Genomic DNA, 457563 nt, shown 5'->3' with positions numbered 1-457563 from the left:
CGGTGTGCCGGATGAACTGGCAGAGCGAGCCGTTTAACCGCCCGGAAATCCGTCAGGCGGTGATGTATGCGAGCGACCAGACCGATTGGCTGGATGCTCAGGTCGGCAATCCCGAATACTATCAGACATCGGCTGCGATGTTCGGCGTGACCACGCCGTTGGCGAGCGAGGTTGGCTGGAACACCAAGCCGGATATTGCACGCGCCAAGGACCTCCTGAAGAAGGGCGGTTACAAGGGGGAGAAGGTCGTCATGTTGCAGGCGACGGACTCGCCGCTGCTGTCCGGCTCCAGCACCGTCACCGCGCAGAAGCTCCGCGCCATCGGCATGAATGTTGAGGTCCAGACTATGGATTGGGGCTCACTGCTCGCGCGCCGCGTCAAGCAGGATTCGACCGCGAACGGCGGCTGGTCGATGACCCACTGGGTGACCACCACGACAGAGTTGATGAACCCGCTCGCCAATACGCTGCTCGATACCCGCGGCAAGGCCGGTGGCTTCTTTGGCTGGCCGGAGGACACGGAGGTCGAGGGTCTGCGCAATACATTCGCGCTGGAGCCGTCGGCCGATGCGCAGAAGACCGTCGCTGAGGCGATCCAGAAGCGCGCTTATGATGTGATGACGCATATTCCGGGTGGCCAGTTCCGGCAGCCGGTGTCGCACAGCAAGGCGCTCAAGGATATCGTGAAGGCGCCGGCGCCGTTGTTCTGGAACGTCGAGAAGACGGCGTAGGCTCATGGCAGTCGCCGGCGTCCTCCTGAAGCGGTCCGTGTCGGTCGTCCCCGTATTGGCGGTGGTCGCGCTGATCGCGTTCCTGCTGCTGCGGTTCTCGTCCGGAGATCCCGTGGCGCAGCTCGCGGGCGACAATGCCGATCCGGCGGCCATCGCGGCGATCCGCGCGCGGCTCGGCCTCGACCAGCCCTTGCCGGTGCAGTTCCTGCACTGGCTGTGGCGGCTGCTGCAGGGCGATCTGGGGACGTCAATCGTCTCCAATCAGCCGGTCTCAACGCAGATTGTCCAGCGCGTCGGTCCGACACTTGCCGTCTCGCTCACCACCATCATTTTCTCCGTGCTTGTCGGCGTGCCGATCGGTGTGCTTGCGGCGTGGCGTCGCGGCGGCTGGCTCGATCGTTTCGCCATGTGGACCTCGGTGACCGGCTTCGCCGTGCCGACCTTCGCCATCGGCTATTTCTGGATCTATCTGCTGTCGATGCAGCTCGGCCTGTTCCCGGTGCAGGGCTATGCATCGCTGTCCGAGGGCATCGGCCGGTTCCTCTGGCATCTGACGCTGCCGACGCTGACGCTCAGCCTCGTTTATGTCGCGCTAATTGCCCGAGTGACGCGTACCAGCCTTCTCGAAGTCTTGAACGAGGATTTCGTCCGTACCGCCCGCGCCAAGGGTTTGCCAGAGCGTATCGTCGTGTTCAAACATGCTCTGCGCAATGCCGCGGTGCCGATCGTCTCCATCATCGGCATCGGCGTTGCGTTGCTGATCGGTGGCGTGGTCGTCACCGAGAGCGTGTTCAATCTGCCCGGTCTCGGCCGTCTCACGGTGGATTCCGTTCTGGCCCGTGACTATCCGGTGATCCAGGGCATCATCATGGTGTTCGGCGGCGCCTATGTGGCGATCAATCTCCTGGTCGATATCAGTTACTCATTCTTCGACCCGAGGATCAGCGCGCAATGACCGCCACAACTGTCATCGCGCCGGCATCCTCATCCGTCGGCGCCCGGACCTTCGTCCGCAAGCTGCTGCGTAACCGGACGATCTTGTTCGGCCTCGGCGTTCTCGCGCTGCTCGCGCTGGTCGCGATCTTCGCGAGCGTAATGTGGACAGTGGATCCGTCGGCGCTCAAGCCGCGGTTGCGGCTGCGTCCGCCGAGTGCGGTGAACTGGCTCGGCACCGACAATCTCGGCCGCGATATCTGGAGCCGGCTGATCTATGGAAGCCGCGTGTCGCTGATCGTCGGCGCGGTGGTAGCCGTTATCGCAGTTATCGCCGGCAGTGCGCTCGGGCTGATCGCCGGCATGGTGCGCTGGATCGACAATATACTGATGCGCATGATGGATGGCATGATGGCGATCCCGGCGATTCTGCTGGCCATCGCGCTGATCGGCGGGCTCGGCGCCAATCTCGTCACCATCTGCGTCGCCATCGCTATTCCTGAAATTCCCCGCGTCGCCCGGATGGTGCGCAGCGTGGTGCTCACGGTGCGCGAGGAGGCCTATGTCGAGGCCGCCGTCAGTATGGGCACGCGACTGCCGGTGCTGGTTATCAGGCATATCGTTCCCAATATTCTTGCCCCGCTCATCGTGCAGGCGACCTATATCGCCTCGTCCGCGATCCTGATCGAGGCTTCGCTGTCTTTCCTCGGCATCGGCATGCCCGACGAGTTTCCGAGCTGGGGTAACATGATGGCCGATGCACGGCTGTATTTTCAGATCAGGCCCGGCCTGATGCTGTTCCCCGGTATCTGCATTGCACTCACCGTGCTCGGCATCAATCGGCTCGGCGACGGCCTGCGTGACATGCTCGATCCCCGTCTGGCGCGTTCGGTGGGAGGCGTCAAATGAGCGAGGCCGTCCTGGAAGTTGCGGGTCTCACCGTCGGGCTGACGCATGATGCCGATGGGCGGCGTATCGTCCGAGATATCAATGTCACCGTGCCGCGCGGGCAGATCGTCTGCGTCGTCGGTGAATCCGGCTCCGGCAAATCAGTGACAGCTTTCAGTGTAATGGCGCTTCTGCCGCAAGGGTTGAAGCCTGTCGCCGGCTCGATCAAGCTGCTCGGTGAAGAGCTCATCGCGGCTACGGACGATCGGATGCGCGAACTACGTGGCAGCCGCATCGGGATGATCTTTCAGGAGCCGATGACGGCGCTCAATCCGGTGATGACTGTGCGTGAGCAGCTTGCGGAGCTGATCGAATGGCATTCCGAAAAGCGGCATCCCAAGGCCGAGGTCGACAAGCGGGTTCTTGCGGCGCTGGAAGACATGCTGCTGCCGAACGCCGCGCAGATGATGCACGCCTACCCGCATCAGCTCTCTGGCGGTCAGCGCCAGCGCGTGATGATCGCGATGGCGATGCTGCTGGAGCCGATCCTGCTGATCGCGGACGAGCCGACCACCGCGCTCGACGTCACCACGCAGAAGCAGATTCTGGTCCTGATCAAGGATCTGGTGAAGCGCAAGAATATCGGCGTGCTGTTCATTACCCACGATTTCGGCGTCGTCGCCGATATCGCCGATCAAGTCGTGGTGATGCAGAAGGGCGTCGTCGTCGAGAGCGGGAGCGCCGATACCGTTCTGAAGAATCCCGCGCAACCTTACACACGCCTGCTGATCGATTCCGTGCCCAAAGGCATTCGCAAGTCCGCCGAGATTCGTGAACCGTCGCCAACGTTGCTGGAAGTGAAAGCACTGAAGATGACCTATGGTCATCGCGGCTTCCTCGGCCGGGGCAGGGTGACACAAGCCGTCAAGGAGGCCGCATTCACTTTGGGCCGCGGTGAAATTCTTGGCGTGGTCGGTGAGTCCGGTTCCGGCAAGTCGACATTGGCGCGTTGCGTGTCGCGCCTCATGAAGCCGACCTCGGGCGAGATCAGCCTGCTCGGCACCGATATCGCCCGGGTGTCGAACGAGACGCTGCGTCCACATCGCCGCTACGTTCAGGTCGTATTCCAGGATCCGTATCGGTCGCTCAATCCGCGCCTGTCGGTCGGGCAGTCCCTGATCGAAGGCGTCGTCAATTTCGGTGCGACGCCCGAAGCGGCGCGCGCCAAGGTCGCGACCTTGCTGGAGCTCGTTGGCATGGACACGCAGATCCTCGATCGTTTTCCGCATGAATTTTCGGGCGGTCAGCGCCAGCGTATCTGCATCGCGCGTGCACTGGCCTCCGAGCCGCAGATACTGATTGCCGACGAAGCCGTCTCGGCGCTCGACGTCACCGTTCAGGCCCAGGTGCTGAGACTGTTCGCCGACCTGCGCAGCCGGCTCGGCCTCGCGATGCTGTTCATCACCCATGATCTCCGCGTCGCCGGCGAACTCTGCGACCGCATTATGGTGATGAAATCCGGCGAAATCGTTGAAAGCGGTCCGACCGCCGATATCTTCGACAATCCACAGCATCCCTACACAAAGGCCTTGTTTTCGGCGGCTCCCGGTCGCGAGCGCCTGCAATGAGCGCCCTTAATCCTCGACGCCTTCTAATCCCTCGCCGCGCCAAGCGCCTTCAGGAGTTCTGCCTATGACGGTCATGACCAAGATCGAGAGCGATGCGACCGTTCAGCCAACGGTTGCGCCAGAGCCGTTCCATCCGCTCAATCCACTGTCGCTGGATGAAATCGGTACGGCCTGCGATCTCGTAAAGAGAGATGCCAAACTGTCGGCGCGGGCCCGCTTTCCCATCGTGCGGCTGGAGGAGCCGAGCAAGGCCGATCTGCGCGCCTATGCCGGTGGCACGCCGCTTCCGCGGCTCGCCTTCATCGTCGTGCTGGACTCAGAGACCGGCGCATCGACCGAGTACATCGTCGATCTCACGGCCAGCAAGATCGTCGATACCAAGTTGCTGCCGAATTCCGAAGCGCCTTACGGTCAACCGCCGGTGATGATCGGTGAATTCATGCTGTGCGAGCAGATCGTCAAGTCCGATGAGGGCTGGCGCAATGCCATGCGCCGTCGCGGCATGTCCGACAAGGATATGGAGATGGCACAGGTCGATCCGTTCTCGTCGGGCTTTTTCGACCGCGATTTCGAGCGTGGCCGCCGCATCGTGCGTGCCGTCACGTTTTTCCGCGAGGACATCAAGGACAATGCCTATGCGCATCCGGTCGAGGGGGTCGTCGCCGTCGTCGATCTGATCCATCAGAAGGTGGTCGATCTGCTCGATGACGAGGTCGTCATCCCGATTCCGAAGAAGAAGCGCAATTACGGCGCCCATGAGAACGCTAATCCACGTACCGACATCAAGCCGCTGAACATCGAGCAGCCGGAAGGCCCGAGCTTCAAGGTCGATGGCTGGAATGTCGAGTGGCAGAAGTGGAGTTTTCGCGTCGGCTTCACGCCACGCGAGGGGCTAGTGCTGAACCAGCTCGCTTATCAGGATGGTGACAGGAAGCGCTCTATCATCCACCGCGCAAGCGTCACCGAGATGGTGGTGCCTTACGCCGATCCTACCGCCAACCATTACTGGAAGTCGGCCTTCGATGCCGGCGAATATGGTCTCGGCATGCTGGCCAATGCGCTGGAGCTGGGCTGCGACTGCCTTGGCAACATCCATTATTTCGACATCCCGGCGGCGGATGAGCAGGGCAAGCCGTTTACGATGAAGAATGCGGTCTGCATGCATGAAGAGGATTACGGCATCCTCTGGAAGCACTACGAGTTCCGCAATGGCTTGTTCGAAGTGCGCCGTTCGCGCCGTCTCGTCATCAGCTTCTTTGCCACGGTTGGAAACTACGACTACGGCTTCTACTGGTACCTCTACCAGGACGGCACGATTCAGCTCGAGGCCAAGCTCACCGGCATCATCCAGACGGCGGCAGTCGCACCCGGCCAGAAATATGCTTGGGGCGGCATGGTCGACGAGAATTTGGGCGGCCCCACCCACCAGCACTTCTTCAATGTCCGCATGCATATGGATCTCGACGGTGGCGGCAACACCGTGACCGAACATGAATTCGCGCAGCGTCCGTGGGGCACCGACAATCCCCATGGCAACGCATTCGATCTCAAGAGCCGCACACTGTCGCGCGAGCGCGACGCCGCAGCGATCGCCGACGGCCAAAGTGGTCGCTACTGGAAGGTCACCAATCCGAATAGTAGAAACAGTGTCGGCAATCCCACGGGCTACAAACTCTCCGTGATGCCGAGCCCGCTGATGCTGGCGCAGGAGGGCAGCTTCGTGCGCAAGCGTGGCGGCTTCGCCACCAGGCATGTCTGGGTCACGGCCTACGATCCCGCCGAGAAATATGCGAGCGGCGATTATCCGAACGTCCATGCCGGCGGCGACGGCCTGCCGCGCTACATCGAGCAGAACCGCAACATCGAGAACACCGACATCGTGCTCTGGCACTCATTCGGTCACACCCATGTCTGCAAACCCGAGGACTTCCCGGTGATGCCGGTGGAATATGCCGGCTTCATGCTGAAGCCGAACGGCTTCTTCGCGGCCAATCCGGCGCAGGATATCGCGCCGGAGCGCAACGGCCGCAGTGTGCTGAGCACCAATGGTGCGGCGGGAACCGCCACCAGCTCCTGCTGTCACAAGTCCTGAGGTCAGGGCCGGGAGGAGCGCAATATGATCTGCTGTCTCCTGGCCCTGTTCGCCGCATTGCCCGGCGTCGCGCTAATCAAGCGGATGCGGGCAGGCCGCACACCCCGCGGGCATTGCGCGTCGATCTGCACGGTTGGGTTGCGGCGTGATATCGCGCTCGCGATGGCAACTGCCGGTATCATTGTTGCGCTAACGGCTACCGCAATGCCGATTCACACGCTAAACCACACGCCATCCCCGCGCGCCTGGGGGCCGATCTGCTCGGCGCTCGACCGCATCTCTCCCGCCTCATCGCGCGATCTGCGCCAGGCGGCTTCGTACCGATAGAGGACTCTTATGCGTGATTTTATGGCTGTTGCCCGTTCCGTCGCCGTTGCTGAGCACGGGATGGCCGCAACCTCGCATCCGTTGGCAACGCTAGCTGCTGTGGAAATGCTGAAGTCAGGCGGTAATGCGATCGATGCGGCGCTGGCGGCGGTCGCCGTGCAATGCGTGGCCGATCCCGCGATGACCGGCATCGGCGGCGATTGTTTCGCCCTCTATTCGCCGAAGGGCGGCGCGCCGATCGCGCTGAACGGCTCCGGCCGTACGCCGGCCAAGATCGATTCCGAGAAATATGCGGCGTCCGGTGACCGCGACATTCCCGAGACCTGTGTCGAGACCGTCACCGTGCCCGGCGCCATCGATGCCTGGTGCACGCTCAGCAAGGATCATGGCTCGAAGCCGCTGGCCGAGGTGTTTGCCGGAGCCATCGACGCTGCCGAGAACGGCTTCCTCATCACCCCGCGCGTGTCCGCCGACTGGGGCAAATGGCGCCGCAAGCTGGAGCTGCATCCCGACGCGACCGCGCAATACCTGCCGGGTGGTCACGCCCCCGCGGTCGGCGACAAGCGCGTCCAGCCGGCGCTCGCTGCCACGCTGCGCCGGGTCGCACGCGAGGGCCGCAACGGCTTCTACCAGGGGCAGGTGGCCGACGATATCATCACCACGCTGCGCGCCGTTGGCGGCGTGCACGAGGCCGATGATTTCAACGAGCAGCGCTCTGACTATGTGACGCCGATCTCGGCCAATCATCACGGCTATGATGTCGCCGAATGCCCGCCGAATGGCCAGGGGCTCGCCGCACTGATGATCCTGCGCGTGCTGGCCGGCTACGACATGGCCAATCTGAGTGAGGCCGACCGCATCCATGTGCTCGCCGAGGCGACCAAGGCGGCCTATCGCACGCGCGATGCCTATTTCTGCGATCCTGCTTACGGGCAGGTCGACGTCGAGCGCTTCCTCTCGGACAAGTTCATCGGCGACCTCCGCGCCAAGATCGACATGAAGCACGCTTCGCCGGAAGAGCACTGGGACTCGGTCATCCACAAGGACACCGTCTATCTGACGGTGGTCGATCGCGATCTCAACGCCGTGTCGCTGATCAATTCGCTGTTCGGCCCGTTCGGCAGCGGCATCTATGCGAAGAAGTCGGGCGTGCTGCTGCATCACCGCGGCTGGAGTTTCCGCGCCAAGCCCGGCCATGTGAACTCGCTTGGCCCGCGCAAGCGGCCAATGCATACGATCATCCCGGGCATGCTGATGAAAGACGGTCGCGCGGTCATGCCGTTCGGCGTGATGGGCGGCCATTATCAGGCCACCGGCCATGCCCAGTTCATATCCGATGTGATCGACCGCAAGATGGACATCCAGGCCGCCGCCGAGGCGCCGCGCTCGTTCGCGACCAACAATCTGCTGCAGCTTGAAAAGACCATCCCGGAAGCGGTGCGCAACGACCTGGCTGCCCGCGGCCATACGCTGCAGATGATGGATACCGGCATCGGCGGCTGCCAGGCCATCCAGATCGATTACGAGCGTGGCGTGCTGCTCGGTGCCTCGGACCACCGCAAGGACGGTCTCGCACTCGGCTTCTGATCGGACAGAATAACGCGCGGCGGCTGACCGTCTCTTGGCATCCGTGATCTCGGAGTATCTTCCGATGATCGCGGATGTCGCAGTAGCGTCGCCGCAAGCCAGTAACGTTCGATCAGTAGACAGCGTTAGCTAGCGCCTCGCCTCGGTAACCTCCGATTAACCTCGTTACATTTTGAGCGAGTTCGCCGGCAAAGATTTCAGACTTTGGCGGTATCTGGTGCCTCGGGGAGAGGCGATGTGGTGAGATTCTGGAGATCGATTTTCGTGAGCGTTCCGGACCACGTCCGGATCGAACTCATCGACATGCTCTTCCAGACGCGCGTGCCGCTCTCGATCGCTGGCTTCACACTGGCCATCGTCTCGTGTCGCGTCGCCATTAATTCTGCAAATCCATGGTTCTACGGGTTAAGTGCAGCCGGAGTGATCGTCACGATCTTCCGCGTGGTCACCGAGGGCGTATATCATCGCAGCAAAGGTCGACGCAGCTTCACAATCGCGGCGGCCGAGCGATGGGAGCGGCTTTACGCGTGGAGCAGCTACGTCTTTGCGGGGTTGATCGGCTTGCTTGGCGCAGCGACTTTCTGGGCGAAGAATCCTGCGCATCAACTCCTCGCAACGGCGCTGGTCTTCGGCTATGCGGCCGGCATCGTCTGCCGGATTTCTGTTCGCCCGGGGATTGCGCTGCCGGCCTTGATGCTGGTTGCGTTGCCGACGGCATTTTCAGCGCTGGCTCGCGTCGACAGCAATCTGGCTTTCTATGCCGTGATCCTGATCGCATTCCTGCTCGGCAGCTTCGAGACCGTGCGTTTTATCTATCGACAGAATATCGAGCAGATCTCGCTCAAGCACGAATTCTCGACCCTCGCGCGGCACGATGCACTGACAGGTCTGGCCAATCGGCTTGGTTTTCAGGAACGTCTCGCGATTATCGCTGCGCGCGCCAGGGCGACGGGCTGTCTCATTGCCGTTCACAGCGTCGACCTCGATCGGTTCAAGGAGGTCAACGACGTGCATGGCCATCCCGTGGGCGACGCGCTGCTGCAGGCAGTTGCGAGCCGGCTCAGCGGAATTTTGCGCGACGGCGACTTCGCGGTGCGCATGGGCGGTGACGAATTCGTCGTGGTGCAATCCGTCGTCGGCAATCGCGAAGAAGCCATGTTGCTGGGCCGCCGCATCATTCGGACGCTCTCGGAGCCGTTCGTCATCGATGACCTGGAAGTGACGGTTGGCGCCAGCGTCGGCATTGCCATCGGCCGCGAGGGCGACGACCCCTGCGACCTCACGCCTGCCGCGGACCGGGCGCTTTACGCCTCGAAAGCCAGCGGTCGAAACCGTGTGACCTTCGCCAAGCCGGTGGATGCCGAGACAATCGCGCGGGCTGGCTAACGTCCACGCAATGAGCGTGGGCTGAGCCGCGCCAGATGAGATTTCCAGCAGATCAGAAAAGCTGACAGCGCACCGACGGGATCGGTGGGCGCGGGTTGACAGATATGAGTAATGTAATGTTATAACGTTACAAATAAGAAGAGCCTGATGTCCCGCACTCTCAAAAGACTGTTCGATCTCGATGCAAAAACTCCCCGTCACGGTCTTGTCCGGCTTCCTCGGGGCTGGAAAGACAACTTTGCTGAACCATGTGCTGAACAACCGTCACGGTCTGAAAGTGGCGGTGATTGTGAACGACATGAGCGAGGTGAACATCGATGCGGACCTGGTTCGCGATGGCGGTGCCAACCTGTCGCGGACGGATGAGAAGCTGGTCGAAATGACCAATGGCTGCATCTGCTGCACGCTCCGCGACGATCTGCTGAAGGAGGTGCGGGCGCTCGCCGAGAGCCGGCGGTTCGATTACCTGCTGATCGAATCCACGGGGATTGCCGAGCCGCTGCCGGTGGCTGCGACCTTCGATTTCCGCGACGAGAACGGCGACAGCCTGTCCGACGTGGCGCAGCTCGACACCATGGTGACCGTGGTCGATGCCGTGAATCTGCTAAAGGACTATTCCTCGACGGATTTCCTGCAGGATCGCGGCGAGGCGCTCGATGGTGACAAGCGGACACTGGTGGATCTGCTGGTGGAACAGATCGAATTCGCTGATGTCGTGGTGCTCAACAAGGTCAATGACGCGACGCCTGAGCAATGCAACAGCGCGCGCAAGATCATCTGCGCGCTTAATCCCGATGCCGACCTCATCGAGGCGAATTTTGCCAACGTGCCGTTCGATCGCGTGCTCGATACCGGCCGTTTTGATTTTGAAAAGGCGCAGCAGCATCCGCTCTGGCACAAGGAGCTGTATGGCTTCGCCGACCACGTGCCGGAGACCGAAGAATACGGCGTGACGAATTTCGTTTATCGCGCGCGGCGGCCGTTCGATCCCGTCAAGTTTCAGGCCTTCCTGCGCGAGAGCTGGGCCGGTGTGATCCGCAGCAAGGGGCACTTCTGGCTGGCGACGCGGCCGCAATGGGTGGGCGAACTCAGTCAGGCCGGTGCCATCGTACGCACCGAGGGCATGGGGTTCTGGTGGGCCAATGTCCCCGCCGATCGCTGGCCAGATGATCCGTACTGGCGGCAGTCGCTGAAGAAGAACTGGAACGAGGTCTATGGCGACCGTCGACAGGAAATCGTCTTCATCGGTTCCGACATGGACGAGAGCGATATCCGTCGCCGGCTCGATGCCTGCCTTGTTCCGGGAAAGCCCGGCATGGATATCGCCGACTGGGCGAGGCTCGCCGATCCGTTTCCGGCGTGGAAGCGAGCCGACGAGATGGTGTGAGCTTCTTTGACCAATTGTGGATTGGCGATGGGTTCAGCAGGTTGCGATAGTCAGGCGGCATTCAGCGCCGCGTGACGGAGCACCTGAAAACGCGACGTCGCGCTGGTCTGGCGGAACAGGCCGATGCGGTCGATGCGCAGTGAGGTGAGATCGAGGGTTGCGAATCTCTGCTGCAGTATCGCCAACACCTCGGCGCCGCGCTCGATTGCAAGCCGTCCGGTCAGTGTCATGTGAAAGCGGAAATCGTCGCGCACATAGGGATAGCCGAAACGATCCAGCTGCTCGACCTGCCGCGGCGTCAGGTTTTCCGGTTTGCGCCGTGCGCGATCCTCCGGCGTCATCGGTGCGCGGAACACCTCGAATCCTTCGACGCAGGTCTGCGCCAATGCGGCGAGCTCAGTGGAGGGCGCATCCGGCACGACAGCCGTGAAGCCGCTGATGATACGAACCATCGGCGAGATTTTCGGGATGGCACGGGGCATCCGGGCGAAGTCATCGAAGGCCGCGATCAGGTCGGCTTCGGTGGCTTCTGGCGCCAGCGAGAACGGTGCCTTCAGCGTGGCGTGAAAGCCGTATTTGCGCGGGTCCTTGATAACAGCCGGCCAGTCCGGCGCCTGCATGATGAGATCGCCGGGCACCAGCACGTCATTGCCGGTGAAGGGATCGTAGCCGAGGATCTCGGCGCCGAAGCGGGCGAGGGCACTGTCGGCATCGGGGGCGTAATAGATCGCGTAGCGCGGGAATTCATTCATGGCCGCACCATAGAGCATGATACCGAAAAGTGGATGCCGGTTTTCGGGACCGTTCATGCTCAAGTAAGAGAGGAGCCGCGTTACGCTGCGGCAATAGCTTTGCGGTGCATGGCACGCGCCGGCTGAAGCCTTGTGGCATCGGTCAGATGCACGAGCTTACCCTGCGCGATCACGGCGACGATGCGCGGACGCATTGCGACGCTGTCATCGATGAGCAGCACATCAGCGCGGCGTCCTTCGGCGATCTGGCCACGGTCGGTGAGACCGGCGGCTTGCGCTGGGGCGGAAGAGATCAATGCCCAAGCTTGCGGCAGTGACAGGATGCCGTCCTGAACCAGCCGGAATGCGGCCAGCAATTGCGCGGGATAATAATAGTCCGATGCGAGGATCGAGCAGAGGCCCTTGGCGATCATGTCGGACGCCTTGGTCCAGCCGGTGTGGCTGCCGCCTCGCACGACGTTGGGTGCGCCGAATACGATGAAGTCGCCAGCTTCAGCGGCGGCTTGTGCGGTCTCCACGTTGATCGGGAATTCGGCGATATTGACGCCGAGCCTGCGAAAGTCATCGCGCATCGCAGGCGTTGCGTCGTCATGCGAGAGAGTCGGCACGCCGGCAGCGTTCGCCGCCCTGGCGAGGCGGGCAATCGAGGCAGGCACCTCATCAGTGCGCGACAGCACGCGATCGACCAGCTGGTCGAAGGCATCGCTGCTGAGCCCGGTACGTTCCACCATCCGCGCGCGCTTCGCTGGCTTTGAGATGCCGGCGATGTCCATATGATCGTTGAAGGCGAGCAGGTCGATCCGGCCGGCCTGCAGCCAGCCGACGATCTCATCTTCGGCGTCGAGATTGAATGTTTCCTGCCGCAGGTGGAACCGCGTATCCGATGCGAGCTGTGGCCGCAGCGTCTCGATGGCATCCAGCAGCTTGCGGGCGTTCTCCGCGCCGCGCAGGCCCGGCTCCCAGGACCATGTGGTGCCGTGAAACACCGTGGTGATGCCATTGGCGATGGCCTGTCGATCGCTGTCGATCAGCGCGACATCGACCGGGAAATCGACGCCGGGGCGCGGCATCAGCTGCCGCTCGAAGGCGTCGCCATGCAGGTCGACGATCCCCGGCAGCACCAGCAGATCGGAGGCATCGAGGCCAAGCGCGCCGTGCGTTGCGTCTGAGCCAATGTCGGCGATCACGCCGTCCGAAATCTGCAGCGACGTTTCGGCGATGTCCTGGCTGAGCAGAGTGCGTCCGCCGTCGATGAAGATATCCGTCATGTCAATGCCATCTGCTTGGGCGCCTTGACGCCTTTATACCTGCTCAGGAAATCCTCGACCGGGAGCTTGCGGAAATCCGGCAGCGCCTGTCTTAGCATCTCATGGTCCCAGTCCCACCAGGCGAGGTCCATCAGCCCGTCTTCGACAGCCTGCGAAAACCGCCGTCGCACTGGTCGCGCCGGATTCCCGGCGACGATCGTATAGGGAGCGACGTCCTTGGTCACGATGGCCCCGGCGGCGATCACAGAACCAGTGCCGATATTGCGGCCGGGAAGCACGATGGCGCCATGGCCGAGCCAGACATCGTGGCCGATGGTGCAGTGATGATCGCGGCGCCAGGCGAAGAATTCGGAGTCGTCGCTCTCGCCGGGGAAGTAGGCGCTGGCGCGATAGGTGAAGTGCGCTTGAGTTGCCCGGTGCATCGGGTGGTTGCCCGGATTGATCCGGATCATCGCCGCGATGGAGCAGAACTTGCCGATGGTCGTGTAGGTGATCTGGCCGTCATTCACGACATATGAATAGTCGCCCATCGTCACTTCGTTGAGAATCGTACGGGCACCGACTTCAGTATAGGCGCCGAGCTGTGCGTCGATGAGTTTTGCGCTCGGATCGACTGATGGCGTGAGGGAGAGTTGCTTTCCGGCCATGTGACACCCGTGCGACGGAAGAGGGACAAGTAAGTAACGGAGTGAGTGCGCGCTTGCGCGCGTGGGTCTCTTCGGTCGGTTTGATGACAGTGTCGTGACGTCAGTATGAATTCGGGCGTGCTTTTCCCGCAACGAGGATAACCCGTATGCGCAGGGCACATGTCACATCACTGTTAAACGCGGGCGTTACCGGTGGCGTGTCTATTGTCATTGGAGTGCCTCATGCTGGTGGTGGATAAGCTGACGTGCCGTTTCGGCGCCAAGGCCGCCGTCGATAACGCGTCGTTCGAGATCAAGCCCGGCGCATTCGTCGGCGTGATAGGTCGTTCAGGCGCCGGCAAGTCGACCATGCTGCGCATGATCAACCGTCTGGCCGAGCCGACCGACGGGCGCATCATGTTCGATGGCGTCGATGTCACCGCGCTCAAGGGTCGCGATCTGCGCAAGTGGCGCGCGCGCTCGGCGATGATTTTCCAGCAGTTCAATCTCGTCGGCCGTCTCGACGTGCTGACCAATGTACTGATGGGCCGCCTCGCCGAGATGCCGCAATGGCGCTCGCTGACCCAGATGTGGCCCGAGGACGACCGTGCGCTGGCGATGTCGGCTCTGGAACAGTTCGACATGGCGCAATATGCCTCGCAGCGCGCCGACCAGCTTTCCGGTGGCCAGCAGCAGCGTGTCGCCATTGCCCGCGCATTGGTGCAGCAGCCTGATATCATTCTCGCGGACGAACCGATCGCCTCCCTCGACCCACGTAACACCCGCATCGTCATGGATGCGCTGCTGCGTATCAACAAGCACTTCGGCATCACCGTGATGTGCAACCTGCATTCGCTGGATCTGGCGCGTACTTATTGCGATCGCCTGATCGGCATGTCCGCTGGCCGTGTCGTGTTCGACGGCGCGCCTTCCGCGCTCACCGAACATATTGCCCGCGAACTCTACGATCTCGAAGCCGATGAGGTGATGGGATCGGCGCATGTGCCGACGCCCGTCCGCGTTCCCGAATACGGTGTTGCTGCCGTCGCGTGATTGCAGTGCGTTGAAATTATCGTGGTGACGTCATCGTAGCGATGGCATCGCCGCGATAGACGCGCCTTCTACCAAGAAAAAACGTTTCACCCCAGATCAAAACAGGGACTGTCATGATCAACCGTCGCTCCATTCTGCTCAGCGCCGCGGCGCTGGCTTTCGCCGCCACCTCGGCTCACGCCCAGGACTACAAGGCCAAGTATCCGGAACTGACCTTCGCCGTCGTTCCCGCCGAGAACGCCTCGGGCGTCACCGAGCGCTGGGCGCCGTTCGTCGCCTATCTGTCGAAAGAACTCGGCGTGAAGGTCAATCTGCGTATCGCCAATGATTACGCAGCCGTCATCGAAGGCCAGCGCTCGGGCAACATCCAGATCGCCAGCTACGGTTCGGCCTCGTTCGCCCGCGCCCGCCTGACCGGCGTCCAGACCGATGCCTTTGCCAACGACATCAACATCGATGGCTCGACCGGCTATTACTCGGTATTCTTCGTCAAGGCGTCGAGCCCTTACAAGTCGGTCGACAATCTGAAGGGCAAGAATCTCGGCCTGGTCGATCCGAATTCGACCTCGGGCAACAACGTGCCGCGCTTCGAGCTGGACAAGATGGGCATCTCGGATGCCGACACCTATTTCAGCAAGGTCGTGTTCACCGGCAGCCACGAGAACGCCATGCTAGCGCTCTCGCAGGGCACCGTCGACGTCGCTGCCAACCAGTGGACCAATGACAACGACTCGACGCTGCAGCAGATGATCACCAAGGGCATGCTGAAGAATGCCGACGGTTCGGTGATGAAAAAGGACGACTTCCGTATCATCCACAAGTCGGCCCCTATCATCAACGGTCCCTATGCCTACAGCTCGGCACTGCCGGAAGACCTGAAAGTGGCTATCGCCAAGGCCTTCACCGACGCACCGACCAAGGACAAGGCTGCGTTCGACAAGCTGTCGGACGGCCAGAAGAAGGGCTTCCACGCTGCAACCACCAAGGATTGGGACGCGACCATCGACCTGATCAAGTTCGTCGACGCGCTTCGCAAGAAGAAGGCGTCCTGATCGCCTGACCATTGAAGGGAGCCGGATCAGTAATGGTCCGGCTCCTTTTCTGTGCTGATCCCAGATAGGCCCGCACATCATGTCCGCCGCCGTTTCCATCCTTCCGGCTCCGCAGCTCGCTGCGCTGAACGACGCCTATCGCAAGGCGGTCGCGCGCCGGCGGTTACGCACGACGCTTGTCGTCATGGCATGCTTTGCGGCGTTGTTCGTCGCGGCGTTGGGCGCGGAGGTCAACGTCAGGACCTTTGTGGAGAAGATCGGAAACTTCGGCAGCTATTTCGATCGCATCTTCACGCTGGAAGCCGGCACCCGGGTCTGGACCGACGTCAATGAATGGTTCTGGGGCTGGAAGAAGTGGCTGTCACTGCTCGGCGAGACTGTGCTGATCAGCTATGTCGGCACGCTGATCGGTGCCGTGCTGGCTTTCGGGCTGAATTTTCTCGCCGCCGAAAACACCGCACCGTCCGTGCCACTGCGTTTTGCGGTGCGCCGCTTCATGGAATTCTGCCGCACGGTGCCCGATATCGTGTTCGCGCTGATCTTCGTCATCGCCTTCGGTCTGGGCCCGATGGCTGGCGTGCTGGCAATTGCGATCCATTGTATCGGTGCGCTCGGCAAACTTTATGGCGAGATCGTCGAGAATATCGACATGAAGCCCGTGGAAGGCATTCGCTCCACTGGTGCGGGCTGGGTCGACAGCATGCGCTTTGCTGTACTGCCGCAGGTCGCGGCAGGCTTTGCCAGCTACACGCTGCTGCGCTTCGAGATCAATGTGCGCGGCGCGTCCGTGATGGGCTTCGTTGGCGCCGGCGGCATCGGCCAGGAGCTCGTGGTCGCCGTGCGTAAATTTTACTATTCCGATGTCAGTGCGATCCTGCTGATGATCATCGTCGCTGTGTTCATCATCGATATCGCCACTGACTGGCTGCGCGGCCGTCTGTTCGGCAAGGAAGCCAGATCATGAGCCGGCAGCCCGATATCAACACTCCGGAATTACGCGCGCGCTATCCGGATGTCTTTAGCCGCCCGATGGCCTCGCGCGCCGGCGTGCCCGCCATCTTCGTCGCGGCGCTGGCGCTGTTCATCTTCGGGCTCAACGAGCTCGATTTCTCGCCGGCGCGGATGTGGACCGGCCTGCGCGAGCTCGGTTGGATCACCATGATGATGATCCCGCCGAATCCCGGTTCGTCGCTGCCTGCCTATCTGCAGGCGATGGGGGAGACGCTGTCGATCGCGCTGCTCGGCACGACCCTCGCAGCCGTGTTTGCACTGCCGATCAGCCTGCTCGCCGCACGTAACGTCATTCCGTCGGCCTGGCTGCGCTTTCCGGTCAGGCGCTTTCTGGATTCGATCCGCGGTGTCGATACGCTGATCTGGGCGCTGGTCTGGATCAATGTCGTCGGTCTCGGCCCGTTTGCCGGCGTGCTGGCAATTGCGATTTCGGATTTCGGCGCGTTCGGCAAATTGTTTTCGGAGGCTATTGAGGCTGCCGACAAGAAACAGGTCGAAGGCATCCGGGCCTCCGGTGGCAGCGCTCTGCATGAGATTCGCTTCGGCCTGATGCCGCAGGTGCTGCCGGTGATTGCCGGCCAGGTGCTGTATTTCATCGAGTCCAACACCCGCTCCGCCACCATCATCGGCATCGTCGGCGCAGGCGGTATCGGTCTTCAGCTCGCCGAGCAAATCCGTGTGCTGGAATGGCAGAAGGTCTCGTTCCTGATCCTGATGATTCTGGTCGCGGTGGCGGCAATCGACTGGATTTCCAGCCGACTGCGCTTTGCCATCATCGGTCGTCGCGCGATGGCGTGATCACGCAGCCGCTTTGTGCCGTTCCTGTTCGGCCTTGAACAGCTCGAACTCTTCCGTCACAGCGCGCACGATGCTCGGCCGCTCGCGCAGGCACTTGTGATAGGCCTTGATCGCCGGCCAATTGTTCAGGTCGATCTCCGGCAATACCATCGTCCAGTTCAGCACTGTGACGAGATAGGCGTCCGCGACGCTGAATCTGTCGAGCAGGAACTCACGTCCAGTGAGATGATTCTCGAGATAGGTCAGCCGCGACAACCCGCTTTGTAGTGCATAGGCCTTCATCTCCGGGGGCGCTTTCTTGGCGAGCAGCGGCACGAACAGCCCCTTGTGCAGCTCGGTGCCGATGAAACACAGCCACTGCTGCAGCCGGCTGCGGTCGATGCCCGACCCCGCGGCGATGGGGGAGTACGGAAACCAGTCGGCGACATGCTGCAGGATCGCAGCATTCTCAGTGAGGATGACGCCATCGTCGGTCCGTAACGTCGGCACCAGACCGAGCGGATTCACGTCGCGGAAATCCGAACCGTCGTTACGCACCTCCTTGTTCAGTGGATCGACCTCGAAGAAGCGGGCATCGGCGCCGGCTTCGGCCTCATACAGCGCGATGCGGGTGGCCATCGAACAGGCCATGGGCGAGAAATACAGATCCATGGAAGCCTCCTTGAGATTGCGGACTGTTGCGACCTGTCCGCCGTTTGATTTTCGTACCGTCTCGCATAATATAAATCCGGTCAAGGGATTTAATGCGAAATGGTACAAAAAAAGAAAGAGCCCGGCGTCGTGGCAAAACCGGAGGTGTCCACCGAGCCGAAGCGGCGCGGGCGACCGCGCGCCTATGCGCCCGATGTGGCCATCGGGCAGGCGCTGGCTCTTTTTCGGAAAGGCGGCTTCGCGGCGACATCACTGGACGATTTAAGCGAGGTGACCGGCATGAACCGGCCGTCGCTCTATGGCGCCTTTGGCGACAAGCGCGCGCTCTACATCAAGAGTTATCAGCGCTATCGCGACGATTACACCGTCAAGGTGCTCGAAATATTCAAGGCCGATATCGACATCCGGGAACGGCTGCGCCGGTTCTTCGATACGGCACTTGAGATCTACCTCACGGGTGAGGAGCCGCGTGGTTGTTTCACAGTGATGACGGTGGCGTCGGATGCGATCGCGGATCCTGACATTCGTGAGCTCGTTTATCGCGGCTTTGCCGATGTCGATGATGCGTTCGGCTGGTGCTTCCGCACTGCAATCAAGCGCGGCGAGATGCCTGACACCGTGGACGTTGTGGCACTATCGCAGATGGCGTCGGCGACCTTGTTCTCGCTGTCGATCCGTGCCCGCGCAGGCGTTCCCCGCGCCGAACTTGACGTAATCGTCAAGGGTGCGATTGCTTTAGTCTGCGGATCGACGCGCTAGCTGGTTCCCTCGGCGCAAAACCCGGTCGGCTTCACAATAATTTCCGCTAACCTGTCGGCATCGCACGATGCCGACCGTCTTTCATTCAAGGAGACCCCATGCTTTACGCTATCCTCTGCTACCATGATGAAGCCGTTGTCGGCGGCTGGTCGAAGGACGAAGACGACGCCGTGATGGCGAAGCTCGCCGTCGTGCACGGCAAGCTCGCGCAGCAAGGCCGGCTCGGGCCGGTGGCGCGGCTGCTGCCGACCACCGCGGCGACCACGCTGCGCAAGGACGAGCCGCCGGTGGTGCTGGACGGTCCCTTCGCCGAAACCAAGGAGCAGCTGCTCGGCTTCTATGTGGTCGAGGCCGAGAATCTCGATGGTGCGCTGGAGATTGCGCAGGAGCTCGGTCGCGCCAATCCCGGCGGTGCCTATGAAATCCGCCCGATCGGCGTCTTCCACGGAGCGTTTCAGTCATGACCGATGTCGCCTGGATCGATGCGGCGCTGACCTCGGCGCGTCCCCAGGCGCTCGGTGCGCTGCTGCGCTATTTCCGCAACCTCGACACGGCCGAGGAGGCGTTCCAGAACGCCTGCCTGCGCGCGCTGAAGACCTGGCCTCAAAATGGCCCGCCGCGCGATGCCGCGGCCTGGCTGATCATGGTCGGTCGCAACGTGGCTATCGACGATATCCGCCGCGGCGCAAAGCAGCAGCCGCTGCCCGAAGACGACCACGCGATATCCGATCTGGACGATGCCGAGAGCGAATTGGCCGAGCGTCTCGATGGATCGCATTATCGCGACGATATCCTGCGACTGCTGTTCATCTGTTGCCATCCGCAGCTCCCGGCGACGCAGCAGATCGCGCTTGCGCTGCGCATCGTCTCCGGCCTGACGGTGAAGCAGATCGCCCGCGCGTTTCTGGTGTCCGATGCGGCAATGGAGCAGCGCATCACGCGCGCCAAGACCGCCGTCGCCAAGGCTAATGTGCCGTTCGAGACGCCCGGCGCGCCGGAACGCTCTGAGCGTCTCGCAGCGGTCGCCGCGATGCTCTATCTGATTTTCAACGAGGGCTATTCAGCGTCGGGTGACAGCATCGATCTGCGGTCGCCCTTGTGCGAGGAGGCGATCCGGCTGGGACGGCTGCTGCTCAAGCTGTTTCCGGCCGAGCCGGAGATCATGGGCCTCGCAGCGCTCATGCTGCTGCAATATGCGCGCTCGGCGGCGCGTTTCGATGCCAACGGCGCGCTGGTGCTGCTCGACGATCAGGACCGCACGCTGTGGAACGGCAAGATGATCGCCGAGGGTCTGGCCTTGATCGACAAGGCGATGCGCCATCGCCGCACCGGCGCCTATCAGATCCAGGCGGCGATTGCCGCGCTCCATGCCCGCGCAGCCAAGCCGGAAGACACTGACTGGGCACAGATCGAGCTGCTTTACGGTTCGCTGGACATCCTGCAGCCGTCGCCGGTGATCACGCTCAACCGCTCGGTGGCGGTCTCGAAAGTGCGCGGTCCCGAAGCTGCGCTGGAGATGATCGCGCCATTGGCGGCAAAGCTCTCGAACTATTTCCACTTTTTCGGCGTCCAGGGTGCCTATCTGATGCAGCTCGGCCGCAACGATGAGGCGCGGGAAAGCTTCAACCGCGCCATCGCGCTGGCCAATACGTCGGCGGAGGCGGATCACATCCGGATGCATCTCGATCGGCTGCAGCGCGACAGCAAGCCGAACAACGCGAAGGCTGCGAAATGACGGTGTGGCGGCGCGCAGGCGATGCAAAGCATCGCCTTGGGAATCCGCAAAAATAATTGAACTTGGTTGTCGGATCGCCACCGCCCCGTTCGTCTTGAAGACACATCGATACTGAACACTGGAGCCACCATGTTGAAAATCATTGCCGGCGTCGCCGTCGTTCTCGCGGTCGCCATCGTGATCGTCCTCGTTCTCGCCGCCACCAAGCCTGACACCTTCCAGGTGACGCGCACCGCCACCATCAACGCGCCGCCGGCGAAGATCTTTCCGCTGATCGCCGATTTCCATCAGTGGGGGCAATGGTCGCCGTGGGAGCGCAAGGATCCCGCCATGCAGCGCACCTTCAGCGGCGCCAATAGCGGCCTCGGCGCCGTCTATGCGTGGGAGGGCAACGGCGAGGTCGGCTCCGGCCGCATGGAGGTCATCGAAGCGACGGCGCCCGGTAAGATCGGCATCAAGCTCGATTTCATCAAGCCGTTCGAAGGCCACAACGTCGCCGAATTCACAATGCTGCCGCAGGGCAGTACTACGCTGGTCACCTGGACGATGCACGGGCCGACGCCGTTTCTCGGCAAGATCATTCATGTATTCATGAACATGGACAACATGGTCGGCAAGGATTTTTCCGCCGGCCTCGCCAGTCTCAAATCCATCACCGAAAAATAATCCAACGGAGGACAGGACGATGCAGGTCAATCCTTATCTTCACTACAACGGCAATTGCGAAGAAGCTCTCAATTTCTACGTGAAGGCGATCGGCGCCAAGATCGACGTCATCATGCATGTGGAAGGCTCGCCTGCAGCGGAACAGATGCCGCCGTCGATGGCCAAGAAGGTGCTGCACGGCCAGATCTCGGTCGATGGCGAGGTCATCATGGCCTCGGACGCGCCGCCGGATTATTTCGAGAAGATGCAGGGCATGTCGGTCTGTCTGCAGATCAAGGATCCTGCAGATGGCGCCAAGGTCTTTGCGGCACTGTCCGAGGGCGGCGTCATCAAGATGCCGTTCGGCGCCACGTTCTGGTCGAAGGGATTTGGCATGTGTGTCGATAAATTCGGCGCGCCCTGGATGATCAACTGCGCGTTTGAATAAGCGCGGGCTTTCTTAACCTCTCCCCACATCCCGGCGAAATGAAGCTTCGCCAGGCGGGGAGAGGTCACCGCATCTTCGCGGCGGGTGAGGGGCGGGGCACTCCGCTAGCCAACCCACACTGCAGGCAAGGGTAGGCAAGAGTCGCCTATCATGGCGCGATCCGGTAGACCGTCGTCGTGGGTGCGTCGTGCGATGCCCCTCACCCAGCCCTCTCCCCGCCTGGCGAAGCTGCGTCGGGAACGGGGCGCGGGAGCACGCTTTCAGCGTGTCTCTGCTCCAGTCTGAAAAGAAAAGATTCGTCATGTCCGCCTTTACCCGCAACGCCGTCGTGCTCGGTCTGTTGTCCGCCGTCGGTCCTTTCGCCATCGACATGTATCTGCCGGCGCTGCCCGCGATCACCGCCGATCTGCACACCACTACCTCGGCGACGCAGATGACGCTGATTGCGTTCTTCATCGCCTTCGGCCTGTGCCAGATCGCCTATGGCCCGTTGTCCGATGTCTATGGCCGCAAGGCGCCGCTTTATGCAGGGCTGACGCTGTTCATCGCCGGCTCGATCGGCTGTGCGCTGGCGCCAAGCGTGGCGTGGCTGATCGCGTTCCGCTTCGTCCAGGGCCTTGGCGCTGCCGCCATGGGCGTGATTCCGCGCGCCATCATTCGCGATCTGCATACCGGCGTCGAAGCAACGAAACTGATGGCGCTGGTGATGCTGGTATTCTCGGTATCGCCGATTCTTGCGCCGCTCGGCGGCAGTGCGTTGATCGTTCCGTTTGGCTGGCGTGCGGTGTTCGTTGCCGTGACTATCGCTGCCGTACTCGCCCTCGTCCTTGTGGCAGCGCTGCTGCCGGAAACGCGCCCCGTCCATGAGCGCATCTCGGGCAGCATCCGCAACGTGCTCGGCAGCTTCGGCGAGCTCTTGCGCGATTGGCACTTCCTCGGGCTCACCTTCATCGGCGGCCTCGGCATGGCGAGCTTCTTCGCGTTCCTGGCGACGTCGTCCTTCGTCTATATCGGCCACTATGGCCTGACGCCGACGCAATACAGCCTGGCCTTCTCGGTCAATGCGATCGGCTTTATCGGCGCCTCGCAATTCGCGGGGTTCCTCGGTGGCCGCTTCGGCATGGGCCGCGTGGTGATGGCGGCGGTGTCGGCCTATGCGTTTTTCGCAGTCGTGCTGCTGGCGCTGACATTGGCGGGCTTCACCAGCCTAGTCGTGCTGATCCCGCTGCTGTTCGCGTCTTTCGCTTTTCTCGGTCTGGTGATCCCGTCGACCATGGTGCTGTCGCTGGAGAACCATGGCCCCATCGCAGGCATCGCTTCGGCGCTCGGCGGCACGCTGCAGATGGTCTCTGGCGGCGTGATGATCGGCATCTCGGGCCTGTTTTTCGATGGTACCTCGCTGCCGATGGTGGCGACCATTGCCTGCACGGCAGTGGGGGCACTTGCCGTCAGTATCGCAACGCTGCGCCCGCGGGAACTTTCACCGCAGCTCGCGGAGTAGGCGAAGCTGCTAGTATACCGCATCGGTCAGGTGGGGAGGTCGTCGGTGGATCGGATCGTGTTCGGTTTGACCTTCCTGGCTGCCATCGGCTCCGGCCTGATGGCCGGACTGTTCTTCGTGTTCTCGGTCACGGTCATGAGCGCGTTCGACAAATTGCCGGCGCCGACCGGAATCGCCGCGATGCAGTCGATCAATGCGACGATCTTGAACCCGATCTTCATGAGCGCCTTCATGGGCACGGCGCTGCTCTGCGTCGTGCTGGCGATCTTCGGCGTCGTCCGATGGTCACAGCCCGGCGCTGCCTGGCTGATCGCGGGTGCCGTGCTCTATGTGGTCGGCACGATGCTGGTGACCATGGTGTTCAACGTGCCGCTGAACGATACGCTTGCTGCGGTCTCGCCGGACAATGCGGAAGGCGCCAGCCTGTGGCGCAACTACCTTGAGGTCTGGACCCGCTGGAACCATGTCCGCACGGTAACGTCCACCGGCGCGCTCGCCTGCTTCATGCTGGCGCTGCGCGGGATGTAGCATCTGACCTCTCCCCGCTCAGAGCGGGGAGAGGTCAGAAAAAGGCAGCGCTGGAATTCCAAGCCTACCCGTTGATGCCCTCGCGTCGCAGCGTCGGCAGGCCGATACCTGTGGCGTCGAAGCCGCCATCGACTGCCAGCATCTGGCCGGTGATGTAGCTTGACCGGTCGCTGCACAGGAAGAAGATCGCGTCAGCGAGTTCGTCCTCGCCGCCGTAACGGTTCAGCGGAATGGCATCGTGATAATCGGCGCGGATCGCCGGCGTATGCACGGCCTTGGCCATCGCGGTTTCCACTGGGCCCGGCGCCACGGCATTGACGCGGATGCCGAGCAGCGCGAGCTCGACGGCAGACTGCTTGGTGAAGTGAACGATGCCGGCCTTGCTGGTGCCGTAGGCGACGCGCAGCGTGGACGCGCGCAGCGCCGAGATCGAGGCGATGTTGACGATGGCGCCGCCGCCGTGCTCGCGCATCAAGGGTGCCGCCGCCTTGGTGCACAGGAACGGGCCGGTGAGGTTCACGGCCATGATGCGTTCCCATTCCTCCAGCGTCGTCTCGAGCAGGGGCTTGAAATTCGCAATGCCGGCATTGTTGACCAACGCATCGAGCCGGCCGAAGCGGGCCTGCGTGGCGGCAAAGGCCTTGTCGACAGCGGCGGCGTCGGAGACGTCCGTATGCAGCGCCAGCGTATTGTCGGGATCGTTCAGCGCCTTGACGCTGGCGTCGAGCAGTTCGCGCTCGATATCCAGCAGCGCGACACGATAGCCTTCGCCAAGAAAGCGCTTGGCGACCGCAAGGCCGATACCGCGCGCGGCGCCGGTGACGAGTGCAACCTTGCGAATCTGTTCCTTGCCGTCAGCCTTGGTCATGTTCTGCCCTGATGGTTATCGATGGCTTGTTGTTTGCGCGCCTGTTTAGGAGACGGAGCAGGGCGGGACAAGCCCGGATTCTCGGCCGGAATTTTGCGATGGGCTTGTCGGGATGGGCCGTTCCTGTTCGTCTTCCAGCAACAACATGCAGGAGGATCCCATGTCGCTCACGCTCCATTACCATCCGCTGTCGTCCTATTGCTGGAAGGCGCTGGTCGCTCTGTACGAGAACGACATGCCGTTCACGCCGCATATGGTCAATCTCGGCGACGAGGCCGAGCGCGCGGCGCTGTTGAAACTGTGGCCGATCGGTAAATTCCCCGTGTTGCAGGACGATGTGCGCGGCGCGACCGTGCCGGAGTCCTCCATCATCATCGAATACCTCGATCTGCATTTTCCGGGCCGCACGCGGTTTATCCCCGATGGCAATCGCGGACCGCAGACGCGGCTGCGCGACCGCTTCTATGATCTCTATGTCCATACGCCAGTGCAGAAAATCGTCGGCGACAGGCTGGTGCCGGCCGAGAAGAAGCATGCGCATGGTGTGGCCATGGCGCGGGCCCAGCTCGCCACGTCCTACGGAATGATCGACAAGCAGATGGTGACGAACGAGTGGGCGATGGGCGAGGCATTCACGCTCGCCGACTGCGCCGCGGCGCCGGCGCTCTACTACGCGAACAAGGTACAGCCGTTCGGAGATGCGCATCGCAACGTCTCGGCCTATCTCGGCCGGCTGCTGGCGCGTTCGTCATTCGCGCGGGTAGTGAAGCAGGCGGAGCCCTATGCGCACATGTTTCCGGAGGAGTGAGCATCATGAGTGCCGAAAAGGCCGGGATCATCCGGGACCTGTTTGCAGCCTATCTGCGCAATGATCGCGGGGCTGTCGAAGATGCGTTCGCGGGCGACTTCACCTTTACGAGCCCGTTCGACGATCGCATCGACAAGCCTACCTATTTCGCCCGCTGTTGGCGTGTTGCCGACTGGATCGCGCAGCATGATCTTGAGCGTATCGCGGTCGACGACGATGTGGCTTTCGTGACCTATCGTTGCGTGGCCAGGGACGGCAAGAGCTTTCGCAACACCGAAGTCTTCGGCTTCGAGGGCGATTTCATCCGGTCGATCGATGTGTATTTCGGCGCGACATACAGGGATGGGGTGTTTCAGAAGCAGGCGACGTAAGGTCGCATGACCTCAGAAATAATGTCGCGGGAGATGTCGGTCTGCCAAAAGCTCATTCGTCATTCTGGCAGAACCGGGTTTGTGGCGGACAATGAGTCCGGGTCCGGTGGATGCCTAAACGGGAGAGAGAAATGCGTTTCATGGTGATTGTGCATGCGAACAAGGACACCGAGGCTGGCGTGATGCCGACGACGGAACTGCTGACTGCGATGGGCAAGTTCAATGAGGAAATGGTCAAGGCCGGTGTGATGCAGGCCGGCGATGGACTGCATCCGACGTCGAAGGGCGCGCGGATCACCTTTACTGGCAGCGAGCCGGCGGTAAAGCAGGGTCCGTTCGATGTAACGCGCGATCTGATCGCGGGCTTCTGGCTGATCGACGTCGCCTCGAAGGACGAGGCGATTGTGTGGATGAAGCGCGCGCCATTTGCGGCCGGCGAGGAGATCGAGATCCGTCAGGTGTTTGCGGCGAAGGATTTCGGCGAGGCTCTGACACCCGAATTGCGCGAGCAGGAAGAGCGCCTGCGCGCGCAAGCCGCGAAGAAATAAGCGACGAGTTCAATAGGGATAGTGACCATGCGATTCATGATGCTGATGATCCCCGGCGGGTATGAGACTGCGGCGCCGGGCACCGTGCCGGAGGACGTCGAGCGCGTCGCCGCGATGATGGCCTATAACAAGGCGCTGATGGACGCCGGCGTGCTGATCACCTGCGACGGGCTGCACCCGCCATCGATGGGCGCGCGCGTGTCCTTTCCATCCGGCAAGCCGGTGGGCACCGACGGGCCGTTCGCGGAATCCAAGGAAGTACTCGGCGGCTACTGGATGATCGACGTCGCCTCGCGCGATGAGGCCATCGCCTGGGCCAGTCGCTGCCCAGGGGGAACCAACGAGATCATCGAAATCCGCCAGGTGCAGGAAATGGCCGATTATCCGGAGGACGTGCAGGCGGTCGCCGCAGGATTCGAGGAGATGCAGACCACCGCGAAGCGGCTCGGCTGAATTGCCGTAAAACCGGGCTCAAACGCAGGATTTGGGGCGTTTTCTTGCGAAAATCCTGCGACCTTCCTGCGGCAAACTTGCGAAATCGCAGGTTTGCCGCCGGCGCATCGCCGCGTTTTGCAGTGACCTTTTGACCCGGCTCATGTAAGAGCTCTTCACATGAGCTGGCACAAGGACCGTCGCGGCGAGCGCGGCTATCACCACGGAAATCTGAAAGAGGCGCTGCTGCAGGCCGCACTCGGGCTGATTGCGGAGAAGGGGCCAGCGGGCTTTACCTTTGCCGATGCCGCGCGTACCGCCGGCGTCAGCGCCGCCGCTCCGTATCGTCACTTCCGCGACCGTGACGATCTCCTCGCCAGCATCGCGCAGCGAGGCTTCGAGCAGTTCGAGGCGACGCTGACTGCCGCTTGGGACGACGGACGGCCGGATACGGTCACGGCCTTTGAGCGGATCGGCAAGGCGTATCTCAACTTCGCCCGCACTGAACCCGCCTTCTATTCGGCGATGTTCGAGTCAGGAATTCCCGTTGATTCAAGCCCTGAACTGGCTGCAGCAGGCGAGCGCGCCTTCGCGGTCATCCGCGCGGCGGCCGAGCGGCTGGCGGCGCTGACGCCCCCCGGCGTGACGCGTCCGCCGGCGATGATGATGGCGCTGCATATCTGGTCGCTGTCGCACGGCGTGGCTTCGCTGTTCGGCCGCGGCGATGCCGCGCGGCGCAAGCTGCCGATGTCGCCGGAGGATCTGCTCGAAGCCGGCGCGCTGATTTATTTGCGCGGGCTGGGCTTTCCAACCGACCAAAACGTCCACAAGTCCGACACATCTACAGCGCCCAAATCGGGCCCTTGGGGAACCGCCCCAAAATAATTCGCGGCGCTCCCCTTGCGGTCGCCTTGACAAAATCTGGCCGTGAGTTACGTATGTAAATGTTATTTACATTCACAAGCGGCATGGTGCCGCTGATGGAGAGGAAAATGGCTAACGCTGCAGATTACAATCGATGGGGTCCGCCCGCCGATGATCGGGTGTCCTACCAGATGCGCTCACCATGGCACATCGTATTGATCGTGCTCGGTTTTATCATTTGGTGGCCGGTTGGCCTCGCACTTCTCTTCTTCACACTCGGGAGCAGAAAAATGGGTTGCTGGGATCGTCACGGCCGTTTCGAGAACAAGATGGAGCGGATGCAGTACAAGATGGAGCGCATGCGCAACCGCATGGAGCGCTCCGGTTTCGGATCGGGCTTCGGCTTCGGCCCGCCGACCTCCGGCAACCGCGCCTTCGACGAATATCGCGTCGAAACCCTGCGCCGGCTCGAGGAAGAGCAGCACGAGTTCAAGAACTTCCTCGATCGCTTGCGTCACGCCAAGGACAAGGAAGAGTTCGACCAGTTCATGGCGCAGCACCGCCCGAAGCCGACCCCGCCGGCCGACAACAATCAGCCGCAGGGCTAACGCCTTGAGCTCTGGCGTCAGGCGGTAGCGCCCCCTTCGCCCGATGCCGACATCGCCGCCCGTCTGATCATTCAGGCGGGCGGTTTTGCTTTGTCACGGGTCCTTCACGAACAAGCGAATACCGCTTCATTTCTCGGCCAGAACACGCTTTGGTAACTCCGCATTAACCATGACTGGCGTCTGGTAAAAGTCGCAGAAACGCGTGCAAGCCCTTGTTTTGACATGTTGGCAGGGAATTTAGGGCTCGGCTTTGGACAAGCCCTCCATGCGACACAACAAGAACATTGCACTGGCGTTCCGCGCCGCGCGCGATGCGTGGCCGCGACACCAGCGATGAGCAAGTCGCTGGCAAATTGAGGATTTTTGCGTTGAGAGGATACCGTTCATGAATCCGGCCGATGTGGCGCAGTCAGCCCTGCCGCTGGCTTCATCCGACGTTTCGCTGATCGCGCTGTTCCTGCAGGCCCACTGGATCGTGAAAGCGGTCATGCTGGGGCTGCTGGGCTGTTCGGTGTGGGTGTGGGCGATCGCGATCGACAAGATGTTCCTGTATTCGCGCACCCGCCGCGCCATGGATCGGTTCGAGCAGGCCTTCTGGTCCGGCGAGTCCATCGAGGATCTGTACCGCGCGCTCTCTGCCAAGCCGACGCAGTCGATGGCGGCGTGTTTTGTCGCGGCGATGCGTGAGTGGAAGCGCTCGTTCGAAAGCCAGGCGCGCTCCTTCACTGGTCTGCAGATGCGCATCGACAAGGTAATGAACGTCTCCATCGCCCGTGAGGTCGAGCGCCTCGAGCGTCGCCTTCTGGTTTTGGCGACCGTTGGTTCGGCTGGCCCCTTCGTCGGCCTGTTCGGCACGGTCTGGGGCATCATGTCGAGCTTCCAGGCGATCGCGGCGTCGAAGAACACATCGCTCGCGGTGGTCGCGCCGGGCATTGCTGAAGCGCTGTTTGCCACAGCCATCGGCCTTATCGCCGCCATCCCGGCGACTATTTTCTACAACAAATTCACGTCAGAAGTGAACAAACAGGCCCAGCGCCTGGAGGGGTTTGCGGACGAATTTTCGGCAATCCTGTCGCGCCAGATCGATGAGCGCGCCTGATGGGTGATGGATTGAATCTTGAAGTGAGCATCCTGTCATGGGGATGAATGTGGGCTCGGGCGGTGGTGGCGGAGGTCGGCGCGGGCGCCGGCGTGCTGCCGTCATGGCCGAGATCAACGTCACCCCGATGGTCGACGTCATGCTGGTGCTGATGATCATCTTCATGGTGTCGGCGCCGCTCATGACGTCGACGATCGATATCGACCTGCCGATCGCCAGCGGCGGCAAATCGATATCGCAGAATGCGCCGCCGCTCACCGTGTCGGTCAAGCGCACCGGCGGTGGCTGTAATTCGGCGGTCGAAATGTATATCGGCGACGCTCTGGTGCCGGCGAGCGAGCTCGACGCCAAGATTAAGGCGATCCGGGCGACGCGTTCGGAGACGGACAACACCGTGTTTCTGCGTGGTGACAAGGACGTTTGCTACACGGACATGATGAAATTGCTCGGGACGGTTCGCTCTGCCGGATTCAAGGCCAATATCGTGATCCTGCCGGAGCAGGGGACGTAAGCTCGTGGAGCAACCGGTTGATCTCGGCAGGAGCAGGATTGGAAATCTGATCGTGAAGGTCGACAAGACACTCATCGCGTCAGTTGCCCTGCACGTCATTGTGATCGGGTGGGGCCTCTTCACGTTCTCTTCCAAGGCATTGGAAATTCCGATGGAAGACTCCGTCGGCGTCGAGGTCTCGATGGAGCCGGCCAAGGCTATGGCCGGTATCAAGACCGCCAAGCCGGAAAACAAAACCCCGCGCGTAGATAAAGTCGCCGAGGCCAAGCCGCCGGTCGAGGATACCGTCGGCAAGATTGACGACAAGAAGGCGCCGGTGATCACCGAGACGGCGCCGAAGGAACAGCCTAAGACCGACGAGGCAGCCGCCGAGGCGGCAAAAGCGGAGGCAGCAGCAAAGGCTGAGGCTGCAGCCAAAGCCGCGGCGGATGCAAAAGCCAAGGCGGAAGCGAAAGCTGCAGCGCTAGCCGAAGCCAAGGCGGATGCTGAGGCCGATGCCAAGGAACAGGCTGAAGCGGCCAAGGCGAAGGCCGAAGCGCAAGCCAAGGCCAAAGCGGAAGCCAAGGTGAAGGCTGAGGCCAAAGCCAAGGCAGACGCTGAAGCGAAAGCCAAGGCAGAGGCGAAAGCCAAAGCTGAAGAGGCCAAGAAGGCCGAGCGCGTATTCGACCAGTCGAAGATCGCGGCACTCATCGACAAGCGCGATCCGACCCGTCAATCGGTCACCGGATCGGCCGTGAATCCGAATGATGCACTCGGTACGGCCAAGGGCAAGGCCGCGGATAACTCAGCGACCTGGGGCGCGATGTTCAAGTCGCAGGTCGAGCGTTGCTGGAAGAAGCCCTATGGTGGCATCGAAGCGAGTAAGGTTATCGTCGATCTCGATATCAAGTTGAAGTCGGACGGTTCGCTGCAATCCACTCCGACAATCATGGGCGCCTCATCGGCTCCTAGCTTGAGGGTTTATCAGGAAAGTGCACTGCGGGCCGTTATCGACTGTCAGCCCTATAGATTACCACAGGCATTTTATCAGGAATGGCAGTGGTTCCAACCACGATTTGAAGACGTGCGATCTTGAAGTGTAACTGGCAATTTCGCAGTGAAGTAAAAGTACGGCTTGTTTTGGCGGGAAAAGATAACGGATTGAACAGATGACATTTTACATCAACCGCCGGCAGATGGTGCACGGTTTGGCCGCGGCGGGGATCATGGCATCTCCAATTCGTAAGGCTTCGGGGCAGGCGCGTCCGGTCATCACCGGAGGTGACGTCGCGCCGCTGCCCATCGCAATCCCCAATTTCTCCGCTGGCACCGGCGCCGACAACGAGGTAGCCAACGGCGTCGCGCAGGTCATTACCAACAATCTGAAGCGCAGCGGCCTGTTCGCGCCGATCGATCCGGCTGCCTTCGTCGAGAAGGCCGTCAATATCGACGCGCCGCCGAACTTCGTGAACTGGAAGACCGTCAGTGCGCAGGCGCTGGTGACCGGCCGCATGACCCGGCAGGGCGATGGTCGTCTGAAGGCCGAATTCCGGCTGTGGGACGTCGCCACCGGTCAGCAGCTGGCCGGTCAGCAGTATTTCACCTCGCCGGAATACTGGCGCCGCATCGCGCATATCATCTCCGACCAGATCTATGAGCGTCTGACCGGCGAAAAGGGCTATTTCGACAGCCGCGTGGTGTTCGTCGACGAGACGGGCTCCAAGGAGCGCCGCGTCAAGCGACTGGCCCTGATGGATCAGGACGGCGCCAATGTACGGTACCTGACGCGTGGTGCGGACTTGGTGCTGACGCCGCGGTTCTCGCCGTCCACGCAAGAGATCACCTATATGGAATTCGGACAGGGCGATCCAAAGGTCTATCTCTTCAACATTGAGACGGGTCAGCGCGAGGTCGTCGGGAATTTCCCGGGAATGTCGTTCTCGCCTCGTTTCTCGCCGGATGGCCAACGCGTCATCATGAGCCTGCAGCAGGGTGGCAATTCGAACCTGTTCGTTATGGACCTTCGCTCGAAGTCGACCACACGCCTCACCGACACGCCGGCGATCGATACCTCGCCGTCCTATTCGCCGGATGGCTCAAAGATCTGCTTTGAATCCGATCGCGGCGGAAAACCGCAGGTTTATACGATGGCTGCCGCTGGCGGACCCGCGCAGCGCATCTCGTTCGGCGAAGGCAGCTACTCGACCCCTGTCTGGTCGCCGCGCGGCGACTACATTGCCTTCACCAAGCAGGGCGGCGGACAGTTCTCGATTGGCATCATGAAGCCGGACGGATCCGGCGAGCGTCTGCTCACATCCGGCTATCACAATGAAGGTCCGACCTTCGCACCCAACGGTCGCGTGATCATGTTCTTCCGCGATACAGGCGCGGGGCCATCGCTCTTTACGGTCGACGTGTCGGGACGCAACGAGCTCAAGGTTCCAACGCCCGGCTTTGCCTCCGACCCGGCCTGGTCGCCGCTGCTATCGTAAATAAATCATTAGCGGCGACGGGCGGATTACCGGCTATTCCCGGCAAACTTTGCCCACCGTGCTGAAATCACGAGTAGATTTGCTGTTTATACGAATGCGTAAACAGTTCGCTAACGATCTTCCCTCAGAAAGATTTCATCAGGACCCGGTACCAATGTGCGCCTGAACAGGACGCATTTACGCCCGATGCAGCTCGCCGATCACAACCGGACGAACAGCAAGTCGATGTCGCCGTCGATCTACACGGCGCTCGTCGATTCATTGTTCGAAAACCCGATTCCGATGCTGGCCGGTGCGGTCTGCGCCGGGACCGGCGCAGTCATGACGGCTGTGAAGACCGGCAATCCTTTGCTGTGGCCATGCGCCGCCCTGATCATCGTCATCGGCGCTTTGCGGGCTCTTCAGCTTAGCCGCTATGAAAAGCGCGAGACCGCGCTGACGCCCGACGAGGCGATCCGTTGGGAATTCAATTACATGATTGGCGGCTCGCTTTATGCAGCCGCGTTGGGCCTGTGGTGCTGGGTCGTTCTGCTCGGCAGCGATGATCCGGTCGCGCATATGCTTGGTACGGCAGTGACCGTCGCTTATATAGCGGCCGGTGCCGGCCGAACTTATGGCCGTCCGAAGATCGCGCAGTTGCAGGTGCTGCTGGCATGCGGCCCGATGGCGCTGGCACTGATTATCCACGGCGACTTCTACTATATCGGCTTTGCGTTTCTGAACGTCCTGTTCTTTGTCGGCTTGCGGCGGATCACGCTTCGTCTGCATGATGTCTACGTCAAGGCGCTGCTGGCCACCGAGCGGGTCGGCTCCATCGCCGGCCAGTTCGATACGGCGCTGAACAATATGCCGAACGGGCTGTGTATGTTCGGTGCCGATGGCCGACTGGCAGTGCTCAATAATCGCTTTGCCGAGATGATGGAAATCGCCGACAATGTCGTGCAGCGCGGCGTCAGCGTTCGCGAAGTCGTCTCGTTTTGCGTCAATGCCGGCACCGTGTCCGCAGCGAGCGGCATGACCATCATCGCTGAAATCGAAAGCCTGAAGGCCGCCGAAATTACGACGCTGGATCATGCCCACGACGCAGAACGCGCGCTGTCCTGGAAATTCCAGCCGATGGTCGGTGGCGGCACGGTCGTTCTACTCGAAGATATTACCGAGCGCCGCAATTCCGAAGCGCGTATCAGCCACATGGCGCGTTTCGACGAATTGACGGGGTTGCCGAACCGGGTCAGTTTCCGAAACGAAATCGGCCGTATGCTGAAGAGCTCGGACGTATCCACGTTGTCGGCCCTGCTGTTCGTCGACCTCGACCAGTTCAAGCAGGTCAACGATACGCTCGGTCATCCATGCGGAGATCAGCTGCTGTGTATGGTGGCCGACCGGCTGCGCGAGATGTTGCGCGCGGACGACTTCGTGGCTCGTTTTGGCGGTGACGAATTTGTCGTGTTCCAACGTGCCATCAAGACAAATCATGATGCAGCCGATCTGGCGCGCCGTATCGTCGAACGGCTCAGCGAACGCTACGAGGTCGACAATCATCAGGTCGAAATCGGCGCCAGCGTTGGTATTGCCCTGACCGAACCCGATGTCAGCGCTGACCATCTCCTGAAGAATGCCGATATGGCGCTGTACCGCGCCAAGGCGTCGGGCCGCGGCACCTTCTGCTTCTTCCGCGACGAGATGGCCCAGACGGTCGAGGCGCGCCGCGTGCTCGAACTCGATCTGCGTCAGGCGCTCGCCAATGAAGAATTCGAGATTTATTACCAGCCACTGGTCAATCTGAAGTCGGGACGGATCTCGACTTGCGAAGCGCTGTTGCGCTGGAATCATCCTGTCCGCGGTACTGTTTCGCCGGTCGATATCATTCCCGTTGCAGAAGACATGGGCTTGATCGTCGATCTTGGCCGCTGGATTTTGCGCAAGGCTTGTATCGAATGCATGAAGTGGCCGAACGCGGTCAGTGTTGCCGTCAACTTCTCGTCACAGCAGTTTCATCAGCGCGACGTGTTGAGCGAGGTACGTTACGCCCTCGACGTGTCCGGCCTGCCGGCGCATCGTCTCGAAATCGAGATCACAGAATCGTCCCTGCTGCGTAACACGCAGTGGACCCACGATGCCCTCGCGCAGTTGCATGCAGCAGGCTGCCGGATTTCGCTCGACGATTTCGGTACCGGCTATTCGAGCCTGAGCTATCTGCACAATTTTCCGCTGCAAAAGGTGAAGATCGATCGCTCATTCCTCGAAGGGATCGATACGGACCGTCCATTGACGCTACTGCGCGGCGTGGCGCGCCTCAGTGCCGATCTCGGAATGACGGTCGTCGTCGAAGGCATCGAGACCAACGAGCAGCTCGAGTTGATCAGCGCGGACGGCACGATCAGCGAGGCGCAGGGCTATCTGTTCAGCCGCCCGGTCCCTGCGACCCGTATTAGGCAGCTCCTGGACGCGTCCCACGGACGCCGCGCGATCGAGTCCGGCGCCAATGTCGAGGCCACGCGCGCACCGGCCTGACCAGCCGCGGGCCACACTTTCGAATTTCCGGTTCTATTCGGTTCGCCGCGCTGAGTAAGGGCAAAAGGTTAACCACATTGTGGCAGAACCTTTGACAACTTTTAAGAAAGCTTTAACCTTTCCCTTACTCGCGTAGTCATGGCGTTGGTGCGTAGGAGACGGAATGATGGCTTCGGCCGATCAAGCGACTGAATCTTCGAAACGCAGCAGCGATATTCTCGACCGGGTTGACTACCGTCTTGCCGAAACCGAAGCTGAAAAAGAAGCGATCTATAGCTTGCGCTATAGGGCCTACCTCCATGAGGGGGCCATCGAGCCTCGCGCGGATCGCCGTCTTGCCGACCGTTTCGACAATTTGCCGAATTCATGGACTTTCGGGATATTTATCGATGGCGAGCTCGCCAGTTCGCTGCGCGTCAGCGTAGCTACGCCGGACAATCCTGAAACGCCCGCCGTCGATGCATTCGGAGACCTGCTGCGTCCCGAGCTGGACAGGGGCAAGGTCATTGTCGACCCGAACCGCTTCGTGGCCGACCCGAACAACCGCAACAAATATCCCGAACTGCCCTATATGACGGTTCGGCTAGGCTACGTTGCCTGCGGCTATTTCAATGCCGATATCGGGACGGCAACGGTGCGGGCCGAGCATCGTGCGTTCTATCGCAAGGTTTTCCTGCAGACGCCGATGTGCGAGCCGCGGCCCTATCCGACGCTGACCAAGCCGTTATGCCTGATGGCGGCGGATTACGCTTCGGTGCGCGAACGTATTTTCATGCGCTACCCGCATTTCCGCTCCAGCCTTTTCGAGCAGCGGGCCTTGTTCGAGCGCAAGAGCGAGCCCTTGGCGCCAGATCTTCATTCATCCGAGTTCCATATCGCCCAAGCCGCGATGTCGCCTCGCACCTGAGGGTGAAGGGTGGCGACAGTCCCGTCGCCGCCGATTGTTGACGATCCAAGCAGTCCCGCAGCGGGATTCTGCCTAAAAACCAGCTGCTTTCCCAGAACCTTCACCGTCGCGCCACATTTGCCAACCATTAACCACGTCGTTGCTTTTTCGCGGCCTGTGGCTTTTGATCGGTTTTGGCAACACCTCATCAAGGTTGACGGAACGTTCGCTTAACCAACGCCCTGTAGACCGAATGACAGTTGGGTAAAGCGTGAGCGTGGAGGCTCCGGGAATGAAGCATCAGATGCGTATCCTCCAGGGATTAAAACTGGCTGCAGTGCTGGCCGTGGCGCTGTCGATGGGCGCTTGCGCCAACAAGAACGGTTTGGGTGCCGATGGCGCGATGGCCAATGCCGCGACGCCGGGCAGCCAGCAGGACTTCGTCGTCAATGTCGGCGATCGTGTGTTCTTCGAGAGCGATCAGACCGAACTGTCGCCGCAGGCGATCGCGACCTTGGACAAGCAGGCGCAGTGGCTGCAGCAGTACAACCGCTACTCCTTCACCATCGAAGGTCATGCGGACGAGCGCGGCACACGCGAATACAACATTGCCCTCGGCGCCCGCCGTGCCCAGTCGGTTCGCACCTTCCTGGCCTCGCGCGGGATCGATGCCAGCCGGATGCGCACCATCTCTTACGGTAAGGAACGCCCGGTCGCGGTGTGTAACGACATCTCGTGCTGGTCGCAGAACCGCCGTGCGGTCACCGTGCTGAACGCCGGCGCTTAAGCAGGCGTTGCTATCAAACGAAACGGCGTCTGCCCTGGGGCAGGCGCCGTTTTTGTTTTCAACGGGCGCCTTTGTCGCTGTCGAAAGTCACATTTTTGGCGTAGTGAAATCCTCATCGTGATGCGCGCCAATGGGGCGTGAAACCGGTCATTTTCAGGCTCAGATGTCATCCAGATCTCATTCGCTCGCCGGCGCTGCACTCGTCTCCATGTTGCTCGTCACGGCTTCGCCGGTTTGGGCGCAGTTGTTTGGTCAACCGGCTCCCCGCCAGCAGGGCTACGGCCAGCAGTCGGGCGACGAGGATGCCGATCAGGGCTTGCAGATCGAGCGGTTGCAGAACCAGCTGCGGCAGCTCACCGGCCAGAACGAGGAGCTGCAATTCCGTAACCGCCAACTTGAGGATCAACTTCGGCAGCTTCAGGCCGGTGGTGTTCCAGCCGGTGCGCCTCCCGCGACCGGCGGCAGGCCTAATATCGCTGCCGCCCCGGTGCAGCAGGCGCCGCAGCCCGGCTATAATCAGCAGCAGCCGCAGATCGCCGCACCTGCACCAATTGCTCAGGATCCCGCGCCGGCACCGCGTGCTGGCCGTCGCAACGATGCGTTCGATCCCAATGCCAACCCGAATGCGCCGGGCGTGCCGCGCGCGCTGGGTGGCGGACAGCAACCGATGCCTGCCAACGCGCCAGTGGGCGCTCAGGGCGGCCGTGCCGCCGGAGAGCCGCTCCCGCTGGGCAATGCCGCTCCGGGCGGAGCGGCGCCAGCACTGACGACCTTGCCGCCTGGCGCGACCCCGAAGGACGAGTTCGATCTCGGCATCGGCTATATGCAGCGTCGTGATTACGCGCTGGCCGAAGAGACCATGCGCAACTTCGCCCAGAAATATCCCGGTGATCCAATGATTGCGGATTCGCAGTATTGGCTCGGCGAGAGCTTCTTCCAGCGCCAGAAATATCGCGACGCCGCCGAAATATTTCTGGGTGTAACCACGAAATACGACACATCCGCCAAGGCGCCCGATGCCTTGCTGCGACTCGGCCAGTCGCTGGCTGCGTTGAAGGAAAAGGAAGCGGCCTGCGCCGCCTTCGGTGAAGTGACACGGAAATATCCCCGCGCCTCGGCCGGCGTGAAACAGGGTGTGGATCGCGAGCAAAAACGCGTTAAGTGCTAGGTGATCGACCCCGACGGTGAGCCGGGGCGTAACCGGTTCTGACGCACATGTCCGACGACGACCAGTCGCCGATTTCGGCCCAGACGGCGAAACAGCTATTCGCTGACTGGGCGCCCGCGCCTGCATTGGTCCTTGCCGTGTCCGGCGGTCCTGATTCCGTCGCCCTGATGTGGCTTGCTGCGCGTTGGCGGCGTGCGCTCAAACGCGGCCCCGACCTTGTTGCCGTGACCATCGACCATGGTTTGCGACCTGAAGCGGCCCGCGAGGCGCGCGACGTCAAGCGGCTCGCGACTTCCCTCGACATTCCTCATCGCACCATGCGCTGGACCGGCGCCAAGCCGAAAACCGGGCTGCCAGCCGCAGCACGCGAAGCGCGCTATCTGTTGCTCGCCAAGGCCGCTCGGAGCGTCGGAGCATTCCATGTACTGACCGCCCATACCCGCGACGATCAGGCCGAGACCCTGCTGATGCGGATGGCGCGGGGCAGCGGCATTGCTGGCCTCGCAGGGATGGCGCGGCAGACTGAGCGCGATGGCATCCAGATCGCGCGTCCTTTCTTGCACATCGCAAAAGCGCAGCTTGTGGCTACGCTGACCAAAGCGAAAATCGACTTCGCAACTGATCCCAGTAATTCTGACCCTAGCTACGTCCGTCCGCGGCTGCGGGCGCTAATGCCGATACTGGCGTCCGAGGGCTTCGATTCGCGCAATCTCGCCCGGCTGGCGACGCGGTTGCGGCGCGCCGATGCCGCGCTGGAATTGATGGTCGATGGGGCAGGGCGTTTTCTGGCGTTGCACAGCCCGGGCAGGGTACCCGAAGCCATCGATGCCGGGGTCTTTGCGGGGCTGGCGGAGGAAATCCGCGTCCGGCTGCTGTTGCAAATGATCGATCAGGTCGGACACGAAGGCCCGGCCGAGCTTGGCAAGGTCGAAACACTGGTGTTGGCCATGGGTCGAGCTGCACGATCGGGCGGAAAAGGTATTCTGCTGAAGCAGACGCTGGCGGGAGCCATGATTACGCTGACGCAGGACCGCCTGAGAATCCGCCCGGCGCCGCCCAGGCGGCGCCGGGCCGATTGAGTGCGTAGGCTACCTACGGTCCCCACGTTGCCTTAACCACCGTGGGAAACCCTGTAAACACCGCCATTATTTGAACTGGAACTGCGCGTAGATGCGTTAAATAGTCCATCCCAGTTCCCTTGGCAGCGCCCTCGGTCGCACCTAGATTGTATCCGACCGACCCAGGGTGAACCCTTGTGGCGACTCACAAGGGAATAAGGCCGCGATTTCGCGCGGCGACGAAGGAAGATCGATGAACGCGAACCTGCGCAATTTTGCCCTCTGGGTCATTATCGTTTTGTTGCTGCTGGCGCTGTTCACGCTTTTCCAGAATCCTGGTCAGCGTGCCGCCTCGCAGGACATCTCTTTCTCGCAGCTCCTCACCGAAGTTGATCAAAATCACGTTCGTGACGTTGTGATTCAGGGGCCGGAGATTCACGGCACCTTTACCAACGGCTCGAGCTTCCAGACCTATGCGCCGAGCGATCCGACCCTGATCAAGCGTCTGTATGACGCCAAGGTGTCGATTACCGCCAAGGCTCCGGGTGACAACGTTCCATGGTTCGTGTCGTTGCTGGTTTCATGGTTGCCGTTCATCGCACTGATCGGCGTGTGGATTTTCTTGTCGCGCCAGATGCAGGGCGGCGCCGGCAAGGCGATGGGCTTCGGCAAGTCGCGCGCCAAGATGCTCACTGAAGCGCATGGCCGCGTGACCTTTGAAGACGTCGCCGGCGTCGACGAGGCCAAGCAGGATCTGCAGGAAATCGTCGAATTCCTGCGCGACCCCGGCAAGTATCAGCGCCTCGGCGGACGTATCCCGCGCGGCGTGCTGCTGGTTGGCCCTCCCGGCACCGGTAAGACGTTGATCGCGCGTGCGGTCGCGGGCGAAGCCAATGTGCCGTTCTTCACCATCTCGGGTTCGGACTTCGTCGAAATGTTCGTCGGCGTCGGCGCATCCCGTGTGCGTGACATGTTCGAGCAGGCCAAGAAGAACGCGCCTTGCATTATCTTCATCGACGAAATCGACGCGGTCGGTCGTCATCGTGGCGCCGGTCTCGGCGGCGGCAATGACGAGCGCGAACAGACCCTCAACCAGTTGCTGGTCGAGATGGACGGCTTCGAGGCCAATGAAGGCGTGATCCTGATCGCCGCAACCAACCGTCCTGACGTGCTGGATCCCGCGCTGCTGCGTCCGGGCCGTTTCGACCGTCAGGTCGTCGTGCCGAATCCGGACGTTGTCGGTCGCGAGCAGATCCTCAAGGTCCATGTCCGCAAGGTGCCGCTGGCGCCGGATATCAACCTCAAGACTATCGCTCGCGGCACGCCCGGCTTCTCGGGCGCTGACCTGATGAACCTCGTCAACGAAGCTGCACTGACTGCCGCGCGCCGCAACAAGCGCATGGTGACCCAGAGCGAGTTCGAGGAAGCCAAGGACAAGGTGATGATGGGCGCCGAGCGCAAGTCGCTGGTGATGTCCGAAGAAGAGAAGATGCTGACGGCCTATCACGAAGGCGGTCACGCCATCGTCGGCCTCAACGTCGTCGCCACCGACCCGATCCACAAGGCGACGATCATTCCGCGCGGTCGTGCGCTGGGTATGGTCATGCAGCTGCCCGAGCGCGACAAGATGTCGATGTCGCTCGAGCAGATGACCTCGCGCCTTGCGATCATGATGGGCGGCCGTGTTGCTGAAGAACTGATCTTCGGCCGCAACAAAGTCACCTCGGGTGCGTCGTCGGATATCGAGCAGGCCACGCGTTTGGCCCGCATGATGGTGACCCGCTGGGGCCTGTCGGAAGAACTCGGCACGGTGTCCTATGGCGAGAACAACGACGAAGTGTTCCTGGGCATGCAGATGGGCCGCCAGCAAGCGGTCTCGGAATCGACGGCTCAGAAGATCGACTCCGAAGTGAAGCGTCTGGTTGCTGAAGGCTATGACGAGGCCACCAAGATCCTCACCGAGAAGCGCGGCGATCTGGAAGCTCTGGCCAAGGGCCTGCTGGAATTCGAAACGCTGTCCGGCGATGAGATCAACGATCTCCTGAATGGCAAGAAGCCAAACCGCGAGTCGGTGCTCGAGCCCACGGGTCCGCGCACCTCGGCGGTGCCGCCCGCCGGCAAGTCCCGCCCGCGTCCGGATGGTGGTCTCGAGCCGCAGCCGCAGGCGTAAGGGTCTCGCATTTAAGAATGCAAAACGCGGCCGAAAGGCCGCGTTTTTTATTGCCCTTGCCCGGATGGAGCGAAGCGTAATCCGAGGCAGCCGCTGCGTGCTTATCGACGTCCCGGATTGCGCTTCGCGCCCTCCGGGCTACGCCTGACTTAAACCTTCCTCAAACTTCCCCGGGCAGTGTCATACCGCGCATCATGCGCGCCGGGGATTGCATGGTTGCGCCGCTTACGATGACTTCGACACCCGGGCGTGGCCCCGTTCCGGCAGCGCTGCTGATCGTTTGCGCCGTGCTGGCTATCCTCAATGTCGCATTCTTCCCGACCTTTTATGGCCGCGGCTGGATCTATGAGGACGGCCTCGGCTCTCCCACCGACTTCGTCAATGTCTGGTCTGCCGGGCGATTGGTGCTCGATGGGCATCCGGCTTGGGCCTATGACTGGGATATTCAGAAGAAGGTCCAGATCGCCGTCCTTGGTCAGACCTATCCCGGCAATTTCGCCTGGCATTATCCGCCGCCATTCCTGTTCATCGCGGCACTGCTTGCGAAACTGCCTTACGCCGTGGCCTTTGCCGGCTGGGCGACGGTTAGCTTCATCCCGTATCTGGTGGCGATGCGCGCCATCGTCGGTCGCCCGTTCGGGTTGGTGTTGGCCGCGGCGTTTCCGGTCGTGATGACCAACGCGCTGGTCGGGCAGAATGGATTTCTGACGGCGGCGCTGATCGGCGGCATGCTGGTGCTGTTGTCCACACGGCCGATCCTGTCTGGCATCTGCCTCGGCTTGCTGAGCTACAAGCCGCAATATGGCTTCCTGTTTCCGCTGATGCTGATCGCAGCATCGCAATGGAAGGCCTTCGTTAGCGCAGGCATCACGACCGTGTTGCTGGCCGCTGTGTCGTGGCTCGCTTTCGGCACCGAGAGTTGGCAAGCCTTTATCCACTGGATGCCGATGTTCTCGCAGGCCTTCCTCACCGAAGGCCGCGCGCCATGGGGCAAGATGCAGAGTATCTTCGCACTGGTGCGCTATTTTGACGGCAGCGAGCCGCTAGCCTGGACGTTTCAGTGGATCATGATTGGTGCCGTCGTAGCGGTCCTGTTACCGTTGTGGCGCAGCAGCGTGCGCTATGAACTGAAAGCCGCTGCGCTGGCAGTCGGCGCCTTGCTCACGACGCCGTATCTGTTTCTCTATGACGTCATGGTGCTCGCAATTGCTGTCGGCTTCATCGCCCGTATCGGTCTCGCGGAAGGCTTTCGCCGTCACGAACTACCGGTCCTCGGCCTTGCTGCCGTGCTGCTGATCGCCTATCCGTTCCTCGGGGCTCCCACGGGTTTTGGCGCAACGCTGCTGGTGGCAGCGTTGATCGCCATGCGCGTGCGGGAGTCTATTCGCTCCACGCTGAGTTCAGGATGATGCTGCAAAAATTCGCGCGCTTGTAGGTGGGATCGCGGAGGTCGAGCACGTCGGCCTTGACGTTGCCGAAGGTGGTCTCCGGCTTGTGGATCGTCCCTGCAGCGAACGCATCGATGATCCCGTTCTTGAAGTCATGGCCGCGCGGATGGCAGGCACACACTTCGTGGCGCTGATGTGCGGTGAAGGCCTCATACTCCAGACCCAATACATCCATCTCAACACCGGCCGTGACGAGCGCCACCACGGGCCGCTTGTGCTTGGGAATGCCCGGCGTCGTGTGAAGTGCAATGGCGTCCCAGACATCGTCGATGTCGCGCTCATCAATATGGTAGCTGCGTAGAAAGTCCGCTGCAGCATTCGCGCCGTCGACTTCGAAGCGCTCCTCCTTGCTCGCATAGGGCGCCTGCAGGCCCATGTCGTGAAACATCGCGCCGACATAAAGTAACTCGGAATCGACTTTGAGACCCTTGCGCTGCCCGGCGAGCGCGCCGAACAGGAAAACGCGATTGGAGTGATGATATAGAAGATCGCTTTCGGTATCGCGCACCAGTTGATCGACCTGGCGGGCGAGGGCGCTGTCTGGCACTTTGATGCCGGCGATGGTCTTGCTCATGGGATGCTCCTTGCACTGTCGCTATGATCCATCCGTTGTCGTCCGGGGGCTGTGTCCTCGCAATCGCGCCGCGCCCTGCAAAGCTGCCATTCGCCCGTGATTTCCTGCCGGAAGGCGACTATCTGTTCCGTAACGCTTGGGTTAACTGCCATCGATGGAATGAAGCATCACCATGAAGACTGTTGCTCTTGCGATCTTTCCGGGCGTCCAGTCGCTGGACGTGGCCGGTCCGCTCGATGTGTTCATGGAGGCCAATGGCTTCGTCGCGCCGGGCGACGGCTACGACATCACACTTGTCGCTGCAGATTGCGCGCCGCTGCGTGCATCGAACGGTTTGCGGATATCCGCCGATCTGGCGTTCAGTGATGCGAACAAGCCCTGGGATCTGGTGCTGGTGGCCGGCGGGCCAGGGCTGCCGACGGCGGAAGCCGACCCGCAGCTTACACAGTGGCTGGCCAATGCGGCGCTCCATGCGGAGCGTTATGGCTCGGTCTGCACCGGGGCATTCGCGCTCGGCCATGCAGGCTTGCTCGACGACAAGACTGTGACGACGCACTGGCAGAATGCGCCGCTATTGGCGCTGCGTTTTCCCAAAGCGCATGTGGAGTTCGATCGCATCTATAGCCGCGATGGCGCGCTGGTGACGTCGGCCGGCGTCACCGCAGGAATCGATCTCGGTCTCGCGCTGGTCCAGGAAGATCATGGCGCGGACGTCGCGCTGGCCGTGGCCAAGCGTCTGGTTGTCGTCGCGCAGCGCCAGGGTGGTCAATCGCAGTTCAGTCCCTATCTGGTACCGCCGGCCGAGCCGGATTCACCGATCGCGCGAGTCCATGCCCATGTGATGGCTCATCTCCGTGACGCGCACAGTGTGGACGAACTGGCCGATGTGGCGGGGATGAGCGTGCGCACCTTCGCGCGGGTATTCAAGCTCGAGACCAAAATGACGCCGGCAGATTTTGTCGAGGGCGCCCGGATCGACACGGCACGCAACCGCCTCGAAGGCAGCGATCTGCCGCTCAAGGTGGTGGCTTATGAATCAGGCTTCAGCACCGCCGAACATATGCGTCAGGTCTTCGTGCGGCGGCTGGGCCTGACGCCCAGCCAGTATCGGGCCAACTTCCGCACGGTCTGATTCTGCTCAGGCGAGTTGCAGCGAAGAAATCGGATCGCTCGCAGGAAAGCTGTCCATCAGCGCTTCGTTGAGCGTCTCGTCGAGCCGGCGTCGGGCGATCTGCTCCGTCGTCTCGAACGCCGTGAGCGCGCCTGCATGCTCGACGAAAGCTTTAAAGTTGATCCTCGGAGTGGTCATTGTCAGGTTGCGCACTCCATCCTCCATCGGTTGATGACAACGTTCTGCGTCTCGCGGTGCTCGGCGGCAACGAATCGCATCGTTCAGAAGCCGCCCACGATCCCGCGGTTTCCGCCACGCAAGCGGTTGTCCACTGAACCAACAGCCCTACCGAATTTGTTGCGGTAGGCTCCAATGCCCGCTTGACACTTCACCGCGGGTCACACCAAATGTAGACGTCACGGTCCGCCCTGTCGCAAGACTTGGTGGCTAAGAGGGAAGCCGGTAAAGACGCTGTTTTGCGTCATATTCCGGCGCTGCCCCCGCAACTGTAAGCAGTGAGTCTGTTTCGATTGAAGTCACTGATGCGCAAGCATCGGGAAGGCTGAAACAGACATTGACCTGCGAGCCAGGAGACCTGCCGCGACACCAGAACGTCCATGGGCGGGGTGTCCCAGCGGTCGCTTGCAGGCAATGCCGGCGGATCTCCGCCGTGTATTTTGCAGCGTCCTTTCGGCCCCAGCCCCCATTGCTTGATGCATCACATGGGGTCTTGCCGATGCCTTCCACGTCCTACGCCCTCTCCAACGGCCATGACGCGGCCGTAACCGCCCATGTTTCCTCTGAACCGAATGTCGTGTCCGCGCGCGAGCCCTCGATGCAGATCATCCGGCGCAACGGCACGGTGTCGCCCTTCGACGGCAGCAAGATTTCCGTCGCGATGACCAAGGCCTTTCTGGCCGTCGAGGGCCACACGGCAGCGGCGTCACGCCGCGTCCATGAGGCGGTGGAACAACTGACCGGCGAAGTCGTGGCTGCGCTGACGCGCCGCGTCGGTGAGGGGCGCACATTCCATATCGAGGACGTGCAGGATCAGGTTGAACTGGCGCTGATGCGCAGCGAGCACCACAAAGTGGCCCGCGCCTATGTGCTGTATCGCGAGGAACGCGCTCGCACCCGCGCCGAAGAACTGGCCGCGAAGCCGGCGCTCGTCTCTAGCGCACCGGTGCTGCATGTCACGCTCGCCAACGGCACCCGCGCTCCGCTTGATTCGGCGCGGCTCGCGCTGATCGTCAACGAGGCCTGCGCCGGCCTTGACGGCGTCGATGCCGCCCCGGTGCTCGAGGAAACCCGCCGCAATCTCTATGACGGCATCACGCTGGATGAGCTGGCACTGGCCGGCATCATGGCCGCGCGCACGCTGGTCGAGCAGGAGCCGAACTACACCTTTGTCAGCGCCCGCCTGCTCCTCGACAAACTGCGCACCGAAGTCCTGTCCTTTGTCGGGGGCACGCCGGCCCACGCGTCGCAGGCCGATATGACGACGCGTTACGCCGAATATTTCAGCGCCTATATCAAGACCGGCATTGCGGCCGAGCTGCTCGATCCGGAACTCGCGCGCTTCGATCTCAAGCGAATCGCTGCCGCGCTGAAGCCGGAGGGGGACCTCCGGTTCCAGTTCCTGGGTCTGCAGACCCTGTACGACCGCTACTTCCTGCATGTGCAGGGCCACCGTATCGAACTGCCGCAGGCGTTCTTCATGCGCGTCGCCATGGGCCTCGCTTTGCGCGAGATCGACCGCGAAGCCCGTGCCATCGAATTCTACAATCTGCTGTCGTCGTTCGACTTCATGGCCTCGACGCCGACGCTGTTCAATTCCGGCACGCTGCGCCCGCAACTGTCGTCCTGCTTCCTCACGACTGTGGCCGACGATCTCGACGGCATCTTCAAGTCGGTGAAGGACAATGCGCTGCTGGCGAAATATTCCGGTGGTCTCGGCAACGACTGGACCCGCGTGCGCGGCCTCGGCGCGCATATCAAGGGCACCAATGGCGAGAGCCAGGGCGTGGTGCCGTTCTTGAAGGTCGCCAACGATACGGCCATCGCCGTCAATCAGGGCGGCAAGCGCAAGGGTGCAGTCTGCGCTTACTTGGAAACCTGGCACATCGACATCGAGGAATTCCTCGATCTGCGCAAGAACACCGGCGACGATCGCCGCCGTACCCACGACATGAACACCGCCAACTGGGTGCCGGATCTGTTCATGCAACGCGTCGAGGCCGACGGTGAATGGACGCTGTTCTCGCCGGACGAGACGCCGGAACTGCATGACCTCTATGGCAAGCCTTTTGCCGAGCGTTACGCAGCCTATGAAGAGAAGGCTGCGCGCGGCGAAATCCGCGTGTTCAAGAAGGTGCGTGCGACCGATCTGTGGCGCCGCATGCTGACCATGGTGTTCGAGACCGGCCATCCCTGGATCACCTTCAAGGATCCCTGCAACCTGCGCTCGCCGCAGCAGCATGCCGGCGTGATCCACTCGTCGAATCTTTGCACCGAGATCACGCTCAACACGTCAGACGACGAAGTCGCGGTCTGCAATCTCGGCTCGATCAACCTGCTCAATCATATCGGCAAGGATGGTATCGACCACGCGCAGCTCAAGCGCACCGTGACCACGGCGATGCGGATGCTCGACAATGTCATCGACATCAATTTCTACACCATCCCGGAAGCGCGCCGCTCGAACCTCAAGCATCGCCCGGTGGGCCTTGGCCTGATGGGCTTCCAGGATGCGCTGCAGGTGCAGGGCATCGCGATGGCGTCCGATGCGGCGGTGGCCTTTGCCGACACCAGCATGGAGGCAATTGCCTTCCATTCGATCTCGGCGTCGGTCGATCTCGCGGCCGAGCGCGGTCGCTATCCGTCCTTCGACGGATCGCTGTGGAGCCGCGGCATCCTGCCGATCGACTCCATCGAGATACTTGCGGAGGCCCGCGGTGGCGTGCAGATGGACCGCTCCGCGACACTCGACTGGAGCAGTCTGCGTGACCGTGTGAGGACGACGGGCATGCGTAATTCCAACGTGATGGCGATTGCGCCGACGGCGACCATCTCCAACATTTGCGGCGTCGCGCAGTCGATCGAGCCGGCCTATCAGAACCTCTATGTCAAATCGAACATGTCGGGCGATTTCACGGTGGTGAATGCCTTCCTTGTGCGCGATCTGAAAAAGAGGGGGCTGTGGGACGGGGTGATGGTCTCCGACCTGAAATATTTCGATGGCAGCGTCGGATCGATCGATCGCGTGCCGGATGATCTCAAGGCGCTGTATGCGACCTCGTTCGAGATTGACAGTGCATGGTTGATCGAGGCGGCTTCGCGCCGGCAGAAGTGGATCGACCAGGCACAGTCGCTCAATCTCTATATCGCCAATCCATCCGGCAAGAAGCTGGACCAGCTCTATCGCCTGGCCTGGACGCTGGGATTGAAGACGACCTACTATCTGCGCTCGCGCAGTGCCACGCATGTGGAGAAGTCGACGCTGAAGGGTACTGACGGCAAGCTGAACGCCGTGTCCGCAACAGTGTCGGCGGCGAAGACGGCCGGCGCACCAATTCTGGTTCAGTCCTCCGCAGTCACGGCGCCGGACCTGTCCGCAGCGATGGCTTGCTCGATCGACAATCCCGAATGTGAGGCGTGCCAGTAACGGCCCACGCTTAACTTTCAGCCGTCGTTGCGAGCGAAGCGAAGCAATCCAGTTCTGTCTCAAAGCAATACTGGATTGCCGCGTCGCTTCGCTCCTCGCAATGACGACACGACACATTTCGCTCTACACGCGCAAAGCGCGACAGCTATCTCAGGAACGCCCCATGCTCGACTGGTCCGATACTTCATCCGCCGCCAAGGCACCCGCTTTCATCCCGCTGCCGCAAGGTGCTGTCGATCAAACCGGCCTCGGCGCCATCGACCGCTCCGGCGGCCGCGTCTCGGTCGACGAGAAGCGCATGATCAACTGCCGTGCCGACGTCAATCAGCTGCTACCGTTGAAATACAAATGGGCGTGGGAGAAGTATCTCGCCGGCTGCAACAATCATTGGATGCCAACTGAGGTCTCGATGCAGGCCGACATCGCATTGTGGAAGTCGCGTGATGGCCTCACCGAAGACGAACGCCGCGCGATCAAACGCAATCTCGGTTTCTTCGCGGCGTCAGAGAGCCTTGTCGCCAACAACATCGTGCTGGCGATCTATCGTCACCTCACCAATCCGGAATGCCGACAATATCTGCTGCGGCAGTCCTTCGAGGAGGCGGTGCATACGCATACGTTCCAGTACATCGTCGAAAGCCTTGGTCTCGACGAGGGCGAGCTGTTCAACATGTATCGCGAGGTGCCCTCGATCACCGAGAAGGCGGCCTGGGCGCTGAAGCACACCCAGCATCTCGACGATCCCGGCTTCAAGACCGGTACGCCCGAGACCGATCAGGCTTTCATGCGCGATCTCGTCGCCTTCTATGTGATCTTCGAAGGTATGTGGTTTTATACCGGCTTTGCGCAGATCCTGTCGCTCGGCCGCCGCAACAAGATGGTCGGGATCGCCGAACAGTATCAGTACATCCTGCGCGATGAATCGATCCACCTGAACTTCGGCATCGATGTCATCAATCAGATCAAGATCGAGAACCCGCATCTCTGGACCAAGGCATTCCAGGAGGAAATCCGCGACATGATCCGCACCGCCGCCGAACTCGAGGCTGCCTATGGGCGGGACACCATGCCGCGCGGCTTCCTCGGGTTGAATGCGGCGCTGTGCGAGACCTATATGCACTTCATCGCCAACCGCCGCTGCGCCCAGATCGGCCTCGCGCCGGTGTTCGACGAGACGGAAAATCCGTTCCCATGGATGTCGGAAGCCATGGACCTGAAGAAGGAGAAGAACTTCTTCGAGACCCGGGTGATCGAATACCAGAATGGTGGCGCGCTGAACTGGGAGTAGTCTTTGGTCTCATATCCGCCGCTGCATGGCGCATATGAATCCGCATCGCTTGACCTGATCGCGTGATGCCCGCAGGCATGATCTCGCCTTTCGGCATCACGCGGATCAGTCGATGCACGCCACTCACATCCCTAAAGCACCAGCCTATTGGTCGAAGGCCGCCATCGTGCCTGGCATCATTGCCATCGGCCCGATGCTGCCCGGCACGCTCGCTTTCGGCATGGCATTCGGTGCGCTGTGTGCGCAGAAGAACCTCACGCTTGCCGAAGTCGAAGTGATGATGGCGACGGTCTATGGCGGGCTTTCGCAATTTGTTGCATTGCAGTCATGGCCTGATGTTTTGACGCCGGGCGCGATCGCGACACTGGCGCTGCTCACGCTCACCGTGAACATCCGCTTCTTCCTGATGAGTGCGACGCTGCGGCCATGGTTCGGTACGTTGCCCGCATGGCAGGCCTATCCGTCGATGCTGCTGGTCACGGATGGCGGCTGGCTCGCAGCAATGCGCTATCGCGATCATGGTGGGGCCGATGCGTCGTTCTATCTCGGCGGCGGCATCGTGCTGTATTTCACCTGGCTGTTTTCGGCCATTCCCGGTTTCCTGCTGGCTGAGCAACTCACCGATCCCAGAAAATACGGCGTCGATCTGGTAATGCCGGCATTCTATGCCGCGATGCTGGTTCCTGCCTGGAAGGGTCCGCGCCGCGCTATCCCGTGGGTCGTCTCGGGCGTGGTTGCCTTGGTGGTGCATTGGTTGGTGCCGGGCTGGTGGTTCATCATCGCCGGCGCGCTATCGGGAGCGATCAGTGCCGGGCTCATGGACGAACGCGAACCGCAGCATCCGGCAGGCGTGTCCGCATGACGGAATTTCTGCGCAGCGATGTCATGATCGCTTTCGCTGTCATGACGGCGGTCACGGTGGCCTCGCGCCTCGGTGGCTACTGGCTCATGGGTTACGTCAATGTGACGCCGCGGGTGCGCCGGATGCTCGACGCATTGCCGGGCTCGATCATCGTCGCCGCCGCGCTTCCCGTGGCTGTCAATGGTGGGCCGGTAGTGGTTTTCGCGATCCTCGCCGCGATGGCCGTGACCATCATCCGCCGCAACGACTTCATTGCCGTCATCACCGGGATGGCGGTAGCCGCGGCTGCCCGTGCGCTCGGATTTGGTGGTTAGGTCTACCCGAAAAGTTGAATCCCGCCACGCGCAAAACACCTTGTCAATGAGTCTGAATTAGTGTTCAGTTCTTATCGCGGGCGCCTCAAAGCTCGCTCAAAACCTTGAAGTTACGCACCTTATTTGTGACAGCCGTCGGGTTGGCCAAAGGGTGCCGGGATGAGAACGCCCATGGTTTACCGACGGACCCATCAAGTCGTGAAGCGACTTGCGGCGCGGCGCAGCGCTATTCTGGCGGCTGCACGCGAAACTTGTGCCGAAGGTGGCATGGCGGCGGTGCAGATCGCACCGGTTGCGGTTCGCGCCAATGTCGCAGCGGGCACGGTATATCGGTATTTCCCGTCCAAGGCCGACCTGATTTCTGAACTCATCGCTGACGTCTCGCGCGACGAACTCGCCGCGATCCGTCGTGCTGCGGATGCTGCGCCGGGTCCGTCATCGGCGCTCGCCGCTGCGGTAACCACGGTGGCCGTGCATGTCGTCTCACACCGAAAACTGTCGTGGGGCATCCTGGCCGAGCCGGTCGAGGTCGATGTGACGGAATCGCGACTGGCCAGCCGCCGCGAGATCGCTGGCGAGATCGAATCCCGAATCGCCGCCGCGATTCGCGCTGGTCATCTGCCGGCGCAGGACACAGCGCTCGCAGCCGCCGCATTGCTCGGCGCGTTGCATGAAGCGCTGGTTGGGCCGATGGCCCCCGACAATCTCGAAGATCAGGCCAAGCTGCGCGACGCGGTGCAGACCGTCACGCTGCTGGCGCTGCGCGCCGTCGGCGTGATGGATGCCCGCGCACGCGGGCTTGTGGTGCAGGCCGTGCTTCCGACCAAGATGGCGGCCGGCGCCTAGCGCGTTTTCAAGCGACGTGGGTGCCGGTTCGCGTGAAGAAAACGCGTCAAAACATAGGGCTCCAGCGCTTACGGCTTGATTTTGCCGTCCTTGTCGAACTGCACGAGGAATGCCCACAGGTCGTTGACCTCGGATTCCTTCTTGATGCCGGCAAAGGCCATCTTGGTGCCCGGGATCTTGGCCTTCGGGTCCTTGATGTATTCCTTGAACGTTGCTTCATCCCAGGTGATGCCGGAATTCTTGTTGGCGTCCGAATATGAATAGCCCTCGGCGGTTCCCGATTTGCGGCCGTTCAACCCATTGAGTTCCGGACCGACCTTGTTCTTGGCGTTTTCGCCGACGGCGTGGCAGGCGAGGCACTTGTTGAAGGAGGATTTCCCGGCGGCGACGTCCTGTGCAAGTGCGAAGGAAGAGGCGGTCGAGGCGGCAAGGACGATCAGGGCGCCGAAAGTGACAGACTTCATGGATGGCTCTTCTTGTTGGTTGGCTTTCCGGTCTAGTTTGTTGCACACGCTCCGAGTAGTCCACAAGTGCGATGGCAGCTGCCGCGCGTTCCGGCGCCATGCGCCGCGTCATGCTTTGGTAAGCTACCCAAAGCCACACGGACGTGGTTGATTCATGGCAAAGCAGCCGAGTGATCGCTGCGATCTCCGGGAGTGCGCGTTCAATGACCATCATGATGCCTGCGGCGGATCAGGCAGTCCTCGCAAGGCGCGAGGCCATTATCGCTGCATTGCGAAAGCTGGTGCCGGGCGAGGGCGTGATTTCCAGTGCTGCGGAAATGCTGCCCTATGAGTCGGATGGGCTGATGGCCTATCGCCAGCCGCCGATGGTCGTCGTATTGCCCGACACGACCGAGCAAGTCTCGAAAGTTCTGAGATATTGTCACGAGAACGGCATAAAGGTGGTGCCGCGCGGCTCGGGCACGTCGCTGTCCGGTGGCGCGCTGCCGCTGGCCGACGCGGTGCTGCTTGGTCTCGGCAAGTTCAAGCGCGTACGCGAGATCGATTTCGACAACCGCGCCGTTGTTGTCGAGCCCGGCGTCACCAATCTCGCCATCAGCCAGGCGGTAGCGCATGCCGGCTTCTACTACGCGCCGGATCCCTCATCGCAGATTGCCTGTTCGATCGGCGGCAATGTCGCGGAAAACTCTGGCGGCGTGCACAGCCTCAAATACGGCATGACCACCAACAATCTCCTCGGCTGCGAGATTGTATTGATGTCGGGCGAAGTCATTCGCGTTGGCGGCAAGACCGCCGAGACATCGGGCTACGACCTGATGGGGATCATTACCGGCTCCGAAGGTCTGCTCGGCGTCATCACCGAAATCACCGTGCGCATCCTGCAGAAGCCGGAAACGGCGCGCGCGCTGATGATCGGCTTCGCCGAGGTCGAGCACGCCGGCCAATGCGTTGCCGATGTCATCAGCGCCGGCATCATTCCCGGTGGCATGGAGATGATGGACAAGCCCGCGATCCATGCGGCCGAAGCTTTCGTCCATGCGGGCTATCCGCTCGACGTCGAGGCACTGCTCATCATCGAACTCGACGGCCCAGGCGTAGAAGTCGACGAACTGATCAAGCGCGTCGAGAAGATAGCGCTCGGCTGCGGTTCGACCACCTGCCAGATATCGACCTCCGAACAGGAACGCCTGCTGTTCTGGTCTGGCCGCAAGGCAGCCTTCCCGGCAGTTGGGCGCATCTCGCCGGATTATCTCTGCATGGACGGCACCATTCCTCGCGCGGCCTTGCCTCTGGTGCTGCGCCGCATGAAGGAGATGTCAGCCAAATACGGCCTCGGCGTTGCCAATGTGTTTCATGCCGGTGATGGCAATCTGCACCCGCTGATCCTGTATGATGCGAACAAACCCGGTGAGCTGCAGCTCGCGGAAGACTTCGGCGCAGATATTCTGAGGCTGTGCGTCGAGGTTGGCGGCGTGCTGACCGGCGAGCACGGCGTAGGCATCGAGAAACGCGACCTGATGCCGGAGATGTTCAGCGAGGTCGATCTCAATCAGCAACAGCGCATCAAATGCGCGTTCGACGCGCAGGGTCTGCTCAATCCCGGCAAGGTGTTTCCGACGCTGCACCGCTGCGCCGAACTCGGCCGCGTACATGTGCATGGCGGCAAGCTCGCTTTCCCTGATTTGCCGCGATTTTAGTTGGACGCATCCGTGGATATTTTGAAAGTTAGAGACGCTCAGGACGTGGAGCAGGCGGTGCGTGCCGCAATCGCCAGCGAGCAGCCGCTAGAGATCATCGGTCATGGCAGCAAGCGCATGGTCGGCCAGCCCATTGCGACCAATGCGGTGCTGGACGTGTCGGCCTTGAATGCCGTGACGTCCTATGAGCCGAACGAATTGATCCTCACGGTACAGGCCGGTGCGCCGATGGCCGATGTGCTGTCGTTGATCGATTCCAAGAATCAGCAGTTTTCATTCGAGCCGATGAACACGTCACAGCTCCTGGGCACGCCGGATATCGGCACCATCGGCGGCATGATCTCGGCCGGGCTCGCCGGGCCGCGCCGCATTCAGGCCGGCGGTGCGCGCGATCATCTGCTTGGCGTGCATGCAGTGTCAGGCTTCGGCGACAGCTACAAGGCTGGCGGCCGGGTGGTGAAGAATGTCACCGGCTACGATGTCTGCAAGCTGCTTGCCGGCGCGTGGGGCACGCTGTCCGTGATGACGGAGGTGACCCTCAAGGTCATGCCGCGGGCGGAGAGCGAGCGCACGCTGGTGCTGCGCGGGCTCGACGATATCGCGGCCAACAAGGCGATGACCGTGGCGTTGGGGTCGCCATTCGATGTCTCAGGTGCCGCGCATCTGCCGGGCTCGGCGTTGCGCACCACGCAGGGGACGCTTGGCGAGATCGCGTTGCCCGACCAGTCGGTCACGCTGATCCGTCTTGAAGGCATCACTGCTTCCGCGTCGCAGCGCGCGGTGTCACTGAGTACGACGCTGAAGTCATTCGGCGTGGCCGAGATACTTGAAGACGCTGCATCTGCGGTGCTGTGGGCAGCCGTCCGTGACGTAACGCCATTTGCAGCCAGCGGTCCGCGCGCGATGTGGCCGGTGTGGCGCATCGTGACGCCGCCGGCATCCGGTGGTGCACTTGGCCAAGCTATCGTCAAGGGCTCGCAGGGCGAGGTCATCTATGACTGGGGCGGCGGGTTGATCTGGGCGGCACTACCGCCATCGGTCGATGCGCAGGCAGCGCAGCTCCGCAAGCTGGTCAATGCGGCCGGTGGGCATGCGACGCTGATCCGCGCGCCGGATGACGTGCGGCGTGCGGTCGATGTGTTTCATCCGCAGCCCAAAGGCATCGCCGCGCTGGGCGAGCGGGTGCGCAACAGTTTCGATCCGAAGACCATTCTCAATCGCGGCCGGATGTCGCGTGGCCTTGGTACTTGAAAGACTTGCGACATGAAAACCGAATTCACCCCGACCCAGCTGGCCGATCCGGATATTGCCGAGGCCGACAAGATCCTGCGCAAATGCGTGCATTGCGGATTCTGCACGGCGACCTGTCCGACCTATGTACTGCTCGGCGACGAACTCGATAGTCCGCGCGGCCGCATCTATCTGATCAAGGAGATGCTGGAAAAGGATCAGAAGCCGACGCAGGAGGTGGTCAAGCATGTCGACCGCTGCCTGTCGTGTCTGGCCTGCATGACAACCTGTCCGTCCGGCGTGAACTACATGCATCTGGTCGATCAGGCGCGGGTGAAGATCGAGAAGGACTACACCCGGCCGCTCTCCGAGCGGTTGCTGCGTGACGTGCTGGCCTGGGTGCTGCCGCGTCCCGGTCTGTTTCGCCTGAGCATGACCATGGCCCGGCTGGCGCGACCGCTGGCGATGCTGTTGCCCTCGACGAAGATGCAATCCAGCCCGAACACGCTCAGCCGGGTGAAGGCGATGCTGACCATGGCGCCGAAGCAGCTGCCCGCGGCCGGCCCATCGGGTGGCAGCGTCTTTCCGGCTATCGGCGCTCGCCGTGGCCGGGTCGCGCTGCTGCAGGGGTGCGCCCAGCAGGTACTGGCGCCGCGGATCAATCAGGCCGCCATCAGCCTTTTGACCCGACATGGCGTTGAGGTCGTGCTGGTCCAGGACGAACAGTGCTGCGGTGCGCTGACCCATCATCTCGGCCGCGACGGGGATGCGCTGGCACGGGCCAAGGCCAATATCGGCGTCTGGCTGGGGGAGGCAGACCGGGGCGGTCTCGACGCTATTCTGGTTACGGCGTCCGGCTGTGGAACTGTCATAAAGGACTACGGCTACATGCTGCGCGAGGATCCGGAGTTTGCCGCGCCGGCCGCCAAGGTCTCTGCGCTGGCGAAGGATATCAGCGAGTATGTCAGCGCCATGGATCTCCCGAAGCCTGACAAACAAAGCGATCTCGTCGTCGCCTATCATTCCGCATGTTCGCTGCAGCATGGGCAGAAAATCACACAGGCTCCGAAAGAATTGCTTTCCAAGAATGGATTCGTGGTGAAAGATATCCCAGAGAGCCATTTGTGTTGCGGTTCGGCGGGGACGTACAACATTCTCCAGCCTGATATTGCGAGCCGGTTGCGCGATCGAAAGGTCGCCAACATCGCGATGGTCAAGCCGGATATCATCGCTGCCGGCAACATCGGCTGCATGGTTCAGATCGCCGGAGGGACGTCAGTCCCGGTCGTACATACGATTGAGCTACTCGATTGGGCGACAGGCGGTCCCAGGCCAGGATTGAACTGATCTAATTGTGACATCGGCCCCGCGTTAAACTGGCCCCGCGCTGGCGCGGAAGACTTGAACGCTGGTCCCTTTTGGATCGGCGCCAACAGGAGGACCACGATGGCTAAAGGCAAGAAGTCGAAGAAGGACAAGAAAAAGCAGAAGAAGCTTTTGACTGCGGCGAAGCCCGCCAAGAAGTCAGTCAAGAAATCCGCGAAGAAGGCTGTGAAGAAAACGGCCAAGAAGGCCGCGAAGAAATCAGCCAAGAAGACGGTGAAGAAGGCGGCCAAGAAAGCCACCAAGAAGACCGTCAAGAAAGCCGCGAAGAAGTCTGCCAAGAAGGCGCCGAAGAAAGCTCCCGTCAAAAAGACGGTGAAGAAGGCCGCGCCGAAAAAGGTTGCCAAGAAAGCGTCACCGAAAAAAGCTGCGCCGAAGAAGGCAGCCAAGAAGGCGGTGAAGGTTCCTTCCGCGCTCTTGGCCAGCACGGCGCCCGCGCCGGCCGTGGTTGAGGCGTCTGTGCCGGTTGCGATGCCGCCGAAGCCGCCGCGCAAGCCGCGGGCCCCCAAGCCGAAGCCGGTCGCACCGGCGATCGCTGAGACACCGAGCTGGGCGGCGCCGGAGCCTGATCCGTCACCGGTCGAAGGACACTCGTCCGGCGAGACCGCGCCAATCGAGTCGCCCGGCTACACGGCGCCAGATCACGACGAGTCCAGGTAGTCGGATCAAGGCTAACCATCGGTTCTGTTCAACCGACTGATATCTGAGGAAACCGCAACGCTCGTCGTTGCGGTTTTTTCTATGGGAACGCCCGGTGCGGGCGTGCTCGATTCCGGCGTGTCGCATCAAATCCGCAGGGGCGATTCGAGCAATCGTCGTCCCCCGGAGGCTGTGGAGGGCAGGTACTCACCGCTTCCGGGAGGGTAATTAACAATTCCCAACCAGTGATAATTCCTCCTGGTGGTATTTTTGGGCTGGAATCCCTCAAAAAACGTTGTGCTTTTGCAACACCGCGCCACAACCTCTCACGGAAACGTCAGAACGCCTATTTAGGCGGCACTTGCTCTTTTTTTTTCCTTCACCGCTCCGCTTTTGCGCCTCAGAGTTGCGTCCAGTTGATGAATTTCGCGGTCTCGCCGTCTTTCGGACACGGAACTGCCTCTGGTTTCAAAAGTGATGGGGAATGTCATGAAGAAAATTGTTGTCGCCTCTGCTGCGGTGCTCGCCATGGGGATGAGCTCAGCTTCCGCAGCCGATCTGGGCGCGAAGATGTACAAGAAGGCGCCGCCGATCGTGGCTGCCTACGATCCTTGGGACATCGCTTTCGGCGCTGCGGTCATGAGCAACTACGTATTCCGCGGTATCACCCAGTCGAACGGCAACAAGGGTTCGGTGGCAGCTTATTTCGAGCCGCGCTATAACATCACCAAGGACGTCCAGATTTACGCCGGTGTTTCGGGTGAGAGCATCTCCTTCCCGAATCGCGCTTCGATGGAGCTCGATGGCTACTTCGGTATCCGTCCGACCTGGGGCGCAGCAGCGTTCGACTTCGGCTTCTTCTATTATGGATATCCGGGCGGCCAGTGCTTCAACACCCCAGCCTTCTGCGGTGGCGATATCAACGCCGTCGCGCTGCCGAACGGCAGTGTCGCCAAGAAGAACGCCAGCTTCTATGAAGGCTATGCCAAGCTCAACTACACCTTCAACGACTACTTCTCGCTGGGCGGCAACGCGTTCTACTCGCCGAACTTCCTGAACACTGGCGCAGAAGGCACCTATGCTTCGATCACCGGCAAGGTGATTGCGCCGTCGACCTGGTTCGGTTCGACCGGTATCGGCTCCTACGTTTCGGGCGAGTTCGGCCGTCAGTGGCTGGGCACCTCGGATTCCTTCTACGGTACCGTCGCCTTCCCGAACGGCATCAAGTATGCCGACTACAACACCTGGAACATCGGCATCGGCTTCACCTACAAGGTCTTCACGCTGGACCTGCGTTACTCGGACACCAACCTGTCCAAGGGTGATTGCAACGCCTTCACTTCGGACTTCACGGCTGCTTCCTCGGGCACCAACTTCACCGCGATCAACCCGTCGGGCGCTGGCTCGAGCTGGTGCGGCGCGACTGGCATCGTCAAGCTCTCGGCTGACCTGACCGCGATGTCGAACCTGAAGTAAGTACTTCGACTTAAATCAAAGGGGCGGCAGAGCAATCTGCCGCCCCTTTTTCTTTTGGGATAGAGCTTCCATGAATCGGGACTGGTTGCGGCGCGCAGCGAAGACGATCCGTCGCAACAATCATCGCAATGCGCTGGCCGGTGCCGTTGCCGGGCTGGGGGCGGGGATTGCCATCGGTGTGATGGAGTTCTTCTCGGCGGTTGCGCATTATCCGCTGGTCATCATTCCTTTTGCGACCTCGATCGTCCTTGTGATCGGTTCCCCGGAAGCCGAACCGGCGCAGCCGCGGGCGCTGATCGGCGGACACATCGTCGCGACGCTGGTAGGGCTCGCGGTGCTCAAGCTGACCGGCCCCCATGCCTGGGCCGCCGCCATGGCAGTCGGCCTCGCTGTGCTGGCGATGTATGTCACCGGCACATTCCACCCGCCTGCCGGGATCAACCCGTTGCTTGTCGTGTCTCACGCACTACCGTGGACGTTCCTGCTCGCGCCGGTGCTGGTCGGCGCGTTGCTGCTCGCGAGCTTCACGTTTGTCTGGCATCGCTATGCGGCAGGCCGCGACTGGCCGCGGCACTGGCTTTAGCGGAGCGCGTCACTTCTCAGGTGGTTTCCATCCTGGACTTTGCATCTCCTAACGCGAAGTGATCGCCGGACCGCGTTAGCGACACCTTGCGCTGATGCAAAGCATCGAGCGTGTTGCGGTGGCCGATCGAAATGATGGTCGTGTCGGGCAGCTTGTCTTCCAGCAGCCGGTACAAAGCCGCTTCCGATGGTTCGTCGAGCGACGCGGTCGCCTCGTCAAGGAAGAGGTATTGCGGCTTTTGCAGTAGCGCGCGGGCGACGCCGAGACGCTGTTGTTCGCCGAGCGACAGCATGCGATTCCAGTGGCCATCTTCGCCAAGCCGGGTCGCCAGCGCAGGCAGACCCACGGCAGCGACGGCCCCCGCTATCTCCTGTGGGCTGAACGCGTCGGTCCCGGCGGGATAAGCCACCGCATCCTGCAGCGTGCCGACCGGAAAATACGGCCGCTGCGGCAGCATCATGATCGCCGCATCCGCGGGGATCGAGATCTTGCCCTTGCCGAATGGCCAGATGCCGGCGATGGCGCGAAACAGTGTGGATTTTCCGGAGCCCGATGGGCCCGTAAACAGCGTGCGTTCCCCGCGGCGGAAACTGAAGCCCGGCGTCTGCACCATGGGAGCGCCACTGGGGAGGGTGAGCGTCAGATCACTCAGCGCGATGTCACTGGTGCCGATCTCAGTGGCATGAACGATATCGGCCTTCGTCGTCAGCGCCTGTACGTTGGCAATGGCTGTCTCGAAGCCATCAAGGCGCATCACGCCGGACTGCCATTCCGCCAGCGTGCGATAGGCTGTGACGAAGAATGAAAGCGCACCCTGCACGGTGCCGAACGCATCCGCAGTCTGCATCACGGCGCCGAGCTGGACCTTCTCCGCAAAGTAGGCTGGCGCGACCAGAACATAGGGCAGGATGATCGCGATCTGCTGATAGCTGACCGTGAAGGATGTCAGCTTCTTGGTGCGGCGCATGATGTCGATCCAGTTGCCGACGACCAACTGGAAGCGGGTCGAGAGCCGCTGGCGCTCGACCGGTTCGCCGCGCAGCAGCGCGATCTGCTCAGCATTTTCGCGCGCACGCACCAGATTGAAGCGGAAGTCCGCTTCATAGCGCTGCTGCTGGAAATTCAGTGCCATCAACGGTGCACCGATATAGTGGGTCAGCGCGGTGCCGATCACGGCATAGACGAGCGCGCCCCAGACGAGATAGCCGGGAATCGGGATATCCCGACCGAACACATGCAGCGGCGCCGCGTCGGACAGGCCCCACAGGATGATCACGAAGGAGAGCAACGTAACGACCGAACTCAGCAGGCCGATACCGATGTCGAGGGTCTTCTCCACGAACAGCTTCACGTCTTCGGCGATGCGCTGATCCGGATTGTCGGCAGCGTCGCCCTGCAGCTGCATGCGATAGTGGTTGGCGTCGGCGAGCCAGTTGCCGAGATAGCGCTCGGTCATCCAGCGCCGCCAGCGGATCTGTAACCACTGGTTGAGATAGAGCTGATACACTTTGAGTGCGATGTTAATGGCCGCGAGAACGCTGAAGTAAGCGAGCTGATAGGTGAAGACGTCGAGGTTTCTTTCCTGCAGCGCATTGTAGAAAGTGTTGTTCCAGCGATTGAACAACACGCTGAGGCCGACCACTGCCAGTTCGATAGTGATCACCGCCGTAAGCAGTCCGATCCCCGCCCATTTATCCTCGGAACGAAAATAGGGAATCGCGATCCGCCAGACGGTCGCGAGGGTAGAGCGGATGTTATTCACAGATCGTCTCCGGGAGGAGGGCGCTAAGTCCCTCAAATCAGAATGGAATTAGAGCGTTTAGACTAAAGTTGCTGGTTTGATGGCCTGCGACGCCTTGTCGCGAAACTGTGATTCACCCTAGCATGGCACCGAAGGTGAGATATGGGGCCTCGCATTCGCACAGCCACGGGCGCTGTTGGGCTTTGACCGATCGCGGATGCCCTCGCAAGTGAACAATCAGCAATTTGCCGATCGATAACGATCGTGCCGCTGCAATAATATTATAATGGGGGAGAACGACCATGTGGAATCAGGTCTACAATCCATTCAATAGCAGCGCGATCTCGACACTCGTCGCCGCGATACCGGTGGTCGTCCTGCTGGTGCTGATCGCGACCAACAAGGTCAAGGCGCATATCGCTGCGGTCATCGCGCTGGTGCTCGCCAATCTCGTAGCGATTTACGCATTCACGATGCCTGCCAACATGTCGATCCGCGCATCGGCGCTCGGTGTCGTTACCGGCTTCTTCCCGATAGGTTGGATCGTTCTCAACGTTATCTTCATGTATCGCCTCACGGTGGACAGCGGCCGCTTCGAGGTGCTGCAGCGCGCCATCGGCGGTGTCACCAATGATCGGCGTCTGCAGATCCTGCTGATCGCGTTTTCGTTCGGCGCCTTCTTCGAGGGCGCGTCGGGCTTCGGGACGCCGGTGGCCGTCACCGGCGCCGTGCTGATCGGCCTCGGCTTCTCGCCGCTGGCCGCGTCCGGCCTGTCGCTGATTGCGAACACTGCGCCTGTCGCCTATGGCGCGCTCGGCACGCCGATCCAGGGCCTCGCCACCGTCACCGGCTTCGATCCCTTCGTTCTGGGTGCGATGGTCGGTCGGCAGTTGCCGGTCTTCTCGATGATCGTCCCGTTCTGGGTGGTCTGGGCCTTCGCCGGCTGGAAGGGCATGAAGGAAGTCTGGCCGGCGATTCTCGTCACCGCTCTGTCCTTCGCAATCCCGCAATTCGTGATTTCGAACTACATCAATCCGTGGATCGTCGATATCGGCGCCTCGCTGATCTCAATGGGCGCGCTGATCCTGTTCCTGAAGGTCTGGCAGCCGAAGACGGTGTGGACCTCGGCGGCGCTGCGCCAGCGCGACGACTCCGCGTCGACCGTGCCGCCGGTGAAGCCGATGAGCACGGAAAAGTTGACCTCCGCCGAAGTGTGGAGGGCACTGACGCCGTGGATCATCCTGTGCGTGATCCTGCTGATCTGGGGCACCAACTGGTTCAAGGGCATTGTCAATCCGATCTTCACCTGGAATTACCCGGTGCCCGAGCTGCACAACATGATCAACAAGGTGCCTCCGGTGGCCGCCAAGCCGACGCCGGAAGGTGCCGTATTCTCGTTCACTTACGTGTCCTTCACCGGCTCGGGCATGTTGCTGGCCGCGATTATCTCCGGCTTCATCATGGGCTTCTCGCCCGCCAAGATGATCCTGGAATATGGTCGCACCATCAAGCTCTGCGCCTACTCGCTGATCACCATCTCGGCAATGCTCGCGATCGGCACGCTGACGCGCCTGTCGGGCGTGGACGCAACGCTCGGTCTGGCCTTTGCGGCGACCGGCGTGTTGTACCCGTTCTTCGGCACGCTACTGGGCTGGCTCGGTGTGGCGCTGACAGGGTCGGACACGGCGTCGAACGTGCTGTTTGGCAATCTGCAGAAGATCACCTCCGAACAGCTCGGTCTGTCGCCGATCCTGATGAGCGCGGCGAACTCGTCCGGTGGCGTGATGGGCAAGATGATCGATGCGCAATCGATCGTTGTGGCCTCGACCGCAACCAACTGGTTCGGGCATGAGGGCACTATCCTGCGCTTCGTATTCTGGCACTCGATCGTGCTGGCCTGCATGGTCGGCCTGTTCGTGATGCTGCAGGCCTATGTCTATCCGTTCACGCTGATGGTCCTGGCGCCGTAGACCGCACGTAGCGAAGCAATGACGAATCCCCGCGGCTGCAAGACCGCGGGGATTTTTCATTTCGGTGCCACATTGTCTCCGTTCGGTTCTGGTCAACCGGTGCCGCCGCGCGTAGAACCGCGGCCATTGTTGCCACTTGCCGTCACGCCGAGAATTCATATGACTCCTATGACCAGATTGCTGCGGGCCGCTTTTGCCAGCGCCGCACTTCTAATTGTCGTCCCCGCGCATGCCGCGGAAGAGTTTCCATTCGGCATGGAGATGACCCTCGACGCGCAGCGTCAGCCCGGCTCGAAGCGGATTCCCAATCTGGAAATCGGCGACGCCGGCGAGGTGCGGGTGGAGTTGTGGTGCAAGGGCGGAAAAGGGCAGTTCTCAGTCGCCGGCAACACGGTGATCTTCGTGGCTGGTGCCATGGATAACCGTAGCTGCTCAGATACGCAGGCACAGCTCGATGATCAGTTGTTGACCGATCTCGGCGCAGCCACCAACTGGCAGCGGCGGGGCGACGCCATTACGTTCGTAGGCCCCAAGTCACTGCGGTTTCGGCTGAATACTAACTGATGGTTCTTGAGCGGCAGTGTTTCTTTCTTCTCCTTTCCCTAGTGAAGCTTCGCTAGGGAAAGAGAGGAAGAAAGAGGTTGGCGCAGCTCACTTCCAGTTCGAATTATCCGCATCCCAGCGCTGAGCCTTGAACTCCGCCGCGACGGCGGCAACCGCGCCGTTGTCGTCGCGCGGATCGCTTTCTTCATCGGCCGTTGGCGAATCCGCGAGAGCAAGCTTCGCGCCTGAGTTCTCATCCGCCGTGGTGACCGCCGGCGTGCCGACCCACAGGATGAGCTTGTCAGTCGTGCCGGGCTTGTCGGGAGCGATGATCGCGCTGACCTCGACCGTCTCCGTCAATTCGAGCGCCGGCAGAACCTGGCTCGGGCGCTTGAAGGTTAGCTTGAGCTTTCCGGTCTCGTCATCCCATGAGCTGGTTGCAGGTTTGCCCGACATGGTCTTGGCGAGAATGTTCGCCAGTGTCGTCGCTACCTTGTCGCGATTGATCTTGTCGCCGTCGCGCCAGTCGGCGGCCGCAAAGCGCACGGTCCGATCCATGTCGATGGCGCCCGTGGTCCAGCCGACGTTGACGACGCCAGGATAGGTCTTGGTCTTGGCGATGAAGGCGGCAGCGCGTTCCGGATCGATGGCGAGGCTGATGACCTGCTCGCCGGCACGCAACGCATCGCAGGAGACTGCCAGGCTGTTCAGCGCGACCTCGACGCTCTGCCCGCGCAGTGTGCGCACGAAATCCAGTGCGGCTTCCAGCTTGATCTTGACTGCGATCGCTTCGGGCGACACTTCGGCGAAATCCTTCGGGGCCGGCGCGATATTGTCGTCCGTGGACTGGTTGTCCTGGAATTCCTTCTCGCTCTGATCGGAGTTGTCCGAGGACGTCACGTTGTTGTTGGTCTGGCCGACCGAAATCTGTCCCTTGAATTCGAACGTGTCGCCGGTCGGCCGGCGGTTCAGCTTGATGGTCACCGGCAGCTTGTCGACCTGGGTCTGCGTTGCGCCGGTCAGCGTCGAACCGCTGACCGTGAGGTTGGCGACGAAGCGATCCTTGCGGTCGCTGCCCTTCTCGGCGGGATAACAGACATCAAGCGTCGCCGCCGTGACGGCCTTGCCCTGCCGGGTCTCCCGCAGGATGACGTCGGCATTGCCGTTCATGACGCCGTCGATCGAGGTGAAATAGCGCGTCTCGGGGCCCGCCGGCTGGCTCTTCGGCGCGGCTTTCACCTGCGCGAAGGCGTGGTGGACGGTCGCAACCGACGCGGTGACCGTAAGGCCGAGCAGACAAAGATGAAGCGCGCGCATTTCAAAAGTCCCTGGACGTGATCGACGTGTCTCCGGGCGGATTTATCTGATTCCGCCCATGCGAGATTAATCACGGGATTGAATCAGAACCGCGACCAAGGCGAAAGGCCATAAGTCGCAGGCGCATTGTATCAGGGCAAAAAAGAAGGCCGCCCGGAGGCGGCCTTCGATCACAATGCAGTTGAGCGTGAAAGCAGGGCTTAGAAGCCCATGCCTCCCATTCCGCCCATACCGCCGCCACCGCCGGGCATCGCCGGTGCAGCTTCCTTCGGCAGCTCGGCGACCATGGCTTCGGTGGTGACCAGCAGGCCGGCAACCGAGGCGGCGTCCTGCAGTGCAGTGCGCACCACCTTGGCCGGATCGATGATGCCCTTGGCGACCATGTCGACATAGGTTTCGGTCTGCGCGTCGAAGCCGAAGGTCTCGGACTTCTCGTCCAGGATCTTGCCGACCACGATCGAACCTTCCACGCCGGCGTTTTCGGCGATCTGGCGGATCGGAGCTTCCAGCGCCTTCAGCACGATGTTGATACCGGCCTGAACGTCGGAGTTCTCGTTGGTGAGACGGCCGACGGCCTTCTTGGCGCGGAGGAGAGCGGTGCCGCCACCGGGGACGATGCCTTCCTGAACGGCCGCGCGGGTCGCGTTCAGCGCGTCATCCACGCGATCCTTCTTTTCCTTTACTTCGACTTCGGTCGCGCCGCCGACGCGGATCACCGCGACGCCGCCTGCAAGCTTGGCCAGACGCTCCTGCAGCTTCTCACGGTCGTAGTCCGAGGTGGTTTCCTCGATCTGAGCCTTGATCTGGTTGACGCGGGCCTCAATGGCCGGCTTCTTGCCAGCGCCGTTGACGACGGTGGTGTTTTCCTTGTCGATCACGACCTTCTTGGCGCGGCCGAGCATGGCGAGCGTGACGCTTTCCAGCTTCATGCCGAGATCTTCCGACACCAGCTGACCGCCGGTCAGGATTGCAAGGTCTTCCAGCATCGCCTTGCGGCGATCGCCGAAGCCCGGTGCCTTGACGGCGGCAACCTTGAGGCCACCGCGCAGGCGGTTGACGACGAGGGTGGCGAGGGCTTCGCCTTCAACGTCTTCAGCAATGATCAGCAGCGGCTTGCCCGACTGCACCACGGCTTCGAGCACCGGCAGCATGGCCTGCAGGCTGGAGATCTTCTTCTCGACGAGCAGGACGTAGACGTCCTCGAGCTCGGCAGTCATCTTCTCGGCATTGGTGACGAAATAGGGCGACAGGTAGCCGCGATCGAACTTCATGCCTTCGACGATGTCGACTTCGGTCTCGAGCGACTTGTTCTCTTCGACGGTGATGACGCCTTCGTTGCCAACCTTCTGCATTGCCTGGGCAATCATCTTGCCGATGGCGGCATCGCCGTTGGCGGAGATGGTGCCGACCTGAGCGACTTCAGCGGAGGAGGCGACCGGCTTGGCGCGTTTGGTGATGTCCTTGATGACGGCGGCGACGGCGATATCGATGCCGCGCTTGAGATCCATCGGATTCATGCCGGCAGCGACCGACTTGGCGCCTTCACGCACGATCGCCTGGGCCAGCACAGTCGCGGTGGTGGTGCCGTCGCCCGCTGTGTCGTTGGTCTTGGAGGCGACTTCGCGCAGCATCTGCGCGCCCATGTTCTCGAACTTGTCCTCGAGCTCGATCTCCTTGGCGACGGTGACGCCGTCCTTGGTGATACGAGGAGCGCCGAACGACTTCTCGATCACGACATTGCGGCCCTTCGGACCGAGCGTGACCTTGACGGCGTTGGCGAGAATGTCGACGCCGCGCAGCATGCGATCGCGCGCGTCTCCGGAGAATTTAACGTCCTTGGCTGCCATGTGATGGTGCTCCTGAATTCTTGAAAGGTGAAACTTAAAACGCTGTCACGGCCGGGCTTGTCCCGGTGGTGACAGCGTTTTGTGGAAGGCGGCGTCGCTTAAGCGATCACGCCCATGATGTCCGACTCCTTCATGATGAGGAGTTCTTCGCCGTCGAGCTTGATCTCGGTGCCCGACCACTTGCCGAACAGAACCTTGTCGCCGACCTTGATGTCGATCGGGATCAGCTTGCCGGCTTCGTCGCGGCCACCGGGGCCCACGCCGACGACTTCGCCTTCAGACGGCTTTTCCTTGGCGCTGTCCGGGATGATGATGCCGCCCTTGGTCTTCTCGTCGGCGACGATGCGCTTGACGACGACCCGGTCGTGCAGCGGGCGGAATTTGGTCTTGGCCATGGGAGTGTCCCTTTGGGTTTGCGATTTCGTTGCCATCTCGGAGGCGGGCGGGAATCCAGCCGGAACGCTCGGGGCGGCCGGCTCATTCCCTTAGCAATCGCGCTCCGGGAGTGCTAATTGAGCGTCCGGGAAATATGGCCAGACGCTTTTTGAGTCAAGCGAGGCCTTAAGGCCTTGGTGAGGCCAATATAGGATGATCTGGAAACCATAATGGAGAGTCGGCGTAATTCTGCCGACCTCATTGCGCCGTCATGTGTTTTGCGCTTGGCTGCCGGGACGGGCAGCCGGGGAATTTGCTCTAGGGGATAATATGATCAGGTCACGCTACGCCCGCACGGTTGCCCATCTGGCGATCGTTTCAACTTTGGCGCTGTCATTGGGCGGGTGCGGCACGTCTGGTGGATTGGGTGGGTTCAGCTTTGGGAACTCGCAGCCGGCACCGCCGTCGGAACCGCCGCCGGCACCGGAATTGCCGGCCTCGATCCGTTCCGAGGAACTCGTCGGCCGCTGGGGCTTGGCGTCCTATATGAATCCCAATGATCGCGTTCGTACCGAGAACGCTGCGCGTGGCCAGTGCAAGCAGCCCTACATTATCGGCCAGGGCGCCACCGGTGGCGTCATCATGCATCTCGCTGACGAGGCGACGCCGCAGGAGCTGCGTCTGAAGGGCTCACCGAGCGGCAAGAACTATATCGGCCCGCCCGGTCCCGCCGGTGGCGAGAAGGACCGCGAGATCGTCTCGTTTGACGGCCGGGTCCTTGTCACGCGCTTCATCGACAAGGACGCGGCAGTCCGTTACGGCAACATGGTTTATGTCCGCTGCGCGCCCAAGGCGTAGAGTGGGTCCCGCCATCCTGCTGACAACGTGAGATCATGCATCGACTTCGCGACCTTGTTTTCGGACCGGGCCGTGCGGTCCTCGTGCTGGCATTCACCCAGATCCTGACCTGGGGCATTCTGATCTACCCGCCGGTGCTGACCATGCCGCATGTGACGGCCGCACATGGCTGGTCGCTGGCCTTCGGTATGGCCGGCTTTTCGTTGGGGCTGATCGTGTCGGGTCTGCTGTCGCCTCTGGTGGGCGGGCTGATCGACCGGCACGGGGGCAATGTCGTTATGGCGTCGGGCGCGCTTGCCGGTGCTTTGGGCCTTGCCCTGTTTTCGATTGCCGATCACCCCGCGGCCTATCTGGCCTGCTGGTTGTTGCTCGGTGCTGCGATGGCCGCGTCGCTCTATGATCCGGCCTTCGCCACGCTGACGCGGATCTTTGGCGCCTCGGCACGGCGGCAGATCACCTTTGTGACCTTTGCGGGTGGCTTCGCCTCGACGATCGGCTGGCCGGCGACCCATCTTCTGCTTGAGGCTGTCGGCTGGCGCGGCACCTATCTGACCTTCGCGGCGATCTTCGCCTTTGTCGTTGCGCCGCTGCATGCTTTTGCATTGCCGCGCCACGTCGCCGTCCCGCCTCTGCCTGTGGCGGACGCCGTTGTCGTCCCGCAGCAAGCAACGTTGCGGCCGGAGGGCTGGCCGTTCATCCTGCTGGCGGCGGCTTTCTCGCTCTACAGCTTCATTCTGTCGGGCGTGACGTCGAACCTGTTGGCAATGCTGGAGCGCGGCGGGCTGAGTGCGGCGACGGCGGTAACCATCGGTGCGATGTTCGGTCCGGCGCAGGTGGCGTCGCGCCTCGCGGATTTCATGCTGGCCGGGCGCACCCATCCACTGTGGATCGCGCGCGGGGCGGTGGTAGTGGTGGTTTGGGCCTTCGCGATGCTGGCCTTTGCGGGGATTTCGTTTCCGCTGGCGGCATTGTTCGCTATCGGCTTCGGCGCCGCCAATGGCGTCATGACCATCGCACGCGGCGCGCTGCCGCTTCTGATGTTCGGTCCGGTGGGGTATGGTCGCGTCATCGGCCGTATCGCACGGCCAGCTTTGTTCGTGCAGGCCTTTGCGCCATTCGTGGTGGCGTCCGCGGTCGAGACGCTGTCCGACCGTACCGTCCTGCAACTGGGCACGCTGGGCGCCCTGATCGTCCTGGGGTGTTTTCTGGCAATCCGTCCGCCGGGTGTCGCCACCCGGCGTTAGTCGGTCGTCAACCCTAGCCGAACAATGCGTCGATATCGTCCTGCGAGGCATGGCCGACATCGCCATCCAGCTTCGGACCGTTCAGCAGTTTCTCGTCTTCGCCGCGCTCGTCAACCTTCGCTGGCGCATGCGCCTTGATCTCGTCGACGCCACCCCAGATGTCCATCATCGCGGTGATGCGATTCTCGATGAACTTCATCGTGGTCATGACCTTGCTGATGCGCTGGCCGGTGAGATCCTGGAAGTTACAGGCTTCAAAGATCGCCACGACACTGTCGCCGATCTCTTCCAGCATTTGCTTCTGCTGATCGGGCGAGGTTACCTTGCTCAGTGCAGTGGCGGCATTGTCGATCGCTTCGGCGGCAGCCAGGATCTGCTGCGTGGCTTCTTCGGTGCCACCGACGACAGCGCCGAGTTCGCCGTTGACCTTGGCCATTTCGTCGCCTTCGAAGCTCTTGCCGTGAAGAACTGCGATTTCCTGCTTGGTGCGGGTAATGGCATCGTGGATGAGGTCGAGTTCGATCTTCAGCTTCTCGCACTGCTCGATCTGCGCACGATAGGTCGCAAGCAAGGCCTGCGCTTCCGCGATCTGCTGATCGGCAGCGGCGCCGACCTGGTCTGTCACAGCATTGCGAGACGGCGCTCCCATCTGCGCGCGGATAGCGCGGAGTTCGGTCATGATTTCGCGATGCATCGGCATTGGCTCGCTGCCCACCACTTCATTGGGCATAGGTGCGGTACCGAAAACTTCTTCAATGCGAAATCGCTTGCGACGAACAGACATCAGGTCCCCCAACGTTCAATCAATCCCCCGTTCGTATACGCATGAGTTTAACGTGAAGTTCACGCGGGAACAGTGCACCGATAGTCAGGCGTCGCGGCGAGAACTGTTAGTTAACCATGAGGTCTTCGCGTTTATTCAAAATAAACGCTACTCGACAGAACTGCACCGTTTGACGACGTGGTGAATCCAAATGGCGATTGTGTTTACCAAACCGAGGCGATTTTAACCTTAAATCGGAGCGTGCAAAGCGCTTCTCAGGTGAGAACGCGCACGACGAAACAGTGCAGAGTACGTCGATGTTCAAAAAGTTCTCGCTCACGCTTCTTGCCAGCGCGTCATTCATTAGCGCCGGATTCGATCAGGCGGTTGCGGTCGAGGCCGCAGCGCCATTCGCCGAACCTTCCGTGGTCTATGCGCCGCAGCCGCAGCGCCCCATGCAGCGCACGGCCTATGCCGAACGCTCGCGCATGGGCGGCGGCTTCATCGAGTTTCTGTTCAGTGATGGTCCGGCGCAGCAGGGCCAGCGCTATCAGCAGCCGGAATATTCCTACGAACAGCGTCGTTCGATGCTGCCGCCGATGGATCCGCAACAGCGCGTCTATCAGCAGGAGGAGACGGCGGATGCCGCCCGCCCGACGCTCGATCCCAAGTATCAACCGCAAATGGTCGAGTATCAGGGCAGCGAGAGTGCCGGCACCATCGTCGTTGATACGCCGAACAAGTTTCTGTTTCTGGTGCAGGGCGGCGGCAAGGCTATGCGCTATGGCATCGGTGTCGGACGTCCGGGCTTTACGTGGTCCGGTGTGAAGACAATCACGGCAAAGAAGGAATGGCCGTCGTGGACGCCGCCAAAGGAAATGCTGGCGCGCCGTCCTGACTTGCCGCGTTACATGGAAGGTGGTCCGGAAAATCCGCTCGGCGCGCGTGCGATGTATCTCGGTTCGACCCTGTACCGCATTCACGGCTCCAACGAGCCTTGGACAATCGGCACGAACGTATCGTCTGGGTGCATCCGCATGCGCAACGAGGACGTCATCGATCTCTATGGCCGCGTTGGCGTCGGAGCACGGGTCGTCGTGATCTGATCGATCTCACATCACATGAAAACGGCCGCTCGTGAGAGCGGCCGTTTTTTTGTTGCGGGTCTAAACGATCAGGTGAAATCGCTGTCGTCGGAGTCCATATCCATCGTGTCGTAGTCACCGTCGTCCTGGTCTTGATCCTGGTCCTGATCGGCATCGGCCTGCGCCTGATCGAACGATCCGGCACGGGAGCCGCCGGACGAGCCGATATCATTGACGCCGGCCTGATTGCCGAGGCTGCCGCCGGACGAATCCGAACCGGAGCTCCATGGGCTCTTGCTCTCGCTGGCATTGGCGGCATCGCCGAAACCTTGCTGATGGCTGCCACCCATCATCGAGCGGATGCTGCCGAGCAATAGCGAGCCGCCGACCACGCCGGCTGCCGCCGCTGCGGCTGTACCCAGGAAGGAACCGCCACCACCGCCGGCCTGAGGCTGCTGCTGGCCAAACTGGCCCGGTGCGGGACCTTGGCCATAGCCGCCCTGACCATAGCCACCCTGTGGCTGCGGCTGGCCGAGGACCTGCCCGGTGTTCCAGGCAGCGCGATTGGGTTCAGGCGGGCGCACACTCGGCACCGAGCCGCGCGGCTGGTTCGGGTTCTGGCCCTGACCGAACAGCGCGTCACGCATTGAATCGAGGAAACCGCCCTGAGCGGCCTGTTCGGGGGCGCCGTTGCCTTCCAGCTGCTGGATGCGCTCATGGGCGCGCTTCAGCGCTTCGTCCTGCAGCAATACGGTCTGCACCAACGCATAGAGCGCATTGGGTGCGCGGCGCTGGCCCTGCGCAATGGCGTCGAGCGCGTCCGGATCGCGTGGCGCGCCTTCGACCTTGCTGAGCCGGTCAAAAAGATCGTCAACCAGTTGGCGTTCTTGCGGTGTCATGGCGTCCTCTGTCTTCAAAGCGCGCTTGCTTTGCGCGCTGGAGATGTAGTGACGCTTTGTGTCGCAATAAGTGCCGCCTGGATTAAATTTCGTTATGCGACAAAACGACCGGCGGCCTTGTCACGCTTCCCGCGCGTAACGCGCCAGATTGGCCTGCAGCATCTCCAGAAGCTGATCCCGTGCGGGATCGCGCGTTCCTCGCACCCAGGCGGCGGCGAGGGGCAGTTTGTTCATCCCCGACGTGCCCAGAGGCATATAGCGAACGCCGCGTGCCGGCATGCGGGAGGTCCAGCGCGGCACGATCGCCAGCCCGATCTCGGCGGCAACGAGATTGACGATGGTCTGCTTCTCGTCAGCGATCTGCACGACATTGGCCTGCAGGCCGGCTTCCGCAAACAGTTTCATCGTCAGGTCGTGACTATGCGGCCGCGAACGTCGCTCCGGCACGATCAGCGGCTCGTCGGCGATCTCCGCAATCGTCAGGCTCGCCCGCGATGCCAGCGGGTGACGTTCGGAGACAGCGACGACCGCCGTCTCGTGAAACAGAAACATGAATTCCAGTCGCTTGTCGGCGCTCTCAGGCGGCCGGACGAAAGCGAGATCGAGCCGACCCGAGAGCAGGCGGGGCAGCAGCCGGATAGTCTTGTCCTCGACCAGTTGGATCGCAACCTCCGGGGCTCGTTCGCGATGATCGTGCAGCAGTGCTGGAACCAGCCCCGCAGCGGCGCTGTCTATGGCGCCGACGCGGATCGTGGCTGCGCGGGCCCGCACGCGCGCCCGGAATGACGATGCGATCTGGTCGGCGCGGAGGAGGAGGTCGCGCGCTTGCTTCAGAAACTCGGCGCCGTCATCGGTCAGGGCAACGCTGCGCGTGGTGCGCGTAAGCAGACGGGTGCCGAGGTCGTCCTCCAGCATACGGATAGTGCGGCCGAGCGCCGACGGCATCATTTCGAGCCGCCGCGCCGCGCGGCCGAAATGCAGCTCGTCCGCTGCCACAGTGAAGCAGCGTAGCTGGTGCAGATCCATCGGTCCTCCCGGCGAGCTCTCATCGCCTCGACAACAAATTATATCATTTATTTGTATAATCAAATGCGATTGAGCTGCGCGCAGCCTGCCTGCAGGGTGAGGAAAGCAAGCTCAACCCAGCAGAGACCTTTACATGCGCACATATTCTATCGCGGCCATTCCGGCCGACGGGATCGGCCCCGAAGTCATCGCCGCCGGCACCCGTGTGCTGGAAGCGCTGCAGAAGCGCGTCGGCGACGTGGTTTTCAATGTCGAGACCTTTGACTGGGGCTCCGCATATTACCGCAAGCATGGCGTGATGATGCCAGCCGACGGTCTGCCGAAGTTGAAGAAGTTCGATGCGATCTATTTCGGCGCTGTGGGCGCACCTGATGTGCCCGACCACATCACGCTGTGGGGCCTGCGGCTGCCGATCTGCCAGGGCTTTGACCAATACGCCAATGTGCGCCCGACCAAGATTCTGCCGGGCATCACCTCACCGCTGCGCAACGTGAATACCGGCGATCTCGACTGGGTGATCGTGCGTGAAAACTCTGAAGGCGAATATGCCGGCTGCGGCGGACGTGTGCATCGCGGACTGCCCGAGGAAGTCGGCACCGAAGTCTCGGTGTTCACCCGCGTCGGCGTGATGAGGATCATGCGCTATGCGTTCAAGCTGGCGCAGTCGCGTCCGCGCAAACTACTCACTGTCGTCACCAAGTCGAACGCGCAGCGCCACGGCATGGTGATGTGGGACGAGATCGCCGACGAAGTGTCGAAGGACTTCCCTGACGTCACCTGGGACAAGATGCTGGTCGACGCCATGACCGTGCGCATGACACTGAAGCCGCAGAGCCTCGACACCATCGTCGCGACGAACCTTCACGCCGACATTCTCTCCGACCTGGCCGGTGCATTGGCCGGCAGCCTCGGTGTCGCGCCGACGGCGAATATCGACCCGGAACGGCGCTTCCCCTCGATGTTCGAACCGATCCACGGCTCGGCTTTCGACATCACCGGCAAGGGAATCGCCAATCCTGTGGCCAGCTTCTGGACTGCGGCACAGATGCTCGATCACCTCGGCGAACCGGATGCCTCGGCGCGGCTGATGCGTGCGGTGGAGAAAGTCTGCGAAGCCGGCATCATCACACCGGATGTCGGCGGCAAGGCCACGACGAAAGAAGTGACCGACGCAGTGGTGGACGCAATCCATAGTTCGAACGTCTGACGCGATTTCCGAACGCCCCGGCCTCACCGGGGCGTTCGCCTTCAATAAATCAAAACAATATTCAGGGAGGATCTCATGAAAGCCACAGCTACACTTGCGTTTGCGATTACGCTGGCAAGCTCCGCTGCCTTCGCACAGGGCTATCCCAACAGGCCGATCACCATGCTGGTGCCGTTCGCGGCCGGCGGTGCCACCGACACCGTCGCGCGCGTCACCGCGGCGACCATGTCGAAACTGCTTGGCCAGACCATCATCATCGAAAACGCCACAGGCGCCGGCGGCACCATCGCGGCGGCCCGCGCGGCCCGCGCCGAGCCGGACGGCTACACGATCCTGATCCATCACATCGGAATTTCTACGGCTGCGACGCTGTATCGCAAGCTGCCTTACGACACCAAGACCGCCTTCGCGCCGATCGGCCTCGTCACCAATGCGCCGATGACCATCATCTCCAGGCCGAACCTGCCGCCGAACACGCTTGCCGAACTAATTACCTATATCAAGGCCAACGGCGACAAGATGACTTTCGGCAATGCCGGCCTCGGCGCGGCCTCGCAGCTCTGCGGCCTGATGTTCATGAATGCCATCGACAAGCAGATCCTGTCGGTGCCCTACAAGGGTAATGGCCCGGTGATGAACGATCTGATCGCCGGCCAGATCGATCTCACCTGTGACCAGACCACCAACACCACCGGCCCGATCGCAGCCAAGCTCGTGAAGAGCTACGCCATCACCACCAAGACACGCCTGTCGTCGATGCCGGATCTCCCTACGGCCGACGAGGCCGGCCTGAAGGGTTTCGAAGCGGGCGCCTGGCACGGCATCTATGCGCCGAAGGGGACGCCCGATGATATCGTGCAGAAACTCGCCAAGACGCTGCAGGAATCGCTGCGTGATCCTGAGTTGATCAAGCGCTTCAACGACATCAACACCGATCCGGTGCCGCAGGATCAGGCGACGCCGCAGGCATTGAAGAAGCAGCTCGACAGCGAGGTCGATCGCTGGGCGCCGATCATCAAGGCTAGCGGACAGTTCGCAGACTAGCGTGCGAGAGTGACGTTGTTTGCCACCAGCAGCTGCGCGAAGGCTTCGCTTGCCAGGTATTGATATTCGCGCTCGCGCTGGTCGGTGAACGGATCGAGATCGACCAGGATGTCATCGACATGGCCGGGATGGCACATCACCAGCCCGCCATCCGGGAGGCCGTCGAGAAAGCCGGCCATCAGGGCACCGAAGTCGGCCTGTTTGGCGAAATCATAGGCGCCAGCGAATCCCGGATTGAACGTCACGCCGGCGCGCGTCGCACGCCTGCGAAACGTGGCGCTCAGCGTGTCGAGCAACAGCGCCTTCGGATTATCGAGGCGTTGGCCTAACGGCAGCATACGGCCGGATTGTCGAACCCATGCCTTTGGCGCATGTTTCTTCACCGCGGCGAGGATCGCATCGCGCACTTGGGGGAACGTCTGCACGTGCTGGTGCCCGTCGACATAATCAGGTGCGCGTCCGAACAGGGTCGCAAACTTCGCAACCTGCGCGGTCAGCTCGGTTTGGATCGCCTCGCGATCGAGTTTTCGCAACAGGCTGAAACGCAGCATCCTGCCAAGCGGCAGGAACAGTTCATCGAGCAGCGGTCGGTAATGCATCGTCAGTGGATGAAACGGCGCGGTCAGCGTCGCGTGTAGCCCGATCTCGCAATTCGGATTCTTGGCGACGGCATCCTGCAGCGCACTCACGTCATCGCGCGAAATCGCAGGACCGACGACCATCACGGATGTGGCGTTGAGGCGCCCGAGTGCGATGAGTTCGCGGATGCCCTGATTGACGCCGGGGCTGATGCCGTAATCGTCGGCGCAGAGCGTGATGCGGCGCAGGGCAGCGCCGGTCATTCGGCGGCGGTCCGGTCGGTGGTTTGTACCGTGCTTTCGGTCGCGTTGCGCTTCACGCTGTGTTCGGCGACGAAATAGATCGGCCGCGCCTTCAGCTCGGACAGGATCTTGCCGATATATTCGCCGAGTACGCCGATCATGAGCAGCTGAACGCCGCCGATGGTCATCAGGCCGACCACGAGAGACGGATAGCCCGGCACTGATTTGCCCGAGATCCACGTCTCCCACAGGATCGAGATCCCGAACAGGAACGCGCCGAAGGCGAGCAGCAGCCCGAGCAGGCTCGCGAAACGCAGCGGCGCGACCGAGAACGAGGTCAGGCCTTCGATCGACAGGCCGATCAGCTGCTTCGGATTGAAAGACGTGACGCCATGCTCACGCGCCGCCGGTTCATAATCGACGCGGAGCTGGCGGAAGCCGATCCAGGTGGCAAGTCCCTTGAAGAAACGATTGCGCTCCGGCAACTGGCGCAGTGCCGCGGCCGCGCGTGGTGACAGCAAACGGAAGTCGCCGGCATCTTCCGGAATTTTCTGCCGTGCGCCCCAGTTGATCAGCGCATAGAAGCCGCGTACGGCCTGGCGGCGCAGGAAGGATTCGTTGTCGCGATGGGCTTTGGCCGTGTAGACGACGTCATAGCCTTCGACGATCCAGTGACGCACCAGTTGCTCGACGAGCGTTGGCGGATGCTGGCCGTCGCCATCCATGAACAAAACCGCGCCTTTGGTAACATGGTCGAGCCCCGCCATCAGGGCCGCTTCCTTGCCGAAATTACGCGACAGCGACACGACCTGAACGTCGAGCGACGTGGCTTGCAGGCTGCGCGCAACCGCCAGCGTGCCATCGGTGCTGCCGTCATCGACATAGACGACTTCGCATGCGAGGCCGTGACGCTCCTTCAGCGTGGTCGCGAGCACGGCTAGCCGCTCATGAAACAAAGCGAGGCCGAGTGCCTCGTTGTAGACAGGCACAACGATCGACAGGCCTTGTGCCGCGGCGGTCGCGGCATCGGTCGAGAGGCTCGATACGTCGCTGCCCAGCATCATCGATCAGAATCCAACATCCAGAATATGCTCATGAATCATATGGTAATCGGCCAGCGCGCTTGCCAGCAAGGCGAAACGCCGCGCTGCGCATTACTGCCGCAGGAAGGCCTCAAGTTTGGCGAATAGCGGATTCTCGCGATCCATCACATAGTCGAGCGACGCCACGGACACGGTGTCGGCGCCGTTGGCACGCAGGAAGCTGCTGAGCGCATAAAGCTGTGCCGGCGGGCAGTGCAGCGTGATCATGCCCGACGACGTCGGGCCGCCGAACGGCGATACCACGCCGAAGCGGTTATGCGCTTCGGTGAGCAGCGCCTGATTGCAGCCGGCAAAGCGGGTGCGCACTTCCTTGTACTTGCTGGCGCGGGCGCGCGCGGCGATGTGATCGAGAATGATGCTCGCTGTATCACGCGCCTGCGGCGACCAGTCGGCAGCGCGCGATGCGACGAGATTGGCCTGGCTGCGCAGGATCACGCCGTCATCTAGTACCTTGAGGCCGTTGGCGACGAGGGTCGCACCGGTGGTGGTGATGTCGACGATCAGTTCGGCGGTGCCGGTCGCAGGTGCGCCTTCAGTGGCGCCGGCGCTTTCGACGATGCGATAGTCGACCACACCATGGGACGCGAAGAAGTTTCGCGTCAGGTTGATATATTTGGTGGCGACGCGCATGCGACGATTGTGCTGCGCACGAAAGCCGGTGGTGACGTCATCGAGATCGGCCATGGTGCGCACGTCAATCCAGGCCTGCGGCACCGCGACGACCACATTGGCGCTGCCGAAGCCAAGACCTTCGATCAGTGCAACCTTCTTGTCGGCGTCAGGGATGCTCTCGCGCAGCAGGTCTTCACCGGTAATGCCGAGATGCACGGCGCCGCGCGCCAGGTTCGAGGCGATCTCGCTGGCCGAGAGATAGGCGATTTCGACGTTGTCGAAGCCGGCAATGGTGCCGCGGTAGTCGCGCACGCCGCCGGGCTTTGCCAGCGTCAGGCCGGCGCGGGAGAAGAAGGCTTCGGCGTTTTCCTGCAGACGTCCCTTGGAGGGAACGGCAAGGACGAATGGTGCTGTCATGACGCGCTCCCGGAAACCAGCGCCGAGGACGCGTTTTGGGTCAGTGCTTCGATCCAGATCGAGAAGCCGACCGCTGGGATCGGCGTAGCGGAGCCGAGCTGCGTCAGCAATCCGTCATAGCGGCCGCCAGCGACCAGCGGCTCGGTGCTATCGCCCTTGCGGTGCAGTTCGAATTCGAAGCCGGTGTAGTAGTCGACGCCGCGGCCGAACGACGTCGAGAAACGCGTCCTGGTGGTATCGATACCGCGCGCCGCCATGAAGCCGATGCGGCTTTCAAATTCGTCGATGGCGGCCGTGATGTTGAGTTTGGCATCGGAGGCGAGCTTGCGCAGTTGCTGCAAGGCATCGTCGGGATCGCCCGAGATAGCGAGGAAGCGCTTGATCAGCACCAGTGCATCGCGCGGCAGCGCGCCGCCTTTCAGCGTCGACTGTTCGAGGAAGCGGTCGGCGATTTCCGCCACCGAACGGCCGCCGACATTGGTGGCGCCGGCGATCGACATCAGGTCGGTGACCAATGCCAGCGCCGCCTTGCGGTCGGAGCCGGCCAGCGCGGCGAGCACGCCCTCATATTCGTTGCGGACGGGCGACTCCGCGAGTGTCAGCCGGTCGAGATCGTGGGTCAGGCTGACCTTGCGGTTGAAGTCCTTCATCAGCCGGCGCTTCCACACCGGATACAGATTGAGCGCCTCGATCAGTGCCGCGAACAGTGCGACGTCGCCGGTGCGAATTTCGATGTCAGAGAGACCGAAGGCGGCCATCGCCTCAAGACCGAGCGCTAGCATTTCAGCGTCTGCTGCGGCGCGGTCCTGGCGGCCGAAGGATTCGATGCCGGCCTGCTGGAATTCGCTGGCCGTGCCCTGCCGATAGCGAAACACCGGGCCGAGATAGCTGAAGCCCGCGGGCTGGCCGGCCTGCAGTGAGGCGAGATAATCGCGCGCCACGGGGATCGTGAGATCCGGCCGCAGGCACAGCTCTTCGCCCGACGCGTCTGTCGTCAGATACAGGCTCTTGCGGATGTCTTCGCCGGACATGTCGAGGAACGGGTCGGCCGGCTGGAGGATCGCGGGCTCGGCATGGACGTAGCCGGCCTCGGCAAACGACAACAGCAATGCATCCGCCCATGCGGCGGATCCGGTCGCGCGAGGGGCGGCGGGTTTGGTCATCTCGAAGTCCAGCAATCTCAATAGAGTGGTCGTTGGCGCAGCCCATAGCATGGCGGTTGCGACGTTTCGACCACCATCGCCCGGTGGCCTTAATGTGGGGTCAGGGCGGCGCCTTATTTGCCTACTTGGTTACCATTCCAGTCACCAAGGGCGGTTTGCACCAGTGCCAGCGCAGCCACGGCGGCGGTATCGGCCCGCATGATTCGAGGTCCCAGCGCCAGTCGGAGAATATTGGCCTGTTTCAGCAGAAGGGCCCGCTCTTCCTCGGCAAAACCGCCTTCCGGGCCGATCAGCACATCAATTCCGGCTGAGGCGGCCGTGCGGGCGCCGGTCAGCGCCGCCACGGGATCGGCCACTTCGGCGGCTTCGTCGCAGAAGATCAGCAGCCGCTTGGCGTCCCGCTGATCGAGATATTTGGGCAGGTTCAGCGGCTCGGCGACCGTAGCCACGCTCAGGATTCCGCATTGTTCGGCAGCTTCCACCACATTGGCGCGCATCCGCTCGGTATTCACCCGGCTGGCTTGGGTAAAGCGCGTCATGACCGGCTGCAGCGCCGCGGAGCCCATTTCGATGGCCTTCTGCACCATGTAGTCGAGCCGGGCGTGCTTCAGCGGTGCGAACACATAGGTCACGTCAGGCAGGCGATCCTGCGGCCGGGTTTGGGCCAGCAGCGTCAGGCGGTCGGCCCGTTTGCCGCCGGAAATGGCGGCCTGCCATTCGCCGTCCTTGCCGTTGAACACCAGCACCGAGGCGCCGGAGCCAAGGCGCAGCACATTGCCGAGGTAATTGCTCTGGTTGCGGTCGAGCGAAATAGTGGCGTCGGCTGCAAAAGGCGCGTCGACAAAGAGGCGGGGACTGCGGAAATCGGCTTGCGGCATCGTTCATGTTCCATTCAGAGGGCGAGCTTTAGCCCAACTGCGACGAATTATCATGCGAGAACGTGGGTTTGCGCCGCGCTGCCGCCCGAATCCGCGTGCTGTTGGTGGGTTGTTAAGGCTTGGCAGGAATCGTAGAAAGTCCTGAATCAGGATGGGCTTCGCCCCCCGACATATCGGGGCACTGAGCTGCCGGAGGAATATCTGTGATCATCCGTCGTTTGATTGTGCCGCTCACCATGGCTGTCTTCGCCATGCAGGCTGTGGAAGTTCATGCCCAGGGCGCGTTTCCCGCGCCGCTGCCGGGCAACAGCTCTGCCGCGCCTGCGAATTCGTCGCCGTTCCCGCCGGTGAATGGCGCGCCTGCGAGCGCATCGCCATTTCCGCCGATCAATGGTTCGGCTGCCGCGCCCAGCGCGTTCCCCTCAGGCGGCGCTGCACCGCTTGGTGGCGGCGGCTTCGGCGCTCCCCCGCAGCAGCAGGCGGGCCCGCCCGGCGGCGAGGATTGCATGAAGGGCTTTCTGCCCCTGCGCCAGGACGCGGAAAAGAAGGGCGCTGCCATCAAGGCTGCGAGCGAGCGTCGCGCGCCTCCGGACGAGGCCTGCAAGCTGATCACCTCTTTCTCGCAGACCGAAGTCAAGATGATCAAATACATCGAGGCAAATGCGCAGAAGTGCGGCATTCCGGCCAATGTCGGTGAACAGATGAAGACTGGTCACAAGAACACCGAAGGCATGCGGCAGAAGGTCTGCAGCGTTGCCAGTCAGCAGCAGCGTGGTGGTGGGCCGGCTGCTGCACCGCGCCTCAGCGACGTGCTGGGCTCGTCGGCATCGCTGCCGGAGGCCAACAATGCGCGCAAGAGCGGCGGCACCACCTTCGATACGCTGAACGGCAACGTGCTCACCCGATGATCGGGTGGCGAACCGTTCTATTCCAGTGAGCGACGCGGCCGCCCGCGTTGCGGATGCGACCGGCAACTGGGTCGATCGTTCGGCACCGCTGTGGTCGCGGCCCTATCTGCGGCTGTCGCGCTTCGATCGTCCGATCGGCTCATGGTTGCTGCTGATGCCGTGCTGGTGGTCGGCAGCGCTCGCCTCCGGCATGGCGCACGATATCCATCAACTGCCTAAGATGATCGCGCTGTTCTTTATCGGCGCCTTCGTCATGCGCGGCGCCGGCTGTACCTGGAACGACATCACCGACAGGGATCTCGACGCCAAGGTGGAGCGCACGCGCTCGCGGCCGATCCCGGCCGGGCAGGTCACGGCGAAACAGGCTTTCGCATTTCTGGTGCTGCAGGCGCTGATCGGTCTCGTGGTGCTGCTGCAGTTCAACACCTTTGCCATCGCCACCGGAATCGCTTCGCTGGGCATCGTTGCCGCCTATCCCTTCATGAAGCGCATCACCTACTGGCCGCAAAGCGTGCTCGGTCTCGCCTTCTCATGGGGCGCGCTGATGGGCTTCGCCGTCGTGTTCGGCCGCATTGATGCGGCAGCGCTGGCTTTGTATGCCGGGTCGATCTGCTGGGTGATCGCCTATGATACGCTCTACGCCCATCAGGACACCGAGGACGACGCGCTGATCGGCGTGAAGTCGACGGCGCTGCTGTTTGGGGAACGCACGCAGGCCGCGCTGACGCTGTTCTACGGGCTTGCCGTGTTGCTGATCGGCGCGGCGCTAGCACTGGCTGGCGCGCGCTGGCCGGCATGGCTCGGCCTCGCGGCATTCGCCCTGCATCTGGTCTGGCAGGTCGCACGCACCGATATCAGCGACTCCGCGCTATGCCTGCGGCTGTTCAAATCCAACCGCGATGCGGGGCTGCTGCTGTTTGCAGGATTGCTTGTGGATGCCATCATGCGGGCGGCGTAATCGCGCCTTCCCAAGCACTGGTGGACCACAGAGATGGACGTCGCGCAGCTCAAGACACTCATCCACGTGGCCGAACTGGGTAGCCTGAGCAAGGCCGCCGATCGCCTTCACATCGCGCAGCCGGCCTTGAGCCGGCAGATCAGACTTTTGGAAAAGGAGCTCGGCGCCGTACTGTTCGAACGGCACGGGCGCGGCATGGTCATCACCGAGGTTGGCCGTGAGGTTCTCAACCACGCCACGCGCGTGATGACCGAGTTCGATGCCATCCGCAATGTCACCTCGGAGGAGAGCGCGTCGTTCAAGGGGCTCGTCTCCATCGGCACGACGCCGACCGTGGCGGAGATCGTCACCGTTCCCTTGGTGAAGAAGATCAAGGAAGTGCATCCGCAGCTCTCGATCCGGCTGTCATCGGCTTTCACCGGGCATCTGCTCGACTGGCTGCAGCGCGGCGAGCTCGAACTCGCTGTGTCCTACGATCCGCAGCCGTTGCGTTCACTGCGCATCGTGCCGGTGATGATGGAGAACCTGCTGTTCGTCAGTGCCGGCAGCAAGGGATTGCGCATGGATCGTCCCGTTCCGTTCGCAGCGCTGGCCCATGAGGAACTAGTTTTGCCCAGTCTGCGCCACGGCTTGCGTGGAATCATGGAAGAATGCGCGCGGCAGGCCGGCATTCAATTGCGCGGCAGCGTCGAGGCGGATTCCTTCGGCGCGATGATCGATCTGGTGCGCAACGGTGTTGGCTCGACTGCGCTTCCGCTCGCGCCGATCCATGCGCTGGTCGAGAGTGGGGTGCTCTGTGCGGCGCCGCTGGTCAATCCCACGCCGGCGCGCAAGCTGGTTCTGGCCTATCCGGCAGACCGTTCGGTCAGCGCGGCGGCGCGCTTCGTCGGCGATACATTCACCGAGATCGCGGCCGATCTCGTCGCCCGGAATATCTGGGTCGGACACATGATCGATCCCGAGAAAACGTAGCTGCGTTGCATCATTCGCGCGCTGTCGAGTGCTGCAACGCCAGAGATCAAATCTCGGCATATCTCATCAAGCAAATCTGTATGCGTTGCGCGGTCTGCTTTGGGCTAAGCGTGAGTCAGCGCTATGCTGCAAGCAACGGAGACTGGAATGTCAGATGCAGGGCCCACGCCCGGTTCACAGGTGGATTGGCGGCACGATGTGTTTCGCATCCTCAAGGAGGCCGACGTCAAGCACGTGGTCTATGTGCCCGATGCCGGGCACTCCACGGCCATTCGTCTCGCCGACGAGGACAATGCGATCAATTCCGTGGTGCTGACCACCGAGGAGGAAGGCATCGGCTATCTCGCGGGTGCCTGGCTCGGCGGCGAGCGCGGCGCGCTGCTGATGCAGTCGAGCGGCGTCGGCAATTGTATCAACACGCTGGCGCTGCAGGCCTGCACGCGCTTTCCTCTGCTGATGGTCGTGACCATGCGCGGCGACTGGGCGGAGTTCAATGCGTGGCAGAACCCGATGGGGCAGGCGACCGAGAAGGCACTTAACCTGATGGGCGTTCTGACCTGGCGCGCCGATGAGCCGCAGGATGTTGCGCCGCTGTTGCACGGCGCCGCATCGATGGCATTCAATGGCGATGCGGCCTGCGCATTGCTTCTGGGGCAGCGCTTGATTGGAGAGAAGCAGTGGGTCAAGTAAACGCGGGCGGCGCGCTCGATCGCCGTGAGGTCGTGCAGACACTGCTGGCTGGGCGCAAGGATCTTCTCGTCGTCACCGGTCTCGGCTCACCATCCTATGACGTGATGGCTGCCGGTGATCACGACAACAATTACTACCTCTGGGCAGCAATGGGCAGTGCGGCCATGGTTGGCCTCGGGTTGGCCACGGCGAAGCCGAATTATTCGGTGCTGGTCATCACCGGCGATGGCGAGATGCTGATGGGGATGGGCGGACTCGCCACCATCGCTACGCGTAAACCTGCCAATCTCACCATTGCGATCCTCGACAACGGGCATTTCGGCGAAACCGGCATGCAGGTCAGCCACGCCGGGCTTGGCGTCAATCTCGATCGCGTGGCGCAGGCCTGCGGCTTCGGTTGGACGCGCGAGATCCGCGATATGGCCGGCGTGGAGGATCTGCGCGGTCGCCTGTCGTCGCGCGATGGCGTCAAGCTCGCGACCATCAAGGTGAAAGCGGAAAACCCGCCGCGCGTGCTGCCGTCGCGTGATGGTGTCTATGTGAAGAACCGATTCCGCGCAGCGCTTGGACACGCGCCGCTCTGAACCAACAGAAGGGCGCTCATCCATATGGATGCGGCGCCCTTCCGACGATCACTGGAAGACCCAATGCTGGAAAACCAGTGTGGGAAACAAAAACATCATCAAGGGTAGGGAAACAATGGCGAGCAAGATCACGCGCCGCACGTTCTGCCGCTCGGCGGCCGTCGCGGCGTCTGGCATGATGATTCCGGGTACTCATGCCTGGGCGCAGGCTGAATTGCCAAAGAGTCCAATTACGCTGATCGTGCCTTTTGCAGCCGGTGGGGCAACCGACATTGTCAGCCGGCATGTCGCCAAGAAGGTCTCCGATCAGCTCGGGCAGACTATTCTCATTGAGAATGTCGGCGGCGCTGGCGGTGTGGTCGGTGCCACGCGGGTCGCGCGGGCCAAGCCAGATGGGCTGACATTGTTGATGGGCACCATCTCCACCCACACGATCAATCCACTGATGGCGAAGGTGCCGCCTTACGATCCGGTCAAGGATTTCACCGCGATTTCGATGCTGGTGACGGTGCCCAATGTACTGATGGTGTCCAAGCAGGTGCAAGCGACCACCGTCAAGGAACTCATCGCGCTGCTCAAGGCCGATCCGACCAAATACAGCTATGGATCGTCCGGCGTTGGGACGCCGCCTAATCTGTCGGGAGAACTGTTCAAGGTGCAGGCGGGCGTGAAGATGGAGCATGTGCCTTATCGCGGCGGCGCGCCGGCCATGAACGATCTGATGGGCGGACAGATCCCGGTTCTGTTCGACGTGCTCAGCGGCGCGGCTCCGTTCATCAAGGCGGGCTCGATCCGCACGCTGGCCGTCACCACCAAGAAGCGGTCGCCGTCCTTCCCGGACATCCCGACCATCGCGGAGTCCGGCCTGCCTGACTATGAGACCTATACGTGGAATGCGGTGTTCGGGCCGCCCGGCATGGCACCTGCGCTTGCAGAACGGTTGAGCGCAGAGTTCCGCAAGGCCGTGGCCGATCCGGACGTGGCAAAGCAGTTGCGCGAGCTGAGCGGCGATCCGGTGGGTTCGACCGGCGCTGAGCTCGAAGCACAGGTCAAGGCCGAGGGCGTGAAATGGGGCCCGATCATTCAAGCAGCCGGTCTGAAGGCTGAGTAGTTCTTCGGAAGGATAGCGTGTTGACGTCTCTGAAAGCTGATCCTGCCGCATTTCTTGCTGCCGTGGCCGCAGTTATTGGCAGCAAATATGTGCGCACTGGTGCGGATGCCGATTCCTATCAGCAAGACTGGCGCGCACGTTATCGCGGGGCTGCTGTCGCTGTAGCCCTGCCGGGAAGTACGGAGGAAGTTGCGGCACTGATGGGCGTCTGCCGCAGCTTCGGTGTGGCCGTCGTGCCGCAAGCCGGCAATACCGGGCTCACCGGCGGAGCGGTCGCACCGGATGAATTGGACTGCCTGATCGTGAAGGCTCAACCGTGTGCGTCATCTCGATCCGCTCAACAATGCGGTGACGCTCGAAGCCGGCTGCATTCTGGCGGATGTGCGTGCGCTGGCTGACCAGCATGAACGCCAGTTTCCGGTGTTGCTCGGAAGCGTCGGCAGTTGCGAGATCGGCGGGTTGATCTCCACCAATGCCGGCGGCACCGGCGTGCTGCGTTATGGCAATATGCGTGAGCAGGTGCTCGGGCTGGAAGTGGTGCTGGCAGACGGGCGTGTCTGGAATGGCCTCAGGGCGCTGCGCAAGGACAATACCGGCTACGATCTCAAGCAGCTGTTCGTCGGCGCGGAGGGCACGCTCGGCATCGTCACCGCCGCTGTGCTGAAACTGTATCCAAAGCTCATGGTGTCAGCGACGGCGATGGTGTCGATGGATCAGGTCGGCCACGCGGTTGAGCTATTGCAGTATCTGCAGCGCACCACCGGCGGTCGTGTCGAAACCTTTGAACTGATGTCGCAGAGCCAATTGCAGATCGTTTTGCGCCATGGCGCGGCGAGCGGCAGTCCGATGGCGGTTGAAGCGCCATGGTATGTGCTGCTCGAACTGGCTGACAGCGCAGCGGACTGGAATGCGGTGGAAAGCCTGGAGACGGCGCTGGCCGCGGCGATGGAGAACGGACTTATCGGCGACGCGGTGATCGCAACCGATCAGGCCAAGGCTGACCGGATCTGGAACCTCCGCCACACGATTTCGGAATCCAACAAGCGCGAGGGTTTTACGGTGTCGAACGATACGTCGGTGCCGATCTCGGCGCTGCCGGAATTCATTGACCGCGTCACGCGTCGGCTGCAGCGCGAACTGCCGAATGCGCAGGTCGCCCATTGCGGGCATGTCGGCGATGGCAATGTTCATGTGATCGTCGTGTTTCCCTACGACATCGGCGATGCACAGGTCCGCGAGGCTGCAGCGCACGAGGCCAACACCATTGTGCATCAGGAAAGTGTCGCCTGTGGCGGCAGTATCAGCGCCGAGCACGGCATCGGCCGCATGCATATCGACCGGCTTCCGCTCTATACGTCGGAGGTCGAACTCGATCTGATGCGGCGTGTGAAACTCGCGCTCGATCCCGACCGGATGATGAATCCGGTCAAGGTGTTGCGATTGCCGTGAGGAAAGCGGCAGGAAATCCTGCCTGCTTCTTAATGTCGCGCGATGATCTCGCGCTCGCCCTTGTAGCTGCCGGCTTCGCCGAGCAGCCCGCCAGGACGACGGCGCACCAGAAATTTCGGGCGACGTTCGCGAATGGCATTGCGGCGGCGGCGGCGCTGCGACGGTTCGTAGGTCTTTTCTTCAGGCAACTGCGGAAGCGCGAAAATCTCGCTCCACATCTGCCAGGCCATGTCGATTTCCTCGCGATCCGAACTGACCAGCAATGGAATCGACAGTGAGGGATCGCGATGCGCGAGCATCAGCATCTTGCCGTCGTCGAGACCGCGCAGGGTGACGCCGAGAAAATCGCTGACGCGCACATTGATCGCCATCCGCATGCCGCTAACGGCGCGATGCAGGACGACGCGTGTACGATGCAATTCGATATGGCGGATCGCTCCGTCGGCGCGGGTGTCATGCGCCTCGAAACGAACCGGAAGTGAATGGGGATCGAGCCGCAATGCGCTGCTCGATCCCGGGGCATGGGCCCCACCTGTCGCTGTTTGATGCCTCACGGCTTTTTATCTCCCCGCCGGAATTATGTTCCCGGTCGATGGGGAGACCTTGCCAGAGCCGTTTCGGAATCGGCTTAAAAAGGCTGGTTAATCGAATCCGACTGCCCTTCATGATTGACAGAAGCTTGGCAGGCATGATTGACGAACCGTTGCGAGAGCCGTGAAATTCTTTCCTTTTCGACCCGGCAAATGCTTGAAGTCCCTGCGAAATAAGCACATCTCTAACAGCGGCCATCGCCGCTTCGGACCTGTTGAAATCGTCTCTCAATGTTGGGATTTTGTTCGTGAACTCTTCACCAAACGCACCGTCCTCTGTCTCCACGAAATCCGACAATTCCGATTTGCTCGATCAGTCCGTACTCTCCACGCTGGCGCAGCGTCTCGTCGAGGCTGCCAGGAAGGCCGGTGCGGATGCCGCGGATGCGGTCGCGGTGCGCGGGGTGTCGCATGGCGTCGAAGTGCGTGACGGCAAGGTCGAAGCCTCCGAACGTTCGGAAGGCGACGATATGGGGCTGCGCGTGTTCGTTGGTCGCCGTCAGGCGGTGATCTCCACCAATGACATGTCCGGCGACAATGTCGCGCAGCTAGCCGAACGTGCTGTCGCGATGGCGCGCGTGGCGCCCGATGATCAATATGTCGGCCTTGCGGACCCTGCGCTGCTTGCGCGCGACTTTGCAAATCTCGATCTGCTCGATCCCGTCGTGCCATCGGTCGCAGAACTCGAACGCCGCGCAGTCGAAGCTGAAGAAGCCGCGCTCGCGGTGAAGGGCGTGACCAAATCCGGTGGCGCGTCCGCCTCGACCGGCATCGGCGGCATGGTGCTGGTTACCTCGACCGGTTTCCACGGTTCCTATCTGCGCTCCAGCCAAGGCGTGTCGATGACCGCCATTGTCGGCGACGGCACCAGGATGGAGCGCGACTACGCCTTCACCTCGGCGCTGCATGCTTCCGATCTGGAGTCGTCAGCCAGTGTCGGCAAGCTCGCAGGCGAGCGCACGGTGGCGCGGGCCAATCCGCGCAAGGTGCCGACCTGCAAGGTGCCGGTGGTGTACGATCCGCGCGTCTCGAACTCGCTGGTCGGTCACGTCATCGGTGCCGCCAATGGCGCGTCCGTCGCGCGCAAGACCACGTTCCTCAAGGATAGCCTCGGCAAGCAATTGTTCGGCAGCAATATCCGCATCATCGACGATCCCCTGCGCGTGCGCGGGTTGCGCTCGCAGTCTTTCGATGCCGAAGGCGTTGCGACAAAGCAGCAGGCCATCATCGATGGCGGTGTGCTCACGACCTGGCTGCTGGATTGCGCGACCGCGCGCGAGCTGGGCATGACCACGACAGGCCACGCGCATCGTGGCGTGTCGTCTTCGCCATCGCCCGGCGCGTACAACCTGCATATGGAAGCAGGCGATGTCAGCCCCGAAGATCTGATCGCCGATATCAAGGAAGGCTTTTACGTCACAGACCTGATCGGCTCGGGCGTCAATGGCGTGACCGGCGACTACAGCCGTGGCGCCGGCGGGTTCTGGATCGAGAACGGCAAGCTGACTTATGCCGTTAGCGAGATCACCATCGCGGGCCATCTGTTCGAGATCTTCAAGTCGATGACTCCTGCGAACGACCTCACTTTCAAATACGGCGTCAACGCGCCGACCGTGCGCGTCGAGGGACTGACGATTGCCGGACGCTGATCTCGATACAGACAAACGGCTCGCGCACGATGTTGCCCTGATGGCGGACACGGTGCGGGCCGCCGGCGAGCTCGGCCTGGCAATGTTCGGTACAGAACTCAGGAAATGGACCAAGGGCGAATCCTCCCCCGTCTCCGAAGCGGATATCGCCGTCAACGATCTGATCGAGAAGCGGCTGCGGGCGGCGACGCCGAATTACGGCTGGCTCTCCGAGGAGAGTGCGGACGATGCGACACGGCTCGGCAAGCGCTTGACCTGGATCATCGATCCGATCGACGGCACGCGCAGTTATCTCGCCGGCCGTGAGGACTGGTGTGTCTGTGCCGCGTTGGTCGAGGATGCCCGACCGGTCATGGCCGCGGTATTCGCGCCATCCACAGATGAATTTTTTCTGGCGGTCCGCGGGCAGGGCGCCACCTGTAACGGTGCTCCGGTTCGGGCGACGACTGGCACCGCGATGGATTTCTCCCGCGTGGCCGGCCCGAAACCTCTGGTCGAGCGGATGGTCCATCCACGGCAGGACATCACGTTATATCCACGCATTGGCTCACTGGCGCTGCGATTGTGCTGGATTGCCAATGGCAGGCTGGACGCGGCTTTTGCCGGGGGGCAGAGCCGGGACTGGGATCTGGCGGCCGCAGATTTGATCGTCCAAGAAGCGAATGGTAGGATGACCGAGCTTTCGGGCGAACCTATCCTCTATAATCGCCGGGAAGTGACGCACGGATTGCTGGTCGCAGCGGGGGCCGAACGTCATGCTTACATCGTTGAGCAATTCCAGAATGGCCGGATATAACCGGCTGCACCACTATCTTTGACTTTTCGGATCGCAGCCGGCCGCTGCAGGAACAGGATTCATGTCGGACACACCACAGCAACTGCTTCATCTGGTCATCGGGGGCGAGCTGACCAACCTGAAAGAGACGACGTTCAAGGATCTCAGCCAGGTTGAAGTCGTCGGCGTCTATCCAAATTACGCGACGGCATTTGTCGCCTGGAAGGCCAAGGCGCAGCAGACCGTCGACAACGCCCACATGCGCTACTTCATCGTCCATCTCCATCGGCTGCTCGATCCGGGTCAAGACGCGAAGCCGAGCGCTTGAAACGACTGCTCCGAAACACGCTGCGCAGCAGCTGGGTTCAGCGCGCTGCGGGTTTTCTCGCGGCCGAATTTTTGCGGCTGGTCTGGAAGACCAACACCTTCACCTTCGATCCCGTCGATGTCTATGACATCGTCGAGCCGCAGATGCCGGTCATCCTGGCGTTCTGGCATGGTCAGCATTTCATGACGCCGTTCATCAAGCAGAAGGATTATCGCGGCGCGGTGCTGATCTCGAAACATCGTGACGGCGAGTTCAATGCGCTGGCTGCCGAGCGTCTTGGCATCGCCACCGTGCGTGGCTCCGGCGATCACGGCGGCGCGTTTCACCGTAAGGGCGGTGTCGGTGCGTTCAAGGAAATGGTGCGGGTGCTGGAGCGCGGTATCAATATGGCGCTGACCGCCGACGTGCCGAAGCGCTCGCGTGTCGCCGGCATGGGCATCATCATGCTGGCCCGCGAAAGCGGCCGGCCGATCATGCCGTTCGCCATGGCCACCAGCCGTTATGTGCAACTCAACAACTGGGACCGCACAACGATCAATCTTCCGTTCGGGCGCGGCGTCCTGGTCGGCGGCGAGCCGATCAATGTTCCGGCCGACGCGGACGGCGCATTGATGGAGGCGTTGCGCCTGCAGCTCGAGGCCACGCTGAACGAGGCTACGCAGCGTGCCTATGATGCGGTAGGTCGGCCGGAAGGTGCGGGTCGTGCCTAACGCGCTGCCGATCACGCTGCGCGCCTATCGCAGATTATCTGCTGCGCTGACGCCGCTTGCGCCCGTCTTGATCAGGCAACGGTTGAAGAAGAACAAGGAAGATCCCGCGCGCCTCGACGAGCGTCGCGGCATCTCGCAGATCGAGCGCCCCGCCGGGCCGCTGGTCTGGATTCACGGCGCCAGTGTCGGCGAGGTGCTGGCCGCGGCGGCGCTGATCGAGCGGCTGCGCGCGCTGGGCATGCGCATCCTGCTGACCTCGGGCACGGTGACCTCGGCCGAGATCATCGCCAAGCGCTTTCCGACCGATATCATCCATCAATACATTCCCTACGATTCTCCGCGCTTCGTGGCCCGCTTCCTCGATCACTGGAAGCCAAGCCTGGCGCTGTTCATCGAGAGCGATCTCTGGCCGAACCTCATCATCTCCGCCGCCAAGCGGCGGCTGCCGATGGTGCTGATCAATGCGCGCATGTCGCAGCGCTCGTTCCCGCGCTGGCAGAAATTTTCGGCGACCATCGGCGCTTTGCTCGGGCGTTTCGAGATTTGCCTGGCGCAGTCCGAAACCGACGCCGAGCGCTTCAGCGCATTGGGGTCGCGCAGCGTCGTCGTCACCGGCAATCTGAAGCTCGATGTGCAGGCGCCGCCGGGCGACGCCGTGAAGCTGGACAAGCTCATGGCGGTGACGCGCGGTCGCCCCATCATCGTCGCATCGTCGACGCATCCCGGCGAAGAAGAGATCATCCTTGAGACTCACAAGACGCTGACCAGTTTCTTCCCGAAATTGCTGACGGTCATCGTGCCGCGCCACGCCCATCGCGGAGCGGAGATCGCGCAGATGATCACGGTTGCAGGTGCGCAGGTCGCCTTGCGCTCGCGCGAGGAATTGCCGCATGCAGGCACCGATCTCTATGTCGCCGACACCATGGGCGAGCTCGGCCTGTTCTATCGTCTGTCACCGGTGGTGTTCATCGGCGGTTCGCTGGTGCCCCATGGCGGGCAGAATCCGATTGAAGCCGTGAAGCTCGGTGCGTCCGTGGTGCATGGCCCGCATGTCTTCAATTTCACCGATGTCTATGAGGCACTCGATGGCGCCGGCGGCGCGAAGCTCGCCGACTCCTCGGAGCAGTTGGTGAACCAGCTCGGCCAGATGCTCGGCAACGAGGCGGCACGCGATGCCGCAATCGAGGCCGGGCATCGCGTGGTTGAACGGCTTGGCGGCGCGCTCGATCGTACGCTGCATGCGCTGGAGCCTTATTTGATGCAGCTCCGGCTCGAAGCGGGAGCGCAGGATGCGTGAGCCGGCGTTCTGGCGGCCGCCATCGACATGGTTGTCGCGTCTGCTGATGCCGCTTGGCGCCATCTATGGCGAAGTCGCCGGCAGCCGCATGGCGCGCAAGGGCGTCGATGTCGGCATTCCCGTTCTTTGCGTCGGCAATTATCACGTCGGCGGTGCCGGTAAGACGCCGACAACATTGGCGCTGGCGCAGGTGCTGCGCGATCTCGGCGAGACGCCTGTTGTGCTGAGCCGCGGTTATGGCGGCAAGTTACGCGGCCCGGTGAAAGTCGATCCGTCCAGACATGTGGCCGCAGATGTTGGCGACGAACCGCTGATGATGGCATGGCAGGTGCCGGTGGTGATCTCCCGGGATCGGGTCGCAGGCGCAGCGCTGGCGCGCTCGACCGGCGCCAGCGTCATCGTGATGGATGACGGCTTCCAGAATCCTGCCATCGCCAAGGACGCGTCGTTCATTGTGATCGACAGCAATCGCGGTCTCGGCAACGGGCGCGTGCTGCCCGCGGGACCTCTGCGGGCACCGCTCGATCTGCAAATAGCGCGTACTGACGCGTTGGTGGTGATCGGCGATGGCGTTGCGGCGGCGGGTGTGGCTGCATTGGTTGCCGGCACTGGCGGCCCGGTGCTGACGGCGCGTCTTGTGCCGGACGAAGCGTCAGTGGCTGCCTTGCGCGGCAAGCGCGTATTGGCCTTTGCGGGGATCGGCGATCCCCAGCGTTTCTTCCGCACGTTGCGTCATGCGGGTGTCGATCTGGCTGTAGAGAAGGCCTTCGTCGATCATCATCCGTACACATCCGCGGAGATCGATACGTTGGTCGTACAGGCCAAGCGCGATGGCCTGACGCTGGCGACGACGGAGAAGGATTTCGTCAAGATCGGCAGCATGCCGGCCGCGGCGGAGATCGTGCCATTCGCCGTAACGCTGGCCTTCGAAGACAAGGCGGCGCTGCAGGCTTTCGTGATCGAGAAGCTCAACAAGGCGCGAACGAAGACGCTCGGAAGGTAGGATGGGTAGAGCGTAGCGAAACCCATCGCCGCAACGTTTGTAGTTGATGGATTTCGCTCCGGCGCGAATGCGCCTGCGCTCTACCCATCTTACTGCTTCACTTCTGACCCTTGACTGCGTCCGGATAATGCCGCGCCAGCACCGCATTCGGCACCGCATAGGCTTCCTGCCGATCGACGCTCCAGTATTTCAACTCATCCAGCGGAATGCGCTCGCCGGTGATGGCGCAGGTCACGTAGGTGCCCGGCGAGACGACGCGGAAATCGCCGTCGAGATATTGCAACTGGGCTTCGCCGTGGCCCGAGGGGCCAAATTTGTTCAGCACGACTGGTCTCCTGGATCGTCACTAAGTCGTCTTGCCGGATCGGTCTCCGGCCCGGAATGTCGTCATCTCGTAGCATAAATAGGGCCGCGGCGTCGCCCAATAAAGGCGGCCTGCGCAACCTCTAGAACAGGCTGCCCTGATCGATTTTCGTCGTCTTTTTCGGCGCGGCCGGCGATGCAGGCTTTGCTTCACGCGTAGCGGCCGTGCGGTCGCCATCGGCAGTCACGCCGACGCGGCCATCGGCGAATTCGATGCTCAGGCGGACGCCGGCTCCGATGTTGGCGGCGGCATGCAGCGCTGCGCCTTGCTCGTCGCGTACCAGTGCAAAGCCGCGCGCCAGCACGCTGCGATAGGAGAGGGCTGACAGCAACTGGCTCGATGCCTGCACGCGCGCCTGCTGGCGCTGCACCAGTGTCGTCAATGCACGGCGCGCGCGTTCGGCAAGGCGCAGTGCGCGCTCCCGATCGCGCGTGATGGCATTGCGCTGCGCCTGCGCATTGGCGAGCTTGGAGGCCTTCAATCGTGCTTCAAGGCCAGTGAAGCGATCGCGGCGCTGCCGAAGCAGTGCACGCGCGGAGAGGCTCAAGCGTTCACCCGATACCGTCAGTCGCTGTGTGGCGTGGGCGATCTGTGCGCGCAGCACGCGCAGCGTCAGCCCGGCGCTGGCCTGCGCGAAGCGGCGATGATGCGCGTGTGTATTGGCCTTCAACGCACGCGGCAGCGACGCGGTTGCGCCGTCGAGACGCTGGCGCGGAATGGCGAGCAATTCGCTGAGATCCGGCAGAGCACGCGCTGCGGCGCGTAGTTCGTTGCGGCGGGATTCCTGTCCGCGCTGCCAGCACAGCATCATGCGGCGCTCGAAGCCGGATATCTCCACCATCAGTTCGGCGCGCACGGGCACCGCCATTTCGGCAGCCGCCGTCGGCGTCGGCGCGCGCTTGTCGGCGGCGAAATCGATCAGCGTGATGTCGGTCTCGTGGCCCACGGCAGAGATCAGCGGAATCATGCTCTCGGCCGCGGCACGCACCACGATTTCTTCGTTGAACGACCAAAGGTCTTCCAGCGAGCCGCCGCCGCGCGCGACGATGAGCAGATCCGGCCGCGGAATGGCGCCGCCCTCCGGCAGTGCATTGAAGCCATGGATGGCGGCTGCGACCTGTTCCGCCGAACCTTCGCCCTGAACTTTCACAGGCCATACCAATACGCGGCGCGGGAAGCGATCTTCCAGTCGATGCAGGATGTCGCGAATGACAGCGCCGGTCGGCGACGTCACCACGCCGATCACCTCCGGTAGCCACGGCAGCAATTGCTTGCGCGCTTCGTCGAACAGACCCTCGGCGCCAAGCTTGCGCTTACGCTCCTCCATCAGCGCCATCAGCGCGCCGACGCCGGCGGGCTCGATGGCCTCGATGACGATCTGGTATTTCGACGAGCCGGGATAGGTGGTCAGCTTGCCAGTTGCGATGACTTCGAGGCCTTCCTGCGGCTTGAACCGCATCCGGCCGTGGACGCCCTTCCAGATCACGGCCTCGATCTTGGCACTCTCGTCCTTCAGCGAAAAATAGCAGTGGCCGGAGGAATGTGGCCCGCGAAAGCCCGAGATTTCACCGCGCACGCGCACGTTCCCGTAGGCGTCTTCCACCGTCCGTTTCAGGGCTGAGGACAGCTCGGAGACGGTGAATTCGGTGGAATTCGTCAGCGGGGCAGCGGCAGTTTTAGGCATCGGGGACTCAAGCTGTTGCGGCATCGAATTAGCATGCTAAAGGCTGTCGCAACCATCAAAAAACCCGGTCTGGCAGTCTCCCATGAACATTCTCCTCCTTGGTTCCGGTGGCCGCGAACACGCGCTGGCGTGGAAACTCGCGTCCTCGCCACTGCTGACCAAATTGTGGTGCGCGCCAGGTAATGCCGGCATTGCCCGGGAGGCCGAATGCGTGGCCCTCGATGTTGCCGACCATGCGGCCGTGATCGATTTCTGCCGGACCAACAAGATCGATTTCGTCGTGGTCGGCCCCGAAGCGCCGCTGGCGGCGGGGATCGTCGACGATCTGGCTGCTGCCGGTATCAAGTCGTTCGGGCCGAGCAAGGCCGCCGCCCGGCTCGAAGGCTCCAAGGGTTTCACCAAGGATCTCTGCAAGGCCAATAACATTCCGACCGCGGCCTATGAGCGCTTCAGTGATGCGGATGTCGCCAAGGCCTATATCCGCGCGCAGGGTGCGCCGATCGTGATCAAGGCCGATGGTCTTGCCGCCGGCAAGGGCGTGGTCGTTGCGATGACGCTGAAGGAAGCGGAAGACGCCATCGACATGATGCTGGGCGGCGGCTTCGGCGCAGCCGGTGCGGAAGCGGTGGTCGAGGAATTCATGACCGGCGAGGAAGCCTCGTTCTTTGTGCTTTGCGACGGCGAGCATGCACTGCCGCTGGTCGCGGCGCAGGATCACAAGCGCGCCTTCGATGGCGACAAGGGGCCGAACACCGGCGGCATGGGCGCCTATTCGCCGGCGCCGGTGTTTACTGATGCGATCCGCGATCGCACCATGAACGAGATCATCCTGCCGACGCTGCGCGCCATGAGCGCGATGGGCACGCCGTATAAAGGCGTGCTGTTCGCCGGCCTGATGATCACCGACGAAGGCCCGAAGCTGATCGAATACAATGCGCGGTTTGGTGATCCCGAGACGCAGGTTCTGATGGTCCGGCTGATGTCGGATCTGCTGCCGGCGCTGATCGCTTCCTGCGACGGGCAGCTCAAGAATTTCGATCTGCGCTGGTTCCCGGATCCGGCGCTGACCGTGGTCATGGCCGCCAAGGGCTATCCCGGCGACTATGAAAAGGGCACCCGGATCGCCGGCCTCGACCGGGCCGAGAAGATCGAGGGCGTCGAGGTATTTCACGCCGGGACCAAGGCGTCCGGCGACTGGATTCTCGCCAATGGCGGGCGCGTCCTCAACGTGACCGCGTCGGCCAAGACTGTCGGCGAGGCCCAGCGCCGTGCCTATGAAGCCATCGGCCTGATCAATTGGCCGGAAGGTTTTTGTCGGCGCGATATCGGCTGGCAGGCGGTGGCGCGGGAGCGCAAGGGCAAGTAAAGGTATCCAGGGGTTCCTCTTGGGGAACCGAAGGTTGCATGGCGTGTTGATGGGGCTGTGAGGTACCCATGGCGCACTATTATTTCGACCTCAAGAACGGCACGACGCAGCGCGACCACGCTGGTCAGGAGCTGCGCAGTGACGCCGAAGCCGTTGCACAGGCTTATGTGATTGCCGATGAAGTCAGCGCGCGCCCTGCGACGCATCAGGACCATGCGCGCTATATTTGCGTGATTCACGAAGACGGGCACGAAGTGACCCGCGTTCCTATCGATATTGCTGCCAGCAAAGCCTCAGCGCCGCGCTTTAAAAAACTCTCGTAACAGCGTGGCAGACTGGGTTTCTCCCAAGGACGGATAGACCTCCGGCACGTGGTGGCAGGTCGGTGACGCGAAGAACCGCACGCCGGAATCGACCCCGCCGCCCTTGGGATCGACAGCTCCGTAATACAGCCGCCGGATCCGGGCGAAGGAGATGGCCCCCGCGCACATGGTGCAGGGCTCGAGGGTCACATAGAGATCGCAGTCGACCAGCCGTTCGCTGCCGAGCCTGGCGGCGGCCTCCCGGATCGCCAGGACTTCGGCATGGGCGGTCGGGTCGCGGTCCCGGAGGGTGCGGTTGCCGGCACTGGCAATCACCTCGTTATTTCCTACGATGACGCAGCCGATGGGGACTTCGCCGGCGTTTCCGGCGCTTTCGGCCGCTTTCAGCGCCAAATCCATGAAAGAAGGTGCGGTCAACGGCTCGTTTCCTGCGCAAAACTCTGCTACGGAGTTGCATTCAGCAAAAGTGGATACTGGTTTTGCGTGAGAATGCGCCCCAATGAGCGCGCATTTTCGGCCCGCGAACCCTGTCCGCACTGCTCAACCCAATTCAGCTTCCGCTGCAGTGAGACCCTTCATGCCCCGCGACAACGACAAAAACAACGGCCCCTCGCGCGGCCGGCCACCCGGTGGCAAAGGCGGGGCCGGCAAAGGCCGCTCCGGTGCCGCTCGCGGACCCGAGAAGAAATTCGCCAAGCGCGATGGCACCTACGCGCCGAAACCGGCGGGCGCAGGTGGCGAGAAGCGCTCCTTTGGCGGCAAGTCTTCCGGCGGCAAGTCCTTCGGCGCCAAGCCCTATGCCGGCAAGCGCGATGACGACCGCGCACCGCGCCGTGACTACGGCGATGCGCCGCGTCGCGATCGTGACGACGCGCGTCCGGCCCGCTTCAACCGCGACGACCGTCCCGCGCGCAGCGGTGGTGGTGACCGCCCCGATCGCGGTCCGCGCAAGGATTTCGGGGACCGCGAGAAGCGGCCCTATACACCGCGCGCCGGCGGCGGTGGCGATAAACGTCCCTACAGCCCGCGCGGAGACGCACCGCGTGGCGACCGTCCGAATTTCAACCGCGACGACCGCGCCCCGCGTGGTGACCGCAGCGATGCGCGTCCGGCCGGACGTTTCTCTGACAAGAAGTTTGGCGACAAGAAGCCCTATGCGTCGCGTGATGGTGGCGGAGAGAAACGCCCCTACACCCCGCGCGGCGAAGGTTTTCGCGGTGGCGATGGTGACCGTCCGCGTCCGCGCTTCGATCGGCCGCAAGGTGATCGCAACGATCGTCCCCAGCGTGATCGCAGCGATCGGCCGCAGGGCGACCGTCCATTCAGCCCGCGCCCGTCGCGCGATGGTGATCGCCCCCGCGGCGACCGGCCTTTCAGTGCCGAGAAGAAATTTGGCGGCGACAAGAAGTTCTCCCGTGGTGCGCCGGATCGCGGCGGTCCGCGCAAGAGCTTTGGGGATCGTCCTGATCGCGGAGATCGTGGTGGACGTGACTTCGAGCGCGGCCCTGATCGCAGCGAACAGAAGCCCTGGCAGAAGCGCGAAGGCGGTTCGGACGACCGTGGCAGCCGCAATGCGCGTCCACCGCGTGACGGCGCGCGCAATTTCGATCGGCCGAAATTCGACAGACCCAAATTTGATCGTCCGCGTGACGATCGGCCCGAGCGCGGCGATAGCGAGCGTCCGCGTTTCTCGCGTCCGCGCGAGGATCGCCCGAGTTTCGATCGTCCGCGCGAGCCCCGTGGTCGCATGGATTGGCAGGAGCATGGTCGTAGCGAGGTTCGCGACGGTGACGATCGTCCGCGCCGCGAGAACGAGGACGACAGCAGGATTTTCGCAAAGCGTCCTGCTTTCGGTGGCCGCGGTGAATATCGCGAGCGTGATTCCGAGCAGCGCCGTCCTGCGCGCGTTCCCGCTGCCAAGAAAGCCGGTGAGCGTATCGCCAAGGTCGTATCACGTGCGGGCCTGTGCTCGCGCCGCGACGCCGAGGAATGGGTCACGCAGGGTCGCGTGGCGGTCAATGGCCGCGTGATCAATTCGCCTGCGCTCGATGTCTCGACCAACGATGTCATCACCGTTGACGGCAAGCCGTTGCCGGCGCCGGAGCGCACGCGCCTGTTCCTGTATCACAAGCCGCGCGGCCTGATGACGACCCATGCCGATCCCGAGGGACGGCCGACGGTGTTCGATCATCTGCCCGAAGGCCTGCCGCGCCTGATCTCCATCGGCCGGCTGGATTTCAACACCGAAGGCTTGCTGCTGCTGACCAATGACGGCGGCCTCGCGCGGACATTGGAACTGCCTGAGACTGGCTGGCTGCGTCGCTATCGCGTGCGTGCGCATGGCGAAGTCACGCAGGCGCAGTTGAACGAACTGAAGAATGGCGTCGAAGTCGACGGTGTCAAATACGGTTCGATCGATGCCACGCTGGAGCACGACAAGGGCGCCAACGTCTGGCTGGTGTTTGCGATCCGCGAAGGCAAGAACCGCGAAGTGCGTAACGTGCTCGCGCATCTCGGTCTCGAAGTGAACCGCCTGATCCGTATCTCCTACGGGCCGTTCCAGCTCGGTGAGATCGAAGAGGGCCAGGTCGACGAAGTGAAGACCCGCGTGCTGCGCGAGCAGCTTGGCGAGAAGATAGCGGATGCTTCGGGCGCCGATTTCGGTCGGCAGTTGCCTAGCAAGGGCGATGTGTCGCTCGATCCGGTAATCGTGAAGAAGCCGGTGCTGAAGCGCTCCACGGTGGAAGACCGCAAGGGCCGTCGCATTCTCGTGCAGCGCGCCGGCTCGGAAGAGTCGCGTGCGCGCAACGAGGACGCGGCCACCTTCGGGGGGCCGCCGAAGAAGCCGAAGCGCGGCTACCACGGCAAGCGCGATCTGAAGCCGCGGGACGAATAGGCCATGCGTGTCGTCGGTGGCCGGCTGAAAGGCCGCAACATCGCATCGCCCACGACGCAGGCGATCCGTCCCACGGCGGATCGACTGCGCGAGTCGTTGTTCAATATCCTGATCCACGCCTATGAGAATCCGATCGCGGACGCGCGCGTGCTCGATCTGTTTGCCGGCACCGGCGCGCTCGGCATCGAGGCCGTGTCGCGCGGCGCAAAGTTCACGCTGTTCGTGGACAACGGTTCCGAAGCGCGCGCGCTGTTGCGCAACAATGTTGAAGCGCTCGGTCTTGGCGGCGTGACCAAAGTGTATCGCCGCGATGCCGCTGATCTCGGCCCCGCCCATCCGGTCGAGCCGTTCTCGCTGGTGTTCCTCGACCCGCCCTATCGCATGATGCTCGCCGAGAAATCGCTGAACTCGCTGCGCAATGGTGGCTGGCTGACGCCGGGCGCGTTGCTTGTGGTGGAAGAGGCGAAGGATGCGGCGTTCGCTGCGCCCGAGGGCTTCGAAGAACTCGAGCGCCGCGCCTATGACGATACCGAGTTTACGTTTCTGCGATCTTTGTAAGAAGACGTCAAAAGGAGCCGCCGATGTCTGCGATCGAATACACCTGGGATCACGTCCATATCCGTACGCCGGACACCGAAGCCACCGCGCAGTGGTTCGCCGACATGCTCGGTGCGGAAATCCTGCGTGCGCCCGGCCGCATCGATATCAGGCTTGGCGGCGGCATGATCTTCCTCGCCCCGGTGACGTCGGAGATGGGCGTCAACCCGCCGCCGGCGACGCCCTATCAGGGCCTCGATCATTTCGGCCTGAAGGTGAAGGACATCGATGCCGTGGCTGCCTCGCTGAAGGCCAAGGGCGTGGAGTTCACCAAGGAGCCGCATACGCTCAAGCCGGGCCTGCGCATCTGCTTCATCCGCGCACCGCAGGGCGTGTCGATCGAGCTCTTGGAACGCGATCCGAAATATACGTGAGCGCTTTCTTCTCCCTCCCCACTGCGCGCAGTTTCGCTACGCTTGAGGGAGGGATAAGCAAGAAGCCTACCGTCGCCCGAACAGCTTCTCGATATCGCTGAGCTTCAGCTCGACATAAGTCGGCCGGCCGTGGTTGCACTGGCCGGAATTCGGTGTGTCTTCCATCTCGCGCAGCAGCGCGTTCATCTCCTCGGGCCGCAAGCGGCGGCCTGAGCGCACCGAGCCGTGGCAGGCCATGGTTGCCGCCACATGCAGCAGGCGGCGCTCCAGCGGCAGGGCTTCGTCCCACTCCGCCATATGCTCGGCGAGATCGCGCAGCAGCGACGCGGCATTGGTTTTGCCGAGCAGTGACGGCGTCTCGCGCACGGCAATGGCGCCGGGGCCGAAACTGTCGATGGCGAGGCCATAGCTCGCAAGTTCCTCGGCGCGATCGAACAGTTTCTCCACGATGGCTTCGTCGAGCTCGACGATCTCCGGGATCAACAGGATCTGCCGCTGCACGCCATTGGCGGCCAGCGACGCCTTCAGTCGCTCATAGACGATGCGCTCATGCGCGGCATGCTGATCGACCACGATCATGCCGTCGCGGGTCTGCGCGATGATGTAGTTCTCATGCACCTGCGCGCGCGCGGCACCGAGCGGGCGGTCGATCAGGTCGGTCTGCGGTGCTTCCTCGAAACGGACATCGGCGGATGGCGTGCCGACATCGAAGGCCGCCTGACTCCGCTCGGCAAACGCCGCCGAACCATCGAACCCCGGCACTGGATTGACCGGATAGGCCGGCGAGCGCTGCCAGTCCCAGTTCGCATTCGCACGGGGCGCGAAATTGGGTGCGAAGTTGGGGCGGAACGAGTCCAGCACGGCGCCGTCGCTATTGGCTGCCGTGCGGCGTCCCTCACGGGCGAGGCCTTCTTTCAGCGCATGCACGATCAGCCCGCGCACCAGTCCGGCATTGCGGAAACGCACTTCGGTCTTGGCCGGATGCACATTGGCATCGACCTCCTGCGGGTCGAGCGTCACGAACAGCGCGACGATCGGATGGCGGTCGCGTGGCAGATAGTCGGAATAGGCAGCGCGCACCGCACCGATGATCAGTTTGTCGCGCACTGGCCGGCCATTGACGAACAGATACTGTCCAAGCGCATTGGCGCGGGTCAGCGATGGCGCGGCAGCAAAACCTTCAACCACCACTCCTTCGCGCTCGCTACGCACTTCGATGGCGCTGAGACGAAACTCGGGTCCGAGAATATCGCCTAGCCGCGTCAACTGTCCGGCCGGACCGGGTAGCGCAGCCGCCCATGTCACCGGCGCGCGTTCCTCGCCGGCCATGGTGAAGGCGATGTCCGGCCGCGCCATGGCGAGGCGGCGCACGACTTCGCGGATCGCTTCGGCCTCGGTGCGGTCGGTCTTGAGAAATTTCAGCCGGGCAGGGGTCGCGTAAAACAGATCGCTGACCTCGACGCGGGTGCCCTGCGACAGCGCGGCGGGTGCGATGTCAGATTTCTCGCCGCCATCGACAGTGCGCGACCAGGCATGGGGCTCGCTTGCGTGGCGCGTGGTGATGCTCAGCCGCGCCACCGAGCCGATGGAGGGCAGCGCCTCGCCGCGAAAACCGAGGGTGCGGATCTGCAACAGATCCTCGTCATCGAGCTTCGAGGTGGCGTGGCGATCCATCGCGAGCACGAGATCGGAATGGGTCATGCCGCCGCCATCGTCGGTGATGGCGATCTTCCGCCGGCCGCCACCGTCGGTGAAGATCTCGACCCGGGAGGCACCGGCATCGATGGCATTCTCCACCAGCTCCTTCACCACGCTGGCCGGCCGCTCGACCACCTCGCCGGCGGCGATGCGGTTGACGATGGTTTCTGGGAGCTGGCGAACGGGCATGGATCTCGGGGCGTGGTGACGGGTCGGGGTTATGTAGGGAACCTGAAGCGCCATTCTATGGCCCCGGGTGCCTGATGTCCCCGCCGCAACTCGCTTTTCCCCGGTTCTGGCTTTTTGTTTTGACGCGTTTTCTTGACGCGAACCGGTATCCACTTTGCTCGAAAACGCTTTAAGCGAATCGGCCGCCCTTCTGGATCACCTCGATCTTGTAGCCGTCGGGGTCGGTGGCGAAGAAAAACTGCGCCAGCGTGCGGCCCTCATGCTTGAAATCCCGCAGCGGACCGGGCGCGAGAGTCTCGCGTTCGAATCGGGCATGTTCCGCGGCCACGTCGTCTACGACAACCGCGAGATGGCCGTAGCCGTCGCCGAGCATATAGGGCTCGGTGCGGCCGAAATTCACCGTCAGTTCGAGCTCGAAGGGCGAGGAGGGGTGGCGCAGATAGATCAGCGCAAAGTCGGGAAATGCGATGCGCTCGGCAATCTCGAGCCTGAAAGCGCGTTTGTAGAAGTCCAGCGCGCGCGCTTCGTCGAGCACGCGGATCATCGAATGAACGGGTTTGGCCATCGGGAAATTCCTTGAAAAAGTGGTCTGGCTTGTTGTGTGGGGCGCCGCTCAGTCGTCGAAACGCCCGCCGCGGCCGGCCTTGACGTCGCTGCGGCGCTTCTTGCCGTCGAGGCGGCGCATCTTGGAGCCCAGCGTCGGCTTGGTCGCCCGCCGCGGCGCTTGCCGGAAGGCGGCTTCCTGCATCAGTTCGACCAGCCGCTCGATGGCATCGGCCTTGTTGCGCTCCTGGGTGCGGAAGCGCTGGGCGTGGATCACGATCACGCCGTCCTTGGTCATGCGCTGCCCGGCGAGCGTGCGCAGCCGGATCGCGGTGTCCTCCGGCAGCGTCAGCTTGGTCGTATCGAAGCGCAGTTGCGCGGCGGTCGAGACCTTGTTGACGTTCTGGCCGCCGGGACCGGACGCGCGCACGAACACGATGTCGATATCGTCTTCGGCGATGGCTATGGAGCGCGTAATCCGGAGCATGGTGTCTCCGTAGCACATCCCGCGCGGATGTGCAGAGGCAGCTGTGCCGCTACGCGCGGCGCGACCCGCTGCGCTCGACCAGTTTCACCATCACCTGCAGGGCATGGTTGGTCGGTGTCGGAATCCCGTGTTCGGCGCCCTTGCGGACGATGAAGCCGTTGAGGAAGTCGATCTCCGACGGCTTGCCGCGGGCGAGATCCTGCGACGTCGACGATTGCTGAAGCGGCATGCTGGCGGCGAGGGCGAGCGTCTTGTCGAGGAGGTCGGCTGGCAGCGATATGCCGCAGGCGCGCGCTACCTCCAAGCATTCGACGACGGCGTTGGTCACGATATCAGGGACGCCGTCGACCTTGAACATCTCGCCATAGGCGATGCCGGCTACTGCCGACAATGCGTTATAGGCGCAATTGTTGATCAGCTTAGACCATTGTACCGCGTCGATATCGTCGGCGATGGTGGTAGGCACGCTGGCGTCGGATAGCAGCTTTGCCAGGGCTTCGCTTTGGGGTGACGCGCCGATGACCAGCTCCCCGCGCCCGTTATGCTTGATATGGCCCGCGGCCGGCATCTCCGCGGCCACATAGACCGCCGCGGCAATCACCGGCTGGCTGACGATGGCACGCAAGCGCTGTGGATTGTCGACGCCGTTCTGCAGGCTCAGTACGATCGTATCCGGCTTGAGAATGGGCCTCAGCGCTGCTGCGGTATCGTCTGTATCGCCGGATTTGACGGCGAACAGCACGAGATCGGGCGGTGTCAGATCCGCGATATCAGTCGCGGCCTTTGCGGGAATGAAACCGGTGAAGATCGGGCTTTCGAAATAAAGCCCCTGCGCATTGATGGCGTCGACATGCGTCTGCCGTCCGATCAGCGTGACGTCATGACCCGCACGCAGCAGCATGGCGCCGTAGAAGCAACCGACCGCACCGGCACCGATCACGGCAATCCGCATATCGGCGCCTCAGTTCGCCTTTGGCGCCGGCACCAATGGCGCTGCCGCCGCTTGCGGCGCGCGGCCGACAACCACCGTCAGCAGACCATCGGCCCACAGCTTCTTCGCCGCCGCCTTGGCCTGATCCAGCGTTACCGCATCGACCACGGCGTTGCGCTTCTCGATGTAATCGATCGGCAGTCTGTCGAGCTGATACTGCAGCAGCGCGCCGGCAAGCTTTGATGACGTATCGAGCGCCAGCATCTGCGAACCCTTCAGATACGACTTGGCTTCGTCCAGCTCCTGTTGGGTCGGACCCTGCTCGGCCATGCGCTTTACTTCGCTGGTCACGGTATCGATGGTTTCGGTGGCGCGGTCGGCGCGGGTCGCGGTGTTGCCGATATAGATGCCGGAATGCGCCATCCACAGCAGTGAGCCGGACACGCCATAGACCAGGCCGCGCTTCTCGCGCACCTCGTGATACAGCCGTGACGACAGCGTGCCGCCGCCCAGGATATGCGTAACGATATAGGCGGCCATGAAATTTGGATCATCGCGCTTGATACCGGGACTACCGAAGGTGATGACCGTCTGCGGCACATCGAGCGTCACGAAGCTCTTCTGCGGCGGTTTGGTCGCGACAATCTCGGGCACCGGGGGCAGGCTGGCTTTTGCGGGCAGGCCACCGAAGGTCTGGTCGAGCAGCTTGCTCAGTGTTGCGGGATCGACGTCGCCGACCACGGCCACCTTCAGCGTGTCCTTGGCGATGACACGCGCCTTGTAGGCCTTGATGTCGTCGATGGTGATGCCAGGGACTTCAGCGAGGCTGCCATTCGATGGACGGCTGTAGGGATGATCGCCGAAGGCCAGTTCGAGAAACTTGCGGGTGGCGATCGAACTCGGATTGGTGGTCTCGCGGCGCAATCCGGACAGGATTTGCGCGCGGATGCGCTCGACATCGGCGCTGTCGAAGCGTGGCTGCGTCAGCGACAGCCGCAGCAGATCGAAGGCTTCGTCGCGATTGTCCTTCAGCATGCGCAGCGAGCCGCGGAAGTAATCACGTTGGGCGTTGTAGCTGAGTTCGATGGCGCGACGATCCAGACGTTCATGGAAGGTCTTGGAATCCAGGTCAGCCGCGCCTTCGTCCATCAGGCTGGCGACCATGTTGGCGGTGCCGGACTTGTCCTTGGGGTCCTGCGCCGCGCCGCCGCCGAAGGCGTATTCCATGGCAATCAAAGGGACGGTCGCGTCTTGCACGAACCAGGCTTCGATACCGCCAGGCGTGACCAGATGCTGGATCTTAGCCGCGGCATGCGATGGTGCCGCTGTCAGTGATGTGAAGGAGAGGGCTGCCGCGAAGGCGAGGCCGATGCGCCGTGCGCTGGTGATCATGTTCACGACCGCTTCTCCTCGCGCTTCGGCGCAGATGTATCCTTGACCAGGTAGCCGGTGACCGAGCGTTTCTTCTCGAGCCAGGCTTGCGCCGCGGCGCGCACCTGCTCGGCCGTCACCGCCTTGATGCGGTCGGGCCAGCTGCGAATGTCCTCGACGCTGAGGCCGGTGGTGAGGGCTGCGCCATACCAGCGGGCCAGCGAGGCCTGATTGTCCTGCGCATAGATAGCTTCGGCGACGAGCTGCGTTTTCACGCGTTCGAGGTCGGCAGCCGGAACGGGGCTGGTTGCGAGATCGGCGATCACGGCATCCATCGTCTTTTCGATCTCGGCGAAATCGACGCCGGGCCGCGGCGAAGCGGAAATCATGAACTGCGCACTGTCGAGTGCCGTGCCCTGATAGCTGGCGCCGGCATTGATCGCGAGCTGCTTGTCGACCACCAACGCACGGTAGAGATACGAATTGGCGCCGCCGCCGATCAATTGGCCGAGGACATCGAGTGCCTGGCTTTCGCCGGCAGCTGCGGTGGTAGCGGACGGTACGAGGTAGTAGCGACGGACGCTGCTCTGTTCGACGCGCGGATCGGAAAGGGTCACGGCGCGGGGAGCGGCAGGCGTCGGCTCCTGCGGGCGCATACGACGCTCGGGTATCGATGGCTGCGCCGGGACGACGCCATAGGTGCGCTCCACCATCGGGCGGATTTCTTCCACGTCGACGTCGCCTGCGATGATCAGCGTTGCGTTGTTCGGAGCGTAGAAGCGCTTGTAGAAGGCGAGCGCGTCTTCACGATCGAGCTTCTCGATTTCCTGATGCCAGCCGATGATCGGCCGGCCATAGGGATGGTTGAGATAGAGCGCCGCCATGATCTGTTCGGACAACCGCGCATCCGGGCTGTTGGCAACGCGCATATTGTATTCTTCGAGCACGACGTCGCGCTCCGGCAGCACGTTCTCGTCCTTCAATACGAGGCCGGTCATCCGATCGGCTTCGAACTCCATCATCTTGCCGAGCTGGTCCTTGGTGACCCGCTGGTAGTAGCCGGTGTAATCGGTGGACGTGAAGGCATTCTCGTTGCCGCCGATGCGCTGCACCGTCTGCGAGAATTCGCCGGCCGGATGTTTCGCGGTGCCCTTGAACATCAGATGTTCGAGGAAATGCGCCAGCCCCGACTTGCCGGGTGTCTCGTCGGCGGAACCGACCTTGTACCAGATCATCTGCGTCACGACGGGCGTGCGGTGATCCTCGATCACGACGACCTGCATGCCGTTGGCGAGCTTGAAAGTGGTCGGCGGCTTCGATGTCACCGTTTGCGCGTGGGTGCCCGATATCGCAAAGACAGGAGCCAGCAGCAAGGCGACGACTGCGACGGATCGTGCGGCAAGTCGGAATGATGAGGTCATGGCGGGGCTAACAGCTCCAAAGCATGGGGAAAGGCGGCATCGTAAAAAGCGTGGGCAAGCAGTCGCGCCGGACGTATCCGCGCGTGCAAGTCGATCGCTGTAAAAGGACGTCTTTGGATTGGCGGCGCAACGGGAGCGCCGCGATCAGAACTTGCCCGTCATCGGGTTGAGATTGTAATCGTTCTTCATGGTTTCCTTCGGCCCGGTGCCATAGGCATAGCCCGAGGCAGGCGTCTGGTAACCGGCCGGCGGCTGGGTCAGCGAATCGCGGGTGGGCTCGCCTGTGAACTGGGCGGTCTCACCTTTGTTGCTGCCGAACATGTTCTTGAACAGGCCGCCTTCATAGCCGAGCTGTTTCGGGCTCAGCACGATGTTCTTGTTCGGATCGCCAGGCGAGGAGTTGTCCACGGCGGCAGACGCACCACGTGCGCGCTTCGGGGCCATTTCGCGCGGGGTCAGTGGTCGTGCGGCTTCCAGCACTTCCTCAGGACGTCCGGTCTTGGCATTGGCGGCGGCGGCGCGGCGCTGCTGCACATCCGGATCCTTGGGCCAGTTCGCGAGAGGTGCGGGCCCCTTGGCATCCGGCGGCGGCAGGTCGATCTTCGGCGGAACCACCAGCGGCGAACGCTCGCGGTAGTCGATGCCGGTGTTTTCCATATTGGTGCCGCCGAGACCGGTCATGATCTGCTTGATGACCTTCTGCTCGAACGGCTGGTCCTCTTCCTCGGCATCCTGGGCGCGTGCGACGCCAGCGGACATCACGAGACCAACGCTAAGGGCAACGGCGGTGAGCCGCAGGGCGCGCATCCAGGCGCCCGATGAAGTGTGCAGAGCCCAACCGGTTTCGGTCTCGCGCATCGTGTTCATCCTGTTCAAATATCTGGCGGATCGGCAAGAATCCGAAAACCCTGATGCGGTTCCGCTGGTATCGCCCTTGGCCTTGCGTATCGGCTGGGATCAGGGCGCTTTTGCGGCGGGTACCGTGAAGAAAGAGTCATACAGCAGGGCCGCAACACCGGCAACAATGGCGACGTCGGCAAGGTTAAACACGTACCAGTTGTAGGTCTTGCCGGAGATTTCGACGTGCAGCAGGGCGAAATCGACCACGGCGCCATAGGCAAACCGGTCGATGGCATTGCCGATCGCGCCCCCGATGATCAGCCCGAGCCCGATGGTGGCCAGTCTGGTCTCCGATTTCGCCATCCAGACCGCCAGCGCCACCACCGCAATCGCCTTGATGGCCACCAGCACGACCTGGCCTGTGGGCCCCGAATCGGAAAACCAGCCGTAGCTGATGCCGGTATTCCAGGCCAGGACCAGGTCGAAGAACGGCGTGATCTGGACCAGGCCGCGGTGGCCGAGATCGAAGCCATAGAGCAGCCACAGCTTCGACGCCTGATCGAGGATCAGGACGACAATGGCTGCGATTAGCCCGGAGCGGACGACTGGTTTCAAACAGCCACTCCCAGCGCCTTCCACTCCCGCAGCGCCTGCGCATCGCGCGGGGTGACGTCGGGATAGTCCTTGTCTTCGCCCACGGTGGGCAGGATCTTCCACGACCGCGCACATTTGGTGCCGACGGCCTTTTCGACCACCACGGCCACGCCGGGCACGTCGTTCAGCGTGAAGGCGCCTGCCGGCGCTTCGGCATTGGTCAGCATCGCATTCGAGGTGATGCAGATCTCCGCGAGATCGACGTCAGCCAGTACAGCGAAGATCGCCTTGTCGGTGACATGGATCAGCGGCGAGGCTTCCAGCGACGAGCCGATGTTCTTGGCGGCGCGTTCCACTTCCAGCGCGCCGGTGACGACGCGGCGCACATTGCGGATGGTGTCCCACTTCGCGGCGAGCGCCTCGTTACGCCATGCTGGCAGAGTCTTTTGGAACGGTTCGAGATGCACCGATACGGCCGCGCTGCCATAGCGCGACAGCCACGCTTCCTCGGCGGTGAAGCTCAGAATGGGCGCGAACCAGGTTACGATCGAGCGGAACAGGTAGTCGATCACGGTCAGCGACGCCTTGCGTGTCACCGACGATGGCGCGTCGCAATACAACGTGTCCTTGCGGATGTCGAAGTAGAAGGCCGACAATTCGGTGTTCATGAAGGCGGCGAGTGTGGCCACCACCGTCTTGTAGTCGAAATCGATATAGGCCTGTCGCACCACCGCATCGACTTCCGCGAGACGATGCAGCATCAGCCGCTCGAGCTCCGGCATATCGTCTGCCCTGACGCGCTCCTCATCGTGGAAATGCGCGAGGCTGCCGAGCATCCAGCGCACGCTGTTGCGCAGCTTGCGATAGGTCTCGATGGTGTTCTTGATGATCTCCGCGCCGATGCGCTGGTCGTCGGCATAATCGGTGGCGCAGACCCAGAGCCGCAGGATGTCGGCGCCGGAGTCCTTGATGATCTTCTGCGGCTCGATCGTGTTGCCGATCGATTTCGACATCTTGCGGCCGTTTTCGTCGAGCGTGAAGCCGTGAGTCAGCACGACGTCGAAGGGCGCGCGGCCGCGGGTGCCGCTGCTCTCCAGCAATGACGACTGGAACCAGCCGCGGTGCTGGTCGGAGCCTTCCAAATACATGACCGTATCCTGGCCGCCCTCGACCTTGCGCTTGATGCCCGCAAGGCCGGGGAAGTGCAGGGGGTCTTCGAGCACGAAGGCGTGTGTGGAGCCTGAGTCGAACCAGACGTCGCAGATGTCGTCGACCTTCTTCCACGCTTCATTGGCGAGCGAACCGAGGAAGCGTTCGCGGGCGCCTTCGGCATACCACGCGTCCGCGCCTTCATTCATGAAGGCTTCGGCGATCCGCAGATTGACGGCGTCATCGATCAGAATTTCCGCGGAGCCGTCGCCCTTCTCGCGCACGAATACCGCGATCGGAACGCCCCAGGCGCGCTGGCGCGAGATCACCCAGTCGGGCTTGGTGTTGATCATGCCGTTGATGCGGTTCTGGCCGGTGGCCGGCACCCATCGCGTGATCTTGATGGCTTCGAGGGCACGGTGACGCAGCGTGTCGCCGGGCTTCGCCTTGCCGTCGTCCGCCATAGCTCCCGGCTTGCCGGAAGCGTTCACTTCCAAAATGTCCTTGTCCATCGCGATGAACCACTGCGGCGTGTTGCGATAGATCACCGGCTTCTTGGAGCGCCAGGAATGCGGATATTGATGCTTCAGGCGCGCACGCGCCACCAGCATGCCGCGCTCGACCAGCGCCTTGATGACGGCTTCGTTGGCGTCGCCCTTCTCGCCCTTGTCATTGAGCACACGTGCACCGGTGAAGCCCGGCGCCTGTTCGGTGAGCGTGCCGTTCTCGTCGACAGTGTAGGGGATTGTGGTGGCGATGCCGCGCTCGGTGAGCTGGCGGCCATTCGACGTCCAGATATCGAAGTCGTCGCGGCCGTGGCTGGGCGCGGTATGCACGAAGCCGGTGCCGGCATCGTCGGTGACATGGTCGCCGTCGAGCAGCGGCACGATGAAGTCATAGCCGCCGGCGAGACCCTTCAGCGGATGCCGGCATTCCAGATCCTCGAGGATGTCGGACGACAGTTCGCTGCTCTTCTTCCAGGACGTCACGCGGGCCTGCTTGAACACGCCCTCGGCCAGTGCGTCGGCGAGGATAAGGAGATCGCCGGTCTTCAACCAGTTGTCCTCGGGCGCCTCGGTGACCTCATAGAGGCCATAGGCGATCTTGCTGGAGAACGAGATGGCGCGGTTGGCCGGCAGCGTCCACGGCGTGGTGGTCCAGATCACGACCGCAGCCTTGGCGAGGCGGCCGAATTCGGCAGCGACGGGGAATTTCACCCACACTGCATCGGACGTGTAGTCTTCGTATTCCACTTCGGCTTCGGCCAGCGCGGTCTTCTCGACCACGCTCCACATGACCGGCTTCGATCCGCGATACAGCGTGCCGTTGGCGGCGAACTTCATCAGCTCGCGCGCGATCTGCGCTTCGGCGAAATAGTCCATCGTCGCATAGCGGCCGGCCCAGTCGCCGATGATGCCGAGACGCTTGAATTCTTCGCGCTGGATGTCGAGCCACTTGTTGGCATAGGCACGGCATTCCTGGCGGAACGCGATCATCGCCGCGCCGTCCTTGAAGTTCGGCTTGGTCTTGCCCTTGGAGCGGTAGTTCTCTTCCTCGATCTTCCACTCAATCGGCAGGCCGTGACAGTCCCAGCCGGGCACGTAATTCGAGTCGAAGCCCAGCATCTGCTGGCTCTTGGTCACCACATCCTTGAGGATCTTGTTGAGCGCATGCCCGATATGGATGTTGCCGTTGGCATAGGGCGGGCCGTCATGCAGCACGAATTTCGGCTTGCCCTTCGCGGTCTCGCGGAGCTTGCCGTAGAGGTCGATCTCGTTCCAGCGCGCCAGCATTTTCGGCTCGCTGGTCGGCAGGCCTGCGCGCATCGGAAATTCGGTCTGCGGCAGGTAGAGGGTTTTCGAATAGTCGTGGGAGTCGGACTTGGGCTTCTCGGACATAATGGCTCTGGCTTGCTCGAATGGCGCTGAAACGCGTGAAAACGCGATGAAAACTGGACGGTCCCGGTCTTGCGCCGAGCGAAGCTCAGGCGGAAGCCGGGCCGATAATGCTTATGATGGGGCGCCGTGCAGACATCCGGCACTCAATAGCAGCCGGAACAGGGATCGCAAAGCGTCCTAACGGGGTTTTGACGCCGGTCAGGCCTGCTTGCCGATCGGCCGCGCCGGATTGCCGGCTACCGTCTGGTTCGGGGCGACGTTCCGGGTCACCACGCTGCCAGCACCGATCACGGCGCCGTCACCGATGGTCACGCCGGGGACGATAATGGCCCCGCCGCCGATCCAGACATCGGCGCCGATTTTGACCGGCCGGCCGAATTCCAGCCCGCTGCGGCGGGTTTCGGCGTCCCGCGGATGGTCGGCAGCGTAGATCTGCACAGCGGGGCCGATTTGCGTCCGGTCGCCGATGGTGACCGCGACGACGTCCAGGATCACGCAGTTGAAATTCAGGAAGACGTTGTCGCCGAGATGGATATTGTAGCCGTAGTCGCAGAAGAACGGTGGCCGGATCACGCAGTCGGCGCCGACCTTGCCGAAATGCTCCGCGAGCAGTTCGCGCCGTTCGGCCACCGGCCGGTCCAGCTGCGCATTGTATTTCGCCAGCCAGGCCTTGTTGGCCTTCTCGTCGGCGACCAGTTCGGGGCTGCCGGGGCGATAGAGTTCGCCCGCCAGCATTTTCTGCTTTTCGGTCCTGGTCAGTCGATGTCTCCCAGCTTTGGAAACGCATCCGGCGCGGCCGCCAGCGCGGCCCGCGCCTTGGCGCTGTCGTCGTCCATCTGGCGGATCAGCGGTTCAATGCCCTCGAATTTCATTTCATCGCGGATGAAGGCGATGAAGGCGACGTCCAGTGCCTGGCCGTAAAGGTCGCCCTTGAAGTCGAACAGGAACACTTCGAGCAGAGGCGCGCCGTTGTCGAAGGTCGGGCGGCGACCAAAGGATGCAACGCCGTCGAAGCGCTCGTTGCCGCGGCCGACCCGCACGGCGTAGATGCCGTGCTTGAGGCCGCAATTGGCATTCAGGCGAATGTTGGCGGTGGGATAGCCGAGATCGCGACCGAGCTTCTTGCCGTGGATCACCTCTCCGGTAATGAACCACGGGCCGTTCAGCATCTCCGTGGCCTCGGTCACCTGGCCCTCGGCCAAGGCCATGCGGATGGCCGTCGATGACACCGGGCGCTCATCGATATCGATATGCGGCTGCACATCGACCTCGATGCCGAGCCGCGGGGCTTCATTCACCAGTAGGCTGGGAGAGCCGACGCGGCCTTTGCCGAAATGAAAATCATAGCCGACGGCGATGCCGCTGATGCCGAGACGCTCGATGAGATCGTGGTGAATGAAATCTTGCGCCGTGGTGCTGGCGCGTCCCTTGTCGAAGGTCATGACGACGGCGCCGGCGAGGCCGGTTCCTGCCAGCAGGCGCAGCTTGGCGGCTTCGTCGGAGAGCCGGAACTGCGGTGTGTTCGGGCTGAAGAAACTGCGCGGGTGCGGCTCGAAGGTCACCGCCAAAGCGCTTGTTTTATGCAGTTCGGCCATGCGCAAGGCAGCGCCGATGACCGCGCGGTGGCCGAGATGGACGCCGTCGAAATTGCCCATGGCCACGACGCATCCGTGCGGGATGGCATTGGCAGGCGTTGTGTCGCGGATCACGCGGAAAGTAGTCGTCATGATTGGATTCGTTGGTGGTTTTGGCGGGTAAGGGAGCGTGGCGCGCGCGCTGCCTCGAAGTCAAGCGAAGGTAAAATCGGCTTTCTCCTCGAATTTGACCAATTTGGTGCCACAGGGCGGTTAACTGGAAATTTAACCCAGGCTGCTAATTCTTGCTCCGGGCCGCGGACAGCTATACTCGCCAATCCCGGTCGGGAACGGTTTGCCTGACGGCAAATATCATTTTTGCATTTGCGTATCGTGCCTCAGGAGGAATGAAGATGGCGGTTGATTTGTCGATGACGGTGCTGGTGGTGGATGATTACAACACCATGATCCGCATCATTCGCAATCTTCTGAAGCAGCTTGGTTTCGAACACATCGACGATGCCAGCGACGGTTCGATGGCGCTGGAAAAGATGCGCACCAAGAAATATGGCCTGGTGATTTCCGACTGGAACATGGAGCCGATGACGGGCTACGACCTGCTCAAGGAAGTCCGCGCCGACCCCAACCTGTCGCAGACCCCGTTCATCATGATCACGGCGGAGTCCAAGACCGAGAACGTGATTGCCGCCAAGAAGGCCGGCGTGAACAACTATATCGTCAAGCCGTTCAACGCGGCGACGCTGAAGACCAAGATCGAAGCCGTGTTCCCGGACACCGTGCCCGCGTAAGCCGCGCAGCTTCGTTCTTCAGAGCTTTCGAGTTTCGCAATGCCCGGCCTCGTGCCGGGCATTTGCGTTGTGGTTCGCCGCCGTCATTCTCCCGCACACCAATTGGTGGGCCGGAGGGCGCACGAAGGCGGCGAAGCCGCTGCAGTGCGAACCCGGAATCCCGGAATGTTCAGCGCAAAATTGGTGGAGATTCCGGGTTCGCCTGCGCGAAGGCGCGCAGTCGCCCCGGAATGACAGTGTGGGGCGAGGCGCATAGAGACGTAAAACATTTTTTCCTATCTCGCGTTGACAATATCCCGTCCTTGATTATATTCCCCTTCGTCCTGCCCCACCGAGAGGGGCGATCGCGATCGTCACGGTCGCGGGGTGGGATGCGGTGGGCGCTGGAGATGCGGCGTCACGCGGTTCATGGGTGACGTCTGTCTTCGGGCAGGACGGATCTGCGCCAGCACTGCCACTGGCAAGGAGACGGCTGGCCTTGAGATGGAAAGACCCTCTGGACAGTGTGACGGACGACTTCATCCGAGGCGTTCGGTTCTTGGCTGCGCTAATCCGACCTCATCGCAATGGGGTCTAATAATGGTGGGTCTGAGGATTCATCTGGAAAGCCGGGCACCCCGTCAAACACCGCGTGCGGAACGCTGGGCACTTTCTTGCCCTGCGCCTCCGAAAGTCCTGATGCATTCACTATTGCGGAAGACCGCATGGCATCAGGCCCAAGGGTGCAACGGGCACCCGGCGTTCCGCGCGCCCTCTCACAAGGGGGCGGGAATGCAGCAGACGACGGCGCCCCCGCGCCGCAAACAACAGGGGTGATGAGGCATGTCTGAAGAGCAGTTGCTGTTTGACAGTTGAATCTGAAGACGCTCAGGCGTCAGCGATATCCCCTCCAGCGCAGATTTGCTGTTTGAAGGAGGAGAAGTCGCCTCAGCTCACCACTTCAACTCACGCATCAGCGCTTTCGGTGGATGGCCGAACAGTTCCTTCACTTCCGCGGCGCCCATCTGCTCGATGCCTTCGAAGTCGCCGGCATGGATGCCGCGGGTGACGAACAGGAGATCGATGCCATATGCATGGGCGCCGGTGAGATCGGTGCGCACGGAATCCCCGATCGCCAGCACGCGATCCAGCGCCGTGTCCTTGCCGCGCTTCACCTTGGCGAGCGCCATGGCCTGATCGTAGATTGGCCGGTGCGGCTTGCCGTAGAAGATCACCTCGCCGCCCATCTCGCGATACAGTTCGGCCACCGCGCCGGCGCAGTAGATCAACCGGTCGCCGCGCTCGACGATGATGTCCGGATTGGCGCATACGAGTGTCTGCCTGTGCGACAGGGCCTGTTGCATCATGTCGCGATAGTTTTCTGCGTTTTCGGTTTCGTCGTCGAACAGCCCGCTGCAGACGATGTAGTCGGCCTGTTCGAGCGGCGTGAGTTTGACGTCAAGGCCACGATAGATCGAACTGTCGCGGTCCGGTCCGATCAGATACATCGCCTGACCCGGTCGGCCGGCGACGAAATTGCGCGTGAGGTCGCCCGACGAGACGATCGCATCATAGACGTCGTCAGCAACGCCGAGTTTGCGGAGCTGCCGCTGCACGGAATCCGCCGGCCGCGGCGCGTTGGTGATCATGATCACCGTGCCGCCTCGGGCGCGAAACGTATGCAGCGCCTCGCAGGCTTCGGGGAAAGATTCGAGGCCGTTATGGACGACGCCCCAGATGTCGCTGAGGACGACGTCGACATTGCCGGTGAGGTCGCGCAAGCGCTCGACGAAACGCAGTGTGGTCATGAATTTAGTGCCGATCAGTTCGGGCCGGTGGCGCGGCGCGCCAGCGCGGCATTGCCGGTGGAGCGCGGCTCAGGCCGCACAGGCGTGCTTGGTGCAGATCTTGCTGGGCCATTGGGATCCGTGGGCGCCTTGGCGGGTTCCCTGGCGGGAGGATTTGGCGCACCCCCATTGGCCGGAGTTTCCGGCCTGAGCGGGCGGGGCGCCGCGAAGAGGAAGCCTTGCCCGAACCGGACGTCGAAGTCGAGCAGGTCGACCACGGCCCGTTCGCCCTCGATCCGCTCGGCAATCAGATCGATGCCAAAACGGCCGAGCAGATCGGAAAGATCGGCCGGATGAATGTCGGAATTCGAGTTGTGTTTGGGGTCCAGCAACAACGCCGCCGGTACCTTGATAAAGCGCACGCCGCGATCGGCGAGGTCGCGCGGCTCGATCCGCAGATCGGTGACGTGATCGATGGAAAACCGGTAGCCGCGCTGCGCGAGAGCGGCGAGATGTTCGCTCTCGACGGGGCCGAGATTGCGGAACACGCTCTGCTTGAACTCCAGCACGAAGGACGGCGCCAGCGCGCGATTGGCTTCGAGGAAGTCGATGCACTGCGCAAAGGTCTCGGCATTCGACAGCGTGGCGCCGGCCATGTTGCAGAACACGCCGACATCCTTGTTGCGCACCATCAGCCGGCGTAGCACCTGCATGCAGCGCAGCAACACCATATGATCGATCTGGCCCATCAGGCCTGCGGCTTCCGCGGGGCCGATGAAATCGTCGGCGGTGATGACCTGATCCTTGTCGTCGCGCAGCCGCGTCATTGCCTCGTAGAAGCGCACCTTGCGCTGCGGCAGCGTGACCATCGGCTGCAGATAGATGTCGATGCGGTTGTCAGCGATGGCATTCTTCACCATGGCGGTGAACTGCGCATCGTTGCGCGCCGGCGCGGCCTCTGGCTTGACGACAATCACGGGCGCAGTCGGCGTCACGGTGTCTTCAGCAACCTCGACGGCGAGCGGGACATCGGCCGATGTCTCCGTCCTCACAGGTGGCGACGGCGGCGCGATCGCCGCGGAAACAGTTGCCGGCGCGGGCATCGCGGTCAGCATGTCCTCATGCGTTGCCACCGACGTTGCCAGTTGCGTCACCAGCTTGCCGAGTTCGCCGATCTCGCCGACGACGGACTGGATGCGCTCCTGATTGGCGGAGCCGGTGGACGCGATCTTGCTTTCGACCACAGCGAGACGGCGGCCGAATTCCGCGACCTGCCGGGCAAGGTCGGTGGTGCCGCGCGAGAGATCTGTGATCTGTCCGGTGGATTCGTTGCGATCTTTGATGCGCATCGACACCGCATTGTAGAGGATCATCAGGGTGAGCGCGGCCAGCCCGACGATGGCGGACTCATAGCCGCTGACACCCGCGATCGCATACAGCACCACGCCGAGCGACGCAGAGACCAGCACCATGCAGATGCCGACAAAAATCGTGGAGATGCGGATCATAACGCGCGCAACATCCTCAAATCCAAACTCCTGCACGGCATGACGGACGGTCCGGCCGCGAGCGCTCCCTGCGCCTTAAGTGTCCGGCGGAGCTTAGCATTATTGTTGATTCGGAAAGCAGGGCTGATGGAACTGCCCACCGGTGCTTTTGCACCTCAGGCGCTGGCGCGGCCCGATGGCGTGCGGGCAGCCGCAGCCTCCCGATTGAGATCATGCCGGCGCGCAAGCGCCCAGCCCGCCAGCGTCGCAACAAGAATCAGCCCGGCCTTCACTGGTGTACTGTTCTGGCCAGGTTGTGCACTGCGTGTGCTTGGCTTGAATTCGTTGGGCGCAGCCGCGCGGTGCGGCGCGGCGGAGATGGCCTGCTTATGCTTGCCGGGGCTCGCATTGACCGCAACGCGCAGCCTGCTGCCGAGGCTCGGAAACTGTCTCGAGGGACGTTTCAACCGGCTTGCGGCGAGCGCCGCGAAAGCAATGGCGAGCAACAGCAGCAATCCACCGCTGGCGCCGAAGGCGTGAAACAGGCCATAGCGCAGTTCGACCCAGCGGAATAACGCGGCAGCGCCCACCAGCAAGGTGGCGATCAGAAAAACGCCTGCGGCGGCATAAAGCCCGGCTGCGACGGCATAGGAAACGGCGATGCCCTGGGTCTGTTCGCTGCGATCACGCATATAAGAAGATGTGGCGCGTTTGATCTGATTGAACTTGAGAACGAGCCCTGTTCGCACCAGGGCACTTGCGAGCGGTGGCATCGTGAAAGCCTCGTTGGGATCCGGCCGTGGTGGCGGGCATATGAAAATGAACGGGGAGGCCAGACGAAGGTTCCGCCGCGGCGGACGTGTGGCTTCGGGCATCGTCAGACCCGCATGGCAGTGGCTCCAACGCTTGCCGGTTCCGGCCTGCGCTGGTACGACGCGCCATGGCTGACAAACCCAAAAAACCCCAGAAACTGCGCGCGCGTCTGCCGCGCGGCCTTGGCGACCGCGGACCGGCCGATCTCGCCGCGACCCGGCGCATGACCGACATTATCCGCGAGGTCTATGAGCGCTACGGCTTCGAGCCGGTCGAGACCCCGACCATGGAATTCACCGATGCGCTCGGCAAGTTCTTGCCGGATCAGGACCGGCCGAACGAGGGCGTGTTCTCGTTCCAGGACGACGACGAACAGTGGATCTCACTGCGCTACGACCTGACCGCGCCATTGGCGCGCTACGTCGCCGAGCATTGGGACGCGCTGCCGAAGCCGTATCGCAGCTACCGCGCCGGTTACGTCTATCGTAACGAGAAGCCGGGTCCGGGCCGTTTCCGCCAGTTCATGCAGTTCGACGCGGACACCGTCGGCTCCGGCTCGCCAGCGGCCGATGCCGAGATGTGCATGATGGCGGCGGATGCCATGGAAGCGCTGGGCATTCCGCGTGGCAGCTATGTGGTGCGCGTCAACAACCGCAAGGTGCTCGACGGCGTGATGGAGAGCATCGGCCTCGGCGGCGATGACAATGCCGGGCGACGTCTGACCGTGTTGCGCGCCATCGACAAGATGGACAAGTTTCCGGTCGACGAGATCAGGAAGCTGCTCGGTCCCGGGCGCTGGGATGGCGGTGAGGAAGGTAAGGGCGACTTCACAAAGGGCGCTGGACTGACACCTGAAGCTACCGAAACCGTGTTGCGCAGCCTCGATGCCGAGGCGGATCGTGATGCTACGTCGAAGCTCAATACGTCGGAAGCCTACAACCAAGGCCGCGCCGAGCTTGATGAAATTGCGAAGCTGATCACGGCGGCGGGCTATAACGCTGATCGCATCAAGATCGACCCATCTGTCGTTCGCGGTCTCGAATACTACACCGGCCCGGTTTACGAAGTTGAACTCACGCTTGAGACCAAGGACGAGAAAGGCCGCCCCGTGCGTTTCGGTTCGGTCGGTGGCGGCGGCCGTTACGATGGTCTCGTTTCGCGCTTCCGCGGCGAGCTCGTGCCGGCGACAGGCTTTTCGATCGGCGTTTCACGCCTGCAGGCGGCGCTGACGCTGCTGGGCAAAATCGACACCACGCCGGCCTTTGGCCCGGTGGTCGTCACCGTGTTCGATCGCGACCGCGTCACCGATTATCAAAAGATGGTTGCGAGCCTGCGCAATGCCGGCATCCGCGCCGAACTCTATCTCGGCAATCCCAAGAGCATGGGCAACCAGCTGAAATATGCCGACCGACGCAATTCACCCTGTGTGATCATTCAAGGCTCCGACGAAAAGGCGACCGGCGAAGTGATGCTGAAGGATCTGATCCTCGGTGCCGGATTGTCGGATCTGGAAGGCGATCGCGACGCCTATCTGCAGAAGCAGGCAGATGCGCAGACCAGAATCGCGGAAAACGATCTCGTGAACGCGGTCCGCAAGATTCTCGACAAGCACGGCGTGAAGTGGAATTAATCCACGCGCCAACAATTGGTAGAGCAACGGGAGACGTCAATGCCTGAGATCACGATCAACCTGGCCGCCGGCCGCACCGACGAGCAGAAGAAGGGCATGATGCTCGACATCACCCAGGCGCTGGTGAAGAACCTCGGCGTCACCGCCGATGCCGTCGTCATCCAGATCAACGAAGCGCCGCTCAACAACAAGATGAAGGGTGGCCAGACCTTCGTCGAGCGCGCAGCCGCTGCGAAGAAGTAAGCTCTATCCAAACACTGCAATATTCTGACGGCTGGCCATGATTGGCTGGCCGTTTCGATTCCACAGGGTCATCGCCTGGCTGGAGTAGCCGCCGGAGATCTGCTCGGCGACATTGCGGATCAGCCACCAGCCGTCGTCGGTCGTGATCTCGTCGGTCAGCATGTCGATCGACCAGGTCATGGTTGAGATCGGCGAGGGCTTTGTTGACCGAACCGACGCTGCCGGCGGCGGTGCGTCGGCCAAGGCCAGCAACGCCACCAGCGATGGCTGGATGCCGGGCTCGCGGTGGCGCAGCCACAGCATCATCTGCGGATCTTCGCTGCCGCTGAACGGCGTCGAGCCCCCCATATGCCGGCCGTCGATATGCTCCAGGAAGCGCAGCGTCGGCGGCGCACGGAGGAAGAAATCGGGGCAACCCTCTGGCGCTTTCAGTTCCGGCGTCCCGGTGACCACATGGGCAAAAGCTGATTCACGCGCGGCGCCGAAGCAGAACATGGCGCGGGTCGCGAGGCCTGCTTCACCGATCAGATCGACACTGGCGAACAGTGTCGACTTACCCTTACGCAGAACGCTGGCGCGCAACTGCAATGGACCGGTGGCCGGGCCGATAAAGGCGATCTGCGCCGAGCGCAGCGGCGGCACGTCGCCGAATTCATTGAGCGCGGCCTGCATGCACAGTGCCGCGGCCAGACCGCCATAGACGGTACGGCCCTGCAGCCAGTCGTCGCTGACGCTGACAGCCCAACCGTCGCCGGAGCGCGTCATGGATGACATCAGTGCGGTGAATTCAGTCATGGAGCTGCCTTCGGTGTTTCCTGTCGCCGGCGTCATGATGCGCCATTGGGATGATTGGCATCATCTATAGCGAGGAACGCAGCGGTGGGAAACATCGGCGCAACGGGCGCGCGGCTCTATTGCGGCCGGTGCATGCCCTTCATCTTCTCCATGTCCTTGACATTCATCTTCATGCCGCCGGGCATCATGATGTCGCCGGGCTTCTGGTCCGGTTTGCAGGCGCCGAGCCATTTGGCTTCCAGCTGCGTGGTGCTGTCGCCAGTGTTGGCCCTGGCGCCGCCCGAGCTCTGTGAGGTGATCTTCATCGTATAGGCGGAATTGAAATCGCCGGTGATCTCGGCATGCGACGTGCTGGTGGTGCCGCCGATATTGCAGACCGAATCCGTGACATAGCCTGTCGCGGTCTTCTTCATTTCGTTCTTCGAACACATGTCCTTCGCCATCGGCGAGAAGGTGGTGTTCATGAACTTGTCGGTGGTCTCGTCGGTGCAGTGCTGCATCGTCATGCCGGGCATCCCGGCGCTGCCCTGCATCTTCATTTCCCAGAGCCCGGCCTTGCGTGCCGGCAACTCGATGGGATCGGCGATGGCGGGTATTGCCCACAACATCGCAGTCGCGCTCAAAACGGAAATATTAAACAGTGAAACACAGCGTCGCATCATGCTTGGTTCTCCCCAAGCCGATGAGACGCTGTGTCGCGTAAAAAGGTTCAGTAGCGAACGCGGAGCGGCCGATCCGAGGCGCCATAGGGCACCCAGCGGCAGGCGAATGAGACGTAGGCGCCATACTCTTGCGGGGCGCTCAGGAATTTCACGACCTTGCCGTAACGCGCGCAATGATCGATCGCCAGGGCGCGAATGTCGGTCTGGCTGATCAGCGATGTGGAGATGATGCCGCCGGTGTCGTTGCCCTTGAATGGCGGCACCCAGTCGGCCTTGGCCGCGCTGCTCATGATCGCACCGCTCAGACCTGCAGCCAAAATCGCCAACCGAATCATTCGCATCACCGTCTCCATCGTCGTTGTGGGCACCTTAGAGGGCATCGGCGACGCTGAAAAGAACGCCGTCCAGGTTCTGACAGAGTTGTGCGCTGGGTGTGGCCGCGATGCACTTGACCCTGCACGGGCTTCGCGGCACGTTCCGGGAACAATCATCAGACGGCGGATTCCCCATGCGCGACCTCATCTCATCCTGGAAGAAAGCCGTTCTGGCTGCCGTTGCCGGCGCTGTCCTCGGGTTGATGACCCTGGCTCCGGGCGCACAGGCTGCGAACCTGCTGGAGCTGAATTTCTGGCTGTCCGGGCCGAACTACGAGGGTCGTGTGGCGGATTGCGAGGCGGGCCTTTCGACCATTTCGTCGCAGTTCCAGGACAAGGAAAGCAGCTTCTGGAATTCGGCGCTGCAGATCACCGGCTTCAGCCGCGTTCATGAGACGGCCTTCCGCCCTTGGCAGTCCGACAACATTCCGCGCCGCTACTGCACCGCCGATGCGATGCTGACCGACGGCAAGATGCGCCAGGTGCATTACTCGATCATCGAGGACGGCGGCTTTGCCGGCTATGGCCAGGGCGTGGAATGGTGCGTCGTCGGTCTCGACCGCAACTGGGCCTATAACCCGCGCTGCCGTGCGGCGAAGCACTAAGCGTCGCTCGCATAACTAAACAATTTTGTTCTTGAATTGTTCTTGATGCCTGACTAGGCTTGCCCTTCTCAGGGGTGGGGCGCGTCATGTTTCAGGCATTTCGATTTGTCATTTCGCGAAGGTTTTTGTCGCTCGCGTTTCTGGCGCTTACGGCCCTAACGGCCAATCCGGCCTCTGCGCAGGATCGCCGGCAGAATGCGCCCGGTGAGTTCGACTTCTACGTGTTGTCGCTATCCTGGTCGCCGACCTTCTGCGAGGCGGCACAGGAGCGCGGCGGCAACAACCGCTCGGCCCAGATGCAGTGCGGCGGCCGGCCTTACTCCTTCGTGGTGCATGGGCTTTGGCCACAATACGACCGCGGCTTCCCGAATTACTGCGAGCGTCCGGCCCCGCGGCTGGCACGCAATATCATGCAGTCGATGCTCGACCTGATGCCGGCGCCCGGCCTGATCTTCAATGAATGGGACAAGCACGGCACTTGCTCCGGCCTCGGCCAACGCGGCTATTTCGAAGCCATCCGCAAGGCGCGCGCCGGCGTCAAGATTCCCGACGAATTTCTCGATCTGCAGCAGACCAAGACAATTGCGCCGGCTGCAATCGAGGAAGCTTTCATCAAGGTCAATCCGGGCCTCAGCAGCTCGGCCATCGCGGTGACCTGCGACCGCAACCGGCTCACCGAAGTCCGGGTCTGTATGAGCAAGGATCTCCAGTTTCGCGCTTGCGAGGAGATCGACCGCCGTGCCTGCCGCCGCGACCAGGTCGTGATGCCGCCAATGCGGGGCGGCTAGCCAGCGCGTATTCCGCAAAAGTGGGCACCGGTTTTGCGACCGGAATACGCGCAAACGGACGTCTAAGCTTTTGCGGTGTGAGCCGCCGTAGCGTACTGCTGGCGCATGAATTATCGCCACGCCTTCCACGCCGGCAACTTTGCCGACGTCATCAAGCATATCGTGCTGGTCCGGATCCTGACCCATCTGCAGGAGAAGCCGGCGCCGTTCCGCGTTATCGACAGCCATGCCGGTGCCGGGCTCTATGACCTGACTGGCGACGAAGCCACGCGCTCCGGCGAATGGACCACCGGCATCGCGCGCGCCATGCAGGCGCGGTTCAGCGAGGCCAGTGTGCCGCTGGTCGCGCCCTATCTCGACATCGTCCGATCGTTCAATGCGCCGCGCGAACTTAAAGCCTATCCCGGCTCGCCGCTGATCGCGCGCGCCCTGATGCGGCCACAGGACAGCATGGTCTGCTGCGAAGTCGAGCCGCAGGCGCGCAAGAAGCTCATTTCGTCGTTGCGCAGGGACGAGCAGGCACGCGTCGTTGATATCGACGGCTGGGTGGGTCTGCCCGCCTTCTTGCCGCCGAAGGAGCGCCGCGGCGTGGTGCTGATCGACCCGCCCTATGAGGACAAGAAGGAGTTCGCACGGCTGGCGGTGACCTTCGAACAGATCTACGCCAAGTGGGCGACCGGTATTTACGTGATGTGGTATCCGGCGAAGAGCCGCCGGGCCACCGATGAACTGGCGCAGCATGTTGCCGCGACGGCTGCAGCATCGGCCACGCCGGGCAAATGCCTGCGTCTCGAATTCAGCGTTGCACCACAAACGGCGGATGGCCCGCTGACTTCGACGGGCCTGCTGATCGTCAATCCGCCGTGGAAGCTCTCCGCCGAGCTCAAGGAAATCCTGCCGCAGCTCGAAAAGCCGCTCGGCCTCGGCAGCGCCGGACGCTTTCGGCTGGAGACGGCGAAACCCTGACGCTGCAAAGCCGGCGCCGAACTACGCAAACTTCAACTACCAAACGGCACCGCCAAAAACGGTGGTCAATCCCGGCGGAACCGTATTAAGCTAGTGCCATTATGACTGGCTTTACGTTCCGCTTCCGCGAATGGTTGCGGCGGAGTGACGTGGCCCACATCGATATTTGAAATAAAGGCCAAGCCTCCGTGGAGTGAATGTCCGGTCGGTCGCGGCGCGAAGGCGCTGCGGCGGAGCATTGCGGGGAGGGACCCGATGGGCATGAGCGGTACGGTCAAGTTTTTCAATGGCGAGCGCGGCTACGGCTTCATCAAGCCCGACGATGGTGGACGGGACGTGTTTGTGCATATCACCGCGGTCGAACGCGCCGGCCTGAAAGACCTGATCGAAGGCCAGCGGATCACCTTCGAGGTCGAGCCCGACAAGAAGGGCAAGGGCCCCAAGGCGGTCGATCTGGTCATCACAGGATAGCGAGCGCAGATTTGTCGGATGGGGTGAGCGTCTTGGCGAAACCCGTCACCCCTCCATCTTTCGTGAGACTCTCCGAAAGAGATGAGTTTTGTTGAGCTCCGTCTATTCTGTGCTTGAGCGCCGCACATAAAAAAATCCCGACCGCGACGCGGTCGGGAGTGGGTTGTATTGTTTTCTTCTCACTTGGAGCAGAAGTCCGGATGCGAGGTGTCCGGAGCCGAACTTAGAAGTGATAGTTCACGCCGACGCGCACGGTGCCGAAGCTGAGCGCGCTGTCGGTGCCGGTGAGCGTGTAGGTGTTCTTGGACAGATCGACATAGAGATATTCGATCTTCGCGGTCCAGTTCTGGTAGATGCCGACTTCGGCGCCGACACCCGCGGTCCAGCCGACCGACGTCTGGGTCTGCTGCAGGCCATTGCGTTCGGCTTCAAGGCTGCCGAAGGAGAGACCGGCGGTGCCGTAGAGCAGCACATTGTTGAAGGCGTAGCCGATACGGCCGCGCGCGGTGCCGAACCAGGGGTTCGAGAACTTGTAGGTGGCGAAGCGGTCATCCGCGCCGGTGCCCTGCAGATCGCCTTCGAGACCGAACACGATGTTGCCGCTCTGCCAGTTGTAACCACCCGTCACGCCGCCGGCGATGCCCGAGGGCTTCGCGCCGGTGTTGGAGACGCTGCCCCATTCGTAGCCGAGAGTGGCGCCGAGATATGGGCCGGCCCAGCTATAGGCGTTGAGCGGCTGGGCGACTGTATAGGGCGCCCGCGACCGGTAAGGCATGTCCGCCGCATGTGCCGTTGTCGCACCTGCAGCCACGAGGGCGACTGCCGCGAACGCAAACTTACTCATCTCAACTCTCCAAAATACGCGTTATTGCCGGCCCATCGGTGCGCGTTCGGGATCTGGCGAACGAAGCCCTAGGGTTACGGAATTCCATCATTTATCGAGACGATTTATCGAGAGTTTTAGATTAAGCGGTCCTTAACGGCCCTCTGCGGCGCCGTATTGGCGTTAAAAGAGTCTTACTTTTGGCAATTCGTGATTTTTCCTACAGGGACGGCCAAAGTCCTGTGGCCCGCTCCGAACACCCGGGAGTGAGCCGTCGCACCGGTGTTTCCGGATCAGCGGATGCTGGCGATGACCCGCCGCAGCGCTTAAATTGACCTCATGATTCAAGACCCCACCGAGCCGCTGCACCAGACCTCGACCGAGCCCGCGGCAGAGCCAGGTTCCGACGACCGTGGTCCCGGACAGGGCATCCAGTCCACGCTGCAGGTGCCGCCCGATCTCGAACCGGAACCCGGGGCGGCCGACGATGAGGAAGACGGTGCGCTGCCGGATGCCGGCGACGACGATCTCGGCGACGCGATTGCCGAAGGTCCCCTGGCGCTTGGCCGGGCGGCCATCGAGCATGCCGTGCGCCACGCCCCGACCTCGCCCGGGGTGTACCGAATGCTGAACGCGGCCAATGACGTGCTGTATGTCGGCAAGGCCAAGAACGTGAAGAAGCGGCTGTCATCCTATGCAAGGCCGACCGGGCAGGTGATGCGCATCGCCCGCATGATTGCCGCGACGGTGGTGGTGGAGATCATCTCGACATCGACCGAAACCGAAGCGCTGCTGCTCGAAGCCAATCTCATCAAGCAACTCCGCCCGCGCTTCAACGTGCAGCTCCGCGACGACAAATCATTCCCCTATATTCTGATCTCGGGCGATCACTGGGCGCCGCAGATATTGAAGCATCGCGGCGCGCAGTCACGGCCTGGGCGCTATTTCGGTCCGTTCGCATCGGTCGGTGCGGTCAATCGCACCATCACGGCACTGCAGCGAGCGTTTCTGGTGCGGTCATGCACGGATTCGTTCTTCGAGAGCCGCACACGGCCTTGTCTGCTTTATCAAATCCGCCGCTGCTCGGGTCCTTGCACGAGCGAGATCGATTTCCCCGGCTACACCGAACTGGTGCGCGAGGCGAAGGACTTCCTGTCCGGTCGCAGCCGCGCCGTGAAGCAGTTACTCGCCGGTGAAATGGAGAAGGCCTCGGACGAACTCGCCTTCGAGCGCGCGGCACTGTATCGCGACCGCCTTGCGGCATTGTCGGCAATCCAGTCGCAGCAGGGCATCAATCCCCGTACTGTGGAAGAAGCCGACGTCTTCGCCATCCATCAGGAGGGCGGCTATTCCTGCGTCGAGGTGTTCTTCTTCCGCACCGGCCAGAACTGGGGCAACCGGGCTTATTTCCCGCGCGCGGAGAAATCCTACACGTCCGAGGAAGTGTTGGGCTCATTCCTGGCGCAGTTCTACGAGGACAAGCCGCCGCCGAAGATGGTGCTGCTGTCGCATGCCATCGAGGAAAGCGAGCTGCTGGCCAGCGCGCTCAGCGTCAAGGCCGGTTTCAAGGTCGAGGTGCTAACACCGCAGCGCGGCGAGAAGAAAGAGCTGGTTCTCCACGCACTGACCAATGCCCGCGAGGCGCTCGGCCGCAAGCTCGCCGACACGGCGACGCAGACGCGTCTCCTGGAAGGCATGTCGAAGATGGCGGGCATGGCCACCGTGCCGAAGCGCATCGAGGTTTATGACAACAGCCATATCCAGGGCACCAACGCAGTCGGCGCCATGATCGTGGCGGGGCCGGATGGCTTCATCAAGAACCAGTACCGCAAGTTCAACATCAAGTCCGAGGGGCTCACGCCCGGCGACGACTACGGGATGATGAAGGAGGTGCTGCAGCGGCGTTTCAAGCGGTTGCTGACGCCGCCGGTCGAGGGCGAGGCGATCAAGCCGAAGGACGAGGACGTGCCGCTCTGGCCGGATCTGGTCATCATCGATGGTGGCCGTGGCCAGCTCAACGCGGTCAAGGAAATCTTCGATGAGCTGAAACTGACCGATGTGACTCTGATGGCGGTGGCCAAGGGGCCGGACCGCGACGCCGGCCGCGAAACCATGTTCATTCCGGGCCGCGACGCCATCAAGCTCGAGCCACGCGACCCCGTGCTGTATTTTATCCAGAGGCTGCGTGACGAGGCGCATCGGTTTGTCATCGGATCGCACCGCACACTGCGCAAGAAGGACATCCGCGAGGCCGGTTTGCAGGAAATCCCCGGGATTGGGCCGACCCGCAAGCGGGCGCTCCTGCACCATTTCGGAACGCTGAAGGAGATCGAGCGCGCCTCGGTGGGCGACCTGGGCAAGGTTCCGGGTATCTCGGCCGAGAGCGCCCGCAAGATTTTCGACTTTTTCCACCCCCAGCCCGGCGCCAGATGACGGCCAAGATGAACGAGACGTAATCTGGCTGTCGCATGCCTCGGGGCAGTTTTGCGGTAAACTAAGCTGCCCCGCTTCGCTGGCGGTTGACCTCCGCGCTCTGGCAGTATTGGTAAGACGGATGACAGAGACCACGAGACGGGCCGCGAATTCCGCGATGTCCCTGCCAAATATCCTGACCATGACCCGCATCGCCGCGATTCCGGTGGTGGTCGGCTGCATCTATTCGCAGTCGATCATGGATGGTCCACTGTGGCTGCGCTGGGTCGCGCTGGCGGTGTTCATCGGCGCCGCGGTCACGGATTTTCTCGATGGCTATTACGCCCGGATCTGGAATCAGCAGTCCGCCTTTGGCCGGATGCTCGATCCGATCGCCGACAAGCTGCTGGTGGCCTCCTGCCTGCTGATGCTGGCCGCCGACGGCATCATCCATGGCTGGACCCTGTGGGCCGCCATCGTAATCCTGTGCCGCGAAATCCTGGTCTCGGGCCTGCGCGAATATCTAGCCGCACTTCGTGTCAGTGTCCCGGTCACGAAAGTTGCGAAGTGGAAGACGACGGCCCAGTTGATCGCCATCGGCTTCCTGCTGGCCGGCGAGGCAGGCGACCAGGTGATCCCGTTCACGACCCAGCTCGGCCTCTTGCTGCTGTGGATTTCCGCGCTCGTCACCATTTATACGGGCTACGATTATTTCCGTGCGGGCATTCATCACCTCATCGCGGAGGATGCATGAAGGTCGTCTACTTCGCTTGGGTTCGCGAGCGTATCGGCAAGTCCGAAGAGACGGTCGAGCCGCCTGCTGCCGTGCGCACAGTCGGCGATCTGATCGGATGGCTGAGCACGCGTGGCGACGAATATGCCTATGCGTTCGAGACGCCGAAGGTGATCCGCGCTGCCATCGACCATACGCATGTGCGGCCGGATACTGTGATCGCCGGCGCCCGCGAGATTGCGTTCTTCCCGCCGATGACCGGCGGCTGATTTTACCAACGACTGCGTTGACCTCATGACCTCCAACGTGACCATCCGCATCCAGGATGCCGATTTCGACGTTGCACGCGAAATCGCTGCGCTGACGGCGAGCCGCACCGACATCGGCGCGGTGGTCACCTTCAGTGGTATCTGCCGCGGCCAGGAAAACTTGAGTGGGAGCGGCGACGCGACCACGGCGCTGACGCTGGAGCACTATCCCGGCATGGCGGAGGCAGAGATTGCGCGTCATGCCGAGGAGGCGATGACGCGCTGGCCGCTGACGGGGCTGACGATCGTTCACCGTGTCGGCCGCATCCTGCCTGGTGAGAATATCATGGTGGTGCTGACCGCGTCGGCACATCGCCAGGCGGCGTTTCAGGCCGCTGAATTTTTGATGGATTACCTCAAGGCGCATGCTCCGTTCTGGAAGCGCGAGGAAACCGCCGGTGGCAGCAACTGGATTGCTGCGAAGACCGACGATGACGACGCTGCGGCGCGCTGGGATAAAAACTGATGGCCAAGAAGACCGTGAAGACAGTTGCCAAGAAGGCGGTCAAGAAGTCCGCGACCAAGGGTTCCACAAAAGCAAAGACCTCTGTGAAGAAGATCGCTACGGCGAGTTTGCCGAAGGTCGGGCCGGGCGAGCTTGCGACGCTGCTGGATTATGTGCGCTATGCCACCAGCCGCTTCATCGAGGCCAGGCTTTCTTTTGCGCATGGCACGACTGATCCCGTTGCCGAAGCGGCCTTCATCGTCTGCGAAGTGCTGCATCTGCATCCCGACCAGTTCGAGAATTTTGCCATGGCGCGAGTGACCGTTGCCGAGGGCAAGCAGATCCTCGATGTCATTCATCGCCGCGTGACGACGCGCAAACCGGCGGCCTATCTGGTCAACAAGATCTATATGCGCGGCCTGCCGTTCTATGTGGACGAGCGCACCATCGTGCCGCGTTCCTTCATCGGCGAATTGCTGGACTCGCATTTCAGCGGTGACGACGGTGACGGCGGTTCGTTGATCGACGATCCGATGGACATTGAAAGCGTGCTGGATCTCTGCACCGGTTCTGGCTGCATCGCGATCCTGGCGAGCCAGTCATTTCCCAATGCGCAGGTCGATGCCGTCGATCTCTCGCCCGCGGCACTCGCCGTTGCCATGCGCAATGTCATTGACTATGGGCTCGATGAGCGTTTGACGCTCTACAAGGGCAATCTGTTCGAACCGCTCGGCGATACCCGCTACGATCTCATCATCACCAATCCGCCTTATGTCGATGCGCAGGGCATGGCCGATCTGCCGGACGAATGCCTGGCGGAACCCGCGATGGCGTTCGATGGCGGTGATGATGGGCTCGATATCGTCAGGAAAATCATTGAACAGGCTGGCGATCATCTGAATCCGCATGGCGGCCTGCTCTGCGAGATTGGTCGCGGCCGCGCCAATGTCGATGAAGCGTTTCCCGATCTCCCGCTGATCTGGCTGGACACCGAAGACTCCGAAGGCGAGGTGTTCTGGGTGTCCGCTGCTGCGCTGCAAGGTCGCGGCACCGGCTAGTCCAACGTCTGGCCAAACACGCCTGCAGCGTTTATCACGGCATCTTCACGCGCATTTTGATGTGTGAATGTCCGGCATCGTTGTCGGACGGATTCTGACGTGACATCCCTTGCAGTCGCGCCACTCAAATCGACTGAAGGATTCCATGCTGCTGGCTCTCGGTCAGAAGGCTTTGACGCGCGATCTGTGGCTCACCGAGTTGCGGGCAACACTAGCGCTCGGCTGGCCTCTGGTGCTGACCAATCTGGCGCAGATCGCACTCACCACGACTGACGTCATCATACTCGGCCGCGTGAGTGCAGAAGCTTTGGCTGCGTCCGCACTCGGCGTGAATGTCTATTTCGCCATTTTGATTTTCGCCATCGGCCTCGTCACTGCGACATCGCCGATGATGGCGGAGGCGATTGGCCGCAAGCTGCATGCGGTGCGCGATGTCAGGCGGACGTTTCGCCAGGGTTTGTGGACGGCGCTGATTGTCGCGGTGCCGGCATGGATTGTTTTCTGGCATACGGAAGCGATCCTGTTGCTATTCGGTCAACAGGCGCAGGCGGCTGCCGATGCGCAGGCATTCATGCATATGCTGCAGTGGGGCTTTCTGCCCGCGCTTGGTTTCATCGTGTTGCGCTCTTTCGTCGCTGCGGTGCAGCGTCCGCTTTGGGCGCTGGTGGTGACGGGCGCGACCATTCTGTTCAATGCGGCTGCCAACTGGGTGCTGGTGTTCGGCCATCTCGGATTTCCGGAGATGGGTCTGCGCGGTTCCGGCCTTGCAACCACTCTGTCGAACATTTTTCTGTTCGCAGTCTTTGCCCTCGTCGTTGCATGGCATCCGAAGTTCCGGCGCTATCACCTGTTCGGCAATTGGTGGCGCGCTGACTGGCCCCGCCTCGCAAAGCTATGGCGTATAGGTCTGCCGATCGGCGCGACGCTCGCCTTCGAAATCACCGTCTTCAATGCAGCAGTGTTCCTGATGGGGCAGTTCGGAACGGCCGCCATCGCGGCGCATGCGATTGCGATCCAGATCGCATCGATCTCTTTCATGGTGCCGATGGGACTGAGCCAGGCGGCAACTGTTCGTGTCGGGTTGGCCAAAGGCGCCTCGGATCGCGATGGCATCACGCGAGCAGGGTGGACTGCATTCGGCCTTGCGGTGGCATTCATGGCGTCGATGAGCATGTTGTTGCTGGCTGCGCCACGTGTCCTGATTGGCGCCTTCATCGATCTGGCTAATCCCGCCAATGCCGTCGTCATCGACACGGCAATGTCGTTTCTGTTTTGCGCGGCGGTGTTCCAGATTGCAGATGGCGCGCAGTCAGTGGCTGCGGGGATGCTGCGTGGATTGCAGGATACGCGCATGCCGATGATCTTTGCCGCATTAGGCTATTGGGGCTTCGGCATGGGTCTCAGCCTGCTGTTCGCATTCAAGCTGGGCTTCGGCGGTGTTGGCATCTGGATTGGACTGGCTGCAGGTTTGGCCGTGGTGGCGCCGGTGATGCTCTGGCGCTGGACACGGCGCGAGCAGCTCGGGCTCGTGCCGGCGACGCGGACCAAATAAAAATGCCGCAGCCTCGAAAGGCTGCGGCATTTGTCGTCTTGAAGGGCTCGGCGTTTACAGGACCTTGCGGATCCAGTTATGCGGGTCGGGCGCGCGGCCGTACTGAATGTCGACCAGCTGCTTGCGCAGGCCCATCGTGACGGGACCAGCTGCGCCGCCATTGATCTCGAAATCACCGCTCACCGAACGCACCTGGCCGATCGGCGAGATAACCGCAGCTGTGCCGCAGGCGAAGGCTTCTTTCAGTCTGCCGCTGGTAGCGTCGGCGCGCCACTGGTCGAGCGTATAAGCCTCTTCGCGCACCCGCGTGCCCTTGTCCTTCGCCAGAGCTATGATGGAATCGCGCGTGATGCCTGGCAGGATCGTGCCGAGCGGCGGCGTCAGCAGCGAACCGTCCTCGAACACGAAGAAGATGTTCATGCCGCCGAGTTCTTCGATGTAGCGACGCTCGACCGCATCGAGGAACACGACCTGATCGCAGCCGTGATCGCTGGCTTCGGCCTGCGCGCGCAGGCTTGCGGCGTAGTTGCCACCGCATTTGACAGCGCCGGTACCGCCGATCGCAGCGCGGGTATAGTTCTCCGAGACCCAGATCGACACAGGGGCAGGTCCGCCCTTGAAATAGGAGCCGACCGGCGAGGCGATGACAGCGAAGATGTATTCCGCGGACGGCTTGACGCCGAGGAAGATCTCGCTCGCGACCATGAACGGCCGCAGATAGAGGCTGCCTTCGCCACCTGGAATCCAGGCGCGGTCCATGCGCACGAGCTGTTCGATGGCTTCGATGAACACCGGCTCGGGCAGTGGCGCCATGGCCATGCGATCGGCCGAATTCTGGAAGCGCTTGGCATTGGCATCGGGGCGGAACAGGTTCACGCCGCCGTCCTCACGGACATAGGCCTTGAGGCCTTCGAAGATCTCCTGCGCGTAATGCAGGACGGCCGCGGCCGGATCGAGCGGGAAATTCGCGCGGGATTCGACGCGCGCACCATGCCAGCCCTCGGTCTGATTATAGCGGACGATGGCCATGTGATCGGTGAAAACCCGGCCGAAGCCCGGATCCTTGAGCTTTGCTGCGCGGTCCGCCTCGGACACCGCGTTCGCCGCGGGCTGAATGTCGAATTTCAGCAAAGCTGCGCCATCGATTTTATCGAACGAAACTCCCATGGATCTCACTCCTGCTTACGGCGCAGCTCCTGGGGGCGGCAGCGTCGATGTTGTTCTACGTCAAGCGGACCCACGGCAAAAGCGTTTCCGGCCCGGGTGGATGACCCAGGACAGGCTTTAGCGCCATGCCGAAGTCCGGTATGGTTCTCAGATCGGCCCTATTGGGACCATGCGGCGAGAGTTCTAATGTTTCGTCGCGATGGTCAGTTTTGTAAGATTGAACCCAAGATATGTCAATATGGTTGACGTAAATTCCAAGGACGCGGCGTCACGATCGCTTGAGACAATCCAGCGGCAATCCAGCGGCGATCCTGCGAAACCGCCTCGCTGGGACATCATCGAGCTGTTGTTCTTTGCCTATCGCGACTTTGTGGGCGATCCCGACGATGTGCTCGACCAATTCGGTTTCGGGCGCGCCCATCACCGGGTCGTGCACTTCGTGCATCGCTATCCCGGCCTGAAGGTTGCCGATCTGCTCGATGTCCTGCGCATCACGAAGCAGTCGCTGGGCCGTGTTCTCAAGCAATTGCTCGATGAAGGGTATATCGTCCAGAAATCCGGCGAGGCAGATCGGCGGCAGCGGCTTCTTTTCGCCACCGCCAAGGGTGAAGCTCTCGTTGCGCAGCTCGCGGGTTTGCAGACTGATCGCATCAACCGCGCGCTCAAGGATTTTACGCCGGTCGAAGTTGAGGCGATCGGCAGGTTTCTCTCGGCGATGATCGACCGCAATGATCCCGACAAGGTGCTGCAGGTCATTTTGAGCCAGGCATCCGCCAAAACTGACGGCAGGACAAACAAGACATGATGTTAGCTCAGGCCGCCAAACGAATGCCGGTGCCATTGGCCGACGATGCGCCGCATCTGCTGCTGGTCGATGACGACCGCCGTATTCGCGATCTCCTCTCGCGCTTTCTCTCCGGCGAAGGCTACCGCGTCACCACGGCGCCGAGCGCCAAGGAAGCGCGTGCCAAATTGCTCGGGCTGCATTTCGATCTCCTGATCCTCGATGTGATGATGCCAGGCGAGACCGGCTTCGAACTCGCGCGCTTCATTCGGACGTCCTCCGCCGTGCCGATCATCATGCTGACGGCGCGGCACGAGGCGGAAAGCCGGATCGAGGGATTGCAGATCGGCGCCGACGACTATGTTGCCAAGCCGTTCGAGCCGCGCGAACTGGTGCTGCGCATCGCCAACATCCTCAAGCGCAGTGCACCGGTGCCGGTCGAGCGCGCGGAGTCGCTGCAATTCGGACCTTATGTATATCACCTCGCGCGTGGTGAATTACGCCAGGGTGACGAAATCATCCATCTTACCGACCGCGAGCGTGACATGCTGCGCGTGCTGGCCGCAGCGCCCGGCGAGACCGTGCCGCGCGGTGAACTCACTGGCGGCGGTGGCACCGTGAACGAGCGTGCGGTGGACGTGCAGATCAATCGCCTGCGCCGCAAGATCGAGACCGATCCAGCCAATCCGCTGTTTCTGCAGGCCGTGCGTGGCATCGGCTATCGCCTCGTCGCATCGCCATAGTCCATGAAGTTTGCGCGATGAGCACGCTCGACACCGGCATAACCATCCTCCGCTCCGCCGCGGGCCGTGTTTCTGCGGCGCACAGCCTGATGGGCCGGCGCTTCAAGAGCGTGATGCCCACGGGACTCTATGCCCGCACGCTGCTGATCATGATCGTGCCGATGGTTCTGCTGCAGTCGGTGGTGGCCTTCGTCTTCATGGAGCGGCACTGGAACACGGTGACGCGCCGCCTGTCACAGGCCGTGGTGCAGGACATCGCGACGCTGATCGACGTCTACAAGGTCTATCCGCAGGACAAGGACCGCACGCAGATCAAGGCTATCGCACAGCAGCGCCTTGGCCTCGTGGTGGATTTCCTGCCGCTCGGCGACATGCCGCCGCCCGGTCCGAAGCCGTTCTTCTCGCTGCTCGATCAGGCGCTGTCCGTCCAGATCGGTCGGCAGATCACGCGGCCGTTCTGGATCGACACCGTCGGTCGTTCCAATCTCGTCGAAATCCGCATCCAGCTCGATGACGCCGTGATGCGCATCTTCGCGCAGCGCAGCGCAGCCTATGCATCGAATTCGGAAATCTTCCTGTTCTGGATGGTGGGGACATCGTCGATCCTACTGATTGTCGCGATCCTGTTTCTGCGCAACCAGATACGCCCGATCCTCAAGCTCGCTGACGCCGCCGAGAGTTTCGGCAAGGGCCGCGAAGCGCCGAATTTCCGACCGCGCGGCGCACGCGAGGTCCGTCGTGCCGCCAATGCCTTCATCGAGATGAAGGCACGTATCGAACGCGCGATGGAACAGCGCACGGCCATGCTGGCCGGCGTCTCCCACGATCTGCGCACCATCCTGACGCGCTTCAAGCTTGAGCTGGCGCTGATCGAGGACGGTCCGGACGTCGAGGGCATGCGCAAGGACATCGACGAGATGTCCGGCATGCTCGAGGCCTATCTCGCCTTTGCGCGCGGCGACAGCGGCGAGCAGGCGCAGCCGACCGACATGGCTGCGGCGCTGGAAGAGCTTCGCAGTGACGCGGAGCGCAACGGCCACAAGGCGACGGTCACGTTCCACGGCCTGCCGATCGTCACGGTGAAGCCGGCAGCATTCAAGCGTTGCCTCGGCAATCTCGTCTCGAATGCCGCGCGCCATGCCAACGACATCGCTATCACCGGGCACCGCGATCATCGCTATCTCACGGTCACGGTGGACGACGACGGCCCCGGTATTCCCGCCGACATGCGCGAGGAAGTATTCAAGCCGTTCCTGCGGCTCGACGACGCGCGCAATCAGGACGAAGGCGGCACAGGCCTTGGCCTCGCCATCGCCCGCGACATCGCGCGCTCGCATGGCGGCGATATCACGTTGATGGATAGTCCGATGGGCGGACTGCGCGCCGTGGTGCGGGTGCCGGTGTAGTTACTTCGCCAGTTCTTTTGAGCGCGCAGTTGCCGCAGCGATGGCGCGCGTTAGTAGCGGCTCGAAACCGTCATCCGCCATCAGCACGCTCAACGCTGCGGCCGTGGTTCCGCCGGGCGACGTGACGTTTTTGCGGAGTGTTGCGGCATCGAGGTCGGACTGACGCAGCAACTCACCCGAGCCTGACACGGTTTCGCGCGCCAGCTTCATAGCCAGTTCAGGCGGAAGGCCGGCAGCGATGCCGGCGCGGGCCATTTCTTCAGCTAGCAGGAACACATAGGCCGGACCCGAGCCGGAGACGGCGGTGACTGCGTCGATCAGGTTCTCGTCCTCGACCCATTCAACCGAGCCGGTCGCGCGCAGCAACGCGTCAGTCAGATCGCGTTGTGCCGGCGAGACGTCGCTGGCGGGGACCGCGACGGTGATGCCCCGGCCGATGGCGGCCGGCGTGTTCGGCATCGCGCGCACCACTTTGCCGCCGCAGGCTTTCGCGATGCCGGCGATGGTCGTGCCGGCCATGATCGAAACCACGAGCGACGATCCGGCGATGGCGCGTAGCGTCGGGCCGACCTCGGCGAACATCTGCGGCTTCACAGCGAGCACCAGTGCTGCCACGGGGCCGATGTCTTTCAGATCCGGATTGAGACGAGCGCCTTTGGCCGCGAGCGCCTTTATCTCGTCGGAGACATGCGGATCGATCACAACGGTGCGTTTGGGATCGAGACCGCCCGCGATCCAGCCGGTCAGCATCGCGCCGCCCATCTTGCCGGCGCCGGCCAGCACGATGTGGCCATCGATATCGTTGAGCGCGCGTGAGGTCGTAGAAAAGGTCATCGCAAAATCCCGGCTGTCAGAACGGCCGGGACCATATCATTGCGGGGCAGGCTGCACAGCCTGAACGGACCTAGATGAAGCTCTTTTTCAGGAAGTAGCGCGGGCCGCCGCGCGGATAGTCTGGGATTTCACCGAATACTTCATAGCCCCGCTTCTCGTAGAAGCTGCGCGCCTGAAACCAGTAGGTGTCGAGCCACAGACCGATGCAGCCGCGCTCGCGCGCGATTTCTTCAGCCTTGGCGAGGATCTTCGAACCGATATCCTGGCCGCGGAACTGCTCGGGCACGACGAACAGCTCGACAAAACACCAATTGAACGCCGTCTTGCCCCAGATGCCGCCGATCGGTTCGCCGGTCGCGGGATCGTGGATCAGGATCGAGAGCGGCTGGTGATTGTTCGGTCCGACCGTCTTGGTATTGTAGGCCAGCAAGGCATTGGCGACGACCAGACGTTCCGCTTCACCGGGCGCATCCGGCACGGTGATGACGGGAACGCTGGTCATGCTTCGCCGGCTGTATCAAACATCGCGGCAGACATTGCTTCGGCCGCGGTCTTGCCGGCCCATACCACGAACTGCAACGCTGGATAGTAGCGCTCGCAGGAATGGATCGCCGAGACCAGCATGGCTTCGCATTGCGCAGTCGTCGCGATGAGACCATCCGGTAGCACCAGTGCCTGCCGGTACATCACCATGCCTGAGTGAGTCCAGATATCGAAATGACCGACCCACATCTGTTCGTTGATCATGGCGATCAGGCGCTGCACTTCGGCGCGGCGTGCGGGTGGAATCTTCATGTCGAAGGCGCAGGCCAGATGCAGCGCTTCGATTTCGTTCATCCAGGTGAAGGAGAGTTGGTAATCGATCCAGTCACCTTTGGAAACAATTGTGACTTCGTCTTCGCCCGAGCGCTCAAACGCCCAGTTATGATCAGCGGCAATATCCTCGACAACCGCGAGCGGGTTGAGCCGTGAATCGATAGTGCTTTCGAGGAGTGACATGCCGTCGCGACCTTGCTCTTGAAATGTGATGATGCAAACAGCTGGCCGGTACGCGAAAATGTCGGAGCGTCGCTGCAGGCTGCAAGTTCTATTCATCCAGACCTTGCGAGTTTGAAGTGATGTGATTTGCTGAATCTGCGCAACGGCACCACGAATCCATCCACAACCAAACAACCCCTCATCCACAGGTCATCTCGTCGCAATGAGAACAAACCGGAATCGGATTCTCGGATTGCGAGTCTGTGCGGTGCGCCCTCGCGTGCCGCGAGTCCGGTTAGAGGTAACTATTGATTCCGCCGCGGGGCATGCAGGCTTTCCCAGCCTCGCAAGAGTCCTGTTGGGCCCCGATACAGCCTCTGGACGGCCTTGCTGGGTTGGTTCGGTTTCGGCATAGTTTGGCCATAACGAAAGTATCAGGCCATGAACGACACGACCTCCGAGTCATCCGCAGTCCAGCAACACCCGCGCTTTGCCAAGCCGCAGCGCGTCGCCTTCGTGCAGTCGTCCTGGCATCGCGACATGGTTGCGCCCTGTTGGGAGGCATTTCTGAGCGAAATAGAGGCGCGCCATATCAGCCCGTCGCAGGTTGATCTGTTCGAAGTGCCTGGCTCGTTCGAGATCCCGCTGCATGTGCAGGTGCTGGCCAAGACGCGGCGCTACACAGCGATCGTCGCGGCCGGCCTGGTGGTCGACAGCGGTACCCGCGGCTTTGTAGCAGACACCGTCATCCGTGCGCTGATGGATGTGCAACTACGTACCGAGATCCCGGTGTTCTCGGCCGTGACGGCGCCAGAGGATTTCCGTGAGACGGAAGAGAGCGCGGCATTCTTCCGCAAGCACTTTGCGGAGAGCGGCCTGAAGGTTGCTGCGGCCTGCGCCGAGACGTTGCTGAGTCTGGAGCGTCTGCGCGGGCAGGTGGCGGCGGGGATCGTGTAGGGGGTCTTGTCGGATGGGTAGAGCGTCTTCGCGAAACCCATCGTCTTGTCTTCGAGTGATGGGTTTCGCTTCGCTCTACCTATCCTACGGATTGAAGAATGCGAGCTTTAGTCGAACAGGCTCGACACTGACTCTTCCGCTGCCGTGCGGCCGATCGCTTCCCCGATCAGGGATGCGATCGACAGCGTGCGGATGTTCGGCGACTTGATCACGGCTTCGGTCGGTTGAATCGAGTCCGTAATCACCAGTTCCTTGAGCTTCGAATTGGTGATGCGCGCCGCTGCGCCGCCGGACAGCACGCCGTGGGTGAGATAGGCGTAGACGTCCTTGGCGCCATTGGCGAGCAACGCATCGGCGGCGTTGACCAGCGTGCCGCCGGAATCGACGATGTCGTCGATCAGAATGCAGGTATAGCCGGCGACGTCGCCGATCACGTTCATCACTTCGGATTCACCGGCGCGTTCGCGGCGCTTGTCGACGATCGCCAGCGGCGTGTTGATGCGCTTGGCGAGGCCACGGGCGCGCGCCACACCGCCGACGTCCGGCGATACCACCATCACATTATCGAGGTCAAACTTCTCCTTGATGTCGCGCACCATCACCGGCGAGGCAAAGAGATTGTCGGTGGGAATGTCGAAGAAGCCCTGGATCTGCCCTGCATGCAGGTCGAGCGTCATGACGCGGTCGACGCCCGCATGGGTGATCATATTGGCGACCAGCTTGGCTGAAATCGGCGAGCGCGAGCCCACCTTGCGGTCCTGCCGGGCGTAACCGAAATACGGAATCACCGCGGTGATGCGGCGTGCGGACGCGCGGCGCAGCGCGTCGGTGACGATCAGCAATTCCATCAGATGGTCGTTGACCGGAAATGAAGTCGACTGAATGACGAAGACATCCGAGCCGCGAACGTTTTCCTGGATCTCGACGAAGATTTCCATGTCGGCGAAGCGCCGGACATTGGCCTTGGTCAGCGGCAGTTCGAGCCATGCCGCGATTTCGGCCGCCAGAACCGGATTGGAATTGCCGGCGACCAGTTTGATGGAGCCGTTCTTGGCCGACATCGACGCGTCTCCCCGCGGCTTGGTGGATACAACGTTCAGCATATCGGATTACCCACAAGAACTCGTCTAGCTGAGCGAGGTGATATCAAGGACGGCGGCCCGCTGGCAACCCGTGGGCCGCTGTTTTCCTGCGTAAAAACGGGCCTCTGCTTAACGCGTGCTGAAGTTAGCGCGTCTCGGCAAATGCGGTGGCCTGCACGGGCAATTCGTAGGCGCTGGCGATAGCAGGTCCGTTGCCACGCGGCGCAGAAGCCGGCGCCTGATCGTCGGGCGTGGTACCGTTGATCATGCCATTAAGGCCGGTGAGCCCCGCCTGAGCGATCCGGCGCAGAACGAGGTCATCGGCGGTGGCCCAGGCGTCGCGACCACCCTTTCCGGTCCGTTCCTCGCCGGTCAGGCGCAAAGCGCGATTCTGGTCGCGGTCATAGACGTCCCAGACCCAGGCGATCGAGGTCTGACCGCTGCGAACCTGCGCGGAGAGATAGCTGCGGACCCGGAAGGCGGCGCTGTCCTTGCGGGATACAACCGCAAGGTTGCGCAGGCGTGCCTCACTATCCAGAAGGTTGACCATGCGGTCGAAGACCTGCGGCGGCGGCCCGTCGATGGATTCGAATGCGACCGTTGGGCCGGAGGCGGCAGAAAGGCTGGCTTGCGCATTCATGGCGCCGCCCGAATTGGGGACATTGGCGCAACCGGCAAGCCCGAACGCTACGGTCAGCGACAGCGCAGCCTGGATCAGGCGCGGTCTGGCTCGATCGGTAAGGGCAGAAAATCGCATAGGGCGTCCCGACTTCCGTCCGTTCGCCGCAAGCGGCTCCAGACAGGTCGAGCGATATCGTTAAAATGCGTTAAGGTCTAGGGCAGGCTGTGAACTGGGTTTTCAGACCCGGTCTGCGCTGGCTCGAATTTGAGCTAAATCCTAGCCCCGCCGCGACTTTATTCTGCGAGATGATGCTTCATGGCGTCGATGATCCAGTTCCATTCCTGGTTGGGGCTGGTCTGCGGCGGCTGGCCTTTCATGATCGCGACAAGTTCCCAATAGCGCACCGAGCGGGAATCATGTGCGGCGTATCTGGTGCGCAGCCATGCCTTGTAATCGTCGTCCGGCGCGCGGCCCATTACGCGTGCGGAGGTTTCCAGCCATTCCTGGGCAAGCTCGTGTGCTGTCTCCGATCCCGGCCCAAACCCTTGCGCGACAGCGTCCTTGGCTTTTTCCATGAAAGGCTCCGCGGCGGCCTGCCAGGCGTTGAGATCGAAGTCCGCGCCGTCCCAGATTTCTTTTGCGTTGGAGCGCACGTTGGCGACGAAACCCGGATCGTCGAGGATTGCAGAAAGTTCGATCCATGCATCGCACTGCTCGGGTGTCGGGTCATCCGGCAATTCCGGCGTGCTGGCCTCGATCATCTGACGCATCCATTCAGGATCAATGCGCACATCTTGGGACACCTGACTGTAGAAACGTTCAATGACGTTGCGACGTTCGGTGCGGGACAGGTTGATCATGGTCCAGTATCTCCTCAGGTCAGCTTCAGTCAGTTCAGGGGATCGAAGAACCGCACGCAGCGCTGAAGCCACGCGGCGTTGCGAGGCAATTTCCGCCTCAAGCGCGCGAAGTCTTATCCGCAGCGCGTCGGCGAGTGGAAATTCTCGAGACAGCACCTCGCGGATGGCGTCGAGGCCAAGACCTGCATCGCGCAGGCAGCGAATGAGATCGAGGCGCACCAATTCTTCGTCGGTGAAGACGCGGTAGCCGCTCTCCGTCCGCCCGGCAGGCGGCAGCAGCCCCTTGTCGGAATAGAACCGCAGCCGTCTGACCGAAACTCCGCTCAGACGGGACGCTTCTCCAATCGTGTAGGTTCGATGTTTCATGTGAGCCTTGTGCGGCCTCCACTCAGTGGAGAGTCAAGGGCACTTTAGCGGCTCTCGTGCGGAGCATCTCCGCTGGTCAAAAGGCCGCATGGCCTTGTCGGCGCCTGGGAGGCGCGCCGCCGCCGCTATTCGGCTTCCAGCACAATCGAGTGGATCTGGCGGCCGTAATCCGGCTCTTTCCGGTGCACCGAGCGGCGATAGCTGAACAGGCGCTCGTCGGGATAGGTATCGATGCCGGTATCGTCGATAATGGTAATGCCGGCCCGCTCCAGCCGCGTCCGGATGAATCCGCCGAGGTCGAACATGGCATGGCCGGCGCGGGTCGAGGGAATGAAGAAGCGGGCAAAGCCGGCATCGGCCTGGGTGAAGCGCTCGACAAATTCGGCGCCGACTTCGTAGCTTGGCTGGCGGATCAGTGGGCCGATTGCGACCACGATGTCGGAACGGTCGGCGCCGAGTTTTTCCATCTCCGCGATTGTGGTCTCGAGCACGCCGGTCAAGGCGCCCTTCCAGCCGGCATGGGCGGCACCGATGACGCGCGCCTTGGGATCGGCAAACAGCACCGGTCCGCAATCGGCCGTCGTGACGCCGAGCGCCAGACCCTCGACCTTCGTCACCATCGCATCGACGCGCGGACGCGAATCTCCATCCCATGGCGCTGTGGCGACCGCGACGTCGGGTGAATGGATTTGATAGGCGGTGAGGAAGTGCAGCGGGTCGACGCCCATCTCCGCCGCCATACGCCGGCGGTTCTCCGCCACATGCGCGGGATCGTCGTTCGATCCGAGCCCGCCATTGAGGCCGGCATAGATGCCTTCGGAGACGCCGCCGTCGCGCGTGAAGAACGCGTGGCGCAGGCCGGGAATGGCTGACAGCAAGGGCGATGTGAATGTCATGGTTTAGGGGCCTCGATGCCGGTGTCGTCACTGAGCGCCACCAGCGTGTCGATACTGGGATCGGATATACCGACGACCTTGAACATCGAGCCCATGCCGCCGCGGCCGCCGTCGATCAGGCGCTTCAGGGCACCCGAGATCGTTTCCGATACTTCCGGCGTGGCCTTGGCCATCAGCGTCAGCGCGCGTGTCTCGATGCCGAGGCGCTTGAGGAATTCGCCCTGCGTCACCGGCCCATGCACGCGTGCACCGACATCCTCTGCCGCGCGGCCGAGCGCCTGGAAGTCCACATGCGCGGTGATATCGGCCTGGCCCGGATTCTTCAACGGATCGGCGTAGCTGTGCTGCGCAATTGCCTGCAGCGTGTCGCCCGCGTCGCTGCGGACATGGCCGTAGTCGATGATCAGGGCTGCGCCGCCTTCGTCACGCACGCGACTGGCGATCTTCATCATCTCGGTATCGGGCCGCCATTCGAATACGGCACCGACGGGGGCTGCGCGCACCAGTGGCGGCACCAGCACGTCGAAACGCGGCAGTGGGTCAGCCGCCGCGCTGAACATCAGCTGTCCATTGCTGTCGATCTCCACCATACGCTCGTGCCAGCCGCCTTCGCGCTTCACGGCCTGATGGATCGGCAGGACGTCGAAATATTCATTGGCAAGGATGATCGACGGGCCCGCCGGTACGGTCTCGATACTGTCGTGCCAGGTGATGTTGCGGGCACCTGACAGTGTCGCCTTCTGCTTTTCGCGCAACACCGGATTGATCTCGACGAGATGCACGTTCAGCGCCTGATATAGCGGCGGCAGCACGCGCAATGCGCGTAGCGCATCGGCCATCATGGTGCCGCGTCCGGGGCCGAGTTCGATCAGGTGCACGAAGGGCGGCGCGCCCATGGCCCGCCAGACCGAAGCCGACCACAGGCCCAGCAGTTCGCCGAACATCTGGCTGACTTCCGGCGATGTGGTGAAGTCACCCTCGCGGCCGAGCGGATCGCGCGAAATGTAGTAGCCGTGTTGCGGATGGGTCAGGCATAGCTGCATGTAGCGCCACACCGGCATCGGTCCGGTGGACTTGATCAGGCGTTTGATTTCATCTTGCAGCGGCGATTGGTCGGTCACATCAGGCCTTCTTGCCCGGACTCTCTTCGAGCGGTGCCTGCGGCTTTCGCCAGGCGCGCACCATCAAAACGAGTCCCACAAATATCATTGGCACCGAGAGCAACATGCCCATGGTGAGCCCGCCCCACAAAAATCCCAGCTGCGGGTCCGGCTCGCGGAAGAATTCTCCCGTAATACGCGCCAGCGCATAAAAAAAGATGAAGGCGCCGAGGATCAGGCCGGGTCGCTTCAGCGCGCCGGCCCGGATCATCAGCGCGAGAATGAGAAACAGAAAGATTCCCTCAAGCCCGGCTTCATAGAGCTGGCTGGGATGGCGCGGCAACGGCCCGCCATTGGGAAACACCATTGCCCATGGCACGCTAGCGTCGGCATGCCGGCCCCACAATTCACTGTTGATGAAATTGGCGAGGCGCCCCAGCAGCAGCCCGATCGGGCCAACCGCGCAGGTGATGTCGCCGAGCGAGAGGATCGATAGGCCGCGCTTCCAGCAGAACAGGAACACGGCAAAGACGCAGCCCATGAAGCCGCCATGGAACGACATGCCGCCCTTCCATAGCTCCAGGATCTCGGCGGGATGGGCAATGAAGAAATCCAGATTGTAGAACAGCACATAACCGGTGCGGCCGCCGACAATGATGCCGATCGTCACCCACAGGATGAAGTCGTCGAAATCCAGTAGCGAGATCGGCGAGGGGCCGCCCCACAGTCTCGTGCTCTTGATCAGTGCGCGGGCATAAATCCAGCCGAGCACGATGCCGCCGATATAGGCCAGCGCGTACCAGCGAATAACAATCGGACCGAGCGCAATGGCGATCGGATCGAAAACGGGGAAGGCGATGGTCAGGAATGGCATGTGGTGGGCTTACGGCTCCCGATGCCGCCAGTAAAGCATTGGCTTGTGACGAATTGAGGGACTTCTGCAGTTGTGAACGCGAAACGCAGGCGATACTTGAACTGCGCGGCCGGGATCGCCATTGTCGATCTACAACTTAATCCCACGTGTTTGTTCATCCGACCGGAGTTCTTGCCATGACCCAGACCAATAATCGGTTCTTCGACGAGATCGGCCGCCTGATGAACGATGCCGCCGGCGCCGCCCAAGGCGTCAAGCGCGAGGTTGATACGGTTGTGCGCAACCAGGCTGAGAAAATCCTCCGCGACCTCGATATCGTGAAGCGCGAGGAGTTCGAGGCGGTCAAGGATATGGCCCGGCTCGCCCGCGAGGAGAACGAGGCGCTGAAGACCCGGATCGCGGCGCTGGAAGCCAAACTCGGCGGCTGAGTGGAAGCCGGGGTGGCCCGCACGGCGCGCCGGATATAGGCGGCCTGCGCACAGATGGCCAAAATAGGCCCCTGGAAGGGCTCCGTAGACGAAGAAAAAGCCTGTCATTTCCTTGTCTTTTTGACGTTTCGGCGGTAGAAGCCGCCCACGTCCGCAGCCCCCGCACCCCTGGAGGCTTGCTGCAGCGTGAAAACGGGCCGCATTGCGGCCTTTAACTTTTAGAAAACAAGGACTTAAACGATGGCGACCGTCAAGGAATTGAAGGCGACCTCACGTCCGGTCGGCGGCAAGGGGGCCGCACGGGCAGAGCGTCGCGCCGGCCGAGTGCCCGGAGTGATCTATGGTGACAACAAGCCCCCGGTGGCGATTTCGGTGAATGATGCCGAACTGCGTCAGCGCATTCTGGCAGGCCGGTTTCTCACAACGATTTACGACATCGAACTCGAGGGCAAGAAGCACCGCGTGATTCCGCGCGACTTCCACCTCGACCCGGTCAAGGACTTCCCGCTCCACGTCGACTTCCTCCGCCTCGGCGAAGGCGCGACCATCCGCGTCAGCGTTCCACTGCACATCAAGGGTGCTGAAGGCGCTCCGGGCGTGAAGCGTGGCGGCACCATCAACATCGTGACCCACACGATCGAACTGGAAGCCGAAGCCGAGAGCATTCCGCAGTTCCTCGAAGTTGATGTCGGCCAGCTCGATATCGGCACGTCGCTGCACATCACCGACGTTGTTCTGCCGAAGGGCGTGAAGACGCTGGCGCGCGATGCCGACCTGACGCTGGTCACCATCGTGCCGCCGTCGGGCTACGGTGAAGAAGCTGCGACCCCTGCGGCTGCCGCTGCGGCTCCTGCCGCTGCGGGTGCCAAGGCTCCGGCTGCCGGCGCCAAGGCGCCTGCCGCTGGTGCAAAGGCTCCGGCCGCTGCCGCCGCTCCGGCGAAGAAGAAGTAATCCGGCGCGGAGCTCCGCGTCATGCTTCTCTTTGTTGGCCTCGGAAACCCTGGTGCGAAATACCAGGGCAACCGGCACAATATCGGGTTCATGGTTCTCGACGACATCGCGCGGCGTCACGGTTTTGGACCGTGGCGCCGTCGCTTTCAGGGCGAGACCTCCGAAGGCACGCTGGACGGCGAACGCGTCGTCCTGTTGAAGCCCATGACCTTCATGAACGACTCCGGCCGTTCGGTGCAGGAAGCGTCGGCCTATTTGAAGATTTCACTCGGCGATATCGCCGTGTTTCACGACGAGCTCGAACTGCCATTCGCCAAAGTGCGTGTGAAGATCGGCGGCGGCATCGCCGGACATAACGGTCTGCGCTCGATCTCCGCGCATATCGGCAACGATTATCGGCGCGTTCGCCTCGGCATCGGACATCCCGGTGCAAAGGAGCTGGTGCATAATCACGTGCTGAGCGATTTCGCCAAGGCCGAACGGCCGCAGCTCGAAGCGTTCAACGATGCGGTGACCGACCATGTGGGCATGCTGGTCGGTGGTCAGGACTCGTCGTTTCAGAACAAGGTGCATCTGACGATGCAGGCCAAGGGTTTCACGTCGAAGGACGACAACGGCTCCGCTGAGAAGCCGTCGAAGAATTAGGACAGGGTCATGGGATTCAAATGCGGGATCGTCGGGCTGCCGAATGTCGGCAAATCGACGCTGTTCAATGCGCTCACCGAAACCGCCGCGGCGCAGGCCGCGAACTATCCGTTCTGCACCATCGAGCCGAATGTCGGTGAAGTCGCGGTGCCGGACAAGCGGCTAGACAAGCTGTCCGAGATCGGCAAGTCGCAGCAAATCATTCCGACGCGCCTGACCTTCGTGGACATCGCGGGCCTGGTGAAGGGCGCATCGAAGGGCGAAGGCCTGGGTAACCAGTTCCTCGCCACCATCCGCGAAGTCGATGCCGTCGCTCATGTGGTGCGTTGCTTCATCGATGACGACATCACCCACGTCGAAGGCAAGATCGATCCGCTCGCCGACATCGAGATCATCGAGACCGAGCTGATGCTGGCCGATCTGGATTCCTGCGAGAAGCGCATCGACAACCTCACCAAGAAGGCCAAGGGCAACGACAAGGACGCCAAGGAACAGCTCGATCTGGTCCAACGCGCTTTGGTGCTGCTGCGCGACGGCAAGCCGACGCGTTTTCTTGAGCGCAAGCCCGAGGAAGAACGTGCCTTCGGCATGCTCGGCCTGCTGACTTCCAAGCCTGTTCTTTATGTCTGCAACGTCGAAGAAGGCTCTGCCGGAACAGGCAATGAATACTCGCAGCGGGTTGCGGAGCACGCCGCGAAAGAAGGCGCCGTCGCGGTCGCGATCTCAGCCAAGATCGAATCCGAAATCGCGACGCTGTCCCGCGAAGAGCGCACCGAATTTCTCGATACGCTCGGTCTCGAAGAAGCCGGTCTCGATAAGCTGATCCGAGCCGGTTATACGCTGCTGCACCTCATCACCTATTTCACCGTAGGCCCCAAGGAAGCGCGCGCCTGGACCATCACCAAGGGCACCAAGGCTCCGCAGGCAGCGGCCGTGATCCACACGGATTTCGAGAAGGGCTTCATCCGCGCAGAAACCATCGGGTATGACGACTATGTCAGGCTCGGCGGTGAAGCCGGCGCACGCGATGGTGGCAAGCTACGACTGGAAGGCAAGGAATATGTCGTCGCCGACGGCGACGTGCTGCATTTCCGGTTCAATACCTAAGCGTCCTGCCCCGCTCCTCACATGACCGAGGAGCGGGGCTCAAGCACTCAATACTGCTGGTGCTGACCCAGCGTCTGCCCCTGGTCGCGTATCGCGCCGAGATGTTCGTTAATACGGAACACGATCAGAACGAACTCAGCCGCAATGCGTGCGAAGATGATTCCGACGATCACGCTGGCGAGGCTCGACATCACGAGGACGAAACCGCCGAACGGGCTGATGGCCATTGCGGCGAGACCCGAAAAGATACCGGAAATGCCGAACAGGATGATCAGTGCGATCACGAGCCAGTAGAACGTCTTGATGATGGTGGGCGTAATGAAACGGTCCCACTGAAACAAATCCCGAAATTCGAACATCGGTGAAATCCCCCGCCGTGTAGATGAGTGACAAATTCAATTGCATCGAGAAACGGCTTCAAATATCCCGGCCCGACCACATTGACGGGCAGGATCGCGGGAAAGCCATGCAAGCGACCGGGTTGAGATTGCTGCAAATAACGGCCACAATCAGGCTTCCTCGACGGCATTTCGCATTATGACCCTGACATTTGAAGATTTTAAGCCCGGCCACTTCGGGACCTTCGGGCCGCGCCATATTACGCGCGACGAGATTATCGCCTACGCGCGAGAATACGATCCGCAGCCGATGCATCTCGATGAAGTTGCGGCAAAGGCGTCGATGCTCAAAGGACTTTCCGGCTCCGGCTGGCACATGTGCTCGCTGATGATGCGGATGATCTATGACGGATTTCTGCACGGAACCGCATCGATGGGCTCGCCGGGGGTGGATCAGATGCGATGGCTCGCGCCGTTTCGCCCGGGCGACGATCTGACGCTGGATGTCGAAGTAATCGAGGCGCGCGCATCGCAAAGCCGGCCGACCTTGGGCATCGTCAAATTCAAGTTCAGCACACGCAATGCCAAGGGGCAGACGATTTCCGAGATGATCACCCCGATCATGATCGGGCGGCGCGAACCCGCGTCCGGGAACTAGGGGCACTGCATGCGCTATCTGGAAGACATCCAAATCGGTATGCGCCGCGAGCTCGGATCGTTCACGTTTACGGCGGAGTCGATCAAGGCGTTTGCCGAGCAATTCGATCCGCAGCCATTCCATCTCGATGAAGAGGCCGGCCGCAAATCGCTGTTCGGCGGTCTCGCTGCGTCGGGTTGGCATGTCGCGTCGGTGTGCATGAAGTTGCTGGTGGCCGACGGCCAGCGCGCCAAGGCGGAAGCCGAGGCGCGTGGCGAAGAGCCTCCGGTCGGCGGGCCATCGCCCGGCTTTCGTGATCTGCGTTGGATCCGGCCTGTTCTCGCCGACGATACCCTGACTTATAGCAGCGAGGTCGTTTCTGTGCGCGCGACGGCCACACGTCCGGGCTGGGGCATCTTGCAGTCGAAGAACGTTGCCGTTAATCAGCGCGGTGAGGAGGTCTATAGCTTCCTCGGTTCGGTTTTCCTGCCGCAACGGGGCGACACGGCTTAACCATTTCAACTTTTATCGATGGAACCCGATCTCTGTTAAGGGGTTCTGAACCTTGTGAGCGTGATCTGCGACTCACGCATATGGCGACCGAGACGACGTTGCAGGACTATTTGGGGACGACAATGGCTGACCGTACCGGACTGAAATTCGTGGGCTTCATCTTTGCGAGCGTAACGCTTGCGGTGATGCTGGCCACTTGCATGGTGGTCAAGGGTTATGCCGATGGCGCCTATACGCTCGAGAGCAGCGCCGTCGTCAGCCAGTAAATTTTACGATTTGCTAACCAGACCCGCGCCGAACTGCGCGGGTTTTTTCGTGAGTAAGGTCGATGATTGCGGCCTCAGCGGCTCCAGGCCCAGGCGAGCAGCGCCACGGCCACCAACAGCAACCCGACAAAACGCAAGATAATGGTCCCCATCCTGGGTGCGCTGCTGCGCGCCGGAATCGGATCGGTGTTGTTCGGCCGAATGGTCTCCACGAATCAATTCCCCCAGAGCAGTTCACAGGTGCTGCGTAACCGTTGGTCGGGAACGGAACCAATAAAGTTCAATTGAAATGCGCACGAAAAAGCCGCCGCCCTTTCGGACGGCGGCTTTTGATCCGGTCGGTCTGGTGCCGATCAGTCGTGACGCAGGCCGTCAGCGGTGCGCTTCCACTGCGCGACATTGTCGGCAATCAGGCGGGTTGACTTCATCGCGGCCTGGCTGAGCTGGGCGTAGCCGGAGATCTCACGCTGAACGCGCTGGCCTTCGGCGTGAAGCAGGTCGCGCAGGCTCTCCAGTTCGGAAACCAGCTTCTCGATCTCGCCGAGCGAGGTGCCGGCGACGCGCTGGATCAGCGAGTTGACGCTGTTCACGGTCGCTTCGGTGGTGGCTTCCAGCGGCGCTTCGGTAGCGCTGGTGGTTTCGCTTGAATTGTTCACCATGCCAGGCACCGGACGACGGAGGTAAGCGATATCGTTGCGGACGAAGTCGCGGATACCCGCTTCGACTTCAGACACAGCGGCGAGGTTGCTGTCGTCATCTTTGGCTTCCGTCTGTTCTGAACGAATGGCACTCATCAGCTCTTCCTTGTTTGTGTGAAGTGAACTTCACAGTGAGCGAGCGCGGTCCCCCGCACGACAAATTTACGTGTCCATCTGCGCAGTGGATTTTGACGAGATCGCGGCGAATATGCGGCAGGGCGCCGATCTTTGCCGACAATCCTCTGGCAAAGTTTATTAAAACTTACTTTACCAACTATGCTTGAAGCCGGCCGAGAACGTCTTGTTGGTCACGCCCTGAACGGTCTCGCTGATCGATCCGGAGACGTTCACGCCGCCAAACAGCTTCTGCTCGGCGCCGAATTTGCGCAGCCATTTGTCGTCGGTGGTTGCGAGCGATTGTCCGGCGATGAAGCTTGTGCCGGTATCGGTAATGTTGAAGCGCGCGAGTTGATCGGTTTCATAGCTGCGCGTCGGGCGGCCGTTGTAGCCGATGGCCGGGATACTGCCTTGCTGGATCACGTTGTAGCCGCTCTGCAGCGTCAGTGAATACTGGTCGCCGGCAATGGGTACCGACTTGCTGAGCGAGGTGCCCAGTTTGGTCTGATCTGCACTCGGATCGACGCGCGCTTCGATTGCTGTCTTGTCCCAGATCGAACCCACGCCGGGGGCAGTCGCTGCCGCCCAGGCGGTGCCGCCTGATTGGGCCTGCGCCGTGCCGTCCCCGAATTGATTGCGATAGGCATCAGCCGCGCTGCGAGGCGCAGTCTGTCGCGCCACATTGATGTCGGCGCCGACGCGGGTATCCCAGAATGGCGTGACCGATTGCCTGACCGAGAGTGCCGACGCGCCGTTGTTGTCGTTGGACGTCCAGCTGGACGACGGGCTGCCGACGATCAGCGAGGAGCGCTTCTCACGGAGCGATGCCTTTGCCGTCGGCGAATCGTCGGCGTTTAGCAGACTCCAGTCAGGTTCCGGTACGTCGGCAGGGGAAATGGCGGTGCTATCGACCGGCTCAATCTCACCGGGAGGCGGCGCAAGATCGACGAGGCCGCGCCACGGATTCTGCGCGTGAGCCTGAGAGGCCAGCACAATCCCGCCGAGCGCTGCGACGAGCGCCCAATATGTCGGTCTGAATCCTGAAGCCATCGTGCCCACTGCCCAGCAAGATCGCGTATCGATTGGCAGATAATACCATCAGGGTCGGCGGAATTGTGGCGTCGCAGCATTCCGTTGGGGAGTGACCGGCGATATGTGATCGCCGACGTTAATCACGCAATCTTGGGCAAATGGATAGGCCGGCCCAATGCTTGCTCGACGAGATCGAATGTATCGACGACCACGCGCATGCTGACCAGGCGGCCACCCTTGAACTGTGCGAACTGTGCCAGCCGCAGGCTGATGGGACGGTTCGAGTCCAATGCGGTCAGTGAGAACCGCATCATCGCCGAACCGGAGTTGTCGCCTAGGATCATCGACTCGCGCTCGAAGCGATGCACCCGCACATTGTCCGCGATCTGCTTGCAGACATCGAGCACGGCAGTCTTGCCGTGGCGCGCGCCCAGAAACGGAAACATGTCGATCGGGCCGTAGACCGCCCATTCGATATTGTCGTCGATGATGTCAGCGAGGTCGTCGAGCTGGCGTTCGTTGATGGCGCGATGCAACGCGCGCGAAAAACGCCAGAGGCTATGCTCTGTCATTGGGATCGTCCTGAAAATGGCTGAAACACTTGCGCGCCGGGGCAACGTCGCCCGGGCGGTCTGCACAAATTGCTTGAGCCCTGAAGTAATATAATTTCGCTAAAACTCAATGGATTATTTTGCATTGCACAAATGTTCGTGGTGAGGAGCTGCTCACCAAAACGTTAAGCTGCATTGCGGCGTCGGCATAACCTTACCGGTATGTCTGCTCGTGGTCCTGCACGGGGAGCGGTTCCATGGCGACATCGCCATTACGGGCAGCCATGACGCCGAACATGAGGGCCCCGCCGACAGCGCCGAGGAGTGCGCCAATGGGCATGAAGGTGAAAAACACCAGCATGGCGCTATAGCCCTCGAAATTGCTGGTCTTGAACAATTCGACCCAGGCAACGCCGGCGCCGATCCCCAAAGCCGCTCCGCCGAGCAACCCCAAAACCAGACCCAGCAAGATCAGCAACGCGATTTTCATGCAGCGCCCCCACTCAACATTTTATGCGTCAAATAACGGCGCCAGAAGGTTCAATGGCGGGCGGCGATTTCATGTGCCGGAGCCTGGTTAAGGAACGCAGTTTGGGTGGCTGCGTTGCTCTCCACCTGCAAGGGGAGATTCCCGATGACCAAGCACATCCAGCCCGTTCCCGAAAATAACTGCAGTGACAAGGGACCCGGCAGCGCGCCGAAGGTCACGCTCGATAACACCAAGGGTCATCGCGACGACGAGAAGCACAATATTCGCGAGCAGGGAGCGCACGGCAATCTCACGCAGAACACCAGCAACCGCCGTTCGGGGTGATCGCATGCAGCGGGTGGTTTCTATATAAGAGGAATGGCCAGTAAACCCGTCGTCGCCGCGCTCTTGCGTCGCGCGTCGCCCGTTCTCGTCTGCAAGAAATGCCTTGGTCGCATTGATGATGGCAAGGCGCTGCGCAAATCGCTCAAGTCGGACTTGAAACGCCGCAGCGCGAAGCAGGACGTGAAAGGTCCACGCGTGGTGCTGACGAGTTGCCTTGGCATTTGCCCGAAACGGGCCGTCGTCGTGGGGAGCGCCGCGACGTTACAGAACGGGCAGTATCTGTTGCTGTCAGGTGCGGACGCCAGCGCAGAGGCGGTGGCGTCGTTGATGCCGGATCGTATGCCCTAGACAGGATGATCAGGCGGCCGATTTTTCCGGCAGTTCTTCCAGCGGCCGACGCTCCATCTCTTCGCCAAAATCGATTGGATGCAGCAGCGCCTCGTGGAGTTGATGGCGATCGAGTTCGCCTTCCCAACGGCTGATGACGATGGTGGCCACGCCATTGCCGATCAGGTTGGTGAGCGCGCGGCATTCGCTCATGAACTTGTCGATGCCAACGATTATTGCCAGTGCCGTGATCGGAATATCGGGGATGATCGACAGCGTCGCAGCCAGCGTCACGAAGCCGGCGCCGGTGACGCCCGATGCGCCCTTCGAGGTCAGCATCGCGACGGCCAGCACGGTCGCCATCTGCCCGATGGTGAGATGCGTGTTGGTGGCTTGCGCCAGGAACAGCGTAGCCAGCGTCATATAAATATTGGTGCCGTCGAGATTGAAGCTGTAACCGGTCGGGATCACGAGACCGACCACAGGCTTCGATGCGCCCAAGGCTTCCATCTTGGTGATCATGCGCGGCAACACAGTCTCGGATGAACTGGTACCGAGCACGATCAGCAGCTCGTCCTTGATATAGCCGATAAAGCGCAGGATCGAGAAGCCGAAGGCGCGCGCGATGCCGCCGAGCACCAGCAGCACGAACAGCAGCGACGCGAGATAGAAGGTGAAGATCAGATAGCCGAGATTGACGAGGGCGCCGAGGCCGAACGAGCCGATAGTAAAGGCCATGGCGCCGAAGGCGCCGATCGGTGCCAGCTGCACGATCATGCCGATGATGCGGAAGAACATCTTGCCGGCAAGATCGATGCCTTCGGCGATCTTCTCGCCGGGCTTGCCCATATGCGAGATCGCGAAGCCCGAAAGGATCGCGACCAGCAGCACTTGCAGCAGATCGCCCTTTGCCAGCGAGTCGAAATAGGACGTCGGAATAATTGCCATCAGATGGCCGACGAAGCTCTCCTCCTTGGCGCGGCTCACATAGCTGGCGACGGATTTCGCATCGAGTGTAGCCGGATCGATGTTGAAGCCGGCACCGGGCTGCAGGAAGTGGCCGACCAGGAGGCCGATCAGTAGTGCCACGGTGGAAACTGTCTCGAAATACAGCAGCGTCTTACCGCCGATGCGGCCGACCTTGCTCATGTCGCCGATCGAGGCAATCCCATGCACTACAGTGCAGAAGATCGCCGGCGCGATCATCATCTTGATCAGCGCGATGAATCCATCGCCAAGCGGCTTCAATGCTTTGCCGGCATCCGGATAGAAGTAGCCAACGGTGACGCCGATCGCGATGGCGATCAGCACCTGGATATAGAGAACGCGATACCAGGGTTGTTTGGCCATCGTGGGTTCGTCCCTTGAAAAGCGCTCATCACCATCGACAGCCGCGCGCAAAACATAGGTGCGCTGAGCTGCGGCGTAAAGTCACGCTTTGAACAGACCTACGGTTAAAGCGCGGCGCAGCCCGGCCATGTCGCTCGCGCATGTTGCACTTGCGGTGGTGCGCGCCGGGGCCATTTAAAGCGTAAAGGAAGCACCGCCATGCTTGATATCACCGCACACCCCTTCGATGACGATTCCGCGACACCTGTCGTTGCTGCAGCGCCGAACGATGCGGCGCTGCTCGATGCCTATTCCAACGCCGTCATCGGCGTCACCGAGCGCGTCGGCCCCGCGGTCGTGCGCGTTGAGATCGGCGCCAGGACGCCCAATGCGCGCGAGCGCGGCGGGCTGGGCTCCGGCATCGTCATCTCGCCCGACGGCCTCGTGCTGACCAACAGCCATGTCGTCGGCAATTCAAAGCACATTCGCTTGCGCGACACCGAAGGTGTTGTCACCGAGGCGCGCGTGCTGGGCGCCGACCCCGATACGGATCTCGCTTTGCTGCGGGCCGATGGCGCACGCGAATTGCGTTATGCGGGTCTCGGCAATTCCAAGAACCTGAAGCGCGGCCAGCTCGTGGTTGCCATCGGCAATCCGCTCGGCTTCGAATCCACCGTCACCGCCGGTGTCGTCTCGGCGCTCGGCCGCTCGATCCGCTCGGTGAGCGGGCGCAACATCGAGGACGTGATCCAGACCGATGCCGCGCTCAATCCCGGCAATTCCGGCGGCGCCCTGGTGTCGTCGCGCGGCGAAGTCATCGGCATCAACACCGCCATCATCCAGGGCGCGCAGGGCATCTGCTTTGCGGTCGCCAGCAACACCGCGCAATTCGTGCTGTCGGAGATTATCCGTCACGGCTATGTCCGCCGCGCCTTCATCGGCGTGTCCGGTCAGACTGCGCCGATCCCGCGTCGCCATGCGGTGCTTGCCGGTATCGAAAACACCATGGGCGCACTGCTGGACCAGATCGATCCCGACGGTCCCGCGGCGAAAGCTGGTCTGCTGCCCGGCGATGTTGTGATCGCGCTCGATCACGTACCCGTGAATGGCGTCGACGATCTCATTCGTATTCTGGATCGCGACCGTATCGATCGCGCGATCGAGATCGATGTGCTGCGGATGGGACGGTTGCGGGCGATCGACATTCGTCCCGTCGAGCGGAGGGCCGCCCCGCGCAGTAGTTGAGTAAACCATCACGCACATGCAAAGTTTGATTATTAATTTCGCATGATGTCCGCATGTGCGTGAACGCAATGCAGCATCCCGATGAAGTGAGTAGTTGATCATTGTCCGCGACTGATACGCATGGTCTAGAATTAGACTTATTATAATTCGGGGCTCACGCGATGATCGACCGTTCCCGGGGCACGTTGCTATCCCGGCGCTCGCTGCTTGTATCGACGGCGGCTCTACTCGTTTCTGGCGCAACTGCGGCTCGGGCTCGGACATTCTCTGGCGCGATGCCATGGGAGGCGGGAACTGCTACCCCTCCGATACCGGTGCGCCCGGGACCATGGATATTCTTCAACGCTGACGAGGCCGCCTCGATAGAGGCCATCGTCGATCGCTTGATTCCTCCCGATGATCGTGGCCCCGGAGGCAAGGAGGCCGGCTGTGCCGTCTACCTCGATCGGCAACTGGCTGGTCCGTATGGCACTGGCGCCGGCCTCTATTTGCGCCCGCCGTTCATGCCGAATGCGCCGGCCACGTTTGGCTATCAATCACCCGAACAACCTGCCGCACGCTATCGAACCGGCCTCGCGGCGCTTGCCGACTACATCAAGTCGAACTTTTCAGGAAAAGTATTTCGCGATCTTACACCAGTCGATCAGGACAAGGTGTTGTCTGGCCTTGAGAAGGGATCGATCGCGCTGAAGGGCGTGAACAGCGCGAGTTTCTTTACGCTGATGCTGTCGGGCACGCAGGAAGGCTTCTTCGCCGATCCGATCTATGGCGGCAATCGCGACATGGCGGGCTGGAAGCTGCTCGGTTTTCCCGGCGCGCGTTACGATTATCGCGATTGGGTTGATCGTCACAACGAGAAGTACCCGCTGCCGCCGGTCAGCATTATGGGCCGCTCCGACTGGACAGTGAAAGACTAAGAGATGGCACGTAAACTTCCCCGCAAAGACGTCGTCATCGTCGGTCTCGGATGGACCGGATCAATCCTCGCTTATGAAATGGCCAAGCAGGGTCTCGACGTCGTGGCGGTCGAACGCGGTCCGTGGCGCGATACGGCGACCGATTTTCCGCCGGGTTATGCGCAGGACGAATTACGCTATGGCGTCCGTCTCGACCTGTTCCTGAGGCCCGATCAGGAAACGCTGACGGTCCGCAACAACATGAGCCAGACCGCGCAGCCGATTCGCCGATTCTCCGGCTTTCTGCCAGGCAATGGCGTCGGCGGTGCAGGCGTGCACTGGAACGGCCAGACCTGGCGCTTCCTGCCGAACGACTTCAACCTGCGCACGCATCTGTCGGAGCGCTACGGCGCCGACAAGATCCCCGCCGATATGACGATCCAGGACTGGCCCGTCACTTATGATGAACTCGAACCGTATTATGATCGCTTCGAGAAGCTCGCCGGAATTTCCGGCAAGGCCGGCAATCTCAAGGGCGTCAAGCAGGCCGGCGGTAATCCGTTCGAAGGCTGGCGTTCATCGGAATATCCGACGCCGCCGCTGAAGCAGAACTACGGCTCCGCGCTATTTGCCGAGGCTGCGAAGAAACTGGGTTATTCGCCGTTCCCGCGGCCATCCGGCAATATCAGCGAGGCTTACACCAATCCGCTGGGCATCCGGATGGGGCAGTGCACCTATTGCGGTTTCTGCGAGCGCTTCGGATGTGGCAACTATGCCAAGGCAAGTGCGCAGACCTGCGTGCTGCCGGCTCTGATGCGTTTGCCGAACTTCACCGCTCAGACCGATTCAGAAGTTACCAGGATCAATCTGGATTCGACTGGCAAGCGTGCCACCGGCGTCACTTATGTCGATACGTCGGGTGAGGAGTGGGAGCAGCCCGCCGATATCGTGCTGGTCTGCGCGTTCTCGCTGTTCAACGTCCGTCTCATGCTGCTGTCGGGAATCGGCAAGCCCTACGATCCGGTGAGCGGCAAGGGCGTTGTCGGGCGCAACTATGCCTATCAGACGACCTCAGGCGTCTCGATGATCCTGAAGGACAAGATCCTCAATTCTTTCATCGCCACCGGCTCCGGCGGCATGATGATCGACGAGTTCAACGGCGATAATTTCGATCACAAGGATCTCGGCTTCTTCGGCGGCGGCTATATGGGCTCGGGCCAGACCGGCGCACGTCCGATCACGACGCGGCCGGTGCCGAAGGGCACGCCGCGTTGGGGCGCCGAGTGGAAGAAAGCCACCGCGGAGACCTATTCGAGCGGTTTTGGCATTTCCACCCACGGCTCGTCCTACAGCTACCGCGACTGCTACCTCGACCTCGATCCGACCTTCAAGGATCGCTTCGGGCGGCCGCTGATGCGCATGACCTTCGATTTCAAGGACAACGAAATCAAGATGTCGCAGTTTCTCACCGACCGTCTGGCTGAAATCGCTCGGGCATTGGATCCGGTGGAGATGACCGCCAGCCCGCGCAAGGGGCCGTGGAACAGCACGATCTACCAGACCACGCACAACACCGGCGGCACCGTGATGGGCTCCGATCCCGAGACCTCGGTGGTCAATCGCTATTGCCAGAGCTGGGACGTGCCCAACGTCTTCGTGCCCGGCGGCGCCTCGGTGTTTCCGCAGAACCACGGCTACAATCCCACCGGCACTGTCGGTGCGCTCGCCTACTGGACGGCAGACGCGATCAAGGATCGCTATCTGAAAAATCCCGGCCCGCTGGTTTGAGGAAAGAGTGATGAAACAGTCTCTCGCCTCCGCTGCCGTCCTTTTGCTGTCGCTGATGTCTGTCGCATCGGCGCAGGATCCGCAGAGTTTTGATCGTGTCGAGAAGGGGCGCTATCTGTCCGTGCTGGGCGATTGCGCCGGCTGTCATACCGCGCAAGGCGGTCAGCCTTTCGCCGGTGGTCTCGCGCTCGATACGCCGTTCGGCAAGCTTGTTGCGCCGAACATCACGCCGGATCGCGACACCGGCATCGGCAATATGACCGATGACGAATTCGTCGCCGCGCTGCATGACGGCCGTGGCCGCAACGGCAAGCGGCTGTATCCGGCGATGCCGTACCCGGCCTATACAAGGATGTCGCGCGACGACATCCTGGCGATGCGGTCCTACTTCAAGACGATCCAGCCGGTGAACAACGCCGTCGAATCCAACCAGCTGCCGTTCCCGTTCAACATCCGCCTGGCGATGGCGTTCTGGAACTGGCTGAATTTCACGCCCGGCCGCTTCCAGCCCAATCCGCAGAAATCCGCCGAGTGGAATCGCGGCGCCTATCTCGTCGAAGGCCCGGCGCATTGCGGCACGTGCCATACACCGAAGACGGCGCTCGGCGGCGACAAGACCGCGACGCCGCTTGCCGGCGCCACGCTGCAGGGCTGGTTTGCACCGAACATCACGGCCAATACGCATAACGGCATCGGCGGCTGGTCGAAGGACGATCTCGTTGCCTATCTGAAGACCGGCGCCAACCAGTATACGCTGGCCTCCGGCCCGATGTCGGAAGCGGTCACGCATTCGACCTCGCAGATGACCGACGAGGATCTTGCGGCGATCGCGACCTATCTGAAGGACAGCGGCGTGCCGAGCGACGGCGCGAAACCGACGCCGGTCGCAGCCAGCGACAAGGTGATGCGCGTCGGCGAGGCGGTCTACAAGGATAGCTGCGCCGCCTGCCACAAGGACAATGGCTCCGGCGAACTACATTTGTTCCCGAAGCTCGCCGGCAGTGCGCTGGTGCAGTCCAATGATCCGACCACACTGGCGCATGTTGTACTCAATGGCGCGCGTGCGGCATCGACGGCCGGCGCGCCGACGGCGCCTGCGATGCCATCCTTCGACTGGCGTCTGAAGGACGATCAGGTCGCGGCCGTGCTCACTTACATCCGCAACACCTGGGGCAACGCCGCAGCGCCCGTTCCGGCGAGCGCGGTGGCGACCAAACGCACGTCGCAAGCGCGATTTGACTAACAACCACGCGCTGCGCGGTCAGGCCTTGTGCAGCAGCGATAGGTCAGCCTTGAGGCGCAGGCTGCGCTTGCCGGCGAGGGCGGTGGCTTCGAATGCCGCGCAGCCCTCGCTGCAACTGCCGGAAAAGCCGATTCCCACTTCATAGCCGGCGAACAGCGAACTCCCGCCGGCTGAAGGCGTGTGTTCCTGATTGACGATCTCGCCCTTCCAGCGGCCGTCGGCCGAGCCATAGGCGCCGAGATAATAGAAGCGGGCGTCGCCGCCCAGGATGCGGCCGTCGAACAACAGCATCACGCCGGTCAGCTCGTGCTCGACGCCGTCGAGGGTTTTCATGTGCAGCGAATACAGGCCGTTGGCGATGCCGCCATCGCTCACCGTGCCGGTGTCCGGGAAGTCCTCTTCGTCGAGTCGCGTCATCACGGACTCGAAGGCCGGCCCCTTGCCTTGGGCGTCGCCGCCAGTGAACCTGTAGTTCTTGCCGTCGTGGATGCCGCGGACGCGGATCGCGCCGTCGTCGTCGCCATAGAGCGTGCGAAACTGCGAGCCGATATGATGGCGCTGGCCGTGGATCACCGCATGGATGCCGTCGTCGGCCTCTTCATAGGTGCCGACATGGGCGAAGGCAGTGTTGCCGCCCAGCATGCGGCCGTCCTTGCAATACATGACGCTGCGGCCGGCCACGTCGCCCGCCCGGTAGTCACATTTGTAGAAACCGTCGAACACCTCAAGCCACCCATTGCGCCAACGGACACCAGTGTAGACGGTCGCGCAGTGCGATAACAGGCATTCCCGGCCGGGCATATCAGCCATCCCGTCCGCCTGCCGAACGCAGGCCGGCCGCGCCGGGCGGATCACGCTGTCGTTGACGCCCGGGTCACCGATTGTTGCGCAGCGGGTTTGGGGGCATTGTCCCGGCAAAACCGGGGAGTCTGCGATGCGTGTTTTACGATGGATGGTGCTGTTCATGACCGCTGCGCTCCCGGCCTTCGCCCAGCCCGCGCCGTCCCCTGAAGTGCTGCGCGACCTCGCGCCGACCGGCAAACTCCGCGCCGCGATCAATTACGGCAACAGTGTCCTGGCCCAGAAGGGCGACCCCAACAAATTGGACGGCGCGCCGCGCGGCGTCTCGGCGGATCTCGCTGCCGAACTCGCCAGGCGCCTCGGCGTCGCTGTGACCTACGTGCCCTATGAAGCGGCCGGCAAGGTGTTCGAAGGCGCCAAGGCCGGCGCCTGGGATGTCGGCTTCATCGCCATCGAGCCGGCGCGCGCGCAGGAGATCATCTTCACCGCGCCCTATGTGATCATCGAGGGCACCTACATGGTGCCCGTGAATTCGCCGCTGAATACTGTCGATGATGTCGACAAGGACGGCGTCAGAATGGCGGTTGGCCTCGGCTCGGCCTACGATCTCTATCTCACCCGCACCATCAAGCACGCCACCGTGCTGCGCGCCGACGCCGGCGGCGGAAGCGCGATGATCAAGAAGTTTCTCGACGAGAAGCTCGATGCTGCCGCCGGCGTGCGCCAGCAGCTTGATGCCTATGCCAAGGACCATCCGGAGATGCGCGTGATGTCCGGCTACTTTCAGGAGATCCAGCAGGCGATGGCCATGCCGCGCATCGCCGACAAGCCGCGCACGGCTGGCGTTGTCTATCTCGCCGCCTTCGTCGAGGAGATGAAGGCGTCGGGCTTCGTTGCCGAAGCCCTGAAGCGCAGCGGCCAGGTCGCCGACGTCGCGCCGCCGGCAAGAAAATGAGCGTCAGTCTGTCAGCGTCCAGCGCGTGATGCGGCGGACGAGGAAGAAGCCGATCACGAAGACGATAATCTGGGTATAGATATTGCTGGCCGTCCTGCCGTATTGCTCGAACAGCGAGGCCCCCAGCGCAGCCACTATGCCTGACGTCAGCCCGACCAGATAGTTGCGGGTTCTGCCGTGATTGCGCGTGAGGTCGTCGAGCCGCTTCTTGAGGGCACTGATCTCGATCATCGCCAACTGCCACTCGGTCATTGCCACTTGCCACCGCGATGCGGCGTGATGGCCGCGCATCATGATTGGTTGGCGTGGCGCCGAAACGGTTCAATTGGCCCGCGCATGCACCGTCGCATTTGTCTCTCCGATTCGAATGTCAAACAGCCACGCGACTTCGTTCTCGCGGGTGAAAGCCCCGAGGTGAGCTGTGGTCTTCCCCTCGAAGAGTGAGGGGAATGGAGCGCCGCAAGGCGCACCTTGGGTACAGTCGCCACATCCGGCTCGGCTGCGACGCCTCGCCTTCTGCAGCGCAACGCCTTGCGGCGCTCCATCACGGCGATTTCTGGTGGAGGACCGTTCTTCCTGGGACGTGGCGGTAGCGGATTTCCCGCGCCTACCTGTCCCAGTCCAGCCGCACGCTAGCGGCAGAGCCCCGTAGTGGGCCCGGACGGTGACCCCCGACCTCCCGAGTCCGTGCTTGCGAGGCACGTCCGCGGGCGCCGCATCCGTGTTCCACTCTCAAGACGCCCTCGAGAAGCGCCCCTCATGAACAGGACGAGAAGGAGTATATAATCGTATAGGAATGATGTCAAGAAGACCTTTTCATGTTCTCTCGACTAGCAGCTCTGGCCTGCTCGCGAGCTAACCTGTCGGCTTCTTCATTATAAGGGTCGCCAGCGTGCCCCTTCACCCAATCGACGCGAATGCGTCTCGATCTAACAAGTTCTTGATATTCTTTCCAAAGGTCGGAATTCGACTTAATAGTTGAATCACGACGGACCGTGTCACTGACATACTGAGAGTCAGTTCTAATAATTATCGATTTTTTTGGATCGACTGACCTAATAGCTTCAATGACTGCCTGAAGCTCCATTCTGTTATTCGTTGCTGACGTGGCACGCCCAGCTTTCTTCTCACCCGTATCGTGAACAACAAAAGACCATCCGCCCGGACCTTGGTCTTTGCCCTTCCGGGGGCCGTCCGAGAAAATTGATCCATCTGTTGAAATTGTAATGGTGTTCTTTGACCGGGAAAAACGAGAGCCTAGTTCGAGCTGAAAAGGTACGTCGTCTAGATTTTTACTTTGAATGTCGCCGAGCAAGCACACGCCTCCCAAACGGCGTTTTGTTTTCCAGTCCTGATCCCGCATTTGATCTGCGAACCAACTTCTGAACTGGTCAAGCTTACTGTCGATCTTGCGATCTAGGTCTACAATAGTGGCCGGCGCGTCCGAATACGCAAAGGCGTCTCTCCAGCCTCGAATTACCTTATCCAATAACACAAGAGTCTGCGCATACCTTTGGCGGCCCTCAAAGCTATTCGCTGCTCTCTTTACTTCGCTTATCGTCTCACGTCCCGAACGTATGTGGCTATCAATTTTCTCTGCCAGTTTCTGGCGGGCGAGTCGCGAAGGCTGAAATAGGCCTGGGCGTATATCATATCCAAGAAATACGAATCCGCTTTCAACTGACCCAAATGATGCCTTTTCGAGGTTCACATTACTCGCAAATGGATCGTGGCATTTGAGGCCATTCTCTCGCAGGTTGGCCGTCGCGCTCTTGAACGCTTGTTGAACGCTATGCTCATTTTCGCCAAGCAGAACAAAGTCGTCAATGAAGCGAACGCAAGCTATTCCCCGTTCGTTGAATTTGATGTCGAAGTCGAAAAGAAGAATGTTTCCAAACAACGGGGACAAGGGCGAGCCTTGCGCGACACCTTGATCGTCGGTGGGAAATACTTTGCGATTCTCTCCTAACGCAGACTCGTTGGCGAGGACGACTTTTGTCGCATCGCTTAACGTCTTTAGAAATTTAATATCGCCAATATCCTCGCTCAGCCTTTCAAGAACAGTCTGACGGGAAATGTTGTCGAAGAATCCTGAAATATCAGATCGAATGAAATGTTTCTTTCCAGCGGAGAAGGCGTCGCGGATCAATTTGAGGCCATGCGGAACGCTTCTATGAGGGACGCCTCCGACGCTTGTCGGCTGATCGTTTACGCGCCGGACAAAATCCGAGCTGCTTTGTAGGCAGTCTAGCCAAGCACGCTCGACGATGCGGTTTTGCACTGATGCCATTACAATGCCGCGCTTGCCGCCACTAGTCTTGTTCTTGAGCACGCCTTTTTGCGGTTCGAACTCGAACGTTTCGTCGCGCAAGCGTTTTTGTATTTTGTTGATGTTTCGATCTAAGTCGCGGCCGAACATTTCGATCGCAATGCGCGTTTCGCTCGCTGCCGAGGTTTGTCCATTGGCTCGAATGCGATGCCAAGCATTCTTAAGGGATGAACGCTCTGTGGCTCTCTGGAAGAGGCTTCCCATTTCTCTACCTCTCTCTTGGTGGACGACGTCGGTTGCCTCGCCCTACCTCTGAAGCTCACTGATGCTCCACAGGACCGCGTCGGGCGTATCGTGTCACGCCTTTGGCGGCACCCCGTCGACCGGTCGTCGGTTGTTCACCGATTGCCGGCCGGCTGATGGACATCTTTCCGACGCTCAAAGGAAGCCCGGGGACATCAATCAACGGTACCAGCACCACCGCGAGAAAAGTTGCGGTAGTGAAGCGCCAGCCAACGCGGCTGGCATGTTTTTGCATGCGCTAGTTTTCACGATGCGGTCCTCCTAAAGGCAGATTACTTTTTTAGGAGCGATTGCAAGCGAAGCGCGTGCGTCTCCCAGGCGAAGCCGAAAATAAAGCCTACCGACCACCCGACACTCGATATCAAAGCTAATATCGAGGGCTATGGCCAATTCAGAGATAAGGCCTGCCTGATGCTCCACAGGACCGCGTCGGGCGTATCGTGTCACGCCTTTGGCGGCACCCCGTCGACCGGTCGTCGGTTGTTCACCGATGGCCGGCCGGCTGATGGACATCTTTCCGACGCTCAAAGGAAGCCCGGGGACATCAATCTGCTGAACGTATTAGTTGTGCCAAACAAAAAACGATTCGTTCAAGGACTTTGTTGCCATCCCGAGAATTATCTGGCCACAGCGGATAGATTACAGCGACTCATTCCCTTCTTGCCTACCGCTTCTTCCACCCACCCCGATGCCCCGGCGCGCCGCCGGTTGATCTTGGCGCAGGCCCAAACTCCGGCCCGGACTCGCGGCTGTTCTTCGGCTGGAAGATCTTGCTCTCGGTGCCCGGACCCATTTCGTCCAGCGTCGGCTTGCGCGGGCGCTGAACTTCCTTGCCGCGGGCCGGCTTCACTTCGTGCCATCCGGCGATGCCCATCTCGTCGAGCTCCGGCTTGTGCACTTTCGACGACGCGCCGCCTGCTGATGAACTCTTGCCGTATTTGCCGCGCGCCTTGCCCTGCGCGGCCTTGTCGAGACGCGCAGGGAGATTGGCCGCGTCGCCATATTTCTTCTCGCCTTTGTAGGCGCCGCCGCGCGCGGCCACGCCGCGCTGCTTGACGGTGGGGTCGTCGACCACGGCGAGTTCGGTGGCGCGCAGGCGCTTGACCTCGTCGCGCAGGCGCGCGGCTTCCTCGAAGTTCAGATCGGCCGCCGCCTCGCGCATCCGCACTTCCAGATCGGCCAGCACGGCTTCGAAATTGTGCCCGATGGTGATGGCATCCTCGGCCATGCCGCCGCCGATATCCACCAGCACGCGGTCGCCTTCATAGACCGAGTTCATGATGTCGCCGATCGACTTCTTCACGCTTTCCGGCGTGATGCCGTGCAGCGTGTTGTATTCCACCTGCTTCTCGCGGCGGCGATCGGTCTCGGCGATGGCGCGCGTCATCGAGCCGGTCATCTGGTCGGCATAGAGAATGACGCGGCCGTCGACATTGCGCGCGGCGCGGCCGATGGTCTGGATCAGTGACGTCTCCGAGCGCAAAAAACCTTCCTTGTCGGCGTCGAGCACGGCGACCAGCGCGCATTCGGGAATGTCGAGGCCTTCGCGCAGCAGGTTGATGCCAACCAGCGCGTCGAAGGCGCCGAGGCGAAGATCCCTGATGATCTCGATGCGCTCGATGGTGTCGATATCGCTGTGCATGTAGCGCACGCGAATGCCCTGCTCATGCAGGAACTCGGTGAGGTCTTCCGCCATGCGCTTGGTCAGCACGGTGATCAGCGAGCGATAGCCCTGGGCCGCGGTGGCGCGGACCTCGCCCAAGAGATCGTCGACCTGGGTGCGCGCCGGGCGGATATTGATCGGCGGGTCGATCAGGCCGGTCGGGCGAATGACCTGCTCGACGAACACGCCGCCGGATTCCTGCAGCTCCCAGCCCGACGGCGTCGCCGACACCGCGACGGATTGCGGGCGCATCATGTCCCACTCCTCGAAGCGCAGCGGGCGGTTGTCCATGCAGGAGGGCAGGCGGAAGCCGTATTCCGCCAGCGTCGCCTTGCGGCGGAAGTCGCCTTTGAACATGCCGCCGATCTGCGGCACCGTGACATGGCTCTCGTCGGCGAACACCAGCGCATTGTCGGGCACATATTCGAACAGAGTCGGCGGCGGCTCACCCGGCCGGCGGCCGGTGAGATAGCGCGAATAGTTCTCGATGCCGGCGCACGAACCCGTGGCTTCCATCATTTCGAGATCGAAAGTGGTGCGCTGTTCGAGGCGCTGGGCTTCGAGCAGGCGGCCCTGATTGTGCAACTGATCGAGCCGCCATTTCAGCTCTTCCTTGATCGACTTCATCGCCTGGATCAGCGTCGGCCGCGGCGTCACGTAATGCGAATTGGCGTAGATCTTGATGAATTCGAGCTCGTCCTGCTTGTGGCCGGTGAGCGGATCGAACTCCTCGATGCTCTCCACGGTGTCGCCGAACAGGTTCACGCGCCAGGCGCGGTCTTCATAGTGCGCCGGGAAGATGTCGATGACGTCGCCGCGCACGCGGAAGGTGCCACGGGTGAAGTCGTGTTGGGTGCGCTTGTATTGCAGGGCGACGAGATCGGCGATCAGCTGGCGCTGGTCGATGCGCTCGTCCTTTTTCAGCGCGAAGGTCATCGCGGTGTAGGTTTCCACCGAGCCGATACCGTAGATGCACGATACCGACGCCACGATGATGACGTCGTCGCGCTCCAGCAGCGCGCGCGTCGCCGAGTGGCGCATGCGGTCGATCTGCTCGTTGATGGACGAGTCTTTCTCGATATAGGTGTCGGTGCGCGGGACGTAGGCTTCCGGCTGGTAGTAGTCGTAATAGCTGACGAAGTACTCGACGGCGTTGTCGGGGAAGAAGTTCTTGAACTCGCCATAGAGCTGCGCGGCCAGCGTCTTGTTCGGGGCGAGGATGATCGCCGGGCGTTGCGTGGCCTCGATCACCTTGGCCATGGTGTAGGTCTTGCCGGAGCCGGTGACGCCGAGCAGCACCTGGGTGCGGTCGTTGCGCGCGATGCCTTCCACCAGTTCCTTGATGGCGGTGGGCTGGTCGCCCTTCGGCTCGTATTCGGACTTCAGGACGAACTCCACGCCGCCTTCGGATTTCTCCGGGCGCGGCGGACGGTGCGGCGTCCAGATCTTCTGGTCCTTGAACTCGGGTCGACCGTCGCGCACCAGTGCTTCCAGCGCATCGGCTGTGGCCTGCACGCCAAGCGCTTCCATCTTGTTGCGCGGCGGCCGCGCGGTCATCGCCTCGGCGTCTTCTTCCTCGGTGGTAAAGCCGAGCTGCTTGGCGAGTTCCGGATCCAGCGTCGGGATCGAGGCCGAGGTGTTGTAATTGGCCTGCCGGGTTTCCTCCAAACCCTTCTGCTCGCTCAGCCGCGGCGCATAGGGCGCCACCACCGGCTGCGGGAACGGCTGCAACGGCGTCGGGCGCGGGCCCGAAGACCTTGCTAAATCGTCGCCCTCGAACTTCTTCGGGGTCGATTTGCGCGCGCGATGCACCGCAGCTTCGCCGCCGGAGCGGCGCTCGAAGGAATTGGTCGGCGGCGGCTGCAGCCCGGTGCCCGAGCCCATGCCGGCATCGCCGCGATTGATCGCGGGATTCAGCAGTTCCGCCAGGGCAGGCCCGATTGGTTTGACGTCGGGACGGCCGGCGCCGGGCTTGGCGGCGGGGGTCTTCGTGCGTGCGGATTTTGCGGGCTTCTTGGGATTGTCTGGATTCTTCGCCATGGGCGGAATATGGGATGGTTACGGCCGACATAAAAGAGCCATTGCCGACAGAGGACACGCGCATGAATCACGGTCGCAAGACGTTGATGTTGCTCGCGGTGTTGGGCGCCTGCGGGTTCGCGCCATGGTCGGCTTCCGCCCAGCCGGGGGATGCCGAGCCGGCCACCCGCGCGGTCAATGATTCGTTCCTCAAGACGTTGCCGTTCGGCGACCGCGCCGATTTCGAGGATGCCAAACGCGGCTTCGTCGCCACGCTGCCGGATGGCGTGATCCCCGGCCCGGGCGGCAAGCCGGCCTGGGACACCAAGCCTTACGGGTTCCTGCAACGGGACGAGGTGCCGGCGACGGTCAATCCCAGCCTGTGGCGGCAGGCGCAGCTCAATGCGATCAACGGGCTCTTCAAGGTCACCGACCGCGTCTATCAGGTGCGCGGCCTCGATCTCGCCAACCTCACCATCATCGAAGGCGATAGCGGGCTGATCCTGATCGATCCGCTGCTATCCAATGAAACCGCGCGCGCTGCGCTCGATCTCTATTTGAGCAATCGTCCGGCCAGACCGGTGCTCGCGGTGATCTACAGCCACAGCCATGCCGATCATTTCGGCGGCGGCAAGGGCGTGATGTCCGAGGCCGACGCCGCCTCGGGCAAGATCAAGGTGATCGCGCCCGACGGTTTCATGGAGCATGCGGTGGCCGAGAATGTCATCGCCGGCAACGCCATGGGGCGCCGGGCGCAATATCAGTTCGGCAGCGCGCTGCCGGTCGGCGAACGCGCGCAGATCGATACCGGGCTCGGCAAGGCGCTGGCGAAGGGGACGATCTCGCTGATCCCGCCTAACGATCTCATCAAGCAAAGCTACGAGACCCGCACGATCGACGGCGTCGAGATTGAATTCCATCTGGTACCGGGCTCGGAAGCCCCAAGCGAGATGATCATGTATGTCCCGCAGTTCAAGCTGTTGAACATGGCGGAAGATGCCACCCACAACATGCATAACCTCTACACCATCCGCGGCGCGGAGATCCGTGACGGCCGGCTGTGGTCGAAATATATCGGTGAGGCGATCGAGCGCTACGGGAAGAAGACCGATGTGGTCATTGCGCAGCATCACTGGCCGATGTGGGGCAATGAGCGGATCGTCGCGTTCCTGAAGAAGCAACGTGATCTCTACAAGTACATCCACGACCAGACGGTGCGGCTCCTCAACGAAGGCCTGACACCGACGGAGATCGCCGAGCAATTGCAGCTGCCGCCATCGCTGGCGAATGAATGGTCGGCGCGCGGCTATTACGGCACGCTGAGCCACAATGCCAAGGCGGTGTATCAGTTCTATCTCGGCTGGTACGACGCCAACCCCGCCGACCTCAATCCGCTGCCGCGCGTGGAGGAGGCGAAGAAGCAGGTGGAATATATGGGCGGCGCGGATGCCGTGCTTAAACGGGCGCGGGAGGATTTCAAGGCCGGGCAATATCGCTGGGTCGCCAGCGTGATGAGCAAAGTGGTATTCGCCGATCCGTCGAACAAGGAGGCGCGAGATCTTGGCGCCGACGCGCTCGAACAGCTCGGCTACCAAAGTGAGGCGGCGACGTGGCGCAACGCCTATCTGCTCGGCGCGCAGGAGCTCCGCAACGGCGTCCCCAAGGCGCCGGCCTCGGGCGCGAGCGCCGATCTGCTCAAGGGTGTCTCGATCGATCTCGCCTTCGATTTCCTCGGCGTGCGGCTGAACGCGCCGAAAGCGGAAGGCAAGCACATCGTCGTCAACTGGACCTTCACGGATCTCAACCAGACCTATGTGATGAATCTGGAGAACTCGGCGCTCACGCACACATCAGGCACGCTGTCGGACAATGCCGATGCCAGCGTGACACTGACGCGCGCGGCGCTCGACGCGATCACGCTCAAGCAGCGGACATTCTCCGACAGCGTCGCGGCAGGCGACGTGTCCATCCGCGGCAATCCGCTCAAGCTGCGCGAGTTGTTCGGCATGCTCGATGACTTCAGGGCGGATTTCGAGATCGTCGAACCGAAGAAGGCGCGCGCGGAATAGATCGGGAGAGGCGCGGCCTACCACGGCCATCCGCATTTGATCTGGATCAAATCAATCTTCGCGAGAATTTGGTAGTCTGGGCAACTCTTGTTGGTATGTACGATCTGAACGCCGGTCAGTCGATCAGTCTGAATCGAGCAGTCCACAAATGATGCGCGATCCTGTTGCTGATCCGAATTTGAGCAGGGCGAGCGCTGGCCGGACAAACACAATATTATCTGAAGCGATGTTATCTGACGCGATGGATGATGGGATCATGCAGCAGGCCCCATGCCATTTATAGCAGCTGCTGCCTCTCATCGTTTGGTTCTTTGCAGAATTCTTGGTCAATGACCCTGAGGTTCATTTCCACCTCACGAAGCGTTCGTCGCTATCGAATGCCTGGATACTGAAGCGCCGATCCGATCCTGGAGCAACGCAATGCGCAGAAATTGTCACGTTACTCAGATTGATTATCTCCCACGATCATCGCGACCGTGCCGATGGTACTTATCGGTGATGGTGCGTAGCGCTGTTCTTGCCTCTCGGGAGATGCGTCATGCTTGAACCCGCACCGATTTTCGCCACGCGCAAGCTTGATTCCGGCCTGGGCTGGGTCATTGATGCCGTTTGGACTGACGAGGAAATCGAGCAGTTGATAGGTGTTTATATAACCAAAGAGCACGCTGTTGACTGGATTGCCCAGAGGTCGACGGATTGGCTTGAGGGTCACGCGTGACTGCAACTGACATTCGCTGAAGCTGCGTGGACTGTTCGCCATCGATCAAGTACGGCCTGCGTGTTCTTCAACGACAGATCCGCCACGGTGTCCGGCAGGGTTTTGAGGTCGAGCTGTAGCGCGAGGCCATGGCCGGAATATGGGGCGAGTCCGGTGGCGATAAAAGGACCCTATTTCAGCAGCTTCAACAGCTTCTTGCCCGCGGACGTAGCGAATTCCCTGCTGTCGATGGTGCCGTCATTGTCGGGGTTTGCCGCGCGGAACCGGGTTTCCACCACGGCGAGATATTCCGCCTTGTCGAGAGTGCCGTCATTGTCCGGATTGGCGGCAGCGAATTCGCTCTTGCTCATGCGGCCGCGCAGCTCCTTGGCGTCCAGCGTGCCGTCCTTGTCGCGGTCGAGCCGGTCGAACAGTTTGCCGGCGGCCGCCTTGGCCTCGGCGAGGTCGACGGTGCCATCCTTGTCGGGATCGAGTTGCGCCAGGAAAGAGGCCGACCAGGCCGGCACTGCGGCGAGCGACAGGGTGAGCGACAACAGAACGGTCCGACGCGACAACGTCATGGGCAGCCTCCCTTGAATACTATCCTTGATTGCAAGGATGCCCGAACGGACTCGTCCATTCAAGGGGACGAGGCTTGCTGTCCTGCTTCCCGCCTGCAGGGGGCCGGCTTCATCACGCCTATCCGGCGACTGGTTCCGCCCGCAGGCGCTTGAGCGATTCGGGCAGGCGCGCATCGACCCAGGTGCCGATGTCGCGCTGGTGGCGATGGACATACAGCCCCAGCGCAATGATGCCGATGCCGATCAGCGACAGCGCGAACGGGAACAGCATCGAATCCTTGAAGATCTTCTCCGCGAGATCGCCGAGATAGATCGCAATGCCGATAGTGCCGAACACCGCGAACACCCGCCGCGACAGCGCGACCGAGATCAGCAGGAAGCCGACATTCAGCGCGCAATACAGCGCCTTGTCGAGATTGCTGCCGTTCGACGTGGCGGTGATGCCGCCCCAGAATGTCAGGACGCCGAACAGATAAAGCCAGAATGCGAAATCGCCGCTGCGCTGGCGCAGGTTGACGATCACCGCAGCAACCAGAATGCCGAGGCCGAACCAGATCGAAATCTTGCGCGACATCTCCCAGTTACCGTAACCCGCACCGGTGATCCACGGCACGACATCCATCGACAGGAACCACAGCGCGACCGCCATGATGAACACGATGAAGGGAAAGCGATAGAATTGCAGTGCCACGATCGCCGCGGCGATGGTCGCAAGCTCCATGAAGACGAAGCTGCCCTTGATCCAGACATAGAAATCGCGCATCGCCGCCGGCTTGCCGAATTGGGTCCATGCACCGTAGGCATCCTGTATGCCGAACACGGCGAGCGGCGTCATCGCCACGGCCACCGCAATGAGCAGTCCGCCCGGCGTGCGCAGCTTCTTGACCGTCCAGAGATAGTGACCGGCGGCGGTGAACAGGCCGGCATAGACAAGTGCGGTGGCGGTCAGTGCCGGTCCGCCCATTTGCGAAAACGCCAGCGTCGAGAACAGCCCCATCGCTGATATCACCACCAGCGCGCCAGCATACCAGAGCAAATGCACGACATCGAATTTCGGGCCGGCAGCCGGCTGCTCCGGCAAACGCGCCGTGAGGAAAGCCAGCAGGGCGTCGAGCTGCGTGGAGGGAAGCACGCCGGCTGTGACAGCCGCGCGCAGGTCATCGGTCGAATATCGCATGCATTCTCTCCGCAACGCGCCATTCGACGCCGAACACTGGCCCTTTGTCGCTTACAAGGGCCGAAGCGTTCAATGGCCAAGAACGATCGCCGCGAGACTACAACGCCCGCGCGGCATTGCCCTTGAACAGGATCGGCCCGGTCGGACGGTCGGTCGGCGAGCCGCCTTCGGGCTCAAGCGTGATCTCAAACAGCTGATCCGCGACGGTTTCCGGCAGTGCTTCGAGATCGAGTTGCAGGGTGCGGGACTGGTTGGTGACGGCGATGGACTTCGGGCCGACATTGCGATCCCACAGGGTCCAGACCTGCAACGTGCGGCCAGCAGGGACGTCGATCGGGCGCAGCGGGATCAGTTCGACGCGGCCGTCGGAGAAGGTGTTGACGATGGCGCCGGTTTCCCTCGTGGCGTCGTTGACCAGCACGGCGACATAGATCGGCTTGCGCTGCGCCAGCGCGATCAGTTCGCGGCGGAGCTGGCGCGACGTTGCGAGCGCGCCGATCAGGATCACCACAAGCATCAAGGCCGCGAACACCCCGCCGATCCCGGTGCCGCGCCAGAAGCCGATATTGTCCCACAGCGTTGCGCCGCGCAGCGCGGCGCGGGCGCCGGGCAGCGGGATCGCCGGTTTCACCTTGGTGGAGTCGGTGATGCGGTCCCATAGCGCGGCACTGGGGGCGAGCGCTTCGGCTGTGGCGTCGAGATCGGCCAATCGCTCGCGCCAGGTGCTGACGGCCCTGGCGAAATCGGCATCGTCGGTCATGCGCGCTTCGGCTGCGGCAAGCTCCGCGCCTTCGAGCAGACCCATCACATAATCGGCGGCGAGATCGTCGGTGGAATGCGTGTTGTCGTCGTGCATGCTCATCCCATGCACTCCTGCAGCGAGAACAGACTGCGGCGGACCCAGCTCTTCACGGTGCCCAAGGGTACCTTCAGCCGCCCGGCCAGTTCGCCATGGCTCATGCCATGGACATAGGCCAGCACCACGACATCGCGGCGCGGCCGGTCGATCCGCTCCAGGCATTTGCGCAGCGCCGATGTCTCCGGCATCCGCGTCACGGTCGCCTCGCAGTCGATATCGAGCGCACTGTCGTCGGACGCGTCATAGCGATGCTCGTTGCGGTGAATGCTGAGCGCGCGGTTGCGCACGACAGCATAGAGCCAGCCACGCGCCGAGCCGCGATGCGGATCGAACGAGGCGGCCGCACCCCAGATCCGCACGAAGGCGTCGTGCACGGCTTCCTCCGCCAGATCCTGCCGGAACAGGATGCGGCGGGCGACCCCGATCATTCTTGGTGCTTCGCTATTGTAGATCATCTGCAGAGCCGCGCGATCGCCGGCTGCGCAACGCGCCAGCGCGGCCGACAGCTGCGCCTCGCGCGCGTGGCCGAGGCCCGCCTCGTCGCGCCGGGTCTCGGTGATGGTGCCATTCCCAGTCATGTCCATGCCCTTGCATAGACAGTGTACCTTTGCCGCGCGCAATTGGATGCACCCAAATGAATTTATTTTCAGGGGTGTGCATCCAGTCGGGAGGGCCCGCCGGTAGTCCTTCTGTCGGTCCCGAGGGGATCGCGGAAACACAGGGAGCCACTCATGTCATTTCGTTCGCTTTTCGCTGCCACCACAGCATTGCTGCTGATCCCCGCGGCCGCCGCCAACGCCGCCCAGGTCGCAGCCCTGGTCGGCGGCGACACCATTGCGACAGTCGATACCGCGCAAAAGAAGGCGATGGGGTCCGTCAAGGTCACCGGCATTTCCGGCGCGCTGGTTGGCATCGACGTCCGGCCGGCCGATGGCATGCTCTATGGCCTGGTCGATGACGGCACCGTGGTCACCATTGCCGCGGACGGCAAGGCGACGGTGAAGTCGAAGCTCGACACCATGCTGGCCAAGGGCGTTGCTGCCACTGTGGATTTCAATCCGGTGGCCGACCGTCTGCGGGTGATGGGCTCGGACGGCATGAGCCTGCGCGCCAATGTCGATGACGGCAAGGTGACGAAGGACGGCGATCACAAATATGCCGAGACCGATATGCACAAGGGCGAGAAGCCCAACGTCATCGCCGGCGCCTATACCAATTCGGTGAAGGGCACCAAGGAGACGGCGCTGTTCAACATCGACGGCACCATCGGCGCGCTGGTGAAGCAGGCGCCGCCGAACGACGGCATTCTCGGCGCGGTCGGCAAACTCGGCATCAAGCCGGCGACTGTCGCCTTCGATATCTGGTCGGATGGCACTAGAAATGAAGCCTGGCTGATGGCGGACGGCACGCTCTACAGCGTCGATCTCGCTACCGGCAAGGCGACGGAGGCCGCCAAGATTTCGGGCGTCACCGGCAAGGTGACGGATATCGCCATCATGGGCATGTAAGGCGCACGCTGCTATTTCACGCAAAATCGCCAACGAATGCCGCGCTCCATGGGGGCGCGGCATTCATGTTCTGCAGGGCGGATCTGCATTCCCGTGCTGCGCCGGCATTGACTTCACATGGTCGTTCTGGCGAACTCGATGCAACCGCATTCAGTTCGGATGCGCGTCATCCAGCATGCGCAGGAAAGCCCGATGATCGACCTTTACTACTGGAGCACGCCCAACGGCCACAAGATCACGATCTTTCTTGAGGAAGCGGGGCTGCCCTACAAGGTCATCCCGGTGAATATCGGCAAGGGTGATCAGTTCAAGGACGACTTTTTGGCGATTGCGCCAAACAACCGCATTCCGGCGCTGGTCGATCATGCGCCGAAGAGCGGCAGCAAGCCGATTTCGGTGTTCGAGTCAGGCGCCATGCTGATGTATCTCGCCGAGAAGACCGGCCAGTTCCTGAGCGATGATCTCGCTGTGCGCTATGACGCGATCCAGTGGGTGTTCTGGCAGATGGGCGGGCTCGGGCCGATGGCCGGACAGAACCATCACTTCCGCAACTATGCGCAGGAGAAGATCACCTACGCCATCGATCGCTATGTGAACGAGACCAACCGGCTCTATGGCGTGCTCAACAAGCGCCTCGCGGATCGCAAATTCATCGCCGGCGACTATTCGATCGCCGACATGGCGAGCTATCCCTGGATCGTGCCCTACAAGAACCAGAGCCAGGACATCAACGACTTCCCGCATCTCAAACGCTGGCTCGAAACCATCGCCGAGCGCCCCGCTGTGAAGCGCGCCTATGAGATCGCCAAAGAGGTCAATCCCAATTTCGGCCAGCCGCCGATCCGCACCGAGGAAGAGCGCAAGCTGCTGTTCGGGCAAACGTCGGCTGTGGTGAAGGGATAGATCATGGCGCTGCAACTGTTCGAACTGGTCGGCACCGACGAAGATCGTCCTTTCAGCCCGTTCTGCTGGCGCACCCGGATGGCGCTGGCACATAAGGGTCTCGATGCGACATCGATTCCGTGGCGCTTCACCGAGAAGGACGCGATCAGCAAGCACAAATCCGAAAAGGTACCGGTGTTGCTCGATGGCGAACGCGCGGTCAGCGACTCCTGGGCAATCGCCAATTATCTCGAGGACACCTATCCGGATCGTCCGTCATTGTTCGGCGGCGAGGGCGGCCGCGCCATGGGGCGGATGCTGAACTGGTGGGGCGACACGGTCGTGGTCGCCGGCATGTTTCCGTTCATCGTCGCGGATATTCATGGTCATCTGCGTCCGGTCGATCAGGTCTATTTCCGCGAGAGTCGCGAAGCGCGGTTCAAGAAGTCGCTGGAAGAGGTCGCATCCAATCGCGACACGGGCGTCGATGCCTTCCGCAAGTCGCTCGATCCAATGCGCCTCACCCTGAAGACGCAGCCGTTCCTTGGCGGCGCCACGCCAAACTATGCCGACTACATCGTGTTCGGCCCGTTCCAGTGGGCGCGGGCGATCTCGCCGTTCAAGCTGCTGGCGGAAGATGACGCGATCTATGCGTGGCGCGAAAGAATGCTTGATGCTTTTAACGGCATGGCGCGGAACTCAGCGGGCTATCCGGTGTGAGTTCCATTACGCGCGCGCGTTGATCAGGTCAGTCGCTGGTATTTAAATCCGCGTCAAAGCGGGTTCTGCGCGCGTTCCATCGAAATCCGGCAGATATTCTGGATAACTCCCGCTATAAGGGAGTACCGCAACGATTCACGCTGTCTCTCGCGCCAAGGTCTCTATGTCCGTTCCGTCTACCAATATCGCCAGCGATACCATGATGTTCGACCTCGCCCCGGTCTCGCTCTGGATCGAGGACTACAGCGATGTGAAGGCGCTGTTCGAGCAGTGGCAAGCGCAGGGCGTCGACGATATCGAGACATTTCTGCTCGCCAATCCCGAACGGGTCCGTGAGTGCTCGCAGCACATCCGCATTCTCAAGGTCAATCGCAAAACGCTGTCACTGTTTGGTGCGCGTGACCTGTCGCACTTGACGGTCAGTCTCAGTCTGGTGATGCGTGACGACACGTTCAAGACTCATGTGTCGGAACTGGCGCAGCTCTGGAGCGGACGGACCAGCTTTTCCAGCCATACGGTCAACTACACGCTGAAAGGCGAGCGCCTCGACATCCAATTGCACGGCACCGTTCTGCCCGGACACGAAGATCGCTGGGATCGCGTGATGATCGCCATCGAAGATGTGACCGAACGCGAAGGCGCGCGTCGTCGCCTCGCGGAGAGCGAGAACTATGCGTTCGGCCTGTTTGCGCATTCGCCGGTATCGCTGTGGGTCGAGGATTTCAGCGGGGTCAAGCGCCTGGTGGACGAGGTCCGCGCGCGCGGCATCGAGGACCTTCGCGTGTTCACGGATGTGCACGAGGAATTCGTCCTGCGCTGCATGAGCGAAATCCGCGTGATCGACGTCAACAGCCGCACGCTTGAACTGTTCGGCGCGCCCGACAAGGAGACGCTGCTTCGTCAGTTATCGGATGTGTTTCGCGACGAGATGGAGCCGCATTTCCGCGAGCAACTGATCGACCTCTGGGAAGGAAAACTGTTCCAGCAGCGCGAGGTCGTCAACTACGCGCTCGACGGCACCAAGCTTCATCTGCTGCTGCAGTTCTCGGTGTTGCCCGGGCATGAGCGCGACTGGTCACAGGTGCAGGTCGCGCTGACCGACATCACGGCGCGCAAGAAGGCAGAAGCCTATCTGGAATATCTCGGCACCCACGACGTGCTGACGCGCACCACGAACCGCTCGTTCTTCGTGGACGAACTCAACCGGCTCGAACGCAAGGGAGTGCAGCCGGTCACCGTGATCGTTGCCGATCTCAACGGACTGAAAGCTGCCAATGACGACCTTGGCCATGCCACCGGCGACGCATTGCTGCGCCGTGCCGGCGAAGTGTTCGATTCACTGGTCGAAAAGCCGGCTACGGTGTCGCGCATCGGCGGCGACGAATTCGCGGTGCTGCTGCCTGGAACCGACGCCGCCGGCGGGGAGGTCGTTCTCGCTTCCCTCGGTAAACTCGTCGAGCTCAACAATCAGTACTATCCCGACTACGAACTGAGCCTGTCTACGGGCATCGCGACCAGCCAGCCGGGAGAACGGCTCGAACAAGTGGTCAAACGCGCCGATATGCATATGCTTCAAGCCAAGCGTACTTATTACATGCAGGTCGACCACGACCGCAGGGGATCGCTTACCGCTTGAGCGGCAGGTAGCCGGCATGGGCAAACGGAGGCGACATCCCGTCTCGACAAGATTGGCGTGATCGATCCGGCACAGTCCTACTTGGCTCGAACGAGCGGTAGGAACATGGCGTCAACCCAAACCTTCCGCAGTGCAGGGGGCGGCGCCGAAAAATTCATGATGACATGGTGCCGAAAAAGGTCGCTCAGCAGCGAAGCGACGGGAGGGATCAACCCTTTCGGATCAACCTCGCCGCGCTTCACTGCGCGTTCCAGAATCGCGGAGAGCGGTTGTACTTCGCCCTGGATGAGCGCAGCGCGCAGATCCTTTGGTACAGACGAGCTTTCCGTGAAATACCCGCTTGAGAACAGCGTGAATGCGGCCGCAATTCCGGAGGCACGATCTGACGCACGTTCCAGAAACTCCAGCAGTTCTGCACGCAGGTTGCCCTGATCCGACACCTTCAGCGGGTGCTTCGTCATCTGTTGCCGAATGGCCGCGATAGCAAGTGGCGCCTTTCCATCCCAACGACGTGCGAGCACAGGGCGGCTCGTGCCGGCCCGCTCGGCGACGGCCTCCATCGTCAGCCCCGAATAACCGCGCTCGGCCAATTCAGCCCACGCAGCTTCCAGGATCGCTCGGCGCACCGGCAATTGCCAGACAGGTCGCAATCGAATTCGGTTCCGCAATCCGAGCGGCGATGCGCTGCTGCGGCGAGCCGGCGAAGTGTTCGATCCGCTAGTGGAAAGCCGGCCACTGTCTCGCGGAGCGGCTGGAACTGGTGGTGAAGCGCGCCGATCAGGAAATGCTGCAGCACAAGCGCAGCTACTATCTGGAGTCCGACCGCGACGGGTGCGGAACGGCCAAGGCTCAAGCATTAAGGCGTAAGCCTCCAGTCGCCGCAGCTCCGCGACCGCATCTCAGCCCTGACGCCCCCGCATGTCGTTTTCGATCGCCAATGTCGGACTGCCGAACGTCGCGCGATAGACCTGCAGATTCTCGAGCACGCGCTGCACGTAATTGCGTGTCTCCGCATAGGGAATGCGTTCGACCCAATCGATCACGTCAACATCGCGCTGGCGTGGGTCGCCATAGCGCGCGATCCATTGGCGCACGCGGCCGCGTCCGGCATTGTAGCCGACGAAAGCCAACACGTGATTGCCGTCATAGTCGCTGAGCAGGTTGGCGATCTCCGCCGAGCCAAGTTGCAGGTTATAGGCGGGATCGTTGTGTAGTCGGTCATTGTTGAAGGTGAAGCCCATCCGTCGCGCCAGGGTTTGTCCTGCGGCCGGCGTTACCTGCATGTAGCCGGTCGCCATCGCGCCTGAGGTAATGCGCGGATTGAACGCGCTCTCGGTGCGCGCGACGGCATAGACGAGGCTCTTGTCGGTCTTCTCGCCGATCGACGTGAAATCCGGAAGGCCTGTTGCGGGAAAAGCATAGCTTTCGAAAGCGAGGCCACGATTGAGCGCGGCGCGGCCGACCGCAAGCATGGCGCCGGGATCGCGATGCCTTGCGGCGGATTCTGCAATCATCGCCAGCAATGTGGTATCACTCGCTCGTGTCAGATCGCCGACGAACGGCACGACCAGCCTGCGATTGCCGGTCCCGTAAAGAATCTCGACGGCACGAACCAGCTCGCGGCCGGCAAGTGTGACACGCTGCGCCTGCGTCAGTGTCGGCGGCGTTCGCAGCTTCGCCTTGCGGCAGCCCAAGCGGGCGCAAGCGAGCTGGCCGTAATAGGTCGTGCCATGCTCCGCCGCGAGCGCGTAGTGCTGTTGCGCGGCGGGGCGATTGCGGCCCGCGTCCGCAGCGCGGCCGAGCCAGTATTGCGCACGGGCCAATGCTGTCGGGCCGCGGGTGATGTTCGGTATACCAGCGAAATGCTGGGTGGCCGTCTGCGGATCGCGCAGGAAGCGTAACGCGATCCAGCCCGCCATGAAGGCGCGGTCGACACGGTAGGTCTCCTTCTCCGGCGCGGCCTCCTGCGCGACTCGATAGGCGAGCCGCGCCTTGCCCTCGTCGAGCAGTGAACGCACCAGGGCACGGCGTTCGACCCACCAGATGTCAGGACTGTTGATCACGCTCTGATCGCGGGGCGCCGTCAGCATCAGTTGCGCCGCCTCACTGTCGCGCCCGCTGCGCCGCAGCCACTGGATGTGCGTGAACTGAAAGGCGGGGTCGCCGCGCAGGTTTGCCGGCACCGCAGCGAGCAGTGTCGCGGCCTTTGCCTTCTTGCCGATTACCGCCGCGCGTGCCGAGACGATGGCGACTTCACTCGGTCCCAATCGTTTGGCTGAGCGCATCGCCGTCGTGAAATCGTTGGCATAGAGCCGGTTATGCAGCCGCGCGACGTGATCGGCGCGCGTCAGCCGTGATCCATAGATCTGCAGGATCTCGCTTTCCACAGTTGCCGAGAAACCGTCGCTGCGCCATGCCGTGCGCGCATATGTCAGGCCTCTGTTGGAATCACCGAGCGCAGCCAGTGCCCGTGCCATCGCCAATTGGCCAAGTGCCGTGCGCGGTTCACGATGCGTGAGGAAGGCGCGCACGGTGGCGGCATCGGTGCGCTCGATCCATAGCCGCGCTTCGGCGCGCCGTTGCACGAGTACCATGCCAGGCCATGTCGGGTTGACCTGCAAAAAATTCGCGTAGCGCGTGAAGTCGGTAGCATCGCCGTCCGAACGCAGGATCACCCATTCGACGAGCTTGCGTCCGAGAGGATCACGGATGTGATCGCGCGCACGCGTTGCTGCGTCGATTTCCCCGACACTGGCAAGACGCGTAGCTTCGGTAACGGTCTTGAGATCGTCCCGCGAGAGAAACTGATCGGTGGAATGCGACGTGCGCGCATCGGCATCAGGCGCGATGGCGAGGATGACTGCGACGACACATGCAAGGCGAGCGATGCGGAGAGACAATACGGGCACTAAGACATTCCCATGCGGGCGGACTCGCATCCGCGCTTTCTGCTTTGCGTCAACGTCGACGGAAAACCTTCATGAAATGCAAAGCGATCGAGCTTGTGCCGTTAGAAAATATGGCTAAATCTGGATGCGACGTGTGAGTGCAGCGATGAATGGAAGATGTGGCCGCATGCGATGGCACAAGAGGCAACATCTCGCGGTGATCCATTCCCGCGCAGCGGCGATATGCCTCGCAAAACTTCCCGGGGCGGTCGATCCGCACCGTCACGTCGCTTGTGATTGTCTGTAAGCTTCCGCCGCTTTGCGCAGGCAATCGCGGCACAGGCAGTCGCCACCGGTCGTCGGCATCGGCAGTTTTGCGGTCTCCTCGGCGCACCAGCAATTGCCCGACAGGTCGCATCCGAATTCGGTGCCGCAATCCGAGCAGGTCAGGCGGCGGCTGAGCGGCTTTACGGTTTCTGTCCGATAATTCATGAAAGCAGCCCAAATTTCAGCGCGATTTTCATGCCGGGTTCATCTGTTCCACCCGTATATCGGGCGTGGCGCCTACGATGGCCAGATCCATCATAGGACGAAGGCAGAATGAGGGAAACCCGATGGCCCGCGACCCGCAAGGCGCGCTAATTGCGCTGAATCGCTTTGGCTTCGGCGCGCGCGGCGGCGCCTCCGGCGATATCGTCAATGCGGCCTCCGATCCCCGCGGCTTCGTGAAGGCCGAGCTGGCGCGTCCCAATGCGGCGCTGCTGGAACTGCCGGGCCTGCAATCGACCGCCGAACTCGGTCAGGCGATGTTCGCCTATCAGCTTGAGGTGAAGACGGCGCGAGAGGCAGCGTTGAAGACGCCGGCACTCGTTCCGGTGGAAGCCGCTCCATCCGCCATGGATAAAAAGCCGGAAGCACCAGCCATGACCGGCAATATGACGATGACCGTGCAGCCCGACGCACCGAAGCCGCCACCGGCCGTCGCGCTGCCGCCCAATGTGGTGCAGAAGACCTATCGTGCGGAAGCGCTGGCACGGATCCAGCGCGCGACCATTACCGAGGGTGGCTTCGTCGAACGCCTCGTCGTGTTCTGGTCGAACCATTTCTGCATCTCGGCCAGCAAGGGCGATCCTGCGCGGATGTGGGCCGGTTCGTTCGAACGCGAGGCGATCCGGCCTTATGTGCTCGGCAAATTCGGGGACATGCTGAAGGCTGTCGAACAGCATCCGGCGATGTTGTTTTTCCTCGACAACCAGCAATCGATCGGGCCGACTTCGAAAGCCGGCGAGAGGGGCAAGCGCGGCCTCAATGAAAATCTCGCGCGCGAGATCATGGAGCTGCATACGCTTGGTGTCGGCGGCGGTTACACGCAGGCCGATGTGACGTCGCTGGCACGGATCATCACCGGCTGGACCTTTGCCGGGCGCGAAGGAAAGATCGGCACACCGGGCAGCTTCGCATTCAACGCTAATGCGCACGAGCCGGGGCCACAGCAATTGCTGGGCAAGACCTATGACGACACCGGGGTGACACAGGGCGAGGCGGCGCTCGCCGATCTCGCGCGGCATCCATCGACGGCGAAGTTCATCGCCAGGAAGTTCGCGCAGCATTTCGTTTCTGATGTGCCGCCGTCAGCGTTGCTGGCGCGGCTGGAAAGTGTGTTCAGAAAAACCGACGGCGATCTGAAAGCGCTGGCACTGGCGCTGCTCGACTCCAATGAAGCCTGGCAGATGCCGATGGCCAGGCTTCGCACGCCCTATGAATATCTGATCTCCACCGGCCGCCTGCTGGCGCGGATCCCCGAAGATCCGGGCCGCTATTTCGCGGGGCTGCAGACACTGGGCCAGCCGCTCTGGACGCCGCCGGGGCCGAACGGTTTTCCCGATGGCAATGCCGCATGGGCGGTGCCCGAAGGCATGAAACTACGGCTCGATCTCGCGGCGCAGGTTTCGACGCGGCTGCCCGACAGTATCGATCCGCGCGAGATGCTAGATGTGGTCGCTGGCGAGGCGGCCTCATCCGAAACGCGACAGACGATAGCGCGTGCGGAGACGCGGCAGCAGGCCTTGACGCTGCTGCTGATGTCACCGGAATTCCAGAGGAGATGACGATGGACTGCTGTGAAAGCCGCATGCTCGGCCCCACGCGCCGATCGCTCTTGCTGTCAGGCGCAGCCTTTGCGGCCTGGGCCTATCTGCCGAAATTTGCCCGCGCCGCCGACGCGCGCGATCCGCGCCTGGTCGTGGTGATCCTGCGCGGTGCGCTCGATGGCCTCGCGACCGTCGCACCGCTCGGCGATCCCGATTATGCCGCCCTGCATGGCTCGATTGCGCTGGCAAAAGACGGCCCGAATGCCGCCATCGCGCTGGACTCGTTCTTCGGCATGCATCCGGCGATGCCGGAATTCGCGCGGATGTATCGCGATAACAAGGCGGCTGTCGTCCATGCGGTGGCGACATCCTATCGCGAGCGCTCGCATTTCGACGGGCAGGACGTGCTGGAGAGCGGCTATGCCGGTCCCGGCCGGGTGCAGTCCGGCTGGCTCAACCGCGCCATTGAATCGCTGCCGCGCGGCGAGCGCGTCTCGTCAGGTCTCGCGATCGGGCCCACGACCCCGCTGGTGCTGCGTGGTGCCGCGCCAACGGTCGGCTGGGCGCCGGTCAATCTGCCGAATGCGGCCGATGATACGGCGATGCGGCTGATGCAATTGTATCAGGATCGTGATCCCGCTTTAGCGACGGCGCTGTCGCAAGGTCTGAAGCTCGACAAGATTGCCGTTGGTGATGCGATGAAGCCGAAGGGTGGCGGCAATGCCGTCGAGGCGATGCGGCAGGTCGCGCGCGGCGCGGCGAAACTGATGGCTGCCGATGACGGCCCGCGCATCGCAGCGTTGGCTTTCGATGGCTGGGATACCCATGCGCAGGAAGGCGGGCCGGTCGGCCGTCTGGCGCAACTGCTCGGTGGGCTCGATGGCGCGCTGGCGGAATTCGAGAGCGGGTTGGGTACGCATTGGAAGGACACGATCGTCGTCGTCGCCACCGAGTTCGGTCGCACTGCGAAGATCAACGGGACTGCCGGCACAGATCACGGCACCGGCACGATTGCGTTGCTGGCGGGCGGCGCGATCAAGGGCGGCCGGGTGATTGCGGACTGGCCGGGCCTCGCGAATGGCAAGCTTTATGAAGCCCGCGATCTCGCTCCGACCACGGATCTGCGCGCTATCTTCAAGGGCGTGCTGCACGATCACCTCGGCATCAGCGAGCGTGCACTGGCCGAGCAGGTGTTTCCTGATAGCGCGCTGGTGAAGCCGGCGAAGGGATTGGTTGCTTAAAGGGGCTGCACGGAGCGAGCTGCGCTTAAAGCGCAACTTTTGGTTTATCGAATCGCAGGAATAGATATTCTTTGGCCCACTAATTTCTATTGGAGGGGCCCATGAGACGACAAATTATTCTTGCTGCATTTGTTTTGTTACTTTTCCCAGTCGCGGCTCCGGCGCAGAGTGCCAAATCGCAGGCATGCATGGCCAAGAATGGATTTACTGCAGAGCAGTGGCGCGCACGATCAGTCCCCTCGGGGCCGGCCATAGCGTATCGCAAATGTATCTCAGCGGGCGGTGGTGCGCTCGAGAATGAGCCCCCTCCAGGTACACTCGCGTCTGGCGAGACCGTCTACGTCTCCTGCGGTGACGGCAAGCGACGAAAAGTAACCGGCGGCGATAATTCCAAGGGCATTCAACGGAAATACGGTGAGTGTCGCTGAATAGGCTGTAGCCCGGATGGTGGTGCGCCCCATCCGGGCTACGCAGCTAGATTTGTAGTCCTACCCCAACGTAATCGTATCGATCTCCGCCATCTCCTCCGCCGTCAGCTTCCACTCCGCCGCCTTCACATTCTGCTCGATCTGCTCCACGCGCGTCGCGCCCGCGATGACGCTCGAGACCTGCGGCCGGGCCGCGAGCCAGGAGAAGGCGAGTTCGAGCAGCGTGTGGCCGCGAGCTTTCACGAAGGCGTCGAGCTTCTCGACGATGGCCTGATTACGTGGCGTGGCGGAGCGATCGCGCAAGGCAGGCGCCTTGGCGAAGCGTGAGTCTGCAGGCGGCTCAGAGCCGGGCTTGTACTTGCCGGTGAGCAGACCGTTGGCGAGCGGGAAGAAGGGCAGCAGGCCGAGATTGAAATGCTGCGCGGCCGGCAGCAGATCCTTCTCGATGTCGCGGACGACGAGGCTGTATTCGTCCTGGCACGACACAAAGGGCGCGACGCCCATCTGGCGCGCGGCCATCTCGGCTTCGGCGATGCGCCAGGCCGGGAAGTTGGAATTGCCGATGTAACGCACCTTGCCCTGGCGCACGAGGTCGTCGAGCGTGCGCAGTGTTTCCTCGATGGGCGTCAGCGCATCGTAGTCGTGCTGCTGATAGAGATCGATATAGTCGGTCTTCAGCCGCTTCAGGCTCGCTTCCACCGCGCTCATGATGTAGCGGCGCGAGGCGCCCTGCTTGCTGCCGTCATTGCTCATCGGCTTGCAATATTTCGTCGCCAGCACGATGTCCTTGCGGCGATCGCCTAGCACTTCGCCAAGCACCGTCTCGGAGCCGCCCATGCCGGCATAGATGTCGGCGGTGTCGAACAAAGTGATGCCAAGATCGATCGCCTTGTGGATGACCTTGCGCGAGGTTTCCAGATCGGTGCGTTGGCCGAAATTGTTGCAGCCGAGGCCGACGGCGGAGACACGCAGGCCGGAACGGCCGAGATTACGAGTTTGCATGGGAGTGCCCTGTCAGGAAAAAAGCGCGGGACAGGGTTATGGCGCGGGCCCGATGCGGCGGCAACATACGCTGCATCATGGCACCTGCGCGAAGACTCTAAGCGATGACGGGCTCTGGCGTAGGCGGCTTCAGGGCAGGGAGATTCGGTGTCTTCTTCGGTGGGCCGGCGCGGTGCGCGGCCGACGTCATCTGCCGCACCACACGTTCGGCGTCGCGCGTGATGGTTTTGCGGTCGGCGGTCATGTCATAGGCGACGGCGTCGCCCCAGCTTACGACGACGTCGATGGCGCCCGACGACAGGATGCCGATGAAATGCGGGATCAGATCGATGTCGCCATACCAAGCCACGTTTTCGCGAAAGGCGCGGCCGACCGGCAATCCACCGAAGCCGACATAGGCGATCGACATCGGCTGTACCGTGATCTCCTTGTGGTGCGTGGAATCGCCGAGCGCGTGATGCACCGAGCCGATGAGTGCCGAGCGAAACGGCAGCACGCGCATGCCGTCGCTGGAGGTGCCCTCCGCGAACAGGACCACCGCGTCGCCGGACAGCATGCGGTCGCCGATTTCCTGCGCCGTCGCGCCGGTCTTCTGCCGGCGTTCGCGCTCGACAAAAATCGTGCGCTGCAACTTGGCTAGCCAGCCGAACACCGGCCATTTGGCGACTTCGCTCTTGGCGACGAACACCACACGCGCCCTGGCGCCGATGATGACGATGTCGAGCCAAGAGACGTGATTGGAGAGGATCAATACCGGCGCGATCGTCGTCCGCTTGCCGACTTCGTGAATGCGTACCCCGATCAGCGCGCAAAGGATGCGGTGAAACAGATGCGGAATACTCTGCTGCCAGCGCAGGCCGAAGGCCAGCGCGATCAGCTGAAACGGCGCCAGTAGCAGCGTCAGCATGGTCAAGGAGAGCAGGATGGCGGCGAAACGGATCATGGGTTTGTTATACCGGGGCCGACTTCCGCAGGCAAAGTCAGTTGCATGAATTAAGATAAACCACGGCAAAAAGAAGCGGTCCCGGTCAGCGCGGCAACTGACGGAGACCGCTGGGGAAGCACCCGATTGGCGACGGGGGGAAGCAACCGGCTGCATGAGGAGCCTACCCGGGGCGAGTGACATCGCCATGACAACCCGGGATATCCACAGGTGGCGTTGCGCTCTATTCGGCCGCGTCCAGCCGGTGGGAGCTGAATACGTCGCCTTCGCGCAGCGCCAGGTAATAGTCGCGCTCAGAGAGCTCGTCAGTGTGACGAATGAGGTCGGTCACCGGAGTGTAGCTCAGCATCCGCCCACCATCGGGCAGGACGGCGCAACTCAGCCGCAGCACCCGACCATTGGCGAGGCGCAAGGTCGCCGGCGTGGAAGTGCCGGCGCGGATCATCTCGACACGTCTGGCGATGAAGCTGTCGACCTCGTCGTCGGGGAGAGCGTAAGCGTGGGTATCACGCGCATGATACATCAGCGCGATCAGCGGTGGCTTGCTGTCGGCTTTCTCGTCGGGGAGCGTGAAGTAGTCGCGAAACGCGCGGTTGATGAATTCGGCGCGGGTGTCGGCATTGAGCAGGACGATGCCAATGTCGATCCTGTCGAGCGCGGCGGAAAGGCGCTGGGCAGTGGCGTGCTGTTCGTATTCGCGAGCCCGGGCCGAGCGCCGCAAGCGCAACAGGCGAATCGCCAAGGTGATCCCGACGGCTGCGATCACGATGATCACCGTTTCAATTCCCGGATCGAGAATCAGTCGCCAGTCGTGCTGCATCGGCCGCACCTGTGTCTGTACATAGGTAAGAAACGCAGGTTGGCCGCTGGTTGCAAAAAGGCCCACAATTTCCCGGTGGTATCGCTAACGGCGGGTGGGGAATCGCGGCATCATTTTCCCTTTGTTCGCTTCAAATGCTATCGATGCCACCGGAACCAGCACCGGCCTCCAAATGTTAGCGCCGCGATTTGAAAAGGATCCCGATCGAATGCCCTTCACCATTCCGCCCCTGCTGCTGCCGATTTTGATGCTGCTGGCCTCGAATATTTTCATGACCTTCGCCTGGTATGGCCATCTCAAATTCAAGGACCACTCGCTGTCCCTCGTCGTCATGGTGAGCTGGGGCATTGCCTTCTTCGAATACTGGCTTGCGGTGCCCGCCAATCGCTGGGGCAGCGAGGTCTACAATGCCGCCCAGCTCAAGACGATGCAGGAAGTCATCACGCTGGTCGTGTTTGCGGCATTTTCGGTGCTGTATCTGAAGGAGCCGCTCGGCTGGAATCACGCGCTGGGCTTTGCCTTCATCGCGCTCGGGGCGTTCTTCATTTTCCACAAGTGGTGAGTTTGTGGGACCGATTACTTCCCGGCCGGCGTAACGCGCAAAATCCGCCCCGCTGAACTATCCGTCAGCAGCCAGAGCGCGCCGTCCGGTCCCTGCCGGACGTCGCGGATGCGTTCGTTGAGGTTCTGCAGGATGCGTTCTTCAGAACTCACGGTATTCCCGTTCAGCTGCAGCCGCACCAGCATCTGGCCGGCGAGCGCGCCGGTGAACAGGTTGCCGCGCCAGCGCGGGAAGAGATCGCCGGTATAGAACGTCATGCCGGACGGGGCGATCGACGGCACCCAGTATTTCACCGGCTGCTCCATGCCCGCCTTCGACGTCGTGTCGTGCAGTTTGGCACCAGAGTAATCGACGCCATAGCCGATCACCGGCCAGCCATAATTCTTGCCTTTGCCGATGATGTTCACTTCATCGCCGCCGCGCGGGCCGTGCTCGGTCTCCCACAAGTCGCCGGTCGCCGGATTGATGGCGAGGCCTTGCGGGTTGCGATGACCGTAGCTCCAGATCTCCGGCCTGGCGCCGTCGCGGCCGACAAACGGATTGTCTTTCGGTACCGAGCCATCCGGCGCGATGTGGATCAGCTTGCCGAGATGATTATCGAGACTCTGTGCCTGATCGCGGCCGCTATAGTGCTCGCCGAGCGTGACGAACAGGTTTCTGTCGGGGGCTTGCGTGATGCGGCAACCGAAGTGATTGCCGGACGACAGCGGACCGTCCTGGCGAAAGATCACCTTCATGTCGTCGAGCCTTGGCTCATTTTTCGGCGCGGTGCCGTCGACAAGCTTGCCGCGCGCGATGGCCGTACGGCCGCCACTGCCCGATCGCTCCGAGTAACAGAAATAGATCGTGTTATTCTGGGCGTAGTCCTTGTCGGTGATGACGTCGAGTAAACCGCCCTGGCCGGTGGCCATCACGTCGGGCACGCCTTTCACCGCGGGCGACAACTGTCCATGCGGCGAGACGATGCGGATACGGCCGGGCCGCTCCGTCACGAGCATGCGGCCTTCGGGCAGAAAGGCCAGCGCCCATGGGTGAGTGAGGCCGGAGGCGACGGTCTGCACCTCGAGCTTGCCGGCCGATGAGCCGAACGACGTGTTTTCGCCACGGGTGGTCGTGGCGATCAGCAGGGTCGCGGTCACGACGATAGCCGCCGTGAGCGTTACGGTGACCCAGACCACGGGCCTTTTCATCGGAGTGGCTCCATCACGGAGTCGCGGGTTGCATGGGCGATGTACGGCATCGCGGCTGAATGTTTATGGAGTGTCGGGACCGTCAGAGCGGCATCGCGCTCGCCACCCGGATCGACATCACGGTGAGGGCGACGATGACGCAGAGCGACAGGCAGCCAACCGCGAGCGACGCTGCGACGGCGTGGGTCAATCGGGTGGATGCAATGGACGTGGGGTGTGCCTGAAATCCTGTACCCACGCGAAGCGACCGTATCATGGTCGTAAATCCTTCAAATCGCGGGCGAATCACCCGTGTACTACACGTTCGCAATTGCGGCGGGCGAGATTTGGGCGGGAATGGCCGCAATCATGGCAAGAAGATGGCATTCGAAGTACTTGTGCCCGCTATTCCAGGGCTCAGACGTCGGCTACGACGTCCAAAGTATCGTATTCCGACGAGGTCGGGTGCCAGTCCATGGAGATGAAGCCGGGCTGGGTTTCCACCAGGCGCAGCCACCGGCGGATTGCCGGGAAGCTGGACAGATCGAAATCGCATTTCTCGGCGACGTGGGTGTAGCCGTACAGCGCGATGTCCGCGATGGTCAGCTGGCCCGCGGCGAAAAAGTCTTGGGTCTTGAGGTGATTCTCCATCACCTGCAGCGCGGCATAGCCACGCTCCATCCAGTCGTCCAGCGCATGGGTCTGCAGGTCGCGACCGCCGCGCACCAGGCACAGCCAGAAATAGGCGGCGCCGAGGTTCGGCTCCAGCGCGTGCTGCTCAAAGAACATCCACTGCATGGCTTCGGCGCGGTCCATCCGCGATTCCGGCGCCAGAGACGTGCCGACTGCGACATACCAGAGAATGGCGTTGGACTCGGCGAGATAGCGGCCTTCAGCGATCTCGAGCAACGGCACCTGACCGCTCGGATTCTTGGCCAGAAATTCCGGGGTACGGCTCTCGCCACGCAGAATGTCCACTTCGATGGCGCGATAGGGCGCGCTCAGGAGCGCCAGCGCGAGGCGAACCTTGTAGCTATTGCCAGAGCGCTGCATCGAATAGAGTTTGTACATTCGCAGGCGTTCAATTCATTTCAGGTCAGGACAACTGCGCGATTGGCCAGCGCGTTTCGCGGTTAGACAATGATGCTGATGCGAGCCTGTCGCAAGGCCCAAGAAATGGAAAAAGTCGAAAACGGCTGCAGCAGTCTGGATTGAGAAAAATGTATGTCAGGCAGCATTCCGCAATGGAAGATCACGCTGCTGCGATCTGTTCGCGGGCCGTCATCACACCACGGCGATTCATCAAAGCATGGCGGACAGTCATGACGTACAGCGCCGCGACGACTATTAGTCCGAGGGGGATTCCCGTTGCGCTGGCCACCGAGCGCGTCAGCAGTGGTGCGATCCACGCTGCTGCCAACAGCGTGATGTCGTAGCTGCGAAATCCGCCGCCAAGTCCGACCGCTACCATGAAGGCGATTGCCGGTCCCAGAAGCATCAGATCGTAGTCGAGTACATGCGGCGACGCCAGCAAGGTCGCGATCAGCAGGACTGCTGCCTTGAGATTGATGTCGCGCGATATGCGCCAGATCCAGACCGCACTGCCGATCACCGCGACGGATACGAAGCCCTGCACGAGATAAGCCAGCGCGATGTTGCCACCCCATATCCGGATCGCAGCAAACGCGCTTTGCAGTTTGGCGAAGCCGACCTCGCCCTGCTCGAGCAGCAGCTTGCGTGGCAGTTCAGCGGTCATGGCGAACGCGGTCCAGCTCTCGATGCCAAACAAAGCGCTGGTGATGCCGACCAGCGCGATCACCGTCACCACGGCGGCGGCGATGCAGCGCCACTGGCCCCCAGCCAGCAGAGCCAGCGGGACGACCAGCGCAAATTGCGGTTTGTAGGCCATCAGCGCAAACAGCATGCCGGCGAGATAAGGCCGTTGCGTCAAAGCCAGCAGCGCGGCACCGAACAGGCCCGCGGTGAGAAACCCGTTCTGGCCATGGCCGAGATTGATGAACACGGCGGGGAAGGCCAGCGCCACCGGCCACCAAGTCCGCCGGATGGCAGCGGGCAAAGTGCTGCGGCGCAGAATGGCAGCGATTACCCCGAGATAGAACAGCAGGCTCAGCCCCTGCCACAGAGCCAGCGCGAGCGGATACGGCAACAGCGCCAGCGGCGCGGCGACGAGCAGGAAGATCGGCGGGTAGTACCAAGCGTAGTATGGTGTCGTGGTCCCGAACATCTGCTGCTGACGGGCGTAGTGCGCGGCGGCGTCGTAGACGTTGGCGGCCTTGTCCTCAAGGGCGAGCGATCCTGCAGCGTAAAAGCTGGAAAAATCGGTCCCGATCGGTTTGCCATTGCGGTCGATCGCGCCGTCCGAGACCGCAATCCAGCCAGCGAAACCCAAAACGCCCAAAGCGAGCACAATCAGGCTGTAAGCCCGTACGCGTTCGAGGGTCAGCCATGCGCCGTTTTCAATCTGCTGCCAGATCCAGATCATTTTCATTCTAAGGGGTCATTTTGGCTCAAATCGTCGATTGCGGCGTGCGTTTGACGCTACCGTCCCGCGTTTAACGCTTGCTGAATTGCATCACTTCCAGATGTGTTTTTGCCCAAGCTTCTTGCGATGCAACGTCGCACGCACTAGGGTGCGCCGATCCCAGCAGGATCAGCCATTTTGACGTCGCCGACCGCGGGTCCGCGACTTTCCCAGGAGAAGATGATGTCGTTTTTGTCCGCTGCGCTCGACCGTGTGAAGCCGTCCGCGACGATCGCGGTGACGGATAAAGCACGTGCGCTGAAAGCAGCCGGCCGCAATGTCATCGGTCTTGGTTCGGGCGAGCCCGATTTCGATACCCCGGCGAACATCAAGCTGGCGGCGATTCACGCCATCGAAGCCGGCAAGACCAAGTACACCGCGGTGGACGGTATTCCCGAGCTGAAGGAAGCCATTATCGGCAAGTTTCAGCGCGAGAACGGCCTGACCTACAAGCCGAACCAGATCATCGTCGGCACCGGTGGCAAGCAGGTGCTCTACAACGCACTGATGGCGACACTGAACCCGGGTGACGAAGTCATCATCCCGGCGCCGTATTGGGTGAGCTATCCGGAAATGGTGGCTCTGGCCGGCGGCACGCCTGTGTCCGTGGTCTGCACCGCCGAATTCGGCTTTAAGTTGCAGCCGTCTGCGCTGGAAGCGGCGATCACGCCGAAGACCAAGTGGATCATCCTGTGCTCGCCGTCGAACCCGACGGGTGCCGCCTACAAGAAGTCGGAGCTCAAGGCGCTCACCGATGTCCTCGTGAAGCATCCTCACGTTTGGGTGATGACCGACGATATGTATGAACACCTCGTCTATGACGACTTCGAGTTCACCACGCCGGCACAGATCGAACCGTCGCTGTTCAATCGCACGCTGACTGTGAACGGCGTCTCGAAGGCTTACTGCATGACCGGCTGGCGCATCGGTTACGCCGGTGGTCCCGCCGAGCTCATCAAGGCGATGGCGACGATCCAGTCGCAGTCGACCTCGAACCCATCGTCGATCGCGCAGTGGGCGGCAGTGGAAGCCTTGAACGGTCCGCAGGACTTCATCCCGAAGAACAATGCCGTGTTCAAGGAGCGCCGCGATCTCGTGGTGGCGATGCTGAATCAGGCTTCGGGCATCAACTGTCCGCGTCCGGAAGGTGCGTTCTACGTCTATCCGTCCTGCGCTGGCACCATCGGCAAGACTGCGCCTTCGGGCAAGGTTATCGCCAATGACGAAGACTTCGTCACAGAACTGTTGGAAACCGAAGGCGTGGCGGTGGTGCAGGGTTCGGCCTTCGGCCTTGGCCCGGCATTCCGCATCTCCTACGCGACGAAAACGTCCGATCTCGAAGATGCCTGCAAGCGCATTCAGCGCTTCTGCGGAAATCTTCGGTAACAAAACCTGCTCCGAAACTTTTGACTATTTCGGGGCTTATTCCGGGAAGCGCCTTGTTTTCGACACGGCGCTTCCTTCTTGTCCCCTCGCTATCAAAATCCCCAAGGTGGAGTAACACTATGCGACTTTCCAAGATGTTCGGCCTGACGGCCGTGGCCTTTGCGGCGTCGGTTGCGACCGCAAATGCACAGCAGCCTGGCAGCGTTCAGGTCGGCGTGCTCGAGTGCCGTGGCGGCCAGAACGTCAGCTACGTGGTCGGTTCGAATGCGAACCTCAACTGCGTCTTCCAGAGCGCCGGTGGCCGCGCCGAAGGTTACGTCGCCAACATCCGCCGTTTCGGCCTTGATCTCGGCTTCACCGAAAACACCACGGTGCAGTGGGCTGCATTCGCTCCGACCACCCGCGTGCCGCGCGGCGCACTGGCCGGCAGCTACGGCGGCGTCGGCACCAACGCATCAGTTGGTCTCGGTTTCGGCGGCAACTTCCTGGTTGGCGGTGCGGGTAACACCTATTCGCTGCAGCCGATCAGCGTGCAGGGCCAGACCGGCCTGAACGTCGCCAGCGGCATCGTCCAGCTTGAACTGACCCCCGCCGCTCCGGTGCGTGGCCGTCGCCACGTGCGTCACCATCGCCGTCATCACTAAGTAATCTCACGATCGTCGACCGATCGCAGAGGTCGTTCAACGATCCGCAAGGTTAACGGAAAGGGCCCGCGCAAGCGGGCCTTTTTTGTTGCGCACAATATGAGCGGTGCTGTCATAGAGCGGTATCATCAGCTATGGATAGTTGCATTGACGCGGGATTGATGGAGACTGCCGCGTCGTCGATTCCAGCATCACACCGCTCAGCCCGGAGATTACACGATGAGCCGCCTCTCGCTTCTTCTCGGTCTTGCCGCGACGACCTTCGTTGCCGTCAGCGCGCAGGCGCAATCGCCTCAGACGGTTCAGCTCGGCGTGTTGAATTGCCGTGGTGGTGCCAGCATGGGCTTCGTCGTCGGATCGGTCACTAACCTCGGCTGCGTGCTCACCAATGCCGGTCGTCCGGACCAGCCTTATGTCGCGACCGTTCGCAAGGTCGGCCTTGATCTCGGCATAACCGAGCAAACCGCATTGTCATGGGCCGTATTCGCGCCAGTGAATTATGCCGGTCAGGGCGATCTCTCTGGCAATTATGCGGGAGCGCAGGGCAGTGCGTCATTCGGCGTCGGCCTCGGCGCGAATGTGCTGGTAGGCGGGTCCTCCAACTCGATCGCGCTCCAGCCATTGAGCTTGCAGGGCTCGACCGGCCTGAACATTGCCGCCGGCCTGCAGAGTCTGGAACTGCGCCCGGGCCGCTGATCCCGCGGCAATCGCTCGCACGAGTTCAATCCGGCTTCGCCCATGGGCGGAGCCGGATTTTTTTGTAGCGCGGTCCGATCACGTTCATCGCATCGCAGCAACTTTTTCATCTTGCCAAATATCCGGGCCGGGCGGAGCATTGATCGCCGACCCAATCATGGGCCGAGCTCCAGACAAGGAGGCGGCAATGGGACAAGACCTGAGAAGTCCCCGCGGTCCACAAGGCAATGCCGCAAAGTGCATTGCGCTGGTGGGCCCCTTTCAGAGCGGAAAAACCACACTGCTTGAAGCGATTATGGCCCGCACCGGGGCGATCCCGCGGGCCGGCAGCGTCGATAACGGTACGAGTATCGGCGATGCCAATGCGGAAGCCAGAGCTCACAGGATGGGCGTCGGCCTCACCGCGACCACTACCACTTTCATGGGCGACAGTTACACATTCATCGATTGTCCGGGGTCGGTGGAATTCGCGCATGACATGCGCGCGGCATTACCCGCCGTCGATGCAGCCATCGTGGTCTGCGAAGCAGATGCGCGAAAACTGCCGCAGCTGCAATTGATCCTGCGCGAACTCGAAGACCTGGGCATTCCCCGCTTTCTGTTTCTCAACAAGATCGACCGCGCCCACAAACGTGTGCGCGAGACGCTGGCCACATTGCAGCCGGCCTCGCGCGTGCCGCTGGTGCTGCGGCAGATCCCGATCTGGAATGGCGATCTGGTCGCCGGCTTCGTCGATCTCGCGCTGGAGCGTGCTTTCGTCTATCGCGAGCACAAGGCGTCGGAAGTCATCAAGCTCGAAGGCGGCGATCTCGACCGCGAGAAGGAGGCACGTTTCTCCATGCTGGAGAAGCTGGCGGACCATGACGACGCGCTGATGGAGCAGTTACTTGACGACATCGCGCCGCCGGCCGACGCCGTGTTCGACGATCTCGCGCGCGAATTGCGCGAAGGCCTGATCTGTCCGGTGCTGCTGGGCTCGGCGATGCGCGAGAACGGCGTGCTGCGGCTGATGAAGGCGCTACGCCACGAGGCACCCGGCGTGGCCGAGACGGCGAAGCGCCTCGGTGTGCCCGACAGCAAGGATGCGATCGGTTACGTGTTCAAGAGCAGCCATCTGCAGCATGGCGGCAAGCTGTCTTACGCGCGCGTGTTGAGTGGTCATCTCGATGATGGCGCAACATTGCTGTCCTCGTCCGGAGAAAACGGGCGTGTCTCCGGCATTCTTGCGGCAAGCGGCGGACATGACAGCAAACGCGCATCGGCCGAAGCGGGCGAGACCGTCGCGCTCGGCAAGCTCGATCATGTCAGGACCGGCGACACGATCTCGACCGGCAAGACCGTGCCGGCGTCTCTGGTGAATGTCGTGGCCGCCTCGCCCGTGCTGGCCATGGCGCTGGCGTCCGCCGATCGCAAGGACGACGTCAAGCTCGGCCAGGCGCTGTTGCGGTTGACCGAGGAAGATCCGTCGCTTGCGGTGGTCAATAACGCGCAGACCCATGACGTGGTATTGTGGGGGCAGGGCGAGATGCATCTGCGCGTGGCGATGGAGCGCCTGCATGAACGCTTCGGCATCAACATCAAATCGCATCCGCCGGTGATCGGCTATCAGGAGACTATCCGCAAACCGATTACCCAACGCGGCCGTCACAAGAAGCAGTCCGGCGGCCACGGTCAGTTTGGCGACGTCGTGCTGGAGATCGGCCCGTTGCCGCGCGGCGAGGGTTTTGCGTTTCAGGAAAAGGTGGTCGGCGGTGCAGTGCCGCGCAACTACATTCCTGCAGTGCAGGAAGGCGTTGTTGACGGGCTACAGCGTGGTCCGCTCGGTTTCCCTGTCATCGACGTGGCAGTGACGCTCACCGACGGCTCCTATCACAGCGTCGATTCATCCGATCAAGCATTCCGGACCGCCGCCCGCATCGGCCTCACCGAGGCGTTGCCGCAGTGTCAGCCGGTGCTGCTGGAGCCGATCCATACGGTGGAAATTGTCTGTCCCAGTGAGGCGACGGCCAAGGTCAACGCCATCCTGTCAGGGCGGCGCGGCCAGATCCTCGGCTTCGACACCCGGGACAACTGGCCGGGCTGGGACACGGTGCGCGCCATGTTGCCGGAAGCGGAGATCGGCGACCTGATCGTCGAGCTACGCTCGGCCACTGCAGGGGCTGGCAGCTTCACGCGTGGCTTCGATCACATGGCCGAAGTCAGCGGTCGCGCGGCCGATCAGATCGTTGCAGCGCATCGGGTGGCGGCTTAGTACAGTGGCCCATGATGCTTGGGCCGCGGGTTGTGATCATTGGCAATAGCGGCTCGGGCAAGAGTACGCTAGCGCGGCAGCTTGAGAGCCGCGTCGGCGGCGAACGAACCGATCTCGACCATATCCATTGGCTCGACAAGGTCGGTGTGAAGCGCGACGAGGAGGAAGCAAAGGAGCGGGTTGCCGCCCTTGCCGCCAAACCGAGCTGGATCATCGAAGGCGTCTATGGCTGGCTGGCCGAAGCCGCGTTCGCACGTGCGACGTCGCTGATCTGGCTCGATATGAGCCCACAGGTCTGCCGCGACAGTCTCGCCGTGCGTGGCCCCTGGCGCGGCGCGACAGCCGAGCAGCATGCCGACTTTCTCGTATGGGCGGAGGACTACTGGCAGCGAACGACGTCAACATCCTTTGCCGGGCATCAGGCATTGTTCGTGCAATTCCCGAACGCGAAGATCAGGTTCGGTGACCGCGCCGCCGTGGATGATTTTGTGGCGAATCTCGGCGGGACCGGCCCGTAGCGTAGGTGCATGTTTTCCGGTCGCCGGCACATGCCTGCCTATCCCGAACGCCCCTTGCTCGTCTGATACCGCTCTTGAGCAAGATGTGCCGACTTGGCGGGGGACGATCCAGAACAATGCTGACTTCGCGGAGTGGCCTTGCGTTCGCCTGCGCGCTGGGCGGGTTTCCCGGCTACGCCGGTTCCAAACGGTTCTAATGATGTTTTAAACATCATTGAAGCTGTTTTTTATTTGATATATGACTCTCTAAACAGGAAGATTAGCTTGATCACATCGTTTCAGATGCGCGCGGCGCGGGCGTTGTTGGGGATCGATCAAAAGCGGCTCGCGGAACTGGCCGGCGTGTCGCTGCCGACGATCCAGCGCATGGAAGCGAGTGATGGCAACGTCAGAGGCGTGGTGGATTCGCTGATCAAGGTTGTCGATGCGCTCGATCGTTCAGGTGTCGATCTGATCGGCGAGAATGTTCGCAGCGATTCAGGCGGACGAGGGGTGAGGCTGAAACGGCCCGGGCCACCACCGAAACTTGAAGAGCCAAAGCTGACGGATTGAGAACGGGCAGCGGCCTCGATCGAGATTCGCGGCGGACGACAGGGGCGAGTCGGGAATGGATATTTCCAGAGATCGCGCGCGGGGGTCGCATCAGCCGACCTTCGCCGAACTGTTCACGCCGAAATTGATCACGGTGCTACGCGAAGGCTATGGTATCGCCGATCTGCGCGCTGACATCTTGGCCGGCTTGACGGTCGCGATCGTCGCGCTTCCGTTGTCGATGGCGATTGCCATTGCCTCGGGGACGTCGCCGGATCGTGGCCTCATCACCGCTGTGATCGGCGGCTTCCTCGTGTCTGCGCTGGGTGGAAGCCGCTTTCAGATAGGGGGGCCAGCCGGCGCCTTCATCGTGCTGGTGGCTGCCACCGTGACCCGCCATGGGATCGACGGACTGATCCTCGCCACCATGATGTCGGGCATTTTTTTGATGGCGGCGGGCTATCTCCGGCTCGGCACCTACATCAAGTTCATTCCCTATCCGGTTACGGTCGGTTTCACCGCTGGCATCGCCGTCATCATCTTCGCCAGCCAGATCAGGGATCTGTTGGGTCTGACGCTGAGCGGCAAGGAGCCGGGAGATCTCATTCCCAAGCTGGAAGCACTGGTCCCTGCGTTGCCGACGGTGAACGCTGCGGCGGTTGCCGTTACCATCGTCTCCCTCGCGATCATTGTCGGGCTCCGGATGCTGCGGCCATCATGGCCAGGCATTCTGATCGCGGTGGTCGTGAGCGCCGTCGCGGCCGCTTCGTTGGCGCTGCCCGTGGAAACCATCGGCACCCGCTTCGGGGGCATTCCGCAATCGTTTCCGCTGCCGACGCTGCCCGCGATGTCCTTAGCCAAATTGCAGGCGATCCTGCCCGATGCCATCGCCTTTACGCTGCTCGGCGCCATTGAATCGCTTTTGTCGGCGGTTGTTGCCGATGGCATGACCGGGCGGCGGCATCGGTCGAATTGCGAGTTGGTGGCGCAGGGTGTCGCCAACATCGGCGCAGCCTTGTTTGGAGGAATCTGCGTAACAGGCGCCATCGCGCGGACCGCGACCAATGTCCGGGCCGGCGCGCATGGGCCGGTCTCGGGCATGCTGCATTCCGTGTTCCTGTTGGCGTTCATTCTGATAGCAGCGCCACTGGCGAGCTACATTCCGCTCGCGTCGCTTGCCGCAGTGCTGGCGGTGGTGGCATGGAATATGGCCGAGAAGCATGAGTTCATCACGCTGCTGCGCTCGTCATGGGGCGACGCGCTGGTGCTGCTGGCGACATTTCTGCTGACCATTTTTCGCGATCTCACCGAGGGCATCCTGGTTGGTTTCGCGCTCGGCGCCGTGCTGTTCATCAACCGCATGGCAGAGACCACGGGCATCGAGGCTGACGGGCCACTGGTCGCTGCCGATCGCGCCGATGATGCCAATGGCGATCGTGCGCCGTATGATGCGAAGTTGGCGAGCGATCCGGACGTGTTGGTCTATCGCATCACCGGCGCGTTCTTCTTTGGCGCCGCCTCTACCATTGGTTCGGTGCTCGATGGCTTCTCGGATCGCCACAAGGCCTTCGTGATCGATTTTGCCGCGGTACCCTTCCTGGATTCCACTGGCGCGAACGCGATCAAGGGCATAGCCGAGAAGGCAAGGCGGCAGGGCGTTCGCGTGATTCTCACCGGCACCTCGCAGGGCGTGCGCCGCGCCCTGCTGACCCACGGCGCGCGGCCGCCGCTGGTCAAGTATCGGACCGACGTTGCCGCGGCGGTCGGCGAGATCAAGACCCGAGGTGCGGCAGCGATCCACGAAGCATCGAACGTGCATTGATGGCATCGCTTTTGAATATAGTGCGATGACATAGTGAAGGACGAATCTTCTGCATGCTGACTTCTCGAGGCAATCTTGCGCTGGCCTGCGCGTTGAGCGGGCTCGCTGGCTATATCGATGGCATTGGCTTCATTCATCTCGGAGGGCTTTTCGTTTCGTTCATGAGCGGCAACTCGACCAGGTTGGGCGCCACGGTCGCGGAGATGAACTGGCCGAAGGCGCTGGAAGCGATCCGGTTGATCGCGATCTTTGTGGTTGGCGCCGGTGCCGGCAGCTTGATCGGGCGTCGGCGCGGCAAGTATCGGCAGGGGCGATTGGTGATGATCGAGGCGCTTCTGCTCGGGGCGGGGGCGCTGGGTTACGAGCTGGGATCTTCGCAACTCGCGATTGTCGCCATCCTGCTGGCGATGGGTCTGGAGAACGCGGTGTTTCAGAGCGATGGTGGTACGACCGGTCAGGGCCTCACTTACATGACCGGAACGCTGGTGAAGATCGGGCAGTTACTGGCTGCAGCTCTGACCGGCGGACCGCGCTGGGCCTGGCTGCCTCATCTCTTCCTATGGGGAGCGCTGGTGATCGGGGCGGCGATTGGCGCGCTGGCCTATCAGCACATCAATCTGGCTGCGGTGTGGTTCGCCGCAGCTACAGCATTGATCGTCAGCATGATCGTTGTTGTTGCAGCGCGGCGCAGGCGTGTTTGATCATTAGCAGCTCCTGCATGATTCTTGTGCTACGTACGCTTCCGTAAAAAGCCAAGGACCGATAATGCCCAACCAGATCCAGCCCCGTGCCGCCTGTTTGATCGGCTGGCCAGCCGCGCATTCGCGCTCGCCACTGATCCACCATCACTGGCTGCGCAGCATGGATATTCCGGGCGGCTACAGCATCGAGTCGATACCACCGGAAGGCGTGGCCGAATTTGTGATGAACCTGTCCAAGCATGGCTACATCGGCGCCAATGTGACGATCCCGCACAAGGAGCGCGTGTTGAAGCTGACCTCGCCGGATCGCCGCGCGCGCGCGGTCGGCGCAGCCAACACGCTGTGGTACGACCATGGTACGTTGCGCGCGACCAATACGGACATCGAAGGCTTCATCGACAATCTCGATCATTCGGCTCACGAATGGGACCATACGGACGATGCGCTTGTGCTCGGTGCCGGTGGCTCGTCGCGCGCGGTGGTGTTTGGATTGCTGGAGCGCGGCATCAAGCATGTCTATGTCGCCAATCGCAGTCTCGATCGTGCCGAAGCGATGGCCGCGCAATTCGGTTCGCGGGTTGTGCCGCTGGCGTGGGAGAATGTCGCCAGCATGTTGCCCCGCGTATCCTTGCTGGTGAACACCACGTCGCTCGGCATGAGTGGCCAGCCGTCACTGATCGTCGATCTCGATCTGCTGCCTGAGCAGGCGGTCGTCGCCGATCTCGTTTACGTGCCGCTCGACACGCCGTTGCTCGCCGCCGCCCGCGCGCGGGGCCTTCGCACCGCGGATGGACTCGGCATGTTGCTGTATCAGGCCGTGCGTGGCTTCGAGCTGTGGTTCGGGCAGCGCCCCGACGTGACGCCGGAACTGCGTCGCCTCGTCGAGGCCGATCTCACAGTGGCGTGAGTGGGGAATAGCGATTTAACCACAGGGTTTCCATCTGCAGTGCTGGGCGCTGACTTCGAAGGAAATTCCTGATGGTTTCGATCGTATCGACTTCGGCTCGCTTGTTCGCGAGCTCACTTTTCGCTGGTTCATTGCTGATTTCTGCCGCATCGGCACAACAGCCGCAGCCCATCCGCATTCGCGGGGCCATTGAAGCCGTTGATGGCGCGGTGCTGACGATCAAGACGCGCGACGGCGACGAGCGCAAAGTGAAGATGACGGACAATGTCACCGTCACCGGCATTGCCAAGGCGGCGTTGTCAGACGTCAGGCAGGGTAACTATATCGGCGTGACCGGCATGCCGCAGGCTGACGGTACCCAGAAAGCAATTGCGATTCATATCTTTCCGGAGGCCATGCGTGGAACCGGTGAAGGTTCACGTCCCTGGGATCTGCGTCCCAACAGCAGCATGACCAACGCCACGGTCGATCAGAAAGTCCAGGCCACCGACGGCCAGACGTTGACGGTGAAATACAAGGACGGCGAGAAGAAAGTGACCGTGTCACCGGATACGCCGATCGTCACTTTCGTGCCGGGCAACAAGGATGAACTCAAGCCTGGCGCCAAGATCATCATCATAGGCGCTACCAGGAAGGATGACGGCACCTTCGAGACGGCGCGGGTCAATGTCGGGCTGGATGGGCTGACGCCGCCGATGTGAGGCGGCGCCCGTCCGTAGGGCGATTAGCGAAGCGTAATCCGCTGGCCGCTGGTGTGGCGGCGGATTACGCCTTCGGTAAATCCGCCCCACATTTTACGGTCTCACCCCACCAGCACGTGCTTGTCGATCTCGGCGATTGAATTCACGCCGCACAGGCCCATGGTCACGCTAAGTTCGTTACGCAGGATGTCCAGCGCCTTGGTCACGCCCGGGCCGCCATAGGCGCCGAGACCGTAAATATACGCGCGGCCAATCATGCAGGACTTAGCGCCGAGCGCGAGCGCGCGCATCACGTCCTGGCCGGAGCGGATGCCGCTGTCGAACATCACCTCGATCTCCGAGCCGACCGCATCGACGATCCCCGGCAGGACCGAGATCGACGACGGCGCGCCGTCGAGCTGACGTCCACCATGGTTGGAGACGACCATCGCGTGCGCGCCGACCTTCACGGCCTCGCGGGCATCCTCGATATCGTGAATGCCCTTGATCACGATCTTGCCGGGCCAGATGCTGCGGATCCAGTCGAGGTCCTTCCAGTTCAGCGACGCATCGAATTGCGATGCCGTCCACTCCGCCACAGAGCCGAGATCGTTCGTGTTCTTCACGAAGCCGGCAATGTTGCCGAAGTTGCGCCGCTTGGCTTTCAGCGTGCGCATCAGCCAGCCGGGCTTGCTCATGAAATCGATCAGGTTCTTCACATTTAAAATCTGAGGCGGTACCGACAGGCCATTCTTGATGTCGGCATGGCGCTGACCGATCACCTGCAGATCGACCGTCAGTACCAGCGCGCTGCACTTCGCCTTGATGGCGCGCTCGATCAACTCCTTGATGAAGCCGCGATCCTTCATGACATAGAGCTGAAACCAGAACGGTTTCTCGACATTCTCGGCGAGGTCTTCGATCGAATTGATCGACATCGTCGAGAGCGTGTAGGGGATGCCCGCCGCCTGCGCCGCCCGGCAGGCGTGAATTTCGCCGTCGCCATATTGCAAGCCGGTTGAGCCGACCGGCGCGCAGATCAGCGGCATGGTGGCCTTTTCGCCGAGGATGGTTGTCGAGGTGTCGCGATTGGCAATGTCGACCAGAATACGCTGGCGGAATTTCAGCTTCTGCAGGTCGGCGGTATTGGCGCGGAACGTGTCTTCGCTATAGGAGCCATGGTCGACATAATCGAAGAACGCTTTTGGCACGTTGCGCTTGTGCTCAAGACGTAGATCTTCGATGCAGGTGATATGCTTCATGAGGTGTCCCAGCCGTTCTTGTCTTTGCTTGTATTTGCTTGTTTCGGTGTCATCTAGCATGGTTAGGCGGTCCGCCATATCATCCTTGTCATCGGGATGTCGTCGAAATTGAAGGAGGGCAGGATGTCCGGCTCCAAGACAAATCCAGCGACAAATCCGGTGGCCCATGGGGCCGGCAAGGCAGCCAAGGACGAAGAAAAGCGACAGCTGGAAGTTGCGCTGGACGAAGGGCTGGAAGAGACTTTTCCGGGCTCCGATCCGGTCAGTGTGACCCAGCCTGCCCATTCAAAGGCGGATGCGCATATCAAGCGAAAGGGCTGAGCTGGCTGGGTTCCGTCAGCCGGCCTTCCACCGAAGGTGTTACATAAACGGAGCGGTATATAAGTAATATCAAGGGCTTGTCGTTGATCGCGTGCTGCGGGCCTTGGTAATGATTCATCATATTTTTTGAACCGATTTTAGGGGCCGGAGTCTTATAAGTCCGTCACATGTATGGCGCTGCCGATAGGTGAGTCGCCTGAGACGGGGTTTTGAGCCCTCGCGCAAGGCGCGAGGCATTGGGGGTTACCATGAGCCGTAGATATTTCGGGACAGACGGCATTCGCGGCCGCGCCAATGGTTTGATCACGCCGGAACTGGCACTGAAGGTCGGGCAGGCAGCAGGCTTGGTGTTTCAGCGCGGCGATCATCGCCATCGTGTCGTGATTGGCAAAGACACGCGGTTGTCCGGCTACATGATCGAAAATGCCATGGTGGCAGGCTTCACGTCGGTCGGCATGGACGTTTTGCTGGTCGGGCCGATGCCGACGCCCGCTGTGGCGATGCTGACCAAGTCGATGCGCGCCGATCTCGGCGTGATGATTTCCGCATCGCACAATCTGTTCGAGGACAACGGCATCAAGCTGTTCGGACCGCTCGGCTACAAGCTGTCGGACGATGTCGAGAAGCAGATCGAGGAATTGCTCGACGAGAATCTCGACAAGAGACTGTCGCAGAGCGCCAGCCTCGGTCGGGCGCGCCGCATCGACGGGGTGCATGATCGTTACATCGAATTTGCCAAACGCACACTGCCACGAAATCTCAGCCTGGATGGTTTGCGCGTCGTCATCGATTGCGCCCATGGCGCCGCCTATAAGGTGGCACCCGAAGCGCTGTGGGAGCTGGGCGCGGACGTCATCTCCATCGGCGTCGAGCCGGACGGTTTCAACATCAACAAGGAATGCGGATCGACGGCGCCGGAAGCGCTGAGCCGCAAGGTGCGTGAGATGCGCGCCGATATCGGCATTGCGCTGGACGGCGACGCCGATCGGCTGATCATGGTCGACGAGCGTGGCCATCTGGTCGATGGCGACCAGTTGCTCGCCGTTATCGCGCAGAGCTGGAAGGAAGACGGGCGGCTCGCCAAGCCAGGCATTGTCTCTACCGTGATGTCAAATCTCGGTCTGGAGCGCTTCCTGAAAGGGCAGGGCATCGACCTCATCCGCACCGCGGTGGGTGATCGCTATGTGCTCGAGCAGATGCTGCAGCACGGCTACAATGTCGGCGGAGAACCCTCCGGCCATATCATCATGTCGGACCATGCGACGACAGGCGACGGTTTCGTGGCCGCACTGCAGGTGCTGGCCGTGGTGACCAAGCTCGGTCGGCCGGTGTCGGAAGTCTGCCACTTGTTCGATCCGCTGCCGCAGATCCTGAAGAATGTGCGCTATCGCAGCGGCAAGCCGCTCGATGATGCAGAAGTGAAGTCCACGATCGCTGCCGGTGAACAGCGCCTCAACGGCCACGGTCGTCTCCTGATCCGCCCGTCGGGCACGGAGCCGGTCATCCGCGTGATGGGAGAGGGCGACGACCGCGTGATGGTCGAGGAAGTGGTAGATTCCATCGTTGACGCGCTAGGCCACGCAGCCGCGGCCTAAGATTTCTGTTCGTTCGCTCTGGCCAAAGCGCCGGTGCGCAACGACTGCCGAGCCGACATGAAGAGCCGTCTTGTCCGAATATTGATCGGGTGAGGCGGCTCTTCGGCGTTTTGATAGCTCGCTCCAGGCAGGTAAGCCCTCGTTAACACCTGACGATGCCGCGGCGCATTGCAGCGCGTTTTGATAGCAAGACATTGTTAGTAACTGTGGCGACGCAGCGGCGTGATGGAACTTGCGTGCATTTCCGTCACCAAATATCAACCTTAAAAGTTAGGGTTAAGCGCCGCTTAAGGAGTTGGTGTCATCGTCCGTTTGTGAGTTTCCGAGTGTGAGGCCTCCATTAGTTGCCTCTTTGGCCCAAAAGGACGAAGCCAATGCGTAGCGTTAAATTCATTCTGGCCGCAGGCGCGGCTTCCCTGATGTCGACCGCCGTTCTTGCCGCCGACATGCCCATTGCTCCACCGCCTCAGATGTATGCGCCGCCGCCGGTCGAAGACTTCGGTGGCTGGTATCTGCGTGGCGATATCGGTTTCAGCAATCAGAAGGTCAAAAATCTCGACATCGCTAACTATCGCGATCCGGGTATTACCATTCCGTCGCAGAAGCTCGGTTTCGACACCGGCGGTATCTATCAGATCGGCGTCGGCTATCAGTTCAACAACTGGTTCCGCGGTGACATCACCGGCCAGTATCGTGGTAGCGCGAATTTCCATGGTCTCGACCTAGTGTCGTTCAACGGTGTTCCGCTCGGCGCAGACACGTATAGCGGCAGCAAGTCCGAGTGGGTCGTGATGGCCAACGCCTATGTCGATCTCGGTACCTGGTGGTGCGTGACCCCGTTCGTCGGTGCCGGCGTCGGTATGTCGCGTAATACGATCTCGAACTTCGTGGATCAGGGCGTGTCGTTTAATCCCGCCTTCGGCACCAGCCCGACGACTGCCTATGCGGCAAACGCCTCGAAGTGGAATTTCGCCTGGGCGCTGCACACCGGTCTGGCTTACAAGGTCAATCCGGGCATGACGGTTGAACTCGGCTACAGCTACATGAATCTCGGTGATGGCGTGACTGGCGCACTCACTGATTTCCAGGGCGCGACCCGTGGCAATACCTTCACCTTCAAGGACATTACCTCGCACGACGTGAAGCTCGGTGTGCGCTGGAATATCGACAGCCCGCCGGCCTATGCGCCGCCGCCGCCGTTGATCCGCAAGGGCTAAGACGAGCGCTGCTCGTCTCAACTATCTTAAGACATCTTAACGGCGCGGGAGCTTCCCGCGCCGTTTTGTTTTGCGCGGGTAGTATCATCGCAACCAATGATTAAGGTTAACAGCGGATGATCGGGACAGTTCGGTGAGTTGGGGAATTGTCGTGATGCGTAAGTTTATCTTTGCCGCAGTGCTTTCGATCGCAGCGCCAGCGGCTCATGCAGCCGACCTGCCAATTCTGCGCGGCTCGCTTTCTGAAGGCAGAACAATGGGGCGATCCGACTGGGATGGCTTCTATATCGGCGCCCAAGCCGGCATCGGACAGTCCGATATGAACTTCTCTGGGGCAACGCGGACCCTGGCGGGAGGCCTGCTAGACGGTCTCGCAATGGAGTCCGCCGGCCAGGTCTCGCAATGGCCGCTGCTCGGCAAGGCGTCGCAGCGCGGCGAGGGCTGGGGTGGCTTTATCGGTTACAACAGCCAGTGGGACGACGTCGTGATTGGCGTCGAAATGAGCTACTTGCATGGCAAATTCGGCGGCGACGCAAGCGGCTCGATGGGGCGCTCTTTCATTGATGCTCTCGGCTATACCAATGGCGTCACCTACGATGCCGCTGCGAAGATGTCGATTACGGATATGGGCACGCTGCGCGCCCGCGCCGGCTATGCCGTGGGAGCGTTCTTGCCTTACATGTTCGGAGGTCTCGCGCTTGGGCAGGCCGATATCGTTCGGTCAGCACGCATTCACGGGGTCGCCGTCAATGTAGCCGCAGCGCCGGGCTTCCAGAACATTCCGTTCGACTACAGCAAGACCGAAGGCCAATACAGCCATCTCATCTACGGCTACTCTGCCGGCCTTGGCGTTGACATCAATCTGATCGGCGGATTGTTCGCGCGCGCCGAATGGGAATACGTCCGCTTCACGTCATCGGTTGATACCAATATCAACACCGTGCGAGCCGGGGTCGGCTACAAGTTCTGACCAGCCAAGGTCGCGTACGTTCGGCGCGAGTTTGATCTTTGTTGACATGTCGTTTGACGAATGCTGCCTTACCGTCTCTGAGGATGCGGGGCAGCCATCATGAAAATCTACGGCGATCTGAATTCCGGAAATTGCCTGAAGGTGAAGTGGGTGAGCGATCACCTCAAACTTCCCTACACGTGGATTGATATCGATACGAGCAAGGGCGCGAGCCGGACGCCGGAATTCCTGGCGCTTAACGGCGCCGGGCAGGTGCCGGTCATCGTTCTCGACGACGGTCGCCCGCTCTCCCAATCCAATGCCATCATCCGCTATCTCGCCTGTGGCAGCGATCTGATCCCGACCGATGCCTATGACGCCGCCAAGATGGATGAATGGCTCTTCTGGGAACAATACAGCCACGAGCCCTATATCGCGGTGTGCCGCTATCAGATCGTCTATCTCGGCAAGACAATTTCTGATCTCGATCCTGAGAAGCTCAAGCGCGGTTATTTTGCGCTGGCGCGCATGGAGCATCATCTGACGACATCGCGTTTCCTTGTCGGAGATCTCGTTTCGCTGGCCGACGTGTCGTTGCTAGCCTATACGCGCGTGGCCCATGAGGGTGGCTTCCATCTTGACGGTTACGCGTCGGTCAAGCGCTGGATCGCCGACAGTGAGAAGGCATTGGGCCTCGTATGAACACGAAGATCGTATTGCGGCCTGCGCAGCGCGAGGACGTCGCTGCAATTGTGACGATGCTGGCCGATGATGCACTCGGCCGTGGCCGCGAGCGTATCGAGGATCCGCTGCCACAATCCTATTACGATGCCTTCGACAAGGTCGCGCACGACCCAAATATCCGGTTGATGGTTGCAGAAGGCGGCGACGGCAGCGTGGTCGGATGCCTGCAGCTTTGCATCCTGCCGGGCTTGAGCTCGCAGGGCGCTTCGCGTGCCCTCATCGAGGATGTTCGCGTCTTGACGACATTGCGCAGCCAGGGCATCGGCGAGCAGCTGGTGCGATGGGCCATCGGCGAGGCACAGGCGAGGGGATGCAAACTCGTCGAGCTGCTGACGCATCAGACCCGGGTCGATGCCCAGCGATTCTACAAACGGCTCGGTTTCGCTGACAGTCATGTGGGCATGACGTTCCGCTTCTAGGCCACGCGCGATCACCATGCCGTGCAGGATGGAACGACAATGTGCGGCGGCGGTTGGGCTCCGTCATTCAAGATGGAGCCGTCCATGCAGTCCCGATTTAGTCTCTTTGCCGTCGTTGCCATGTCGCTTCTGAGCTCGACTACATTCGCTTTGGCTCAGGGGGCCGGTACGGATGGGGTGACTGGAGCCCCTGTCACGCGCATGCAAAGCCCGACCGTCACTCTACCTCCGCCGTCCGGCACGACAGGTATGGGCGGTGGTACGAGTCAGCCCGGCGCACCCAACACGACGACGCCGGGACGCATCGGCACCGGCGCCTCGCCAAGCGGTTTAGCCGGGGATAATCCGATTGCGCCGGGATTTCCAGGCAAAGTCGGACGATAGGCGTTTCGCGCACAAGAGAGAGTGAGCCGCAACCTCAAACGCAAGGGCAGCGATTGCACTCGCTGGCCTTTTCGTTGACCGGCGTGATGCCCTGTCTGTGGCCGAGATCACGAGGCGCCGGCGATCGATGTCGTCCCGGCATCAATCACGCGTGATAGCCCGGAAGTCGCTTGACGCTTAGGGGAGGTTCCCATATCCACGCCAGCGGGACACCTCCCCCCAACGGGAGGCTAGCTATCTGGAAGGATAGAATATGACTGCAGCGAAGCCCGCTTCGCGGCCCAATGTGCCGCATTTCTCCTCCGGCCCCTGCGCCAAGCGCCCCGGCTGGACCCCCGAAAAACTCTCTGACGCAGCTCTCGGTCGTTCGCACCGCGCCAAGATCGGCAAGAATAAGCTCAAGCTCGCGATCGACCTGACGCGCGAAGTGCTTGAAGTGCCCGCCGATTACCGCATCGGTATCGTGCCGGCATCGGATACGGGCGCCGTCGAGATGGCGCTGTGGTCGCTGCTCGGGCCGCGTCCCGTCACCACCATCGCCTGGGAATCCTTCGGCGAAGGCTGGGTCTCGGACATCGTCAAGGAGCTCAAGCTCAAGGACGTCACCAAGCTGCATGCCGGCTATGGCGAACTCCCCGACCTGTCGAAGGCCGATCCGAATTCGGACATCGTCTTCACCTGGAACGGCACGACCTCGGGCGTGCGCGTGCCGAATGCCGACTGGATCAAGGCCGATCGCGAAGGCCTGACGATCTGTGACGCCACATCGGCCGCCTTCGCGCAGCCGCTCGACTGGGCGAAGCTCGATGTCGTCACCTTCTCCTGGCAGAAGGCGCTGGGCGGCGAAGCCGCGCATGGCATGCTGGTGCTGTCGCCGCGTGCCGTGGCGCGTCTGGAGAGCTATACGCCGCCGTGGCCGCTGCCGAAGATCTTCCGCATGACCAAAGGCGGCAAGCTCAACGAAGGCATCTTCGTCGGCGAGACCATTAATACGCCGTCGATGCTGTGCGTCGAAGACTATCTCGATGCGCTCGGCTGGGCCAAATCGGTCGGAGGCCTCAAGGCGCTGATCGCGCGTGCGGACGCCAACACCAAGGCGCTCGCCGACTGGAAAGCGAAGACACCGTGGATCGACTTCCTCGCGGCCGATCCCGCGATCCGCTCCAACACCTCTGTGTGTATGAAGGTGATCGATCCCGCGATCACCGCGCTGTCGCCGGACGCGCAGGCTGACTTCGCCAAGAAGCTGGTCGCGGCTGTCGAGAAGGAAAATGCCGGTTTCGACTTCGCGCATTATCGCGATGCGCCGGCTGGTCTGCGCATCTGGTGCGGTGCCACGGTCGAAGCCAAGGACGTCGAAACTCTCACGCAGTGGATCGACTGGGCCTTCGCCGAAACCAAGGCTTCGCTCGCCAAGGCTGCTTAGGTAGCTGCTTTCTTAACCTCGCCCCCGCTCAGGCGAAGCTTCGCTCGGCGGGGAGAGGTCGGCGCGTAGCGCCGGGTGAGGGGCCTGGTATGCCGTCTCACCAAACTCAGCGTTTGCGGGCCGAAAGCGGCCCCTCATCCCGACCTTCTCGCCGTAAGAACGGGGAGAAGGAACCTGCTGTGTTTGCCGCGCCCTCATCCTATTTCATGTCAGGAACAACTCCATGACCGCCCCCAAAGTTCTCATTTCCGACGCTCTCTCTCCCGCCGCCGTGCAGATCTTTCGGGATCGCGGCATCGACGTCGACTTCCAGCCGAACCTCGGCAAGGACAAGGACAAACTCGCCGAGATCATCGGCAACTATGACGGCCTCGCCATCCGCTCGGCCACCAAGGCCACTGCGAAGATCCTCGAAAAGGCGACGCGCCTGAAGGTGATCGGCCGCGCCGGCATCGGCGTCGACAATGTCGAAATTCCCGCGGCCACTGCCAAGGGCATCATCGTGATGAACACGCCGTTCGGCAATTCGATCACTACCGCCGAACATGCGATCACGCTGATGCTCTCGCTCGCCCGCGAAATCCCGCAGGCCGATGCCTCCACGCAGGCCGGCAAGTGGGAGAAGAACCGCTTCATGGGCGTCGAGATCACCGGCAAGACGCTGGGCGTGATCGGCTGCGGCAATATCGGCGCCATCGTGGCCGACCGTGCGCTCGGCCTGCGCATGAAGGTCATCGCCTTCGATCCGTTCCTGTCGCCGGAGCGCGCCAAGGACATCGGCGTCGAAAAGGTCGAACTCGACGACCTCCTCAAGCGTGCCGATTTCATTACGCTGCACACGCCGCTCACCGAGAAGACGAAGAACATCATCGATGCCGCTGCGATCGCCAAGATGAAGCCCGGCGTGCGCATCATCAATTGCGCCCGCGGCGGTCTGGTCGACGAGCAGGCGCTGGTCGATGCGCTGAATAGCAAGCATGTCGCAGGTGCTGCCTTCGATGTGTTCGTCGAGGAGCCGGCCACCAAGAACGTGCTGTTCGGTCATCCCAATGTGATTTGCACGCCGCATCTGGGTGCATCGACTACCGAAGCGCAGGAGAACGTCGCGCTGCAGGTCGCCGAGCAGATGTCGGACTATCTGCTGTCGGGCGCGATCTCCAACGCGGTCAACTTCCCGTCGATCACCGCGGAAGAAGCGCCGAAGCTAAAGCCGTTCATCGAACTCGCCGAGAAGCTCGGCTCGTTCGCGGGCCAGCTCACCGAGACCGGCATTGCCAAGGTGCAGATCACCTATGAAGGCGCGGTGGCCGAAATGAAGATCAAGGCCCTGACCTCTGCAGCATTGAGCGGATTGCTGCGGCCGATGCTCGGCGACGTCAACGTCGTCTCCGCGCCGGCCGTCGCCAAGGAGCGCGGCATGGTGGTCGATGAAGTGGTGCGCGCGGCGCAGAGCGATTACGAAAGCCTGATCACCGTTGCCGTCATCACCGAACGACAGGAACGCTCGGTTTCCGGCACGGTCTATCATGACGGCAAGCCGCGGCTGGTTGATATCAAGGGTATCCGCGTCGATGCCGAATTCGGCAAGTCGATGATCTATATCACCAACGAGGATAAGCCGGGCTTTATTGGGAAGTTCGCCTCGCTGCTCGGCGACGCCAAGGTCAACATCGCAACCTTCCATCTCGGCCGCAACGAACAGGGCGGTGACGCCATCGCGCTGGTGGAGATCGACGGCGCTGTGCCGGCCGACGTGCTGAGCAAGGTGCAGGCGTTGCCGCAGGTGAAACAGGCCAAGGCGCTGACGTTCTGAGTATCTCCTGCCTGAACTGACATTGCCAAAATCCCCGCCCGAAAGGCGGGGATTTTTTCATTTTTGGAAAATGTTCACATTCAGGTCGGCGCGGCAGGTTTGCCCCGCCCGCGCGTGTAAGGATTTGGGAACACTACCCCGGTAAGTTTGCCGCGAGGAATCAGCGATCGAAAATCGCACGCTCGGGGGAATACAGCCGTGAAGCTCGCCAATATCCGTATTACGTACAAGCTCATCGTTCTGGTGGCCGTCACCATGATCGGCCTCTGCGCCGCGGGCATCCTGGCCGCCTATATGGTCAAGAGTGAGATGCTCTCCGCGCGAACCGAGCAGCTGAAGTCGATCGTTGAAATCGGAACCAACGTGGCGGCCAGCATCCAGAAGGACGTCGCTGCGGGCAAGCTCACCAGGGACGCCGCCACCGCCGAGCTGGTGCGCCGCATCGAACCGATGACCTATGACAACGGCAATTACCTCTTCATCTACACGATGGACGGCGATGTGGTTCATCTGCCGGGTTTCAAGGCAGGATCCAACCGGCTGGACGTCAAGGTCAGCGGCGTGGCGATCACGCGTGAATTTCGCGATGGCGTCGCAGCCAACGGCTCAAAGATTCTCACCTATGAATTCCAGAAGCCCAATGAGCAGGTCCCGTCGCGCAAGATGGGCTATGCGGCGGCATTGCCCGGCTGGAACATGTTCATTGCCACCGGCGCCTATCTCGATGACCTCGACGCCCATCTGAAGCCGATCATCTGGGCGCTCGGTCTGGCCATGCTGGCCATTGCCGCAGTGGCGGGTGCCATCGCGTGGCTGATCGGCCGCAGCATCACCAGGCCGCTCGGCATGCTGGGATCGCGCATGGAGTCGCTCGCCAAGGGTGCGCTGGATGAGGAAATTCCGGGCGTCGGCCGCGGCGACGAAGTCGGCGCGATGGCCAAGACGGTTCAGGTGTTCAAGGACAACGCATTGCGGATCCGCGCGCTCGAACAGGTCGAGGCGGACGCGCAGGGCCGCATCGCCGCGGAGCGTCGCGCCGCCATGGAAGCCATGGCCACGGATTTCGAGCGCAGCGTGACGGGTATCGTCCGCTCGGTCTCGACCGCCGCGGTCGGCATGCAGAGCACCGCGCAGTCGATGACGGCAACGGCGAGCGATGCAAGCTCGCGCGCCGCAACGGTCAGCGCGGCTTCGACGCGCTCGTCCGATAATGTCAGCACGGTTGCGGCTGCTGCGGAGGAATTGTCAGCGTCAGTCGGTGAAGTGCTGCGCCAGGTATCGGCCTCCAGCGAGATCGCCAGCAAGGCGGTGGGCGATGCCGAACGCACCAATGCCACCGTTCAGATACTGTCGAGCGGCGCTGAGAAGATCGGCGAGGTGGTACAGCTGATCCACAGCATTGCGTCGCAGACCAATCTCCTGGCGCTCAACGCGACCATCGAGGCCGCACGCGCCGGCGAGTCGGGTCGCGGCTTCGCGGTGGTGGCCTCCGAAGTGAAGGCGCTGGCCAGTCAGACCGCCAAGGCCACCGAGGAAATCTCGGCGCAGGTTGCCGCCATGCAGGCATCGACCAGCGAGGCCGTTGCATCGATCGGCGCCATCACCGGTACCATCGCCCAGATGAGCCAGATCACCAACACGATCTCTGTGGCGGTGGAGCAGCAGGGCACGGCGACGCAGGAAATCGCGCGCAACATTCAGTCGGTGTCGGCCGGCGCGAATGAGATCAGCAATCATATCGGCGGCGTCAGCAGCGCAGCCGAGGCCACCGGCTCGGCGGCGTCACAGGTGCTGTCGAATGCAAAGGAGCTGGAGAGCCAGTCCGGCATGCTGCGCACCGCCGTGGATGAATTCCTCGCCAAGGTGAGAGCAGCCTGAGTCAAATCCTTCCCCGAGCGCGGCTTAGCTGCGCTCGGGGAGCTACAGGGCTGGGACTTGCCTGAACTATTGAGTTTCGGCCGCTGCGTCGTATCGCTGCACCACCAAACTTAAATCTGCACAATGATAGTTTGTAGTGGTGCGCAGCTACCTGTAGCGCGACTTTTGATGCATTCGAGGTAACCTATAACCGCGGTTGCAAAAACGGAACTACACACCACTTCACGAACTCGAAACTACACCCTGCGATGGTGACTCGCTTATTTTAGCGCGCCTTACAGGGATACTTCCCATGAATCGTTTGAAAATTTCGATCGGCCTTCGCCTCTACAGCATCATTGGCTTGAGCTTTCTTGGCCTCGCCGGGCTGGCCTGGATGCAGCTGAACACCCTCGGCGACTCCCTCAAGCAGCAGCGCCAGAGCGAACTGACCCATCTTACGGAGCTGGCGCTCGGCATCGCGCAGGAAGAATACGCGACGATCCAGCGTAGCGGCGTGTCGGACGAGGCCGCTCGCAAGACCGCAGCGGCGCGTATCGGCAAACTGCGCTACGGCAATGGCGATTACTTTTGGATCAATGACCTGCAGCCGCGGATGGTGATGCATCCGATCAAGCCCGAGATGAACGGCAGCGATCTCTCCGGCAACAAGGACCCGAACGGCAAGCGGCTGTTTGTCGAATTCGCCGATGTAGTGAAGAAGCAGAAGGCCGGCTTCGTCGATTATCTTTGGCCGAAACCCGGCAAGGACGCACCGCAGCCGAAGCTCTCTTATGTCGTCGGTTTCGAGCCCTGGGGTTGGGTCATCGGTACCGGCGTCTATATCGACGACTTGCAGGTACAGCTCTGGGAGAGTGCGCGCACCGTGATGATCGCGGCACTCGCGGTCATTGTCATTCTCGGCGCGCTTGCCTGGATGATTGGCCGCAGCATCACCATCCCACTTCGCCGGCTCGGCGCGCGCATGCGCGGTCTCGCCGATGGCGCGCTGGATGAAGCGATCCCCGACGTCGACCGCGGCGACGAGATCGGTGCCATGGCCGCAACGGTTCAGGTGTTCAAGGACAACGCGGTGCGCATCCGCGGGCTCGACAAGATCGAGGTGGAATCGCAGGCCCGTGTTGCTGCCGAACGCCGTGCGGCTATGGAAAGCCTCGCCGATGATTTCGAGCGCAGCGTCAACGGCATCGTGCGTTCCGTCTCCACCGCCGCGGCCGGTATGCAGAGCACCGCGCAGTCGATGACGGCGACAGCCAGCGACGCGAGCTCGCGCGCATCGACGGTCGGAGCGGCATCGGCGCGCTCATCTGACAATGTCAGCACGGTTGCCGCCGCGGCTGAAGAACTATCGGCATCGGTCAGCGAAGTGCTGCGTCAGGTCGCAGCCTCGAGCGATATCGCCAGCAAGGCCGTGGGCGATGCGGAGCGCACCAATGCGACGGTGCAGCAGCTCTCCAGCGGCGCCGAGAAGATTGGCGAGGTCGTGCAGCTGATCCACAACATCGCCTCGCAGACCAATCTGCTTGCGCTGAACGCAACCATTGAAGCGGCACGCGCCGGTGAATCCGGCCGTGGCTTTGCGGTCGTCGCGTCGGAAGTGAAGGCACTGGCGAGCCAGACGGCCAAGGCGACCGAGGAAATCTCCGCGCAGGTTGCAGCGATGCAGGCGTCGACGCAGGAGGCTGTCAACTCGATCAACGCCATCACCGGCACGATCGCGCAGATGAGCCAGATCACCACGACGATCTCGGCGGCAGTGGAAGAGCAAGGTTCGGCCACGCAGGAGATCGCGCGCAACATCCAGTCGGTTGCCGCAGGCTCAAGCGAGGTCAGCGCTCATATCGGCGGCGTCAGCGCAGCGGCGGAAGCAACGGGGCAGGCGGCAGGCATGGTGCTGTCGAATGCAAAGGAGCTGGACGGCCAGTCGAGCATCCTGCGCAAGGCGGTGGATGAATTCCTCGCGAAGGTTCGAGCAGCGTAGGGCCTTTCCCCTTCTCTCGCGGAGAGCGAGCTCATGTAGCGCTGCAATCTTTGCTCATCATCAAGTATTACAGGCTCGATGATTTGCGGTTTTGGTTTGTAAAGAACAAAAAAGGTCTGTTCGGTATTCTTCTCCTCAATTGGTATTTGCACCCGCGACTTTTTTGGAGAACTCATTGTGAAGATAAGTAATCTGACGATCACGCCCAAGCTAGGTATTCTGGTGGGTGTCATGTTGCTTGGTCTGTGCGCGTCTGGCGTTCTCGCGGGATATTTCGTTCAGCGCGAAATGATGACTTCAAGGATCGAGGAGCTTCGCCACTTCGTCGATGCCGCGCGCAGCGTGGCGATCGGATTGCAAAAACAAGTCGACGCCGGCCAGCTCACCAAGGAAGCCGCGATGGCTGAATTCGGTCGTCGTGCAAACACGATGACCTACGACAACGGCGCGGGCTACCTGTTCGGCTCCATGATGGACGGCGTGACGGTGTTGTCGCCGGATGCCAAGCAGATCGGTCAGAACCGTCTCGATGTGGTGACCAATGGCAAGGCGATCGGTCGCGAGTGGCGCGACAGTGTTGCTGCCAAGGGCGAGCACACGATGTTCTACGACTACGTCAAACCTGGCCAGACGGAGCCGCTGCGCAAGGTTGCTTATGCCGCTGCGATCCCGGGATGGAACATGTATGTGGGCGCCGGAGCCTATCTGGAAGACCTCGACGCCAGGTTGAAGCCAATCGTCTGGGCGCTCGGTTTGGCGATCCTTGCTATTGGTGCGGTCGCGGGCGGCATCGCCTGGATGATCGGTCGCAGCATCAACCGCCCGCTCGGTCAGCTCGGTGCGCGGATGCGCACGCTGGCCGATGGCGCGCTCGAAGACGACATTCCCGGGACCGGGCGCGGCGATGAGATCGGTGCGATGGCATCGACCGTTCAGGTCTTCAAGGACAATGCGGTCCGGATCCGCGGGCTCGACAAGATCGAAGCCGAGACGCAGGCGCGCGCGTCTGCCGAGCGTCGTTCGACCATGGAGAGCATCGCCGATGATTTCGAACGCAGCGTCAACGGGATTGTCCGCTCGGTATCGACCGCGGCGGCAGGGATGCAGACCACCGCGCAATCCATGACGGCGACCGCCAGCGATGCGAGTTCGCGTGCATCGACGGTCGGAGCCGCGTCGGAGCGGTCGTCGGACAATGTCAGCACGGTTGCAGCCGCTGCCGAGGAATTGTCGGCTTCGGTCAGCGAAGTCTTGCGGCAGGTCTCGCAGTCGAGCCAAATTGCCAGCAAGGCAGTCGGCGATGCGGAGCGCACCAATGCGACCGTTCAGCTGCTGTCCAGCGGCGCGGAGAAGATCGGCGAAGTGGTTCAGTTGATCCACAGCATCGCCTCCCAAACCAATCTGCTCGCGCTGAATGCGACCATCGAAGCGGCGCGCGCCGGCGAGTCCGGCCGCGGCTTTGCGGTCGTCGCCTCGGAAGTGAAGGCGCTGGCAAGCCAGACCGCCAAGGCCACCGAAGAGATCTCCGCCCAGGTCGCAGCTATGCAGGCATCGACCAGCGAAGCCGTACTCTCGATCAGCGCCATTACGGGGACCATCGCGCAGATGAGCGAGATCACCACCAGCATCTCCACGGCCGTCCAGGAGCAGGGCGAGGCCACGCGGGAAATCGCGCGCAACATTCAGTCGGTCGCGGCAGGCTCCAGTGAGATCAGCGAACATATCGGGGGCGTCAGCAGCGCAGCGGAAGCGACCGGGACGGCGGCCTCGCAGGTGTTGTCGAATGCCAGGGAGCTCGACACTCAGTCCGGCATGTTGCGGACGGCGGTGGACGAGTTCCTGACCAAGGTGCGTGCGGCGTAGAGGCTCTTCTTCCCCTCTCCCCCTTGTGGGAGAGGAAAGTAGATCAAGCTCGAACGCAAAAAGCCCTCCCTTGCGGGAGGGCTTTCGTCGTTCAGGCTGATGCCTGCTCGCGTTACTTACTTCGCCTTCAGGAAGTCGGCGACTTCGAGCAGCACGAACTCGTTGTCGTCAGCCTTATTCGGCTCGCGGCTCGACGAGAACGGCAGGTTGTTGTCGTTGCCGACGATGATGTGGGTGGCATCAACCTGGTCGACGTTCTCGATGGTGAAGAACGGGAAGGTCAGCACGCCGTCATTCAGCGGCTTGCGGGCCAGCTTGTTCGGGTCCTGGATCTTCATCAGGTCGATGAAACCAATCTTGCGAACGGGCTTGCCGACATTGGCGTCGTTCAGTTCGATCTTGTAGACCTTCTTGAACTTGGCGAGATCCGGGAAGCAGTCTTCACCGCGCTTGCCGTCGGCGCAGGCCTTGTCCTTGGTGCCTTCGCCGTTGTCACGCTCGATGATCAGGCCGTTGTCGGCGGTGATCATGTTGAAGTCGCCAATGGCATTGCCGTTCTGTTCGAACACGTACTGCCAGTAGCGACCGGTGAACTTCTCGTTGGCGACGTCGAATTCCAGGATGCGCGAAGCTTCCTTGCCGTCGACCTTTTCCCAGTCCTTCTTCTCGGCATCCCAGATGGGGCCTTCGAGCAGGCCGTAGAGGAACTTGCCATCCTTGGAGGAGGCGAAGCCTTCATAGCCCTTGGAGCGGCGCAGATTGACCGTGGTGTAGGTGGCGCCCGGCGCGCCCGGCGACTGCACAGACCAATGGTCGGGCGAGCGAACCGGCTTGCCGTCGGCGACGGTGTCGAACACGGCCAGCACCTTGCCGGTCTTGTCGGCCTTGATGATGTAGGGGCCGAATTCCTCGCCGATCCAGAAGTTGTCGCCGACGATCTGGAAGCCTTCGGTGTCGACATCGGCGCCGGTCAGGTAACGCTTCGCGGTGTCTTCATGAACGATGCGGAACGGCACCTTCTTGTCGGGATCGTGCAGGAACACGGTGGCCTGACGCTCGACCTTGCCGTTCTTCCAGTCGATCTTGTGATGATTCAGATAGATCATGTAATCGGCCGAATTGTAGCGCGAGCCGGCGCCATTGTCGGTCAGCACCCAGAACGAACCATCGGGCATCACCTTGATACCGGAATGACCCTGCAGCGGCTGGCCCTTCATCGGCAGCGAGATGCCGGTGGGACGCTCATAGGACTTGCCCATCACGGTGCCGAGCGCGTCGACGCGCTTGCCGGTGGTGTACTTGCCTGAGGTCTTCAGGTCGTTCGGCGCATCCGCGGGCGCGTCAATGGTCGAGGCAGCCGGCAGCACGGCATGGCCGGCGAGCCTGGCGGGGAATTCACCTTCCGACTGCGCGAAAGCGGCGGAAGAGAGCATGACGAGTGAAGCGACGGAGCAGAGGAATGTGCTGCGCATGGTTGTCTCCTTTGTGGTGACCATGGGCGGTGTTCTGGGGGGCTGGCGTTACGCTGCGCTGACAGTTCCGTGACGAAGAGATGACGGAAGGGGAAAACCCTGCGGCATCGGGTCGCCGGGAGGTGGGTTAGACGAAGGTCCGTCGGCCGTCGTCTCCGCCTGGATCTGAACGGCTTCCCAAACTCGGTATTGATAGTGGTGACTTATCTGCGTGGCGGATTGTCGGGAGCTGCCCTCAATGCTGACGAATACGTAGATCAGTCGGATGATGCCCTACTAATCAATCCCGAAGCAACGGCAGGAGCATTTGGCCTTGCCGCTCGATCTCCGCCAGATAGGGCGTGTCGGACAGGATGAAATACCCGATCCCGAGATCACGGTATTTCCGCAGAGAGCTGGCCACTTCGGATGCCGAACCGACCAGCCAGGTGGTGCCGGCGCCGGCTGCGCCGAATTTTCCTGGTGCGGTATAGAGATTGTCGTCGACGACATCGCCGCGGTGACCTGTCTTCACATCATTCGGGATGTACCAAAGAAACTCCGAACGATCGCTCATGATGTCCCCTGACGATGGCCCGCATGTTTGCGCGCGGCTCACCGTCCCGTGTCGCTGTCAAAATGGGCGTGCCGATGTCGCGCCGAACACGATGGCTGCGATCAACGCAAATGCGCCGTAAACGGCGGCCGTGTGCAGGCGCACCGCCGTGCGGTTCGACGACGCGCGCGCACGGTTATGCAACCGGGCTTCCGCCGATAGTTCACGCATCATCGTTCTCCAACGCGCCATTTGCGTATAACCAAAGCGATAAACTTGGTCTGCGCAAGCGCGCGCCGGAAATAATGATGATCAGCACGTCAGGGCGTTCCGGCGTGGAGCAATATTCTCCATGCCGCCTGCGCCAGGCAATTTTGTTCGTTCGGCGCTGATTGTCATTCTGGTCGGGCGAGGACAGTCTCGAACTCAGCGAGCCGTAGCGATACGAGTTTGGCCAGCCCTGTGACTTCGCTGATCCAAGAGTGCCTTCGCCGCGCGCTCCGCTGCACGTGCCGACCCGAAATGGTCGCCTTCGAGCGTGTCGAAGGCAGGCTCTGATGAAAAGAAACGAAATCCGCGCTCTTCGGCGACGACGATTCCGGCAGTACGATTGAAGACTTCGATGACATAAGCATTCGACATGCGCGTTCTGTTCGCCGCCGAGGCAGCGATCCTATCGGTGAGTGATGGGATGTTCGGTGTGAGCTGCTACGCCGGAGTCAACAACACGGGCCGGCGGCCGCGGACACGCAGCGGCAGGTCACGCGCTTGCGCAACTGGCTCACTACTGTGGTCTCATATGCGGTCATGCAGGCATTCCGAAGTGCATAATGTGTGTCACGAATATCCGACGGTGGCGTTCGTTCGTCAATGAAATGGCCATCCAAATTTAGCGGCACCGTGATGATGACGATGCTGTGCGCAGGCATCTGCGGCGAATGAACCGCTGTGCTTCCCTCCGTAGTCAAGGGACGACATCGTAGACGTCTGCGGTGGCCGCCTGCTGCCGCGCCATCTTTCCTTTGAAATAAAGTACTTTCGATGATTCAGGCGATCTGTCCGCTCTTCCAATCGCGCTTGATCTTCTTGGCGAGCGACCATTTGTGGACTTCGGTCGGGCCGTCGTAGATGCGAAACGCGCGGATCTCGCGGAAGGCCTGTTCGACGATTGTTTCGCCGGAAACGCCGGTACCGCCCATCACCTGCACGCAACGGTCGGCGATCCTCATCAGTGCTTCCGACACGGCCACCTTGGCCATCGAACTTTCGGCCGTGCCGAGCGAGCCGGTATCGAGCACATCAGCGCACCAGTCGATCATCAGTTCCGATTGTTTGATGTCGATCAGGTTTTCCGCCAGCATGAAGCCGACGCCTTCGTGATCGATCAGGGCCTTTCCGAATGCATGGCGGCGACAGGCATAGTCTGTCGCGATCTCGTTGGCGCGGATCGTAAGACCCAGCCAGCGCATGCAATGCGACAGGCGCGCTGGGCTGAGGCGTATCTGTGCGTATTTGAAGCCGTCGCCTGACGCGCCAAGCATCTGGTCTGCGGGGATACGCAGATTTTCGATCTCGATCTCTGCATGGCCGCCGGGCATCGAATTGTCGATCGTATCCAGCACGCGCAGCGTACGGATGGCAGGATCGGGCAGGTCGACGAGGAACATGCAGGCGCCGTCGTCGGACTTCGCCATCACGATGCCGACCTTGGCGCCTTCGGCGCCGGTGATGAACTTCTTCCGCCCGTTGATCACCCAGTGATTGCCGTCGAGCCTGCAGGTGGTCTGCATCATCGACGGATCGGAGCCCGCGCCGCCGGCATCGGCCGGCTCGGTCATGAAGAACGCCGAGCGAGCTTTGCCCGACACCAGCGGCTCCAGAAAACGCGTCTTCTGTTCGGCGGTGCCGACCTTGCCGAGCAGATACATATTGCCCTCATCGGGCGCCATCGTGTTGCAGGCAAGCGGACCCAGCGGCGAAAGACCGGATTTGATCAGGGCCTTTGCCGTTTCGCGCTGCGTTAGATGCGACCCATCTGCGAGAATATGCGGCGTCAACACGCCAGCCTCGCGGGCCTTGTCGCGCAGCTCCTGCACCAGTTCGTCGCTCGGGCCGTGAGCACTTGTCCGCGGATCTCTCTCATAGGGGATGACTTCGGCGCGGATGAAGGTCTCGATCCTAGCGGCAATGGCGTCGGCGCGATCAGTCATGGATGCGGATACTCCGGTCGATCCCCTTGGCGAAGCCTTGGGGCGGGATTCGGTCATGCCCAACCGCTCACGGTACGGATGGCGGCGGGCGACGAGGTGAGGGATAGCATTTACACGATCAGTATGCCTGATCGCATCGAACTCGGCTACGAAGCATCGATCGCCCTGAAGGGGGGCGTGGCCACGCACGGATTAGCGAGGCGTGCTGATCGGCCGAATCTTGGTAGGCTGCTCTTGATCGGCGGGAAACCGCTATTTCGACGTTTGCTCGGCCGCATCGAGATTGATGCCCGGGAAGCGCCGTCTCAGGTCCCGCTTCAGCGATCTGAAATGCTCGATATTGTTTTCGAGCGTCCGCAGCCGTGCTTCGCCGATGCGGATCTCGTCGTCCGATTTTTGCAGGAGTTCCGCCCGCGGGTCCGACTGGCTGTTGACGTCCTCGATCTCGTTACCGCCGACAATTGCGGCAATGGAAATGACGTCTTCCAGCCGGCGCTTCAGGCCGTCATGCTCGTATTCTGCGCTGCGCAGGCCGGAGTCGATGGTCGCTGCAATGGCAAGAACCAGCCGTTCATCGGTGATGCGGTCGCGTTCCGGCGAGCGGGTCCGGAATGTTTCGGACGATGAGCGAAAGATGCGCTTCAGCATGGCGGCATTCCCCTCTGGCTCAGGTGATACCCTTGATCTTCTTACACGATGTTGCGGCGTCCGACGACATCTGCACGACGCTTGATGTTGATTTTATCAGCAGTAGTTCCTTGCGGGAGATGAACCGCAGCGTGGCTCTGGGATTGGCGTCGCAGAATCGCGACAGCGTCGCAGCGGTGGCGGGTATCGTGTCCTGCTTCGGAATTACCGCGATGCCGCCATCTTTCAGGATGTAGGCGTCTTTGACGTTCGGCATCGCCACCGTCGCGGTGCAGACCTTGAACAGGCCTTCATAGGCCTGGGGCGGCATGGTGAGATCGCCGGCAAGGCCGCCGAGCAGATACTCCCGGCTCTTGTTGCAGTTGTCGGCCTGCGCAGCACCTGCGGTGAGCACGAGCAGTGTGATGATGGCAGCAAGTTGTCTCATGCCGATGCTCTCAGCTCCGGTCCAGTCTGCAAGGCATCCCTCGATGGCGATGGTCGCTTCAGGCCATAGGTTTCTGCGGCGCAGCGTTCCCACGACAGATCTTGCGCATGGGCGGCGGCACCGGAGCCGAGGCGCGCCCGCAGCGCGTCGTCCTCGGCCAGTTGCCGGATCACGCTGGCGATCATATCGACCCGGGGAGCGACCAGAAGGCCTGACTGGCCGCCGAGTACCGCATCGGGCACTCCGCCGATATTGCTCGCGACGCTCGGCAGGCCTGTAGCACCGGCCTCGAGATAGACGAGACCGAAGCCTTCGACACGGCCAGACGAATCCGGCACGCCGGTCAGACAAAAGAAGTCCGCCGCACCGTAGATGTCCCGAATTTCCTCATTCGATAGCGCGCCCAGCAGTCTGACGTCGCAGTTCGAGGCTGCGATCATGCCGCGAAGCTCGTCGACATAGTCCGCCTCCCCGTGCGGACCGATGACCAGCCAGGTGACGCGCCGACGCAGTTCGTCAGGAAGCTGTGCGAGCGCAGCGAGCGTGAGGTGATGTCCCTTGCGTCGCGTGAGCCGCGCCACGGTGACCATGACGATCCGGTCGGGCGCAATGTCATAGATCGCACGTGTGGCGGCGCGATCGCTGCGCCGGCCGGACCAGAAATCCGAGACGCCAAGGCGAATGGCATGGATGCGGCGTTCATCGATCGCGAATCGTTTGCGGAACAGGTCGCGTGTAAAGTTGCTATTGGCAGCAACCTCGGTGCGTGGCCCGAACACGCCACTGCAGCGGATCGCCAGCCGCTTCAGCGGCGTCTGCGTCTCATTGATCTCCGTACCGTGCACGGTCATCAGCATCCGCGCCGGCGTGCGCCCGCGGGCCAGCGCTATCGGAATAAAGAACGGCCAGTCGGCGGCATGCACCACATCGAACGAAGCCGTACCGATACGGTTGCGCGTCAGCATGATCTTGGCGGGCAGATCGCGCGCCGAATGCAATCCTCCGCTGAAGCGGTGGATTGCGAAGGGCATGGCGCGATCATCGGCTGACATATCCTGTGCGTAATCGGGAGCGACCAGCGTTACCCGCGCGCCGAGCTGCGTTGCAGCCAAGGCGATCTCACGGGCATAAGTGCCTATCCCGCCGCGTGCGGGAGCATATTCGCTCGATAGCAACAGGATATTCACAGATAGCCTCAGTGCACCGCGGAAGGCGTCATCGTTGTGTTACGCGCGTTCTGGATTTCCTGGTGATAGGTGAACACGCGTGCCAGTTGCGTTGCTGGCGTGAAGTCATCGATGGAACTCGCAACCTGCTCCGGATTTATTTCGCCAGTACCGATCGCATCGCGGGTATCGAGGAAACGTTGAGCCAGGTTTTCGATCATCTCTTCGCGAGATGAGCTGCGGGAGATGAGATAACCGCTCTCGCCATCATGGATCACGGATTCCAGTTGCGGTAGGTGCACAGCAACGACCGGGCGGCCGACAGCAAGCGTCTCGAGCACGCAACGCGGCATGCCCTCGAATTCGGATGTCAGGATGCCTGCATGGGCATTGGCCAACGTTGCGGCCATGCCGACAGCATCCTTGAATCCGTGCCGGATCGTGATGTCCTCGATAGCGGCGAATTCGGCAAAGCGATGCGGATCGCTGGTCCCGATATAATGGAATTCGAGATGGCCATGCAGCCGCTCGCGCAGGCGAGCGATGGTGCTGAACATCAACGGTGGATCCTTGAACTCGTCAAGGCGCCCAGCGAAGATGATGCGGAACGGCTCGGTGATCGCCGGAAACGGTTGCGGCTTGAAGATGTCGGTGTTGACCCAGGTCCACAGCGTATCGATCTTGCCGCTCTGACCGGGATAGGTCTTTTGCAGTCGTTCGGTGATAAACGGATTCACGCAAAGGAATTTCGCGCTGGTCGTGACAGCGAAGCGCTCGCCAACATTGTGCACGAACGAGTATTTCCGCAGCAGCGAATCCATCTGCAGCTTCGGCGCGCCCTCGCCATGCAGCATCTGGATGAAGGGGCGGCGCAGCAGCGTCGGCAGCCAGGAGAATTCGACGCGGCGCAGATCAACCGTGCAGCCGCGCTCGCGGATCAAGCGCGACACCGGGCCGAAATAGCGCAACAATGCCATGAAGAACTGGCCGGTCAGTGATGAGCGGATGGTGCGCGCGGCCTCCCGGGCCTGCTGGTCGGAATAGTGCAGGATCGGGAGAAAATCGAAGTCGCGCCCGCGGAAAGTCAACCGTCGCACCTCGCCGAGTTTGAGATCGCCGATCGAATCGACGCCGACGAACAGGATATCCGTGTCCGTGGGGTGGAACGTGATGAAGTCGCGGATATAGGTCTCCAACCCACCTACCTTCTGGCCGCGCGGATCGAACGGGTGGATGAGGCAGATCTGATAGCGTTGCTTGGCCGGCGCGGCGTTCCGGGCGCGAAGTCCCAGAGTGAGTGTGGAGGTCATGCGGCTTTCCTCATGCGGGCATTCAGGATTTGTGGAAGCGTACCGGCGATCAAACGCGGCACGGCGGCAGCGCAGCGTGCGTAACGGGGTGCAAGGCGGCGCGGATCTCGCAACATGCGCCAGGCCCATTCGAGGCCGGTACGCTGGGTGAACATCGGTGCGCGAACCTGTGTACCTGCGATGAAGTCGAGTGCGGCGCCGAAACACAGGCAGCCCGTGCCGTCCAGCTCATCGATACAGCGCGACGCAAACACTTCCTGTCGCGGCGCGCCCAGCGCGAGGAAACAGAGCTTTGCACCGGATGCGCGGATCTGTGCAATCGCTGTATCGGCCTCTGCCGAATAAGCGTCGAAGTTGCGACTAGGCGCGAAAGTGCCGACGATCTGCAAGCCTTCATATCGTCTGCGCAATTCTGCTGCAGTCTTGTCCAGCGTTGGCTTGTCGGAACCGAACAGAAAGATGGGAAGTCCCTTCTTGCCAGCAGCTTCGCACAAGGGAGCAGCGAGATCGGCGCCGGTCGTTCGCGAAATCGGTGTTCCGAGCAGATGGCTGAGAACGACGATCGGGAAGCCATCCGCAGTGACGAAGCGTGCGCGCCGATAGGCGGCGCGAAATTCAGGTTTCCGTTGCAGATGGACAACATGATCGAGATTAAGCGTGCATACGCTGAAGTTATCGCCGCGTTCGGCGGCTTCCACGATCGATGAAACAGCTTCGTCGAGTGATGAGATGTTCACGGTGACCCCGTCAACAACGAGATTTTCGGCGTGTGATGCCTGCGTCTGCAACATGTCGCTCCCCTGATGACGATGTAGCCGAGTTACGCTTGAACGAAGTGCACAGTTGCTTGCTATCGATGCAGCGAAGAAAAGTGAGTCGAAAACTATCTCCTCGACGTGATGCCATCAAAACGAACTATTGCGACGCAACGATGGCGATGCTGTCGCGCAACATTGAAAAGATAGCGGTCACGATTTTGAATCGATGGAGAGTGGATATGTTCGAATGTTCAAGGAGAAAGTCGCTCGCGGTCATCGCCGGTGCGACGGTCGCTATGCAACAACATGCACTCGGCGCGACGCAAACGCAGAGCCTTGGTACAATTGCGGCAAAAAATGGTTTGATGTTTGGCGCGGCTGCAGGGCCGGTGATCGACAAGGATGTCGGATATCGTGAGCTTTACACAACACAGACGAAAATTATAACGACGGACATCGCTCTCAAAATGGGCACGCTTGCGCCGATGGCGGGCCCGAAGCGATTCGAGAGCGCTGATCGATTGCTACAATTTTGTGCGAGCAATCGCATTCCCATGCGCGGTCATTGTCTGATCTGGAACGAATGGGTTCCGCAGTGGATCAAGTCCATGAGCAATTCCGAGCGACAGGCCTTCTTCGATAGTTATATCGATGAAGTTGTCGGACGCTATGCCGGCCAATTGCAGTCATGGGACGTCGTGAATGAGCCGTTCTGGCCCGGCCACAAGGCGCCCGGGGGTTATCGCCTCGGCCCGTGGTACGATGCCTTCGGCACTGATTATGTCAGACGCGCTTTCGCGCGGGCCGGCGCTGTGGATAAGAAGACCAAGCTTGTGCTCAATGAGGCACAGGCGGAACGCGACGACGATGTCGGTCTCGCGGTGCGCGCCGGACTGTTGCGTCTGGTCGATGAGTTGCAGCACGCCGGCGTCCGGCTCGATGTCATCGGCCTGCAGGGCCACTTGCAGCCGCGCTATCCGCATGATCCCCAGCGGTTTCTGGAATTCGTCCATGCGCTCGCCGAACGCAAGGTCGACATCTACATCACCGAATTCGATGTCCGCGACGACACATTCCCGGACGACGTGGCCACGCGCGACAAGATGATCGCGGAGACCGGTGGAAAATTCCTCGAAACGGTGCTGCAGGTTCCGGCGGTCAAGGCAGTGATCGCGTGGCAGCTGTCCGATCACTATTCATTCTATACGGACGCCGCGAGAAAGAAGAATCCTCTCGCAGAGCGACTGCCACGGCCGCTGCCGTTTGATGAGAACATGCAGAAAAAGCCGCTGTGGTACGCAATGGCCCGTGCACTGGAGACAGCCAAACGGTCGTGACGATTTTGCGACATCAGAGCTCGGAGAGTTGCGGCTGACGGCGCAGCATCCGAAGCAACGTCGGCCCGTAAAGGATGGCAAGGACCAACACGTAGATTGTCGCGCCTGCGGCGACATGTGCTGCCAGGAAGACATGGTTTGGCGCTTCGGGCAGTTGCGTCAGCAGCGCCGCCATGGCCCCGGTTGCGAGGATGATGCGGGCGAGATGCGCCCAGGGCAGGGTCAGGCCGAATTTCGAAAAGCCGATAATGAAGCTGGTCAATGCCGCTGCGATGGCGGACAGCACAGTCGCGCCGGCGGCGCCGACGAGCCCCCAATAGTGGATGCAAACAAAGCTCGCCACGATTGTCACCAGTGCGTCGATGCTCGAGACCACGATCATCAGCCGCGTCTTGCTGTGCAGAAGAAACACTTGGTCGCCGAAATGGGCACGGATATTGCGGATCGAGCCGGCCAGAGCTGAGAGAGGCAGAATTGCCAGCGTCACCTGCTGAAACGGCGTGGCGATCAGCAGGTGCACGATCTCGGCCCGTAGCAGGAAGATGCCCGTAATGCTCGGTGCCAGAATGCCGATCAGCAGTGCACTGTTGTCGGCAAGCTGGCGCATTGCGGCCTTGCTGCCGCCTTGCTCCATGCTCTTGACCGCCAGCGGGAAAGCCGCTGCCGTCACCAGCATCGCGGCGACTGCCGCGGCGCGCTGGCCCAGACCATAACCTACGGCAAAAAGGCCGGCGGCGGCGACGCCGAGCATGTCGTTGACGATAAAGCGCGAGGCATTGAGGCCGACCCAGCCCAGCGCGCCGCCGATGATCAGCGGAATGCCATAGCTCACCGCATGGCGAATGATCTCGCGATCGATCGGCCACAGGCGGCGGCTGTAGCCGATATGGGGCAGGACGACCAAAGCGGCAAAAAGCTGCGCGGCGGCATAGCCCAGCAGCGGCCATTCCGGCGATGGGCCGATCAGCTTGATGAGCACCAGGCCGAGAATGAAGCCAATCGACGGCCCGACGATCTGCTGGATCGAATAGACGCCGATCTGGTGCCGGACACGGGCGCGTTCGGCGATATAGAGATTGAGGGAGCGGCTGATGACATAAGCGATGGTGGCGCCGAGCAACGCCGGGTTGGTGTCCGTGGCGATGACGGTATAGAGCACACCGATCACGGCGGCGCTCTGCAGCACCAGCGAAACAAGAATAACGACATTCTCGGTGCGATAGAAGCGTTCGGCCTGTTCGCCGTCCTGATAGCGACCGAAGAAGCGCAGCGCATATTGCGACCACCAGGCCAGGAACGCGATCTGTAGCAGTTCATGTGTCGCCGTGATCAGCGTAATCACACCCAGCGTATGCTCGTTGACCACATGGGTCCACACGATCATCGCGACCAACTGGAACATCGGGCCTACGATCTGGGCCGGCAGATAGAGAATTGTGCGCTTCAAGAGCATGATCAGGCTCCCAGCCAGCGGGCCGCGCGCGGCGGCGCCCATCGCTGCACGGCGAGCAGTGCGACAATGCTTAAGGTGACGGTGATAGCATACATCAGGAATGTTCCTGCGAGCGGGCCGAACTGGCGCAGTCCGCCATGATCGCGCAAGGCCATGACAATGAAAATATGCCAGAGATAGATGAAGTAGCTGCCGGACCCGAGCGTAGCCAGGATAGGCGCGCGGAGGCCGAGCGCAAGCAACAGCACGCAGAGCGCCGCGGCATAGCCGAAGAACGCCATCGAATCATAATCGGCTGCGTCGCCGATCTTGAGCAGTCTCGCTGCCGCATAGATCACATAGGCTAGCAGTGCCGCCGCGGTCAGCGTCAGGCGCATTCGCGGAAGGGCCAGCCGCGCCGTCGATCCGGCGACCAGCATTCCCAGGGCCACGAAGCTGAACCAGAACGGGATATCGCGCATGCGCACTTCCTCGATCAGCCCTTCGGACAGCCCGCGCTGGATCAGCAGGGGATCGAGATAGCTGCCGATGATCAGGCCGAAGACGAGGGCGAGCATCAGGATGACGCGCAGTCGCTCATTGGCCTGGGACTGCACATGACGGGCAAACCATAGGGCCAGCCAGAGCATGAGCGTACAGCCGAGATAGACGAAGACGTAATAATACACGAATACGTAAGCGAGCACGAAACGGGCGACCGTCGTTGTCGGTCGATGGTCCATCGCCGGGTTCTGCAGCGCCATGTAGAGATAGGCCGCAGCGAAAGCGATTGCGTAGGGGATCAGTGCCGCCATCACGCGCTTGCCGAGCGGGACACGGCCCGACAATGCGGTCAGATAGCCGGATGCGAACAGGAAGATCGGCACACAGGGTCGGAGCGCCGCATCGAGCATGGTCTTCCATGATGCATCGAGCGGTTGCTGCAGCGAATGAATACCGATCACCATCAGAACGGCGAGGCCGCGCATGCTGTCGATGGCCACATCCCGGCTGGCCGTCCTTGTTTGAGCCAGCGGCGGCGCCGTCCCGGACATCGTCTGCGTTGCATCCACCATCAGGTCACGTCTGCCTTGGCACTGTCGCCGCGGCAATTCGCGTGCTGAAATGGCGATCATAAGCCTCATTGAGCGCGCGCCGCATGGGCGTTTCGAAATAGCGCAGGGACAGAATACTGGCGGCGGCAAGAACGGCGATGGCCAGCGGCACCAAAGCGAGCTTGCCGCCGGGAATGACGGGGGCAAGGAAACGTGCCGCCAGCGTGAGGACGACGGTCGCGACCGGAATATGCAGCATGTAGGAGGAATAGGTCAGCGACGACCAGCGCTCGAAGCCAAGGCGCGAGAACAGGGTGGTCTGGCCGGAGAGATCGTGATGGATGGCGAGCACCGCGATGAGATAGATGACTGCCAGTGCTGCCATGATCGGAAGCTGCGCGCCGAAGATCAGGAACAGGATAAGGGCCGTGGTCAACAGGCCCGGTATCGCTGGAAGCCGGGCAATCCGGTCGCGAAACAGCCAACAGGCAATGCCGAGATTGAAGGCGGGCAAAGCGCGGAAGGCGCCACCCTTGTTGATCCAGTCCGGCCAGGGCTCGGTGCCCATGGCAACGGCATAGATGCTGTTGGCCAGCAGCGGCAGCACGACGAGGGCCACAATCACCGTCCTGCTCCGCGCGATCGTCAGCACCATCAACGGAAACAGCACGTAGCAGAAGAATTCTGCGGATAGTGACCAGCTCGGAAAATTGAAGGTCAGGCGGTCACCGTCGATGGCGTGCAGCAGCAGGAACTGCGCCGGCAGATCAGAGAATGGATAGCGTGCCGGGTTGTCGGTCTTGGCGATGCCCGCATGAAGCGCCAGTGCGATCACGATATAGAAAGCCAGCGTTGCCAGATGCAGTGGATAGATTCGCGCGAGACGTCGCCACAGGAAGCGGCCGACCGCGGCGGGTGAGCCAACTTTCGCCAGATATTGGCTGGCTATGACGAAGCCGGAAATGACGAAGAACAGGTCGACGAACAGATTGAAGTGCCAGGTATGGTCCACCATGAAGCGACCAATTGGCAATTCCTTGATGTAATCGGAATAGTGCAGGATCACGACGGCGCTGGCCGCAACGATGCGCAGCCCGTCCAGATGTCGTGTGCTGGTGTCGATGTGCTGCAAGAAGAGTGTTCCCTGTTGAATGGACCAGGCGTAGCCCCGATCCGGCATGGCCGCCGGCGTCGCGATCCTAATGCGCGACGTTGGGCTTCGCCGTCGGACGACGGCCGGCCAGCTGCCCGCCGGCGAGTTCGGCGATCAGGTCGATGACGATGTCGTGGTCACTCGCTGCCAGCGCGTTCCAGCGCGCGAGGTTCTCGGTAGCTGCCGCAACATACTGCCTGCGCCACTGCGAAGCCGCGATAGCCCCGCCGATCTGCGACGCCGCGGTGCCGTGGTCCGATGGATTGATGAAGATGCCGGATGTGCCCAATACTTCATGGAAGACGGGCGCATTTGGCGCCACGATCGGCAGGCCGGCATACTGGGCTTCGAGCAGTGGCAAGCCGAGACCTTCATCATGGGAGGTGCAAAGGAAAATATCGGCGTCGTCGAGAATCCGTGTCACGTTTTCGGACGACTGGTAGCCATGCAGGGTCACACAAGACATGCGTTCCAGTGTCTTCCAGTCATCGCCCCAGCCTTTGCGGCCGACGATGTCGAGCGTCGCGCCGGGAAAGCCGTGCTGGCGCAACTCACGGACGATACTGGCTGCGGCGATAAAGTTCTTGCGTGGCTCCACGGTGCCGAGGGCCACGACGCGCAGTGGCGACGTCTCGGGCTCGCGCTCGGCGCGCTCGGCGGATTCCAACTTGAACACGTTGCGCACCGGCGGGCGATACAGCGTGATCTCGGCGTCGGGGCGACAATGCTCGGCGAGCTTGCGCTGGGTGTCGCGCGAATTGGTCAGGAAACGCGGATAGTTCTTGAGCGCGATCTTGAAGGGGGCCGCCATATAGAGTCGCGCGCGGGCATTGAGATCGGCTTGTCGCGTCAGCAGGAAGTCGTCATGCATATAGGGCAGCACGCGCGACGCAAATGGTCGCAGCAGCGGGCTTGGCGGAAAGCCGGGGCACAGCAGGAACGACGAGGGAGACGCCAGACGCATCGGCAGACCGAAAGTCTGCGTCGCGACCATCTGGCCGGTGCCACGGGAGGTAATGGGCACGACATCGAGCGGTGCCAGCGCCTGTTCCGAAAACAGCTCCAGCGTGATCCGTTCGAGCCCGGTCACGTGACGTCCGAGATGGGTGTGGTCGACATAGATGGTCATGCGAACTCCTGACCCCGAGGGATGGCGCGGACATGCGGGGCGGCCATCGGCGGCCTCGGGTGAAGTGGATGCGGCGGCGCGATGTTCGGTGCCCGTTCGCGCGGCAACAGCAGCGCGATGAGTAGAACGAGCTGAGCGAGCTGGATGTTCTTCGACGAGAAGCTCACCGAGCTGGCGGCAATCATCAGGATCAGCAGCAAGATGGCGAAGGCCGCGCGGTCCGACCGGCGCAGCAGTTCGATGAAGAAACAGGTCAGGCCCAGCGTGATCAGGATGGTGTGGATCAGGCCGAATTGCACGATGCAGGACACCCAGAAATTCTCGATGCCATAATTCAAACCGAGCTGCGACTGCAGCGCGTTCACGCGAACCGGATTGGGCCCGAGAATCAGTTCGCTCCACTGGAAATGATTGAGCATGTCGAAGGTCGCAAAGCGCGCCATGGCGCTGCCCTTGTCCGACGAAAAGCGCAGCAGCATCTTGTCGAAGATGCCGAGATAGAGCGCCGCGAACACGACGCCGGCAGCGGCAAAGATGAAGCAGATCGCGCCGACCGCGAACAGCAGCGGCACGCGCTTGCCACGGATCAGCCGGATCGTTTCAAGCAGACCGAGGCAAGCCAGCACGAACAATACGGTCATCAGTGCGGTACGGCCGCCGAAGGCCATCAGCGAGCCCAGACTGAAGGCGATTAATGGCACGCGGATCATGATCGGCGGGCAGATGGCCGGTCGCAGCACCAGCGCCATGATATAGGCGCCGATGATGCCCGAGGCCGTCAGCGGATGGCCGAGAAGCGCAGCCGAGCGCCATTCACCGACTACCAGCACGCTGCCGAGCGTCAGCGGAATGATGCGATGCCCGGAAAAATACTCGTAATAGCCAATCACGATGTTGAGCAGCAGCGTCGCATGGATGGCCCAGACCAGCGGCCGCCGCTGCGCCGGCGTCAGCCGCCAGATCAGCAAGCACAGCAGAACCGGCAGCAGGAATGTGTCGATGATGACCGTGAACGGGCGTTCCAGCACGAACATCTGGATCAACAGGACAAACCAGCAGAACAGATGCACCAGCAAAAGCTTGGCGTCCGTGAAGGCACGGTTGATCTCTCCGATCGGATCGCCGTCGCGCATCAGCAGCAGCAGCATCGCGATGAAGGTCGCATAGGTGCCGGGGTGCAGCTTCTCGAGAAAATTTCCGCCGGGTGTCAGGTAATGGATCTTGAGGTTGGTCAGAACGCCGCCGGACAGCGTGAAGATCGCGACGATGGCGCCGAGCAGGACGCCCACAATCATCAGATTGATGAGCTGGGCTACATTGACGATCTGACGTCGTTGCGGAACGCGCGCACGCGGGCCTGCCGCGGCGAGGCCGCCATTGCGATGCAGCCTGAGCGGCGCGGTCCGGCTCAATGTCAACGCGCGGTCCCCGCGCTGGCGGCGGCGACACCGTAGGGCTTCAGATAGGCCGAGCTGCGATAATAGTCGTAGAAGCGGATCTTGCTGAGATCGACCTGGGTCAGCACGGTGCCGAGAATGCGGTCATGCACCGGAGCCAGCAGCTCCATCGTGTGGGCGACGACTTCGCGTGGTGTCTGATTCCAGGCCATCGCCAGCAGAATGCGGTCGGCGAGTTCGGCTAGTGCGCGGCCATCGACGAGTGGAATCAGCGGCGGCGAGTCGATGATGATCAATTCATAATGCGACTTCAGACGGTCGAGAATTTCGACGATCTGCTCGGAGAACATCAGCTCGGTGATGGCATCGACGTCCTTGATGGCAGGCGAGGGCAGGATCGAGAGGCCGGTGCTGCGATCGAGCAGGATGGCCCGCTCCAGCGTCACTTCGCCGGTTGCGACCTGCAGTAGGCCGGCATCGGCATTGGGGCTGACGGCGCGGGTCAGGCCGGGATTGCGCAGATCGCCGTCGATCAGCAACGTCTTGATGCCCAGCGTGGCGAAAGACAAAGCGAGATTGCCGGCGAAGGTTGTCTTGCCTTCACTTTCTAGACCTGACGTCACCAGCACGACCTTGACCGTGTCGATCTTGCGCGCGCGCTGGATCGCCAGACGCACGGCACGGATCGCTTCGGCGAAGAACGTGCCGGGCTCCTCGATGGCATAGCGCATCAGTGGTGGCTGCAATGCGGCTGGCAGCAGCCGCATGGTGCGCGGATCGTAATTTCCTAGCTCAGTCCGACCGCGTTTGGCACGTCCAGCGAGTTCGCGGCTGCTGATCGACGGCAAGGCTGCCAGGGCGGGCACGCCCGAAATCTCTTCGGCCTGCTCCAGCGTCTTGATCCGTCCGTCGAGATAGTCGGTCAGGAATGCCAGTACCGTGCCTCCGCCGAGACCGAGCAGGATGGCAAAGCCAAGGATAAGTGCTGTTTTCGGCGCGGAGGGCTTGAGCGGGATGCTGGCAAAGCTGACGATGCGGGAGTCCGGCATCTCCAGGCTTTCCTGCGCCGTCGTTTCCTTCGAGCGCGCCAGATATGACTCATAGAGCGTGCGGTTCGCCTCGGCCTCGCGCTGCAGCTCATGCAGCCGGACCACTGCCTGACCGGACGTGCTGGAGACGCCCTGCAGCTTGTCGAAACTGTCCTGCAGCGACGCCTCGCGCGATTTCGCAACGTCATAATCATGCGCCGTGCCCTGCACGATGCGCCCGATTTCCTCGTTGATCAGCCGCTGCGTGTCCTTGAGCTGCGCCCGCACATTGGCGACCTGCGGATGCCGCGGACCATATTTGCTGGTCAGGTCGGCTTCGTTCTTGGCGATATCGGCATATTGCGCGCGCAGCTTGGTCACCATCTCCGAGGAGACGGCGGCATTGAGCCCGCCGGCATCGCCGCCGGTTTTCGCCAATTGCTGCACCTGATCGAACTTGGCGCGCGCCTCGGCGGTCTGCACCCGGGCAGCAATCAGCTTGCTGTTGAGATCGGTGATCTGCTGGTCGTTGACCGTCACGCCCTGCGAGACCGCGAGGTTATTGGCGGAACGATAGTCCGCGACGGCCTGTTCGGAGGTGACGACGCGGTTCTTCAGCGCATCGATCTGGCCGCCGAGCCATTTGGCTGCGATGCGCGTCGCGTCGTATTTGGCGCGGACCTGTTCCTCGAAATAGGCGTCAGCCACCGCATTGGCGATGGTCGCGGCTTTCTGCGGCGATTCCGAGCTGACGGCGATATCGACCAGGAATGTCGTGCCTTGTCGTGTCACCTTCATGCGGCGCTGGAGCAGATATATAGAGTACGCCCGCGCGGCGTCTTCGGGGCTCACGCCATCGACCGGGCCGCTGCTGCGAAACAGATTGCGGATCGGATCGAGCAGGCCGGGCTTTGGCATGAACTCGAGATCCTGCGTCAGCTTCAACTTGTCGACCACGCGCTGGAGGATCGTGAGCGACTGGATCAGCAGCGTCTGGCTCTCGATGGTCGCATCGTCCGTGCCGAAATTGGTCAGCACCGATTGATTGGTTTCGACCACATTGGCGCGGCGCGGATCGACCAGCACGGTGGAGTTGGCCGTATAAAGAGTGGTGGCGGTCAGGACATAAGCCAGGGCGATGCCGCCGAGCACGGCGGCAGGCAGCACGACCGCGCGCCAGCGCCGGCGCAGGATGCGCGCCATTTCCCTGAGATCGACGGTCGGCGCCTGCCAACCCGCAACCGCGGTCGGGGTCGGCTCGGGTGCGGCCGGATAGGTCTGGTCAAAATTGCGCTGTAACATTGAGCCCTACCTGGTGTTTGTCGTAGCTGAAGGTGGGTATATCGCTGTCACGCGATGTGTAGCGGTGATAGGCCGAGATCGCGCTGAAGCGGTTCATCAAATACTTCACGCTGGCATTGGTCGTGGTCACGCGGTCCTTGCGGGCCTGGCCGAAGAAGCGATCGGTCTCATAGGCGCCGGCGAGCGACAGGATGACGTTGCGACGCAGCTCGTAGTCGATGCCGACCTGCACGGCGTTGGCCAGTACACCGGTCGAGCTGGTATCGGATGTCTGCGTGACGAGTTGTTCGGCCTTGACGTGGATATCCATCAATCGCGTCGGGCTCCAGGTGAGTTTGGCGCGATAGGACGGCCCATCGACGGTGCCGATCAGCGGATTGTCAAAGCGCTGCTCCACGTAGCCGCCGCCGAATTCACCACGGATCAGATTGCCGAAACCGACCGTGAAGCCGGAGAGGGCGCGATAGCCAGTGGAGTCCAGCGTCTGGCCGGGCACGCCGCGGATATTGCGCTGGTTGCCTTCGACGCCGCCGAACCACCCGAGCACTGGCGAGAACGCATAATCGACGCGGCCATGAAGCGCATAGATCTGGCCGTCGCGGCTGCTCTGGTCGATCAGGTTGCCGTCCTGCGCGCGCGCCGTGCCGAAATCGTAGGAGTCGACCCGCGCGCCGATCGACGTCGACAGCCGGTTGAATTCCTTGCGGACGGTCAGGTCGCCGGACATCAGATTATAAGGAGTTGGCGTCACGGCATTGGCAGGCGAGCTCAGCGATCCCACGCCCTCGTTGAGATGCGCGATCTGGAAACTGCCCAGCACGATCATGTCATTGGCGATATCGATCCAGCCGGCGCCCTTCAGGCTCACATCGGTCTGGTCGAGGCTCGAATTTTCATTATAGGCCGTGGTTCGTGAATTGAGCTTGATGTCGATGCCATGCCGCTCCCACAGCGTGTGCGCGCGCAGGCTCGGTTCGATCACCGCCGCGACGTCACCGCGCTTCTGCGTGTTCGAGGCAAACACATTGCTGTCATAGAGCGCACCCGTCATCAGCGACGGGTTGAACATCCAGGATCCCTGACGGATGCCGACGGGTTCATAGCCAGGTTGCTGTCGCTGTTTCACTGGCATGTCCTCGGGCGCTACTTCTTCGCGGTTATCCCGGTCGACCAGATCGGGCAGCGCGGTCGGCTCGAAAATCCGTTGCGCATTCCAGGGCGGCGCGAGCTCGTCGCTGGTCAGCGGAATCGCCTGAGCGTTGGCGGGTGATGCAATACCAAGCAGAATCACGGTCGCGGGCCACGGAACGACACGAAGGGCGCGGCGCGCGACGAGAGTCGAGCGCAGCCCGTCCGTCCCTTCGCTGATCGCATCCGATCCTGCTGACGCAAGCGTACATTTCATCACTCATCCCTTGCGAAGAACATGCATTCCTCCGCCATCGAATTGTCGTCGAGACTTGATTGCTGCTTAGAAATTCATCCTGGAGCTCGCAAACTCAGCAAGCCCGTGATGAATGTCGCGCCCCCACTAGCGCACTCAACACTCGTCTGATGAAACGTCCTTCTCTTTGCTGCCCACAATGTGAAGTGCGAAATGAAGTCCATCGCAGTGCACAAGAATACGCATCGCAAAAAGTCGAGACTATGGCGACGCGCGACATGAAGGCGCGCATCGTTCACTACACATCAGACAAAATCAAAAATGATGAGTTCAGAAGTATCGTTCCGGGACACGCACATTGTCGCCGGGAAATACCAGTACTGGCGAATCGAGCGCATAGATCTCTTCGACGGTTGAGCCCGACCGCCGCAAATACACTTTGTTCTCATTGGCGCGATAAGTGAATCCACCCGCGGTCGCGACGGCGTCCATCACGGTCAGGCCCATGCGATAAGGATATTCGCCGCTCTTCTTCACTTCGCCGAGGATATAGAAGGGGCGATACAGTGCGATTTCCACGTTGACGCGCGGATCCCGCACGATTCCCTTGGCCAGCGCAGACGTGATGCCTTTTTCCAGTTGCCGTGTGGTGAGGCCAGCGGCCTTCACGTGGCCCGCAAGTGGAATCGATACAAATCCGTTGCTGTCGACCTCATATTCGCCGGTGATATCAGCTTCGCCATAAACCTTCAGACGAATCCTGTCGGTCGGTCCAAGTAGATAGGTGCCTGACGGCGAGGCCGCGGAAATCCGCTGGTCCTGCGCGAGCGCGATCGGCGGAGCGACGCCAGCAAGGAAGAATGAAAGCACCGGTACTATCAAAATGCCGGCACATCGGCTCGTTCGAAACATGTTAGACCCCCAACACAACATCATTGTGATCATCGGCATCAATTCGATGACAATTGAACGGATGACTGTCGCGCGGAGAGTGTCCGGCAAAAAACGGCGAAAGAATGTGGTGTAATCACTGAGTGCGCAGATTGCGTACTAGTGTGTTCTTACAGAACCAGAATCTCGGTGCCTTCAATGGCGATGCAAGTGAGAGTTCCGCTGCGCCATGCCCCTGTGTCGATATTCACACGATTGTCTTTGATATCCGGATGGGGAACCGGCGTGTGTCCGTGCACCACATAGACGCCATGATCGCTCTTTGAATCCAAAAATTCATCCCTGATCCACATCAGATCATGCGGATCTTGAGACGACAGCGGAACATTGGGACGTATGCCCGCGTGAACGAACAGAAAGTCGCCGCACCTGATATTGTTCCGCAGGCAACGCAAAAAGGCGTCGTGCGCCGGGGGGAATGCGGCGTGAAAGGCTTTCTGCACGTCGCCCGCCGCTGCCGTGCGCGATGGAGAAACACCATAGGACGCGAGAGTCTGAAGTCCGCCCAGTTGGCGCCAGTGCTCGAGCACGCTGGCATCCTCCAGGAAGTCTTCCATGATGGCTTCGTGATTGCCGCGCAGGCAGATTGCATGATTGTGAACCATGCGGACTGCCAGCAAATCGATCACACCTTTCGAATCCGCGCCACGATCGATGTAATCGCCGATATAGACTTCCGCCGCATAGGTGATCGGGCGGCGTTGGATGTCCTCATCGATACGCGCGATGGTCTCCTGCAGCAGGTCGGCGCGCCCGTGAATGTCGCCGATGGCATAGATACGCGTATCGGGCGGCAGTGCCGCCTTGTTCAAACTTGACCTGGAGGGGGAGCGCGGCATTTCGCGCAAACTACGATCAGGGAACCGTCGCGGTCAAATTCAATCGGCCGCGCAACGCCTTGGGACTCATAAAGCTTTGGGGATAGCGAAGAGCTCAGAAGAAAATGATGCGGCAGGCGACGATCACAGCGACCCAGACGGCCGCATTGATAAGAAGAAGTCTGTTTCGCAGTTTGCGGCCGGATGCGTTGTGCACGTCGCAGGTAGAACTATCCACAGGGCTGGAGATCACCGCTGTATCCACGCCGAGCACGCGCGGGGGAAATGAAATGTCCCCTATATTCATCTGAGGTGTTCGTCGAGCGACCATGGCGATGCCGAAATATCTGGCGGAGTGAGCAGTCTCAGTGCGCAACATAATGGGCGCGCTTTAGTATCGAATGAAAAATCAAGCTCGAATCGATTGCCGCTTGGTGGCGATTTATTAATTACGGAGATAATGCACCCGATCTCGCAACGACGCGATGCAATTCATCGATCTACGTAGCGCAATTATTTTGCATGGCTGCCGTGAGCGAGATGCAGCGCAACAAACACACAAAACGATCTAAGCGCTTCCGAGCACAAAGAATTTTGCGCGCCGCACAATTGTATCAATATTGCGACTGCGTAATGTTACACGCCAATACCGTTTTGCCGCCCTAATTCGTTCGCACAGTTAAGAAATCTTCAGGGATGAAGGTTCTTGCTGATCGACGAAGATGGTTTCGCAATTGCGAATGTTCGTCGAAGGGAAGGGTTCTGAATTCGCATGCCTGCCACATAGGCATGTTTCTGTCTGATTATCGCGCACCAAAGTTCCAGCAGGGAGCGAGAGCATGGCCTCTACAGTTTCAGTTGGTTTTGATCGCAACAAGGTGACGCCGCTCTGGAAGGAGCGGCAGTTCATTTCAGTGCGGCCGGTCGAGTTTGCCGGCCACGGGTCCTATCGTAACAGCGCCTATCGCAGCCGCCGGACGAACCAGGTTGCCCGGTGCGAGCCGTCGGAGTCGATTGCCAAGCGATTGTTCGACATTGCGGCCGCGGGCTCGGCCCTGCTGTTTCTCGCGCCGCTGCTGATCACGATTGCAATCATCATCAAGGCGACCTCGCCCGGGCCGGTGTTCTTCACCCAGTATCGCTACGGCTACCGCAACCGCTTCTTCAAGATCTACAAGTTCCGCTCGATGCGCACCGATGCCGGCGACAAGCGCGGCATTCAGCAAACCGTCGAAGGCGACGCCCGGGTGACGCGGATCGGGAAGCTGCTGCGCAAAACCAGTCTCGACGAGATTCCGCAGCTCATCAACGTGCTCAAGGGCGATATGTCTCTGGTTGGGCCGCGGCCCCATGTCCCGGGCATGCTGGCCGCCAACGTGCTCTATGAAGATCTCGTGCCGTATTACTTTACGCGTCATAGCGCACGGCCCGGCATCACCGGCCTGGCCCAGGTGAGCGGCTGCCGCGGCAGCACTGTCGAGGCGCCCCGGGCGATCTCGCGCATCGATTACGACCTCGAATATATCGAGAAATGGTCGATGCGTATGGACATCATGATCATCGTGCAGACCGTCCGGCGCGAATTCCTCTCCGGTAATGCCTTCTGATGCCCACGACCGATTGAGCGGCGGCATCGATCACATCACACATTGCAGAGGTTGCGCTGGCGGACGCCCGTCCGGCGCCCGGAATTGTTTTGCCTTGAAACCAGCCTCGAACGAAGGGTGACAGCCATGACGGCGACGCAACGGACCAAGCAGCTCCTGAAAGACGCTTTCCCGTCGATGTATTTGCGCTGGCGCTTCATGAAGCGTCCCAAATCGGCGGAGCGTGAACTGGCCTATCTCGACAAGATCGTGCCGCAGGGGGCTATCACGGTGGATGTCGGCGCCAATTGCGGTCTCTACACCCAGCAACTGGCGCGGTTGTCCGGTCAGGTCCATGCGTTCGAACCGTCGCATGAGATGGCCGATCTGCTCCGGCGCACCTCGGCGTCCAATGTCCGCATTCATGAAGTGGCTCTCTCGGATCATGAAGGCGATGCCGAGCTTTACACGCCGCAAGGCGAGGATGGCCTTGTTTACGGGCGGGCATCGCTCGAACAGCAATATGAGCCATCGGTGAAGCAACTGATCACGACGCATGTTCCATTAGCGCGTCTCGATGGCGTCGTGCGCGAGGACGTGTCCTTCGTGAAGGTGGACGTCGAGGGGCACGAGTTGAGTGTCTTGCATGGCGCCGTCGGCCTGATCGACCGGTGCCAGCCGGTCTTCCTTGTCGAGGCAGAGGATCGTCACCGTGCCGAGGCGACGCGCTCGGTGTTCGATTTCTTTCGCGACAAATCCTATCGCGGCTTCTTCCTCCAGGACGACGACGTGGTCTCCATCGATCATTTCAACGCTGGGGAAATGCAGGACGCGGATGCGCTGCTGCCCAATGGGGGCCGCAAACCCGGGCAAGCTTACGTCAACAACTTCTTTTTCTTTCCGCAGCATCTCGACGGCGAGTTGATCCTCAACAGCTGAGGTGCATGCGGAATTCTCGGGGGATGTCCGGGTCGTTCTGACCGCGGGCTGTTTACAAGACAGGACATGCAATGCGAATTGCCATGATTGGCGCTGGCTATGTGGGGCTCGTGTCAGGGGCGTGCTTTTCGGACTTCGGTCATCACGTCACCTGCGTCGATACTGATCAGGGGAAGATCGATGCGCTGAACAGAGGTGAGATACCGATCCATGAGCCCGGCCTCGATGCGCTGGTCGCGAGCAATGCCAAGCAGGGGCGGCTGAAATTCGTTACCGATGTCACATCTGCTGTCGGTGCGGCCGAGGTGGTGTTCATCGCAGTCGGCACGCCGTCGCGCCGCGGTGACGGTCATGCGGACCTGTCCTATGTCTATGCAGCGGCGCGCGAGATCGCGAAGGCCATCAAGAAGTTTACCGTGGTGGTCAACAAATCCACGGTGCCGGTCGGCTCCGGTGACGAGGTTGAGCGCATCATCCGCGAAGAGAATCCGGACGCCGAGTTCGCCGTGGTCTCGAATCCGGAATTCCTGCGCGAAGGCGCTGCTATCAGAGACTTCAAGCATCCCGACCGTATCGTCATCGGTTCCAGCGACCAGCGTGCCAAGGACGTCATGGCGGAAGTCTACCGGCCGCTGCATCTCAATTCGTCGCCGATCATGTATACGGATCGCCGCACGGCCGAACTGACCAAATACGCCGCCAACTCGTTCCTGGCGACCAAGGTCGCCTTCATCAACGAGATCGCCGATCTTGCGGAAAAAGTCGGTGCCAATGTTCAGGAAGTCGCGCGGGGCATCGGTCTCGACAACCGGATCGGCTTGAAGTTCCTGCATGCCGGACCGGGCTACGGTGGCTCGTGTTTTCCGAAGGACACGCTGGCACTGATTAAGACCGGCCAGGATTACGAAGCGCCGCTGCGCATCGTCGAGACCGTGGTGGCCGTCAACGACCAGCGCAAGCGCGCCATGGCGCGCAAGGTGGCGCATGCCTTCGGCGGCAATCTGCGCGGCAAGTCCATCGCCATTCTGGGTGTGACCTTCAAGCCCAACACCGACGACATGCGCGACGCACCGTCGATCCCGTTGATCACGGCATTACAGGATATGGGCGCGGAAGTGCGGGTCTATGATCCTGTCGGGATGGAGCAGGCAAAGAAGGTGTTCGAGAACGTCACCTTTTGCGAGGGGCCCTATGAATGCGCCCGTGGATCTCACGCGATGGTCATCGTCACCGAATGGGAGCAGTTCCGCGCGCTCGACCTGAAGGAGATGGCCGCGATCATGGCCTGTCCGGTGATCATCGATCTCCGCAACATCTATTCGCCAGATGAAGTGACGCGGAACGGTTTTCTCTATAGCGGCGTCGGGCGGCCGCAATCGGTGGTTTATTAGTCCGCCGTTCCACGCGGATGCGGGAGCGCGCGCAGTGTCTTACTGCGTCGCTTCTTCCGCAGCGGTCGGCGCGGTCGCGTGCTCGACGCGCGGTGTCGCGGATGCGTCGCTAGTGGATGCGTCGCTATATGTCTCGGTTTGATAGAGCGAGTCGAAGTCGTTTCCGCCGAGATACCAGCTTCCGAGAAAATACGTTGCGCCAATGACGGCTGCGGCCATGACGAGGCCGCGACCGACGGAGAACACGATGTCGGCCTTCGTGACTTTATGCGGAGCGATCTTGTGCATGAAAGATTCCCTATGGGGCATACCGTTGTCCTGCAACGGCGTGGTCCAGGTGGTGCTCAGGAATTCGAGCGCAAGCAACAACGCAATCGATCCCGCACAGTGTAGCGCTATCGACCTGACATGTCTGCTGGAAATGCCGAGATCGTCGAGTACCAGAGAACCAATTGAATAAGCGAACAATGCGGCGCTGAGGCCGCAGATCACCAGAATCGTAATCAGTTTCGGTATCCGTTGCATTCGCGACCATCGCCAATGCGGATCATTCGTTCAACCGTCACAATTGCGACAATTCAACCCAGAATGTCGGAATGCCGAACACAGGCGCGTGAACATGAGCTTTCCGCGTGGAACCTGAGGATGACACGAGAGTGACGATGCGTTGCTGGAGTACCGAGGTTATGATTGCACCATGAGACAGACTGCACTTGCATTGGCATTGGCCGCCGTCATCGCATTACCGACCTATGCGAACGAAATCGATCAGATGGCGAACAATCTGGAAACAAGCTGCTCGAACCACTTTCGGAAGCGGCCGAACAGACCTTCGAGCGATTCCAGAAAATTCTGCAGCTGTTTCGCCGGAACCTTCACATCGACCATCTCGCTGCGGGAACTCGATGCTGCCAATGGTGTGGTAACATCGGAAATTCAGGAACAATTCGAGCGCGCTGCGGAGTTCTGCGGCCGCGACGTTCCGCCGTCCGTCGCGCAAGCGGGCAGGGCATGGATTATGGAATCCAATTAGTCGGCGAGTCCCGTCGATCATTGTCGGAGGTTGCCCCGACTCACTGTCGCCTCATTTGATCGCAAGTCTTTCTCTGCCGGCAAAGTGGGACACATCTTGCGTCGGCGTTTGGGGACTGCTCATTGACTGATACTCGTTTCAAGGCGCAAGTGGCGTCCCGCATGCCTATGCGTCGACTCAAGGAGTCGGGGCTTAAGGAGAAGGCCGGAACCGCCATCGAGGCGGTTTCGATCGCATGTGCCCATATCCTTGCGATTGCGGCTCTGGTCGTGATCGGTGGTCTTGTGATCTATGTGAGATAATGATTGTGCGTGTTCTTCTTCTCGGCCTGATGCTGTCGGCCGTTGCCCAGCCGTGCTTCGCACAAAAATTTCTGTCCTTCGAGCCGCTGATGATGGACCCGTATGCGACCGTGTTCGTCGATAACGGGTCGTGCTCGGCCGGCAAGGTGCTGAAGGTGCAGGGCGCACCGAACAATCAGCGGCGCAAGAAGAGTTGCGTGCCGATCAGCGACGTTCGCGGCCCCGGTGCCATCAGAGGCAAATAGCCAAGGCCACCGCAACGGCGCTTACGCCGTTGTCCGCTGCATCGCCGGCCGGCCAGCCCCTTAGGCGTTGACGGCGTCGCACGGATCGATGCCGCGCATATGCGAAGTGGCTTCGGCGGAATCCGTGCCCAAATGGGCAGCAAAGGCAGAAAATGCGGGCTTAATCCGTCGAAAATGCCCGCATCCGCGCGGACGCCCTGACAAGCGGGAACAGCGTTGCTATGATCGCGCGTACCGGTCGCGACGTGCCGGATTCCGAATCGAGATGGATCAGTTCAGGTGACATTTGAGCCTTCCGCGAGTCCGGGTGCAATGCAGGGCGGACTCGCGGCATCGTATATGAATATGACGGATGATGAGGCCGTCGATCTCGCCCGCGAGCGCTTTGGCATCGAAGGCCGGCCGACACGCTTTGCCACCGAGAAGGACGACACGTTCCGGATCGCGCCTGTCAGCGGGCCGCGCTTTATCCTGAAGGTTGCGAATCCCGTCGAGGATATTCCCGAGATTGATCTGCAGGTGCAGGTTCTCGATCACGTCGCGGCGCGTGCGCCCGACCTGCCGGTGCCGCGGATCATCCCGAATGACAAGGGCGAGCGGCATTTCAGCTATCTGGATCGCGCCGGTCAACGCCGTCAGGCCCGGATGATGTCCTATCTCGAAGGCCAGCCTTTAAGCGAGGTGCCATCCACGGCCTCGGGCCGGGCCGAGATCGGCAAATTGCTGGCGCGGCTCCGCCTTGCACTGGCGGATTTCAGCCATCCGTCGGATTCCCGGGTTGTCGCATGGGACGTCAAGAACCTGCTGACGCTGCGCGATCTGCTCGCAGAAATCACCGATGCCGGCCAGCGCCGCAAGGTCGAGGCGGCGCTCGAGCGCTTCGCGGCGATCGAAACCCGGCTCAAGCAGTGCCGCACCCAAGTGTTGCACAATGATTTCACCCGCTCCAACGTCGTCGTCGATGCGGCGCTGCCGGGGTTCGTCAGCGGCATCATCGATTTCGGCGATACGGTCCGCACCGCTATCGCCATCGATGCCTCGACGGCGATGCTCAATCAGTTGCCCGTCGCGATGAACGGCGATGTCTTTGCCGATGGCCGCGATCTCCTGGGTGGCTATCTCTCCATCGCCGATCTGACCGCGGAAGAACTCAGCCTCATTCCGCATCTGATCTTCTCCCGTCTGGCGACGCGCCTGCTGCTGTCCACGGCGATGGCCAACCGGGTGCCATCTGTCGCCGCCTATGTCCTGCGCAACAATGAGCAGACCTGGGTGCAGATGGACTGGTTCATCGCCCGCTCGATGGACGAGATCTCCGATCAGTTGATGGACTTCGCCAAATAATCTTCGCCAAACCCGACCCTGCTTCCAGAGGAAACAACAACATGACCGCAGTCACCAGCGCGCCGCGCGGCAAGATGGTCAACGGCTTCGACCCCGCGACGGCAACGGGCCTCACTGAGGAAAGCCGCGAGCTCGTCGCGCGCCGCAGCGACCTGCTCGGCCCGGCCTACCGGTTGTTCTACAGCAACCCTGTCGAGGTCGCGCGCGCCAAAGGCGTGCTGCTCTATGACTCCGAAGGCAACGAATATCTCGACGCGTATAACAATGTGGTGTCGGTCGGCCATTGCCATCCGCGCGTGGTCGATGAGATCACCAAACAGGCGCAGACCATCTGCACCCATACGCGCTATATCCAGAAGGGCATTCTCGATTATGCCGAGGATCTGCTCGGCACCTTCGAAGGTCCGAAGCGTCACGTGATGTTCACCTGCACCGGATCGGAAGCGAATGATCTGGCCGTCCGCATGGCCAAGCATCACACCGGCAATCAGGGCATCATCATCACCGAAGAGGCCTATCACGGCAATTCCGAGCTGACCGCGGGCTTCTCGCCATCGCTCGGGCCTTACTCTCCGCTCGGCACCTACGTGCGTCGCGTGCCCGCGCCGGATTCCTATCGCATCGCGCCGGAGAAGATCGGTGCGTGGATGGCCGAGAAAGTGTCCGAGCAGATCGTTGACCTGCAACGCCGCGGCGTCGGTGTCGCCGCCTTCATCGCCGACTCGATGTTCTCGTCCGACGGCATCTTCTCGCATCCGACCGACGTACTGAAGCCGGTGCTCGACGTCGTGCACAAGGCCGGCGGCGTGTTCATCGCCGATGAAGTGCAATCCGGCTTCGGCCGCAGTGGCGAGAAATTGTGGGGCTATCAGCGCCACGGTATCACGCCGGATATCATCACCATGGGCAAGCCGATGGGCAACGGCTATCCGGTTGCTGCCGCTGTGATGCTGCCGGAGATCGTCGAGAAGTTCGGCCGCGATAACCGCTATTTCAATACGTTCGGCGGCAATACGGTAGCGATGGCGGCCGCGCAGGCCGTGCTGAATGTCATTCGCGATGAGAAGCTCGTCGAGAATTCGCTCCGCGTCGGCAAGATCCTGCGCGACGGTTTCCATGCGCTGGCGAAGAAGTATGAGCAGATCGGCGATGTCAGAGGCTCGGGGCTTTATGTCGGCGTGGAACTGGTCAAGGACCGTGCGTCCAAGGAGCCGGATGCTGCTGCTGCATCTGCCGTGGTCAATAGTCTGCGTGCACGCCGCGTGCTGATCTCGGCAACTGGTCCTCATGCCAATGTGCTGAAGGTTCGCCCGCCGCTGGTCTTCACCGAGGCAAATGCCGATCGTCTTCTGACTGAGGCCGAAGCCGTGATGGCGTCGCTCTGAGATGACGCGGGTCGATGCCATCGCGCGGGTCAATGCGCAATTCACCTCGGGCGACTTTCTCGCCATGCTTGATCGCATGGTGGCCTACAAGACCGAGAGCCAGAGCGACAATCGCAGCGAAGAGCTGCGCGCCTATCTCGAACAGGAGCTGACGCCGACCTTCACGGCGCTCGGTTTCACGACAAAGCTGGTCCGGTCACCGAGCGGTAAGGGGCCGTGTCTGCTCGCCGACTATCGCGAGGGCGATGATCTGCCGACCGTGCTGATGTACGGCCATGGCGATGTCGTTCCCGGCATGGAAGGCGAATGGCGCGACGGTCTCGATCCGTGGCGCTGCACGACGTCAGGCGAGCGCGTCTATGGCCGCGGCACTGCCGATAACAAGGGGCAGCATGCCATCAATATCGCCGCACTCCGCGCGGTGCATGAAGCGCGCGGCGGCAAGCTCGGCTTCAATGCAAAATTCATCATCGAGATGGGCGAGGAAATCGGCTCACCCGATCTTCCGACAATCTGCGACGCGCATCGCGACGAGCTGAAGGCCGATCTGTTTCTCGCTTCCGACGGCCCGCGTCTCTCCGCGGAACGCCCGACGATCTTCCTCGGCTGTCGCGGTGGCCGGCGTATTCATCTGGACATTGAATTGCGCGAGGGCGCGCATCATTCCGGCAACTGGGGTGGGCTGCTCGCCAATCCCGCGACCATCCTTGCTTCGGCGGTCGCGACGCTGGTCGACAAGAATGGCCGCATCCTGCTCGATGCACTGAAGCCGCCTCGCATCACCAACGCGATCCGTGCGGCGCTGGCCGATGTGATCGTCGCGCCGACTGCCGATGAGCCCTCGATCTCCGAGAGCTGGGGCGAAGACGGACTGACGCCCGCTGAACGACTCTATGCGTGGAATACGCTGGAAGTACTGGCGATCAATGCGGGCAATATCAACAATCCCGCGAATGCCATTCCGGGCAAGGCAGGCGCGGTGCTGCAGCTTCGCTTTGTCGTCGGCACCGATATTGAGAATGTCGTGCCGGCAATTGAGAAGCATTTTGCCGCCAACGGCTACCCCGATATCAAGGTGAGTCAGTCGCAATATTTCTCGGCGTCACGCACCGACATCGACAATCCGTGGGTCGGCTGGGCGGTGGAGTCCGTGCGCAAGACCACGGGCAAGGCGCCGGCGCTGTTGCCGAATTTCGGCGGTTCGCTGCCGAATGACGTGTTTACGGATATTCTCGGCCTGCCCACCGTGTGGGTGCCGCATTCCTATCCCGGCTGCTCACAGCACGCGCCCGATGAACACATTCTCCTGCCGGTGACGGAAGAAGCGCTGAACATCATGGCGGGATTGTTCTGGGATTTGGGTGAGAAGAAGTAGCGTCCCCACTCGTCATTCCGGGGCGCGTTCGGCCTTCCGAACGCGAACCCGGAATCCCGATATGTAGTCCACCTCTCCGCCACCCGGACGCACGAGGTGATGAACACATCAAGATTCCGGGTTCGGTCCCGTCGCCTCTCGGCGCCGCTCCCGCCCCGGAATAGCGAGTGTGCGGTGACGCGCATACCGAGAAAACTGCGGCGGTTCGTCTCAATCCTGCGTAAACGCCAGCAGTACACCATTGCCCTTGCTCGGCGGCACTACGACGCCGACATCGGTGCGTGCACCGGCTGACCCAACAGCCTTCTCCGCCGCAGCCACATCAGCCACGCCGAACACCAGCGCAATGCCGCCGCGTTCAGGAATGCCCGCGAGCGACGTGCCGGGGAAATGCTTCGCGAGCACGTCCTTCGTCACGAACACGAAGTCGGCGCGGCCGCCGCCCGACGGCACGGTGACGGCGCCATCGGCTTCGGTCTTCGCAGCGCCGTCGATCAGCTTCGTCATATGCTGCGCATCCTTCTCCGGCTCCGGCGTGACGATCATCACCTTCTTGATGCGCTTGGCCGTATTGGCATGCACCATCAGTTCGGGAATCCACACGGTCTCGCGGGTCTTGTGCTGGCAGGCGAAGATGCGCAGTCCACCCGGCGCTTCGGCATAAGGCCACTGATAGGTGGCGAATTTCGCTGCGCTCAACGTGCCGTCGGGCATGGTCACCGGGCGTTCGAAATCGGTTGGGCCAATCGGCGTATAGCCAAGCGCGCGGATTTCCTCGGCGCCGACGGTCGCATCCGTGGTGGTGAAAGCGATGCGTTCGATGCCTTCGCCGCGCTTGGCGAGGAAGGCCCGCGTCGGCGCGTTGTGCTCGGTCTCGTTCAGCACGCCCAGCAGCTCGAGATAATCCGGGCCGAGCATCATGGTGTAATTGCCGGAGCCCATCTTGGCGCTGTGGGTGCCCCGTGGCGACACGGTGAAGCCGAGGCTCTTCCAGTTCGCGGCAGCCGCGTCGAGGTCCTTGACGACGACCACGGCGTGGTCGATTCCAATGATGTTTTTCAGCGTCACGTGCTCATTACCTTGCAATGGATCAGGCGCGTAAACTATGCAGAATGCAGGGGTGCCGCAAGAGAACGGTTATGTTCGGTTACGTGGCGCAACGCATGATTGATGCTGCAGAAAGGCGTGACGATGGATACCGCAAATGTGCCCTGGCCGAAGTCGCTGTGGGCCGGCGTCACACCTCCCGGTCCGGAGTTGCCTGAGCTGAACGGCCCGGTCGAGGCCGATGTGGTCGTCATCGGCGCTGGTTTCACGGGGCTCTCGACAGCGCTGCATCTGCGCGAGGCCGGGGTCGATGTTGTTGTGGTCGAGGCGATGGAGCCCGGCTGGGGCGCGTCAGGGCGCAACAACGGTCAGGTGATCCCGACACTGTCGCGGCCTGATCCCGAAGATATCATCAAGCGCTATGGCGCGGCCGGCGAGCGCCTCGTCGGTCTGATCCGCGACAGCGCCTCGATCCTGTTCGATCTCACGCGGCGTTATCAGATCCAGGCCGAGGCCGAGCAGAACGGCTGGATCCAGCCGGTGCATTCGCCGGGCCGTATCAAGATCGCCGAGCGCCGTGTGCGGCAGTGGTCGAAACATGGCGCGCCGGTGGAGATGCTCTCGCGCGAACAGATGCGCACGCTGCTCGGATCGGATGCGTGGTTCGGCGGCTTCTGGAATAAAACTGGCGGCCACATCAATCCGCTGGCGCTGGCGCGCGGTCTTGCACGCGTGGTGTTGGAGCAGGGCGGCCGCATCTATGCGCGCTCGCCGGTCGAGAGCTATGAGCGCAAGGGCGATCGCTGGATCGTCAAGACGAAGAATGGGCAGGTCAGCGCGCGCAGCCTGGTCGTCGCCACCAATGCCTATACCGGCGAATTCTCCAAGCAGCTCTCCCCGGGTATCGCCAGTGAAGTCATGCCGGTGCTGTCCTGGCAGATGGCGACGCAGCCGCTATCGGACGACGCGCGCAAGACCATCATCCCCGGCCGGCAGTCGATGTCCGACACCCATGGCGAGCTGTATTTCGCGCGCTACGATGCGCGCAATCGTCTGGTCACCGGCGGCAATGTTGTCGGTCTCGGCGACAAGACCGAGCGGCTGAAAGTCATGGTCGGCGAGCGGTTGAAGCGGCTGTGGCCACAGATCGGCGATGTTAAATTCGACTATGTCTGGAATGGTTATGTCGGCATGACCACGGATTTCCTGCCGCGTATGCACAAGCTCGGGCCGAATGCTTACGGTTGGACCGGCTGCAACGGCCGCGGCGTGGCGCTGTCGGTGGCGCTTGGCGATGAACTGTCGAAGGCGGTGCGCGGTGTGCCGGAGAGTGAGTTGGCGCTGCCATTCTCTGAGCCCGTGCCGATCGCGGCCCATGGGCTGATGCGATTGCTCGCGCCGTTCATGCTGCTGGTCTATCGCCGCAGGGACGCGAAAGAGATCGCCTAAGCGGTAATCGGCTTCCGGCTGCGTGCAAAGTCGCCGCCGGGAATCGAAGCCAGCAGGGCCTTTGTATAAGCGTGCTGCGGATTGCCGAATACCTCGCCGGCCAGTCCATGCTCGACCACTTCGCCGTCCTTCATCACGGCGACGAGATCGCAGATCTGCGCGGCCACGCGCAGGTCATGGGTGATGAAGACGATCGAGAGCCCAAGCCGCTCGCGCAGCTCGTGCAGCATCTTCAGCACCTGCGCTTGCACCGAGACGTCGAGCGCAGAGACGGCTTCATCCGCCACCAGCACGTCGGGCTTCAGCGCGAGCGCACGCGCAAGACCGATGCGCTGGCGTTGGCCGCCGGAGAATTCGTGCGGGAAGCGGTCGATGGCCGAGGGATCGAGGCCGACCAGCCGAAACAGCTCCTTCGCCTGTGCCACCGCCTGCACACGCGGCGTACCGTGCACGATCGGGCCTTGCGCCACGAGATCGCCGGCCTTGCGGCGCGGGTTCAGCGAGGCGAACGGGTCCTGAAACACCATCTGGATGTGTCTGGTCTCGCGACGCACCTCGTCACGCGTGAGCTTCGCCCAGTCCTTGCCTTCCAGCACGATCGATCCCCCATCGGGATCGATCAGCCTGATGATGCAGCGGGCCAGCGTCGATTTGCCCGAACCTGACTCGCCGACAATGCCGAGCGTTGCACCGCGCGGCAGTTTCAGCGAGACGGATTTCACCGCATGGGTCACGCGCACGCCGCGGCCGAGAAAACCGCCATTGCGATAGGTCTTCGAGACATCGGCAAGATCGAGGATGATGTCATCGGACAGTGCGCGCGGCGGCGGCGCCGTCAGTGGCGGCACCGCGGCGATCAGCTGTTGCGTATAAGGGTGCTGCGGATTGGTCAGCACATCCTTCACGGCGCCCTGTTCGACCACCTTGCCGTGCTGCATCACCACCACACGATCGGCGATCTCGGCGACGACGCCGAAATCGTGGGTGATGAACAGCACCGCGGTGTTGCGGCGGCTCTGCAGCTCCTTGATCAGCTTCAGGATCTGCGCCTGCGTGGTGACGTCGAGCGCGGTGGTTGGCTCATCCGCGATCAGCAGACGTGGATCGAGAGCGAGCGCCATGGCGATCATCGCGCGCTGACGCTGTCCGCCGGAGAGTTCGTGCGGATAGGCACGTGCCGCCTGCGCGGGGTCGGGAATCCGCACGTCCTGCAGCAGCGCCAGCACGCGCGCCTTGATCTCGGATTTCGAGAGTTCGGTATGGATCTCGAACATCTCGCCGATCTGGTCGCCGATGGTGCGCAGCGGATTGAGCGCGGTCATCGGCTCCTGAAAGATCATCGCAATGCCGGCGCCGCGCACCCTGCGCATCTCGGTATTGCTGGCGCTGGCGAGATCCTTGCCTTCGAACAATACCCGGCCGCCGTCGATGGCGACTTCTCCGGGGAGCAACCGCATGATGGCGTTGGCCATCACCGACTTGCCGGAGCCGGACTCGCCGACCACGCAGACGATCTCATTGGCAGCGATCGCCATCGAGACGCCGCCAAGCGCATGCGAGCGGTCGGCGCCTTTCGGCAGCTTCACGCTGAGGCTCTCGATGGTGAGGATTGGATTGTCCACGGCGCTCATCGGCTCTTCAGTCTCGGATTGAGCGCATCGTTGAGGCCTTGGCCGACCAGCGACACCGCGAGCACCGTGAGCAGAATGGCGATGCCGGGGATCGCGGAGACGTACCACTGCACGCGCAGCACGTCGCGGCCGAGGCCGATGAGGTTGCCCCATGACGCCACATTGGGATCGGACAGGCGCAGGAAGGCGAGAGCGCTCTCCAGCAGGATCGACAGTGCCATCACCACGCTGGCATAGACAATGACCGGCGGCAGCGCATTGGGCAGGATCTCGCCCAGGATGAGCTGGATGTCCTTCATGCCCAGCGTGCGTCCGGCCTGCACGAATTCGCGGCTGCGTAGCGACATGAATTCCGCACGCGTCAGCCGCGCCGGAGCCGGCCATGAGACGATGCCGACGGCGATGGTGACGGTGGTGATGGTCGAGCCGAACACGGCGACCAGCACCAGCAGCAGCACGAAGTTGGGCAGCGTCTGGAAGGCTTCGGTGATGCGCATCAGCACCGTATCGACCCAGCCGCCGTAATAGCCGGCAAAGGCACCGATCAGCACGCCGATGACCACGGCGATCACAGTCGCCACGCCGCCGATCAACAGCGAGATACGCGCGCCGTAGAAAATCTGCGCGGCGATATCGCGGCCTGAATTGTCGGTGCCGAGCAGAAAGCGCGGATTGGAGAACGGCCAGATCAGCGGCCGTCCCGCGAGCGCGAGCGGATCGCGCGGATAGATCCAGCTCGCGGTGATCGCCATGACGATGACCACCAGCAACAGCAGCAGGCCGACCACGGCGGCCGGGCTGCGGAAATAGCGTTTCACGGCGTCCATCGCTTACGCCTCCGCCTGGATGCGCGGATCGAGCCGGGCATAGAGAAGGTCGACGAGGAAGTTGACGAGGATTACCAAAAGCGCCGAGACGAAGACGATGCCGAGCAGCGTGTTGAGATCGCGTTGCACGACGGACTCGTAGGCGAGCCGTCCGAGGCCGGGCAAGGAGAACACGCTTTCGACGACGACCGAGCCGCCGAGCATGGTGCCGGCCTGCAGCCCGATCAGCGTCACCATCGGCAGCAGCGCGTTGCGCAGCACGTGGCGGACCACCACACGGGTCTCGTCGAGACCCTTGGCGCGCGCGGTGCGGACGAAATCGAGGTTGAGCACTTCCAGCATAGAGGCGCGCATGATGCGCAGATAAATGGCGAGGAAAATCAGGCCCAGAGTCAGCGTCGGCAGGATCAGATGCAGCGCGATGTCGATGGTGCGGCCAAATCCGGTCTGCACGGCACCGATATCCTCGAAGCCGCCGGCCGGCAGCCATTGCAGGTAGATCGAGAACACCACGATGGCCATCAACCCGAACCAGAACGACGGCGTCGCGTAAAAGACGAGGCCGAGGGTGGAGATCAGCGTATCCGGCCACTTGTTGACGCCGCGGGCGGCGATGACGCCGAACAGCAGCCCGAAGAAAAACGCAAAGGACAGCGACGCGGTCATCAGCAGAATCGTCGGCGGCAATCGCTCGAGGATCACCGTGGCGACCGGTTTGCCATAGATCGAGGAGAAACCGAGATCGAGGCGGATCAGCCGCCACAGATAGTTGCCGAGCTGCATCGGGATCGAGAGATCGAGCCCGTAGAACTTGCGTAGTTCACGCGCGGTCGCGGCGTCGCCGCCGCCCATCTGCGCCATCATGGCATCGACGGTGTCTCCCGGTGCGAATTGCAGCAACAGGAACACGCCGATCAGAATTAGAAACAGGGTCGGGATCGAGGCGGCGAGCCGCCGCCCCGCAAGGCTCAGGATACGCATCTGGCTATTGTGTCGAAGTTTGGCTCAAGCGGAAAGCCAAAGATCATACCAGCTCGACGATCCCCAGCGCGGCGTGTTGGAATGGTTACGCGCCTTGGCTGTAATCACCGTGACGAATATCTGTTCGATAGGCATCCATACCGGCAGTTCGGTGTTGGCTTCCTTGACGAAGGTCGCATAGAGCGCCTTGCGCTTGACCGGATCGATCTCGGTGGCCGCATCGTCGATCACCTTGTCGATGGCGTCGTTCTTCCAGTCCCACTGGTTGGTCCAGGGAGCGCCCTTCGGCTGGCCGGAGCGATACCAGACCGTGGTCGAGACCGCAGGGTCATTGCGATACTGGTGCCAGCCGGTCGAGAGATCGAAGGCGTGGTCGTCATAGACCTGCTTCAGGAAGCCGCCGCCATCGTTGCGGACGATCTCGACGGGAATGCCGACTTCGCCCAGCGACTGCTGGATGAAGGTCGCCCACAGCGAGATGTCCTCGCCCCAGGGCGCGGGCAGCAGGCGAAGCGAGAACCGGGTGCCGCCGCTGCCTGCCTTGAAGCCGGCCTCGTCGAGCAGCGCGGCGGCCTTCTTCTTGTCATAGGGATATTGCGGCGTGTCCGGGCCCGGGTAGAAGTCGGTGGAGACCGACGGGATCGGGCCGGTGCCGAGCTTGGCGAAATCGCCGAGGAAATTCTCGATGAAGAACGGCACATTGATCGCATGAGCAATGGCGCGGCGCACGCGGATATCCGCCAGCTCCTTGCGTCGGAAATTGAATTCGATGGTGTTGGTGCGCGCGTTGCCCTCATTGCCCTTGGTGGAGACGATGAAGCGCTTGTCCTTGCTCAGCCGCGCGGTGTCCGAAATCGTCAGGCCCGTGAACGGGCTATACTGGATGTCGCCGGCTTCCATCTGGGCGGCAGCTGCCGCGCGGTCGGTCACGACCTTCCAGACGACCCGGTCGAGATAGGGTGCATTCGGGCGCCAGTAATTCTCGTTGCGATCGGCGATGATGTACTGGCCGCGTTCGTATTTGTTGAACTTGAACGGACCGGTGCCGACGGGCGCGAGATTGGTCGGGTTCTGGCGGATGTCGCTGCTGCCCTCATAGAGGTGCTTGGCGGAGATATAGCCGAGGTCCGGCAGCGCGCGCAGCAGCAGGCCGAGCGGCATCGGCCGCTCATACTTGAAAATCGCGGTCTGCGCATCGGGCGTTTCCACCGCGGTGAGGAACAGCTGCAGGGTCGATCCGTAATTCAGGATCTTCTTCCACATGTTCATGGCAGTGAACTGAACGTCAGCCGAGGTGAACGGCTTGCCGTCGTGCCAGGTCACGCCCTTGCGCAACTTGAAGGTGATGGTCTTGCCGTCCGGTGTGGATTCCCAGCTCTCCGCGAGCACGCCGACCGGCTGGCCATTGGCGTCGAGATCGACCAGCGCTTCCTGGATCTTGCCGCCGATGATGTAGACGCCGGTGGAGGCCTGAATGCTGGGGTTGAGCTGACGCTGTTCAGCACCGTAATGGACATTGAACACGCCGCCCTTCTTGGGCGATTCCTGCGCGAAGGCGCGCAGCGGGTTCGCGACATTGGCGGCAATGGCGGCGGAGGTCAGCAGCGCCGTGCGGCGCGTCATTTCCAGGCGGGTCATGGTGTCGAAGTCTCCTGCGTCGTGCCTGTGCGCACCGTCGGGGCGCGAGGTTCCGGGCAACCTACGGCACAAGGCCGGAGGGAGTCATTCTCTAATCCTCTGAGCGAGGGAGAATTCTTGCAGAACCAAGGTGTTCCCTGGCATGAATGCTGCGCCCGATTGTTAGGCAGGCAAGCTATTCGGCTAAGCAAATTCCGGGTTTATTGGGGCTTGGAACGCCTGCCCATTCGGCTCGAAGCGAGCGGCCGGACCTGATACAAGCCTCGATAGATTTTTCGACCACTCGAATCCGGATGATCCCATGCGCAAACTGACCGTCGCCGCCGCCCAGTTGGGCCCGATCCAGAAAGCCGACAGCCGCGAGGCCGTGGTCAAGCGCATGCTGGCGCTGCTGGACGAGGCCAAGGGGAAGGGCGCCGATCTCGTCGTCTATCCCGAGCTTGCGCTGACGACATTTTTTCCGCGCTGGTACATGACCGACCAGAAAGAGGTCGACACCTGGTTCGAGTCGGAGATGCCGAACGCTGCGACGCAGTCGCTGTTCGATGCCGCCGCCAAGGCCGGTATCGCGCTGTCGATCGGATACGCCGAACTGACGCCTGACGGCCATCACTTCAACACCCAAATCTTGACGGACAAGACCGGCAAGATCATCGGCAAATATCGCAAGGTGCATCTGCCCGGTCATGTGGAGTTCGATACCGAGCGTGCCTTCCAGCATCTGGAAAAGCGCTATTTCGAACCCGGCGATCTCGGCTTCCCGGTGTTTCGTGGCCTCGGCGGCATCTTCGGCATGATGGTCTGCAATGATCGTCGTTGGCCGGAATCCTATCGCGTGATGGGCCTGCAGGGTGTCGAGATGATCGTGCTCGGCTACAACACGCCGTCGGTGAATTCGCAGAAGTCGGGAGAGGGGCCGGAGCAGCGTCTGTTTCACAACCGGCTGTCGGTGCAGGCCGGCGCCTATCAGAACTCGACCTTTGTCGTCGCCGTCGCCAAGGCCGGCGATGAAGACGGTCATCCCCTGATCGGCGGTTCGCTGATCGTCGATCCCAACGGCGTCATTCTCGCCGAAGCCAAGACCGAAGGCGATGAGCTGCTGGTTTGCTCCGTCGATCTCGACGACACCAAGTTCGGCAAAGACACGATCTTCGACTTCAAGCGCCACCGGCGCATCGAGCACTATGGCCGGATCACCAGCCAGACTGGCGTGGTTCTGCCGCCGGAGTGAGCGATAAACTCGGGTGTCGTCCCCGCCGCGCACGCCTTCGGCGTGCTTGGCGGGGATGACAGCTGAGAGGGGCGCGGGCTGAGCTCCTCCGCCACTCCCTATTGAAACATCACCGTGCCGATCGCCATGCTCACCGCAGCCTGGGTCGGATCGATCACCGGAATGCCAAGCGCATCCTCGAGCGCGCTGCGATGACGCGACATGCCGGCGCAGCCCATGACGACAGCGTTGGCGCCGTCTTCGTCCTTCAACTGGCGGCCGACCTTGATCATACGCGCCAGCGTGTCGTCGCCGGAAGCCGCTTCAGCCACACTCATGTTGAGCGGTCGTTCGCCGGCGAACCGGTCCATCAGGCACATCTGGCGGAGATAACGCATGTGCCGGCCGATCGAGCCCTGCGCTACCGCGATGACGCCGAAGCGGTCGCCGCGCGACAGTGCCGTCAGCACGCCGGATTCGGCGATGCCGAAGACCGGACGCTGCGTCGCCTCGCGGCACACATGCAGGCCGGGATCGGAATAGCAGGCGATGACGAAGGCATCGGCGGAATTGTCGGCGGCCACCAGCCGGCTCAGCGGTATCGTGACGCTTTCGAGATCGGCCTGGGTCTGTACGCCCAATGGCCCTTCCGCCAGCGTGACGCATTCGATCTCGGGCCCGGCATCGAACATCACCGGTTGCAACGCCTCCGCGAGATTGCGCGTCACCTGCGGATTGCTGTTCGGATTGACCACCAAAATCTTCTTGCGGCGCTGCATGTCAGGCTCCTTGTCAGGACAGCAGTATTGCCGGAAAGTGCTGACCGTCAAAGCCTGTAAAATGTTCGAATATCTGGAGTTCTGCCCTTGTCCGATCCCGTCTACGATCTCGTGATCCGCGGTGGCACCGTCGCCACATCGAGCGATGTGTTTGCCGCCGATGTCGGTATTACCGGTGAGACCATCGTGGCACTGGGCAGCGGGCTTGCGGCCGGCAAGACGGAGATCGATGCAACAGGCAGGCTCGTATTGCCCGGCGGTGTCGATGCCCATGCCCATATCGAGCAGCTCTCCGCTGCGGGCATCATGAATGCCGACACTTTCGAGAGCGCGACGCGGTCCGCGGCCTTTGGCGGCACCACCAGCGTGATCTCCTTCGCCGCCCAGCACGTCGGCATGGATGTGCGCGAGGTTGTGACCGATTACGCGGCGTTGGCAAAGAAAGGCGCGATGATCGATTACGCCTTCCACATCATCGTCTCGGATGTGACCGACAAGGTGATCGCCGAGGATATTCCGGCTCTGGTGAAGCAGGGCCATTCCTCGATCAAGATTTTCATGACCTATGATCGTCTCAAGGTCGATGACGAGAAGCTGCTGGATATTCTTGCCGCTGCGCGTGAGGCGAAGGCGCTGGTCTGCGTTCACGCCGAAAACCACGGCATCATCGCCTGGATGGTGAAGCGCCTGATCGACAAGGGCTATACCGCGCCGAAATATCACGCCGTCAGCCATGCGCGCGTGTCGGAATCCGAAGCGTTCACGCGGCTGATCGCCTTCAGCGAATTGCTCGACCAGCCGGTGATGATCTTTCACGTCTCGACGCGCGAAGGCGCAGCCGTTATCCGCGAGGCGCGCGGCCGCGGCGTCAAGATTTTCGCCGAGACCTGTCCGCAATATCTGTTCCTGACCGCCGAGGACATGGACAAGCCCGGCGCCGAGGGCGCGAAGTGGATGTGCAGCCCGCCGGCGCGCACCACGGACGACCAGGAGGCGCTGTGGCAGGCGCTGTCCCTCGGCGATCTGCAGCTGATCTCGTCGGATCACGCGCCCTATCGCTATGACGAGACCGGCAAGCTGCGCGCCGGGCCGAACCCGACATTCAAGCAGGTCGCGAACGGTCTGCCTGGCCTTGAAGTGCGCATGCCGCTGCTGTTCGACGCGATGGTGTCGAAGGGGCGTCTTGGTCTTTCGAAATTCGTCGAGCTGACATCGACCGCGCCGGCGCAGATCTACAATCTGCCGAAGAAGGGCTCCATCGCCATCGGCAATGATGCGGACATCGCGATCTGGGATCCCACGCGCAAGGTGACGCTCTCGGATGAGATGATGCACGATCTCACCGGCTTCTCACCGTTCTCCGGTCGCACTGTCACCGGCTGGCCCGAGAAGGTGTTGTTGCGCGGCCGCGTGCTGGTCGATGGCGATACGTTCAACAGCAAACCGGGCGAGGGCCGCCTGATGCTGCGCGAAGGCGGCAAGGCCGCGACGCCGTCCGGCAAGCTCGCTGCCGAAATGGACCCGGCGAAGAATTTTGGCGCGAAGTTGCTGTGATGCCAAGCACGCTCGATCCCAATCTGCCGGGTTTCGCCGATATCCAGACGCCTGCGCTGGTGCTGGACGCCTCGGCGCTTCAGCGCAACATCACGGCCATGGCCGACTTTGCCAAAGCGAACGGCGTCGCGCTGCGCCCACATGCCAAGACGCACAAGTCGACGCGCATCGCGCAGTTGCAGATCGAAGCCGGTGCGGTGGGCATCTCCTGCGCCACGGTCGCCGAGATCGAGGCCTTTGCAGAGGCCGGCATCACCGGTCTGCTGCTAACCACGCCGGTGGCCGACCGGCCGAAGCTCGCGCGGCTCGCCGCTGTCGCCGATCAATCCGATATCAGCATCGTCGTCGATCACATCGACCAGATTCATGTGCTGCATGAACTGCTCGATGCGGGTAGCCGTCCGCTGCAGGTGCTGATCGATATCGATGTCGGTCAGCGCCGCACCGGTGTCGTCGATACGGCATCGACACTCGCGCTGGCGCAACTGATCGAAGCCACGCCGGGCATGACATTCGGCGGCATCCAGGGCTTTGCCGGTCATGTCCAGCATATGATCGATGCCGGGGAGCGCAGGGCAGGCGCTGCGCGCGTGCGCGCCATGCTCGACGACCATCTGCATGTGCTGACAGAAGCCGGCATCAAGGTGGAGATCGTCACCGGCAGCGGCACGGGCGCCTGCGCCTATGATGTCGCGGGCACCTATACGGAGTTGCAGGTCGGTTCCTACCTGTTCATGGATTCCGACTACGGCAAGTTGGAGCACGAGGGCGGTGCGCTGCCATACGATCCAAGCCTGTTCATTCTCGCGACGGTCACGTCGGTGAATCGCGCCGGCGAATTCACCGTCGATGCCGGCGTCAAGGCGATGGCCTTCAACGGCCCGGTGCCGTCGCTGATGTTGGGTGTGCCGGAAGGTTCAACCTATCGCTTCGGCGGTGACGAGCATGGCATGATCACGATGCCGGAAGGCGGCGCTGCGCCAAAGCTCGGCAGCCGCGTGCTGCTGCTCACCACGCATTGCGATCCGACGGTGAATTTGCACGCGGCGTATCATGTGGTCGGACACAACAACGGCGTCGAGACCTGGCCGGTGCTGGCGCGGTACGGGGCGTAGCGCCCCACACTCGTCGCCTCACGCTCGTCATTCCGGGGCGCGCGAAGCGCGAACCCGGAATCCCGCGGTGTTTGGCACCACAGCGTTTCAGCTAGCTCAAGATTCCCCGCCACTCCAATTGGAGTGGCTGAGGTTCGCGCGCGGCTATCGCCGCACACGCGCCGGAATGACGGGGGTGGCGCAAGGACCTAATGCGTCCCACCCAGAAACGCATCCGACACCGTCGGATCGTTGATCAGCGCCTCTGCGGTCCCTGACGTGACCACACGCCCGGTCTCCAGCAGATAAGCCCGGTCGACGATCTTCAGTGTCTGTCGCGCCTTCTGCTCCACCAGCAGCACTGTCAGGCCTTCATCGCGGAACTGGGCGATCATCTTGAACAGCGTGTCGGTCATCAGCGGTGCAAGGCCGAGCGAGGGCTCGTCGAGCAGCAACAGCTTCGGCTTCGACAGCAGCGCGCGGCCGATGGCCAGCATCTGCTGTTCGCCGCCGGACAACAGGCTCGCGAGACCGTCGCGGCGCTTGCCGAGAATCGGAAAGCGCTCGAGCATCCGGCCGACATCGGCCATCGCTTCGGCCTTGTCCGGGCGGGTGTAGATGCCCATCAGAAGATTCTCGTGCACGGTCATGCGGGCGAGAATGCCGCGGCCTTCCGGCACCAGCGCGATGCCGCGGCGCAGATTCTTCTCGGCGGTCCCCGGCGTCAGCTTCTCGCCCTCGAAGGCGATCTCGCCCTGGAACGGCAGCAGTCCCGCAATGGACCGCGCGATCGTGCTCTTGCCGGCGCCATTGGCGCCGAGCAGCGCGACGATCTCGCCTTTCTTGATCTCCAGATCGACGCCGCGCACGGCGGTGATGGCGCCGTAGCGGACTTCCAGGCCCTTGATCGTGAGCATCAGTCGTCCTTTCCGAGATAGGCGTCGAGGACGACCGGGTTGGCGCGGACTTCTTCCGGCTTGCCTTCGGCGATCAGCACGCCGAAATCGAGGACATAGAGATAATCGCAGAGTCGCATCACGAAATTCATGTCGTGTTCGATCAGGAGAATGGTGAGGCCGGTGTCGCGTAAGCGGATCATCAGCGAGCGGATTTCCTCGGCCTCGTCATGGTTCATGCCGGCGACGGGTTCATCCAGCAGCAGCAGCTTCGGCCTGGCGGTGACGGCGCGTGCCATCTCCACCTTGCGCTGGATGCCGTAGGGCAGCGATTTCGCCGGGCGATCGCGCAGTTCGGTGAGGCCGAAGAACGCCATCACTTCCTCTGCGCGTTCCTGCGCCGCCGGATTGGCCCAGGCGATCGGCAGTAGACGCCGCCATGCGCTTTCGCTATGCGGCTGCGCCACCAGCAGATGCTCCCAGACCGTCATGCTGCCGAACAGGCGGATATTCTGGAAGGTGCGGGCGATGCCCTCGCGCACGATGCGATAGGATGGCCACTGCGTAACGTCGACGCCCTTAAGTTTCACTTCGCCGGCATCGGCGCGATAGGCGCCGGTGATGGTGTTGAACAAAGTCGTCTTGCCGGCGCCGTTCGGGCCGATCACGCCGACGATCTTGCCTTCGGGCACTTCGCAGACCATGCCGGACAGGGCGTGGATGCCGCCGAAGGTCTTGGTGACGCCGGTGAGTTGAAGCAGGGGTGTGCTCATGCCGCAGCCCTCCGGAAAGTAAGCATTCGGATCAGCGAACGATCGAGAATGCCCTGACGCCGCACCAGCAGCACCAGCACCAGCAGCGAACCGAAGGCGGCGAGGCGCCAGTCGGCGATCGGGCGCAGGAATTCAGGCAGGAACACCAGCAGCAATGAGCCGACCAGCGAGCCCGGCGCGACCGTGGAGCCGCCGAGGATCACCGCGAGCACGAAGTCCACCGAACGCTCGAAACCGAAATTGGCCGGCTCGATATAGACATTGTGATGGGCGAACAGCCCGCCGGAGATCGCCGCCACTGCGGCGCCGGCTGCGAAGGCGCTGATCTTGGTGACCACGGTGTTGAGGCCGATCAGGCCGGCAGCCGTCTCGTCATCATGCACCGCCTGCATTTCCAGCCAGACGCGCGAGCGCTCCAGCAGCATCACCGCGATCAGGATGCCGCCGGCCCACAGCCAGACATAGCCAACCGAGATGTGCTGCATGCCGCGATAACCGCCGGAGCCGCCCATGGTGTCGAAGTTGAGGAAGAAACTGCGCACCATTTCGCCGAAGCCGACAGTGGCCATGGCGAGATAGATGCCTTTCAACCGCAAAGCAGGGAAGGCGACGATGGCGCCGATGATGCCGGCGGCGATCGCCGAGATCACCAGGGCCAGCGTGAGCGGCACGTTCAGCGCGACGGTGAGATATGACGACAGATACGCGCCGATTCCCATGAAGGCGCCATTGCCGAGCGAGAGCTGGCCGGTGGCGAGGATGATATAGACGCTGAGCGCGCCGAGCAGGAGGATGCCTGACTCGGCGAGCAGGCTTGCATAATAGGTCGACATCAGACGCGCTGCCCCTGATCGGATCGCGCGCCGCCGAGCAGGCCCTGCGGACGCAGCAACAAAATCAAAATCATGAAACCGTAGACGACGAAATCACGGACCTGCGAGCCGCCGTAAGCGACGGTCAGCACTTCGGCGATGCCGATCAGCGGACCTGCGACGAGCGCGCCCCAGATCTGCCGCGTGCCGCCGATCACCATCACGGCGATGGCCTTGAGGCCGATTTCGACGCCGAGATAGGGCGTGATGGCGCCGTAGTGGAGCGCGATCAGCACGCCGGCGACACCGGCCAGCGAGCCCGACAGAATGAAAGCGAGCATGGTCAGGCGGTCTGCCGAGACGCCGAGGATGCGCGCGACTTCGCGGTTCTCGGCGACGGCGCGCAGCGCGCGGCCCATCGGCGTCTTCTGCACGATGTAGGCGACGAGCGCGACCAGCACGACGGTGGCGCCGAGCACGAGCAGCTGCATCTCGCCGATATTGACGGGGCCGAGCGTATACTGGTCGCCGTAGATCGGCAGCTGCAGCGGATCCGAGCCCCAGATATTGGTGGCGATGTTCTGCAGGATGATCGAGAAGCCCAGTGTCGACAGCATCGGCGTCACCAGCGGCGCATCGCGCAGCGGCTGGTAGCCGACCTTCTCGATCACGATGGCGATCACGGCGGCGCCAGTCATGCCGGCGAGCACGGCGACGGGCAGCGGAAAGCCTGCCTGGATCAGCGTGAAGCCGAGATAGCCGCCGATCATGAACAGTTCGGCAATCGCGAGATTGAGAATGCCGAGAATGCCCATCACGAGCGAGAACGACAGTGCCAGCAGCGTATAGACCGCTCCGAGCGTGAGGCCGTTGACGAGTTGCTGTATCAGCATGGGGATTGCAATCGTTAAATCAGGTGGTCGTCATCATGACTGCGGCCGGGAGGACTTCCCGGCCGCAGCGGCGTGAATGGTGCGGAAGATCAGCAGGCCGGATGGCCGGGCGCGGAGCTGCAGCCCTTGACCTTGGTGTCCCAGGCGCCGTTCTGACCCTGCAGCACGTAGAAAGCCTTGATCGCGTCGCCATCGTCATTGAATCCGATAGGGCCGCCGAGACCGGCGAAACCTTCGAGCTTGGCGAGGTGATCGCGGATCTTGGTGCGGTCGGCTTCGAGATCGGCCGGCTTGCCGGTGACGCCGGTCTTCTTGATCGCGTCGATATACATCGAGACGATCTCGTAGATGTTGGCGTCATACATGCTGGGCTCGATGTCCTTCGGCAGGCCTGATTCCTTGCGCAGCAGCGGCGTCAGGGTGGCCGTGAATTTCTCGGGTGCCGGGCCTGTCATGGTGGCGTAGAAGGTTGCGGGCGCGATCACCGGGATTTCCGGCGCAGCCTTGAGAATCGCCGACGAGATCAACTGGGTGGCACCGACGACCGGCTTGATCAGACCCTGGCGCTTCATTTCGCGCAGCACGGTGATGGCCTGGCTGTAATCGGCGCTGACAACGACGCCGTCGGGGTTCAGGGCCTTCAGCTTGGTGACCTGTGCGGACACGTCGAGGTCGCCGGTGTTGAACGACAGCAGATCGTTCTCGTTGGCGATGATGATGTCATTGGCCTTCAGCACGGCTGGCATGATCACCTTGCCGACGGTGGAAGCCGTGGCGTCCTTGGCGTCGAAGATCACGGCGACGGTCTTGATGTTGAAGGCCTTCTTGTAGAAAGGCACAGTGGTCTTGGCGAGAACGCCTTCGTCGATGGTGTTACGGAAAGCCCATGGACGGTTGAGCTTCGCCACGCCCGGCTTCGAGGAGGCCTGCGAGGTGGAGACCACCTTCATTTCATTGGCGACCGGAAAGGTCACTTCGGCGGCGCTCGAAGTCAGCGGGCCGGCGACGGCAAGAACCTTCTCGTCGCCGGCCAACTTGCGCAGCGAGCTTGCGGCCTGCGCCGGCTTGGCGGCGTCGTCGAGGATGGTGATCTTCAGCTTCGCGCCATTGATGCCGCCGGCATCGTTGGTCTGCTGTTCCAGCATCTTCAGGGTGACGGTGTTGCTGCGGCCCCATTCGGCGAACGGGCCGCTCGACGGCACCACGGCGCCGATGGCGATCTCCTGCGCGACAGCCTGACCGCCGATCATGGCGGAGAGCGTGACGGCAGCAACTGTGCCCAATACGCGTGGCAAATTCGATTTGATCCGCGACATCGACGATCGTCCTCTTCTGTTGATGCTTTTGCTGCAGTGATCCGCAGCACAATCCAGATAAAGATTTCCATGCACGCCATGTGCCATCGCCGGCTGTGACGGCGGAATGACAGCGTTGGTCGGATCGTCCAATAAATTTCAGGCTTTGACAATCGTCATTCTGAGTATCTTTATAAAATAGTTCTCTTAAGAAGCTAATTTATGCGCCAGTCCAGCCCGGAAATGCAGCAATCTGTGGTCGGCGGGAACGCGCGCAAGCGCCTGTTTCAGGGGTGTTTGGATGTTGCGGGCGCGTCGATGCCGATTTCCGTATCGCCTTTGGGCGCGCAGCGGCTGTGCTCCCCGGTGCCGTTTTGTCGCAGCAATAGCGACGCGGGCTGTAGGATGGGTAGAGCCGTTGCGAAACGCATCTACTCCGAGCACATCCTACGATCGCCGCGGCCCGGAGGGCCGATTTGTCGTAGCGCGGGCCGTTAACCCTTCCGGGTCTTGCCGCGCTTGGCGACGGCGATAGATTGCGCCTCGGGCGACAACTGCTTCACATTGGTGTCCGCCAGATAGCGCTGCAGCGCAATGGCGCGGTCGCTGGAATCGACGAGCCGCTGCACCATGTCCAGCAACTGGTGGAATTCCCGGGTGCCGAGGCAACCGAACTGGACGTCGTTGACCTGCGCCTGCGTGGGCGCCAGTCGCTCCAGTAACTCGGCGCCATACGGCGTCACCACGAGGCTGATGCGGCGGCGGTCGCCGGTGTGCGAGGTCTTGGTGATCAGCCCCTTGGTTTCGAGCTTGTTGGTCACGGTGGTGACGAAGGCACCGCTCAGATGCAGGTGATCGGCGACGGCGCGCACATGGACGTCGCCTTGCGCCGACAGATGCCGGATCGAAATCAGGGTCGTATATTCGATGCCGGCGAGGCCGATGACGGCGGCGTGACCTTCGCGCAATGTCTGATGCCGGACCAGAAAGCCGAACAGGCTGTGGACCAGGCGGCGGAATTGCGCGTCCGAACCGTCGACCAGCAATTCGGGACGGGACACCGTGAGTGCGGCGCGGGGCGCCGGCCGGCCATTGGCAGGCTTCTTGCTAACCTCCTTGCCGGATGTCTTGGCAATTGGTGTCGAGCGCGCTGCAGATTTGGCCACGTGATGATCCCATGCATCGGAGTTATCCAAGCTTGGCGGCTTCGCGAGACAATTGCAATCACGACGAATAGCGGAGGATCGAAGACGCTGGAAGTCTCCTTGACAATGGTTTGAAAATAGCTTCGGATAATAGCTATTAATGGCGATGACCGACGGCGCTGCCGGGTCCGATGACGGAGAAGAGTGATGAATGATGCATTTGGATCCGCGGCAGCCCTAGCTGGCGTCAAGACCGGCGCCCAGCATGTCGCCGCTGTGCGTGACGGCCGCGCCGTCTATCTCGACGGCAAGAAGGTCGACGACGTCTCGACCCATCCGGCCTATCGCCATGCGGTCGCCTCGGCCGGCGCGCTGTATGACTATCAGGCTGACCCCGCCAATATCGAACGCATGACCTTCGATGTCGGAGGCGGCCGCCGCGTCAATCGCGCCTGGCAACTGCCGAAGAGCTATGCGGAACTGGTCGAGCGCCGCAAGGCGCTGGTGGAATGGGCCGAACTGTCCGGTGGCTTCCTCGGCCGCTCGCCCGATCACGTGGCGTCATCGATGTCCGGCATGATGATGGGCATCGAGGTGTTCGACGCTTACGATCCGAAACGCGCAGAGGCGTTTCGCGATTGGTACGACTACGCCCGCAAGAGCGACCTGTTCCTGACCTATGTGATCAACAACGTGCAGGGCGACCGCTCCAAGGCGTTCGGCGATCAGGGTAAGAATGCCGAGGACATGGTGGCGCGCATCGTCGACGAGGATGCGTCGGGCATCACCATCCGCGGCGCCAAACTGTTCGCCACGTCAGCCATCATGGCCAACGAGATATTCGTCGGTTCCGGTCAGCCGCTGCGGCCGGGCGAGGAGCATCTGGCGTTCTCCTGCGCACTGCCGATGGGGACCAAGGGCCTGAAGATGCTGTCGCGCAAATCGTTCGAGGCGCATGCGCCGAACGAGTACGACAATCCGCTGGCCTATCGCTACGACGAGAACGACGCGTTGGTGTTTTTCGACGACGTGAAGGTGCCGTGGGAGCGCGTGTTCCTGCTGCGCAATACCGACATGTGCCGTGCCCAGCTCCATGACACGCCGGCCCATGTCTATCAGAACTACCAGGCTCAGATCCGCCTGTCGGTGAAGCTGCGCTTCCTGGTCGGTCTCGCGCGCGGTATCGCCAAGACCATCGGCACCATCAACTTCCCGCCGGTGGTCGATACGCTCGGCAAGCTCGCCTCGCAGGCGGCGCTGATCGAGGGCATGGTGCTCGGCATGGAAGCCGGCGGCGCGATGCGCGGCGAGTATTTTCTGCCCAACAAGCATCTGCTCTATGCGGCGCAGGTGCAGTCGCAGGAGATGTATGGCCAGATCATCTCGACCATCCGTGAACTCGCCGGTGGTGCGTTGTTGATGCTGCCGTCCTCGGTGGATGATTTCAGCAATCCGGAAATCGCGGACATCATCGGGCTGACCCAGATCTCGCCGGCGATGTCGGGCCACGACCGCGTCAAGCTGCTGAAGCTGACCTGGGATGCCGTCGGCTCCGAATTCGCCTCACGCCATCTGCAATATGAGATGTTCTATGCTGGCGCCCAGTTCGTGACGCGTGGTCACAGCTACCGCACCTATGACTGGGAACGGGCGGCGGGCATGGCAGAGAAGATGACGGCGAAATATGATTTGCCGGAGTTCAAGGGCAGCAACTAAAGCGCAGTCGCTTGCTTAACCTCTCCCCGCTCCCAGCGAAGTGAAGCTTCGCAAGGCGGGGAGAGGGAGCGCGCGGTCGTCGCGAAACCTCTAGTGCGCCGCTGCTCCCGAGAAATCCCGCGGCAGCTTCGTCTCCGCCACGCGCACATTCCGCATCCCCGCTGGCGTATTGCGGCTGCGGCCGACAAACCGAGGGATGCCGTCAGTGATGACGGCGCTCACCGCCGGCACGTCGCCATTGCGAAGCGCCGACAGCGCATCGTTCTGCGAGCCGCCGGCGCAGGCGTCGATCAGCACCACGTCGGCATCCTTGCCCGTCTTCAGAAACCCGCTGTTGAGCCGATAGACCATCGCATTGTTCCCCGTCGCCGCGGCGATCGCCTGTTCCGGCGGCATGCCGCCGAGACTCGCGAGATGGCTGATCGTGTAGAACATGCCGAGCGGCATGATCCCGCTGCCGGTCGGTGTGTCGGTCGCGATCAGCAGGCGCTCCGGCTGTTTGGCCTCGTCGAGCAGTTTTGCAGTCAGCAGTGCGGTGCGCAGGTTGCCGGCGGTGCAGAGCTGCAGCGCGATGTCACTCTCGTTCACGAGCCGCGCAAAGCCGGCTTCCGGCATTGCCACCGGCCCGCCATTGACGTGGAACGAGACGCTCGGATTGGATTTCAGCACATGTTCGGCCCAGATGCCCGATGAGCCGGGGATAGATGAGCCGCCGGTATGCATGGTGGTGACCATGCCGAGCCTGCGTGCCGCCTGCATCAGCGGCGCATAGTCGAACGGCGTCTCGAATGCGCCGAAGCCGGCCTTGGCGAGCCACAGCCCTGCTTTCACCAGTTCCTCAAGATCGGCTTCGGTGAGGCCGGGCTCCAGAATGATCGAGCCGGCATGTACGCGCATGCCACCGGGGCGATAGTCGAGGAAACAGGCGCGGGCGGCGAGCGCCAGCGCTTTCACCCCAGCGGGATCCTTGGGGCGTCCGGGCACGTGCACTTCGGACGCGGTGATGGACGTCGTCGTGCCGCCATGCACATAGCTTTCGAGATAGCCGACGACGCGCTGTCGCGGCGTGTAATCACCGAAGGTGATGTGCACATGGCTGTCGATCAGGCCGGGAATCGCCGTGGTGCCGGCGGCGTCGATCACCACATCGGCTGAGGACACCTGGCCCGATGACAGCGTGCCGATCGCGCTGATGCGGCCGTCCTGCATCAGGATGCTGTCGCCACTGGCGAATGGCGCCTTGAGATCACCGGTGACGATGGTGCCGATATTGACGATGGCCGTTTTCATACCCGTCTCCGCAATCTCAAGGCCGTCCAAGGCCGCACAAAGCTGCAGCCTAGCGCAAGCCGTCCTTGCCGCCGATGTCTTTTGCATTCAACCCGCCGACCCGCGCATTGAGGCGCCCGCGATTGGCGAGACAGACGATCAGCGCAACTTCATCGGAGGCCGGCGCATCGGGTGGCAGCGTCACCGAGACACCGTCGTAATGCGAGCGGACATAAAGCGCGTCCTTGTGCGCGAGGGGAACGTCGATCAGGCAGCCGGGGGCAGCGAGCTTGGTGAAGGAGGGGATCCACGCTTCGGCGCCGCCCACGGCCTCGCGCAGCGGCGTCGCGAAGGTCGTTGTCAGCATCGCATTGGCATGTTCGAGTTCGCCGCCGAGCCCGACGACGCCGCCTTTGCCGTAGCTTTCGACTTTGTACGATCCCATCGCCTCGACGGCGAGCTTGGCCAGCACGGCGCCGACCTCGACGCTGGCGGCAATTGCCTCGGAGAGGTCTTCGACATAGCGTCCGGCATAGGGATTGGCGACGATGGCGACGGCGGCGACGCGGCGCAGCGGCTGGTCGTGCCGGTGACCTGCTTCAACTTCCTTGTGGTCGGTGAAACAGAGCAGGCGCCTGATATCGAGTTTCATGATGTTCTCCCGTCAGAATTTGGCGCCGATCCTGACGCAGTAAATGCATTTGATCAATAGCTTCGTTTAGAAGGTATGCAGAATCGCTTGACGAAGCAGGGGGCGCCAGCCAATCCTGTCGCGGATCGTTCACTGGGAAGCGGTATGTCTCGTTCCAAGGTTGCGCCGCTCTCCAAGACGCCGGCACTGCGCAAATCCGAAAAGGCCGCGGTGAAGACGGGTGCCAAAACCGCGATCAAGGCAAAGCTTCCGGCGCCGGCGCTCACCACATCGCGCAAGGCGTTGCTGGTCGATGGCTCCGACCACGCATTTCGGCAACTCGTGCACACATTGCTGGCCTTTCTCGCGCGACACGAGACCGTGCGCGAGGGGCATGCCGCCGCCATCGGCCTCGCGGGGATCGAATACACCGTGCTGATCTCGGTGAAATATCTGGCTGCCGAGGATCACGTCAGCGTGCGCGAACTCGCAGCGCATCTGCATCTCAGCGGTGCCTTCATCACCACCGTATCCAACAAGCTGCAGCAGATGGGCCTGCTCGACAAGCTGGTCGATCCCGCGGATCGCAGGCGCTTGCGTCTCACCGTGACACAGGCCGGCGATGCACTGCTGGCGAGCCTCAACCCGACCCAGCGTCAGGTCAATGACGTGCAGTTCGATTGCCTCAGCGCAGACGAATTTCATCAATTGCTCGGCAGTGTCGAGCGCCTCGTCGAATCCAGCGAACGCGCCATCGCTCTGCAGCGCTATCTGCAGCCGCGCGCTCCGGAGACGTCCGTACCGGCGGATGACGACACCAGACCGGCGCGCCGCAAAAAGATAATCTGACATTCTTACCGGGAAGTTCCGCCCGAATTCTGTGGCGTTGGTCTGACCGGCGATCCGCAGGCGATTGAATCGCGTGCGGCGACGTGAGACATAATGTCACTCAGGTTGCTGCGAGGAAGACATGTCCCAGGTTGATGCCCCCCCGACGCCACAGCCGACACCGGCGCCGCCTGCGGGGCCAATACCGGCGGAACTGACACCGGCGCAAAAGACGTGGCGACGTCTCGCCATTCCGTTGCTGGCCGTAACTGCCGCGATCATCTTCATCATTCTGGCGACCACGCGCTGGGATATCTGGATGGGCAACCGCGCGGTGCAGACCACCAACGATGCCTATATCCGCGCGCAGACGACGCGGCTGTCGAGCCGGGTGGCGGGTGCGGTGAAAGCCGTGGCGGTGAGCGACTTCCAGCACGTCAAAGCTGGCGATCTCCTGATCCAGATCGATCCTGCAGACTATGAGGCGCAGGTGGCGCAGGCCGAAGCCGGCGTCGCCGGTGCGCAGGCCGCGCTGGACAATCTCGCCAATCAGGTCGAACTGCAATATGCCACCATCGCGCAGGCCGAGGCGCAGCGCGTGTCTGCGCAGGCGCTCGAAGTGCAGGCGCAACAGGAGCAGGAACGCCAGACCTCGCTGACGCAGACCGAAGCCGGCACGCGGCAGCGCTTCGAGCAGGCCACCGCCGCCTATGCGAAGGCGCAGGCCGATGTGAAGGCAAGTGGCGCGGTGATCGCTGCCCAGAAGCATCAGCTCGAAGTCCTCGCCGGCACGCGCAAGCAGCGCGCCGCCGATCTGCTCGGCGCCAAGGCGACGCTCGATGCCGCCAGGCTACGCCTGAGCTATACGAAGATCGTCGCGCCCTTCGATGGCGTGGTCAGCGAACGCCAGGTGCAGCCGGGCGATTACGTCAATATCGGCTCCAGCCTGATCAGCATCGTGCCGCTGCCCGACGTCTATGTGATCGCCAATTTCAAGGAAACGCAGTTGACCCGGGTGAAGCCCGGCCAACCCGTGGACATCGTCGTCGATACGTTCTCGGCGGAGACCCTGCGTGGCCGCGTCGAGCGGGTCTCGCCGGCGTCCGGATCGCAATTCGCATTGCTGCCGCCGGATAACGCCACCGGCAATTTCACCAAGGTCGTGCAGCGCGTGCCGGTCCGCATCACGCTCGACAAGGGGCAGCCGCTACTGGACCGGTTGCTGCCGGGCATGTCGGTAACAGCGAGCATCAACACCGACGCGCCGGCGGCCGGCAATGGCGGAAAGTAAGGTCATCGAAAGCGGCCCGGTCTCGACCGGGGGCGTTTCGCACCATCCGATCTTTGCGGTCGGCGCGGTGCTGCTAGGCGCATTTCTCGCCAATTTCGATACGCGCATTTTCTCCATCGGCCTCGCCGATCTGCGCGGCGCGCTCTCGCTGAGTTTCGATGAGGGGGCGTGGCTGTCCACTGCCGGCACTGCGTCGCAGATATTCATCGCGCCGGCGGTAGCCTGGATGGCTACCGTGTTCGGGCTGCGTCGCGTGCTCGGCATTCCCGCTCTGGTCTATGCGGCGATCTCGCTGATGATCCCGCTGGTGCGCGACTACAATCTGCTTCTGGTCCTCAACATTGCACACGGCATGCTGCTCGGCACCTTCGTGCCGGCAACGCTGCTGATCATCTTTCGCAATCTGCCGATGCAATGGTGGCTACCGGCCATTGCGATCTATTCCATTCGCGTCGGCTTCTCGCTCAATTCCGGCACCGCGCTGGTCGGCTTCTATGTCAGCCACATCGGCTGGCAATGGATGTTCTGGCAGGATGTCATCATCGCGCCGCTGCTCGCGCTGTTCGTCTGGCTCGGCACACCGCGCGAACCGATCAACCGGTTCGTTCTATGCGAGGCCGATTGGGGCGGTATGCTCTTGCTCGGCGCCGGCATGGCAATGATCTATGCCGGGCTCGATCAGGGCAACCGGCTGGACTGGCTGGGCTCAGGCACCGTGGTGGCGCTGCTGTCAGGCGGTACGGTCCTGACCGTCGGCTTCTTCATCAATGAGTCGCTGGTGAAGCGGCCATGGGCCCACGCCGAAGTGCTGCTGTCGCGCAATATCGGCCTCGCTCTTCTGACGATCATTCTCTACACCATGACCAGCCTGTCCAATTCGTCGCTGGCGCCGAATTTCCTGACCAACATCGCGCTGTTGCGGCCGGAACAGTCCGGCATGCTGTTTCTGCTCTATTCCGTCGTGCCGATGGTTGTGCTGGTGCCGCTGTCGATCTGGCTCATTCGCACCTACGACGTGAAACTGACGCTGATCATCGGCCTCGTGGCATTCACCGCTGCCGGCCTTCTGGGCACGCAACTTACTCATGAGTGGGCGCTCGGTGATTTCATCCCGATGGTGCTGCTGCAATCGCTCGGGCAGAGCTTCACGCTGCTGCCCATCGTGATCATCGCGCTCTCGAATTCCGATCCGTCACGCGCGACGGCTTTTGCAGCCTATATCCAGGTCTTCCGACTCGGTGGCGCCGAGATCGGCATCGCGCTGATGGGCACCTGGCTGCGCGTGCGCGAACAGATCCATTCGAACCTGCTCGGTCAGCATGTCGCCAGCGGCGATGCCGATGTCGTCGGCATTCTCGCCAAGCTCACCGGCCGTTTCGCCAGCCACGGCGAGGGTCTTGCCCAGGCCCGTGGCGTCGGCACGCTCGCAACGCTGGTGCAGCGCGAGGCCAATACGCTGGCCTATATCGATGGCTTCTGGCTCACCTTCTGGTTCGGGATTACCGCGCTGATCACCGTGTCGCTGATCGGCAATGCGCCAAAGGGGCCGTTCACGCCGAAGCCGCGGGGGTGAGAGGACGAGTGAGGGGCGGGGTGCCGCCCAAACATTTTTTCCTATTCTCTGTTGACATCATCCTCGTCAGGTTTATATTCCCCTTTGTCCTGCCCCACCGAGAGGGGCGATCGCGATCGTCACGTTCGCGGGGTGGGATGCGGTGGACGCCGGAGATGCGGCGTCACGGGAGATGTGGGTGACGGCTGTCTTGCGGCAGGCCGGATCGTCTGTGGTCAGGATACCACTGGGACAGGCGGCACGGTTTGTCTTGAGATGGAAGGAACCTGCAGATCAAGTGACGGACGACCAAGTCAAAACGCGTTCGGCTTACTCGCTTGAGGCACCCTGTCCCTTCGCCTTGGGACTGTAATTTTGGTGATGGAATCGTTCGACAGAACCGTTCGCCATGGCAAAGCGCAAGCAACCGAAAAAACACCGCATGCGGAACGCTGGGCACTTGCCCTGCGCCTCCGAAAGTCCTGATGCACTACCTTGCGGAAGACCGCATCGGCATCAGGCCCAAGGGTGCAACGGGCACCTAGCGTTCCGCACGCCCTCTCACAGGGGGGCGGGAATGCAAACCACGACGGCGCCCCCGCGCCGCAAACAATGGGGGCGATGACGCATGTCTGCAGAGCAGTGGCTGTTTGAAATTCGAAGAAGCCGAGACGCGCAGGCGGTCGCGATATCCTTCCCACTGCGCGACTAAGTCGCGCTTGGGGGAGGGACAAGAATCAATCCTGCAACTCGTTCACCTTGTTCACCCAGATCCGCACGTCAGTGAGCACCTGCGGCAGCACGTCCTTGACCTCCTGCACAGTCATGCCGGCCTTGATGCGGGGGTCGTAGAGGATGTTGAGGATGTACTGGTCGTAGATGTCGAAGAAGCCCATCTGGACGTTGTCGTTGAACATCGTCCACGGCACCGTACTGGTGTCGTTGATCGGGCCCAGCGACTGCAGCAATTCCTCATAGGCGCAGTCGAGAAAGACGAAGTCGCCATTGTCGACGGTGAGGATCACGTCGGAGCGTTCGATCTCGAAGGCTTCGTTCTTGCGGAAGCCGGACAGGCATTGCGGGTCGAGAGAGTCGCGGATCTCGTTGGCGCGGTCGGTACCGTAGAAGGTCGAGATGGTGCGATAGAGATCGCGGTCGCGCACCAGCTTCACCAGCACATTGGCGTCGTCGCGGCTGTCCGCCATGGCGATGTTGAGATGCTGCACCCGGTGCGCGATGTCGGTCACGACCTTGGCGATCTGAGCCTTGCGGTCGGCACGGCCGTCGGCAAACACCCGCACCGGAAGCTCATACTTGCGGATGCGGTCGACGCGGCCGGCGAGGTGATATTCGGCGCCAAAGGCGGTCTTGAAAAAACCGTCGATGATCTCGCTGTCGGTAAAGGTCTTCTTCTCGGTACGCTGGCGTGCGGTAACGCCGGGCGGTTCATTCGCGCCGGCATAAGACGGCTGCGGCACAAAGGCGGCCGGCAGTGCGAGGGCCAGCAGCGCGGCAATCGTCCGGACGATGAATCGATCTGGTGTCGGGGCGGGCATTATCACTCAAGTTCTCGCAATGCGCGTATTTGCGCAAGCGTTCAGTGCCGCCCCCGCGGACAATTCGAAGGCTTCCCGCTGGAAGCCTTCGTTCTCAGGTCAGGCTCAGTTCTTGACGATCACCGTCGCGCCGACCGAGACGCGGTTATAGAGATCGGTGACATCGTCATTGGTCATGCGGAAACAGCCCGAGGACACCGCCTGACCGATGGTCTCCGGCTCGTTGGAGCCGTGAATGCGGTACAGCGTCGAGCCGAGATACATGGCGCGAGCACCCAGCGGGTTGTCGATGCCGCCGGGCATGTGGCGCGGCAGGTCGGGCCGGCGGGCGATCATCTGTGCCGGCGGAGTCCAGCTCGGCCATTCCTTCTTGGCGGTGACCTTGTGCACACCGCCCCAGCGAAAGCCGTCGCGGCCGACGCCGATGCCATAACGCAGCGCCTGGCCACCCGGCTGCACCAGATAGAGCCGGCGCTCGGCGGTGTTCACGATGATGGTGCCCGGGGCGTAATTGCTGTGGAAGCCGACAGTCTGGCGCTGGATCGGGCCGGAGCTGTTGCCGCCGCCATTGCCGAAATTGGAGAAGAAGTTGGAGAGCGACGGGCCGTCGTCGACCTCGAAGTCCGGCGCCGGCGGCTGGTTGCGGACGCGTGCATCGGCCGGCATGGAAATCGTCGTGAGGGCGGCTGCGGCAAAAAAGAGAGCAAAAATGCGCTTCATCATGGTCCTCGCCAGAAAAAATAGAGGCCTAGACAGGGCATAATTCGTCCCGATCTGCAAGCCACGGCCGTGTGAGGACAGCCCTGACGGAGCGACAATAGCCGGCGTTCGGGCCGCCCCGCGGGCCTCACAACGAAGCGTTGCGTTCGGACCCTTTGACGGACCCTCCGAACAATGGTTCATCAGCCCCCGAGATCGAGAAACCGAGAATACGACCCTGATCAAACGGAGTGAGACGATGAACGGTGCGGAAAGCCTGGTGCGGACATTGGTGGCAGGCAATGTGGATGTCTGCTTTGCCAATCCAGGAACGTCGGAAATGCATTTCGTTGCGGCGCTCGACCGCGTCGAAGGCATGCGCTGCGTGCTCGGCCTGTTCGAAGGCATCGTGACCGGTGCGGCGGATGGCTACTTCCGCATGAAGGGCACCCCGGCCTCGACGCTGCTGCATCTCGGCCCCGGCCTGGCCAATGGCCTCGCCAACCTGCACAACGCCAAGAAGGCCAATTCGGGCATCGTCAACATCGTCGGCCAGCACGCCGTCTATCACATCGAGTATAACGCGCCGCTGACCTCGGACATCGAGGGCCTGGCCCGCCCGATGTCGCAATGGGTGCACACTTCGCCGGATTCCAAATCCGTCGCCAAGGACGGTGCCGCCGCCATTGCTGCCGCCAGGGACCGCCAGATCGCCACGCTGATCCTGCCCGCCGACACCGCATGGGGTGCCGCCGATGGTGTGGCTCCGGTGCCGGCCGAAAAGCAGGCCGCCGGCTATTCGACACAGGCCGTCGAGACCGCCGCCAGGATCATGAAGGACGGTGGCGCCTCGACGCTGCTGCTGATGACCGGCCCGGCGCTTAACGAGAAGGGCCTCGCGCTGGCCGAGCAGATCGCCGGCAAGACCGGCTGCAAGGTGATGGGTCAGACCTACAATCCGCGCATGGCGCGCGGCCGCGGCCGGTTCTCTATCGACCGCATCCCCTATGTGATCGAAGCCGCACTTCCGCTGCTGAAGGACTTCAAGAACATCGTGCTGGTCGAGGCCAACGATCCCGTCGCCTTCTTCGCCTATCCGAACAAGCCGAGCATGCTGAAGCCGGAAGGCTGCGACGTGCACCGCATGACCGCCGGCGGCGAGAATTCGATCGCCGCGCTGGAAGCACTGGCCGGCGCGCTCGGCGCCAAGCCGTCGGACGTGAAGCCGCAGAAGCTCGCCGAACTGGTGAAGCCGACCGGCGCGCTGAACCACACGACGATTGCGCAGGCGATTGCCTATGCGATCCCGGAAAACGCCATCATGGTCGACGAGTCGCTGACCACCGGTCGTGGCTTCTTCCCGCCGACCGCTGCTGCAGCGCCACATGACTGGCTGCAGAACATGGGCGGCTCGATCGGCTTCTCAACCCCGGTCGCCACCGGTGCCGCGATCGCATGCCCCGATCGCAAGGTCATCTGCATGGTCGGCGATGGCAGCGCGATGTACACGCTGCAGTCGCTGTGGACCCAGGCCCGCGAAGAACTCGACATCACCACGATCGTATTCGCCAACCGCAAGTACAACATCCTGCTTGGCGAATTCGCCGGTGTCGGTGCCGGCGAGCCGGGCACGCGTGCGATTGACATGCTCAACCTCGACCGTCCGGCGCTCGACTGGGTCTCGCTCGCCAAGGGCATGGGCGTCCCCGGCGTCTCGGTGTCGAACGTCGACGACTTCAACAAGGCGCTCGCCAACGCGATTGCCGCGAAGGGGCCGAAGCTGATCGAAGTGGTGACGTAGACGGCAGCCAGGCCGCGCTGTCGCATCAAACAATAGCTACAACGAAGAAGGCTCCGGATCGCTCCGGAGCCTTCTCTTCTGGGGATGGACGGCATTGATAGCGATCGATCATCTGCCTGCGTCGGAACAATAGTGACGAACTTCGCGTTGTGAAGAATCAGAGACCGTGCAGACAGATTATTTGAGACGACAGTCATAAGCCGCCATGGCAAAAAATCGTTGGGACGACGCGCAGCTCGAAATCCTCAAGGACCTCATCGCGCGCAAGATTTCACTGGCGCGCGCAGCCGTCATCTTGAAGCGGCCGCAAAGCTCGGTGCAAATCCAGGCGCGTCGGCTTGGCACGCCATTTCCAGGTGTGCGTGAAACCAAGGCGCGGTTGAAAGCCCAGATTGAAGAAGCCGAGAAGAAAGCGACGCTGCGGTGAATAGTGCGATTGAGCTCGTCGTTGCGGCCTATGTCGAAACAAATCAGTTGAGTGCGCTGCAAGATATGAAGGCGCACCGCGAACGCCTCGCAATGTCCGTCCGCGACCGAACGGATTTCAATTTCGGCGTTCTGCTTGGACAGCTTGACGACGACATCCGCGAGATCGACGCCGGTATCCGGCGCTTGCGCGCAGCGACGGACGCGCGGTCCGTGACGGAGCTCTGACGATGTCGCGGCGGCTTATATCGCCAGTTCTGCCGTCTGCTCGCTCCAGCGCAGATAGTCGCGTGGTGAAATCCCCATCGAGCGACGGAACATGGCGCTGAAGGCACTCGGGCTGTCATAGCCGAGATCGAGCGCAACATTGGTGACCGGCTCGCGCATGGTCAGGCGCGACAACGCTTCCATCAATCGCACCTGCTGGCGCCACTCGGCGAAGCTCATGCCGGTCTCGCGGCGAAACAGCCGTGTCAGCGTGCGTCGGCCAAGGCCGCCGATCTGCGACCAGGATTCCAGATCCTGATTGTTGCCGGGCTCGCGCAGGATCGCCTCGCAGATGCGTGCGAGGCGGCGGTCCTGTGGCATCGGCGCGCGCAGCGGTACGGCGGGCATGCGGCCGATTTCCGCGAGCATCAAATTCATGATCTGGCCTTCGCGGCCGTCCGTGTCGTATTCAGTCGGGAAGGTGACGGCTTCGTTGAGCAGCGCGCGCACCAGCGAGGAGACTTCCATCAACTGACAGGCTTTCGGCAGGCCGATGGTCGCTTCCGGTTCGACATAGAGCGTGCGCAGTTGCACGGTGCCCCAGCAGCGGCTTTGATGGACGACGCCGGGTGGAATCCACAGTGCGTGCTGCGGCGATACGGTCCAGCTGCCGGTCTCGGTGATCACGGTCATGACCCCGGTCAGGCCGTGCAGGAACTGCGCGCGACGGTGGCTATGCCGCACGCCAACGCCGCCCGAGGAGAATTCGGCAGCCATCGCAACCACCGGGCGCTGTGCGCTCTGCAGCGCATCGGCGCGGCGGCCGCTGGCCTCGAAGCCGGAAAAACTCACCATGGCCGGCGGCGCGACGCGCTGGCGCGGCGTGTTGCACGAAATCGAAGAGATATGGCCCATACGCGACAAATCCTGACCCTGTGAAGACGGAGATGATGCGCCGACATCGTACTCTGGGATAGAGGTTTTGAGCGCATCGTTCCGGACGTTGCCATTCTCAAAGCAGGCTTCATGCCACTGGCGCGTTTTCCAGCGAAGTGGGTACCGGTTCGCGTTAAGAAAACGCGTCAAACAACAATTCTGAGCCCCGTTCCGCTTCAGTCGGAACGGAAAAGGCTCGGGCAGAAACACACGCAGGAACTTGATGACCCGTATTACCCTGATGACGACCTTGTCCAACACCATGGGCTTCCTGGAGGATCACCTGAAGAGGGCGGTTCCCGGCGCGGTCGTGACCACTTGGCCGGAAGACGGTGCTTTGGACGGGGAAGTAGTGGTCTGCTGGAAGCCTCCTGCGGGCGTGATAGCCACCATGCCGAATTTGCGGTTGATCCATTCCATCGCCGCCGGCGTGGACAATGTGCTGTCCGATACGGCGCTGCCTGACGTGCCGCTCTGCCGGATCGTCGATCCCCTGCTGGGCAAGGCGATGGCCGAGTACGTGCTCTGGGGTACGTTGTATTTTCATCGCGAGTTCGATCGTGTCTCCACCAATGCCCGCAACGGTCACTGGCATCGCTACGACCAGGTTGCCGCCGCCGACAAGCGCGTCGGTATCCTTGGTCTCGGTACCCTCGGAATCCAGGCCGCCGCTCTGCTGAAATCGGTCGGGTACAAGGTCTCCGGCTGGTCTCGCTCGGCAAAACAGATTGAGGGCGTTGACGTCTTCGCGGGCGACGCCGCGCTCGACGACTTCCTGGCGCAGACCGATATCCTCGTCTGCCTGCTGCCGCTGACGCCGAGTACTGTGGGAATCCTGAATGCCGACCGCTTCGCCCGCCTACCGAAAGGGGCGGCGCTCATCCTCTGCAGCCGCGGCGAGCATCTGAACATCCCCGATCTTGTCGCATCTTTGCGTTCGGGCCATCTGCGCGGCGCGATTCTTGATGTGTTCGACAAGGAGCCGCTGCAGCCCGACAATCCGCTGTGGACAGAGCCGGGCATTCTGGTGACGCCCCATATGGCCGGATTGGCCAAGCCGCGCGTCATTGCGGACCAGATTGCCGAGAATATCCGCCGTCTCAAGGCTGGAGACGTTCTACTCAACCGCGTCGATACGACACTCGGATACTGAATGCCTGCTCCCTCATGGAGCATGCTCGGTTCTCAGACAATGCCGGCCCGATCGCGACAATGATCGGCCCGGCGACAGCAGCGGCTTGAATTTTGCAAGCTCATCCTTGCGCGTCAGTGCAACCCTGACGTTCAACCCTCTGTGTCTATCAGGAGAGCTGAATGAATCGACGTGAGTTTGCGAAATTGCTGGGTCTGAGCGTCACGGCGCTGTCGGGCATCCCGCTCGGCATCACCCGCGCCACGGGGCAGGCCAGAGGCGGTACGCTCAATACGATCATCCAGCCCGAACCGCCGATCCTGGTCACGGCGATCAATCAACAACAGCCGACCCTCACCGTAGGCGGCAAACTCTATGAGAGTCTGCTGCGTTACGATTTCGATCTCAAACCGATTCCCGGCCTTGCCAAATCCTGGGAGGTTTCGCCGGACGGGCTGACATACACGTTCAAACTTTTCCCGAACATCACGTTTCACGACGGCAAGCCGCTGAGTTCAGAAGATGTGATCTTCACCATGACCAAGGTGCTGATGGAAACCCATGCGCGCGGTCGCGTGACGTTTGCGCGCATTGCAAAAGCGGAAGCGCCCGATCCGTTGACGGTAATCTTCACGCTGAAGTCGCCCTTTGCGCCGTTTCTGACGTCGCTGGATTGCACCACGGCGCCGATCCTGCCGAAGCACATCTATGAAGGTACCGACTATCGCAAGAATCCCGCCAATGCGCAGGCAATCGGTTGCGGTCCGTTCAAGCTCAAGGAGTGGGTCAAGGGATCGCACATCCATTTTGTCCGGCACGAAGGTTACCATCGGCCGGGCGAGCCCTATCTCGACGAAATCATCTACCGCGCGATCCCCGATGGTGCATCGCGCACCGTGGCGGTCGAGCAGGGCAAGGTGCAGTTGACGCAGTGGGGCGATATCGAATTCTTCGAGGTGCCGCGGCTGTCGAAACTGCCGAACTATGAGATGTCCACCAAGGGCTACGAGTTCTTCGCCCCGCATCAATGGATCGAACTCAACAACCGCATCAAGCCGATGGACGACAAGCGTTTCCGTCAGGCGGTGATGCATGCGATCGACCGCAAAACGATGCTGCAGCGAATTTATTTCGGGCTCGGGAAACTGGCGACCGGCCCGATCTCGTCGAAGACGCGGTTCTACGACAAGAACGTCAAGACCTATGACTACTCCGTCGACAAAGCGAAGGCGCTGCTCGACGAGATGGGGCTGAAGCCGGGCGCGGACGGCAAGCGCGTCACGCTGCGCTATCTGATCTCGCCGGTCAGTGAGGCGAACACACGGGCTGCCGAATTCCTGCGCCAGTCGCTTGGGCGCGTCGGCATCGATCTGCAATTGCAGACCACCGATATCGCCGGCTGGGCGCAAAAGTTTGCCGATTGGGATTACGATATGACCGCCAACCTGGTCTATCAGTTCGGCGATCCCGCGCTCGGTGTAGCGCGCACCTACATCACATCGAATATCAAGAAGGGCATCCTGTTCTCGAACACCGCCGGCTATTCCAATCCGGAAGTTGATCGCCTGTTCGAAGAAGCAGCCGTGGCGACATCCGATGACAAGCGGCAAGAGCTTTATAGTCAGGTCCAGAGAATTCTCGTTGAGGACGTTCCAGTGGTCTGGACGTTCGAGCAGGACTATCCGAACTTCATCGACAAGCGGCTGAAGAACGTGTTGTCGACGGCGATCGGGGCGCACGAGACATTCGGGTCGGTGAGCTTCGGATGACGTTGAGCGTTTCAAATATCTTTGCTACAAAGGAAATACGATGAACAGACGTGAATTCGCGAAGCTATTGGGTTTGAGTGCGACTGCGCTATCGGGAATTCCCCTCGGCGTGACCCGCGCAGTCGGTCAGACCAAGGGCGGCACGCTCAACACAATCATCCAGCCCGAGCCACCGATCCTGGTGACGGCGCTTAACCAGCAGCAGCCGACGCTGACTCTTGGCGGGAAGATCTATGAGAGCCTGCTGCGCTACGGCTCCGATCTCAAGCCACTGCCCGGTCTCGCTGAATCCTGGACCGTCTCGCCGGACGGTCTCGTCTATACGTTCAAGCTGTTTCCGGGCATCACTTTCCATGACGGCAAGCCACTGACCTCGGAAGACGTGGTGTTCTCCGTCACGAAGGTGCTCGTCGAAACCCATGCCCGTGCACGCGGCACGTTCCTGCGCATCGACAAGGCCGAGGCGCCCGATCCGCTCACGGTTGTATTCACACTAAAGGCGCCGTTCGCGCCGTTCCTCAATTCGTTCGATTGCACGACCGCGCCGATCGTTCCGAAGCACATCTATGACGGCACCGATTTCCGCAAGAACCCTGCCAACGCTCAGGCAATCGGCTCGGGTCCGTTCAAGCTCAAGGAATGGGTCAAAGGCTCGCACGTGCATCTCGTCAAACATGAGGGCTATTACCGCAAGGGCGAGCCGCATCTCGACGAAATCATCTATCGCGTTATTCCGGACGGCGCGTCGCGCGCTGTCGCGCTTGAGCAGGGCAAGGTCCAGTTGACGCAGTGGACCGACGTCGAACTGTTCGACGTTGCACGTTTGTCGAAGCTGCCCAATGTCGAAATGACGACCAAGGGCTACGAATTCTTCGCGCCGCATTTCTGGCTTGAGTTCAATCTTCGCGTCAAGCCGATGGATGACAAGCGTTTCCGTCAGGCTGTCATGTTCGCCGTCGATCGCAAGGCGCTGCTGCAGCGCGTGTTCTTCAACCTCGGCAAGGTGGCGACCGGCCCCGTTTCGTCGAAGACGCGGTTCTACGAAAAGGATGTCAAGCAGTACGATTACTCGCTGGACAAGGCGAAAGCTCTGCTCGACGAGATGGGCTTGAAGCCCGGCGCCGACGGCAAGCGCGTCACCATCAAATTCCTGGTTCCACCTTACGGCGAAATCTGGCAGCGCTCAGCCGAGTATTTCAAGCAGTCGCTCGGTCGTGTCGGCATCGATCTGCAGCTGGAAAATCTCGATCTTGCCGGCTGGGCCGAACGCACCAGCAACTGGAATTACGAGATGACCTGTAATCTGCTTTACCAGTTCGGCGATCCGGCGCTGGGCGTGTCGCGCAGTTACATCACGGCGAATATCCGCAAGGGTATTCTGTTCTCAAATATCGCGGGCTATTCCAATCCGGAAGTAGACCGGCTATTCGAAGAAGCCGCCGTGGCGACGTCTGACGCAAAACGTCAGGAACTCTACACTGCCGTGCAGAAAATCGTCGTAGAAGAAGTCCCGATCGCATGGATGGTCGAGCAAGACTTCCCCAACTTCATCGACAAACGGTTGAAGAACGTCATCACCACCGGCATCGGTGTGCACGAGACTTTTGGAGCCGTGACGCTCGGTTGAAGCCGAAGTTACTGAAAGTCACTTGATGGCTTGGCTGTAACCGGACGTGCAAGCGTCCGGTTACAGCCACTGTCAGGCGTCAATGTTTAAAGGAAGAGGCTATGAATAGACGTGAATTCGCGAAGCTGATGGGCGTGAGCGCGGTTGCTCTCTCGGGTATCCCCCTCGGCATCACCCGTGCCGCTGGGCAGACCAAGGGCGGCACGCTGAACACGATCATTCAGCCTGAGCCTCCGATTCTCGTCACTGCGCTGAACCAGCAGCAGCCGACGCTGACCCTGGGCGGCAAGATCTATGAGAGCCTGCTGCGCTACAGCACCGACCTCAAGCCGATGCCCGGCATCGCGCAGTCCTGGGAGGTCTCGCCCGATGGCCTCACCTACACGTTCAAGCTGTTTCCGGGCATCACCTTCCACGATGGCAAGCCGCTCACCTCGGAGGATGTTGCGTTCTCCATGACCAAGATGCTGCCGGAGACGCATGCGCGTGCGCGTGCAATCTATTCGCGCATCGACAAGGCCGAGACACCCGATCCGCTCACGGTCATCTTCAAGATGAAGGCGCCGTTTGCGCCGTTCCTCACCGCGCTCGATTGCACCACCGGCCCGATCGTGCCGAAGCACATCTATGATGGTTCGGACTATCGCAAGAACCCGGCCAATGCGCAGGCGATCGGTTCGGGTCCGTTCAAGCTGAAGGAGTGGGTCAAAGGATCCCACGTCCATCTCGTCCGCCACGAAGGCTATTACCGCAAGGATGAGCCATATCTGGACGAGGTCATCTATCGCATCATTCCGGATGCCGCGTCGCGATCGTTGGCGCTGGAGCAGGGCAAGATCCAGCTCACGCAATGGAACGACATCGAGTTCTATGATGTCGCTCGCCTGTCGAAGCTACCGAACTACGAGATGACTACCAAGGGGTACGAATATTTCGCGCCGCATCAGTGGCTTGAGCTCAACAACCGCGTCAAACCAATGGACGACAAGCGGTTCCGTCAGGCCATTGCGCATGCGCTCGATCTGAAATCGATGGCGCAGCGCGTCTATTTCGGCATGCCCAAGATTGCGACCGGTCCGGTGTCGTCGAAGACGCGTTTTTATGAAAAGGATGTCAAGCGTTACGACTACTCGATCGAGAAGGCCAAAGCACTGCTCGACGAGATGGGCCTGAAGCCTGGTCCGGACGGCAAGCGCGTCACACTCAAATATCTGATCCCGCCCTATGGCGAGGTCTATCAGCGTGCCGGTGAATTCATTCGTCAGACGCTCGGCCGTGTGGGTATCGACATCCAGCTCGAGAACACCGACGTCGGCGGCTGGGCCGAGAAATTCAGTAACTGGGATTACGAGATGACCGGCAACCTGGTCTATCAGTATGGCGATCCTGCGCTGGGGGTGTCGCGCACCTATATTTCGTCCAACATCAAGAAGGGTATCCTGTTCTCGAACACCGCCGGCTATTCCAACCCAGAGGTCGATAGATTGTTCGACGAGGCCGCATCGGCAACTGATGATGCCAAGCGTCAGGAACTCTACAGTAAGGTGCAGAAGATCCTGGTCGAGGATGTGCCGGTGGTCTGGATGTTCGAGGCGGCCTATCCGACTTTTATCGACAAGCGCTTGAAGAACGTCACCTCAACCGGCGTCGGCGTGCACGAGTCCTTCAGCTCGGTGAGCTTCGGATGACCTCGGCTTCGATCAACAGCGGCGGTCGTGTTTTCGCGGTCGCCCTCGCACTCGCGGGATGGTTTGTCAAATTCGTCGCGGTCGTTCTGGTCATCGCGACCTTCAACTTCATTCTGGTGCATGCCGCACCCGGCGATCCCGCGCAGGTGATTGCCGGCCAGAGCGGCGCCTCGGACGAGAAGCTTTTGGCGCAGTTGCGCGCTGAATATGGGCTCGACAAGCCCTATCCGATTCAGCTCGCCAACTATCTGAAGCGCGTCGTGACGCTCGACCTCGGCTACTCCTATCGGCAGCAGCGGACCGTGGCATCGCTCATTCTCGAGCGACTACCCGCGACACTGTTGCTGACGGCGACGGCTTTCACTCTCGCGCTTCTGTCGGGCATCATCCTCGGCACGCTGGCCGGGGTTCGTGCTGGCAAGTGGTCAGATACGTTGCTGACGATCGTGTCGCTGCTCCTGTATGCGACGCCGGTGTTCTGGCTTGGCCTGATGCTGGTGTTGCTGTTCTCGGTGCAGCTCGATTGGTTGCCGGCCTTCGGCTACGTCACGATCGGCGTGCCGATGACGACACTGCAGCGCATGGGCGATATCGGGATGCATCTGATTCTGCCGGCGGTGTCGCTCGCAGCGGTGTATCTCGCGATCTACACACGCCTGATGCGCTCCTCGGTGCTCGACGTCACCCACCAGGACTTTATCAAGACCGCTAAGGCCAAGGGCCTGAAACAGGGCCGCATCATCATTCGCCATATCTTGCGCAATGCGATGCTGCCAATCGTCACCGTCGCCGGCATGCAGGCCGGCGCGCTGGTCGGTGGCGCGGTGGTGATCGAAACCGTGTTCGCCTGGCCGGGTCTTGGCCGTCTGATCTATGACGCGCTGCTGCAGCGCGACTATCCGGTGTTGCTCGGCGTATTCCTGGTGATGTCGGTGATCGTGATCGCGCTCAATCTTCTCACTGATGCAATCTACCGGGTGATCGATCCGCGCGTCTCTGTGCGCGCGGCATCGTGAACGGGATTATATGATGTCTACACTCAAATCGTTTCTCCGCCATCCCACCGGGATGATTGGCCTCATCGTCCTCCTCACGGTGGTCATCCTCGCGGTGACGGCTCCATGGCTGTTCCCCGATGATCCCTGGGACATGGTCGGCGCGCCGTTCCAGCCACCGCTCAGCGAAGGGCTCTGGCTCGGCTCCGATATGCTTGGCCGTGACGTGGCCGCCGGCATCGCGCATGGCGCCCGCATTTCGCTGATCATTGGCGTCATCTCGACGCTGACCTCGCTGGTCATCGGCGTCACGATCGGCGCCATCGCCGGTTACTTCGGCGGCAAGGTCGACGAGGTGATGATGCGCATCACCGAGCTGTTTCAGACCATTCCGGGCTTCATTCTCGCAATCCTTCTGGTCGCGACCATCGGGCCAAAAATCTCCAATATCATCTTCGCCATCGGCATCGTCAGCTGGCCGCCGCTGGCGCGCCTGACCCGCGCGGAGTTCATGCGGCTACGCGGACGTGAATTCGTTCAGGCTGCGGTGTGCCAGGGCCAGCATCCGCTAACCGTGGTGCTGCGCCGTATCCTGCCGAACGCGATCTCGCCGATCATCGTCACCGGATCGCTTGCAGTCGCAAGCGCCATCCTGATCGAAAGTGCATTGAGCTTCATGGGTCTCGGCGATCCCAATCTGATGTCATGGGGCTTCATGATCGGTGCCGCGCGCACCGTGATCCGTCAGGCATGGTGGATGAGCGTGTTTCCTGGCCTCGCCATCCTGCTCACCGTGCTCGCCATCAATCTTGTGGGTGAAGGTCTCAACGACACGCTGAACCCCCGTATCTCACGCAAGCGATAGTATCCATGACCGATAAAACATTGCTTGCCATCGAGAACGTCTCCATCAGCCTGCCACCCGGCGCCGATCGACCTTTCGCCATCGAAAGCGTATCGCTCACCGTCAACCGCAACGAGATCGTCTGTCTGGTCGGCGAGTCCGGCTCCGGAAAGTCGATGACCGCGCATGCGATCCTGCGATTGCTGCCCGACCGTACGGGTGTCGCCCAAGGCAGCATCAGCTTCAACGGCAACGATATCGCCAAGGCCGATGAGCCGACGATGCGCCGCCTGCGCGGCGGCGCCATCTCAATGATTTTCCAGGAGCCGCTCAGCGCGCTCAATCCGCTCGCCCGTGTCGGCCAGCAGATTGCGGAATCGATCATCACGCATACCAAGCCGACGCCGTCCAAGGAGGCGGTGGACGCGCGCGTGCAGGAGCTCATCCGGGACGTCGGTTTGCCGGATCCGGTGGCGCTTGCGCGTAGTTTCCCGTTCCAGCTTTCGGGCGGCCAGCGCCAGCGCATCATGATCGCCATGGCGATGGCCAACAATCCGGCGCTGCTTCTTGCCGACGAGCCGACCACCGCGCTCGACGTGACCACGCAGAAGCAGATTCTCGCGCTGGTGAAGAAGCTCCAGTCGGAGCGCGGCATGGGCGTGCTGCTGATCACCCACGATTTCGGCGTCGTTGCCGACGTCGCCGATCGCGTCGTGGTCATGCGCAACGGCCGCGTGGTCGAGCAGGGGACCGTCGATGAGGTGCTGCGCAATCCGAAAGACGATTACACCAAGAGCCTGATCGCTGCCGTCCCCGGTTCGCGCTCGCTGACCAAAACAGATCGCAGGATCACCGGCGAGCCGTTGCTCGACGCCGTCGGTTTGAATAAGACCTTCATTACCAAGCAAGGCATGTTCCTGCCGCCGCGTCGCACCGATGCCGTGCAGAACATCTCGCTCGGCCTCAAGGCGCGCGAGACGGTAGCCATCGTCGGCGAGTCCGGTTCGGGCAAGTCCACGCTGGGACGTCTGATCATGCGGTTGATCGAGCCAGATACGGGTTCCGTGCATTTCGATGGCAAGGATCTGTTGTCACAGCGTGGCGAGAAATTGCGCCAGATGCGCCGCAAGATTCAGATCGTGTTCCAGGATCCCTTCGCGGCGCTGGATCCGCGGCAGAAGGTCGGCGACGCCATTGCCGGTGGCCCGATTGCTTATGGCACGCCTTCGAAGGAAGCGATGGCCGATGCCAAGCGTCTGCTGGCCCGTGTTGGTCTGCAGGAGAGTGCGGCCAACCGCTATCCGCATGAATTCTCTGGCGGTCAGCGGCAGCGCATCTGTATCGCGCGTGCGCTGGCTCTGAAGCCTTCGGTGCTGGTGGCGGACGAAGCAGTCTCGGCGCTCGACGTGTCGGTGCAGGCGCAAGTGCTGCAGCTTCTCGCCGAACTGCGCGAGGAGATGAACCTGGCGATGATCTTCATTACCCATGACTTGCGCGTCGCCGCTGAAATCGCCGACCGCATCGTTGTGATGCGGCGCGGTGAGATCGTCGAACAGGGCGAAACGCAGAAGATCTTCCAGAACCCGAGCGATGCCTATACGCGCGCGCTGCTGGATGCGATTCCCGGTCGCACGATGTTCGCCGGGCCGGGCGCCAAGCAGGCGGAAGTCGCTTCCGCATAAAAAGAGCCCGCCAGACGTTATGTCTGGCGGGCTTCGTAATTCTGCCGGATCAATCCAGTTTGACGTTGGCCTCGGTGACGACCTTGCGCCAGCGCGCCACCTCGGCCGACACCATCTTGCCGAAGTCGGCGCCGGCCACATCAGGCACGTCGGAGCCATTGCGTTCCCACGCTTCCTTGATTGCCGGCACCTGCAATGCCGCCTTCAATTCCTTCGCCATGCGCTCGACCACGTCGGGCGGCGTGCCCTTGGGCGCGAACAGCCCGTACCAGGTGGCAACTTCGTAATTTGGCAAACCGGCTTCAGCCGCCGTCGGCAGATCGGGGAAGGCTGCCACGCGCTTCGGAGCGGCAATCGCCAGCGCGCGGAGTTGCCCGGCGCGGATCGGCGCCGCCGATGAGCCGAGGCCGTCAAACACCACGGGCACGTGACCCGCGATCAGATCCTGCATGGCCGGGCCCGCGCCGCGGTAGGGCACGTGCTGGATCTTGGTCTGGGTTAGGATCTTGAACAACTCGCCGGCCAGATGATGCGTGGTGCCGGCCCCGGCCGAACCATAGGACAGCTTGTCCGGATTGGCCTTGGCATAGGCGATAAACTCACCGAGCGTCTTGGCCGAGACCTTGTCGGGATTGACCACGATGACTTGCGGTGGCCGCGCGATCAGCGCCACCGGGATGAAGTCTTTCTCGATATCGTAGTCAAGGGTGGGATAGAGCGACGGCGCAATCGCGTGATGCGCGGCGCCCATGAAGAAGGTGTAGCCGTCGGGCGCCGCCTTGGCCGCTGCCGAAGCGCCGACCGTGCCGCCGGCACCGGCGCGGTTCTCGATGATCACGCGCTTGCCAAGCTGTGTGTCGAGCTGCGCCGCCAGAGGGCGTGCAAAGGCATCGGTGCCTCCGCCGGCTGCGAAGGGAACGATAAAGGTAACTTGTTTCTGCGGCCACTGGGCGTGCGCGGTCGTGATGGCAGAACAGCTCGCCATAACGGCAAGCAACGCAACGTGAACGGCTTTGATCCGCACGGAATCCTCCCGATTTTGGTGCGTCGTTGGCGACGCTTGGCCTTATGTTCGGCGAGATATCGCGCGGATGCAAGGTATCCGGCGCCGGCACTACTCACACTATAGTCGGTATGGTCCCGCGAATGGAACCGGGCAAGCCCACCGGTTGAGGCGTTTCGCCGCTGGCGATGCCCGCGGCTAGGCGCCGGCGGCCGCTTTCTCCGCTGCGATCATCTCGATATGCGGAACCGCGTCCACGAGTTCGCGGGTGTAGTCGGTCTGCGGATTGTCGAACAGCTGATGGCTTTCACCCTGCTCGACGATGGCGCCGTTGCGCAGCACGATGGTGCGCTGGCACATCATGCGGACGACGTTGAGGTCGTGGCTGACGAACAGGAAAGAGAGATTATCCTCGCGCCGAAGCCGCTCAAGCAGTTGCAGCACCACGGCCTGTACCGAGACATCGAGGGCTGCCGTTGGCTCGTCCAGCACCAGCAGCTTAGGCCGGCACGCGATTGCACGGGCGATGCCGATGCGAGCCTTCTGGCCGCCGGAGAGCTGGTGCGGAAAGCGCTCCAGCAGGTCCGCGGGCAGGCCGACGCGATGCGCACATTCGGCGACGCGCTGGCGCAGTGCGGAACCGTTGCTCATCCCAAGCAGCCGTATCAGGGGATGCGCGATGCAATCGAAGGCGTTGAAACGCGGATTGAGACTGTCGTTCGGATCCTGGAAAACGATCTGGATCTCGCGGCGCTGTGGCGCACGGTGGAAGTCGCGCGCGGGAACATGGCTGATCGACTGACCGTTGAAATTGATGGTGCCTTCGGTCTGGTCGAGCAGCCGGCAGATCATCCGCGAGGTTGTGCTCTTGCCGGAGCCGGACTCGCCGACCAGGCCGACGCTTTCGCCGGGCGCGATGGACATCGAGAAATTCGCAACGCCGACGGTGCCGTCGTCGAAACGTTTCACGAGATCGAGTACTTCCAGCAGCGGCGGGGTGCCATGCTTGGGTTTCGGCGGCGGCGCCACGGGCACCAGCAGCTTCTCGTCGTCGGTCACAAGATCCTCGACCCGCGAAGTCGCGGTCGGCGATGCTGCGACGAGGCGCTTGGTGTAGGGATGCTGCGGTGAGCGGAATAGCGTCAGCGCGTCGGCTTCCTCAACCAGTTTGCCCTGTTCCATCACCACGACGCGGCGGCAATAGCGCGCGGCAAGGCCGAGGTCGTGGGTAATCAGGATTGTCGCCATGCCCCGCTCGGCGGCGATACTGGCGAGGAGATCCATCACCACCTTCTGCGTGGTGACGTCGAGGCCTGTGGTCGGCTCATCCGCGATCAGCAGCGCCGGATTACTGGAGATCGCCATCGCGATCATCACGCGCTGACACATGCCGCCCGAGAGCTCGTGCGGATAGGCGTTCATGCGCTTTTCGGGATCGCGGATCTTCACCGCGCGCAGCAATTCGAGCGATTCTGCGCGGGCTTCCGAAGCAGATATCTTGCGATGCGCCAGAATAGCATCGGCGATCTGCTGGCCGATGGCACGGATCGGGTTGAGCGCGCCGCGCGGATTCTGGAAGATCATCGCCATCGCCGAGCCGTGCATCTCACGCAGGCTGGCGCTGGTCATTTTGGTGATATCGCGATCCCGGAATGAGATGCGCCCGCCGGAGATTTTGCCCGAGGCATCCAGCAGGCGCGTCATCGCAAAACCGGTCACCGATTTGCCGGAGCCGCTTTCGCCAACGATACCGAGCGTCTCGCCTTCGGCAAGCGACAGCGAGATGCCGCGCACGGCCTCGACCGGGCCGCGGCGTGTCGAGAAGGTGACCTGCAAATTTTCGATATCGAGCAGCGGTTTTGGTGTCGTCATCACGTTCGCTGTCTCGGATCAAGAATATCACGTAGCCCGTCGCCGAGCAGATTGAAGCAGAGCACGGCGAGCATCAGCGCCAGGCCGGGAAAGGCTACAAGCCACCATTTGCCAGTGGAGATGAAGCGCGCGCCTTCCGCGACCATAATGCCCCATTCCGGCGTCGGAGGTTTGACGCCGAGGCCGATGAAGGAGAGGCCGGCGGCATTGATGATCGCCCAGCCGAGATTGAGCGACATCTGCACCACCATCGCCGGCAGCACGTTCGGCAGCAGAAAGCGCAGCACCACGGAGACATGGCTGTCGCCGCAGGCGCGTGCGGCCTCAACCCACCCGAGGTTGCGGCGGACATTCACTTCGGCGCGTGCAAAGCGGATGTAGAATGGCAGGTTGATGATCGCGGTAGCGATGACGATGTTCTCCACGCGGTTGCCGAGTGCGGCGACCATCGCCATGGCCAGCACGAACAGCGGGAACGCCATCAGCACATCGACGAAGCGGCCGACAGCGCGATCGAGCTTGCCGCCGGAATAGCCGCACAGCGCGCCGATGACGGCGCCCAGCGCGAAGGAGATGCCGACCGCAGAGACGGCAATCGCGAGGTCGAGTTGCGCGGCGACGATGATGCGGCTGAAGACGTCGCGGCCGAGCTGGTCGGTGCCTGCCCAATGCGCAGCACTCGGCGGCATCAGGGCGTTCTGCACATTCGATGCGATAGGATCGTAGGGTACGATCCACGGGCCGAAGATGCCGACGAAGATCAGAAGTGATGCGCCGATGGCGGCGATACCGGTGATGGGATTGCCGCGCAGGATGAAGGCGGCGTGTTGAAGTGTTGCGCTGCTCATCCGATGGAAATCCTGGGATCGGCGATGCCATAGAGCACATCGACGACGAGATTGACGATAACGAAGACCGACGCCATCAGCAGCACAAAGCCCTGTACCGGCGCATAGTCCGACGACAGCAGAGCGTCGAGCGCGTAGGAGGCGACGCCGGGCCAGGAGAACACTTTCTCCACCAGTACATTGGCGCCGAGCATGGTCGAAAACACGATACCGGCGATGGTGATGACCGGCAGGATGGCGTTGCGCAGCGCATAGGTGACGATGATGCGCCACCATGACAGGCCGACAGAACGCGCGGTGCGGACGAAATCGCTGCCGAGCGAGGCCAGCATCGAGGCGCGAGTGATACGCGCCAATGGCGCGATCACGAACAGCGCCATGGTGCAGGCTGGCAGGATCAACTGTTTGAACGCGGCCCACCAGCCGTCGAAATCGCCAGCGAGTGCAAAGTCGATCAGCAGGAACCCGGTATGCGCTGGTGGCAGCGTGGTGAAGATATCGACGCGCCCGGTCGGATCGGGCGACACGCCGAACAGATAATAGAAGATATAGATCAGTAATAGTCCCGACACGAAGGTCGGGACGCAGACCCCGAGGGCGCAGAATAGCCTCACGCCGTGATCGACAAGCGAGCCTGGTTTAAGCGCTGCAAGGACACCCAGCGGGATTGCGAGAACAAGTGCGATCAGAAGTGCCGAGAAGGTCAGTTCGAGGGAGGCGGGCAGGCGCTCACGCAAGTCCTTGGTAACGTTCTGGCCCGTCATCAGCGAACGGCCAAGATTGCCGCGGCCAACGTCATACAGATACAGGAACAATTGCTGCGGTACTGGCTTGTCGAGACCCATCTGCTTACGGATGGTCTCGATCTCTTCCTTGCCGGAATTGGGTCCCGAGGCAAAGAACACGGCGGGATCGCCCGGCAAGACGCGCATCAGCAGGAAGGTGAAGATCAGCACACCGAACAGCGCAGGCAAGGAGGATGCGAAGCGTCGCGCTGCACGGATGGCCGTTGCGCCCAGTGTCGTCATGATCGGTTACTCGTAGTCATGGGCAGCTCGCTACGGCTAAACTCGCAAGCTGGGTAGATCCGAAGCGCCACAGAATGGCGCTCCGGGATTTGCTCGCATGGTGCTCGGACAATCACTTCCGGCTGAGGTCGCGGTAATCGACCTGGCGATGGAACTGATAGGTGTATCCCGTCAGGTTCGAGGCCATGACCGCGTCCTGGCTCGGCTGCCATAGCGGAATCTGGGGCATCAAGTCGAAGTTCATCGCGTTCAGTACCTTGCCGTCGGCTTCGTACTTAGCCTTGTCAGCCTCGAAACGAGCCTTCTGCGCGACCGCGGTCAGCTCGGCATTGTCTATCGACGAGTAGTTCCAGCGCTGATTGCCGGTATAGAAATTGCGGTAGAAGTAGTCGGTCGATGGCAGCCAAGCAACGATGCCTTCGGTGAAGAAGGGTAGCTTCTTTTCGGTGATCTGGGTCGACATCTGTGCGTCCGGCAGCTTCTGGATATCGACCTTGATGCCGATCTTGGCGAGCGATTCCTTCAGCAGCGCAGCCATCGGCTCAGCCGTTGCCGACTGGCCCACATTGAAGCTGAACGTGGTTGAGAAACCGTCCGGATAGCCTGCGGCCTTCAGATAGGCCTTGGCTTTTTCAAGGTCGAGCTTGATCGGCTGCTTGATCGGGAATGCACCGCTCGGTGGCTTGCCGTCGGCCCAGGTCGCGCCGGCCAGCAAATCACCGCGGCTGAACAGTGCCGCCTTGAACATATCGTCATAAGGTAGCGCATAGGCCACGGCGCGACGCACGTCCGGCTTGTCGAAGGGCGGCATCTGGTTGTTCATCGAGATGAAGGTGATGGCGTTATATTGCGGCGTCGAGATCACCTGCAGCTTGCCCTTGGCCTCTAACGCCTGCGCATCGCTTGCCTGCAAATCGATGACGATATCGGCGTCACCCTTCTCGACCAGATTGGCGCGCGTTGCGGGCTCCGGCACCGACTGGATGATCAGGCGCTTGAAGAAGGCCTGCTTGTCGCCGGCGGCACGATTCCAGGCATCGTTGCGCTTGAGGATGACCTGCTCGCCGGGCTTGAAGGTCTCGACGATATAGGCGCCAGATCCGGCGGTGTTTTCCTTGAGCCAGGCCTGTGCCCACGGATCTTCCTCGGTGGCGTGGGCCTTGGCGAGTTTCGAGTTGATGATGATCGGATAGACGGTTGCGAGATTTGGCAGCGCCAGTTTGTCGGGCTGCGGCAATGTCACTTCGAACGTCAGGGGATCGATCACCTTGAACTGGCTGGCATCGGTGAGCGAACCGGTCAGCAACTGTGCCTTTCCAAGAATCTTGGCGGTGACGGCGCGGTCGAGCGACCACTTCACGTCCTCGGCCGTGACCGGCGAGCCGTCCTGGAATTTCGCGTCCTTGCGCAGCTTGAAGGTGATCTTCAAACCGTCGGGGCTGACGTCGAAAGATTCTGCGAGTTCGCCGCGGATGGTGTCGAGATCGAACACCCATTTGCCATTGAGCTGCTTGCGGCCGAACGAGACGAGACGGTCATAGGTCGAAAGGCTGACGGCGAAAGCTTCGCGGGTCGAGCCGGGAATGTTGGGATCGAGCGTGTTGACGGCGGCGCCGGTCACGTAGCGCAGGGTTTCGGCGCGGGTTTGCGCATTGGCAGGAACGGCGGCAGTGAAAAATGCCAGCGCTGCGGCGGCGCCGAGCATCTGCTTGGAATACATCAGTCCCATAACCCTATCCTCTGAATTCGACGGAAACTCTGAATGGACTCGTCAGTGCCGAGGCTGTCGAGCAACCCGTCCATTGAAGCAAGGAACGCGCCAAACGACGATCGAAGGTATCAAACGGGAGGACTTTCCCCGTCCGCGATAATTTGGTCCTTTAGCTTTTCGCCGCAGCTTCCGGTGCCCTCGCAATGGTCACTTGTGGAACGTCGTAGGCCTCGAACGCAGTCCAGTATCGCTCGATATCCGCGCGGAACAAGCCGCGCGTCAGGCCATGCACCAGTTTCGGGATCGCAGTGGTCATCGCGTTGATCGACGAGCCCGATGGGCCGAAGCTCATGGTAGACGCAATTGCGAAGAGATGGATGTCGGAGAGCCACGGCGTGGTGCCGGGAACGCGTTCCATCAGCGCGTAGTCGTCCGCGAGATAGGGGAAACGACCGAGGCGGGGGCTGAGCTCGGTTTCCGGCGGCTCGTAACGATCGGACCAGGTCGCGATATTATCCGCGCAGTTTTGCAATTCGCGGCGGCTCGCGAAATCCATGTCAATGCCGGTTCCGCAGATCACGAGATCCGCGGTGAAGGTACCCTGTGGTGTCTGCAACGCAACTTGGTTGCCTATTATTTGTGCTGACTGAATCAGTGCATTTTCATGCAGATGGAAGTCCGCATGCCGCGCGCAGCGATCCCAGGTCGGCTGCGGGAAGCCTTCGCGCAGGTCCATGAGGCGGCGCATGAAGCGCCAGCGCCAGGCATCGTCGAGTTCGCTGAAGTGACGTAGCAGGCCGCGGAAGGTTAGCCAGTGGTAGGGTTGCACGATCTGGATTTCCGCGCGGCGGCACAACAAGTGCACCTCAGCGTCGGCTTCGAGCGCAGTTGCCGCATTGTCGAAGGCGGATGCGCCGGCGCCGATGACGGCAACGGTCTTGCCGCGCAGGGCCTCGAAATCGATATCCGCGGACGCGTTGACGCAGAGGGACGACGGCAGGTGCTGGAGCTGCTCCGGGATCATCCAGTCGCCCATGCCCTCCTGGCCAGTGGCCAGCACGACCTTGCGCGCATGGATGACTTCTATGCCACCGGCACTCTGCACGGTGGCTGCAAGCAAGCCGTTCGCGGCAGGTCCGATGTCCAGGACTTCGTAGCCATTGCGCACAGGCACGCCGGTGATGCGCCTGAACCACAGCAGATAGTCCGCCCAGTGTCCGCGCGGGATGCGATCGAGCGCCTGCCAATGGTCTTTGCCAAACATGGCTTCGTGCCATGACTGATAGGTGAGGGCGGGGATATCGAGATCGGGTCCGGTGAAGTGCTTCGGGCTGCGCAATGTCGGCATGCGGGCGTAGGTGAGCCAGGGGCCTTCGCGTCCTTCGGCGCTTTTGTCGACAACGAGTATATTGGTGACCTGCGACCGTAGCAGGCCGAAGGCCGTGACAACGCCGGACTGGCCGGCGCCGACGATGAGCACGTCAACCGCGGGCGTGCCGTCCGGTGCGGACTTCGGCTGCAGCCACGGCATGTTCGGATGGGCGATCTTGTGGAGATCGTCGCGGACCTGCGCTTCCAGCGCCTTGAGCGCGTCGTTCATGCTGCGAGCCATCCGCCATCGACCGGCATCACGGTGCCGGTGGTGAAGGAGGATGCATCGCTCGCCAGATGCAGTGCGGTCTGCGCGACTTCTTCGGCCAGACCGAAACGCTTCATGGCATGACGGTTGCGCGATGCATCGCGCACGGGCTCCGGATCGGCATGGCGCGCGAAACTGCGGCGCAGCAGGGGCGTGTCGATGGCGCCTGGCGCGATCGCGTTGACGCGAATGCCGTCGGTGGCGAAATCCACGGCCATGGTGCGTGTCAGGCTGATGATTGCGCCCTTGGCAGCGATATAGGCGCTGTTGCCCTTGCCGCCGGCGATCGCAAGCTGCGAAGCCAGCGTGATGATCGAGCCCTTGCCTTGCTTCTGCATTTGCGGGACAGCCGCACGCGCCCACAGCCAGGTGCCGCCGACATTGGTGCGAAACACGGCGTCCCAATCTTCTGGCGCTGTGGTCACCACGGTGCCGCCGCAGGAAAAGCCGGCTGAGGTCATCAACACGTCGAGCTGACCGCGCCGCGCGACGATCTCCCCGACCACGGCCTGCGCAAAATCGCCGTCGCCGACATCGCCGAGATGCATCGACGCCTCGGTCGCATTGGGCAGCATCGCCAGTGTTTCTTTCAATGCCGCCTCGTCGCGATCGACCAGTGCGACAAACGCGCCTTCCTGTGCGAACAACATGGCACTGGCCTGGCCGATGCCAGAGCCGCCGCCGGTGATGATCGCGGTACGTCCCTGAAGCCTCATATGCTCATCCTTCGCTGTGCCGCGCTGACCAGTCGATCAGATCCGCGGCTGAGTCGGCGCAGCCAAATTTGGCGCGCCATCCGAATTCCTGTTCCAGCCGCGCCGTCGAAAGTGGTGCGCGGTCGCAGTCGCTGTGCAGATTGATTGTCGGGGTTTCACCGACGCTGGCCAGGCGACACATAAAGCCCGGACGGCGCTCCGCCACTTGCTGGCCCCATTCCAGCGCGGACCACGATGTCGGGTTCGAGATATTGTAGAGGCGATGCTGCGTCGTCGGCGCCTCGATCAGCAGAGCAATGGCCTCGCCGACATCGGGCGCATAGATCCAGTCCCGCACACCGGCACGGGCCAGAGTGGCTTCGCTCTGTTTGGCGTGAGCCGTGAAGATCTGCATTAGCGGACTGAGCGTATCGCGCACGCCGGTTGCGCGCTCCCATGGTCCGAACACGGCACTGAGCCGCACGCTGATGAAATCGGTCTGCCAGAGCGTGGCGAGGCGTGCGGCGACTTTCTCGGATGCGAACTTTGTAATCGCGTAGAGCGAAACGGGATCGCAGGGCAGATCTTCATCGAGCAGAGGATATTTAAAGGTCGAGGCGCCATAAGCGCCGGCGGACGACAGATTGATCACGCGTTTGACGCCATGGCGGCGCGCGGCGATCAGGATCGGCGTCTGCGCCATCAGATTGACTTGCAGGATGCTTTCGGGATCAGCGGCATCGCGCTCGGAGCCTGCCGTGATCGCAGCGCCCAGAACGATCGCATCGAAGCCGGTGGCGATGACACTGTCGATCAGTGTTCGGTCAAGTACATCGCCGACGATCACCGAAAGCCTGTCGCCATAGTCAGCGAAGGCAGGCTGCGCCACCGGTGGCAGGCCTGCACGGTCGAACAGGGTGACCGCATGGCCGCGCTTGAGCAGAGCCTCCGCGATATTCAACCCGACAAAGCCGGTGCCGCCAAAAACGAGAATCTTCATCGATCAGCCTGTGAACCGCGGGGCGGTTCTTTGTTCCTCTTTGGACCATCGCGTCTCATGTCCCAAGCACGTTTTGCAGGCGTGCAGCGCACACTTGAGTGGCAGTCGGGCACACGCAACAATTTGACACAGCCAGAACTTGTCGCATCTTCTTGCCGATGTCACTCGCTGGAGAATTTTCGGTGATGCCCGCAGGCGAACGCCCGAGCATGTGCAGCGCATCAACGGCCGCGTAGCAGCGCACGATCGTCGCGCGCGCAGGCGGTGATGAATTCCAGCACCGCGCGCACCGGGGGCTGATCGACGAGGTCCGGATGGGCCAACAGCCAGATATCAGAGAGGCTGGCCAGCTTCAGCGGTGCGACGCGAACCAGATCCGAATGGGCATCGCCGACGATGCATGACAAGACACAGATGCCGATGCCGGCGCGTACCGCTGCCAGCATGTCCGCCTGCGACGAGCAGCGGATGGCGACAGTGGCGTCCCTGGTGATGTGGTCGCTCCAGCGGCCCAGTTCGGAATTCGAGGATTTGTCTGCAAAACCGATGACCGTATGGTCCTTCCACGCAGCACGCTGTTCCGGCAGCGGGTATCGCGTGGCATAGTCGCGTGACGCATAGAAGCCGACGCCTAGCTTGGCGATTTTCCGTCCCGTGAGATTTTCGTCGCCGGTCTGATAGAGTCGCAGCACGATGTCGGCTTCGCGCTTGCGCACGCTGACGGGAAACGGGTGCGTCACCAACTGGATTTCGACATGCGGATGCTGACGGATGAAGGCACCGATATGCGGCATCAGCCAGAAATTCGCCAGCGTCGGTCCGATGGAGACTTTGACGACGCCGCGTGCGCTTTGGCCTGACGCGCCGGCGGCGGCTTCGGCCTTCAGCGCGGCCTCGGCCATCGCCGTGGTGCTCTCATGAAAGCGCCGGCCGCGCGCCGTCAGCACCAGTCCTTCGTCGGAGCGGACGAACAGTTTGGTGCCGAGCTGCTTTTCCAGCGCTGCCACTTCACGGCTGACCGTGGGGTGGCTGGTGCGCAACCGCTTCGCAGCACCGAGATAGCTTCCGGCGTCAACAACGGCATTGAAGGTCCGGCAGAGGTCCCAGTCCATATGTACAAATCCGGAAGGATGATTGTTCAAATTCGAACAATACGTGCGGTCGGTCAACCCTTATAGTTCGGGCATAAAAATATAAGGAAACGCCTATGTCGCTCCCGAAAGCTCTCGATGGCACCCTCGAGCTGCCTGTGCTCGGTTCTCCGCTGTTCATCGTCTCCGGTCCTGAACTCGTCATAGCGCAGTGCAAGGCCGGCATCGTCGGTTCGTTTCCGGCGCTGAATGCACGGCCCGTAGAAATGCTCGATCAGTGGTTGACGCGCATCGAGGATGAACTGGCCGATTACAAGGCGAAAAATCCGGGCAAGAAGGTTGCTCCCTATGCGGTCAACCAAATCTGCCACGCCTCCAACGACCGGCTGATGAAGGACATGGAGACCTGTGTGAAGCACAAGGTTCCGATCATCATTACCTCATTACGCCCGCCTTCGGAGATCGTCGAAGCCGCGCATTCCTATGGCGGCGTCGTGTTTCACGACGTCATCAACGTCAAGCACGCGCGCAAGGCGGCCGAGCAGGGCGTCGATGGTTTGATTTTGGTTTGCGCCGGTGCGGGCGGACATGCCGGCACGCTGTCGCCCTTCGCGCTGGTGCGTGAGGTGAAGCAGTGGTTCAAGGGGACTGTGCTGGTATCTGGTGCGATCTCAGACGGTTACGGGATTGCGTCGGCGCTGGCGCTCGGCGCGGACCTTGCTTACATGGGCACGCGCTTCATCGCGACCGAAGAGGCTAATGCCGATGCGACCTACAAGAAGGCGCTGACCGAATACGCCGCGCATGACACGGTCTACACCAACCTGTTCACCGGCATTCATGGTAACTATCTCGGCCCGTCCATCGCCGCAGCCGGTCTCGATCCCGACAATCTGCCGGTGGCCGACAAGACGAAGATGAACTTCGGCTCCGGCGGCAACATGAAGGTCAAGGCCTGGAAGGATATCTGGGGCTGCGGGCAGGGGATCGGCCAGATCACTGATGCGCCGCCGGTGGCCGAATTGGTCGATCGCCTGAAGCAGGAATATGCGGAAGCGACCTCTGACTTTGCGAGACGGGCACGCGCATAAGCGCGGCCCGATAAAACAAAATAGGGAGAAGACAATCATGGCATCAGTGATGCTGAGAACGCTTGGGCTTTTGAGCCTTGCGATAAGCGTTCATGCAACGACGCAGGCGACGGCCAACACCAAGGAAGAAATAAAAATCGGGCAGACGCTTCCCTATAGCGGTCCACTCTCGGGTTTTGGCGTGATCGGCCGTGCGCAGGAAGCCTATTTCGCCAAGCTCAATGCCGACGGGGGCATCAACGGGCGCAAGATCAAGTTCATCAGCCTCGATGACGCCTATTCGCCGCCGAAAACTGTGGAGCAGACCCGCAAGTTGGTCGAGCAGGATGAGGTCCTGATGATGTTCGGGACGCTCGGCACCGCGACCAACAATGCGGTGCATCGCTATCTCAACAGCAAGAAGATCCCGCAGCTCTTTGTCCTGAGCGGCGCTACCAAGTGGGCCGACCCGAAGGCGTTCCCGTGGACCATGCCGGGCATGGCCGCCTATGAATCGGAAGGCGTCGTCTATGCCAAGCACATCCTGAAAACCAGGCCGGATGCCAAGATTGCCATTCTCGCGCAGAATGATGATCTCGGGAAAGACTATGTGGCCGGCTTCAAGCGTGCCCTGGGCGACAAGGCCGCGAAGATAATCGTGTCCGAGGCGACCTACGAGACCAGCGCTCCGACGATCTCGTCACAGCTCGCGGCGCTCAAGTCGTCAGGAGCGAATGTCCTGTTTGGTGCGGTGGTCGGAAAATTCTCGTCGCAAATGATCAAGGGCGTTGCCGAAATTGGCTGGAAGCCGGATCTGATGTTTATCCCGACCTCGGCATCGTCGATTACGTTTCTGGAGCCCGCCGGTCTCGATAATGCCACGGGCCTGATCACGTCGAGTTATCAGAAAGACATCAACGATGAGCAGTGGGCGCAAGACGAGGACGTGAAAGCCTACTTCGCCTTCATGAAGGAGAGCCTGCCGTCGGCCGATGCCCGCAACACCAATTATGCGACCGGGTTCGTCAACGCGCACCTCATCACGCATATCCTGAAGGCGTGCGGCGACGATGTTAGCCGGGAGAACATCCTGCGTCAGGCGACGTCAATGAAGAACGTCAAGCTGCCTCTGCTGCTGGTGGGCGTCACGGTTAATACCGACAAGGACGACTACCTTTCGTTCCAGCAGCTGCGGCTGCGCCGTTTTAACGGCAAGAATTGGGAAGGCTTTGGCGAATTGCTCGACGACCAGTGAACTTGTGCCATCACATCGACAGAAAAGAGATCGAAACCGGCAACGGCTTCGATCGATTGAAGAACAGAGCAAGGGCGGACTATGATTATCAGCGGTGATCGTGCGATCAGCTATCCGGATATCATGCAGCGTATCGCCAAGGTGGCGACCGGCTTCAAGAGCCTCGGGGCAGGCCCCGATGCACCCGTCGGCATGATGCTCCGTAACGATTTCGCCCTGTTCGAAACGGCGTTCGGCGCGGGTGCGTTGGGTGCGCGCGTGGTGCCGATCAACTGGCATCTCAAAGGCGAGGAGGTCAGCTATATTCTTGCTGACAGCGGCGCGAAGCTGCTGGTCTGCCACGCTGACCTGCTGCCGCAGATCGCGGAAAGCCTGCCGAAGGGATTGCCGATTCTGGTCGTCTGCACGCCGCCGGAAATCGCAACGGCTTATGGCGTTACCGAAGCCGCGACACGGGTGCCCGCCGGTCATACCGACTTCGATGCGTGGCGCGACCAATACGAGCCGATGGACAATGTGCCGAAGCGCGCGCTGACCATGTTCTATACGTCGGGCACGACCGGTCGTCCGAAGGGCGTGACGCGTGCGCCGATGACGCCCGAACAGGCAGCGGCATCCGAGCGCGTCGGCGGCATCGCCTATGGGCTGAAGCCGAATGAGGATCAGATCATCCTGATGAACGGGCCAATGTATCATTCGGCGCCGAGTTCCTACGGGTTGATGGCCTTCCGCCATGGCAGCACGATCGTGCTGGAACCGCGCTTCGATCCCGAGGACCTGCTACAGCTCACCGAAAAGCACAGCATCACCAACATGCATATGGTGCCGACCATGTTCGTGCGCCTGTTGCGGCTGCCGGACGAGGTGAAGTCGCGTTACGATCTGTCGTCGCTCCGCTTCATCATCCATGGCGCAGCGCCATGCCCGATCCATGTGAAGCAGGCGATGATCGCGTGGTGGGGACCGGTGATCAACGAATATCTAGGCTCGACCGAGACCGGCGTGCCGATCTGGCATTCATCGGAAGAGGCGTTGCGTAAGCCTGGCACCGTTGGCCGCACCATCGAGGGCGGCGTGGTCAAGATCTTCGATGCCGATGGCAAGGAATGTCCGGTCAATGTGCCCGGTGAAATCTTCATGCGGCAGACGTCGGTACCGGATTTCGACTATCAAGGCCGCCCCGACGCACGGGCCGAGGCCGGTCGTGACAGCCTGATTAGCGTTGGCGATGTCGGTTATCTTGACGAGGATGGCTATCTCTTCATGTGTGATCGCAAGCGCGACATGGTCATCTCCGGCGGTGTCAACATTTATCCTGCCGAGATAGAGAATACGCTGATCGGCATGGACGGCGTGCGCGACTGCGCGGTGTTCGGCGTGCCCGACGATGAGTTCGGCGAGAGGTTGATCGGTTGCGTAGAACTGGAAAGCGGTGCGACGCTTGCGGTGACGGAGATTCAGGCCTGGCTCAAGCAGCGGCTTGCCAACTTCAAGGTGCCGAAAGAAATCCATTTCCACGACACGCTGCCGCGTGAATCGACCGGCAAGATCTTCAAGCGCAAGCTGCGGGATCTGTATGGAGCCGCCGCAGCGGCTTGAGGCGGGTTGCGAGATACAAAAGCGCGAGGCTGATCGCCTCGCGCCTTTCATGTTTCAATCAGTCATGGATCAGGTGTTGATCCCGGGGATCAGGTGTTGATCCAGACCGCCTTGATGTTGAGATATTCGTCGACGTGGTGGACGCCGGACTCGCGGCCGTAGCCGCTCATCTTGTAGCCGCCGAACGGAACGGCGGGATCCATCGCCTGATAGCAGTTGATCCAGACCGAGCCGGCCTGCAGAGCCTTGGCGAGGCGGTGCGCCTTGCTGACATCCCTGGTCCAGACGCCGCTGCCGAGACCGAAGGTCGTGTTGTTGGCGCGCTGCACGAGTTCGTCCACGTCGGTGAAGGCGATGGCCGAGATCACCGGTCCGAAGATCTCTTCCTGCGCGATCTTCATGTTGTCCTGGACATTGGCGAACACGGTCGGCTGCACGAAGAAGCCCTTGGCGAGATCGCCTTCGGTCAGTCGACCGCCGCCGGCCAGAGCCTTGGCGCCTTCGCCGCTGCCGGTCGTGAGATAGCCGGCAACGCGATCGAGCTGTTCCTTGGAGACCAATGGCCCGAGCTGCGTGTCGGGATTGGCGCCGTTGCCGACCTTCAGCTTCTTGGCGAATTCGGCGACGCGGCCGACGAATTCGTCATAGATCTTCTTCTCGACGAACAAACGCGTACCGGCGCTGCAGATCTGGCCGGAATTCGCGAACACGGCCATGGCGGCGCCGGGAACGGCGGCATCGAGATCGGCATCGGAGAACACGATGTTCGGCGACTTGCCGCCGAGCTCGAGCGACACCTGCTTGAGATTGCCGGCCGAGGCACGGATGATCGACTGTCCGGTGAAGTGCGACCCGGTGAAGGCGACCTTGTTGACGTCCATATGCGAGGCCAGCGCGGCGCCGGCGGTTTCGCCATAGCCCGGCACGACGTTGATGACGCCGGCTGGGAAGCCGGCTTCCAATGCCAGCTCGCCGAGGCGTAGCGAGGTCAGCGGCGCTTCTTCCGCCGGCTTCAGCACGATGGTGCAGCCGGTTGCGATGGCAGGGCCGATCTTCCAGATGCTGGCTGACAGCGGTGAGTTCCACGGGATGATCGCGCCGACGACGCCGACCGGCTCCTTCAGCGTGTAGGAGAAGATCTCGCTTGGCAGGGAATTCTCGATGGTCTCGCCGTAGATCAGCGTCGCCTGGCCGGCATAGAAGCGTAGCATGCCCAGGATACGCTGCTTGCCGGCGAAGGTGCGCATGACAGGCGCGCCCATATCGAGCGTATCGAGCATGGCTAGTTCGTCGAAATTCTTCTCGACGAGATCTGCGAATTTCAGCAGCAGCGCCTGGCGCTCGTACGGCTTGGCCTTGCTCCACGGGCCTTCAAAGGCGCGGCGGGCGGCGGCGACCGCAAGGTCGATATCCCCAGCATCGCCTTCGGCGACAGTCGCCAGCAGTTCGCCGGTGGCCGGATTGTGCGTCTCGAACTTCTTGCCCGACTTCGCATCGACCCATTTGCCGTCGATCAGCATCTGCTTGTAGGAGCCGTTCGCGTAGGGGTGCGCGGTGGCAGAGATTGGCTGCATCAAGCCCATAATGTGATCCTCCCGGACGTTTGTTTGAAGTGTCGTTGGTGCGCGCGGAATATATCGCTTTCGCGAAACGGGTAAAGGCGAGGAACCTGCGGCGTGTTGCATGTCAGGTCTTCGCGACGAATTCATGATGATGAATTCGCGTCTGGAATCGTTCAACAGATCTCGCGGATCCAGCGCGTGAAGATGCGATCTGCCTGATCGGGCAACCGGCCGGCGACAGCTGCGGTGTTTGATCGCAACTGCGTAATGGGAATGCCGGCACCTGTCAGTTCAACTGCGTGGCCGACATACCATTCCTCGAGTTGCCGCGGGTCGGCTTCGAGGTGGAATTGCAGCGCCAGGGCATGGCGTCCGTAAGCGAAGGCCTGATTGTCGTAGGCGTCATTGGAGGCGAGGCGGATCGCGCCCTCGGGCAAATCGAAAGTGTCGCCGTGCCAGTGCAGGACACTGGCGCCATCCTCCGCCAGCGGGCCGAGGCATGACGCCGCGCCTTGCTTCGTGAGCGATACCTGGCCCCAGCCGATCTCCTTGACGCCACCGGCATAGACGCGGGCGCCGAGCGCACGGGCCATCAATTGCGCGCCGAGGCAGATGCCGAGGGTCGGGCACCCCTGCGCCAGGCGGCGCTCGAGCAGGGCGATCTCGCGGGTCAGGAACGGATACGCATCGGCCTCGTAAACGCCGATCGGCCCGCCCAGCACGACGAGCAGATCGGCATCCTCAATCGAGCAATGTGACACGTCATCGATGGCGGCATCGCAGAACGAGACGTCCCAGCCCTCGCGATCCAGCACCGACGACAGCAGGCCCAAGTCCTCGAAAGCGACATGACGCAGGGCGACGGCAGAACGCCGGTGACGGTTCATGAAGGGGGCTCACGCGCAATTGACCGGCAATCGTTATATCCATAAGAATATAACGATCAACAGCCAATCGTACGACGCAAGGATGCGCTAGGCGCCTCAGACGTTCAGATTCATCCAGATGGCCTTCGGCTCGGTGAAGTTCGCAAGCGCGGCATCGCCATGCTCGCGGCCGAAACCGGAATCGCGCGAACCACCCCAGGGGAGCCGGACATCCGTATAGCCATAGGTGTTGATCCAGACCGTGCCGGCTTTCACCTGTTTGGCGAAGCGCTGCACGCGGCCGATATCCGAGCTCCAGACGCCGGCAGCAAGGCTGTATTTGGTGCCATTGGCCTTGCTCACGGCATCGGCCTCGTCAAAGAACCTGATGATGCTGACGACGGGACCAAAGATCTCCTCCTGCGAGACGCGCATTTCGTGTTCGACATTGGCGAACACCGTAGGCGCGACGAAATAACCGCGGTCACCGATGCGCGTGCCGCCGGTCGTGACATCGGCGCCCTCCTTGGTGCCGATATCGACATATTCCAGCACGCGCTTCATCTGCAGTTCCGAGACGATGGGTCCCATCGTGGTCCCGGACTGCGTGGGATCGCCGACGCGGATCGCCTTGGCGCGCGCCGTCATGCGCTCCACGACTTCGTCATAGACGGACGCATGCGCGAGGATGCGCGAGCCGGCCGAACAGACCTGTCCGGAATTAAAGAAGATGCCGGAGGCGGCGGCCTTGGTGGCGGAATCCAGATCCGCGTCGTCGAAGATCACATTGGCGGATTTGCCGCCGAGTTCGAGGGTGACGCGTTTCAGATTGCCGGCAGCGCCGGCGAGGATTTCGCGGCCGACAGTCGGCGATCCCGTGAAGGTGATCTTGTCGATATCGGGATGATCGACCATGGCGCGGCCGGCGGTCTTGCCAAATCCCGGCACGATATTCAGCGTGCCCGGCGGCAGGCCCGCTTCCAGTGCCAGTTCGCCGATCCGCAGTGCGGACAGCGGCGTGATTTCGGCGGGTTTCAGCACGACGGTGCAGCCGCAGGCGAGCGCCGGCGCGATCTTCCACATCCCGATCATCAGCGGGAAATTCCATGGCACGATGGCGCCGACGACGCCGACCGGCTCGCGTACCGTATAGGTCAGCGCATCATGGCGCGCCGGGATCACCTGTCCGTTGATCTTGTCGGCCCAGCCCGCATAGTAACGCAGCGTGTCGATGGCGGCGGGCAGATCCTGGCGCTGCACGGCGGCGAGCGGCTTGCCGGTGTCGAGGCTTTCCAGCGCGATCAGTTCCTGCGCGTGATCTTCCAGCAGTTGTGCGAAGCGCTGCAGGACAAGACCGCGATCGGCCGCGCGCATGCGGCCCCACGGACCTTCGAGCGCCTTGCGCGCCGCGCGGACCGCACGGTCGATATCGCCGCTGTCGGCTTCGGCAACCACGGCGATGATTTCGCCGGTTGCGGGGTTGAGGACATCGAAATAGCGACCGGACAACGGCTCGACCTGCTGGCCGTCGATGAGGAGACGTTTGCGCGTCAGTTTCGACGACGCAGAAACGGCAAGACCGGCATGTGAGATCTCTGGCATAGCGTATACCTCCCGATGTTTCGACGATCGGATCAGGAGGGGCGTCGACAGTAAATATGATAACGGGAGTCACGGCGCGGCGGCACATATGCAGTCACGAACATAGGTGACGCGGCCACAGGGAGCACGATGCGCATCGATATCGAAACCATCTGGCGTTTTCGCAAGCCGGGCTCGCGGCAGCCGACATCGGTGATGCTCGGCTTTCTCAAGGACATCAATGAGACCGGCAAGCTGACGCTGGCGGCCAGCCGCAACCAACTGTCCTATCGTCATGCGTGGAGTCTGGTGAATGACTGGTCGGCCTTCTTCGGCGTGCCCGTCGTCGAGCGCAGCAAGGGCAAGGGCACCAAGCTGACGGCATTCGGCGAAAAACTGGTCTGGGCCGGCGAGCGGCTGGAAGCGCGGCTCGGACCGCAACTGGAAAATCTCGCGCAGGAACTGGCCACCGAGCTCAAGGAGCTGCTGCCCGATCATCCCGCCATCATCCGCGTTCACGCCAGCCACGGCTTTGCGGTGTCAAAACTGCGCGAGATGCTGAATGCGACGGCTGGAGCGGGTATCGATCTGCGTTATGTCAGCAACCAGACCTCGCTGGTGTCGCTGGCGCATAACACCTGCGATCTCGCCGGCGTGCATCTGCCGCGCGGTGAGCTACGCAAGCGCAGTGTCAATGCCTGCAAGGAATGGGTAGACAACCGGGTCCATCGCGTCGTCGGCTTTGCAACGCGCGAAATGGGCCTGATGGTCAAGCCAGGCAATCCGCTGCGCATCACATCGATGGAGGCGCTGATCAATCCCGCGATCCGCTTCGTCAATCGCGATCAGGATTCCGGCACTGGGTTGTTGTTCGATCAGCTTCTTCGTCAACACAAGATCGAGCCCGCGCAGATTAACGGCTACGAACAGGTGGAGTTCACCCATGCCGCGGTCGCGGCCTATGTGGCCAGCGACATGGCCGACGTCGCCTTCGGCGTCGAGGCCGCGGCGCGGCAGTTCGGACTGGATTTCGTGCGGCTGCTGACTGAGGACTACTATTTCGTCTGTCGCGAGACACTGCTGGAGCAGGCGCCGATGCAGCATATTCTCGCGGTGCTGCGCGGCGCCGAGTTCCGCGACGCGCTGGTGAAGCTGCCCGGCTATGCGGCATCAGATACGGGCGCGATCAAGACTGTCAACGAAGTGTTTCACGGCAAGAAGTCATAGCCATGCGCGGATGGACGGCGGTCCATGCGTTAGCAATCATGTGAGATGCGAAGATGCGCCTTGATGCTATATGCATCTGCGCAACCTCCCGGTTCTGGAGAACATCATGTCCCATCCCGCTTTGTCCGCAGGTTCCGTTGCCGTCATCACGGGAGGCGCCTCGGGCATTGGCCTTGCCGCAGCGAAGGCCTTTGCGCGGTTGGGTCTGCGCATCTGCATTGTGGATCTCGGAGAGGATCGTCTGGCTGACGCGGCTGGCAAGATCGCCAGCGTGGCGCGCGGCGGACATAATGATGTGATGACGGCCAGCGTCGATGTCAGCAATCTCGATGCGATGGTCAAGCTCGCGGCCGATGTGCAGGCCCGCTTCGGCGGCTGCGACGTGCTGATGAACAATGCCGGCATTCAGGTGCCAACCTCGGCACTCGGGCCACGGGAGAATTGGGAGCGGCTGCTCGGCGTCAATCTCTGGGGCATCGTCAATGGCTGTCAGGCCTTCGCGACAAATATGATCGCGCGCAAGCGGCCGGGCCTGATTATCAATACCGGCTCCAAGCAGGGCATCACCACGCCGCCCGGCAATCCCGCCTACAATGTCTCCAAGGCCGGCGTGAAAGCCTATACCGAGGCACTGGCGCATGAGCTGCGCAATACCGAGGGCAGCCAGATCTCCGCACATCTGCTGATCCCGGGTTTTGTCTTCACGCCGCTCGCAGCCGGCGGTCGCACCGAGAAGCCGGATGCGGCGTGGACAGCCGAGCAGACCGTGGACTTCATGATGCAACGGCTCGAGGTCGGCGACTTCTATATCCTGTGCCCGGATAACGACGTGCCGCGCGCGCTCGACGAGCGCCGCATGTTGTGGGCCATCGGCGATGTCGTCGAGAACAGGCCGGCGCTGTCGCGCTGGCATCCCGACTATGCCGACGCCTTCGCAGATTTCGTCAAACGCAAATAGAAACCAACTAGAACAATAAGGGAGAAATGCCGTGGACTACGTCAAATTTGGAAATACTGGTCTGGATGTCTCGCGTTTGTCTCTGGGATGCATGACCTATGGCATCTCCGATCGCGGCGCCCATGCATGGACGTTGGACGAGGAGAAAAGCCGGCCGCTAATCAAGCAGGCCATTGAACTTGGCATCAACTTCTTCGACACCGCGAATGTCTATTCGGATGGCACGTCGGAAGAAATCGTCGGCCGTGCGTTGAAGGATTTTGCAAAGCGCGACGACGTGGTGCTGGCGACCAAGGTCTATAACCGCATGCGCAAGGGTCCGAACGGCATGGGCCTGTCGCGCAAGGCGATCATGACCGAGGTCGATCACAGTCTGCGCCGGCTCGGCACCGATTATATCGATCTCTATCAGATCCACCGTCTGGACAAGAACACACCTATCGAGGAGACGCTGGAAGCGCTGCATGACGTCGTAAAGGCTGGCAAGGTCCGCTATATCGGCGCGTCCAGCATGTATGCGTGGCAGTTCTCCAAGGCGCTCTATACGTCGCGGCTAAACAGTTGGACCGAATTCGTCAGCATGCAGAACCATGTCAATCTGCTGAATCGGGAGGAGGAGCGCGAGATGCTCCCGCTCTGCGCCGACCAGAAGATTGCTGTGATGCCGTGGAGCCCGCTGGCGCGCGGGCGCCTGACGCGGGCCTGGGACGAGACCAGCGAGCGTCAAAATACCGATGAATTCGGCAAGACGCTCTATGCGCAGTCCGAGGAGTCCGATCGCAAGATCGTCGAGCAGGTGGCCGCGGTCGCCAAGGTCCGCGGAGTACCGCAGGCACAGGTCGCGATGGCTTGGCTGTTGCAGAAGAAGGAGATCACGTCGCCGATCGTCGGTGCGTCGAAGCCGGCGCATCTGACCGACGCAATCGCTGCGCTGTCGCTCAGGCTGACGAGTGAAGAGATCGCAGCGCTCGAAGCGCCGTATGTGCCGCATGCCGTGGCGGGATTCGGCTAGCAGTAGACGTAGGGCGGATTAGCCGAAGGCGTAATCCGCCCTACGCTTTTTGCGTGCTTTAGCTATACCGCTTCTCCTGCCCGTCGTCGGCATACCAGTCGAACGGCTCATCCGAGAGATTGACGATCACGTTCTGGATCTGGGTGTATTCCTCATAGGCGATCAGCCCGTTCTCGCGGCCGATGCCGCTCATCTTGAAGCCACCCCAGGGCGAGCAGGGATCGATGCGGTGGTGGTCGTTGATCCAGACGATGCCGCTCTCAAGTTGATGTGCGACGCGATGCGCGCGGGTGACATCGCGGGTCCAGATCGAGGTGGCCAACCCGAATTCGGTGCCGTTGGACAGCGCGATGGCTTCCTCTTCCGTGTCGAACGGGATCACGACGACGACTGGCCCGAAGATCTCTTCCTGCGCGATCCGCATATTGCCGGTCACGTCGGTGAAGATTGTCGGTTGATGATAGTAGCCGCTCTCGAAGGCCTTGCCGTCCGGGCGCTTGCCGCCGGCGGCGAGTGTCGCACTTTCCTCTAGGCCGATCCTGATATAGCGCTCCGTCAGTTCGCGTTGTTTGGCTGACACCAGCGGTCCCATCTGCGTCGCCATGTCCTGCGGATCGCCGATCCGGATCATGTTGGTGCGGCGGACCAGTTCGGCAACGACAGCATCATGCACCGAGCGCTGCACCAGCAGGCGCGCGCCCTGCACGCAGGTCTGGCCGGTGGCAATGAAGGAGGCGAACAGCGCGGCCGCCACACCGCGTTCGATCGGCGTATCGTCGAACATGATCACGGCAGCCTTGCCGCCGAGTTCGGCCGCAACCTTGGTCAGGTTGGCGCCGGCCATGGACGCGACCATCTTGCCGGTCTCGGTGCCCCCGGTGAGATCGATCTTCTTGATGCGCTTGCTGGATGTCAGCGCCTTGCCGGCGGTCGCGCCATAGCCGGGCACGACATTGTAGACGCCATCGGGCACGCCGGCTTCCTTGAAGATGTCGCCGAGTAGAAGAGGTGTGATCGGCGCGAGTTCGCTGGGCTTCACCACCATCGTATTGCCGGCCGCCATCGACGGCGCGATCTTCTTGGTGAGGATCAGCAGCGGGTGATTCCACGGCGTGACATGGCCGACCACTCCGAGTGGCACGCGGCGGGTATAGTTCAGCAAATTGCCGCCGAACGGCGGCACGGTGTCTTCATGGGTGCGCGCGACCGCGCCGAAATAGCGAAACCATTCCGGCAAACGGCCGAGCTGCGCCGTCATCTCGCGGCGGGCTCGGCCGATCTGGTCAACCTCGATGGTAACCAGATCGGGCAGCTTCCTGGCGAGTAACTCGCCGGCGCGGTGCATAATGTCGCCGCGCACAGCGCCGGGCGTTGCCGCCCAGACCTTGCCGGCGCGTTCGGCCGCGTCGATGGCAAGGTCGATGTCTGTCTCGTCGCCCTCGGCGACGTCGGCCAGATGGCTGCGATCTTTCGGGTTCTCGATCCGGATCGTGCGGCCGGCGGAGGCCGGCTGGAAGCGACCATCGATGTAGAGCCCGAACGGGCGACCGTCGTTCATCATTGGCATGTCCTTGAATTCGCGTCTTGATCAGCCTGACGGCCGTAGCCGCCTTTGCGGGCCATGACTACTCAGAAACCAGCGATTTTGCGATCAACGCGCGGTTGCACCGCGGCAATTGAAGCCGGTGGCCCAAGCCGATCGTAGAAAGTCGCGTGTGGATTCTTTGGACCCGGAAAGGCGCCCTTAACCGGTATCCATGCACGTTGGCGATGAAGCCGGAGACTCCGGTATCGTTTAATATTGATGCAACGCTTAGCCGATATTTGAAGGCAACCGAAAGCGTGGCAGGAGATTTTTCCAATGACCAAGCTAGACGCGGAAGTCGACGATCTCATCGCCGCCTGCCATGGTGACACCCGTGGTACCGTTGCCGCACTCATTCTCGTCAATCAGCAGCTCGAGACCGAACTCGCCGAACTGCGCGCGCAGATGGCCGCACGGCCGTTTGATGACCATATGGCGCACGTCGTTCTGCACTGATTGACGCAACGCAAGTGAGCCGCAAGATTCGCAGTGCATAAATTCAACCTCGACTAGGATTCGGAGCGCCTTTTTGGCGTAGTCGGAATCACCGGATGGAGGTTTGAATGCCCAGACAATTTGGATTGAGGACGACATCGTTGGCCACGCCGTCCGTGTCAGCGTCGCGATGCAAGACCGCGCCGGGCCTGATCGCATGGATGTTTGCGTTGAAGCGCATCGCACTGCATCGCGCCGCAACGGTCAAGCGCGCGTCGTCATATGCAGCATTACCCTATGCACCTGCGAGCTGGCGCGGTTCTCGTGGTCGACGATCGGTCTCGGTTAACTGAAATCTTTGCCACGGCGGAGTGAGCCGGACTTTTGTCGGGCGCAGGCCACCCCTTGATGCCCGGCTCTTCGAGAAACTTGTTGGTCGGCTACTCAACCCGTAGACGGTTGATCTTTCCGTTGAACGCAAATGGCTTGCGGTCATAATACGCGAACGAGACCAGCGAATAGCTGTCACGGCCGACGTCGAAAGCGTCATTGGCAGTAAACCCGAGCGAGGTTGAGCGAGGCACCCGGCCCTTGGCCACTTCTTTTCCGTCCACGCGGATGACGATGTCGAGAGCACCAGCGTGTGCGCTGCTCGCCACGCGTGTTTCGACTTCGATCTTGATCTTTCCGGTCGGGAGCGGAGCAGTCGTATCGAGCCTCGTCCGTTCGATCTCGTACAGATTGTACTCAAAGCTGAGCTTGCCATCTTCGACCCACAGCGAAAGCCCGCCCGAGATCGCGCCCAGTGCGTAGAGCACGCCCTTCGAGTCCGGCTTGCAGGATGGAGCGACGTGTTTCCTCACCAAGTCCGTTGATCAATGACCTAATCACTTGTTTTACACGCGCGCGATTAAGCACCGCCGCAGTCTGGCCGAAGACTAAGGGGCGGCTCAAATCGCCACCATTTGGAGAGCAAAACTGCGAACTTTCCCACCATCAACACGGCATAAAGAAATGCGAGCGCCCAAACTGCCTCGGCGGCCAGCCGGGGCCACGTTTTAGACCGCCCGGCTGTGAACGGCTGCCGACTTTGCCAGATGAGCATCGAACGCCGAAGCGACGCTGCGTACCAGGAACTCGGCGCCATCGCGGATAGTGATCCGATCGCCGGTCATCGTCACGGCGCCGTCGGCGACCAGGTTCTGCAGCCTCATCCGATCAACCACGGCGGTCTCGGGATCTCGACCATGTTGCCGGGCGAGCCGAGGGGGGTCGACGGTCATGTCGCACATGATGCGCTCGATGATATCGGCGCGGAATCGGTCGTCCTCGGTGAATGCGTAGCCCTTGACGGTAGCGAGCTTCTCCTCTGCGACGCAAGCGAGATAGTCGCGCGTGGCTACGACGTTCTGCACAAACCCTTGCGGCATGCGGCCGATGGCGCTGGCCCCAAGACCGATGAGGTTTTCGGCGGCATCGTCGGTGTACCCCTGGAAATTCCGGTGCAGCCGGCCTTCATGTTTCGCCGCGGCGAGCTCGTCATCGGGAAGGGCGAAGTGGTCGAGGCCGATGCGCACGTATCCTGCATCGACCAGCGCCTGTGCAATGGCTTCTGACTGAAGATGTCGCTCGACGCTGCCCGGCAGGGTGTCTTCCGCGATTTTACGTTGGTGCTTCTTGAACGAGGGGATGTGCGCATAGCCGAAGACCGAGAAGCGATCCGGACGAAGCTCTATGCATTTGGCGACGGTGTCCAGGCAAGACGCCACCGTTTGCAGTGGCAAGCCATAGAGCAGATCGAAATTGAAACGGGTGACGCCGACCTTCCGCAGCCCTTCGACCGACAAGGCGGTTTTCTCGAGACTCTGAAAGCGGTTGATGGCGCGTTGCACGGCAGGATCGAAGCTCTGGACGCCGAGGCTGGCACGATTGACGCCGCTATGCCCCAACGCTTCCGTCATGGCCTGTGTCAATGTTCGTGGGTCGATCTCAACAGCCACCTCGGCATCCGGGAGCACCGCATACGAATGACGCAAAGCCCCGACGAGATCGACGAAAGTCTCGGGGCTCATGATCGTCGGGGTTCCGCCACCGAAGTGGATGTGCGAGATCGGAAACCGCTCGCCGATCGCCTCTGCAACGAGACGCGCTTCGGTCCGTAGGCCGGACGCGTAGATCGCGACCGGATCGTCGTGCTTGGTTACGGAGGTGTGACACCCGCAATACCAACACATCGATCGGCAGAACGGTACATGCAGATAGAGCGAGGCTGGGCGTTCGGACGACATCGTCTGCAGCCACCGCCGGTAATCGGCTTCGCCGATCACCGGGGCGAAGTGAGGAGCCGTGGGATAACTGGTGTAGCGTGGAAGTCTGTCCTGCCCGTATCGTCGTGCTAGTTCCGCGCGCATCTTTCCAGTCTCCGGATTGCACGCATGGAATGCACCAAATCGTTCGGGCTAACGTTGCGTCAGGTCAAATTGAACCCGTTTAGACCGGTTTGACGACGACCAACGCAACTACGGCGATCAGGATCACGGCCGGGCGAGGTCCACCAATGGCCCGCTCATGCCGGGTAAGGTCCGGCGCCCGAAGCCACGATCATCGCGGGATCGACTTGAGAAGGCGATGCTCGATTGTCTTGAGGATCTCGGACCCTCCGGATCCGATCGCGACGCCCCGATGATGGAGGAACAGCTGGGGGCTTGTTTTTGAAAGGAAAAAGTCTTTTCACGCCTGACAAAACCTGCCGGAGCAATGACGAACGCCTCGGCGGCGAGCCAGAGCAACGCCTTCGATGTCAGTGCCTCGGCTAATCACATTGCGGAAAACGTAACAGTCACGCGATGCAGGGTCGTGAGGCAAAAGCTCGCGTTCCCAGTCGATCATCTTTTCGCTTTAGACGGGTGATCCTGCCTAACTCACAATCCCTCAGGCGACCATCTGGGTCTGCCGTTCATTGGAACTTCACACGGACGACGCGGGAGTAGTGTCTGCTGGCACAATGCCGTGCCCGTCGCCCGGTGTCAGCGCGCTGAGATCCAACGTCTCTCCACGAATGCGCGATAGGGTGGACAAGGCGCGGTCGCGATCACTTTCCAGAAGTTGACCGAGATGTGTGACAGCAGCGTTCGGCTTGCGCTGCCGGATCGCCTTCAGCGTCGATGCCATCAGGTCGGCGCTGAGCTGGCGGATGTCGCGGGTCTGATAGTCCAGCGGCGTCTTCCAGATGGTTTCCCATACAGTCTGGTTGGCCAGGTCGGTGAGCAATTCGACCAGCAGGTCGTTGCCCGAACCGCGCGCGATGGTCTTGACGGCCCGCGTCGTCGTGCGCGCGAAGGCCATGGGATCGTTGATCTCGACCATTGCCTTCAGCTCGTCGCAGCGGCGCGCCAGCGTGTCGACGAAGCTTTCGACCGGGGAGGTCGCCATGGTTCGCACCGCCAACATGGATAGCGCAGTGCGAACATTGAACAGGTCCGCGACTGATTTGAGCGATAGCGGCCTGATATAGGCGCCGCGCCGTGGAAAGACGTCGACGAGACGCCGACGTTCGAGAATGCGAATTGCCTCACGTATGGGGCCGCGGCTGACGCCGAAGTCGCGCGCCAGATCCAGTTCGACCAATCGCTCGCCCGCCTTGCGACGGCCGGATACGATCTCCGCGCCGAGCTCTTCCGCAACCTGATCGGGAAGCGTGCGCGGCGCAAACTTCCGTTCGACGTCGCTTTCGTTGTCAGCGGATGGCTTGCGAAGCGTCGCTGCCATAACCCCTCCTGTCGGTGCTCGCATATCGAGCAATACAGGCCTAGGTATCTCAGAAGTCAATTGTTGACAATTGACAACTGGTGACCTTTCATTGGCGGACCGTCGCATCGACATACCGGCTCAAGCCGGAGCGCGATGGAACGTCCCGGGGCAATCGGCAAGATCTGCACGACAGGGATGGCAAGGGAGGTAAAACATGGCGACCATGTTCGCGCCGGCGCATGTCCGGCTGACAACGCCCCGACAGCCGCGCTCCTGCGGCCTCGATCGCTATGCGCAAGCGGCGCATGAGCAGCTCCTGCAGCTGAAGCACATTCTGCGCATTACATCTGGCCGCGCTTTGGTTGGTGTGTTGCGATGACGGACGCGATCGACATATTCGCAGCGACCGCGTCACGAGCCGCTTCGACACCTCATGTCGGCGGGTCCCCGCGGCCGTTGCTCGAGGTTCGCGATCTCTCGCTGTCCTTTGCGACTGCAAATGGTGCGCTGCCGATTACCCGCAATGTGAACTTCACCATCGCGCCGGGCGAGCGTGTCGGTCTGGTCGGCGAGAGCGGATGCGGCAAGACCGTCACTGGTCTGTCGCTGCTGCGGCTGTTGCCGCCGCAGTCGGCACGCATTCAGGGCGATATCCTGTTCAACGGGACCAATCTGGCCACGCTGTCGCCGCGGCGAATGCGCGCAGTGCGCGGCCGTGAGATCGCGATGATTTTTCAGGAGCCAATGAGCGCGCTCGATCCGGTCTTCACCGTTGGTGATCAGATCAGCGAAGCCTATCGCGTCCATTTTCCGGTCAGCCGTCCGGAAGGGCGCGAGCGCGCCATCGCTGCGCTGCGTGAGGTCGGCATCCCCGCGCCGGAACGCCGCTGCGACGAATATCCGCATCAGTTGTCCGGTGGCATGCGCCAGCGCGTGATGATCGCGATGGCGTTGATCTGCAAGCCGAAGCTGCTGGTCGCCGACGAGCCGACCACCGCGCTCGACGTCACGGTGCAGGCGCAGATCACAGACCTGTTGCGTTCGTTGAGCGAGCGTACCGGGACCGCGCTGATTTTCATCACCCATGACCTCGGCGTCGTCGCCGAAACCTGTACCCGCATGATCACGATGTATGCCGGCGAAGTCGTCGAGGACGCGCCGGTGGATGATGTGTTGACGCGACCGCGGCACCCTTACACGTCGGGACTGCTACGCTCGCTGCCTGGCCTCAGCAAGCGCCGCGGCGTGTTGGCCTCGATTCCCGGTCGTGTGCCGTCGCCAAGTGCGATGCCGGCCGGCTGTCGCTTCCGATCACGTTGCACGCATGCCGTGGCGGGCTGCGAGCAGAGCCAGCCGATGATCGAGATCGAAAGCGATCGTACTGCGCGCTGCTGGCGTGCCCCCGAACTCGTGCTGCCGGGAGCGGTGAACTGATGTCTTCCGCGCAGAACCATACGAGCGATAGCGGCATTCTCGCTGTGCGTGACTTGCGCATTCTGTTTCCGACGCGCGACGGCCGCGACACGGTGAAAGCCATCGATGGTATGGATTTCGAAGTCCGCGCCGGCGAGACCTTTGGCATCATCGGCGAATCGGGTTCCGGCAAGACCACGCTCGGCCGCGCGCTGGTGTCGCTGCTGCCGCCAACGCATGGCAAGATCCTGCATGACGGCACCGATCCCGTGACACTCGGAACCGGCGCGTTCCGCAAGCATCGCCGCGACTATCAGATCATCTTCCAGGATCCGAATGCCGCGCTCAATCCGCGCATGACCATCATCGACAGCGTGGTCGAGCCGCTGGAGATCATGGGCCAGGGTGATAACGCGTCGCGCCGCCGCCGCGGCATCGAGGTGCTGGAACGCGTTGGGCTCGCTGCGGAAGCCGCCGACCGTTATCCGCACCAACTATCCGGCGGCCAGAAGCAGCGCGTCAACATCGCGCGCGTGCTGACGTTGCGGCCGAAGGTCATCGTCTGCGATGAAGTGGTGGCGGCACTCGACGTCTCTATTCGCGGCGACGTACTCAATCTCTTTGCGGATTTGCAACGCGAATTCGGCCTGACCTATGTGTTCATCACTCACGATATCTCGGTGGTCTCGCATATCTCGGATCGCATTGCCGTCACCTATCTCGGCAAGTTGATGGAGCTCGGCCCGGCCGAGGATGTCGTCGAACATCCGCTGCATCCTTATACGCGTGCGCTGCTGTCGGCTGAGCCGGTGCCGCTGCCGTCGCATCTGCGCGTCGATCGCCGCATCATTCTCGAAGGCGAGATCCCGAGCCCGGTGGCGCCGCCGTCTGGCTGTCGCTTCCGCACGCGCTGCCCGTCGGTGCAGCCGCGCTGCACGGAGGAAGTGCCGGCCTGGCGTGACGTCAAGCCGGGACACCGCGTCGCGTGCCATTTCGCCACGGCGGACGGACCACCACCAGACAATCAAAAAGCGCAACGCGCATCATAATCACCGGGAGGAATTTCAAATGACCACAATCGATTTGGGCAAGCGCGTGCTGCGTCGTCGTGACATTCTGGCCTTGATGGGCAGCGCCGCCGTGACCGGCGCGCTGGGCCTGCCGGCCTGGGCGCAGGACGCCAAGAAGGGCGGCGTGCTGAAGGTGGCTGCGCCCGCCAATCCGTCGTCGCTCGATCCGGCCACCGGCGGCGCGGGCTCCGATCACAGCATCCTGTGGACCATGTATGACACGCTTGTCGAATGGGATTACGAGACGCTCAAGCCGAAGCCGGGCATGGCGAAGTGGTCGTTCCCGGACGCGAAGACCATGGTGCTCGATATCACCACCGGCATCAAATTCCACGACGGCACACCGATGGATGCCGAGGCCGTCAAGTTCAATCTCGAACGCAACCGCACCGACCAGCGCTCCAACGTGAAGCCTGATCTCTCCAGCGTAGAAGCGGTCGAGGTGACCGGCCCTCTGCAGGTTACGCTGAAGCTGAAGAACCCGGATACCGCGCTGCCGGCCATTCTGTCGGACCGTGCCGGCATGATGGTGTCGCCGACCAATATCAAGGCGCTCGGCAATGAGACCGATCGCAAGCCGGTGGGCGCAGGTCCATGGAAGTTCGTGCGCTGGAACGACAACGAGATCATCGTCGTGGCGCGCCATGACCAATACTGGCGCCCGGGCCGACCTTATCTGGACGGTATCGAATTCAACATCATCCCGGAAAACGCCACGGCTTTGCGCTCGGTGGTCGCCGGCCAGAACGACATGGCATTCCAGTTGCCGGCGCGCCTGAAGCCGGTGATCGAGCGCGCCAAGAATCTGGAGACGGTCACGTCGCCAACCCTGTATTGCATTCAGCTATATTTGAACTATGCCCGTTCGCCGCTCGATAACATCAAAGTCCGTCAGGCGATCAATTTCGCGCTCGATCGCGATGCCTTCGTCAAGGCGGCACTGAATGGGCTGGGCGAGCCGGCACGCATGACGCTGCCGAGTTCGCACTGGGCGTTCAACAAGGATGTTGCCGGGATGTATCCGAACAATCCGGAAAAGGCGAAGCAGTTGCTCGCCGAGGCCGGCTACAAGGATGGTCTCGAATTGACCATCGGCGGCTACACCGACCAGGATTCGGTGCGGCGTGGCGAAGTGATCCAGGATCAGCTTGGCAAAGCTGGCATCCGCCTCAAATTCACCCGCGGCACCATCGCGGAAATCAGCGCGCAGTTCTTCGCTACCGAGAAGAAGTTCGATCTGCTGGTATCGGCCTGGACCGGTCGTCCGGATCCGAGCATGACCTATGCGCTCGGCTTCGACAAAGGCGCTTACTACAACGCCGGACGTACTGCAGATCCCGAGCTCTCGAAACTGATCCAAGAGAGCCGCGTCAGCGAAGACCTCGCCAAGCGCGCCGAAGTGTTCGCCAAGATCCAGAAGTTCACGGTGGAGAATGCCCTGTCGGCACCGCTCGCGTTCCAGTTCGAACTCGATGCGCTCTCAGCCAAGGTGAAGGGCTTCAAGCCCAATCTGCTCGGCAAGCCGAAATTCGAGAACATTTCGCTCGGCTAACTCTCCGACACAACAACTGGCGCCGCGATCATCGCGGCGCGCTCAACTGGTGTGATGAACGCATGTCTAATTCCGGACGTCTCCGCATTATCGGTCGTCGCCTGTTGCAGTCGATCCCGGTGGTGGTGCTGTCGACCTTCATCGTGTTCGGTCTGCTCAAGCTGGTGCCGGGCGATGTGGCGGTGACGCTTGCCGGCGATAATGCGTCTGATCAGCGGATTGCCGAAATTCGCGAACTTTACGGCTTGAACCAGCCGTTCTTCCTGCAATACGGCTCGTGGCTCTGGAAGGCGGCGCATGGCGATCTCTCCAACTCGCTGATTTCAAATGAAGCGGTGTTGACCTCAATCCAGCGCTGCTTGCCGCATACGCTGCTGATCGTTGTGCTCGCTTTGTTGACGGCCATGCTTGTCGGCATCCCCCTGGGCATTGCTGCCGCGACCAAGCCCGGCTCGTGGATCGACGGTTTCGTCATGGCTATCGCCTCACTTGGTGTCGCCGTGCCGAACTTCTGGCTGGGAATGCTGCTGGTGGCGTTCTTCTCGCTGCAGCTGAACTGGTTGCCGGCCACCGGCGCGGTGTCGCTGATGAAAGACCCTTGGGCCTCGCTCAGCCATGCCATTTTGCCAGCCGTGGCACTTGCATCGGGCGGTATTGCCGAAGTCGCGCGGCAACTGCGGTCCTCGCTGGTCGAGATCCTGTCGTCGCAGCAGGTCCGCACATTACATGCCAAGGGCCTGCCGCCGTCATCGATCCTGTGGCGGCACGGTTTGAAGAATGTCAGCGTCAATTTGCTCACCGTGGTCAGCCTGCTCGCGAACCGCATGCTGGCGGCGACCGTGGTGGTCGAGGCGGTATTCGCGATCCCCGGCATGGGCGGTCTGATCGTCAACGGCGCGATGAACCGTGATTTCCCGGTGGTGCAGGGCGTGGTGTTCACCATGGTCCTGATTGTCGTCACGCTCAATCTGCTCACGGACATTCTCTATAGCGTCCTCGATCCGAGGATCTCATCATGACCGATGCTGTGATGGCGCCCGAGCGTCGGCCGGGACGTTTCTCGAATTTCGTGCGCTGGTTCGTCAGCGATCTACGTGGCGCGTTCAGCCTGACGTTCCTCGTCGCGCTGTTCGTGATCTCGGTCCTCGGCCCGTGGATCTCGCCGTATGCGCCGGCCGCTCAGGATCTCGATGCCGCGCTGGCGACGATGTCGGCTCAGCATTGGCTTGGTGCTGACGATCTTGGTCGCGATACGCTCAGCCGCCTGATCTATGGCGGCATGGCGTCGCTCTATGCGAGTTTCCTTGCGGTCACGATCGCCGTTCTGATCGGCGTGCCGGTCGGCATCCTTGCCGGCTATCTCGGCGGTTGGGTCGATGCCGTGATCAGCCGCATCATTGACAGCTTTCTGTCATTCCCGGCCATCGTGCTGGCGATCGCTGTCACCGGCGCGCTCGGCATCGGTTTGACCAATGGCATGATCTCGGTCGGCATCGTGTTCGCGCCGCAGCTCGCGCGACTGGTGCGCGCCCGCACGCTGGTGGTGCGCAACGAACTCTATGTCGATGCCGCGCGCTGCTTCGGTGGCTCCACCAAACGCATTCTCTGGCGCCATGTGCTGCCGAATGCGATTCAGCCTGTGATCGTGCAGGTGACGCTGCTGCTCGCGGCAGCGTTGCTCGCCGAAGCGAGCCTTAGCTTCCTCGGCCTGGGCATCCAGCCGCCGGATCCAAGCTGGGGCGGGATGCTGGCGCGGGCCTATCAGAACATGGAGATCGCGCCGGAGCAGATGTATCCGCCCGGCCTCGCGATCCTGTTCACCGCACTGGCTTTTAATACGCTGGGTGAATCGCTGCGCGTTGCGCTCGATCCGACCATGAAACGCAATTGACCAAGAGATAAGAACAAGGAAGACGGTAATGGCCGCAAGCGTCCAAGACATTAAAGCCGAAACTGAATATCTCGCCAGGCTGCACGAGCTGTGGGCCAAAGCCTGGCCGAAGGGCACGCCGAACAAGCCGCAATATCTGCATGGCGAGGTGGCGCTGACTGAATATTTGCGCGCCTGGGCCAAGCGTAATCCTGAAAAACCCGCGGTGATCTTCTATGGTCACGTCACCACCTATGCCGAACTCGACGCGCAGAGTGATCGCTTCGCGGCGTTGCTGATGGAGAAGGGCGTCCGCAAGGGCGACCGTGTCGCGGTGTTCCTGCCGAACTGCCCGCAATTCCATATCGTTTTCTTCGGCATCCTCAAGCTTGGCGCGATTCACGTGCCCGTCAGTCCGTTGTCGCGCGCGTTTGAATTGTCCTACGAGCTGAACGACACCGACGCCGAGGTCATCGTGGCGCTGGATCAGCTGGCGCCGGTGGTCGATCAGGTGCGGGGTGAATCCAAGCTGCGCGAGGTAATCGTTACCAGTTTTGCAGATGTGCTTCCGGCCAAGCCGACCATTCCCGTTCCTGACTCGATCAGCGCGCCGCGTATTGCTGTCCCCGGTGCGACCGATCTGTTGCCGGCGCTGGCTGCGCTGCCGGCGCCAAGGCCGCTGCCGCCGGCCGGGCTCGATGATATCGCCGCGCTGAACTACACGGGTGGTACGACCGGCATGCCGAAGGGTTGCGTGCACACCCAGCGCGATATGGTCTATACGGCCGCCGCCAATCACGGCATCTCCGTCGTTGCCAATGAGGACAGCGTTTTTCTGTCGTTCTTTCCGGAGTTCTGGATTGCCGGCGAGAATTTCGGCCTGATCTTCCCGATGTTTACGGGCGCAACGCTGGTCCTGCTGGCGCGCTGGGATGCGATCGGCGCACTGTCGGCAATCGATCACTACAAGGTCAATGTCACCGCGATGCCGGTGGATGGCGCCGTCGAGCTGATGGATCACCCGCGCTTCAAGGAATTCGACCTCTCGTCACTTAACCAGGTGCGCGTCGTATCCTTCGTGAAGAAGCTCAATCCGGTCTATCGCAAGCGCTGGAAGGATCTCACCGGAACGATCCTGACCGAAGCGTCGTGGGGCATGACCGAGACCCATACATCCAACACCCTCACGGCCGGTTTTCAGGATAATGATTTCGATCTGCTGTCGCAGCCGATCTTTGTTGGCCTTCCGGTGCCAGGTGCCGAGTTCAAGATCACCGATTTCGAAACCGGTGAACTGGTGCCGCTGGGCGGTGAGGGCGAGATCCGTGTCCGCACACCATCGCTGCTGAAGAGCTACTGGAATAAGCCGGAAGCGACCGCAGAGTCGTTGATCGATGGCTGGCTGCGCACTGGCGATATCGGTACCATCGATACCGACGGCTTCCTGCACTTCCTCGGCCGCCGCAAGGAAATGCTGAAGGTCAAGGGCATGAGTGTATTTCCGCCGGAAATCGAGGCGCTGCTCGGCCAGCATCCAAAGGTCCTCGGATCGGGTGTGGTTGGTCGCGACGATGCCAGCAAGGGACAAGTGCCTGTTGCCTTCATCCAGCTCAAGCCGGAAGAGATCGGTACCATTACGCCTGCTGAGCTGCAGGCGTGGTGTGCCGAACGGATGGCCGTTTACAAGGTACCGGAGGTTCGCATCATCGACGCACTGCCGATGACTGCCACTGGCAAGGTGAAGAAGCAGGAACTCGACGCCAACGCGCCGCAGTGAATCGAAACGTTACATGGCCCCAGGTGCGGATGATGCCACCCCGGATCGCGTCTATTGTTCACGGAGAATTTGATGCCCTTTCGCAAATTGCTGATTGCCAATCGCGGCGAGATCGCCATTCGTATCGCGCGCGCCGCGGCGGATGCAGGTCTTGCCACCGTCGCGATGTATCCGGCCGATGACGCGCTGTCGCTGCATGTACGGATCGCCGACGAGTCCATGGAAATCCCCGGCCGTGGTGCGCGTGCTTATCTCGATATCGAAGGTGTGATTGGTGCCGCCAAAGCCACCGGCTGCGATGCGCTGCATCCGGGCTACGGCTTTCTCAGCGAGAATGCCGATCTGGCCCGCCGCTGCGCAGAGGAGGGCATTACCTTTGTCGGCCCGTCACCCGCGGCATTGCAGCTGTTCGGCGACAAGGTCGCGGCCAAGCAACTCGCCAAGCGCTGTGGCGTACCGATCATCGCGGGCACCACGGGCCCCTCGACGCTTGACGAGGTAAGAGCGTTCTTCACATCGCTCGGTAGCAATGCTGCCGTGATGATCAAGGCCATGGCTGGCGGCGGCGGCCGCGGCATGCGCGTTGTCGAGCGCGCGGAGGATCTCGACGATGCTTATGCGCGATGCCAGTCGGAAGCCAAGGCGGCCTTCGGCAGCGACGGCGTCTATGTCGAGCGTCTCATTCGCAATGCCCGCCATATCGAAGTGCAGATCATCGGCGATCGTCACGGCGATATCAGCCAGCTCTGGGAGCGTGAATGCACGATCCAGCGCCGCAACCAGAAGCTGGTCGAAGTTGCGCCGAGCCCGTCGCTGTCACACAAATTGCGCAGCCGTATCGTCGAAGCCGCCAGAAATCTCGCGGCGGAGGCGAAGTATGACAGCCTCGGCACCTTCGAATTCCTGGTCGATGGCGAGGCTGGCGAGGGCGATGGCGCCTTCGCCTTTATCGAGGCCAATCCGCGACTGCAGGTCGAGCACACCGTGACAGAGGAAGTGCTATCGGTCGATCTGGTGCGCTCGCAGCTTGCGGTCGCCGGCGGTGCGACATTGGCATCGCTCGGTCTCGATCAGGCCTCGGTGCCGAGCCCGCGCGGTTTCGCCATGCAGCTCCGCATCAATATGGAAACTATGGACGCGTCGGGAGCGACCAAGCCGACCGGCGGCACGCTGGCGGTTTTCGAGCCGCCATCGGGGCCGGGTGTGCGCGTCGATACGTTCGGTTATGCCGGCTACAGGACCAGCGCGGCTTTTGACTCGTTGCTGGCCAAAGTCATCGTCCATACGCCGATGAAATGGCCGGACGTCATCGCAAAGGGCACGCGAGCGCTGCGCGAATTTCGCATCGAAGGTGTCGCCACCAATATTCCGTTCATGCAGGCGATCCTCGCCAATGCCGATTTCCAGGCCAATCGAATCAGCACCAGTTTCATTGATCGCAATGTTGCCGAGCTGGTCGGCGCTGCGCAGAACCCCGGAAAGCCGCTGTTCGACACGCTCGGTCAGTCTGCGCAGTCGGCGACATCCGCCGGCATGGCGACACCAGTGCCGGAAGGATCGGTACCGGTCGCGGCGCCGCTGCAGGGTACCGTTGTGGCGATCCCGGTGGCCGAGGGCGATATCGTGCGTCCCGGCCAGCAGCTCGCCATCATCGAATCGATGAAGATGGAGCATCTGGTGACGGCGGAGCAGGGCGGCCGCGTCACTCGCATTGCGGCGGCTGACGGCGTCACGCTGATGCAGGGCGAACCCATTCTTTATATCGAGCCGCAAGACGTCGCTGGCGACGCAGCGGCGGAAGAAGCGGATGTTGATCTAGATCACATTCGTCCCGACCTTGCCGAACTGATCGCCCGTCAGGGCAATACGCTCGATGAAAGCCGACCATCCTCGGTCGAGCGCCGCCGCAAGACCAATCAGCGCACTGCGCGTGAGAACATCGCGCAGCTCGTCGATGACGGCTCCTTCATGGAATATGGCAGCCTCGCCATTGCCGGTCAGCGGCGGCGCCGCGCGCTCGACGATCTCATCAAGAACACGCCGGCCGATGGCCTTGTCGCCGGCACAGCCACGGTCAATGCTGCGAAATTCGGCGATCACGAAGCGCGCTGTATGGTGATCTCCTATGACTATACGGTGCTGGCCGGCACCCAGGGCCATATGAACCACAAGAAGATCGACCGCATGCTGTCGCTGGTCGAGCAGTGGAAAATGCCGCTGGTGTTCTATGCCGAAGGTGGCGGCGGTCGTCCCGGCGATACCGACCGGCTCGGCATGACCGGCTTGGACGGTCCGTCCTTCGTGCAATTCGCCAAGCTGTCCGGGCTGGTTCCCGTCGTCGGTGTCGTGTCCGGCTATTGCTTCGCCGGCAATGCCGCGATGCTCGGCTGCTGCGATGTCATCATCGCCACCAAGAATGCTTCGATCGGCATGGGTGGTCCGGCAATGATCGAAGGCGGCGGCCTTGGCGTCTATCATCCCGCCGAAGTCGGACCGGTATCGTTCCAGTCGCCGAATGGCGTCGTCGATATCCTCGTCGAGGACGAAGAGGAAGCGACGACGGCCGCGCAAAAATATCTGTCCTATTTCCAGGGTGCCGTCACCGACTGGCGTGCGCCCGATCAGCGGCTACTGCGCCGCGCGATTCCGGAGAACCGGCTACGCGTCTATGACATCCGTACCGTGATAGATCTGATTGCCGACGAGGACTCTGTATTGGAAATCCGCCGTGATTTCGGCGTCGGCATGATCACGGCCTTCATCCGCATCGAGGGTAAGCCGTTCGGCCTCATCGCCAATAACCCGAAGCATCTCGGCGGCGCCATCGATGCAGCGGCTGGCGACAAGGCAGCGCGATTCCTGCAGCTCTGTGACGCGTTCGACATTCCGATCGTATCGCTGTGCGACACGCCGGGCTTTATGGTCGGGCCGGAAGCCGAGAAGACCGCGATCGTGCGCCATGTCGCACGCATGTTTGTAACCGGTGCCAGCATCACCGTGCCGCTCTTCGGCATCGTGCTGCGCAAGGGCTATGGGCTCGGCGCGCAGTCGATGATCGGTGGCGGCTTTCACGCCTCGTTCTTCACGGCGGCATGGCCGACCGGCGAATTCGGCGGCATGGGGCTGGAAGGCTATGTCCGGCTCGGCTTCCGAAAAGAGATGGAGGCGATTGCCGACCCGGTCGAGCGCGAGACCTATTACAAGAACAAGGTCGCTGAGCTCTATGCCAACGGCAAGGCAACCTCGATCGCCTCGGTGTTCGAGATCGACAACGTCATCGACCCCGCCGAGACGCGGCGCTGGGTGATGGCCGGCTTGCGATCGGTGCCAAAACCGCCGCAGCGCGAGGGCCGCAAGCGTCCCTGCGTTGACACCTGGTAGCCACAACTCCGGCGCAAGCGTCGATAGACCGCATTTTCCGAGGAAACGTCAATGACATCAGCCGCTTTCGACACTTTGATCGAAGATAGCGAAAATACGCTCGTCGGCCCATGGCGCCAGCCGCGTCAGATGCTGCATGCGCAAACCTACGACTCGCATGCGTCGATCCATGACGACGCCACCGCGCAGAAGCTCGGCTTCAAGGGGGGCACCATCGAAGGTCCGACCCATTTCAGCCAGTTCGCACCGCTCTGCGAGCGGCTGTGGGGCAAAGCATGGTTCGAGTCCGGCTGTATCTCGGCGCACTACCGCGCCGCCGCTTTCGAGGGCGAACAGGTGCAGGCCATCGTGGAGAAGCCGACCCACGGCGGCAACTACGCCACAATCCGAATGATGAAGCGCGATGGCACCGAAGTGCTGCGTGGCAGCGCGTCGATCGGCACTGATGCGCCGGCCTCCGCGCTGGATATCCGGCTCACCGAGCTGAAGCCCTTGAGCGATGCGGTCATCCTGCGCGACATCAAACTCGGCATGACCACTGCATCGCAGACGGTTCGGATGGATTTCGATCAGAACATGGGCGAGCTCTATCCATTCTCGCTGGAGCAGAAGCTCAAGGTCATCACCGAACCATCACCCTATTACGCGCCCGATAGCGCGAGCACGTCGCCGTGGGGGCGCGCGATCATTCCGGTGGAGATGCTCAGCGTGTTGTTTCAGCACGGTAGCAAGAAGGATCGTCTGCCGGTGAGGGGGCCGGCTGTCGGGCTGTTCGCCGATCAGGAAATACGGCTGCTGCGCGGGCCATTGTTCGTCGGCGAGGACTATCGGATCGAACGCAAGGTCGTCGCCATGTCCGGCAGCAAGCGCACCGAAAGCCTGTGGGTCCGCACCGAAGTATTCGATCGTTCCGACGCACTGGCGGCCACCATGCTGCTCAATCTGGCCACGCTCAAGGAGTCCTATGCACCATATGAGCGCGAATACGCAGCGCTCAAGTAAGCTCGACCGTATACAGGGGATCGAAGGCTACCCCAACATCTGCGTATCACCGCAAATGGAGATCGCCTGCCCGGAGATTGTGCGTCCGCGCGGGCTGGCCAGAAACAGGATCTGGTCGGCGATCTGCTCCGGCGTGACATAGTCCTTGATCGACGTATAGGAGAATGCGATTTTCTCCATTTCGCCAAAGGAAATGCCGCGCTGCTGCGCCTTGGCTTCCAGCACGCGGCGCTGGCGATCTCCGGCGACGAGGCCGGGCAGGATCGCGTTGACGCGGATGTTGTCAGGGCCGAGTTCGATGGAGAGCGATTTCGTGAAGCCGATGACGCCCCATTTTGCTGCGGCATAGGGCGAGCGCATCGCGAAGCCCACGCGGCCAGCTGCCGAAGATAGATTGACGATGGAGCTGTTTGTGCTCTGTCGCAACAATGGAACGGCCAGACGCGTGCAGTTGAACTGTCCGGTCAAGCAGATGTTCAGGCAGCGATCCCAATCATCGGGATGCATTTCCTCGACCTTGGCGGTCGGGCCTGCGACGCCGGCATTGTTGACGAGGACATCGAGGCCGCCGAGTTTAGCTGTTGCCTCATCGAACAGCCGTTGAACTGACGCACGATCAGCAACGTCGCAATGTGTCTGTGTGATTGCGGGATCACTCGCTGTGAGAGCGGCAAGAGCTGCCTGATCCACATCGCAGACATGAACCTTTGCGCCTTCACCGGCAAAGGCGCGGGCGATAGCTAGGCCGATTCCATTGGCGCCGGCGGTAACGATAACGCGCAAACCGTTGATACCGAGATCCATGATGGCTCCAGAAATTGTGTGAGAACTAGGTGGGGAGGTTGCCACGCGACAGGATGAAATTGGCGGCACTGGTGATGTCTGCGGCGATCCCCGCTTTGGCACCTTCGGCGTCGCCGATCTCGATCGCCTTGCGAACGTCCGCATGGAACCGGATGGCTTCACCCTTGGCGAGGCGCTTGGGATTGCCGCGCAGGTCGAGATTGATGACGGGGCCAGCCTTGAGCCAGAGCGCGCGGATGATCTCGACCAGGATCGGCGATTGCGCAGCCTCGTAGACGGCGAAATGAAAGGTCTTGTTGAGTTCGACGGCGCGCGGCAAATCCGGCGCCTTCACTTCGCTTTCCGCGCGCATCGCGGCTTCCGCACTGGCAATGGATTCGAGATTGCCGTCACCCCGCAGGCGCGCGGCCTCGGCAGCCGCATGGCCTTCGATGGCGATGCGAACCTTGGTGAGGTCGCGGAATTGGGTCGCCGACATCACGGGAACCCGCACCGCGCGGTTGGCCGCGACTTCCAGCGCCTTGTCGGCGACGAGGCGCGATACCGCCTCGCGCACCGGCATGATGGAGACGCCGAGCACCTCGGCCGCCATGCGCAGCGACAGCTTTTCCCCCGGTGCAAGTCTGCCCGAGATGAGCAGATCCGCCAGTTGCGCGTAAGCGCGCTCCCCCAGCGTCTGCCGGTCGAGTGGCTCCACGAGGGTCAGTGCATTCGGCAAGTTCAACGCGGTCTCCGGGCACGGTTTGTGAAATTGCGGGAGAGGGACTCGACAAAGCCCCTGTCTTTTGCAACTCTAACTGTGATCACAGATCACGGCAAGCGAACAAAGCCCTCTCGGTAGAAGAGCGCAGCGCGGGCCGGAGGGGAAACAGCCGCGCCGCGCGGCCGTATCAGGGAGACGAATCTGATGTCGAACACCAATCAATTCACGCGTCGCAATCTGCTGAAGACAGCCGGCGGTCTCGCGCTTGCGTCTGGCCTGTCTGCGCCATCGATCCTGAGTGCTCAGTCGTCCGAAGTCATCCGCATCGGTCATCTCACGCCGCGCACGGGGTTTCTTGGACCACTTGGCGAATATGGCGTGATGGCGATCGATCTCGCGGTTGAAGAGATCAATGCCGCCGGAGGTCTGATGGGCCGCAAAATCGAGCTGCTCAAGGAAGATTCAATCAATCCGCAGACCGCATCGACCAAGGCCGAGCGCATGATCGAGCGCGACAAGGTCGCCTGTATCATTGGCGAGATTTCATCGGCGTCGTGTCTGACCATCGCGCAGGTCGCCACGCGCAACAAGACGCTGTTCATCAACACCGGCGGTAATTCCGACGCGTTGCGCGGCAAGGACTGCCAGCGCTACATGTTCCATGTCGAGTCGCAGAACTCGATGTATGTGAAAACTGTCGGCCGTTCGTTCCTGCGCGATGGCTTGGTGAAGGGCAAGAAGTGGTACTCTCTCACGGCGGACTACGCCTTCGGTCATGACCTGCTGAGCGTCTCGAAGCGCTTCATGCAGGCCAATGGCGGCAATTTCGCTGGCGACGATCTGGTGCCTACCGACGCCACGGATTTTTCGGCCTATCTGCTCAAGATTCGGGAAGCCAAGCCGGATCTCGTGGTGATCAATCTTGCAGGCAATCAGATCACCAACTTCCTCAAGCAATATGCCGAATTCGGCCTGACCTTTCCGGTCGGCGGTTTCGGCTTCGATACGGCACTCGCCTGGGCGGCCGGCAAGGGCAACTTCGTCGGCACCTGGCCCGTGGTCTGGCATCATCTCCTCGATACGCCCGGCAGCAAGGCTTTCGTCGCAGCCTTTACCAAGAAGTACAACAAGCCGCCGGAAAACCAGGCCTGGGGCGACTACATTGCCACCAAGATTGTGGCGCAGAGCATCAAGGAGCTGAAATCGACGGAATCGCCGAAGATCATCGAATATTTCGAGAAGGGCGCGAAGTTCGATCTACTCAAGACACGTCAAGGCTATTTCCGCGCGGCCGATCATCAGTTGATGCACGAAATGTACGCCGTCACGGCACTCCCTCCGGACAAGATCAAGAACCAGTGGGACATTTTCTCATCGAGCCCGGCCGTCCCGGGACCAGATGAACCGCTCGAAGTGATCGCGTCCACCGCGGAAGAGAACGTCTGCAAGTTCCCGAGCTAGCAAGTTGTCGGCGTTTCGCCTTTGAGCGAAGCGCCGACATCTACTCGTGACGTTGCTTCGGTCCCGTCCTTCCGACCCCTGTCAGATGCGCATCAGCGCACGGCCGCGGAGCCCATCCCATGTCCGCCATGTTGCTCACCCAGCAGATCCTCAACGGACTGCTCGACGGTGTCTATTACCTTCTGATTGCGCTCGGTCTGTCGTTGATCTTCTCGCTCGGCGGTATCGTGAATCTCGCGCATGGCGCGTTCTATGCGATCGGCGCCTATCTGACGCTGGTGATTTCGCCATATCTTGGCTTCGGCGGCGCCTTTGTCGTGGCACCCGTTGTCGTCGCGCTGTTCGGCGTCGTCATCGAGCGGACGCTGTTCCGGCGGTTCTATCGATCCGATCCGATCCTGTCGCTGCTGCTCACCTTCGGGCTCGCGATGGTGGCCGAGCAGGCGTTGCGTATGATCTTTGGCGCACCGCCACTATCCTATTCGATCCCGCCGGCGCTGCGTGGCCAGGTGGCAATCGGCAGCTTCATCTATTCATTCTACCGCGTGGTCCTGCTCGGTATCGCTGTGACCTGTGTGCTCGGCCTCTGGGTACTGCTGCAGAAGACCTCGTTCGGCCGTGTCGTGCGTGCCGGTGTGCAGAATCCGGACATGGTCGGCGCGCTGGGTATCTCGCTGCAACCATATATGTCCGTCGTGGCAGCTCTGGGCATAGGTCTAGCGGGTCTGGCGGGCGTACTGCTCGCACCGATCTATTCGATTCATCCGGCAATGGGCCAGGAGATCATCACCCCGGCGTTCGTCGTAGTGGTGATCGGCGGCCTCGGCTCGTTCTGGGGCGTCGTGCTCGCCGCGCTGCTTGTCGGATTGGTCAAAGGGGTGATGGTCGGCGTCGGTTATTCGGCGGCTTCCACGGCGGCGATCTATCTTCTGATGCTTTTGGTGTTGCTGTTCCGGCCGCGCGGCCTGTTCGGCGAACGCATCATGCGGTTCGAGTGAGGCGATACCAATGTTGAATCGTCTCCCTATTCCTTTGCTGATCGCGGGCGTCGGCCTGCTCATCCTGCCCCCGATCCTGTTGGCGCTCGGACTCACCATGACGTCGGCGACGGAAATCGTCGTCTTCGCGCTGGCCTGCATGGCATTAAACATTCTGGTCGGACATACCGGGTTGGTCTCGTTCGGCCATGGGGCCTGGTTCGGCCTTGCTGCCTATGCCGCAGCCCTGATCCAGCGCAACTGGCTGCCGAACTCATTCGTCGGTCCAACGCTGCTGGCGCTGGTCGTCGTGGCCATCACAGCGGCGGCTTTCGGTTATCTGATCCTGCGACGTCGCGGCGTGTATTTCTCGCTGCTCACGCTGGCATTGGCGGCGATGCTCTACAGCGTATCGTTTCGCTGGACCGACGTGACCGGTGGCGAGAACGGCCTCGGCGGAATCACGCGGCCTGCACTGCTCGGCTTCGACCTCGATGCCGCGGCGACCTATTACTGGTTCGTGGCAATCGTAGCGTTTGCGGTGCTGTGCCTGCTCTGGCGCTTTCATAATTCGACGGTTGGTTCGGTGCTGGTCGCGATCCGCGAGAACGAACAGCGCGCGCGTTTTCTCGGATATCCCACCAATCGCTACAAGCTCACCGCTTTCGTATTGTCAGCCACCATCACCGGGCTTGCTGGCGTGCTGCTGCTGTACAAGAATCGCATGACTTCAGCTGATCCAATCTCGGTGGCATTCTCTGGTGAATTGCTGGCGATGGTCGTGATCGGTGGCATGCGCAGCTTTCTCGGGCCTGCGCTCGGCGCGTTGTTCTTCATTCTGTTTCGTGAATTCCTCGGCATCTATTCCGAGAACTGGCTGTTCTGGTTCGGTCTTGTCTTTGTCGGCTTCATCATTTTCTCGCCGACCGGCCTGATCGGCATGGGCGAGCGGTTGATCGCGCCGTTTCGTAAAAAGGTGGAAGAAGATGCGGCCATGTCGGCGCGGCGCATTGAAGTGTTGCCATTGCCGGAATTCCTGAAGCCGAAATCGTCCGTCGACGGGGCTGTGCTTGCGGCCAGTCACATCGTGAAGAGCTTCGGTGGCATCAAGGCTGTGCAAGGCGTCGACATTGCAATCGCCGATCGCACGCTACATGCGCTGATCGGCCCGAATGGTGCCGGCAAGACCACGGCGTTCAATCTTCTGTCGGGCATGTACAGGCCGGATCAGGGTAGTGTGTCGCTGATGGGCAGGCCCATTGCCGGCCATACGCCGGAAGATATCGCAAGTGCAGGCATCGGGCGCTCGTTCCAGATCACCAATCTGTTTCCAGCTTTGAGCGTCGGCGAGAATATCCGCCTCGCTGTGCAGGCGCGGCATCCTCGACGCTTCGACCCCATCACCAATGCGCTGTCGATTGATCCGATCAACCACGAGACCGACGCGGTGATCCGCTATCTCGGCCTCGCGGGGATCGAGAAGGCGGAAGCGGGCATGCTGTCTTACGGCGGGCAGCGGTTGCTCGACATGGGCGTGGCGCTTGCGACCGCGCCGCGCATCCTGCTGCTCGACGAACCGCTCGCAGGCCTCGCTGCTGCCGAACGCGAACGCATCGGCGCGATCATCAAACGCATTTCGGCGGATCTGCCGGTGTTGCTGGTCGAGCATGATATCGACCGGGTGTTCCAGTTGGCAGACCACGTCACCGTCATGAATGAAGGGCGAGTGCTGCTGGATGGCTCGGTCGAGGATGCGCGGTCCAGTGCGCGGGTGCAGGAAGTCTATATCGGGTCGGGCACGACGGCCGTTGCTTCGCGCCCACGCGAGACTTCGGCGGGCGCAAAGCCGCTGTTGACGGTGAAGAATGTCGATACGTTCTATGGCAAGAGCCATATTCTGAACGACGTTAATTTCACCCTGCATGAAAACGAGATCATCGCGCTGCTCGGTCGCAATGGTGCCGGCAAGTCGACATTACTCAAGTCGTTGATCGGCATAGCGCCGGCATCGAACGGCTCGATCGAGCTCGCTGGGAACGAGCTGGTTGGCCTGTCGTCTGCGGAGGTTGCACGGCTCGGCATCGGCTATGTGCCGCAGGGGCGCGCGCTGTTTGCCGGCATGAGTGTCGAGCAAAACCTCGAGCTCGGTGGTCTCAAGCGGCAGACCGGCAATGGCGTGCACTGGACGCGCGAGCGCATCTACGAATATTTCCCGAGGATTCGTGAACGTCTCGACAGCCCCGCCGATTATCTCTCAGGCGGCGAACAGCAGATGGTAGCTGTCGCGCGTGCGTTGTCCGGCGATGTGCGCGTGCTGCTGCTGGATGAGCCATTCGAGGGATTGGCGCCGGCGGTGGTGGAACAGTTGTTCGAAACCTTCGATCGGCTCCGCAAGGAAATTGCCATCATCATTGTCGACCATAATCTCGATCTGGCATTGGCTCTCTCCGATTCGACGGTGGCGCTGGAGCGGGGCAAAGTCATTCATCAGGGGCCATCCAGGGCTCTGCGCGACGATCTCGATCTGCGCCGCAAGGTGTTGTGGCTGTGAGGACATAGATGACAGAGAATAATCGACATGTAGCGATCGTTGGCGTGGGTCTGATCGGACGCGCTTGGGCAGCGATCTTCGCGCGTGCGGGGTGGACGGTGCGGTTGACCGATCCGCATGGCCCGACACTGGAAGCAGCGCCCCAGCTCATTCGCGATGAGCTGCATGCGCTCGCTAGCCATGGCCTCGCCAATGATCCCGACGCCGCCGCTGCACGAATCTCGGTCGCGGCGAGTCTGGCCGATGCGGTGAGGGACGTTACCTTCGTGCAGGAGAACGGCCCGGAGAATGTCGATCAGAAGATTGCCATCTTCGCCGAGCTGGATCGTCTGGCGCCTCCGGATGCGCTGCTCGCCTCATCCACCTCGGCCATCGTGGCTTCGCGCTTTACGGAAATGCTTCCGGGGCGCGCGCGGTGTCTTGTCGGCCATCCCGTCAATCCACCGCATCTGGTGCCGCTGGTGGAACTATGCGGCGCGCCATGGACCGCGCAGCAGACTGTGGATCGCGCGCGTGAGGTCTATCGCGAGATCGGACAGGTGCCCGTGACGGTCAATCGTGAAATCAATGGCTTCATTCTCAATCGTCTGCAGGGCGCTTTGCTCGCAGAGGCGTTTCGTCTGGTTGGCGAAGGCTACGTGTCCGCAGAAGATCTCGATCACACTGTGAAAGACGGTCTGGGTCTGCGGTGGTCGTTTCTGGGCCCGCTGGAAACCATCGAGCTCAATGCGCCAGGCGGCATTCCCGATTATTGCGCGCGCTACAAGGGCTTTTATAAGGAGCTGGCTGCTGCTGCGGCAGGGCCAGAGGTCTACCAAAGCCCCAATGTCGATCGGGTGATTGCGGCCTGGCCGCATCAGCCGTCGCCCGAACGGATCGCCGCATTGACGCAGCATCGCAACGAACGCCTTGCAGCGCTGGCGGCCCACAAGGCCGCGCAGGGCCGCAAATCCTGAACCGCAATCTCTCAACAGCAAGACGGAGACTGACATGAGCCGCAAAGTCATCATCACCTGTGCAGTGACGGGTGCCATTCATACGCCCTCGATGTCCAAGGCATTGCCGGTAACGCCGCAGGAAATCGCCGACGCCGCCGTCGATGCGGCGGAAGCGGGTGCCGCCATCGTGCATTTGCATGCGCGCAATCCCAAAACTGGCCAGCCCGATCAGAGCCCGGAGGCCTTCGCGCCGTTCCTGAAGATCATCAAGCAGCGCACGAATGCCGTTATTAACCTGACCACGGGTGGCGCGCCGACCATGACGGTGGACGAGCGTGTGCGTCCTGCCGCGGTTTACAAGCCGGAAGTCGCGTCGCTGAACATGGGCTCGATGAATTTCGGTTTCTTCGGCATGCTGAACCGCTTCAAGAAGTTCGATCACGACTGGGAATTGAAGCACCTGCAGAACAAGGACATCGTATTCCGTAACACGTTCCAGGACATCGAATATGTGCTGAAGACGCTGGCGGAGACCGGCACGCGCTTCGAGTTCGAATGCTACGACACCGCGCATCTCTACAACCTGGCCTATTTCCTGGAACAGGGTCTGGTGAAGCCGCCATTGTTCATCCAGACGGTGTTCGGTCTGCAGGGCGGCACAGGTGCGCATCCCGAAGATGTGCTCCACATGAAGCGCACAGCAGATCGGCTGTTCGGCGACAAGTATGTCTGGTCGGTGCTCGGCGCCGGGCGCAATCAGCTGCCGATCGCAGCGATGGCTGCGGCCATGGGCGGCAACATCCGTGTCGGTCTGGAAGACTCACTGTGGGCGGCGCCCGGCCGCATGGCGTCGTCGAATGCCGAGCAGGTCACCCTCGCGCGCAAGATTGTCGAAGGCCTTGGCCTCGAAATCGCGACCCCGGATGAAGCGCGCGAGATCCTTGATCTGAAGGGTGGGGACAAGCTGGAGGTTTGAGCTATCCTTGGAGGAGGCAGGCAGTGCAGGAGATGTCCGCCTCCTCCGCTTTAGGGAACCTCGTGGGTGAGTGCCCGCTTCTGACACAAAGTCGACGTGATGGGCTACCGGTGTCGGTGCAAGTCCGAAATTCGGGCATCTTTCTTTTGCCGAGGTCCGAGTAGCTCCTGCCAAGACCGCGCCGGAGCGAACGACATGCAATCAGAAGAATGGTGAATTTGATGGCTTGCTCGTTGCTCTCAACTTGAACCACGGTGCGCCACGTGGGCGGCTATGATGCTTTGCTTATACTTTAGCGGGGACTGGAGTCGCCTCATCGGACAGGCTTTTCACAACGACCAGTCGTTTGATATCACCTCTGACGAACGCTTGCAGAAATGCGTCATAATCCTTGAACGACACGCAACCGTTCGAATCTCCGTTTGGCCCCATCAGATAACTATGCGTTAGCAGCCCAGAGCGGCCAAACAATTCGCCGTTTCCAACCGGCCTCATTCGTATCGCCTGGACGCCGTGAAAGCGCTTCTCGCGCAGTTTCAGTTCATACACATTTGGTGGGGTCGGGCCGCGGTCTTTGACCGCAACATAGCGAGGGTCGTCCATGAATTCGCCGAGACCGGAATGCGCTTCCAGTCGCGTCCCGTCAGGCATATAGACCGTCTTCGCGCTGATGTCGTAGACGGCGGTGTGTTTGTCGAAGACACCCGGCTGAAGAGCTTTGCCGTCACCAGACACACCTCCGTCAGGCGCAACGGAAGCTAGCTGTGGCCCCGATGGTTGCAAGAATGCGAGCACCTTTTGAAGCGCTGTCTTGATGGTATCGTCGGTCGAGGCCGATGGTTGATCACCAGAGGGGGCAGACAAGGCATTCTGGCCGAATTGAGCTTCGATCGGGCGCGCTTTCGGCATGGGAACGGCAGCAACCGTTGGATTGGGCTCCGCAGTTTGATCAGCAGAGGCAATCTTTGATTGTTGAGCGATGAGACCGGTGGCTAGTGAGGTTTTCGCCCGATCGACCTGGACGCCGGTGGCATACGGCCGCAATGCAAAATTGCCTAGCTCTGCGAACCGATGAGCAAATGGCGCGGCGGTATGGTCAGCAGAACGCAACGTCGAGCGGCCAGTCAATTCCGAATTGCTGAAGCCGTCGTCAAAAAAAACGCGGAGCACAAGGCTCGCGCCGATCAGGGCGACGGTGGCAGCGCAGAAGATGACGGTTCGTGCTAACAGCCTGGTCCCGGGCATAACCCACCGATACGCCAACCACGCGGCGAATTCCATCATATGATTGAGCTCAAAGCCAGTGGGGCTTAAAATCATACCACTGTGGCTGAGCGTAATTGGTCGAGCGCAAAACTGCCGGTTGGATGCTGGAAGTTCCTCTTAAGATTTCGATCTTAAGCAGCGTGATGTTCAATACCGCACCCGACAGTTGCTTGACCGTACCCGTTTCAGCGGCGGTGCGCCCCTTCGAAGTTCCAGTCAGTTACTACGAGTGTCAGTTACAGCGCGCTATCGATGCGCGAAATGCATGCTTTACGGGTCGTGAATTTGGCTTTCCTCAACCAAATCTCTCCGTATGATTCTGTTCACCATCCGCTTTAGGGAAGGATGGAGCCGCATGAGGGATATTGCGCCATGTTCGAAGATCAACTTCGATAAGGAGACGTCAATGGCGCTTATCATTATGCCGTTTTTGGTGACGGCAGCTGCCGTTAGTATGTTCGTTCTGGCGACCAATCCTGCCGATAGCGAACAGGATAGTCAGGCGCGCGGCTGCTCGGACTTAGGTACCTCTGGCTGATCAGAGATGATCGAAATAGCCTCCAATATCAGTGAGGCAACGCCAGGTAGATCCAAACGTTGAGCCCGACCTCGCATGATGTGCAGATCGTTCTTCAGCAGGATAAGTTGAGTACGGCGAGAAACGTCAGGCATCTTGGGCTCCCTAGCGTGGGAACCGCCCAGCATAGTAAGATCGAACGTGGAATCGCGCCGAGTTACTGTAGATCAACCTTTATTGCATCCCACATGACGTCAGACCTGTCATGCGAATCGCTCTGATCCATCTTTTCAGTAACTTGCGCCAAGCAACTTTGCGCAAAGCAGCCATAATTGGCGGCCGGCTTCCAAATAACAACGCAACGATATCCGAGATCTGCAACTACGATTCCGCCGCGTCTAGTTCGGCATCTTCCATTCTGGCCGTGGGTCGCAGACTTCTGCGACACGTTCAACGTGGTAGCCAACAGGAAGAATTTGTCCGCCAGTTTCATCTGCACCGCGAACACTCGCAAGGCTATGTCGCGATGTCAGCTCTGAGGCGGGCCTTGCATGATCTTCATAGCATCCTTCACGTGGCGCCACTCGCTGGCTTCTTCCATCTGCCCCTTGTGCTCGCACGTCAGGGCATTCTGGGCGGCATGAGCGATGGCTACGGGGCCGTGCCGATCGAGCATCTGGCGGGCGATCGTATGGACCTGGATCTCGGAAATCATTTGCTGTCTCCCGATTTTCTCCGAGCCGAAGCAAACTGGTTCCGCTGGAAACCGAACAGGCCCGGTGTCTTTGAAAACGGCGGAACAACCAATCTCGTTCCCGGAAAAACCAGCCGGCAAGCGACAAAGGTGCGTCCGTAACCCCTCCAATATCCTTCAACTATGTCGGAACGCACACAAACGGCGCGGTTCGCGCCAGCTAGCATCCTCGGATGCTGCTCACAAAGAGTAAGAGGGCAGCAATGATAGTCATCGAAGAGGTTGATGGAACGGACGCGAGCCAATCCCGGACCGCTCTGATGCGTGTCTGTTAGCGGGACAGTCGTTCGGCACTTGAATACCGACAACGAAATCAGCCTGAGGTCTGACAAGACCCCAGGCTGATTTAGCGACGAGCTGAACCGTGACGATTAGAATTGGTTCATCGTGTTGTGTGCGCCACCCGCCTTCAGGGCAGCCTCGCCGGCGAAATATTCCTTGTGATCGTCACCGATGTCCGAGCCAGCCATGTTCTGGTGGCGGACGCAGGCGATGCTCTGGCGGATTTCGGCGCGCTGGACGTTCTTGACGTAACCCAGCATGCCTTGTTCGCCGAAATACTCCTTGGCGAGGTTGTCGGTCGACAGCGCAGCCGTGTGATAGGTCGGCAGCGTGATCAGATGATGGAAGATGCCGGCGCGCTTGGCCGAATCTGCCTGGAAGGTGCGGATCAGTTCGTCGGCTTCCTGCGCCAGCGGGGTGCTGTCGTATTCGGCCTTCATCAGCTCGGCACGGTTGTACTTGCTGACATCCTTGCCGGCTTCCTTCATCGCGTCATAGACCTGCCAACGGAAGTTGAGCGTCCAGTTGAATGACGGCGAGTTGTTATAGGCCAGCTTCGCATTCGGGATCACTTCGCGAATGCGATCGACCATTTTGGCGATCTGCTCGATATTCGGCTTTTCGGTTTCGATCCACAACAGGTCGGAGCCGTTCTGCAACGAGGTGATGCAGTCGAGCACGACGCGGTCCTGACCGGTGCCTTCGCGGAACTGGTACAGGTTGCTGGGCAGGCGCTTCGGACGCATCATCTTGCCATTGCGGTTGATGATGACGTCGCCGTTCTTCGCATTGTCAGCGGTGATTTCCTCGCAATCCAGGAAGCTGTTGTACTGGTCGCCAAGGTCACCCGGCTTGTGGCTGACAGCGATCTGCTGCGTCAGGCCGGCGCCAAGCGAATCGGTGCGGGTGACGATGATGCCGTCTTCGACGCCCATTTCGAGGAAGGCGTGGCGGCAGGCGCGAATCTTCGCCAGGAAGACCTCGTGCGGCACGGTGACCTTGCCGTCCTGATGGCCGCACTGCTTCTCGTCCGACACCTGGTTCTCGATCTGCAGCGCGCAGGCACCGGCCTCGATCATCTTCTTGGCCAGAAGATAGGTCGCTTCGGCATTGCCGAAGCCGGCGTCGATGTCGGCGATGACCGGGACGACGTGGGTCTGGAAGTTGTCGATCTTCTCGATCAATGCCGCTTCCTTCGCCTTGTCGCCAGCCTTGCGGGCGGCGTCGAGGTTGCGGAAGATGTCGTTGAGCTCACGGGAGTCCGCCTGACGCAGGAAGGTGTAAAGCTCTTCGATCAGTGCCGGCACCGAGGTCTTCTCGTGCATCGACTGATCCGGCAGCGGGCCGAATTCCGAGCGCAGTGCGGCGATCATCCAGCCCGACAGATACAGGTAGGTACGATCGGTAGTGCCGAAGTGCTTCTTGACCGAGATCAGCTTCTGCTGGGCGATGAAGCCATGCCAGCAGCCGAGCGACTGGGTGTATTTGGTGGTGTCGGCATCATAGGCTGCCATGTCGGCACGCATTAGCGACGCGGTATAGCGCGCGACGTCGAGGCCGGTCTTGAAGCGGTTCTGCAGGCGCATGCGCGCAATGGCTTCGGCGGTCACGCCGTTCCAGGTCGGCTGGGTCTTGAGCAGCGCGGATGCGGCCTCGATCTCGTTCTGGTAGGCGCCGGTGCCACGGATGCTCTGTTCGCTAATCCCGCGTGGTTGGAAGTTCATTTTCTTGATCCCTTTGGCTGACGAAAAACCTGCATGGGTTGTAAGCGCGGGATCGCCAGCCGCTAGACGGAACGCAGATAACTTGTCATACTTTACAAGATAGACGTGTAAGTCTGTAAGGTAATTACAAGGTATTGGAGTATGCGATGGCCGCCTCAGCTGGTCGTTCTGTCTTTATGGGACCGCGACTGCGGCGACTTCGGCGCGATTTGGGCCTGACTCAGGCCGATATGGCGGCCGATCTTGAAATATCCGCGCCCTATGTCGCACTGCTGGAGCGCAATCAGCGGCCGATGACCGCCGACATGCTGCTGCGGCTGGCCCGCACTTACACGATCGATCTGGCGGATTTGGCGGGTGACGGCGGTGCCGACAATACGGCGCGGATGCAATCGATCCTGAAGGAGCCGATGTTCTCGGACATCGATATCCCCGCGCTTGAAATCAGCGATCTCGCGGTCAGCTATCCCGGCATGGCCGAGGCTTTCCTGCGCCTCTACACGGCCTATCGCGAGGAGCAGCTCGCGCTCGCGGATCGACGTGCTCCGGCGCTCACCGGTGGCGCGTTATCTTTGGATAGCGCGGGCTTCGATGCCAACGATCCCGTTGCCGAGGTCAGGCGGTTTCTCGCCGCACGCCGCAACAATTTCGCTGTGATCGACGACGCCGCCGAACGCCTCGTCCAGGCGACGTCGGGTACGAGCGGTTTCGTCGAGCGCCTCAAGACTCGCCACAGACTGCAGGTCCGTTATCTGCCGCCGGACGTCATGCTTGGCTCGGTCAGGCGGCTTGATCTGCACCGCAAGCAATTGCTGCTTGAGGACTCGCTCGACACCGCGAGCCTCAACTTTCAACTCGCACAGCAACTCGTCTATCTCGAAATGGAGAACGAGATCGGCACCGCGCTCGAAGACGGTCAGTTCACGACCAAAAGCGCCGAACTTCTCGCGCGCCGGGCGCTCGCAGGCTACGCCGCTGCAGCATTGATCATGCCCTATGCAGCCTTCGCACGCGCTGCCGAGACACGTCGTTACGATCTCGAAGCACTGGCGCGTCAATTCGGCACCAGCTTCGAGCAGACCGCGCATCGCATCACCACCTTGCAAAGGCCGGGTGCCGAAAAAGTGCCGTTCTTTCTGATCCGCGTCGATCCTGCCGGCAATATTTCAAAACTGCTTGATGGTGCGGGCTTTCCCTTTGCGAAGCACGGCGGTGCGTGCCCGCTCTGGTCCGTCCACGACGTTTTCAAAACGCCGCGTCAGATCGTTACGCAGTGGCTGGAATTGCCGGATGGCCAGCGTTTTTTCTCCATCGCCCGCACCGTTACGGCCGGAGGAGGGGCGTTCGGCGCGCAGCGCGTCGAGCGCGCTATCGCGATCGGTTGTGCAGCCGAGTACGCAAGTCAGTTGATCTATACGCGCGATGCATCAGCGCCACGCGCGGATGCACCCACACCGATCGGTGTCGCATGCCGAGTCTGCCACCGTCCACGATGCGCCGCACGTTCGGCGCTTCCGATCGGCCGTGAGCTGTTGCCGGATGATTTCAGGACGCTGAACGTTCCGTTCGGCTTCTCGGCGGACTGACGCGGCGTCAGGCCTGTTCCGCCGGCACTTCCTCGGCATTGGGATCGCCCGGAGCCGTGGCCCAGGCCAGTTCGACCAGCGTCACAATGCGCCGACCGGCGCCATCAAGCTGGCACACGATCAGGCCCTGCTCCTCGATATAGTTCAGCAGGCGCTGTGCGCGGCGCAGCGAATGCGAGCCATAGGCGCGGGCGATCGCGGCATTGCTCGGGCAGGGCCAGCCTTCCTTGGCGGCACGGGCGATCATCATGAAGACGCCCTGCATGTCATCTGGCAGAACCGAGGCGCGAACGGAGACGTCCTGCCAGCCGTCATCATCAGTCACGTCGGAGCCAAGGCCGGCGCGGGCCCGCGTCAACATCCGGCGGAAGTCATCGAGATCCGGCACAGCAGCGCCGAGACCCTCGATCCGGCAGCGGACCACGAATTCCTGATAGAGCACGCCGACGACACGGAATCCGGCATCGGGTTCGGCCATCAAGGCTTGCAATACGCGGTCGACGCGTTCGCGCCGCCGCGCGAGTTCCTCGGCGCTGATCGGCGCCTCCGGCGTTTCCGGGCGAATCTCCAGTGCGGCGGATTTCGCGGCCATGAGCTGGCCGAGCAGGTCGGGCGACGATGGCGTGCGGCGCTGCGGCCGGACAGGCTCCGGTGGCGGCGCTGCGAGAATCGTGGCGCGGACGTCTTCGAGAGTTGCTTCCGGCAGCGGCATCAGGCGCGGCGTTGCATTGCGCGGCGCAGTTTCTGTTGCACCGATGCGCAGGCCCAGCGGACGACGGGAGAGAGCGGGACCCAGCGCCATGAATTGTCCGCGCTCAAGATCGCGGAAGGATTCGGCCTGTCGCCGCTCCATGCCCAGAAGGTCGGCGGCGCGCGCCATATCGATATCGAGGAAGGTGCGGCCCATCAGGAAATTCGACGCTTCGGCCGCGACATTCTTGGCGAGCTTCGCCAGTCGCTGTGTAGCGATGACACCCGCAAGCCCGCGCTTGCGGCCCCGGCACATCAGGTTGGTCATCGCGTTGAGCGAGAGCTTGCGTGCTTCGTCGGACACCTCGCCGGCGACCGCAGGGGCGAACAACTGGGCTTCATCCACCACCACGAGCATCGGGTACCAGTGGTCGCGCGGCGCGTCGAACAACCCGCCGAGAAATGCCGCCGCGCGGCGCATCTGATTCTCGGCGTCAAGGCCTTCGAGATTGAGCACCGTGGAGACGCGATGCATGCGTGCACGCTCGCCGGCGACCTGCAGCCCGCGCTCCGTGTGCGCGTCGGCATCGATCACCAGATGGCCGAATCGCTCGGCCAGTGAAACGAAATCGCCTTCAGGATCGATGATGGTTTGCTGCACCCATGGGGCGCTCTGTTCGAGCAGCCGGCGCAGCAGATGCGATTTTCCGGAACCTGAATTGCCCTGCACGAGCAGGCGCGTCGCCAGCAGTTCCTCGAGGTCCAGAGCCGCCGGGGCGCCTGACGTCGTCTGCCCCATCTCGATCGCAACGGTCATATCTCGACTCAGGTCTCCTTGCGGAGACGGCTTACCAATCCGACCGCGGTGCGTCGAGCGGCGTGCGACAATCATCCCGTGTTCCGCGCAACTCTCACCAAGTAAATCGCGACAGCGATTCGGCGGTTATCCTGCGTACGGCGCTGCCGGGCTTCGCCAATGGCGATCTCAAGCCGTTTCCGATTTTGCCCCATGCGATCTGCCCGTTCGCCGATGCCAGGGCGGCCTGTCGCGCGATGATCGGATCCTTGTGTGATCGTATTGTGTTCGACCTGCGGTGATAGAACACATGCAAACAGAAAATCCCGCGTGACGACTTTGACGTCCGTATGGCAGGGACATCGCCGACATCTTCGAGCCCTGCGGTCACCAAACATTTGATTTGGAGTTCTTCCAGTTTCAGGGGAATGTTTGTGCAAACGGCGATATGCGCCAAGACCTCGGGGAAATGCGATGGCAAGCCTCACGATCAATGGACGAAGCTACGAGATCGATGTCGAGCCGGACACGCCGTTGCTATGGGCGATCCGCGAAAATGCCGGGCTGACGGGGACGAAATATGGATGCGGCGTTGCGCAATGCGGTGCCTGCACCGTTCATGTCGATGGCCAGCAGGTGCGTTCCTGCAGCATGGCATTGAGTGAAGCGATCGGAAAACAGGTCACGACGATTGAGGGCCTCGCGTCCGAGGGGGCCGTGCACAAGGTGCAACAGGCCTGGATCGATCACGACGTCCCGCAATGTGGCTACTGCCAGAGCGGCATGATCATGGCAGTTGCAGCGCTGCTGGAGACGATTCCCCAGCCGACCGATGAGGATATCGACCTCGCCATCACCAATATCTGCCGCTGCGGCACGTTCCAGCAGGTGCGTGAAGCGATTCACGCTGCCGCAAGCGCTTGAGGGAGATGGTCATGGGTCATGCTCCGCAACTCAATCGCCGCTCGTTTGTCCTGGGAACCGCTGCTATCGGCAGCGGACTAGCACTCGGTATTCCTTTTGGCGGCCCGACCGCAGTCCATGCGGCCGATGGCACGCTCGAGGTCAATGCCTGGGTGGTGGTCCGGCCTGATGAGACCGTTGTCGTACGTATCGCGCGGTCCGAGATGGGGCAGGGAACGCTGACCGGTCTGGCGCAGCTAGTTGCCGAGGAACTTGAATGCGACTGGTCGAAGGTCACGACGGAGTATCCGACGCCCGGACAAAGTGTCGCACGCAAGCGCGTCTGGGGTGACTTCTCCACGGGCGGCAGCCGCGGCGTCCGCACCTCGCATGAATACGTCCGCAAAGGTGGTGCCGCTGCGCGCCTGATGCTGATCCAGGCGGCCGCCAATGAATGGGCCGCACCTGTGTCGGAATGCGCGACCAGCAAGGGCGTCATCACCCATGTCCCGTCGGGACGCACCGTCACTTACGGCAAGGTCGCGGAAGCGGCGGCGAAGCTGCAACCGCCGGCCGACGTCAAGCTGAAGGATCCCAAGGACTGGACCATCGCGGGCAAACCGCTGAAGCGACTCGATACGGTCGAGAAGACCAACGGCAAGATGATCTACGGCGCGGATATCAAGCTGCCGGGAATGCTGAATGCCGCGATCAAGGATTGCCCGGTGTTCGGTGGCACGCTGAAGAGTTTCGACGATAGCAAGATTCTTGGCATGAAGGGCGTCAAGAAGGTCGTGCGCGTCGGCGAGAGCGCCGTGGCTGTGGTCGCCGATACATGGTGGCACGCCAAGTCGGCGCTGGAAACGATGCCGGTCGTCTGGGACGACGGCAAGAACGCCAACGTGTCCAGCGAGTCCATCGGCAAGTGGCTGCAGGAAGGCCTCGACGCTGCGCAGCCCGCTTTCGTCGGCAACAAGGCCGGCGACGTTAAAGCAGCGTTCGCTAGTGCTGCGAAGACGGTGGAGGCGGTCTACGCCTATCCCTATCAGAACCACGCCACCATGGAGCCGATGAACGCGACGGTGCTCTATACGGCGGAGAAGTGCGAGGTCTGGACCGGCACGCAGAACGGCGAAGCCGTGTTTGCGGCCGCTGTCGAAGCGTCAGGCCTGCCGAGCGACAAATGCGAGGTTTACAAGATCATGCCGGGCGGCGGCTTCGGTCGGCGCGGGATGACCGATTACGTCCGGCAGGCGGTGGCTATCGCCAAGCAGATGCCCGGCACGCCGATCAAACTGATGTGGTCGCGCGAAGAGGACATGCTGCACGGCCGCTATCATCCCGTCACGCAGAGCAAGCTGATCGGCGCCTTTGATGCCGATAACAATCTGATCGGTTTGCACATGCGCATTTCCGGCCAGTCTATCCTGGCCAGTGTGCGTCCTGAGGCCATGCAGAACGGGATGGATACCGTCACTTTCCAGGGTCTGAATGCCAGCGGCGAGGCTGCGATCGGCTACACCGTTCCGAATTTGCTGATCGACCATTCCATGCGCAACCCGCATGTGCCGCCGGGTTTCTGGCGCGGCGTCAACGTCAACCAGAATGCGATCTATCTCGAGAGCTTCATGGATGAGCTCGCCCATTCGGTCGGTCAGGACCCGCTCGAATTCCGCCGCAAGCTGATGACCAAACATCCCAAGCATCTGGCCGTGCTCAATGCGGTCGCTGAAAGGATCGGCTGGACGACGCCGGCGCCACAAGGCGTGTTTCGCGGCATCTGCCAGCATATGGGTTTCGGCAGCTATGTGGCGGCGGCGACGGAAATTTCGGTGACGGGTGGTAACAAGATCAAGATCCATCGCATCGTTGCCGCCACAGATCCGGGTTACGCGGTGAATCCCTGGCAGATCGATCGCCAGATTGCCGGCTCGTTCGTCTACGGCTTGTCGGCGCTGTTCTATGGCGAGTGCACGGTGAAGGGTGGCCGCATCGAGCAGGAGAACTTCGACACCTATCCATCGATGACCATGAAAGAGATGCCGAAGGTCGAGTCGATCCTGATGCCGTCAGGCGGCTTCTGGGGCGGCGTTGGTGAGCCGACGATCTGCGTTGCGGCGCCGGCCGTGCTGAATGCCTATTTTGCCGCGACCGGGAAACGCATCCGTTCCGTGCCGCTGAAGAACCACGACATCATCTTTGCGTAAACGACGGTCGCCATGGTTGCTGCCCGTCACTGGATCTCGCTCATGAAGACGTTGCGTACCTCACTTGCGATCGGCCTGATCGTCGCCTCGGCGGTGCCGGTCCGGGCGGCATCGGCGCCGCCGCCCGGAGCGGCGTCGTGCTCGGGCTGCCATGCACCGACATCGCAGGCCATCCCTAACATCTATGGGCGCGATGCCGATGCGACGCGATCGACGCTGCTGGCCTTCCGCAATGGATCGATGCCGGCCACGGTGATGACGCGGATCGCCAAAGGCTTTTCCGAAGACGAAATCGGGTCGATTGCGGCCTGGCTGGCAACGCAGAAATAGTATGACCCGGAAAAATCATAGCTCACGACGGGAGTTTCTTCGCGCTGCCGCTGCGGCGACGGCATCCCTCGCCCTGGCTTCGCCGAGCCTCGCGCAATCGCCTGCGCGCGTCGTCGTGATCGGCGGCGGTTTCGGCGGCGCCAGTTGCGCACGCGCGCTGCGGCAGCTCGATCCGTCGCTGGATGTCACGCTGGTGACGGCTGATCGCCAATATGTCGCGTGCCCGTTCAGTAACGAGGTCATCGCCGGCGACCGCGCCATCGAAGCCCAGCAATTCACTTACGAGAAAATCGCCACGGGCGGCATCAAACTCGTCACGCAAATGGCGCAGACGATCGACCCGCAGGCGCGCACGGTCGGTCTCGCCGATGGATCGACGCTGCGCTACGACCGGCTGGTTCTGTCGCCCGGAATCGATCTGCGCTTCGACGCACTGCCGGGCTATGACGAGGCGGCGGCATTGCGCATGCCGCATGCCTGGAAGGCCGGCGAGCAGACGCTGCTGCTGCGACGCCAGTTGGAAGCCATGGACGATGGCGGCGTGATTGCGATCGTCGTTCCCGCCAATCCCTTTCGTTGCCCGCCCGGACCTTATGAGCGCGCGAGCCTGATTGCGCATTACCTCAAGACCCGCAAGCCGCGATCGAAGCTGATCATTCTCGACTCGAAAGACGCGTTCTCGAAGCAGCGGCTGTTTCAGGCGGCGTGGCAGGAGCTGTATCCAGGATTGATCGAGTGGGTCGCGCTGTCGCAGGGCGGCAAGGTTACGTCGGTCGATCCGGCGACCAATATGCTGGTGACCGATTTCGCGACGCATCAGGTTCAGGTCGCCAATGTCATCCCGCCGCAGCGCGCGGGACGCATCGCGGAGATCGCTGGCGTCACCGATAAATCCGGCTGGTGTCCGATCAATCCCGTCAGCCTCGAATCCACGCAGGTGCCGAACATCCACGTGATCGGCGATGCCTGTATTGCCGGCGCCATGCCCAAATCCGCGTTCTCGGCAAATGCGCAGGCAAAGACCTGTGCGAGCGCCATCGTGACGTTGCTGTCAGGCGCGACGCCGACGTCTCCAAAGCTGATCAATACCTGTTACAGTCTGGTCGCGCCCGATTACGGCATTTCCATCGCGGGCGTCTATCAGCCGCGCAATGGCCTGTTTGCGGATATCGAAGGCGCCGGTGGCACGAGCCCGCTGGATGCGCCGCGTGCTGTCCGGGCCCGCGAAGCGATCTATGCACGATCCTGGTTCGAGACGATCGGAGCAGAGGTCTTTGGTTAGTCGTCGCCTTGCATTGACGCTGTTGTCGGGGAGTGTGGCGACGCTACTGCTGACTGCTCTCGTTCAAGCCGAGGAACTCGTCCCTTATGCGGTGGTGGGCGATACGATTCCGCTGCCCCTCTCGGGCGCGGTCGGCGACGCGTCGGCGGGCAGGGCGATCGTCGTCAACCGCGCGTATACGTGCCTGCTCTGTCACAGCGGGCCGTTTGCCGAACAAAGGTTTCAGGGCGATCTTGCGCCGAGCCTTGCCGGCATCGGCAGCCGCTGGTCGGAAGGCCAGTTGCGGCTGCGGCTGGTGGATGCCTCCCGCCTCAATGCGGCGACGATCATGCCGTCCTATTATCGGGTCGACGGGTTGCAGCGTGTCGGGGATGCGTGGCTTGGCAAGCCGATCCTGTCGGCGCAACAAATCGATGACGTCGTGGCCTATCTGACGACGCTGCGGAACCCATCATGACGAAAGCAATCCATGACTGAGCCCGATCGATCGACGCGCCGCCAGTTTCTGGCGACGGCCGGTGGCGCTGCGCTCGGTGCCGTGTCTCTGGTGCATGTCGGTTCGGCCCACGCGACGCCCGACACCATGAAGGCCGCCATTCGCGATGTCGTCAAAGGCGCGACGGTGCGCCCCGGCAAGGTGAAGCTCGACGTCCCGCCGTTGGTCGAGAACGGCAACACCGTGCCACTCACCGTGACGGTCACGAGCCCGATGAGTGATGCGGATCACGTGGTCAGTATCCACATCTTCAACGAGAAGAATCCGCAGCCTAATGTCGGCAACTTCTATCTCAGCCTGCGCGCAGGGCGTGCGCAGATATCGACGCGCATTCGGCTCGCCGACACGCAGACGCTCACAGCCATCGCGAAACTCTCCGATGGCTCTTTCTGGTTGGCGAGCGCCGATGTCGTCGTCACCCTCGCGGCATGTACCGAGGAGGCAACCTGATGGCATCCGCGCTGATCAACGTTCCCGCCACGGCGAAGCGTGGCGACATCATCGAGATCAAGACGCTGATGTCCCACATCATGGAGACCGGCTTTCGCCATACCGTGACCGGCGAGGTCATCCCGCGCAACATCATCACCAATTTCACCTGCCGCTATAATGGCGATGAAGTCTTTCAGGCAGATTTGTTTCCGGCCTTCTCGGCCAATCCCTTCATCTCCTTCTTTACGATTGCCACCGAGAGCGGGAAGTTCGAATTCCAGTGGATCGGCGACAACGGATTTCAGGAAACGGCGTCGGCCAGCATCGCGGTTACATGAACCGACTGCGAAATATCAGCCTGTCTTTGCTGGCAGTCGCCGCTTTCACGTCGCTCGCCGAAGCGGCAGAGATCGCACCGGGTGAGCGACGCTCCGGTGCCAGTTTCATGTCCGTCGAAACCCTGGCCATGCAGACCGACGCCACGGCCAATCCCGGCATGCTGTGGGTGCTGGATGGCGAGGCGCTATGGTCCCGGAAGCCCGTCGCCGGCCGTGCTTGCGCGGATTGCCACGGTGATGCGTCGAGCATGCGCGGCGTCGCTGTGCGGTACCCGGCATTCGATGAGAAACTCAATCGTCCGGTCGATCTCGAACAGCGCGTCAATCTCTGCCGCGTCGATCATCAGCAATTGCCGCCACTCGCCGATGAAAGCCGCGATCTGCTGGCGCTGACCGCACTGATCGGCCGGCAATCCCGGGGGATGCCCATCGAGACCGGCACCGATTCACGCCTGCAGACGTTCATCGACAAAGGGCGCGATGCCTTCATGCGGCGTCAGGGGCAATTGAATCTGGCATGCACCAATTGTCACGACGACAACTGGGACAAGCGGCTGGCGGGTTCGGCGATCACGCAGGCCCATCCGACCGGCTATCCCGTCTATCGGCTGGAGTGGCAGGGGCTTGGCTCGCTCAAGCGGCGACTGCGCAACTGCATGATCGGCGTGCGGGCGCAACCTTACAGCGCCGACGCGCCTGAGATGGTCGAACTTGAACTCTATCTGATGTCGCGCGCGCGGGGCATGCCGAGCGAAACTCCTGCTGTCAGGCCGTGACGTATCGAATTTCTGTGAGAGTGCCCGCGGGTTCCACGTCAGGCCGCGTCCTTCGGAATCTCGAACACCAGGCACGTCGTGGTCGCATGGGCGATGAGCTGGCCCTTGGAATCCGTGATGCGCGCCTCGGCAGTGGCGGCGCGGCGGCCGACATTCAGCGTGCGGCCTTCGGTGCGCACGGTGCCGCTATCCTTGCTCATGCCGCGGATGAAACTGATCTTGAATTCCAGCGTGGTGTAACCGGTGCCGACAGGCAGCATGGTGTGTACGGCGAGGCCCATCGCCGAATCCAGCAGGATCGCTGCGTAACCGCCATGCACCGAGCCGATCGGATTGTAGTGCCGGAAGCCTGGGACGCTATGAAACACGACAACACCGGCCTCGATTGTGGAGTCGAAGGGGTCGACATTTTCCATGATCGGCGGCTGCGGCAGCTCGCCGGAGAAGATCTTGCGCACGAAATCGAGCCCGGGCATCGAGGCCATCAGGCTGGTGGGGACGACGTCGTAGACGGCGGTTGGGGCAGGCGTGTCGGTCACAATGCGTCCTGACGATTTGCAATGATAAGCATCGTACGTACGGAGCGACGACGTGTCATCTTTTCAGCCCTGAAACGAAGATGGCCGGAACAGCGAGCGAAGATCGCTTCGCGCTGCCCGGCCATGGCGACGTTGGGATGGTCTTCGAAAGGCGCTTTACGACGCCTTCTTCGCCCGCATCAGGTCAGCGAACCGCTTGAACAGATAGTGCGAGTCCCGCGGGCCCGGTGAGGCTTCCGGATGATACTGCACCGAGAACACTGGCTTGCCGTCGAGCTGGATGCCGCAATTGGATCCGTCGAACAGCGAGATGTGAGTCTGCGTTGCGCCCTTCGGCAGCGTCGCTTCATCCACCGCGAAGCCGTGATTCATCGAGGTGATTTCCACCTTGCCGGTGGTCTCGTCCTTGACCGGATGATTGGCGCCGTGGTGGCCCTGATGCATCTTCTTGGTCTTGGCGCCTACCGCAAGGCCCAGCATCTGGTGACCGAGGCAGATGCCAAATGTGGGCACGCCGGAATCGATCACCTGCTTGATGACAGGCACGGCATATTTGCCGGTCTCGGCGGGATCGCCGGGACCATTCGACAGGAACACGCCATCCGGCTTCAACGCCATGATCTCTTCGGCCGAAGTCGTGGCTGGAACGACTGTGACCCTGCAGCCTTCACCTGCCAGCAGGCGCAGGATGTTGCGCTTGATGCCGTAATCGATGGCGACAACGTTGAATTCAGGATTGGTCTGGCGGCCGAAGCCCTTCTCCCATTCCCAGGGTGTTTCGTCCCAGGTGAAGCGCTGGGCGGATGTCACCATCGGCACCAGGTCCATGCCTTCGAGGCCTGGCCATTCGCGCGCTTCTTCCTTGAGGCCGTGCAGGTCGAACTTGCCGTCCCTGGCATGGGCAATCACCGCATTGGGCATGCCCTTGTTGCGGATCAGCGCGGTCAAGGCGCGGGTGTCGATGCCGGAAATGCCGATGATGCCGCGCGCCTTGAGCCAGGCGTCGAGATGCCGGGAAGAGCGGTAATTCGACGGATCGGTGATCGCCGAGCGCAGGATCACGCCGCGGGCGCCAGGCGTCGCCGCCATGTTCACCGTCTCGATATCCTCGTCATTGGTGCCGACATTGCCGATATGCGGGAACGTGAAGGTGATGAGCTGTCCGGCGTAGGAGGGATCGGTGAGGATTTCCTCATAGCCGGTCATGGCCGTGTTGAAGCAGACTTCGCCCACGGCCTGGCCTTCCGCGCCGAGGCCGAAGCCTTCCAGCACGGTACCATCGGCGAGCACGAGGAGCGCGGTCGGTTTGTGGTCCGGCCAGGCTGGGGATGTTTCTGAGGGGGTCATGAGGGGACTACATAGTCCCGGCGTCTGCCGCCGTCAAAGCCGGAACGGCCGGATTCACACGTCACGTGCGGTCGGGCGGGTCGGGACGGGGCCTTGGCCTCGCAAGAGGGGGCCGAATGGCGCGCGGTAGAGGAAAATATCTCAATCGGCGCCTGCTAAAGTGCACCGGTTGTCCGGCGAAGCGGATACGCTGATAGCGCGTAATTTGCAGAATGAGACGTAGAATCAACCAATTATAAATCCGAACGCTTGCCGGAGGTAACTTTCGCCGCTAGCTAGCAACAACTTCGCCATATTTCCGGATATTTCAGTGCAGTTGGACTATTTCGCCAAGATGGCCGCGCGCTCAGCCGTCGGACCGGCGCGATGGCGCAGGCCTTTTCTGACCTTCCTCGATGGAATCGAGAAAGGCTGGACAATTCCAGTGCTGATCGTCGGCTTCGCGGGAATCTGGCTGCTGTTTCTGGTGATCGCCTATCAGAGCGGCGATCTGCATGCGGATGCACTGGAAACCTGGACCCTTGGGCGCGAATTCGCATGGGGGAATCCCAAACATCCGCCTTTGATGGGCTGGGTCGCGCGGGTGTGGACGCTGGTGTTCCCGCTGACCGACTGGTCGTTCCAGCTGCTGTCGATGACCAATGCTGCTGTCGCGCTCTGGGCTGTCGATCTGATCGCGCGGCGCTTCGTGCGCGGCGATTCGCGGGCCGTCGTGTTGCTGCTGCTGATGTTGCTGCCGGCCTATCAATTCCATGCCCAGCGCTTCAACGCGAACACGGTGCTGCTCGCGATCTGGCCCCTGGCGACCTATTGCTTCCTGCGCTCCTTTGAAACGCGCGCTATCGGCTGGGCGGCCGCTGCCGGCGTCCTGTCCGCGCTGGCGATGCTCGGAAAGTACTATTCGATCTTTCTGATCGGCAGCTTCGCGCTGGCAGCGATCGTGCATCCGCAGCGGGCGGTCTATTTCAGGTCCTGGGCACCGTGGGTCTCGACACTCGCCGGGCTCATTGCCCTTGGGCCGCATATTCATTGGCTGGTGACGACCGGTGCTACGCCGTTCACCTATGCCATGCAGGTTCATGGCGGCATCGAGTTCGCTCAGTCACTGATCGAAGTCAGCATGTTTTTGCTGGGTCTCGCGGCGACGATGGCGCTGCCGGCCATCGTCTGGGTTTTATCGGCCGAGCTGCGCCTGAAGTACTTTTCGGCCGATTTCCGCGCAATGGGTCCCGGTTTACTGCTGTTGTTCTGGGTGTTCATCGGCACGGTGCTGCTACCCGTTGCGACGACCGTCACGCTTGGCACCGACATGCCTTCGCTATGGGCGCTTCAAGGGCTGTTCCTGCCTGCCATTTTGATCGTCTGCGGTGCCCGCTTCACGCTCGAACGCCTGTATGTGGTCAACATGGTGGTGTTCGTCGCCGGCATTGCCGTCATCGCCACCGTCGTGGCGGCGCCAATTCATGCCATCTATCGCAACAGTATCAATCCTAACGAGCGGACTTACTATCGGCTGGCCGCTCAAGAGCTGACCGAGCGCTGGCACCGGATGACGGACTGGCCGATGCCACGGATCAGTGGCGACGACGGGCTGGCATTCGCTACAGCCTTTTACAGCCCGGACCATCCCGTCTACAGCCGGCCGTTCCAGTTTCAGTATACGTGGGGCATGCCGCGCCCGACGACGCTGCAGAGGGGTTGGGCCGCGATGTGTTTCACGACGGACGACGTTTGCGTGGCGTGGATGGGCCGCGTCGCGGCGCTCGAGCCGCAGCATGTCCGCTTCGATTTCGAGGTTCAGCCCCGGTTGTGGGGGCAGGCCGGTATTCCGGCCAGTGTATCGGCGCTGATGGTTCTGCCGCGCCCTGCCGAGACCAATGTGCCCGGGCCGCTGTCCGAAGGCGTCGAGGATTTCAGCTCCAGTCACCGGCAGTAAGCTTCGGGCAGGGACCTCGTGCCCGGCGGGTGCAGTTGTGCATACTCCTCAAAACGCTTAGATCGAGGCCAACCGAGTTCCGGCGCTGCGATTGGCGGCCGCAAGAGGAGACGCAGATGCTGCGCGATGACATCAACAACGCCGTCAAGGACGCCATGCGGGCCAAGGACGAGCGCAAGCTTTCGACGCTTCGCATGGTCAACTCGACCATCAAGAATGCCGATATCGAGGCACGCGGCCAGAGCAAGCCGCCGCTGTCGGACAGCGATCTGCTGAGCCTACTGCAGAAGATGATCAAGCAGCGTCAGGAGTCGGTCGAGCTCTACGACAAGGGTGGTCGCGCAGAACTCGCGACCCAGGAGCGCGAGGAGATCGCGATCATTTCCGCCTATCTGCCGCAGCAGATGTCGGAGGACGAGACCAAGTCGGCCATCGCAGCCGAGATCGCAGCGACGGGTGCTGCCGGCATGAAAGACATGGGCAAGGTGATCGCCGCGCTGAAAGCGAAATATGCCGGCCAGATGGACTTCGGCAAGGCCAGCGGTCTGGTGAAGGCCGCACTCAACGGCTGAGACTCTCGTTGCCCCAAATTGAAAACATCTCCCCGCCGTGCGAGGAGAGGTTTTTTCTTTTTAAGCCGCTGCCGTCGGCAGGCTATAGGTCTTGAACTGATCGCGCAGCGCGGTCTTCAGGATCTTGCCGGTGGCCGTGTGCGGGATCGCGTCGACGAACACCACGTCATCCGGCATCCACCACTTGGCGATCTTGCCATCCATGTATTTCAGGATGTCCTCGCGCGTCGCGGTCTGGTCCTGCTTGAGTTGCACGATCAGCAGCGGGCGCTCGTCCCATTTCGGATGATAGACGCCGATGACCGCGGCTTCCGCGACTTGCGGATGGCCGACGGCGAGGTTCTCCAGATCGATCGACGAAATCCATTCGCCGCCGGACTTGATGACGTCCTTGGAGCGGTCGGTGATCCGCATGTAGCCATGCTTGTCGATGGTCGCGACGTCGCCGGTGTCGAAGTAACCTTCCTCGTCGAGAATCTCGTCCTCGACGCGGAAATAGGCGCGCGACACTGAAGGGCCGCGCACCTTGAGACGGCCGAAGGTCTTGCCGTCCCAGGGCAGGCTCTTGCCGCTGTCGTCGGTGATTTTCATCTGGACGCCGAATGGCGGATAGCCTTGGGTCTGCAGGATATCCAGCCGCTCGTCGCCTTCGAGCTGGTCGAACGGCGGCTTCAACGCCGCCAGCGTGCCGATCGGGCTCATTTCGGTCATGCCCCAGGCATGACGCGCACCGATGCCCATGTCGACGAAGGCCTTGATCATCGAGCGCGGCATCGCCGAACCGCCGCACACCACCATGCGCAGGTCGGGCAGTTTCAGGTTGTTGGCGGACATGTAGTTGAGCAGCATCAGCCACACCGTCGGCACGCCGGCGGTATGCGTCACCTTCTCGGTCGAGAGCAATTCGTAGATCGAGGCGCCGTCCATCTTGGCGCCCGGCAGGACGAGCTTGGTGCCCATCGACGGCGCGGAAAATGCGATGCCCCAGCTATTGGCATGGAACAGCGGGACCACCGGCAGCATGGTGTCGGCGGCATTGGCGCCGAGCGAGTCACCGGTATTGGCCATCAGCGCATGCATCACGTTGGAGCGGTGCGAATACAGCACGCCCTTCGGATCGCCTGTTGTTCCCGATGTGTAGCACATCGCCGCTGCGGTGTTCTCGTCGAACTCCTTCCATTTGAAGTTGCCGTCGACTTCCGCGATCCAGTCCTCATAGGCCACGGCGTTTTTCAGCGTGGTCTGCGGCATGTGCGCCTTGTCGGTGTAGACGATATAGCGCTCGACGGATGGCAACTGGTCGGCCAGTTTTTCGAGGATCGGAACGAAGGTGAGGTCGGTCATCACGATGCGATCCTGCGCATGGTTGATGATCCAGGCGATCTGATCGGGGAATAGACGTGGATTGACGGTGTGGCAGATGGCGCCGATGCCCATGATGCCGTACCAAGTTTCCAGGTGCCGCCACGTGTTCCACGCGATGGTGGCGACGCGGTCGCCCATCTTGATGCCTTCGCGATCAAGGCGCTGCGCGACTTTCAGGGCACGGGTACGAATTTCGGCGTAATTGGTGCGGTGGATGGGACCTTCGACTGATCTGGTCACGACCTCGCGCTCGCCGTGGACCTGCGCCGCATGATCGATGATCCGATGACACAGCAAAGGCCAGTCTTGCATCAAGCCACGCATTTGATCGTTCCTCCGTCTTGTGGTTGGCGTGCCAGCTCCCCGATCGTTGCCGGGGAACTTCGACCGTGTTCTTGCTTTAGGTCTTGGCATGAAGTTTAGCGCGGGGAAAGCGGCCCGGAAATGGACTTTTGGCCTATCCGGCTGCGACCAAAGGACAATTGGAGCGGTTCTGGCACTGTTGCTGGTGTCCGCGCCGGCGCAGGCCTATCTGACGACATCGCGTGTGCCGCTGCCAAAGCCCCGCCCGGCAGAAGCGCCCGTGATCGAGCCGGCGCAAAAGCCCGGCGAGGAGCCCGCCAAATCCGGGCTCCCCGCTGAGCTCGGGAAGCCCGCTGCCGAGGCACGTCCGCCGGAGCCGCCGCCGGCTTCCGCCTGCCGCCTCGCTCTCACCGACGCCATCGCCGTTGCGCCCAGTATTCCCGACATCAAGGGCCCGGGCGCCTGCGGCGGGCCCGACATGGTGCGGCTCGAGGCCGTGATACTGCCTGACAAGACGCGCGTGCCGCTGAAGCCGGCGGGAACCATGCGCTGCGCCATGGCAACGGCCGTGGCCGATTGGATACGCACCGACATGGCGCCGCTCGCGACCAGCCTGGGCACGAAGCTTCTTGAGCTCGATAATTTCGACTCCTTCGATTGCCGCGGCCGCAATCGCGTGGTTGGTGCAAAACTGTCAGAGCATGGCCGCGCCAATGCGCTGGATGTGCGCGGGCTGAAACTCGCCAACGGCCGCTCGATCGCACTCACCGAGCGCAACACACCGCGCGAGCAGCGCGAGGCCGTGCTGCATTCGGTCTGTACGCGGTTCACCACCGTGCTGGGCCCGGGCTCCGACGGCTATCACGAGGATCACATCCATCTCGATATCGCCGAGCGGCGCGGCAACTACAAGATCTGCCAATGGGATGTCTGGGACGAGTGGCCGCGCCTCGCGCCGCTGATGCCGGCCTTGCGCCCGGACGAGGCGCCGCCGCGCGAAGTGGCGGAGGGCAAGCCGGGGGAGGCCAAGTCTGAGGCTGCTGAGCCTGCAGCCGCTCGGCCTACGGCTGAAGCCGAGCCGGAGCCCGAGGCAGAAGCAGCCCCCCCACAGGAGCAGCCCAAGCCGAAGCCAAAACCCAAGCCGAAGAAGCGCCGCGCGCCGCCGCCATCGCCGTTCAGCTTTTTGCGGTGATGCTTTCTTCTCCCTCCCTCCCTCCCTACAGCACGGCAGAGCCGCGCGCAGTGGGGAGGATGGCCGGCCGTTAGGCCGTTGGGTGGGGGTGCCGCAGGCGGCGACGCTTGTAGCGCCCCACCCCGGCCTATCGGCCGACACATGGCGAACGACTTCGTTCGCCAGACCCCACTGCGCAGCTCCGCTTGCTTGGGGGGAGACCGCGGACATTGCACGCCGTTACAACTCCCAACAAAAAAGCGCCGGATCAACCGGCGCTTTTTAATCAGATAAAACTCTGTCAGCTCAGTACGGCGTTCCGCCGCCGCCCTGCAGGGCCAGCTTCGAATTGTACGGCGAGTCGCCGGCCTTCGGCTCAAGCACGACGACCACAGCACCCGGCTTGACGCGGCTGTAGAGGTCGATGACGTCCTCGTTGGTCATGCGAATGCAACCCGACGAGATCGACGAGCCGATATATTCCGGCTGGTTGGTCCCGTGGATGCGGAACAGCGTGTCCTTGTTGCCCTGATAGAGATACAGGGCGCGGGCACCGAGCGGATTGTCGACGCCACCGGGCACCTGGGCCGGCAGGCCTTCGATGCGCTTGTGAATGTCGGCGGTCGGGGTCCACTTCGGCCATTCGGCCATGTTGCCGACGCGCGCAACGCCCGAAAAGGCCAGCGCTTCTTCGCCGACGGTCACGCCGTAACGGATCGCCTTGCCGCCGTCCTGGACGAAATAGAGATAGTGGTTGTCGGAATCGACCACGATCGAGCCCGGCGCTTCCTTGCGGTGGAAATCGACGATGGCGCGGCGGAACGGCTCGGCTACGGCGACCTTGGCGTAACGCGCCTTGGCGAGCTGTGCCTTGTCATTCGGCTTGAGGCTGGCTTCCGGAGCGGCCTGGAATTGCGTTGCGGTCTGCATGCAGCCCGACAGCATCAGGCCGGCGGCGACAATCAGTCCAAGCTTAATTTTCAGCGGCGACATGTCATTGTTCCAATTGCGTGAGGTCCGAATTCAGACAGGCTGGTGCAAGGAAACACACCCAAAATAGCCTGCGAACGCCACGATTCCGTTAAAGCTACTATCGCTGAAATCCGCTGCAATTCCAGCGGTTAGATGCGCTGCGCATCATGCAGCGCACAACCTGTGTCATATTTGCCGCAGAATTTCCGATGCTCCGGGCAAATCCTGTGCAGAAGCGCAGCGCCTCGCGAAGCCGTGATGCGCGCGTGACAATTTTGTCAGATCGAGCCCCCCTAAAACACATGATCTCGCGGGAAAAATTCCCCGGGTTCGCGTGGGGTTGGCGCGCCGCACAAAGGCTGTCATGACGGCTGCATCCGCGTCGGTCATGGTCGGTCACCCCCGGCCGGTTCGGTCCGGATCGTCCCCATCGCGGTTCTCTGCCCTATCAATGTCCCGGAGTTGCCATGCTCGCTGTCTTCACCCCTGCCGATCACGCCTTGAGAAAATCCGAGCCGACCGATCTTGAGGCGTTGCCGGACAATGCGGTGTGGATCGACATGGTGAAGCCGTCGCCGGCCGAGGACAAGGCGGTGGAGAAGCTGGCGGGAATCGAGATTCCGACCCGTGAAGACATGCAGGAGATCGAAATCTCCAGCCGGCTCTATATCGAGAATGGCGCCCGTTACATGACCGCCAGCTTGATGTGCGGCTCAGATACGGAGTCGCCGCGGATCACGGCGGTAACCTTCATTCTCACCCGGCAGCGGCTGGTGACGGTGCGCTACGACACACCGCGCCCGTTCGCGTCAGTCGAACTGAAGCTTGGTCGCAATGCGCCCGCCGGCGCCAATGGCGAAACCACCCTGCTCGAACTGCTCGATGCAGTGATCGATCGCTGCGCCGACATTCTCGAACGCGTCGGCGCCGATGTCGATCAGGTCAGCCACGACATCTTCGAACCGGATGAGTCGCTGCGGACCGGCCATGCCAAGCGTTACTCAGAAATCCTCATCACCATCGGCCGCAAGGGAGATCTGACCTCGAAAGTGCGTGAAAGCCTGGTCTCGATCGGCCGCGTCGTCACCTTCATCACCGCCGAGGCGGAAGGCGTGAAGTGGTCGAAGGACATGCGCGCGCAGCTCAAGACCATGCAGCGCGACGTGGTCTCCCTGACCGATCACGCGTCCTATCTGTCGAACAAGATCACCTTCACGCTCGATGCCATGCTCGGCGTCGTCAATCTCGAACAGAACAACATCATCAAGCTGTTCTCGGTCATGGCCGTCGTGCTGATGCCGCCGACCCTGATCGCCTCGGTTTACGGCATGAATTTCAAGCTGATGCCGGAACTGCAGTGGGACTTCGGCTATCCTGTGGCGCTCGTCATGATGCTGTTAGCCGCGGCACTGCCTTACATGTTCTTCAAGTGGAAGAAGTGGCTGTAGGCGCAAGGCGGCGCTAACGTCTCATTTGTCGTGCCGGGCTCGCGCAAGGGCGCGCCCCGGAATGACAAATGGGAAATTAGCCATCAAACATTTTTTCCTAGTTTGTCTTGACAATGTACCCATAAGGATTATTCTCCGATCATCCCGTTCACGAGGGGCGCTTCATGAGGCGTCTTGAAGTGGGACAGGATGCGGCGCCTGCGGGTGTGGGGTGACGTACCCTGCGCACTCGGGAGGCCTTGGGTAGCCGTCCGGGCCCACTACGGGGCTCTGCCGCTTGAGGCTGGACGGGTGCGGGCGAAGGTGGGCGAAAGCCTGCTGGATGACGGGTGCGATGCCAGTGCCCAGTACCCGGAAGCACGGCCCCAGGGACAGAAAAGCCGCGGTGGCGCGCCTGATGGCGTTGCGCGGTTGCAGCTTGCCGGCGTTCCGGCGGAGCGGATCGCGAAAATTACCACTATTTCGCGTCGTCAGGCGCGCTGCCACCCCTCATGTTTCAGGAGGGGACACCGCTTCGACAATCCCGAGCATGCGCTCGCGGGATCATATCGGCGCGGCTGCAAACCTGACTGTCTGAATCTTTTTCCAACTATCAAAATGCATTCACGATGCGTGTTCGAAAAGCTCAATGATCATAGGCTTGGCGCGATTCCCGCCACAATTTATCCGGTAAAATTCGAGCGTTCCGCTGAACGGTTGCGCTAATGGTTGCTGTCATAACGCTGTCAGTAGCGATGAGGACAGCAATGGTTGACAAAACAGAAACATCGGGACGGAACGTCGTCGATCTCAGGTCCTATCAACAGGCGCGCATAGCCGGCAAAGCTCAGGCAATCTCTGCGCGAACCTGCCGGCATTGCGGCGCCGGATTGATGGACGGCGAATCCGAAGACGATTGTTCCAGCGCCGGGATCAGCGCGGCTGCGCCGATGCCGCGGAAGTTCTACGCGGACTAGAAAGTCCCGCGTGTCTTGGGTAGCGCCAGAATGGCGCGGTCCTCAGCCTGACCATTCCTACCTGACACAGCAGATCAAACGTGCTGGCCGCCATTGATATGGATCTCGGCGCCGTTCACGTATGAACTCGTCTCCGTGCACAGCATATAGATGATCTTGGCGACTTCGTCGGGTGTGCCCAGCCGATGCAACGGGATTTGCTGATCGACGATGGTCTGGGTGCCCGGCGACAGGATCGAGGTGTCGATCTCGCCCGGCGCGATGGCATTGACGCGGATGCCGAGGCGGCCGAAGTCGGACGCCATTTCGCGCGTCAGCGATGCGAGTGCCGCTTTCGACGTGGCATAGGCCGCGCCGGCAAACGGATGCACGCGCGAGCCGGCGATCGAGGTGACATTCACGACCGATCCCTTCGCGGCTTTCAACTGCTCGATCAGTCCACGCGCCATCATGATCGGTGCGAAGAAATTGACGTTGAAGACGTGGCTCCAGGTCGCGACGTCGGTCTCGATGGAGCCCATGCGCGCGCCGCCTTCGGCCTTGGGTGAGATGGCGGCATTGTTCACCAGCGCATGCAGTGGGCCGCCGTTCAGCCGCTCCTTGATGTCGTCGATGGCGCGGACTGTGTCGTCATGGTCGGCGAGATCGACCTGGATGTGATCTTCGGGGCCTGCGTCCCACGGGCAGACTTCCGGAAACGGATGCCGTGAGCAGGTCAGCACACGCCAGCCGGCGCTTGAAAAACGCATCACGGTCGCATGACCGATGCCGCGGCTTGCGCCGGTGAGCAGCATGGTGCGTTTTGGGGCGTTCGATCCTGGATGGTTCACGGGTCTGGCTCTCGTTTCTTTGTCTGACGTCACGGATAGAGTCTTACCTTGGTCCAGGACGTATCTGGTGCCGCGGTGTCGCGGCGGAATTCGATGCGATCGTGCAGTCGGTAAGGGCGGTCGTGCCAGAACTCGAAACGCTGGGGCGTGATGCGCCATCCGCTCCAGCCTGGCGGACGCGGAACACTGCCGATCAGGTGCTTGGCGCCTTCCCTGGCGATCGCCTGCTCAAACGCAAAACGGCTTTCCAGCGGCTGCGACTGCTTGCTCGCCCAGGCGCCGATCTGGGCCTGTTTCGGGCGGGTCGCGAAATACGCGTCGGCTTCGGTTTCGGTCACTGATCTGACGGGGCCGCGAATGCGAACCTGCCGGCGTAGCGACTTCCAGTGAAACAGCAGGGCAGCCTTGGGATTGCCGGCGAGCTCCTGGCCCTTCTGGCTGGCGACGTGGCTGTAGAAGACGAAGCCGTCGGTGTCATAGCCCTTCATCAGCACCATGCGGACGTCTGGCAGGCCGTCAGCGTCGACGGTGGCCAGCGCCATTGCGTTAGGATCGTTGGGCTCGGAGGCCTTGGCGTCGGTAAACCACTCGGAAAACAGCGCAAATGGTTCCGCAGCGGCCGTAAAATCACCTGACGTTAACGGAGTTGCGTCTTTGATAGGGGAGGTCGTGTCGGTCATGTCCGGAGTTCCGCTTGCGTTGGCCTGTCGTCGAGAGCTTGCTGCTGCCCCTGCATAGGCCAGACCTATATAGGGTACGGCTGCGCATTGGCCTATCGGCCATCTGCCCGCTCGGTGCGGCTTTGACAGCAATTCTCATCGGCAGCACGCTCGGTGGTTGCAGCATGGGTCGAAACGAGTCCGCGCTGGCCAAAATGGACAGCGGCGACGTCACCGGCTCGATTTCGCCGGCGGCGGTCCAGGCCACCAATTACGAGCCCACCGAGGCCGATCTTGTCCTGACGCGCACTGCAGCCTCCGACGTGCTTACCAAAGGCAGCAAGGATTCCAGCCAGCCGTGGGAAAATCCGTCGACCGGCGCGCGCGGATCGGTGACGCCTTTGTCCAATTCTTATGTTGCAGAAGGCCGCACCTGCAGGGATTTTCTGGCCAGCTATGTCAACGGCACCAGCGAAAGCTGGATGCAAGGTGCAGCCTGTAAGGGTGAGCGCGGCAGCTGGGACGTTCACACGCTGAAGGCGTGGAAACGGAGCTAGTTTTCGCAGCCGGCCGCTTGCGGCCCAGTTGCAAAAATGACACGAAGTCACCAGATGAAGAAGCAGGCGGGCATTTGCCCGCAGACCAGAAACGCGGGTTTCGGCCTGCAAACCCAACATGCGGGCCGGTGGCCCGCCTTTTAGTTACCTGAAGGAGAGACGACGGATGCGCGACCCCTATGAGGTCTTGGGGGTGCAGCGGGGCGCCAGCGCTGCGGCGATCAAGAGTGCCTATCGCAAGCTCGCCAAGAAGCATCATCCCGACAACAACAAGGACGATCCGAAGGCCGCCGAGCGGTTTTCGGAAGTGAACTCGGCTAACGAAATCGTGGGTGACGAGGACAAGCGCAAGCAGTTCGACCGTGGCGAGATCGATGCCGAGGGCAAGGCGCGTTTCCAGGGGTTTCCGGGTGGCGGCCGCGCCGGCGCGTCGCAGCGCGGCTTCGAGCATGCCTTCCGGGGTGGTCCCGGCGCGCAGCAGGGATTTCCTGGCGGTGCCGGTGCTGGTGGCGGTTTCGAGGATATCCTCAACAGCATGTTCGGCGGCGCGGGTCCGCGCGGCGGCGCCCGTGCTGGTGCACAGGGCTTTGAGTTCGACACCGGTGGCTATGCCGGCGGGATGCCCGATCTGGATCTGAACGTCGCCATGACGGTGACGCTCGAAGAATCCGTGAAGGGCGCGGAGAAGCGCGTACGTCTGCCGTCCGGCAAGGAACTGAACGTCAAGGTGCCGGCCGGCGTCACGTCGGGCCAGCAGATCCGGCTCCGCGGACAGGGCGAAACTGCGCCCGGTCATCGTCCCGGCGATCTGATGATCACCGTCACCATCGCGCCTCACGCTCACTTCAAGGTGGATGGCAACGACCTGCGCGTCGATCTGCCGATTACGTTGTACGAAGCCGTGCTGGGAGCAAAGGTGCGTGCGCCGACTCTCACCGGCGCGGTGGAGCTTTCAATTCCGAAGAACACCTCGAGCGGACGGGTGTTTCGCCTGAAAGGCAAGGGCCTGCCACTGGCCGGCGGCGCCGCGGGCGATCTCTACTTCACCACCAGGATCATGCTGCCCGACGGCAACGATGCCGAGCTGGAAGCGCTGATGGAGAAGTGGCGCGACGGGCACCCGTATCATCCGCGGAGCGATCTGGGGTGAGGCGAGCAGCGATCAGCTCGCTGTCTCATCCCCCCACCTTCTCCGTCTGATCGTAGATCTGCCGCGCGACCTGGTTGAGTCGATCCTTGTCGGTCGGACCTGACACGACATAGCCGACGCCCTTGTCGGCCCAGAACATGGCGCCGTCCTTGTCCTGCGCGGCATAGCGCATCTGGGTGGCGTCGGCTTTCGCGGCTCGCGATGTGTAGAGCGTGTAGCGCTCGCCCGACGGGCTCTCATACATGAAGAAGGCGGCAGGTGCTTCGGGACCGGGCAGCAAGCGTCCGCCGACCAGCTTCAACCCGGCTGCATCGAGTTCCGGCGCCTTGATCTCGTAGCCGACGCGCTTCGACAGCCACTGCTGCAGGTGTGCACGTTCGTTAGCGGCGACTTCGACGGGGTGACGGACTTCGACCACATAGGTGCGGTGTGCATCGAGTGCATCCACCGTGAAATTCCGGAACGTCGACGGCGTGGCCGCTGCGCCGCGTGCAACCCAACCTGCGCTGCCGCCCGCAATGAAGGCGACCAGCGTGGCCGCAACGGCGCCATAGATCCAGCGCCGTGGCTGTTGAACCAGTCGCTCGATCTCCAGCCGCCGCGGCACAGCTTCGTCTGCGATCGCGTCGTAGCGCGCATGCAGCAGTTCGGCCATCGCGCGCCATGACTGCACACGTTCGGCATCAGCGGGATGTGTTGCAAGCCAGATCTCGACATCGGCACGACGCTCGGCCGGCAATTCATTGTCGACGAAGGCGTGCAATTCGTCTTCGGTCACGGGAATGTTCGGTTCGGTCATTATCGTCTTCCCTTTAAATCATTTGACCGCGCGTAGCGCCGGGCGCTCGCCGTCGAGATAGGCTTTGACATGGGCGCGGGCGCGCGCGAGGCGCGACATCACCGTGCCGATCGGCACGCCCTGAATGTCGGCGACTTCGCGGTAGCTCAGGCCCTCGAGCATCACGAGCAGCAGCACCGAGCGCTGCTCTTCCACCAGCGCGGCAAGCGCGCGCGAAATGTCGCGGCCTTCGGCTTCGGTACCACTGGCATCCGGATTGTTGTCGAACAGTTCGGTGAACACCGGCTTCCGCGCCAGTGAGCGGCGGCGGTTGCGGTTCAGGTTGGTCAGGATCGTGTAGAGCCAGCTTCTGAGGTCACCGCCGATGAACAGTTTCTCGGAGCGCAGCGCACGCACCAGCGTGTCCTGCACCAGATCGTCGGCAATGTCGGTGTCGCGCGCCAGCGCCCGCGCATAACGGCGTAGCGCTGGAATCATGCTCTCCACGCTTTCGCGAAAGGCGCTCATGGGGTTGGTGCCATCCGTTGTTATCCTGACGGTATTTCGGGCGGCCCGCAATTGCGCCGTATCCATCATAACACCTTGGCCGGCCGTCTATTCCGGCGTTAAGCCTGGACGGTAAACAGCCATATAACCGGGCTTTTGGGCTGTACCGGGCGCAAGTGCTGGTGTACCCCGAAGGCCAGATCGGCTTGGGTTTCCCGAACCCGCAGCCAAGCGAATAGGATCAAGACATGAGCGAAGTTTCAGGCCTGATGAAGGGCAAGCGCGGCGTTATTCTCGGCGTCGCCAACAACCGTTCCATTGCCTGGGGCATCGCCAAGGCGTGTCAGGCGCAGGGCGCGGAGATCGCGCTGACCTATCAGGGCGATGCGTTGAAGAAGCGTGTCGAGCCGCTGGCGGCGGAACTCGGCGCCGAGCTGCTGGGCCATTGCGACGTCACCGACGCAGCCACCATCGATGCGGTGTTCGACCGGGTGAAGGAGAAATGGGGCAAGATCGATTTTGTCGTCCACGCCATCGCCTTCTCGGACAAGGACGAGCTCGAAGGTCGCTATGTCGACACATCGGCCGAGAATTTCAGCAAGAGCATGTTGATCTCCTGCTACTCGCTGACGGCCATCGCACAGCGCGCCGAGAAGCTGATGATCGAGGGCGGTTCTATCGTTACGCTGACCTATTACGGCGCCGAGAAGTGGATGCCGAACTACAATGTGATGGGTGTCGCCAAGGCTGCGCTGGAAGCCAGCGTGCGCTATCTGGCGGCTGACCTGGGCGTGAAGGGCATCCGCGTCAATGCGATCTCTGCCGGCCCGATCAAGACGCTGGCCTTCGCAGGGATTGCCGACTCCCGCTATCTGCTGAAATACAATGAGGTCAACGCGCCGCTGCGCAAGAACGTCTCTATCGACGAAGTTGGCCAGAGCGCGGTGTATTTCCTGTCCGATATGTCCACTGGCGTGACCGGCGAAGTGCATCACGTCGATGCCGGTTATCACGTGCTCGGCACCAAGGTGCCGGATGCGCCGGACATCAGCATGGGCGGCAAGGACTGATTGCTGACGTTCATGCCGAAGCCAACCATCTATTATATTCGCCACGGCCAGACCGACTGGAACGCCGCCGGTCGCTTTCAGGGCTCGAAGGACATTCCGCTCAACGATCTCGGTCGGGAGCAGGCGGCACATGCAGGCACCGTCCTGAAGCATATTCTGGCACGGGACGGGTGCGCCAGCGGCGATGTCGCGTTCGTCTCCAGCCCGCTCGGCCGCGCGCGCAACACCATGGAGCTGGTGCGCGGCAAGCTCGATCTGTCGCATGACGACTACGGCCTCGATGATCGTCTGCGTGAGATCGGCTTCGGTCACTGGGAAGGGTTCACGCTGGCCGAGCAGGAAGCTGCGCACCCCGATATCTTCGCGGCGCGGCTGCTGGACAAATGGAGCCTGCCGGCTCCGGGCGGCGAAAGCTATGCCGAAGTCCAGCTGCGGATGCGCGAATGGGTTGACGGCCTCGTGGGCGATACCGTTGCGGTGGCTCATGGCGGCACAGCGCGTGCGCTGATGGTGGCGCTGGGCCTCGAGACGCCGGACGGCGTCAGTGAGTTGCCGATCCAGCAGGGCGCGGTTTACGTGTTCAACGCCGACGGGATGGACAAGTTTAGTTAAGCATTGCGGCCGACCGGGGCGATTTGACCCCTCGGACGGCCCGCGTTACGACATCTGCTCAAGCAGCGAGCGCCCCATGTCCCACAACACCTTCGGCCACATGTTCCGCGTCACCACCTTTGGCGAGAGCCACGGGGTGGCGATCGGCTGCGTGGTCGATGGCTGTCCGCCGCTGATCCCGCTGGATGTCACCGAGATCCAGGCCGATCTCGATCGCCGCCGTCCGGGCCAGTCGCGCTTTACCACGCAGCGGCAGGAGGCCGATGCGGTCAAGATCCTGTCCGGCGTGATGGCGCATCCAGAGACCGGCGTGCAGGTCACGACGGGCACGCCGATCGCGCTGCTGATCGAGAATACCGACCAGCGCTCGAAGGACTATTCGGACATCAAGGACAAGTTTCGTCCGGGCCATGCCGATTTCACCTATGAGGCCAAATACGGTCTGCGCGACTATCGCGGTGGCGGTCGCTCATCCGCGCGCGAGACCGCGACGCGTGTCGCTGCCGGCGCCATTGCGCGCAAGATCATTCCCGGCATGACCGTGCGTGCCGCGCTGGTGCAGATGGGCCCGCACAAGATCAATCGCGGCAACTGGGATTGGGACGAGATTGCGCGCAATCCGTTCTTCTGCCCGGACAAGGACAAGGCCGCGTTCTTCGAAGGCTATCTCGATGGCATCCGCAAATCCGGCTCGTCCATCGGCGCGGTCATCGAGGTCGTTGCTGAAGGTGTGCCCGCAGGTCTGGGTGCTCCCATTTATGCGAAGCTCGACGGCGATCTGGCAGCGGCGCTGATGAGCATCAATGCGGTCAAGGGCGTCGAGATCGGCGACGGTTTTGGCGCCGCGGAATTGTCCGGCGAGGACAATGCCGACGAGATGCGCATGACCAATCACGGCCCGTCATTCCTCTCCAATCATGCTGGCGGGATTCTGGGCGGCATTTCCACCGGCCAGCCGGTGGTTGCCCGCTTTGCCGTGAAACCGACCTCGTCGATCCTGTCGCCGCGCAAGACCGTCGATCGCAACGGCGCCGACACCGATATCCTGACCAAGGGCCGCCACGATCCCTGCGTCGGCATCCGCGCCGTGCCGGTGGCCGAAGCCATGGCCGCCTGTGTGCTCGCCGATCATTTCATTCGGCATCGCGGGCAGGTCGGCTAGGCGAAGGCAGCTGCATCCTTTCGGGTCGATGACCATGCGTGTGGATGTGCTAAGATGCATCCGAAATGGATATGACGCAGCTCGAAGACCTTGTGACCTGGCTCGCAGACGGCGCCCGTTCCGCCGTGCGCACCGATCTCTTTATGGCCGAGACCTGCGAGCGCATGGTCGCTTGCGGCATGCCGCTGTTCCGTGTGGGTGTGTTCGTGCGCACGCTGCACCCCAGCATACTCGGGCGCAATTTCATCTGGCGTGCGGGCGGTGGCATCACCATAGGGTCGATGGCCCATGGTGAGGACGAGGGCGACGAGTTCCTGCTCAGTCCACTGCGCCGTGTTTTCTACGAAGGCATAGAAGTTCGTCATCGCCTGGTCGATGCCGATATCGGCAATGTCCCGTTTCTCGCTGATATGCGCAACGAGGGGAACACGGACTACATCGCCCTGCCGCTCACCATGTCGGACGGCAACGTCCATGCATCGAGCTGGGTGACCCGCGATCCCGATGGCTTTACCGACGCACAACTCGACGGATTGAAACGCGCCATGCCGGCACTGACCCGGATGATCGAGATTCATCTCCTGCGTCGGACCGCCTCCGGACTGCTCGACAACTATGTGGGCGCCCGCGCGGGCGCGCGCATTCTTGCCGGACAGATCCGGCGTGGGCATACCGAAAACATGCAGGCTGTGATCTGGCTTTCGGATCTGCGCGGCTTCACGCGACTGTCCGATCGGCTGCCGTCCGAGAGCGTTGTCGAGATCCTCAACCAGTATTTCGACTGCCAGGTGCCGGCGATCCTGAAACACGGCGGCGAGGTGTTGAAGTTCATGGGTGATGGGTTGCTCGCGGTGTTTCCGGCGGCGGACAATGACGTCGACCTGTCGGCAGTTTGCGGCCGCGTGCTTGAAGCCGCCCGCGAAGCGCGCGAGGCCGTCGAGAACCTGCGCTGGTCAGGCGTGGCCGGAACAGAAGAGCGGTTTCGTTTCGGTGTCGCGCTCCATGTGGGCAACGTCCTCTATGGCAATATCGGTGGCGGCGACCGCCTCGATTTCACCTGTATCGGGCCGGCCGTGAATCTTGCCGCGCGACTGGAGAAAATCGCGAGTGGCCAGCAGCGGACGATCGTGGCGTCGGCGACTTTTGCGGACGCGACCGAGGCCGATTGGGCCGATCTTGGCGAATTCCCCATTGCAGGCTTTGCCAAGGCGGAGCGGGTGTACGGCCTTGCAGACGAGTTGGTGACGACTGCAAGCTGAGCGCTATTCTTCCGGTTCGGTCGTGAACAGCAGCGGATAGCCCTTGGCGCGGCCGGCGTCTGTCGCGCGGGTTGCCTTGGTCTCGGCGACGTCGCGGGTGAATACGGCGACGACGCAGACGCCACGCTGATGCGCCGTCATCATCACCTTGGCGGCCTGATCCTCGGACATGCGGAATTCGGCCTTCAGCACCCGCACGACGAATTCGCGCGGCGTGAAGTCGTCGTTGACGAGAACGACCTTGTATAATTTTGGCCGCTCGACCCTTGGCTTGGCTTTGGCGCTCGGCTTGATGACGGTGTCGGGCATGGCAACTCACGCGGGCGGAGCGGACGTCCTTCAATATAAGGGCACCGTCCAACACTGTCGATCAGCCCCAGGTATCGGCCTCGATCCGGCGGCATCCCTGACCGGATTGTGAACATGCTCGCAGGTTCCTGCTTTGCGGCTCGTCATTTGCATGTCACGATCCCATTCTCAACGGGAGGGCCGCTATGCGCTGGTGTGTCTCGATTGGAGCGGTACTCGTCGCGGGAGCGATGGCCGGCGGCGATGTCGCGAGCTTGGCTGCGACAGGCCCGAAAGCGCAGCTTGCCCCAAATATCCTTGCCCAAAGCAAGCAGGATCCCGTGGTCGATGTCGAGCTGGTGCTGGCGGTCGACGTCTCCTATTCGATGGACATGGAAGAGCTGGCGATCCAGCGGGAGGGCTATGCCCAGGCCATCATTTCCAAGGAATTCCTCGCCGCGCTGAAGAGCGGTCCGACCGGCAAGATCGCGGTCACCTATTTCGAATGGGCGGCCTCCAACGATCAGAAGGTGATCATCCCCTGGCGCGTTATCGACGGGCCTGAGTCTGCCGATGCGGTAGCTGCCGAGATCATGAAGACGCCAATCCGGCGGGCGTCGCGCACCTCCATCTCCGGCGCCATCAATTTCGCCATGCCGTTGTTCGATGCAAATGAGTTACACGGCCTGCGCCGGGTCATCGATATCTCGGGCGACGGTCCCAACAACAATGGCGGGCCCGTGACTATCGCGCGCGACGAGGCGGTCGGCAAAGGCATCGTCATCAACGGCCTGCCAATCATGGCCAAGGAACTGTCCTACTCGACCATGGATATCGAAAACCTCGATCTCTATTACGAGGACTGCGTGGTCGGTGGCGCCGGCTCTTTCGTGGTGCCGATCAAGGAGCGCGACAAGTTCAAGGAAGCGATCCGCACCAAGCTGGTGATGGAAGTCGCTGGATTGATGCCGGAGCCGCGCGCAATTCCGGTCGCCAACACGAGCAGGGAGCCGCGCGTGAATTGCCTGATCGGCGAGAAGATCTGGCAGGATCGCTGGGGGCGGTGAGATTGTTTCTTGAATGCAGAGCGCCGGCAGCGCACTCCCTCGCCCCCTAGCGAAGCTTCGCTTCGCGCGGCTTGCGGGGAGAAGTTAAGACGTTATGAGCTGACTTGCGCAATGGCGTGGAAGAACGTGCCGGTGACGTGGCCGCGCCGTCCGCCACGTTCGGCCATAGGCTCGCTTTGCGCATTCCGGAGATCGACCAGCGGTTCATCGCCGCCGGGATCGATTAGCGAGGCATAGTGGAACTCGTGTCCGCGGATGAGCGATCCCCGTGTTCCGATCGAACTGTCGGATAGCAAGCGCGCCTCGCGATAGCCGAGATGCAGGCGTCGCTTGTGGAAGCTCGTCGTGTGGCCAAGCAGGCCGGTCATCGCATGCCGGTTGCCGTCGGCATCCTCCAGGCCCTCGCCAAGCACCATGTACCCGCCGCACTCGCCATGGACCGGACGTGTCTGCGCAAAGCGAACAAGTCCGGCGCGAAATGTTTGTGCGGAGGCGAGTGTCGCCGCGTGAAGCTCGGGATAGCCGCCTGGCAGCCAGCAGGCATCGCAGTCATCCGACGGTGCTTCATCGGCGAGCGGGGAGAAGCGCATGATTTCTGCGCCGGCGTTGTGCCAGCCGTCGATCAGGTGCGGATAGACGAAGGCGAATGCAGCATCGGCGGCCAGCGCAATGCGCTGACCGGGCGGCAGCAAAGCCGGAACGGCATTGAGTGTTGGCTGGTGGTCGATAGATGCGGCGAGTGCGACAATGGCGTCGAGATCGAGATGCTTCTCCGCCATGTCGGCGAGAGCGGTAATGCGTCGATCAAGGTCGCCATGTTCGCCGGCCTGAATCAGGCCGAGATGGCGTTCGGGTAGCGCGAGTGCCGCGTCGCGCGGGATGGCGCCGACCACGGGAATATCAAGCGGCGCGATGGCATCCGTGATGAGACGGCGGTGCCGGTCAGAGCCGACGCGGTTCAGGATGACGCCCGCGACACGCACGTCAGGATGATGGCTGGCGAAGCCGCGCACCATGGCGGCAGCGGATTGTGATTGCGCCGTGACGTCAAGCACCAGCAGCACCGGCAGCTTGAAGCGCGCGGCGATGCTGGCGCTGCTGCCGTCTCGGTCGGCAACGCCCGGTACGCCGTCGAACAGACCCATGACGCCTTCGACTATCAGCAGATCGGTGGCATCGGTCGCGCCGGCCACGAGTGCGTGCAGCAGCGGCGGCGGCATCGTCCAGCTGTCGAGATTGATGCAAGGCGCGCCGGTGGCGACCGCGTGAAAGGCGGGGTCGATGTAATCAGGTCCGGCCTTGGCTGCGCGCAGAGTGATTCCGCGTCGCCCCAGTGCGGCGAGCAGGCCGAGCGTGACGGTGGTCTTGCCCGCGCCCGAACGTGCTGCGGAGACCAGCAGGCCGGCGGTCATGATGGATTGATCTGCGACATCGTCGCGGATTACCGCGGCGACTGCGACGCCGCAAGGGCGAGGTCTAGGCTGACGCCTTTTCCTTCTTCGGCCAGTATTTGTCGCGCAGATGGCGCTTCACCAGCTTGCCGGTGGGCGTGCGCGGCAGTTCAGCTTCGAAGTCGATGCTCTTCGGGCATTTAATCGGCGACAAGTGCTTGCGGCAGAACACAATCAGCTCGGCCTCCAGCGGCTTGCCGGCCCGGCTCATGTCGTGGAGCTGCACCACGGCCTTGACCTCTTCGCCCATCTCCTCGTTCGGCACGCCGAATACCGCGACGTCGGCGATGTCGGGATGGCCGATCAGCACATCTTCGGTCTCCTGCGGGTAGATGTTCACGCCGCCGGAAATGATCATGTAGGACTTGCGATCGGTGAGATAGAGGAAGCCTTCGTCATCGAGATAGCCGACATCGCCGAGCGTGGACCAGCCACGGGAATTATAGGCGCGCTTCGTCTTCTCGGGATCGTTGTGATAGGTGAATTGAGGTGCGTCGGCGAAATACACGGTGCCGATTTCGCCAACCGGGAGTTCCTGATCCTCTTCGTTGAGAATCTTGATGACGCCGGTCACAGCCTTGCCGACGGTGCCACGATGAGACAGCCACTGCTGTGAGTTCGAGACGGTGACGCCGTTGCCTTCGGAGCCGGCGTAATATTCGATCAGGATCGGACCCCACCAGTCGATCATGCGTGCCTTGACGTCGACCGGGCAGGGTGCCGCGGCATGGATCGCGCCGTTTAGCGACGACACATCGTATTTCAATCGAACTTCGTCGGGTAGTTTCAGCATCCGCACGAACATGGTCGGTACCAGCTGCGACTGGGTGATCCGGTACTTTTCGACCAGCTTGAGGAATTCCTCAGCATCGAAATGCTCCATGATCACCGAGGTGCCGCCGAGCGTGATCGCCATCATGTTGAAGCGCAAGGGAGCCGCGTGATACAGCGGTGCCGGCGACAGATAGATGCTGTCCGACACCATGCCGCACATATCGGCACAGAGCTTCTTCAGGAACGGATTTGGGATGTCGATCGGGTTGTTTTCCGACGCGCGCTTGATGCCCTTGGGCCGTCCTGTGGTGCCTGACGAATACAGCATGTCATAGCCGGCGACCTCATCCGCGATCGGCGTGGCGGGTTGAGATGCGAGCGCCGCGTTCCAGTCGCGAAACCCAGGCCGGGATCCATCGACGAGATAGAACATCGGGGCGTCTGCAGCGGTGGTGATCAGCGGCGCGACGACGTCGGCGCATTTCTCAGAGGTAATGACGACGCGGGCGCCGCAGTCTTTCACGATATAGGCGATTTCGTCTTGCGTGAGGTAACGGCTGATTGCCGTGTAATAGAGCCCGGCGCGTTGGGCAGCCCAGCAGATCTCCATGAAGTCGAGCCGGTTCTCCATCAACAGCGCGACGTGATCGCCGGCCTTCAGCCCGAGCGTGCGAAACAGCTGCGCGCCGCGGTTGGAGCGTTCGTCGAGTTCGCGATAGGTGAGCGCCTGGCCGGAGCCGGCCATGCGGTAGGCAATCTTGTCGGGATTGGTCTTCGCGTGAATCGACGGATGCGTCATGGAGAATTCCTTGGTGTTTCCTCGAAGACCGGCGGATTCTTCCGCTCGTGGTGGTTCAGAATAGTTTGGGCGGATGGGACGTGGCGAGCAGTAGAACGGTCTTGTGCCGGTTATCTACGCGTTGGTCACCATCCGCCGGCTGGAATCGTTAGAGGCGCTCCACGATCGTCACGTTGGCCATGCCGCCGCCTTCGCACATGGTCTGCAGGCCATAGCGCTTGCCCGTCTGCTGAAGTGCATGCACCAGCGTTGTCATCAGCTTGGTGCCGGAGCCGCCGAGCGGATGGCCGAGCGCGATAGCGCCGCCATTGACGTTGAGGCGCTTCGGATCGGCGCCGGTGGCCTTTAGCCAGGCAGTCGGAATCGAGGCGAAAGCTTCGTTGACCTCGAACAGGTCGATGTCGTCGATCTTCATGCCGGCCTTTTCAAGCGCGCGCTTGGTGGCGGGCAGCGGCGCTTCCAGCATGATGACGGGATCGCCGCCCATCATGGTCATGTGGTGGATGCGGGCCATCGGCTTGACGCCGAGCTGCTTGAGACCCTTTTCGTTGACGACCATCACGCCTGACGCGCCGTCGCAGATCTGGCTGGCTGACGCCGCGGTGAGGCGGCCGTTTTCGGCGATCAGCTTGACGCCGCGGATGCCGTCGAGCGTCGCATCGAAGCGAATGCCTTCATCGATGTGATGCGTATCCGTGGAGCCATCGGCGCGGGTGATCTGCAGCGGGATGATCTCGTCCTTGAACCGGCCTGCCTCGGTGGCTGCAATGGCGTGCTGGTGGCTCTCGAACGCGTATTGATCGAGTTCATCCTTGGTCAGACCGTATTTCGCGGCGACCATCTCGGCGCCGGTGAACTGATTGAACTGGATGTTGGGGTAGCGCGCTTCCATGCCCGCGCTCTTGTAGTGGCCCATGCCGGCCTTGGAGGCGAGAATACTTGGCGAGCCCATCGGCACGCGGGTCATGCTCTCGACGCCGGCGGCAATCACGATGTCCATCGAGCCGGCCATCACGGCCTGGGCCGCGAAATGCAGCGCCTGCTGGGAAGACCCGCACTGGCGGTCGATCGAAGTGCCCGGCACGCTTTCCGGCAGCTTTGAGGCCAGCACGGCGTTGCGTGCGACATTGACGGCCTGCTCGCCGCCCTGGCCGACGCAGCCCATGATGACGTCTTCAACCGAAGCGGGATCGGCGCCGGTGCGTTCAACCAGCGTGTTCAAAACCGAGGCTGCGAGATCGGCGGGGTGCCAGCCGGCTAAACGTCCGCCCTTGCGGCCACCTGCGGTTCGTGCGGCGGCGACGATATAGGCCTCGGCCATGCGTGATCTCCCTGTTTTGCCTTGTTTGGCGGCGTTTTTCGCGGCGTTGAATGCGCGGGATTAAAGTGTCCGCGGAGAGTTTAGTCAATCGGTCAATTAACTCTTGAGTGCGGCCGATTGTTCGTATTATCTGCGCTCCGAATGGCACCGACTGTGAACCCCAGCACCTCCGTGAAAACCGTCGCCGGCCGTAATCCGACGGCCGACAAGCTGTTGCTCGCGGCAAGCGAATTGATGATCGCCAGCAACTCCATCGAGGTGTCGCTGAGCGAGATTGCGCAGCAGTCAGGCGTGAACGCCGCGCTGGTGAAATATCATTTCGGCAACAAGGATGGCCTGCTGCTGGCGCTGCTCGCGCGCGACGCCGCCACCGAGATGACCAATCTGGAATATCTGCTGGCGCAGCCGATCTCGGCCACCGCAAAACTGCGGCTGCACATCGCCGGCATCATCAAGGCCTATTACCAGTTTCCCTACATGAATCGGCTGATCCACTACTTGCTGCACGAGAGCAGCAACGAGGCGGCCGACGAAGTCTCGAAGTTCTTCGTGGGACCGTTGCTCGGCTTCCATCGCCGTCTGCTGGCGGAGGGACTTGAATCCGGCGAATTCCGCAAGGTCGATCCGGTGCTGTTCTATACCAGCCTGATCGGTGCCTGCGACAATCTGTTCTTCAGCCGTCATGCGATGTCGCGCGCCATTGGCGTCGGCCCGGTGACGGATGAAGTCTGCCGCGACTACGTCGCCCACATGGAAGCGATGTTGCTTGGCGGAATCCTCACAAACAAGAAGGCCGCAAAGGCCTGATTACAGAGCTAAGAAGAAACGGCCCCAAGGAAAGACTACCAAGAAAATTCAAGAACGTTTGGAAACGCCCAAGGAACCAAATTCAAGAATAACAAAACAAGAAAACGCCCAAGGACCTCTTCTTCTTCTTTTTCTTCGCGACCCAAAAATTCAAGAAACGATCAGAAACGCCCAAGGAAAGGCTCTACTCCATGCAGTTGAAAGACGTAGCCGTATTCATCACCGGCGGTGGCTCGGGTCTCGGCGCCGCGACCGCGCGCGCGATGGCTGCCAAGGGCGCCAAGGTCGCTGTGTTCGATCGTGCGCAGGACAATGCCGAGAAGGTTGCCGCCGAAGTGAAGGGCGTTGCTACCGTCGGCGACGTCACCAGCGAGAACGACGTCAAGGCGGCGCTCGCCAAGGCAGCTGCTGTGCATGGCACCGCACGCGTGCTGGTAAATTGCGCCGGCATCGGTGGCTCACAACGCATCGTCGGCAAGCAGGGCGTCTATCCGCTCGAGAAGTTCACCAATGTCATCATGGTCAACCTCGTCGGCACCTTCAACTGCCTGCGTTTGTTCGCCGAACAGCTCGTCACGCAGGACGCCATCGGCGAAGAGCGCGGCGTCATCATCAACACCGCCAGCGTTGCAGCCTATGAAGGCCAGATCGGCCAGATCGCCTATGCCGCATCGAAGGGCGGCGTCGTCGGCCTCACGCTGCCGGCCGCCCGCGATCTGTCGTCGCAGAAGATCCGCGTCAATACCATCGCGCCGGGCCTGTTCCTCACGCCGCTTTTGATGGGCCTCAACGAAGAAGCCCGCGCCAGCTTGGGCGCGCAGGTCCCGCATCCGGCCCGCCTCGGCGACGCCTCGGAATACGGCAACCTTGCGGTTCACATGGTCGAGAACCCGATGCTGAACGGCGAAACCATCCGCCTCGACGGCGCCATCCGCATGGCTCCGCGCTAGTCATCCGAACACCGTCCCCGCTGTTGCGGGGACGGCTCGTTGTTGAGTCGCGGATGGGTGTGGAGTGGGCGTTGTGACCGAGCCTCTGCTGATCGAACACGACGATGGCGTGGACCGGGTGACGCTCAATCGTCCGGACAGCCTGAACGCGCTCGATCCTGCTCTGATCGACGCGCTCAACGACTACTTCGAAAGCCTGCAGCGCAACCGCAAGACGCGCGTTGTCGTCCTCAAGGGGGCAGGCGCCAATTTCTGCGCCGGGCTCGATCTCAAACATGCGATGGCCGCGCGCTCCGGCCAGAACGCGCCGCGTACCGTCACCGAGTCGCTGGATTCCCAGCGCCGCATCGCCGATATCGTGATGTTGATGCGCCGCTGCCCGCAGCCGATCATTGCGCTGGTGCAGGGTGCTGCGGCTGGCGGCGGTTTCGCGCTGGCGCTGGCCGCCGACATCCGTATTGCCGCGAAGTCGGCACGAATGAACTGCGCCTTCATCAAGCTTGGGCTGGGTGGCTGCGACATCGGCTCCAGCTATTTCCTGCCGCGTCTTGTCGGCGTCTCCGTCGCTTCCGAACTGATCCTCACCGGCCGCTTCATCCATGCCGATCGTGCGCTTGCCGTCGGTCTCGTGTCGGAAGTCGTCGACGACCGTCAACTCGAATCTGCTGCCGCGCCCTATGTTGATGCGATGATGACCGCGTCGCCGGTGGGGCTGCGGCTGTCCAAGGAATGTATCAACATGTCCGTGGATGCCGGCTCGATCGAAGCCGTCATCGCCATGGAAGATCGCAATCAGGTGCTGTGCAGCCGCTCGGACGATTTCGAGGAAGGCATTCGCGCATTCATCGAGAAACGAAAGCCGGTTTACGTCACACGTTAATGCGTGATCTCACGCAACGAACACAGGGTCCGACAAACGAGATCATGGTTCGACAGGAACGGTTTTGGGAGAAACCACATGAACGCCCAGGCTGCCGCGGTGCTGACAAAGCCCGCCTTCCGCAAGATCCACTGGATGGAGCGCGACATCGATGTCGAGCGCCGGCCGGACGGCGTCATTGTCATGAAGTCACTGATACCGTTGATGGCTTATGAGACACATCTGCCGGCGTCTCTGGCCAAATGGGCGAAGGAACGTCCCGATCATACCTGGCTGGCCCAACGCGCCGGCGATGACCGGCAATGGCGCCGGCTCAGCTATGGCGAGGCGAAGCGGACCGCCGATGCGCTGACCCAGGCGCTGTTGGACATGAAGCTTGCGGCCGATGGACCGGTTGCGATCCTGTCAGGCAATTCCATCGAGCATGCGCTGATGACCATGGCAGCGATGCAGGCGCGGCATCCGGCTGCGCCGGTATCGCCTGCCTATTCGTTGATGAGCCAGGATCACGCCAAGCTCAAATATCTGTTCGATCTGGTGAAGCCTGTTGCTGTCATGGTGCAGGACGGGCCGACCTTCCAGAAGGCACTGGATGCGCTTGATCTCACCGGCATCAAGATCATCCATGTAGCGCGCCCGCCAGCGGGGATCGCCAGCACGGCCTATGCCGACATGGTCGCGACCAAGGTTACGCCCGCGGTTGATGCATCACTTGCGGATATCAAGCCCGATACGGTCGGCAAGCTGCTGTTCACTTCGGGCTCCACCGGCATGCCCAAGGCCGTCGTCAACACGCAGCGGATGATGACAGCGAATGCCGCGATGATGATGCAGACGCGGCCACGCGATCCGAATGCGCAGCCGCCGGTCTATCTCGACTGGATGCCGTGGAATCACACCATGGGCGGCAATGCTCTGTTCAATCCGCTGCTGATCGATGGCGGAACGCTCTATATCGACGATGGCCGTCCGATGCCGGGCATGATCGACGAGACATTGCGCAATCTGCGCGAAATCTCGCCGACCTATTACGCCAACGTGCCGGCGGGCTATGCGGCGATCGCCAGCGCGATGGAGAAGGACGATGCGCTGGCGCGCTCGTTCTTCAAGAACCTGAGCCTGATGGCCTATGGCGGTGCGCGTCTCCCCGACGATCTCTATGACCGTATGCAGGCATTGGCCGTGCGCGCCACCGGCGAGCGCATCGTGTTCTATACCGGCTGGGGCTGCACCGAGACGTCGCCGACCTCGACGGGCACCTATTGGGACACAGAACGCGTCGGCCTGATCGGTCTGCCGTTCCCCGGCGTCGAGTTGAAAATGGTGCCGGTGGATTCGAAGTACGAACTGCGCTTGCGCGGCGTCAATGTGATGCCTGGTTACTATCGCCAGCCGGAGCTGACAAAAGCGGCCTTCGACGAGGAAGGCTTCTATAAGATCGGCGATGCCGGCATCTTCGTCGACGACAATGATCCCGTGCAGGGCCTGATCTTTTCCGGCCGGGTGGTGGAAGATTTCAAGCTCACGACCGGCACCTTCGTGCATGTTGGCTCGCTGCGCACCGACGTCATCGCTGCGGCAACGCCCGTGATGCAGGATGCGCTGATCACCGGGCAGGATCGTCCTTACATCGGCGTGCTTGCCTGGCCCAATCTGCCCGCCTGCCGCATCTTGATCGGCGAGCCCGAAGCTGATTTCGCGGATGTGGTGAAACATCCCGCGGTTCTTGCCTGTCTGAAGAAGGGGCTGCAGACGCACAACGCCTCCTGTGAGGGCGCCAGCAGCCGGCGCATCGCGCGCGCGATGTTCATGGTCGAGCCGCCATCCATCGACGGCAACGAACTTACCGACAAGGGCTACATCAACCAGCGCGCCGGCCTCGAACGCCGCGCGGCGCTGGTCGCGCAGCTTTACGCCGATCATCCCGGCGAAGACGTCATCATCCTCAACTAGACTTTCATCGATTAGAACAGAGTACACCGCCATGAATTTCGATTTCTCCGACGACCAGAAGCAGCTCCGCGATGAGGCCCGGCGTTTTCTCACCGAGAAGTGCCCGCCCAAGGCGGTGCGCGCCGTGATCGACGGCAAGGCGCCGTATGATCGCGAGCTCTGGAAGGGCCTTGCGGATATGGGCTTCCTCGGCGTCGCCATCCCGGAAGCCTTCGGCGGTTCAGGTGCTGGCCATCTCGAACTGTGCGTGATCGCAGAGGAAATGGGCCGCGCGCTGGCACCGGTGCCGTTCTCGTCCACGGTTTATCTCGCGGCTGAAGCGCTGCTGCTCGCAGGCTCCGATGCGCAGAAGCAGAAATGGCTGCCGGCGATTGCACAGGGCAATGCCATCGGCACGCTGGCGCTGTTCGAAGGTTCGGGCAATCCATCGCCGAAGGCGATCAAGCTGACTGCTGCAAATGGCGTGTTGAACGGCACCAAGAAGCCAGTGGCCGACGGCGCGATTGCTGATTTCGCCATCGTCGCCGCACGTACTGGCTCGACCGGTCGGGATACCGATATCGCATTGTATCTGGTCGATCTCACCAGCGAAGGCGTCGAGGCCAAGGCGCTGACCTCCATCGATCCCTCGCGTAATCAGGCGGAAATCTCCTTCAAGAACGTCAAGGCCGAGCTGCTTGGCGCCGCCAATGAAGGCTGGAGCATTCTCAGCCAAGTGCTCGATCGCGCCGCCGTTCTGATCGGCTTCGAACAGGTCGGCGGTTCCGACCGCGCACTGGAAATGGGCCGCGACTACGCGCTCGACCGTATCGCCTTCGGTCGCCAGATCGGTTCGTTCCAGGCGGTGAAGCACATGCTTGCCGACATGTATGTCTCCGCGACGCTGGCGCGCTCCAACTGCTACTATGGCGCATGGGCGCTCTCGACCAATGCATCCGAACTGCCTGAAGCCGCCGCAGCCGCGCGCATCAGCGCGACGCAGGCGTTCCAGCACTGCTCGAAGAACAACATCCAGGTCCATGGCGGTATGGGCTTCACCTGGGAGTTCGATTGCCATCTGTATTATCGCCGCTCCAACGCCGTCGCGGTCGGATTGGGCTCGCTGTCCTATTGGGAAGACCAATTGATCGAACGCATGCGCCAGAAGAATGCGGCGTAAGGATCCATCGAGATGAATTTCGATGACACCCCGCAAGAGGCCGAGTTCCGCGCCAAGGCGCGCGCATGGATCGCGGCCAATGCGCCGCGCGAATATGAGGACGAGCTGAAGAAAGCCGCCCTCGGCCGCATCCAGCTCAAGAGCGTGAATATCCTCGAAGTCGCAAAGGCCTGGCAGAAGAAGAAGGCCGATGCCGGCTGGGCCGTGCCGCATTGGCCGAAGGACTATGGCGGCCGCGGCGCGTCGCCGATCGAGCGCGTGATCTGGCAACAGGAAGAGGGCGTATTCGGCAAGCTTGGCGCGCTGTTCATCATCGGCCACGGCATGTGCGGCCCGACCATGATGGCCTATGCCTCCGAGGAACATAAACGGCACTATCTGCCGCCGCTCGCATCCGGCGAAAAGATCTGGTGTCAGCTATTCTCCGAACCCGCCGGCGGCTCGGACGTTGCTGGTCTGCGCACGCGCGCTGAGAAGGACGGAGATGACTGGGTCATCAACGGCCAGAAGATCTGGACTTCCGGCGCACATTACTCGGATTACGGCATCCTGATTACCCGTACCGACCCAACTGTGCCGAAGCACAAGGGTCTCACCATGTTCTTCCTGGACATGAAGAGTCCGGGCGTCGAGGTGAAGCCGATCAAACAGGCCAACGGCCAGGCCGAGTTCAACGAGGTGTATTTCGCCGACGTGCGGATTCCCGATGCGCAGCGGCTGGGAGCTGTCGGTGATGGCTGGAACGTGTCGCTGACCACGCTGATGAACGAACGCATGGCGATCGGCGCCAATGTCGCCACCGGCTTCCCGGAACTGTTCGAGTTCTGCAACAGTCTGATGCTCGATGACGGTCCCGCCATCGACGATCCCGCCGTGCGCTCCAAACTTGCCAACTGGGCGGTGCGTGCCTCGGGCCTGCGTTACACGGCATTCCGTTCGATCTCCGCACTGTCGCGCGGCGAACGGCCGGGCCCGGAAAACTCCATCGGCAAACTCGTCGCCGGCGCCATGCTGCAGGACGTCGCGACTTACGCGCTGGATCTGCAAGGCGCTGCCGGAGTGCTCAACGGTCCCGACGATGCGGAGGTCGCCGGCAAGTTCCAGGCGATGCTGCTGCGCTCGCCCGCAACGCGTGTCGAAGGCGGCACCGACGAGATCCTGCGCAACATCATCGCGGAACGTGTGCTCGGTTTGCCGGGTGACATCCGCGTCGACAAGGACGTGCCATTCAACAAGATCCCGACCAAGGGACGATAACTGGCGACCAGGGTGGCTTGCTGTCCTGGTCGCAGTTTTTCTTTTTCGTAGAGGACGACTGCCATGAATTTCGATGACACGCCGCAGGAAGCCGAATTCCGCGCCGTCGCGCGCAAGTGGATCGATGCCAATGCGCCCAAGGAACTGGAAGCAGAGCTGACCAAGCCGTCGGCGAAGCGCGCCAGCGAAAAGCGCGACGCGATGCTCGACGTCGCCAAGGCCTGGCAGAAGAAGAAGGCCGATGCCGGCTGGGCGTGCCTGCACTGGCCGAAGGAATATGGCGGTCGCGGTTCGACGCCGATCGAGCGCGTGATCTGGCAACAGGAAGAGGGCGTCTATGACAAGCTGGCGCGTCCTTTTGCCATCGGGCAGGGCATGTGCGGCCCCACCGTGATGGCCTATGCGTCCGAAGACCAGAAGCGCAAATATCTGCCGCCGCTGGCCTCCGGCGAAAAGGTCTGGTGCCAGTTGTTCTCCGAGCCCGCGGGTGGTTCGGACGTCGCCGGCCTCCGCACCCGCGCAGAGAAGGACGGCGACGACTGGATCGTCAACGGCCAGAAGATCTGGACCTCCGGAGCGCATTATTCGGACTACGGTATCCTCATAACCCGCACCGATCCCAATGTGCCCAAGCACAAGGGCCTCACCATGTTCTTCCTCGACATGAAGAGCGAAGGCGTCGAGGTGAAGCCGATCAAACAGGCCAATGGTATGCAGGAATTTAACGAGGTGTTCTTCACCAATGTTCGGATTCCGGACAGCCAGCGGCTCGGCGCCGTCGGTGACGGCTGGAACGTGTCGCTGACCACGCTGATGAACGAGCGCATGTCGATCGGGTCGCGCGTGGCGACCGGCTTCCCGGAACTGTTCGAGTATTGCAGCAATCTGATGCTGGAAGACGGCCTCGCCATCGACGATCCCAATGTGCGTTCGAAGCTGGCAAGCTGGGCGGTCAAGAACTCCGGCCTGAAATACACCAGCTATCGCTCGATCTCCGCGCTGTCGAAGGGCGAACGTCCGGGTCCGGAAAATTCTATCGGCAAGCTCGTCTCCGGCATGATGATGCAGGACATCGCCATGTTCGCCGCCGACCTGCAGGGGGCCTCCGGCGCGCTGGTCGGCGCCGATGCGGAAGCGGCCGGTGAATTCCAGGCGACGATTCTCGGCTCGCCGTCGATGCGTATCGCGGGTGGCACCGACGAGATCCTGCGCAACATCATCGCCGAGCGCGTGCTCGGTCTGCCGGGCGATATCCGCGTCGACAAGGACGTGCCGTTCAACAAGGTCCCGACCAAGGGACGGTAAGGCCGATTATGACCGCTCCCATCGACACGCTCGAAGATCTCCTGGCGTCACGCTACTCCTGCCGGGCCTACAAGACCGGGCAGGTGCCACGCGCCATCATCGACCGCGTTCTTAATGCCGCGCAGAAGACGGCGTCATGGTGCAACAGCCAGCCATGGCAGGTGACGATCACGTCGGGCGAAGCGACCAGGAAATTCCGCGACGTGTTGTATCCGGTTGCGGCCGCGGGTACGCCGAGCACCGGGGACTTTGAGTTTCCGCGCGAATATCGCGGTGTTTATCTGGATCGCCGCCGCGAGAGCGGCTTCCAGCTCTACAACACGCTGGGCATCGCGCGCGGCGACAAAGCTGCCTATGCCGAACAGGCGTTGCAGAACTTCAACTTCTTCGGCGCACCGCATGTGGCGATCATCACCTCGGACGAGGCACTCGGCGTCTATGGCGCGGTGGACTGCGGTGGCTATGTGAACAACTTCATGCTGGCGGCGCAGGCGCTGGGATTGGCGACCGTGCCGCAGGCCGCGCTGGCATTTCATTCGGCGGTCGTGCGCAAGCATTTCGGTATGAGCGACGACCGCCGCGTGGTTTGCGGCATCTCGTTCGGCTATCCGGATCGCGAGCACAAGGTGAATAGCTACCGGACCAACCGTGCGCAGTTAGGCGATGTAGCGACGTTTGTGGGGTGATCCCAGGCCGTTATTCCGGGGCGCAGGCGCATCTTGCGCACGCGAACCTCAGTCACTCCAACCGGAGTGGCTGAGAATCCAGCAGTGCTTTATCATCTCGGGATTCCGGGCTTGGTCCCGTCGCCTTCGGCGCTGGTCTCGCCCCGGAATGACGAGTGTTAGTTTCAGAACCTCGGCGCCCGCTTCTCCGCAAACGCCTTGGTCCCTTCCTTGATTTCATCGCCGCGCATACTGTCCCGCGCGCGCTGATCAGCAGCGGCTTCGTCCAGCTCGCCGCGGGCGAACTCATTGATCGCCTGCTTCATGCCGCGCATGGCGATCGGCGCGTTGCCGGCGAGGATCGTCGCCAGCTTGTCGACTTCCTCGTCCAGTGCTTCGGCGGGCGCCGTCGCGGTGAGGTATCCGATGCGCAGCAATTCGCTGGCTTCCAGTTTCTGCGCCGTCAGAAAGAGTCGCTTGGCATTGTCGACACCGAGCCGGCTGACATAGCGTTTGATGCCGCCTTTGTAGTAATGCAGCCCGAGCCGCGCAGCGGGCATGAACATCTCGCAAGTGTCGACGCCGATGCGGAAGTCGCAGGCCAGCGCCAGGTCGGTCGAGCCGCCATAGACGCCGCCATTGAGCCGGCAGATGGTCGGGAGCGCGAGGTCTTCCAGCCGGTTGGCGACGGCCTCGAAGGCCGATCCGGAGGAGCCTTCGGCTACCGGCTTGGGCGCACTGGCGGCGCGTTCGGAAATTGCATTGAGGTCGAAGCCGGCGCTGAAGGCGCGGCCGGTTCCGGTCACAACCAGCACCCGGATGGCGTGATCAGCCTCTACGCGATCGAACAGATCCATCAGGGTGTCCAGATCGAGCTGGGACAGCCGGTTGAGCTTCTGGGGGCGGTTCAGGCGGATGGTGGCGCGGGGGCCGTCGATGGTCAGGATGGGCGTCGAGGACTGGTCTGATGCGGTGTCCGTCGTTTCCGACATGTTGTTTGTTCTCCTTTGGACAGGCCTGTGACGGTGCCCGCGCCCGGATGGCGCGTCAATCCGCGCACCGGACCGTGATTTTGGGTGGCTGCAGGGCGGGCTATTTTAGCCGGATCGGCTATATTGCGCCCGCAAAGGCCCCGGTCATCCGCGCTTCACGATTGCGGAGGACGTTGCGGCCGCTCTTTTGAATTGGTTTTGCTGCCATGGATATGTCCTATCTCCATCACTTCGGTAGCGCTGCCGCCACGATCTTCGTGGTCGCGACTGCCACCATGCGGACGATGATCCCGCTGCGGGTGTTCGGCATTATGGCCAATCTGCTGCTGATTGCGGTTTCGATTCCGACCCACAATTATCCGACCATGGTGCTTCACGCCGTGCTGCTGCCGGTCAATGTGTATCGTCTGCGCCAGATGCTGCAGCTCGTGCGCGATGTGAAGAAGTCCGTGAATTCGGATCTGTCGATGGAATGGCTGAAGCCATTCATGACCAAGGAGAAGTGCAAGGCTGGTGAGATCCTGTTCTACAAGGATGAGAAGGCCGACCGGATGTTCTACATCGTCGCCGGCCGCTATCGCCTCGTGGAGTCCGGGATCGAATTGCCGGTCGGCGCCATCGTCGGCGAGCTCGGCATGCTGTCGCCGCAGGGCGAGCGTACGCAGACACTCGAATGCATAGAGGATGGACTGGTGCTGAGCGTGACCTACGCCCAGGTCGAGGAGCTCTACGTGCAGAATCCGGAATTCGGTTTCTTCTTCCTGCGTCTCGCCAGCGCGCGGCTGTTCGAGAACATCGGTGCGCTCGAAGCGCGGCTGTCGCAGCGCGAACCGCCGGCTCCCGTTGCTGCGGCCGCTGCACAGCCGGCCTGATCGTAAGGAATCGTCGTGGCAGCCTTCACCAATGTCATTCGCTCAACCATCGGCGAAATCGCCGGCATCCACGATGTCGCCGCGGTGCAATACCCTGCCGGGCTACCGGGCGCCGTGCGGCTGATTGCAGAAGAGAGCGTTGCATTGCTGATCGACTATCAGAGCCCGGCCTATGCGCAGCTCTATTGCGACCGGCTGCGCCGTTTCGTCGGGAAGCGCGGCTTGGATGACGGACTGTTTGCCGAGATCGCACGTTTGCTCACCGTGCGCATGAGCTATCTCGATCCGATCCGTATCGCGCAGCTGAAATTGCAGGAACCGGTGACGCCAGGCCGCAAACCGGTCGTCGACAAGCGGCGCTTTCGCCTGGATGAATTGGTGTCTTCCTTGCCCGAGATCGTCGGCGATCCGGCTCTGTGGGTCCTGGAGCGGATCTATTGCGCGCATCGGACCATTCCGATCCGTTTCAGCAAGGCGAATGTCTTCAGCGTCAAGCGTCTCGCATTCGAAGCCTGGCTGCGCCACTGGCGGCGTCTCTCCACACGCTATGAGATGGAACGCGTCTGGGTCGAGCGCTGGCTGCATATGATCGATCGTGCGCTGACAAGGCGGCCCGATGCGGTGGAGGCGGTGGTGCGATCGGCCACGATGATCGAAGGTTATGGCACGGGCTATCGGCAGGGCATGGCAGCCTGGCATCAGATCGTCGACGGGCTGGCCAAGCCGGCTTTCGACGGCACGCTGGTGATCGCCGATCTGGCGGAGGCGATTATGCGGGCGCGTACCGTGCCGCGCGATCCCAAGGGTGATCAATTGCGCAAGGCGATCGGCGAACTCCGGGCGCATGCGGTAATGAACTAGCGTGGAAATGGAATGCGGGCAGCGCCGTCTCGACCAGGTGGTTCCGCAAGGAAGCGGTGGGTTTCAGGTTCCGCGGCGTGCATTCCCGGTTTCGGAGTGTCATAAATAGGGCGAGCGATCGGGCTGGCTAAGCATGCCAGCCTATCGTGGCCGGTGAGAGGGACGTCAGCTTGTTGTTTCCTGCAATGTCGTCGTCAATTGCTCTTGGCGGGCTCGTCGGGTGGATGCTCGTCCTCACCGTCAAGCACGTCATTGCGGATTTCCTGCTGCAGAACGCCTGGATGGCGATGGGCAAGGATCAGCGAACCGGATGGGCTCTGCCGCTGCTGGCGCATTGTACCATCCATGGTGTGCTGACGACGCTGTGCGTTGCTGTCCTGCAACCGAAGCTCTGGTTCCTCGGATTGGTCGACTTCGCGATCCACATCACCATCGATCGCGCAAAAGGGCTGTGCGTATCGCGTTTTGGCGTCACTCAGGGGCACCGCTGGTTCTGGTGGCTGATTGGCATCGATCAGGCCCTGCATCACCTGACCGATTTCTTCCTCGCCATCTTCATCGTCGCTAACAGCTGATGCGCGTTTGAACGCATCGAGTTCCAATGTGGCGGTAGCAGGGCACGGCTGCCACATTTTAAACTGTTACTCAAGAGTCGCACACGGCCATTAAGGCTGTTGGTTAACTCTGCGTTAGGAAATTCAACCGCATCCTCATCAACGAGGAGAAAAGCCATGCGGTCCAGCCGTCAAGCTTATGAGAACGATTTTTGCCCCGTCGAGGAAGACCTGCTCGGTGCAATGTATCGTGCAAATGAAAATGGGCTGCCCCATCTCGTGGAGAGCGTTTCTTCCGATGTCCGCGCGATGCTGGCTTTGTTCTGCTATCGCCGTAGCCATCTCCACGCTCTGGCGATCTCGATCGCTTCGAGCTGCAGCGAACGTGAGCTGATCGAATTCGGGGGCCGAGTTGGGTCGACACTCTATGCGCTGTCGCATGACACCGCCGTGGTGCGTCCTTCGGTGTCGGCCTATCACAGCCGCAAGGCAATCACGCTGTCGACCAAGCCGCTCTCGACGCTGGCGCCGATGGATGATGATCTCGACGACGAGCTGGACGACAAGGAACTCGCTCACACCGTCACGGCGTGAGCTGATACCAATTATTCTGCGGCTGCCAGCACCGGCAGCCCATGCCGGCGACGCGCCATGGCGCATTCGGGATCGCCGGGCATGCAGGTTCGGCACACATCCGGCCTGACCGCGTAAATCCCGCAGGCTGTTGCCTCTCCAATTTTCCCCGTCAATGCGCTGCAGCGATCGCCGTCGCAGCGCATTCCCGATTCACGATCGTTGACGTACTTCGCCGGGATCAGATCCAAATCGGCATCGTCCTCGATGGTGAAGCGCGGCCAGTTGCTGGAATATGAACAGCACGCACCACAGGCCTGGCACGGACTTCCTTCGCTGATGATGGTTGCGTCGCTTGTCATGCTGCGGTTTATCGCGATCAGGCAAGTTTCGCCAGCCGTGCGAATGCCGGCATCGCCGTGTCAGGTATCCTGTGGCCGCTCCCAGCTCAGCGTCTTGCGCCATTTGCTGCGCAGCGTTTCGCGCCGCTCCGGATATTTCTCATCGAGGAAATGGGCTTCGATTGCGCGGTCGGTTCGAAAACTGCGGAAGTCATTGCGCAGTTCGCACCATGCCGCCAGCAGCCGGACGGCTTCCAGGTAGCCCACCGCGATCGGCCAGACGGTGCGTTCGCTGTCACGACCGGCCTCGTCGCGGTAAAGCAGCCGGACCTTCTTTCCCGCATGAATGTGCGCGCGCATCTGCACCATATCCACACTGTCCGTGGCGCCGCGGAGGTCTGGCCGTGCGCGGCTCGCGGGCTCCAGCACGAAGGGACGCAAGCGTTCGGGAACGGTGTCCGCGATCTTCGCGATGAGGTCTTGCGCCGCCTTGGCCAATGCCGGATCGGCGTGCCCCATCACCCATTGCGCGCCTAGCACGGCAGCCTCGATCTCGTCGGGTGTCAGCATCAGCGGCGGCATATCGAAACCGCGCTCGAGGATATAGCCCATGCCAGCTTCGCCGCGGATCGGGACGCGCTGTGCCATCAGTGTTGCGATGTCGCGATAGATCGTCCGCTTGGAGGTCTCCAGTTCGGTAGCAATGGCATCCGCTGTCAGCGGCTTCCGCGTGCGTCGGAGCACCTGGATGATCTGAAACAGGCGATCGGCGCGTCTCATGGTCGTCCCTCTATCTTCGTTGGCAGATGTCGATGCTGACAGCATGTTGGCAGCAGGGGGCAGTCATACAGGGTCCAGGTTCAAACGAACGAAGGATTTTGCAATGACCGCTTTCGATAGCCTCGACGTCTTTTCGCATGATGACCGGCTCTGGCGCATCCGGGCATGGCTGCTGGAACGCGCCATTCTCGCCCTGTCAGGTGACCTCCGCTGGGCCCTGATCGGGCTCGGCTGGCGCTTGGTCTTCACCGCGGCGGTCCAGGCGCGCGCTTGGGTCGCCGGTGTCGTCCGGCGTTACGGCTGCTGACACCACGGTGGCAGCAGCAACTGCCTAGTCTCTTGTCCTTATCACTTGGAGAAACCACATGATCGTCCTTCACGGCGCAGGTGCAGGCTTTGGCCTGCCGGAAATCAGCCCTTTCGTCACCAAGACGGAAGTCCAGCTCAAGATGGCCGGCCTGGACTATGAGAAGCAACCGGCCCGGCCGCAGGATTCGCCGAAGGGGCAGATGCCCTATATCGATGACGGCGCCGAGACCATCGCCGACTCCACCTTCATTCGCGCCCATATCGAACGCAGATATGACGTTGATTTCGATAAGGGTCTCGATCTCGCCCAGCGTGCTCAGGCCTGGGCGATCGAGCGGATGATCGAGCATCACCTCTACTGGTCGCTGGTCGGCGTGCGCTGGGTCGATGCCGATAATTTCGCCAAGGGTCCGTCACACTTCTTCGACGGTATTCCCGAGGCGCAGCGCGACGAAATCCGAGCATCCGCGCGGAAATCCGTCATTCACAACCATCTCGCAAACGGCCTCGGCCGGCATCCTGCGGATGAGGCGCTGCAACTCGCGGATCGCTCCCTGATGGCTCTGTCTGTGCTACTGGCCGGGAAGTCTTATCTGATGAGCAACCGCCCCGCCGGTGTCGACGCGACCGCATTCGGCGTTCTGGCCGGGATTATGTCGCCGTTGTTCCCGTCGCCCTTGCAGCGTCAGTTGCACCGCTACGGCAACCTCGTCACTTATGTCGATCGCATGATGGCCGAGTATTATCCCGAACACGTCTGGCAGTGCAGCGTCGCGGCCTGACAACGCTGCAACGCCTTCAATCCGGCGACGTTGAGTTCTTCAGCGTCGCCAGTTCGGCTTCCAGTTCCGCGATCCGCACATCGCGTGATGCCAGTGCCGCAGCGACATCCGCCGCATCGAATTTCTGCGGGATATGCTGCGGACAATTGGTGTCCCACGCAGCAATCGTGAACAGGATCACCTGCTCGGGTTTGGCGCGATAGCCCTGCGGCATCAGCGATGCCAACAGGGCTGGATCATCCTCGACCACCCGCGCAGTACCCCAGAGCTTGACCCGGCGGCGATGCGCGTAATCCATGATGAAAATATTGGCTTTCGGATTCTCGGCGAGATTGCCCTGGGTGATGTATTGGCGGTTGCCACTGTAGTCCGCGAAGGCCAACGTCTGCTTGTCGAGCACCTTCACGAATCCCTTGGGGCCGCCGCGATGCTGCATGTAAGGCTGGCCGTCTGCGCTGGCCGTGGCCAGAAAGAAGCTGTTGGTCTCGGCTAGAAACGCCGCGAGATTGTCGTCAACCTCGGTACGCCAGCCGCCATTTTCCTCGACATGCGCATAGCCGGAACGCGACCCCTTGCGGGTCTGGATCGCCTTGACGGTCGGTGTGAAAGCAACGTCGCTGGAATAGGTGTCGATCTCTGACATGAGGATCACTCCCTCCTTGGAGCTTGGAACGGGATAGGTTCTCAGTACCACCCAAAATGGCTATTTCCGTCATAAGAACAATTGCCTGAATTGACACTTCATTATTGCGCGATATGAAATGGTACGATGGATCGCATCGAAGCCATGACCGTCTTCGTCGCCGTGGCGGACCTGCAGGGGTTTGCGCCTGCGGCCCGCAAGCTCGGGCTATCCGCCTCGGCGGTCACCCGCATGGTGGCCGCCCTGGAGGAGCGCCTCGGCGCCCGCCTGCTGCAGCGGACCACGCGTTCGGTGATGCTGACCGATGTCGGCGCGCGCTATCTGCAACGAGTGCGCCAGATTCTCGCGGATATCGAGGAGGCCGAAGGCTCCGCACAGGCTGAGCGGGCGCGGCCGAGCGGGCGTTTGGTCGTCTCCGCACCGGTCGGCTTCGGGCGTCTGCATGTCACGCCGCTGATCTCAGCCTATCTGCAGCGCTATCCGGACGTGTCAGGCGAATTGCGGCTGACCGACCGCATGATCAGTCTGGTCGAGGACGGGATAGACGTCGCCGTCCGGATCGGCCATCTCCCCGATTCCAGCCTTGTCGCGCGCCATGTCGGCAGCATGCCGCGCATCGTCGTTGCGTCGCCGGATTATCTGGCGCAGCGTGGCCGTCCGGAGACACCGGAGGATATCGCGAAGCATGATACGATCCAGTTCGGCGCGATCGCGTCAGTACCGGAATGGCGCTTCGTGCGGGATGGCTCCGATGTACGCATCGCACATACGCCGCGCTTCACCACCGACGTCGCCGATGCCGCCATCTGGCATGCTGAACATGGCGGCGGCCTGACCCGCGTGCTGGCCTATCAGGCGGCCGATGCGCTGGCCGCCGGGCGCCTCAAATGCGTGCTTATGAGGTTCGAGCCGCCGGCTGTGCCGATCCACATCGTCTATCCGACGTCGCGGCTGTTGTCCGCGAAAGTGCGCGCCTTCATCGATCTCGCCGCCGAAATCTGCCGGTGGGATTTCAGCAAGCGATAGCCGTCGCTACACTTTTGGTGGGGCCACGCTGAAGGTGCCATTGGCGCGGGCGCAAGGCTCGCCATCTGCCGTGATCAGCGCCTGCGCGAAGCAGAGACGCTTGCCGGTCTTGATCACATCTGTCTCGATCTGCAGCCATTGCCCTATGTGGGCGGAGCCGAGAAAATCGGCCGAGAGATTGACCGTGACCAGCCGCGTGCCGCCGCCAAGCAAATGGCCGCAGCTCAGGCCCATCGCATTATCGGCCAGCGCGGTGATCAGCCCACCATGTGCCATGCCCCGCGAATTGGTATGTGCTTCGGCGATGCGGAGACCGAGGATGACATTGGTGTCGGTCACCTTGGAATAGATCGGCTCCCAAGGTGCGGTGAGGGGGCTCTTGCGATAGTGCGGTGCGAAGCCGTCGGGGATGGTGGTGTCGGTCATGGCGCATCGATCCGGATTGTTTGCGCTATAGAAGCGAAAGCTCGCGCAAAGGACAGACCAACAAAGTTTCAAACGGGTTGGACGCGACGTTTAAAACAGGCGTGACGGCGGCAATGGTTATACCGCTTTCAGTGCCGGGCTGACCCGCAATCCTCCTGCACAAGCGCGCGGGCAAAGATGGATACGCGGGTCAAGCCCGCGCATGACATCCGAGCATGTGGGGAAGTTTAGCCAAGCTTCGCCTTAGTAAGGCAATCCCACATAATTCTCCGCCAGCGATGCCGTCGCGACATCCGAATGTACGACATAATCCAGCTCAGCCTGCTGCAGCTTGGTGCCGAAACCGTCGTTGTCGGGGAAGCGATGCATCATCGAGGTCATCCACCACGAGAAGCGCACGGCTTTCCATACGCGCTTCAGCGCGATGGCCGAATAGAAGTCGAGACCGCTCGATGACTTCTCGTCATAGAATTCGCGCAGCGCCATCGACAGGTAATGGACGTCGGAAGCGGCGAGGTTGAGCCCCTTGGCGCCGGTCGGCGGCACGATATGGGCGGCGTCGCCGGCCAGGAACAGCCGGCCGAACCGCATAGGCTCCGCGACAAAACTACGCAGCGGCGCGATGCTCTTCTCCAGTGACGGGCCGGTGACGAGGCTTTCCGCGGCTTCGGTGTCGAGGCGGCGCCGCAACTCGTCCCAGAACATGTCGTCGGTCCAGTTCTCGACCTTTTCGTCGAGCGAGCACTGGACGTAATAGCGGCTGCGCGTCATCGAGCGCATCGAGCATAGTGCGAAGCCGCGCTCGTGATTGGTGTAGATCAGCTCATGAGAGACTGGCGGCGTATCAGAGAGCAGGCCGAGCCAGCCGAACGGATAGACGCGCTCGAAAGTCTGCACGGCGGACGCCGGAACGCTCTGCCGCGACACGCCATGGAACCCGTCGCAGCCTGCGATGAAATCGCAGGCAATCTCATGGCTTACGCCGTCCTTGACGTAGCGGACACGCGGGCTTGTGCCGTCGAAATCATGCAGGCTGACATTGTCGGCGTCATAGACTGTGGTCAACCCGGCCGCATCGCGGGCGTCCATCAGGTCGCGGGTGACTTCGGTCTGGCCATAGACGGTGACGACTTTGCCGCCGGAGGCTTTCTTCAGATCGAGGCGGTGGCGAATTCCACCGAACAGAAGTTCGATCCCGTCATGAATCAGGCCTTCATGATGCAGGCGCTCGGTAATCCCCAGTTTTTCCAGCAGGCCAACGGTGCCCTGTTCGAGGACACCGGCGCGGATCCGCGCCAGCACATAGTCGCGGTCCTTGCGCTCGAGAATGACGTTATCGATCCCATAGGCATGCAATAGTTGCCCAAGCAACATTCCAGCCGGACCAGCTCCAATGATGGCAACTTTTGTTCGCAACGCTTGCTCCCGCGGTTGATATAGGCTCTGTCGTCCGACTGAGTTGACAAGTCAAGCGGGGTCGCGACACTGGGCCCGCAACGCATGCAATCGCACCGCTTGCAAGGATGATTATAACATATAACAATATTCGCAAAGGGCCATTCAAGGTCCGGTGAACAGGTTCGAGAGAACACGTCCAAACGGACGTAGAGGGAGAGACGATGAGGAAAGCAATTCTCGCATTGCTGGCGGCTGGCTGCATCATGCCAGTACTCACGCCCGCGCAAGCGCAAGACAAAACCGTCAATATGAAAGTATCGCTGTGGGTGCCGCCGGCCCATCCGCTGGTACCGGCCACACAGGCTTGGGCTGCCGATATCGAGAAGGCCTCGGGCGGCAGCATCAAGATGTCGGTATTCCCTTCGGAACAGCTCGGCAAGGCGTTCGACCATTACGATATGGCGCGCGATGGTATCGCCGATATCACTTACGTGAATCCCGGCTATCAGCCCGGCCGTTTCCCCATCGTGGCTGCGGGCCAGCTGCCCTTCGTGTTCTCGGACGGCAAGAAGGGCACCCTCGCGCTCAACGAGTGGTATCAGAAATACGCCAAGACCGAGATGAAGGACACCAAGTTGTGCTTCGCCTTTATCCACGATCCCGGCTCGATCCACGGCAAGAAGAAGATCGTCGTGCCGTCAGACCTCAACGGCGTGAAGGTCCGCCCGGCGCAGAGTACGATCGGCGAAATGGTCAAGCTGTTCGGCGGCACCAATGTGCAGGCCTCGGCGCCGGAATCGCGCGATGCGATCGAACGCGGCGTTGCCGACGAGATCGCGTTCCCGTGGGGCTCGATCTTCCTGTTTGGCATCGACAAGGTGGTGAAGTATCACATCGACGTGCCACTCTATTCGACGGTGTTCACCTACAACATCAACCTTGCCAAGTATAATTCCATGTCCGCGGGGCAGAAGAAGATCATCGACGATCACTGCACGCCGGAATGGGCCTCCAAGGTCACCGATCCCTGGGTCGACTTCGAAGCCAATGGCCGCACCAAGATGAAGGCGCTGCCGGATCACGAAGTCTACAAGCTGACGCCTGAGCAGCTCGCCGAATGGAAGAAGGGCGTCCAGCCCCTCAACGCCGCCTGGGCTGCAGCCGTGAAGAAGGCTGGCGGCGACGCCGATGCCATCGATGCGGACCTCAAGGCGATGCTGAAGAAGCACGACGCGGGGTTGTGATCGATCGTCATTCCGGGGCGCTTCATTCGCGCGTTGGCGCGGATGAAGCGAACCCGGAATCCCGAGCTGTTTGGCACCAGAGGTTGCACCACATCGAGATTCTGGGTTCACGCGAGCGAGGCTCGCACGCTCCGGAATGACGAGCTTGTCGCCCAGAACGATAACCTGAAATCAAAACCATCATGACCGCCACGTCCGAAATCTCCCAATCAAGCGCCCTCGGCATTCCGCCGGATGCGCCCCGCAAGAACGTGATGGATCGCTTTATCGATTCCATCGAATGGATCGCCGCGTTCTTCGTCGGTATCGTCGCGCTGAACACCTTCATCGCGGTGTTCATGCGCAAATTCTTTGCGGTCACGATTCCCGATTACTATAATATCGGTCAGTTCATGCTTGGCGTGCTGATCTTCTGGGGCATCGCCGCGACGTCTTATCGCGGCTCGCACATCACCGTCGATCTGGTCTGGGCGAATGCCACGCCGAAATATCAGCGCTGGATCGATGTGTTCGCAACCTTGGTGCTGCTGTTCGTCGTCACGGTGCAGACCTACACGCTGTTTGACAAGGTGGTGGACACCTATTCGAGCCACATCGTCACCATGGATCTGCAACTGCCGGTCTGGCCGTTCTTTCTGCTGTCATGGATTGGCGACGTCTCGGCGGTGCTGCTGATCGCGATCCGCACTTACAGGCTGATCTTCCATCCGGAAGAGATGCACGAACCCAAAATCAAGACGGCAGAGTAAGTCGCATGGACCTCAGCAATGAAGCGGTTGCCGTCATCGGCTTTGTCAGCCTGTTTGTGCTGATGCTGCTGCGCGTGCCGGTGGGCATGGCGATGGGCCTCGTGGGCATCACGGGCTTCGGCTATCTCACGGGCTTTGCGCCGGCGCTGAAACTGGTCGGCCAGACCACCATGCGCACGGTGACGGATTATTCCTTCGGCGTGATCCCCATGTTCCTCCTGATGGGCGCCTTCGTCTCGGTGTCCGGCATCAGTCGCGAACTGTTTCGCGCCGCCAACACTTTTGTCGGCCACTGGAAGGGCGGATTGGGTATTGCGACGATCGCGGCCTGCGGTGGTTTTGCTGCGATCTCCGGCTCGTCGGTCGCCACCGCCGCGACATTCTCTGCCGTCGCCTATCCCGAGATGCGCCGTTTCAATTATCCGCAGAGCTTCGCCACTGGTGTGATTGCGGTTGGTGGCACGCTCGGCGCCATGCTGCCGCCGTCCACGGTGCTCGCGGTCTACGGCATCATCACCCAGCAGGACATCGGCAAGCTGTTCATTGCCGGCATCGTGCCGGGCCTGCTGGCCATCGTCATGCACATGATCACCATTGCGATCATCGGCGTGGTCAAGCCGGGCTTCTTGCCGGCTGGACCGAAAGCCTCGTGGCGCGAGCGCGCGGCGGCGATCCGCGACGTCTGGTCGCCGTTGCTGCTGTTCATCTTCGTGATCGGCGGCCTCTATGGTGGCTTCTTCATTCCGACTGAAGCCGGTGCGGTCGGCGCCGTGGGCGCCTTCATCATCGGCGTACTGCGCGGCAAACTGAACAAGGACGGCATTCTGCAGTCACTGTTGCAAGCGACGCGGACCGCGGCCGCCGTGTTCACTGTGCTCATCGGTGCGCTGTGCTTTGGCTATTTTCTCACCATTACCCAGACCCCGCAGCACGTCACCGAGTTTCTCACCGGCCTCGGCATCGGCCCCTACGGCGTGCTGGCGCTGATCCTCCTGATGTATCTGGTGCTCGGTTGCTTGATGGATGCCATGGCCATGGTGATCCTCACCGTGCCGATCGTGTTTCCGGTGATCATGGCGCTTGGTTTCGATCCGATCTGGTTCGGCATCGTCATCGTCATGACCGTCGAGCTCGGTCTGATTCACCCGCCGGTCGGCATGAACGTCTTCGTCATCAAGAGTGTGATCAAGGACGTCAGCATGTCGACGATATTCAAAGGCGTGCTGCCATTCGTGGTTACCGACCTGATCCGTCTCGTGCTGCTGATCCTGTTCCCGCTGATTGCGACCTGGTTGCCGATGCGGATGATTGGATGACATCATGACGACACCGCAGCTTGCGACGAAATATGTCTTCAGCCTGTCGATCAAGGTCGGCACGCCGATCGTGGCCGGCGATCTCGGATATGGCATCCGTCGCGTCATCCCGGTCCTTGGCGGGACCGTGCAGGGCGAGGGCATCAAGGGCACGATCCATCCAAGCGGCGCGGATTTCCAGGTCATCCGCCCGGATGGCTTTACCGAGCTTGAAGCGAAATACACATTCGAACTCGATGACGGCGCTATTATCTATATCGAGAATATCGGCGTCCGCTTCGGGCCAAAGGAGGCGCTCGATCGCATCGCGCGTGGCGAGGCCGTCGATCCCGCTCTGATCTATTTCCGCTCGGTGCCGAGGTTCGAGACAGGGCGTCCCAACTATCGCTGGCTGATGCAGAATCTGTTCATCGGCGTTGGCACGCGGCATCCGGATCGGGTGGAGCTTGCGGTGCATCAGGTGCTGTGAGGCCTGTGCTGCGCGGATCGCGCTTACTTTCCTGCACTTGGCGCGGCCGGGTCGCTCTCGCGGGCCGGACGCCCATATTAGATTGAAGGAAGAGGCTTATTGCACCGCAAGATTGACTTACGCCCTATTCGTTATAAAATATAATTATTCTCACTAGGACCTAATCGCGCCCATGAACCAAGCCGTCCCCGCTGCTGCTGCCTCCATGCTCCAGATCGAAACCCAGGGCCTCGTGCTGGTCGTGGGGCTGAACCGTCCGGCCAAACGCAATGCGTTGAACGATGGGCTGATCCTGGAGATCGAGCGCTGTTTCGCGTCGCTGCCGGACGAGGTCGGCGCGGTAGTGGTGCATGGCATCGGCGGGCATTTTTCTGCCGGCCTCGATCTATCCGAACTGACCGAACGCGACGCCACAGCGGGTCTGATGCATTCGCGGATGTGGCACCGGGTGTTCGACATCATCCAGCATTGCCGCGTGCCGGTGATTGCTGCCTTGCAGGGCGCCGTGATCGGTGGTGGCCTTGAACTCGCATGCTCCGCGCACATCCGCGTCGCCGACCCCTCGGCCTACTATGCGCTGCCGGAAGGCAGCCGCGGCATCTTCGTTGGTGGTGGCGGTTCGATGAGGTTGCCGCGGCTGATCGGCGTGCACCGGATGGCCGATATGATGCTGACCGGCCGCGTCTACAAGGCGGAGGAAGGCGCAGCGCTCGGCTTCGCGCAGTATCTGACAGAAGCCGGTGGCGCGTTGCCCAAGGCGATCGAACTTGCCGAGCGCGTGGCGCAGAACGCGCCGTTGACAAATTTCGCCGTGCTGCAAGCCTTGCCGCTAATCGCCGAAGCCAGCCCACAAACAGGTTTAATGCTGGAAGCGCTGATGGCCTCAGTGGCGCAGAACGATCAGGAAGCGAAAAATCGCATTCGGGATTTCCTGGATCGCAAGACCGGCAAGGTCAAGCCGACCTGAACGACGACGACAAACAAAAATAACAAGAACACCAGGACGAAACACATAGGGTGGGACCAATGTCTCCAAGTGCGGAAAAGAGCAATCAGACCAAGAGGGCAGAGGCGGCGCATCCATTGCGCTCCATTTCCTATGGCGATCCCGCGGTCACCATCGAGCGCCACGATAACGGCACCATCTATCTACGGCCGACCAATGTCATCGGCGACTATCCGGAACGCGTTACCGATTATCTGCATCACTGGGCTAGAGAGACGCCGGATCGCGTTTTCATGGCCGAGCGCGCGGAAGGCGGCGGCTGGCGTGAAGTCACATACGCGCAGATGTTGGATACGGCGCGCCACATCGCTTCAGCGCTGCTGGCGCGGGGGTTGTCGGCCGACAAGCCCATCGTCATTCTCTCGGGCAATTCCGTCGATCACGCGCTGATCGCCTTCGGCGCGCTCTATGCTGGCATTCCCTATGCGCCGGTATCGCCGGCCTATTCGCTGGTGTCGAAGGATTATGGCAAGCTCGGCTATCTCATGAAGCTGCTGACGCCGGGGCTGATCTTCGTCGACGACGGCGACGTGTTCGCGGATGCGGTCCGCTTTAATGTCCCGGCCGATGTCGAAGTCGTCGTGTCCCGCGGCATGCTGCCGGATCGCGGTGTGACAAGGCTCTCCGAGCTTCTGACGACGCAGGAGGCAGCCAATCTCGACGCTGCGAACGCTGCGATCGGTCCTGACTCGATCGCCAAGTTTTTGCTGACTTCGGGCTCGACAGGTAATCCGAAGGCTGTGATCAACACACAGCGCATGATGTGCGCCAACCAGATCATGCTGCGTGACACGCTGGCTTTCCTGAAGGACGAGCCGCCTGTCATCATCGACTGGCTGCCGTGGAATCATACGTTTGGCGGCAATCACAATATAGGGCTGACGCTGTTCAATGGCGGCTCTATGTATCTCGATGAGGGTAAGCCGACGCCGGCGGGCATCGAGCAGACCATCCGCAATCTTCGCGAGATCTCGCCGACCGTCTATTTCAACGTTCCCAAGGGCTACGAGTCCCTGCTGCCCTATTTGCGCGAGGACGGCGAACTCCGCCAGAAATTTTTTGCGCGGCTGCACGCGATGTTCTTCTCGGGCGCGGCGCTGTCGGCCTATGTCTGGGACAGTCTCGACGAACTATCAGTACAGACCACGGGTGTGCGCGTGCCGATGCTGACGGGTCTTGGCGCCACCGAGACCTCGCCCTTCTTCATGTGCGTCAATCCCGTGACGAGTCGGTCCGGCCATGTCGGTCTCCCGGTGCCGGGCAACGATGCCAAGCTGGTGCCGAACAACGGCAAGATGGAAGTGCGCGCCAAGGGGCCGAACATCACGCCGGGCTATTGGCGCGAGCCGGAACTGACCGCGAAGGCGTTCGACGAGGAAGGCTATTACATTTTCGGCGATGCGCTGAAAGCAGTTGATCCCGATAATCTTTCTGCAGGCTTTGATTTCGACGGTCGCATCTCCGAGGACTTCAAGCTCGGCAGCGGCACCTGGGTCAGTGTTGGCCCGCTGCGCGCACGCTTCGTCGGCACTTGCGCGCCGCTGGTGCGCGATGTGGTGATCACGGGCATCAACCGCGACGAACTCGCGGCTTTGGTGATCCTCGATCTCGATGGCTGCCGTACCGTCAATCCCGATCTGCCGGCAGGCGATTTCGCCGCTGCGGCCAATGATCCGATCGTCCGCGACGCGTTCCGTGAGCGCCTCGGACGCTTCATGGCAGGCGCCACTGGCTCCTCGACACGCATCGCGAGGGCCGTGCTGCTCGAAACGCCGTTGTCGATCGATCGCGGCGAGGTCACGGATAAGGGCTCGGTCAATCAGCGCGCTGTGCTGGAGCATCGCGCGGTGTTGATCGATAACATCTATGGGAATCCAGAAGCTGCGAAGGTGATTGCGATCTGATTGAAAGCCGCCAGCGAGGGGCAAAGAAATCGAAGTACGGGAGGACACTATGCAACTGAAGAACCAATCCGCCATCGTCACCGGCGGCGCATCCGGCCTCGGCGCGGCAACCGCCCGCAAGCTCGCGGCGCAAGGCGCGAAGGTCGCACTGCTCGATCTCAACACGACACTCGCCGAGGCTGTCGCCAAGGAAATCGGCGGCGTCGCCATTTCCTGCGACGTCTCCGACGCCGCCTCCGCTGAAGCCGCGGTTGCAGCCGCCGCCAAGGCGCACGGCCCGGCGCGCGTGCTGGTGAATTGCGCCGGCATCGGCGTTGCCAAGCGCGTGATCGGTCGCGATGGTCCTATGGCGCTCGGCGATTTCGACAAGGTGATCCGCGTCAACCTGATCGGCTCGTTCAATATGATCCGCTTGGCAACGGACCCGATGTCCAAACTGGAGCCGCTGGAGACCGGCGAGCGCGGCGTTGTGATCTCGACGGCCTCGGTGGCGGCCTATGACGGTCAGATCGGCCAGTCCGCCTATTCTGCCTCCAAGGGCGGCATCGTCGGCATGACACTGCCCATCGCCCGCGAAATGGCCCAGTTCGGCATTCGCGTGCTGACCATCGCGCCGGGCCTGTTCATGACGCCGCTTTTGGCCGGCCTGCCGCAGGAGGCGCAGGACAGTCTCGCTGCGGCGATCCCGTTCCCGCGCCGGCTCGGCCATGCCGACGAGTTCGCGTCTCTCGCACTGCACATGATCGACAATCCATATCTGAACGGCGAGGTCGTCAGGCTCGACGCATCGCTGCGCATGGCGCCCCGTTAAGCCTGCGGCAAACGATCAGTGCGCCAGCCCTTTACCGGTACGGGCGCACTGACCTAAAGAAGGGGCTGATAAGCCAGCCGAACTTTGATTTAGCTGACACATAAAAATAACCTGGAGGGAGAGACCCATGACCAAGCATCACTTGGCGATCGCGGCCGTTGCCGCCTCGCTGGCATTCGCCGCACCGGCTTTTGCCCAGACGTCCGACGTCACCATCGGCATTACCACGTCAACGACGGGCCCGGCGGCCGCGCTGGGCATCCCCGAGCGCAATGCGCTCGAATTCGTGCCGAAGGAAATCGGTGGAGTCCCGCTCAAGATCATCGTGCTCGACGATGGCGGCGATCCGACCACCGCGACCACCAACGCCCGCCGCTTCGTCACCGAATCCAAAGCCGACATCATCCTGGGCTCGGCGGTTACGCCAACCAGCATTGCTGTGTCCAACGTGGCCAACGAAGCCGGTATCCCGCATTTCGCCCTGTCGCCGCTGCCGATTACGCCTGAACGTGCCAAGTGGTCCGTGGCCATGCCACAGCCCGTGCCGATCGTCGGCAAGGTGATGTACGACCACATGAAGTCGAAGGGCATCAAGACCATCGGCTATATCGGTTATTCCGACAGCTACGGCGATCTGTGGTTCAACGATCTCAAGACCCAGGCGGTGCCGATGGGTATCAATATTGTGGCGGAAGAGCGCTTTGCCCGCCCAGATACGTCGGTCACCGGCCAGGTGCTGAAACTGATCGCTGCCAACCCTGACGCGATCCTGGTCGGCGCTTCCGGCACCGCGGCAGCACTTCCGCAGACCGAACTGCGCGACAAGGGCTACAAGGGCCTGATCTATCAGACCCACGGCGCCGCCTCGATGGACTTCATCCGCATCGCCGGCAAGGCGGCCGAGGGCGTGCTGATGGCCTCCGGCCCGGTGATGTATCCGGAAGGCCAGGCGGACACGGCACTGACCAAGAAGCCCGGTATGGCGCTCAACAGCGCCTATGAAGCCAAATATGGCCCCAACAGCCGCAGCCAGTTCGCAGGCCACTCCTACGACGCCTTCGAAGTGCTGAAGCGGGTGATCCCGACGGCGCTGAAGACCGCCAAGCCCGGCACACCCGAGTTCCGCGAGGCGATCCGCCAGGCGTTGCTGACGGAGAGGGAAATTGCCGCCTCGCAGGGCGTCTATAACTTCACGGAAAAAGATCGGTATGGCCTCGATGAGCGTTCGCGCATCTTGCTGACGGTGAAAGACGGCAAATACGTTCTCGCCCAGTGATGCGCTTCTGACGGGGATCCTGGGCATTTCGTGCCCTTTGCTTCCCCGGCATTTTCCGATACCAAAACCGGCCTCTGCCCAGAGGCCGGTTTTTTCGTGCTGCGCGAGCCTTCGTGCGGTCACAACCTGCGCAACGATGGTCGGCAATGCCGCTGCTGTCGGCGCAGTTCGCAGTCACAAGAGTTCAGAGAAACAAACCACATGTCCAAGCTTCATCTGGCGATCGCGGCCGTTGCCGCCTCGCTGGCCATCGCCGTCCCGGCGAAGGCCCAGTCCTCCGACATCACCATCGGCATCAGCATCTCCACCACGGGCCCCGCCGCCGCGCTGGGCGTGCCTGAGCGCAACGCGCTGGAATTCGTGCCCAAGGAGATCGGCGGCGTGCCGCTGAAGCTGATCGTGCTCGACGATGGCGGCGATCCGTCCATCGCCACCACCAATGCGCGCCGCTTCGTGTCGGAGTCCAAGGCCGACATCATGGTCGGTTCGTCGATCGTGCCGTCTTCGGTCGCCATGTCGGCGGTCGCCAATGAAGCCGGTGTGCCGCATTTCAGCCTGTCGCCGATGCCGTTCACGCCGGCGCGCGTGAAATGGTCGGTGGACATGCCGCAGCCGGTCGAGATTGTCGGCAAGGTCATGTACGACCACATGAAGGCCCATGGCGTCAAAACCATCGGTTATGTCGGCTATTCGGATTCCTATGGCGACCTGTGGTTCAACGACCTCAAGGCCCAGACATCGGCGATGGGCATGTCCATCGTCGACGACGAGCGTTTCGCACGTCCGGATACGTCGATTACCGGTCAGGCGCTGAAGCTGATCGCCGCCAATCCCGATGCGATTCTGATCGGCGCCGCCGGCACGGGCGCCGGCATGCCACAGTCCGAACTGCGCGACCGCGGCTACAAGGGGTTGATCTATCAGACCCATGGCGCTGCCTCGAGTGACTTCATCCGTATCGCCGGCAAATCCGCCGAAGGCGTGCTGATGGCTGCGGGCCCCGTGATGTATCCGGAAGGCCAGCCGGATACGGCGCAGACCAAGAAGCCCGGCCTCGAACTCAACACTGCCTATGAAGCCAAGTATGGCGCCAATAGCCGCAGCCAGTTCGCCGGTCACGCCTATGACGTATTCGAAGTGCTCAAGCGCGTGGTGCCTGTGGCGCTGAAGACCGCCAAGCCCGGCACGCCGGAATTCCGCGACGCCATCCGCCAGGCGTTGATGTCTGAGAAGGAAATCGCCGCGACCCAGGGCGTCTACAACTACACCGAAAAAGACCGCAACGGCGTCGACGACCGCTCGCGGATCCTGCTGACGGTAAAGGACGGCAAATACGTTCCGGCGAAGTAAGCCGGAGCGTACGAGCTCAAACGAAAGCCGGCTGTCGCGAGACAACCGGCTTTTTCACGTGATCGCGATCAGATCGCGCTCTCACCCTCGTGCTGAAACCCGAGATAGCTCGCAACCACGCGCTGGTTGCTGGCGATGTCGCTGGCGGCGCCATCCAGGATGAATTCGCCGAGTTCCATCACATAAGCGCGGTCGGCGATCTTCAATGCGGCCTGCGCATTCTGCTCGACCAGCAGCACCGAGACGCCGGCGGCTTTCAGTTCGCTGACGATGCGGAAAATGTCGGCGACGATGATCGGGGCCAGGCCGAGGCTCGGCTCGTCGAGCATCAGAAGTTTCGGCGCGCCCATCAGCGCGCGGCCCATGGCGAGCATCTGCTGTTCGCCGCCGGAGAGCGTGCCAGCGAGCTGCTCGCGACGCTCCTTGAGGCGCGGAAACAAATTGTAGACGTGCTCGAACGAACGAGCGGCCGTAGCCTTGTCGATGCGGAACGCGCCGAGCAACAGATTGTCTTCCACATTCATCGTAGCGAATAATTCGCGATGCTCGGGGACGAGGCTCAAGCCCGCGGCGACGCGGTCCTCGATGTCGATCCTGGAGACGTCCTGCCCGGCAAAGCTTACGCCGCCTTTCAGCGGCAGGATGCCCATCACGGCATTGAGCAATGTGGTCTTGCCGGCGCCGTTGGCGCCGATGATGGTGACGATCTCGTCGGTGCGGACTTCGAGATTGACCGCGCGCACGGCCTCGACCTTGCCATAAGCGACATGTGCGTCGGTGACTTGCAACAACGCGCTGTTTTGAGCCTTCATGCCACCACTCCCAGATAGGCCTTGATGACGTCGGGGTTGGTCTTGATGTCGGCCGGCGTGCCCTCGGCGATCTTGGTCCCGAAATCGAGCACCACGATGCGGTTGGCGAGCTTCATCACGAAGCCCATATCGTGTTCGACCAGCAGCACCGACATGCCGCCATCGCGTAACTGCCGCAGCAGCGATGCGAGCTGCTGCTTCTCCATATGGCGCAGGCCGGCGGCAGGTTCATCCAGCAGCAGCAACATCGGATCGACGCAGAGTGCGCGCGCGATCTCGACGATGCGCTGCTGGCCAAGCGACAGGCTGCCTGCGAGCTGGTTCATCTGGTCGCCAAGACCGACACGTTCGATCTGCTTGGCGGCTTCCGCGAGCAGCTTCGCTTCGTCGGCGCGGTCAAGCCTCAGCATGCTGGCGATGGCGCCCGAACGTCCGCGCAGATGCGCGCCGAGAGCGACGTTTTCCAGCACGGTCATATCGGGTACCAGCTTCACATGCTGGAAGGTACGGGCAATGCCGAGCTTGACGATCTCCTGCGGCGGCGCGCCAGAGACGCTCTTGCCGAGGACCGCGACCTTGCCGGCGGTCGCAGTCAGCACGCCGGTGATGAGATTGAATGTCGTGCTCTTGCCGGCGCCGTTGGGGCCGATCAGCGCCACGATCTCGCGCGCTTGCACAGTGAACGACACGTCATTGACGGCAATGACGCCGCCGAACTGCTTGCGGGCCTTCTCTATCTGCAACAATACGCCGGTGTCGGGATGGCTGCCGCTGCGGGCAGGGAGAGCATCGGCCGGCGCCGGGCGCCTGCGGCTGTCGCCGGCCGGTAGCCATGCCGTCAGCCACGGCCACATGCCGGTCGGCGCTAGCTGCAGCAGCGCAACGAGCAGGATGCCGAATACGATGGTTTCGAGCTGGCCGCCGCCGCCGAAGATCAGCGGCAGATAGCTCTGCAGCACTTCCTTCAGGATCACGACCACGGCCGCGCCGAGGACGCCGCCCCAGACATAACCGGCACCGCCGACTACTGCGATGAACAGATATTCGATGCCGAGATGCGGCCCGAATGGCGTCGGGTTCGCGGCGCGCTGGAAATGCGCATAGAGCCAGCCGGACAGACCGGCGAGCACGGCGGCGTAGATGAAGACCATCAGCTTCGCGCGCGCAGTCTGCACGCCGAATGCTTCAGCAGCGACGTGGCCGCGACGCAGCGCGCGGATGGCACGACCGGTACGAGAGTCCAGCAGGTTCATGGACAGCAGCGCGCAGACGATGACCGCGATCCAGATCACGAAATAGATCGAGCCCGGATCGAGCATCTTCCAACTGCCGATCGACAGCGGTGGAATGCCCGAGATACCGTCGTTACGGCCGAGGAATTCGAGCTTACTGAATAGATAGAAGAGACTGATGCCCCAGGCGATAGTACCGAGCGGCAGATAATGGCCCGACAGGCGCATGGTGATGATGCCGAGGAACACCGCAGCGAGGCCCGAGACGATCAGCGACATTGGCAGCGTCAGCCACGGTGACATGCCGTAGGCGGTCGTCAGATAGGCGGTCGTATAAGCGCCGAAGCCGCAGAACGCCGCCTGGCCGAACGAGGTCAGACCGCCGACACCAGTGAGCAGCACGAGGCCCATGGCGACGAGTGCGGCGAGGCCGATATTGTCCAAGAGCACGATCCAGAACGGCGGCACGCCCGGTATGAACGGGATTGCGGCCATCACCAGCGCGAAGACGAGAATGGGAAGGATACGCGACGTCATGGCGCTCAATCCTTCTCTTCTTCGACGGCGGGGGCGGCGAGCGAACGCAGCACCAGCACCGGAAGGATCAGTGTGAAGACGATGACTTCCTTGTAGTTGCTTGCATAGAACGACGAGAACGCCTCGACGCAGCCGACCAGGATCGCTGCGGTGGCGGTGAGCGGATAGCTGACGAGGCCGCCGATGATGGCAGCGATGAAGCCCTTCAGGCCGATCAGGAAGCCGGTGTCGTAATAGAGCGTGGTGATCGGCACGATCAGGATGCCCGAGATTGCGCCGATGACCGAGGCCAGCAGGAACGCGATCTGGCCCGACAGCGACGTGCGGATGCCGACGAGACGGGCACCGAGGCGGTTCACCGCCGTGGCGCGCAGCGCCTTGCCATAGAGCGTATAGCCGAAGAACAGCCAGAGGCCGATGATCAGCGCGATGGTGATGCCATAGACGGCGATGCTCTGGCCGGTGAAGCGTAATGCGCCGATGGTGATGGCGTCAGACGAGATCGCAGGTCCCCGCTGGCCTTCAGCCCCGAAGAAGACGAGGCCGAAACCCTGCAACGCCAGATGGCAGCCGACCGACGCGATCAGCAGCACCAGCACCGAGGTGTGGGCGATTGGCTGGAACGCGATGCGATAGAGATAAAGGCCGATGGCGGCAACGATCAGCAACGACAGCACGATGTTGAGGGCGATATTCCCCGGCCGTCCACCCAGCGCCCACATCACGCCCCAGATCGCCAGCGGGAAGACGATATTGACAGCCACGGAGCGCAGTACGCGCCTGGCATGCAACGCCTTGCGGAAGGTGAAGAGATCGAAGGCGAAGGCGACGACGCCCATGGCGACGGCCAGCTTGATTGTGCCCGGCATCTGGCCGGCCGAGAGACTGGCATAGGTCAGCGCGCCGAAGGTGATGAATTCGCCCTGCGGGATCAGGATGACGCGCGTCACCGCAAAGACCAGCACAAGGGCCAGCCCAAGCAGCGCATAGATCGCGCCGTTGGTGATGCCGTCCTGCAAAAGGAACAGCAAGATCGTTGTATTCAAAGCCGGACGCTCCCCCGCACTGTCTGGCGCCGCGGATACCACAGGCGCAGGACAATCAACAATGGCGGTTGAAACCCGCCGTCTATTTGATATACTTCATAACGATTATTGAACATAATCTCAAGGCCCGTCGCATGTCGACTGGCTATTTCATTCAGGCCGCGGCGATCGCGGAAAGCGAGCGATGACTGTTTCAAAGACGACGTCCCAGTATCAAGCCAAGCAAGTCGCGCCCGGTGGGTTCGACGAGGAGGGCTGTGCGCTGCAGCTCGGCGAACTCTCCGAACTGCTGGGCTATTCGCTGAAACGTGCGCAGTTGAAGGTGTTTGAGGACTTCCTGCGCTGCATGGCGCCGCTGCAGCTGACACCCGCGCAGTTCTCGGTGCTGCTGCTGCTGGACAAAAACCCCGGCCGCAACCAGACCGAGATCGCCAACACGCTCGGCATCCTCCGTCCGAATTTCGTCTCGCTGCTCGACGCGCTGGAAAGCCGCGACTTGCTGACGCGGATGCGCTCACCGAGCGACCGCCGCTCCCATGTGCTGATGCTCACCGACAAAGGCCGCGCCACGCTGACCCGCGCCAAGAAGCTGGTTGCGACGCGGCATGAAGCACGTTTGATCGAGGTGCTGGGTCCTGCGGATCACAAGGCGCTGCTGGGGATGATGGCGAAGATCGCCCGGGAGTTTTAGCTGTCATTCCGGGGCGCGATCTCGGCATTGCCGAGAGCGCGAGCCCGGAAGCCCGGTATGATATGGCACTACTGGATTCCCCGCCACTCCAAGTGGAGTTGCTGAGGTTCGCGACCGCCAAGTGGCCTTCGCGCCCCGGAATGACAGCTTGTGATCAACCCACCAGAATTACCCTGACATCGTTCACATTGGTCAGCGTCGGCCCGGTCTGCAGTAGATCGCCCGTCGCCGTGAAGAACGTCGTTGCGTCGTTATTCGCCAGCGTCGCCTTCGCATCCAGCTTCTGCGCACGCATCGCCTCGAATGTGCGCGCGTCCACGATTGCACCGGCGGGATCGCTGGCGCTGCCGGCGCCGCCATCGGCGCCGTCAGTGTCGCCTGCGAGTGCAACGATCCCCGTCGTGTCCTTGAACGCCTCGACCAGCGCCAGCGCATATTCCTGGTTCGGGCCGCCGCGGCCAGTGCCAACGACCGTGACCGTCAGCTCCCCACCCGATAGGATCGCCAGCTTCTTGCCATCGGCTTTGGCTTTCAATGCGAGCTTCGCGTGGTCGGCGGCGACATCGCGGGCTTCGCCTTCGAGATCGGCGCCGAGATCGATGATCTCGTAGCCGGCATCCTTCGCTACCTTGATCGCGGCATCGAGTGACTCCCGCGGGCGTGCGATCAGCTCGAAACGCGCGCGCGCGAAAGCCGGATCGTTCGGTTTGACGCTTTCATTGGCCTCGTCGCTGAGCGCGGCGCGGACAGCATCGTCGATGGCGAGATTGAATTTTGCAATGATAGCGCGGGCATCAGACAGCGTGGTCATATCCGGAACCGTCGGTCCTGACGCGATCACCGCAGGATCGTCATGTGGCACATCGGAAATCGCCAGCGTGACGATCTCCGCCTTCTGGCCCGCGCGGGCGAGGCGGCCGCCTTTGATGCGCGAGAGGTGCTTGCGCACGGTGTTGATCTCGCCGATGACGGCGCCGGAGCGCAGCAGCGCGCGGTTGAGCTGTTGCTTCTGCTGGAAGGTGATGCCCGCTACGGGCGCGGTCCAGTTGGCCGAGCCGCCGCCGGAAATCAGCACCAGCAGGAGGTCGTCAGCAGTGGCCTCTGCCGCGAGCTTGAGACTGTCGTCAGCGCCTTTGAGCCCGGCTTCGTCGGGCACGGGATGGCCGGCCTCGACTACACGGATGCGCCTGGTGGGCACGCCATGGCCATGGCGTGTGGTAGCGATGCCGATCAGGCGCGCGGGATCGAGCTTCAGTGTATCGAGATAATGCGCCTCGGCGGCGGCGGCCATGGCCGCGGCGCCTTTGCCGGCGGCGAGGCAGATGATGCGGCCCTTCGGCGGCGCCGGCAGGTGGGCGCCAAGGATGACATCGGGATGGGCCGCAGCAACTGCGGCATCGAAAATTGCGCGGAGCAGGGGGCGTTTATCGGTCATGCCCGGGGTTATGCCGCTCTATGGCAGGGACGGCAAGATGGCTGCCCTTCTTGCCCTCTCCCTTAGGCGCAGCGCAGCTGCGCTATGTGGGGGAGGGTGGATCGAACACGCGAAGCGGGGTCGAGAGGAGAGCAACGGACCCCCGGGGCTTCCCCTCTCCCGTAAGGGGAGAGGGGAAGAAATTGCATCGCTTAACCGCCGCTGCCGCCCGTGCCGAGTTCACCCGTCAGCACGTCGCCGAACAGTTTCCAGTTCTCGCCTTCGAAGCGCATCAGCTGCATCTGCTCGATCGGCGAGAAATCGGTCGGCGAGGTGTTGACCTTGACGCCCGGCAGCAGTGTCGACTGCTGGACGTCCTTCAGGTTCGCCGCCTGCTTCATCACGTTGGCGCGGGTGAGGTCGTCACCGCACTGCTTGAGCAAGATCGCCATAGTCTCGGCGATATTGTAGCCGGACATCAGCGACGAATCCGACGGGTTGCCGTCCGGCACGTATTTGGCGAGGAATTCGCGATAGGCCTTGATGCCTGGATCGTCCTTCCACTGCGGGTCGGTGGCGTCCTTGGAGTAGTGCGCGGAGAGCAAGCCCTGCGCGTTCTCGAAGCCTGCGGGACGCAGCACCTGACCGATCGAGACGCTGACTCCCGGCACGATCATGGTAGGCTTCCAGCCCAGCTCGGCAATCTTCTTGATGGTCTGCGCGGCAAACTTGGGCGTCGCGAAAATGACGACTACGTCGGGATTGAGCGACTTCATCTTGACGATGTGGGAGTCCACGGTGGGTTCGGTGAGCTCATAGCTCTCCTCGATGACGATGGACGAAGCCTTCTCGCCGAGGCCGTCCTTGACGCCCTTCAGGTAGTCCTTGCCGAAGTCGTCGTTCTGATAGAGCACACCAATCTTAGCACCGGCCTTTTCCTTCAGCAGGTACTTGGCATAGATGCGGCCTTCGCTCTGGTAGCTGGGCAGCCAGCCCATGGTCCACGGAAAATTCTTCGGATCGGCCCACTTCGTGGCGCCGGTGGCCAGGAAGAGCTGCGGCACCTTCTTGGCGTTGAGATATTTCTGGATCGCGGTGTTGGACGGTGTGCCCAATGCCGAGAACATCAACAGCACTTCGTCGGATTCAACGAGTTTGCGGGTCTGCTCGACAGCCTTCGGTGGCGAATAGGCGTCGTCATAGGAGATGTAGTTGATCATGCGGCCGTTGATGCCGCCTTTGTCGTTGATCATCTTGAAATAGCCGGCCTGCGCCTTGCCGACGGCACCATAGGCCGAGGCCGGTCCGCTATAGGGCACGATGTTGCCGAGCTTGATTTCGGTGTCGCTGGCGCCGGTGTCATATTTCTTCTGGGCGAGAACGGTGGAGTTGGAGGCGGCGAGCAACATGGCGGCGGCCGAGAGCGACAACAGCCGCGCGGTCGTGGCAGACATTTGAGTTCCTTCCCTTGCGTGCAAGGCATGATTTTCTTGTTCTGCAGGCCTTGTGCGCCTGCGAGATAATCATACCGCGATTGCTCAGTGGCTCAAATGGAAAGAGCCGAAAAACGCAGTGAGGCCTGCGTCACGTCTGACGCAGGCCTCACGCATTTTCCGTTTCGTGGAATGTGGGTGGCTAGCCGCCGACATCAGCGCTAATGATGTCGCCGAACAATTCCCACTTCTCACCCTTGAAACGCTGCAGCTGCAGCTGGCTGATCGGCGCGAAATCCGTGGCGGATGTGTTGATCTTGATGCCCGGCAGCAGGATCTCGGTGCGATAGTCCTTCAGGCTGGCGGCCTGCTTCATGACGTTTTCGCGGGTAAGATTATCGCCGCACATCTGCAGTACTTTCACCAGCGTCTGTGCCGCGCCGTAGCCGACGATAACATTGTTGTCGAGCTTGTTGCCGTCCGGGAAGTCCTTGGTCATGAATGCAAGAAACGTCTTCATGCCTTCGTCGTCCTTCCATTGCGGGTCAGACACATCCTTGGCGTAGGCGGCCGAGACAATGTCCTGGCCGTTCTCGAAACCGGCGGGCTTCATCACGCTGCCGACGGAAGCGGACACGTTGTTGAGGAAGTGCAGCGGTTTCCAGCCGACCTCGGCGATTTTCTTGATCGCCTGCGCGGCGAATTTCGGCGTGGTGATGTTGATGAAGACGTCGGCATTGGTCGCCTTCAGCTTCACGATATGGCTGTCGATGGTCGGCTCGGAAGTTTCATAGCTGTCCTCGATCACGATCATCGAGGCTGCCTTGGCGCCGAGGCCGTCCTTGAGTCCTTTGAGATAGTCCTTGCCGTAATCGTCGTTCTGATAGAGCACTGCGATCTTCGAGTTCGGCTTCTCCTTCAACAAATATTTCGCATAGATCTGGGTTTCGCTCTGGTAGCTAGGCTGCCAGCCCATGGTCCAGGGGAAGTCCTTCGGATCGTTCCACTTGGTGGCGCCGGTAGCGACGAACAGTTGCGGCACCTTCTTGCTGTTCATGTATTTGTGGATCGCTGAATTCGGCGGCGTGCCTAGCGGGTTGAAGACCAGCAGGACCTCATCAGACTCCACCAGCTTGCGCGCCTGCTCCACTGTTTTCGGCGGTGAATAGGCATCGTCATAGCTGATGAAATTGATCTTGCGGCCGTTGATGCCGCCTTCGGCGTTGATCTTCTTGAAATAGGCCTCTTCGGTCTTGCCGATGACGCCGTAAGCGGAGGCCGGTCCACTATAGGGCATGATATTGCCGATCTTGATTTCTGTATCGGTCGCGCCGGGATCATATTTTTTCTGCGCGAGCGCGCCGGTTGCGGAGGCGGCAAGTAAACCCAAGATAGCCGGAAACGCGGCCAGACGCAGATGCATTGCGGGCATTTCTGATCTCCCTGATCAATTGTGATGTGTTACATTTTTTGAATCGGAGCTCTGCGGCTCCTGAGGATATTCAACACCCGTGTGAAGGTCGCAGCAAGAAAAAGCCCCCGCGACATGCTCGCGAGGGCGGTATATTCGTGTTCGCTGATGCAGCAGAGCTGTTGGCGCAGCAAAGCTATTGTGTCGCGACGTCCCCGCTGATGATCTCGCCGAAGCGCTCCCACTTGTTGCCGGTGAAGCGTTGCATCTGCAGTTGCGAGATAGGCGCGAAATCGGTGGCCGAGGTGCTGATCGTAATGCCGGGCAGCAGCGTGTCCGGCGTAAAGTCCTTCAGGCTCGCAGCCTGCTTCATCAGATTGGCGCGCGTAAGGTCGTCGCCGCACATCTGCAGCACCTTCACCAGCGTCTGCGCCACGCCGTATCCGTAAACGAGGCTGCTGTCGGAGCGGTTGGCGTCGGGCATGTATTTGTCGAGGAACGTCGCCCATTTCTTCATACCCGGATCGTCCTTCCACTGAACGTCGGTGCCGTCCTTGGTGTAAGAGGCCGACAATACACCCTGCGCATTGTCGAATCCCGCGGGCTGCATCACCGCGCCGACGGAGACGCTGACATTGGCGAGGATCTGCAGTGGTTTCCAGCCGAGCTCGGCCGTTTTCTTGATGGTCTGTGCGGCAAACTTCGGCGTGGCGAAGATGATCAGCACGTCGGGATTAGCGGACTTCAGCTTGACGATATGGGTGTCGATGGTCGGCTCCGCGATCTCATAGCTGTCCTCGATGATGATCATCGAACCCTTCGCACCCAAGCCATCCTTGAGGCCTTTGAGATAGTCCTTGCCGAAATCATCGTTCTGGTAAAGAACGCCGATCCTTGCGTTGGGCTTCTCCTTCATCAGCCATTTGGCATAGATCTGAGCTTCGCTCTGGTAGCTGGGTTGCCAACCTATGGTCCAGGGGAAGTTTTTCGCGTCGTTCCACTTGGTGGCGCCGGTGGCGACGAACAGCTGCGGGACCTTCTTGCCGTTGAGATATTTCTGGATCGCCGTATTGGAGGGCGTGCCGAGCGGGTTGAACACCGCAAGGACTTCATCTGACTCGACCAACTTGCGCACTTGCTCGACGGCTTTCGGTGGCGAATAGGCGTCGTCATAGGAAATGTAGTTGATCTTGCGTCCGTTGATGCCGCCCTGCTCATTGATCATATTGAAATAGGCGGTCTCCGTCTTCCCGATCACGCCATAGGCCGAGGCAGGTCCGCTATACGGAATCATGTTGCCGATCTTGATTTCGGTATCTGTGGCGCCAGTGTCGTATCTTTTCTGGGCGAGGGCGCCGGCTGCACTGGCGGCCAAGAGGGCCAGGGCAGCGGGCAGTGCAGCCAGCCGCATGGATCGTGCGAGCATCATTGATCTCCGTGATCGTTTCTTCCCAAGTTTTTTTGGAGTTCTGCGACTCCTGACTGCATTGAATACCCCTCACAGGCCGACCACAAGAAAAGGCCCCTGCGACTAAATCGCAGGAGCTCTGTTGCTTCAGTGGTGCAATGCGAAATGCCGCGGCACTATTCCGGCGTAGGTGTATCGGCGCTGATCACATCGCCGAACAGTTCCCACTTGTCGCCCTTGAAGTGGATCATGCGCAATTGCGCGATCGGGGCGTAGTCTGTGGCCGAGGTATTGAGGGTAATGCCGGGCAGTAGCGTGTCGGGCACGAAGTCCTTCAGGCTTGCGGCCTGTTTCATCACATTGGCGCGGGTGAGGTCATCGCCGCACATCTGCAGCACCTTCACCAGCGTCTGTGCCGCCCCGTAGCCGTACAACAGGCTGTTGTCGGAGCGATCGGAGCCGGGCATGTATTTGTCGACGAAGGCCGCCCACTTCTTCATGCCGGGATCGTCCTTCCACTGCGGGTCAAGGCCATCCTTGCGATAATCGGCGGACAACACGCCCTGGGCATTATCGAAGCCTGCCGGCTGCAGGACCGCGCCGACCGAGATGCTGACATTGCTGACCAGATGAAGCGGCTTCCAGCCAAGTTCGCCGATCTTGCGGATCGTCTGGGCGGCAATCTTCGGCGTAACGAAGGATACCACCACGTCCGGGTTCAGCGACTTGATCTTGACGATGTGGGAATCCACCGTCGGTTCGGAGATCTCGTAGCTCTCTTCGGTGACGATCATCGAGGCCTTGGTGCCGAGCGCCTCACGAAACCCTTTCTGATAGTCCTTGCCGAAGTCGTCGTTCTGGTAAAGCACCGCGATCTTGGCGTCGGGCTTCTCCTTCATCAGGTATTTGGCATAGATCTGTGCTTCGACCTGATAGCTGGGCTGCCAGCCCATGGTCCAGGGAAAGTGCTTCGGATCGTTCCACTTGCTGGCGCCGGTGGCAACGAAGAGCTGCGGTACTTTCTTGGCGTTGAGATACTTCTGGAATGCCGTGTTTGACGGTGTACCTAGCGAGTTGAACACGACGAGGACTTCGTCGGACTCCACCAGCTTGCGCACCTGCTCCACCGCCTTGGGCGGCGAATAGCCGTCGTCATAGCTGATGAAGTTGATCTTGCGGCCGTTGATGCCGCCTTGATCGTTGATCATGTTGAAATAGGCGGCTTCGGTCTTGCCGATCAGTCCGTAGGACGAGGCAGGGCCGCTATACGGCATGATGTTGCCGATCTTGATTTCGGTGTCTGTGGCGCCGGGATCATATCTCTTCTGGGCCAGCGCGCTGCCCGAGGCGGCGATGCTGAAGGCCGCGGCAACCGACAAAGCCAGTGCACGCGATGGAATCGAAGGCATTTCAGAACTCCCCTGATTTTTATTCGTCTTGTTTTACGGGCCTTTGCGGCTCCGGCCGGATTGAACACCGTTCGCGTGTATGCGGCAACAAAAAGCCCTTCGCGATAACACCGCGAAGGGCTGCTTTATTGGGCAATGGATATGCCGCCTGCCGGCATAATTCAGCGGCTGATCTCGCCCGAGATCACCGGGCCGAACAGCTCCCATTTGTCACCCTTGAAGCGCATCATCTGCAGCTGTTCGATCGGATAAAAATCGGTGGCGGAGGTATTGAGCTTGACGCCCGGCAGCATCGTGTCCGGCGCGAAATCCTTCAGGCTTGCCGCCTGTTTCATGATGTTTTCGCGAGTCAGGTTGTCGCCGGCCTGTTGCAGCACCTGCACCATGGTCTGGGCGGTACCGTAACCATAGACCACGGAGATATCGTTGCGGCGGGCGTCGGGTGCGTATTTGGCGAGGAACGCGTAGAAGCGCTGCATGCCGGGGTCATTGTCCCACTGCGGGTCGGAGCCGTCTTTGGCGTAGTAAGCCGACAGGATACCTTGCGAGATCTCCTGTCCCGCAGGTTTCAGCACCGAACTGATCGATGCGCTGGCATAGCCCTGGATGTAGAGCGGCTTCCAGCCGAGTTCAGAGACCTTGCGGATACTCTGTACCGCTGACTTCGGCGTGGTAACGCTGATGAAGGTGTCGGCGCCTGAGGCCTTCAGGTTGATGATGTGGCTGTCGACGATCGGCTCGGTCACCTCATAGCTCTCTGCGGCGACCAGCATCGCCGCAGCCTTGTCGCCGAGCCCGTCCTTCAAACCCTTCAGCACGTCCTTGCCGAGATCGTCATTCTGATAGAGCACAGCGATCTTCGCGTTGGGTTTTTCCGTCAGCAGATATTTCGCATAGATGCGGCCTTCGCTCTCATAAGGCGGCTGCCACGCCATGGTCCATGGGAAAGCCCGGTGGTTGCCAAAATAGGTCGCGCCGGCTGCGACGAACAGCTGTGGCACCTTTTTGATGTTGAGATATTTCTGGATCGCTGCATTCGACGGCGTGCCCAGCGGATTGAAGATCACCAGCACCTCGTCCGATTCCACCAGCTTGCGCGCTTGTTCTACGGCTTTGGACGGATTATAGGCGTCATCATAGCTGATGAAGTTGATCTTGCGGCCGTTGATGCCGCCCTGATCGTTGATCATGCGGAAATAGGCGGCCTCGATGATGCCCGCGATGCCATAGGCCGAAGCCGGCCCGCTATAGGGCATGATGTTGCCGATCTTGATCTCGGTGTCGGATGCGCCGGGATCGTATTGCTTTTGCGCGAAGGCATGGCCAGCGCAAGCGAGGCTCAATGCGGCGGCAAGCGAGATGGTTCGTGGTCGAAAGGCGGGCATTCCGGATTGGTCCTCGCAGTCATCAGTCGCGAGGCGTTGATGGCATGTGCATCAATAAAAATCCCCCGCGATGTGAGCGCGAGGGGCACTTTCTGTGTGGCGGAAAGATGGTGGCGGTTCCTTCGCCCGGTTGCGGGAAGAAGTCGGCGCGCTGCTGACACGGTCATACCAATTCGCACAAAAAAAGCGGCCACCGAAGTGACCGCTTGTCTTGCGTCAATTGTCGGATCGACCTAACCGCCCGATCCGCCGATGACTGCCCGGACGGTATCGTCCGGACCGAAGTCTTCCGCGCCATCAACATAAAGCAGGGCACTGAGCTTCGAACGCGCGCGGTTCACGCGGCTCTTGATGGTACCGACGGCGCAGCCGCAGATCGTGGCGGCGTCTTCGTAGGAGAAGCCGGAGGCGCCGACCAGAATAAGGGCTTCGCGCTGATCCTGCGGAAGCTTTTCGAGCGCCGCGCGAAACTCCTCGAACTCCAGATGGGCGTTCTGCGCCGGCTGGGTCTTCAGAGTCTTGGCATAGCTGCCATCGGCATCCTCAACCTCGCGCCGCCGCTTGCGATAGTCCGAGCGGAACAGATTGCGTAGAATGGTGAACAACCACGCAGGCAGATTCGAGCCGACCTGGAAAGAGTCGATATTGGCGAGGGCGCGCAACAGCGTTTCCTGGACGAGGTCATCGGCACGGTCGCCGTTGCCGGAGAGCGAGATCGCGAAGGCGCGCAGACTAGGCACCGACGCCAGAATGTCGTCGCGGAGTGAGTCTGTGAGAGGCATTATTCCCCTCCTTCATTTTTGCCAGGATCGCCAGCGATCTGGGCTTGAGCCTCAGCCCCGTCCAGCTTGCGGATCAGCTCCGCAAATCGATCCGGGACGCCCTGTCGCACGACATCGTCGTACATGGCGCGCAACTGATGCCCGATCCGTGACTGGATTTCGGCGTTTAATCCGCCCTTTGGCTTCACATCTTTCATGACCCGTTCCACATTCCCCAGAAGATACGCCCCCTGGAATTTGAGAAATTTTCTTGATTTTTGAAGCCTTTGCGGCGTCTGTTGGCGATCTAATGCAGAGAGCCGCCGAAAGTTCCGATCAGATGGAACTTTTGTCCGGCTGGGGCGTAATCACGCATATCGAGGGAGCCGGGTTGTATTCGGGTACCCTTCGACTTTGACTTCGAACAGGATGGAGTGGGGATGTCCCGATCACAGCTCGTAGCTGAACACTTACCGCTGTTGCGGCGCTATGCCCGTGCCCTCACGGGTAACCAAGCCTCGGGCGACGCCTATGTGGGCGCCATGCTGGAAGCGCTGCTGCAGGACCAGTCGCTTCTAGACGAGCAGCATGGACCCCGTGCCGGCCTGTTTCGCCTTTTTACCCAGATTTGGAATTCGGTCGCGCTGAACGACAATCCGGATGTGGCGCCGTTGCAGGCTGCGTCCGAGAAGCGCATTTCCAACATCACCCCGCTGCCGCGGCAAGCATTCCTGCTGCTGTCGCTCGAAGGCTTCTCGGAAGAGGAAGTCGCCTTCGTCCTCGACGCTGATGTGGCGGAAGTGCGTACGCTGGCCGACACGGCCGGCCGAGAAATGGCCGCCGAGATCGCCACGGACGTTCTCATCATTGAGGACGAGACCTTCATCGCGATGGACCTCGAAAGTCTCGTGAAGAATCTCGGTCATAACGTCATCGGTGTGGCACGCACTCACGCGGATGCTGTGGCGCTCGCCAAGAACAAGAAGCCCGGGCTTATTCTCGCGGATATTCAGCTCGCCGATGGCAGCTCGGGTCTCGACGCGGTCAATGAGCTGTTGCGCATTTTCGAAGTGCCGGTGGTCTTTATCACCGCCTATCCGGAGCGCTTCCTGACTGGCGAACGTCCGGAGCCGGCCTTCCTGATCTCGAAGCCGTTCCAGCCCGCGATGGTCTCGGCCGTTGCCAGCCAGGCGCTGTTCTTCCAGCGCAATTCGAAGAACAAGACGGCCAAGGCGTCCTGATTTCATTCTATCGATGCGATTGCAGCGGCCGGGCCCACGCCCGGCCGTTTTTGTTTGGGCGATGCGGCGCGGTGAATGATAACTGCCCAATAAGTCCGCTGTCCTTGCGCAAACTATCGGCGAGCGGCGGGAAGGGGGCGGCACTATTGTGTTGAAGCAGCGATCAATGCCGATATCATCTCTCGATAGGCGGCAAATTGCCACGTCCCGCAGGGCTCATAGGTTCTGACGGGGTGGCGGGGCTGCGTGACCCTTCTGGTCGAACCGGTGCGCATGAACTCAACTGCCGACGCTGAACCTCACATTTATCAATCCAACGTGACGCGTCCCATCGCGGTCGATGTCAGCAAGGTATCGCTCACTTTCGATACGACGGACGGCAAGGTCGAAGCCCTATCCAATGTCGATCTGCAAATCGGCGGCGGGGAGTTCGTCTCCTTCATCGGTCCCTCCGGCTGCGGCAAGACCACGCTGCTACGCGTGATCGCCGATCTGCAGCAGCCAAGCTCAGGCGCCGTCACCGTCAACGGGATGAGCGCGGAGCAGGCGCGGCTCGGGCGCAACTACGGCTATGTGTTTCAGGCGCCGGCGCTTTTTCCCTGGCGCAGCATTGAAGCCAATCTCAAACTGCCGCTGGAGCTGATGGGTTTCTCGCCGACCGAACAGAAGCAACGTGCTGCGCGTTATCTCGACCTCGTCAACCTCACGGGCTTCGAACGCAAGTTTCCCTGGCAACTCTCGGGCGGCATGCAGCAGCGGGTGTCGATCGCGCGCGCGCTGTCGTTCGATCCCGAGTTGCTGCTGATGGACGAGCCGTTCGGCGCGCTGGATGAGATCGTGCGCGATCATCTCAACGAGCAACTGCTGCAGCTCTGGGCCAAGACGCGCAAGACCGTGCTGTTCGTGACGCATTCGATTCCGGAAGCGGTGTTTCTCTCCACCAAGATCGTGGTGATGTCGCCGCGGCCAGGCCGTATTACTGATATCATCGACTGCAATTTCCCGCGTGACCGTACGCTGGAAATTCGCGAGACACCGGAATTCATGGCGATCGCGCAGCGCGTGCGCACAGGGCTGCGCGCCGGGCATTCCTATGACGAGTAGTACGGTAGATACGATGCCGGTCGCGCGTACGGCATGGTGCACGCATCCGCTGGTCAAGCGTAGCGCGCCGGTGGTGACCATTGTCACGGTTCTGATCGTCGTTTGGTACATTGGTGCCGTGCTGATGAACCTGTCGCTTGTGCGCGGCGGCTTCGAGCGCGAGGAAGCGCCTTACACGATGATGGAATTGCTGGAAGGCACCATGAGCGCGGAGCGGCCGCTGCTGCCGGCGCCGCATCAGGTGGTCGGTGCTTTCATCGAGAGCGTGTTCGGCTATCCGCCGACGGCGCCGCGCAGCCTCGTCTATCATGCCATGGTGACACTGTCCGCGACATTGCTCGGCTTTGGACTTGGCGCATTGCTCGGCATCGTGCTGGCGCTGGCCATCGTGCACAGTCGCGTGCTGGAGCGCAGCCTGATGCCGTGGATCATCTGTTCGCAGATGGTGCCCATCCTGGCGCTGGCGCCGATCTTCATCGTGGTGCTCGGCGCCATCGGCTTGCAGGGCTTGCTGCCGAAGTCGATCATCTCGGCCTATCTGAGTTTCTTCCCGATCACGATAGGCATGGTGAAGGGGTTCACCTCGCCGGATCCGATGCAGATGGATCTGATGCGGACATGGTCGGCGACATCCAGGCAGGTGTTGTCGAAACTGCGCTGGCCATCGGCGGTGCCGTATCTCTTTGCCAGCCTCAAGGTCGCCATCACCATTTCGCTGATTGGCGCCATCGTCGCCGAATTGCCGACCGGCGCCGAAGCTGGCATTGGCGCGCGCCTGCTGGCCGGCTCCTATTACGGCCAGACCATCCAGATCTGGTCGGCGCTGGTTGCCGCCGCCGTACTGGCGTCCGGCCTGATTGCGATCGTCAGCTATGTCGAACGCAAGGTGGGGCGGCGGATGGGAGCGCGGACATGAACCGTCGCCAGATACGCCTCGGCTTCATCATGTCGGCGGTGTGCGTGCTGATCACGCTGATGCTGCCGCTGCCGCTGGCCGGCACGCCTGTCGCAGCGCTGATGGCGCGGCCACTGACGTTCCTGCTGACCGGCGTGATCGTATTGTTATTCGGTTTCGCCGCCGGCTTTCGCGGTCTCTCGGCCATCGTGATCGGCTTCATCGGCGCAGGCATCATGGCAGAGATGACGCTGATGCTGCTCCGCGATCCCCTGATTGCCGGCGATGCCGCGTCGGGCTTCTGGATGGTGGTCATTGGCGTCTGGCTGGCGTCATGGATCTGCGTCGTTGCGCTGGCCGGGCTGAAGCCACGCAGCAGCGCCTTCCGCAAGGCCATCGATCTCGCGATTCCGCTGCTGTTCGGCGCGGCGGTGTTCTATCTCTGGGAGGTCGTGGTGCGTGGCGCCGGCGTGCCGCCGGCGCTGTTGCCGTCGCCGAGTGCTGCCGCTGCGAAATTCATGGCGTCGCTGCCGATGCTGGGCGCGGATTTCGTGCAGACCTTCATCCGCGGCGTGCTGATCGGCTATGCCATCGGCTGCTCGGCAGGACTGCTGGTCGCCATCCTCGCGCATCGCTTCGAGTTCCTTGGCCGGGGGCTGCTGCCGCTCGGCAACTTCTTCTCGGCGTTGCCGCTGGTCGGCGTCGCGCCCATCATGGTGATGTGGTTCGGCTTCGACTGGCCGTCGAAGGCCGCCGTGGTGGCGCTGGTGACATTCTTCCCGATGCTGGTGAATGCGCTGGCTGGCCTGCAGGCGGCCGGCGATATTGAACGTGACCTGATGCGCTCCTATGGCGCAAGCTATGCCCAGACTCTCATCAAGTTGTATCTCCCCGCTGCTCTACCTTTCATCTTCAACGCATTGAAGATCAATGCCACACTGGCCTTGATAGGTGCCATCGTTGCGGAGTTCTTCGGCACGCCGACGCAAGGCATCGGCTTCCGGATTTCGACGGAAGCCGGGCGCATGGCGCTGGATATGGTGTGGGCGGAGATCGCGCTCGCGGCGATCGCGGGAATGGTTTTCTATGGGCTGGTTGCGCTGGCCGAGCGCGCAATGACGTTTTGGCATCCATCCATGCGAGCCTAAGTCGGCAGGTTCGCCAGTTCCGGAGTTGGGCATGAAGAAGATCATGGCACTTGGCGCGGCGATGACCCTGTCGCTCGGCTCCGCGCAGGCGGCGGACAAGGTCACCGTCCAGCTCAAATGGGTCGCGCAGGCCCAGTTCGCCGGCTACTTCGTGGCCAAGGAGAAGGGCTTCTACAAGGACGCCGGACTCGACGTGACCATCAAGCCGGGCGGTCCCGACGTCGCGCCGCCGCAGGTCATCGCCGGTGGCGGTGCCGATGTGGTGGTGGACTGGATGCCGTCGGCGCTGGCGTCGCGCGAGAAGGGCGTGCCGCTGGTCAATATCTCACAGACCTTCAAGAAGTCCGGGCTTGAACTCACCTGCCGCGCCGAAACCGGCATCAAGAAGCCGACAGACCTGAAGGGTAAGGTCACGGGTGTCTGGTATGGCGGCAACGAATATCCGTTCCTGTCCTGGATGTCGAAGCTCGGCTACAAGACCGACGGCTCGCCGGCCGGCGTCAAGATCATCAAGCAGGGCTTCAATGTCGATCCGCTGCTGCAGAAGCAGGCCGATTGCGTGTCGACCATGGCCTATAACGAATACTGGCAGGTGATCGATGGCGGCTACAAGCCGAGCCAGCTCACCGTGTTCAAATACGAGGACGAGGGGGTCGCCACGCTGGAGGATGGTCTTTGGGTGCTCGACAAGAATCTCAAGGATCCCACCTTCGTCGCCAAGATGGCGAAGTTCGTGAAGGCGTCGATGAAGGGCTGGGACTATGCCAAGGTCAATCCCGACGAAGCGGTGAAGATCATCCTCGCCGGTGATTCCACTGGCGCGAAAACGGCGAAAGATCAGAAGCGGATGATGACCGAGGTCAGCAAGCTGCTCGGCGATGCGAATGGCAAGCTCGACGTCAAGGATTACGACCGCACGGTCGCAACACTGATGTCGGGCGGATCGGACCCGGTGATCACCAAGAAGCCCGAAGGCGCTTACAGCTTCGCAGTCTATGATGCGATGAAATAATCGCTGGCGTCAGCGGTGCGCGAACAGGGGCTGTGCGCCCATTGACTTGGCGAGGTGATCGCCAAAGGCCTCGCTGATCGGCGGCAGCGTGCGACCTGCCTTCTTGATGATGGTGATCGCGCGTGAGAAATCCGCGACGTCGATCTGCCGCGAGCACAGGTCCGGCTCCGCGCCGATCTCGCGTGCGGAGCCTGGCAGGATGGTGATGCCGAGTCCCGCGCGCACCATGGCGATGGCGGTCATCATATAGGTCGCCTCGCAGGTGGGCTGCGCGATGTGTCCCGCGGTCAGGAAGGCGCCGTCGACGATGGCGCGGACGCTGGTCGCGGGATCCATCAGGACCAGCGGATATTTCATCAGTTCGTCGATGGTGACCTTGCGAATACTGCCGATCGGGTGCTTCGCCGGAAACACCACGTGCATGCGGTCGCGCACCTCAAGCAGCACTTCCACGTCGTGACCGTTGACGCTGCCGCCCATGATGCCGAGATCAACCTCTTCCGAGTGGACGAGGTCGAGCACGCGGTTGGCAATCACGTCCTTCAACACGAAGGAGGCGCCGGGCTGCGATTCACGAAACGATTTGATGGCTTCGGGCAAGGCGCCGGCGGCGACGGAGGGAAGTGCCGCGATCCGCACCACGCCGCGGCGCTTGGCCGCGATATCGCGGGTGTTCACGACGACCGCATCGAGATCCCGGATCATGCGCTGAAACACCGGCAGCAACTCGCGGCCCATGCGCGTGAGTTCGACGGAGCGGGTGTTGCGGTCGAACAGTTTCACCTCGAGCGTTTCTTCAAGGCGCCGGATCTGAACCGTCAATGTCGGCTGCGCCAGATGCAGCATCTCCGCGGCGCGGGTGAAGCTGCCGGCTTGGGCGACGACGACGAAGGAGCGGATTTGACGGAGATTCACATCCATAGCGAATATCTATCAATGGGATAGAATTTATTCAATTGAATAGGGGCGTCGTTCTGGCTTCAATGATCCAAAGCGACATGCTCGTCATCGCCTTTTCAGGCCCGCGACATGTTCGAAAATGAGATGGGGAGAGGACATGCAGCCATCGCGCTTTGCGCGATGTGACTGCGCGTAAGTCTGACCCAGGGAGAACTGCACGTGCGCACCATCAGGATCGGATCCGGCGCCGGCTATTCGGGTGACCGGATCGAACCGGCGATCGAACTCGCCGAAAGCGGCGACCTCGATTATCTCGTCTTCGAGTGTCTTGCCGAACGTACCATCGCGCTGGCCCAACAGGACCGGTTGAAGGACCCGCAAGGCGGCTTCGATCCGCTGCTCGCCGATCGCATGAAGGCGGTGCTCCCAATCTGCAGGAAGAATGGCGTCAAGATCGTCACCAATATGGGTGCAGCGAATCCCGTCGCTGCGGCCCAGGCAACGCGTGACATCGCGAGGGCGCTCGGTCTGACAGGACTCAAGGTCGCGGCCGTGACCGGTGACGATGTGCTGGACCAGGCGCGCATGTCCGACGTTGCGCTGGACGAGGGCGGCTCCGTCAAGGCGCTCGGCAATCGCGTGATCTCGGCCAATGCCTATACAGGTGCTGCACCGATTTCTGAAGCGCTGGCCGGCGGCGCGGATGTCGTCATCACCGGCCGCGCGGCGGATCCGGCGCTGTTTCTCGGGCCGTTGGTGCACGAATTCGGCTGGGCGATGGACGACTGGGACCTGCTGGGCAAGGGCACTATGGTCGGCCATCTGCTGGAATGCGCTGGCCAGATCACGGGCGGCTATTTCGCGGATCCGGGCGTCAAGGACGTCCAGGGCCTCGCGCGGCTCGGCTTTCCCATCGGCGAGGTGCGCGAGGATGGCGATCTTGTCGTTACCAAAGTCGCGGGCTCCGGCGGCCAGATCACGCGCGCGACGGTGACGGAGCAGTTGCTCTACGAAATCCACGATCCGACCCGCTACTATCAACCGGACGTCGTTGCTGACTTTTCGCAGGTCCGCGTCGAGGAAACTGGGCCAGATCGTGTCCACGTTACTGGCGGCAGCGGCACGCCCAAGACAGGCCTGCTGAAGACCTCGGTCGGCTATCTCGACAGCTATATAGGCGAGGGCGAAATCTCCTACGCCGGCGCCAATGCCGCCGCGCGCGGTCGTCTCGCGCTGGATATCGTGCGTGAACGTCTCGCGCTCACCGGTGTGAAGATGACGGAAAGCCGGTTCGATCTGATCGGTGTCAACGCGCTGCATGGCGACACCTTGGCCGAAGGTCACGAACCCTATGAAGTTCGTGTTCGCGTCGCTGCGCGCACGGACACGCTCGCGGAAGCGATAAAGATCGGCAACGAAGTCGAGACGCTCTACACCAACGGCCCGGCCGGCGGCGGTGGCGCGTGGAAATCGGCGCGGGAAATCGTTGGCGTCGCCTCGGCGCTGTTGCCCGACAGTGTCGTGACGTCATCAGTCACATTCATGGAGGCATGACCATGAAGCTCCATGAAATTGCGCATTCACGCAGCGGCGACAAGGGCGACACGTCCAATGTTTCCGTCATCGCTTTCGACATGGGGGACTTCGCATTTCTGGCGGAGCATGTGACGGCCGATTGCGTCGCGGAGCATTTCGGCGACACCATCACTGGCACCGTCGCGCGCTATGAGATACCGGCGCTTGGCGCCCTGAACTTCGTGCTGACGGGTGCGCTTGGCGGCGGCGTAGTGAGGTCGCTCGCGCTGGATACGCACGGAAAATCATTGAGCTCTGCGCTACTTGAATTCGAGCTGCCGGACATAGGAGCGTCATCCGGCTCGTCATGATCTTCGTCACAACAGGACGATGATACTTTCATACCAAAAAACCAAAAACAGGGAGGACAATTAATGAAGCGACGTACATTTCTGGCCGGGCTAGGTGCGACCGGCGTTAGCGCTGCCGTTTTTTCGCCTGCGGTTGTTCACGCCGCGGCGGATACGCCGCTGAAATTCGGTGTGCTCACCGACATGACCGGCCTGTTCGCTGATAACGGCGGTGCGGGATCGGTCGCTGCGGCACAGCTCGCCATCGATGAATGCGGCGGCAAGGCGCTCGGCAAGTCGATCCAGCTAATCTCCGCCGACCATCTCAACAAGCCCGACGTCGGTGGCAATATTGCGCGCCAGTGGTACGATCAGGAAGGCGTCGATGTCATTCTCGACGTGCCGGTGTCGTCGGTCTGTATCGCGGTGCAGACCTTCGCCAAGGAGCGCAACAAGATGTTCATCACATCCGCTGGCGGCTCGGCGGATCTGAGTGGAAAATTCTGTTCGCCGAACTTCATCCAGTGGACTTACAACACCTATGCGCTCGCCAATGTCGGCGGCAAGGCATTGCTGAAGCAAGGCAATGATACCTGGTTTTTCATCGCAGCCGACTATGCTTTCGGTCATGCGCTCGAGCGCGACGTGACGGAGGTCGTGACCAAGGGCGGCGGCAAGTCGCTCGGCCACGCATTGCACCCGATCAACACCGCCGATTTCTCCTCGCAGCTACTGACCGCCAAATCGTCGGGCGCGAAGGTGATCGCCGTCGCCAATGCCGGCAGTGATACGCAGAACGTGATCAAGCAGGCCGAGGAATTTGGCCTGCTGAGCGGTGGCCAGAAAATGATCGCGCTCCTGATCGATGTGAATGACATCCGCAGCGTCGGCCTGAAGAGCGCGCAGGGCCTGCTGGTGACGTCCGGCTTCTACTGGAATATGGACGATCGTACGCGTGAATTTGCCAAGCGTTATGCGGCCAAGATGGGCAAGCCGCCGAGCATGATGCAGGCCGGCGTCTATTCATCGACGCTGAACTACATCAAGTCTGTGGAAGCAGCGAATACAAAGGATCCAGCCACGGTGATGAAGGACCTGCAGGGCCGCACCTTCAACGACGCCTTCCTCCGCAACGGCAAGCTGCGCCCGGACAATCTGATGGTCCACGACATGTACCTCGCCGAGGTGAAGAAGCAGAGCGAGGTCAGCGACCCCTATGACGTGTTCAAGATCCTCGCGACCGTGACCAGCGAGGAAGCCTTCTCGCCGCTTTCCGCAAGCGCATGCCCGATGGTGATGAGCAAGAAGTAAACCTAGTAGATAGGTCTTTGCATTGATCGTCGCGGGCAAAGATGCCTTTGTCCGCGATTTTTCCGGAGGGTGAGTGAGGCTTACCTATCACACAAGAAGAATGCGGAATGCAGCTGGCATCACCACAGCTACCGGTATTGTCCAACGACGTCCAAATTGAATGCCCTCGGCCAGCTTCGCCCAACCAATAAGCGGAGTGCAGGGCTGAGTAGGAACAAGGGGAGGGCCGTGGTTGGAACTTGGGTACTGAGTTGAGGTGATAAATGAAGCCACCGAACGTCAGCCACGAACTGCCGCTGAATCATGGTCTTTTCGGCTAGGCGTTGAACCACGGGCAGCTCCCGGCGCATCGCTGACATGTGGGCGAGCTTGTAACTGACGGCTATCGCGGGACCGGCGGCGGCTGGGTCGAACGGCGCACGACGAGCAGGGGAGCCGTCACCACGTGAGACACTTCTCCATGGACGTCCTTGATCAGTTTAAGCAGGAGTTCGCCGGTCTGTTCACCCATCTCGCGGTGGCTGATGCGGATTGTGGAGAGCGGTGGGTCCACCAGGTCGACTAGCGGCATGTCGTTGTGACCGATCACCGATAGATCTTCCGGACATCGCCTGCCCATTTCTCTCAAGGCCTCGTAAACGCCGAGCGCGAGAAGATCGTTCGCCGCGACGACTGCGGTCGCCTGAGGTCGTCGTGCAAGCAATCGAAGCGCGGCAGCGTGTCCGCCGGTTCTCGTGAATGCTTCGGCTTCTTCAATATCATCGTCGACCGGCGCAAGGCCTGCAGCGCTCATGGCTTCCACGAATCCGCGGCGTCGGAGCGAACCGGTCGATATCGTCTGCGGACCGGCGAGGTGGAGGATATGGCGGTGTCCGAGTTCAAGAAGATGCGCGACGGCCAGGCGCATCCCGGCCACATCGTCCGAAACCACCGAAGGCACACGCGCCTCCGCTTCCGCGCGATTGACCAGCACGACGGGAACCTGCCAGCTCACGCAGCGCTCGACCGTGTCGTCATGAAGCGCGACATTTGCCAGCACAAGACCATCCACACGGCGCGCCACGAGCCGTTGAATGATGTCGCTGTCGCCTGACCTTTGCGGTTGCGGATCGGCAACGATCAGTGCGTAACCCCGCTCTGATAGAACGCTTTCGAGCCCGCTGATGATCGGCGAGAAGACAGGATTCGCAATGTCCGGGACAATGATGCCGACCAGGTTGGAGCGCCCGCTCCGAAGACTCGCGGCGACCGTATCGGGGTGATAGCCTAAGCGTTCCGCCGCTTCCAGGATCCGCCGTACGACCGGTTCTCCGATCCGGCCGCGCCGGGCTGGGTCGAGCGCCCGCGACACGGTGGATGGGTGCACTCCCACCTCGCGCGCAACGTCCTTGATCGTCGTGATTCCAGCCACAGCTTCAATTTAGTCGTTGATATTGACGAGCGCAATCGATTGCGCTAACTGTGCAATCGATTGCGCATGTCGTTGACTGTGAGATCGCAATGTTGAGGAAGCGGCTATGATCATTACCCGCCAAGAAGATGTTACCGGGGCCGTGCTCGACGCGATGAGCGGCGCGCCCAATGAGCGACTGCGCACGGTCATGGGCGCCTTCGTTCGCCATCTCCACGACTTTGCGCGCGAGGTCCGACTGACCGAGGCAGAGTTCGAGTTCGCCATCGATTTTCTGAATCGCATCGGCCAGGCGACGAATGACACTCACAATGAGGGCGTGCTGTTCAGCGATGCAGTCGGGCTTTCGACTTTGGTCTGTCTTCTGAACAATGGCCAGGACGGTGCGACCGAGACCGCAGCAGCGTTGCTGGGGCCATTCTGGCGGGCGAACGCTCCGCGCGTGGAGAATGGTGCCTCGATCCTGCGTTCGCCGACGCCCGGTGCACCACTGTTCGTCGATTGCCGCATCACTGATGCGCAGGGAGCACCGCTCTCGGGTGTCCGCGTCGACGTCTGGCAGGCGTCGCCATCCGGCATGTATGAAAACCAGGACGCCGGTCAGGCCGACATGAATCTACGTGGCGTTTTCGAGACCGATGCCGAGGGTCGTTTCGCCTTCCGCTCGGTCAAGCCTGCTGGCTATCCAGTGCCGACCCACGGTCCGACCGGCGAAATGCTGGCCGCGCAGCGCCGGCATCCATTCCGGCCGGCGCATCTGCATGTGCTTGCTTTCAAGCCGGGATTCAAAACGCTGATCACGCAGATCTTCGTTGATGACGATAAGCATCTGGAGAGCGACGTCGTGTTCGGCGTGACGCGCGCGCTGATCGGCGATTTCAAGAAGGGTGAAGGCGTGCTGCCCGCACCGGACGTCAACGGTGAATGGTTCAGCCTGTCCTACACTTTCGTGATGGAGCCCGGCGAGGCCGCGCTCCCGCAACCTCCCATCAAGTGAGTTGACGATGCTGAATGTTCTCGCGGGTAAGGTTGCAGTGGTGATCGGCGGCTCGGGTGGCATCGGCGCCGCTGCCGCACAGGCCTTCGCAGCGGAAGGCGCCAGTGTTGTCGTGACCTGGCGCTCCGATGAAGCTGCGGCGAATGCACTGCTAACGAATCTTCCGGGTGAGGGGCATTTCGCCCGTCGTGCTGTTGTCGAGGACACTGCGACGCTGACTGTACTCGCCACAGAGGTCGAGCGGGCCTTCGGGCGCTGCGATATCCTGGTCAACAGCGCTGGCTATACAAAGCCCATTCCGATCAGCGACCTGGATGCGCTGACTGACGATTTCATCGACGACATGTTCAAGGTTAACTGGCGTGGCCAGTTTGCCGCTATCCGTGCCTTCGCGCCGCTGCTCAAGGCCGGCGGAGATGGGCTCGTTGTCAACGTATCCTCGATCGCGGGATTGAATGGCGTTGGCTCCAACCTCGCTTATGCAGCGATCAAGGCCGGCATCGACACCATGACCAAGTCGCTCGCGCGGGCGCTGGCACCCGCGGTGCGCGTGATGGCGGTGTCGCCTGGTGTGGTGGCCACCGACTTTGTGCCGGGCCGCGATGCGGCCGCGCTTGAAAAGGTCGCAGGGACCATTCCGCTCAGGCGCGTCGCGACGGCCGAGGATGTCGGCCGTGCGATCGCGGCCTGCGCCACCCACCTGACCTATTCTACCGGCTCGCTGATCGTCGTCGACGGCGGTCGGGCGTTGTAAGGAGAGATTGATGCGCCCGATGCTCGACAAGATCGTTGTCACTTGCGCCGTTACTGGCAATCTGACGCGGCCGGACCAGACCCCGCATCTGCCCATCGCGCCGGAAGAAATCGCCGACGCCTGCCTCGGTGCCGCAGAAGCCGGCGCGGCAGTCGCGCATATCCACGTGCGCGAGCCCGGAACCGGCGCGCCGTCGATGAAGCTCGAATATTATCAAGACGTCGTGGCGCGTATTCGCGCGCGCAATCGCAACCTGATCCTGAATATCACCACCGGTCCTGGCGGTCGCTTCGTGCCTTCGCAGGACGATCCCAAGGTCGCCGCCGCCGGCACCACGCTGATGAACCCGGAAGAACGCGTAGCCCATATCACGGCGCTGAAGCCCGACATCTGCACGCTCGATCTCAACACCATGAATTCCGGCGGGCAGGTGGTGATCAACACGCCCGGCAATGTGCGCCGTATGGCGAAGGTCATCCGCGAGGCCGGCGTGAAACCCGAGATCGAACTGTTCGATTCCGGCGATATCGCGCTGCTGCACGATCTCCTCGCCGACGGCACGCTCAGCGGCCGGGCGCTCACCTCCTTCGTGATGGGCGTGAAATACGGCTTCCAGCCCTCGCCGGAAACGGTGTTATATGCGCGCGGCCTGCTGCCGCGGGATGCGCATTTCACGGCCATCGGCATCGGCCGCTCCACATTTCCCATGGTGGCGCAATCGGTGCTCGCCGGCGGTCATGCCCGCACCGGTCTAGAAGATGCGGTGATGCTCGGCCGCGGCGTGTTGGCGTCGTCGAACGCTGTGATGGTGGACAAGGCACGCCGCATCATCGAGGAACTCGGCGCGCAGATCGCGACGCCTGCTGAGGCGCGTGCACTGTTTGATTTGCCGGGCGCTGCATAACACTGCATTCGAGGACTGAAATGACTGCAGCCGCCAAGACTTCCTCCAGCGTCACCGCAACATGCCTGCGGGTCGCCGCCAAGGCTGATCGCATCGAGAATGTAGCGCTCGGCATCGAGCAACGCACACTGGCCTGCGTCAGGCCAGGCGATGCGCTGGTCGAGATCAAGGCCGCTGCGATCAATCCGTCGGACGCCAAGGCGACGCTCGGTCTGATGCCGCATGCGGTCTTTCCCCGCACGCCTGGCCGCGACTTCGCCGGCGTTGTGATCGACGGTCCGGCCGAACTGATCGGCAAGGAAGTGTTCGGCTCGTCGGGTCAACTCGGGATCGGCCGCGACGGCACCCATGCTACGCACCTGGTCGTCGAAGCGTCTGCGCTGGTCGAGAAGCCGGCAAACATCAGCCTCGCGGAGGCGGCTGGCATCGGCGTGCCCTTCGTCACCGCGCAGGAAGGCTTTCGCCGCAGCGGCATGTCGAAACCCGGCGAGACAGTCTTGATCCTTGGCCTGAACGGTAAGGTCGGTCAGGCGGTGACGCAGATCGCATCATGGCAGGGCGCCCGCGTGATCGGCGTCGTCCGCAAGGACGAGCCATATGCCGGCCATGCCCATGGCGAGGTGACGGTCATCGACTCCAGCCGCAATGATGTCGCCGCGACGGTGCGCGAACTCACCGGCGGCAAGGGCGCGGACATTGTCTACAACACCGTCGGTGAGCCATATTACGACGCTGGCACGAAGTCGCTCGCGCATCTCGGCCGCCAGATATTCATTGCCTCAACCAAGGCCACCGTGCCGTTCGACATCTTCGCCTTCTATCGCGGCAAGCACACCTTCTTCGGTGTCGACTCGCTGTCGCTGTCATCGCCGGAAGCCGGCGAGATCCTGCGTGAGCTGGTGCCGGGTTTCGCCAGCGGCGCGTTGAAGCCGTTTCCGATCAAGCCGGACGCGATCTACCCGCTGCAGCGCGCTGCAGAGGCCTATGTCGCCGTGCTCGGCTCTTCGCGCGACCGTCTCGTTTTTCAACCGAACGGGTGAAGCCATGCATGTCGTCCGCCTGAACGATGCTCCTCGCTACGAAGCCCCTGGCCACAATGACATGCGGATGTTCCGCCTGCAGGGCCGCGACGCAGGGCCAGGCGATGTGATGTGGCTCGGCATGAGCCAGATTCTGCCGGGTGGCGGTATCACGCCCTCGGCCTCGCCGGAGGAGAAGTTCTATGTCGTCCTCGAAGGCGAGGTGACTTTCGAGACGCCGGATGGCACCGCCACCCTCGGCATCTGGGATTCCTGCCGCATCGCGCCCAACGAGACGCGCGCGCTGCGCAACGAGACGAAACGACCGGCGGTGGTCTTGCTTGCAATGCCGCTGCCCAACACCGCCAGAGGCTGAAAGCCCGGCACTTGGTTCTTAAAGGGAGAAAATGATGGATCGCCGACACTTCATGATCGGATCCGGCCTCGCCGCGACTGCGGCGCTGATGGGCAGTGGAGCCTTTGCACAGACTTATCCGAGCCAGCTCGTGCGTATTATCGTGCCGTTTTCGGGGGGCAGCCTCACCGACATTCTTGCCCGTTCGGTAGCCGAGAAGCTTGCTGCGAAGTGGAAGCAGCAGGTCATCGTCGAGAACAGGCCCGGCATCGCCGGTGTCAGCAGTCTCGCCAAAGGCCCGACCGATGGCTCGCAGATCATGCTGACCTCGAACGGGCATAGCGTGATCGGCGTGGTCAACAAGAACCTCAACTTCGATCCGATCAAGGATTTCGCTGCGATCAGCCGTGTCGGATCGACGCCCTCCATCCTGATCGTGCCGCCGGATGCGCCGTTCAAGACGCTGGCCGAACTGATCGCCGCGGCGAAGGCCAAGCCGGATTCGCTGAGCTACAGTTCTGCCGGCGTCGGTAGTTCCACCGGTATCGCCGCTGAACTATTCAGGCATCTCACGCAGACGAAGATGGTGCTGATCCCGCATCGCGGACTGCCGGAATCCCAGATCAGCATTATGCGCGGCGACACCTCGGTTGCCTTTACTTTCTTCGGCGTCGGCGGCGACTTGATCCAGTCGGGAAAATTGCGTGCACTGGCAGTCACCGGCAAGAGCCGCATGGCGCAACTGCCTGACGTGCCGACCTTCGTCGAGGCAGGGCTCCCCGAATTCACCTACGATAGCTGGTTCGGTATGCTCGCCGCCGCGGCGGTGCCGAAACCCATCGTCAGCCAGATCGCGCGCGATCTCGCCGAAGCGCTCAGCGATCCGGCCCTGATCAAGCAGTTCGCCGCGCAGGGCGCCGACATCGCCAGCTCGACGCCGGAAGCGTTCGAAGCCGAGTTGCGCAGTGATGCGGAGCGCTATGGCAAGCTCGTCGCGATGTCGACGGACGGGGTGGCCAAGTAAGAATGCGGGCCTGCAGCACGCGACGCGCCTGCAGGCTCGTTGGTGTTACTTCGCGATATAGGCGTCGGGCGTCGGGCAGGTGCGGTCCTTGTAGGGGACGAGCCAGGGCGCGTAGTTCGCCTTGGTGATGATCGCGCCCGGAATCGTGACCTGCTTCGGCGCGCTCTGGCCGCGAATGGCGTTGAGGCCCACCGCGGTGGCGACGCAGCCGATCTTGAAGCCGTCGAACTCGGCGATCGCCAGCAGGCTGCCTGCCTTCACGGCTTCGACGGCCTCGGGTACGCCATTGATCGAGACCACAGCCACGTTCTTGCGGCCGGCGGCGTTGAGCGCTTCGATGGCGCCGAGCGCGGACGCGTCAGCGGCGGAGATCACGCCGTCGATGATGCTGAACTGCTGGATCAGGTTCTCCATCGTCTGCATGCCGAGCAGGCGCTGGAAATTGGCGGGCTGCGAGGCCAGCACCTTGATGTTCGGATATTCCTTGACGGCGGCGTCGAAGCCGCGCTTGCGCTCGTCTCCCGTGGTCGAGCCCTTGACGCCTTCGAGGATCACCACATTGCCCTTGCCGCCGAGGTGGTCGAACAGGGTCTTGGCGATGTCATGGCCGAGCTTGTAATCGTCTTGCCCAACAAAAGAGAGATAAGGCGCATCGCCGCCGCGGTCGTTGTAGTTGATGATCGGCAGGCCGGATTCGATCAGGCGCTTGATCGTCGGCAGTTGCGCCTTGGCGTCGATCGGCATGAACAGCATCAGATTGGGCTTGGTCACGCCGACGTCTTCGAGCTGCGACATGCCCTCGGTGATGTTGTTCGGTTTCGTCGGCGTGTAATATTTGACTGTCGCCTTCATTTTCGCGGCCATTTGCGCCACGCCGGCGCGCACGCCCTCGAAATGAGGGTCCACCTGGTTCTTCGTGAAGGCGGCAATCGTCTCGCCATCGGCGCGCGCCGCCGAATTGAACAGGGTGCCGCAGATGACGGCGGCAAGAACGCATCGAGTAGATCTGGTGGTTCGCATGATGGCCCCTCTGGTTGTGAATGACGAGACGTGTGGTGAACTGGTGATGTCGGGTCTATCTGCTCCCTGATCGGCGTCGGCTGATGACGAGATCCGCAATGATCGCGACCAGGACGACGGCGCCGTTGACGAAGGGATGCCAGGTGGCTGCGACATTCAGCAGATTGAGGCCATTGACGATGATGGTGAGCAGGATGGCGCCGAGCACGGTACCGACGATGTTGCCGTTGCCGCCGAATAGGGATGTGCCGCCGACAAGCACGGCGGCGATAGCTGGGAGCAGCAACGGCTCGCCGATTCCGGGCTCGGCCGCATTGAGGCGGGCCAGATAGACGAGGGACGCGATGCCAGCCGTCAAGCCGCTGAGCACGTAGAGCAGCAGCCGACGACGTTCGACCGGGACGCCGGACAGAAGCGCGGTGGTCTGGTTGGCGCCCATAAAATACGTCTCGCGGCCGAAGGTCGTGCGATGCAGCAGGATGCTGCAGGCAAGACAGACCATGAGTGTGATCCAGATCGGCAGCGGAACACCGAGGAAGAAGCCGGTGCCGAAATAGCGAAAGGACATCGGCATGCCGTAGATGGTCTGCCCGGCCATGAACCAGTAGGCGATGCCCTGCGCCACCCACAGCATGCCGAAAGTCGCAAGGAAGGGCGGCAGCCGCAGGCGGTTGATCATCAGCCCGTTGGCGAAACCGATCAGTGTGCCAGCGCCGATGGCAACGGCGACGCCGTACCACGGATTGCCGGTGGTCTTGATCGCCGCTGCCGCGAGACAGGCCGACAACGTGAGATTGGCGCCGACCGACAGATCGAGTCCGCCGCCGATGATGACGAGTGTGAGGCCGGACGCGACGAGAAATAGCAGGCTCGCCTGTCGCAGCATGTTCAGGAGATTGCTCACCGAAGCGAATCCCGGATCGACTGCGGTCAATGCGCCGGCGATCAGAACGATCAGGACGACCCGGCCGAGCAGGGCCGCGGCGTCGGGCGACAAAGACGACGGGCGGATATCGAGCGTTGCCGGGACCGTCATGTCGCACGCCTCACGAATTGCTTGCGCGCCTGGTCGATCAGCAGCGCGAGGATGAGCAGGATGCCGATGCACACGACTTGTAGCGACGAGTCGATGGAAAGGATGTTGAGGCCGTTGCGCAGTACGGTTATGGCGAGCGCGCCGAGCACGGCACCGAATAGCCAGCCCTGTCCTTTCTCGAAGGAGGTGCCTCCTAGCACCACGGCGGCGATTGCTTCGAACTCCATGCCTATACCGACGGTCGGATGCGCCGAATTGGTGCGTCCGATCAACAGCACTGCGGAGAGACCGATGATCGCGCTGCCGAGTACATAAACTGCGAGGTGGACGAGATTGGCGCGAATGCCGGCGAGACGCAGCGCGTCCTTGTTGCCGCCGATGGCGATCACGTAGTTGCCGAGCCGGGTCCGATACAGCAGCAGCCACAGCGCGGCATAAAGGGCCGCGGCGATCGCGATTGGCAGCGGGATGAACCAGAGCTGCGAGCGATAGAAGATTTCAATGGCAGGCGTGAACCCGCCGACGGGATCGCCATTGGTGAGCACCAGCGCAATCCCTTGCATCAGCCCCATCGTGCCGAGCGTAACGACGAAAGCGGGCAGCGCGAGATAGGCGACCAGAACGCCATTCAGGGCACCGAAGGCGATACTCACCGCGAGCGTCGCGGTACAGGCGGCGAATACGCCCCATCCGGCGAGAAGCGCCTCGGCGACGATGACGCCGCTCAGCCCGACCAGGGCTCCGGCCGACAGGTCAAGACCTTCGGTCAGGATGATGAGCGTCATCGGCAGGGCGATCATCAGCAGTAGCGAGGTCTGCAAGCCGACATTGATGAGGTTTGTCTGGGACACGAAGCGCGGATTGACGATCGTGAACAGCGCCAGCATCAGGATCAGCAGGATGCCGGCGCCGGGGATTGCGCTAAGGAACTGGCCTATGCCGGACTTTCCCTGCAGTGAGGTCGTGACACTCACTGATGCACCGCCAGTTCGAGAATGGCTCGTTCGGTCAGTGCGTCGCCGGCGAGATGCCCGACGATGCGGTGGTCGCGCATGACATAGGCGCGGTCGCAGAGCTGGACGAGCTCCGGCAGTTCCGAACTGATGACGACGACACCGGCCCCGCCATCCACGAGTTGATCGATCAGGCGATAGATTTCGGCCTTGGCGCCGACATCGACGCCGCGCGTCGGCTCATCCAGCAGGAACAATTTGGCTCCCGCGGCCAGCCATTTCGCCAGCACGACCTTCTGCTGGTTGCCGCCGCTGAGGGTGTGGACGCTCTGGCGCGTGCTATGCGCGGCGATGCCAAGCTGTGCGATCAGCCCGTGTGTATCCCGCTCTGCTTTGGCCGGCGAGAACCAGCCGGAGGCGAAGCTGCGCCACAGCGAGGCAACCGTCGCATTGTCGCGGACATCGAGCGGGAGCGCCAAGCCCTCCTGCTTGCGATCTTCCGGGAGCAGGGCCATGCCCGCCCGCACCCGCCCGTCCAGTGTGGTCGGCGCGCGCGATCCCAACAGAGAAATCTCGCCGATTGCGATCGGATCCGCGCCGAACAGCGCGCGGACCACTTCGGTCCGACCGGATCCAACCAGGCCGGCAAGCCCCACCACTTCGCCGGCGAGAATTTCGATGGAGATGTCCGACAGTTTGGCTGTGCTTACATCCCTGGCGGACAGAACAGGCTCGCCCGGCGTGCGCGGCGTCCGTACAAGCTGCGATCCCGATGCCCGCCCGATCATCGCGCCTACCATCTCGGCCTGGCTTTTCTGATCGCGCAGCACGCTGGTCACGACGGCGCCGTCGCGCAGGATGGTGATGCGATCGCCGAGCATCTGCACTTCCTTCATCCGATGGGAGATGTAGACGATGGCGACGCGCCTCTCCGTCAGTCGCGTGATGGTTTGAAACAGGCGATCGGATTCGCGCTCGGAGATCGCGGCCGTCGGCTCGTCCATCACGAGCACCCGCGCGTTCTGTGAGAGCGCCTTGGCGATCTCCACCATCTGCTGCTGGGCCACGCCGAGGTTGGCGGCATAGGCGTGGGTGTCGTAGTCGAGCCCGAGATCGTCGAGGATGATGCGCGCGGCCGCATGCATGGCCGCGAAATCGACAAGGCCGAAGCGACTGAATGCGGCTTCGCGACCGAGAAAGATGTTCTGTGCGATGTCGAGATATGGGACCAGCGAGAATTCCTGGAAGATGACGGCGATGCCAAGCGCGCTCGCATCGGCGGGGCCGGCGACCGCGACCCGGCGGCCCTCGATCTCGATGTGACCCCGATCGGCCGCATAGGCGCCGTACAACGTCTTGATCAGCGTCGATTTTCCGGCACCATTCTGGCCGAGGATGACATGGACCTCGCCGGCATAGACGTCGAGCGATACGTTCTTGAGCGCATGCACGCCGGGAAAGGATTTATCGATACCGACCAACCGCAGCAGCGGCGCGTCGGCTTTGCGTCCGGCCATCCGTTGACCGGCTGCCATTGGGGTGTGTAGCGAGCGGTCCCCTTGCTCATTTTGAATTTCAGTGCCGTGCATCATTGTCGGCCTCGTTCGGCCCGATGACCCGGGGCCGGCGGGAGGTCACATCCGGCCTATTTCTGCACGGGAATGGCGGCGATCATGTCGAGCTCGACACGGGCGCCCTGGGTCGAGAGCTGGTTGATGCAAATGGTGGTGCTGGCCGGCGTCCAGTTGCCGAAATACTCCTTCATCACCTTCACCATGCCGTCCTGGTCCCGGATGTCGGTCAAGTACTTCGTCACCTTGACGATGTCGGTCCAGGCGAGCCCCTCGTGATCCAGGATTGACTCGATCGTCTTCATGGCGCGATGGGTCTGCTCCTCGATCGAGTTGGGATGCTCGTGCTCTTCGAGGACGTGGGGATGCTTGTGATAGAGCGGCGATGGCGTAGCTCCTGAGATGAACAGCATGCCGCAGGGAATCTCGACACGGATTGCCGGTGCGTAGGGCATGTCGGGCTTCCGCTCCGGGATCGTCTGGATTTCCTTGACGTGCGGATTGGATGGCGATGTTGCAAAGGCCGGCTTGGCTATCATGATCGTCTCCTCAATGGCGGAGGTTGGTAACCCCGTGACCCTCTCGCAGGGCGGCATCCGGCCAACCCGTCACGAAGTGTGAGATCAGACTATCTTTGAGTCAAGATAAAATATCTTTGCACGAAGATAGATGAATTTGCATCTATTCGGTGCCCCGTGCCTATATGCTGACCGCCATGACTACCGATTCGATTGATGAGATCATTGCGGGCTGGAGCCGCCGCCGGCCCGACCTCGACGCCGGCCACCTCGACGTCGTGGGCCGGATTGTCCGGCTGTCCGTGCACATGCGCAGCGCCATCGAGCCAGCGCTCGAAGAGCAGGGGTTCAATTGGGAGCTCTTCGATCTACTCCTGACAATTTACCGTCGGGAGGCCGACAGCAGCATCGGCGTTCGACCGACCGACCTCTATGCGGAATGCCTGCTGTCGTCGGGCGGGCTCACTGCGCGGTTGCGGCGCGCCGAGCAAGACGGCTTCATTGTCAGGCGCCAGGATCCTGATGACGGCCGCGGAGCGCGGATCACGCTGACGACTAAGGGCCGAAGTTCCGTTGATAAGGCGATCGCCCGACACTTCTCGCTGTCCCGTTCAGTTGACGAGACACTGACAGCCGGCGAACGTCAAACACTCACGCGACTGTTGCGAAAGCTCCTCATCTCGGTCGAGCAGCCAGATCTTTGACAAGATGTCGTTTTTTTCATGTAGGAACCGTGTGCTACCGCCGGTCGACGTCTACGGCGCATCCGGCAGCAGTGCTGCTTCATCGGCCTTGCGGGAGCGGCGACGATGTTGATCGCCGGCGGCCTCATCCCGTACGCGACCAACGTCGCGTTGTTTGTTTTCGCGATCGGCTTTCTCTTCACTATGTGTTTCGCAGCTTTGCAATCGGAGCGCTCTCGTAAGGTGAACGCGATCATAGCCGCACTACGGCTGTCTTGCACACGGTCGATCTCACCCTATCGATCAAAATGCAGGGACGAGCAGGTTGGTGATTGTGCCGGAATGTTTTACGGATGACCCATGTCGCAGCATCCGCTCTTTCGCATTATCAGCCGATTCAAGCGTGAACCCTCGCGCACCGGCTCACTGATCATCACCTTTTACGGCGACGCGATTTTGCCGCGTGGCGGATCGGTGTGGCTCGGCACATTGCTGGCATTTCTGGAGATGCTGGAGATCGACGGCGGCGTGGTGCGCACCGCGATGTCTCGGCTCGCCGCAGATGGCTGGCTCGATCGCGAGAAGGTCGGCCGCAAGAGCTTCTACACGCTGGCACCAAGCGGGCAGGAGCGTTTCGCGTCAGCCGTGGCGCATGTCTACAATCCGCAGCCCTCGGAATGGGAGGGGTTTCTCGAATTGCTCCTGATCTCCAATGGCGGGGATCGCGAGGTGTCGCGCGCGGCATTGATCGAGGCGGGGTTCGGCAATCCGATGCCGGGCGTCTGGGTCGCGCCATCCGGCACCGCCGTGCCATCGGTGGTGGCAGGTGCGATCCGGCTGGAAGTGTCGGCTAATAACGAGATGGGGCGACGCCTGATCGGGGAGGCCTGGCTGCTGCCGCGGATCGCCGACTCTTATCGGGATTTTCTGAAGACCTTCGCGCCACTCGAGGCGTGGATTACCGGCGCGGACGCACTGCCGCCAGCAGATGCGATGCTGGCGCGTATCCTGCTGATTCATCAGTACCGCCGTGTCCTGCTGCGCGACCCATTGCTGCCACCGGCGCTGCTACCGGCGGATTGGCCCGCTGCAGAGGCTCGTGCGCTGTGCGGACGGATCTACCGGGCCTTGCTCTCAGTCGCCGAGCAGTGGCTCGACCAACACGGCGCAAGCGCAGGCGGACCATTGCCAGCACCTGGCATGGAACTCGCCCGCAGGTTCTCGGACCAATAGTCTTTATGTTACAAAAATATCTTGCAGTTTTGTTTTTCTGTTATATGTTTGAGAAAACATACGGGAGGACGAGGCATGTATACGCAGGCCCTGAATGCGCCGCAGGCCGACGACCGGCACCTAGAAGACGCTGACAAATCCGCTCGTTTCGAGGTCCGCGTCGCCAATGAGGAGCGCATCGAGCCCAATGACTGGATGCCAGCCGCGTATCGTAAGACATTGACGCGGCAGATTTCCCAGCATGCGCATTCCGAAATCGTCGGCATGCTGCCGGAAGGCAACTGGATCACGCGTGCGCCGACCCTGCGTCGCAAGGCGGCCCTGCTGGCCAAGGTGCAGGACGAGTGTGGGCACGGCCTCTATCTCTATGCGGCTGCGGAAACGCTCGGCACATCGCGCGAAGAACTCGTCGACCAGATGCTCAGCGGCAAGGCGAAGTATTCGTCAATCTTCAACTATCCGACGCTGACCTGGGCCGATATCGGTGCGATCGGCTGGCTGGTCGATGGGGCCGCCATCATGAACCAGATTCCGCTGTGCCGTTGTTCCTACGGTCCCTATGCGCGCGCGATGATCCGCGTCTGCAAGGAAGAGTCGTTCCATCAGCGCCAGGGTTACGAGATCATGGTCACGCTATCGCACGGCACGGCTGACCAGAAGGCGATGGCGCAGAGTGCGCTGGATCGCTGGTGGTGGCAGTGCCTGATGATGTTTGGCCCGCCGGACGGCGAGAGCCAGCACAGCGATCAGTCGACCCGCTGGAAGATCAAACGCTTTTCCAATGACGAGTTGCGTCAGAAATTCGTCGACGCCACCGTTCCCCAGGCTGACTATCTCGGCCTCAAGATCCCAGATGCGGATCTGAGGTGGAATGCAACGACGGGCCATTGGGATTACGGCGCCATCGATTGGCAGGAATTCCAGGACGTGCTGGCCGGCAATGGTCCCTGCAATCGTGATCGCCTCGCCGCGCGCCGCAAGGCGCATGACGATGGCGCATGGGTGCGCGAGGCTGCCGTGGCCTATGCCGAGAAGCAGCGGGCGCGTCGCGCCGCTGTTGCGGCTTAACGGACAAGCAGGGAGCTGATCATGAGCACGCCGAATATCCAGCTTTGGGAAGTTTTCATCCGCAGCCGCAATGGGCTTGCACACAAGCATGTCGGATCGCTGCACGCCGCGGATGCCGCTCTGGCGATGCAGGCGGCGCGCGATATCTACACCCGCCGCGGTGAGGGGCTGTCGATCTGGATCGTCCCGTCTGACACCATCGTCGCTTCGGATCCCGCCGAAAAGGACATGATGTTCGAGCCGGCACTGTCCAAGATCTATCGGCATCCGACATTCTACGATGTGCCGGACGAAGTTGGCCACATGTGAGCAAGCGCACGCGTCATGCTCTTACAGCAACAGAATTCTTGCCAGCAGGATCACAGGCCATGGCTGCAGCTTCGATCTCGGTAACTGAGAGCCCCCCGGTGCTCTATGCGTTGCGTCGTGCCGACGACGCGCTGATCTTGGGACACCGGCTTTCGGAATGGTGCGGCCATGCGCCGATGATGGAAGAGGATATGGCGCTCGCCAATATGGGCCTTGACCTGATCGGCCAGGCGCGTGAGCTGTATAGCTACGCGGCCAAGGTCGAAGACACCGGCAATGACGAGGACAGCTACGCCTATCTGCGCGACGTCCGTCAGTATCGCAATCTCCTGCTGGTCGAGCAGCCCAACGGCGATTTCGCGCGCACCATCGTCCGGCAGTTCCTCTACTCGGTATTCGCCGATGCCTACTGGCGCGCCATGACGAATTCCAGGGATGCCACGTTGGCTGCGATCGCTGCGAAATCAGAGAAAGAGAGTGCCTATCATGTCCGGCATTCGTCCGAATGGGTGATCCGCCTTGGCGACGGCACAGCCGAGAGTCGCAAACGCGCGCAAGCCGCGATTGACGACCTCTGGTCCTTCACCGGCGAACTATTCCACACTGATGATAGCGACGCCGGATTGATCGCCGATAGGTTTGTGGTCGATCCCGAAAGCCTGCGTGCTGGTTGGACCGACGCCGTGACCGGGGTTTTGCAGACGGCGACGCTGGCCTGCCCCAGCAAGAGCTGGATGCAGAAGGGCGGGCGTTCAGGAAGCCATAGCGAGCATCTTGGTCACCTGCTCAGCGAGTTGCAGTCGCTGCAGCGCTCGTTTCCGGACGCAACGTGGTAGCCGCCGACACCAGCGACAGCGCGTTGCGCGCGCGCGCATGGGCCGCCGCGGCCGAGGTGGTCGACCCGGAAATTCCGGTCCTGACCATCGCGGACCTTGGCGTGCTGCGCGACGTATCCATTGTGGACGGACAGGTCGAAGTTGCGATCACGCCGACTTATTCGGGATGCCCGGCGATGAACATGATCGCGCTGGAAATTGAACTAGCCTTGGCGCGCGAGGGAATCTGCAACTCGAAAATCAGGACGGTGCTCTCGCCAGCCTGGACGACGGACTGGATGAGCGATGACGGTCGCCGCAAGCTGAAAGATTACGGCGTGGCGCCGCCGCAGTCCGGTGGGGGCCGCCGCGCATTGTTCGGCGAACAACAGGTGGCCTGCCCGCAATGCGGGTCGCTCGCGACCGAAGTATTGTCCGAATTCGGCTCGACGTCCTGCAAGGCGCTGTGGCGCTGCACGACGTGCCGCGAGCCGTTCGATTACTTCAAGTGTCACTAGGACGAGCGCCGATGTCCCACGCCCCCAAATTCCATCGTCTCGCGGTCGATGACGTACGTCGGGAAACCTCCGATGCGGTGTCGATGACATTCGCCATTCCCGGAGATCTCGAACAAGAATACGCGTTTGCGCCAGGCCAGTATCTGACGCTGCGGACTATGATGGATGGCGAGGAGGTGCGCCGGTCCTATTCGATCTGCTCAAGTCCCGATGACCGCGAATTGCGGATCGCCGTGAAGAAGGTCGACGGCGGTACCTTTTCAAACTGGGCGCTCGAGCAGCTCAAATCGGGAGACGAGCTTGACGTCATGACGCCGACCGGTCGTTTCGGCATCGCGCATGCGCCGGAGCAGGCGCGCACTCATGTGGGCTTCGCGGCGGGCTCCGGTATCACGCCGATCATGTCGATCATCCGGGGCATTCTCGCGCGTGAGCCACAGAGCCGCTTCTTTCTCTTCTACGGCAACCGGACGGCCTCCGGCATTCTGTTTCTTCAAGCACTGGAGGAATTGAAAGACCGGTTCATGGGCCGCCTATCCGTGTTCCACGTCCTATCTCAGGAAGAACAGGACCTGCCGATCCTGTATGGCCGGCTGGATCACGACAAGGTCTCCATCCTGCTGCGCGCGATGGTGCCGGCGAAGGCGATCGATCATGTGTTCATCTGCGGACCGGTGGCCATGAGCGAGGAGATCGCGGCGACCTGTGCCGAACTCGGCGTCGCTGCCGAGCATGTTCACGTCGAGCGTTTCGTCTCGGGCCTGGGCGGCAAGCCACGGCCGAAACCGGTCGTGGCTCCGGAGGCGCCGCCCAAGGCGGTTGCGGCGCTCATCGTGGACGGCAAGCGCAAGGACGTGCCGATCGTCGAGGGGGAATCCATTCTCGATGCGGCGCTTCGCGCTGGCTTGGATCTGCCCTATGCCTGCAGGGGCGGGATGTGCAGCACCTGCCGTGCCAAGGTCGTCGAGGGCGACACGCAGATGGATGTCAATTATTCGCTGGAGCCGTGGGAGCTGGAGGCGGGCTTCGTGCTCACCTGTCAGGCGCACCCGGTTTCGGCGCGCATCACCGTCGATTACGATCAGGTCTGATTACTTGCTGTCGCGCATGATCGCATAGGCGGTCTGCGCGAGCGCGACCGGTTTTGCGTCGCTTGCGGTTTCGATCGTTACGCTGCCGAACGCCATGGTGCGCCCGAGCCTGACTACACGTGCCTGGGCCAGCAGATCGGAACGCATGGCCGGTTTGAGGAAGTGGATGGTCTGATCTACGGTGGTCATCGGCAGAAATTCGCCCGCTGCCGAAGATATCGCGAACACCATGGCCGTGTCGGCAAGAGACATCAGCGCCTGTCCGCAAACGACGCCGTTATCGCGGCAGAGCCTGTCCGAAAACTTCATGCGCAGGATAGCGCCGTCGGCGTCGATGCATTCGATAGACAGGTCGAGGTCCTGCACCCATGGGGCAAAGACGGTCTGCAGCAGATGAGTGGCAGCGGAGGTGTCGAAAGTCGTCATCACGGAGTATCCTGCATTCAGTGTGAAGAAATCATCCAAGCGTTACGGGCAATGACGTGAAGCCGCGGAAGCGCGCGCGCCGGGCGCGCTTTGCGGGTCCGGCGGCTGCGAAATTCGGAAAGCGGGCCATGAATCGTCCGATGGCGATGCGGCCTTCCATGCGGGCGAGATTGAGACCCGCGCAGACATGAGCTCCCGACGCGAAAGCCAGATGGCGGTTTGGCGCGCGGCTGATGTCGAGTTGATCGGGTGACGCGAATTGCGCGGGGTCGCGGTTCGCGGCGCCGATACAGAGTGTAATCAACGTACCCTTCGGAAGAGCGATGCCTCCGATCTCGGTGTCGACTGCAACGCCGCGATTGCCGAGTTGATTAGAGCTTTCGAACCGCAGGAATTCCTCGATCGCAGTGCGGATCAGCGCCGGCTCATCAATCAGGCGCTGCTTCTGCTCGGGGAAGCGCAACAGCAGCTCTAGGCCATTGCCGATCAGATTGGTGGTTGTCTCATGGCCGGCATTCAGGATGAAAATGCAATTCTGCAGCAATTCGGTCTCGCTGAGGCGTTCGCCGCTCGCCGTTTCGCCGGCGATCAGGCGGGTGAGGACGTCGTTTTCGGCATCGCCCGGCCGCGCCCGACGGTCTGCAACAAGCCGGCGTAGATAGTCGAGGAATTCGGCGACCGCTGTTTCGCCGAGGGCCTGTACCTCGGGCGATAGCGACGGTTCCAGCGCACCGAGAATGGCAAGCGACCAGCCACGCAGCGGGCTGCGCTCCGCATGCGGGACACCGAGCAGGTTGCCGATGACTTCGATGGGGATCGCCGAAGCAAAGTCCTCGATGAGGTCGGCGTGGCTGCGTGCCGCCATATCGTCGAGCAGCCGGTCCACCAGAGTGATCAGCCGGGGTTCGGTCTCGGAGATCGCGCGGGGGCTGAGGGCGCCGGCAATGAGATGTCGAACGCGCGTATGCAGCGGCGGATCATTGAACACCAGGCTGGTTGTGTGATGTTCGAATAGCAGCGAACCGACGCCGTATTTGGGGGCGAATTCAACCTTTTTGTCGGAACTGAAGCGGATCGTGTCCTTGTAGATAGCCTCCAGGTCGCTATGCCGTGTCAGGAACAGCGACCCATCTGCCATCCGGTGAAGCGGATCGTGCGTCTGAAGCGCGCGATAGGTCGGATAGGGGTCGTCGTAAAAGGCGTCAGGCAATGCCTTCAAGGAAAAGCCGCGGATGAGCTCCGCATCGCCGACCGCCGCCGTGCTGGCCATGAGCTACATCTCCACCGATCATCGACGATGTGACAGGCTCAGACCAGAATCTCGCTGATCTGAACCGTAGCCTGAGTATCGGTGAAATTCGGGATGTCGGCGAAAATCTCGCGGCCATGCGCCTTGCCGGCAGCCCTGAAATTGTCGAGCGAGCCGAAGGTCAACAGTGCCATCATCTGATAGTCGGGCGCACTGCCGTCGGGCTTGCCGATGCCCTTGACGACCTGAGCATTAGTAAGCCCGTGCGGCGTCCAGCGTTCCTTAACCAGCGGCATATGCTTGCTCAGATAATAATCGAGGTCGAACTTCGTCTCGGCTCCGGCGGGATACATCACTGTGACGAGGATCATGGTGGTCTCCTGAATGAATTTCGGGTGTCGTGGCGGCAGAGAATGGGCGCTGCCCGATACAAGGATCAGGACCGCACGGCGTTCATGGTGAGCAGTTCATAGGTCGCTGCGGTTTCGCCGGTCGCCGTGGTGATCTCAACGTCCCAGCGGACTTCGCCATATTGCTTGTTGCGCGGCGACTTTTCTTTCGCGGTCAATCGGACCTTGATCGCTTCACCGGGCCGCACCGGCTTGACGAAGCGCAACGAGTCCAGGCCGTAATTGGCGAGCACCGGGCCAGGATCGGGATCGACGAACAGTCCTGCGGCGAATGACAACAGCAGATAGCCATGGGCGACGCGGCCGGGGAAGAACGGATGTCCCTTGGTCGCTTCTTCGTCCATGTGGGCGTAAAATGTGTCGCCGGTGAAATGGGCGAAGTGCTCGACGTCCTCGAGTGTGATCGTGCGTTCCTTCGACATGAAGGTCTGCCCGATGTCGAGATCTTCGAAGTGATAGCGGAACGGATGCCGTTCCTTTGCGATGATCGGTGTGCCCTTGGACCAGCTTCCGGTAATCCCGGTGAGCATGGCAGGTGATCCCTGCAAGGCGGTGCGCTGCATGTAGTGCTGCAAGCTGCGAATGCCGCCGAGCTCTTCCCCGCCGCCGGCGCGTCCGGGGCCGCCATGGACCATCTGCGGCATCGGTGAGCCATGGCCAGTCTGTTCCTTGGCGCAATCACGATCGATCATCACCAGGCGCCCGTGAAAGCTGCCGATGCCGAATACGAGGTCGGATGCGATTTTGGTATCATGCGTATAGACCGATGCGACCAGGCTGCCGCCGCCGCGGTTGGCAAGCCTGATCGCGTCGTCCAGAGCGTCGTAGCCCATCACGGTGCAGACCGGGCCGAATGCTTCGATCTCATGCACGCTGACGGCGGCGGCGGGATTCGCGCAATGCAACAGCAAAGGCGGCACGAAAGCGCCGCGTGCGGCGTCCGCACCCTCGACGGAAAAATGGTCGGGATCGCCGCTGACCAGTTCGGCCTCGGTGCGCAGCTTCGCCACATGGGCGAGCACGTCCCGCCGTTGGTCCAGTCCCACCAGCGGGCCCATGCGCACGCTTTCCAGTTCGGGATTGCCGATAGTGATCTTGGCGAGACGTTCGCGCAGCGCCGCGATGACGGCATCGACATGGGCGGCTGGTGCGATAGCGCGGCGGATCGCGGTGCATTTCTGTCCCGCCTTTACCGTCATCTCCTTCGCCACTTCCTTGATGAACAGGTCGAATTCCGGCGTGCCCGGCGCGGCATCGGGCGCCAGGATGGCCGCGTTGAGCGAATCCCGCTCGGCCACGAAACGAACCGCCTCCCGGGCAATGACCGGATGTCGCTGTAGCTTCTGCGAAGTCTCGGCCGACCCGGTGAAGGACACCACATCCTGACAGGTGAGGTGATCGAAAAGGTCGCCGGTCGAGCCAACGACAAACTGGAAGGCGCCGTCGGGCAGAATGCCGGACTCGGCAATCATGTGTGCCAGCGCGTGCGCGACATAGGATGTGACGGTCGCAGGCTTGGTGACGACCGGAACGCCCGCCAGCAGTGCGGGGGCGAGCTTTTCCAGCATTCCCCAGCAGGGGAAATTGAACGCATTGATATGCACCGCGACGCCGTGAAGCGGCGTCACGAGGTGCTGGCCAGCGAAGCTCCCGGTTTTCGACAGCGATTCCACGCTGCCATCGAGCAAGAATTTCGCGTTAGGTAGTTCGCGGCGACCCTTGCCGGCATAGACGAACAGGGTACCGATGCCGCCGTCGACGTCGATCATGTTATCGATGCGGGTCGCGCCGGTCTGGAATGACAGCTTGTAGAGCTGTTCCTTGCGCTCGGTCAGATATTGACCGAGTTTCTTCAGCATGTCCGCGCGCTGGTGGAAGGTCAGTCGTCGCAGATGCGCGCCGCCAGTGCCGCGGGCATAGTCCAGCACCTTGCGCATATCGATCCCGCCACTGGTCGCTTGCGCGACCACGTCGCCGGACACCGCGCTGGCGATCTCGATCAGGTCGCGCCCGGGGGCGGCCCATTGTCCGCAAACGAAGCTTTCGAGTTTCATTGAGATCGCCCTTCTTTGTGAGTGGCCGAGTGGGGAGGCTGCGCTACTTGCGTGCGGTGGCACGTTTGGGGACTGGAGCGGGCTGCGCCAGCAGATCGCGCGTCCCGTCGGTGATCAGCCGCGTGACCAGATCGGCATAGTCCCCGCGGGTGAACGGGCCTTGGCTCCTGAACCAGAGGTAGTGCCAGTTGACCATACCGAACAGCGACATGGTCACCGGCTTGAGCATCGTCGTATCTGTGAGCTGTGGGGCGATCCCGGAGACGGCGCTGGAAAAGATGCGCACGAGTTCGCGCTCCATGTTCTTCAACGTGGACTGGCGCTCGTCGGACAGGAACCGCATGCTGCTGATCTGGACGCTGTGCTGTGCATCGGCGTCGCGATAAGCCTCGAGCAGCGCCGCCACCAGCTCGCGCAACCGCGCGGCGGGTGCCAGATCGGGTTGGTCGGCAGCCTCGACGACTTGCAGCAGGTCGTCGAGATGGGCGCGGATGACGTCGAACAGAAGCTCATCCTTGTCCTTGTAGTAATGATAGAGATTTGCCTTCGACACCCCGCATGCGGCGGCGATCTTGTTCATGGATGCACGGTCATAACCGTATTCTGAGAACAGCTCCGCCGAGCGATCGAGGATCGCGCGGCGCTTGTCGTCGTAGTTGTTGGCGCGGGGACGGGCCATGCTGAATCAAAGTCCTTTGAGGTCTAGCTCTGCGGCCGGCGGTCAAGGATGCGTCTGGCCTTGCCGGCCGAGCGTTCGATGCCGTCGGGGTCGCGGATGATGACGCGCGATGTGATGCCGATGGTGTCCTTGATCGCCTGCTCCAGCCGGTTGGCGGCGGTCTGACGGAGATCGGAAGCAGAGAGTTCGGGACGGGCCTCGACGTGAATCTCCATCTCGTCCATGCGGCCGGTTCGCGTCAACACGATCTGGTAATGCATCGACAATCCAGGGATGGTCTGCAGCTTTTCCTCGATCTGGGTGGGAAACACATTGACGCCGCGCAGGATGATCATGTCGTCGGTGCGGCCGGTGACCTTCTCCATGCGTCGCATGGCGCGCGCTGTGCCGGGCAGCAGGCGGGTGAGGTCGCGCGTCCGGTAACGGATGATCGGCATTGCCTCCTTGGTTAGCGATGTGAACACCAGCTCGCCTTCCTCGCCGTCGGGCAGCACCTTCCCGGTATGCGGATCGATCACTTCCGGATAGAAATGATCCTCCCAGATATGCAACCCGTCCTTGGTCTCGACGCATTCGCTGGCGACGCCCGGGCCCATCACCTCCGACAGGCCGTAAATGTCGACGGCATGGAGATCGAAGGCTTCCTCGATCTCCTCGCGCATCGCATTGGTCCACGGTTCGGCACCAAAGATGCCGATTCGCAGCGACGACTTGCGCGGATCCAGGCCCTGCTTCCGGAATTCATCCAGGATCGCCAACATGTAGGATGGCGTGACCATGATGATGTCCGGCTTGAAATCGGTGATGAGCTGCACCTGACGTTCGGTCATGCCGCCGGAGATCGGGATCACCGTGCAGCCGAGACGCTCGGCGCCGTAATGCGCGCCGAGACCGCCAGTGAACAGGCCGTAGCCATAGGCGTTGTGCAGCTTCATGCCGGCGCGTCCGCCTGCGGCTCGGATCGAGCGCGCCACCACATCGCTCCAGGTATCGATGTCACGCTTGGTATATCCGACGACGGTGGGCTTGCCGGTGGTGCCCGACGAGGCATGGATGCGCGCGACCTGCTGCTCGGGCACGGCGAACATGCCGAACGGATAGTTGTCACGTAGGTCGGTCTTGGTGGTGAACGGAAATTTCGCGAGATCGTCGAGGCTCGTAAGATCGCCCGGATGAATGCCGGCGGCGTCGAACTTGGCGCGGTAATGCGGGACGTTGTCATAGGCATGGCGCAACGACCATGCGAGTTGCTTCAGCTGCCAGGTTCGCAGGTCTGCGGTGGCTGCAACTTCATAACGGTCCAGTTCGGTAGGCTCTGGTTTGAGCTGGTCCAGCTTGCGCAATGGCATTTGAAACATGGAATCCTCCCGGATCGGCTTTTTATTGAGCTGGGTTGGAATTTGGCGGCAGCAACTCGCCCGAAATCGTACGCGAGTGGCCGCGGAATTCGGCAACGACGACGTTCTTGCTGTCACGCACTGTGACATCGTAGATGCCACCACGCCCGGCCTTTGAGCGTTCGATGGCGTGGGCGGTGAGCGTCTCGCCGGCAGCAACAGCGCGGATGAACGTCACGGCGCATTGTTGCGCGACAGAGCGCTGATTGTAGCTATTGCAAGCGAAGGCAAAGGCCGAGTCGGCGAGAGTGAAGATGAAGCCGCCGTGGCAGATGTCGTGACCATTGGTCATGTCCCGCCGCACCGTCATGGCGAGCACAGCTTCGCCGGGCGCGATCCGCTGGATCGACATGCCCAGTGCCTTGCTGGCGCGATCATCGTGCCACATCGCATCGGCACAGGCCTGGGCCGTGGTCTGCGCCGCGGTCTCGGCTGCTGCCTCACGTGACTCCATCACTGCCTCCCGACAAAGCGCGGTGCGCGTTTTTCCATGAAGGCGGTGACGCCTTCGAGATAGTCCGGTGTGCGACCGGCCTGTCCCTGCAGATCGCATTCGAGGTCGAGTTGCTGGTCGAGACTGTTGGTCTCAGAGGCGTCGAGCGCCTGTTTCATCAGCGCTAGTCCTGCCGTAGGTTGGGTCGCAAAATGCGTGACGAGACGATGCGCCTCGGTCATCAGGTCGGCGTCATCGACCGATTTCCAGATCATGCCCCAGGCTTCTGCCTGGCCTGCGGAAACGGGTTCGGCGAGCAGTGCGAGCGCCCGGGCCCGCGCGGTGCCTACCAGTCTCGGCAATATCCATGTGCCGCCGGCGTCCGGTACGAGGCCGAGCTTGGCAAAGGCTTGAATGAATTTCGCGGAGCGCGCAGCGATCACGATGTCGCAGGCGAAGGCTACATTGGCGCCCGCACCGGCTGCGACGCCGTTGACGGCACAGATCACCGGCATCGGCAGGCCGCGCAATTTGCGCACCAGCGGATTGTAGTAGGTCGCAATAGTAACGGAGAGATCCGGTGTTTCACCCGGAGTGAAAACTCCGTCGGAGAGATCCTGTCCAGCGCAGAAACCGCGGCCGGCGCCTGTCAAAAGTAGCGCACGGCAGGATGTGTCGACTTCCGCAGCCACCAGTGCCGCCATCAATTCGGCATGCATCGCAGCGCTGAACGAGTTCAACCGGTCGGGCCTGTTGAGCGTGAGAACGCGATAGCCTTCGCGGATATCGGTCGTGACGAGGCTCGTATCCACCGCTTCCTCCCCATTGTTATTTTTCCGGCTCTGCGCCGTTGTGAAGCAGACGTTACTATTGACCAACCGTCCGGTCAATTATAAAAGTCGACCCGGGATTTGGTGCCATCGCGCGCGGTTTGACCGTTAGGATGCACGCAAAGCGCCGGGCACGCTCAAAAATGGGCGGCCATCACAGGGAGGAAACGAGATGACGTGCCACTCGCATTTCAAGAGCCTTGCTATTGCCGCAGCCGTTGCGCTGCCGCTGTCGGGACTGTCCATCTACAGCCCTGCGCTCGCACAGCAGACCGTCAAGATCGGGTCTGTGCTGTCGGTTACTGGTCCCGCGTCGTTTCTCGGCGAGCCCGAAGACAAAACGCTGCGCATGTATGTCGACAAGATCAACGCCGTCGGCGGCGTGGCCGGCAAGAAGATTGAACTCGTGATCTATGATGACGGCGGCGATGCCAACAAGGCACGCACCTTCGCCACGCGGCTGATCGAGGACGATAAGGTCGCTGCGATGGTCGGTGGTTCGACCACGGGCACGACGATGGCGATGATCCCGGTGTTCGAAGAGGCGCAGGTACCGTTCATCTCGCTGGCCGGCGCGATCGAAGTGGTCGATCCCGTACGCAAGTTCATTTTCAAGACGCCGCATACCGACAAGATGGCTTGCGAGAAGATCTTTGAAAATCTCAAGCAGCGCAATTTCACCAAGGTCGCGATGATTTCCGGCACCGACGGCTTCGGCGCGTCGATGCGGGCACAATGCGTCAAGGTGGCTCCCACCTATGGCGTGCAGATCGTCGCCGAGGAAACCTATGGCCCGCGCGATAGCGACATGACGGCGCAGCTCACAAAGATCAAGGGCGTTGCCGGGGTGCAGGCGGTGGTCAATCCCGGTTTTGGACAAGGGCCCGCGATCGTGACGCGCAACTACGCTCAGCTCGGCATGTCGGCGACCCCGCTGTATCAAAGCCACGGTGTGGCCTCGAAGAGCTTCATTGAACTCGCCGGCCCGGCCGCAGAAGGCGTTCGGCTTCCGGCCGCGGCGCTGCTGGTCGGCGACAAGCTGCCGGACGGAGATCCGCAGAAGAAGGTCGTGGTCGACTACAAGCAGACCTTCGAGGCGACGGCCAAGCAACCGGTCTCGACCTTTGGCGGTCATGCATATGATGGGTTGTACATCATGGTCGAGGCGATGAAGCGCGCCAATTCCACCGACGCCAAGAAAGTGCGCGACGAAATCGAAAAGACCAAAGGCTTTGTCGGCACCGGTGGCATCGTGACCATGTCTCCGACTGACCATCTCGGCCTCGATCTATCCGCCTTCCGCATGCTGGAAGTGAAGGGCGGCGACTGGACCCTGTTGCCACCCGGTACCTAACGTTACAAACGGCGATCTCCGCGACACATTCGTGCGCGGAGATCAATCACTCTCGCTCCACGCAGAATAGATTGTAGTGGCAATGAAAGGCCGTTGGCACGCATGCCCGAGTTTTTTCAATTCCTGGTCTCGGGCCTGACGATCGGCGCCGTCTACGCCTTAGTCGCACTTGGCTTTACCCTGGTCTACAACGCTTCCGACGTGGTGAACTTCGCCCAGGGTGAATTCGTCATGCTGGGCGGAATGGTCACGGTGTTCGCTCATGCGGCCGGTGTGCCGCTGCCGCTTGCGGCGCTGGTCGCGGTCATCGTGTCGGTTGTCCTTGGCCTGTCGCTGTACTGGCTCGCAATCGCGCCGGCCCGCGGTGCATCGGCTGTGTCGCTGATCATCATCACCATCGGTGCGTCGATCCTGCTGCGCGGTGCGGCGCAGATCGTTTTCGACAAGCAGTTTCACAAGCTGCCAGCATTCTCCGGTGATACGCCGGTGCAGATGCTGGGCGCCGCGGTTCAGCCGCAGAGCTTCTGGGTGATTGGCGGCACGGCCGTGATGGTCCTGCTGCTCTACGTCTTTCTGGAACGAACCCTACTCGGCAAGGCCGTACTCGCCACATCCGCCAACCGGTTCGCCGCACGGCTTGTCGGCATTAACACCACGACCATCATGGCACTGGCTTTCGGCGGCTCGGCTGCCATCGGTGGTGTTGCCGGCATTCTGATCACGCCAATTACGCTGACCAGCTACGATGTCGGTACGTTGTTGGCGCTGAAGGGCTTTGCCGCAGCCATGCTCGGCGGCATGGGCAATCCGCTCGGTGCCGTTGCCGGTGGGCTGCTGCTCGGATTGCTCGAAGCGTTCGGCGCCGGTTACATCAGTTCGACGTATAAGGATGCGTTTGCCTTCATCGTGATCCTCGCAGTGCTGTTTGCCGCGCCCCAGGGATTGTTTGGCCGCCGCACCATCGAGAGGGTCTGAGCGATGCTTGCAGCCCTCCGTCACCGCTATGGAATTCTGCTCGTGCTGGCGGTCATCATTGCCGCCCTGCCGCTGGTATTTCCGTCGAGCTATTATTTCCGGGTCGCGTCATTGGTCTGGGTCTCTGCCTTCGCGGCAATCGGCCTGAATATCCTGATGGGCAAAGCCGGGCAGGTCAGTCTCGGCCATGCCGGTTTTTTCGGGATCGGCGCTTATGCGGTCGCGATCGGGCCGACGCACCTTGGCGTGCCGCCGCTGGCGGCGATGCTGCTCGGCTGCGCGCTGTCGGCGTTGCTGGCCTTCCTGGTAGGGCGCCCGATCCTTCGCCTGAAGGGGCACTATCTCGCTATCGCAACGCTCGGATTCGGCGTGTTGGTAGCGCTGGTCATCACCACAGAAAGCCGCTGGACCGGAGGTCCGGACGGCATGTCGGTGATGAAACTCACGCTGTTCGGCTGGCGTGCCAGCGGATCCGATACCTGGTACTGGATCACAGGCGGACTGTTGCTCGCCGGCACGTGGATTGCGCTCAATCTCGATGAGACGCCGACCGGACGCGCGTTTCGCGCGCTACATGACAGCGAAATCGCTGCCAGGGTGACCGGCATCAACGTCAATCGCTTCAAGTTGCAGGCCTTCGTCATTGCGGCGGTCTATGCATCGCTGGCAGGCTCTGCGCTCGCGCTGATGAATGGCTTCGTCAATCCGGATCAGGCCGGCTTCCTGCATTCCATCGAAATGGTGACGATGGTCGTGCTTGGCGGGCTCGGCTCGGTTGTGGGCAGTATCGTCGGGGCGGCCGTGCTGATCATGCTGCCGCAGCTTCTCACCGTATTTCAGGAATATGAGAACCTGATGCTGGGTGCCATCATCATCGTGTCGATGATCTTCATGCGCGACGGCATCGTGCCCGTGTTGTCGAAGTTCATGACGGGGTGGCGCGCATGACCATTCTCAAAGTCAGCGACATCGGCATCTCGTTCGGCGGCCTCAAGGCTATCGACGGCGTCGGCTTCTCCGTGGAGGCTGGTCAGATATTCTCCATCATCGGGCCGAATGGTGCCGGCAAGACCACATTGTTCAATGTGATCTCCGGCATCTACGAGGCCAGTCAGGGCCGTATCGAACTGGCAGGCCGGGATGTCACCCGCCTCGAACCCGATGCGCTGGCGGCGCGGGGCCTGTCGAGAACATTTCAGAACCTGCAGATATTCCAGCGCATGACTGCAGTGGAGAATGTCATGGTCGGCCGCCATCTGCGGGAAAAGTGCAACTTGTTCGCGGACCTGTTCCGGCTGCCATCGGTAACGCACCAGAACAAGGAGACCCGTGCGGCTGCACTTGCTTTCCTGGATGAGGTTGGCTTGCGGGACCAGGCCGATACGCCGGCGGGCGCGCTATCCTATGGGGCCTGCAAGCGCCTTGAAATCGCACGCGCGCTGGCTGCCGAGCCACGTGTGTTGTTGCTCGATGAACCGGCGGCAGGCTGCAATTCAGTGGAGACCGAGGAGATCGACCGGCTGATCTGCCGGGTGGCGGCGAAGGGGATCGCCGTGGTGCTGGTCGAGCATGACATGAAGCTGGTGATGAAGATCTCTAATCGAATCCTGGCGCTGGAGCGGGGGCGGCCGCTCATTGAGGGCAGTCCGGGCGAGGTGCGCGCCAACCCGGCCGTGCTTGAAGCCTATCTCGGCAAACATGGCGCTCGGGAGGCTGCCCGTGCTTGAGATATCCAATCTCCGCAGCCGCTATGGACGTATCGAAGTCCTTAAGGGCATCACTCTCGACGTGCAGACCGGCGAAGTTGTTGCGCTGATCGGTTCGAACGGCGCAGGAAAGACGACGCTGCTGCACGCGCTATCCGGAGTTCAGCCGATCAGTGACGGCCAGGTGACATTTCTTGGTGAACGCATCGACGGGTTGCCTGCCCATCGCCGCGTGGCGCGCGGCATTCTCCAGTCGCCAGAGGGGCGGCAGATATTCGGCCCGCTTACCGTGGAAGATAACCTGCGGCTCGGCGCCTATCTGCGGCGCGACAAGGACATCGCCGAAGATCGCGACAGGATCTTCGGTATGTTTCCAATTCTGGCAGAAAAGCGGAAGCAAATAGCAGGCGGTCTGTCAGGCGGGCAGCAGCAGATGCTGGCCATCGGCCGTGCTCTGATGGGTAAGCCGAAGCTGCTGCTGCTAGATGAACCTTCGCTCGGTCTGTCACCGCTGCTTGTTGATCAGATACTGGCGGCCATTGTTTCGTTACGTGCCCTCGGGATGACCGTGTTGCTTGTTGAGCAGAATGCCATGGCCGCGCTTGAAATCGCTGACCGGGGTTATGTGATTGAGACGGGTCGTATTGTCCATGCCGGACCTGCATCGCTATTGCTGTCAGATCCCAAAGTAAAAGCGGCTTATCTCGGCGTAGAATAACGTAAGCATGGCCGCTTGTGGCGCAATGTATGGACCGGCTGCTGATCGCAAGTGAGATTATGCTTAGATAGCGGAAGTCGCTGATATGTATCCGGCCTGTTGATCGGCTCGCGGGCCGTGGCCTTGATGGGGATACGCACGCGCCTTTGGC

437 protein-coding genes, 2 pseudogenes and 1 riboswitch (1 of these 440 only partly in view) are annotated in these 457563 nt (G+C 61.8%); of the genes and pseudogenes, 259 read left to right on the top strand and 180 right to left on the bottom strand.

Annotated features, from left to right (window positions below; all coding sequences use genetic code 11):
- The 9 genes from CIW50_RS14865 to zigA all read left to right on the top strand — a co-directional run.
- On the top strand, positions 1–731 hold the 3' end of the coding sequence (locus CIW50_RS14865; RefSeq protein WP_149531989.1) for an ABC transporter substrate-binding protein. 862 nt of this gene lie to the left of the window's left edge; 731 of the gene's 1593 nt are visible here — the last part of the coding sequence; its start codon lies beyond the left edge, outside the window; it ends in the stop codon at positions 729–731.
- A 4-nt stretch (positions 732–735) separates the two neighbouring features.
- Positions 736–1686 (top strand): ABC transporter permease, encoded by a 951-nt coding sequence (locus CIW50_RS14860; protein ID WP_149531988.1) that lies wholly within the window; start codon positions 736–738, stop codon positions 1684–1686.
- A complete protein-coding gene (locus CIW50_RS14855; protein WP_149531987.1) occupies positions 1683–2573 on the top strand; it encodes an ABC transporter permease in 891 nt (296 codons plus the stop codon). Before CIW50_RS14860 ends, CIW50_RS14855 begins: the two co-directional genes overlap by 4 nt.
- On the top strand, positions 2570–4180 hold the full coding sequence (locus CIW50_RS14850) for a dipeptide ABC transporter ATP-binding protein (RefSeq protein WP_149531986.1): 1611 nt from the start codon (positions 2570–2572) through the stop codon (positions 4178–4180). The genes CIW50_RS14855 and CIW50_RS14850 overlap by 4 nt, the downstream gene beginning before the upstream one ends.
- Before the next feature lie 73 nt (positions 4181–4253).
- Positions 4254–6272 (top strand): primary-amine oxidase, encoded by a 2019-nt coding sequence (locus CIW50_RS14845; protein ID WP_149532108.1) that lies wholly within the window; start codon positions 4254–4256, stop codon positions 6270–6272.
- Positions 6273–6296: 24 nt separating this feature from the next.
- Positions 6297–6599, top strand: a complete 303-nt coding sequence (locus CIW50_RS14840) for a hypothetical protein (RefSeq protein WP_149531985.1) — start codon at positions 6297–6299, stop codon at positions 6597–6599.
- Between the two features lie 9 nt (positions 6600–6608).
- Positions 6609–8186 (top strand): gamma-glutamyltransferase family protein, encoded by a 1578-nt coding sequence (locus CIW50_RS14835; protein ID WP_149531984.1) that lies wholly within the window; start codon positions 6609–6611, stop codon positions 8184–8186.
- 264 nt (positions 8187–8450) lie between these two features.
- Positions 8451–9572 carry a GGDEF domain-containing protein gene (locus tag CIW50_RS14830; protein ID WP_149531983.1) on the top strand — a complete coding sequence of 374 codons (1122 nt, stop codon included), beginning with the start codon at positions 8451–8453 and terminating at the stop codon, positions 9570–9572.
- 181 nt (positions 9573–9753) lie between these two features.
- Positions 9754–10959: a zinc metallochaperone GTPase ZigA gene (gene zigA / locus CIW50_RS14825; protein WP_149531982.1), complete on the top strand. Its 1206-nt coding sequence runs from the start codon at positions 9754–9756 to the stop codon at positions 10957–10959.
- Between the two features lie 50 nt (positions 10960–11009).
- Here zigA and CIW50_RS14820 read toward each other — a convergent pair whose 3' ends face one another.
- The 3 genes from CIW50_RS14820 to CIW50_RS14810 form a co-directional block, all read right to left on the bottom strand.
- On the bottom strand, positions 11010–11711 hold the full coding sequence (locus CIW50_RS14820; RefSeq protein ID WP_149531981.1) for a DUF1045 domain-containing protein: 702 nt from the start codon (positions 11709–11711) through the stop codon (positions 11010–11012).
- Between the two features lie 80 nt (positions 11712–11791).
- Entirely contained in the window at positions 11792–12979 is a 1188-nt protein-coding gene (locus tag CIW50_RS14815; protein ID WP_149531980.1) for an alpha-D-ribose 1-methylphosphonate 5-triphosphate diphosphatase, read from the bottom strand.
- The gene (locus CIW50_RS14810) at positions 12976–13626 is read right to left on the bottom strand and encodes an LbetaH domain-containing protein (RefSeq protein WP_149531979.1); all 651 of its coding nucleotides are present in this window, start codon (positions 13624–13626) and stop codon (positions 12976–12978) included. Before CIW50_RS14810 ends, CIW50_RS14815 begins: the two co-directional genes overlap by 4 nt.
- A gap of 222 nt (positions 13627–13848) precedes the next feature.
- On the opposite strand from CIW50_RS14810, the gene phnC reads away from it, so the two are divergent.
- The 4 genes from phnC (at position 13849) to phnE (CIW50_RS14790) (ending at position 17519) form a co-directional block, all read left to right on the top strand.
- Positions 13849–14658: a phosphonate ABC transporter ATP-binding protein gene (gene phnC, locus CIW50_RS14805; RefSeq protein WP_149531978.1), complete on the top strand. Its 810-nt coding sequence runs from the start codon at positions 13849–13851 to the stop codon at positions 14656–14658.
- A gap of 113 nt (positions 14659–14771) precedes the next feature.
- Positions 14772–15710: a phosphonate ABC transporter substrate-binding protein gene (gene phnD / locus CIW50_RS14800; RefSeq protein ID WP_149531977.1), complete on the top strand. Its 939-nt coding sequence runs from the start codon at positions 14772–14774 to the stop codon at positions 15708–15710.
- A gap of 79 nt (positions 15711–15789) precedes the next feature.
- Entirely contained in the window at positions 15790–16674 is an 885-nt protein-coding gene (gene phnE, locus CIW50_RS14795; RefSeq protein WP_149531976.1) for a phosphonate ABC transporter, permease protein PhnE, read from the top strand.
- On the top strand, positions 16671–17519 hold the full coding sequence (gene phnE / locus CIW50_RS14790; RefSeq protein ID WP_149531975.1) for a phosphonate ABC transporter, permease protein PhnE: 849 nt from the start codon (positions 16671–16673) through the stop codon (positions 17517–17519). The genes phnE (CIW50_RS14795) and phnE (CIW50_RS14790) overlap by 4 nt, the downstream gene beginning before the upstream one ends.
- Here the strand turns inward: phnE (CIW50_RS14790) and CIW50_RS14785 are convergent, their stop codons facing one another.
- On the bottom strand, positions 17520–18170 hold the full coding sequence (locus tag CIW50_RS14785) for a glutathione binding-like protein (RefSeq protein WP_149531974.1): 651 nt from the start codon (positions 18168–18170) through the stop codon (positions 17520–17522).
- A gap of 99 nt (positions 18171–18269) precedes the next feature.
- On the opposite strand from CIW50_RS14785, the gene CIW50_RS14780 reads away from it, so the two are divergent.
- From CIW50_RS14780 to CIW50_RS14750, 7 genes are all read left to right on the top strand, one after another.
- On the top strand, positions 18270–18929 hold the full coding sequence (locus CIW50_RS14780; RefSeq protein ID WP_149531973.1) for a TetR/AcrR family transcriptional regulator: 660 nt from the start codon (positions 18270–18272) through the stop codon (positions 18927–18929).
- Between the two features lie 98 nt (positions 18930–19027).
- Positions 19028–19393: a YciI family protein gene (locus CIW50_RS14775; RefSeq protein ID WP_149531972.1), complete on the top strand. Its 366-nt coding sequence runs from the start codon at positions 19028–19030 to the stop codon at positions 19391–19393.
- Positions 19390–20664 (top strand): RNA polymerase sigma factor, encoded by a 1275-nt coding sequence (locus tag CIW50_RS14770; protein WP_149531971.1) that lies wholly within the window; start codon positions 19390–19392, stop codon positions 20662–20664. The genes CIW50_RS14775 and CIW50_RS14770 overlap by 4 nt, the downstream gene beginning before the upstream one ends.
- Before the next feature lie 129 nt (positions 20665–20793).
- A complete protein-coding gene (locus tag CIW50_RS14765; RefSeq protein WP_149531970.1) occupies positions 20794–21330 on the top strand; it encodes an SRPBCC family protein in 537 nt (178 codons plus the stop codon).
- 19 nt (positions 21331–21349) lie between these two features.
- Positions 21350–21757 (top strand): VOC family protein, encoded by a 408-nt coding sequence (locus CIW50_RS14760; protein WP_149531969.1) that lies wholly within the window; start codon positions 21350–21352, stop codon positions 21755–21757.
- Positions 21758–22058: 301 nt separating this feature from the next.
- Positions 22059–23258: a multidrug effflux MFS transporter gene (locus CIW50_RS14755; RefSeq protein WP_149531968.1), complete on the top strand. Its 1200-nt coding sequence runs from the start codon at positions 22059–22061 to the stop codon at positions 23256–23258.
- A 45-nt stretch (positions 23259–23303) separates the two neighbouring features.
- Positions 23304–23786: an anthrone oxygenase family protein gene (locus CIW50_RS14750; RefSeq protein ID WP_246664277.1), complete on the top strand. Its 483-nt coding sequence runs from the start codon at positions 23304–23306 to the stop codon at positions 23784–23786.
- Between the two features lie 64 nt (positions 23787–23850).
- Here CIW50_RS14750 and CIW50_RS14745 read toward each other — a convergent pair whose 3' ends face one another.
- The gene (locus CIW50_RS14745; RefSeq protein ID WP_149531967.1) at positions 23851–24654 is read right to left on the bottom strand and encodes an SDR family NAD(P)-dependent oxidoreductase; all 804 of its coding nucleotides are present in this window, start codon (positions 24652–24654) and stop codon (positions 23851–23853) included.
- A gap of 160 nt (positions 24655–24814) precedes the next feature.
- Here CIW50_RS14745 and CIW50_RS14740 point away from each other — a divergent pair, with 160 nt between their 5' ends.
- The 17 genes from CIW50_RS14740 (at position 24815) to CIW50_RS14660 (ending at position 42358) form a co-directional block, all read left to right on the top strand.
- The gene (locus CIW50_RS14740; protein WP_149531966.1) at positions 24815–25462 is read left to right on the top strand and encodes a glutathione S-transferase family protein; all 648 of its coding nucleotides are present in this window, start codon (positions 24815–24817) and stop codon (positions 25460–25462) included.
- Between the two features lie 5 nt (positions 25463–25467).
- Positions 25468–25833 carry a DUF4440 domain-containing protein gene (locus CIW50_RS14735; protein WP_149531965.1) on the top strand — a complete coding sequence of 122 codons (366 nt, stop codon included), beginning with the start codon at positions 25468–25470 and terminating at the stop codon, positions 25831–25833.
- 131 nt (positions 25834–25964) lie between these two features.
- The gene (locus tag CIW50_RS14730) at positions 25965–26381 is read left to right on the top strand and encodes a YciI family protein (RefSeq protein WP_149531964.1); all 417 of its coding nucleotides are present in this window, start codon (positions 25965–25967) and stop codon (positions 26379–26381) included.
- A gap of 27 nt (positions 26382–26408) precedes the next feature.
- Positions 26409–26834, top strand: coding sequence for a YciI family protein (locus CIW50_RS14725; protein ID WP_149531963.1), 426 nt, complete (start codon positions 26409–26411; stop codon positions 26832–26834).
- A 159-nt stretch (positions 26835–26993) separates the two neighbouring features.
- The gene (locus CIW50_RS14720; RefSeq protein ID WP_149531962.1) at positions 26994–27698 is read left to right on the top strand and encodes a TetR/AcrR family transcriptional regulator; all 705 of its coding nucleotides are present in this window, start codon (positions 26994–26996) and stop codon (positions 27696–27698) included.
- Between the two features lie 107 nt (positions 27699–27805).
- Positions 27806–28285, top strand: a complete 480-nt coding sequence (locus CIW50_RS14715; protein WP_149531961.1) for a DUF2852 domain-containing protein — start codon at positions 27806–27808, stop codon at positions 28283–28285.
- 385 nt (positions 28286–28670) lie between these two features.
- Entirely contained in the window at positions 28671–29384 is a 714-nt protein-coding gene (tolQ, locus tag CIW50_RS14710) for a protein TolQ (protein ID WP_116661140.1), read from the top strand.
- Between the two features lie 37 nt (positions 29385–29421).
- On the top strand, positions 29422–29895 hold the full coding sequence (locus CIW50_RS14705; protein ID WP_149531960.1) for a biopolymer transporter ExbD: 474 nt from the start codon (positions 29422–29424) through the stop codon (positions 29893–29895).
- A gap of 46 nt (positions 29896–29941) precedes the next feature.
- Positions 29942–30970: a cell envelope integrity protein TolA gene (tolA, locus tag CIW50_RS14700; RefSeq protein ID WP_502707489.1), complete on the top strand. Its 1029-nt coding sequence runs from the start codon at positions 29942–29944 to the stop codon at positions 30968–30970.
- A gap of 73 nt (positions 30971–31043) precedes the next feature.
- A complete protein-coding gene (tolB, locus tag CIW50_RS14695) occupies positions 31044–32366 on the top strand; it encodes a Tol-Pal system beta propeller repeat protein TolB (RefSeq protein ID WP_149531959.1) in 1323 nt (440 codons plus the stop codon).
- A 186-nt stretch (positions 32367–32552) separates the two neighbouring features.
- Positions 32553–34880, top strand: a complete 2328-nt coding sequence (locus tag CIW50_RS14690) for a putative bifunctional diguanylate cyclase/phosphodiesterase (protein WP_149531958.1) — start codon at positions 32553–32555, stop codon at positions 34878–34880.
- 166 nt (positions 34881–35046) lie between these two features.
- Entirely contained in the window at positions 35047–35787 is a 741-nt protein-coding gene (locus CIW50_RS14685) for an N-acyl amino acid synthase FeeM domain-containing protein (protein ID WP_149532105.1), read from the top strand.
- Positions 35788–36058: 271 nt separating this feature from the next.
- Positions 36059–36553 carry a peptidoglycan-associated lipoprotein Pal gene (pal, locus tag CIW50_RS14680; RefSeq protein WP_068733555.1) on the top strand — a complete coding sequence of 165 codons (495 nt, stop codon included), beginning with the start codon at positions 36059–36061 and terminating at the stop codon, positions 36551–36553.
- Positions 36554–36716: 163 nt separating this feature from the next.
- Entirely contained in the window at positions 36717–37721 is a 1005-nt protein-coding gene (ybgF, locus tag CIW50_RS14675) for a tol-pal system protein YbgF (RefSeq protein WP_149531957.1), read from the top strand.
- Positions 37722–37768: 47 nt separating this feature from the next.
- On the top strand, positions 37769–38800 hold the full coding sequence (gene tilS, locus CIW50_RS14670; protein ID WP_149531956.1) for a tRNA lysidine(34) synthetase TilS: 1032 nt from the start codon (positions 37769–37771) through the stop codon (positions 38798–38800).
- Between the two features lie 232 nt (positions 38801–39032).
- Positions 39033–40949: an ATP-dependent zinc metalloprotease FtsH gene (ftsH, locus tag CIW50_RS14665; protein WP_149531955.1), complete on the top strand. Its 1917-nt coding sequence runs from the start codon at positions 39033–39035 to the stop codon at positions 40947–40949.
- 212 nt (positions 40950–41161) lie between these two features.
- Entirely contained in the window at positions 41162–42358 is a 1197-nt protein-coding gene (locus CIW50_RS14660; RefSeq protein ID WP_172980335.1) for a glycosyltransferase family 87 protein, read from the top strand.
- Here the strand turns inward: CIW50_RS14660 and CIW50_RS14655 are convergent.
- The gene (locus CIW50_RS14655; RefSeq protein WP_149531953.1) at positions 42330–42971 is read right to left on the bottom strand and encodes an HD domain-containing protein; all 642 of its coding nucleotides are present in this window, start codon (positions 42969–42971) and stop codon (positions 42330–42332) included. The two genes, CIW50_RS14660 and CIW50_RS14655, sit on opposite strands and share 29 nt — an antisense overlap.
- A gap of 166 nt (positions 42972–43137) precedes the next feature.
- On the opposite strand from CIW50_RS14655, the gene CIW50_RS14650 reads away from it, so the two are divergent.
- Entirely contained in the window at positions 43138–44103 is a 966-nt protein-coding gene (locus tag CIW50_RS14650; RefSeq protein ID WP_197738374.1) for a GlxA family transcriptional regulator, read from the top strand.
- A 6-nt stretch (positions 44104–44109) separates the two neighbouring features.
- Here CIW50_RS14650 and CIW50_RS14645 read toward each other — a convergent pair whose 3' ends face one another.
- The gene (locus tag CIW50_RS14645; protein WP_149531951.1) at positions 44110–44295 is read right to left on the bottom strand and encodes a hypothetical protein; all 186 of its coding nucleotides are present in this window, start codon (positions 44293–44295) and stop codon (positions 44110–44112) included.
- 189 nt (positions 44296–44484) lie between these two features.
- Positions 44485–44699, top strand: a riboswitch (cobalamin riboswitch).
- Between the two features lie 119 nt (positions 44700–44818).
- Between CIW50_RS14645 and CIW50_RS14640 the strand changes: the two genes are divergently transcribed.
- The 5 genes from CIW50_RS14640 (at position 44819) to CIW50_RS14620 (ending at position 51056) form a co-directional block, all read left to right on the top strand.
- Positions 44819–47746: a ribonucleoside-diphosphate reductase subunit alpha gene (locus tag CIW50_RS14640; RefSeq protein WP_149531950.1), complete on the top strand. Its 2928-nt coding sequence runs from the start codon at positions 44819–44821 to the stop codon at positions 47744–47746.
- Positions 47747–47909: 163 nt separating this feature from the next.
- The gene (locus tag CIW50_RS14635; protein ID WP_149531949.1) at positions 47910–49034 is read left to right on the top strand and encodes a ribonucleotide-diphosphate reductase subunit beta; all 1125 of its coding nucleotides are present in this window, start codon (positions 47910–47912) and stop codon (positions 49032–49034) included.
- Positions 49035–49146: 112 nt separating this feature from the next.
- Positions 49147–49896, top strand: a complete 750-nt coding sequence (locus CIW50_RS14630; RefSeq protein WP_149531948.1) for an AzlC family ABC transporter permease — start codon at positions 49147–49149, stop codon at positions 49894–49896.
- The gene (locus tag CIW50_RS14625) at positions 49893–50210 is read left to right on the top strand and encodes an AzlD family protein (RefSeq protein ID WP_068733575.1); all 318 of its coding nucleotides are present in this window, start codon (positions 49893–49895) and stop codon (positions 50208–50210) included. The genes CIW50_RS14630 and CIW50_RS14625 overlap by 4 nt, the downstream gene beginning before the upstream one ends.
- A 171-nt stretch (positions 50211–50381) precedes the next feature.
- Positions 50382–51056, top strand: coding sequence for a TetR/AcrR family transcriptional regulator (locus CIW50_RS14620; protein WP_092139147.1), 675 nt, complete (start codon positions 50382–50384; stop codon positions 51054–51056).
- Between the two features lie 68 nt (positions 51057–51124).
- On the opposite strand, the gene cycA is transcribed toward CIW50_RS14620, so the two are convergent.
- Complete coding sequence (cycA, locus tag CIW50_RS14615) at positions 51125–51520, bottom strand: cytochrome c-550 CycA (protein WP_149531947.1); 396 nt, start codon at positions 51518–51520, stop codon at positions 51125–51127.
- Between the two features lie 203 nt (positions 51521–51723).
- Here cycA and CIW50_RS14610 point away from each other — a divergent pair, with 203 nt between their 5' ends.
- The 6 genes from CIW50_RS14610 to CIW50_RS14585 all read left to right on the top strand — a co-directional run bounded on the left by CIW50_RS14610 (position 51724) and on the right by CIW50_RS14585 (position 58528).
- Positions 51724–53217, top strand: coding sequence for an FAD-linked oxidase C-terminal domain-containing protein (locus CIW50_RS14610; RefSeq protein ID WP_149531946.1), 1494 nt, complete (start codon positions 51724–51726; stop codon positions 53215–53217).
- A 12-nt stretch (positions 53218–53229) separates the two neighbouring features.
- The gene (locus CIW50_RS14605; protein ID WP_149531945.1) at positions 53230–54468 is read left to right on the top strand and encodes an FAD-binding protein; all 1239 of its coding nucleotides are present in this window, start codon (positions 53230–53232) and stop codon (positions 54466–54468) included.
- 12 nt (positions 54469–54480) lie between these two features.
- The gene (gene glcF / locus CIW50_RS14600; protein WP_149531944.1) at positions 54481–55794 is read left to right on the top strand and encodes a glycolate oxidase subunit GlcF; all 1314 of its coding nucleotides are present in this window, start codon (positions 54481–54483) and stop codon (positions 55792–55794) included.
- A 99-nt stretch (positions 55795–55893) separates the two neighbouring features.
- Complete coding sequence (locus CIW50_RS29340; RefSeq protein WP_197738373.1) at positions 55894–56490, top strand: hypothetical protein; 597 nt, start codon at positions 55894–55896, stop codon at positions 56488–56490.
- A 468-nt stretch (positions 56491–56958) separates the two neighbouring features.
- Positions 56959–57945 carry a TorF family putative porin gene (locus CIW50_RS14590; protein WP_149531943.1) on the top strand — a complete coding sequence of 329 codons (987 nt, stop codon included), beginning with the start codon at positions 56959–56961 and terminating at the stop codon, positions 57943–57945.
- 70 nt (positions 57946–58015) lie between these two features.
- Positions 58016–58528 carry an HPP family protein gene (locus tag CIW50_RS14585; RefSeq protein ID WP_149531942.1) on the top strand — a complete coding sequence of 171 codons (513 nt, stop codon included), beginning with the start codon at positions 58016–58018 and terminating at the stop codon, positions 58526–58528.
- Between the two features lie 16 nt (positions 58529–58544).
- Here the strand turns inward: CIW50_RS14585 and CIW50_RS14580 are convergent, their stop codons facing one another.
- Positions 58545–60290, bottom strand: coding sequence for an ABC transporter ATP-binding protein/permease (locus tag CIW50_RS14580; protein ID WP_149531941.1), 1746 nt, complete (start codon positions 60288–60290; stop codon positions 58545–58547).
- A gap of 281 nt (positions 60291–60571) precedes the next feature.
- Between CIW50_RS14580 and CIW50_RS14575 the strand changes: the two genes are divergently transcribed.
- A complete protein-coding gene (locus CIW50_RS14575) occupies positions 60572–62239 on the top strand; it encodes an L-lactate permease (RefSeq protein ID WP_149531940.1) in 1668 nt (555 codons plus the stop codon).
- A gap of 168 nt (positions 62240–62407) precedes the next feature.
- A complete protein-coding gene (locus tag CIW50_RS14570; protein WP_149532104.1) occupies positions 62408–62803 on the top strand; it encodes an META domain-containing protein in 396 nt (131 codons plus the stop codon).
- Positions 62804–62890: 87 nt separating this feature from the next.
- On the opposite strand, the gene CIW50_RS14565 is transcribed toward CIW50_RS14570, so the two are convergent.
- From CIW50_RS14565 to CIW50_RS14555, 3 genes are all read right to left on the bottom strand, one after another.
- Entirely contained in the window at positions 62891–64099 is a 1209-nt protein-coding gene (locus CIW50_RS14565) for a hypothetical protein (RefSeq protein WP_149531939.1), read from the bottom strand.
- A gap of 200 nt (positions 64100–64299) precedes the next feature.
- Positions 64300–65946 carry a chaperonin GroEL gene (gene groL / locus CIW50_RS14560; RefSeq protein WP_149531938.1) on the bottom strand — a complete coding sequence of 549 codons (1647 nt, stop codon included), beginning with the start codon at positions 65944–65946 and terminating at the stop codon, positions 64300–64302.
- Positions 65947–66044: 98 nt separating this feature from the next.
- The gene (locus CIW50_RS14555; RefSeq protein WP_089261928.1) at positions 66045–66341 is read right to left on the bottom strand and encodes a co-chaperone GroES; all 297 of its coding nucleotides are present in this window, start codon (positions 66339–66341) and stop codon (positions 66045–66047) included.
- Positions 66342–66651: 310 nt separating this feature from the next.
- On the opposite strand from CIW50_RS14555, the gene CIW50_RS14550 reads away from it, so the two are divergent.
- Positions 66652–67179, top strand: coding sequence for a hypothetical protein (locus CIW50_RS14550; RefSeq protein ID WP_149531937.1), 528 nt, complete (start codon positions 66652–66654; stop codon positions 67177–67179).
- A gap of 35 nt (positions 67180–67214) precedes the next feature.
- Positions 67215–68423, top strand: a complete 1209-nt coding sequence (locus tag CIW50_RS14545) for an MFS transporter (RefSeq protein WP_149531936.1) — start codon at positions 67215–67217, stop codon at positions 68421–68423.
- A gap of 13 nt (positions 68424–68436) precedes the next feature.
- Here CIW50_RS14545 and CIW50_RS14540 read toward each other — a convergent pair whose 3' ends face one another.
- Entirely contained in the window at positions 68437–69207 is a 771-nt protein-coding gene (locus CIW50_RS14540) for a protein phosphatase CheZ (protein ID WP_149531935.1), read from the bottom strand.
- Between the two features lie 296 nt (positions 69208–69503).
- On the opposite strand from CIW50_RS14540, the gene CIW50_RS14535 reads away from it, so the two are divergent.
- A complete protein-coding gene (locus CIW50_RS14535) occupies positions 69504–70292 on the top strand; it encodes a L,D-transpeptidase (protein ID WP_149531934.1) in 789 nt (262 codons plus the stop codon).
- Between the two features lie 68 nt (positions 70293–70360).
- Here CIW50_RS14535 and CIW50_RS14530 read toward each other — a convergent pair whose 3' ends face one another.
- Positions 70361–71170 carry a DUF2076 domain-containing protein gene (locus tag CIW50_RS14530; protein ID WP_149531933.1) on the bottom strand — a complete coding sequence of 270 codons (810 nt, stop codon included), beginning with the start codon at positions 71168–71170 and terminating at the stop codon, positions 70361–70363.
- A gap of 120 nt (positions 71171–71290) precedes the next feature.
- The gene (locus CIW50_RS14525) at positions 71291–72196 is read right to left on the bottom strand and encodes a LysR family transcriptional regulator (protein ID WP_149531932.1); all 906 of its coding nucleotides are present in this window, start codon (positions 72194–72196) and stop codon (positions 71291–71293) included.
- 133 nt (positions 72197–72329) lie between these two features.
- Between CIW50_RS14525 and CIW50_RS14520 the strand changes: the two genes are divergently transcribed.
- Both CIW50_RS14520 and CIW50_RS14515 read left to right on the top strand, forming a co-directional pair.
- Positions 72330–73403 (top strand): tartrate dehydrogenase, encoded by a 1074-nt coding sequence (locus CIW50_RS14520; protein ID WP_149531931.1) that lies wholly within the window; start codon positions 72330–72332, stop codon positions 73401–73403.
- A 75-nt stretch (positions 73404–73478) separates the two neighbouring features.
- Positions 73479–74447, top strand: a complete 969-nt coding sequence (locus CIW50_RS14515) for a tripartite tricarboxylate transporter substrate-binding protein (RefSeq protein WP_149531930.1) — start codon at positions 73479–73481, stop codon at positions 74445–74447.
- Here the strand turns inward: CIW50_RS14515 and CIW50_RS14510 are convergent.
- The 5 genes from CIW50_RS14510 to CIW50_RS14490 form a co-directional block, all read right to left on the bottom strand.
- Positions 74444–75289 (bottom strand): ChbG/HpnK family deacetylase, encoded by an 846-nt coding sequence (locus tag CIW50_RS14510; RefSeq protein ID WP_149531929.1) that lies wholly within the window; start codon positions 75287–75289, stop codon positions 74444–74446. The genes CIW50_RS14515 and CIW50_RS14510 overlap by 4 nt on opposite strands.
- Positions 75286–76329 (bottom strand): glycosyltransferase family 2 protein, encoded by a 1044-nt coding sequence (locus CIW50_RS14505; protein WP_149532103.1) that lies wholly within the window; start codon positions 76327–76329, stop codon positions 75286–75288. The genes CIW50_RS14510 and CIW50_RS14505 overlap by 4 nt, the downstream gene beginning before the upstream one ends.
- Before the next feature lie 93 nt (positions 76330–76422).
- Positions 76423–77400, bottom strand: a complete 978-nt coding sequence (gene hisG, locus CIW50_RS14500) for an ATP phosphoribosyltransferase (protein ID WP_149531928.1) — start codon at positions 77398–77400, stop codon at positions 76423–76425.
- Positions 77397–78563, bottom strand: a complete 1167-nt coding sequence (locus CIW50_RS14495; RefSeq protein ID WP_149531927.1) for an ATP phosphoribosyltransferase regulatory subunit — start codon at positions 78561–78563, stop codon at positions 77397–77399. Before CIW50_RS14495 ends, hisG begins: the two co-directional genes overlap by 4 nt.
- A 113-nt stretch (positions 78564–78676) precedes the next feature.
- Positions 78677–79441 (bottom strand): 16S rRNA (uracil(1498)-N(3))-methyltransferase, encoded by a 765-nt coding sequence (locus CIW50_RS14490; protein WP_149531926.1) that lies wholly within the window; start codon positions 79439–79441, stop codon positions 78677–78679.
- 203 nt (positions 79442–79644) lie between these two features.
- Between CIW50_RS14490 and CIW50_RS14485 the strand changes: the two genes are divergently transcribed.
- From CIW50_RS14485 to CIW50_RS14455, 7 genes are all read left to right on the top strand, one after another.
- Complete coding sequence (locus CIW50_RS14485) at positions 79645–80349, top strand: hypothetical protein (protein WP_172980334.1); 705 nt, start codon at positions 79645–79647, stop codon at positions 80347–80349.
- 25 nt (positions 80350–80374) lie between these two features.
- On the top strand, positions 80375–81307 hold the full coding sequence (gene ubiA / locus CIW50_RS14480; RefSeq protein WP_149532101.1) for a 4-hydroxybenzoate octaprenyltransferase: 933 nt from the start codon (positions 80375–80377) through the stop codon (positions 81305–81307).
- Positions 81308–81340: 33 nt separating this feature from the next.
- On the top strand, positions 81341–82279 hold the full coding sequence (locus CIW50_RS14475) for a LysR substrate-binding domain-containing protein (RefSeq protein WP_149531925.1): 939 nt from the start codon (positions 81341–81343) through the stop codon (positions 82277–82279).
- A 147-nt stretch (positions 82280–82426) separates the two neighbouring features.
- A complete protein-coding gene (locus CIW50_RS14470) occupies positions 82427–82969 on the top strand; it encodes a thiamine pyrophosphate-binding protein (protein ID WP_092139105.1) in 543 nt (180 codons plus the stop codon).
- Positions 82957–83553 carry a thiamine pyrophosphate-dependent enzyme gene (locus CIW50_RS14465; RefSeq protein WP_149531924.1) on the top strand — a complete coding sequence of 199 codons (597 nt, stop codon included), beginning with the start codon at positions 82957–82959 and terminating at the stop codon, positions 83551–83553. Before CIW50_RS14470 ends, CIW50_RS14465 begins: the two co-directional genes overlap by 13 nt.
- Positions 83554–83668: 115 nt before the next feature.
- Positions 83669–84664 (top strand): Bug family tripartite tricarboxylate transporter substrate binding protein, encoded by a 996-nt coding sequence (locus CIW50_RS14460; protein WP_149531923.1) that lies wholly within the window; start codon positions 83669–83671, stop codon positions 84662–84664.
- 318 nt (positions 84665–84982) lie between these two features.
- Positions 84983–86113: an FAD-binding oxidoreductase gene (locus CIW50_RS14455; protein WP_197738371.1), complete on the top strand. Its 1131-nt coding sequence runs from the start codon at positions 84983–84985 to the stop codon at positions 86111–86113.
- 29 nt (positions 86114–86142) lie between these two features.
- On the opposite strand, the gene CIW50_RS14450 is transcribed toward CIW50_RS14455, so the two are convergent.
- Positions 86143–86667 carry a DUF6101 family protein gene (locus tag CIW50_RS14450; RefSeq protein ID WP_149531922.1) on the bottom strand — a complete coding sequence of 175 codons (525 nt, stop codon included), beginning with the start codon at positions 86665–86667 and terminating at the stop codon, positions 86143–86145.
- Positions 86668–86951: 284 nt separating this feature from the next.
- Here CIW50_RS14450 and CIW50_RS14445 point away from each other — a divergent pair, with 284 nt between their 5' ends.
- The 6 genes from CIW50_RS14445 (at position 86952) to lpxK (ending at position 92465) form a co-directional block, all read left to right on the top strand.
- Entirely contained in the window at positions 86952–88352 is a 1401-nt protein-coding gene (locus CIW50_RS14445) for a TldD/PmbA family protein (protein ID WP_149531921.1), read from the top strand.
- The gene (locus CIW50_RS14440) at positions 88339–89148 is read left to right on the top strand and encodes a 3'(2'),5'-bisphosphate nucleotidase CysQ (RefSeq protein ID WP_149531920.1); all 810 of its coding nucleotides are present in this window, start codon (positions 88339–88341) and stop codon (positions 89146–89148) included. The genes CIW50_RS14445 and CIW50_RS14440 overlap by 14 nt, the downstream gene beginning before the upstream one ends.
- Positions 89149–89209: 61 nt before the next feature.
- Positions 89210–89455 carry a DUF4170 domain-containing protein gene (locus CIW50_RS14435; protein ID WP_149531919.1) on the top strand — a complete coding sequence of 82 codons (246 nt, stop codon included), beginning with the start codon at positions 89210–89212 and terminating at the stop codon, positions 89453–89455.
- A complete protein-coding gene (locus CIW50_RS14430) occupies positions 89452–90165 on the top strand; it encodes a lysophospholipid acyltransferase family protein (RefSeq protein WP_149531918.1) in 714 nt (237 codons plus the stop codon). The genes CIW50_RS14435 and CIW50_RS14430 overlap by 4 nt, the downstream gene beginning before the upstream one ends.
- Positions 90158–91462 carry a 3-deoxy-D-manno-octulosonic acid transferase gene (locus CIW50_RS14425; protein ID WP_149531917.1) on the top strand — a complete coding sequence of 435 codons (1305 nt, stop codon included), beginning with the start codon at positions 90158–90160 and terminating at the stop codon, positions 91460–91462. The genes CIW50_RS14430 and CIW50_RS14425 overlap by 8 nt, the downstream gene beginning before the upstream one ends.
- The gene (gene lpxK, locus CIW50_RS14420; RefSeq protein ID WP_149531916.1) at positions 91455–92465 is read left to right on the top strand and encodes a tetraacyldisaccharide 4'-kinase; all 1011 of its coding nucleotides are present in this window, start codon (positions 91455–91457) and stop codon (positions 92463–92465) included. The genes CIW50_RS14425 and lpxK overlap by 8 nt, the downstream gene beginning before the upstream one ends.
- A gap of 97 nt (positions 92466–92562) precedes the next feature.
- Here lpxK and CIW50_RS14415 read toward each other — a convergent pair whose 3' ends face one another.
- Complete coding sequence (locus CIW50_RS14415; RefSeq protein WP_089261889.1) at positions 92563–92790, bottom strand: DUF2093 domain-containing protein; 228 nt, start codon at positions 92788–92790, stop codon at positions 92563–92565.
- Between the two features lie 121 nt (positions 92791–92911).
- Positions 92912–94537 (bottom strand): exodeoxyribonuclease VII large subunit, encoded by a 1626-nt coding sequence (xseA, locus tag CIW50_RS14410; protein WP_149531915.1) that lies wholly within the window; start codon positions 94535–94537, stop codon positions 92912–92914.
- 58 nt (positions 94538–94595) lie between these two features.
- On the opposite strand from xseA, the gene purD reads away from it, so the two are divergent.
- Entirely contained in the window at positions 94596–95879 is a 1284-nt protein-coding gene (purD, locus tag CIW50_RS14405) for a phosphoribosylamine--glycine ligase (protein WP_149531914.1), read from the top strand.
- 68 nt (positions 95880–95947) lie between these two features.
- The gene (locus CIW50_RS14400) at positions 95948–96202 is read left to right on the top strand and encodes a DUF6894 family protein (RefSeq protein WP_149531913.1); all 255 of its coding nucleotides are present in this window, start codon (positions 95948–95950) and stop codon (positions 96200–96202) included.
- On the opposite strand, the gene CIW50_RS14395 is transcribed toward CIW50_RS14400, so the two are convergent.
- A complete protein-coding gene (locus CIW50_RS14395) occupies positions 96173–96619 on the bottom strand; it encodes a nucleoside deaminase (RefSeq protein WP_172980333.1) in 447 nt (148 codons plus the stop codon). The genes CIW50_RS14400 and CIW50_RS14395 overlap by 30 nt on opposite strands.
- A 160-nt stretch (positions 96620–96779) precedes the next feature.
- Between CIW50_RS14395 and CIW50_RS14390 the strand changes: the two genes are divergently transcribed.
- From CIW50_RS14390 to CIW50_RS14380, 3 genes are read left to right on the top strand one after another with little or no spacing between them, the layout of a single operon-like run.
- Positions 96780–99098, top strand: coding sequence for a pseudouridine synthase (locus tag CIW50_RS14390; RefSeq protein ID WP_149531912.1), 2319 nt, complete (start codon positions 96780–96782; stop codon positions 99096–99098).
- A 3-nt stretch (positions 99099–99101) separates the two neighbouring features.
- Positions 99102–99656, top strand: a complete 555-nt coding sequence (gene rsmD / locus CIW50_RS14385) for a 16S rRNA (guanine(966)-N(2))-methyltransferase RsmD (RefSeq protein ID WP_149531911.1) — start codon at positions 99102–99104, stop codon at positions 99654–99656.
- A 23-nt stretch (positions 99657–99679) separates the two neighbouring features.
- A complete protein-coding gene (locus CIW50_RS14380; protein WP_149531910.1) occupies positions 99680–100069 on the top strand; it encodes a VOC family protein in 390 nt (129 codons plus the stop codon).
- Positions 100070–100135: 66 nt separating this feature from the next.
- Here CIW50_RS14380 and mutL read toward each other — a convergent pair whose 3' ends face one another.
- From mutL to CIW50_RS14325, 11 genes are all read right to left on the bottom strand, one after another.
- Positions 100136–101956 carry a DNA mismatch repair endonuclease MutL gene (gene mutL / locus CIW50_RS14375; RefSeq protein ID WP_149531909.1) on the bottom strand — a complete coding sequence of 607 codons (1821 nt, stop codon included), beginning with the start codon at positions 101954–101956 and terminating at the stop codon, positions 100136–100138.
- A gap of 169 nt (positions 101957–102125) precedes the next feature.
- Complete coding sequence (locus CIW50_RS14370) at positions 102126–102521, bottom strand: VOC family protein (RefSeq protein ID WP_149531908.1); 396 nt, start codon at positions 102519–102521, stop codon at positions 102126–102128.
- A 48-nt stretch (positions 102522–102569) separates the two neighbouring features.
- A complete protein-coding gene (arfB, locus tag CIW50_RS14365) occupies positions 102570–102986 on the bottom strand; it encodes an alternative ribosome rescue aminoacyl-tRNA hydrolase ArfB (RefSeq protein ID WP_149531907.1) in 417 nt (138 codons plus the stop codon).
- 49 nt (positions 102987–103035) lie between these two features.
- Positions 103036–103938, bottom strand: coding sequence for a ketopantoate reductase family protein (locus tag CIW50_RS14360; protein ID WP_149531906.1), 903 nt, complete (start codon positions 103936–103938; stop codon positions 103036–103038).
- A 9-nt stretch (positions 103939–103947) separates the two neighbouring features.
- Entirely contained in the window at positions 103948–105309 is a 1362-nt protein-coding gene (locus tag CIW50_RS14355) for a M16 family metallopeptidase (RefSeq protein ID WP_149532099.1), read from the bottom strand.
- 2 nt (positions 105310–105311) lie between these two features.
- The gene (locus tag CIW50_RS14350; RefSeq protein ID WP_149531905.1) at positions 105312–106709 is read right to left on the bottom strand and encodes a M16 family metallopeptidase; all 1398 of its coding nucleotides are present in this window, start codon (positions 106707–106709) and stop codon (positions 105312–105314) included.
- Positions 106710–106853: 144 nt separating this feature from the next.
- Complete coding sequence (locus tag CIW50_RS14345) at positions 106854–107567, bottom strand: hypothetical protein (RefSeq protein ID WP_149531904.1); 714 nt, start codon at positions 107565–107567, stop codon at positions 106854–106856.
- Positions 107568–107666: 99 nt separating this feature from the next.
- On the bottom strand, positions 107667–108164 hold the full coding sequence (gene lspA / locus CIW50_RS14340) for a signal peptidase II (protein ID WP_149531903.1): 498 nt from the start codon (positions 108162–108164) through the stop codon (positions 107667–107669).
- Entirely contained in the window at positions 108161–111190 is a 3030-nt protein-coding gene (gene ileS / locus CIW50_RS14335) for an isoleucine--tRNA ligase (RefSeq protein WP_149531902.1), read from the bottom strand. The genes lspA and ileS overlap by 4 nt, the downstream gene beginning before the upstream one ends.
- 198 nt (positions 111191–111388) lie before the next feature.
- Positions 111389–111949 (bottom strand): sugar O-acetyltransferase, encoded by a 561-nt coding sequence (locus tag CIW50_RS14330; RefSeq protein ID WP_149531901.1) that lies wholly within the window; start codon positions 111947–111949, stop codon positions 111389–111391.
- Entirely contained in the window at positions 111946–112917 is a 972-nt protein-coding gene (locus CIW50_RS14325; protein ID WP_149531900.1) for a bifunctional riboflavin kinase/FAD synthetase, read from the bottom strand. Before CIW50_RS14325 ends, CIW50_RS14330 begins: the two co-directional genes overlap by 4 nt.
- Positions 112918–113177: 260 nt before the next feature.
- On the opposite strand from CIW50_RS14325, the gene CIW50_RS14320 reads away from it, so the two are divergent.
- Positions 113178–113573, top strand: coding sequence for a response regulator (locus CIW50_RS14320; protein WP_089263591.1), 396 nt, complete (start codon positions 113178–113180; stop codon positions 113571–113573).
- Positions 113574–114505: 932 nt separating this feature from the next.
- Here the strand turns inward: CIW50_RS14320 and CIW50_RS14315 are convergent.
- The 3 genes from CIW50_RS14315 to CIW50_RS14305 form a co-directional block, all read right to left on the bottom strand.
- Positions 114506–115360 carry a TIGR01459 family HAD-type hydrolase gene (locus CIW50_RS14315; protein WP_149531899.1) on the bottom strand — a complete coding sequence of 285 codons (855 nt, stop codon included), beginning with the start codon at positions 115358–115360 and terminating at the stop codon, positions 114506–114508.
- 14 nt (positions 115361–115374) lie between these two features.
- Positions 115375–116847 carry an EAL domain-containing protein gene (locus CIW50_RS14310; protein ID WP_149531898.1) on the bottom strand — a complete coding sequence of 491 codons (1473 nt, stop codon included), beginning with the start codon at positions 116845–116847 and terminating at the stop codon, positions 115375–115377.
- A 155-nt stretch (positions 116848–117002) separates the two neighbouring features.
- The gene (locus tag CIW50_RS14305) at positions 117003–117599 is read right to left on the bottom strand and encodes a phage holin family protein (protein ID WP_246664275.1); all 597 of its coding nucleotides are present in this window, start codon (positions 117597–117599) and stop codon (positions 117003–117005) included.
- A gap of 167 nt (positions 117600–117766) precedes the next feature.
- On the opposite strand from CIW50_RS14305, the gene hisS reads away from it, so the two are divergent.
- Together hisS and CIW50_RS14295 are read left to right on the top strand one after the other, a co-directional pair.
- Complete coding sequence (gene hisS / locus CIW50_RS14300) at positions 117767–119269, top strand: histidine--tRNA ligase (RefSeq protein ID WP_149531897.1); 1503 nt, start codon at positions 117767–117769, stop codon at positions 119267–119269.
- Between the two features lie 15 nt (positions 119270–119284).
- Positions 119285–119512 carry a tautomerase family protein gene (locus CIW50_RS14295; protein WP_283808838.1) on the top strand — a complete coding sequence of 76 codons (228 nt, stop codon included), beginning with the start codon at positions 119285–119287 and terminating at the stop codon, positions 119510–119512.
- A 3-nt stretch (positions 119513–119515) separates the two neighbouring features.
- On the opposite strand, the gene CIW50_RS14290 is transcribed toward CIW50_RS14295, so the two are convergent.
- The 3 genes from CIW50_RS14290 to CIW50_RS14280 form a co-directional block, all read right to left on the bottom strand.
- Positions 119516–120307 carry a thioesterase family protein gene (locus CIW50_RS14290; RefSeq protein ID WP_149531896.1) on the bottom strand — a complete coding sequence of 264 codons (792 nt, stop codon included), beginning with the start codon at positions 120305–120307 and terminating at the stop codon, positions 119516–119518.
- A gap of 116 nt (positions 120308–120423) precedes the next feature.
- Positions 120424–120915 carry a DUF3617 domain-containing protein gene (locus CIW50_RS14285; protein WP_246664274.1) on the bottom strand — a complete coding sequence of 164 codons (492 nt, stop codon included), beginning with the start codon at positions 120913–120915 and terminating at the stop codon, positions 120424–120426.
- Positions 120916–121016: 101 nt separating this feature from the next.
- Positions 121017–121310: a hypothetical protein gene (locus CIW50_RS14280; RefSeq protein WP_068731365.1), complete on the bottom strand. Its 294-nt coding sequence runs from the start codon at positions 121308–121310 to the stop codon at positions 121017–121019.
- A gap of 167 nt (positions 121311–121477) precedes the next feature.
- Between CIW50_RS14280 and CIW50_RS14275 the strand changes: the two genes are divergently transcribed.
- The 4 genes from CIW50_RS14275 to CIW50_RS14260 all read left to right on the top strand — a co-directional run bounded on the left by CIW50_RS14275 (position 121478) and on the right by CIW50_RS14260 (position 124173).
- Entirely contained in the window at positions 121478–121948 is a 471-nt protein-coding gene (locus CIW50_RS14275) for a hypothetical protein (protein WP_149531894.1), read from the top strand.
- 86 nt (positions 121949–122034) lie between these two features.
- A complete protein-coding gene (locus CIW50_RS14270; protein ID WP_149531893.1) occupies positions 122035–122736 on the top strand; it encodes a ribonuclease T2 family protein in 702 nt (233 codons plus the stop codon).
- Between the two features lie 105 nt (positions 122737–122841).
- A complete protein-coding gene (locus CIW50_RS14265; RefSeq protein WP_149531892.1) occupies positions 122842–123702 on the top strand; it encodes a 23S rRNA (adenine(2030)-N(6))-methyltransferase RlmJ in 861 nt (286 codons plus the stop codon).
- Between the two features lie 255 nt (positions 123703–123957).
- The gene (locus CIW50_RS14260; RefSeq protein WP_116663852.1) at positions 123958–124173 is read left to right on the top strand and encodes a cold-shock protein; all 216 of its coding nucleotides are present in this window, start codon (positions 123958–123960) and stop codon (positions 124171–124173) included.
- A gap of 223 nt (positions 124174–124396) precedes the next feature.
- On the opposite strand, the gene CIW50_RS14255 is transcribed toward CIW50_RS14260, so the two are convergent.
- Positions 124397–125017: an outer membrane protein gene (locus tag CIW50_RS14255; protein ID WP_149531891.1), complete on the bottom strand. Its 621-nt coding sequence runs from the start codon at positions 125015–125017 to the stop codon at positions 124397–124399.
- Between the two features lie 318 nt (positions 125018–125335).
- Here CIW50_RS14255 and uvrC point away from each other — a divergent pair, with 318 nt between their 5' ends.
- The 6 genes from uvrC to CIW50_RS14225 all read left to right on the top strand — a co-directional run bounded on the left by uvrC (position 125336) and on the right by CIW50_RS14225 (position 131504).
- On the top strand, positions 125336–127429 hold the full coding sequence (gene uvrC / locus CIW50_RS14250; RefSeq protein ID WP_149531890.1) for an excinuclease ABC subunit UvrC: 2094 nt from the start codon (positions 125336–125338) through the stop codon (positions 127427–127429).
- 121 nt (positions 127430–127550) lie between these two features.
- Positions 127551–128162: a CDP-diacylglycerol--glycerol-3-phosphate 3-phosphatidyltransferase gene (gene pgsA / locus CIW50_RS14245; RefSeq protein ID WP_149531889.1), complete on the top strand. Its 612-nt coding sequence runs from the start codon at positions 127551–127553 to the stop codon at positions 128160–128162.
- Positions 128159–128410 carry a molybdopterin converting factor subunit 1 gene (gene moaD / locus CIW50_RS14240; protein WP_149531888.1) on the top strand — a complete coding sequence of 84 codons (252 nt, stop codon included), beginning with the start codon at positions 128159–128161 and terminating at the stop codon, positions 128408–128410. The genes pgsA and moaD overlap by 4 nt, the downstream gene beginning before the upstream one ends.
- A 25-nt stretch (positions 128411–128435) precedes the next feature.
- Positions 128436–128915 carry a molybdenum cofactor biosynthesis protein MoaE gene (locus CIW50_RS14235; RefSeq protein ID WP_149531887.1) on the top strand — a complete coding sequence of 160 codons (480 nt, stop codon included), beginning with the start codon at positions 128436–128438 and terminating at the stop codon, positions 128913–128915.
- Positions 128915–129952 carry a 50S ribosomal protein L3 N(5)-glutamine methyltransferase gene (prmB, locus tag CIW50_RS14230; RefSeq protein WP_149531886.1) on the top strand — a complete coding sequence of 346 codons (1038 nt, stop codon included), beginning with the start codon at positions 128915–128917 and terminating at the stop codon, positions 129950–129952. Before CIW50_RS14235 ends, prmB begins: the two co-directional genes overlap by 1 nt.
- A gap of 145 nt (positions 129953–130097) precedes the next feature.
- Positions 130098–131504, top strand: a complete 1407-nt coding sequence (locus CIW50_RS14225) for an MATE family efflux transporter (RefSeq protein ID WP_149531885.1) — start codon at positions 130098–130100, stop codon at positions 131502–131504.
- Positions 131505–131558: 54 nt separating this feature from the next.
- On the opposite strand, the gene CIW50_RS14220 is transcribed toward CIW50_RS14225, so the two are convergent.
- The gene (locus tag CIW50_RS14220; RefSeq protein WP_149531884.1) at positions 131559–132671 is read right to left on the bottom strand and encodes a branched-chain amino acid aminotransferase; all 1113 of its coding nucleotides are present in this window, start codon (positions 132669–132671) and stop codon (positions 131559–131561) included.
- A gap of 238 nt (positions 132672–132909) precedes the next feature.
- On the opposite strand from CIW50_RS14220, the gene CIW50_RS14215 reads away from it, so the two are divergent.
- The 3 genes from CIW50_RS14215 to CIW50_RS14205 are packed head-to-tail and all read left to right on the top strand — an operon-like array spanning position 132910 to position 135604.
- Positions 132910–133476, top strand: a complete 567-nt coding sequence (locus CIW50_RS14215) for a MarR family winged helix-turn-helix transcriptional regulator (RefSeq protein WP_149531883.1) — start codon at positions 132910–132912, stop codon at positions 133474–133476.
- Positions 133473–134198, top strand: coding sequence for a response regulator (locus CIW50_RS14210; protein ID WP_089261813.1), 726 nt, complete (start codon positions 133473–133475; stop codon positions 134196–134198). Before CIW50_RS14215 ends, CIW50_RS14210 begins: the two co-directional genes overlap by 4 nt.
- A 17-nt stretch (positions 134199–134215) precedes the next feature.
- Positions 134216–135604, top strand: a complete 1389-nt coding sequence (locus CIW50_RS14205) for an ATP-binding protein (protein WP_149531882.1) — start codon at positions 134216–134218, stop codon at positions 135602–135604.
- On the opposite strand, the gene proC is transcribed toward CIW50_RS14205, so the two are convergent.
- The 3 genes from proC to CIW50_RS14190 all read right to left on the bottom strand — a co-directional run bounded on the left by proC (position 135605) and on the right by CIW50_RS14190 (position 137437).
- Positions 135605–136438 (bottom strand): pyrroline-5-carboxylate reductase, encoded by an 834-nt coding sequence (gene proC / locus CIW50_RS14200; RefSeq protein ID WP_149531881.1) that lies wholly within the window; start codon positions 136436–136438, stop codon positions 135605–135607.
- Positions 136439–136508: 70 nt separating this feature from the next.
- On the bottom strand, positions 136509–136940 hold the full coding sequence (locus tag CIW50_RS14195; RefSeq protein ID WP_149531880.1) for a GNAT family N-acetyltransferase: 432 nt from the start codon (positions 136938–136940) through the stop codon (positions 136509–136511).
- A complete protein-coding gene (locus CIW50_RS14190) occupies positions 136937–137437 on the bottom strand; it encodes a type III secretion system chaperone family protein (RefSeq protein ID WP_149532097.1) in 501 nt (166 codons plus the stop codon). The genes CIW50_RS14195 and CIW50_RS14190 overlap by 4 nt, the downstream gene beginning before the upstream one ends.
- A 420-nt stretch (positions 137438–137857) precedes the next feature.
- Between CIW50_RS14190 and CIW50_RS14185 the strand changes: the two genes are divergently transcribed.
- The gene (locus tag CIW50_RS14185; protein WP_149531879.1) at positions 137858–138373 is read left to right on the top strand and encodes a 6,7-dimethyl-8-ribityllumazine synthase; all 516 of its coding nucleotides are present in this window, start codon (positions 137858–137860) and stop codon (positions 138371–138373) included.
- A gap of 107 nt (positions 138374–138480) precedes the next feature.
- Here CIW50_RS14185 and CIW50_RS14180 read toward each other — a convergent pair whose 3' ends face one another.
- From CIW50_RS14180 to lgt, 6 genes are all read right to left on the bottom strand, one after another.
- Complete coding sequence (locus CIW50_RS14180; protein WP_149532096.1) at positions 138481–139434, bottom strand: ribose-phosphate pyrophosphokinase; 954 nt, start codon at positions 139432–139434, stop codon at positions 138481–138483.
- 166 nt (positions 139435–139600) lie between these two features.
- On the bottom strand, positions 139601–140212 hold the full coding sequence (locus CIW50_RS14175) for a hypothetical protein (RefSeq protein ID WP_149531878.1): 612 nt from the start codon (positions 140210–140212) through the stop codon (positions 139601–139603).
- Between the two features lie 158 nt (positions 140213–140370).
- The gene (locus CIW50_RS14170) at positions 140371–141303 is read right to left on the bottom strand and encodes a MerR family transcriptional regulator (RefSeq protein ID WP_149531877.1); all 933 of its coding nucleotides are present in this window, start codon (positions 141301–141303) and stop codon (positions 140371–140373) included.
- A 125-nt stretch (positions 141304–141428) separates the two neighbouring features.
- Positions 141429–142199, bottom strand: coding sequence for a peptidoglycan editing factor PgeF (pgeF, locus tag CIW50_RS14165; RefSeq protein WP_149531876.1), 771 nt, complete (start codon positions 142197–142199; stop codon positions 141429–141431).
- Entirely contained in the window at positions 142196–143320 is a 1125-nt protein-coding gene (locus CIW50_RS14160; RefSeq protein ID WP_149531875.1) for a class I SAM-dependent methyltransferase, read from the bottom strand. The genes pgeF and CIW50_RS14160 overlap by 4 nt, the downstream gene beginning before the upstream one ends.
- Position 143321: 1 nt before the next feature.
- Positions 143322–144173, bottom strand: coding sequence for a prolipoprotein diacylglyceryl transferase (gene lgt, locus CIW50_RS14155; protein WP_149531874.1), 852 nt, complete (start codon positions 144171–144173; stop codon positions 143322–143324).
- A gap of 176 nt (positions 144174–144349) precedes the next feature.
- Between lgt and CIW50_RS14150 the strand changes: the two genes are divergently transcribed.
- The 4 genes from CIW50_RS14150 (at position 144350) to ychF (ending at position 147304) form a co-directional block, all read left to right on the top strand.
- Positions 144350–144601 (top strand): accessory factor UbiK family protein, encoded by a 252-nt coding sequence (locus CIW50_RS14150; protein WP_149531873.1) that lies wholly within the window; start codon positions 144350–144352, stop codon positions 144599–144601.
- A 240-nt stretch (positions 144602–144841) separates the two neighbouring features.
- Positions 144842–145552 (top strand): 50S ribosomal protein L25/general stress protein Ctc, encoded by a 711-nt coding sequence (locus CIW50_RS14145; protein WP_068731165.1) that lies wholly within the window; start codon positions 144842–144844, stop codon positions 145550–145552.
- Positions 145553–145573: 21 nt separating this feature from the next.
- Positions 145574–146197, top strand: a complete 624-nt coding sequence (gene pth, locus CIW50_RS14140; RefSeq protein WP_149531872.1) for an aminoacyl-tRNA hydrolase — start codon at positions 145574–145576, stop codon at positions 146195–146197.
- Positions 146198–146206: 9 nt separating this feature from the next.
- Positions 146207–147304 (top strand): redox-regulated ATPase YchF, encoded by a 1098-nt coding sequence (gene ychF / locus CIW50_RS14135; RefSeq protein ID WP_149531871.1) that lies wholly within the window; start codon positions 146207–146209, stop codon positions 147302–147304.
- 47 nt (positions 147305–147351) lie between these two features.
- Here ychF and CIW50_RS14130 read toward each other — a convergent pair whose 3' ends face one another.
- Positions 147352–147663 carry a DUF4282 domain-containing protein gene (locus CIW50_RS14130; protein ID WP_149531870.1) on the bottom strand — a complete coding sequence of 104 codons (312 nt, stop codon included), beginning with the start codon at positions 147661–147663 and terminating at the stop codon, positions 147352–147354.
- Between the two features lie 178 nt (positions 147664–147841).
- Between CIW50_RS14130 and CIW50_RS14125 the strand changes: the two genes are divergently transcribed.
- The 3 genes from CIW50_RS14125 to CIW50_RS29065 all read left to right on the top strand — a co-directional run bounded on the left by CIW50_RS14125 (position 147842) and on the right by CIW50_RS29065 (position 149058).
- Positions 147842–148300, top strand: a complete 459-nt coding sequence (locus CIW50_RS14125; RefSeq protein ID WP_149531869.1) for a MaoC family dehydratase — start codon at positions 147842–147844, stop codon at positions 148298–148300.
- 9 nt (positions 148301–148309) lie between these two features.
- Entirely contained in the window at positions 148310–148792 is a 483-nt protein-coding gene (locus CIW50_RS14120) for a MaoC family dehydratase (RefSeq protein WP_149531868.1), read from the top strand.
- 122 nt (positions 148793–148914) lie between these two features.
- The gene (locus CIW50_RS29065; RefSeq protein ID WP_172980332.1) at positions 148915–149058 is read left to right on the top strand and encodes a hypothetical protein; all 144 of its coding nucleotides are present in this window, start codon (positions 148915–148917) and stop codon (positions 149056–149058) included.
- Positions 149059–149132: 74 nt separating this feature from the next.
- Here the strand turns inward: CIW50_RS29065 and CIW50_RS29060 are convergent, their stop codons facing one another.
- The 5 genes from CIW50_RS29060 to CIW50_RS14100 form a co-directional block, all read right to left on the bottom strand.
- Complete coding sequence (locus CIW50_RS29060; protein ID WP_172980331.1) at positions 149133–149270, bottom strand: hypothetical protein; 138 nt, start codon at positions 149268–149270, stop codon at positions 149133–149135.
- A 141-nt stretch (positions 149271–149411) separates the two neighbouring features.
- Positions 149412–149852: a hypothetical protein gene (locus tag CIW50_RS14115; RefSeq protein WP_116663831.1), complete on the bottom strand. Its 441-nt coding sequence runs from the start codon at positions 149850–149852 to the stop codon at positions 149412–149414.
- A 171-nt stretch (positions 149853–150023) separates the two neighbouring features.
- Positions 150024–150923, bottom strand: a complete 900-nt coding sequence (locus CIW50_RS14110; RefSeq protein WP_149531867.1) for a hypothetical protein — start codon at positions 150921–150923, stop codon at positions 150024–150026.
- Positions 150924–151045: 122 nt separating this feature from the next.
- Positions 151046–151477 (bottom strand): nuclear transport factor 2 family protein, encoded by a 432-nt coding sequence (locus CIW50_RS14105; RefSeq protein WP_149531866.1) that lies wholly within the window; start codon positions 151475–151477, stop codon positions 151046–151048.
- 193 nt (positions 151478–151670) lie between these two features.
- The gene (locus CIW50_RS14100) at positions 151671–151946 is read right to left on the bottom strand and encodes a hypothetical protein (RefSeq protein ID WP_149531865.1); all 276 of its coding nucleotides are present in this window, start codon (positions 151944–151946) and stop codon (positions 151671–151673) included.
- 144 nt (positions 151947–152090) lie between these two features.
- On the opposite strand from CIW50_RS14100, the gene CIW50_RS14095 reads away from it, so the two are divergent.
- Both CIW50_RS14095 and CIW50_RS14090 read left to right on the top strand, forming a co-directional pair.
- Positions 152091–152270, top strand: coding sequence for a hypothetical protein (locus CIW50_RS14095; RefSeq protein ID WP_068731175.1), 180 nt, complete (start codon positions 152091–152093; stop codon positions 152268–152270).
- A gap of 33 nt (positions 152271–152303) precedes the next feature.
- Positions 152304–152618 (top strand): (2Fe-2S) ferredoxin domain-containing protein, encoded by a 315-nt coding sequence (locus CIW50_RS14090; protein WP_149531864.1) that lies wholly within the window; start codon positions 152304–152306, stop codon positions 152616–152618.
- 9 nt (positions 152619–152627) lie between these two features.
- On the opposite strand, the gene CIW50_RS14085 is transcribed toward CIW50_RS14090, so the two are convergent.
- Positions 152628–153947, bottom strand: a complete 1320-nt coding sequence (locus CIW50_RS14085; RefSeq protein WP_149531863.1) for a dicarboxylate/amino acid:cation symporter — start codon at positions 153945–153947, stop codon at positions 152628–152630.
- Positions 153948–154145: 198 nt separating this feature from the next.
- Between CIW50_RS14085 and CIW50_RS14080 the strand changes: the two genes are divergently transcribed.
- The 4 genes from CIW50_RS14080 (at position 154146) to CIW50_RS14065 (ending at position 159098) form a co-directional block, all read left to right on the top strand.
- Positions 154146–155171 carry a S1C family serine protease gene (locus CIW50_RS14080; protein ID WP_149531862.1) on the top strand — a complete coding sequence of 342 codons (1026 nt, stop codon included), beginning with the start codon at positions 154146–154148 and terminating at the stop codon, positions 155169–155171.
- A gap of 314 nt (positions 155172–155485) precedes the next feature.
- Positions 155486–156088, top strand: a complete 603-nt coding sequence (locus CIW50_RS14075; RefSeq protein ID WP_246664272.1) for a gluconate 2-dehydrogenase subunit 3 family protein — start codon at positions 155486–155488, stop codon at positions 156086–156088.
- A gap of 3 nt (positions 156089–156091) precedes the next feature.
- On the top strand, positions 156092–157855 hold the full coding sequence (locus CIW50_RS14070) for a GMC family oxidoreductase (RefSeq protein WP_149531860.1): 1764 nt from the start codon (positions 156092–156094) through the stop codon (positions 157853–157855).
- Positions 157856–157865: 10 nt separating this feature from the next.
- On the top strand, positions 157866–159098 hold the full coding sequence (locus CIW50_RS14065) for a c-type cytochrome (protein WP_149531859.1): 1233 nt from the start codon (positions 157866–157868) through the stop codon (positions 159096–159098).
- An 18-nt stretch (positions 159099–159116) separates the two neighbouring features.
- Here CIW50_RS14065 and CIW50_RS14060 read toward each other — a convergent pair whose 3' ends face one another.
- Positions 159117–160064, bottom strand: a complete 948-nt coding sequence (locus CIW50_RS14060; RefSeq protein ID WP_246664271.1) for a hypothetical protein — start codon at positions 160062–160064, stop codon at positions 159117–159119.
- On the opposite strand from CIW50_RS14060, the gene CIW50_RS14055 reads away from it, so the two are divergent.
- The gene (locus tag CIW50_RS14055; protein WP_246664270.1) at positions 160063–160854 is read left to right on the top strand and encodes a transporter substrate-binding domain-containing protein; all 792 of its coding nucleotides are present in this window, start codon (positions 160063–160065) and stop codon (positions 160852–160854) included. The genes CIW50_RS14060 and CIW50_RS14055 overlap by 2 nt on opposite strands.
- A gap of 3 nt (positions 160855–160857) precedes the next feature.
- Here the strand turns inward: CIW50_RS14055 and CIW50_RS14050 are convergent, their stop codons facing one another.
- The 3 genes from CIW50_RS14050 to uvrB all read right to left on the bottom strand — a co-directional run bounded on the left by CIW50_RS14050 (position 160858) and on the right by uvrB (position 167129).
- Positions 160858–161106, bottom strand: a complete 249-nt coding sequence (locus tag CIW50_RS14050) for a hypothetical protein (RefSeq protein WP_149531857.1) — start codon at positions 161104–161106, stop codon at positions 160858–160860.
- Between the two features lie 550 nt (positions 161107–161656).
- Positions 161657–163387 (bottom strand): RNase H family protein, encoded by a 1731-nt coding sequence (locus CIW50_RS14045; RefSeq protein WP_149531856.1) that lies wholly within the window; start codon positions 163385–163387, stop codon positions 161657–161659.
- A 703-nt stretch (positions 163388–164090) separates the two neighbouring features.
- Positions 164091–167129 carry an excinuclease ABC subunit UvrB gene (gene uvrB / locus CIW50_RS14040; RefSeq protein WP_149531855.1) on the bottom strand — a complete coding sequence of 1013 codons (3039 nt, stop codon included), beginning with the start codon at positions 167127–167129 and terminating at the stop codon, positions 164091–164093.
- Positions 167130–167215: 86 nt separating this feature from the next.
- Here uvrB and CIW50_RS14035 point away from each other — a divergent pair, with 86 nt between their 5' ends.
- Both CIW50_RS14035 and CIW50_RS14030 read left to right on the top strand, forming a co-directional pair.
- Complete coding sequence (locus CIW50_RS14035) at positions 167216–169177, top strand: alkyl/aryl-sulfatase (protein ID WP_246664284.1); 1962 nt, start codon at positions 167216–167218, stop codon at positions 169175–169177.
- A gap of 538 nt (positions 169178–169715) precedes the next feature.
- Positions 169716–169895, top strand: a complete 180-nt coding sequence (locus CIW50_RS14030) for a hypothetical protein (RefSeq protein ID WP_149531853.1) — start codon at positions 169716–169718, stop codon at positions 169893–169895.
- A 170-nt stretch (positions 169896–170065) separates the two neighbouring features.
- Here the strand turns inward: CIW50_RS14030 and lanM are convergent, their stop codons facing one another.
- From lanM to CIW50_RS14010, 4 genes are all read right to left on the bottom strand, one after another.
- On the bottom strand, positions 170066–170455 hold the full coding sequence (lanM, locus tag CIW50_RS14025; protein WP_149531852.1) for a lanmodulin LanM: 390 nt from the start codon (positions 170453–170455) through the stop codon (positions 170066–170068).
- Between the two features lie 118 nt (positions 170456–170573).
- On the bottom strand, positions 170574–171632 hold the full coding sequence (locus CIW50_RS14020) for a hypothetical protein (protein ID WP_149531851.1): 1059 nt from the start codon (positions 171630–171632) through the stop codon (positions 170574–170576).
- A 97-nt stretch (positions 171633–171729) separates the two neighbouring features.
- Positions 171730–172494 (bottom strand): anti-sigma factor, encoded by a 765-nt coding sequence (locus CIW50_RS14015; protein WP_149531850.1) that lies wholly within the window; start codon positions 172492–172494, stop codon positions 171730–171732.
- Positions 172491–173069: a sigma-70 family RNA polymerase sigma factor gene (locus CIW50_RS14010; RefSeq protein ID WP_149531849.1), complete on the bottom strand. Its 579-nt coding sequence runs from the start codon at positions 173067–173069 to the stop codon at positions 172491–172493. Before CIW50_RS14010 ends, CIW50_RS14015 begins: the two co-directional genes overlap by 4 nt.
- Before the next feature lie 153 nt (positions 173070–173222).
- Here CIW50_RS14010 and CIW50_RS14005 point away from each other — a divergent pair, with 153 nt between their 5' ends.
- The 4 genes from CIW50_RS14005 to CIW50_RS13990 all read left to right on the top strand — a co-directional run bounded on the left by CIW50_RS14005 (position 173223) and on the right by CIW50_RS13990 (position 177237).
- Positions 173223–173999, top strand: a complete 777-nt coding sequence (locus tag CIW50_RS14005) for a DUF4394 domain-containing protein (protein ID WP_149531848.1) — start codon at positions 173223–173225, stop codon at positions 173997–173999.
- 192 nt (positions 174000–174191) lie between these two features.
- A complete protein-coding gene (locus CIW50_RS14000) occupies positions 174192–174902 on the top strand; it encodes a glutathione binding-like protein (RefSeq protein ID WP_149531847.1) in 711 nt (236 codons plus the stop codon).
- Positions 174903–174905: 3 nt separating this feature from the next.
- Positions 174906–175601, top strand: a complete 696-nt coding sequence (locus CIW50_RS13995; RefSeq protein ID WP_149531846.1) for a glutathione S-transferase family protein — start codon at positions 174906–174908, stop codon at positions 175599–175601.
- Positions 175602–175764: 163 nt separating this feature from the next.
- Positions 175765–177237: a sensor domain-containing diguanylate cyclase gene (locus CIW50_RS13990; protein ID WP_197738370.1), complete on the top strand. Its 1473-nt coding sequence runs from the start codon at positions 175765–175767 to the stop codon at positions 177235–177237.
- A gap of 77 nt (positions 177238–177314) precedes the next feature.
- On the opposite strand, the gene CIW50_RS13985 is transcribed toward CIW50_RS13990, so the two are convergent.
- The 3 genes from CIW50_RS13985 to CIW50_RS29520 all read right to left on the bottom strand — a co-directional run bounded on the left by CIW50_RS13985 (position 177315) and on the right by CIW50_RS29520 (position 180617).
- Complete coding sequence (locus tag CIW50_RS13985) at positions 177315–177887, bottom strand: TetR/AcrR family transcriptional regulator (protein ID WP_197738369.1); 573 nt, start codon at positions 177885–177887, stop codon at positions 177315–177317.
- 249 nt (positions 177888–178136) lie between these two features.
- Positions 178137–180146 carry a lytic transglycosylase domain-containing protein gene (locus CIW50_RS13980; RefSeq protein WP_172980330.1) on the bottom strand — a complete coding sequence of 670 codons (2010 nt, stop codon included), beginning with the start codon at positions 180144–180146 and terminating at the stop codon, positions 178137–178139.
- Positions 180147–180407: 261 nt separating this feature from the next.
- Positions 180408–180617, bottom strand: coding sequence for a hypothetical protein (locus tag CIW50_RS29520; protein WP_149531843.1), 210 nt, complete (start codon positions 180615–180617; stop codon positions 180408–180410).
- A gap of 122 nt (positions 180618–180739) precedes the next feature.
- On the opposite strand from CIW50_RS29520, the gene CIW50_RS13970 reads away from it, so the two are divergent.
- Positions 180740–182233, top strand: a complete 1494-nt coding sequence (locus tag CIW50_RS13970; RefSeq protein WP_149531842.1) for a DUF1800 domain-containing protein — start codon at positions 180740–180742, stop codon at positions 182231–182233.
- On the top strand, positions 182230–183456 hold the full coding sequence (locus CIW50_RS13965; protein WP_149531841.1) for a DUF1501 domain-containing protein: 1227 nt from the start codon (positions 182230–182232) through the stop codon (positions 183454–183456). Before CIW50_RS13970 ends, CIW50_RS13965 begins: the two co-directional genes overlap by 4 nt.
- 488 nt (positions 183457–183944) lie before the next feature.
- Here CIW50_RS13965 and CIW50_RS13960 read toward each other — a convergent pair whose 3' ends face one another.
- The 3 genes and pseudogenes from CIW50_RS13960 to CIW50_RS13950 form a co-directional block, all read right to left on the bottom strand.
- Positions 183945–184886 (bottom strand): aldo/keto reductase, encoded by a 942-nt coding sequence (locus tag CIW50_RS13960; RefSeq protein ID WP_149531840.1) that lies wholly within the window; start codon positions 184884–184886, stop codon positions 183945–183947.
- 97 nt (positions 184887–184983) lie between these two features.
- Positions 184984–185829 (bottom strand): lyso-ornithine lipid O-acyltransferase, encoded by an 846-nt coding sequence (gene olsA / locus CIW50_RS13955; RefSeq protein ID WP_149531839.1) that lies wholly within the window; start codon positions 185827–185829, stop codon positions 184984–184986.
- A 223-nt stretch (positions 185830–186052) separates the two neighbouring features.
- Positions 186053–186601: pseudogene (locus CIW50_RS13950) on the bottom strand (PAS-domain containing protein); the annotation flags it as partial.
- A gap of 256 nt (positions 186602–186857) precedes the next feature.
- Here CIW50_RS13950 and CIW50_RS13945 point away from each other — a divergent pair.
- A complete protein-coding gene (locus tag CIW50_RS13945; protein ID WP_149531837.1) occupies positions 186858–187211 on the top strand; it encodes a DMT family protein in 354 nt (117 codons plus the stop codon).
- Positions 187212–187225: 14 nt separating this feature from the next.
- Here CIW50_RS13945 and CIW50_RS13940 read toward each other — a convergent pair whose 3' ends face one another.
- From CIW50_RS13940 to CIW50_RS13930, 4 genes are all read right to left on the bottom strand, one after another.
- A complete protein-coding gene (locus tag CIW50_RS13940) occupies positions 187226–188401 on the bottom strand; it encodes a PQQ-dependent sugar dehydrogenase (RefSeq protein ID WP_149531836.1) in 1176 nt (391 codons plus the stop codon).
- Between the two features lie 82 nt (positions 188402–188483).
- Positions 188484–188657 (bottom strand): hypothetical protein, encoded by a 174-nt coding sequence (locus CIW50_RS29055; protein WP_172980329.1) that lies wholly within the window; start codon positions 188655–188657, stop codon positions 188484–188486.
- Positions 188658–188797: 140 nt separating this feature from the next.
- Positions 188798–189451, bottom strand: coding sequence for a glutathione S-transferase family protein (locus tag CIW50_RS13935; protein WP_149531835.1), 654 nt, complete (start codon positions 189449–189451; stop codon positions 188798–188800).
- A 181-nt stretch (positions 189452–189632) separates the two neighbouring features.
- On the bottom strand, positions 189633–190889 hold the full coding sequence (locus tag CIW50_RS13930; protein ID WP_349636741.1) for a glycosyltransferase family 87 protein: 1257 nt from the start codon (positions 190887–190889) through the stop codon (positions 189633–189635).
- A 216-nt stretch (positions 190890–191105) separates the two neighbouring features.
- On the opposite strand from CIW50_RS13930, the gene CIW50_RS13925 reads away from it, so the two are divergent.
- From CIW50_RS13925 to CIW50_RS13880, 10 genes are all read left to right on the top strand, one after another.
- On the top strand, positions 191106–192308 hold the full coding sequence (locus CIW50_RS13925) for a pyridoxal phosphate-dependent aminotransferase (RefSeq protein ID WP_149531834.1): 1203 nt from the start codon (positions 191106–191108) through the stop codon (positions 192306–192308).
- Between the two features lie 119 nt (positions 192309–192427).
- The gene (locus tag CIW50_RS13920; RefSeq protein ID WP_149531833.1) at positions 192428–192952 is read left to right on the top strand and encodes a DUF992 domain-containing protein; all 525 of its coding nucleotides are present in this window, start codon (positions 192428–192430) and stop codon (positions 192950–192952) included.
- 219 nt (positions 192953–193171) lie between these two features.
- Positions 193172–193648, top strand: a complete 477-nt coding sequence (locus tag CIW50_RS13915; RefSeq protein ID WP_149531832.1) for a DUF992 domain-containing protein — start codon at positions 193172–193174, stop codon at positions 193646–193648.
- Between the two features lie 187 nt (positions 193649–193835).
- Complete coding sequence (locus tag CIW50_RS13910) at positions 193836–195899, top strand: elongation factor G (RefSeq protein ID WP_149531831.1); 2064 nt, start codon at positions 193836–193838, stop codon at positions 195897–195899.
- Between the two features lie 11 nt (positions 195900–195910).
- Entirely contained in the window at positions 195911–196417 is a 507-nt protein-coding gene (locus CIW50_RS13905; RefSeq protein WP_149531830.1) for a P-loop NTPase family protein, read from the top strand.
- A gap of 264 nt (positions 196418–196681) precedes the next feature.
- Entirely contained in the window at positions 196682–196969 is a 288-nt protein-coding gene (locus CIW50_RS13900; RefSeq protein WP_149532092.1) for a helix-turn-helix domain-containing protein, read from the top strand.
- A 55-nt stretch (positions 196970–197024) separates the two neighbouring features.
- Positions 197025–198770 (top strand): SulP family inorganic anion transporter, encoded by a 1746-nt coding sequence (locus CIW50_RS13895; protein ID WP_149531829.1) that lies wholly within the window; start codon positions 197025–197027, stop codon positions 198768–198770.
- A 53-nt stretch (positions 198771–198823) separates the two neighbouring features.
- The gene (locus CIW50_RS13890) at positions 198824–199471 is read left to right on the top strand and encodes a YoaK family protein (protein WP_149531828.1); all 648 of its coding nucleotides are present in this window, start codon (positions 198824–198826) and stop codon (positions 199469–199471) included.
- 64 nt (positions 199472–199535) lie between these two features.
- A complete protein-coding gene (locus CIW50_RS13885; protein WP_149531827.1) occupies positions 199536–200378 on the top strand; it encodes a shikimate dehydrogenase in 843 nt (280 codons plus the stop codon).
- A gap of 71 nt (positions 200379–200449) precedes the next feature.
- The gene (locus CIW50_RS13880) at positions 200450–201079 is read left to right on the top strand and encodes a single stranded DNA-binding domain-containing protein (RefSeq protein ID WP_149531826.1); all 630 of its coding nucleotides are present in this window, start codon (positions 200450–200452) and stop codon (positions 201077–201079) included.
- 101 nt (positions 201080–201180) lie between these two features.
- Here the strand turns inward: CIW50_RS13880 and CIW50_RS13875 are convergent, their stop codons facing one another.
- Positions 201181–202320, bottom strand: coding sequence for an alpha-hydroxy acid oxidase (locus CIW50_RS13875; RefSeq protein WP_149531825.1), 1140 nt, complete (start codon positions 202318–202320; stop codon positions 201181–201183).
- Between the two features lie 123 nt (positions 202321–202443).
- Between CIW50_RS13875 and CIW50_RS13870 the strand changes: the two genes are divergently transcribed.
- From CIW50_RS13870 to CIW50_RS13815, 11 genes are all read left to right on the top strand, one after another.
- Entirely contained in the window at positions 202444–202641 is a 198-nt protein-coding gene (locus CIW50_RS13870) for a hypothetical protein (RefSeq protein ID WP_149531824.1), read from the top strand.
- Between the two features lie 248 nt (positions 202642–202889).
- On the top strand, positions 202890–204236 hold the full coding sequence (gene glmM, locus CIW50_RS13865) for a phosphoglucosamine mutase (RefSeq protein WP_149531823.1): 1347 nt from the start codon (positions 202890–202892) through the stop codon (positions 204234–204236).
- A 374-nt stretch (positions 204237–204610) separates the two neighbouring features.
- Positions 204611–205453 carry an outer membrane protein gene (locus CIW50_RS13860; protein ID WP_149531822.1) on the top strand — a complete coding sequence of 281 codons (843 nt, stop codon included), beginning with the start codon at positions 204611–204613 and terminating at the stop codon, positions 205451–205453.
- Positions 205454–205607: 154 nt separating this feature from the next.
- Complete coding sequence (locus tag CIW50_RS13855) at positions 205608–206423, top strand: outer membrane protein (RefSeq protein WP_149531821.1); 816 nt, start codon at positions 205608–205610, stop codon at positions 206421–206423.
- A 99-nt stretch (positions 206424–206522) separates the two neighbouring features.
- Entirely contained in the window at positions 206523–207104 is a 582-nt protein-coding gene (locus CIW50_RS13850) for a glutathione S-transferase family protein (RefSeq protein ID WP_149531820.1), read from the top strand.
- The gene (locus CIW50_RS13845; RefSeq protein ID WP_149531819.1) at positions 207101–207565 is read left to right on the top strand and encodes a GNAT family N-acetyltransferase; all 465 of its coding nucleotides are present in this window, start codon (positions 207101–207103) and stop codon (positions 207563–207565) included. Before CIW50_RS13850 ends, CIW50_RS13845 begins: the two co-directional genes overlap by 4 nt.
- Before the next feature lie 637 nt (positions 207566–208202).
- A complete protein-coding gene (locus tag CIW50_RS13835; protein ID WP_149531817.1) occupies positions 208203–209375 on the top strand; it encodes a phosphoserine transaminase in 1173 nt (390 codons plus the stop codon).
- Between the two features lie 223 nt (positions 209376–209598).
- Positions 209599–211188 (top strand): phosphoglycerate dehydrogenase, encoded by a 1590-nt coding sequence (serA, locus tag CIW50_RS13830; protein ID WP_149531816.1) that lies wholly within the window; start codon positions 209599–209601, stop codon positions 211186–211188.
- Positions 211189–211386: 198 nt separating this feature from the next.
- Positions 211387–213066, top strand: coding sequence for a methyl-accepting chemotaxis protein (locus tag CIW50_RS13825; RefSeq protein WP_153280259.1), 1680 nt, complete (start codon positions 211387–211389; stop codon positions 213064–213066).
- Positions 213067–213358: 292 nt separating this feature from the next.
- A complete protein-coding gene (locus CIW50_RS13820) occupies positions 213359–215047 on the top strand; it encodes a cache domain-containing protein (protein ID WP_089261690.1) in 1689 nt (562 codons plus the stop codon).
- Positions 215048–215224: 177 nt separating this feature from the next.
- Positions 215225–216910: a methyl-accepting chemotaxis protein gene (locus CIW50_RS13815; protein ID WP_172980328.1), complete on the top strand. Its 1686-nt coding sequence runs from the start codon at positions 215225–215227 to the stop codon at positions 216908–216910.
- Between the two features lie 116 nt (positions 216911–217026).
- Here CIW50_RS13815 and CIW50_RS13810 read toward each other — a convergent pair whose 3' ends face one another.
- The 10 genes and pseudogenes from CIW50_RS13810 to CIW50_RS13770 form a co-directional block, all read right to left on the bottom strand.
- Positions 217027–218382 carry an esterase-like activity of phytase family protein gene (locus CIW50_RS13810; RefSeq protein WP_149531815.1) on the bottom strand — a complete coding sequence of 452 codons (1356 nt, stop codon included), beginning with the start codon at positions 218380–218382 and terminating at the stop codon, positions 217027–217029.
- Between the two features lie 280 nt (positions 218383–218662).
- A pseudogene (locus CIW50_RS13805) lies at positions 218663–218881 on the bottom strand (LLM class flavin-dependent oxidoreductase); the annotation flags it as partial.
- Between the two features lie 114 nt (positions 218882–218995).
- Positions 218996–219148 (bottom strand): hypothetical protein, encoded by a 153-nt coding sequence (locus tag CIW50_RS29050; RefSeq protein WP_172980327.1) that lies wholly within the window; start codon positions 219146–219148, stop codon positions 218996–218998.
- A 195-nt stretch (positions 219149–219343) separates the two neighbouring features.
- Complete coding sequence (locus CIW50_RS13800) at positions 219344–219559, bottom strand: hypothetical protein (protein WP_149531814.1); 216 nt, start codon at positions 219557–219559, stop codon at positions 219344–219346.
- A 404-nt stretch (positions 219560–219963) separates the two neighbouring features.
- Positions 219964–221127, bottom strand: a complete 1164-nt coding sequence (locus CIW50_RS13795; RefSeq protein WP_149531813.1) for an acyl-CoA dehydrogenase family protein — start codon at positions 221125–221127, stop codon at positions 219964–219966.
- A gap of 252 nt (positions 221128–221379) precedes the next feature.
- A complete protein-coding gene (locus CIW50_RS13790) occupies positions 221380–221775 on the bottom strand; it encodes a hypothetical protein (protein WP_149531812.1) in 396 nt (131 codons plus the stop codon).
- Between the two features lie 19 nt (positions 221776–221794).
- Entirely contained in the window at positions 221795–222202 is a 408-nt protein-coding gene (locus CIW50_RS13785) for a hypothetical protein (protein WP_172980326.1), read from the bottom strand.
- Positions 222199–223389, bottom strand: coding sequence for a glycosyltransferase family 4 protein (locus CIW50_RS13780; RefSeq protein WP_149531811.1), 1191 nt, complete (start codon positions 223387–223389; stop codon positions 222199–222201). The genes CIW50_RS13785 and CIW50_RS13780 overlap by 4 nt, the downstream gene beginning before the upstream one ends.
- 8 nt (positions 223390–223397) lie before the next feature.
- The gene (locus CIW50_RS13775) at positions 223398–224678 is read right to left on the bottom strand and encodes a glycosyltransferase (protein ID WP_149531810.1); all 1281 of its coding nucleotides are present in this window, start codon (positions 224676–224678) and stop codon (positions 223398–223400) included.
- Complete coding sequence (locus tag CIW50_RS13770; protein WP_149531809.1) at positions 224675–225469, bottom strand: WecB/TagA/CpsF family glycosyltransferase; 795 nt, start codon at positions 225467–225469, stop codon at positions 224675–224677. The genes CIW50_RS13775 and CIW50_RS13770 overlap by 4 nt, the downstream gene beginning before the upstream one ends.
- 44 nt (positions 225470–225513) lie before the next feature.
- Here CIW50_RS13770 and CIW50_RS13765 point away from each other — a divergent pair, with 44 nt between their 5' ends.
- A complete protein-coding gene (locus CIW50_RS13765) occupies positions 225514–226773 on the top strand; it encodes an endo-1,4-beta-xylanase (RefSeq protein ID WP_246664283.1) in 1260 nt (419 codons plus the stop codon).
- 13 nt (positions 226774–226786) lie between these two features.
- Here CIW50_RS13765 and CIW50_RS13760 read toward each other — a convergent pair whose 3' ends face one another.
- The 9 genes from CIW50_RS13760 to CIW50_RS13720 all read right to left on the bottom strand — a co-directional run bounded on the left by CIW50_RS13760 (position 226787) and on the right by CIW50_RS13720 (position 238416).
- Positions 226787–228226 carry an oligosaccharide flippase family protein gene (locus CIW50_RS13760; RefSeq protein ID WP_149531808.1) on the bottom strand — a complete coding sequence of 480 codons (1440 nt, stop codon included), beginning with the start codon at positions 228224–228226 and terminating at the stop codon, positions 226787–226789.
- 2 nt (positions 228227–228228) lie between these two features.
- Entirely contained in the window at positions 228229–229281 is a 1053-nt protein-coding gene (locus CIW50_RS13755; protein WP_246664269.1) for an acyltransferase family protein, read from the bottom strand.
- A 4-nt stretch (positions 229282–229285) separates the two neighbouring features.
- Positions 229286–230392 (bottom strand): acyltransferase family protein, encoded by a 1107-nt coding sequence (locus CIW50_RS13750; protein WP_172980325.1) that lies wholly within the window; start codon positions 230390–230392, stop codon positions 229286–229288.
- 67 nt (positions 230393–230459) lie between these two features.
- Positions 230460–231542, bottom strand: a complete 1083-nt coding sequence (locus CIW50_RS13745; protein ID WP_149531806.1) for a glycosyltransferase family 4 protein — start codon at positions 231540–231542, stop codon at positions 230460–230462.
- Positions 231539–232960: a VpsF family polysaccharide biosynthesis protein gene (locus CIW50_RS13740; RefSeq protein WP_197738368.1), complete on the bottom strand. Its 1422-nt coding sequence runs from the start codon at positions 232958–232960 to the stop codon at positions 231539–231541. The genes CIW50_RS13745 and CIW50_RS13740 overlap by 4 nt, the downstream gene beginning before the upstream one ends.
- Positions 232957–235269: a GumC family protein gene (locus tag CIW50_RS13735; protein ID WP_149531805.1), complete on the bottom strand. Its 2313-nt coding sequence runs from the start codon at positions 235267–235269 to the stop codon at positions 232957–232959. Before CIW50_RS13735 ends, CIW50_RS13740 begins: the two co-directional genes overlap by 4 nt.
- Entirely contained in the window at positions 235250–236674 is a 1425-nt protein-coding gene (locus CIW50_RS13730) for an outer membrane beta-barrel protein (RefSeq protein WP_149531804.1), read from the bottom strand. The genes CIW50_RS13735 and CIW50_RS13730 overlap by 20 nt, the downstream gene beginning before the upstream one ends.
- 309 nt (positions 236675–236983) lie before the next feature.
- Positions 236984–237523, bottom strand: a complete 540-nt coding sequence (locus CIW50_RS13725; RefSeq protein WP_246664268.1) for a polysaccharide biosynthesis/export family protein — start codon at positions 237521–237523, stop codon at positions 236984–236986.
- Positions 237524–237714: 191 nt separating this feature from the next.
- A complete protein-coding gene (locus tag CIW50_RS13720) occupies positions 237715–238416 on the bottom strand; it encodes a metallophosphoesterase (protein WP_246664267.1) in 702 nt (233 codons plus the stop codon).
- Between the two features lie 845 nt (positions 238417–239261).
- Between CIW50_RS13720 and CIW50_RS13715 the strand changes: the two genes are divergently transcribed.
- From CIW50_RS13715 to CIW50_RS13705, 3 genes are all read left to right on the top strand, one after another.
- Positions 239262–240029, top strand: a complete 768-nt coding sequence (locus CIW50_RS13715; protein ID WP_068738572.1) for a sugar transferase — start codon at positions 239262–239264, stop codon at positions 240027–240029.
- 126 nt (positions 240030–240155) lie between these two features.
- Positions 240156–240947 carry an FkbM family methyltransferase gene (locus CIW50_RS13710; RefSeq protein WP_149531802.1) on the top strand — a complete coding sequence of 264 codons (792 nt, stop codon included), beginning with the start codon at positions 240156–240158 and terminating at the stop codon, positions 240945–240947.
- A gap of 71 nt (positions 240948–241018) precedes the next feature.
- A complete protein-coding gene (locus CIW50_RS13705; RefSeq protein WP_149531801.1) occupies positions 241019–242338 on the top strand; it encodes a UDP-glucose dehydrogenase family protein in 1320 nt (439 codons plus the stop codon).
- Between the two features lie 39 nt (positions 242339–242377).
- Here CIW50_RS13705 and CIW50_RS13700 read toward each other — a convergent pair whose 3' ends face one another.
- Positions 242378–242863 (bottom strand): hypothetical protein, encoded by a 486-nt coding sequence (locus CIW50_RS13700; protein WP_149531800.1) that lies wholly within the window; start codon positions 242861–242863, stop codon positions 242378–242380.
- Between the two features lie 172 nt (positions 242864–243035).
- On the opposite strand from CIW50_RS13700, the gene CIW50_RS13695 reads away from it, so the two are divergent.
- The 6 genes from CIW50_RS13695 (at position 243036) to CIW50_RS13675 (ending at position 248022) form a co-directional block, all read left to right on the top strand.
- Complete coding sequence (locus tag CIW50_RS13695; RefSeq protein WP_149531799.1) at positions 243036–243371, top strand: hypothetical protein; 336 nt, start codon at positions 243036–243038, stop codon at positions 243369–243371.
- A 161-nt stretch (positions 243372–243532) separates the two neighbouring features.
- Positions 243533–243673 carry a hypothetical protein gene (locus CIW50_RS29045; RefSeq protein WP_172980324.1) on the top strand — a complete coding sequence of 47 codons (141 nt, stop codon included), beginning with the start codon at positions 243533–243535 and terminating at the stop codon, positions 243671–243673.
- 5 nt (positions 243674–243678) lie between these two features.
- On the top strand, positions 243679–243918 hold the full coding sequence (locus tag CIW50_RS13690) for a DUF6719 family protein (protein WP_172980323.1): 240 nt from the start codon (positions 243679–243681) through the stop codon (positions 243916–243918).
- 339 nt (positions 243919–244257) lie between these two features.
- On the top strand, positions 244258–245262 hold the full coding sequence (locus tag CIW50_RS13685) for a phosphotransferase (protein WP_172980322.1): 1005 nt from the start codon (positions 244258–244260) through the stop codon (positions 245260–245262).
- A gap of 41 nt (positions 245263–245303) precedes the next feature.
- Complete coding sequence (locus tag CIW50_RS13680; protein ID WP_502707486.1) at positions 245304–246647, top strand: aspartate aminotransferase family protein; 1344 nt, start codon at positions 245304–245306, stop codon at positions 246645–246647.
- Position 246648: 1 nt separating this feature from the next.
- Entirely contained in the window at positions 246649–248022 is a 1374-nt protein-coding gene (locus CIW50_RS13675; protein WP_149531796.1) for a M20 family metallopeptidase, read from the top strand.
- Positions 248023–248232: 210 nt separating this feature from the next.
- Here the strand turns inward: CIW50_RS13675 and CIW50_RS13670 are convergent, their stop codons facing one another.
- Positions 248233–249090, bottom strand: coding sequence for a VOC family protein (locus CIW50_RS13670; protein ID WP_149531795.1), 858 nt, complete (start codon positions 249088–249090; stop codon positions 248233–248235).
- A 123-nt stretch (positions 249091–249213) separates the two neighbouring features.
- On the opposite strand from CIW50_RS13670, the gene CIW50_RS13665 reads away from it, so the two are divergent.
- The gene (locus tag CIW50_RS13665; RefSeq protein ID WP_149531794.1) at positions 249214–250518 is read left to right on the top strand and encodes an NAD(P)/FAD-dependent oxidoreductase; all 1305 of its coding nucleotides are present in this window, start codon (positions 249214–249216) and stop codon (positions 250516–250518) included.
- On the opposite strand, the gene CIW50_RS13660 is transcribed toward CIW50_RS13665, so the two are convergent.
- Genes CIW50_RS13660 through CIW50_RS13645 form a run of 4 tightly spaced genes read right to left on the bottom strand, consistent with a single transcriptional unit; the run spans position 250515 to position 255595 of the window.
- The gene (locus CIW50_RS13660) at positions 250515–252149 is read right to left on the bottom strand and encodes an ABC transporter ATP-binding protein (protein ID WP_149531793.1); all 1635 of its coding nucleotides are present in this window, start codon (positions 252147–252149) and stop codon (positions 250515–250517) included. The genes CIW50_RS13665 and CIW50_RS13660 overlap by 4 nt on opposite strands.
- Positions 252146–252976 carry an ABC transporter permease gene (locus CIW50_RS13655; RefSeq protein ID WP_068738869.1) on the bottom strand — a complete coding sequence of 277 codons (831 nt, stop codon included), beginning with the start codon at positions 252974–252976 and terminating at the stop codon, positions 252146–252148. The genes CIW50_RS13660 and CIW50_RS13655 overlap by 4 nt, the downstream gene beginning before the upstream one ends.
- Before the next feature lie 3 nt (positions 252977–252979).
- On the bottom strand, positions 252980–253957 hold the full coding sequence (locus CIW50_RS13650) for an ABC transporter permease (protein WP_149531792.1): 978 nt from the start codon (positions 253955–253957) through the stop codon (positions 252980–252982).
- A 24-nt stretch (positions 253958–253981) separates the two neighbouring features.
- On the bottom strand, positions 253982–255595 hold the full coding sequence (locus tag CIW50_RS13645; RefSeq protein WP_149531791.1) for an ABC transporter substrate-binding protein: 1614 nt from the start codon (positions 255593–255595) through the stop codon (positions 253982–253984).
- 301 nt (positions 255596–255896) lie between these two features.
- Here CIW50_RS13645 and CIW50_RS13640 point away from each other — a divergent pair, with 301 nt between their 5' ends.
- Positions 255897–256826, top strand: coding sequence for an N-carbamoyl-D-amino-acid hydrolase (locus CIW50_RS13640; RefSeq protein ID WP_149531790.1), 930 nt, complete (start codon positions 255897–255899; stop codon positions 256824–256826).
- A 98-nt stretch (positions 256827–256924) separates the two neighbouring features.
- Here CIW50_RS13640 and CIW50_RS13635 read toward each other — a convergent pair whose 3' ends face one another.
- Positions 256925–257584, bottom strand: coding sequence for an aspartate/glutamate racemase family protein (locus CIW50_RS13635; protein WP_172980321.1), 660 nt, complete (start codon positions 257582–257584; stop codon positions 256925–256927).
- Positions 257585–257671: 87 nt separating this feature from the next.
- On the opposite strand from CIW50_RS13635, the gene hydA reads away from it, so the two are divergent.
- Both hydA and CIW50_RS13625 read left to right on the top strand, forming a co-directional pair.
- The gene (hydA, locus tag CIW50_RS13630; RefSeq protein WP_149531789.1) at positions 257672–259138 is read left to right on the top strand and encodes a dihydropyrimidinase; all 1467 of its coding nucleotides are present in this window, start codon (positions 257672–257674) and stop codon (positions 259136–259138) included.
- Positions 259138–260253 carry a DSD1 family PLP-dependent enzyme gene (locus CIW50_RS13625; RefSeq protein WP_149531788.1) on the top strand — a complete coding sequence of 372 codons (1116 nt, stop codon included), beginning with the start codon at positions 259138–259140 and terminating at the stop codon, positions 260251–260253. The genes hydA and CIW50_RS13625 overlap by 1 nt, the downstream gene beginning before the upstream one ends.
- A gap of 188 nt (positions 260254–260441) precedes the next feature.
- On the opposite strand, the gene CIW50_RS13620 is transcribed toward CIW50_RS13625, so the two are convergent.
- From CIW50_RS13620 to CIW50_RS13595, 6 genes are all read right to left on the bottom strand, one after another.
- On the bottom strand, positions 260442–261149 hold the full coding sequence (locus CIW50_RS13620) for an ABC transporter ATP-binding protein (protein WP_149531787.1): 708 nt from the start codon (positions 261147–261149) through the stop codon (positions 260442–260444).
- The gene (locus tag CIW50_RS13615) at positions 261149–261901 is read right to left on the bottom strand and encodes an ABC transporter ATP-binding protein (protein ID WP_149531786.1); all 753 of its coding nucleotides are present in this window, start codon (positions 261899–261901) and stop codon (positions 261149–261151) included. The genes CIW50_RS13620 and CIW50_RS13615 overlap by 1 nt, the downstream gene beginning before the upstream one ends.
- Complete coding sequence (locus CIW50_RS13610; RefSeq protein WP_149531785.1) at positions 261898–262734, bottom strand: branched-chain amino acid ABC transporter permease; 837 nt, start codon at positions 262732–262734, stop codon at positions 261898–261900. The genes CIW50_RS13615 and CIW50_RS13610 overlap by 4 nt, the downstream gene beginning before the upstream one ends.
- Positions 262734–263606, bottom strand: a complete 873-nt coding sequence (locus CIW50_RS13605; protein ID WP_149531784.1) for a branched-chain amino acid ABC transporter permease — start codon at positions 263604–263606, stop codon at positions 262734–262736. Before CIW50_RS13605 ends, CIW50_RS13610 begins: the two co-directional genes overlap by 1 nt.
- An 89-nt stretch (positions 263607–263695) precedes the next feature.
- Positions 263696–264922: an ABC transporter substrate-binding protein gene (locus tag CIW50_RS13600; RefSeq protein ID WP_172980320.1), complete on the bottom strand. Its 1227-nt coding sequence runs from the start codon at positions 264920–264922 to the stop codon at positions 263696–263698.
- Between the two features lie 473 nt (positions 264923–265395).
- Entirely contained in the window at positions 265396–266067 is a 672-nt protein-coding gene (locus CIW50_RS13595) for a MarR family winged helix-turn-helix transcriptional regulator (protein WP_172980319.1), read from the bottom strand.
- 186 nt (positions 266068–266253) lie between these two features.
- Here CIW50_RS13595 and CIW50_RS13590 point away from each other — a divergent pair, with 186 nt between their 5' ends.
- Positions 266254–267762 (top strand): 4-hydroxyphenylacetate 3-hydroxylase family protein, encoded by a 1509-nt coding sequence (locus CIW50_RS13590; RefSeq protein WP_149531781.1) that lies wholly within the window; start codon positions 266254–266256, stop codon positions 267760–267762.
- A gap of 90 nt (positions 267763–267852) precedes the next feature.
- Here the strand turns inward: CIW50_RS13590 and CIW50_RS13585 are convergent, their stop codons facing one another.
- Together CIW50_RS13585 and CIW50_RS13580 are read right to left on the bottom strand one after the other, a co-directional pair.
- Positions 267853–269052: an amidohydrolase family protein gene (locus CIW50_RS13585; RefSeq protein WP_149531780.1), complete on the bottom strand. Its 1200-nt coding sequence runs from the start codon at positions 269050–269052 to the stop codon at positions 267853–267855.
- A gap of 49 nt (positions 269053–269101) precedes the next feature.
- Positions 269102–269683: an amino acid synthesis family protein gene (locus tag CIW50_RS13580; protein ID WP_149531779.1), complete on the bottom strand. Its 582-nt coding sequence runs from the start codon at positions 269681–269683 to the stop codon at positions 269102–269104.
- Positions 269684–269827: 144 nt separating this feature from the next.
- On the opposite strand from CIW50_RS13580, the gene CIW50_RS13575 reads away from it, so the two are divergent.
- The 3 genes from CIW50_RS13575 to CIW50_RS13565 all read left to right on the top strand — a co-directional run bounded on the left by CIW50_RS13575 (position 269828) and on the right by CIW50_RS13565 (position 273354).
- Positions 269828–270511, top strand: a complete 684-nt coding sequence (locus tag CIW50_RS13575) for a MarR family winged helix-turn-helix transcriptional regulator (RefSeq protein ID WP_172980318.1) — start codon at positions 269828–269830, stop codon at positions 270509–270511.
- A 121-nt stretch (positions 270512–270632) separates the two neighbouring features.
- Positions 270633–271781 carry an HlyD family secretion protein gene (locus CIW50_RS13570; protein WP_149531777.1) on the top strand — a complete coding sequence of 383 codons (1149 nt, stop codon included), beginning with the start codon at positions 270633–270635 and terminating at the stop codon, positions 271779–271781.
- Entirely contained in the window at positions 271768–273354 is a 1587-nt protein-coding gene (locus CIW50_RS13565; protein WP_149531776.1) for an MFS transporter, read from the top strand. The genes CIW50_RS13570 and CIW50_RS13565 overlap by 14 nt, the downstream gene beginning before the upstream one ends.
- Positions 273355–274070: 716 nt before the next feature.
- Here the strand turns inward: CIW50_RS13565 and CIW50_RS13560 are convergent.
- Both CIW50_RS13560 and CIW50_RS13555 read right to left on the bottom strand, forming a co-directional pair.
- Entirely contained in the window at positions 274071–274889 is an 819-nt protein-coding gene (locus CIW50_RS13560) for a DUF2927 domain-containing protein (RefSeq protein ID WP_149531775.1), read from the bottom strand.
- Between the two features lie 105 nt (positions 274890–274994).
- Positions 274995–275609, bottom strand: a complete 615-nt coding sequence (locus CIW50_RS13555) for a L,D-transpeptidase (protein WP_172980340.1) — start codon at positions 275607–275609, stop codon at positions 274995–274997.
- A gap of 238 nt (positions 275610–275847) precedes the next feature.
- Here CIW50_RS13555 and CIW50_RS13550 point away from each other — a divergent pair, with 238 nt between their 5' ends.
- The 3 genes from CIW50_RS13550 (at position 275848) to CIW50_RS13540 (ending at position 278043) form a co-directional block, all read left to right on the top strand.
- Positions 275848–277389 (top strand): acetolactate synthase large subunit, encoded by a 1542-nt coding sequence (locus CIW50_RS13550; RefSeq protein ID WP_149531774.1) that lies wholly within the window; start codon positions 275848–275850, stop codon positions 277387–277389.
- Positions 277390–277594: 205 nt separating this feature from the next.
- Positions 277595–277816: a hypothetical protein gene (locus CIW50_RS13545; protein WP_149531773.1), complete on the top strand. Its 222-nt coding sequence runs from the start codon at positions 277595–277597 to the stop codon at positions 277814–277816.
- A complete protein-coding gene (locus CIW50_RS13540; RefSeq protein WP_149531772.1) occupies positions 277813–278043 on the top strand; it encodes a hypothetical protein in 231 nt (76 codons plus the stop codon). The genes CIW50_RS13545 and CIW50_RS13540 overlap by 4 nt, the downstream gene beginning before the upstream one ends.
- A gap of 15 nt (positions 278044–278058) precedes the next feature.
- Here CIW50_RS13540 and CIW50_RS13535 read toward each other — a convergent pair whose 3' ends face one another.
- Complete coding sequence (locus CIW50_RS13535) at positions 278059–278937, bottom strand: AraC family transcriptional regulator (protein ID WP_172980317.1); 879 nt, start codon at positions 278935–278937, stop codon at positions 278059–278061.
- A gap of 244 nt (positions 278938–279181) precedes the next feature.
- Here CIW50_RS13535 and CIW50_RS13530 point away from each other — a divergent pair, with 244 nt between their 5' ends.
- From CIW50_RS13530 to CIW50_RS13500, 7 genes are all read left to right on the top strand, one after another.
- Positions 279182–280111 (top strand): 2-hydroxyacid dehydrogenase, encoded by a 930-nt coding sequence (locus tag CIW50_RS13530; RefSeq protein WP_149531771.1) that lies wholly within the window; start codon positions 279182–279184, stop codon positions 280109–280111.
- Positions 280112–280272: 161 nt separating this feature from the next.
- Positions 280273–281859 carry an ABC transporter substrate-binding protein gene (locus CIW50_RS13525; protein WP_149531770.1) on the top strand — a complete coding sequence of 529 codons (1587 nt, stop codon included), beginning with the start codon at positions 280273–280275 and terminating at the stop codon, positions 281857–281859.
- Positions 281860–281899: 40 nt separating this feature from the next.
- Entirely contained in the window at positions 281900–283486 is a 1587-nt protein-coding gene (locus tag CIW50_RS13520; protein ID WP_149531769.1) for an ABC transporter substrate-binding protein, read from the top strand.
- A 101-nt stretch (positions 283487–283587) separates the two neighbouring features.
- Positions 283588–285174, top strand: coding sequence for an ABC transporter substrate-binding protein (locus tag CIW50_RS13515; protein WP_149531768.1), 1587 nt, complete (start codon positions 283588–283590; stop codon positions 285172–285174).
- Complete coding sequence (locus tag CIW50_RS13510; protein ID WP_149531767.1) at positions 285171–286190, top strand: ABC transporter permease; 1020 nt, start codon at positions 285171–285173, stop codon at positions 286188–286190. Before CIW50_RS13515 ends, CIW50_RS13510 begins: the two co-directional genes overlap by 4 nt.
- Positions 286191–286203: 13 nt before the next feature.
- Positions 286204–287034 (top strand): ABC transporter permease, encoded by an 831-nt coding sequence (locus CIW50_RS13505; RefSeq protein WP_149531766.1) that lies wholly within the window; start codon positions 286204–286206, stop codon positions 287032–287034.
- Positions 287035–287039: 5 nt separating this feature from the next.
- Positions 287040–288695, top strand: coding sequence for a dipeptide ABC transporter ATP-binding protein (locus CIW50_RS13500; protein WP_149531765.1), 1656 nt, complete (start codon positions 287040–287042; stop codon positions 288693–288695).
- A gap of 49 nt (positions 288696–288744) precedes the next feature.
- Here the strand turns inward: CIW50_RS13500 and CIW50_RS13495 are convergent, their stop codons facing one another.
- The 9 genes from CIW50_RS13495 to CIW50_RS13455 form a co-directional block, all read right to left on the bottom strand.
- Positions 288745–289719 (bottom strand): Bug family tripartite tricarboxylate transporter substrate binding protein, encoded by a 975-nt coding sequence (locus tag CIW50_RS13495; protein WP_246664266.1) that lies wholly within the window; start codon positions 289717–289719, stop codon positions 288745–288747.
- Positions 289720–289896: 177 nt separating this feature from the next.
- Positions 289897–291570 carry a nickel ABC transporter ATP-binding protein NikE gene (nikE, locus tag CIW50_RS13490; RefSeq protein ID WP_149531764.1) on the bottom strand — a complete coding sequence of 558 codons (1674 nt, stop codon included), beginning with the start codon at positions 291568–291570 and terminating at the stop codon, positions 289897–289899.
- Positions 291570–292418, bottom strand: coding sequence for an ABC transporter permease (locus tag CIW50_RS13485; RefSeq protein ID WP_089268018.1), 849 nt, complete (start codon positions 292416–292418; stop codon positions 291570–291572). Before CIW50_RS13485 ends, nikE begins: the two co-directional genes overlap by 1 nt.
- Complete coding sequence (locus CIW50_RS13480; protein ID WP_170849808.1) at positions 292415–293446, bottom strand: ABC transporter permease; 1032 nt, start codon at positions 293444–293446, stop codon at positions 292415–292417. The genes CIW50_RS13485 and CIW50_RS13480 overlap by 4 nt, the downstream gene beginning before the upstream one ends.
- Positions 293447–293558: 112 nt before the next feature.
- Positions 293559–295175 (bottom strand): ABC transporter substrate-binding protein, encoded by a 1617-nt coding sequence (locus tag CIW50_RS13475; protein ID WP_149531763.1) that lies wholly within the window; start codon positions 295173–295175, stop codon positions 293559–293561.
- A gap of 151 nt (positions 295176–295326) precedes the next feature.
- Positions 295327–296757 carry an NAD(P)-binding domain-containing protein gene (locus CIW50_RS13470; RefSeq protein ID WP_149531762.1) on the bottom strand — a complete coding sequence of 477 codons (1431 nt, stop codon included), beginning with the start codon at positions 296755–296757 and terminating at the stop codon, positions 295327–295329.
- On the bottom strand, positions 296754–297512 hold the full coding sequence (locus CIW50_RS13465; protein ID WP_149531761.1) for an SDR family oxidoreductase: 759 nt from the start codon (positions 297510–297512) through the stop codon (positions 296754–296756). The genes CIW50_RS13470 and CIW50_RS13465 overlap by 4 nt, the downstream gene beginning before the upstream one ends.
- A 4-nt stretch (positions 297513–297516) precedes the next feature.
- Positions 297517–298491 (bottom strand): NAD-dependent epimerase/dehydratase family protein, encoded by a 975-nt coding sequence (locus CIW50_RS13460; protein ID WP_149531760.1) that lies wholly within the window; start codon positions 298489–298491, stop codon positions 297517–297519.
- A 221-nt stretch (positions 298492–298712) separates the two neighbouring features.
- Positions 298713–299603, bottom strand: coding sequence for a LysR family transcriptional regulator (locus CIW50_RS13455; protein ID WP_149531759.1), 891 nt, complete (start codon positions 299601–299603; stop codon positions 298713–298715).
- Between the two features lie 95 nt (positions 299604–299698).
- On the opposite strand from CIW50_RS13455, the gene CIW50_RS13450 reads away from it, so the two are divergent.
- The 3 genes from CIW50_RS13450 to CIW50_RS13440 all read left to right on the top strand — a co-directional run bounded on the left by CIW50_RS13450 (position 299699) and on the right by CIW50_RS13440 (position 303506).
- Positions 299699–300673, top strand: a complete 975-nt coding sequence (locus CIW50_RS13450; RefSeq protein WP_149531758.1) for an NAD(P)H-dependent flavin oxidoreductase — start codon at positions 299699–299701, stop codon at positions 300671–300673.
- 49 nt (positions 300674–300722) lie between these two features.
- Positions 300723–301907, top strand: a complete 1185-nt coding sequence (locus tag CIW50_RS13445; RefSeq protein ID WP_502707488.1) for an ABC transporter substrate-binding protein — start codon at positions 300723–300725, stop codon at positions 301905–301907.
- A gap of 81 nt (positions 301908–301988) precedes the next feature.
- The gene (locus CIW50_RS13440; protein ID WP_149531756.1) at positions 301989–303506 is read left to right on the top strand and encodes an acyl-CoA synthetase; all 1518 of its coding nucleotides are present in this window, start codon (positions 301989–301991) and stop codon (positions 303504–303506) included.
- Between the two features lie 89 nt (positions 303507–303595).
- On the opposite strand, the gene CIW50_RS13435 is transcribed toward CIW50_RS13440, so the two are convergent.
- The 3 genes from CIW50_RS13435 to CIW50_RS13425 form a co-directional block, all read right to left on the bottom strand.
- Complete coding sequence (locus CIW50_RS13435; RefSeq protein ID WP_149531755.1) at positions 303596–305089, bottom strand: aldehyde dehydrogenase family protein; 1494 nt, start codon at positions 305087–305089, stop codon at positions 303596–303598.
- Positions 305090–305241: 152 nt separating this feature from the next.
- On the bottom strand, positions 305242–305955 hold the full coding sequence (locus CIW50_RS13430; RefSeq protein WP_149531754.1) for a glutamine amidotransferase: 714 nt from the start codon (positions 305953–305955) through the stop codon (positions 305242–305244).
- 96 nt (positions 305956–306051) lie between these two features.
- Positions 306052–307536 carry an aldehyde dehydrogenase family protein gene (locus CIW50_RS13425; RefSeq protein WP_149531753.1) on the bottom strand — a complete coding sequence of 495 codons (1485 nt, stop codon included), beginning with the start codon at positions 307534–307536 and terminating at the stop codon, positions 306052–306054.
- A 129-nt stretch (positions 307537–307665) separates the two neighbouring features.
- Here CIW50_RS13425 and CIW50_RS13420 point away from each other — a divergent pair, with 129 nt between their 5' ends.
- The 3 genes from CIW50_RS13420 to CIW50_RS13410 all read left to right on the top strand — a co-directional run bounded on the left by CIW50_RS13420 (position 307666) and on the right by CIW50_RS13410 (position 310712).
- Positions 307666–308742, top strand: a complete 1077-nt coding sequence (locus tag CIW50_RS13420; protein WP_149531752.1) for a substrate-binding domain-containing protein — start codon at positions 307666–307668, stop codon at positions 308740–308742.
- A 106-nt stretch (positions 308743–308848) separates the two neighbouring features.
- Positions 308849–309700 carry an SDR family NAD(P)-dependent oxidoreductase gene (locus CIW50_RS13415; RefSeq protein ID WP_149531751.1) on the top strand — a complete coding sequence of 284 codons (852 nt, stop codon included), beginning with the start codon at positions 308849–308851 and terminating at the stop codon, positions 309698–309700.
- A gap of 31 nt (positions 309701–309731) precedes the next feature.
- On the top strand, positions 309732–310712 hold the full coding sequence (locus tag CIW50_RS13410; protein WP_149531750.1) for an aldo/keto reductase: 981 nt from the start codon (positions 309732–309734) through the stop codon (positions 310710–310712).
- 58 nt (positions 310713–310770) lie between these two features.
- Here CIW50_RS13410 and CIW50_RS13405 read toward each other — a convergent pair whose 3' ends face one another.
- Complete coding sequence (locus tag CIW50_RS13405) at positions 310771–312273, bottom strand: aldehyde dehydrogenase (protein WP_172980316.1); 1503 nt, start codon at positions 312271–312273, stop codon at positions 310771–310773.
- Between the two features lie 300 nt (positions 312274–312573).
- Between CIW50_RS13405 and CIW50_RS13400 the strand changes: the two genes are divergently transcribed.
- The gene (locus CIW50_RS13400) at positions 312574–312753 is read left to right on the top strand and encodes a hypothetical protein (RefSeq protein ID WP_149531748.1); all 180 of its coding nucleotides are present in this window, start codon (positions 312574–312576) and stop codon (positions 312751–312753) included.
- 419 nt (positions 312754–313172) lie between these two features.
- Here CIW50_RS13400 and CIW50_RS13395 read toward each other — a convergent pair whose 3' ends face one another.
- The 3 genes from CIW50_RS13395 to CIW50_RS13385 all read right to left on the bottom strand — a co-directional run bounded on the left by CIW50_RS13395 (position 313173) and on the right by CIW50_RS13385 (position 316500).
- Positions 313173–313550 (bottom strand): hypothetical protein, encoded by a 378-nt coding sequence (locus CIW50_RS13395; protein ID WP_246664265.1) that lies wholly within the window; start codon positions 313548–313550, stop codon positions 313173–313175.
- A 240-nt stretch (positions 313551–313790) separates the two neighbouring features.
- Positions 313791–315143: an oxygen-independent coproporphyrinogen III oxidase gene (gene hemN, locus CIW50_RS13390; protein ID WP_149531747.1), complete on the bottom strand. Its 1353-nt coding sequence runs from the start codon at positions 315141–315143 to the stop codon at positions 313791–313793.
- Positions 315144–315699: 556 nt separating this feature from the next.
- Positions 315700–316500 carry a GntR family transcriptional regulator gene (locus CIW50_RS13385; protein ID WP_149531746.1) on the bottom strand — a complete coding sequence of 267 codons (801 nt, stop codon included), beginning with the start codon at positions 316498–316500 and terminating at the stop codon, positions 315700–315702.
- Between the two features lie 196 nt (positions 316501–316696).
- On the opposite strand from CIW50_RS13385, the gene CIW50_RS29040 reads away from it, so the two are divergent.
- The 9 genes from CIW50_RS29040 to CIW50_RS13345 all read left to right on the top strand — a co-directional run bounded on the left by CIW50_RS29040 (position 316697) and on the right by CIW50_RS13345 (position 328547).
- On the top strand, positions 316697–316861 hold the full coding sequence (locus CIW50_RS29040; protein WP_172980315.1) for a hypothetical protein: 165 nt from the start codon (positions 316697–316699) through the stop codon (positions 316859–316861).
- Positions 316858–317916: an ABC transporter ATP-binding protein gene (locus CIW50_RS13380; protein ID WP_149531745.1), complete on the top strand. Its 1059-nt coding sequence runs from the start codon at positions 316858–316860 to the stop codon at positions 317914–317916. Before CIW50_RS29040 ends, CIW50_RS13380 begins: the two co-directional genes overlap by 4 nt.
- Positions 317916–318944: an ABC transporter ATP-binding protein gene (locus CIW50_RS13375; protein WP_149531744.1), complete on the top strand. Its 1029-nt coding sequence runs from the start codon at positions 317916–317918 to the stop codon at positions 318942–318944. The genes CIW50_RS13380 and CIW50_RS13375 overlap by 1 nt, the downstream gene beginning before the upstream one ends.
- Positions 318945–318963: 19 nt before the next feature.
- The gene (locus tag CIW50_RS13370) at positions 318964–320517 is read left to right on the top strand and encodes an ABC transporter substrate-binding protein (RefSeq protein ID WP_149531743.1); all 1554 of its coding nucleotides are present in this window, start codon (positions 318964–318966) and stop codon (positions 320515–320517) included.
- A gap of 62 nt (positions 320518–320579) precedes the next feature.
- Complete coding sequence (locus CIW50_RS13365) at positions 320580–321536, top strand: ABC transporter permease (RefSeq protein WP_116662736.1); 957 nt, start codon at positions 320580–320582, stop codon at positions 321534–321536.
- Positions 321533–322408 carry an ABC transporter permease gene (locus CIW50_RS13360; protein ID WP_149531742.1) on the top strand — a complete coding sequence of 292 codons (876 nt, stop codon included), beginning with the start codon at positions 321533–321535 and terminating at the stop codon, positions 322406–322408. Before CIW50_RS13365 ends, CIW50_RS13360 begins: the two co-directional genes overlap by 4 nt.
- A gap of 28 nt (positions 322409–322436) precedes the next feature.
- Positions 322437–324164: an AMP-binding protein gene (locus CIW50_RS13355; protein ID WP_149531741.1), complete on the top strand. Its 1728-nt coding sequence runs from the start codon at positions 322437–322439 to the stop codon at positions 324162–324164.
- A 72-nt stretch (positions 324165–324236) separates the two neighbouring features.
- The gene (locus CIW50_RS13350) at positions 324237–327545 is read left to right on the top strand and encodes a carboxyl transferase domain-containing protein (RefSeq protein ID WP_149531740.1); all 3309 of its coding nucleotides are present in this window, start codon (positions 324237–324239) and stop codon (positions 327543–327545) included.
- Positions 327546–327596: 51 nt separating this feature from the next.
- Positions 327597–328547 carry a hotdog family protein gene (locus CIW50_RS13345; RefSeq protein ID WP_149531739.1) on the top strand — a complete coding sequence of 317 codons (951 nt, stop codon included), beginning with the start codon at positions 327597–327599 and terminating at the stop codon, positions 328545–328547.
- A 27-nt stretch (positions 328548–328574) separates the two neighbouring features.
- Here CIW50_RS13345 and CIW50_RS13340 read toward each other — a convergent pair whose 3' ends face one another.
- Positions 328575–329351: an SDR family oxidoreductase gene (locus CIW50_RS13340; RefSeq protein ID WP_246664264.1), complete on the bottom strand. Its 777-nt coding sequence runs from the start codon at positions 329349–329351 to the stop codon at positions 328575–328577.
- Positions 329352–329376: 25 nt separating this feature from the next.
- Complete coding sequence (locus CIW50_RS13335; protein WP_149531737.1) at positions 329377–330075, bottom strand: GntR family transcriptional regulator; 699 nt, start codon at positions 330073–330075, stop codon at positions 329377–329379.
- 183 nt (positions 330076–330258) lie between these two features.
- On the opposite strand from CIW50_RS13335, the gene CIW50_RS13330 reads away from it, so the two are divergent.
- From CIW50_RS13330 to kce, 5 genes are all read left to right on the top strand, one after another.
- Complete coding sequence (locus tag CIW50_RS13330; protein WP_149531736.1) at positions 330259–331515, top strand: ABC transporter substrate-binding protein; 1257 nt, start codon at positions 330259–330261, stop codon at positions 331513–331515.
- A 119-nt stretch (positions 331516–331634) separates the two neighbouring features.
- Entirely contained in the window at positions 331635–332513 is an 879-nt protein-coding gene (locus CIW50_RS13325; RefSeq protein ID WP_149531735.1) for a branched-chain amino acid ABC transporter permease, read from the top strand.
- Positions 332514–332523: 10 nt separating this feature from the next.
- The gene (locus CIW50_RS13320) at positions 332524–335043 is read left to right on the top strand and encodes a branched-chain amino acid ABC transporter ATP-binding protein/permease (protein WP_149531734.1); all 2520 of its coding nucleotides are present in this window, start codon (positions 332524–332526) and stop codon (positions 335041–335043) included.
- An 8-nt stretch (positions 335044–335051) separates the two neighbouring features.
- Positions 335052–335999: a 3-hydroxyacyl-CoA dehydrogenase gene (locus tag CIW50_RS13315; protein WP_149531733.1), complete on the top strand. Its 948-nt coding sequence runs from the start codon at positions 335052–335054 to the stop codon at positions 335997–335999.
- A gap of 34 nt (positions 336000–336033) precedes the next feature.
- A complete protein-coding gene (gene kce / locus CIW50_RS13310) occupies positions 336034–336957 on the top strand; it encodes a 3,5-dioxohexanoate:acetyl-CoA acetone transferase (RefSeq protein WP_116662725.1) in 924 nt (307 codons plus the stop codon).
- Positions 336958–337242: 285 nt separating this feature from the next.
- Here kce and CIW50_RS13305 read toward each other — a convergent pair whose 3' ends face one another.
- Positions 337243–338241, bottom strand: coding sequence for a DUF2778 domain-containing protein (locus tag CIW50_RS13305; protein WP_246664263.1), 999 nt, complete (start codon positions 338239–338241; stop codon positions 337243–337245).
- 388 nt (positions 338242–338629) lie between these two features.
- On the opposite strand from CIW50_RS13305, the gene CIW50_RS29745 reads away from it, so the two are divergent.
- Together CIW50_RS29745 and CIW50_RS29865 are read left to right on the top strand one after the other, a co-directional pair.
- A complete protein-coding gene (locus CIW50_RS29745; RefSeq protein WP_283808837.1) occupies positions 338630–338761 on the top strand; it encodes a hypothetical protein in 132 nt (43 codons plus the stop codon).
- A 244-nt stretch (positions 338762–339005) separates the two neighbouring features.
- Positions 339006–339596: a hypothetical protein gene (locus tag CIW50_RS29865; protein ID WP_172980314.1), complete on the top strand. Its 591-nt coding sequence runs from the start codon at positions 339006–339008 to the stop codon at positions 339594–339596.
- 269 nt (positions 339597–339865) lie between these two features.
- Here the strand turns inward: CIW50_RS29865 and CIW50_RS13295 are convergent, their stop codons facing one another.
- On the bottom strand, positions 339866–341500 hold the full coding sequence (locus CIW50_RS13295) for an isocitrate lyase (protein ID WP_149531731.1): 1635 nt from the start codon (positions 341498–341500) through the stop codon (positions 339866–339868).
- Positions 341501–341646: 146 nt separating this feature from the next.
- Between CIW50_RS13295 and CIW50_RS13290 the strand changes: the two genes are divergently transcribed.
- The gene (locus tag CIW50_RS13290; RefSeq protein ID WP_149531730.1) at positions 341647–343086 is read left to right on the top strand and encodes a helix-turn-helix domain-containing protein; all 1440 of its coding nucleotides are present in this window, start codon (positions 341647–341649) and stop codon (positions 343084–343086) included.
- A gap of 7 nt (positions 343087–343093) precedes the next feature.
- Here CIW50_RS13290 and CIW50_RS13285 read toward each other — a convergent pair whose 3' ends face one another.
- Entirely contained in the window at positions 343094–344593 is a 1500-nt protein-coding gene (locus CIW50_RS13285; protein WP_149531729.1) for a helicase HerA domain-containing protein, read from the bottom strand.
- Positions 344594–344655: 62 nt separating this feature from the next.
- Here CIW50_RS13285 and CIW50_RS13280 point away from each other — a divergent pair, with 62 nt between their 5' ends.
- The 9 genes from CIW50_RS13280 to soxA all read left to right on the top strand — a co-directional run bounded on the left by CIW50_RS13280 (position 344656) and on the right by soxA (position 351336).
- Positions 344656–344874 (top strand): hypothetical protein, encoded by a 219-nt coding sequence (locus CIW50_RS13280; protein ID WP_149531728.1) that lies wholly within the window; start codon positions 344656–344658, stop codon positions 344872–344874.
- A 172-nt stretch (positions 344875–345046) separates the two neighbouring features.
- Positions 345047–345496, top strand: a complete 450-nt coding sequence (locus tag CIW50_RS13275; protein WP_149531727.1) for a (2Fe-2S)-binding protein — start codon at positions 345047–345049, stop codon at positions 345494–345496.
- 11 nt (positions 345497–345507) lie between these two features.
- On the top strand, positions 345508–347682 hold the full coding sequence (locus CIW50_RS13270) for a xanthine dehydrogenase family protein molybdopterin-binding subunit (RefSeq protein WP_149531726.1): 2175 nt from the start codon (positions 345508–345510) through the stop codon (positions 347680–347682).
- Positions 347683–347724: 42 nt separating this feature from the next.
- Positions 347725–348012, top strand: coding sequence for a c-type cytochrome (locus CIW50_RS13265; RefSeq protein ID WP_149531725.1), 288 nt, complete (start codon positions 347725–347727; stop codon positions 348010–348012).
- 1 nt (position 348013) lies between these two features.
- Positions 348014–349294 carry an NAD(P)/FAD-dependent oxidoreductase gene (locus CIW50_RS13260; RefSeq protein ID WP_149531724.1) on the top strand — a complete coding sequence of 427 codons (1281 nt, stop codon included), beginning with the start codon at positions 348014–348016 and terminating at the stop codon, positions 349292–349294.
- A 34-nt stretch (positions 349295–349328) separates the two neighbouring features.
- Entirely contained in the window at positions 349329–349751 is a 423-nt protein-coding gene (gene soxX / locus CIW50_RS13255; RefSeq protein WP_246664261.1) for a sulfur oxidation c-type cytochrome SoxX, read from the top strand.
- A 12-nt stretch (positions 349752–349763) separates the two neighbouring features.
- Positions 349764–350240, top strand: coding sequence for a SoxY-related AACIE arm protein (locus CIW50_RS13250; RefSeq protein ID WP_149531722.1), 477 nt, complete (start codon positions 349764–349766; stop codon positions 350238–350240).
- Entirely contained in the window at positions 350240–350560 is a 321-nt protein-coding gene (soxZ, locus tag CIW50_RS13245) for a thiosulfate oxidation carrier complex protein SoxZ (RefSeq protein ID WP_149531721.1), read from the top strand. The genes CIW50_RS13250 and soxZ overlap by 1 nt, the downstream gene beginning before the upstream one ends.
- Positions 350557–351336, top strand: coding sequence for a sulfur oxidation c-type cytochrome SoxA (soxA, locus tag CIW50_RS13240; protein ID WP_149531720.1), 780 nt, complete (start codon positions 350557–350559; stop codon positions 351334–351336). Before soxZ ends, soxA begins: the two co-directional genes overlap by 4 nt.
- Before the next feature lie 38 nt (positions 351337–351374).
- Here soxA and CIW50_RS13235 read toward each other — a convergent pair whose 3' ends face one another.
- Entirely contained in the window at positions 351375–351821 is a 447-nt protein-coding gene (locus CIW50_RS13235; protein ID WP_149532079.1) for a PaaI family thioesterase, read from the bottom strand.
- A gap of 210 nt (positions 351822–352031) precedes the next feature.
- Complete coding sequence (carA, locus tag CIW50_RS13230; RefSeq protein ID WP_149531719.1) at positions 352032–353222, bottom strand: glutamine-hydrolyzing carbamoyl-phosphate synthase small subunit; 1191 nt, start codon at positions 353220–353222, stop codon at positions 352032–352034.
- A gap of 310 nt (positions 353223–353532) precedes the next feature.
- Between carA and CIW50_RS13225 the strand changes: the two genes are divergently transcribed.
- Together CIW50_RS13225 and CIW50_RS13220 are read left to right on the top strand one after the other, a co-directional pair.
- On the top strand, positions 353533–355158 hold the full coding sequence (locus tag CIW50_RS13225) for a glycosyltransferase family 39 protein (RefSeq protein ID WP_246664260.1): 1626 nt from the start codon (positions 353533–353535) through the stop codon (positions 355156–355158).
- Positions 355159–355274: 116 nt separating this feature from the next.
- Complete coding sequence (locus CIW50_RS13220) at positions 355275–355730, top strand: GatB/YqeY domain-containing protein (RefSeq protein ID WP_116662710.1); 456 nt, start codon at positions 355275–355277, stop codon at positions 355728–355730.
- A gap of 60 nt (positions 355731–355790) precedes the next feature.
- Here CIW50_RS13220 and CIW50_RS13215 read toward each other — a convergent pair whose 3' ends face one another.
- Positions 355791–357419: a fatty-acid--CoA ligase gene (locus tag CIW50_RS13215; protein ID WP_149531718.1), complete on the bottom strand. Its 1629-nt coding sequence runs from the start codon at positions 357417–357419 to the stop codon at positions 355791–355793.
- 88 nt (positions 357420–357507) lie between these two features.
- On the opposite strand from CIW50_RS13215, the gene CIW50_RS13210 reads away from it, so the two are divergent.
- Complete coding sequence (locus tag CIW50_RS13210; RefSeq protein WP_149531717.1) at positions 357508–358590, top strand: extensin family protein; 1083 nt, start codon at positions 357508–357510, stop codon at positions 358588–358590.
- Positions 358591–358875: 285 nt separating this feature from the next.
- Here the strand turns inward: CIW50_RS13210 and CIW50_RS13205 are convergent, their stop codons facing one another.
- Positions 358876–359562, bottom strand: coding sequence for a L,D-transpeptidase (locus CIW50_RS13205; protein WP_149531716.1), 687 nt, complete (start codon positions 359560–359562; stop codon positions 358876–358878).
- A gap of 446 nt (positions 359563–360008) precedes the next feature.
- Here CIW50_RS13205 and CIW50_RS13200 point away from each other — a divergent pair, with 446 nt between their 5' ends.
- Together CIW50_RS13200 and CIW50_RS13195 are read left to right on the top strand one after the other, a co-directional pair.
- Positions 360009–360989 (top strand): magnesium transporter CorA family protein, encoded by a 981-nt coding sequence (locus tag CIW50_RS13200; protein ID WP_149531715.1) that lies wholly within the window; start codon positions 360009–360011, stop codon positions 360987–360989.
- Positions 360990–361292: 303 nt separating this feature from the next.
- Complete coding sequence (locus tag CIW50_RS13195) at positions 361293–361694, top strand: hypothetical protein (RefSeq protein ID WP_149531714.1); 402 nt, start codon at positions 361293–361295, stop codon at positions 361692–361694.
- Positions 361695–362019: 325 nt separating this feature from the next.
- Here the strand turns inward: CIW50_RS13195 and CIW50_RS13185 are convergent, their stop codons facing one another.
- Positions 362020–362739: an SDR family NAD(P)-dependent oxidoreductase gene (locus tag CIW50_RS13185; protein WP_149532077.1), complete on the bottom strand. Its 720-nt coding sequence runs from the start codon at positions 362737–362739 to the stop codon at positions 362020–362022.
- A gap of 65 nt (positions 362740–362804) precedes the next feature.
- A complete protein-coding gene (pdxH, locus tag CIW50_RS13180; RefSeq protein WP_149531712.1) occupies positions 362805–363455 on the bottom strand; it encodes a pyridoxamine 5'-phosphate oxidase in 651 nt (216 codons plus the stop codon).
- A 122-nt stretch (positions 363456–363577) separates the two neighbouring features.
- Here pdxH and CIW50_RS13175 point away from each other — a divergent pair, with 122 nt between their 5' ends.
- Complete coding sequence (locus CIW50_RS13175; RefSeq protein ID WP_149531711.1) at positions 363578–363991, top strand: RT0821/Lpp0805 family surface protein; 414 nt, start codon at positions 363578–363580, stop codon at positions 363989–363991.
- Between the two features lie 166 nt (positions 363992–364157).
- The gene (locus CIW50_RS13170; protein WP_149531710.1) at positions 364158–365141 is read left to right on the top strand and encodes a DnaJ C-terminal domain-containing protein; all 984 of its coding nucleotides are present in this window, start codon (positions 364158–364160) and stop codon (positions 365139–365141) included.
- A 25-nt stretch (positions 365142–365166) separates the two neighbouring features.
- Here CIW50_RS13170 and CIW50_RS13165 read toward each other — a convergent pair whose 3' ends face one another.
- Both CIW50_RS13165 and CIW50_RS13160 read right to left on the bottom strand, forming a co-directional pair.
- Positions 365167–365940, bottom strand: coding sequence for an anti-sigma factor family protein (locus CIW50_RS13165; RefSeq protein ID WP_149531709.1), 774 nt, complete (start codon positions 365938–365940; stop codon positions 365167–365169).
- Between the two features lie 18 nt (positions 365941–365958).
- A complete protein-coding gene (locus CIW50_RS13160) occupies positions 365959–366447 on the bottom strand; it encodes an RNA polymerase sigma factor (RefSeq protein WP_089265487.1) in 489 nt (162 codons plus the stop codon).
- Between the two features lie 227 nt (positions 366448–366674).
- On the opposite strand from CIW50_RS13160, the gene fabI reads away from it, so the two are divergent.
- From fabI to CIW50_RS13140, 4 genes are all read left to right on the top strand, one after another.
- Positions 366675–367496 carry an enoyl-ACP reductase FabI gene (fabI, locus tag CIW50_RS13155; protein WP_149531708.1) on the top strand — a complete coding sequence of 274 codons (822 nt, stop codon included), beginning with the start codon at positions 366675–366677 and terminating at the stop codon, positions 367494–367496.
- 12 nt (positions 367497–367508) lie between these two features.
- A complete protein-coding gene (locus CIW50_RS13150) occupies positions 367509–368108 on the top strand; it encodes a histidine phosphatase family protein (RefSeq protein ID WP_149531707.1) in 600 nt (199 codons plus the stop codon).
- Positions 368109–368184: 76 nt separating this feature from the next.
- On the top strand, positions 368185–369270 hold the full coding sequence (aroC, locus tag CIW50_RS13145) for a chorismate synthase (protein WP_149531706.1): 1086 nt from the start codon (positions 368185–368187) through the stop codon (positions 369268–369270).
- A 65-nt stretch (positions 369271–369335) separates the two neighbouring features.
- Entirely contained in the window at positions 369336–370529 is a 1194-nt protein-coding gene (locus CIW50_RS13140) for an adenylate/guanylate cyclase domain-containing protein (protein ID WP_149531705.1), read from the top strand.
- A gap of 3 nt (positions 370530–370532) precedes the next feature.
- Here the strand turns inward: CIW50_RS13140 and clpS are convergent, their stop codons facing one another.
- Positions 370533–370838, bottom strand: coding sequence for an ATP-dependent Clp protease adapter ClpS (gene clpS, locus CIW50_RS13135; RefSeq protein WP_149531704.1), 306 nt, complete (start codon positions 370836–370838; stop codon positions 370533–370535).
- Between the two features lie 185 nt (positions 370839–371023).
- Here clpS and CIW50_RS13130 point away from each other — a divergent pair, with 185 nt between their 5' ends.
- Positions 371024–371884, top strand: coding sequence for a DUF1194 domain-containing protein (locus tag CIW50_RS13130; protein ID WP_149531703.1), 861 nt, complete (start codon positions 371024–371026; stop codon positions 371882–371884).
- Between the two features lie 92 nt (positions 371885–371976).
- On the opposite strand, the gene CIW50_RS13125 is transcribed toward CIW50_RS13130, so the two are convergent.
- The 3 genes from CIW50_RS13125 to CIW50_RS13115 form a co-directional block, all read right to left on the bottom strand.
- Positions 371977–373296 (bottom strand): cobyrinic acid a,c-diamide synthase CobB, encoded by a 1320-nt coding sequence (locus CIW50_RS13125; RefSeq protein ID WP_149531702.1) that lies wholly within the window; start codon positions 373294–373296, stop codon positions 371977–371979.
- A 64-nt stretch (positions 373297–373360) separates the two neighbouring features.
- Entirely contained in the window at positions 373361–374908 is a 1548-nt protein-coding gene (locus CIW50_RS13120) for an acyl-CoA synthetase (protein WP_149531701.1), read from the bottom strand.
- Between the two features lie 148 nt (positions 374909–375056).
- Positions 375057–376229 carry an acetyl-CoA C-acetyltransferase gene (locus CIW50_RS13115; RefSeq protein ID WP_149531700.1) on the bottom strand — a complete coding sequence of 391 codons (1173 nt, stop codon included), beginning with the start codon at positions 376227–376229 and terminating at the stop codon, positions 375057–375059.
- Positions 376230–376370: 141 nt separating this feature from the next.
- Between CIW50_RS13115 and CIW50_RS13110 the strand changes: the two genes are divergently transcribed.
- From CIW50_RS13110 to CIW50_RS13075, 8 genes are all read left to right on the top strand, one after another.
- Entirely contained in the window at positions 376371–377036 is a 666-nt protein-coding gene (locus CIW50_RS13110) for a TetR family transcriptional regulator (protein WP_149531699.1), read from the top strand.
- 191 nt (positions 377037–377227) lie between these two features.
- Positions 377228–377986, top strand: a complete 759-nt coding sequence (locus CIW50_RS13105; protein WP_149531698.1) for an SDR family NAD(P)-dependent oxidoreductase — start codon at positions 377228–377230, stop codon at positions 377984–377986.
- Between the two features lie 73 nt (positions 377987–378059).
- Positions 378060–378866, top strand: a complete 807-nt coding sequence (locus CIW50_RS13100; RefSeq protein ID WP_149531697.1) for an enoyl-CoA hydratase/isomerase family protein — start codon at positions 378060–378062, stop codon at positions 378864–378866.
- A 78-nt stretch (positions 378867–378944) separates the two neighbouring features.
- A complete protein-coding gene (locus tag CIW50_RS13095; protein WP_149531696.1) occupies positions 378945–380819 on the top strand; it encodes an AMP-binding protein in 1875 nt (624 codons plus the stop codon).
- 31 nt (positions 380820–380850) lie between these two features.
- A complete protein-coding gene (locus tag CIW50_RS13090; protein ID WP_149531695.1) occupies positions 380851–381978 on the top strand; it encodes an acyl-CoA dehydrogenase family protein in 1128 nt (375 codons plus the stop codon).
- A 12-nt stretch (positions 381979–381990) separates the two neighbouring features.
- Positions 381991–383235 carry an acyl-CoA dehydrogenase gene (locus CIW50_RS13085; RefSeq protein ID WP_149531694.1) on the top strand — a complete coding sequence of 415 codons (1245 nt, stop codon included), beginning with the start codon at positions 381991–381993 and terminating at the stop codon, positions 383233–383235.
- 63 nt (positions 383236–383298) lie between these two features.
- Positions 383299–384540 (top strand): acyl-CoA dehydrogenase, encoded by a 1242-nt coding sequence (locus CIW50_RS13080; RefSeq protein WP_149531693.1) that lies wholly within the window; start codon positions 383299–383301, stop codon positions 384538–384540.
- A gap of 8 nt (positions 384541–384548) precedes the next feature.
- A complete protein-coding gene (locus CIW50_RS13075; protein ID WP_149531692.1) occupies positions 384549–385226 on the top strand; it encodes a nitroreductase in 678 nt (225 codons plus the stop codon).
- Between the two features lie 164 nt (positions 385227–385390).
- Here CIW50_RS13075 and CIW50_RS13070 read toward each other — a convergent pair whose 3' ends face one another.
- Entirely contained in the window at positions 385391–386197 is an 807-nt protein-coding gene (locus tag CIW50_RS13070; RefSeq protein ID WP_149531691.1) for an enoyl-CoA hydratase/isomerase family protein, read from the bottom strand.
- 206 nt (positions 386198–386403) lie between these two features.
- Between CIW50_RS13070 and CIW50_RS13065 the strand changes: the two genes are divergently transcribed.
- From CIW50_RS13065 to CIW50_RS13050, 4 genes are all read left to right on the top strand, one after another.
- A complete protein-coding gene (locus tag CIW50_RS13065; RefSeq protein ID WP_149531690.1) occupies positions 386404–387069 on the top strand; it encodes a Crp/Fnr family transcriptional regulator in 666 nt (221 codons plus the stop codon).
- Between the two features lie 15 nt (positions 387070–387084).
- Positions 387085–387930, top strand: coding sequence for a DUF6537 domain-containing protein (locus tag CIW50_RS13060; protein WP_149531689.1), 846 nt, complete (start codon positions 387085–387087; stop codon positions 387928–387930).
- A 170-nt stretch (positions 387931–388100) separates the two neighbouring features.
- A complete protein-coding gene (locus CIW50_RS13055; protein WP_149531688.1) occupies positions 388101–388505 on the top strand; it encodes a DUF3307 domain-containing protein in 405 nt (134 codons plus the stop codon).
- A 156-nt stretch (positions 388506–388661) separates the two neighbouring features.
- Positions 388662–389078, top strand: coding sequence for a hypothetical protein (locus tag CIW50_RS13050; protein WP_149531687.1), 417 nt, complete (start codon positions 388662–388664; stop codon positions 389076–389078).
- An 11-nt stretch (positions 389079–389089) separates the two neighbouring features.
- Here the strand turns inward: CIW50_RS13050 and CIW50_RS13045 are convergent, their stop codons facing one another.
- Positions 389090–389419 carry a YkgJ family cysteine cluster protein gene (locus CIW50_RS13045; protein WP_172980313.1) on the bottom strand — a complete coding sequence of 110 codons (330 nt, stop codon included), beginning with the start codon at positions 389417–389419 and terminating at the stop codon, positions 389090–389092.
- Positions 389420–389479: 60 nt separating this feature from the next.
- On the bottom strand, positions 389480–390178 hold the full coding sequence (locus CIW50_RS13040) for a helix-turn-helix transcriptional regulator (RefSeq protein ID WP_149531686.1): 699 nt from the start codon (positions 390176–390178) through the stop codon (positions 389480–389482).
- A gap of 103 nt (positions 390179–390281) precedes the next feature.
- On the opposite strand from CIW50_RS13040, the gene CIW50_RS13035 reads away from it, so the two are divergent.
- Both CIW50_RS13035 and CIW50_RS13030 read left to right on the top strand, forming a co-directional pair.
- The gene (locus CIW50_RS13035) at positions 390282–390485 is read left to right on the top strand and encodes a hypothetical protein (RefSeq protein WP_149531685.1); all 204 of its coding nucleotides are present in this window, start codon (positions 390282–390284) and stop codon (positions 390483–390485) included.
- Positions 390486–390543: 58 nt separating this feature from the next.
- On the top strand, positions 390544–391269 hold the full coding sequence (locus tag CIW50_RS13030) for a glutathione S-transferase family protein (RefSeq protein WP_149531684.1): 726 nt from the start codon (positions 390544–390546) through the stop codon (positions 391267–391269).
- A 16-nt stretch (positions 391270–391285) separates the two neighbouring features.
- Here CIW50_RS13030 and CIW50_RS13025 read toward each other — a convergent pair whose 3' ends face one another.
- Positions 391286–391912, bottom strand: coding sequence for a pyridoxamine 5'-phosphate oxidase family protein (locus CIW50_RS13025; protein WP_149531683.1), 627 nt, complete (start codon positions 391910–391912; stop codon positions 391286–391288).
- A 126-nt stretch (positions 391913–392038) separates the two neighbouring features.
- On the opposite strand from CIW50_RS13025, the gene CIW50_RS13020 reads away from it, so the two are divergent.
- A complete protein-coding gene (locus tag CIW50_RS13020) occupies positions 392039–392938 on the top strand; it encodes a LysR family transcriptional regulator (protein WP_149531682.1) in 900 nt (299 codons plus the stop codon).
- A 6-nt stretch (positions 392939–392944) separates the two neighbouring features.
- Here CIW50_RS13020 and CIW50_RS13015 read toward each other — a convergent pair whose 3' ends face one another.
- Together CIW50_RS13015 and pobA are read right to left on the bottom strand one after the other, a co-directional pair.
- Entirely contained in the window at positions 392945–393364 is a 420-nt protein-coding gene (locus CIW50_RS13015) for a PaaI family thioesterase (protein WP_149531681.1), read from the bottom strand.
- 243 nt (positions 393365–393607) lie between these two features.
- Entirely contained in the window at positions 393608–394780 is a 1173-nt protein-coding gene (pobA, locus tag CIW50_RS13010; protein WP_149531680.1) for a 4-hydroxybenzoate 3-monooxygenase, read from the bottom strand.
- 203 nt (positions 394781–394983) lie between these two features.
- Between pobA and CIW50_RS13005 the strand changes: the two genes are divergently transcribed.
- The 9 genes from CIW50_RS13005 (at position 394984) to CIW50_RS12965 (ending at position 404887) form a co-directional block, all read left to right on the top strand.
- A complete protein-coding gene (locus CIW50_RS13005; protein ID WP_149531679.1) occupies positions 394984–396006 on the top strand; it encodes a TRAP transporter substrate-binding protein in 1023 nt (340 codons plus the stop codon).
- A gap of 254 nt (positions 396007–396260) precedes the next feature.
- The gene (locus tag CIW50_RS13000) at positions 396261–396755 is read left to right on the top strand and encodes a TRAP transporter small permease (protein WP_502707487.1); all 495 of its coding nucleotides are present in this window, start codon (positions 396261–396263) and stop codon (positions 396753–396755) included.
- 5 nt (positions 396756–396760) lie between these two features.
- Positions 396761–398071 (top strand): TRAP transporter large permease, encoded by a 1311-nt coding sequence (locus CIW50_RS12995; RefSeq protein ID WP_149531677.1) that lies wholly within the window; start codon positions 396761–396763, stop codon positions 398069–398071.
- Between the two features lie 4 nt (positions 398072–398075).
- A complete protein-coding gene (locus tag CIW50_RS12990) occupies positions 398076–398540 on the top strand; it encodes a DUF3237 domain-containing protein (protein ID WP_149531676.1) in 465 nt (154 codons plus the stop codon).
- Between the two features lie 172 nt (positions 398541–398712).
- Positions 398713–399507 carry a crotonase/enoyl-CoA hydratase family protein gene (locus CIW50_RS12985; protein ID WP_149531675.1) on the top strand — a complete coding sequence of 265 codons (795 nt, stop codon included), beginning with the start codon at positions 398713–398715 and terminating at the stop codon, positions 399505–399507.
- A gap of 59 nt (positions 399508–399566) precedes the next feature.
- Complete coding sequence (locus CIW50_RS12980; RefSeq protein WP_149531674.1) at positions 399567–401450, top strand: feruloyl-CoA synthase; 1884 nt, start codon at positions 399567–399569, stop codon at positions 401448–401450.
- Between the two features lie 49 nt (positions 401451–401499).
- The gene (locus CIW50_RS12975) at positions 401500–402261 is read left to right on the top strand and encodes an SDR family NAD(P)-dependent oxidoreductase (RefSeq protein WP_149531673.1); all 762 of its coding nucleotides are present in this window, start codon (positions 401500–401502) and stop codon (positions 402259–402261) included.
- Positions 402262–402388: 127 nt separating this feature from the next.
- Positions 402389–403537: an ABC transporter substrate-binding protein gene (locus CIW50_RS12970; protein ID WP_149531672.1), complete on the top strand. Its 1149-nt coding sequence runs from the start codon at positions 402389–402391 to the stop codon at positions 403535–403537.
- 201 nt (positions 403538–403738) lie between these two features.
- Entirely contained in the window at positions 403739–404887 is a 1149-nt protein-coding gene (locus CIW50_RS12965) for an ABC transporter substrate-binding protein (RefSeq protein ID WP_149531671.1), read from the top strand.
- A gap of 68 nt (positions 404888–404955) precedes the next feature.
- Here CIW50_RS12965 and CIW50_RS12960 read toward each other — a convergent pair whose 3' ends face one another.
- From CIW50_RS12960 to CIW50_RS12950, 3 genes are read right to left on the bottom strand one after another with little or no spacing between them, the layout of a single operon-like run.
- Entirely contained in the window at positions 404956–405699 is a 744-nt protein-coding gene (locus CIW50_RS12960) for an ABC transporter ATP-binding protein (RefSeq protein ID WP_149531670.1), read from the bottom strand.
- The gene (locus CIW50_RS12955; RefSeq protein WP_149531669.1) at positions 405696–407468 is read right to left on the bottom strand and encodes a branched-chain amino acid ABC transporter ATP-binding protein/permease; all 1773 of its coding nucleotides are present in this window, start codon (positions 407466–407468) and stop codon (positions 405696–405698) included. The genes CIW50_RS12960 and CIW50_RS12955 overlap by 4 nt, the downstream gene beginning before the upstream one ends.
- A gap of 5 nt (positions 407469–407473) precedes the next feature.
- Entirely contained in the window at positions 407474–408514 is a 1041-nt protein-coding gene (locus CIW50_RS12950) for a branched-chain amino acid ABC transporter permease (RefSeq protein ID WP_172980312.1), read from the bottom strand.
- Between the two features lie 184 nt (positions 408515–408698).
- On the opposite strand from CIW50_RS12950, the gene CIW50_RS12945 reads away from it, so the two are divergent.
- Complete coding sequence (locus tag CIW50_RS12945) at positions 408699–409205, top strand: MarR family winged helix-turn-helix transcriptional regulator (RefSeq protein ID WP_149531668.1); 507 nt, start codon at positions 408699–408701, stop codon at positions 409203–409205.
- 154 nt (positions 409206–409359) lie between these two features.
- Here CIW50_RS12945 and CIW50_RS12940 read toward each other — a convergent pair whose 3' ends face one another.
- From CIW50_RS12940 to CIW50_RS12905, 8 genes are all read right to left on the bottom strand, one after another.
- On the bottom strand, positions 409360–410640 hold the full coding sequence (locus CIW50_RS12940; RefSeq protein WP_149531667.1) for a glycerate kinase type-2 family protein: 1281 nt from the start codon (positions 410638–410640) through the stop codon (positions 409360–409362).
- A 191-nt stretch (positions 410641–410831) separates the two neighbouring features.
- On the bottom strand, positions 410832–412073 hold the full coding sequence (locus CIW50_RS12935) for an ABC transporter substrate-binding protein (protein ID WP_149531666.1): 1242 nt from the start codon (positions 412071–412073) through the stop codon (positions 410832–410834).
- Positions 412074–412254: 181 nt separating this feature from the next.
- Positions 412255–413484, bottom strand: coding sequence for an ABC transporter substrate-binding protein (locus tag CIW50_RS12930; protein WP_149531665.1), 1230 nt, complete (start codon positions 413482–413484; stop codon positions 412255–412257).
- Positions 413485–413659: 175 nt separating this feature from the next.
- Positions 413660–414892: an ABC transporter substrate-binding protein gene (locus CIW50_RS12925; RefSeq protein WP_149531664.1), complete on the bottom strand. Its 1233-nt coding sequence runs from the start codon at positions 414890–414892 to the stop codon at positions 413660–413662.
- 155 nt (positions 414893–415047) lie between these two features.
- Positions 415048–416280 (bottom strand): ABC transporter substrate-binding protein, encoded by a 1233-nt coding sequence (locus CIW50_RS12920; protein ID WP_149531663.1) that lies wholly within the window; start codon positions 416278–416280, stop codon positions 415048–415050.
- Between the two features lie 161 nt (positions 416281–416441).
- A complete protein-coding gene (locus tag CIW50_RS12915; RefSeq protein WP_149531662.1) occupies positions 416442–417665 on the bottom strand; it encodes an ABC transporter substrate-binding protein in 1224 nt (407 codons plus the stop codon).
- A 233-nt stretch (positions 417666–417898) separates the two neighbouring features.
- Positions 417899–418447 carry a sigma-70 family RNA polymerase sigma factor gene (locus CIW50_RS12910; protein WP_068735058.1) on the bottom strand — a complete coding sequence of 183 codons (549 nt, stop codon included), beginning with the start codon at positions 418445–418447 and terminating at the stop codon, positions 417899–417901.
- Positions 418447–418644, bottom strand: coding sequence for a NepR family anti-sigma factor (locus tag CIW50_RS12905; protein ID WP_068735402.1), 198 nt, complete (start codon positions 418642–418644; stop codon positions 418447–418449). Before CIW50_RS12905 ends, CIW50_RS12910 begins: the two co-directional genes overlap by 1 nt.
- 222 nt (positions 418645–418866) lie before the next feature.
- Between CIW50_RS12905 and CIW50_RS12900 the strand changes: the two genes are divergently transcribed.
- From CIW50_RS12900 to CIW50_RS12880, 5 genes are all read left to right on the top strand, one after another.
- Positions 418867–419667, top strand: coding sequence for a response regulator (locus CIW50_RS12900; protein ID WP_149531661.1), 801 nt, complete (start codon positions 418867–418869; stop codon positions 419665–419667).
- A 273-nt stretch (positions 419668–419940) separates the two neighbouring features.
- Positions 419941–420771 carry an ABC transporter ATP-binding protein gene (locus CIW50_RS12895; RefSeq protein WP_149532074.1) on the top strand — a complete coding sequence of 277 codons (831 nt, stop codon included), beginning with the start codon at positions 419941–419943 and terminating at the stop codon, positions 420769–420771.
- A gap of 13 nt (positions 420772–420784) precedes the next feature.
- On the top strand, positions 420785–421687 hold the full coding sequence (locus CIW50_RS12890; protein WP_149532073.1) for an ABC transporter permease: 903 nt from the start codon (positions 420785–420787) through the stop codon (positions 421685–421687).
- Positions 421684–422814, top strand: a complete 1131-nt coding sequence (locus tag CIW50_RS12885) for an ABC transporter permease (protein ID WP_502707483.1) — start codon at positions 421684–421686, stop codon at positions 422812–422814. Before CIW50_RS12890 ends, CIW50_RS12885 begins: the two co-directional genes overlap by 4 nt.
- A gap of 31 nt (positions 422815–422845) precedes the next feature.
- Complete coding sequence (locus CIW50_RS12880; RefSeq protein ID WP_149531660.1) at positions 422846–423826, top strand: ABC transporter substrate-binding protein; 981 nt, start codon at positions 422846–422848, stop codon at positions 423824–423826.
- A 9-nt stretch (positions 423827–423835) separates the two neighbouring features.
- Here CIW50_RS12880 and CIW50_RS12875 read toward each other — a convergent pair whose 3' ends face one another.
- On the bottom strand, positions 423836–424747 hold the full coding sequence (locus tag CIW50_RS12875) for a LysR family transcriptional regulator (RefSeq protein WP_149531659.1): 912 nt from the start codon (positions 424745–424747) through the stop codon (positions 423836–423838).
- A gap of 198 nt (positions 424748–424945) precedes the next feature.
- Between CIW50_RS12875 and CIW50_RS12870 the strand changes: the two genes are divergently transcribed.
- The 3 genes from CIW50_RS12870 to CIW50_RS12860 all read left to right on the top strand — a co-directional run bounded on the left by CIW50_RS12870 (position 424946) and on the right by CIW50_RS12860 (position 427902).
- The gene (locus CIW50_RS12870) at positions 424946–426280 is read left to right on the top strand and encodes an acyclic terpene utilization AtuA family protein (RefSeq protein WP_149531658.1); all 1335 of its coding nucleotides are present in this window, start codon (positions 424946–424948) and stop codon (positions 426278–426280) included.
- A 2-nt stretch (positions 426281–426282) separates the two neighbouring features.
- Positions 426283–426612 (top strand): AtuA-related protein, encoded by a 330-nt coding sequence (locus tag CIW50_RS12865; RefSeq protein WP_149531657.1) that lies wholly within the window; start codon positions 426283–426285, stop codon positions 426610–426612.
- Between the two features lie 63 nt (positions 426613–426675).
- On the top strand, positions 426676–427902 hold the full coding sequence (locus tag CIW50_RS12860; protein WP_149531656.1) for an ABC transporter substrate-binding protein: 1227 nt from the start codon (positions 426676–426678) through the stop codon (positions 427900–427902).
- A 382-nt stretch (positions 427903–428284) separates the two neighbouring features.
- Here CIW50_RS12860 and CIW50_RS12855 read toward each other — a convergent pair whose 3' ends face one another.
- Positions 428285–429313, bottom strand: a complete 1029-nt coding sequence (locus CIW50_RS12855) for a LacI family DNA-binding transcriptional regulator (protein ID WP_246664256.1) — start codon at positions 429311–429313, stop codon at positions 428285–428287.
- A gap of 106 nt (positions 429314–429419) precedes the next feature.
- Here CIW50_RS12855 and CIW50_RS12850 point away from each other — a divergent pair, with 106 nt between their 5' ends.
- The 6 genes from CIW50_RS12850 to CIW50_RS12825 are packed head-to-tail and all read left to right on the top strand — an operon-like array spanning position 429420 to position 434366.
- Positions 429420–430310, top strand: a complete 891-nt coding sequence (locus CIW50_RS12850) for a dioxygenase family protein (protein WP_149531655.1) — start codon at positions 429420–429422, stop codon at positions 430308–430310.
- Positions 430311–430317: 7 nt separating this feature from the next.
- Positions 430318–431064 carry an SDR family NAD(P)-dependent oxidoreductase gene (locus tag CIW50_RS12845; protein ID WP_149531654.1) on the top strand — a complete coding sequence of 249 codons (747 nt, stop codon included), beginning with the start codon at positions 430318–430320 and terminating at the stop codon, positions 431062–431064.
- Between the two features lie 19 nt (positions 431065–431083).
- Complete coding sequence (locus CIW50_RS12840) at positions 431084–431968, top strand: beta-keto acid cleavage family enzyme (protein WP_149532070.1); 885 nt, start codon at positions 431084–431086, stop codon at positions 431966–431968.
- Positions 431969–431988: 20 nt separating this feature from the next.
- Positions 431989–433008 carry a quinone oxidoreductase family protein gene (locus CIW50_RS12835; RefSeq protein ID WP_149531653.1) on the top strand — a complete coding sequence of 340 codons (1020 nt, stop codon included), beginning with the start codon at positions 431989–431991 and terminating at the stop codon, positions 433006–433008.
- A 4-nt stretch (positions 433009–433012) separates the two neighbouring features.
- Positions 433013–433363 carry a cupin domain-containing protein gene (locus tag CIW50_RS12830; RefSeq protein WP_149531652.1) on the top strand — a complete coding sequence of 117 codons (351 nt, stop codon included), beginning with the start codon at positions 433013–433015 and terminating at the stop codon, positions 433361–433363.
- A gap of 34 nt (positions 433364–433397) precedes the next feature.
- Entirely contained in the window at positions 433398–434366 is a 969-nt protein-coding gene (locus CIW50_RS12825) for a Bug family tripartite tricarboxylate transporter substrate binding protein (protein WP_172980311.1), read from the top strand.
- 45 nt (positions 434367–434411) lie between these two features.
- Here CIW50_RS12825 and CIW50_RS12820 read toward each other — a convergent pair whose 3' ends face one another.
- The 5 genes from CIW50_RS12820 to CIW50_RS12800 form a co-directional block, all read right to left on the bottom strand.
- Positions 434412–435386, bottom strand: coding sequence for a sugar ABC transporter substrate-binding protein (locus CIW50_RS12820; RefSeq protein ID WP_149531650.1), 975 nt, complete (start codon positions 435384–435386; stop codon positions 434412–434414).
- A gap of 55 nt (positions 435387–435441) precedes the next feature.
- Positions 435442–436422, bottom strand: a complete 981-nt coding sequence (locus CIW50_RS12815; protein ID WP_149531649.1) for an ABC transporter permease — start codon at positions 436420–436422, stop codon at positions 435442–435444.
- A complete protein-coding gene (locus CIW50_RS12810) occupies positions 436419–437396 on the bottom strand; it encodes an ABC transporter permease (protein WP_197738367.1) in 978 nt (325 codons plus the stop codon). Before CIW50_RS12810 ends, CIW50_RS12815 begins: the two co-directional genes overlap by 4 nt.
- Positions 437393–438892, bottom strand: a complete 1500-nt coding sequence (locus CIW50_RS12805) for a sugar ABC transporter ATP-binding protein (protein ID WP_149531648.1) — start codon at positions 438890–438892, stop codon at positions 437393–437395. The genes CIW50_RS12810 and CIW50_RS12805 overlap by 4 nt, the downstream gene beginning before the upstream one ends.
- A gap of 128 nt (positions 438893–439020) precedes the next feature.
- Complete coding sequence (locus tag CIW50_RS12800) at positions 439021–439485, bottom strand: RidA family protein (RefSeq protein WP_172980310.1); 465 nt, start codon at positions 439483–439485, stop codon at positions 439021–439023.
- A 164-nt stretch (positions 439486–439649) separates the two neighbouring features.
- On the opposite strand from CIW50_RS12800, the gene CIW50_RS12795 reads away from it, so the two are divergent.
- The 7 genes from CIW50_RS12795 to paaE all read left to right on the top strand — a co-directional run bounded on the left by CIW50_RS12795 (position 439650) and on the right by paaE (position 445181).
- Positions 439650–440168, top strand: a complete 519-nt coding sequence (locus tag CIW50_RS12795; protein ID WP_149531646.1) for a MarR family winged helix-turn-helix transcriptional regulator — start codon at positions 439650–439652, stop codon at positions 440166–440168.
- 339 nt (positions 440169–440507) lie between these two features.
- Entirely contained in the window at positions 440508–441380 is an 873-nt protein-coding gene (gene paaX, locus CIW50_RS12790) for a phenylacetic acid degradation operon negative regulatory protein PaaX (protein ID WP_149531645.1), read from the top strand.
- Between the two features lie 75 nt (positions 441381–441455).
- Positions 441456–442448, top strand: coding sequence for a 1,2-phenylacetyl-CoA epoxidase subunit PaaA (paaA, locus tag CIW50_RS12785; protein ID WP_149531644.1), 993 nt, complete (start codon positions 441456–441458; stop codon positions 442446–442448).
- Positions 442449–442469: 21 nt separating this feature from the next.
- Positions 442470–442757 carry a 1,2-phenylacetyl-CoA epoxidase subunit PaaB gene (gene paaB / locus CIW50_RS12780; protein WP_089265549.1) on the top strand — a complete coding sequence of 96 codons (288 nt, stop codon included), beginning with the start codon at positions 442470–442472 and terminating at the stop codon, positions 442755–442757.
- Between the two features lie 59 nt (positions 442758–442816).
- Positions 442817–443593, top strand: coding sequence for a 1,2-phenylacetyl-CoA epoxidase subunit PaaC (paaC, locus tag CIW50_RS12775; protein ID WP_149531643.1), 777 nt, complete (start codon positions 442817–442819; stop codon positions 443591–443593).
- The gene (gene paaD / locus CIW50_RS12770) at positions 443587–444090 is read left to right on the top strand and encodes a 1,2-phenylacetyl-CoA epoxidase subunit PaaD (protein ID WP_149531642.1); all 504 of its coding nucleotides are present in this window, start codon (positions 443587–443589) and stop codon (positions 444088–444090) included. Before paaC ends, paaD begins: the two co-directional genes overlap by 7 nt.
- Positions 444091–444101: 11 nt before the next feature.
- Positions 444102–445181 (top strand): 1,2-phenylacetyl-CoA epoxidase subunit PaaE, encoded by a 1080-nt coding sequence (gene paaE / locus CIW50_RS12765; protein WP_149531641.1) that lies wholly within the window; start codon positions 444102–444104, stop codon positions 445179–445181.
- On the opposite strand, the gene CIW50_RS12760 is transcribed toward paaE, so the two are convergent.
- From CIW50_RS12760 to paaG, 8 genes are all read right to left on the bottom strand, one after another.
- Positions 445182–445607: a PaaI family thioesterase gene (locus CIW50_RS12760; RefSeq protein ID WP_149531640.1), complete on the bottom strand. Its 426-nt coding sequence runs from the start codon at positions 445605–445607 to the stop codon at positions 445182–445184. It lies immediately after the preceding gene.
- Positions 445608–445638: 31 nt separating this feature from the next.
- Positions 445639–446877, bottom strand: coding sequence for a cytochrome P450 (locus tag CIW50_RS12755; protein ID WP_149531639.1), 1239 nt, complete (start codon positions 446875–446877; stop codon positions 445639–445641).
- Between the two features lie 38 nt (positions 446878–446915).
- On the bottom strand, positions 446916–447227 hold the full coding sequence (locus CIW50_RS12750) for an EthD family reductase (RefSeq protein ID WP_149531638.1): 312 nt from the start codon (positions 447225–447227) through the stop codon (positions 446916–446918).
- 65 nt (positions 447228–447292) lie between these two features.
- Positions 447293–449320, bottom strand: a complete 2028-nt coding sequence (gene paaZ / locus CIW50_RS12745) for a phenylacetic acid degradation bifunctional protein PaaZ (protein ID WP_149531637.1) — start codon at positions 449318–449320, stop codon at positions 447293–447295.
- A gap of 43 nt (positions 449321–449363) precedes the next feature.
- On the bottom strand, positions 449364–449999 hold the full coding sequence (locus CIW50_RS12740) for a TetR/AcrR family transcriptional regulator (protein ID WP_149531636.1): 636 nt from the start codon (positions 449997–449999) through the stop codon (positions 449364–449366).
- 23 nt (positions 450000–450022) lie between these two features.
- Positions 450023–451357: a phenylacetate--CoA ligase PaaK gene (gene paaK, locus CIW50_RS12735; protein ID WP_149531635.1), complete on the bottom strand. Its 1335-nt coding sequence runs from the start codon at positions 451355–451357 to the stop codon at positions 450023–450025.
- 22 nt (positions 451358–451379) lie between these two features.
- Positions 451380–451850 (bottom strand): hydroxyphenylacetyl-CoA thioesterase PaaI, encoded by a 471-nt coding sequence (paaI, locus tag CIW50_RS12730; protein WP_149531634.1) that lies wholly within the window; start codon positions 451848–451850, stop codon positions 451380–451382.
- Positions 451850–452641: a 2-(1,2-epoxy-1,2-dihydrophenyl)acetyl-CoA isomerase PaaG gene (gene paaG / locus CIW50_RS12725; RefSeq protein ID WP_149531633.1), complete on the bottom strand. Its 792-nt coding sequence runs from the start codon at positions 452639–452641 to the stop codon at positions 451850–451852. Before paaG ends, paaI begins: the two co-directional genes overlap by 1 nt.
- 190 nt (positions 452642–452831) lie before the next feature.
- Here paaG and CIW50_RS12720 point away from each other — a divergent pair, with 190 nt between their 5' ends.
- The 5 genes from CIW50_RS12720 (at position 452832) to CIW50_RS12700 (ending at position 457412) form a co-directional block, all read left to right on the top strand.
- A complete protein-coding gene (locus CIW50_RS12720) occupies positions 452832–454013 on the top strand; it encodes an ABC transporter substrate-binding protein (RefSeq protein WP_149531632.1) in 1182 nt (393 codons plus the stop codon).
- Positions 454014–454115: 102 nt separating this feature from the next.
- Complete coding sequence (locus CIW50_RS12715; RefSeq protein ID WP_149531631.1) at positions 454116–454988, top strand: branched-chain amino acid ABC transporter permease; 873 nt, start codon at positions 454116–454118, stop codon at positions 454986–454988.
- Positions 454989–454991: 3 nt separating this feature from the next.
- Complete coding sequence (locus CIW50_RS12710; RefSeq protein ID WP_149531630.1) at positions 454992–455936, top strand: branched-chain amino acid ABC transporter permease; 945 nt, start codon at positions 454992–454994, stop codon at positions 455934–455936.
- Positions 455933–456715 carry an ABC transporter ATP-binding protein gene (locus CIW50_RS12705; protein WP_149531629.1) on the top strand — a complete coding sequence of 261 codons (783 nt, stop codon included), beginning with the start codon at positions 455933–455935 and terminating at the stop codon, positions 456713–456715. Before CIW50_RS12710 ends, CIW50_RS12705 begins: the two co-directional genes overlap by 4 nt.
- The gene (locus CIW50_RS12700; RefSeq protein ID WP_149531628.1) at positions 456708–457412 is read left to right on the top strand and encodes an ABC transporter ATP-binding protein; all 705 of its coding nucleotides are present in this window, start codon (positions 456708–456710) and stop codon (positions 457410–457412) included. The genes CIW50_RS12705 and CIW50_RS12700 overlap by 8 nt, the downstream gene beginning before the upstream one ends.
- Positions 457413–457563 lie beyond the last annotated feature (151 nt).

This window comes from Tardiphaga sp. P9-11, assembly GCF_008329525.1.
GTDB lineage: Bacteria > Pseudomonadota > Alphaproteobacteria > Rhizobiales > Xanthobacteraceae > Tardiphaga.
Note: the sequence above shows the minus strand (reverse complement) of the source record. Positions and strands in the feature narration are given on the sequence as shown.

Bases quoted from the DNA above. Each gene is read 5' to 3' on its own strand.
- CIW50_RS14860 (WP_149531988.1), top strand. From the start codon at position 736: ATGGCAGTCGCCGGCGTCCTCCTGAAGCGGTCCGTGTCGGTCGTCCCC.
- CIW50_RS14855 (WP_149531987.1), top strand. From the start codon at position 1,683: ATGACCGCCACAACTGTCATCGCGCCGGCATCCTCATCCGTCGGCGCC.
- CIW50_RS14850 (WP_149531986.1), top strand. From the start codon at position 2,570: ATGAGCGAGGCCGTCCTGGAAGTTGCGGGTCTCACCGTCGGGCTGACG.
- CIW50_RS14845 (WP_149532108.1), top strand. From the start codon at position 4,254: ATGACCAAGATCGAGAGCGATGCGACCGTTCAGCCAACGGTTGCGCCA.
- CIW50_RS14840 (WP_149531985.1), top strand. From the start codon at position 6,297: ATGATCTGCTGTCTCCTGGCCCTGTTCGCCGCATTGCCCGGCGTCGCG.
- CIW50_RS14835 (WP_149531984.1), top strand. From the start codon at position 6,609: ATGCGTGATTTTATGGCTGTTGCCCGTTCCGTCGCCGTTGCTGAGCAC.
- zigA (WP_149531982.1), top strand. From the start codon at position 9,754: ATGCAAAAACTCCCCGTCACGGTCTTGTCCGGCTTCCTCGGGGCTGGA.
- CIW50_RS14820 (WP_149531981.1), bottom strand. From the start codon at position 11,711: ATGAATGAATTCCCGCGCTACGCGATCTATTACGCCCCCGATGCCGAC.
- CIW50_RS14815 (WP_149531980.1), bottom strand. From the start codon at position 12,979: ATGACGGATATCTTCATCGACGGCGGACGCACTCTGCTCAGCCAGGAC.
- CIW50_RS14810 (WP_149531979.1), bottom strand. From the start codon at position 13,626: ATGGCCGGAAAGCAACTCTCCCTCACGCCATCAGTCGATCCGAGCGCA.
- phnC (WP_149531978.1), top strand. From the start codon at position 13,849: ATGCTGGTGGTGGATAAGCTGACGTGCCGTTTCGGCGCCAAGGCCGCC.
- phnD (WP_149531977.1), top strand. From the start codon at position 14,772: ATGATCAACCGTCGCTCCATTCTGCTCAGCGCCGCGGCGCTGGCTTTC.
- phnE (WP_149531976.1), top strand. From the start codon at position 15,790: ATGTCCGCCGCCGTTTCCATCCTTCCGGCTCCGCAGCTCGCTGCGCTG.
- phnE (WP_149531975.1), top strand. From the start codon at position 16,671: ATGAGCCGGCAGCCCGATATCAACACTCCGGAATTACGCGCGCGCTAT.
- CIW50_RS14785 (WP_149531974.1), bottom strand. From the start codon at position 18,170: ATGGATCTGTATTTCTCGCCCATGGCCTGTTCGATGGCCACCCGCATC.
- CIW50_RS14780 (WP_149531973.1), top strand. From the start codon at position 18,270: ATGGTACAAAAAAAGAAAGAGCCCGGCGTCGTGGCAAAACCGGAGGTG.
- CIW50_RS14775 (WP_149531972.1), top strand. From the start codon at position 19,028: ATGCTTTACGCTATCCTCTGCTACCATGATGAAGCCGTTGTCGGCGGC.
- CIW50_RS14770 (WP_149531971.1), top strand. From the start codon at position 19,390: ATGACCGATGTCGCCTGGATCGATGCGGCGCTGACCTCGGCGCGTCCC.
- CIW50_RS14765 (WP_149531970.1), top strand. From the start codon at position 20,794: ATGTTGAAAATCATTGCCGGCGTCGCCGTCGTTCTCGCGGTCGCCATC.
- CIW50_RS14760 (WP_149531969.1), top strand. From the start codon at position 21,350: ATGCAGGTCAATCCTTATCTTCACTACAACGGCAATTGCGAAGAAGCT.
- CIW50_RS14755 (WP_149531968.1), top strand. From the start codon at position 22,059: ATGTCCGCCTTTACCCGCAACGCCGTCGTGCTCGGTCTGTTGTCCGCC.
- CIW50_RS14745 (WP_149531967.1), bottom strand. From the start codon at position 24,654: ATGACCAAGGCTGACGGCAAGGAACAGATTCGCAAGGTTGCACTCGTC.
- CIW50_RS14740 (WP_149531966.1), top strand. From the start codon at position 24,815: ATGTCGCTCACGCTCCATTACCATCCGCTGTCGTCCTATTGCTGGAAG.
- CIW50_RS14735 (WP_149531965.1), top strand. From the start codon at position 25,468: ATGAGTGCCGAAAAGGCCGGGATCATCCGGGACCTGTTTGCAGCCTAT.
- CIW50_RS14730 (WP_149531964.1), top strand. From the start codon at position 25,965: ATGCGTTTCATGGTGATTGTGCATGCGAACAAGGACACCGAGGCTGGC.
- CIW50_RS14725 (WP_149531963.1), top strand. From the start codon at position 26,409: ATGCGATTCATGATGCTGATGATCCCCGGCGGGTATGAGACTGCGGCG.
- CIW50_RS14720 (WP_149531962.1), top strand. From the start codon at position 26,994: ATGAGCTGGCACAAGGACCGTCGCGGCGAGCGCGGCTATCACCACGGA.
- CIW50_RS14715 (WP_149531961.1), top strand. From the start codon at position 27,806: ATGGCTAACGCTGCAGATTACAATCGATGGGGTCCGCCCGCCGATGAT.
- tolQ (WP_116661140.1), top strand. From the start codon at position 28,671: ATGAATCCGGCCGATGTGGCGCAGTCAGCCCTGCCGCTGGCTTCATCC.
- CIW50_RS14705 (WP_149531960.1), top strand. From the start codon at position 29,422: ATGGGGATGAATGTGGGCTCGGGCGGTGGTGGCGGAGGTCGGCGCGGG.
- tolB (WP_149531959.1), top strand. From the start codon at position 31,044: ATGACATTTTACATCAACCGCCGGCAGATGGTGCACGGTTTGGCCGCG.
- CIW50_RS14690 (WP_149531958.1), top strand. From the start codon at position 32,553: ATGCAGCTCGCCGATCACAACCGGACGAACAGCAAGTCGATGTCGCCG.
- CIW50_RS14685 (WP_149532105.1), top strand. From the start codon at position 35,047: ATGGCTTCGGCCGATCAAGCGACTGAATCTTCGAAACGCAGCAGCGAT.
- pal (WP_068733555.1), top strand. From the start codon at position 36,059: ATGAAGCATCAGATGCGTATCCTCCAGGGATTAAAACTGGCTGCAGTG.
- ybgF (WP_149531957.1), top strand. From the start codon at position 36,717: ATGTCATCCAGATCTCATTCGCTCGCCGGCGCTGCACTCGTCTCCATG.
- tilS (WP_149531956.1), top strand. From the start codon at position 37,769: ATGTCCGACGACGACCAGTCGCCGATTTCGGCCCAGACGGCGAAACAG.
- ftsH (WP_149531955.1), top strand. From the start codon at position 39,033: ATGAACGCGAACCTGCGCAATTTTGCCCTCTGGGTCATTATCGTTTTG.
- CIW50_RS14660 (WP_172980335.1), top strand. From the start codon at position 41,162: ATGGTTGCGCCGCTTACGATGACTTCGACACCCGGGCGTGGCCCCGTT.
- CIW50_RS14655 (WP_149531953.1), bottom strand. From the start codon at position 42,971: ATGAGCAAGACCATCGCCGGCATCAAAGTGCCAGACAGCGCCCTCGCC.
- CIW50_RS14640 (WP_149531950.1), top strand. From the start codon at position 44,819: ATGCCTTCCACGTCCTACGCCCTCTCCAACGGCCATGACGCGGCCGTA.
- CIW50_RS14635 (WP_149531949.1), top strand. From the start codon at position 47,910: ATGCTCGACTGGTCCGATACTTCATCCGCCGCCAAGGCACCCGCTTTC.
- CIW50_RS14630 (WP_149531948.1), top strand. From the start codon at position 49,147: ATGCACGCCACTCACATCCCTAAAGCACCAGCCTATTGGTCGAAGGCC.
- CIW50_RS14625 (WP_068733575.1), top strand. From the start codon at position 49,893: ATGACGGAATTTCTGCGCAGCGATGTCATGATCGCTTTCGCTGTCATG.
- CIW50_RS14620 (WP_092139147.1), top strand. From the start codon at position 50,382: ATGGTTTACCGACGGACCCATCAAGTCGTGAAGCGACTTGCGGCGCGG.
- cycA (WP_149531947.1), bottom strand. From the start codon at position 51,520: ATGAAGTCTGTCACTTTCGGCGCCCTGATCGTCCTTGCCGCCTCGACC.
- CIW50_RS14610 (WP_149531946.1), top strand. From the start codon at position 51,724: ATGACCATCATGATGCCTGCGGCGGATCAGGCAGTCCTCGCAAGGCGC.
- glcF (WP_149531944.1), top strand. From the start codon at position 54,481: ATGAAAACCGAATTCACCCCGACCCAGCTGGCCGATCCGGATATTGCC.
- CIW50_RS29340 (WP_197738373.1), top strand. From the start codon at position 55,894: ATGGCTAAAGGCAAGAAGTCGAAGAAGGACAAGAAAAAGCAGAAGAAG.
- CIW50_RS14590 (WP_149531943.1), top strand. From the start codon at position 56,959: ATGAAGAAAATTGTTGTCGCCTCTGCTGCGGTGCTCGCCATGGGGATG.
- CIW50_RS14585 (WP_149531942.1), top strand. From the start codon at position 58,016: ATGAATCGGGACTGGTTGCGGCGCGCAGCGAAGACGATCCGTCGCAAC.
- CIW50_RS14575 (WP_149531940.1), top strand. From the start codon at position 60,572: ATGTGGAATCAGGTCTACAATCCATTCAATAGCAGCGCGATCTCGACA.
- CIW50_RS14570 (WP_149532104.1), top strand. From the start codon at position 62,408: ATGACCAGATTGCTGCGGGCCGCTTTTGCCAGCGCCGCACTTCTAATT.
- CIW50_RS14565 (WP_149531939.1), bottom strand. From the start codon at position 64,099: ATGCGCGCGCTTCATCTTTGTCTGCTCGGCCTTACGGTCACCGCGTCG.
- groL (WP_149531938.1), bottom strand. From the start codon at position 65,946: ATGGCAGCCAAGGACGTTAAATTCTCCGGAGACGCGCGCGATCGCATG.
- CIW50_RS14555 (WP_089261928.1), bottom strand. From the start codon at position 66,341: ATGGCCAAGACCAAATTCCGCCCGCTGCACGACCGGGTCGTCGTCAAG.
- CIW50_RS14550 (WP_149531937.1), top strand. From the start codon at position 66,652: ATGATCAGGTCACGCTACGCCCGCACGGTTGCCCATCTGGCGATCGTT.
- CIW50_RS14545 (WP_149531936.1), top strand. From the start codon at position 67,215: ATGCATCGACTTCGCGACCTTGTTTTCGGACCGGGCCGTGCGGTCCTC.
- CIW50_RS14540 (WP_149531935.1), bottom strand. From the start codon at position 69,207: ATGTCTGTTCGTCGCAAGCGATTTCGCATTGAAGAAGTTTTCGGTACC.
- CIW50_RS14535 (WP_149531934.1), top strand. From the start codon at position 69,504: ATGTTCAAAAAGTTCTCGCTCACGCTTCTTGCCAGCGCGTCATTCATT.
- CIW50_RS14530 (WP_149531933.1), bottom strand. From the start codon at position 71,170: ATGACACCGCAAGAACGCCAACTGGTTGACGATCTTTTTGACCGGCTC.
- CIW50_RS14525 (WP_149531932.1), bottom strand. From the start codon at position 72,196: ATGGATCTGCACCAGCTACGCTGCTTCACTGTGGCAGCGGACGAGCTG.
- CIW50_RS14520 (WP_149531931.1), top strand. From the start codon at position 72,330: ATGCGCACATATTCTATCGCGGCCATTCCGGCCGACGGGATCGGCCCC.
- CIW50_RS14515 (WP_149531930.1), top strand. From the start codon at position 73,479: ATGAAAGCCACAGCTACACTTGCGTTTGCGATTACGCTGGCAAGCTCC.
- CIW50_RS14510 (WP_149531929.1), bottom strand. From the start codon at position 75,289: ATGACCGGCGCTGCCCTGCGCCGCATCACGCTCTGCGCCGACGATTAC.
- CIW50_RS14505 (WP_149532103.1), bottom strand. From the start codon at position 76,329: ATGCTGGGCAGCGACGTATCGAGCCTCTCGACCGATGCCGCGACCGCC.
- hisG (WP_149531928.1), bottom strand. From the start codon at position 77,400: ATGACAGCACCATTCGTCCTTGCCGTTCCCTCCAAGGGACGTCTGCAG.
- CIW50_RS14495 (WP_149531927.1), bottom strand. From the start codon at position 78,563: ATGACCAAACCCGCCGCCCCTCGCGCGACCGGATCCGCCGCATGGGCG.
- CIW50_RS14490 (WP_149531926.1), bottom strand. From the start codon at position 79,441: ATGCCGCAAGCCGATTTCCGCAGTCCCCGCCTCTTTGTCGACGCGCCT.
- CIW50_RS14475 (WP_149531925.1), top strand. From the start codon at position 81,341: ATGGACGTCGCGCAGCTCAAGACACTCATCCACGTGGCCGAACTGGGT.
- CIW50_RS14470 (WP_092139105.1), top strand. From the start codon at position 82,427: ATGTCAGATGCAGGGCCCACGCCCGGTTCACAGGTGGATTGGCGGCAC.
- CIW50_RS14460 (WP_149531923.1), top strand. From the start codon at position 83,669: ATGGCGAGCAAGATCACGCGCCGCACGTTCTGCCGCTCGGCGGCCGTC.
- CIW50_RS14435 (WP_149531919.1), top strand. From the start codon at position 89,210: ATGTCGGACACACCACAGCAACTGCTTCATCTGGTCATCGGGGGCGAG.
- lpxK (WP_149531916.1), top strand. From the start codon at position 91,455: ATGCGTGAGCCGGCGTTCTGGCGGCCGCCATCGACATGGTTGTCGCGT.
- xseA (WP_149531915.1), bottom strand. From the start codon at position 94,537: ATGCCGCAACAGCTTGAGTCCCCGATGCCTAAAACTGCCGCTGCCCCG.
- purD (WP_149531914.1), top strand. From the start codon at position 94,596: ATGAACATTCTCCTCCTTGGTTCCGGTGGCCGCGAACACGCGCTGGCG.
- CIW50_RS14400 (WP_149531913.1), top strand. From the start codon at position 95,948: ATGGCGCACTATTATTTCGACCTCAAGAACGGCACGACGCAGCGCGAC.
- CIW50_RS14390 (WP_149531912.1), top strand. From the start codon at position 96,780: ATGCCCCGCGACAACGACAAAAACAACGGCCCCTCGCGCGGCCGGCCA.
- rsmD (WP_149531911.1), top strand. From the start codon at position 99,102: ATGCGTGTCGTCGGTGGCCGGCTGAAAGGCCGCAACATCGCATCGCCC.
- CIW50_RS14380 (WP_149531910.1), top strand. From the start codon at position 99,680: ATGTCTGCGATCGAATACACCTGGGATCACGTCCATATCCGTACGCCG.
- mutL (WP_149531909.1), bottom strand. From the start codon at position 101,956: ATGCCCGTTCGCCAGCTCCCAGAAACCATCGTCAACCGCATCGCCGCC.
- CIW50_RS14370 (WP_149531908.1), bottom strand. From the start codon at position 102,521: ATGGCCAAACCCGTTCATTCGATGATCCGCGTGCTCGACGAAGCGCGC.
- arfB (WP_149531907.1), bottom strand. From the start codon at position 102,986: ATGCTCCGGATTACGCGCTCCATAGCCATCGCCGAAGACGATATCGAC.
- CIW50_RS14360 (WP_149531906.1), bottom strand. From the start codon at position 103,938: ATGCGGATTGCCGTGATCGGTGCCGGTGCGGTCGGTTGCTTCTACGGC.
- CIW50_RS14355 (WP_149532099.1), bottom strand. From the start codon at position 105,309: ATGATCACCAGCGCACGGCGCATCGGCCTCGCCTTCGCGGCAGCCCTC.
- CIW50_RS14350 (WP_149531905.1), bottom strand. From the start codon at position 106,709: ATGACCTCATCATTCCGACTTGCCGCACGATCCGTCGCAGTCGTCGCC.
- CIW50_RS14345 (WP_149531904.1), bottom strand. From the start codon at position 107,567: ATGCGCGAGACCGAAACCGGTTGGGCTCTGCACACTTCATCGGGCGCC.
- ileS (WP_149531902.1), bottom strand. From the start codon at position 111,190: ATGTCCGAGAAGCCCAAGTCCGACTCCCACGACTATTCGAAAACCCTC.
- CIW50_RS14325 (WP_149531900.1), bottom strand. From the start codon at position 112,917: ATGACGACTACTTTCCGCGTGATCCGCGACACAACGCCTGCCAATGCC.
- CIW50_RS14320 (WP_089263591.1), top strand. From the start codon at position 113,178: ATGGCGGTTGATTTGTCGATGACGGTGCTGGTGGTGGATGATTACAAC.
- CIW50_RS14315 (WP_149531899.1), bottom strand. From the start codon at position 115,360: ATGACCACACTGCGTTTCGTCGAGCGCTTGCGCGACCTCACCGGCAAT.
- CIW50_RS14310 (WP_149531898.1), bottom strand. From the start codon at position 116,847: ATGATCCGCATCTCCACGATTTTTGTCGGCATCTGCATGGTGCTGGTC.
- CIW50_RS14305 (WP_246664275.1), bottom strand. From the start codon at position 117,599: ATGCCACCGCTCGCAAGTGCCCTGGTGCGAACAGGGCTCGTTCTCAAG.
- hisS (WP_149531897.1), top strand. From the start codon at position 117,767: ATGGCTGACAAACCCAAAAAACCCCAGAAACTGCGCGCGCGTCTGCCG.
- CIW50_RS14290 (WP_149531896.1), bottom strand. From the start codon at position 120,307: ATGACTGAATTCACCGCACTGATGTCATCCATGACGCGCTCCGGCGAC.
- CIW50_RS14285 (WP_246664274.1), bottom strand. From the start codon at position 120,915: ATGTTGTGGGCAATACCCGCCATCGCCGATCCCATCGAGTTGCCGGCA.
- CIW50_RS14280 (WP_068731365.1), bottom strand. From the start codon at position 121,310: ATGCGAATGATTCGGTTGGCGATTTTGGCTGCAGGTCTGAGCGGTGCG.
- CIW50_RS14275 (WP_149531894.1), top strand. From the start codon at position 121,478: ATGCGCGACCTCATCTCATCCTGGAAGAAAGCCGTTCTGGCTGCCGTT.
- CIW50_RS14270 (WP_149531893.1), top strand. From the start codon at position 122,035: ATGTTTCAGGCATTTCGATTTGTCATTTCGCGAAGGTTTTTGTCGCTC.
- CIW50_RS14265 (WP_149531892.1), top strand. From the start codon at position 122,842: ATGAATTATCGCCACGCCTTCCACGCCGGCAACTTTGCCGACGTCATC.
- CIW50_RS14260 (WP_116663852.1), top strand. From the start codon at position 123,958: ATGGGCATGAGCGGTACGGTCAAGTTTTTCAATGGCGAGCGCGGCTAC.
- CIW50_RS14255 (WP_149531891.1), bottom strand. From the start codon at position 125,017: ATGAGTAAGTTTGCGTTCGCGGCAGTCGCCCTCGTGGCTGCAGGTGCG.
- uvrC (WP_149531890.1), top strand. From the start codon at position 125,336: ATGATTCAAGACCCCACCGAGCCGCTGCACCAGACCTCGACCGAGCCC.
- pgsA (WP_149531889.1), top strand. From the start codon at position 127,551: ATGACAGAGACCACGAGACGGGCCGCGAATTCCGCGATGTCCCTGCCA.
- moaD (WP_149531888.1), top strand. From the start codon at position 128,159: ATGAAGGTCGTCTACTTCGCTTGGGTTCGCGAGCGTATCGGCAAGTCC.
- CIW50_RS14235 (WP_149531887.1), top strand. From the start codon at position 128,436: ATGACCTCCAACGTGACCATCCGCATCCAGGATGCCGATTTCGACGTT.
- prmB (WP_149531886.1), top strand. From the start codon at position 128,915: ATGGCCAAGAAGACCGTGAAGACAGTTGCCAAGAAGGCGGTCAAGAAG.
- CIW50_RS14225 (WP_149531885.1), top strand. From the start codon at position 130,098: ATGCTGCTGGCTCTCGGTCAGAAGGCTTTGACGCGCGATCTGTGGCTC.
- CIW50_RS14220 (WP_149531884.1), bottom strand. From the start codon at position 132,671: ATGGGAGTTTCGTTCGATAAAATCGATGGCGCAGCTTTGCTGAAATTC.
- CIW50_RS14215 (WP_149531883.1), top strand. From the start codon at position 132,910: ATGGTTGACGTAAATTCCAAGGACGCGGCGTCACGATCGCTTGAGACA.
- CIW50_RS14210 (WP_089261813.1), top strand. From the start codon at position 133,473: ATGATGTTAGCTCAGGCCGCCAAACGAATGCCGGTGCCATTGGCCGAC.
- CIW50_RS14205 (WP_149531882.1), top strand. From the start codon at position 134,216: ATGAGCACGCTCGACACCGGCATAACCATCCTCCGCTCCGCCGCGGGC.
- proC (WP_149531881.1), bottom strand. From the start codon at position 136,438: ATGACCTTTTCTACGACCTCACGCGCGCTCAACGATATCGATGGCCAC.
- CIW50_RS14195 (WP_149531880.1), bottom strand. From the start codon at position 136,940: ATGACCAGCGTTCCCGTCATCACCGTGCCGGATGCGCCCGGTGAAGCG.
- CIW50_RS14190 (WP_149532097.1), bottom strand. From the start codon at position 137,437: ATGTCACTCCTCGAAAGCACTATCGATTCACGGCTCAACCCGCTCGCG.
- CIW50_RS14185 (WP_149531879.1), top strand. From the start codon at position 137,858: ATGAACGACACGACCTCCGAGTCATCCGCAGTCCAGCAACACCCGCGC.
- CIW50_RS14180 (WP_149532096.1), bottom strand. From the start codon at position 139,434: ATGTCGGCCAAGAACGGCTCCATCAAACTGGTCGCCGGCAATTCCAAT.
- CIW50_RS14175 (WP_149531878.1), bottom strand. From the start codon at position 140,212: ATGCGATTTTCTGCCCTTACCGATCGAGCCAGACCGCGCCTGATCCAG.
- CIW50_RS14170 (WP_149531877.1), bottom strand. From the start codon at position 141,303: ATGAAACATCGAACCTACACGATTGGAGAAGCGTCCCGTCTGAGCGGA.
- pgeF (WP_149531876.1), bottom strand. From the start codon at position 142,199: ATGACATTCACATCGCCCTTGCTGTCAGCCATTCCCGGCCTGCGCCAC.
- lgt (WP_149531874.1), bottom strand. From the start codon at position 144,173: ATGCCATTCCTGACCATCGCCTTCCCCGTTTTCGATCCGATCGCCATT.
- CIW50_RS14150 (WP_149531873.1), top strand. From the start codon at position 144,350: ATGACCCAGACCAATAATCGGTTCTTCGACGAGATCGGCCGCCTGATG.
- CIW50_RS14145 (WP_068731165.1), top strand. From the start codon at position 144,842: ATGGCGACCGTCAAGGAATTGAAGGCGACCTCACGTCCGGTCGGCGGC.
- pth (WP_149531872.1), top strand. From the start codon at position 145,574: ATGCTTCTCTTTGTTGGCCTCGGAAACCCTGGTGCGAAATACCAGGGC.
- ychF (WP_149531871.1), top strand. From the start codon at position 146,207: ATGGGATTCAAATGCGGGATCGTCGGGCTGCCGAATGTCGGCAAATCG.
- CIW50_RS14130 (WP_149531870.1), bottom strand. From the start codon at position 147,663: ATGTTCGAATTTCGGGATTTGTTTCAGTGGGACCGTTTCATTACGCCC.
- CIW50_RS14125 (WP_149531869.1), top strand. From the start codon at position 147,842: ATGACCCTGACATTTGAAGATTTTAAGCCCGGCCACTTCGGGACCTTC.
- CIW50_RS14120 (WP_149531868.1), top strand. From the start codon at position 148,310: ATGCGCTATCTGGAAGACATCCAAATCGGTATGCGCCGCGAGCTCGGA.
- CIW50_RS29065 (WP_172980332.1), top strand. From the start codon at position 148,915: ATGGCTGACCGTACCGGACTGAAATTCGTGGGCTTCATCTTTGCGAGC.
- CIW50_RS14115 (WP_116663831.1), bottom strand. From the start codon at position 149,852: ATGAGTGCCATTCGTTCAGAACAGACGGAAGCCAAAGATGACGACAGC.
- CIW50_RS14110 (WP_149531867.1), bottom strand. From the start codon at position 150,923: ATGGCTTCAGGATTCAGACCGACATATTGGGCGCTCGTCGCAGCGCTC.
- CIW50_RS14105 (WP_149531866.1), bottom strand. From the start codon at position 151,477: ATGACAGAGCATAGCCTCTGGCGTTTTTCGCGCGCGTTGCATCGCGCC.
- CIW50_RS14100 (WP_149531865.1), bottom strand. From the start codon at position 151,946: ATGAAAATCGCGTTGCTGATCTTGCTGGGTCTGGTTTTGGGGTTGCTC.
- CIW50_RS14095 (WP_068731175.1), top strand. From the start codon at position 152,091: ATGACCAAGCACATCCAGCCCGTTCCCGAAAATAACTGCAGTGACAAG.
- CIW50_RS14090 (WP_149531864.1), top strand. From the start codon at position 152,304: ATGGCCAGTAAACCCGTCGTCGCCGCGCTCTTGCGTCGCGCGTCGCCC.
- CIW50_RS14085 (WP_149531863.1), bottom strand. From the start codon at position 153,947: ATGGCCAAACAACCCTGGTATCGCGTTCTCTATATCCAGGTGCTGATC.
- CIW50_RS14080 (WP_149531862.1), top strand. From the start codon at position 154,146: ATGCTTGATATCACCGCACACCCCTTCGATGACGATTCCGCGACACCT.
- CIW50_RS14070 (WP_149531860.1), top strand. From the start codon at position 156,092: ATGGCACGTAAACTTCCCCGCAAAGACGTCGTCATCGTCGGTCTCGGA.
- CIW50_RS14065 (WP_149531859.1), top strand. From the start codon at position 157,866: ATGAAACAGTCTCTCGCCTCCGCTGCCGTCCTTTTGCTGTCGCTGATG.
- CIW50_RS14055 (WP_246664270.1), top strand. From the start codon at position 160,063: ATGACCGCTGCGCTCCCGGCCTTCGCCCAGCCCGCGCCGTCCCCTGAA.
- CIW50_RS14060 (WP_246664271.1), bottom strand. From the start codon at position 160,064: ATGAACAGCACCATCCATCGTAAAACACGCATCGCAGACTCCCCGGTT.
- CIW50_RS14050 (WP_149531857.1), bottom strand. From the start codon at position 161,106: ATGACCGAGTGGCAGTTGGCGATGATCGAGATCAGTGCCCTCAAGAAG.
- CIW50_RS14045 (WP_149531856.1), bottom strand. From the start codon at position 163,387: ATGGGAAGCCTCTTCCAGAGAGCCACAGAGCGTTCATCCCTTAAGAAT.
- uvrB (WP_149531855.1), bottom strand. From the start codon at position 167,129: ATGGCGAAGAATCCAGACAATCCCAAGAAGCCCGCAAAATCCGCACGC.
- CIW50_RS14035 (WP_246664284.1), top strand. From the start codon at position 167,216: ATGTTGCTCGCGGTGTTGGGCGCCTGCGGGTTCGCGCCATGGTCGGCT.
- CIW50_RS14030 (WP_149531853.1), top strand. From the start codon at position 169,716: ATGCTTGAACCCGCACCGATTTTCGCCACGCGCAAGCTTGATTCCGGC.
- lanM (WP_149531852.1), bottom strand. From the start codon at position 170,455: ATGACGTTGTCGCGTCGGACCGTTCTGTTGTCGCTCACCCTGTCGCTC.
- CIW50_RS14020 (WP_149531851.1), bottom strand. From the start codon at position 171,632: ATGCGATATTCGACCGATGACCTGCGCGCGGCTGTCACAGCCGGCGTG.
- CIW50_RS14015 (WP_149531850.1), bottom strand. From the start codon at position 172,494: ATGAGCATGCACGACGACAACACGCATTCCACCGACGATCTCGCCGCC.
- CIW50_RS14010 (WP_149531849.1), bottom strand. From the start codon at position 173,069: ATGACTGGGAATGGCACCATCACCGAGACCCGGCGCGACGAGGCGGGC.
- CIW50_RS14005 (WP_149531848.1), top strand. From the start codon at position 173,223: ATGTCATTTCGTTCGCTTTTCGCTGCCACCACAGCATTGCTGCTGATC.
- CIW50_RS14000 (WP_149531847.1), top strand. From the start codon at position 174,192: ATGATCGACCTTTACTACTGGAGCACGCCCAACGGCCACAAGATCACG.
- CIW50_RS13995 (WP_149531846.1), top strand. From the start codon at position 174,906: ATGGCGCTGCAACTGTTCGAACTGGTCGGCACCGACGAAGATCGTCCT.
- CIW50_RS13990 (WP_197738370.1), top strand. From the start codon at position 175,765: ATGTCCGTTCCGTCTACCAATATCGCCAGCGATACCATGATGTTCGAC.
- CIW50_RS29520 (WP_149531843.1), bottom strand. From the start codon at position 180,617: ATGAATTATCGGACAGAAACCGTAAAGCCGCTCAGCCGCCGCCTGACC.
- CIW50_RS13970 (WP_149531842.1), top strand. From the start codon at position 180,740: ATGGCCCGCGACCCGCAAGGCGCGCTAATTGCGCTGAATCGCTTTGGC.
- CIW50_RS13965 (WP_149531841.1), top strand. From the start codon at position 182,230: ATGACGATGGACTGCTGTGAAAGCCGCATGCTCGGCCCCACGCGCCGA.
- CIW50_RS13960 (WP_149531840.1), bottom strand. From the start codon at position 184,886: ATGCAAACTCGTAATCTCGGCCGTTCCGGCCTGCGTGTCTCCGCCGTC.
- olsA (WP_149531839.1), bottom strand. From the start codon at position 185,829: ATGATCCGTTTCGCCGCCATCCTGCTCTCCTTGACCATGCTGACGCTG.
- CIW50_RS13945 (WP_149531837.1), top strand. From the start codon at position 186,858: ATGCCCTTCACCATTCCGCCCCTGCTGCTGCCGATTTTGATGCTGCTG.
- CIW50_RS13940 (WP_149531836.1), bottom strand. From the start codon at position 188,401: ATGAAAAGGCCCGTGGTCTGGGTCACCGTAACGCTCACGGCGGCTATC.
- CIW50_RS29055 (WP_172980329.1), bottom strand. From the start codon at position 188,657: ATGATACGGTCGCTTCGCGTGGGTACAGGATTTCAGGCACACCCCACG.
- CIW50_RS13935 (WP_149531835.1), bottom strand. From the start codon at position 189,451: ATGTACAAACTCTATTCGATGCAGCGCTCTGGCAATAGCTACAAGGTT.
- CIW50_RS13930 (WP_349636741.1), bottom strand. From the start codon at position 190,889: ATGAAAATGATCTGGATCTGGCAGCAGATTGAAAACGGCGCATGGCTG.
- CIW50_RS13925 (WP_149531834.1), top strand. From the start codon at position 191,106: ATGTCGTTTTTGTCCGCTGCGCTCGACCGTGTGAAGCCGTCCGCGACG.
- CIW50_RS13920 (WP_149531833.1), top strand. From the start codon at position 192,428: ATGCGACTTTCCAAGATGTTCGGCCTGACGGCCGTGGCCTTTGCGGCG.
- CIW50_RS13915 (WP_149531832.1), top strand. From the start codon at position 193,172: ATGAGCCGCCTCTCGCTTCTTCTCGGTCTTGCCGCGACGACCTTCGTT.
- CIW50_RS13910 (WP_149531831.1), top strand. From the start codon at position 193,836: ATGGGACAAGACCTGAGAAGTCCCCGCGGTCCACAAGGCAATGCCGCA.
- CIW50_RS13905 (WP_149531830.1), top strand. From the start codon at position 195,911: ATGATGCTTGGGCCGCGGGTTGTGATCATTGGCAATAGCGGCTCGGGC.
- CIW50_RS13895 (WP_149531829.1), top strand. From the start codon at position 197,025: ATGGATATTTCCAGAGATCGCGCGCGGGGGTCGCATCAGCCGACCTTC.
- CIW50_RS13890 (WP_149531828.1), top strand. From the start codon at position 198,824: ATGCTGACTTCTCGAGGCAATCTTGCGCTGGCCTGCGCGTTGAGCGGG.
- CIW50_RS13885 (WP_149531827.1), top strand. From the start codon at position 199,536: ATGCCCAACCAGATCCAGCCCCGTGCCGCCTGTTTGATCGGCTGGCCA.
- CIW50_RS13880 (WP_149531826.1), top strand. From the start codon at position 200,450: ATGGTTTCGATCGTATCGACTTCGGCTCGCTTGTTCGCGAGCTCACTT.
- CIW50_RS13875 (WP_149531825.1), bottom strand. From the start codon at position 202,320: ATGAAGCATATCACCTGCATCGAAGATCTACGTCTTGAGCACAAGCGC.
- CIW50_RS13870 (WP_149531824.1), top strand. From the start codon at position 202,444: ATGTCCGGCTCCAAGACAAATCCAGCGACAAATCCGGTGGCCCATGGG.
- glmM (WP_149531823.1), top strand. From the start codon at position 202,890: ATGAGCCGTAGATATTTCGGGACAGACGGCATTCGCGGCCGCGCCAAT.
- CIW50_RS13860 (WP_149531822.1), top strand. From the start codon at position 204,611: ATGCGTAGCGTTAAATTCATTCTGGCCGCAGGCGCGGCTTCCCTGATG.
- CIW50_RS13855 (WP_149531821.1), top strand. From the start codon at position 205,608: ATGCGTAAGTTTATCTTTGCCGCAGTGCTTTCGATCGCAGCGCCAGCG.
- CIW50_RS13850 (WP_149531820.1), top strand. From the start codon at position 206,523: ATGAAAATCTACGGCGATCTGAATTCCGGAAATTGCCTGAAGGTGAAG.
- CIW50_RS13845 (WP_149531819.1), top strand. From the start codon at position 207,101: ATGAACACGAAGATCGTATTGCGGCCTGCGCAGCGCGAGGACGTCGCT.
- CIW50_RS13835 (WP_149531817.1), top strand. From the start codon at position 208,203: ATGACTGCAGCGAAGCCCGCTTCGCGGCCCAATGTGCCGCATTTCTCC.
- serA (WP_149531816.1), top strand. From the start codon at position 209,599: ATGACCGCCCCCAAAGTTCTCATTTCCGACGCTCTCTCTCCCGCCGCC.
- CIW50_RS13820 (WP_089261690.1), top strand. From the start codon at position 213,359: ATGAATCGTTTGAAAATTTCGATCGGCCTTCGCCTCTACAGCATCATT.
- CIW50_RS13810 (WP_149531815.1), bottom strand. From the start codon at position 218,382: ATGCGCAGCACATTCCTCTGCTCCGTCGCTTCACTCGTCATGCTCTCT.
- CIW50_RS29050 (WP_172980327.1), bottom strand. From the start codon at position 219,148: ATGCGTGAACTATCGGCGGAAGCCCGGTTGCATAACCGTGCGCGCGCG.
- CIW50_RS13800 (WP_149531814.1), bottom strand. From the start codon at position 219,559: ATGTCGAATGCTTATGTCATCGAAGTCTTCAATCGTACTGCCGGAATC.
- CIW50_RS13795 (WP_149531813.1), bottom strand. From the start codon at position 221,127: ATGACTGATCGCGCCGACGCCATTGCCGCTAGGATCGAGACCTTCATC.
- CIW50_RS13790 (WP_149531812.1), bottom strand. From the start codon at position 221,775: ATGCTGAAGCGCATCTTTCGCTCATCGTCCGAAACATTCCGGACCCGC.
- CIW50_RS13785 (WP_172980326.1), bottom strand. From the start codon at position 222,202: ATGAGACAACTTGCTGCCATCATCACACTGCTCGTGCTCACCGCAGGT.
- CIW50_RS13775 (WP_149531810.1), bottom strand. From the start codon at position 224,678: ATGACCTCCACACTCACTCTGGGACTTCGCGCCCGGAACGCCGCGCCG.
- CIW50_RS13770 (WP_149531809.1), bottom strand. From the start codon at position 225,469: ATGTTGCAGACGCAGGCATCACACGCCGAAAATCTCGTTGTTGACGGG.
- CIW50_RS13760 (WP_149531808.1), bottom strand. From the start codon at position 228,226: ATGCTCTTGAAGCGCACAATTCTCTATCTGCCGGCCCAGATCGTAGGC.
- CIW50_RS13755 (WP_246664269.1), bottom strand. From the start codon at position 229,281: ATGGTGGATGCAACGCAGACGATGTCCGGGACGGCGCCGCCGCTGGCT.
- CIW50_RS13745 (WP_149531806.1), bottom strand. From the start codon at position 231,542: ATGACCATCTATGTCGACCACACCCATCTCGGACGTCACGTGACCGGG.
- CIW50_RS13735 (WP_149531805.1), bottom strand. From the start codon at position 235,269: ATGTTACAGCGCAATTTTGACCAGACCTATCCGGCCGCACCCGAGCCG.
- CIW50_RS13730 (WP_149531804.1), bottom strand. From the start codon at position 236,674: ATGAAATGTACGCTTGCGTCAGCAGGATCGGATGCGATCAGCGAAGGG.
- CIW50_RS13715 (WP_068738572.1), top strand. From the start codon at position 239,262: ATGGCCTCTACAGTTTCAGTTGGTTTTGATCGCAACAAGGTGACGCCG.
- CIW50_RS13710 (WP_149531802.1), top strand. From the start codon at position 240,156: ATGACGGCGACGCAACGGACCAAGCAGCTCCTGAAAGACGCTTTCCCG.
- CIW50_RS13705 (WP_149531801.1), top strand. From the start codon at position 241,019: ATGCGAATTGCCATGATTGGCGCTGGCTATGTGGGGCTCGTGTCAGGG.
- CIW50_RS13700 (WP_149531800.1), bottom strand. From the start codon at position 242,863: ATGCAACGGATACCGAAACTGATTACGATTCTGGTGATCTGCGGCCTC.
- CIW50_RS13695 (WP_149531799.1), top strand. From the start codon at position 243,036: ATGAGACAGACTGCACTTGCATTGGCATTGGCCGCCGTCATCGCATTA.
- CIW50_RS29045 (WP_172980324.1), top strand. From the start codon at position 243,533: ATGCCTATGCGTCGACTCAAGGAGTCGGGGCTTAAGGAGAAGGCCGGA.
- CIW50_RS13685 (WP_172980322.1), top strand. From the start codon at position 244,258: ATGAATATGACGGATGATGAGGCCGTCGATCTCGCCCGCGAGCGCTTT.
- CIW50_RS13680 (WP_502707486.1), top strand. From the start codon at position 245,304: ATGACCGCAGTCACCAGCGCGCCGCGCGGCAAGATGGTCAACGGCTTC.
- CIW50_RS13675 (WP_149531796.1), top strand. From the start codon at position 246,649: ATGACGCGGGTCGATGCCATCGCGCGGGTCAATGCGCAATTCACCTCG.
- CIW50_RS13665 (WP_149531794.1), top strand. From the start codon at position 249,214: ATGGATACCGCAAATGTGCCCTGGCCGAAGTCGCTGTGGGCCGGCGTC.
- CIW50_RS13660 (WP_149531793.1), bottom strand. From the start codon at position 252,149: ATGAGCGCCGTGGACAATCCAATCCTCACCATCGAGAGCCTCAGCGTG.
- CIW50_RS13655 (WP_068738869.1), bottom strand. From the start codon at position 252,976: ATGGACGCCGTGAAACGCTATTTCCGCAGCCCGGCCGCCGTGGTCGGC.
- CIW50_RS13650 (WP_149531792.1), bottom strand. From the start codon at position 253,957: ATGCGTATCCTGAGCCTTGCGGGGCGGCGGCTCGCCGCCTCGATCCCG.
- CIW50_RS13645 (WP_149531791.1), bottom strand. From the start codon at position 255,595: ATGACCCGCCTGGAAATGACGCGCCGCACGGCGCTGCTGACCTCCGCC.
- CIW50_RS13640 (WP_149531790.1), top strand. From the start codon at position 255,897: ATGCGCAAACTGACCGTCGCCGCCGCCCAGTTGGGCCCGATCCAGAAA.
- CIW50_RS13635 (WP_172980321.1), bottom strand. From the start codon at position 257,584: ATGCAGCGCCGCAAGAAGATTTTGGTGGTCAATCCGAACAGCAATCCG.
- CIW50_RS13625 (WP_149531788.1), top strand. From the start codon at position 259,138: ATGCCAAGCACGCTCGATCCCAATCTGCCGGGTTTCGCCGATATCCAG.
- CIW50_RS13620 (WP_149531787.1), bottom strand. From the start codon at position 261,149: ATGCTCACGATCAAGGGCCTGGAAGTCCGCTACGGCGCCATCACCGCC.
- CIW50_RS13615 (WP_149531786.1), bottom strand. From the start codon at position 261,901: ATGAGCACACCCCTGCTTCAACTCACCGGCGTCACCAAGACCTTCGGC.
- CIW50_RS13610 (WP_149531785.1), bottom strand. From the start codon at position 262,734: ATGTCGACCTATTATGCAAGCCTGCTCGCCGAGTCAGGCATCCTCCTG.
- CIW50_RS13605 (WP_149531784.1), bottom strand. From the start codon at position 263,606: ATGCTGATACAGCAACTCGTCAACGGCCTCACGCTCGGAGCGGTCTAT.
- CIW50_RS13600 (WP_172980320.1), bottom strand. From the start codon at position 264,922: ATGTCGCGGATCAAATCGAATTTGCCACGCGTATTGGGCACAGTTGCT.
- CIW50_RS13590 (WP_149531781.1), top strand. From the start codon at position 266,254: ATGAATGATGCATTTGGATCCGCGGCAGCCCTAGCTGGCGTCAAGACC.
- CIW50_RS13585 (WP_149531780.1), bottom strand. From the start codon at position 269,052: ATGAAAACGGCCATCGTCAATATCGGCACCATCGTCACCGGTGATCTC.
- CIW50_RS13580 (WP_149531779.1), bottom strand. From the start codon at position 269,683: ATGAAACTCGATATCAGGCGCCTGCTCTGTTTCACCGACCACAAGGAA.
- CIW50_RS13575 (WP_172980318.1), top strand. From the start codon at position 269,828: ATGTCTCGTTCCAAGGTTGCGCCGCTCTCCAAGACGCCGGCACTGCGC.
- CIW50_RS13570 (WP_149531777.1), top strand. From the start codon at position 270,633: ATGTCCCAGGTTGATGCCCCCCCGACGCCACAGCCGACACCGGCGCCG.
- CIW50_RS13565 (WP_149531776.1), top strand. From the start codon at position 271,768: ATGGCGGAAAGTAAGGTCATCGAAAGCGGCCCGGTCTCGACCGGGGGC.
- CIW50_RS13560 (WP_149531775.1), bottom strand. From the start codon at position 274,889: ATGCCCGCCCCGACACCAGATCGATTCATCGTCCGGACGATTGCCGCG.
- CIW50_RS13555 (WP_172980340.1), bottom strand. From the start codon at position 275,609: ATGAAGCGCATTTTTGCTCTCTTTTTTGCCGCAGCCGCCCTCACGACG.
- CIW50_RS13550 (WP_149531774.1), top strand. From the start codon at position 275,848: ATGAACGGTGCGGAAAGCCTGGTGCGGACATTGGTGGCAGGCAATGTG.
- CIW50_RS13545 (WP_149531773.1), top strand. From the start codon at position 277,595: ATGGCAAAAAATCGTTGGGACGACGCGCAGCTCGAAATCCTCAAGGAC.
- CIW50_RS13535 (WP_172980317.1), bottom strand. From the start codon at position 278,937: ATGGGCCATATCTCTTCGATTTCGTGCAACACGCCGCGCCAGCGCGTC.
- CIW50_RS13530 (WP_149531771.1), top strand. From the start codon at position 279,182: ATGACCCGTATTACCCTGATGACGACCTTGTCCAACACCATGGGCTTC.
- CIW50_RS13525 (WP_149531770.1), top strand. From the start codon at position 280,273: ATGAATCGACGTGAGTTTGCGAAATTGCTGGGTCTGAGCGTCACGGCG.
- CIW50_RS13520 (WP_149531769.1), top strand. From the start codon at position 281,900: ATGAACAGACGTGAATTCGCGAAGCTATTGGGTTTGAGTGCGACTGCG.
- CIW50_RS13515 (WP_149531768.1), top strand. From the start codon at position 283,588: ATGAATAGACGTGAATTCGCGAAGCTGATGGGCGTGAGCGCGGTTGCT.
- CIW50_RS13510 (WP_149531767.1), top strand. From the start codon at position 285,171: ATGACCTCGGCTTCGATCAACAGCGGCGGTCGTGTTTTCGCGGTCGCC.
- CIW50_RS13505 (WP_149531766.1), top strand. From the start codon at position 286,204: ATGTCTACACTCAAATCGTTTCTCCGCCATCCCACCGGGATGATTGGC.
- CIW50_RS13500 (WP_149531765.1), top strand. From the start codon at position 287,040: ATGACCGATAAAACATTGCTTGCCATCGAGAACGTCTCCATCAGCCTG.
- nikE (WP_149531764.1), bottom strand. From the start codon at position 291,570: ATGACGACACCAAAACCGCTGCTCGATATCGAAAATTTGCAGGTCACC.
- CIW50_RS13485 (WP_089268018.1), bottom strand. From the start codon at position 292,418: ATGAGCAGCGCAACACTTCAACACGCCGCCTTCATCCTGCGCGGCAAT.
- CIW50_RS13480 (WP_170849808.1), bottom strand. From the start codon at position 293,446: ATGACGACACTGGGCGCAACGGCCATCCGTGCAGCGCGACGCTTCGCA.
- CIW50_RS13475 (WP_149531763.1), bottom strand. From the start codon at position 295,175: ATGGGACTGATGTATTCCAAGCAGATGCTCGGCGCCGCCGCAGCGCTG.
- CIW50_RS13470 (WP_149531762.1), bottom strand. From the start codon at position 296,757: ATGAACGACGCGCTCAAGGCGCTGGAAGCGCAGGTCCGCGACGATCTC.
- CIW50_RS13465 (WP_149531761.1), bottom strand. From the start codon at position 297,512: ATGAGGCTTCAGGGACGTACCGCGATCATCACCGGCGGCGGCTCTGGC.
- CIW50_RS13460 (WP_149531760.1), bottom strand. From the start codon at position 298,491: ATGAAGATTCTCGTTTTTGGCGGCACCGGCTTTGTCGGGTTGAATATC.
- CIW50_RS13455 (WP_149531759.1), bottom strand. From the start codon at position 299,603: ATGGACTGGGACCTCTGCCGGACCTTCAATGCCGTTGTTGACGCCGGA.
- CIW50_RS13450 (WP_149531758.1), top strand. From the start codon at position 299,699: ATGTCGCTCCCGAAAGCTCTCGATGGCACCCTCGAGCTGCCTGTGCTC.
- CIW50_RS13445 (WP_502707488.1), top strand. From the start codon at position 300,723: ATGCTGAGAACGCTTGGGCTTTTGAGCCTTGCGATAAGCGTTCATGCA.
- CIW50_RS13440 (WP_149531756.1), top strand. From the start codon at position 301,989: ATGATTATCAGCGGTGATCGTGCGATCAGCTATCCGGATATCATGCAG.
- CIW50_RS13435 (WP_149531755.1), bottom strand. From the start codon at position 305,089: ATGGGCTTGATGCAGCCAATCTCTGCCACCGCGCACCCCTACGCGAAC.
- CIW50_RS13430 (WP_149531754.1), bottom strand. From the start codon at position 305,955: ATGAACCGTCACCGGCGTTCTGCCGTCGCCCTGCGTCATGTCGCTTTC.
- CIW50_RS13425 (WP_149531753.1), bottom strand. From the start codon at position 307,536: ATGCCAGAGATCTCACATGCCGGTCTTGCCGTTTCTGCGTCGTCGAAA.
- CIW50_RS13420 (WP_149531752.1), top strand. From the start codon at position 307,666: ATGCGCATCGATATCGAAACCATCTGGCGTTTTCGCAAGCCGGGCTCG.
- CIW50_RS13415 (WP_149531751.1), top strand. From the start codon at position 308,849: ATGTCCCATCCCGCTTTGTCCGCAGGTTCCGTTGCCGTCATCACGGGA.
- CIW50_RS13405 (WP_172980316.1), bottom strand. From the start codon at position 312,273: ATGATGAACGACGGTCGCCCGTTCGGGCTCTACATCGATGGTCGCTTC.
- CIW50_RS13400 (WP_149531748.1), top strand. From the start codon at position 312,574: ATGACCAAGCTAGACGCGGAAGTCGACGATCTCATCGCCGCCTGCCAT.
- hemN (WP_149531747.1), bottom strand. From the start codon at position 315,143: ATGCGCGCGGAACTAGCACGACGATACGGGCAGGACAGACTTCCACGC.
- CIW50_RS13385 (WP_149531746.1), bottom strand. From the start codon at position 316,500: ATGGCAGCGACGCTTCGCAAGCCATCCGCTGACAACGAAAGCGACGTC.
- CIW50_RS29040 (WP_172980315.1), top strand. From the start codon at position 316,697: ATGGCGACCATGTTCGCGCCGGCGCATGTCCGGCTGACAACGCCCCGA.
- CIW50_RS13380 (WP_149531745.1), top strand. From the start codon at position 316,858: ATGACGGACGCGATCGACATATTCGCAGCGACCGCGTCACGAGCCGCT.
- CIW50_RS13375 (WP_149531744.1), top strand. From the start codon at position 317,916: ATGTCTTCCGCGCAGAACCATACGAGCGATAGCGGCATTCTCGCTGTG.
- CIW50_RS13370 (WP_149531743.1), top strand. From the start codon at position 318,964: ATGACCACAATCGATTTGGGCAAGCGCGTGCTGCGTCGTCGTGACATT.
- CIW50_RS13365 (WP_116662736.1), top strand. From the start codon at position 320,580: ATGTCTAATTCCGGACGTCTCCGCATTATCGGTCGTCGCCTGTTGCAG.
- CIW50_RS13360 (WP_149531742.1), top strand. From the start codon at position 321,533: ATGACCGATGCTGTGATGGCGCCCGAGCGTCGGCCGGGACGTTTCTCG.
- CIW50_RS13355 (WP_149531741.1), top strand. From the start codon at position 322,437: ATGGCCGCAAGCGTCCAAGACATTAAAGCCGAAACTGAATATCTCGCC.
- CIW50_RS13350 (WP_149531740.1), top strand. From the start codon at position 324,237: ATGCCCTTTCGCAAATTGCTGATTGCCAATCGCGGCGAGATCGCCATT.
- CIW50_RS13345 (WP_149531739.1), top strand. From the start codon at position 327,597: ATGACATCAGCCGCTTTCGACACTTTGATCGAAGATAGCGAAAATACG.
- CIW50_RS13340 (WP_246664264.1), bottom strand. From the start codon at position 329,351: ATGGATCTCGGTATCAACGGTTTGCGCGTTATCGTTACCGCCGGCGCC.
- CIW50_RS13330 (WP_149531736.1), top strand. From the start codon at position 330,259: ATGTCGAACACCAATCAATTCACGCGTCGCAATCTGCTGAAGACAGCC.
- CIW50_RS13325 (WP_149531735.1), top strand. From the start codon at position 331,635: ATGTCCGCCATGTTGCTCACCCAGCAGATCCTCAACGGACTGCTCGAC.
- CIW50_RS13320 (WP_149531734.1), top strand. From the start codon at position 332,524: ATGTTGAATCGTCTCCCTATTCCTTTGCTGATCGCGGGCGTCGGCCTG.
- CIW50_RS13315 (WP_149531733.1), top strand. From the start codon at position 335,052: ATGACAGAGAATAATCGACATGTAGCGATCGTTGGCGTGGGTCTGATC.
- kce (WP_116662725.1), top strand. From the start codon at position 336,034: ATGAGCCGCAAAGTCATCATCACCTGTGCAGTGACGGGTGCCATTCAT.
- CIW50_RS13305 (WP_246664263.1), bottom strand. From the start codon at position 338,241: ATGATGGAATTCGCCGCGTGGTTGGCGTATCGGTGGGTTATGCCCGGG.
- CIW50_RS29745 (WP_283808837.1), top strand. From the start codon at position 338,630: ATGGCGCTTATCATTATGCCGTTTTTGGTGACGGCAGCTGCCGTTAGT.
- CIW50_RS29865 (WP_172980314.1), top strand. From the start codon at position 339,006: ATGCGAATCGCTCTGATCCATCTTTTCAGTAACTTGCGCCAAGCAACT.
- CIW50_RS13295 (WP_149531731.1), bottom strand. From the start codon at position 341,500: ATGAACTTCCAACCACGCGGGATTAGCGAACAGAGCATCCGTGGCACC.
- CIW50_RS13290 (WP_149531730.1), top strand. From the start codon at position 341,647: ATGGCCGCCTCAGCTGGTCGTTCTGTCTTTATGGGACCGCGACTGCGG.
- CIW50_RS13285 (WP_149531729.1), bottom strand. From the start codon at position 344,593: ATGACCGTTGCGATCGAGATGGGGCAGACGACGTCAGGCGCCCCGGCG.
- CIW50_RS13275 (WP_149531727.1), top strand. From the start codon at position 345,047: ATGGCAAGCCTCACGATCAATGGACGAAGCTACGAGATCGATGTCGAG.
- CIW50_RS13270 (WP_149531726.1), top strand. From the start codon at position 345,508: ATGGGTCATGCTCCGCAACTCAATCGCCGCTCGTTTGTCCTGGGAACC.
- CIW50_RS13265 (WP_149531725.1), top strand. From the start codon at position 347,725: ATGAAGACGTTGCGTACCTCACTTGCGATCGGCCTGATCGTCGCCTCG.
- CIW50_RS13260 (WP_149531724.1), top strand. From the start codon at position 348,014: ATGACCCGGAAAAATCATAGCTCACGACGGGAGTTTCTTCGCGCTGCC.
- CIW50_RS13250 (WP_149531722.1), top strand. From the start codon at position 349,764: ATGACTGAGCCCGATCGATCGACGCGCCGCCAGTTTCTGGCGACGGCC.
- soxZ (WP_149531721.1), top strand. From the start codon at position 350,240: ATGGCATCCGCGCTGATCAACGTTCCCGCCACGGCGAAGCGTGGCGAC.
- soxA (WP_149531720.1), top strand. From the start codon at position 350,557: ATGAACCGACTGCGAAATATCAGCCTGTCTTTGCTGGCAGTCGCCGCT.
- CIW50_RS13235 (WP_149532079.1), bottom strand. From the start codon at position 351,821: ATGGCCTCGATGCCCGGGCTCGATTTCGTGCGCAAGATCTTCTCCGGC.
- carA (WP_149531719.1), bottom strand. From the start codon at position 353,222: ATGACCCCCTCAGAAACATCCCCAGCCTGGCCGGACCACAAACCGACC.
- CIW50_RS13220 (WP_116662710.1), top strand. From the start codon at position 355,275: ATGCTGCGCGATGACATCAACAACGCCGTCAAGGACGCCATGCGGGCC.
- CIW50_RS13215 (WP_149531718.1), bottom strand. From the start codon at position 357,419: ATGCGTGGCTTGATGCAAGACTGGCCTTTGCTGTGTCATCGGATCATC.
- CIW50_RS13210 (WP_149531717.1), top strand. From the start codon at position 357,508: ATGAAGTTTAGCGCGGGGAAAGCGGCCCGGAAATGGACTTTTGGCCTA.
- CIW50_RS13205 (WP_149531716.1), bottom strand. From the start codon at position 359,562: ATGTCGCCGCTGAAAATTAAGCTTGGACTGATTGTCGCCGCCGGCCTG.
- CIW50_RS13200 (WP_149531715.1), top strand. From the start codon at position 360,009: ATGCTCGCTGTCTTCACCCCTGCCGATCACGCCTTGAGAAAATCCGAG.
- CIW50_RS13185 (WP_149532077.1), bottom strand. From the start codon at position 362,739: ATGCTGCTCACCGGCGCAAGCCGCGGCATCGGTCATGCGACCGTGATG.
- pdxH (WP_149531712.1), bottom strand. From the start codon at position 363,455: ATGACCGACACGACCTCCCCTATCAAAGACGCAACTCCGTTAACGTCA.
- CIW50_RS13170 (WP_149531710.1), top strand. From the start codon at position 364,158: ATGCGCGACCCCTATGAGGTCTTGGGGGTGCAGCGGGGCGCCAGCGCT.
- CIW50_RS13165 (WP_149531709.1), bottom strand. From the start codon at position 365,940: ATGACCGAACCGAACATTCCCGTGACCGAAGACGAATTGCACGCCTTC.
- CIW50_RS13160 (WP_089265487.1), bottom strand. From the start codon at position 366,447: ATGAGCGCCTTTCGCGAAAGCGTGGAGAGCATGATTCCAGCGCTACGC.
- fabI (WP_149531708.1), top strand. From the start codon at position 366,675: ATGAGCGAAGTTTCAGGCCTGATGAAGGGCAAGCGCGGCGTTATTCTC.
- CIW50_RS13150 (WP_149531707.1), top strand. From the start codon at position 367,509: ATGCCGAAGCCAACCATCTATTATATTCGCCACGGCCAGACCGACTGG.
- aroC (WP_149531706.1), top strand. From the start codon at position 368,185: ATGTCCCACAACACCTTCGGCCACATGTTCCGCGTCACCACCTTTGGC.
- CIW50_RS13140 (WP_149531705.1), top strand. From the start codon at position 369,336: ATGGATATGACGCAGCTCGAAGACCTTGTGACCTGGCTCGCAGACGGC.
- clpS (WP_149531704.1), bottom strand. From the start codon at position 370,838: ATGCCCGACACCGTCATCAAGCCGAGCGCCAAAGCCAAGCCAAGGGTC.
- CIW50_RS13130 (WP_149531703.1), top strand. From the start codon at position 371,024: ATGCGCTGGTGTGTCTCGATTGGAGCGGTACTCGTCGCGGGAGCGATG.
- CIW50_RS13125 (WP_149531702.1), bottom strand. From the start codon at position 373,296: ATGACCGCCGGCCTGCTGGTCTCCGCAGCACGTTCGGGCGCGGGCAAG.
- CIW50_RS13120 (WP_149531701.1), bottom strand. From the start codon at position 374,908: ATGACGCATCCGTCGATTCACGCGAAGACCAATCCCGACAAGATTGCC.
- CIW50_RS13115 (WP_149531700.1), bottom strand. From the start codon at position 376,229: ATGGCCGAGGCCTATATCGTCGCCGCCGCACGAACCGCAGGTGGCCGC.
- CIW50_RS13110 (WP_149531699.1), top strand. From the start codon at position 376,371: ATGGCACCGACTGTGAACCCCAGCACCTCCGTGAAAACCGTCGCCGGC.
- CIW50_RS13105 (WP_149531698.1), top strand. From the start codon at position 377,228: ATGCAGTTGAAAGACGTAGCCGTATTCATCACCGGCGGTGGCTCGGGT.
- CIW50_RS13095 (WP_149531696.1), top strand. From the start codon at position 378,945: ATGAACGCCCAGGCTGCCGCGGTGCTGACAAAGCCCGCCTTCCGCAAG.
- CIW50_RS13090 (WP_149531695.1), top strand. From the start codon at position 380,851: ATGAATTTCGATTTCTCCGACGACCAGAAGCAGCTCCGCGATGAGGCC.
- CIW50_RS13085 (WP_149531694.1), top strand. From the start codon at position 381,991: ATGAATTTCGATGACACCCCGCAAGAGGCCGAGTTCCGCGCCAAGGCG.
- CIW50_RS13080 (WP_149531693.1), top strand. From the start codon at position 383,299: ATGAATTTCGATGACACGCCGCAGGAAGCCGAATTCCGCGCCGTCGCG.
- CIW50_RS13075 (WP_149531692.1), top strand. From the start codon at position 384,549: ATGACCGCTCCCATCGACACGCTCGAAGATCTCCTGGCGTCACGCTAC.
- CIW50_RS13070 (WP_149531691.1), bottom strand. From the start codon at position 386,197: ATGTCGGAAACGACGGACACCGCATCAGACCAGTCCTCGACGCCCATC.
- CIW50_RS13065 (WP_149531690.1), top strand. From the start codon at position 386,404: ATGGATATGTCCTATCTCCATCACTTCGGTAGCGCTGCCGCCACGATC.
- CIW50_RS13050 (WP_149531687.1), top strand. From the start codon at position 388,662: ATGCGGTCCAGCCGTCAAGCTTATGAGAACGATTTTTGCCCCGTCGAG.
- CIW50_RS13045 (WP_172980313.1), bottom strand. From the start codon at position 389,419: ATGACAAGCGACGCAACCATCATCAGCGAAGGAAGTCCGTGCCAGGCC.
- CIW50_RS13040 (WP_149531686.1), bottom strand. From the start codon at position 390,178: ATGAGACGCGCCGATCGCCTGTTTCAGATCATCCAGGTGCTCCGACGC.
- CIW50_RS13035 (WP_149531685.1), top strand. From the start codon at position 390,282: ATGACCGCTTTCGATAGCCTCGACGTCTTTTCGCATGATGACCGGCTC.
- CIW50_RS13030 (WP_149531684.1), top strand. From the start codon at position 390,544: ATGATCGTCCTTCACGGCGCAGGTGCAGGCTTTGGCCTGCCGGAAATC.
- CIW50_RS13025 (WP_149531683.1), bottom strand. From the start codon at position 391,912: ATGTCAGAGATCGACACCTATTCCAGCGACGTTGCTTTCACACCGACC.
- CIW50_RS13020 (WP_149531682.1), top strand. From the start codon at position 392,039: ATGGATCGCATCGAAGCCATGACCGTCTTCGTCGCCGTGGCGGACCTG.
- CIW50_RS13015 (WP_149531681.1), bottom strand. From the start codon at position 393,364: ATGACCGACACCACCATCCCCGACGGCTTCGCACCGCACTATCGCAAG.
- CIW50_RS13005 (WP_149531679.1), top strand. From the start codon at position 394,984: ATGAGGAAAGCAATTCTCGCATTGCTGGCGGCTGGCTGCATCATGCCA.
- CIW50_RS13000 (WP_502707487.1), top strand. From the start codon at position 396,261: ATGGATCGCTTTATCGATTCCATCGAATGGATCGCCGCGTTCTTCGTC.
- CIW50_RS12995 (WP_149531677.1), top strand. From the start codon at position 396,761: ATGGACCTCAGCAATGAAGCGGTTGCCGTCATCGGCTTTGTCAGCCTG.
- CIW50_RS12990 (WP_149531676.1), top strand. From the start codon at position 398,076: ATGACGACACCGCAGCTTGCGACGAAATATGTCTTCAGCCTGTCGATC.
- CIW50_RS12985 (WP_149531675.1), top strand. From the start codon at position 398,713: ATGAACCAAGCCGTCCCCGCTGCTGCTGCCTCCATGCTCCAGATCGAA.
- CIW50_RS12980 (WP_149531674.1), top strand. From the start codon at position 399,567: ATGTCTCCAAGTGCGGAAAAGAGCAATCAGACCAAGAGGGCAGAGGCG.
- CIW50_RS12975 (WP_149531673.1), top strand. From the start codon at position 401,500: ATGCAACTGAAGAACCAATCCGCCATCGTCACCGGCGGCGCATCCGGC.
- CIW50_RS12970 (WP_149531672.1), top strand. From the start codon at position 402,389: ATGACCAAGCATCACTTGGCGATCGCGGCCGTTGCCGCCTCGCTGGCA.
- CIW50_RS12965 (WP_149531671.1), top strand. From the start codon at position 403,739: ATGTCCAAGCTTCATCTGGCGATCGCGGCCGTTGCCGCCTCGCTGGCC.
- CIW50_RS12960 (WP_149531670.1), bottom strand. From the start codon at position 405,699: ATGAAGGCTCAAAACAGCGCGTTGTTGCAAGTCACCGACGCACATGTC.
- CIW50_RS12955 (WP_149531669.1), bottom strand. From the start codon at position 407,468: ATGACGTCGCGTATCCTTCCCATTCTCGTCTTCGCGCTGGTGATGGCC.
- CIW50_RS12945 (WP_149531668.1), top strand. From the start codon at position 408,699: ATGACTGTTTCAAAGACGACGTCCCAGTATCAAGCCAAGCAAGTCGCG.
- CIW50_RS12940 (WP_149531667.1), bottom strand. From the start codon at position 410,640: ATGACCGATAAACGCCCCCTGCTCCGCGCAATTTTCGATGCCGCAGTT.
- CIW50_RS12935 (WP_149531666.1), bottom strand. From the start codon at position 412,073: ATGTCTGCCACGACCGCGCGGCTGTTGTCGCTCTCGGCCGCCGCCATG.
- CIW50_RS12930 (WP_149531665.1), bottom strand. From the start codon at position 413,484: ATGCCCGCAATGCATCTGCGTCTGGCCGCGTTTCCGGCTATCTTGGGT.
- CIW50_RS12925 (WP_149531664.1), bottom strand. From the start codon at position 414,892: ATGATGCTCGCACGATCCATGCGGCTGGCTGCACTGCCCGCTGCCCTG.
- CIW50_RS12920 (WP_149531663.1), bottom strand. From the start codon at position 416,280: ATGCCTTCGATTCCATCGCGTGCACTGGCTTTGTCGGTTGCCGCGGCC.
- CIW50_RS12915 (WP_149531662.1), bottom strand. From the start codon at position 417,665: ATGCCCGCCTTTCGACCACGAACCATCTCGCTTGCCGCCGCATTGAGC.
- CIW50_RS12910 (WP_068735058.1), bottom strand. From the start codon at position 418,447: ATGCCTCTCACAGACTCACTCCGCGACGACATTCTGGCGTCGGTGCCT.
- CIW50_RS12905 (WP_068735402.1), bottom strand. From the start codon at position 418,644: ATGAAAGATGTGAAGCCAAAGGGCGGATTAAACGCCGAAATCCAGTCA.
- CIW50_RS12900 (WP_149531661.1), top strand. From the start codon at position 418,867: ATGTCCCGATCACAGCTCGTAGCTGAACACTTACCGCTGTTGCGGCGC.
- CIW50_RS12895 (WP_149532074.1), top strand. From the start codon at position 419,941: ATGAACTCAACTGCCGACGCTGAACCTCACATTTATCAATCCAACGTG.
- CIW50_RS12890 (WP_149532073.1), top strand. From the start codon at position 420,785: ATGCCGGTCGCGCGTACGGCATGGTGCACGCATCCGCTGGTCAAGCGT.
- CIW50_RS12885 (WP_502707483.1), top strand. From the start codon at position 421,684: ATGAACCGTCGCCAGATACGCCTCGGCTTCATCATGTCGGCGGTGTGC.
- CIW50_RS12880 (WP_149531660.1), top strand. From the start codon at position 422,846: ATGAAGAAGATCATGGCACTTGGCGCGGCGATGACCCTGTCGCTCGGC.
- CIW50_RS12875 (WP_149531659.1), bottom strand. From the start codon at position 424,747: ATGGATGTGAATCTCCGTCAAATCCGCTCCTTCGTCGTCGTCGCCCAA.
- CIW50_RS12865 (WP_149531657.1), top strand. From the start codon at position 426,283: ATGAAGCTCCATGAAATTGCGCATTCACGCAGCGGCGACAAGGGCGAC.
- CIW50_RS12860 (WP_149531656.1), top strand. From the start codon at position 426,676: ATGAAGCGACGTACATTTCTGGCCGGGCTAGGTGCGACCGGCGTTAGC.
- CIW50_RS12850 (WP_149531655.1), top strand. From the start codon at position 429,420: ATGATCATTACCCGCCAAGAAGATGTTACCGGGGCCGTGCTCGACGCG.
- CIW50_RS12845 (WP_149531654.1), top strand. From the start codon at position 430,318: ATGCTGAATGTTCTCGCGGGTAAGGTTGCAGTGGTGATCGGCGGCTCG.
- CIW50_RS12840 (WP_149532070.1), top strand. From the start codon at position 431,084: ATGCTCGACAAGATCGTTGTCACTTGCGCCGTTACTGGCAATCTGACG.
- CIW50_RS12835 (WP_149531653.1), top strand. From the start codon at position 431,989: ATGACTGCAGCCGCCAAGACTTCCTCCAGCGTCACCGCAACATGCCTG.
- CIW50_RS12830 (WP_149531652.1), top strand. From the start codon at position 433,013: ATGCATGTCGTCCGCCTGAACGATGCTCCTCGCTACGAAGCCCCTGGC.
- CIW50_RS12825 (WP_172980311.1), top strand. From the start codon at position 433,398: ATGGATCGCCGACACTTCATGATCGGATCCGGCCTCGCCGCGACTGCG.
- CIW50_RS12820 (WP_149531650.1), bottom strand. From the start codon at position 435,386: ATGCGAACCACCAGATCTACTCGATGCGTTCTTGCCGCCGTCATCTGC.
- CIW50_RS12815 (WP_149531649.1), bottom strand. From the start codon at position 436,422: ATGACGGTCCCGGCAACGCTCGATATCCGCCCGTCGTCTTTGTCGCCC.
- CIW50_RS12805 (WP_149531648.1), bottom strand. From the start codon at position 438,892: ATGGCCGGACGCAAAGCCGACGCGCCGCTGCTGCGGTTGGTCGGTATC.
- CIW50_RS12800 (WP_172980310.1), bottom strand. From the start codon at position 439,485: ATGATAGCCAAGCCGGCCTTTGCAACATCGCCATCCAATCCGCACGTC.
- CIW50_RS12795 (WP_149531646.1), top strand. From the start codon at position 439,650: ATGCTGACCGCCATGACTACCGATTCGATTGATGAGATCATTGCGGGC.
- paaX (WP_149531645.1), top strand. From the start codon at position 440,508: ATGTCGCAGCATCCGCTCTTTCGCATTATCAGCCGATTCAAGCGTGAA.
- paaA (WP_149531644.1), top strand. From the start codon at position 441,456: ATGTATACGCAGGCCCTGAATGCGCCGCAGGCCGACGACCGGCACCTA.
- paaB (WP_089265549.1), top strand. From the start codon at position 442,470: ATGAGCACGCCGAATATCCAGCTTTGGGAAGTTTTCATCCGCAGCCGC.
- paaC (WP_149531643.1), top strand. From the start codon at position 442,817: ATGGCTGCAGCTTCGATCTCGGTAACTGAGAGCCCCCCGGTGCTCTAT.
- paaE (WP_149531641.1), top strand. From the start codon at position 444,102: ATGTCCCACGCCCCCAAATTCCATCGTCTCGCGGTCGATGACGTACGT.
- CIW50_RS12760 (WP_149531640.1), bottom strand. From the start codon at position 445,607: ATGACGACTTTCGACACCTCCGCTGCCACTCATCTGCTGCAGACCGTC.
- CIW50_RS12755 (WP_149531639.1), bottom strand. From the start codon at position 446,877: ATGGCCAGCACGGCGGCGGTCGGCGATGCGGAGCTCATCCGCGGCTTT.
- CIW50_RS12750 (WP_149531638.1), bottom strand. From the start codon at position 447,227: ATGATCCTCGTCACAGTGATGTATCCCGCCGGAGCCGAGACGAAGTTC.
- paaZ (WP_149531637.1), bottom strand. From the start codon at position 449,320: ATGAAACTCGAAAGCTTCGTTTGCGGACAATGGGCCGCCCCCGGGCGC.
- CIW50_RS12740 (WP_149531636.1), bottom strand. From the start codon at position 449,999: ATGGCCCGTCCCCGCGCCAACAACTACGACGACAAGCGCCGCGCGATC.
- paaK (WP_149531635.1), bottom strand. From the start codon at position 451,357: ATGTTTCAAATGCCATTGCGCAAGCTGGACCAGCTCAAACCAGAGCCT.
- paaI (WP_149531634.1), bottom strand. From the start codon at position 451,850: ATGGAGTCACGTGAGGCAGCAGCCGAGACCGCGGCGCAGACCACGGCC.
- CIW50_RS12720 (WP_149531632.1), top strand. From the start codon at position 452,832: ATGACGTGCCACTCGCATTTCAAGAGCCTTGCTATTGCCGCAGCCGTT.
- CIW50_RS12715 (WP_149531631.1), top strand. From the start codon at position 454,116: ATGCCCGAGTTTTTTCAATTCCTGGTCTCGGGCCTGACGATCGGCGCC.
- CIW50_RS12710 (WP_149531630.1), top strand. From the start codon at position 454,992: ATGCTTGCAGCCCTCCGTCACCGCTATGGAATTCTGCTCGTGCTGGCG.
- CIW50_RS12705 (WP_149531629.1), top strand. From the start codon at position 455,933: ATGACCATTCTCAAAGTCAGCGACATCGGCATCTCGTTCGGCGGCCTC.